Origin of the sequence: Loktanella sp. R86503 (genome assembly GCF_042466455.1) — a bacterium.
Taxonomy (GTDB): Bacteria; Pseudomonadota; Alphaproteobacteria; order Rhodobacterales; family Rhodobacteraceae; genus Loktanella.
Map to the genome: position 1 here is coordinate 1064913 of NZ_JAXHCI010000002.1, position 454079 is coordinate 1518991.

At 61.7% G+C, this 454079-nt stretch carries 424 protein-coding genes, 4 tRNA genes, 3 pseudogenes and 2 riboswitches (2 of these 433 cut by a window edge); of the genes and pseudogenes, 241 read left to right on the forward strand and 190 right to left on the reverse strand.

Features of this window, described 5'->3' with window-relative positions; genetic code table 11:
- On the forward strand, positions 1 to 835 hold the 3' portion of the coding sequence (locus tag SJY10_RS06175) for an NAD(P)-dependent oxidoreductase (protein ID WP_386680586.1). It extends 32 nt beyond the left edge of the window; only the last 835 of its 867 coding nucleotides appear in the window; its start codon lies beyond the left edge, outside the window; the stop codon is at positions 833 to 835.
- Between the two features lie 54 nt (positions 836 to 889).
- Positions 890 to 1672: a 3-hydroxybutyrate dehydrogenase gene (locus SJY10_RS06180; protein ID WP_386680589.1), complete on the forward strand. Its 783-nt coding sequence runs from the start codon at positions 890 to 892 to the stop codon at positions 1670 to 1672.
- Positions 1673 to 1760: 88 nt separating this feature from the next.
- Here SJY10_RS06180 and mprF read toward each other — a convergent pair whose 3' ends face one another.
- Positions 1761 to 4364: a bifunctional lysylphosphatidylglycerol flippase/synthetase MprF gene (gene mprF, locus SJY10_RS06185; protein ID WP_386680591.1), complete on the reverse strand. Its 2604-nt coding sequence runs from the start codon at positions 4362 to 4364 to the stop codon at positions 1761 to 1763.
- Between the two features lie 188 nt (positions 4365 to 4552).
- On the opposite strand from mprF, the gene SJY10_RS06190 reads away from it, so the two are divergent.
- Entirely contained in the window at positions 4553 to 5788 is a 1236-nt protein-coding gene (locus tag SJY10_RS06190) for a glycerate kinase (protein ID WP_386680593.1), read from the forward strand.
- Here SJY10_RS06190 and SJY10_RS06195 read toward each other — a convergent pair.
- From SJY10_RS06195 to SJY10_RS06210, 4 genes are all read right to left on the reverse strand, one after another.
- The gene (locus SJY10_RS06195; RefSeq protein WP_386680596.1) at positions 5785 to 7998 is read right to left on the reverse strand and encodes a PAS-domain containing protein; all 2214 of its coding nucleotides are present in this window, start codon (positions 7996 to 7998) and stop codon (positions 5785 to 5787) included. The two genes, SJY10_RS06190 and SJY10_RS06195, sit on opposite strands and share 4 nt — an antisense overlap.
- Entirely contained in the window at positions 7995 to 9107 is a 1113-nt protein-coding gene (locus SJY10_RS06200) for an FIST N-terminal domain-containing protein (protein WP_386684541.1), read from the reverse strand. The genes SJY10_RS06195 and SJY10_RS06200 overlap by 4 nt, the downstream gene beginning before the upstream one ends.
- An 82-nt stretch (positions 9108 to 9189) precedes the next feature.
- On the reverse strand, positions 9190 to 9885 hold the full coding sequence (locus SJY10_RS06205) for a LuxR C-terminal-related transcriptional regulator (protein WP_386680599.1): 696 nt from the start codon (positions 9883 to 9885) through the stop codon (positions 9190 to 9192).
- 97 nt (positions 9886 to 9982) lie between these two features.
- On the reverse strand, positions 9983 to 11749 hold the full coding sequence (locus SJY10_RS06210) for a PQQ-dependent methanol/ethanol family dehydrogenase (protein WP_386680602.1): 1767 nt from the start codon (positions 11747 to 11749) through the stop codon (positions 9983 to 9985).
- A gap of 228 nt (positions 11750 to 11977) precedes the next feature.
- On the opposite strand from SJY10_RS06210, the gene SJY10_RS06215 reads away from it, so the two are divergent.
- Positions 11978 to 12949: an ABC transporter substrate-binding protein gene (locus SJY10_RS06215; protein ID WP_386680605.1), complete on the forward strand. Its 972-nt coding sequence runs from the start codon at positions 11978 to 11980 to the stop codon at positions 12947 to 12949.
- The gene (locus tag SJY10_RS06220; RefSeq protein WP_386680607.1) at positions 12946 to 13563 is read left to right on the forward strand and encodes an ABC transporter ATP-binding protein; all 618 of its coding nucleotides are present in this window, start codon (positions 12946 to 12948) and stop codon (positions 13561 to 13563) included. Before SJY10_RS06215 ends, SJY10_RS06220 begins: the two co-directional genes overlap by 4 nt.
- 107 nt (positions 13564 to 13670) lie before the next feature.
- Here SJY10_RS06220 and SJY10_RS06225 read toward each other — a convergent pair whose 3' ends face one another.
- The 5 genes from SJY10_RS06225 to SJY10_RS06245 are packed head-to-tail and all read right to left on the reverse strand — an operon-like array spanning position 13671 to position 17822.
- Complete coding sequence (locus SJY10_RS06225; protein WP_386680609.1) at positions 13671 to 14210, reverse strand: sel1 repeat family protein; 540 nt, start codon at positions 14208 to 14210, stop codon at positions 13671 to 13673.
- 3 nt (positions 14211 to 14213) lie between these two features.
- Positions 14214 to 14984, reverse strand: coding sequence for an ABC transporter permease (locus SJY10_RS06230; RefSeq protein WP_386684544.1), 771 nt, complete (start codon positions 14982 to 14984; stop codon positions 14214 to 14216).
- A gap of 14 nt (positions 14985 to 14998) precedes the next feature.
- A complete protein-coding gene (locus SJY10_RS06235) occupies positions 14999 to 15745 on the reverse strand; it encodes an ABC transporter ATP-binding protein (RefSeq protein ID WP_386680612.1) in 747 nt (248 codons plus the stop codon).
- The gene (locus tag SJY10_RS06240) at positions 15715 to 16671 is read right to left on the reverse strand and encodes a PQQ-dependent catabolism-associated beta-propeller protein (RefSeq protein WP_386684547.1); all 957 of its coding nucleotides are present in this window, start codon (positions 16669 to 16671) and stop codon (positions 15715 to 15717) included. Before SJY10_RS06240 ends, SJY10_RS06235 begins: the two co-directional genes overlap by 31 nt.
- Positions 16672 to 16673: 2 nt before the next feature.
- Positions 16674 to 17822, reverse strand: coding sequence for an ABC transporter substrate-binding protein (locus tag SJY10_RS06245; RefSeq protein WP_386680614.1), 1149 nt, complete (start codon positions 17820 to 17822; stop codon positions 16674 to 16676).
- 156 nt (positions 17823 to 17978) lie between these two features.
- On the opposite strand from SJY10_RS06245, the gene pedF reads away from it, so the two are divergent.
- From pedF to SJY10_RS06275, 6 genes are all read left to right on the forward strand, one after another.
- On the forward strand, positions 17979 to 18671 hold the full coding sequence (pedF, locus tag SJY10_RS06250) for a cytochrome c-550 PedF (protein WP_386680617.1): 693 nt from the start codon (positions 17979 to 17981) through the stop codon (positions 18669 to 18671).
- The gene (locus tag SJY10_RS06255) at positions 18671 to 19573 is read left to right on the forward strand and encodes a substrate-binding periplasmic protein (RefSeq protein ID WP_386680619.1); all 903 of its coding nucleotides are present in this window, start codon (positions 18671 to 18673) and stop codon (positions 19571 to 19573) included. Before pedF ends, SJY10_RS06255 begins: the two co-directional genes overlap by 1 nt.
- Before the next feature lie 16 nt (positions 19574 to 19589).
- On the forward strand, positions 19590 to 20111 hold the full coding sequence (locus SJY10_RS06260; protein WP_386680622.1) for a CoxG family protein: 522 nt from the start codon (positions 19590 to 19592) through the stop codon (positions 20109 to 20111).
- A 25-nt stretch (positions 20112 to 20136) separates the two neighbouring features.
- Complete coding sequence (locus SJY10_RS06265; protein ID WP_386680624.1) at positions 20137 to 20619, forward strand: (2Fe-2S)-binding protein; 483 nt, start codon at positions 20137 to 20139, stop codon at positions 20617 to 20619.
- 109 nt (positions 20620 to 20728) lie between these two features.
- Positions 20729 to 23092: a xanthine dehydrogenase family protein molybdopterin-binding subunit gene (locus tag SJY10_RS06270; protein WP_386680626.1), complete on the forward strand. Its 2364-nt coding sequence runs from the start codon at positions 20729 to 20731 to the stop codon at positions 23090 to 23092.
- Positions 23093 to 23193: 101 nt separating this feature from the next.
- The gene (locus SJY10_RS06275) at positions 23194 to 23979 is read left to right on the forward strand and encodes an FAD binding domain-containing protein (protein WP_386680629.1); all 786 of its coding nucleotides are present in this window, start codon (positions 23194 to 23196) and stop codon (positions 23977 to 23979) included.
- Positions 23980 to 24032: 53 nt separating this feature from the next.
- On the opposite strand, the gene SJY10_RS06280 is transcribed toward SJY10_RS06275, so the two are convergent.
- Both SJY10_RS06280 and SJY10_RS06285 read right to left on the reverse strand, forming a co-directional pair.
- Positions 24033 to 24896, reverse strand: a complete 864-nt coding sequence (locus SJY10_RS06280; protein ID WP_386680631.1) for an FAD:protein FMN transferase — start codon at positions 24894 to 24896, stop codon at positions 24033 to 24035.
- A complete protein-coding gene (locus SJY10_RS06285; protein ID WP_386680633.1) occupies positions 24893 to 26968 on the reverse strand; it encodes a 4Fe-4S binding protein in 2076 nt (691 codons plus the stop codon). The genes SJY10_RS06280 and SJY10_RS06285 overlap by 4 nt, the downstream gene beginning before the upstream one ends.
- A gap of 115 nt (positions 26969 to 27083) precedes the next feature.
- Here SJY10_RS06285 and SJY10_RS06290 point away from each other — a divergent pair, with 115 nt between their 5' ends.
- Entirely contained in the window at positions 27084 to 27863 is a 780-nt protein-coding gene (locus SJY10_RS06290) for an ABC transporter permease (RefSeq protein WP_386680635.1), read from the forward strand.
- Between the two features lie 106 nt (positions 27864 to 27969).
- On the opposite strand, the gene SJY10_RS06295 is transcribed toward SJY10_RS06290, so the two are convergent.
- Together SJY10_RS06295 and SJY10_RS06300 are read right to left on the reverse strand one after the other, a co-directional pair.
- On the reverse strand, positions 27970 to 28320 hold the full coding sequence (locus SJY10_RS06295) for a hypothetical protein (protein ID WP_386680637.1): 351 nt from the start codon (positions 28318 to 28320) through the stop codon (positions 27970 to 27972).
- A gap of 29 nt (positions 28321 to 28349) precedes the next feature.
- Positions 28350 to 28487: an entericidin, EcnA/B family gene (locus SJY10_RS06300; RefSeq protein ID WP_386680639.1), complete on the reverse strand. Its 138-nt coding sequence runs from the start codon at positions 28485 to 28487 to the stop codon at positions 28350 to 28352.
- Between SJY10_RS06300 and SJY10_RS06305 the strand changes: the two genes are divergently transcribed.
- Entirely contained in the window at positions 28486 to 28695 is a 210-nt protein-coding gene (locus SJY10_RS06305) for a hypothetical protein (protein WP_386680641.1), read from the forward strand. The genes SJY10_RS06300 and SJY10_RS06305 overlap by 2 nt on opposite strands.
- Here SJY10_RS06305 and SJY10_RS06310 read toward each other — a convergent pair.
- Complete coding sequence (locus SJY10_RS06310) at positions 28692 to 29441, reverse strand: alpha/beta fold hydrolase (protein ID WP_386680643.1); 750 nt, start codon at positions 29439 to 29441, stop codon at positions 28692 to 28694. The two genes, SJY10_RS06305 and SJY10_RS06310, sit on opposite strands and share 4 nt — an antisense overlap.
- A 78-nt stretch (positions 29442 to 29519) precedes the next feature.
- Between SJY10_RS06310 and SJY10_RS06315 the strand changes: the two genes are divergently transcribed.
- Positions 29520 to 29891 carry a hypothetical protein gene (locus SJY10_RS06315; RefSeq protein ID WP_386680645.1) on the forward strand — a complete coding sequence of 124 codons (372 nt, stop codon included), beginning with the start codon at positions 29520 to 29522 and terminating at the stop codon, positions 29889 to 29891.
- Between the two features lie 57 nt (positions 29892 to 29948).
- Here SJY10_RS06315 and SJY10_RS06320 read toward each other — a convergent pair whose 3' ends face one another.
- Positions 29949 to 30605 carry a DsbA family oxidoreductase gene (locus SJY10_RS06320; RefSeq protein WP_386680647.1) on the reverse strand — a complete coding sequence of 219 codons (657 nt, stop codon included), beginning with the start codon at positions 30603 to 30605 and terminating at the stop codon, positions 29949 to 29951.
- Positions 30606 to 30744: 139 nt separating this feature from the next.
- On the reverse strand, positions 30745 to 32040 hold the full coding sequence (gene glyA, locus SJY10_RS06325; RefSeq protein ID WP_386680649.1) for a serine hydroxymethyltransferase: 1296 nt from the start codon (positions 32038 to 32040) through the stop codon (positions 30745 to 30747).
- A 172-nt stretch (positions 32041 to 32212) separates the two neighbouring features.
- Here glyA and SJY10_RS06330 point away from each other — a divergent pair, with 172 nt between their 5' ends.
- Positions 32213 to 32977 (forward strand): NAD kinase, encoded by a 765-nt coding sequence (locus tag SJY10_RS06330; RefSeq protein WP_386680651.1) that lies wholly within the window; start codon positions 32213 to 32215, stop codon positions 32975 to 32977.
- Between the two features lie 111 nt (positions 32978 to 33088).
- Positions 33089 to 33271, forward strand: a complete 183-nt coding sequence (locus SJY10_RS06335; protein WP_386680653.1) for a CsbD family protein — start codon at positions 33089 to 33091, stop codon at positions 33269 to 33271.
- Between the two features lie 270 nt (positions 33272 to 33541).
- Here the strand turns inward: SJY10_RS06335 and SJY10_RS06340 are convergent, their stop codons facing one another.
- The 3 genes from SJY10_RS06340 to SJY10_RS06350 form a co-directional block, all read right to left on the reverse strand.
- A complete protein-coding gene (locus SJY10_RS06340; protein ID WP_386680655.1) occupies positions 33542 to 35434 on the reverse strand; it encodes an AMP-binding protein in 1893 nt (630 codons plus the stop codon).
- 327 nt (positions 35435 to 35761) lie between these two features.
- Complete coding sequence (locus tag SJY10_RS06345) at positions 35762 to 38056, reverse strand: NADP-dependent malic enzyme (RefSeq protein WP_386680657.1); 2295 nt, start codon at positions 38054 to 38056, stop codon at positions 35762 to 35764.
- Positions 38057 to 38125: 69 nt separating this feature from the next.
- Positions 38126 to 38347: a DUF3072 domain-containing protein gene (locus tag SJY10_RS06350; protein ID WP_386680659.1), complete on the reverse strand. Its 222-nt coding sequence runs from the start codon at positions 38345 to 38347 to the stop codon at positions 38126 to 38128.
- Between the two features lie 140 nt (positions 38348 to 38487).
- Here SJY10_RS06350 and SJY10_RS06355 point away from each other — a divergent pair, with 140 nt between their 5' ends.
- Positions 38488 to 39282, forward strand: coding sequence for a hypothetical protein (locus SJY10_RS06355; RefSeq protein ID WP_386680661.1), 795 nt, complete (start codon positions 38488 to 38490; stop codon positions 39280 to 39282).
- Positions 39283 to 39440: 158 nt separating this feature from the next.
- Here SJY10_RS06355 and SJY10_RS06360 read toward each other — a convergent pair whose 3' ends face one another.
- Together SJY10_RS06360 and SJY10_RS06365 are read right to left on the reverse strand one after the other, a co-directional pair.
- Positions 39441 to 39623, reverse strand: a complete 183-nt coding sequence (locus SJY10_RS06360) for a hypothetical protein (protein ID WP_386680663.1) — start codon at positions 39621 to 39623, stop codon at positions 39441 to 39443.
- Between the two features lie 72 nt (positions 39624 to 39695).
- Positions 39696 to 39908 (reverse strand): DUF3072 domain-containing protein, encoded by a 213-nt coding sequence (locus SJY10_RS06365; RefSeq protein WP_386680665.1) that lies wholly within the window; start codon positions 39906 to 39908, stop codon positions 39696 to 39698.
- 116 nt (positions 39909 to 40024) lie between these two features.
- On the opposite strand from SJY10_RS06365, the gene SJY10_RS06370 reads away from it, so the two are divergent.
- The 6 genes from SJY10_RS06370 to SJY10_RS06395 all read left to right on the forward strand — a co-directional run bounded on the left by SJY10_RS06370 (position 40025) and on the right by SJY10_RS06395 (position 46013).
- On the forward strand, positions 40025 to 40441 hold the full coding sequence (locus tag SJY10_RS06370; protein WP_386680667.1) for a cytidine deaminase: 417 nt from the start codon (positions 40025 to 40027) through the stop codon (positions 40439 to 40441).
- A gap of 4 nt (positions 40442 to 40445) precedes the next feature.
- On the forward strand, positions 40446 to 41747 hold the full coding sequence (locus SJY10_RS06375) for a thymidine phosphorylase (RefSeq protein WP_386684549.1): 1302 nt from the start codon (positions 40446 to 40448) through the stop codon (positions 41745 to 41747).
- Positions 41748 to 42923 carry a phosphopentomutase gene (locus tag SJY10_RS06380; RefSeq protein ID WP_386680670.1) on the forward strand — a complete coding sequence of 392 codons (1176 nt, stop codon included), beginning with the start codon at positions 41748 to 41750 and terminating at the stop codon, positions 42921 to 42923.
- Complete coding sequence (locus tag SJY10_RS06385) at positions 42920 to 43906, forward strand: adenosine deaminase (RefSeq protein WP_386680673.1); 987 nt, start codon at positions 42920 to 42922, stop codon at positions 43904 to 43906. Before SJY10_RS06380 ends, SJY10_RS06385 begins: the two co-directional genes overlap by 4 nt.
- Positions 43903 to 44535 carry a uracil phosphoribosyltransferase gene (gene upp / locus SJY10_RS06390; RefSeq protein ID WP_386680675.1) on the forward strand — a complete coding sequence of 211 codons (633 nt, stop codon included), beginning with the start codon at positions 43903 to 43905 and terminating at the stop codon, positions 44533 to 44535. Before SJY10_RS06385 ends, upp begins: the two co-directional genes overlap by 4 nt.
- Before the next feature lie 122 nt (positions 44536 to 44657).
- Positions 44658 to 46013, forward strand: a complete 1356-nt coding sequence (locus tag SJY10_RS06395) for an SPOR domain-containing protein (protein ID WP_386680678.1) — start codon at positions 44658 to 44660, stop codon at positions 46011 to 46013.
- 61 nt (positions 46014 to 46074) lie between these two features.
- On the opposite strand, the gene SJY10_RS06400 is transcribed toward SJY10_RS06395, so the two are convergent.
- Both SJY10_RS06400 and SJY10_RS06405 read right to left on the reverse strand, forming a co-directional pair.
- On the reverse strand, positions 46075 to 47088 hold the full coding sequence (locus tag SJY10_RS06400) for a hypothetical protein (protein ID WP_386680681.1): 1014 nt from the start codon (positions 47086 to 47088) through the stop codon (positions 46075 to 46077).
- A gap of 49 nt (positions 47089 to 47137) precedes the next feature.
- Complete coding sequence (locus SJY10_RS06405; protein WP_386680684.1) at positions 47138 to 48766, reverse strand: AMP-binding protein; 1629 nt, start codon at positions 48764 to 48766, stop codon at positions 47138 to 47140.
- Between the two features lie 103 nt (positions 48767 to 48869).
- Between SJY10_RS06405 and SJY10_RS06410 the strand changes: the two genes are divergently transcribed.
- The gene (locus SJY10_RS06410; RefSeq protein WP_386684552.1) at positions 48870 to 49517 is read left to right on the forward strand and encodes a Type II secretory pathway, pullulanase PulA; all 648 of its coding nucleotides are present in this window, start codon (positions 48870 to 48872) and stop codon (positions 49515 to 49517) included.
- A gap of 136 nt (positions 49518 to 49653) precedes the next feature.
- On the opposite strand, the gene SJY10_RS06415 is transcribed toward SJY10_RS06410, so the two are convergent.
- From SJY10_RS06415 to SJY10_RS06450, 8 genes are all read right to left on the reverse strand, one after another.
- Positions 49654 to 51858 carry a 3-hydroxyacyl-CoA dehydrogenase NAD-binding domain-containing protein gene (locus SJY10_RS06415; RefSeq protein ID WP_386680686.1) on the reverse strand — a complete coding sequence of 735 codons (2205 nt, stop codon included), beginning with the start codon at positions 51856 to 51858 and terminating at the stop codon, positions 49654 to 49656.
- Positions 51859 to 51899: 41 nt separating this feature from the next.
- A complete protein-coding gene (locus SJY10_RS06420) occupies positions 51900 to 52343 on the reverse strand; it encodes a hypothetical protein (protein WP_386680688.1) in 444 nt (147 codons plus the stop codon).
- A gap of 3 nt (positions 52344 to 52346) precedes the next feature.
- The gene (locus tag SJY10_RS06425; protein ID WP_386680691.1) at positions 52347 to 53558 is read right to left on the reverse strand and encodes an acetyl-CoA C-acetyltransferase; all 1212 of its coding nucleotides are present in this window, start codon (positions 53556 to 53558) and stop codon (positions 52347 to 52349) included.
- 14 nt (positions 53559 to 53572) lie between these two features.
- Entirely contained in the window at positions 53573 to 54205 is a 633-nt protein-coding gene (locus SJY10_RS06430; protein WP_386680694.1) for a glutathione S-transferase family protein, read from the reverse strand.
- Between the two features lie 285 nt (positions 54206 to 54490).
- Positions 54491 to 54703 (reverse strand): hypothetical protein, encoded by a 213-nt coding sequence (locus tag SJY10_RS06435; RefSeq protein ID WP_090189181.1) that lies wholly within the window; start codon positions 54701 to 54703, stop codon positions 54491 to 54493.
- A 53-nt stretch (positions 54704 to 54756) separates the two neighbouring features.
- Entirely contained in the window at positions 54757 to 56532 is a 1776-nt protein-coding gene (locus SJY10_RS06440) for an acyl-CoA dehydrogenase C-terminal domain-containing protein (RefSeq protein WP_386680697.1), read from the reverse strand.
- Positions 56533 to 56565: 33 nt separating this feature from the next.
- Positions 56566 to 56967, reverse strand: coding sequence for a MerR family DNA-binding transcriptional regulator (locus SJY10_RS06445; protein WP_386680699.1), 402 nt, complete (start codon positions 56965 to 56967; stop codon positions 56566 to 56568).
- A gap of 164 nt (positions 56968 to 57131) precedes the next feature.
- Positions 57132 to 57500 (reverse strand): MerR family DNA-binding transcriptional regulator, encoded by a 369-nt coding sequence (locus SJY10_RS06450; RefSeq protein WP_386680701.1) that lies wholly within the window; start codon positions 57498 to 57500, stop codon positions 57132 to 57134.
- Positions 57501 to 57739: 239 nt separating this feature from the next.
- Here SJY10_RS06450 and SJY10_RS06455 point away from each other — a divergent pair, with 239 nt between their 5' ends.
- From SJY10_RS06455 to SJY10_RS06480, 6 genes are all read left to right on the forward strand, one after another.
- Positions 57740 to 58204, forward strand: a complete 465-nt coding sequence (locus SJY10_RS06455; protein ID WP_386680704.1) for a PaaI family thioesterase — start codon at positions 57740 to 57742, stop codon at positions 58202 to 58204.
- Positions 58201 to 58710 carry a PaaI family thioesterase gene (locus SJY10_RS06460; RefSeq protein WP_386680707.1) on the forward strand — a complete coding sequence of 170 codons (510 nt, stop codon included), beginning with the start codon at positions 58201 to 58203 and terminating at the stop codon, positions 58708 to 58710. The genes SJY10_RS06455 and SJY10_RS06460 overlap by 4 nt, the downstream gene beginning before the upstream one ends.
- A gap of 1 nt (position 58711) precedes the next feature.
- Complete coding sequence (locus SJY10_RS06465) at positions 58712 to 60028, forward strand: MATE family efflux transporter (RefSeq protein ID WP_386680710.1); 1317 nt, start codon at positions 58712 to 58714, stop codon at positions 60026 to 60028.
- A 108-nt stretch (positions 60029 to 60136) separates the two neighbouring features.
- Positions 60137 to 62110 (forward strand): DNA primase, encoded by a 1974-nt coding sequence (gene dnaG, locus SJY10_RS06470; RefSeq protein ID WP_386680713.1) that lies wholly within the window; start codon positions 60137 to 60139, stop codon positions 62108 to 62110.
- 178 nt (positions 62111 to 62288) lie between these two features.
- Positions 62289 to 64268, forward strand: coding sequence for an RNA polymerase sigma factor RpoD (gene rpoD, locus SJY10_RS06475; protein ID WP_386680716.1), 1980 nt, complete (start codon positions 62289 to 62291; stop codon positions 64266 to 64268).
- Positions 64269 to 64270: 2 nt separating this feature from the next.
- Positions 64271 to 64546, forward strand: coding sequence for an HlyU family transcriptional regulator (locus tag SJY10_RS06480; protein ID WP_386680718.1), 276 nt, complete (start codon positions 64271 to 64273; stop codon positions 64544 to 64546).
- A gap of 53 nt (positions 64547 to 64599) precedes the next feature.
- Here SJY10_RS06480 and yghX read toward each other — a convergent pair whose 3' ends face one another.
- A complete protein-coding gene (gene yghX / locus SJY10_RS06485) occupies positions 64600 to 65487 on the reverse strand; it encodes a YghX family hydrolase (RefSeq protein WP_386680721.1) in 888 nt (295 codons plus the stop codon).
- A 146-nt stretch (positions 65488 to 65633) separates the two neighbouring features.
- Positions 65634 to 66308, reverse strand: coding sequence for an SDR family oxidoreductase (locus tag SJY10_RS06490; protein ID WP_386680723.1), 675 nt, complete (start codon positions 66306 to 66308; stop codon positions 65634 to 65636).
- A 61-nt stretch (positions 66309 to 66369) separates the two neighbouring features.
- On the opposite strand from SJY10_RS06490, the gene SJY10_RS06495 reads away from it, so the two are divergent.
- From SJY10_RS06495 to ribD, 3 genes are all read left to right on the forward strand, one after another.
- Positions 66370 to 66774, forward strand: a complete 405-nt coding sequence (locus SJY10_RS06495) for a secondary thiamine-phosphate synthase enzyme YjbQ (RefSeq protein ID WP_386680725.1) — start codon at positions 66370 to 66372, stop codon at positions 66772 to 66774.
- 139 nt (positions 66775 to 66913) lie between these two features.
- Positions 66914 to 67381, forward strand: coding sequence for a transcriptional regulator NrdR (gene nrdR, locus SJY10_RS06500; protein WP_090189208.1), 468 nt, complete (start codon positions 66914 to 66916; stop codon positions 67379 to 67381).
- Entirely contained in the window at positions 67378 to 68466 is a 1089-nt protein-coding gene (ribD, locus tag SJY10_RS06505; protein ID WP_386680727.1) for a bifunctional diaminohydroxyphosphoribosylaminopyrimidine deaminase/5-amino-6-(5-phosphoribosylamino)uracil reductase RibD, read from the forward strand. Before nrdR ends, ribD begins: the two co-directional genes overlap by 4 nt.
- On the opposite strand, the gene SJY10_RS06510 is transcribed toward ribD, so the two are convergent.
- The 3 genes from SJY10_RS06510 to SJY10_RS06520 form a co-directional block, all read right to left on the reverse strand.
- Positions 68463 to 70481, reverse strand: a complete 2019-nt coding sequence (locus SJY10_RS06510) for a capsular polysaccharide biosynthesis protein (protein ID WP_386680730.1) — start codon at positions 70479 to 70481, stop codon at positions 68463 to 68465. The two genes, ribD and SJY10_RS06510, sit on opposite strands and share 4 nt — an antisense overlap.
- Positions 70482 to 70486: 5 nt before the next feature.
- Positions 70487 to 71617, reverse strand: coding sequence for a polysaccharide biosynthesis/export family protein (locus SJY10_RS06515; RefSeq protein ID WP_386680732.1), 1131 nt, complete (start codon positions 71615 to 71617; stop codon positions 70487 to 70489).
- Between the two features lie 169 nt (positions 71618 to 71786).
- Entirely contained in the window at positions 71787 to 73073 is a 1287-nt protein-coding gene (locus SJY10_RS06520) for a capsule biosynthesis protein (protein ID WP_386680735.1), read from the reverse strand.
- 142 nt (positions 73074 to 73215) lie between these two features.
- Between SJY10_RS06520 and SJY10_RS06525 the strand changes: the two genes are divergently transcribed.
- The 6 genes from SJY10_RS06525 to SJY10_RS06550 all read left to right on the forward strand — a co-directional run bounded on the left by SJY10_RS06525 (position 73216) and on the right by SJY10_RS06550 (position 77326).
- Positions 73216 to 73812, forward strand: coding sequence for a riboflavin synthase (locus tag SJY10_RS06525; RefSeq protein ID WP_386680738.1), 597 nt, complete (start codon positions 73216 to 73218; stop codon positions 73810 to 73812).
- Between the two features lie 108 nt (positions 73813 to 73920).
- The gene (gene ribB / locus SJY10_RS06530; RefSeq protein WP_386680740.1) at positions 73921 to 75051 is read left to right on the forward strand and encodes a 3,4-dihydroxy-2-butanone-4-phosphate synthase; all 1131 of its coding nucleotides are present in this window, start codon (positions 73921 to 73923) and stop codon (positions 75049 to 75051) included.
- On the forward strand, positions 75051 to 75578 hold the full coding sequence (locus SJY10_RS06535; protein WP_386680743.1) for a 6,7-dimethyl-8-ribityllumazine synthase: 528 nt from the start codon (positions 75051 to 75053) through the stop codon (positions 75576 to 75578). Before ribB ends, SJY10_RS06535 begins: the two co-directional genes overlap by 1 nt.
- Complete coding sequence (gene nusB, locus SJY10_RS06540; RefSeq protein ID WP_386680746.1) at positions 75575 to 76042, forward strand: transcription antitermination factor NusB; 468 nt, start codon at positions 75575 to 75577, stop codon at positions 76040 to 76042. Before SJY10_RS06535 ends, nusB begins: the two co-directional genes overlap by 4 nt.
- Before the next feature lie 405 nt (positions 76043 to 76447).
- Positions 76448 to 76912 carry an MmcB family DNA repair protein gene (locus SJY10_RS06545; RefSeq protein WP_386680748.1) on the forward strand — a complete coding sequence of 155 codons (465 nt, stop codon included), beginning with the start codon at positions 76448 to 76450 and terminating at the stop codon, positions 76910 to 76912.
- A 3-nt stretch (positions 76913 to 76915) separates the two neighbouring features.
- Entirely contained in the window at positions 76916 to 77326 is a 411-nt protein-coding gene (locus SJY10_RS06550) for a thioesterase family protein (protein WP_386680751.1), read from the forward strand.
- A gap of 5 nt (positions 77327 to 77331) precedes the next feature.
- On the opposite strand, the gene SJY10_RS06555 is transcribed toward SJY10_RS06550, so the two are convergent.
- Positions 77332 to 77523, reverse strand: a complete 192-nt coding sequence (locus SJY10_RS06555) for a DUF6324 family protein (protein ID WP_386680752.1) — start codon at positions 77521 to 77523, stop codon at positions 77332 to 77334.
- A gap of 82 nt (positions 77524 to 77605) precedes the next feature.
- Here SJY10_RS06555 and SJY10_RS06560 point away from each other — a divergent pair.
- Positions 77606 to 77682, forward strand: a tRNA-His gene (locus SJY10_RS06560).
- Between the two features lie 94 nt (positions 77683 to 77776).
- On the opposite strand, the gene SJY10_RS06565 is transcribed toward SJY10_RS06560, so the two are convergent.
- The 3 genes from SJY10_RS06565 to SJY10_RS06575 form a co-directional block, all read right to left on the reverse strand.
- Positions 77777 to 79054 (reverse strand): O-antigen ligase domain-containing protein, encoded by a 1278-nt coding sequence (locus SJY10_RS06565; RefSeq protein WP_386680754.1) that lies wholly within the window; start codon positions 79052 to 79054, stop codon positions 77777 to 77779.
- On the reverse strand, positions 79051 to 80496 hold the full coding sequence (locus SJY10_RS06570) for a hypothetical protein (protein WP_386680757.1): 1446 nt from the start codon (positions 80494 to 80496) through the stop codon (positions 79051 to 79053). Before SJY10_RS06570 ends, SJY10_RS06565 begins: the two co-directional genes overlap by 4 nt.
- A gap of 110 nt (positions 80497 to 80606) precedes the next feature.
- Positions 80607 to 81221: a LuxR C-terminal-related transcriptional regulator gene (locus SJY10_RS06575; RefSeq protein WP_386680759.1), complete on the reverse strand. Its 615-nt coding sequence runs from the start codon at positions 81219 to 81221 to the stop codon at positions 80607 to 80609.
- 247 nt (positions 81222 to 81468) lie between these two features.
- On the opposite strand from SJY10_RS06575, the gene SJY10_RS06580 reads away from it, so the two are divergent.
- Complete coding sequence (locus SJY10_RS06580) at positions 81469 to 82848, forward strand: WecB/TagA/CpsF family glycosyltransferase (protein WP_386680761.1); 1380 nt, start codon at positions 81469 to 81471, stop codon at positions 82846 to 82848.
- 82 nt (positions 82849 to 82930) lie between these two features.
- Here SJY10_RS06580 and SJY10_RS06585 read toward each other — a convergent pair whose 3' ends face one another.
- Positions 82931 to 84118, reverse strand: coding sequence for a polysaccharide biosynthesis/export family protein (locus tag SJY10_RS06585; protein WP_386680763.1), 1188 nt, complete (start codon positions 84116 to 84118; stop codon positions 82931 to 82933).
- A gap of 243 nt (positions 84119 to 84361) precedes the next feature.
- On the opposite strand from SJY10_RS06585, the gene SJY10_RS06590 reads away from it, so the two are divergent.
- From SJY10_RS06590 to SJY10_RS06605, 4 genes are read left to right on the forward strand one after another with little or no spacing between them, the layout of a single operon-like run.
- Positions 84362 to 85597 carry an oligosaccharide flippase family protein gene (locus SJY10_RS06590; RefSeq protein ID WP_386680765.1) on the forward strand — a complete coding sequence of 412 codons (1236 nt, stop codon included), beginning with the start codon at positions 84362 to 84364 and terminating at the stop codon, positions 85595 to 85597.
- 4 nt (positions 85598 to 85601) lie between these two features.
- On the forward strand, positions 85602 to 86525 hold the full coding sequence (locus SJY10_RS06595) for a glycosyltransferase family 2 protein (protein WP_386680768.1): 924 nt from the start codon (positions 85602 to 85604) through the stop codon (positions 86523 to 86525).
- Between the two features lie 23 nt (positions 86526 to 86548).
- Complete coding sequence (locus SJY10_RS06600; protein WP_386680771.1) at positions 86549 to 87529, forward strand: glycosyltransferase family 2 protein; 981 nt, start codon at positions 86549 to 86551, stop codon at positions 87527 to 87529.
- The gene (locus tag SJY10_RS06605; RefSeq protein ID WP_386680774.1) at positions 87526 to 88539 is read left to right on the forward strand and encodes a glycosyltransferase family 4 protein; all 1014 of its coding nucleotides are present in this window, start codon (positions 87526 to 87528) and stop codon (positions 88537 to 88539) included. The genes SJY10_RS06600 and SJY10_RS06605 overlap by 4 nt, the downstream gene beginning before the upstream one ends.
- Before the next feature lie 74 nt (positions 88540 to 88613).
- Here the strand turns inward: SJY10_RS06605 and SJY10_RS06610 are convergent, their stop codons facing one another.
- Complete coding sequence (locus SJY10_RS06610) at positions 88614 to 89636, reverse strand: alpha/beta hydrolase family protein (RefSeq protein WP_386680776.1); 1023 nt, start codon at positions 89634 to 89636, stop codon at positions 88614 to 88616.
- Positions 89637 to 89768: 132 nt separating this feature from the next.
- Here SJY10_RS06610 and SJY10_RS06615 point away from each other — a divergent pair, with 132 nt between their 5' ends.
- From SJY10_RS06615 to SJY10_RS06645, 7 genes are all read left to right on the forward strand, one after another.
- Positions 89769 to 90776 carry a helix-turn-helix domain-containing protein gene (locus SJY10_RS06615; protein ID WP_386680778.1) on the forward strand — a complete coding sequence of 336 codons (1008 nt, stop codon included), beginning with the start codon at positions 89769 to 89771 and terminating at the stop codon, positions 90774 to 90776.
- A gap of 318 nt (positions 90777 to 91094) precedes the next feature.
- Complete coding sequence (locus tag SJY10_RS06620) at positions 91095 to 92639, forward strand: ABC transporter substrate-binding protein (protein WP_386680781.1); 1545 nt, start codon at positions 91095 to 91097, stop codon at positions 92637 to 92639.
- Positions 92640 to 92681: 42 nt separating this feature from the next.
- Entirely contained in the window at positions 92682 to 93635 is a 954-nt protein-coding gene (locus SJY10_RS06625; protein ID WP_386680784.1) for an ABC transporter permease, read from the forward strand.
- The gene (locus SJY10_RS06630; RefSeq protein WP_386680787.1) at positions 93632 to 94525 is read left to right on the forward strand and encodes an ABC transporter permease; all 894 of its coding nucleotides are present in this window, start codon (positions 93632 to 93634) and stop codon (positions 94523 to 94525) included. The genes SJY10_RS06625 and SJY10_RS06630 overlap by 4 nt, the downstream gene beginning before the upstream one ends.
- Positions 94512 to 95555 carry an ABC transporter ATP-binding protein gene (locus tag SJY10_RS06635; protein ID WP_386680789.1) on the forward strand — a complete coding sequence of 348 codons (1044 nt, stop codon included), beginning with the start codon at positions 94512 to 94514 and terminating at the stop codon, positions 95553 to 95555. The genes SJY10_RS06630 and SJY10_RS06635 overlap by 14 nt, the downstream gene beginning before the upstream one ends.
- Positions 95552 to 96523 (forward strand): ABC transporter ATP-binding protein, encoded by a 972-nt coding sequence (locus SJY10_RS06640; protein WP_386680792.1) that lies wholly within the window; start codon positions 95552 to 95554, stop codon positions 96521 to 96523. Before SJY10_RS06635 ends, SJY10_RS06640 begins: the two co-directional genes overlap by 4 nt.
- Positions 96520 to 96981 carry a RidA family protein gene (locus SJY10_RS06645; protein ID WP_386680794.1) on the forward strand — a complete coding sequence of 154 codons (462 nt, stop codon included), beginning with the start codon at positions 96520 to 96522 and terminating at the stop codon, positions 96979 to 96981. Before SJY10_RS06640 ends, SJY10_RS06645 begins: the two co-directional genes overlap by 4 nt.
- 29 nt (positions 96982 to 97010) lie before the next feature.
- Here SJY10_RS06645 and SJY10_RS06650 read toward each other — a convergent pair whose 3' ends face one another.
- From SJY10_RS06650 to SJY10_RS06660, 3 genes are all read right to left on the reverse strand, one after another.
- Positions 97011 to 97742, reverse strand: coding sequence for a hydratase (locus SJY10_RS06650; protein WP_386680796.1), 732 nt, complete (start codon positions 97740 to 97742; stop codon positions 97011 to 97013).
- Positions 97735 to 98379 carry an aspartate/glutamate racemase family protein gene (locus SJY10_RS06655; protein WP_386680799.1) on the reverse strand — a complete coding sequence of 215 codons (645 nt, stop codon included), beginning with the start codon at positions 98377 to 98379 and terminating at the stop codon, positions 97735 to 97737. Before SJY10_RS06655 ends, SJY10_RS06650 begins: the two co-directional genes overlap by 8 nt.
- 181 nt (positions 98380 to 98560) lie before the next feature.
- Positions 98561 to 99853, reverse strand: coding sequence for a peptidoglycan DD-metalloendopeptidase family protein (locus SJY10_RS06660; protein ID WP_386680802.1), 1293 nt, complete (start codon positions 99851 to 99853; stop codon positions 98561 to 98563).
- A gap of 222 nt (positions 99854 to 100075) precedes the next feature.
- Here SJY10_RS06660 and SJY10_RS06665 point away from each other — a divergent pair, with 222 nt between their 5' ends.
- The 3 genes from SJY10_RS06665 (at position 100076) to SJY10_RS06675 (ending at position 103210) form a co-directional block, all read left to right on the forward strand.
- Positions 100076 to 101107: an RluA family pseudouridine synthase gene (locus SJY10_RS06665; RefSeq protein ID WP_386680805.1), complete on the forward strand. Its 1032-nt coding sequence runs from the start codon at positions 100076 to 100078 to the stop codon at positions 101105 to 101107.
- A 163-nt stretch (positions 101108 to 101270) separates the two neighbouring features.
- On the forward strand, positions 101271 to 102167 hold the full coding sequence (gene rpoH, locus SJY10_RS06670) for an RNA polymerase sigma factor RpoH (RefSeq protein WP_386680807.1): 897 nt from the start codon (positions 101271 to 101273) through the stop codon (positions 102165 to 102167).
- An 80-nt stretch (positions 102168 to 102247) separates the two neighbouring features.
- Positions 102248 to 103210 (forward strand): Gfo/Idh/MocA family protein, encoded by a 963-nt coding sequence (locus SJY10_RS06675; protein ID WP_386680809.1) that lies wholly within the window; start codon positions 102248 to 102250, stop codon positions 103208 to 103210.
- Positions 103211 to 103225: 15 nt separating this feature from the next.
- On the opposite strand, the gene SJY10_RS06680 is transcribed toward SJY10_RS06675, so the two are convergent.
- From SJY10_RS06680 to SJY10_RS06710, 7 genes are all read right to left on the reverse strand, one after another.
- Entirely contained in the window at positions 103226 to 103699 is a 474-nt protein-coding gene (locus tag SJY10_RS06680) for a GNAT family N-acetyltransferase (RefSeq protein WP_386680811.1), read from the reverse strand.
- On the reverse strand, positions 103699 to 105522 hold the full coding sequence (locus tag SJY10_RS06685; protein ID WP_386680813.1) for a M3 family oligoendopeptidase: 1824 nt from the start codon (positions 105520 to 105522) through the stop codon (positions 103699 to 103701). The genes SJY10_RS06680 and SJY10_RS06685 overlap by 1 nt, the downstream gene beginning before the upstream one ends.
- A 55-nt stretch (positions 105523 to 105577) precedes the next feature.
- The gene (locus SJY10_RS06690) at positions 105578 to 106642 is read right to left on the reverse strand and encodes an endonuclease/exonuclease/phosphatase family protein (RefSeq protein ID WP_386680815.1); all 1065 of its coding nucleotides are present in this window, start codon (positions 106640 to 106642) and stop codon (positions 105578 to 105580) included.
- A gap of 12 nt (positions 106643 to 106654) precedes the next feature.
- A complete protein-coding gene (locus SJY10_RS06695; RefSeq protein ID WP_386680817.1) occupies positions 106655 to 108244 on the reverse strand; it encodes an ATP-dependent DNA ligase in 1590 nt (529 codons plus the stop codon).
- Complete coding sequence (locus SJY10_RS06700) at positions 108241 to 109263, reverse strand: ligase-associated DNA damage response exonuclease (RefSeq protein ID WP_386680819.1); 1023 nt, start codon at positions 109261 to 109263, stop codon at positions 108241 to 108243. Before SJY10_RS06700 ends, SJY10_RS06695 begins: the two co-directional genes overlap by 4 nt.
- A 211-nt stretch (positions 109264 to 109474) precedes the next feature.
- Positions 109475 to 110410: an alpha/beta fold hydrolase gene (locus tag SJY10_RS06705; RefSeq protein WP_386680821.1), complete on the reverse strand. Its 936-nt coding sequence runs from the start codon at positions 110408 to 110410 to the stop codon at positions 109475 to 109477.
- A complete protein-coding gene (locus tag SJY10_RS06710; RefSeq protein ID WP_386680823.1) occupies positions 110410 to 110697 on the reverse strand; it encodes an SCP2 sterol-binding domain-containing protein in 288 nt (95 codons plus the stop codon). The genes SJY10_RS06705 and SJY10_RS06710 overlap by 1 nt, the downstream gene beginning before the upstream one ends.
- A 72-nt stretch (positions 110698 to 110769) precedes the next feature.
- Here SJY10_RS06710 and SJY10_RS06715 point away from each other — a divergent pair, with 72 nt between their 5' ends.
- The 5 genes from SJY10_RS06715 to SJY10_RS06735 all read left to right on the forward strand — a co-directional run bounded on the left by SJY10_RS06715 (position 110770) and on the right by SJY10_RS06735 (position 115652).
- Positions 110770 to 111330 (forward strand): tetratricopeptide repeat protein, encoded by a 561-nt coding sequence (locus SJY10_RS06715; protein ID WP_386680825.1) that lies wholly within the window; start codon positions 110770 to 110772, stop codon positions 111328 to 111330.
- 28 nt (positions 111331 to 111358) lie between these two features.
- Positions 111359 to 114172 carry a helicase-related protein gene (locus tag SJY10_RS06720; protein WP_386680827.1) on the forward strand — a complete coding sequence of 938 codons (2814 nt, stop codon included), beginning with the start codon at positions 111359 to 111361 and terminating at the stop codon, positions 114170 to 114172.
- A complete protein-coding gene (locus tag SJY10_RS06725; protein WP_386680829.1) occupies positions 114169 to 114555 on the forward strand; it encodes an RNA-binding S4 domain-containing protein in 387 nt (128 codons plus the stop codon). The genes SJY10_RS06720 and SJY10_RS06725 overlap by 4 nt, the downstream gene beginning before the upstream one ends.
- 51 nt (positions 114556 to 114606) lie before the next feature.
- Positions 114607 to 114942, forward strand: a complete 336-nt coding sequence (fdxA, locus tag SJY10_RS06730; protein WP_386680831.1) for a ferredoxin FdxA — start codon at positions 114607 to 114609, stop codon at positions 114940 to 114942.
- A 200-nt stretch (positions 114943 to 115142) separates the two neighbouring features.
- Positions 115143 to 115652 carry a CarD family transcriptional regulator gene (locus SJY10_RS06735; protein WP_386680833.1) on the forward strand — a complete coding sequence of 170 codons (510 nt, stop codon included), beginning with the start codon at positions 115143 to 115145 and terminating at the stop codon, positions 115650 to 115652.
- Between the two features lie 151 nt (positions 115653 to 115803).
- Here SJY10_RS06735 and purD read toward each other — a convergent pair whose 3' ends face one another.
- On the reverse strand, positions 115804 to 117072 hold the full coding sequence (gene purD / locus SJY10_RS06740) for a phosphoribosylamine--glycine ligase (RefSeq protein WP_386680835.1): 1269 nt from the start codon (positions 117070 to 117072) through the stop codon (positions 115804 to 115806).
- A gap of 72 nt (positions 117073 to 117144) precedes the next feature.
- Here purD and xseA point away from each other — a divergent pair, with 72 nt between their 5' ends.
- A complete protein-coding gene (xseA, locus tag SJY10_RS06745) occupies positions 117145 to 118602 on the forward strand; it encodes an exodeoxyribonuclease VII large subunit (protein WP_386680837.1) in 1458 nt (485 codons plus the stop codon).
- Here the strand turns inward: xseA and SJY10_RS06750 are convergent.
- Complete coding sequence (locus SJY10_RS06750; protein WP_386680838.1) at positions 118599 to 118982, reverse strand: hypothetical protein; 384 nt, start codon at positions 118980 to 118982, stop codon at positions 118599 to 118601. The two genes, xseA and SJY10_RS06750, sit on opposite strands and share 4 nt — an antisense overlap.
- Positions 118979 to 120031, reverse strand: coding sequence for an alkane 1-monooxygenase (locus SJY10_RS06755; protein ID WP_386680839.1), 1053 nt, complete (start codon positions 120029 to 120031; stop codon positions 118979 to 118981). The genes SJY10_RS06750 and SJY10_RS06755 overlap by 4 nt, the downstream gene beginning before the upstream one ends.
- 148 nt (positions 120032 to 120179) lie before the next feature.
- On the opposite strand from SJY10_RS06755, the gene SJY10_RS06760 reads away from it, so the two are divergent.
- A complete protein-coding gene (locus tag SJY10_RS06760) occupies positions 120180 to 121865 on the forward strand; it encodes an NAD(P)H-dependent oxidoreductase subunit E (protein WP_386680841.1) in 1686 nt (561 codons plus the stop codon).
- A 9-nt stretch (positions 121866 to 121874) separates the two neighbouring features.
- Here SJY10_RS06760 and SJY10_RS06765 read toward each other — a convergent pair whose 3' ends face one another.
- The gene (locus SJY10_RS06765) at positions 121875 to 122756 is read right to left on the reverse strand and encodes a lytic transglycosylase domain-containing protein (RefSeq protein ID WP_386680843.1); all 882 of its coding nucleotides are present in this window, start codon (positions 122754 to 122756) and stop codon (positions 121875 to 121877) included.
- A 114-nt stretch (positions 122757 to 122870) separates the two neighbouring features.
- Between SJY10_RS06765 and ftsY the strand changes: the two genes are divergently transcribed.
- From ftsY to SJY10_RS06780, 3 genes are all read left to right on the forward strand, one after another.
- Positions 122871 to 123980: a signal recognition particle-docking protein FtsY gene (gene ftsY / locus SJY10_RS06770; RefSeq protein WP_386680845.1), complete on the forward strand. Its 1110-nt coding sequence runs from the start codon at positions 122871 to 122873 to the stop codon at positions 123978 to 123980.
- A 73-nt stretch (positions 123981 to 124053) separates the two neighbouring features.
- Positions 124054 to 124956, forward strand: coding sequence for an EamA family transporter (locus SJY10_RS06775; RefSeq protein ID WP_386680847.1), 903 nt, complete (start codon positions 124054 to 124056; stop codon positions 124954 to 124956).
- Positions 124957 to 124968: 12 nt separating this feature from the next.
- The gene (locus SJY10_RS06780) at positions 124969 to 125580 is read left to right on the forward strand and encodes an inner membrane-spanning protein YciB (protein WP_386680849.1); all 612 of its coding nucleotides are present in this window, start codon (positions 124969 to 124971) and stop codon (positions 125578 to 125580) included.
- Positions 125581 to 125716: 136 nt separating this feature from the next.
- Here the strand turns inward: SJY10_RS06780 and SJY10_RS06785 are convergent, their stop codons facing one another.
- From SJY10_RS06785 to SJY10_RS06795, 3 genes are read right to left on the reverse strand one after another with little or no spacing between them, the layout of a single operon-like run.
- Positions 125717 to 126046, reverse strand: coding sequence for a PilZ domain-containing protein (locus SJY10_RS06785; protein ID WP_386680851.1), 330 nt, complete (start codon positions 126044 to 126046; stop codon positions 125717 to 125719).
- A gap of 54 nt (positions 126047 to 126100) precedes the next feature.
- On the reverse strand, positions 126101 to 126808 hold the full coding sequence (locus SJY10_RS06790) for a glutathione S-transferase N-terminal domain-containing protein (protein ID WP_386680853.1): 708 nt from the start codon (positions 126806 to 126808) through the stop codon (positions 126101 to 126103).
- A gap of 29 nt (positions 126809 to 126837) precedes the next feature.
- Positions 126838 to 127161 (reverse strand): hypothetical protein, encoded by a 324-nt coding sequence (locus tag SJY10_RS06795; RefSeq protein ID WP_386680855.1) that lies wholly within the window; start codon positions 127159 to 127161, stop codon positions 126838 to 126840.
- 103 nt (positions 127162 to 127264) lie between these two features.
- Positions 127265 to 127342, forward strand: a riboswitch (SAM riboswitch).
- 45 nt (positions 127343 to 127387) lie between these two features.
- On the opposite strand from SJY10_RS06795, the gene metZ reads away from it, so the two are divergent.
- The 3 genes from metZ (at position 127388) to SJY10_RS06810 (ending at position 131284) form a co-directional block, all read left to right on the forward strand.
- Positions 127388 to 128563, forward strand: coding sequence for an O-succinylhomoserine sulfhydrylase (metZ, locus tag SJY10_RS06800; RefSeq protein ID WP_386680857.1), 1176 nt, complete (start codon positions 127388 to 127390; stop codon positions 128561 to 128563).
- A gap of 114 nt (positions 128564 to 128677) precedes the next feature.
- Positions 128678 to 129781, forward strand: a complete 1104-nt coding sequence (gene folE2, locus SJY10_RS06805; protein WP_386680859.1) for a GTP cyclohydrolase FolE2 — start codon at positions 128678 to 128680, stop codon at positions 129779 to 129781.
- A 54-nt stretch (positions 129782 to 129835) separates the two neighbouring features.
- Positions 129836 to 131284, forward strand: a complete 1449-nt coding sequence (locus SJY10_RS06810) for a TrkH family potassium uptake protein (RefSeq protein WP_386680861.1) — start codon at positions 129836 to 129838, stop codon at positions 131282 to 131284.
- Positions 131285 to 131320: 36 nt separating this feature from the next.
- Here SJY10_RS06810 and SJY10_RS06815 read toward each other — a convergent pair whose 3' ends face one another.
- The 3 genes from SJY10_RS06815 to SJY10_RS06825 all read right to left on the reverse strand — a co-directional run bounded on the left by SJY10_RS06815 (position 131321) and on the right by SJY10_RS06825 (position 134254).
- Complete coding sequence (locus SJY10_RS06815; protein ID WP_386680863.1) at positions 131321 to 131803, reverse strand: hypothetical protein; 483 nt, start codon at positions 131801 to 131803, stop codon at positions 131321 to 131323.
- 124 nt (positions 131804 to 131927) lie between these two features.
- The gene (locus SJY10_RS06820; RefSeq protein ID WP_386680865.1) at positions 131928 to 132380 is read right to left on the reverse strand and encodes a PACE efflux transporter; all 453 of its coding nucleotides are present in this window, start codon (positions 132378 to 132380) and stop codon (positions 131928 to 131930) included.
- 98 nt (positions 132381 to 132478) lie between these two features.
- Entirely contained in the window at positions 132479 to 134254 is a 1776-nt protein-coding gene (locus tag SJY10_RS06825; protein WP_386680867.1) for a trypsin-like peptidase domain-containing protein, read from the reverse strand.
- Between the two features lie 171 nt (positions 134255 to 134425).
- On the opposite strand from SJY10_RS06825, the gene SJY10_RS06830 reads away from it, so the two are divergent.
- From SJY10_RS06830 to glmM, 8 genes are all read left to right on the forward strand, one after another.
- Positions 134426 to 135346 (forward strand): glycine--tRNA ligase subunit alpha, encoded by a 921-nt coding sequence (locus SJY10_RS06830; protein WP_386680869.1) that lies wholly within the window; start codon positions 134426 to 134428, stop codon positions 135344 to 135346.
- Positions 135343 to 135870 (forward strand): DUF6446 family protein, encoded by a 528-nt coding sequence (locus SJY10_RS06835; RefSeq protein WP_386680871.1) that lies wholly within the window; start codon positions 135343 to 135345, stop codon positions 135868 to 135870. The genes SJY10_RS06830 and SJY10_RS06835 overlap by 4 nt, the downstream gene beginning before the upstream one ends.
- On the forward strand, positions 135870 to 137918 hold the full coding sequence (glyS, locus tag SJY10_RS06840) for a glycine--tRNA ligase subunit beta (protein ID WP_386680873.1): 2049 nt from the start codon (positions 135870 to 135872) through the stop codon (positions 137916 to 137918). The genes SJY10_RS06835 and glyS overlap by 1 nt, the downstream gene beginning before the upstream one ends.
- A 139-nt stretch (positions 137919 to 138057) precedes the next feature.
- Complete coding sequence (locus SJY10_RS06845; RefSeq protein WP_386684555.1) at positions 138058 to 140592, forward strand: putative PEP-binding protein; 2535 nt, start codon at positions 138058 to 138060, stop codon at positions 140590 to 140592.
- A 138-nt stretch (positions 140593 to 140730) separates the two neighbouring features.
- Entirely contained in the window at positions 140731 to 141405 is a 675-nt protein-coding gene (locus SJY10_RS06850; RefSeq protein WP_386680875.1) for a cell wall hydrolase, read from the forward strand.
- Positions 141406 to 141471: 66 nt separating this feature from the next.
- Positions 141472 to 142395: a dihydroneopterin aldolase gene (locus tag SJY10_RS06855; RefSeq protein WP_386680877.1), complete on the forward strand. Its 924-nt coding sequence runs from the start codon at positions 141472 to 141474 to the stop codon at positions 142393 to 142395.
- A complete protein-coding gene (gene folP / locus SJY10_RS06860) occupies positions 142392 to 143399 on the forward strand; it encodes a dihydropteroate synthase (RefSeq protein ID WP_386680879.1) in 1008 nt (335 codons plus the stop codon). Before SJY10_RS06855 ends, folP begins: the two co-directional genes overlap by 4 nt.
- Positions 143399 to 144742: a phosphoglucosamine mutase gene (gene glmM / locus SJY10_RS06865; protein WP_386680881.1), complete on the forward strand. Its 1344-nt coding sequence runs from the start codon at positions 143399 to 143401 to the stop codon at positions 144740 to 144742. Before folP ends, glmM begins: the two co-directional genes overlap by 1 nt.
- Positions 144743 to 144819: 77 nt before the next feature.
- On the opposite strand, the gene SJY10_RS06870 is transcribed toward glmM, so the two are convergent.
- Together SJY10_RS06870 and ilvC are read right to left on the reverse strand one after the other, a co-directional pair.
- On the reverse strand, positions 144820 to 145734 hold the full coding sequence (locus SJY10_RS06870; protein ID WP_386680883.1) for a DMT family transporter: 915 nt from the start codon (positions 145732 to 145734) through the stop codon (positions 144820 to 144822).
- Between the two features lie 189 nt (positions 145735 to 145923).
- Positions 145924 to 146946 (reverse strand): ketol-acid reductoisomerase, encoded by a 1023-nt coding sequence (gene ilvC, locus SJY10_RS06875; protein ID WP_386680885.1) that lies wholly within the window; start codon positions 146944 to 146946, stop codon positions 145924 to 145926.
- Between the two features lie 133 nt (positions 146947 to 147079).
- On the opposite strand from ilvC, the gene SJY10_RS06880 reads away from it, so the two are divergent.
- The 3 genes from SJY10_RS06880 to SJY10_RS06890 all read left to right on the forward strand — a co-directional run bounded on the left by SJY10_RS06880 (position 147080) and on the right by SJY10_RS06890 (position 149184).
- Entirely contained in the window at positions 147080 to 147535 is a 456-nt protein-coding gene (locus SJY10_RS06880; RefSeq protein WP_386680887.1) for an Lrp/AsnC family transcriptional regulator, read from the forward strand.
- Positions 147536 to 147546: 11 nt separating this feature from the next.
- Complete coding sequence (locus tag SJY10_RS06885) at positions 147547 to 147984, forward strand: Lrp/AsnC family transcriptional regulator (RefSeq protein ID WP_386684558.1); 438 nt, start codon at positions 147547 to 147549, stop codon at positions 147982 to 147984.
- Between the two features lie 66 nt (positions 147985 to 148050).
- The gene (locus SJY10_RS06890; RefSeq protein WP_386684561.1) at positions 148051 to 149184 is read left to right on the forward strand and encodes an aminotransferase class V-fold PLP-dependent enzyme; all 1134 of its coding nucleotides are present in this window, start codon (positions 148051 to 148053) and stop codon (positions 149182 to 149184) included.
- On the opposite strand, the gene SJY10_RS06895 is transcribed toward SJY10_RS06890, so the two are convergent.
- On the reverse strand, positions 149181 to 150371 hold the full coding sequence (locus tag SJY10_RS06895) for an FAD-dependent monooxygenase (protein WP_386680889.1): 1191 nt from the start codon (positions 150369 to 150371) through the stop codon (positions 149181 to 149183). The two genes, SJY10_RS06890 and SJY10_RS06895, sit on opposite strands and share 4 nt — an antisense overlap.
- A gap of 109 nt (positions 150372 to 150480) precedes the next feature.
- Between SJY10_RS06895 and SJY10_RS06900 the strand changes: the two genes are divergently transcribed.
- On the forward strand, positions 150481 to 151134 hold the full coding sequence (locus SJY10_RS06900; RefSeq protein WP_386680891.1) for a GntR family transcriptional regulator: 654 nt from the start codon (positions 150481 to 150483) through the stop codon (positions 151132 to 151134).
- Here the strand turns inward: SJY10_RS06900 and SJY10_RS06905 are convergent.
- Positions 151088 to 153004: a glycosyltransferase family 2 protein gene (locus SJY10_RS06905; protein ID WP_386680893.1), complete on the reverse strand. Its 1917-nt coding sequence runs from the start codon at positions 153002 to 153004 to the stop codon at positions 151088 to 151090. The two genes, SJY10_RS06900 and SJY10_RS06905, sit on opposite strands and share 47 nt — an antisense overlap.
- An 88-nt stretch (positions 153005 to 153092) precedes the next feature.
- Entirely contained in the window at positions 153093 to 154256 is a 1164-nt protein-coding gene (gene carA / locus SJY10_RS06910) for a glutamine-hydrolyzing carbamoyl-phosphate synthase small subunit (RefSeq protein WP_386680895.1), read from the reverse strand.
- Between the two features lie 158 nt (positions 154257 to 154414).
- Between carA and SJY10_RS06915 the strand changes: the two genes are divergently transcribed.
- Positions 154415 to 154879, forward strand: coding sequence for a GatB/YqeY domain-containing protein (locus SJY10_RS06915; protein WP_386680897.1), 465 nt, complete (start codon positions 154415 to 154417; stop codon positions 154877 to 154879).
- Between the two features lie 129 nt (positions 154880 to 155008).
- On the opposite strand, the gene SJY10_RS06920 is transcribed toward SJY10_RS06915, so the two are convergent.
- Positions 155009 to 155497, reverse strand: a complete 489-nt coding sequence (locus SJY10_RS06920) for a DUF2244 domain-containing protein (RefSeq protein ID WP_386680899.1) — start codon at positions 155495 to 155497, stop codon at positions 155009 to 155011.
- 132 nt (positions 155498 to 155629) lie between these two features.
- On the opposite strand from SJY10_RS06920, the gene SJY10_RS06925 reads away from it, so the two are divergent.
- On the forward strand, positions 155630 to 156076 hold the full coding sequence (locus SJY10_RS06925) for a GNAT family N-acetyltransferase (protein ID WP_386680901.1): 447 nt from the start codon (positions 155630 to 155632) through the stop codon (positions 156074 to 156076).
- Here the strand turns inward: SJY10_RS06925 and SJY10_RS06930 are convergent.
- Together SJY10_RS06930 and ctaD are read right to left on the reverse strand one after the other, a co-directional pair.
- Positions 156073 to 156489 carry an ASCH domain-containing protein gene (locus SJY10_RS06930; RefSeq protein ID WP_386680903.1) on the reverse strand — a complete coding sequence of 139 codons (417 nt, stop codon included), beginning with the start codon at positions 156487 to 156489 and terminating at the stop codon, positions 156073 to 156075. The genes SJY10_RS06925 and SJY10_RS06930 overlap by 4 nt on opposite strands.
- A gap of 58 nt (positions 156490 to 156547) precedes the next feature.
- On the reverse strand, positions 156548 to 158221 hold the full coding sequence (ctaD, locus tag SJY10_RS06935; RefSeq protein WP_386680905.1) for a cytochrome c oxidase subunit I: 1674 nt from the start codon (positions 158219 to 158221) through the stop codon (positions 156548 to 156550).
- A gap of 327 nt (positions 158222 to 158548) precedes the next feature.
- On the opposite strand from ctaD, the gene SJY10_RS06940 reads away from it, so the two are divergent.
- Positions 158549 to 158938 (forward strand): hypothetical protein, encoded by a 390-nt coding sequence (locus SJY10_RS06940; RefSeq protein WP_386680907.1) that lies wholly within the window; start codon positions 158549 to 158551, stop codon positions 158936 to 158938.
- Here the strand turns inward: SJY10_RS06940 and lipB are convergent.
- A complete protein-coding gene (lipB, locus tag SJY10_RS06945; RefSeq protein WP_386680909.1) occupies positions 158889 to 159611 on the reverse strand; it encodes a lipoyl(octanoyl) transferase LipB in 723 nt (240 codons plus the stop codon). The two genes, SJY10_RS06940 and lipB, sit on opposite strands and share 50 nt — an antisense overlap.
- 110 nt (positions 159612 to 159721) lie before the next feature.
- Here lipB and SJY10_RS06950 point away from each other — a divergent pair.
- The 6 genes from SJY10_RS06950 to SJY10_RS06975 all read left to right on the forward strand — a co-directional run bounded on the left by SJY10_RS06950 (position 159722) and on the right by SJY10_RS06975 (position 165749).
- Positions 159722 to 159807: transfer RNA gene (locus tag SJY10_RS06950), tRNA-Leu, on the forward strand.
- A gap of 357 nt (positions 159808 to 160164) precedes the next feature.
- On the forward strand, positions 160165 to 161259 hold the full coding sequence (locus SJY10_RS06955) for an ABC transporter ATP-binding protein (protein ID WP_386680911.1): 1095 nt from the start codon (positions 160165 to 160167) through the stop codon (positions 161257 to 161259).
- Positions 161260 to 161335: 76 nt separating this feature from the next.
- Positions 161336 to 162442 (forward strand): extracellular solute-binding protein, encoded by a 1107-nt coding sequence (locus tag SJY10_RS06960; protein ID WP_386680913.1) that lies wholly within the window; start codon positions 161336 to 161338, stop codon positions 162440 to 162442.
- Positions 162443 to 162532: 90 nt separating this feature from the next.
- Positions 162533 to 162820, forward strand: coding sequence for a DUF1330 domain-containing protein (locus SJY10_RS06965; RefSeq protein WP_386680915.1), 288 nt, complete (start codon positions 162533 to 162535; stop codon positions 162818 to 162820).
- A gap of 2 nt (positions 162821 to 162822) precedes the next feature.
- On the forward strand, positions 162823 to 164514 hold the full coding sequence (locus SJY10_RS06970) for an ABC transporter permease (protein ID WP_386680917.1): 1692 nt from the start codon (positions 162823 to 162825) through the stop codon (positions 164512 to 164514).
- Between the two features lie 5 nt (positions 164515 to 164519).
- Positions 164520 to 165749, forward strand: coding sequence for an ABC transporter permease (locus tag SJY10_RS06975; protein ID WP_386680919.1), 1230 nt, complete (start codon positions 164520 to 164522; stop codon positions 165747 to 165749).
- Between the two features lie 52 nt (positions 165750 to 165801).
- Here SJY10_RS06975 and SJY10_RS06980 read toward each other — a convergent pair whose 3' ends face one another.
- Genes SJY10_RS06980 through SJY10_RS07010 form a run of 7 tightly spaced genes read right to left on the reverse strand, consistent with a single transcriptional unit; the run spans position 165802 to position 172231 of the window.
- Positions 165802 to 166731 carry an AEC family transporter gene (locus SJY10_RS06980; protein ID WP_386680921.1) on the reverse strand — a complete coding sequence of 310 codons (930 nt, stop codon included), beginning with the start codon at positions 166729 to 166731 and terminating at the stop codon, positions 165802 to 165804.
- A 57-nt stretch (positions 166732 to 166788) separates the two neighbouring features.
- Positions 166789 to 167583, reverse strand: a complete 795-nt coding sequence (locus SJY10_RS06985) for an MBL fold metallo-hydrolase (RefSeq protein ID WP_386680923.1) — start codon at positions 167581 to 167583, stop codon at positions 166789 to 166791.
- The gene (locus SJY10_RS06990) at positions 167580 to 168365 is read right to left on the reverse strand and encodes a TatD family hydrolase (protein WP_386680925.1); all 786 of its coding nucleotides are present in this window, start codon (positions 168363 to 168365) and stop codon (positions 167580 to 167582) included. The genes SJY10_RS06985 and SJY10_RS06990 overlap by 4 nt, the downstream gene beginning before the upstream one ends.
- Before the next feature lie 16 nt (positions 168366 to 168381).
- The gene (locus SJY10_RS06995) at positions 168382 to 169500 is read right to left on the reverse strand and encodes a DNA polymerase III subunit delta' (protein WP_386680927.1); all 1119 of its coding nucleotides are present in this window, start codon (positions 169498 to 169500) and stop codon (positions 168382 to 168384) included.
- Positions 169497 to 170108 (reverse strand): dTMP kinase, encoded by a 612-nt coding sequence (tmk, locus tag SJY10_RS07000; protein ID WP_386680929.1) that lies wholly within the window; start codon positions 170106 to 170108, stop codon positions 169497 to 169499. The genes SJY10_RS06995 and tmk overlap by 4 nt, the downstream gene beginning before the upstream one ends.
- Positions 170105 to 171307, reverse strand: a complete 1203-nt coding sequence (locus tag SJY10_RS07005; RefSeq protein ID WP_386680931.1) for a D-alanyl-D-alanine carboxypeptidase family protein — start codon at positions 171305 to 171307, stop codon at positions 170105 to 170107. Before SJY10_RS07005 ends, tmk begins: the two co-directional genes overlap by 4 nt.
- A 21-nt stretch (positions 171308 to 171328) precedes the next feature.
- Positions 171329 to 172231, reverse strand: coding sequence for an SPOR domain-containing protein (locus SJY10_RS07010; protein WP_386680933.1), 903 nt, complete (start codon positions 172229 to 172231; stop codon positions 171329 to 171331).
- 225 nt (positions 172232 to 172456) lie between these two features.
- Here SJY10_RS07010 and SJY10_RS07015 point away from each other — a divergent pair.
- The 4 genes from SJY10_RS07015 (at position 172457) to SJY10_RS07030 (ending at position 175400) form a co-directional block, all read left to right on the forward strand.
- A tRNA-Ser gene (locus SJY10_RS07015) sits at positions 172457 to 172546 on the forward strand.
- Between the two features lie 168 nt (positions 172547 to 172714).
- Positions 172715 to 172930, forward strand: a complete 216-nt coding sequence (locus tag SJY10_RS07020) for a helix-turn-helix transcriptional regulator (RefSeq protein ID WP_386680935.1) — start codon at positions 172715 to 172717, stop codon at positions 172928 to 172930.
- Positions 172931 to 173059: 129 nt separating this feature from the next.
- Complete coding sequence (locus SJY10_RS07025; RefSeq protein ID WP_386680937.1) at positions 173060 to 173911, forward strand: recombinase family protein; 852 nt, start codon at positions 173060 to 173062, stop codon at positions 173909 to 173911.
- Between the two features lie 454 nt (positions 173912 to 174365).
- Positions 174366 to 175400, forward strand: coding sequence for a recombinase family protein (locus SJY10_RS07030; protein ID WP_386680939.1), 1035 nt, complete (start codon positions 174366 to 174368; stop codon positions 175398 to 175400).
- A 1145-nt stretch (positions 175401 to 176545) separates the two neighbouring features.
- Here the strand turns inward: SJY10_RS07030 and SJY10_RS07035 are convergent.
- Both SJY10_RS07035 and SJY10_RS07040 read right to left on the reverse strand, forming a co-directional pair.
- Positions 176546 to 178042: an HD domain-containing protein gene (locus SJY10_RS07035; protein ID WP_386680941.1), complete on the reverse strand. Its 1497-nt coding sequence runs from the start codon at positions 178040 to 178042 to the stop codon at positions 176546 to 176548.
- A gap of 30 nt (positions 178043 to 178072) precedes the next feature.
- A complete protein-coding gene (locus SJY10_RS07040) occupies positions 178073 to 178561 on the reverse strand; it encodes a hypothetical protein (RefSeq protein WP_386680943.1) in 489 nt (162 codons plus the stop codon).
- 230 nt (positions 178562 to 178791) lie between these two features.
- Here SJY10_RS07040 and SJY10_RS07045 point away from each other — a divergent pair, with 230 nt between their 5' ends.
- The 5 genes from SJY10_RS07045 to SJY10_RS07065 all read left to right on the forward strand — a co-directional run bounded on the left by SJY10_RS07045 (position 178792) and on the right by SJY10_RS07065 (position 187120).
- Positions 178792 to 179187 (forward strand): XRE family transcriptional regulator, encoded by a 396-nt coding sequence (locus tag SJY10_RS07045; RefSeq protein WP_386680945.1) that lies wholly within the window; start codon positions 178792 to 178794, stop codon positions 179185 to 179187.
- A 735-nt stretch (positions 179188 to 179922) separates the two neighbouring features.
- On the forward strand, positions 179923 to 181350 hold the full coding sequence (locus tag SJY10_RS07050) for an ATP-binding protein (protein WP_386684564.1): 1428 nt from the start codon (positions 179923 to 179925) through the stop codon (positions 181348 to 181350).
- Positions 181347 to 184094, forward strand: a complete 2748-nt coding sequence (locus tag SJY10_RS07055; protein ID WP_386680947.1) for a Z1 domain-containing protein — start codon at positions 181347 to 181349, stop codon at positions 184092 to 184094. Before SJY10_RS07050 ends, SJY10_RS07055 begins: the two co-directional genes overlap by 4 nt.
- On the forward strand, positions 184084 to 185043 hold the full coding sequence (locus SJY10_RS07060; protein ID WP_386684567.1) for a PD-(D/E)XK motif protein: 960 nt from the start codon (positions 184084 to 184086) through the stop codon (positions 185041 to 185043). The genes SJY10_RS07055 and SJY10_RS07060 overlap by 11 nt, the downstream gene beginning before the upstream one ends.
- Positions 185036 to 187120 (forward strand): AIPR family protein, encoded by a 2085-nt coding sequence (locus SJY10_RS07065; protein WP_386680948.1) that lies wholly within the window; start codon positions 185036 to 185038, stop codon positions 187118 to 187120. Before SJY10_RS07060 ends, SJY10_RS07065 begins: the two co-directional genes overlap by 8 nt.
- A gap of 1 nt (position 187121) precedes the next feature.
- Here SJY10_RS07065 and SJY10_RS07070 read toward each other — a convergent pair whose 3' ends face one another.
- Positions 187122 to 188615 (reverse strand): DNA cytosine methyltransferase, encoded by a 1494-nt coding sequence (locus SJY10_RS07070; RefSeq protein ID WP_386680950.1) that lies wholly within the window; start codon positions 188613 to 188615, stop codon positions 187122 to 187124.
- A 351-nt stretch (positions 188616 to 188966) separates the two neighbouring features.
- On the opposite strand from SJY10_RS07070, the pseudogene SJY10_RS07075 reads away from it, so the two are divergent.
- Positions 188967 to 189521, forward strand: a pseudogene (locus SJY10_RS07075) (type I restriction enzyme endonuclease domain-containing protein); the annotation flags it as partial.
- Positions 189522 to 189587: 66 nt separating this feature from the next.
- Here the strand turns inward: SJY10_RS07075 and SJY10_RS07080 are convergent.
- The 6 genes and pseudogenes from SJY10_RS07080 to SJY10_RS07105 form a co-directional block, all read right to left on the reverse strand.
- Positions 189588 to 190535 (reverse strand): tyrosine-type recombinase/integrase, encoded by a 948-nt coding sequence (locus SJY10_RS07080; protein WP_386684569.1) that lies wholly within the window; start codon positions 190533 to 190535, stop codon positions 189588 to 189590.
- A 51-nt stretch (positions 190536 to 190586) separates the two neighbouring features.
- Positions 190587 to 190901, reverse strand: a pseudogene (locus tag SJY10_RS07085) (Arm DNA-binding domain-containing protein); the annotation flags it as partial.
- A gap of 329 nt (positions 190902 to 191230) precedes the next feature.
- Positions 191231 to 191668 carry a CatB-related O-acetyltransferase gene (locus SJY10_RS07090; RefSeq protein ID WP_386680952.1) on the reverse strand — a complete coding sequence of 146 codons (438 nt, stop codon included), beginning with the start codon at positions 191666 to 191668 and terminating at the stop codon, positions 191231 to 191233.
- A gap of 657 nt (positions 191669 to 192325) precedes the next feature.
- Positions 192326 to 193582, reverse strand: coding sequence for a peptidase T (pepT, locus tag SJY10_RS07095; RefSeq protein ID WP_386680954.1), 1257 nt, complete (start codon positions 193580 to 193582; stop codon positions 192326 to 192328).
- Positions 193583 to 193650: 68 nt separating this feature from the next.
- Positions 193651 to 194346 (reverse strand): LysR substrate-binding domain-containing protein, encoded by a 696-nt coding sequence (locus SJY10_RS07100; RefSeq protein WP_386684571.1) that lies wholly within the window; start codon positions 194344 to 194346, stop codon positions 193651 to 193653.
- 36 nt (positions 194347 to 194382) lie between these two features.
- Positions 194383 to 194553 (reverse strand): annotated as a pseudogene (locus tag SJY10_RS07105) (LysR family transcriptional regulator); the annotation flags it as partial.
- A gap of 108 nt (positions 194554 to 194661) precedes the next feature.
- Between SJY10_RS07105 and SJY10_RS07110 the strand changes: the two are divergent.
- The 8 genes from SJY10_RS07110 (at position 194662) to SJY10_RS07145 (ending at position 202744) form a co-directional block, all read left to right on the forward strand.
- Entirely contained in the window at positions 194662 to 195684 is a 1023-nt protein-coding gene (locus SJY10_RS07110; protein WP_386680956.1) for a D-cysteine desulfhydrase, read from the forward strand.
- A gap of 4 nt (positions 195685 to 195688) precedes the next feature.
- Entirely contained in the window at positions 195689 to 196900 is a 1212-nt protein-coding gene (locus tag SJY10_RS07115) for a DegT/DnrJ/EryC1/StrS family aminotransferase (protein ID WP_386680958.1), read from the forward strand.
- A complete protein-coding gene (locus SJY10_RS07120) occupies positions 196900 to 197595 on the forward strand; it encodes an aspartate/glutamate racemase family protein (RefSeq protein WP_386680960.1) in 696 nt (231 codons plus the stop codon). The genes SJY10_RS07115 and SJY10_RS07120 overlap by 1 nt, the downstream gene beginning before the upstream one ends.
- 70 nt (positions 197596 to 197665) lie before the next feature.
- Entirely contained in the window at positions 197666 to 198652 is a 987-nt protein-coding gene (locus SJY10_RS07125; protein ID WP_386680962.1) for an ABC transporter substrate-binding protein, read from the forward strand.
- 66 nt (positions 198653 to 198718) lie between these two features.
- Positions 198719 to 199507, forward strand: coding sequence for a taurine ABC transporter ATP-binding protein (locus SJY10_RS07130; RefSeq protein WP_386680964.1), 789 nt, complete (start codon positions 198719 to 198721; stop codon positions 199505 to 199507).
- The gene (locus tag SJY10_RS07135; protein ID WP_386680966.1) at positions 199504 to 200373 is read left to right on the forward strand and encodes an ABC transporter permease subunit; all 870 of its coding nucleotides are present in this window, start codon (positions 199504 to 199506) and stop codon (positions 200371 to 200373) included. The genes SJY10_RS07130 and SJY10_RS07135 overlap by 4 nt, the downstream gene beginning before the upstream one ends.
- 42 nt (positions 200374 to 200415) lie before the next feature.
- Positions 200416 to 201726 carry a histidinol dehydrogenase gene (gene hisD / locus SJY10_RS07140; RefSeq protein ID WP_386680968.1) on the forward strand — a complete coding sequence of 437 codons (1311 nt, stop codon included), beginning with the start codon at positions 200416 to 200418 and terminating at the stop codon, positions 201724 to 201726.
- Positions 201686 to 202744 carry a YeiH family protein gene (locus tag SJY10_RS07145; protein WP_386680970.1) on the forward strand — a complete coding sequence of 353 codons (1059 nt, stop codon included), beginning with the start codon at positions 201686 to 201688 and terminating at the stop codon, positions 202742 to 202744. The genes hisD and SJY10_RS07145 overlap by 41 nt, the downstream gene beginning before the upstream one ends.
- Positions 202745 to 202790: 46 nt before the next feature.
- Here the strand turns inward: SJY10_RS07145 and SJY10_RS07150 are convergent, their stop codons facing one another.
- Positions 202791 to 205118 carry a molybdopterin cofactor-binding domain-containing protein gene (locus tag SJY10_RS07150; protein WP_386680972.1) on the reverse strand — a complete coding sequence of 776 codons (2328 nt, stop codon included), beginning with the start codon at positions 205116 to 205118 and terminating at the stop codon, positions 202791 to 202793.
- Complete coding sequence (locus SJY10_RS07155; protein WP_386680974.1) at positions 205115 to 205585, reverse strand: (2Fe-2S)-binding protein; 471 nt, start codon at positions 205583 to 205585, stop codon at positions 205115 to 205117. The genes SJY10_RS07150 and SJY10_RS07155 overlap by 4 nt, the downstream gene beginning before the upstream one ends.
- Before the next feature lie 525 nt (positions 205586 to 206110).
- Here SJY10_RS07155 and SJY10_RS07160 point away from each other — a divergent pair.
- The 8 genes from SJY10_RS07160 (at position 206111) to SJY10_RS07195 (ending at position 214671) form a co-directional block, all read left to right on the forward strand.
- Positions 206111 to 207229 carry an MHYT domain-containing protein gene (locus SJY10_RS07160; protein WP_386680976.1) on the forward strand — a complete coding sequence of 373 codons (1119 nt, stop codon included), beginning with the start codon at positions 206111 to 206113 and terminating at the stop codon, positions 207227 to 207229.
- A gap of 132 nt (positions 207230 to 207361) precedes the next feature.
- Positions 207362 to 208216: an FAD binding domain-containing protein gene (locus SJY10_RS07165; RefSeq protein WP_386680978.1), complete on the forward strand. Its 855-nt coding sequence runs from the start codon at positions 207362 to 207364 to the stop codon at positions 208214 to 208216.
- A 12-nt stretch (positions 208217 to 208228) separates the two neighbouring features.
- The gene (locus SJY10_RS07170) at positions 208229 to 208759 is read left to right on the forward strand and encodes a (2Fe-2S)-binding protein (protein ID WP_386680980.1); all 531 of its coding nucleotides are present in this window, start codon (positions 208229 to 208231) and stop codon (positions 208757 to 208759) included.
- The gene (locus tag SJY10_RS07175; RefSeq protein WP_386680982.1) at positions 208756 to 211182 is read left to right on the forward strand and encodes an aerobic carbon-monoxide dehydrogenase large subunit; all 2427 of its coding nucleotides are present in this window, start codon (positions 208756 to 208758) and stop codon (positions 211180 to 211182) included. Before SJY10_RS07170 ends, SJY10_RS07175 begins: the two co-directional genes overlap by 4 nt.
- A gap of 55 nt (positions 211183 to 211237) precedes the next feature.
- Complete coding sequence (locus SJY10_RS07180) at positions 211238 to 212113, forward strand: AAA family ATPase (RefSeq protein ID WP_386680984.1); 876 nt, start codon at positions 211238 to 211240, stop codon at positions 212111 to 212113.
- Positions 212110 to 213297, forward strand: coding sequence for a VWA domain-containing protein (locus tag SJY10_RS07185; RefSeq protein ID WP_386680986.1), 1188 nt, complete (start codon positions 212110 to 212112; stop codon positions 213295 to 213297). The genes SJY10_RS07180 and SJY10_RS07185 overlap by 4 nt, the downstream gene beginning before the upstream one ends.
- Positions 213294 to 214079: an XdhC family protein gene (locus tag SJY10_RS07190; protein WP_386680988.1), complete on the forward strand. Its 786-nt coding sequence runs from the start codon at positions 213294 to 213296 to the stop codon at positions 214077 to 214079. Before SJY10_RS07185 ends, SJY10_RS07190 begins: the two co-directional genes overlap by 4 nt.
- 139 nt (positions 214080 to 214218) lie before the next feature.
- Entirely contained in the window at positions 214219 to 214671 is a 453-nt protein-coding gene (locus tag SJY10_RS07195) for a CoxG family protein (protein ID WP_386680990.1), read from the forward strand.
- Positions 214672 to 214734: 63 nt separating this feature from the next.
- On the opposite strand, the gene SJY10_RS07200 is transcribed toward SJY10_RS07195, so the two are convergent.
- Positions 214735 to 215166 (reverse strand): VOC family protein, encoded by a 432-nt coding sequence (locus SJY10_RS07200; protein WP_386680992.1) that lies wholly within the window; start codon positions 215164 to 215166, stop codon positions 214735 to 214737.
- A gap of 66 nt (positions 215167 to 215232) precedes the next feature.
- Here SJY10_RS07200 and SJY10_RS07205 point away from each other — a divergent pair, with 66 nt between their 5' ends.
- Positions 215233 to 215715 carry a nucleoside deaminase gene (locus SJY10_RS07205; protein WP_386680994.1) on the forward strand — a complete coding sequence of 161 codons (483 nt, stop codon included), beginning with the start codon at positions 215233 to 215235 and terminating at the stop codon, positions 215713 to 215715.
- A gap of 30 nt (positions 215716 to 215745) precedes the next feature.
- Here the strand turns inward: SJY10_RS07205 and SJY10_RS07210 are convergent, their stop codons facing one another.
- The 5 genes from SJY10_RS07210 to SJY10_RS07230 all read right to left on the reverse strand — a co-directional run bounded on the left by SJY10_RS07210 (position 215746) and on the right by SJY10_RS07230 (position 221231).
- Positions 215746 to 216135 (reverse strand): hypothetical protein, encoded by a 390-nt coding sequence (locus SJY10_RS07210; RefSeq protein WP_386680996.1) that lies wholly within the window; start codon positions 216133 to 216135, stop codon positions 215746 to 215748.
- A gap of 45 nt (positions 216136 to 216180) precedes the next feature.
- Positions 216181 to 218094 (reverse strand): PAS domain S-box protein, encoded by a 1914-nt coding sequence (locus SJY10_RS07215; RefSeq protein ID WP_386680998.1) that lies wholly within the window; start codon positions 218092 to 218094, stop codon positions 216181 to 216183.
- Between the two features lie 169 nt (positions 218095 to 218263).
- A complete protein-coding gene (locus tag SJY10_RS07220) occupies positions 218264 to 219646 on the reverse strand; it encodes a trehalose-6-phosphate synthase (protein ID WP_386681000.1) in 1383 nt (460 codons plus the stop codon).
- A complete protein-coding gene (gene otsB / locus SJY10_RS07225) occupies positions 219643 to 220392 on the reverse strand; it encodes a trehalose-phosphatase (protein ID WP_386681002.1) in 750 nt (249 codons plus the stop codon). The genes SJY10_RS07220 and otsB overlap by 4 nt, the downstream gene beginning before the upstream one ends.
- The gene (locus SJY10_RS07230; RefSeq protein WP_386681004.1) at positions 220389 to 221231 is read right to left on the reverse strand and encodes a UTP--glucose-1-phosphate uridylyltransferase; all 843 of its coding nucleotides are present in this window, start codon (positions 221229 to 221231) and stop codon (positions 220389 to 220391) included. The genes otsB and SJY10_RS07230 overlap by 4 nt, the downstream gene beginning before the upstream one ends.
- Before the next feature lie 323 nt (positions 221232 to 221554).
- Between SJY10_RS07230 and SJY10_RS07235 the strand changes: the two genes are divergently transcribed.
- Positions 221555 to 221953 carry a hypothetical protein gene (locus SJY10_RS07235; RefSeq protein ID WP_386681006.1) on the forward strand — a complete coding sequence of 133 codons (399 nt, stop codon included), beginning with the start codon at positions 221555 to 221557 and terminating at the stop codon, positions 221951 to 221953.
- 63 nt (positions 221954 to 222016) lie between these two features.
- A complete protein-coding gene (locus SJY10_RS07240; RefSeq protein ID WP_386681008.1) occupies positions 222017 to 222220 on the forward strand; it encodes a hypothetical protein in 204 nt (67 codons plus the stop codon).
- 313 nt (positions 222221 to 222533) lie between these two features.
- Here SJY10_RS07240 and SJY10_RS07245 read toward each other — a convergent pair whose 3' ends face one another.
- The 9 genes from SJY10_RS07245 to SJY10_RS07285 all read right to left on the reverse strand — a co-directional run bounded on the left by SJY10_RS07245 (position 222534) and on the right by SJY10_RS07285 (position 237547).
- A complete protein-coding gene (locus SJY10_RS07245; RefSeq protein ID WP_386681010.1) occupies positions 222534 to 226409 on the reverse strand; it encodes a two-component regulator propeller domain-containing protein in 3876 nt (1291 codons plus the stop codon).
- A gap of 332 nt (positions 226410 to 226741) precedes the next feature.
- Positions 226742 to 227425, reverse strand: coding sequence for a glutathione S-transferase family protein (locus SJY10_RS07250; protein WP_386681012.1), 684 nt, complete (start codon positions 227423 to 227425; stop codon positions 226742 to 226744).
- A 97-nt stretch (positions 227426 to 227522) separates the two neighbouring features.
- A complete protein-coding gene (locus tag SJY10_RS07255) occupies positions 227523 to 229157 on the reverse strand; it encodes an ABC transporter ATP-binding protein (protein WP_386681014.1) in 1635 nt (544 codons plus the stop codon).
- The gene (locus SJY10_RS07260) at positions 229150 to 229968 is read right to left on the reverse strand and encodes an ABC transporter permease (protein ID WP_386679138.1); all 819 of its coding nucleotides are present in this window, start codon (positions 229966 to 229968) and stop codon (positions 229150 to 229152) included. The genes SJY10_RS07255 and SJY10_RS07260 overlap by 8 nt, the downstream gene beginning before the upstream one ends.
- A complete protein-coding gene (locus SJY10_RS07265) occupies positions 229965 to 230924 on the reverse strand; it encodes an ABC transporter permease (RefSeq protein ID WP_386679165.1) in 960 nt (319 codons plus the stop codon). Before SJY10_RS07265 ends, SJY10_RS07260 begins: the two co-directional genes overlap by 4 nt.
- Positions 230925 to 230928: 4 nt before the next feature.
- Positions 230929 to 232506: an ABC transporter substrate-binding protein gene (locus SJY10_RS07270; protein ID WP_386679137.1), complete on the reverse strand. Its 1578-nt coding sequence runs from the start codon at positions 232504 to 232506 to the stop codon at positions 230929 to 230931.
- A gap of 223 nt (positions 232507 to 232729) precedes the next feature.
- Positions 232730 to 233536, reverse strand: a complete 807-nt coding sequence (locus SJY10_RS07275) for a DUF6635 family protein (RefSeq protein WP_386681016.1) — start codon at positions 233534 to 233536, stop codon at positions 232730 to 232732.
- 34 nt (positions 233537 to 233570) lie between these two features.
- Positions 233571 to 236156 (reverse strand): ATP-binding protein, encoded by a 2586-nt coding sequence (locus tag SJY10_RS07280; protein WP_386681018.1) that lies wholly within the window; start codon positions 236154 to 236156, stop codon positions 233571 to 233573.
- 86 nt (positions 236157 to 236242) lie between these two features.
- Positions 236243 to 237547: a mechanosensitive ion channel family protein gene (locus SJY10_RS07285; RefSeq protein ID WP_386681020.1), complete on the reverse strand. Its 1305-nt coding sequence runs from the start codon at positions 237545 to 237547 to the stop codon at positions 236243 to 236245.
- Between the two features lie 467 nt (positions 237548 to 238014).
- On the opposite strand from SJY10_RS07285, the gene SJY10_RS07290 reads away from it, so the two are divergent.
- From SJY10_RS07290 to SJY10_RS07325, 8 genes are all read left to right on the forward strand, one after another.
- Complete coding sequence (locus SJY10_RS07290) at positions 238015 to 239088, forward strand: transporter substrate-binding protein (RefSeq protein ID WP_386681022.1); 1074 nt, start codon at positions 238015 to 238017, stop codon at positions 239086 to 239088.
- Positions 239085 to 239684, forward strand: a complete 600-nt coding sequence (locus SJY10_RS07295) for an ANTAR domain-containing response regulator (protein WP_386681024.1) — start codon at positions 239085 to 239087, stop codon at positions 239682 to 239684. The genes SJY10_RS07290 and SJY10_RS07295 overlap by 4 nt, the downstream gene beginning before the upstream one ends.
- Positions 239681 to 240565: an ABC transporter permease gene (locus tag SJY10_RS07300; protein ID WP_386681026.1), complete on the forward strand. Its 885-nt coding sequence runs from the start codon at positions 239681 to 239683 to the stop codon at positions 240563 to 240565. Before SJY10_RS07295 ends, SJY10_RS07300 begins: the two co-directional genes overlap by 4 nt.
- Positions 240565 to 241485: an ABC transporter permease gene (locus SJY10_RS07305; protein ID WP_386681028.1), complete on the forward strand. Its 921-nt coding sequence runs from the start codon at positions 240565 to 240567 to the stop codon at positions 241483 to 241485. Before SJY10_RS07300 ends, SJY10_RS07305 begins: the two co-directional genes overlap by 1 nt.
- Before the next feature lie 19 nt (positions 241486 to 241504).
- The gene (locus SJY10_RS07310) at positions 241505 to 243121 is read left to right on the forward strand and encodes an ABC transporter substrate-binding protein (protein WP_386681030.1); all 1617 of its coding nucleotides are present in this window, start codon (positions 241505 to 241507) and stop codon (positions 243119 to 243121) included.
- A gap of 4 nt (positions 243122 to 243125) precedes the next feature.
- Positions 243126 to 244085, forward strand: a complete 960-nt coding sequence (locus tag SJY10_RS07315; protein WP_386681032.1) for an acetamidase/formamidase family protein — start codon at positions 243126 to 243128, stop codon at positions 244083 to 244085.
- A gap of 32 nt (positions 244086 to 244117) precedes the next feature.
- The gene (locus SJY10_RS07320; protein WP_386681034.1) at positions 244118 to 245866 is read left to right on the forward strand and encodes a dipeptide ABC transporter ATP-binding protein; all 1749 of its coding nucleotides are present in this window, start codon (positions 244118 to 244120) and stop codon (positions 245864 to 245866) included.
- Positions 245867 to 246064: 198 nt separating this feature from the next.
- Positions 246065 to 247276, forward strand: a complete 1212-nt coding sequence (locus SJY10_RS07325) for an acyl-CoA dehydrogenase (RefSeq protein WP_386681036.1) — start codon at positions 246065 to 246067, stop codon at positions 247274 to 247276.
- A 28-nt stretch (positions 247277 to 247304) separates the two neighbouring features.
- On the opposite strand, the gene SJY10_RS07330 is transcribed toward SJY10_RS07325, so the two are convergent.
- Positions 247305 to 249908 carry a chromosome segregation protein SMC gene (locus SJY10_RS07330; RefSeq protein WP_386681038.1) on the reverse strand — a complete coding sequence of 868 codons (2604 nt, stop codon included), beginning with the start codon at positions 249906 to 249908 and terminating at the stop codon, positions 247305 to 247307.
- Complete coding sequence (locus SJY10_RS07335; RefSeq protein WP_386681040.1) at positions 249905 to 251035, reverse strand: exonuclease SbcCD subunit D; 1131 nt, start codon at positions 251033 to 251035, stop codon at positions 249905 to 249907. The genes SJY10_RS07330 and SJY10_RS07335 overlap by 4 nt, the downstream gene beginning before the upstream one ends.
- A gap of 127 nt (positions 251036 to 251162) precedes the next feature.
- Between SJY10_RS07335 and trxC the strand changes: the two genes are divergently transcribed.
- On the forward strand, positions 251163 to 251585 hold the full coding sequence (gene trxC, locus SJY10_RS07340) for a thioredoxin TrxC (RefSeq protein WP_386681042.1): 423 nt from the start codon (positions 251163 to 251165) through the stop codon (positions 251583 to 251585).
- Between the two features lie 4 nt (positions 251586 to 251589).
- On the opposite strand, the gene SJY10_RS07345 is transcribed toward trxC, so the two are convergent.
- The 13 genes from SJY10_RS07345 to SJY10_RS07405 all read right to left on the reverse strand — a co-directional run bounded on the left by SJY10_RS07345 (position 251590) and on the right by SJY10_RS07405 (position 263279).
- The gene (locus SJY10_RS07345; RefSeq protein ID WP_386681044.1) at positions 251590 to 252201 is read right to left on the reverse strand and encodes an ABC-type transport auxiliary lipoprotein family protein; all 612 of its coding nucleotides are present in this window, start codon (positions 252199 to 252201) and stop codon (positions 251590 to 251592) included.
- Between the two features lie 2 nt (positions 252202 to 252203).
- Positions 252204 to 253919 (reverse strand): MlaD family protein, encoded by a 1716-nt coding sequence (locus SJY10_RS07350; protein WP_386681046.1) that lies wholly within the window; start codon positions 253917 to 253919, stop codon positions 252204 to 252206.
- Positions 253919 to 254707, reverse strand: a complete 789-nt coding sequence (locus tag SJY10_RS07355; protein ID WP_386681048.1) for an ABC transporter ATP-binding protein — start codon at positions 254705 to 254707, stop codon at positions 253919 to 253921. Before SJY10_RS07355 ends, SJY10_RS07350 begins: the two co-directional genes overlap by 1 nt.
- Positions 254707 to 255795 carry an MlaE family lipid ABC transporter permease subunit gene (locus SJY10_RS07360; RefSeq protein ID WP_386681050.1) on the reverse strand — a complete coding sequence of 363 codons (1089 nt, stop codon included), beginning with the start codon at positions 255793 to 255795 and terminating at the stop codon, positions 254707 to 254709. Before SJY10_RS07360 ends, SJY10_RS07355 begins: the two co-directional genes overlap by 1 nt.
- A 51-nt stretch (positions 255796 to 255846) precedes the next feature.
- On the reverse strand, positions 255847 to 256281 hold the full coding sequence (locus SJY10_RS07365; RefSeq protein ID WP_386681052.1) for a universal stress protein: 435 nt from the start codon (positions 256279 to 256281) through the stop codon (positions 255847 to 255849).
- 82 nt (positions 256282 to 256363) lie between these two features.
- Positions 256364 to 256705, reverse strand: coding sequence for a hypothetical protein (locus SJY10_RS07370; RefSeq protein ID WP_386681054.1), 342 nt, complete (start codon positions 256703 to 256705; stop codon positions 256364 to 256366).
- Positions 256702 to 257631 carry a DnaJ C-terminal domain-containing protein gene (locus tag SJY10_RS07375; RefSeq protein ID WP_386681056.1) on the reverse strand — a complete coding sequence of 310 codons (930 nt, stop codon included), beginning with the start codon at positions 257629 to 257631 and terminating at the stop codon, positions 256702 to 256704. The genes SJY10_RS07370 and SJY10_RS07375 overlap by 4 nt, the downstream gene beginning before the upstream one ends.
- A gap of 180 nt (positions 257632 to 257811) precedes the next feature.
- Positions 257812 to 258789, reverse strand: a complete 978-nt coding sequence (gene speB / locus SJY10_RS07380) for an agmatinase (protein ID WP_386681058.1) — start codon at positions 258787 to 258789, stop codon at positions 257812 to 257814.
- Between the two features lie 26 nt (positions 258790 to 258815).
- Complete coding sequence (locus SJY10_RS07385; RefSeq protein ID WP_386681060.1) at positions 258816 to 259556, reverse strand: MBL fold metallo-hydrolase; 741 nt, start codon at positions 259554 to 259556, stop codon at positions 258816 to 258818.
- A complete protein-coding gene (locus tag SJY10_RS07390) occupies positions 259553 to 260539 on the reverse strand; it encodes an ABC transporter ATP-binding protein (RefSeq protein ID WP_386681062.1) in 987 nt (328 codons plus the stop codon). The genes SJY10_RS07385 and SJY10_RS07390 overlap by 4 nt, the downstream gene beginning before the upstream one ends.
- Positions 260536 to 261306 carry an ABC transporter permease gene (locus SJY10_RS07395; RefSeq protein ID WP_386681064.1) on the reverse strand — a complete coding sequence of 257 codons (771 nt, stop codon included), beginning with the start codon at positions 261304 to 261306 and terminating at the stop codon, positions 260536 to 260538. The genes SJY10_RS07390 and SJY10_RS07395 overlap by 4 nt, the downstream gene beginning before the upstream one ends.
- Complete coding sequence (locus tag SJY10_RS07400; protein ID WP_386681066.1) at positions 261306 to 262163, reverse strand: ABC transporter permease; 858 nt, start codon at positions 262161 to 262163, stop codon at positions 261306 to 261308. Before SJY10_RS07400 ends, SJY10_RS07395 begins: the two co-directional genes overlap by 1 nt.
- A 60-nt stretch (positions 262164 to 262223) precedes the next feature.
- The gene (locus SJY10_RS07405; protein ID WP_386681068.1) at positions 262224 to 263279 is read right to left on the reverse strand and encodes a PotD/PotF family extracellular solute-binding protein; all 1056 of its coding nucleotides are present in this window, start codon (positions 263277 to 263279) and stop codon (positions 262224 to 262226) included.
- Positions 263280 to 263387: 108 nt separating this feature from the next.
- On the opposite strand from SJY10_RS07405, the gene SJY10_RS07410 reads away from it, so the two are divergent.
- Entirely contained in the window at positions 263388 to 264002 is a 615-nt protein-coding gene (locus SJY10_RS07410) for a TetR/AcrR family transcriptional regulator (protein ID WP_386681070.1), read from the forward strand.
- A gap of 41 nt (positions 264003 to 264043) precedes the next feature.
- Here the strand turns inward: SJY10_RS07410 and SJY10_RS07415 are convergent, their stop codons facing one another.
- The 4 genes from SJY10_RS07415 to SJY10_RS07430 form a co-directional block, all read right to left on the reverse strand.
- Positions 264044 to 265306 carry a multidrug effflux MFS transporter gene (locus tag SJY10_RS07415; RefSeq protein WP_386681073.1) on the reverse strand — a complete coding sequence of 421 codons (1263 nt, stop codon included), beginning with the start codon at positions 265304 to 265306 and terminating at the stop codon, positions 264044 to 264046.
- 107 nt (positions 265307 to 265413) lie between these two features.
- Positions 265414 to 268710: an error-prone DNA polymerase gene (locus SJY10_RS07420; RefSeq protein ID WP_386681076.1), complete on the reverse strand. Its 3297-nt coding sequence runs from the start codon at positions 268708 to 268710 to the stop codon at positions 265414 to 265416.
- 323 nt (positions 268711 to 269033) lie between these two features.
- Entirely contained in the window at positions 269034 to 271001 is a 1968-nt protein-coding gene (locus SJY10_RS07425; protein WP_386681078.1) for a Y-family DNA polymerase, read from the reverse strand.
- Positions 271002 to 271022: 21 nt separating this feature from the next.
- Positions 271023 to 271727, reverse strand: a complete 705-nt coding sequence (locus SJY10_RS07430; RefSeq protein ID WP_386681080.1) for an ImuA family protein — start codon at positions 271725 to 271727, stop codon at positions 271023 to 271025.
- Between the two features lie 135 nt (positions 271728 to 271862).
- On the opposite strand from SJY10_RS07430, the gene SJY10_RS07435 reads away from it, so the two are divergent.
- Positions 271863 to 273188, forward strand: a complete 1326-nt coding sequence (locus SJY10_RS07435) for a cytochrome-c peroxidase (protein ID WP_386681082.1) — start codon at positions 271863 to 271865, stop codon at positions 273186 to 273188.
- A 105-nt stretch (positions 273189 to 273293) separates the two neighbouring features.
- Here SJY10_RS07435 and SJY10_RS07440 read toward each other — a convergent pair whose 3' ends face one another.
- Positions 273294 to 274772 (reverse strand): CRTAC1 family protein, encoded by a 1479-nt coding sequence (locus SJY10_RS07440; RefSeq protein ID WP_386681084.1) that lies wholly within the window; start codon positions 274770 to 274772, stop codon positions 273294 to 273296.
- Positions 274773 to 274774: 2 nt separating this feature from the next.
- Positions 274775 to 276025, reverse strand: a complete 1251-nt coding sequence (locus SJY10_RS07445; protein WP_386684573.1) for an ROK family protein — start codon at positions 276023 to 276025, stop codon at positions 274775 to 274777.
- Between the two features lie 238 nt (positions 276026 to 276263).
- Here SJY10_RS07445 and SJY10_RS07450 point away from each other — a divergent pair, with 238 nt between their 5' ends.
- From SJY10_RS07450 to xylB, 4 genes are all read left to right on the forward strand, one after another.
- On the forward strand, positions 276264 to 277292 hold the full coding sequence (locus SJY10_RS07450; RefSeq protein WP_386681086.1) for a substrate-binding domain-containing protein: 1029 nt from the start codon (positions 276264 to 276266) through the stop codon (positions 277290 to 277292).
- 156 nt (positions 277293 to 277448) lie between these two features.
- Positions 277449 to 278792 (forward strand): sugar ABC transporter permease, encoded by a 1344-nt coding sequence (locus SJY10_RS07455; protein ID WP_386681088.1) that lies wholly within the window; start codon positions 277449 to 277451, stop codon positions 278790 to 278792.
- Between the two features lie 12 nt (positions 278793 to 278804).
- Positions 278805 to 279584 (forward strand): ATP-binding cassette domain-containing protein, encoded by a 780-nt coding sequence (locus SJY10_RS07460; RefSeq protein WP_386681090.1) that lies wholly within the window; start codon positions 278805 to 278807, stop codon positions 279582 to 279584.
- Positions 279585 to 281021 carry a xylulokinase gene (gene xylB / locus SJY10_RS07465; protein WP_386681092.1) on the forward strand — a complete coding sequence of 479 codons (1437 nt, stop codon included), beginning with the start codon at positions 279585 to 279587 and terminating at the stop codon, positions 281019 to 281021.
- A 213-nt stretch (positions 281022 to 281234) separates the two neighbouring features.
- On the opposite strand, the gene dctP is transcribed toward xylB, so the two are convergent.
- The 6 genes from dctP to SJY10_RS07495 form a co-directional block, all read right to left on the reverse strand.
- A complete protein-coding gene (dctP, locus tag SJY10_RS07470; RefSeq protein WP_386681094.1) occupies positions 281235 to 282302 on the reverse strand; it encodes a TRAP transporter substrate-binding protein DctP in 1068 nt (355 codons plus the stop codon).
- 38 nt (positions 282303 to 282340) lie between these two features.
- Positions 282341 to 283819: a TRAP transporter large permease gene (locus tag SJY10_RS07475; protein ID WP_386681096.1), complete on the reverse strand. Its 1479-nt coding sequence runs from the start codon at positions 283817 to 283819 to the stop codon at positions 282341 to 282343.
- The gene (locus SJY10_RS07480) at positions 283819 to 284409 is read right to left on the reverse strand and encodes a TRAP transporter small permease (RefSeq protein ID WP_386681098.1); all 591 of its coding nucleotides are present in this window, start codon (positions 284407 to 284409) and stop codon (positions 283819 to 283821) included. The genes SJY10_RS07475 and SJY10_RS07480 overlap by 1 nt, the downstream gene beginning before the upstream one ends.
- A gap of 129 nt (positions 284410 to 284538) precedes the next feature.
- Positions 284539 to 285045: a flavin reductase family protein gene (locus SJY10_RS07485; protein WP_386684574.1), complete on the reverse strand. Its 507-nt coding sequence runs from the start codon at positions 285043 to 285045 to the stop codon at positions 284539 to 284541.
- Positions 285045 to 285941, reverse strand: coding sequence for an aldo/keto reductase family oxidoreductase (locus SJY10_RS07490; protein WP_386681100.1), 897 nt, complete (start codon positions 285939 to 285941; stop codon positions 285045 to 285047). The genes SJY10_RS07485 and SJY10_RS07490 overlap by 1 nt, the downstream gene beginning before the upstream one ends.
- A complete protein-coding gene (locus SJY10_RS07495; RefSeq protein ID WP_386681102.1) occupies positions 285938 to 287098 on the reverse strand; it encodes an LLM class flavin-dependent oxidoreductase in 1161 nt (386 codons plus the stop codon). The genes SJY10_RS07490 and SJY10_RS07495 overlap by 4 nt, the downstream gene beginning before the upstream one ends.
- Before the next feature lie 83 nt (positions 287099 to 287181).
- Here SJY10_RS07495 and SJY10_RS07500 point away from each other — a divergent pair, with 83 nt between their 5' ends.
- The gene (locus SJY10_RS07500) at positions 287182 to 287889 is read left to right on the forward strand and encodes a GntR family transcriptional regulator (protein ID WP_386681104.1); all 708 of its coding nucleotides are present in this window, start codon (positions 287182 to 287184) and stop codon (positions 287887 to 287889) included.
- A complete protein-coding gene (locus tag SJY10_RS07505) occupies positions 287864 to 288985 on the forward strand; it encodes a Gfo/Idh/MocA family protein (protein WP_386681106.1) in 1122 nt (373 codons plus the stop codon). The genes SJY10_RS07500 and SJY10_RS07505 overlap by 26 nt, the downstream gene beginning before the upstream one ends.
- A 66-nt stretch (positions 288986 to 289051) precedes the next feature.
- Here the strand turns inward: SJY10_RS07505 and SJY10_RS07510 are convergent, their stop codons facing one another.
- From SJY10_RS07510 to SJY10_RS07540, 7 genes are all read right to left on the reverse strand, one after another.
- Positions 289052 to 290233, reverse strand: coding sequence for an acyl-CoA dehydrogenase family protein (locus tag SJY10_RS07510; protein WP_386681108.1), 1182 nt, complete (start codon positions 290231 to 290233; stop codon positions 289052 to 289054).
- Complete coding sequence (locus tag SJY10_RS07515; protein WP_386681110.1) at positions 290230 to 291000, reverse strand: SDR family NAD(P)-dependent oxidoreductase; 771 nt, start codon at positions 290998 to 291000, stop codon at positions 290230 to 290232. Before SJY10_RS07515 ends, SJY10_RS07510 begins: the two co-directional genes overlap by 4 nt.
- 180 nt (positions 291001 to 291180) lie before the next feature.
- On the reverse strand, positions 291181 to 293397 hold the full coding sequence (locus tag SJY10_RS07520) for a hypothetical protein (RefSeq protein ID WP_386681112.1): 2217 nt from the start codon (positions 293395 to 293397) through the stop codon (positions 291181 to 291183).
- Positions 293398 to 293529: 132 nt separating this feature from the next.
- Complete coding sequence (locus SJY10_RS07525) at positions 293530 to 294093, reverse strand: membrane integrity-associated transporter subunit PqiC (protein ID WP_386681114.1); 564 nt, start codon at positions 294091 to 294093, stop codon at positions 293530 to 293532.
- 1 nt (position 294094) lies between these two features.
- Positions 294095 to 296539: an MlaD family protein gene (locus SJY10_RS07530; protein WP_386681116.1), complete on the reverse strand. Its 2445-nt coding sequence runs from the start codon at positions 296537 to 296539 to the stop codon at positions 294095 to 294097.
- Complete coding sequence (locus tag SJY10_RS07535; RefSeq protein WP_386681118.1) at positions 296536 to 297171, reverse strand: paraquat-inducible protein A; 636 nt, start codon at positions 297169 to 297171, stop codon at positions 296536 to 296538. The genes SJY10_RS07530 and SJY10_RS07535 overlap by 4 nt, the downstream gene beginning before the upstream one ends.
- Entirely contained in the window at positions 297138 to 297776 is a 639-nt protein-coding gene (locus SJY10_RS07540) for a paraquat-inducible protein A (protein WP_386681120.1), read from the reverse strand. The genes SJY10_RS07535 and SJY10_RS07540 overlap by 34 nt, the downstream gene beginning before the upstream one ends.
- 109 nt (positions 297777 to 297885) lie before the next feature.
- Here SJY10_RS07540 and SJY10_RS07545 point away from each other — a divergent pair, with 109 nt between their 5' ends.
- A complete protein-coding gene (locus tag SJY10_RS07545; protein ID WP_386681122.1) occupies positions 297886 to 298572 on the forward strand; it encodes a fumarylacetoacetate hydrolase family protein in 687 nt (228 codons plus the stop codon).
- 74 nt (positions 298573 to 298646) lie between these two features.
- Here the strand turns inward: SJY10_RS07545 and SJY10_RS07550 are convergent, their stop codons facing one another.
- From SJY10_RS07550 to SJY10_RS07560, 3 genes are all read right to left on the reverse strand, one after another.
- The gene (locus tag SJY10_RS07550) at positions 298647 to 299873 is read right to left on the reverse strand and encodes a D-amino acid dehydrogenase (RefSeq protein WP_386681124.1); all 1227 of its coding nucleotides are present in this window, start codon (positions 299871 to 299873) and stop codon (positions 298647 to 298649) included.
- 152 nt (positions 299874 to 300025) lie between these two features.
- A riboswitch (glycine riboswitch) is annotated at positions 300026 to 300113 on the reverse strand.
- 214 nt (positions 300114 to 300327) lie between these two features.
- Positions 300328 to 301008 carry a hypothetical protein gene (locus tag SJY10_RS07555; protein WP_386681126.1) on the reverse strand — a complete coding sequence of 227 codons (681 nt, stop codon included), beginning with the start codon at positions 301006 to 301008 and terminating at the stop codon, positions 300328 to 300330.
- A 192-nt stretch (positions 301009 to 301200) separates the two neighbouring features.
- Positions 301201 to 301836, reverse strand: a complete 636-nt coding sequence (locus SJY10_RS07560) for a nucleoside triphosphate hydrolase (protein ID WP_386681128.1) — start codon at positions 301834 to 301836, stop codon at positions 301201 to 301203.
- A gap of 164 nt (positions 301837 to 302000) precedes the next feature.
- Between SJY10_RS07560 and SJY10_RS07565 the strand changes: the two genes are divergently transcribed.
- The 5 genes from SJY10_RS07565 to SJY10_RS07585 all read left to right on the forward strand — a co-directional run bounded on the left by SJY10_RS07565 (position 302001) and on the right by SJY10_RS07585 (position 311062).
- Positions 302001 to 302894, forward strand: coding sequence for a YihY/virulence factor BrkB family protein (locus tag SJY10_RS07565; protein WP_386681130.1), 894 nt, complete (start codon positions 302001 to 302003; stop codon positions 302892 to 302894).
- A 156-nt stretch (positions 302895 to 303050) separates the two neighbouring features.
- Positions 303051 to 306185 (forward strand): Ig-like domain repeat protein, encoded by a 3135-nt coding sequence (locus tag SJY10_RS07570; RefSeq protein ID WP_386681132.1) that lies wholly within the window; start codon positions 303051 to 303053, stop codon positions 306183 to 306185.
- A gap of 94 nt (positions 306186 to 306279) precedes the next feature.
- Entirely contained in the window at positions 306280 to 307611 is a 1332-nt protein-coding gene (locus SJY10_RS07575; RefSeq protein ID WP_386681134.1) for a TolC family protein, read from the forward strand.
- Positions 307608 to 309893 carry an ATP-binding cassette domain-containing protein gene (locus SJY10_RS07580; protein WP_386681136.1) on the forward strand — a complete coding sequence of 762 codons (2286 nt, stop codon included), beginning with the start codon at positions 307608 to 307610 and terminating at the stop codon, positions 309891 to 309893. Before SJY10_RS07575 ends, SJY10_RS07580 begins: the two co-directional genes overlap by 4 nt.
- Positions 309893 to 311062: an HlyD family efflux transporter periplasmic adaptor subunit gene (locus SJY10_RS07585; RefSeq protein WP_386681138.1), complete on the forward strand. Its 1170-nt coding sequence runs from the start codon at positions 309893 to 309895 to the stop codon at positions 311060 to 311062. Before SJY10_RS07580 ends, SJY10_RS07585 begins: the two co-directional genes overlap by 1 nt.
- Before the next feature lie 3 nt (positions 311063 to 311065).
- Here SJY10_RS07585 and map read toward each other — a convergent pair whose 3' ends face one another.
- The 3 genes from map to SJY10_RS07600 all read right to left on the reverse strand — a co-directional run bounded on the left by map (position 311066) and on the right by SJY10_RS07600 (position 313881).
- On the reverse strand, positions 311066 to 311815 hold the full coding sequence (gene map, locus SJY10_RS07590) for a type I methionyl aminopeptidase (protein WP_386681140.1): 750 nt from the start codon (positions 311813 to 311815) through the stop codon (positions 311066 to 311068).
- Positions 311816 to 311847: 32 nt separating this feature from the next.
- The gene (kynU, locus tag SJY10_RS07595) at positions 311848 to 313035 is read right to left on the reverse strand and encodes a kynureninase (RefSeq protein ID WP_386681141.1); all 1188 of its coding nucleotides are present in this window, start codon (positions 313033 to 313035) and stop codon (positions 311848 to 311850) included.
- 84 nt (positions 313036 to 313119) lie between these two features.
- Complete coding sequence (locus SJY10_RS07600; protein WP_386681143.1) at positions 313120 to 313881, reverse strand: SDR family NAD(P)-dependent oxidoreductase; 762 nt, start codon at positions 313879 to 313881, stop codon at positions 313120 to 313122.
- A 61-nt stretch (positions 313882 to 313942) separates the two neighbouring features.
- Here SJY10_RS07600 and SJY10_RS07605 point away from each other — a divergent pair, with 61 nt between their 5' ends.
- The 3 genes from SJY10_RS07605 (at position 313943) to SJY10_RS07615 (ending at position 317576) form a co-directional block, all read left to right on the forward strand.
- Complete coding sequence (locus SJY10_RS07605) at positions 313943 to 314380, forward strand: methyltransferase family protein (RefSeq protein WP_386681145.1); 438 nt, start codon at positions 313943 to 313945, stop codon at positions 314378 to 314380.
- Positions 314381 to 314473: 93 nt separating this feature from the next.
- Complete coding sequence (locus SJY10_RS07610) at positions 314474 to 316048, forward strand: Re/Si-specific NAD(P)(+) transhydrogenase subunit alpha (protein WP_386681147.1); 1575 nt, start codon at positions 314474 to 314476, stop codon at positions 316046 to 316048.
- Between the two features lie 10 nt (positions 316049 to 316058).
- The gene (locus SJY10_RS07615) at positions 316059 to 317576 is read left to right on the forward strand and encodes an NAD(P)(+) transhydrogenase (Re/Si-specific) subunit beta (RefSeq protein ID WP_386681149.1); all 1518 of its coding nucleotides are present in this window, start codon (positions 316059 to 316061) and stop codon (positions 317574 to 317576) included.
- A gap of 73 nt (positions 317577 to 317649) precedes the next feature.
- Here the strand turns inward: SJY10_RS07615 and SJY10_RS07620 are convergent, their stop codons facing one another.
- Together SJY10_RS07620 and SJY10_RS07625 are read right to left on the reverse strand one after the other, a co-directional pair.
- Entirely contained in the window at positions 317650 to 319074 is a 1425-nt protein-coding gene (locus SJY10_RS07620; RefSeq protein WP_386681151.1) for a methyl-accepting chemotaxis protein, read from the reverse strand.
- Between the two features lie 85 nt (positions 319075 to 319159).
- Positions 319160 to 319714 carry a pseudouridine synthase gene (locus SJY10_RS07625; RefSeq protein WP_386681153.1) on the reverse strand — a complete coding sequence of 185 codons (555 nt, stop codon included), beginning with the start codon at positions 319712 to 319714 and terminating at the stop codon, positions 319160 to 319162.
- A gap of 227 nt (positions 319715 to 319941) precedes the next feature.
- Here SJY10_RS07625 and SJY10_RS07630 point away from each other — a divergent pair, with 227 nt between their 5' ends.
- On the forward strand, positions 319942 to 321117 hold the full coding sequence (locus SJY10_RS07630; protein ID WP_386681155.1) for a type III PLP-dependent enzyme: 1176 nt from the start codon (positions 319942 to 319944) through the stop codon (positions 321115 to 321117).
- Positions 321118 to 321261: 144 nt separating this feature from the next.
- Positions 321262 to 322542 (forward strand): DUF3422 family protein, encoded by a 1281-nt coding sequence (locus SJY10_RS07635; RefSeq protein ID WP_386681157.1) that lies wholly within the window; start codon positions 321262 to 321264, stop codon positions 322540 to 322542.
- 47 nt (positions 322543 to 322589) lie between these two features.
- Here the strand turns inward: SJY10_RS07635 and SJY10_RS07640 are convergent, their stop codons facing one another.
- The 5 genes from SJY10_RS07640 to SJY10_RS07660 all read right to left on the reverse strand — a co-directional run bounded on the left by SJY10_RS07640 (position 322590) and on the right by SJY10_RS07660 (position 328450).
- Positions 322590 to 323579 carry an ABC transporter permease gene (locus SJY10_RS07640; RefSeq protein ID WP_386681159.1) on the reverse strand — a complete coding sequence of 330 codons (990 nt, stop codon included), beginning with the start codon at positions 323577 to 323579 and terminating at the stop codon, positions 322590 to 322592.
- A complete protein-coding gene (locus tag SJY10_RS07645; RefSeq protein ID WP_386681161.1) occupies positions 323572 to 324579 on the reverse strand; it encodes an ABC transporter permease in 1008 nt (335 codons plus the stop codon). Before SJY10_RS07645 ends, SJY10_RS07640 begins: the two co-directional genes overlap by 8 nt.
- A 96-nt stretch (positions 324580 to 324675) precedes the next feature.
- The gene (locus tag SJY10_RS07650) at positions 324676 to 326397 is read right to left on the reverse strand and encodes a peptide ABC transporter substrate-binding protein (protein WP_386681163.1); all 1722 of its coding nucleotides are present in this window, start codon (positions 326395 to 326397) and stop codon (positions 324676 to 324678) included.
- Positions 326398 to 326421: 24 nt separating this feature from the next.
- Positions 326422 to 327444: an ABC transporter ATP-binding protein gene (locus tag SJY10_RS07655; RefSeq protein WP_386681165.1), complete on the reverse strand. Its 1023-nt coding sequence runs from the start codon at positions 327442 to 327444 to the stop codon at positions 326422 to 326424.
- Entirely contained in the window at positions 327437 to 328450 is a 1014-nt protein-coding gene (locus SJY10_RS07660; protein WP_386681167.1) for an ABC transporter ATP-binding protein, read from the reverse strand. Before SJY10_RS07660 ends, SJY10_RS07655 begins: the two co-directional genes overlap by 8 nt.
- A 260-nt stretch (positions 328451 to 328710) precedes the next feature.
- On the opposite strand from SJY10_RS07660, the gene argE reads away from it, so the two are divergent.
- The 3 genes from argE to SJY10_RS07675 are packed head-to-tail and all read left to right on the forward strand — an operon-like array spanning position 328711 to position 332429.
- Positions 328711 to 329874, forward strand: coding sequence for an acetylornithine deacetylase (gene argE / locus SJY10_RS07665; protein ID WP_386681168.1), 1164 nt, complete (start codon positions 328711 to 328713; stop codon positions 329872 to 329874).
- Complete coding sequence (locus SJY10_RS07670; protein WP_386681170.1) at positions 329871 to 331211, forward strand: NAD(P)/FAD-dependent oxidoreductase; 1341 nt, start codon at positions 329871 to 329873, stop codon at positions 331209 to 331211. Before argE ends, SJY10_RS07670 begins: the two co-directional genes overlap by 4 nt.
- A 54-nt stretch (positions 331212 to 331265) precedes the next feature.
- Positions 331266 to 332429: a M20 aminoacylase family protein gene (locus SJY10_RS07675; protein ID WP_386681172.1), complete on the forward strand. Its 1164-nt coding sequence runs from the start codon at positions 331266 to 331268 to the stop codon at positions 332427 to 332429.
- A 149-nt stretch (positions 332430 to 332578) separates the two neighbouring features.
- Here the strand turns inward: SJY10_RS07675 and SJY10_RS07680 are convergent, their stop codons facing one another.
- Genes SJY10_RS07680 through moaA form a run of 3 tightly spaced genes read right to left on the reverse strand, consistent with a single transcriptional unit; the run spans position 332579 to position 335929 of the window.
- Entirely contained in the window at positions 332579 to 333646 is a 1068-nt protein-coding gene (locus tag SJY10_RS07680; RefSeq protein WP_386681174.1) for a glycosyltransferase family 4 protein, read from the reverse strand.
- A complete protein-coding gene (locus tag SJY10_RS07685) occupies positions 333643 to 334923 on the reverse strand; it encodes a 3-deoxy-D-manno-octulosonic acid transferase (protein WP_386681176.1) in 1281 nt (426 codons plus the stop codon). The genes SJY10_RS07680 and SJY10_RS07685 overlap by 4 nt, the downstream gene beginning before the upstream one ends.
- Before the next feature lies 1 nt (position 334924).
- The gene (gene moaA, locus SJY10_RS07690) at positions 334925 to 335929 is read right to left on the reverse strand and encodes a GTP 3',8-cyclase MoaA (RefSeq protein WP_386681178.1); all 1005 of its coding nucleotides are present in this window, start codon (positions 335927 to 335929) and stop codon (positions 334925 to 334927) included.
- Between the two features lie 86 nt (positions 335930 to 336015).
- Between moaA and SJY10_RS07695 the strand changes: the two genes are divergently transcribed.
- Positions 336016 to 336498 (forward strand): D-galactarate dehydratase, encoded by a 483-nt coding sequence (locus SJY10_RS07695; protein WP_386681180.1) that lies wholly within the window; start codon positions 336016 to 336018, stop codon positions 336496 to 336498.
- Between the two features lie 141 nt (positions 336499 to 336639).
- On the opposite strand, the gene glmS is transcribed toward SJY10_RS07695, so the two are convergent.
- A complete protein-coding gene (glmS, locus tag SJY10_RS07700; RefSeq protein WP_386681182.1) occupies positions 336640 to 338463 on the reverse strand; it encodes a glutamine--fructose-6-phosphate transaminase (isomerizing) in 1824 nt (607 codons plus the stop codon).
- 4 nt (positions 338464 to 338467) lie between these two features.
- On the reverse strand, positions 338468 to 339817 hold the full coding sequence (gene glmU / locus SJY10_RS07705; RefSeq protein ID WP_386681184.1) for a bifunctional UDP-N-acetylglucosamine diphosphorylase/glucosamine-1-phosphate N-acetyltransferase GlmU: 1350 nt from the start codon (positions 339815 to 339817) through the stop codon (positions 338468 to 338470).
- A gap of 131 nt (positions 339818 to 339948) precedes the next feature.
- Here glmU and SJY10_RS07710 point away from each other — a divergent pair, with 131 nt between their 5' ends.
- Genes SJY10_RS07710 through SJY10_RS07720 form a run of 3 tightly spaced genes read left to right on the forward strand, consistent with a single transcriptional unit; the run spans position 339949 to position 341304 of the window.
- Positions 339949 to 340611, forward strand: a complete 663-nt coding sequence (locus SJY10_RS07710; protein WP_386681186.1) for an HAD-IA family hydrolase — start codon at positions 339949 to 339951, stop codon at positions 340609 to 340611.
- 40 nt (positions 340612 to 340651) lie between these two features.
- Positions 340652 to 340792: a hypothetical protein gene (locus SJY10_RS07715; protein ID WP_386681188.1), complete on the forward strand. Its 141-nt coding sequence runs from the start codon at positions 340652 to 340654 to the stop codon at positions 340790 to 340792.
- Complete coding sequence (locus tag SJY10_RS07720) at positions 340789 to 341304, forward strand: hypothetical protein (RefSeq protein ID WP_386681190.1); 516 nt, start codon at positions 340789 to 340791, stop codon at positions 341302 to 341304. The genes SJY10_RS07715 and SJY10_RS07720 overlap by 4 nt, the downstream gene beginning before the upstream one ends.
- A gap of 154 nt (positions 341305 to 341458) precedes the next feature.
- Here SJY10_RS07720 and SJY10_RS07725 read toward each other — a convergent pair whose 3' ends face one another.
- Positions 341459 to 341917 (reverse strand): CreA family protein, encoded by a 459-nt coding sequence (locus SJY10_RS07725; RefSeq protein WP_386681192.1) that lies wholly within the window; start codon positions 341915 to 341917, stop codon positions 341459 to 341461.
- Between the two features lie 100 nt (positions 341918 to 342017).
- Here SJY10_RS07725 and SJY10_RS07730 point away from each other — a divergent pair, with 100 nt between their 5' ends.
- The 30 genes from SJY10_RS07730 (at position 342018) to SJY10_RS07875 (ending at position 370042) form a co-directional block, all read left to right on the forward strand.
- Positions 342018 to 343181, forward strand: coding sequence for an isovaleryl-CoA dehydrogenase (locus SJY10_RS07730; protein ID WP_386681194.1), 1164 nt, complete (start codon positions 342018 to 342020; stop codon positions 343179 to 343181).
- On the forward strand, positions 343178 to 343462 hold the full coding sequence (locus tag SJY10_RS07735) for a hypothetical protein (RefSeq protein WP_386681196.1): 285 nt from the start codon (positions 343178 to 343180) through the stop codon (positions 343460 to 343462). The genes SJY10_RS07730 and SJY10_RS07735 overlap by 4 nt, the downstream gene beginning before the upstream one ends.
- A gap of 14 nt (positions 343463 to 343476) precedes the next feature.
- Positions 343477 to 343971, forward strand: a complete 495-nt coding sequence (locus tag SJY10_RS07740) for a lysozyme inhibitor LprI family protein (RefSeq protein WP_386681198.1) — start codon at positions 343477 to 343479, stop codon at positions 343969 to 343971.
- A complete protein-coding gene (locus SJY10_RS07745; protein ID WP_386681200.1) occupies positions 343968 to 345527 on the forward strand; it encodes a carboxyl transferase domain-containing protein in 1560 nt (519 codons plus the stop codon). Before SJY10_RS07740 ends, SJY10_RS07745 begins: the two co-directional genes overlap by 4 nt.
- Before the next feature lie 45 nt (positions 345528 to 345572).
- Complete coding sequence (locus SJY10_RS07750; protein ID WP_386681202.1) at positions 345573 to 347492, forward strand: acetyl/propionyl/methylcrotonyl-CoA carboxylase subunit alpha; 1920 nt, start codon at positions 345573 to 345575, stop codon at positions 347490 to 347492.
- A 124-nt stretch (positions 347493 to 347616) separates the two neighbouring features.
- Positions 347617 to 347982: an NADH-quinone oxidoreductase subunit A gene (locus SJY10_RS07755; protein WP_386681204.1), complete on the forward strand. Its 366-nt coding sequence runs from the start codon at positions 347617 to 347619 to the stop codon at positions 347980 to 347982.
- Positions 347982 to 348503: a NuoB/complex I 20 kDa subunit family protein gene (locus SJY10_RS07760; protein WP_386684575.1), complete on the forward strand. Its 522-nt coding sequence runs from the start codon at positions 347982 to 347984 to the stop codon at positions 348501 to 348503. The genes SJY10_RS07755 and SJY10_RS07760 overlap by 1 nt, the downstream gene beginning before the upstream one ends.
- 9 nt (positions 348504 to 348512) lie before the next feature.
- The gene (locus SJY10_RS07765; protein WP_386681206.1) at positions 348513 to 349145 is read left to right on the forward strand and encodes an NADH-quinone oxidoreductase subunit C; all 633 of its coding nucleotides are present in this window, start codon (positions 348513 to 348515) and stop codon (positions 349143 to 349145) included.
- Positions 349142 to 350380 carry an NADH-quinone oxidoreductase subunit D gene (locus SJY10_RS07770; protein ID WP_386681208.1) on the forward strand — a complete coding sequence of 413 codons (1239 nt, stop codon included), beginning with the start codon at positions 349142 to 349144 and terminating at the stop codon, positions 350378 to 350380. The genes SJY10_RS07765 and SJY10_RS07770 overlap by 4 nt, the downstream gene beginning before the upstream one ends.
- A complete protein-coding gene (locus tag SJY10_RS07775; protein WP_386681210.1) occupies positions 350377 to 350712 on the forward strand; it encodes a hypothetical protein in 336 nt (111 codons plus the stop codon). The genes SJY10_RS07770 and SJY10_RS07775 overlap by 4 nt, the downstream gene beginning before the upstream one ends.
- Positions 350713 to 350772: 60 nt before the next feature.
- Positions 350773 to 352002, forward strand: a complete 1230-nt coding sequence (locus SJY10_RS07780) for an NADH-quinone oxidoreductase subunit E (RefSeq protein ID WP_386681212.1) — start codon at positions 350773 to 350775, stop codon at positions 352000 to 352002.
- Between the two features lie 130 nt (positions 352003 to 352132).
- Positions 352133 to 352963 carry an endonuclease gene (locus tag SJY10_RS07785; RefSeq protein WP_386681214.1) on the forward strand — a complete coding sequence of 277 codons (831 nt, stop codon included), beginning with the start codon at positions 352133 to 352135 and terminating at the stop codon, positions 352961 to 352963.
- Between the two features lie 3 nt (positions 352964 to 352966).
- The gene (locus SJY10_RS07790) at positions 352967 to 353182 is read left to right on the forward strand and encodes a DUF5337 domain-containing protein (RefSeq protein WP_386681216.1); all 216 of its coding nucleotides are present in this window, start codon (positions 352967 to 352969) and stop codon (positions 353180 to 353182) included.
- Positions 353183 to 353239: 57 nt separating this feature from the next.
- A complete protein-coding gene (gene nuoF, locus SJY10_RS07795) occupies positions 353240 to 354523 on the forward strand; it encodes an NADH-quinone oxidoreductase subunit NuoF (protein WP_386681218.1) in 1284 nt (427 codons plus the stop codon).
- Positions 354524 to 354770: 247 nt separating this feature from the next.
- Positions 354771 to 354893 carry a hypothetical protein gene (locus SJY10_RS07800; protein ID WP_386681219.1) on the forward strand — a complete coding sequence of 41 codons (123 nt, stop codon included), beginning with the start codon at positions 354771 to 354773 and terminating at the stop codon, positions 354891 to 354893.
- Positions 354894 to 355055: 162 nt separating this feature from the next.
- On the forward strand, positions 355056 to 355454 hold the full coding sequence (locus SJY10_RS07805; RefSeq protein WP_386681221.1) for a DUF5333 domain-containing protein: 399 nt from the start codon (positions 355056 to 355058) through the stop codon (positions 355452 to 355454).
- A gap of 126 nt (positions 355455 to 355580) precedes the next feature.
- Positions 355581 to 357590: an NADH-quinone oxidoreductase subunit NuoG gene (nuoG, locus tag SJY10_RS07810; protein ID WP_386681223.1), complete on the forward strand. Its 2010-nt coding sequence runs from the start codon at positions 355581 to 355583 to the stop codon at positions 357588 to 357590.
- 2 nt (positions 357591 to 357592) lie between these two features.
- Positions 357593 to 357970 (forward strand): hypothetical protein, encoded by a 378-nt coding sequence (locus SJY10_RS07815; protein ID WP_386684577.1) that lies wholly within the window; start codon positions 357593 to 357595, stop codon positions 357968 to 357970.
- A 23-nt stretch (positions 357971 to 357993) separates the two neighbouring features.
- Complete coding sequence (gene nuoH / locus SJY10_RS07820; protein ID WP_386684579.1) at positions 357994 to 359031, forward strand: NADH-quinone oxidoreductase subunit NuoH; 1038 nt, start codon at positions 357994 to 357996, stop codon at positions 359029 to 359031.
- Entirely contained in the window at positions 359031 to 359747 is a 717-nt protein-coding gene (locus SJY10_RS07825) for a class I SAM-dependent methyltransferase (protein WP_386681225.1), read from the forward strand. The genes nuoH and SJY10_RS07825 overlap by 1 nt, the downstream gene beginning before the upstream one ends.
- Positions 359748 to 359752: 5 nt before the next feature.
- Positions 359753 to 360241 (forward strand): NADH-quinone oxidoreductase subunit NuoI, encoded by a 489-nt coding sequence (gene nuoI, locus SJY10_RS07830; RefSeq protein ID WP_090187315.1) that lies wholly within the window; start codon positions 359753 to 359755, stop codon positions 360239 to 360241.
- A complete protein-coding gene (locus tag SJY10_RS07835; RefSeq protein WP_386681227.1) occupies positions 360238 to 360639 on the forward strand; it encodes a carboxymuconolactone decarboxylase family protein in 402 nt (133 codons plus the stop codon). The genes nuoI and SJY10_RS07835 overlap by 4 nt, the downstream gene beginning before the upstream one ends.
- Positions 360636 to 361241 (forward strand): NADH-quinone oxidoreductase subunit J, encoded by a 606-nt coding sequence (locus tag SJY10_RS07840; protein WP_386681229.1) that lies wholly within the window; start codon positions 360636 to 360638, stop codon positions 361239 to 361241. Before SJY10_RS07835 ends, SJY10_RS07840 begins: the two co-directional genes overlap by 4 nt.
- Before the next feature lie 146 nt (positions 361242 to 361387).
- Positions 361388 to 361693, forward strand: coding sequence for an NADH-quinone oxidoreductase subunit NuoK (nuoK, locus tag SJY10_RS07845; RefSeq protein ID WP_090187326.1), 306 nt, complete (start codon positions 361388 to 361390; stop codon positions 361691 to 361693).
- A 4-nt stretch (positions 361694 to 361697) separates the two neighbouring features.
- Positions 361698 to 363839 (forward strand): NADH-quinone oxidoreductase subunit L, encoded by a 2142-nt coding sequence (gene nuoL, locus SJY10_RS07850; protein ID WP_386681231.1) that lies wholly within the window; start codon positions 361698 to 361700, stop codon positions 363837 to 363839.
- Positions 363839 to 365380 (forward strand): NADH-quinone oxidoreductase subunit M, encoded by a 1542-nt coding sequence (locus SJY10_RS07855; RefSeq protein ID WP_386681233.1) that lies wholly within the window; start codon positions 363839 to 363841, stop codon positions 365378 to 365380. The genes nuoL and SJY10_RS07855 overlap by 1 nt, the downstream gene beginning before the upstream one ends.
- A 12-nt stretch (positions 365381 to 365392) precedes the next feature.
- Positions 365393 to 366829 carry an NADH-quinone oxidoreductase subunit NuoN gene (gene nuoN / locus SJY10_RS07860; RefSeq protein WP_386681235.1) on the forward strand — a complete coding sequence of 479 codons (1437 nt, stop codon included), beginning with the start codon at positions 365393 to 365395 and terminating at the stop codon, positions 366827 to 366829.
- Positions 366819 to 367580 (forward strand): biotin--[acetyl-CoA-carboxylase] ligase, encoded by a 762-nt coding sequence (locus tag SJY10_RS07865; RefSeq protein WP_386681237.1) that lies wholly within the window; start codon positions 366819 to 366821, stop codon positions 367578 to 367580. The genes nuoN and SJY10_RS07865 overlap by 11 nt, the downstream gene beginning before the upstream one ends.
- A gap of 12 nt (positions 367581 to 367592) precedes the next feature.
- Positions 367593 to 368366, forward strand: coding sequence for a type III pantothenate kinase (locus tag SJY10_RS07870; protein WP_386681239.1), 774 nt, complete (start codon positions 367593 to 367595; stop codon positions 368364 to 368366).
- Positions 368363 to 370042, forward strand: a complete 1680-nt coding sequence (locus SJY10_RS07875) for a ribonuclease J (protein WP_386681241.1) — start codon at positions 368363 to 368365, stop codon at positions 370040 to 370042. The genes SJY10_RS07870 and SJY10_RS07875 overlap by 4 nt, the downstream gene beginning before the upstream one ends.
- Positions 370043 to 370166: 124 nt before the next feature.
- Here the strand turns inward: SJY10_RS07875 and SJY10_RS07880 are convergent, their stop codons facing one another.
- The 5 genes from SJY10_RS07880 to SJY10_RS07900 form a co-directional block, all read right to left on the reverse strand.
- Positions 370167 to 371858, reverse strand: coding sequence for a DEAD/DEAH box helicase (locus SJY10_RS07880; RefSeq protein ID WP_386681243.1), 1692 nt, complete (start codon positions 371856 to 371858; stop codon positions 370167 to 370169).
- A 109-nt stretch (positions 371859 to 371967) separates the two neighbouring features.
- Positions 371968 to 372531, reverse strand: a complete 564-nt coding sequence (locus tag SJY10_RS07885) for a hypothetical protein (RefSeq protein WP_386681245.1) — start codon at positions 372529 to 372531, stop codon at positions 371968 to 371970.
- Between the two features lie 43 nt (positions 372532 to 372574).
- The gene (locus SJY10_RS07890) at positions 372575 to 373120 is read right to left on the reverse strand and encodes a GIY-YIG nuclease family protein (RefSeq protein ID WP_386681247.1); all 546 of its coding nucleotides are present in this window, start codon (positions 373118 to 373120) and stop codon (positions 372575 to 372577) included.
- Positions 373117 to 374265, reverse strand: a complete 1149-nt coding sequence (locus tag SJY10_RS07895; RefSeq protein ID WP_386681249.1) for a DNA cytosine methyltransferase — start codon at positions 374263 to 374265, stop codon at positions 373117 to 373119. Before SJY10_RS07895 ends, SJY10_RS07890 begins: the two co-directional genes overlap by 4 nt.
- 78 nt (positions 374266 to 374343) lie before the next feature.
- Positions 374344 to 375939, reverse strand: coding sequence for a peptide chain release factor 3 (locus SJY10_RS07900; RefSeq protein WP_386681251.1), 1596 nt, complete (start codon positions 375937 to 375939; stop codon positions 374344 to 374346).
- Between the two features lie 182 nt (positions 375940 to 376121).
- Here SJY10_RS07900 and SJY10_RS07905 point away from each other — a divergent pair, with 182 nt between their 5' ends.
- From SJY10_RS07905 to SJY10_RS07915, 3 genes are all read left to right on the forward strand, one after another.
- Positions 376122 to 376790, forward strand: a complete 669-nt coding sequence (locus SJY10_RS07905; RefSeq protein ID WP_386681253.1) for a hypothetical protein — start codon at positions 376122 to 376124, stop codon at positions 376788 to 376790.
- 123 nt (positions 376791 to 376913) lie between these two features.
- Positions 376914 to 377543: a hypothetical protein gene (locus SJY10_RS07910; RefSeq protein ID WP_386681255.1), complete on the forward strand. Its 630-nt coding sequence runs from the start codon at positions 376914 to 376916 to the stop codon at positions 377541 to 377543.
- A 78-nt stretch (positions 377544 to 377621) separates the two neighbouring features.
- Positions 377622 to 378194, forward strand: a complete 573-nt coding sequence (locus SJY10_RS07915; RefSeq protein ID WP_386681257.1) for a hypothetical protein — start codon at positions 377622 to 377624, stop codon at positions 378192 to 378194.
- Here the strand turns inward: SJY10_RS07915 and SJY10_RS07920 are convergent, their stop codons facing one another.
- Positions 378195 to 379196: a Hint domain-containing protein gene (locus SJY10_RS07920; RefSeq protein WP_386681259.1), complete on the reverse strand. Its 1002-nt coding sequence runs from the start codon at positions 379194 to 379196 to the stop codon at positions 378195 to 378197.
- Between the two features lie 149 nt (positions 379197 to 379345).
- On the opposite strand from SJY10_RS07920, the gene SJY10_RS07925 reads away from it, so the two are divergent.
- Both SJY10_RS07925 and SJY10_RS07930 read left to right on the forward strand, forming a co-directional pair.
- Positions 379346 to 380125 (forward strand): SDR family oxidoreductase, encoded by a 780-nt coding sequence (locus SJY10_RS07925; protein WP_386681261.1) that lies wholly within the window; start codon positions 379346 to 379348, stop codon positions 380123 to 380125.
- A 97-nt stretch (positions 380126 to 380222) separates the two neighbouring features.
- Positions 380223 to 381305 carry an ABC transporter ATP-binding protein gene (locus tag SJY10_RS07930; protein WP_386681263.1) on the forward strand — a complete coding sequence of 361 codons (1083 nt, stop codon included), beginning with the start codon at positions 380223 to 380225 and terminating at the stop codon, positions 381303 to 381305.
- Between the two features lie 27 nt (positions 381306 to 381332).
- Here SJY10_RS07930 and SJY10_RS07935 read toward each other — a convergent pair whose 3' ends face one another.
- Genes SJY10_RS07935 through ccmI form a run of 3 tightly spaced genes read right to left on the reverse strand, consistent with a single transcriptional unit; the run spans position 381333 to position 383247 of the window.
- Positions 381333 to 381584, reverse strand: a complete 252-nt coding sequence (locus tag SJY10_RS07935; protein ID WP_386681265.1) for a DUF1289 domain-containing protein — start codon at positions 381582 to 381584, stop codon at positions 381333 to 381335.
- Positions 381581 to 382057 (reverse strand): Holliday junction resolvase RuvX, encoded by a 477-nt coding sequence (gene ruvX, locus SJY10_RS07940; RefSeq protein WP_386681267.1) that lies wholly within the window; start codon positions 382055 to 382057, stop codon positions 381581 to 381583. The genes SJY10_RS07935 and ruvX overlap by 4 nt, the downstream gene beginning before the upstream one ends.
- A complete protein-coding gene (gene ccmI / locus SJY10_RS07945; RefSeq protein ID WP_386681269.1) occupies positions 382054 to 383247 on the reverse strand; it encodes a c-type cytochrome biogenesis protein CcmI in 1194 nt (397 codons plus the stop codon). The genes ruvX and ccmI overlap by 4 nt, the downstream gene beginning before the upstream one ends.
- A 211-nt stretch (positions 383248 to 383458) precedes the next feature.
- Between ccmI and SJY10_RS07950 the strand changes: the two genes are divergently transcribed.
- The 13 genes from SJY10_RS07950 to SJY10_RS08010 all read left to right on the forward strand — a co-directional run bounded on the left by SJY10_RS07950 (position 383459) and on the right by SJY10_RS08010 (position 397248).
- Positions 383459 to 384703 carry a sarcosine oxidase subunit beta family protein gene (locus tag SJY10_RS07950; RefSeq protein ID WP_386681271.1) on the forward strand — a complete coding sequence of 415 codons (1245 nt, stop codon included), beginning with the start codon at positions 383459 to 383461 and terminating at the stop codon, positions 384701 to 384703.
- A gap of 115 nt (positions 384704 to 384818) precedes the next feature.
- Positions 384819 to 385193 carry a hypothetical protein gene (locus SJY10_RS07955; RefSeq protein WP_386681273.1) on the forward strand — a complete coding sequence of 125 codons (375 nt, stop codon included), beginning with the start codon at positions 384819 to 384821 and terminating at the stop codon, positions 385191 to 385193.
- A gap of 96 nt (positions 385194 to 385289) precedes the next feature.
- Positions 385290 to 385619, forward strand: coding sequence for a sarcosine oxidase subunit delta (locus SJY10_RS07960; protein ID WP_386681275.1), 330 nt, complete (start codon positions 385290 to 385292; stop codon positions 385617 to 385619).
- Positions 385610 to 388621 (forward strand): sarcosine oxidase subunit alpha family protein, encoded by a 3012-nt coding sequence (locus SJY10_RS07965; RefSeq protein WP_386684581.1) that lies wholly within the window; start codon positions 385610 to 385612, stop codon positions 388619 to 388621. The genes SJY10_RS07960 and SJY10_RS07965 overlap by 10 nt, the downstream gene beginning before the upstream one ends.
- On the forward strand, positions 388614 to 389189 hold the full coding sequence (locus tag SJY10_RS07970) for a sarcosine oxidase subunit gamma (protein ID WP_386681277.1): 576 nt from the start codon (positions 388614 to 388616) through the stop codon (positions 389187 to 389189). Before SJY10_RS07965 ends, SJY10_RS07970 begins: the two co-directional genes overlap by 8 nt.
- Before the next feature lie 81 nt (positions 389190 to 389270).
- Positions 389271 to 389870: a superoxide dismutase gene (locus SJY10_RS07975; protein WP_386681279.1), complete on the forward strand. Its 600-nt coding sequence runs from the start codon at positions 389271 to 389273 to the stop codon at positions 389868 to 389870.
- 67 nt (positions 389871 to 389937) lie between these two features.
- Entirely contained in the window at positions 389938 to 390918 is a 981-nt protein-coding gene (locus tag SJY10_RS07980) for a threonine/serine dehydratase (protein WP_386681281.1), read from the forward strand.
- 62 nt (positions 390919 to 390980) lie between these two features.
- Positions 390981 to 391433: a host attachment family protein gene (locus SJY10_RS07985; RefSeq protein ID WP_386681283.1), complete on the forward strand. Its 453-nt coding sequence runs from the start codon at positions 390981 to 390983 to the stop codon at positions 391431 to 391433.
- 134 nt (positions 391434 to 391567) lie between these two features.
- The gene (gene rarD / locus SJY10_RS07990) at positions 391568 to 392470 is read left to right on the forward strand and encodes an EamA family transporter RarD (protein WP_386681285.1); all 903 of its coding nucleotides are present in this window, start codon (positions 391568 to 391570) and stop codon (positions 392468 to 392470) included.
- Positions 392471 to 392606: 136 nt separating this feature from the next.
- Positions 392607 to 393734 carry a LysM peptidoglycan-binding domain-containing protein gene (locus SJY10_RS07995; RefSeq protein ID WP_386681287.1) on the forward strand — a complete coding sequence of 376 codons (1128 nt, stop codon included), beginning with the start codon at positions 392607 to 392609 and terminating at the stop codon, positions 393732 to 393734.
- A 57-nt stretch (positions 393735 to 393791) separates the two neighbouring features.
- Positions 393792 to 395618 (forward strand): ABCB family ABC transporter ATP-binding protein/permease, encoded by a 1827-nt coding sequence (locus SJY10_RS08000; RefSeq protein ID WP_386681289.1) that lies wholly within the window; start codon positions 393792 to 393794, stop codon positions 395616 to 395618.
- On the forward strand, positions 395615 to 395956 hold the full coding sequence (locus SJY10_RS08005; RefSeq protein ID WP_386681291.1) for a hypothetical protein: 342 nt from the start codon (positions 395615 to 395617) through the stop codon (positions 395954 to 395956). Before SJY10_RS08000 ends, SJY10_RS08005 begins: the two co-directional genes overlap by 4 nt.
- A gap of 101 nt (positions 395957 to 396057) precedes the next feature.
- Entirely contained in the window at positions 396058 to 397248 is a 1191-nt protein-coding gene (locus SJY10_RS08010) for a multidrug effflux MFS transporter (protein WP_386681292.1), read from the forward strand.
- Positions 397249 to 397309: 61 nt separating this feature from the next.
- Here the strand turns inward: SJY10_RS08010 and SJY10_RS08015 are convergent, their stop codons facing one another.
- Positions 397310 to 400936, reverse strand: a complete 3627-nt coding sequence (locus SJY10_RS08015) for an efflux RND transporter permease subunit (RefSeq protein WP_386681294.1) — start codon at positions 400934 to 400936, stop codon at positions 397310 to 397312.
- Entirely contained in the window at positions 400933 to 402168 is a 1236-nt protein-coding gene (locus tag SJY10_RS08020) for an efflux RND transporter periplasmic adaptor subunit (protein ID WP_386681296.1), read from the reverse strand. The genes SJY10_RS08015 and SJY10_RS08020 overlap by 4 nt, the downstream gene beginning before the upstream one ends.
- A 219-nt stretch (positions 402169 to 402387) precedes the next feature.
- On the opposite strand from SJY10_RS08020, the gene SJY10_RS08025 reads away from it, so the two are divergent.
- Genes SJY10_RS08025 through der form a run of 3 tightly spaced genes read left to right on the forward strand, consistent with a single transcriptional unit; the run spans position 402388 to position 405929 of the window.
- Complete coding sequence (locus SJY10_RS08025) at positions 402388 to 403095, forward strand: hypothetical protein (protein ID WP_386681298.1); 708 nt, start codon at positions 402388 to 402390, stop codon at positions 403093 to 403095.
- A gap of 14 nt (positions 403096 to 403109) precedes the next feature.
- On the forward strand, positions 403110 to 404411 hold the full coding sequence (locus SJY10_RS08030) for a PQQ-binding-like beta-propeller repeat protein (protein ID WP_386681301.1): 1302 nt from the start codon (positions 403110 to 403112) through the stop codon (positions 404409 to 404411).
- Between the two features lie 51 nt (positions 404412 to 404462).
- A complete protein-coding gene (gene der, locus SJY10_RS08035; protein ID WP_386681303.1) occupies positions 404463 to 405929 on the forward strand; it encodes a ribosome biogenesis GTPase Der in 1467 nt (488 codons plus the stop codon).
- 1 nt (position 405930) lies between these two features.
- Here the strand turns inward: der and SJY10_RS08040 are convergent, their stop codons facing one another.
- Positions 405931 to 406647, reverse strand: a complete 717-nt coding sequence (locus tag SJY10_RS08040) for a hypothetical protein (protein ID WP_386681305.1) — start codon at positions 406645 to 406647, stop codon at positions 405931 to 405933.
- Positions 406648 to 406689: 42 nt separating this feature from the next.
- A complete protein-coding gene (gene serS / locus SJY10_RS08045) occupies positions 406690 to 407982 on the reverse strand; it encodes a serine--tRNA ligase (protein WP_386681306.1) in 1293 nt (430 codons plus the stop codon).
- Between the two features lie 267 nt (positions 407983 to 408249).
- Here serS and yajC point away from each other — a divergent pair, with 267 nt between their 5' ends.
- Genes yajC through SJY10_RS08090 form a run of 9 tightly spaced genes read left to right on the forward strand, consistent with a single transcriptional unit; the run spans position 408250 to position 414236 of the window.
- A complete protein-coding gene (gene yajC, locus SJY10_RS08050; protein ID WP_386681308.1) occupies positions 408250 to 408531 on the forward strand; it encodes a preprotein translocase subunit YajC in 282 nt (93 codons plus the stop codon).
- 34 nt (positions 408532 to 408565) lie between these two features.
- Positions 408566 to 410197 (forward strand): protein translocase subunit SecD, encoded by a 1632-nt coding sequence (gene secD, locus SJY10_RS08055; protein WP_386681310.1) that lies wholly within the window; start codon positions 408566 to 408568, stop codon positions 410195 to 410197.
- 4 nt (positions 410198 to 410201) lie between these two features.
- Positions 410202 to 411173 (forward strand): protein translocase subunit SecF, encoded by a 972-nt coding sequence (gene secF / locus SJY10_RS08060; protein ID WP_386681312.1) that lies wholly within the window; start codon positions 410202 to 410204, stop codon positions 411171 to 411173.
- Positions 411174 to 411527, forward strand: a complete 354-nt coding sequence (locus SJY10_RS08065; protein ID WP_386681314.1) for an Mth938-like domain-containing protein — start codon at positions 411174 to 411176, stop codon at positions 411525 to 411527.
- 5 nt (positions 411528 to 411532) lie between these two features.
- Positions 411533 to 412147 carry a heme ABC exporter ATP-binding protein CcmA gene (gene ccmA, locus SJY10_RS08070; RefSeq protein WP_386681317.1) on the forward strand — a complete coding sequence of 205 codons (615 nt, stop codon included), beginning with the start codon at positions 411533 to 411535 and terminating at the stop codon, positions 412145 to 412147.
- Positions 412144 to 412800 (forward strand): heme exporter protein CcmB, encoded by a 657-nt coding sequence (ccmB, locus tag SJY10_RS08075; protein WP_386681320.1) that lies wholly within the window; start codon positions 412144 to 412146, stop codon positions 412798 to 412800. Before ccmA ends, ccmB begins: the two co-directional genes overlap by 4 nt.
- A 42-nt stretch (positions 412801 to 412842) precedes the next feature.
- Positions 412843 to 413571, forward strand: coding sequence for a heme ABC transporter permease (locus SJY10_RS08080; RefSeq protein ID WP_386681322.1), 729 nt, complete (start codon positions 412843 to 412845; stop codon positions 413569 to 413571).
- The gene (gene ccmD / locus SJY10_RS08085) at positions 413564 to 413704 is read left to right on the forward strand and encodes a heme exporter protein CcmD (protein ID WP_386681324.1); all 141 of its coding nucleotides are present in this window, start codon (positions 413564 to 413566) and stop codon (positions 413702 to 413704) included. Before SJY10_RS08080 ends, ccmD begins: the two co-directional genes overlap by 8 nt.
- Positions 413697 to 414236, forward strand: coding sequence for a DsbE family thiol:disulfide interchange protein (locus SJY10_RS08090; RefSeq protein ID WP_386681326.1), 540 nt, complete (start codon positions 413697 to 413699; stop codon positions 414234 to 414236). Before ccmD ends, SJY10_RS08090 begins: the two co-directional genes overlap by 8 nt.
- A 199-nt stretch (positions 414237 to 414435) precedes the next feature.
- Here SJY10_RS08090 and acnA read toward each other — a convergent pair whose 3' ends face one another.
- Positions 414436 to 417210, reverse strand: a complete 2775-nt coding sequence (acnA, locus tag SJY10_RS08095; RefSeq protein WP_386681328.1) for an aconitate hydratase AcnA — start codon at positions 417208 to 417210, stop codon at positions 414436 to 414438.
- A 214-nt stretch (positions 417211 to 417424) separates the two neighbouring features.
- Between acnA and SJY10_RS08100 the strand changes: the two genes are divergently transcribed.
- Positions 417425 to 418153, forward strand: a complete 729-nt coding sequence (locus tag SJY10_RS08100; RefSeq protein ID WP_386681330.1) for a DUF1223 domain-containing protein — start codon at positions 417425 to 417427, stop codon at positions 418151 to 418153.
- A gap of 4 nt (positions 418154 to 418157) precedes the next feature.
- Here SJY10_RS08100 and SJY10_RS08105 read toward each other — a convergent pair whose 3' ends face one another.
- The 3 genes from SJY10_RS08105 to SJY10_RS08115 all read right to left on the reverse strand — a co-directional run bounded on the left by SJY10_RS08105 (position 418158) and on the right by SJY10_RS08115 (position 420780).
- Positions 418158 to 419105: a lysophospholipid acyltransferase family protein gene (locus SJY10_RS08105; protein ID WP_386681332.1), complete on the reverse strand. Its 948-nt coding sequence runs from the start codon at positions 419103 to 419105 to the stop codon at positions 418158 to 418160.
- A gap of 74 nt (positions 419106 to 419179) precedes the next feature.
- On the reverse strand, positions 419180 to 420253 hold the full coding sequence (locus SJY10_RS08110) for a FliG C-terminal domain-containing protein (protein WP_386681334.1): 1074 nt from the start codon (positions 420251 to 420253) through the stop codon (positions 419180 to 419182).
- A 44-nt stretch (positions 420254 to 420297) separates the two neighbouring features.
- Complete coding sequence (locus SJY10_RS08115; protein ID WP_386681336.1) at positions 420298 to 420780, reverse strand: autoinducer binding domain-containing protein; 483 nt, start codon at positions 420778 to 420780, stop codon at positions 420298 to 420300.
- Positions 420781 to 420917: 137 nt separating this feature from the next.
- Between SJY10_RS08115 and SJY10_RS08120 the strand changes: the two genes are divergently transcribed.
- On the forward strand, positions 420918 to 421514 hold the full coding sequence (locus SJY10_RS08120; protein ID WP_386681338.1) for an autoinducer binding domain-containing protein: 597 nt from the start codon (positions 420918 to 420920) through the stop codon (positions 421512 to 421514).
- 146 nt (positions 421515 to 421660) lie between these two features.
- Entirely contained in the window at positions 421661 to 422311 is a 651-nt protein-coding gene (locus tag SJY10_RS08125) for an acyl-homoserine-lactone synthase (protein ID WP_386681340.1), read from the forward strand.
- A 60-nt stretch (positions 422312 to 422371) separates the two neighbouring features.
- Here the strand turns inward: SJY10_RS08125 and purB are convergent, their stop codons facing one another.
- Positions 422372 to 423679, reverse strand: a complete 1308-nt coding sequence (gene purB, locus SJY10_RS08130; RefSeq protein WP_386681342.1) for an adenylosuccinate lyase — start codon at positions 423677 to 423679, stop codon at positions 422372 to 422374.
- 82 nt (positions 423680 to 423761) lie between these two features.
- On the opposite strand from purB, the gene SJY10_RS08135 reads away from it, so the two are divergent.
- Positions 423762 to 424199 carry a DUF6314 family protein gene (locus SJY10_RS08135; RefSeq protein ID WP_386681344.1) on the forward strand — a complete coding sequence of 146 codons (438 nt, stop codon included), beginning with the start codon at positions 423762 to 423764 and terminating at the stop codon, positions 424197 to 424199.
- A gap of 16 nt (positions 424200 to 424215) precedes the next feature.
- Here the strand turns inward: SJY10_RS08135 and SJY10_RS08140 are convergent, their stop codons facing one another.
- The 3 genes from SJY10_RS08140 to SJY10_RS08150 form a co-directional block, all read right to left on the reverse strand.
- Complete coding sequence (locus SJY10_RS08140; RefSeq protein WP_386681346.1) at positions 424216 to 424818, reverse strand: hypothetical protein; 603 nt, start codon at positions 424816 to 424818, stop codon at positions 424216 to 424218.
- A gap of 195 nt (positions 424819 to 425013) precedes the next feature.
- A complete protein-coding gene (glnA, locus tag SJY10_RS08145) occupies positions 425014 to 426432 on the reverse strand; it encodes a type I glutamate--ammonia ligase (RefSeq protein WP_386681348.1) in 1419 nt (472 codons plus the stop codon).
- Between the two features lie 51 nt (positions 426433 to 426483).
- Entirely contained in the window at positions 426484 to 426822 is a 339-nt protein-coding gene (locus SJY10_RS08150; protein WP_090187754.1) for a P-II family nitrogen regulator, read from the reverse strand.
- 174 nt (positions 426823 to 426996) lie between these two features.
- On the opposite strand from SJY10_RS08150, the gene SJY10_RS08155 reads away from it, so the two are divergent.
- Positions 426997 to 428514: an NAD(P)H-hydrate dehydratase gene (locus SJY10_RS08155; RefSeq protein WP_386681350.1), complete on the forward strand. Its 1518-nt coding sequence runs from the start codon at positions 426997 to 426999 to the stop codon at positions 428512 to 428514.
- 57 nt (positions 428515 to 428571) lie between these two features.
- On the opposite strand, the gene SJY10_RS08160 is transcribed toward SJY10_RS08155, so the two are convergent.
- Entirely contained in the window at positions 428572 to 429039 is a 468-nt protein-coding gene (locus SJY10_RS08160) for a Hint domain-containing protein (RefSeq protein ID WP_386681352.1), read from the reverse strand.
- Positions 429040 to 429212: 173 nt separating this feature from the next.
- Here SJY10_RS08160 and SJY10_RS08165 point away from each other — a divergent pair.
- The 3 genes from SJY10_RS08165 (at position 429213) to SJY10_RS08175 (ending at position 431297) form a co-directional block, all read left to right on the forward strand.
- Positions 429213 to 429296: transfer RNA gene (locus tag SJY10_RS08165), tRNA-Leu, on the forward strand.
- A gap of 25 nt (positions 429297 to 429321) precedes the next feature.
- Positions 429322 to 430656, forward strand: a complete 1335-nt coding sequence (tig, locus tag SJY10_RS08170; protein WP_386681354.1) for a trigger factor — start codon at positions 429322 to 429324, stop codon at positions 430654 to 430656.
- Between the two features lie 149 nt (positions 430657 to 430805).
- A complete protein-coding gene (locus SJY10_RS08175) occupies positions 430806 to 431297 on the forward strand; it encodes a hypothetical protein (RefSeq protein ID WP_386681356.1) in 492 nt (163 codons plus the stop codon).
- Positions 431298 to 431330: 33 nt separating this feature from the next.
- On the opposite strand, the gene SJY10_RS08180 is transcribed toward SJY10_RS08175, so the two are convergent.
- The 5 genes from SJY10_RS08180 to rpsF all read right to left on the reverse strand — a co-directional run bounded on the left by SJY10_RS08180 (position 431331) and on the right by rpsF (position 435829).
- Positions 431331 to 433289: a bifunctional 2',3'-cyclic-nucleotide 2'-phosphodiesterase/3'-nucleotidase gene (locus SJY10_RS08180; protein WP_386681358.1), complete on the reverse strand. Its 1959-nt coding sequence runs from the start codon at positions 433287 to 433289 to the stop codon at positions 431331 to 431333.
- Between the two features lie 173 nt (positions 433290 to 433462).
- Positions 433463 to 434518 (reverse strand): SDR family oxidoreductase, encoded by a 1056-nt coding sequence (locus SJY10_RS08185; protein ID WP_386681360.1) that lies wholly within the window; start codon positions 434516 to 434518, stop codon positions 433463 to 433465.
- A gap of 115 nt (positions 434519 to 434633) precedes the next feature.
- Complete coding sequence (gene rplI / locus SJY10_RS08190; protein ID WP_386681363.1) at positions 434634 to 435209, reverse strand: 50S ribosomal protein L9; 576 nt, start codon at positions 435207 to 435209, stop codon at positions 434634 to 434636.
- A 12-nt stretch (positions 435210 to 435221) separates the two neighbouring features.
- Positions 435222 to 435449 carry a 30S ribosomal protein S18 gene (gene rpsR, locus SJY10_RS08195; protein WP_386681366.1) on the reverse strand — a complete coding sequence of 76 codons (228 nt, stop codon included), beginning with the start codon at positions 435447 to 435449 and terminating at the stop codon, positions 435222 to 435224.
- A gap of 26 nt (positions 435450 to 435475) precedes the next feature.
- Positions 435476 to 435829, reverse strand: coding sequence for a 30S ribosomal protein S6 (gene rpsF / locus SJY10_RS08200; protein WP_090187504.1), 354 nt, complete (start codon positions 435827 to 435829; stop codon positions 435476 to 435478).
- Between the two features lie 309 nt (positions 435830 to 436138).
- Between rpsF and SJY10_RS08205 the strand changes: the two genes are divergently transcribed.
- Together SJY10_RS08205 and SJY10_RS08210 are read left to right on the forward strand one after the other, a co-directional pair.
- Entirely contained in the window at positions 436139 to 436720 is a 582-nt protein-coding gene (locus SJY10_RS08205) for a hypothetical protein (RefSeq protein WP_386681369.1), read from the forward strand.
- 157 nt (positions 436721 to 436877) lie between these two features.
- Positions 436878 to 437453: a YceI family protein gene (locus SJY10_RS08210; protein WP_386681372.1), complete on the forward strand. Its 576-nt coding sequence runs from the start codon at positions 436878 to 436880 to the stop codon at positions 437451 to 437453.
- A 100-nt stretch (positions 437454 to 437553) separates the two neighbouring features.
- On the opposite strand, the gene arsH is transcribed toward SJY10_RS08210, so the two are convergent.
- The 5 genes from arsH to SJY10_RS08235 all read right to left on the reverse strand — a co-directional run bounded on the left by arsH (position 437554) and on the right by SJY10_RS08235 (position 441418).
- On the reverse strand, positions 437554 to 438264 hold the full coding sequence (gene arsH / locus SJY10_RS08215) for an arsenical resistance protein ArsH (RefSeq protein WP_386681375.1): 711 nt from the start codon (positions 438262 to 438264) through the stop codon (positions 437554 to 437556).
- A complete protein-coding gene (gene arsC, locus SJY10_RS08220) occupies positions 438257 to 438679 on the reverse strand; it encodes an arsenate reductase (glutaredoxin) (protein WP_386681378.1) in 423 nt (140 codons plus the stop codon). The genes arsH and arsC overlap by 8 nt, the downstream gene beginning before the upstream one ends.
- Positions 438676 to 439743: an ACR3 family arsenite efflux transporter gene (arsB, locus tag SJY10_RS08225; protein ID WP_386681381.1), complete on the reverse strand. Its 1068-nt coding sequence runs from the start codon at positions 439741 to 439743 to the stop codon at positions 438676 to 438678. Before arsB ends, arsC begins: the two co-directional genes overlap by 4 nt.
- Positions 439744 to 439782: 39 nt before the next feature.
- Positions 439783 to 440115, reverse strand: a complete 333-nt coding sequence (locus SJY10_RS08230) for an ArsR/SmtB family transcription factor (protein ID WP_386681383.1) — start codon at positions 440113 to 440115, stop codon at positions 439783 to 439785.
- Positions 440116 to 440221: 106 nt separating this feature from the next.
- Positions 440222 to 441418, reverse strand: a complete 1197-nt coding sequence (locus SJY10_RS08235) for a cytochrome b/b6 domain-containing protein (RefSeq protein WP_386681385.1) — start codon at positions 441416 to 441418, stop codon at positions 440222 to 440224.
- Positions 441419 to 441555: 137 nt separating this feature from the next.
- Here SJY10_RS08235 and fabD point away from each other — a divergent pair, with 137 nt between their 5' ends.
- From fabD to SJY10_RS08325, 18 genes are all read left to right on the forward strand, one after another.
- Positions 441556 to 442500, forward strand: coding sequence for an ACP S-malonyltransferase (gene fabD / locus SJY10_RS08240; RefSeq protein WP_386681388.1), 945 nt, complete (start codon positions 441556 to 441558; stop codon positions 442498 to 442500).
- On the forward strand, positions 442500 to 443237 hold the full coding sequence (gene fabG / locus SJY10_RS08245; protein ID WP_386681391.1) for a 3-oxoacyl-[acyl-carrier-protein] reductase: 738 nt from the start codon (positions 442500 to 442502) through the stop codon (positions 443235 to 443237). The genes fabD and fabG overlap by 1 nt, the downstream gene beginning before the upstream one ends.
- 156 nt (positions 443238 to 443393) lie before the next feature.
- Positions 443394 to 443627, forward strand: coding sequence for an acyl carrier protein (locus SJY10_RS08250; protein ID WP_090187530.1), 234 nt, complete (start codon positions 443394 to 443396; stop codon positions 443625 to 443627).
- A 318-nt stretch (positions 443628 to 443945) separates the two neighbouring features.
- Positions 443946 to 445208: a beta-ketoacyl-ACP synthase II gene (gene fabF, locus SJY10_RS08255; protein ID WP_386684584.1), complete on the forward strand. Its 1263-nt coding sequence runs from the start codon at positions 443946 to 443948 to the stop codon at positions 445206 to 445208.
- A complete protein-coding gene (mltG, locus tag SJY10_RS08260) occupies positions 445208 to 446365 on the forward strand; it encodes an endolytic transglycosylase MltG (protein WP_386681394.1) in 1158 nt (385 codons plus the stop codon). The genes fabF and mltG overlap by 1 nt, the downstream gene beginning before the upstream one ends.
- A gap of 202 nt (positions 446366 to 446567) precedes the next feature.
- Positions 446568 to 446948, forward strand: a complete 381-nt coding sequence (locus SJY10_RS08265) for a hypothetical protein (protein WP_386681396.1) — start codon at positions 446568 to 446570, stop codon at positions 446946 to 446948.
- The gene (locus tag SJY10_RS08270) at positions 446842 to 448185 is read left to right on the forward strand and encodes a DNA-packaging protein (RefSeq protein WP_386681398.1); all 1344 of its coding nucleotides are present in this window, start codon (positions 446842 to 446844) and stop codon (positions 448183 to 448185) included. Before SJY10_RS08265 ends, SJY10_RS08270 begins: the two co-directional genes overlap by 107 nt.
- A gap of 110 nt (positions 448186 to 448295) precedes the next feature.
- The gene (locus SJY10_RS08275; protein ID WP_386681400.1) at positions 448296 to 449471 is read left to right on the forward strand and encodes a phage portal protein; all 1176 of its coding nucleotides are present in this window, start codon (positions 448296 to 448298) and stop codon (positions 449469 to 449471) included.
- The gene (locus SJY10_RS08280) at positions 449471 to 449677 is read left to right on the forward strand and encodes a hypothetical protein (protein WP_386681402.1); all 207 of its coding nucleotides are present in this window, start codon (positions 449471 to 449473) and stop codon (positions 449675 to 449677) included. The genes SJY10_RS08275 and SJY10_RS08280 overlap by 1 nt, the downstream gene beginning before the upstream one ends.
- 21 nt (positions 449678 to 449698) lie before the next feature.
- Positions 449699 to 450241 carry an HK97 family phage prohead protease gene (locus SJY10_RS08285; protein WP_386681404.1) on the forward strand — a complete coding sequence of 181 codons (543 nt, stop codon included), beginning with the start codon at positions 449699 to 449701 and terminating at the stop codon, positions 450239 to 450241.
- Positions 450242 to 450273: 32 nt separating this feature from the next.
- Positions 450274 to 451458 carry a phage major capsid protein gene (locus SJY10_RS08290; RefSeq protein WP_386681406.1) on the forward strand — a complete coding sequence of 395 codons (1185 nt, stop codon included), beginning with the start codon at positions 450274 to 450276 and terminating at the stop codon, positions 451456 to 451458.
- 176 nt (positions 451459 to 451634) lie between these two features.
- Positions 451635 to 452234: a head-tail connector protein gene (locus tag SJY10_RS08295; protein WP_386681409.1), complete on the forward strand. Its 600-nt coding sequence runs from the start codon at positions 451635 to 451637 to the stop codon at positions 452232 to 452234.
- Entirely contained in the window at positions 452231 to 452569 is a 339-nt protein-coding gene (locus tag SJY10_RS08300; protein WP_386681413.1) for a head-tail adaptor protein, read from the forward strand. The genes SJY10_RS08295 and SJY10_RS08300 overlap by 4 nt, the downstream gene beginning before the upstream one ends.
- The gene (locus SJY10_RS08305) at positions 452566 to 452976 is read left to right on the forward strand and encodes a DUF3168 domain-containing protein (RefSeq protein WP_386681416.1); all 411 of its coding nucleotides are present in this window, start codon (positions 452566 to 452568) and stop codon (positions 452974 to 452976) included. Before SJY10_RS08300 ends, SJY10_RS08305 begins: the two co-directional genes overlap by 4 nt.
- A gap of 31 nt (positions 452977 to 453007) precedes the next feature.
- Positions 453008 to 453424 (forward strand): phage major tail protein, TP901-1 family, encoded by a 417-nt coding sequence (locus SJY10_RS08310; protein WP_386681419.1) that lies wholly within the window; start codon positions 453008 to 453010, stop codon positions 453422 to 453424.
- Entirely contained in the window at positions 453425 to 453739 is a 315-nt protein-coding gene (locus SJY10_RS08315) for a gene transfer agent family protein (RefSeq protein ID WP_386681422.1), read from the forward strand.
- Positions 453736 to 453945, forward strand: a complete 210-nt coding sequence (locus SJY10_RS08320; protein ID WP_386681425.1) for a rcc01693 family protein — start codon at positions 453736 to 453738, stop codon at positions 453943 to 453945. Before SJY10_RS08315 ends, SJY10_RS08320 begins: the two co-directional genes overlap by 4 nt.
- Positions 453938 to 454079: the beginning of a phage tail tape measure protein gene (locus tag SJY10_RS08325; RefSeq protein ID WP_386681428.1), read on the forward strand. It continues 518 nt past the right edge of the window; the window shows 142 of its 660 coding nt (coding positions 1-142); it begins with the start codon at positions 453938 to 453940; its stop codon lies beyond the right edge, outside the window. Before SJY10_RS08320 ends, SJY10_RS08325 begins: the two co-directional genes overlap by 8 nt.

Consider the following 454079-nt stretch of genomic DNA (forward strand, 5'->3'; position numbering starts at 1 on the left):
GGGCTATCCGATGGCCGGACATCTGGCCAAAACCCACGACGTCACAGTCTATAACCGCACAGCCGCCAAGGCGCAGGCGTGGGTCGATCAGCACGGCGGCGCAATGGCGGACACGCCAGAGGCGGCGGCAAAAGGCGCGGATATCGTGCTGGCCTGCGTCGGCAACGACGATGACCTGCGCAGCGTGACGACAGGGCAGGGCGGTGCATTCGCGGGCATGAAGCCGGGTGCGATCTTTGTCGACCACACCACCGTCAGCGCACAGGTCACGGCAGAGCTTTACGCAGCAGCCAAGGATGCAGGCCTGCACTTTGTCGATGCTCCCGTCAGTGGCGGGCAGGCGGGCGCAGAAAACGGCCAGCTGTCGATCATGTGCGGCGGCGACCAGGATGCCTTTGACGGTGCCGCACCTGTCATGCAGGTCTATGCCAAACTGTGCCGCCGCATCGGCGGATCAGGTTCCGGCCAGATGACCAAGATGTGCAACCAGATCGCCATCGCTGGTCTTGTCCAGGGCCTGTCAGAGGCGCTGCACTTTGCCCAGAAGGCGGGCCTTGATGGCGAAGCCGTGGTCGAGGTGATCAGCCAGGGTGCCGCCGGATCGTGGCAAATGGCGAACCGCTATCAGACCATGCTGGGCGACACTTGGGACCACGGTTTCGCCGTCGACTGGATGCGCAAAGACCTTGGCATCTGCCTCGCCGCCGCTGACGCGAACGGTGCCAGCCTGCCCGTGACCGCCTTGGTCGATCAGTTTTACAAAGACGTGCAAAAACTGGGCGGCGGCCGCTGGGATACATCCAGCCTGCTGAAACGCCTGCAGGCGATGGGCTAATTGGGGCCAGCTGATTTCACAACACCGCCCCTGCGGGCGCGAAAGGATCACATCATGAATATGACCGGCAAGAACTGCATCGTCACCGGCGCCGCCAGCGGCATCGGCAAGGCAATCGCTTTGAAATACATCTCTGACGGGGCCAATGTGGCCATCGCCGACCTGAAACTGGACGCCGCACAGGCCGTTGCGGCTGAATTGACCGCCATGGGCCCCGGCCGCGCCATCGCCGTGGAAATGGACGTCACAGACGAGGATGCGGTGAATGCAGGCGTGCAAAAAACCGTGGATGATCTGGGCAGCGTCGACGTGCTGGTCAGCAACGCCGGCATCCAGATCGTCCACCGGATCGAGGATTTCCCCTTTTCGGAGTGGAAAAAGATGCTCGCCATCCACCTCGACGGGGCCTTCCTGACAACCAAGGCCTGCCTGCCGCATATGTATGCCCAAGGCAGCGGCACCGTAATCTACATGGGCTCGGTCCACTCAAAAGAGGCATCGCCACTGAAATCCGCCTATGTTACCGCGAAACATGGCCTGATGGGCCTGTCACGCACTTTGGCCAAAGAAGGCGGCCTTAAAGGCGTGCGCAGCCACGTCATTTGCCCCGGCTTTGTGAAAACCCCGCTGGTGGAAAAGCAGATCCCCGAACAGGCGCGGGATTTGGGCATTTCCGAAGAAGAGGTCGTCAGCAAAGTGATGCTTGGCAAAACCGTGGACACCGAATTCACCACGATCGAAGACATCGCAAACCTCGCCTGGCTTTTCGCCGCCTTCCCAACCAATGCGCTGACCGGTCAATCCATCGTCGCCAGCCACGGCTGGTTCATGAACTAAGGGGTCCCCTTCTTCTGGTCTTAAATATCCCGGGGGTGCGGGGGCAGCGCCCCCGCGGGTCGGTCCCCGGACCGACGCACCTCTTCAATCACTCACGCTTGCGCCGCACGATCCCTGACACACCCCCCGAAATCAGCGTGTTGACCTCGTACAAGGTGCGGGCAGCGTCCAGGCGGCCGGGGCTGGCAAGGTAATTTGGCGACCAGATGGGATCGAATTTCTGCTTGAAACTGCGCAGACCTTCGAACTTATAAAACCGCTCGCCATGGGTATAGATGAACCCTCCGACCCGGTTCCAGACCGGCGCGTGCCTGCGATTTTCCAGCCCTGCCAAGGGTGCCGCGCCAAGCGAAAACCATGTATACCCCGCGTCCCGCGCCCAAAGCATCATATCCGCAAACAGCCCGTCCATCGCGGCGGGGGTCGTGGCAGGATCATAGCGCATCAGATCAATCGCAACCTCTGCCCCTGTGCCGCCGCGCAGCAGGGTGGCAAAGGACGCGATGCGCCCGGTTTCAACGTGGCGCAGCACGGCATGGTCAAAGTTGCACAGATACGCGGGGTCAAAGGCGCCAAGGGCAAATGCCTTTTCCGTGCCCGATTTCAGCGCCAGCCAGGTGTCGGACACAGCGCGCAGGGCATCGATATGATCCAGAACCTGCGCCGCGGGAATGATGGCAAAGGCGTAGCCATCACGCGCTGCCCGTGCCTTGGCGTGGCGCCAGTCCTTGCGCTTGGCCCCGTCCAGCGAAAAGCCTGCCAGCGGCACGCGGGCGATCTCTCCGATCTTGACGACCGACAGACCCAGATCGATGTAGGTCGGCAGATAATGCGTCTGCACCGCATAAAACGCGCAGCGCCGCCCCATGCGGTCGGCCTGATCCCGCAGCGCCCAGATCAGCGCCTCTCCGGCCTCTGGATCGCCGACAGGATCACCTTTGGCGATCAGGCTGGCACCGGTGTCGGCATAGGCCAGATAGGCATCCTGCCCGGGCGCGATCAGGAACCGCTTGTCGCCGGTCAGGGCCAGCGCCGCCTCTGTATCAGGGCTGGCCTTTGTCAGGCGGCGGACGATATCGGGGATCGGTTCAGGTTGCAGCCGCGTGGTAGACCGGCTGATCAGACTGTTCAGCGCCACGGCGATCAGGACGACAATGACTGCAATCGTGGCCCGCAGAAACCGGGGCGCATCGCCGTTCCATGCAAACTGCCACCACATCGCATCGCTGTAAGCGACGTTGCGATAGGCAAAAAAGCCGATCCAAGTGATCCCCGCCACAAGTAGTGCCACGCTGATCAGCCAGCGCATATTCAGCCGCAGCGCCGACCCCAGACCCACGCGGTAGAACGCGCTGCGAAACGACCACAGCACCGCCAGCGCCAAGGCAAGGGCCATGGCATTTCCCAACTCTGCTCCTTTAAGCAGCGATAACACCAGCCCGGCCGCCAGCAGGGACATCGTGATGAACCAGGCCCGCGCCATACGCCGGTAAAGCCCCCGCGCGACGATCAACAGCAGAACGCCGGCAACGCTTGCCAAAAGGTGCGACGTTTCGACCAGCCCAAGCGGCAAGACGTCATTCAGCACAGCGCCGCGCAGCCCTGTGGTCGGCAGATCGCCCCGCAGCAGCAGCGCCCCCCCTGACAGCAGCGCAAGCGCTGCCGACAGGATCGGCACGATGGGCCGCGTGGCCCGTAGCAGGGTCGCATGCGCCGCGCTGGCTTTGTCCCGGTTTGCAATGCCCCAGGCGATGGCCAGGCCGACGACCGCGATCACAAAGGGCAGCACCGTATAGATCACGCGGTAGCACACCAGCGCCACCAGCAGATCGGACCGCCCCGTGCCGCCAAGCCCCGCGATTATCGCCGCCTCGAACACGCCAAGCCCGCCGGGCGCGTGACTGGCCACCCCAAGGCCCAGCGCCCCGATAAACAGTACGAAAAACAGCACAAAGTTCTGCGCCAGATCGGGGGGCAACAGCACATACAGCGTCAATGCCGTGGCTGTCAGGTCGATCAGCGCGATGCCCATCAGCACAATCATCTGGCTTGCTGCGGGCAGGGTGACGGACACCGACCGCCACGCCGCCGTTCTGGGGCCGCGCGCGGTCCAGATCAGCACGCCCGCCACACCGGCAAGGATGGCACAGCCAACCAGCAGCTCTGATCCATCCGGCAGATGGATGACACCGCTAAGCCCTGCGGGATGGAACGCGAACAGCCCGCCCAGCAGCACCAGAAGCCCCAGCAGAAACGCCAGCCAGGACGTCGCAATCAGCTTGGCCACCGTTGCGATATCAACGCCAAAGGCGGCATAGATCCTGTAACGGATCGCGCCGCCCGTCAGCCATGAAAACCCCAGCAGGTTCGACACCGCCATGGAACTGACGCCTGTCAGCACCGGAACATAGCCGGGCATACTGTCCACCTTCAGGCTGCGCAGGATGACCGGATCATATAGCGCCAGCGCCAGATAGCTGATCCCCATCGCCCCAATCGACAGCGCGATCCGTTCCCAGCCATAGCCGGCCAGATCGCGGCGCAAATCGCTAAGGCTGATATCCCGGCTCAGATCGCGCAACACGATCAGCGCGATCACCATAATCGCCAGCGGCACGACAAGCCGCCAGCCGGACCACTGCAGGACCGCGCTGACTATCCCGGACCGTTGCGGCGTGTCGCTGTCTGACATGGCTGTCTCCTGTTGCGGGGGTGATGCGCGCCCGCGCGGTAGCGGTCAAGCGGTCAGACTCTGCGCGATTGCCGCGAAAGGCAAGGTATAGGCCGCGCCGCATTCGTAACATGCACCGCCGCGACCTGCGCGTGCGCTAGACGGCCCCGCAGCCATCGCCTAGCCTGCCCGCACCCACGACCGGAGCCATGATGACCCAGACCGAACTTCTACGCGCCATGTTTGCCGCAGGCGTGGCCGCCGCCCAGCCTGCGCTTTGCGTGCCGCCCCACCTGCCGCCGCCGCCCAAAGGGCGCACCATCGTCATCGGCGCAGGCAAGGCCGCGGCCGCCATGGCCCGCGCGGTCGAAGATCACTGGCCGGGTCCTCTGTCCGGTCTTGTCATCACGCGATACGGCCACGGCGTGACTTGTGACCGGATCACGGTGCGCGAAGCCTCTCATCCCGTGCCTGATGCTGCAGGGCAGGCGGCCACGGCTGAGCTTTGGGCGATTTGCGCTGATTTGACCGCCGATGATCTGGTGATCTGCCTGATCTCTGGCGGCGGGTCCGCCCTGCTGGTCGATCCTGCCCCCGGCATGACGCTGGCGGAAAAGCAGGCCGTGAACGCGGCCCTGCTGGCCAGCGGCGCAGACATCGGTCAGATGAACACGGTTCGCCGCCACTTGTCGGGCGTCAAAGGTGGCCGCCTTGCGGCCCGTTGCCATCCTGCCCGCGTTGTCACGCTGGCGATTTCCGACGTGCCCGGCGATGATCCCGCGGTCATCGCCTCTGGCCCTACGGTCGGGGATGCGACCACCAGCGCGGATGCGCAGGCCATCCTTGACCGCTACGGCATCACCGCGCCGCACCTGACGGAAAGCATCAAACCCGATGATCCGCGCCTTGCCGGCGCCAGTTACCACCTCATTTCCTCGCCCTTGATCGCCTTGCAAGCGGCGGCTGCCGTTGCGCAAACGCAAGGTATCCCTTGTCACATCCTTGGCGACGCAATCGAAGGCGAAGCCCGCGATGTTGCCCGCACCCTTGGCGCCATCGCCACCAGCGTGTCAGCCAACGGTTTGCCCTTTACCGCGCCCTGCATCCTGTTGTCAGGCGGAGAGACGACCGTCACCCTGCGCGGCAAGGGGCGCGGCGGGCGTAACGTCGAATTCCTGCTGGCGCTGGCCATTGCCCTGAACGGTCACGGCAAGGTGCACGCGCTGGCGGGGGATACCGATGGCATCGACGGGATCGAGGATATCGCAGGCGCGACCATCGGCCCGGATACGCTGGCGCAGATGCGCGCCCTTGGCCTTGATCCACGGGCACAACTTGATACCAACAACGCCCACGCCGTGTTCGAGGCGCTGGGCACCCAGGTTATCACCGGACCGACGCTGACCAATGTGAACGATCTGCGCGCGATCCTGATCGAGGCTTAGACCGGAACCCGCACGGCCCTTAAAAAGAACTGCAGCGCCGCCGGATCAACAGGCCGCTGCAACAAACTGACGCCCGCGGCCGCGCAGGCAGCCCCAATGCCCGGCGCGCGATCCGCGGTCAGCAGGCGGCAGGGGATCGGGCCGAACTGGGCGCGTAGGCTTGCGGTCAAGGCCAGCCCCGCCATGCTGTCATCGGCGGGATCGCCCAGCAACATCGCGTCCGGCGTCAGCTCGATCTCTGCCAAAAGCGCAGCCGCCTCAACGCCGCTTGCAACCTCCAGAACCTGCACCCCCCAGCGTTCCATCAGCGCCGCAAGCCCGCGCCGCGCGGCAGCGTCGGGTTCCACCAGCAGCACAATTTGTCCGCCCACATCGACGCCCGGTTCGGCCACCCAGTCCGGTACATGCGCGGGATCGCGGGGCAGGGCAGGGGCCAGCGGCACGGTCAGGTGAAAGCAGGTGCCGCGCCCCACCGCCGTGCGCATGCCGTGGTGATGGTCCAGCAGGGCGCAAGCCCGTTCCACAATCGCCAGCCCAAGGCCCAGCCCGTTGCCCGTATTGGCCACCGGATCAATGCGGTGAAATTCCTTATAGATATTTTCCTGCTCGATCTCGGGGATGCCGGGGCCGGTGTCCCATACCTCGATCCGGACGCCGTCACCGCAGGACCGCGTGCCGACAAGGATCCGCCCCTCTTTGGTGTAGCGGATCGCGTTGCCGATCAGGTTTTGCAAAATTCGCCGCAGATAGCTGGCGTCCGTTTGCACCATCGCAGTGCTGGGCCTGATCCGCAGTTCCAGCCCCTTGGCGCTGGCGGCCGGGCGCAATTCGTCGCCCAGCTGGCGTAGGATCCGCCCCAGATCCACGGCACCAAGCCGCACAGGCGCCTTGCCGCTATCAAGCTGGCTGATATCCAGCAGCGCCCCGATAATATCCTCGACCGATGCCAGCGCCGACAATGCCTTTCCCAAGGTATCCTGCTGACCCGGTGCCAGCGTGTCATCGCCAAGCGAGGCACAATAAAGCTTGGCCGCCGACAAGGGTTGCAACAGATCATGGCTGGCGGCGGCGACAAAGCGGGATTTCGACGCATTCGCCCGCTTGGCATCAGCGAGTGCCACCGCAATTTCGGCTGTGCGTGCCTCGACCCGCGCTTCTAGCAAGTCATTGGCCGCACGCAGCTTTTCTGCGGCCTGCCGTTCGGCGGTCACATCGGTGAAACTGATCACAAAGCCCCGGTCGGGCATGTCCTGCGCAAAGATATCAAATACCTTGCCTTGGCGCTGCCGGACCTCGAACCGCAGGGGCGGGCGGGCACCGGGGCGCTGGACCCAGGCCAGAATCTCTGCCGGGCGGGTGCCGGTCTGGATGCGCACTTCGTCCTGCAACCGCCGGAACAGAAAGTCGAAATCCGCACCGACCCGAAACTGCGCCAGCTTCAGCGACAGCATCTCTGCGACCTGACTGTTCCAGCCGACCAACCGGTTATCGCCGTTAAAGATGCATACGCCTTGATGGATATGATCTAGCGTGGCGCGGATCAGGGCGGTGTGATCGTCCATCATGCGCGACCGTTCTTCCCGTTCCAGCCGGATGATATCGGTGACATCGGTCTGCATGATCACGGTCTGCCGGTCCGGCGTGCGCTGTTCGGACACCTGCAGCCAGCGGTCGCCGGTCATATGCACGTTGAACACAACCTGATCGTCGCCGTGCCGCAGGGTGCGCTGGGCGACCCAATCGTCCGAAGTCATCCCTTCAGGCAGGCGCAGACTGGGGCTGCGCGACACCAGATGCACATATTGAGCAAAGGTCATGCCCGGCTTCAGCTGCGGCACAACGCCGGTGATCGCGCTGGCAAACCGGCTGTTGCACAGCACCATGACATCATTGGGGTCGAACAGGGCAAAGCCTTCGCCGATCGTTTCGATCGCGTTGGACAGATCGCGGCGGGCGGCGTCGGTGGTGCGCTTGGCCTCTGCCAGTTCGGCGTTGGACTGGTTCAGCAGGTCCAGCGCCTGTTCCAATTCGCGCGTGCGGGCGCGCACCGTGTCTTCTAGCAGGACGGCACGTTGGAACTGCGCATAGGCGGCGTCGGAATCGTTATTCATCTGCTCCACCCGGCGGATCAGCGCCGCCGAAATCGTGCGCAGCTTTTCGTTCTGCCGCAGCGTGCTGTCGGCCGGGTTGACCAGCGAGTCTGCCGTCATGTCACCACCGCCCCCGGCGGGTAGATCGCAACGCCGGTCATGGTCTGGTTGATATGCAGCCCACTGTATTGTTCGCCATAGGTGGAAAAACCGACGACATTATGATCCGCCAGCACGCGGCTGACCGCGCCGCTTTGCTGTTTTTGCTCTGCCTCGATCCGGCGTAGGATGCAGTCAAAGGCGATGATCGTGTCCGGCACTGCCTGCGCAGACAAATTGTCCAGCTCGCGCCCCAGATGCCCTGCCATCGGCTCTGACGTGGCCAGGGTCAGCACCATGCCTTCGTCGATGGCGGAAAAGAACACCAGCGCGCCGTCGTTGGTTACCCGCTGGATCGCCCGCACATGATGATGCCCGCCAAAGCGTACGACGACGGGATGCGCGGCAAAGGTAAAGGTGTCCATCTGCCCCGCATCCTTGCCCAGCAGGCGGGCATATTCGCTGGCGGCAGGTTCCGCGTTGATTTCGTGAACGATGCGGGCCTCTGGATCGGCGCGGGTCACGACCATGCGCCGTTCGGTCGGTGTCAGGTTGTCCAGGCTGAACACCTTGACGGGGCAGATCGTGCGCACGCAGGTCAGAACCGCCACATCGGGCATGACCTGCCCCTGATAGGCGACAGCGGTGCTGGCAAACCGTGTGCCATCCCCTGACGATCCGCCAAACAGCGGCACCTGGCCAAGGCCGTGCATCACCATCGCGACGACCGCATCTTCGCGCCGCGACAGCCCGTCCACCAACAGGATCGCGAATTCGTTCTGCCAGTGCGGTGCGGTCGCGGTCAGGGCTGCCCGGCGGCGGATAATGTCGCGCACCGTGGCGTCGGGGTTCAGCGCCTTCAGGTCGGGGATCAGGACGGTTTCGGTTTCAAAGTGACTGGCGGGCAGGGCAATAGCGACAATTCCGCCATCCTGATACCCGCCAAAGATTTCCCCCGCCGTGACACAGCCGATGATGCAGGTCCCGTGCAGCGCCGCCGACAGGTCCGCAATCAGCGCGGTAAAATCGGCCCCCGGCGCGGCAAAGACCGCAACCAGCGACAGCGGGCCATCCCCCAACCCTTCGCAAATCCGTTGCACGACATCCGGCCCTGGTTCTGCCACATGCATGCGGCGCACCAGCCCGGACGGCACAGCTTCACTGGCCAAAATCACAGGTATTCCCCTCCCAAGGAAACCTCAGCTTGCAGCGTTAAGGGGCCTTTTGCAACAGGCTGGAATAGCTTGCCTCTTGTGCGATCAACACCGCCTGCGTGCGGCTTTGCACCCCCAGTTTGCGCATGATCGCCGTGACATGCGCCTTGACCGTGGTTTCCGCGATCGACAGGTCATAGGCGATCTGCTTGTTCAGCTTGCCTTCGCAGATCAACTGCAGGATCGCGCCTTGCTGGCGCGTCAATTGGCCCAGCCGCGCCAGCGCGTCATCGCGGTCGGTCACGGGCACATCGGCCCCTTCGTTCATGTCGATATCATCGGGCAAATAGGTCTGGCCCGCCGCCACGGTCTGGAACGCGGCGCGAAACGTGTCGCGCTGGGAATGTTTGGGCACAAATCCCGCAGCCCCCGCCCGGATCGCGGCGCAAATAATCCGGTGATCCGCCATGGAAGAGACGACGACCAGCGGCACCTGTGGCACGGACCGGTGTAGCCGGATCAACCCGTCAAGGCCGGACACATCCGGCAAATTCAGATCTAGCACGATCACATCCGGCACCGGCCCGGCCTGCACGGCGGCCAGCGCCGGGTCAAGCCGTTCATAGGCGCTGATGTCCTCGATCCCTGTCACAGCCCGCAGGGTCAGGCGCAGCGCGTCACAGAACAGTGGATGATCGTCGATGATCATCGCACGGGCCTGTTGTCCGAAAGGGTGGCTGGGATCTGGGATCATGGCTATTCCTTTGCCGCCAAGGTGACGCAGCAACCGCTATGCGGCAAGTGCGTTCAGACGGAAAAAGGGCGCACCGGACCGGCGCGCCCCGATTGGCTTAGTTCGCCTGCGCGAACTGGCGCGGCAGCTTGAATGTCCACAGCATACCGCCCTGGTTCAGATAACTGACGGTCTGCGCAACTTCGCCGCCCCACAGCGGCACAGCGCCGCCCCAGCCAGACATGATCGCAACATACTGCTCGCCGTCGTCTTCCCAAGTGATCGGCTGGCCGACAACGCCGGACCCGGTCTGGAACGACCACAGCTTTTCGCCTGTTTCGTCGTCAAAGGCGATGAAATCGCCCTCCGGCGTGCCGGTGAACACCAGACCGCCTGCCGTCGACATTACGCCGCCCCACAGCGGGGCAGGGTTCTTGTATTCCCACTTGATCTCGCCGGTGTCGGGGTCCATCGCCTTCAGGCTGCCGATATAATCCTCGTACAACGGCTTGATGGTAAAGCCTGACCCAAGATAGGCCGCGCCTTGCTTGTAGGTCACAGGCTCGTTCCAGATATCCATGCCCCATTCGTTCGACGGGATATAAAAGTTGCCCGTTCTTTGGCTATAGGACACCGGGTTCCAGTTCTTGCCGCCCAGAAAACCGGGCACGGCAAAAACCGTCTCTCCCTTCGCGCCGTCAGCCGCCGCCGCCGGATCGCCGGGGCGGTTATCTTCGTTAAAGATAGGCCGGCCCGTTTCATCAATGCCGGACGCCCAGCTGATCTGCGTCACGAACGGATCGGCAGAGACAAACGCACCATCCTCGCGGTTGAGCACATAAAAGAACCCGTTCCGGTCCGCCGTGCCAAAGCGTTTGTTGCCTGCGCGGTCGGTATAGGCGACAACTTCGTTCACGCCGTCAAAGTCCCACCCTTCGCGCGGCGTGGTCTGGTAGTGCCACTTGATCTCTCCGGTGGCCGGATCAAGTCCGACGCGGGATGCTGCATAAAGGTTGTCGCCGGTGTTGCCTTCGGTCGGCGCACCCGCGCCGCGCAGATGGCTGTTCCAAGGCGACGGGTTGCCCGCGCCAAAGACCAGCGTGTCCGTCTCGATATCATAGGACCCACCAAGCCATGTGGCCCCGCCGCCGGTCTTCCACATATCGCCGGGCCAGGTCGCGTTCAGCTCTCCGGTCATGGTGGATTCTTCGCCGTTCAGCGTGCCCATGTGACCTTCGATCATGGGACGGGTCCAGACGATTTCCCCCGTCTCGGCATTGCGCGCCTGCACTTCGCCCACGATGCCGAATTCACCGCCCGAATTGCCGGTGATGACCAGACCGTTCACGATGATCGGCGCGGCGGTATAGGAATATCCGGCCTTATAATCCGCAATTTTCTGGTTCCAGACCACGTCGCCGGTCTTGCGGTTCAGCGCGACCATGCGCGCATCCAGTGTGCCGAAATAAATGTTGTCGCCGTAAATCGCAGCGCCGCGGTTCACCACATCGCAGCACGGTAAAATGCCCTCTGGCAGGCGGGCATCATATTGCCAGACTTCCTTGCCGGTCTGCAGATCAATGGCGTAAATACGGCTGTACGATCCGGTGATATACATCATGCCGTCGTAAACGATGGGCTGCGTTTCCTGCCCCCGCTGCTTTTCCCCGCCCAGCGAAAAGGCCCAGGCCGGCACCAAGTTGGCTACGTTGTCCTTGTTCAGGATTTCCAGCGGGGAATAGCGCTGCAAAGTGCGCCCCATCCCGTTGGTCACAACCTGCGTGGTGATCGTGGCGTCGTTGGCGATATCCTCTTCGGTCACCTGCGCCTGCGCCATCGTGCCGGCCATGATGATGGCCGTGGCGGCGGTTATGAATCTGTTCATCCGCTTGTCCTCCCTGTTGATGTGTCGCGTCACTCCCCGGCCTTTGCCGCGCCGGTGACGCAGGGTAAGACCTGCCGATACTATCCGCCCGATCCTGCCGCGACGAAATGACACCATGGTCGTAGTCGCGCAAGGATTGCGCCGCCAGCCTGGGTAAACCGCGCCTTTGGTCTTATTCCCCGCAGCGAATGACCCTATAAGCTGCACCCAAACAGGGGGGATCCACTAATGAAGTTCTACACCGCTATCGCCATGGCCGCATGGGCCGCCACGGCCGGTATGGCCGCAGCCCAGGATGCCACGATCCGCGCCGCCGTGCAGGAATCGGGCACGGTCAACTGGGAACTCGACACCATAAAGCACTACGGGTTTGACGCCGAAAACGGCTTTGCCCTTGATGTGCAGGGCATGGCAGGCGGGGACGCGGCGCAAATCGCATTTCAGGGCGGCGCGGTCGATATGATCGTCAGCGACTGGATCTGGGTCGCCCGTCAACGCGCCGCAGGAGAGGATTTCATTTTTATCCCCTATTCCCGCGCCGTCGGCGGCATGTTGGTCCCCGAAGGCAGCACCGCCCAAACGCTAGAGGATATGAGGGGCAAAAAGGTCGGCATCGCCGGGGGCCAGCTGGACAAAAGCTGGATTATCCTGCGCGCCTATGCCCAGCAGGAATACGGCTTTGATCTGGCCGCGGAAACCGAACAAGTCTTCGGCGCGCCGCCTCTGATCATGAATGCAGGCACCACGGGCGACGTCGACGGCGCCATCAACTTTTGGCACTTCATCGCCAAGATGAAGGCCGCCGGCATGCGAGAGCTGATCTCTGTCGATACAGCCGCCGCCGCGCTGGGCCTCGACCCCGCAACGCCGCTGCTGGGCTACGTCCTGCGCGGCGACATGTTGCGCGATCATCCCGAACTGGTCGCTGGCATGGCGAAGGCCAGCGCCGCCGCCAAGGCCAAACTCGCCAGCGATCCCGCCGCATGGGACCGCTTGCGGGACCGGATGCGCGTCGATGACGACGCCCAGTTCCTTGCCCTGCAAGACGGGTTTAACGCGGGCACTCCGGCGCCCGGTGCCGTCGATACCGCCGCCGCCGACAAGATGCTGCAACTGATGGCGGATCTTGGCGGCACTGAACTGGTCGGCGACGTGACCAGCCTGCCGGACGGCCTGTTTTATAGCCCGCCCGCTGAATGACCGCCGCGGTTGCCACCCTTGATCTGCCGGGGTTCTCTTACGGGGGGACCCCGGTGCTAGGCCCGGTCAAGCTAACCGTCCAAAAAGGCGAGGTTATCGCCCTCACAGGCCCTTCCGGCATCGGCAAATCCACACTCCTGCGCATCCTCGCCGGTCTGACACCAACCGCCGGCACGCGGGATGTGACGACCCGCACCGCCTTTGTGTTTCAGGAACCGACCCTGCTGCGCTGGCGCACCGCACGGCAGAACATCGAAATCGCCGCAAAGGTGACTGCGGAAAAAGCCGCACAATCCCTGGCAGAGGTTGGCCTCGGTGCTCTTGCAGACCGCTTCCCTGACCAGCTTTCACTTGGTCAGCAACGCCGCCTGACGCTTGCCCGCGCTTTTGCCTGCGATCCGGGTCTGATGCTGCTGGACGAACCCTTCGTCTCCCTCGACGCACAAGCCGCGTCAGAAATGATGACTCTGTTCCAGTCCCTTGCCAGCCGCCGCGCCATGGCCACTGTCATCGTGACCCACGCCCCAAACGAAGCCCGCCGCCTTGCCACCCGCACCGTGACCCTGTCAGGGAACCCGGCGCAGATTACCGCAGTCACCCTGCAACCGGCTTAGGGTCCCCTTCTTCTGGTCCCAAATATCCCGGGGGGCGTCCCGCAGGGACGGGGGGCTGGCCCCCCTGTTTGTGACAGTGCCTGAAAAAATCCACTCGCCCGCAGGTGTCAGTTCACCGGCGCATAGCGCCAGTTGTCCGCATCGGGTGTCACCTCTTCGAGGTCATATCCTGCCGCTTGCAACCGCTGCGCAATCGGCAGGCCCGCCCCGGCCGCCGCATCGATCAGCGCGCGTCCCGCAGCTGTATCCTGCGCCGCGCCATAGCCGCGCAGCAGCGATAAGCCATAGTTGAACTGCCCCACCGGATCGCCCGCTTCGGCGGCCCTGCGATCCCATGCGGCAGCGGCATCCGGGTCATATGCCCCGCCGAAGCCGTTGTTATCCAGATAACCCATCCAGGTCATCGCACCGGTGTAACCGTCATCGGCGCAGGCCCCAAAGGTTTGCCGCGCCGCGCCGTGGCGGCCCGATTTCGTCATCAGATAACCCGCCGCGCAATTCGTCATCGTGGTGCGCCCGGCGGCGATATCCTCCAGCACTTTGTTCATCGTCAGCTCTTCGGGATTTATCGTGCCAAAGTCTTCGGGCGCGGTGCCCTGGGCAAAGGCCAGCCCCGGCAGTATCGCAATCGCAAGGATCAACCGCATCGCCTATCCCTTTCTAGTCATCATCCCGCGTGCCGGATCATAGCCACGCAGCGCAGCCACCATGAACATCCCCAGCGCCAAAACCGTCCATCCCAGCGCGGGCGCATTGAACTGGGCGTAAAGCGCAAAGCGCACCAGTTCTACCCCGTGGGTGAACGGGTTCACCGCACATAAGCGATACAGCAATTGCGATGATTCCGCCATTTTCCACAGCGGGTACAGCGCGCTGGACAGGAAAAACATCGGGAAGATGACGAAATTCATCACCCCCGCGAAATTCTCTAACTGTTTGATAAGGCTTGATAACGCCAGTCCCAGGGCCCCCAGCATCAGCGCGGTGATCGCCAGCGCAGGCAAGGCCGCGATATAGCCCCAAGGCTTCACCGTGATCCCGAACAGCGCCGCGATCCCCAAAAACGCATAGACCTGCAGGACCGACATCGCCGCCCCCGCGACCAGCTTGGCCGACAGGATAAACCAGCGGGGCAGGGGCGCGGTCAGCAGCAGGCGCATCGACCCCATCTCTCGGTCATAGACCAAGGACAGCGACGACTGCATGCCGTTGAACAGCAGGATCATCCCGCACAATCCCGGCACGATATAGGTCTCGTAACTGATATAGGTCGTGTAGGGCGGGATAATCGCCAGCCCCAGCGCGGCGCGAAAACCTGCGGCAAAGACCAGCAGCCAGATCAGGGGCCGCACCAACGCCGCCACAAATCGCGCCCGCTGCTGTACAAAGCGCAGCGCCTCGCGCGCCATAATCGCACGCATGGCGATCCACCAGATCACGCCGCGACCTGTGTCATGATCAAAAACACATCGCGCAGATCCGTATCAACAGTCAAATCAGCACATGTTTCATCCGCTAAAATCCGCCCCTGGTGCAGGATCAGCACCTGATCGCTTGGCCAGACTTCATCCGTAAGATGGGTTGCCCAGAACACCGTCAGCCCGCGATCCGCGCACAATCGGTGCACGTGATCCACGATTCCCGCCCGCGACGCGGCATCAAGCCCCACCGTCGGCTCGTCCAGCAGCAGCACCGCCGGATCATGCATCAAGGCGCGGGCGATCTCGAGCCTGCGGCGGTGACCGCCGTTCAGATCGCGGGCGCGTTCACTGGCCCGCGCGCCCATGTCCATTACATCCAGCACCTCGTCCACCCGCCGGGTCGCCTGCGCGTTGCCAAGCCCGTGCAGGGCGGCGAAATACAACAGGTTGCGCCGCACGCTCAGGTCCAGATCCAGCGTGCTCTGCTGGAATACCACACCGATCCGCGCCATCGCGGCGCGCGCGTCGGTCTCCAAATCATGCCCTGCAATCGCAATCGTCCCGTTCCGGGTCGTAAACAGCCGCGTCAGTAGCGCAAACAGCGTCGATTTCCCCGCGCCGTTCGGCCCCAGCAAGGCGCAAAACCGCCCCGGTGCCACGGTAAAGCTGACGTCCCGCAACGCCTGCCTCTTGCCATAGGCGAAACTAACGCCGCTGACGTCAAGCCCGTTCAATCCGTCACCCGCAGCGCCGCGCCCCATGGAAAGCGGCCGACGGCAATCGTCGTCTCTGCCGCCTCGTCAGCCACGTCGATCACGGTCACATCGCTGCTGACGCCGTTGGTGGTGAACAATCTGGTTTCATCCGCGTCAAAGGCCATGTGCCAGACGCGGCGGCCCGCCAGAATGTAGCGTTCAACCTCGTATGTATCCGCGTTGACCACCGCGACATGGTTCGCCGGGCCAAGCGCAACAAAGGCGGTCTTTTCATCCTTCGTCAGCACAAAGCCGACTGGCTGGATCAATTCCGGCAGCACGCCGGGAATTTCGAACCTGATTTTCGACAGCTCTGTCTGATCCGCGGTGTCAAACACCGTCACCGTGCCACCGATTTCAGAGCTGACCCACAACTCCGCGCCATTTTTGACGAAATTGGCATCGCGGGGGCGGCTGTCCACCAGTGTATTGGCATAAATCGTCTGCGTTTGCGTATCGATCCAATGCGCCATGTTCGTCGTTTCCGAGGTTGTGATCACGGTTTTGCCATCCGGGCTGACGGCCATGCCCTCCGGCTCGATCCCGACGCTGATCTGGGCGACGACTGTGCGGCTTTCGACGTCCACCATGGTCGTGATCGCGTCATCCTCGTTGGCGATATACAGATGCTTGCCATCGGGATGCAGCACGAACTGTTCGGGGTCCTCGCCCGACGGCAGGTCGTGCAGGATCTCTCCGGTGTCGGGATCAATGACTTGCACCGAATTGCTGGCTGACGCGCAGACGTAAACGACGGAATAATCATGCGCAAAGGTAATCCCGCGCGGCCGTTCCCCGACGTTGATCGTGCGCGTGACCTGCAACGTATCCGCATCAATAACGCTGATCGTGTCGTCACGTTCGTTCGTCACCCAGATTTCATCCGCAGCGGCGGGGGTGGCGATCAGGGCCAGCAGGGCAAGCGTTCGCATCGTCATTCTCCAAAGGCTGTGCAGGTGGATTCCGGGCGATCGCCGCCCAGCGTGTCGAGTTCGGTGTCAGGGTGCAAAAATCCCTCTAGCGGGGCGACGGCCACGACGGCGCGCGCATCCACAAGCGGGATCGGCTGGCGCAACTGCCCGTTCCATGCGCGAAACGACAGGGCGCGTCCCTTGAACCCTGCCAGCGTAAATTCCGGCCCCAGCAGATAGCTGCGCAGCACCGCGGGATCGCTTGATCCGGTGCGCGTGACCGCTTCACCGATCGCGCGCAGGGCGGCCCATGCGCTGTAGTCACCCGGCCGCATACCGCGCCCCGCCGCATCGCGGAACCGGCTTTGCAACTGCTGCGCGCCCCATTGTTCCACCGCCGGAGACCAGGCAACAGGCGTCAGCCCTTCGGACCCGCCAACCGGCCGCGGCTCCCATGTGTTATAGTTCAGATAGCGGCCGAAATCGTGGATTTCATCGGCAACCAGAAGCATGTCGAAATCGCCCAGCTTTTGCGTAAAGCTTGGCACCTCGTCCCCCGTGGTGCGGCGTATGTCGCCGGTAAAACCCCAAGGGGCATCGCCCCGCAGGCGCAGGCCGAACTTTTCCGCGCTCCCCCGCAGAGCATTCGCAAAGCCCAGGTCGGCAGGCGCGGGGCCATGCACCAGCGCGACATCGGTCCAGCGTTTCGTCACCAGAAACTGCGCCAGCGCATCGGCGCGCATGGCATAGCTGGGGGCCGTGTGCAGCAGGTTTGCGCGGCAATCCGCCCCGCGCAGCGAATCGTCAGCGGCGGCGGCGTTAAACACCAACGCGCCGGGCATGGCATCGGCCACGGCCAGCACCATCGCGGCGGGGGCCTGCACGACAACCAGCCCAGAGGCACCCGCACTCGCGGCCAGCAGGTCGGCCTGCGTCGTGGCGACCACCTCTGTCAGCTCATAGGTGTGGTTCAGGAACTGCCCCGTCGTCGCAATATCCGCCAGCCCCACCTGCGCACCCGCAATGCCCAGATCCGCCGGATCAGGATCAAAGTCCGACAGGGTGGGCGGCTTGCGATCGTCCAGCCGCAGGTATGTCACGGCCACATCGACCTGCGCCGCAGCAACCCCCGCCCAGCCGATCAGACAGCCTGCAATGCACCATTTTATCATCGACCAGCTCCCCCCACGGCAAAGCCTAGCACCAGCCTTGCGCCGGAGGGCATACGACCAAGGTCGCCCTCCCCAAAGGCATGGCACAAAGGTCCAATACCGATCAGGCGATGCTTGGGTTTAAGTCGACTCAAACGCATCCGGGAGGAGAGACCGATGACACTTCGTACACCGCGCCACGCGTTGGCCGCAGCCTTTGCCGTCATGGCGGGCAGCGTTTTCGCCGCGGGCCTGCCGCTTGGCATCACAGAGGTCGACAATGCCGGTCTGCCCGACGTGGGCGAAGACTGGCTGGCGGAAAACCCGTATCGCGCCGCAGATCATGACGTCTGGACCCGCGCCATAGAGGTGGGCGAAAGCGCCTATACCCAGAATTGCGCACGCTGCCACGGGCTTGGCGCGATCTCTGGCGGGCTTGCCCCTGATTTGCGCGTGCTAGAGGCGTCGGATTACGACGACGAATGGTTTGCCGAACGCTTTCAGCACGGCATGACGCAGGACGGCATCACCAAGATGCCCGCCTTTGCCGATGTGCTTAGCCAGAAAACCGCCTGGGCAATCCGCACCTATGTCGAAACGCGCCCGGACGATCAGGCCGTCATGGCGGAAAGCGGCGCGCTGAAGGAATTGCGCGATGAACTGGCGCTTTGGGCCAAAGGCGAAGGCACGCCGGACGATGCAGCAATGAAGGCCAAGCTGGACGAGATTGCCGCTCGCATTCCGACCCTGTCCAGCGCACCCATTGCTGACAGCGTGGCGTTTCGCGCGTCAGAGCAGCTGGACGGCACCCCCGCATCCTATGCGCTTGCGGCGGAAACGCTGACCGTCGGCCTGTCGGTCCACAATTGATGACGGCGCGGCTTCCCTTTGCTTTGGCGGGCGTGACCTGTCTGGCGCTGGGCTGGGCCGTGCCTGCTTTTGCCGCCTGCGAAGACTATGTGCCTGAACCCAAGCCCCAGAACGCGAGCCGCGACATTGTTGGTCAGGATCTGGATACCATTCTGGCGCGGGACCTGATCACCTTTGCCGCCTATGAAAACTTTCCGCCCTGGTCATATCTGCAAGACGGCCAGCCCGCCGGCGTCGATATCGAAATCGGCCAGTTGATCGCGGACGCGCTTGGGGTTCAGGCCCGCTTTGACCTGCTGCCCGCAGGCGAGACGGTCGAGGCGGACCTGCGCAACTACATCTGGCAGGGCCCGCCCACGGGGGGCCCTGTCAACAACGTGATGCTGCACGTGCCCTATGACGTGAACTTTGCCTGCCGGATTGATCAGGTCGTCTTTACCGGGCAATACGCCAAGGAAAGCATTGCGATTGCCTATAACAGGGCGGATTATCCCGATGACCCGCCCGTGCCGGCCTATTTCCGCTATGACACCGTTGGTGTGGATAACGACACGATTGCGGACTTCTACCTTGCCTCTATCGGCAACGGGATGCTGGTCCCGCAGATGGCCCATTATCCCACCGTCGCCCTTGCCATGCAGGGGATGGCGAATGGCGAAGTCATGGCCGTCGCAGGCCCGCGCGCGCAATTGCAGGCCGGGCTGACAGAGGCAGGGGATCTGCACCAGCCTCCCTTGCCGGGGCTGTCGGTGGGCACCTGGACAATCGGTCTGGCCGTGCACACCCGCTATCGCTACCTTGGCTATGCGGTTGACGATGCGGTCCGCGCTGCCCTGACGGATGGCCGTATCGCGGCAATTTTTGCCGCGCATGGTCTGACCTTTGACGCGCCTTTGCGCTAATACCCGGAGCTTACCTATGGAAATGAAAGACGAACGCGACATCGCCGCCCCGCCAGAGGCGGTCTGGGCTGCCCTGCTGGACGCCGACGTGCTGCGCCAATGTGTGCCCGGTTGCACCGAAATGGACGGCAACGCCGATGACGGCTTTACCGCGACCGTGGTGCAAAAGGTCGGCCCGGTAAAAGCGACCTTTAAGGGTGAGGTCAGCTTGTCCGACATGAAGCCGCCCCATAGCCTGACCATCACCGGTGCGGGCAAGGGCGGGCCTGCGGGCTTTGCCTCTGGCGGGGCGGATGTGGTGCTGACACCGTCACAAACCGGCACGCTGCTGTCCTATGACGTGAACGCCAAGGTCGGCGGCAAGATCGCCCAGCTGGGCAGCCGCCTGATCGACAGCTTTGCGGCAAAAATGGCGGACCAGTTTTTCGACGACTTCAAAAAGGTGGTCGAAGGCGGCGGAGAGGATGCGCCCGCGGTGGATGCGCCGGAGGACGAGAAAAAAGGTTGGGTGAAGCGCCTGATCGGCCGTAAAGATTGAACATAAACGAAGGGGAGGAAAGCGAATGAAAGTATCAATGGAGGTAAACGGCCGCACCGTATCCGGCGACATCGAGGGCCGGACGTTGCTGGTGGATTTCCTGCGGGAAGGTCTGCATCTGACAGGCACCCATGTTGGCTGCGACACGTCGCAATGCGGGGCCTGCACTGTGCATGTCGACGGCGCGCAAGTGAAGGCTTGCACCATGTTCGCAGCAGAGGCCGAAGGCGCGAAGGTCACCACGATCGAGGGTGTCGCGGCACCGGACGGCACGTTGTCGGCGGTGCAGCAGGCGTTCCAGGACTACCACGGCTTGCAGTGCGGGTTCTGTACACCCGGCATGGTCATGGCAGCAACGAGCCTGTTGCATGACAACCCCAAGCCGACAGAGGCCGAAATCCGGCATCACCTGGACGGCAATATCTGCCGCTGCACGGGCTATCACAACATTATCAAGGCTATCATGGCGGCTAGCGGGCAGGAGATGCCAGCGCTGGCGGCAGAGTAGTTTTCGGGGGGAGGACCGGGGCTCTGCCCCGGACCCCGGGATATTTTTGACCAGAAGAAGCAGGGGGGAGAGGCGGCGACGCCCGGCCTTGCAGGGAGAGGAGCTTAAGATGCCCAAGGACAGTGGAATTGGTGCCAGCAGCAAGCGGCGCGAAGACGTGCGGTTTCTGACCGGCGCGGGAAATTATACCGACGATATTAATATTTACGGCCAGCTGCATGTGCATTTCCTGCGCGCGGATGTGGCACATGCGGTGTTGAACGGGGTCGATACCTCGGCCGCGGAAGGGATGCCGGGGGTGCACCGCATTTTTACCGGTGCGGACTTTGAGGCGGTGGGGTCGATCCCCTGCGGCTGGCTGATCACGGACCGCCATGGCGATCCGATGCAGGAGCCGCGTCATCCCGTGCTGGCCCATGGCAAGATCCGCCATGTCGGCGAGCCGATTTGCGCGGTCGTCGCGGAGACTTTGGCGCAGGCGCGCGATGCAGTCGAGGCCATCGTGCTGGATTACGATGTGTTGCCGGCAGTGATCGACATGAAGGATGCCATCAGTGCGGATGCGCCAAAGGTGCACGACGATCTGACTGGCAATCTGTGCTATGACTGGGGCTTTGTTGAAGAGAACCGTCAGGCCGTGGATGACGCCATCAAGGGCGCGGCGCATGTCACGACGCTTGAGCTTGTGAACAACCGCTTGGTCGCCAACCCGATGGAGCCGCGGGTTGCGGTTGGCGAGTATAACCGTTCAGACGATTTCCATACGCTGCATACCACCAGCCAGAACCCGCATGTGATCCGGCTGCTGATGGGGGCCTTCGTGCTGGGCATTCCGGAACACAAGCTGCGGGTCGTGGCCCCTGACGTGGGCGGCGGTTTTGGCACCAAGATCTTTCATTATCAGGAAGAGGCCTTTGTCACTTTTGCGGCCAAGGCGCTGAACCGTCCGGTCAAGTGGACCAGCACCCGGTCGGAAGCCTTTATGTCGGACGCCCATGGGCGCGATCATGTGACCAAGATCGAGCTGGCGCTGGATGCGGACAACAACTTTGTTGCCGTGCGCACGCAGACCTATGCCAATATGGGCGCCTATTTAAGCACTTTTGCATCCAGTGTGCCGACCTGGCTGCACGGCACGCTGATGGCGGGCAATTACAAGACGCCGCATATCTATGTGAACGTAAAGGCGGTGTTTACGAACACCGTGCCGGTCGACGCCTATCGCGGTGCGGGCCGGCCGGAGGCGACGTTCCAGTTAGAGCGGGTCATCGACATGGCCGCGCACGAGCTGGGCGTTGATCCGATTGCCTTGCGCCGCCAGAACTTTATCACCCAGTTCCCCTATGCCACGCCGGTTGCGGTGGAATATGACACCGGCGATTATCATGCGACGATGGACAAGCTGGTCGAGATTGCAGATTTTGCCGGATTTTCAGCGCGCCGCGCGCAGAGCGAGGCCCAGGGCAAGCTGCGCGGGCTAGGCATGAACTGTTATATCGAGGCCTGCGGCATCGCGCCGTCGAACCTTGTCGGCCAGCTTGGCGCGCGGGCGGGTCTGTATGACGCGGCCACCGTGCGGGTGAACGCGACAGGGTCCATTTCCGTGATGGTCGGTGCGCATAGCCACGGGCAGGGTCACGAGACATCGTTCCCGCAGGTGATTTCCGAAATGATCGGTATCCCCGAAGACCAGATCGACATCGTGCACGGCGATACGTCAAAGATCCCGTTTGGCATGGGCACCTATGGGTCGCGGTCCCTGGCGGTTTGCGGATCTGCGATGGTGCGCGCGGCTGAAAAAGTAATCAATAAGGCTAAGAAGATCGCGGCCCACCTGATGGAAGCCTCTGAGGGTGATATCGAACTGAAGGACGGGCGGTTCAGCGTCGCGGGCACGGATAAATCCGTGGCCTGGGGTGATGTTACCTTGGCTGCTTACGTGCCACACAACTATCCGCTGACGGATATCGAACCTGGACTGGAGGAGACGGCGTTTTACGATCCGGCGAACTTTACCTATCCGTCGGGGGCCTATGCCTGCGAGGTCGAGCTGGACCCCGAGACAGGTCACGTCAAGATCGAGCGGTTTTGCGCCGCAGACGATTTCGGCAATGTGATCAACCCGATGATCGTGTCGGGCCAGGTGCATGGCGGCATTGCCCAGGGCATCGGGCAGGCGATGATGGAAGGCTGCGCCTATGACAGTGACGGTCAGCTGCTGAGTGCGTCCTATATGGACTATGCGATGCCGCGGGCGGGGGATGTGCCGTTCTATACGGTAGATCATTCTTGCCAGACGCCCTGTACGCACAATCCGCTGGGTGTGAAAGGCTGCGGCGAGGCGGGGGCGATCGGATCGCCGCCAAGCCTGGTGAACGCGGTGCTGGACGCCATCAACTCTGGTTCGGGCAAGAAGGTGGCACATATCGACATGCCGCTGACGCCGCACCGGGTTTGGGCTGCGATGCAGTAAGGCGAGAGGGTGAACCGGGGCGCTGCCCCGGACCCCGGGATATTTTTAACCAGAAGAAGGGGGGACCCGAGCTTTGGTTTACAGGATAAGGATGAGACATCATGTATGCATTCGAGATTGAACGGCCGACAACGCTGGATGCGGCCAAGGCGGCGATTGCGGCGGGCGGGCAAGCGCTGTCGGGCGGGCAGACGCTGATCCCGACATTGAAGGCGCGGCTGGCGGACCCAGAAAAGCTGGTGAGTCTGCACAATATTCCAGAGTTGAAGGGCATCAGCACCGACAGCGAAGGACGCATTTGTATCAAGGGCGCAACGGTGCACCGGGCGGTGGCGGAGGGTGCGTTGGGTTATCCGGCACTGGCATCTTTGGCAGCGCGGATCGGTGATCCGGCGGTGCGCACGCGTGGTACCATTGGCGGGTCGCTTGCCAATAACGATCCGTCGGCATGCTATCCGGCGGGTGTGCTTGCCTCTGGTGCGGTGATTGTCACCGACCGGCGCGAGATTGCGGCGGATGACTATTTTCAGGGCATGTTCGACACGGCCTTGGACGAGGGCGAGATTATCACCGAAGTGAAGTTTCCGGTTCCGCAGGTGGCCTGCTATGAGAAGTTCATCCAGCCGGCATCGCGTTTTCCGCTTGTTGCGGTTTTCGTGGCCAAGTTTGCAGAAGGCGTGCGGGTGGCTATTACCGGTGCATCCGGCGAGGGTGTGTTCCGCTGGGCGGCAGCCGAGGCTGCATTGAGCGCAAACTTTACGCCAGAGGCGCTGGACGGCGTCGCCATCGATGAGGGCCCGATGATCGCGGACCTGCATGGCGACAAGGCTTACCGTGCGCATCTGTGCGGCGTGATGGCCAGGCGGGCGGTGAAGAACGCAAAGTAAGCATCGTGCCTGACGATATAAGCCCCCGGTGCCCACGCGCACCGGGGGCTTTTTCATACGCGGCTGAGGTTGCCGTTCATGTCGATCAGACGCGCCTGCGTGCCGGGGAAATGGGCGAGGGTTTGGCTAATCGCCGCGCGGTCCATCAGGCAGAACGCAGTCGACAGCGCGTCGGCCAGCGCGGCGTTAGGGGCGGTGACACTGGCGGTGGACCACAGCGGCGGGTGGCCTGCGGGGGACAGGATGTGGGGGGTGTTCCCGGCCATGATTGCGGCGGGGCTGGATGTTGCGACGGCTTGGCCCGTCAGCGCCAGTTGCGCAATCTGGCCTGCTGCGGGATCGTGGATGCTGATGTGCCAGGGGCCGCCCAGGGCGCGGTATTCGCCGATGTTGATCAAAGCGTGGGTGAAGCCTGCGGTCGCGAGTTCGGCCGTGATGATATCGGTGGCAAAGCCTTGGGCGATGCCGTTGAAGGTGAGCGCTTGATGAGGGGCAACGGTGATACGGTCAGGCGAGAGCGTCACGCGGTCCCAGCCGATTAAGGCGCGGGCGGCGCGGGGATCGGTGCCAGTGGCCAAGGCGGTCCATAACGGCTGGACTGTCGGGTCAAAGCAACCGCCGGTCAGCGCGTGGACCCGGCTGATGATCCGGCACAGCGCGGTGAATTCGGCGGGTGGCGCGGACAGGGTGCCGTTCGTGTTCAGCTGCGTCAGCGTTGACGGCGTATAGAGGCTGAACAGCGCCTCGATCCGGGCCAGTGTCTGGCGCACCTGCGCCAGAGCATCCTGCGCCCCTCGGCCCATGAGCGTGATCGACACATCGGCCCCAAGGGCGGTGCCCTGCCAGACGGCGGCGCGGGCGCTGCGCGGGATCGCAAGGGTGGCGGCTGTCAGGGTCAGGAAACGGCGGCGTTTCATGCGGCTTTCCTTTTGCCGCGGGCTGCAAGGATCAGCGGCACGCATTGCGCGGGGTCGTCGTGGATCGTGACGCAGTCAAGGCATTGGAAGCATTCGTCGTATTGGATTTCGCCCGTCTGTTTGATCGCGCCGTATTTGCATTTTACCTTGCACAGCTGGCAGGGCGATCCGCAGTCTGCGCGGCGGGGAATCCAGCTGCGTGTGCGGATCATGCCGCCGATCGCCATGAAGGCACCCAGCGGACAGACGTAGCGGCAAAAGCCCTTGAACGTCACCATGCCAAGGACCAACCAGAAGGCGGCATAAAGGACGTAGTACCAGTCGCGCACGAAAAACACAGTGATGGCGGTTTTGAAGGGCTCGATTTCCGCGACCGTGTCGGTGCTGTCCGGGGCGATGAAAATGGTCGCGATCAGGCCAGCGAGCAGGACGTATTTAATCCATTTCAGGCGCTGGTCCCAAGCGCGCGATACCTCCCACTGGGGCAGACGCAGCAGGCGGCCAAGGTGGTGGGCGAACTCTTGCAGTGCGCCAAAGGGGCAAAGCCAGCCGCAGAACAGGCCGCGGCCCCAAAGGACGAAACCAAGGATCGCGACGATCCAGACCAGCGTGCCGAAGGGGTCGTAAGCGAGGAAGTTGAAGGATCCGCCAAAGACGCCGGTGCGAATGACGCCAAGGACTGTGACGATACTCAGCTGGCCCTGGCCCCACCAGCCGATAAAGCCCAGCACAAAGGCAAGGATGCCAAGGCGCGTGGGGGTAAAGGCGGCCCATGCGGCAAAGCGTTTTTGACCGGGGCCAAGGATTAGCAAAAGCCCAGCAAGGAACAGGCCAAGCACGACCAGATCGCTTTGGCGGTTGCGGATGGCCCCGGCAAAGGCGCTTTCGGCGACTTGTTCCACCGGGCGCAGATAAAAGCGGTCAGAGGTCAGATGGGTTGCGGAAAGGGTCGCTTGGCCGATTTGCGGCATGAACTGGCCGTGTTCGCGGATTGCCTGCACGTTCAGAGTCCACTCACGGGTCGGATCGAACCCGAGGCGGCGGTCCGTGCGCAGGATGATCGCCGTGCCTTGCGGGGCTTGCGGCGACAGGGTGACGAACAGGTCGGCGTCGCGCAGGGCGATGGGCAGGCCATCCTGCTGCGCCGAAAGCCAGTCAGGCGATGTGTTGCGGATGAAATCAGGTGACACAAGGCCGTGGCGACCTGCGTCGATCAGCAAGATCGGCTCGTCCGTGGGGGATATGCGCTGGAATGCCTGCAATTCGCGCAGGGTCTGCGGGCCAAGGGCGGCGGCGGCGATCGACGGCGCGCCGAGGTCGACGATGTAAAGATCAAGGTAGACGCCGTCCGGGTCCGCCTGCGCGATGGGATCGTCGGTGGCAAAGATCGTGCCGTCAAAGGCGGCGTTGACGTCGCTGTTCAGCACGGTTTTGCGGGTCACAAGGCCCTGATCCATCAAGGCGTTCCAGTCCAGATCCTCTGCGTGGTCGGGGTTCGGATAGGCGGGCGGGGCGCTCGCGACGCCGTGCATTTTTTCGCGGGCCACGGCGCGGGTGGCGGCAAGGATGCTTTCGTGAGCGATGCGGATGCTGGCGGTCGCCTTGGTCACGCCGTCCAGATAGACAAGGGCAGAGCCATCCCCTGCGCCGCCGTAGGGGGTGCCGACGACAAGGCTTCGGTTGATCGACAGCCCGCGATATTGTTCGAAAAATTTGCGCAAAGGGGCCTCGCCCAGACCAGAGACGAAGATCGGCTCGTTATGGGAAATCAGGCGCACGTCGATGAAGGCTCCGTTCAGATCCAGCATGACAAAGATGTTGATCGGCGCGCCGGAAAAGCCGGGCAGGGGTGCCATCTCCTCTGTCTCGAACACGTAGCCGGCAAGGGCACCGCCAGAGTTCAGCAACTCCCACACACCATTGTCGTTGATCGGCTCGCCGATGGAAAAGGGCGGTGTGACAAAGGGGGTCAGCTCTGCCTTGGTCAGTTGGGCATGGGCAGTTTGCGGGCTGGCCAGCAAGGCCAGACAGATCAGCAGACACGAGACTAAGAAACGATTGGCTCCACCCATGTGGGCAGATTAGGAACAAGTCACCTGCCGCGACATAGGACCAAAGTCGCGGCGACGGCAGGCGGCGTTGACCCTGCGGGCAAGGGGCCGCAGGGTGGGGGCAAGAGGGGCGTTTATGCAATCAAGACTGACATCAGGCGCGATCACTCTGGCATCATTGGCGGCGCTGATTGTGCTTTGGGTGGCTGCGGCGTGGTGGATCGATACCCCGCGCACATTCCCCGGGCCGGGGCAGGTCGGCGCGATCATGGTGCAAGAGGCGATGAGCGGCAAACTGGCGCATCATCTGGTCCCGACGCTGGTCCGCGTTGCGCTGGCGTTTGGCATTTCCATGGGAATTGGCGTGGCGCTGGGCGTGATGCTGGGGACGATGCCGCGGCTGAACCGATGGCTTGATCCTTGGGTCGTTGTCGCGCTGAATATCCCGGCGTTGGTTGTGATCGTGATGTGCTATCTGTGGATCGGTTTGAACGAGACGGCGGCGATTGTGGCCGTCAGCTTTAACAAGACCGCGACGGTGATTGTCACGGTGCGCGAGGGGGCGCGGGCGCTGGACCGGTCCCTGCGGGATATGGCACAGGTGTATCAGCTGTCGCCGCTGACCCGGCTGCGTCATGTCGTGTTTCCGCAGCTTGCGCCCTATCTGTCATCGGCGGCGCGCAACGGTTTGGCGATCATCTGGAAGCTGGTGCTTGTGGTGGAATTTCTGGGCCGCCCCGACGGGATCGGGTTTCAGATCCACCTGTATTTTCAACTGTTCGAGGTGCCTTACGTCATGGCCTATGCCCTGTCGTTCATCGTCGTCATGCTGGGGATCGAATACGGCATCATGCAACGGATCGAGGCGCGGGCGACGCGGTGGCGGCAGCCCCTGCAGACCCGCTATTTTACATAATATGTATCGCATACGAAACAGTGTGACCAAGCGGTTAACGCTCGACCGGTCATGCCAAAGGCCCGCAGCGGCGACTGCGGGCCTTTGGCATGCGGTGTAACTGTGCCTAATGTTTGCGGTAGGACACCGCATAGATCAGCGTCGCGACGAAGGCGTAGATGAAATTCACCGTCAGCACGAACTGCCACGGGGCAGCGGCACCAAAGGCGAATTTCGCCAGCAGCGACGGGATCACGGTCAGCGCGATCAGGGCAATGGCCCAGGCGGCAAGGTTGCCGCCGCGGGCAAAGGTCGGGATCAGCAGCAGGGCCACGATGATCGCAACCAGGTTGCGGCCAAGTGAGGTGATCAGCGGCATGACTTCTTCGCCCGCCATGATGTTGACGGCGATGGCATTAAAGGTCGTGCCAAGAATAGCGGCGATTATGACGACAAGGACTGTGCGAGGCGTGAACATGGCAATCAGGCTTTCCGGGGCAGGGCGGTTTACAGATCCGATTGCACGGCGCGGGTTTGGGCCGTGATCGCTGTGCCCGTTGCGGTCAGGTCCTGACCGGCACCAGCGATGGTGTTGCAGGCGGTCAGGGCTGTCAGAACGGCGAAAAGCGAAAGAATGCGTGTCATGCGAAAGTCTCCGGTCGCGAAGGGGGATGATTTTCCAAGTCTTATGACATTGTATGATGCCGCGCGACGGAAAGATGCAGCGCCTGCGTATTATGTGGCACAAACGCCAAACCGCAGGAGCGATCCGATGCAAAGCCTTCCTTATATCTTTGTCAGCCTGATGGGCGGGCTGTGTCTTGCGGCGTTTCTGACCTCTACGGTGATCTAGGCGTCCAGAAAGGCGCGCACGGCAGATTCCACCGCGCGGGGCTGTTCGGCGTGCAGCCAATGGCCTGCGTCTGGCACGGTTTCAATGGTGGCGGCGGGAAAGGCCATATGGATAGCGGGGGCCGCGCTGTCGGGGACATAAGATGAGTTTGCCCCGCGCAGAAACAGAGCGGGGCCGTCGAACTGGCCTGCTGGCGCTGGCCAGCCGACAATTTGGGGCATATCGCGGGCCAGAACATCAAGGTTCAGCTTCCAGCGTTTGTTTTGCAGATCAAGGCTTTGCAGCAGAAATGCTGCCGTGGCTGCGTCAACCGCCATCTGGTCGGCGGCATCCTTGCGCGATGTGATTTGCGACAGGTCCACGCCTTGCATGGCGTTCAGCGGGCCGTCTTGTGAGTGATCATAGGCAACCGGCGCGATGTCAGCGACGACCAGTTTGTTGACCAGCGCAGGCCGCGTTAGCGCCAGCATCATCGCCGCCTTGCCGCCCATCGAATGACCCATGACATCCATCTTTGGGGCGATCCCGGCAATCACCTTCGCCAGATCGGCGGCCATGTCGGGATAGGTATGTCTGTCCATCCAGGGGCTGTCACCGTGGTTGCGCATATCGACGGCTACGACCTGGCGGGTGTCCGATAGCCGCTTTGCAATCACGCCCCAGTTGCGGGCAGAGCCGAACAGACCGTGGACGATCAGCAAAGGCGGCAGATCTGTCGGGGTGCCGTGGGTGATTGTGTTCAGCATGTCGCAGGCCTGTGTGATGTTGGGTTGCGCGCCGCCCTAGGGCTTGAGAGGGCGCGGCCCCACCGCTACCACAGAGGTATGGTTGCTGACACCCTTTCCCGCAAAAATGCGCGTATCCGGTCCGAACTGCAGGCCAAGCTGGGGCTGAAGGGTCGCACGCTGGAACAGCAGGCCGGCAAGGTTGGCCGCAGCCTGCCGCGCGCGGTGATCCGCGATTTGCGGGCGGTGGTGCGGGCGGATGTGGCGCAGGGCAATCCGAAGCTGGCGCGCATGGCCGATACGGCGGCAACGGGCAAATGTGCCGACCGGGTGCTGGCGTATCTGGGCGGTATTGATCGCGGTGCGATGCGGCAGACGCGCATCCTGCGCAAACTGGCAGCTTGGTCAGCGCTGGGCATTTTGGTGTTTACGATTGCAATCTGGGTTCTGCGGGCGCAGGGGCGGATTTAGAATTGTGCAAATAGGTGGATCGACCCGGCAAGCCGGGCCGATCCTTAAAGGTGCCTGTCAGGCGGCCCGCAACGCAGCCAATTGGTCAAGGATGCTGCCGTAGTTTTCAGCGCCCTGTGCCCCGGTGACAAGGTGTTTGCGATCAAAGACAACAGCCGGCACGCCGCTGATACCCTGACTGGTCCAGAACTTTTCCTCGGCACGGACCGCTTCGGCGTAGCGTTGGTCGTCCAGCACGGCGCGGGCTTCATCTCCATCCAGACCGATAGAGCCTGCAATCTGCACAAGGACATCTGAATCAGACAAATTGGCGTTGTCGGTGAAGTGGGCCGAGAAGAACGCCTGTTTCAGATCATGGCCGCGGTCCAATGTGTCTGCCCAATGGATCAGCTGATGCGTGTTAAACGTGTTGTGCATCCGCGTGTCGGGGCCGAAGGAAAAGTCGAAGTCCAGCTCTTTGCCCAAATCGGTCAGGCGCTTGCGGTTTGCCTCTGACTCGGCGGCGGTGCTGCCGTATTTTTCCATGATATGTTCGGACATGTTTTGGCCTGTCGCGGGCATGGCGGGGTTCAGTTCGAACGGGTGCCAATGCAGATCGTAATCGATGCCCTTGGCATCCAGCGCCTGTTTCAGTTGGCGATAACCGACGATGCACCATGGGCAGACCACGTCTGATACGATGTCGATACGAAGAGGTTCAGGGCGGTCGGTCATGGCGGTATCCTTTGGCATTTGTCCGCATCAGGTGGGGCGGCAGGGGGCGTTAATCAAGGGCTGCCTAGTCGAAGCCCTTGCCGCATAACGCAAAAGGCCGCCGCAGGGTGCGACGGCCTTTGTGGGTATTTTGTAGAATTTACAGGTTCGGGTAGATCGGGAAGCGGTCGCACATGGCTTCGACTTCGGCACGGACCTGCGCTTCGACGTCGGCGTTCCCCTCTTCGCCGTTAGCGGCAAGGCCGTCGACGACCTGACCAATCCAGCGGCCAATCTGGCGAAACTCTTCTTCGGTAAAGCCGCGGGTCGTGCCTGCCGGAGAGCCGAGGCGCACGCCAGAGGTGATAGTCGGCTTTTCTGAATCGAAGGGGATGCCGTTTTTGTTGCAGGTGATATGGGCGCGGCCAAGGGCGGCTTCGGTTGCGTTACCCTTTACGCCTTTGGGGCGCAGATCGACCAGCATCAGGTGCGTGTCAGTGCCGCCGGTGACGATATCAAGGCCGCATTTCATCAGCTCGTCCGCCAGCGCCTGTGCGTTCAGCACCACCTGTTTTTGGTAGTCCTTGAAGCCGGGGCGCAGCGCCTCGCCGAAGGCGACGGCCTTGCCGGCGATCACATGCATCAGGGGGCCGCCCTGAATACCGGGGAAAATGGCGGAGTTCACCTTTTTCGCGATGTTTTCATCGTTGGTCAGGATCATGCCGCCGCGCGGGCCGCGCAAGGTTTTATGGGTTGTCGTGGTGGCGACATGGGCGTGCGGGAAGGGCGAGGGGTACAGACCCGCAGCGACCAGACCGGCAAAGTGGGCCATATCAACCAGCAGATAGGCGCCGACCGAATCTGCAATCGCGCGCATTTTTTTAAAATCGATGATGCGGGGAATCGCAGAGCCGCCGGCGATGATCATCTTGGGCTGGTGTTCTGCGGCCAGTTCGGCGACCTGATCGTAGTCCAGTTCCAGATCCTGCGCCCGCACACCGTATTGAATGGCATTGAACCATTTGCCGGACTGGTTTGGCTTTGCGCCATGGGTCAGGTGGCCGCCAGCGTCCAGTGACATGCCAAGGATCGTATCGCCCGGCTGCAGCAGCGCCTGAAACACACCCTGGTTCGCCTGAGAGCCGGAGTTCGGCTGCACGTTGGCAAAATCGCAGGAAAACAACTGCTTGGCGCGGTCGATGGCGAGGTTTTCAGCCACGTCGACATGTTCACACCCGCCGTAGTAGCGGCGGCCCGGATAGCCTTCGGCGTATTTGTTCGTCATCACGCCGCCCTGCGCTTCCATGACGGCGGCGCTGACGATGTTTTCGGATGCGATCAGCTCGATCTCTTTGCGCTGGCGGCCAAGTTCGGCGTCCATCGCTTTTGCAAGTTCAGGATCACGGGTGGCCAAAGATTCGGTAAAGAAGCCGTCGTCACGGGTGGGGGCGTTCATGGCTGTTCCTTTCGGGCATGATAACGAGGTTTGCAGGCCTTCTACGCCAATTGGCGCAGGGTCAAAAGCGGCAAAACGTCCCGCCATGTCAATCTGCTGCGATGAGGCGCGCTTGCGTTCTGTGTGCGATCAGGGGACAAAACCCGGCACGCTTGTTTAGAAAGACGCCTTTATGCCTCGACTGCGGATCGCTTTTACGGCCAGCAATGCCCCTCTTGCCCAAGAGGCGCTGGCAGAGCTGACCCAGCGCCATGGCAGCATCGCCCCCGAAGAGGCGCAGTTTATCGTCGCATTGGGGGGCGACGGTTTCATGTTGCAAACGCTTCATGCCACGCAGGCGCTGGATGTGCCGGTTTACGGCATGAATCGTGGCACGGTCGGTTTCCTGATGAACGAATACGATGGCGACAAGCTGGTGCAGCGTTTGCAGGACGCAGAAGAGGAAATCATCAACCCGCTGATCATGACCGCGCTGGCGGCGGACGGGTCGATGCACACGGCGCTGGCGATTAACGAGGTATCCTTGCTGCGCGCAGGCCCGCAGGCAGCCAAGCTGCGTATCACGGTCGATGGCAAGCTGCGGATGCCCGAACTGGTCTGCGACGGTGCGCTGGTCTGCACGCCCGCAGGCTCGACCGCGTATAACTACAGCGCGCATGGGCCGATCCTGCCAATCGGATCGGATGTGCTGGCGCTGACGGCGATGGCGGCGTTCCGGCCGCGGCGCTGGCGCGGGGCGCTGTTGCCGAAAAAGGCGGTGGTGCGGATCGACGTACTGAACGCGGAAAAGCGGCCCGTGATGGCGGACGCCGACGGCAAATCCGTGCGCAATGTGGTCAGCGTTGAAATCCAGTCGAACCCCAGTATCCGGCACCGTATTCTGTTCGATCCCGGCCACGGGCTGGAAGAGCGTTTGTTCCAGGAACAATTTGCCTGACACGAAAGCGAGAGCGATGCGGAACCTTTCGCCGGGCGCGCGGTTAGTTCACCAGACGGGAAGCGCGGCAATCATTGACGCCAACCCCCGGTTTGAAAAGGAGAATTCATCATGGGTGAATTGACTGACAAAGTGAAAGCTGCAGGCAACAAAGCCGCAGGTTCTGTGAAAGAAGCCGTCGGCGATGCGACCGACAACGAGCGTCTGGAAGCCGAAGGCAAAGCGCAGAAAGCCAAGGGTTCGGTTCAGGATGTATCCGGAACCGTAAAGGGTGCGCTGGGCGACGATATTTAAGACCTAAGGCGACTTATTCTCAAACCCCGTCTGTGCAAGCAGGCGGGGTTTTTGTTTGTTTGCTCAGATCCGTTTATCGTCGCGCTTTGGTTGCAGTAAGATGCCAGCCCGCATCTGATAGGTTTCTATCCAAATCAAGAACGAAAGCGGTGTCGCATCCGGCATGATACTGAGTCCTAAGGCCGACTGTGTCCGCGTCTGTGCCACCCGCCGCCAGTCCAGCGGCGGGGCCGTGGTTCACGCTATTCCGACTGCAGCGCGAAAGGCGATTTATGCCCCGCCATATCCCAGCGGTTTCAATGCTGTGCGGATTTCGTCCAGGATGGCCGGGTCGTCAATCGTAGCCGGCATTTTAAAGTCGGTGTTGTCTGCGATGCTGACCATCGTGCGGCGCAGGATTTTGCCGGATCGGGTTTTGGGCAAGCGGTTCACGACGGCGACCAGTTTAAAGGCGGCGACGGGGCCGATTTCTTCGCGGACCATGCGGATGCAGTCTTTGACGATATCCGCGTCCGTGCGGCTGGTGCCTTTGTTGGTGCAGACAAACCCCATGGGCAGTTGGCCCTTCAACTCGTCTGTGACGCCGATGACGGCGCATTCGGCGACGTCGGGGTGATTAGCAAGGATTTCTTCCATCGCGCCGGTGGACAGGCGGTGGCCAGCGACGTTGATGACGTCGTCGGTGCGTGCCATGACGTACAGATAGCCGTCTTCGTCCATGAGCCCCGCGTCGCCGGTTTCATAGAAGCCGGGAAAGGTGGTCAGGTAGGATTTGATAAAGCGATCCTCTGCCTGCCACAGGGTCGGCAGGGTGCCGGGGGGCAGGGGAAGTTTGATCGCGATCGCGCCAAGCGTGCCGCGCGGAACCTCGTGCCCGCCTTCGTCAAGGATGCGGATGTCAAAGCCGGGCAGGGCGACGGTGGGGCTGCCAATTTTGACGGGTAGCGCCTCTATCCCGGCAGGGTTGCCGACCATGGGGAAGCCGGATTCGGTCTGCCACCAGTGGTCGTAGACCGGGACCTTCATCACGTCCTGCGCCCAGTGGATCGTATCGGGGTCAGCGCGTTCGCCCGCCAGATAAAGAGCGCGGAGCGAGGAGATGTCGTAGTTGCGGATCAGTTCGCCCTTGGGGTCATCGCGCTTGATGGCGCGAAAGGCGGTGGGGGCGGTGAAAAAGCTGCGCACCTTGTGGTCCTGGATCACGCGCCAGAAGGTGCCTGCGTCGGGGGTGCCGACAGGCTTGCCTTCGAAGACCACGGTGGTGTTGCCGTGGATCAGCGGGCCATAGCAGATATAGCTGTGACCTACGACCCAACCGACGTCGGAGGCGGCCCAGAACACCTCTCCTGGGTTGACGTTATAGACGTTTTTCATGGTCCAGTTCAGCGCGACAAGGTGGCCGGCGGTGGCGCGGACCACGCCTTTGGGCGCGCCGGTGGTGCCAGAGGTGTAGAGGATATAGGCGGGGTGATCGCCGGCGACGGGGACGCATTCGGCGGGGGTGACGCCCTGCTGAACGGCGTGCCAGTCGTTGTCGAAGCCGTCCGTCATGTTGGCGCGGCACTGTTCGCGCTGCAGGATGATGGTGAAATCAACCTTGTGCCTGGCCTGCGCGATGGCCCCGTCGATCAGCGGCTTATAGGCAACGGTGCGCCCCGGCTCCAGCCCGCAAGAGGCGCCGATGATCGCGCGCGGCGTTGCGTCGTCAATGCGGACGGCCAATTCATGGGCAGCGAACCCGCCAAAGACGACTGAATGAACAGCACCGATGCGGGCGCAGGCAAGCATGGCGACAAGCGCTTCTGGCACCATGGGCATATAGATGATGACCCGGTCGCCCGCGGTGATGCCCTTGGCGCGCAACGCACCCGCAAGGGAAGCGGTTGCGGTTTGCAGCTGGGCATAGGTCATGCGGCTGACACTATGCGTCATCGGGCTGTCGTGGATAATCGCAACCTGTTCGCCGCGGCCGTTTTCGACATGGCGGTCGACGGCGTTGTAGCAGGTGTTCACCTGGGCATCGGCATACCAGCTGTAAAGGGGGGCCTTGCTGTCATCGAGGGCGCGGGACGGTGGTTTCACCCAGGTGATCGCTTGCGCGGCCTGCATCCAGAAAGCCTCTGGGTCGGTTTGCCAGCTTTTGTAGATGTCAGCGTAAGTCATAAGTCCCGTCCTCCCAAACGTCGCTGGCATCAGGGATAGAAGGGCGGGTTTGAGCGGGCAAGTCCGGTGTCGGAACGGGGCGGGGGATGTGTGAATTTATTGACAAGCGCGGGCCGGTTGGTGGCGCGGTTCGGCATTTCCCGAGGTGCGTGGGATCTGGTGGGGAGAGGTAGGAGGGGGCGCTGCCCCCGCCGCTGCGCGGCCCCCCGGGATATTTGGGACCAGAAGAAGAGGGGACCGCGCAGATCTGGCAGGGACTAGCAAAACCGTCAGGCCGCACTTGCGCGCCGCTAAAGGTGGCGGCAGGTGCGGTTTTGTTGGCCGGACTTATTCGTAATGGGAAACGGGCGTGCCTGCGATGGCGGACATGTTCAGCAGGCCGCGGGCCGTGATCGAGGGTGTCACGATATGGGCGCGGTTGCCCATGCCCATCAGGATCGGCCCGACTTCGAGTGCGTTGCCTTTCATTTTCAGGATGTTGCGCACGCCGGAGGCTGCATCGGCGTTAGCAAATACAAGGCAATTGGCCGCGCCGTCCAGATGGGCACCGGGGAAGATGCGGTTACGCAGTTCCACGTCGAGGGCGCTGTCGATGTGCATTTCGCCTTCGAAGCTGAAATCGCGGGGCCGGCTGTGCAGGATGTCCATTGCCGCGCGCATGCGGCGGCCGGAGTTGCTGTCCATATTGCCGAACTGGCTGTGCGAGCACAGGGCGATCTTGGGCTCGACGCCAAAGCGGCGGATGTGGCGGGCGGCACCGATGACGGTTTCGGCGATCTGTTCCGGAGTCGGTTCCTCGTGGACCTGGGTGTCGGCGATAAAGAGGTTGCCGGTTTCCAGAATCATCAGCGACAGGGCCGCGACGGGGTGCAGGGCCGCATCGCCAAGGATCTGCTGGATGTAGTTCAGGTGCCACAGGTATTGGCCGAAGGTGCCGCAAATCAGCGAATCCGCCTCGCCGCGGTGGACCATGACCGCACCGATGGCGGTGGTATTGGTGCGCATGATGGCGCGGGCCAAATCGGGGGTCACGCCCTGACGGGCCATGATTTCATGGTAGGTGCCCCAGTAATCACGATAGCGTGGATCGTTTTCCGGGTTCACGATCTTGAAATCGACGCCGGGCCGGATTTCCAGGCCGGCGCGTTCGCAGCGGGCGGCGATCACCTCTGGCCGGCCGATCAGGATCGGCTCTTCGGTGGTTTCCTCCATGATGGCCTGGGCTGCGCGCAGGACGCGTTCGTCTTCGCCTTCGGCAAAGACGATGCGCCGGCTGGCGGTGCGGGCGGCTTCGAAGACCGGGCGCATGATAAGCGCGGATTTGAAGACGCTCGCGTCAAGCTGCCGCTTGTAGGCGTCCATATCAGCGATGGGCCGGGTGGCGACGCCGGTGTCGCAGGCCGCCTGGGCAACCGCGCTGGCGACCACGCCCATCAGGCGCGGATCAAAGGGTTTGGGGATCAGGTAGTCGGGGCCAAAGGTCAGCTGTTCGCCTTTATAGGCGGCGGCGGCCTCTGCACTGGTGGTGGCGCGGGCCATGGCGGCGATGCCTTCGATGCAGGCGATCTTCATCTCGTCATTGATGGTGGTGGCCCCTGCGTCGAGGGCCCCGCGGAAAATGAAGGGAAAGCACAGTACGTTGTTGACCTGGTTGGGAAAGTCCGACCGGCCCGTGGCGATAATGGCCCGCGGGTTAACCGCGCGGGCGGCGTCCGGATCGATTTCCGGGTTCGGGTTGGCAAGGGCAAAGATGATCGGCACCTCGGCCATCTTGGCGACCATGTCGGGGGTCAGCACGCCGGGGCCGGACAGGCCAAGGAACACGTCCGCCCCGTCGATCACATCATCCAGAGTGCGCGGCTGGTCGCCCTGAGCATACTCCGCCTTTTGGTCGGTCATGTCGAGGGTGCGGCCGTTGTAGACAAGGCCCTGAAGGTCGCACAGAAACACGTTCTTGCGCTGCACGCCGAGTTTGAGCAGCATGTTCAGGCAGGCGATGCCGGCGGCACCGCCACCGGTGGACACGACCTTGACGTCGGCAAAGTCTTTTTTCGCGATGCGCAGGGCGTTGGTGATGCCTGCGCCGACAACGATGGCGGTGCCATGCTGGTCGTCGTGAAAGACGGGGATATTCATCCGTTCGCGGCAGATCTGTTCGACGACAAAACAGTCGGGGGCCTTGATATCTTCTAGATTGATGGCACCAAAGGTGGGTTCGAGTGCGCAGACGATCTCGGCCAGTTTGACGGGGTCGGGTTCGTTCAGTTCGATGTCGAAGCAGTCGATATTGGCGAACTTTTTGAACAGGACGGCCTTGCCTTCCATGACAGGCTTGGAGGCGAGCGCGCCGATGTTGCCAAGGCCCAGCACGGCGGTCCCGTTGGTGACGACGCCGACAAGATTGCCGCGCGTGGTATAGTCGCGGGCGGTTGCAGGGTCTGCTTTGATTTCCAGGCAGGCTTCGGCGACACCGGGGGAATAGGCGCGGGACAAATCGCGCCCGTTGGCCAGCGGTTTCGTGGCGCGGATTTCCAGTTTGCCCGGCCGCGGGAACTGGTGGTAGTCCAAAGCCGCCTTGCGCAGGCTGTCAGATGGGATGTCGTCTTTGTCAGCGGGGGTCATGGCCTTGGCAGTCCTTTTCAGCGATGGTTCACCCCTAAACCATCACCTTCCCCGACGCTAGGTCATGCGTCAGGCTCCGCGACCTGTCTTTTCCTGCAGCGTATCGATTTGCTTTGACGCTTCGGCCTTGGTCAGGTTCGGGTCAAAGGTTTCGCCAGCCTCTTCTGATAGGGTTTGCAAATAGCTGGCCTGCGCGCCGGTCATCGCCTCGTCGCCCGTGACCCATTGGTCGACCGGCTTTTCCGCGTTGCCGGGGGCGTCGGTTTTTGGGTGGTTCAGGTCATCGGTCATGATCGTTTCCTTCGGTTTGTGTTCATATAATGTTCCGTCCACCCGATTTGTTCCCGGATGGCGGCATAAATGCGGCAAGGCCAACGAATTATAAACTTTTGCCCATCAGGTTCGCCCCGATCGATCCAAGGGTTTGCCGTATGCTGATAAGACGTTTTTCGCTGATGCTGTTTTTGCTGGGACTTGTCGTTGCCGTTCCACAAGTCGCGCCGGCGGATGCCCTGTCTATGGCGGGCCGGATGCCGATTCTGCAGGGGCGGGTGGCCCTGATCAGCATTTCGCCGCCGCAGGATGGGTCGCCGCCGCCGGTGTCGGTGGCGAGCCTGTTTGTCGGTGAGGAGGGGCGAAGCCTTTTTGCGCCCTATCCGGCGCGGTTGCCGTCACAGGTCAACCGTGACGGTTTGGCGCAAGATGCCAAATTTATCCGCGCGGCGCCGCTTGGCAACCTGTCCGGCGGGGGGGCGGCAGATCGGGTGCGTCACCTGATCGCAGCGGCAGAGGCGGGGCGCCACGGCTATGACGCGGTGCAGTATGGCGCGACCCGCAAACCCCCGGGGCTGCCAACCGATATGACAATCGCGCAAATTTACGCGTGGATCAGGGCAACGCCGGGACAACCGCACGCCATCGGGCGATATCAGTTCATTCCGTCCACCCTGCGCCGTCTGGTCGACGCGACTGGCATAGACCAGAACACGCGCTTTTCGCCGCAGGTGCAGGATACCTTGGCCGATGTTTTATTAGAGGAGGCGGGCTTTCACGAGGTGCAGGCAGGACGGATCGGGCGACGCACGTTCATGAACAATCTGGCAAAAATCTGGGCCGGGTTGCCTAATTCCACCGGGCAAAGCCATTATCATGGCTATGCCGGAAACAAAGCCACGATGACCTGGGCGCGGTTCGACGCGGAAATGGCGCAGATCTTTCCAGGATAGGCTTGATAAGCGGCATGCGCCCAATGCGAACAGGGCGGCGCATTTACCTAAGCCGATGAACACTGGCGGATTTGCTTTTTCCGTTGCCGCCGCTGGTTTTGAAGCAACAGAACAAAACGCCTGAAGTGGACCAGATTAGTCCCGATACCGGCAAAGGGTCAGCGCGTTGCGGTTTCCGCATCAAGTTCGGATGACAAACGGTTAATCAGGTCATCCGCCCGGTCAGAGGTCATCTGGTCGTTGTAATAGTGACCTGTCTTTTCGCAAAGCTCTTGCAGGATGGCAGCTTGTTCGCCGCTCATCATGTGGTGGTCTTCGGTCATGTTGGGTCCGGTTGTCATCTTGATGCTCCTTGAAATGGGTCGGTCGCGGGGGAAGTGACAGGCGGCCGAGGTGGGAACGATGCGGGTAGTTTACAAATTCAGGTCCGTATTCAGGTGGCCGCGCAACGACTCTATCCGGGTCAGGGCCTGCGATTGCGTCAGGCTGGCATCAAAAGGCTCGCCCGCCTCGCTGCACAGAACTTTCAGCAGGTCGGCCTGATCGCCTGTCATGGGGCTGTCGCCATCTTGCGGCAGCCGGGCTGCATCGTCGGGCAGAACTGGTTTTGCGGTGGGCGGTATCATGTCGGCCTCCTTGTTACACTGGACCAACGCGGGGTCATCCCTTTGGGTTCCCCTTGTCGCCTTGCATCCGCTGGCGCTGCGCTTCACTGTCACCCCAAATATCGGAGATTCCTTTCATGTCCCATTCTGATCCCGCAACCGCCGATCTGATCGCGGCCGCGGCCGCCGTCCGCCTGAATGCCCATGCGCCTTATTCGCGCTTTCTGGTGGGGGCAGCCCTTCGTTTGGCGGATGGCAGCATCCACGTTGGCTGCAACGTCGAAAACGTTGCCTACCCCGAAGGTACCTGCGCGGAAGCGGGGGCCATTGCGGCCATGTGCGCCGCCGGCGCGCGCGACATCGCAGCCGTGGCAGTCATCGCCGATAGCCCCAAACCCGTTAGCCCCTGCGGCGGGTGCCGCCAGAAGCTTGCGGAATTTTGCAACGGCGACGTGCCTGTCACCCTGACGACGGTCGATGGCGTTACGCTGCAAACGACTGTCGCAGCGCTGCTGCCGGGTGCCTTTGATCAGGATTACATGAGCAAGGTCTGACATGATGGATGCAAGGGCGATTATAGCGCAGGTGCGCAAAGGCCAGACGCCCAAAGCGGCCGATGTGTCGGCCTTTGCGCAGGGGCTGGCGACGGGTGCCGTGTCGGATGCGCAAGCCGGGGCCTTTGCCATGGCGGTCTGTCTGAACGGGCTGTCGGACGCGGGGCGCGTGGCCTTGACGGCGGCCATGCGTGACAGCGGCGATGTGCTGGGTTGGGATCTGGCAGGGCCGGTTGTTGACAAACATTCGACCGGCGGCGTGGGCGATTGCGTGTCACTGATCTTGGCGCCGATGCTGGCAGCCTGCGGGGTCTATGTGCCGATGATTTCGGGGCGCGGGCTGGGCCATACCGGCGGCACGTTGGACAAGCTGGAGGCCGTGCCCGGCGTGAGCACCGACGTCAGCGAAGCGCGGCTGCGCGCCATCGTGGCTGAAATCGGCTGCGCCATCGTCGGTGCTACGGGGCGCATCGCGCCCGCCGACAAGCGGCTTTATGCGGTGCGCGATGTGACGGCAACGGTGGATTCCGTGGACCTGATTACCGCCTCGATCCTGTCGAAAAAGCTGGCGGCGGGGCTCGGCGCCTTGGTGCTGGACGTCAAATTCGGCAGCGGCGCTTTCATGAAAACCGAAGCCGAGGCACGCACGCTGGCGCAGGCCCTGGTCCAGACCGCACGCGGGGCAGGGTGCCCCACAGTTGCCGTGCTGTCGGACATGAACCAGCCGCTGGCGCCCAGCCTTGGCAATGCAACAGAGCTTGCGATCTGCATGGACATCCTGTCAGGCGCACCTGAAGCCGCGCCGCGTCTGGTTACCCTTGCTTTGGCGCTGGGTTGCGAGGCGCTGGGCCTTGCCGGCTGGCCAGAGGATAAGGCCCGCGCCGCGCTGGAACGTTCGCTGGCGGACGGGACGGCGCTGGACCGGTTTGCCCGGATGATTGCCGCCTTGGGCGGCCCGCCCGACATGGATCAGGACTGGCGCACCCATTTGCCGAAGGCACCGGTTACGCTGGCAGTAACGGCGACCGTCGCTGGCCATATCGCCGCAATTGATGGCGAGGCGCTGGGCTTGGCCGTTGTTGCCCTTGGCGGCGGGCGCCAAAAAGAGGGCGATCGCATTGACCCCGCCGTCGGTTTGACCGATGTGCGCAGTCTTGGCGACCGGGTGGCCGCTGGTGACGTGCTGGCGGTGGTGCATGCTCGCAACGATGACGCCGCGCAGGCGGCCTGCGATGCGGTCGCTGCGGCCATCACGATCGGTGCTGCGCCGCAGGTGGGCCCGCTGATACTGGACAGGATAACTTAGATGACACGTGCTTTTCTGGTTGTGATCGATTCGGTCGGCATCGGCGGCGCGCCGGATGCGGACAAGTTTTTTAACGGCGATCTGCCCGACACGGGTGCCAATACGGTTGCGCATATCGCGCAGGCACAGGCATTGACCGTGCCGATTTTGGATTCGCTGGGCCTTGGCGCGGCGGTGCGTCTGGCCAGCGGCGATGACGCGCCGGGCCTTGATGCCGATCCCATCGCCGCATGGGGAGCCGCGCAAGAGGTAAGTCCCGGCAAGGATACGCCCTCGGGTCATTGGGAACTGGCGGGTGTGCCGGTGCCATGGGATTGGACCTATTTCCCAGACACGCAGCCCGCGCTGCCGGATGACCTGACCGCACTGATTTGCAAGCTGGCCGGAACAGACGGCATCCACGGCAATTGCCACGCCAGCGGCACCGCGATCATCGACGCGCATGGTGCGGCGCATCTGCAGGACGGCTGGCCGATCGTCTATACCTCGGCGGATTCGGTGCTGCAGATCGCGGCGCACGAGGAAAGCTTCGGCCTCGACCGGTTGTTGCAACTGTGCAAGGATCTGGCCCCGCATTTGCACGCGATGAAGGTCGGCCGCGTGATCGCGCGGCCGTTCCTTGGCACGCCGGGCCAGTTCAAGCGCACGGCCAACCGCAAGGATTATGCCATTGCGCCGCCCAGCCCAACGCTGTGCGACAATGTGCAGGCGGCAGGCCGCAAGGTTTATGCTGTGGGCAAGATCGGCGATATCTTCTCCATGCGCGGCATTGATGAAAACCGCAAAGGCGAAGATCGCGCCTTGATGGGGCATCTGTCCGATCTGGTCGACACGGCCGAAGACGGGTCCTTCACCTTTGCCAATTTCGTCGAATTTGACAGCCTTTATGGTCACCGCCGCGATATTGCGGGCTATGCAGGGCATTTGGAATGGTTCGACGCCGCGCTGGGTGATCTACTGCCGCGTTTGCGGGACGGTGATCTGCTGATCGTGACCGCCGATCATGGCAACGATCCCAGCTGGCCCGGCACCGACCATACCCGCGAACAGGTGCCTGTGCTGGTGCACGGCATCGGTGCGCGCGCCCTTGGGCAACTTGCTTTCGTCGATGTGGCCGCCAGCGTGGCGGACCATTTGAATATTCCACACACCGGACCGGGAAAATCCTTTCTATGACACTGCGCACCCTACCAAAAGTCGAACTACATCTGCACCATGAAGGCGCGGCGCCGCCCGAATTCATCAAGGCGCTGGCGGCGGAAAAGAAGGTCGATCTTAGCGGCATTTTCGATGCCGATGGCGGGTATCTGTTCCGCGATTTCGCGCACTTCCTGTCCATCTATGACGAGGCATGCACCGTTCTGACCGGGCCGGAGGAATTCTATCGCCTGACCCGCGCCGTTTTGGCCGAAAGCGCGTCGCATGGCGTGATTTATACCGAAAGCTTTCTAAGCCCCGATTTCTGCGGTGGCGGCGATCTGGCGGCATGGCGCGATTATCTGGCCGCCATCGCGCAGGCCGCCAAGGACGCTGAACGTGATGACGGCATCGTGCTGCGCGGCATCGCGACGGCTGTGCGCCACCACGGGCCAGACGCCTGCAAAAAGGCCGCGCAGGTTGCGGCGGAAACAGCGGATGATTTCCTGACCGGCTTCGGCATGGCCGGCGCAGAACTGGAAGGGCGCCCGGGCGACTTTTCCTACAGCTTTGACATGGCCAAAGAGGCTGGCCTGCGCCTGACCGCCCATGCGGGCGAATGGGGTGGCCCTGACCGTATTCGCGAAACGCTGGCACTGGGCGTCGAACGCCTAGGCCACGGCATCAAGGCGATTGAGGATGCGTCATTGGTGCAGGAACTGGTCGACCGCGGCATCGTGCTGGAAGTGTGCCCCGGCTCCAACGTCGTGTTGCAGGCGGTGACAGGCTGGGATGCGCACCCGATCAAGCGTTTGCGCGATGCGGGTGTGCCGGTCACGGTCAGCACCGATGATCCGCCCTTCTTTCACACGACTATGACGGCAGAACTGGAAGGTTTGCAGAAAACTTTTGGCTGGGACGAGGCCGATTTCCGCGCCATGAATATCACGGCGGCCAATGCGGCGTTCTGCGACGCGGCAACCCGCGATGCGATGTTGAAAAAGATTGAGGATGCGGCATGACCGAATATCTGACCCACGTCACCCATCCGCTGGTGCAGCACAAGCTGACGCTGATGCGGCGCAAGGACACCTCGACCGCCGGTTTCCGCCAACTGCTGCGCGAAATTAGCCAGCTGCTGGCCTATGAGGTCACGCGCAACCTGCCGATGACGACAGAACAGATCGAAACACCGATGCAGGCCATGGATGCGCCGGTGCTGGATGGCAAAAAGCTGGTGCTGGTGTCGATCCTGCGGGCTGGCAACGGGCTGATGGACGGCATCCTGGAATTGATCCCCAGCGCCCGCGTTGGCTTTGTCGGGCTTTACCGCGACGAAGAAACGCTGCAGCCGGTGCAGTATTACTTCAAGGTGCCCCAATCACTGGAGGATCGGATGGTTATCGCCGTCGATCCCATGCTGGCAACAGGCAATTCATCCGTTGCGGCGATCGATCTGCTGAAAAAGGCCGGCGCCACGAATATCCGTTTCCTGTGCCTGCTGGCCGCGCCAGAGGGGATCGCCCGCATGAAAGAGGCCCATCCCGATGTGCCGATCGTGACGGCAGCCGTGGACGAACGCCTGAACGAGCAAGGCTATATCGTGCCAGGTCTTGGCGATGCCGGCGACCGGATGTTTGGCACCAAGTAAGCAAAATTGGCCTAGGCCGATTCTGTGTAGGGATTCGAAAATTAAGGCATTATCAAGGCGATAATGCCTTTACTTGCTTGGCATTGTTTGCGATCTTACCACAATATCTTGTGGGGGTTACTATGTCTGCGACCAATTTTGCCAATGCGATTGCTTTAGCAGCAACCATGGCCGCGGGTGTCGGTGTCAGTGGTGCTGCGGCGCAAAGCGTTCCGTTGCCGGCAGAGTTTCCACCCAGTTCCTATACAGGCACCCAATATGTCGACAGCAAGGGCTGCGCCTTTGTGCGGGCGGGCATGGACGGACGGGTGAATTGGGTGCCGCGCGTCGACCGCGCGCGTCAGCAATTGTGCAATTTCCAGCCGACAACTCTTCGCACGGCGGTGGTCCCAGATCCCTTGCCTGATGTGCCGATCATTACGGTCGATAATACGCTCGCACCGGTGACTGCTGCGCCGACACCGGTGCGTGCTGCGGCACCGCAAGCGCGCAGTGCCGCGCCCGCACCCGTTGCGGCCCCCGCCGCGATCAAGCCGGCCCCCGTGGCCCCGCCTGCAGTCGCCCCAGCCGTCACGCCCCGCGTCGTCAGCGCACCTGCGCCTGCCGCACCGCGCCGGATCACACTGGCAGAGGCTTGCGTAGGCAAAACCGGCGTGCAGCCCGGGTTCATCAGTGCCAGCACCCGCCAGCCGATTGACTGCGGCGGTGCACCGCAGGTCGCCGCTGTGATGCAGCCGCCGCTGCCCGCCGCATCGCCTGCGCCGCAGCGCCTGACGCTGGCGGCCGCCTGTGCACAGCAGGCCGCAACGGGCCGCACCTTGATCAATGCAGCGACCCGTCAGCCCATCATCTGCGATGTGCCTGCCAGCGCCGCGGTCGCCCAGGCGGCAGCACCTGTGACACAGCCCGCGGCCGCGTGCGGTATCGCCGGGTTCAACACCAGCGACCGCCATCCCTATCGCTGCGGCCCGCAGGATCTGTCGCCGTCGGGCACAACGACAGCCCTGGCCAGCACTGCGCTGCCGCGCACGGCAAAGGTTGCGGTTCGTTCGCAGCGGGCCGCTGTAAAGCCCCTGATCGGCGCAGGCCCTGTCCCTGCCTCTAATGCCCGCGCCAGCAGCGTGGCTGTGCCAGCCGGCTATGCGCAGGTCTGGGATGATGGTCGCATCAACCATCAGCGCGGCCTAGCTAAGACGCGGGCGAGCGTCAGCAGCCGCACCGCTACGCCCGCCGCAGTGCAGGCCCCCGCGGCAGCGACGGGTGGTCATCGCTATGTGCAGGTCGGCAGCTTTGGCGATCCGGCGAATGCGGCGCGGCTGATTGCTCGCCTGCAGGGGGCGGGTCTGCCAGTCGCCTCGGCCAAGTCGGGCAGCATCAAGGTGATCGCCGCCGGTCCGTTCCGGTCTGCAACCGACCTGAACCGGGCGCTGGGACTGGTGCGCGGCATGGGATTTGCAGACGCTTACCTGCGCAGCTAAGTTTACGGCCTGTGCCAACTAACAAACGGACGCTGCGGATCATCGCGGCGTCCGATTGCGTTCAGTTGTCGCAGATGGACTGCAGCTGCAACCAGGCGGCGTCCGTCAGGACCGGCTCTGGTTCTGCGCCGTTCAGGGGTTTTGCAGTCATCAGCCGCGCCCCGTTCTGCCCGCGCGCCGTGCGCAGTTCAGCATAGGGGGCGGTCGGGATTTTGGCGGCGGCGAAAGCGGGGATCAGCTGCGCCTCGCTGACCGGCGGCTGGCCTTGATCAAGCAGATAGGCCGCATAACTGGACAGCGCCGTATCGGGCAGGGTGCCAGAGGTCAGCAAATGCACCGTGGCGCGTAGGCCGGCATGGCGCAGAATATCCTGCACCGGATCATCAGCGCGGGTGCGCGATGCGACAATGTCGCCAGCGGTTACAAAGGGATCATCATAGCGGACCAGCGTGGCGCGATCGATAACAGTCAGATTGCCCGGCAGGCTGGCAGGCCCCGGCAGAACACCGGGCAGAATGATGACCTGTCCGGTGCGGTTCAAACCAAACAGTCGCGTTTGCAGCGTTTGCAGCGCCGCACGTCCCTGCGCGCCGCGGCAAGCAGGGCCGGTGCTGGCTTGCAAATGCCCCAGAACCGCGGCCCCCACCTGAGCCCGGCGCAGATCGCTTAACGATCCTGCGGCCTGATCGCGCAAAAGCCCCGGACCCCAACTTGCTGCCGCAACAGTCAACGCAAGCAATACGGCCGCCGTCAGCCCGTGGCGCAAACGTCCGCGCCGGGGCTTTGCCTTTACGATCTGGCCGCGCACCGTGTTGATCGCGTCGATCATAATCGGATCGTCGATTTCCAAAGACTCTGCCACATCCGCATCGGGTGCAAATATGGCAGGCACAACGCCTTGGTTTAGCTGAATGATTGCGGGCAAGGACCAATGCGACAGGGGGCGTCCGGCCGCATCAGACACCACAAGCGTGGCATTGCCGAAGGAAACGATCACCTCGCGCCGCTGCTCGCCGCGCGCGGCGCGCCACAGGCCCAGGCTTTCCAGTCTTTCGTATTGCGATAGTGCGGTCATATTGCCTGTCTTTTGTTAGCCGGACCCTAGCGCACGCAGCCGCGCACGCCTAGGGGGTGCGGCCCGCAAGCTTGCGCAATTCGAATTTCTGGATCTTGCCCGTGGATGTTTTGGGCAATTCGCAAAACACCACGCGCTTGGGGCATTTGAACCCCGCCAGACGGGCGCGGGTATGGGCGATCAGATCCTCTGCCGTGGCGGTGCGGCCAGCTTTCAGTTCGACAAAGGCGCAGGGCACTTCGCCCCATTTGTCATCGGGCTGGGCGACCACTGCGCACAGGCTGACGGCGGAATGGTGCATCAAGGCGCTTTCCACCTCGACAGAAGATATGTTTTCCCCGCCAGAGATGATGATATCCTTGGCCCGGTCGGTAATCTGGATATATCCGCCAGGATGCTGCACCGCCAGATCTTCGGTATGGAAATACCCGCCGGCAAAGGCCTTTTGCGTGGCCTCGGGATTGCGGTAATAGCCCTTCATCACCGCATTGCCGCGCATGACAATTTCGCCCTGCGTTTGCCCGTCGCGCGGCACGCCTTGCAAGGCTTCATCCACGACGAAAATGTCGTCCATCATCGGCATCAACACGCCTTGCCGCGCCTTGATCGCGGCCCGCTCTTCCGCTGGTAAGGTGTCCCAGGCGGAATTCCAGATGCATTCCGTCGCCGGACCATAGGTTTCCGTCAGCCCGTAAACCTGCGTAATATTGAACCCCAGCTCGCCCACCGCGGCCAGCAGAGGGGCGGCTGGCGGTGCGCCGGCGGTAAACACCTCGACTGTTTGATCGAACGGGCGGCGATCGGCATCAGCCGCGTTGGCGATCAGGTTCAGCACGATGGGCGCGCCGCCGAAATGGGTGACGCCGTGATCGGCAATCGCGGCATAAATCGCGGCGGCGGTGATATCACGGCAGCACACGGCGGTGCCGCCCAGCAGCGGCATCATCCAGGTGTGCGTCCAGTTGTTGCAGTGAAACAGCGGCACGATCTGCAGCATCACGGGGAACAGCTGCATACGCCAGGAAATCTGGTTGCCCATCGTCGCCAGATACGCACCGCGATGATGATAGACGACGCCCTTGGGCCGCCCGGTCGTGCCAGAGGTATAGTTCAGCGCAAGGCTTTCCCATTCGTCCTGCGGCATGACCCATTTAAAATCCGCGGCACCGCTGGCAACAAGATCCTCATAAAGGCGGTGCCGCCCGGTGGCGGGAATACCGGCCACAGCATCGGGCACTTCGATTAGGATCGGGGCGGGGGTGTCCATCAGGGCAATCGCGGCCTCTGCCAGCGCAATGAACTGACTGTCGATCAGGGCAACCTTGGCCCGGCTATGCCCAAGGATATAGGCAATCGTATCCGCATCCAGCCGGGTGTTGATCGTGTTCACAACCGCGCCGCAGGCAGGGGCGGCAAAAGACGCCTCCGACTGGGCGGGAATATTGGGCAGTAGCGTCGATACAACATCGCCTGGAACCACACCCAGCCCGGTCAGCGCATGGGCCAACTGGCTGATGCGGTCGCCATATGCGGCATAGGTCAGGGCGGTGTCGCCATAGACCAGCGCGATGCGATCCGCAAAAACATCCCGCGCCCGCCGCAGATGAGTCAGCGGCGTCAGGGGTACGAAATTCGCAGTGGTCTTGTCCAGCCCTGCCTCATCCATCATCCAGCCCATGTGCGATCCCCCTTCACCTTGATCCCCTTGATCGGCAGAGTGGGGCAGAGGCTAGAACTTGGCAATGGGGGGCCGTGATGACTGATGCATGCGCCGCGCGCCGATGATCCTGTCGCCGGGGCGGCGATATGCCTTCGTTCACATCCCCAAGACAGGCGGCACCGCCATGGCCCTCGCACTCGAAGCGCGGGCGATGAAGGACGACATCCTGATCGGCAATACCCCCAAGGCCAAACGACGCAAGGCACGCCTGCACGGCCTGACTGCGCCGGGACGGCTGTGGAAACACAGCCGGCTGCGCGATGTGGACGGGATCTGCGACATGACGGGTTGGCGTATCTTTACGCTGGTACGCAATCCGTGGGACCGGATGGTCAGCTACTATCACTGGCTACAGGCGCAAAGCTTTGACCACCCCGCCGTCACCCTTGCGCGCACAAGGAATTTCAGTGCCTTCCTCAACCACCCCCATACGCAAACCAGCCTGCTGGCCCAGCCCTATGCCTCCTATGTCACGGACGGCGCAGGCCGGATGCGAGCCACGGATTTCATTCGACTGGAACAGGCGAAAACCGATCTCGACCCTATCTTAGCCCACCTCGGCTTCCGCTTCGATCTGCCCATCGCCAATACATCGCAACGGGCAAAGGACTGGCGCCCCTACTACACTGACGCCGATGCCGCCCTGATCGCCCGGCTCTGCGCCACCGATATCGCCCGGTCAAACTACCGCTTCGACCCTGCACCATAACAAAGGACCGCAGCCAAAGGGCGCGGTCCTTTCATTCTTCTGGTTCCAAATATCCTGGGGGGTGAATTGGCCGCAGGCCAAGAGGGGGGCAAAGCCCCCCAGCCGGCGCGGGCGCATCCCGCGCCCGCAACCGCCATCAGGCGGCCTTGTCAGCCTTCGGCCCGAACCGTTCGTAAAAGCTCTGACCTTTGTCGGCCATTTCGCGAAGCAGCGCGGGGCACGCGAAACGGTCGCCGAACTTTTCCGTCAGCTGGTCGCACTGCTCTGCCGCATAAGGCGCACCGATGATGTCAAGCCAGCTGATCGGGCCGCCGGACCATGGCGCAAAGCCCCAGCCCAGGATCGCGCCGACGTCGCCTTCGCGGATGTCCATCAGCACGCCGTCTTCCAGGGCACGCACGGCTTCCAGCACCTGCGCAAACAGCAGACGGTGCTGCACGGTGATCAGGTCAGGCTGTTCCTCCGCAACGGGATATTGCACGGCCAGCTGGTCCCACAGGCCCGTGCGCTTGCCCTTGTCGTCATAGGCATAAAAGCCAGAGGCCGACTTGCGCCCCATCCGGCCCTGATCGGCCATGGCAAACAGCACCTCGTCCACCGCACCGTCCGGATAGGCATCGCCCATCGCCAGCTTGGTTGCCTTGGCGATCTTGACGCCCAGATCGATGCTGGTTTCATCCACCAGCTGCAGCGGGCCCAGCGGCATGCCAACCAGCTTTGCCGCGTTTTCGATCAGCGCAGGTTCCACCCCTTCGGCGACCATGCGGATGCCTTCGTTGATATAGGGGATGATACAGCGGTTGGCGTAGAAGAAACGCGCATCGTTCACCACGATTGGCGTCTTGCGGATCTGGCGCACGAAATCCAGCGCCTTGGCCACGGCAACATCGCCGGTGGCCTTGCCGCGAATGATCTCGACCAGGTTCATCTTGTCCACGGGGCTAAAGAAGTGGATGCCGATAAACTTTTCCGCGTCATTCGCCGCTGCCGCCAGCTCGGTGATCGGCAGGGTCGAGGTGTTCGTCGCAAAGATGCAATCGGGGCCAGTGACGGCCTGCACCTTCTTGGTGACCTCGGCCTTGACGGACATATCCTCGAACACCGCCTCGACGATCAGGTCGCAATCCTTCAGGGCGTCGTAATCTGTCGTGGCGTTGATCAGGCCCAGAACCTGCTCTTTCTTTTCGGCCGTGGCCTTTTTGCGGGCAATGCCTTTGTCCATATAGTCGGCGGTATAAGATTTGCCCTTGTCAGCCGCCTCTTGCTTGGCGTCAATTAGCACGACCTTGATGCCGGCCATGGCGGACACCAGCGCAATGCCTGCGCCCATCATGCCAGCGCCGATCACGCCAACCTGTTTGACCTTCTGATCCGGAACATCAGGACGGTTCGCGCCTTTTTCCAGCGCTTCCTTGTTGATGAACAGGCTGCGGATCATGGCAGAGGAAGACGGGTTCAGCAGCACATGGGTGAACCAGCGCGCCTCGATCTTCAGCGCGGTGTCAAAGGGGACCAGTGCGCCTTCATAAACGGCGGACAGCAGCGCCTTGGCGGCGGGATAAACGCCCATCGTGTTGCCGTTCACCATGGCAGAGGCGCCGACGAAGGTCATGAAACCGGCAGGATGATAAGGCGCACCGCCGGGCATTTTATAACCCTTCTGGTCCCACGGCTTGACGATGTCCGCATCCTTGGCCTGCAGCACCCAGGCTTTGGCGGCAGACAAAAGCTCCTCCGCCGGGACAACCTCGTCAATGACACCGGCGCGCTGTGCGGCTTTGGGGTCGTTCATCTTGCCCTGCAGCAGCAGGGGCGATGCGGCCATCGCGCCCAGCTTGCGGCCAATCCGTGTGGTGCCGCCAGCGCCGGGGAAAATACCGACCATGATTTCCGGCAGACCAATCTTGGCCTTGGCGTTGTCGGCGGCAAAAATGCGGTGACAGGCCAGCGGAATTTCCAGACCAATACCAAGCGCGGTGCCGGGCAGGGCGGCAGCGATGGGCTTGCCGCCTTTCAGGGTCTTGGGATCCATGCCCGCACGCTCGATCTTGCGCAGCACGGCGTGCATGGCCATGACGCCGTCAAAGATGCCTTGCGCAGGATCGTCGCTGTCGTCGCGCATCTTGGCGATGATGTTCAGGTCCATGCCGCCGGCAAAAGAGCCTTCCTTGCCAGAGGTGATGACGATGCCTTTGACAGCTTCGTCCGCCAGCGCCTGATCAACCAGGGCGTCCAGATCGGCAAAGCCTTGCTGGCTCATGACGTTCATCGATTTGCCGATGGTGTCCCAGCTGATGACGGCAACGCCGTCGGCGTCGGTGTTCATGGTGAAATCGGTCATGGGATAGTCCCTTTCAAGATAGTTTGCAGCGCAAGTGCCAGTCAGGACGGCGCGTTGCCTTGCGGTTTTGCGTGAAGCAGATGGCGGTGCGATCCCGTCATGCCGCTGATCAATTCGGTTGCCCGCCAACGCCGCCCCTGCAGCGTCAACGTAATGGTCGAGGTGAAGCCGGGAATAACCCGCTGCCCGTGACTCAGTGTTTCGGTCGTATATCCACCCTGGATCTGATCCTCGGTGACAAAGGCGGCGTGCTGCGCGACGCGGATCATGTCGGTGACCCGCTGGACCTCGAATAGCGTGCGCCATTGGTCAAACTTTTCGCGCAGCATGTCCCTTGTTTCGATAACCGAACGCCCCTGGTGGCTGACGGTCACGAGGGGGCAACCCATCGTGTCGGCCCAGCCATCGAAATCATTTGCAAAGACATGGACGATGACCTCGTCCAGCCAGGTTTGCAAAATGGCTTCGGCGTTCGGCCCTGTCATGCGTCAGACCCGTTCGATGATCGTAGCCGCACCCATACCGGATGCGATGCACAGCGTGGCCAGACCTGTGGATTTGCCAGTCCGCTCCAGCTCGTCCAGCAGGGTGCCGATGATCATGGCACCGGTCGCGCCCAGCGGGTGACCCATCGCGATAGAGCCGCCGTTCACGTTCACCACGGACGGATCGACATTAAACCGCTGCATGAACCGCAACACGACAGAGGCGAAGGCTTCGTTCACTTCGAACAGATCGATATCGGAAATATCCATGCCGCTGTCAGCCAGGATCTTTTCCGTCACCGGCACAGGACCGGTCAGCATGATCGTGGGATCGGTGCCGATCTTGGCCGTGGCGCGGATCACAGCGCGCGGCTTCAGGCCCATCGCCTCGCCCCATTCCTTGGACCCAATCAGCAAACCGGCAGAGCCGTCCACGATGCCGGACGAATTGCCCGCGTGGTGGATGTGGTTGATCCGCTCCAGATGCGGGTACTTCATCAGCGCGACTTTATCAAAGCCGGGCATACTTTCACCCATGTCCTTGAACGCAGGCTTAAGCCCGCCCAGCGACTGCATGTCGGTGCCAGGGCGCATGTATTCGTCGTGATCCAGGATCGGCAGACCGTTCTGGTCACGCACGGTGATGATCGACTTGGCAAAGCGCTTGTCGTCCCAAGCAGCCTTTGCGCGCCGCTGCAATTCAACGGCCAGCGTGTCGGCGTCGTCGCGGGTAAAGCCGTATTCCGTGGCGATGATATCGGCACTGATGCCTTGCGGCACGAAATAGCTTTCCATCGCGATGGACGGATCAACTGCAATCGCCGCACCGTCACTGCCCATAGCGACGCGTCCCATCATCTCGACCCCGCCAGCGATATAGGCCCGGCCGGCCCCGCCCCGGATCTGGTTGGCGGCAAGGTTCACCGCCTCCATCCCGGAGGCGCAAAAGCGGTTGATCGCAAGACCGGGAATGGATTGATCCAGATCGGATGCCAGAACGGCGGTCCGGGCAAGGCAACCGCCTTGCTCACCGACTTGGGTGACATTTCCCCAGATCACATCCTCGACGGCGTGACCTTCCAGATTGTTACGCTCTTTCAGCGCGTTCAGTACACCTGCCGACAATCGCGCAGAGGTTACCTCGTGCAGACTGCCGTCAGCACGGCCCTTGCCACGCGGAGTGCGTACGGCGTCAAAAATATAAGCTTCGGTCATGATAGGTCCTTTCTTCAGGCAGCCGGAAGGCCGCGCTGCATCAGATCATAGGGGTGTTTCCAGCCCGGCGTCGCCGCGATGCGGTCCAGCCAGGCGTCGATGTTGGGGAACGCTTTGCGATCAAATCCAAAGGGTTCAGTATAGAAAAAGTAGCCGCAGCAGGCGATATCCGCGATGGTTAGCTCTTCTGTTGCAAGCCAGGCACGATTAGCCAAATGTGCCTCCATGATTTTCAAGGCGGATTTCAGACGCATCAACAAAAAGTCGTTTACGTCCGCATTGCGCTTCGCCTCGGGAAGATAGTTCATATTGAACCGCAAAGTGCCGGCGACTCCGCTGACCTTATGGTTGTCAAAGAACATCCATCGCAACACTTCGCGACGCTGCTCGGCACTTTTGCCGCCCAGTTTGGATGTCTTGGAGGTGATATAATCCTGAATAACCGCCGACTGGCTGATAATCAGGTCTCCATCCACCATCACAGGAACCTCACCCATGATGTTCAGCGCGCGAAACGCGGGGGTCCGGCTGGCACCGTTGAAGAAATCAACAAAGACCGGCTCCCACTCCACCCCCGCGAGGGTCATGGTCAGGGCGGCCTTATAGGCGTTCCCGCTTTCGCCGAAGCAATGTAGCTTGATCGTCATGTGGTGCCTCCCATGATATGCAGCGCCCGGCCGGGCGGTTGCGTTTTGAGTTTATTTTGCCAGATGAAATAGGATCCTCGGTCCGCATTCATCGCTGGTTAACTGTCATCTGCTTTTCTCACGCGGCATGGCAGGCTGGAGAGCTGAGCCATGTGCCAGGTGAAGTCCTGTCCCGATAAGCGGGTAGCCAAACCGTGAGGCGGGGCAGGACGGATGCTGCTGGTCGGTTTCATCTGGCCAGAAATACTCCCCCCGGAGGGGCTGTGCTTTCAAACCGCGATGACGTTATTTTTTGCGCGCTTCCAGCTCCGAATTGAAAATACGCAGTCTATGCCCAAATGTGTCCTCGTTTAAAATACTGTCGAAGTTTTCAAATAGGAACGATAGCGCCTCTCCTTCGTCCAGCCCCGCCTCGCGTGCGAATTTCTTCAGGCGGCGGTAACCGTCTTCGGTCATGGCGACGGGAAAGCGGCGGGTGAGGCGTAGGCGTTTGGGCATTATTCGGTTCTCCTTTGGGGCAGGGTAGGGCGGGGTTGCTCCCGCCGCCAGCCTCAAAAGTTTGCAGCCTCCAGCGCCATGACCGTATCGCCGCCCGTGTTAATGCGCGCTAGGTGCAGCGCGGTGCTGGGCAGTTGGCGCGCCATGTAGTAGCGGCCGGTCGCGATTTTGGTGTTCAGGAAGTCGGTGTCGCTAGCGCCGCCGTCCAGTGCTTCCATCGCGGCCTTGCCCATGCGCGCCCACATGTAGCCGAGGCAGACGTGGCCCATCAGGTGCATGAAGTCATACGACCCCGACAATGCGTTGTTGGGGTTTTTCATCGACCCCATGAAGTACATCGCCGCGGCCTGCATGTCTTTGCTGGCGGCTTTGAGCGGGTCAAGGAAGTCTTTCTTCAGCGCCTCGTTGCCTTCATTTTCCTTGATGAATGATTTCACCATTTCAAAGAAGCCCATCAGGTGCTTGCCGCCGTCGATGGCGAGCTTGCGGCCCACGAGGTCCAGCGCTTGCACGCCGTTTGCGCCCTCGTAGATCATGGCGATGCGGGCATCGCGTGCGAATTGGGACATGCCCCATTCTTCGATATAGCCGTGACCGCCGTATACCTGCTGGGCGGCAACCGCATATTCAAAGCCCTTGTCGGTCAGGAAACCTTTGATGACCGGGGTCATCAGGGACACGAGGCCTTCGGCATCCTTGTCGTCATTCTGGTGCGCACGATCAAGCAGCGATGCACCCCAGAAGGTGAAAGCGCGCGCGCCTTCGTTGAAAGACTTCTGATCCATCAGGTTACGGCGGATGTCGGGGTGCACGATCAGTGGATCGGCGGGGCCGTCGGGGTTTTGCACGCCGGTGACAGCGCGGCCCTGCAGGCGGTCCTTGGCGTAGGCCACGGCGTTCTGATAGGCGACTTCGGACTGGGCGTAGCCTTGCAGGCCAACGCCGAGGCGCGCTTCGTTCATCATCACGAACATGGCACGCATGCCTTTGTGCTCTTCGCCGATCAGGTAGCCCGTGGCTTCGTCATAGTTCATCACGCAGGTCGAATTGCCGTGGATGCCCATCTTTTCTTCAATTTTACCGACACTGACGCCGTTACGATCGCCAAGGGTGCCGTCTTCGTTCACGATGATCTTGGGCACGATGAACAGGGACACGCCCTTGATACCATCGGGGCCGCCGGGGATTTTCGCCAGCACAAGGTGGATGATGTTGTCCGACATGTCGTGATCGCCGGCCGAGATAAAAATCTTTTGCCCGGACACTTTGAAGCTGCCGTCATCCTGCGGCACGGCCTTTGTGCGCATGAGGCCCAGATCGGTGCCGCAATGCGGTTCGGTCAGGTTCATGGTGCCGGTCCATTCGCAGGACGCCAGTTTTGGAACATACATGTCCTTTTGCGCATCCGTGCCGTGGGCCAGAATGGCCGACAGCGCGCCGTGGGTCAGGCCCTGATACATGTTGAACGCCATGTTGGCGCTGACCATCGGTTCCTGCGCGGCGGTGTGCATGATGTAAGGCAGGCCCTGACCGCCGTATTGTTCTGGCACATCCATGCCGGTCCAGCCGCCTTCGCGCACCTGATCAAAGGCGGCCTTGAAGCCGCTCGGCGTGCGCACGACGCCGTTTTCCAGCACGCAGCCCTCCGTGTCGCCCACCACGTTCAGCGGCGACAGCACGTCAGAGGAAATCTTGCCGGCTTCTTCCAGAACGGCACCTGTAAAATCGCGGTCCAGATCAGCGTAACCGGGGACGTCCTGTTCGGACACTTTCAGCAGATCGTGCAGAACGAACTGATAATCCTTGAGCGGTGCGGTATAGCTAGGCATAGGTCTCTCTCCCTTAAGGCAGTAATAGCGGCGTCAGGCAGCGCTGTGCTTTTGGCCGGCAATCTCTTTCAATTTGGCTGCGCCCCATTCCATCTGGGCCTTCAGCTCTGCAATGGCTTCGTTCAGCTCGGCCTTTTGCGCTTCCATTTCGGCCAGATGCTTTTCGGCAAGGGCGTAGGATTGGCTAAGCTGGGTCAGCTGGCCGTCATTCATCTGGTATAGGTCCAGAAGCTGACGAATTTCTTCAAGGCTGAAGCCAAAGCGCTTGCCGCGCAAAATCAGCTTCAACCGGGCCCGGTCGGACCGGGTAAACAGGCGGCGTTGACCTTCACGCAGCGGGAACAGCAGTTCCTTTGCTTCGTAAAAGCGCAAGGTGCGGGGCGTGACGTCGAAAGCGTCACACATTTCGCGGATATTCAGGGTCTCGTTCGGCATGGCAAAACTCTTTCGCTCTGGCGGGTATCACCGTCAGATCAACGCTTAATCATGCTTCTACAATGAATGTTGACGTTAACGTAAACATGACGTGGCGTCAGAAAATGCGTGACGAAAGGTCAGATAAATTTACCCTGCGTCAGGCGCAATTTTGTAAGGTGCGCTTACTTTAGGGAAGCTGCAGTTTCGTCGCGCAACCGCTGCAACTCGTCCATCGTCTCTTCGAGCTGGCGGCGCTGTTCGGCCAGTTCTTTCATCTGGCGGTCCGCCAGTTCGACCCAAGCCTGCATCTGGGCGGCGGTGCCTTCCTTTTCATAGATCAGCAACCACTGGCGGATGTCTTCCAGCGCAAAGCCGAACCGGCGCCCGCGCATGATCAACGTCATCCGCGCCTGATCGCGGCCACTATAGAATCGGGCGCGCCCCTCCCGCTCGGGCGAGAGAAGCTCGATGTATTCATAGTAACGCAAGGTGCGCGGCGTCACATCGTAACGGGCGCACATTTCCTTGAATGACAAACGGCTTGTAGGCATCTCACTCCTCCTCTGGCGCTAACCTAGCGCCGCGGGGGGGCAGGGGCAAACGGTCAGTTTGTGAAACCGGGCGGGGCAAATCGATTTTCCACGCTCAGGGATGACTGCAGGATCGCACAAAAGGCGGTCGCACCCGCGGCGGCATCGGGATGACGGGCCACTGCCTGAAAACACGAACATGGGGGTTGCGCGCTGCTGCGCAGGTGTCAAGTTGTCGTAAACCGTAAGAGGCCCGTATTATGCCCGACGCACCAGCGCCGCCCCCTGATCAGACCCTGAAAGATCCGCGCAAAAAGATCGCCTCGCAGTTCATTGCGATGATCCCCCACGCGGGTGCCCTGTCGATGTCCCTGACCGATGTCGGCGACGGAGAGGCGGTCATCACCATGCCTTATGACGCGCGTCTTGTGGGGGATCCCGAAACCGGCGTGATCCATGGCGGTGCCGTATCGGCCCTGATGGATACCTGTTGCGGGGCAGCGGTGATGCTGCATCCGGCGGCGGGGATGGGCACGGCGACAATCGATCTGCGCATTGACTACATGCGCCCAGCCACGCCGGGGCAGATGATCACGGCCCGTGCCACCTGCTACCATGTCACCCGCTCTGTCGCCTTTGTGCGCGCCGTGGCGCTGGATGATGATACCGACCGCCCCGTCGCCTGCGCGACCGGTGCCTTTACCGTGGAAAGGTCCGGCAAATGAGCATCCCCCCCAAGCGTGCCCGGCCAGAGCCGGTGCAGGTCGTCAAACAGCGCCGCGATGCAACGCTGCAAAGCCTGGTGCAGGGCGTGCCCTATATCCAGTTCCTCGGCATCCAGTTCGAACGCCACGGGGACGAGCTGACGGCCGTGCTGCCCTACGCGGACAAGCTGATCGGCAACCCGATGATTCCCGCACTGCACGGCGGCGTCACCGCGGCCTTCCTTGAAGTAACGGCCATCATAGAACTGTCCTGGGCCATGATCTGGGAAGACATGGAAGCGGGCACCGAACCTGTTCCCCGCCGCCTGCCCAAGACGATCGACTTTAACGTGGACTACCTGCGTTCCGGCCTGCCGCGCGACGCCTATGCGCGGGCGCGGGTCAACCGCAGCGGGCGGCGCTATGCCTCTGTCCATGTCGAGGCCTGGCAGGACAACCGCTCGCGCCTGTTTGCGCAGGCGACGGGGCATTTCCTGATGCCATTGCGCGGCGAGGACGGCGCATAGCATGGACCTGACCCACCGGCGCGTCTTGCACATCGCCTTACCGGTGGTGATTTCCAACGCGACTGTCCCGATCCTTGGTGTCGTCGATACGGGCGTTGTCGGGCAGTTGGGGCAGGCCGCCCCGATCGGTGCCGTCGGCATCGGTGCGATCATCCTGACGGCGATCTACTGGATCTTCGGCTTTTTGCGCATGGGCACCTCGGGTCTGACCGCGCAGGCCGTCGGCGCCAATGATGCGCCAGAGGTCGCAGCCCTGCTGTCGCGCGCCCTGATGATCGGCCTTGCCGCAGGCACCGTCATCATTGCCGCGCAAGCGCTTCTCTTCGCCGGGGCCTTCGCGATTTCCCCCGCCAGCGCAGAGGTTGAAAGCCTCGCGCGGCAATATATGGGCATCCGCGTCTGGTCTGCCCCGGCTGCCATCGCGCTTTATGGCATCACCGGCTGGTTGATTGCGCAGGAACGCACCGGCGCGGTGCTTGCGATTCAAGTGCTGATGAACGGGGCCAACATCGCCCTCGATCTGCTGTTCGTGCTGCATCTGGACTGGGGCGTGCCGGGCGTCGCCTGGGCGACCTTTTTGGCCGAATGGGGCGGCTTTGCGCTGGGCCTGTGGCTGTGCCGCGCGGCCTTTCTTGTGCCTGCATGGCGCGACTGGCCACGTGTGTTTGACCGCGCCAAACTGACCCGCATGAGCATCGTTAACGGCGACATCATGATCCGGTCTATCCTGCTGCAGGCGATCTTTGTCAGCTTTCTGTTCTGGGGGGCGGACTTCGGCGATGTCCAGCTTGCCGCGAACCAGATCCTGCTGCAATTTCTGCACGTGACATCATACGCCCTCGATGGCTTTGCCATTGCGGCCGAATCCCTTGTGGGTCAGGCGCTTGGCCGCCGGAACAGGCGGGCACTGCGCCGCGCTGCGCTGCTGACCTCCGGCTGGGCCGCAGGCATCTGCGCCGCGCTGGCGCTGGCCTTTGCACTGGCCGGCGGCCTTATCATCGACACCATGACGACTGCGCCCGACGTGCAGATCGCCGCGCGCCATTACCTGCCCTACATGGTCGCAGCCCCCTTGGCGGGGCTTGCCGCATGGATGCTGGATGGCATCTTTATCGGGGCGACCCGCACCACCGACATGCGCAACATGATGGTCATCTCTGCCTTGCTCTATTTTGCATGCGTCATTCCCTTGATGGCCGCCTTCGGCAATCACGGCCTCTGGCTTGGTCTTCTGGCCGCTTTCGTCTTTCGCGGCATTACCCTTGGCCTGCGCTACCCCGCGCTTGAACGCAGCGCGGGTCCCCCTTCTTCTGGTTGAAAATATCCCGGGGGGGCCGCGCCAGCGGCGGGGGCAGCGCCCCCTCCAACCCGTCAAAGTGATCGCGGACCCCTCGACTCTGCCGCCCGGCGGCGCGATAAATACGCCATGTCCTTGCCTCCCGGTTTCCTTGACGAATTGCGCACCCGCCTGTCGCTGACGCAGGTCGTCGGGCGCAAGGTCATGTGGGACAACAAAAAGTCCAATCAGGGCAAGGGTGACATGTGGGCACCGTGCCCGTTCCATCAGGAAAAATCCGCCAGCTTTCATGTCGATGACCGCAAGGGATTCTACTACTGCTTCGGTTGTCACGCCAAAGGCGATGCGATTTCTTTCGTGCGCGAAACCGAAAACGTCGATTTCATGGAAGCCGTCAAGATTCTTGCGGATGAAGCCGGCCTGCCCATGCCCGAACGCGATCCGCGGGCGCAGCAAAAAGCCGACACGCGCAGCGCGTTGGCAGATGTGATGGAACAGGCGGTCCAGCATTTCCGCTTGAACCTGAACACCTCTGGCGCGACCGATGCCCGCGCCTATCTGGAAAAGCGCGGCTTGAACAAGGATGCGCTGGCCCGCTGGGATATCGGCTTTGCCCCCGGCAATGGCGGCGTGCTGGCAGCGCTGACGGCCAAGGGCGTGCCGGTCGATCAGGTCATCGCCGCCGGCCTCGCCGCCAAAAGCGACATGGGCGGCGCGCCTTATGACCGCTTCCGCGGCCGCATCATGTTCCCGATCCGCGACGCGCGGGGGCGGGCCATTGCTTTTGGCGGGCGGGCGATGGACCCCAATGCCAAGGCGAAATACTACAACTCTCCGGAAACCGAACTTTTCGACAAATCCCGCACGCTGTTCAACGTGCAAAAGGCCCGCGCCGCTGCCGGAAAAGGTCAGCCGCTCATCGTGTCCGAAGGTTATATGGACGTTATCGCCCTGTCAGAGGCCGGGTTCGAGGCTGCCGTTGCCCCCCTTGGCACTGCTGTGACGGAACATCACCTGCACATGCTGTGGCGTATCGCGCCCGAACCCATCATCGCGCTGGACGGTGATACTGCCGGCCTGCGCGCGGCGATGCGCACGATTGATCTGGCGCTGCCGCTGCTTGTCGCGGGGCAATCCTTGCGCTTTGCCATGATGCCGACCGGGATGGACCCGGACGATGTACTTAAGCAGCAGGGCAAGCAGGCGATGCAGGACATCATCGATGCCGCGATCCCCATGGTGCAGCTGTTGTGGCAACGCGAAACCGAAGGCAAGGTCTTTGACAGCCCCGAACGCAGGGCGGCGCTGGACAAGACCCTGCGTGACAAGATCATGCAGATCGTCGATCCGTCGATCCGCAGCCATTACGGCGAGGCAATCAAGGAAATGCGCTGGGACCTGTTCCGCAGGCGCAAACAGCAGGCGGGCGGCAAGGGATTTACCCCGCGCAAAACGGCCAAGTGGAACCCCAAGCAACAACCCTGGGAGCGGGACCGCGCCCCCGTGGCCAGCAACCGCAGCTCCGCCCTTGGGGCCGGGATCGGCGATCAAAGCCATATGCGCGAAGCCGTCGTTTTGGCGACATTGATCGCAACGCCCTCGGTTTTGCCCAAGTTTATAGCCCAGCTTGAACTGATGGACTGCCGCGATCCGAACCATATGCAGATGCGCAATGCGATCCTGCGCGCGCCCGACGGGGCCGACCTGCGCAGCACGCTGGAACAAGAGCTTGGTCCCGACGTCGTCGCCGGTCTGATCGGCAACCGCATGGTGCAGATCACATCGGGCCTGTGCAAACCGGGCAATACGGAATTCGCGGCAAGCTGTTTGTCCGAAAGCTTTGCCAAACTCGCCGCCAGCCGCGCCTTGCCGCTAGAGGAAGAAGAAGCGCGCTATGCCATCGACGCAGCCGACGAAAGCCTGACCTGGCGTATTCGCCAGGCCAAAGAGGCGCTGGATAACTCCGAAGTCATCGCCAGCGGCAGCAGCGCGGAAATGGTCGTGGCGGAAAACGGCGCGACTTTGGACAGCGAACAGCTCAAGATTTCCCGCGCGCTTTGGGAAAGCCTGACGATTGCAAAACCCAATCGGGACCCTAAGTAGGTGCATCAGGCGTCCGCCGGGGTGGAACCTGTCTTGGATATGGTGCAACAGGGCTGGGAAATCAGACCAATTGCGGTTGCGAATCAGACGCACACAGCGTTGATTCGATCTAACCGAATCACCGGACCAGATGATTCGCCCTGACGCATCGTCGCCCGCGACACGAGGAGACCGCCACATGGCCGCCAAAGATAACGACGACCGCAAGGACGATGCCGACAGCGACATCAGCCTTGATATGAGCCAGGCTGCGGTCAAAAAGATGATTCAGGACGCGCGCGAGCGTGGCTATATCACTTATGACCAGTTGAACGCCGTTCTGCCGCCAGAGCAGGTCAGCTCTGACCAGATCGAAGACGTGATGTCGATGCTGTCCGAAATGGGCATCCAGGTCACCGAAGAAGAAGAATCCGAAGAAAGCGAAGAGCCCGCCGGCCCGACGGATATCGCCACAATCCAAGGCAGCCGCGACGTCGCCCTTGGCGGGGCAGAGGCTGAAAAGCTGGATCGCACGGACGATCCCGTTCGCATGTATCTGCGCGAAATGGGCAGCGTCGAATTGCTGTCGCGCGAAGGCGAAATCGCCATCGCCAAGCGTATCGAGGCTGGCCGCAACACGATGATCCTCGGGCTTTGCGAAAGCCCGCTGACCTTTCAGGCGATCACGATCTGGCGCGACGAACTTTTGTCCGAAGACATTCTGCTGCGCGACGTTATCGATCTGGAAACCACATTCGGCAACCAGCTAGGCGATGACGACAGCGAAGTGCCCGTCGTCACCCCCGGTGCCGATGCACCGACCAAGGACAGCGACAGCGGCTCTGACCTGGACGCCGATGGCAACCCGATTGCCAAGGACGACGACGAGGATGACGACGAGCAGGCCAACATGTCGCTGGCTGCGATGGAAGCCGCGCTGAAGCCGCGCGTGCTGGAAACGCTGGAAATTATCGCCAGCGACTTTGCCAAATTGTCCGAAATGCAGGACGCGCGGATGTCCGCGACCCTGAACGAGGACAGCAGCTTTTCCACCAACGAAGAAGCGACCTATCAGTCGCTGCGGTCGGAAATTGTGGAACGGGTGAACTCTCTTCACCTGCACAACAACCGTATCGAAGCGCTGATCGACCAGCTTTACGGCATTAACCGCCGCATCATGCAGATCGACTCTGCCATGGTGAAACTGGCTGACCAGGCCCGGATCAACCGCCGCGAATTCATCGACGCCTATCGCGGCCGCGAACTTGATCCGAACTGGCTGGAAGACATCGGCGAAAAGGCTGGCCGCGGCTGGCAGGCGCTGATTGAACGGTCCACCGACAAGATTGAGGAACTGCGCGGCGATATGGCTCAGGTCGGCCAATACGTCGGCGTCGATATCACCGAATTCCGCCGCATCGTGCAGCAGGTCCAGAAGGGCGAAAAAGAAGCCCGGCAGGCCAAAAAGGAAATGGTCGAGGCGAACCTGCGGCTCGTGATTTCCATCGCGAAAAAGTACACGAACCGCGGCCTGCAATTCCTTGATCTTATTCAGGAAGGCAACATCGGCCTGATGAAGGCTGTGGACAAATTCGAATACCGTCGCGGTTACAAGTTCAGCACCTATGCGACGTGGTGGATCCGTCAGGCGATCACCCGGTCCATCGCGGATCAGGCGCGCACGATCCGTATTCCGGTCCACATGATCGAGACGATTAACAAGCTGGTCCGCACGGGCCGCCAGATGCTGCACGAGATCGGCCGCGAACCGACACCGGAAGAGCTGGCCGAAAAGCTGCAGATGCCGCTGGAAAAAGTGCGCAAGGTGATGAAAATCGCCAAAGAGCCGATTTCGCTCGAAACGCCGATCGGCGACGAGGAAGACAGCCAGCTTGGTGATTTCATCGAGGACAAGAACGCGATCCTGCCGCTGGATTCCGCCATTCAGGAAAACCTGAAGGAAACCACGACCCGCGTGCTGGCCAGTCTGACCCCGCGCGAGGAACGTGTGCTGCGTATGCGGTTCGGGATTGGCATGAACACCGACCACACGCTGGAAGAGGTCGGTCAGCAGTTCAGCGTGACCCGTGAACGGATCCGTCAGATCGAAGCCAAGGCGCTGCGCAAGCTCAAGCATCCGTCGCGCAGCCGCAAGCTCCGTTCGTTCCTGGATCAGTAACGATGGGGTGGCTTTCAAAACTTTTCGGCGGGTCTGCTACACCGGCCGCGCCTGCCGGCGAGGATTATAACGGGTTTCACATCACGCCCCAGCCGATCAAGGACGGTCAGGTCTGGCGCGTCGCCGCCAAGATTTCCGCGACGGACAAGGGCACGGCGAAGACGCACGAGATGATCCGCGCCGATACGCTGCAAAGCCAGGAAGAAGCGGTCGCCGCGTCCCTGCGCAAGGCCAGGCAGATGATCGACGAACAAGGCATGCGCCTGTTCAGGGACTAAGCGGGCCAAACGGCATTTGAAAAGGCGGGGGCAAAAACCCCCGCCTTTTCGCTTTATACCAGATACTTACGGAAGTGATCCAAGGTGCGCTGCCATGACAGCTCTGCCGCTTCTTCGTCATAGCGGGGGGTGCTGTCGTTGTGGAAACCGTGATTGGCCCCCTCATAGATGAAGGCTTCGTAATTCTTGTCGTTAGCGTCCAGTGCCTCTTGATAGGGGGGCCAGCCTTCGTTCACCCGTTCGTCCAAACCGCCATAGTGGATCAGCAATGCTGCCTGAATGGCAGGCACATCGGCGGCCTCTGGCTGGCGGCCATAGTAGGGCACGGCGGCTTTCAGTTCCGGATAGGCAACGGCGGCCGCATTGGCGACGCCGCCGCCGTAACAAAAGCCGGTGATCCCGACGGCCCCGGTGGAATCTTCATGTGTCATCATAAATTCGACAGCGGCAAAGAAGTCGTTCATCAGTTTGGTTGGATCAACGGTCTGCTGCAGCTCGCGGCCTTCGTTGTCATTGCCGGGATATCCGCCGACAGAGCTTAGGCCGTCGGGCGCTAGCGCGATGAAACCTGCCTTGGCCAGACGGCGGGCGACGTCTTCGATATAGGGGTTCAAGCCGCGGTTTTCATGCACGACGACAACGGCGGGCAGGGGGCCTTCGGCATTGGCGGGGCGCACCAGATAGCCGCGCACATCGCCGTGGCCGTTGGGGGACGGGTAGGTGATGTATTCGGGCACGATGCTTTCGTCATTGAACGACACCTGTTCGGCCAGCGCATAGTTCGGTGCCATTAGGCCCAAGATGCCCGCGGCGGTCATCCCGCCAACGGCAAATTTGGCCGCACCGTCTAGAAACTGGCGCTTGGTGATCATGCCGTGAGCGTAAAAATCGTAAAGTTCTAGCAGCTTGGGGTCGAAATCCTTGGCGGTCAGTCGGGTCATGTCGCATCCTTTGATGTGGCGATGGAATGCGGGCAGGTTAGCGACGATATGTGACATGCATAGCAAAAGCGGGCGGCCATCACCAAATGATGATCGCCGCCCGCGCCAAAGGCCGATTTTTCGGCGAAAAATCGGAAAGCGCAGACTTAGCCGCGCGGCATTAAAAAGACTTCGCGCACATCGTTCACCTGGGATGCGTTCAGCGCCAGCATCACCGCGTCTGCCACGTCAGCCGGCTGCAGCTTGTCTGGCTTAGGTTCGTCAAAGAAGGCGGTATTGACCATACCGGGCGCCACGACCGTGCAACGGCCACCCCATTCCTTCATCTCCTCGGCCAGATTTCCGCCATAGCCGTGTACGAACCATTTCGTCGCGCCGTAAACTGAGCCTTTGATATGCGCGCGGCCCGCGGCTGATCCGGTCAGCACCATATGGCCGCGCGTCTTTTTCAGATGGGGCAGGGCCGCCTTGACGGTTTTCAGCAGGCCCATGATGTTCAGATCCACCATACCCTGCCAGTCTTCGATATTGCCGCCTTCGGCCCCGCCGCTGGACGTGCCGCGCCCGGCGTTGGCAAAGGCCGCATGGACATCGCCGTATCGGTCGGCAAGTTGCTTGAGGGCTTTTGCCTGATCGTCATAGCTTGTGGCATCGCCGGCAAGCGCCATGGCGTTGTCGCCCAGATCCGTCACCAGATCGTTCAGCTTGTCCTTGGACCGCGCGAACAGCCCGACGTTCCAGCCCGCCGCGACGGCCTTGCGCGCGGTGGCTTCGCCGATGCCGCTAGATGCGCCGGTGATGAAGAGTGTCTTGCCGGCCATGGCCTGCTCCTTATGCTGTGTGTTGCCGGCTTAACGCCCGGCGCGGATACAGGTTCAAAAGATGCAGCATGTTTTTACGATCGCGACGCAAGGTCAGGGGCTTTATGAATTTACCCGCGACGTGGCGGGATGGGTGCAGGGGACGGGTCTGCTGACACTGTTCGTGCGCCATACCTCTGCCAGTCTGCTGATCCAGGAAAACGCCGATCCGGAGGTGCAGACAGATCTGCGCGCGTTCTTCGGGCGTCTGGTGCCGCCGACGACGGACCCGGCAATGGCCTATCTGACCCACACCTATGAGGGGCCTGACGATATGCCGGCGCATATCAAGGCGGCGATGATGCCCGTATCGCTTAGCATTCCGGTGACAGACGGGCGCATGGCGCTGGGGACATGGCAGGGCATCTATCTGTTCGAACACCGCGATGCGCCGCACCGGCGGCAGGTGGTCGCCCATCTGGCATGACGTGCACAAAAGACTCACTCGCACCCTCCATATGCGGGGGGTGATTCTGGCCCCTACCCAAAGGCTGGGGCTGCGCCTATAGTCGCTGTGGATAACTTGGGGCAAACCCCAAGAGGCGGACAGAATACGAGGACTGGCTATGCGGTGCCCCTTTTGCGGAAATGTCGACACTCAGGTAAAGGATTCCCGTCCGGCAGAGGATCATGTCGCGATCCGGCGGCGACGGTTTTGCCCGGCCTGCGGCGGGCGGTTCACGACCTATGAACGTGTGCAGCTGCGCGATCTGGTCGTCATCAAATCCACCGGCAAGCGCGAGGATTTCGACCGCGACAAGCTGGAACGCTCCATCCGGATCGCGCTTCAGAAGCGTCCGGTAGAGCCGGAGCGGATGGACCAGATGATCAGCGGCATCGTGCGGCGCCTTGAAAGCATGGGCGAAACGGACATCCCCTCCGGCACGATCGGAGAGATCGTGATGGAAAGCCTCGCGCGGATCGACACCGTCGCCTATGTGCGTTTTGCCAGCGTTTACAAGAACTTTCAGGCGGCAGATGATTTCGAGAAGTTTATGAACGATCTGCGCCCGAATACCAAACCAGACGCATGACCGCCGCCGCTGACGCCCGCTATATGGCGCTGGCGCTGGCCTTGGGGCGGCGCGGGATGGGGCAGGTCTGGCCGAACCCGGCGGTGGGCTGCGTTATTGTCAAGGATGGCGTGATCGTCGGGCGCGGGGCCACCCAGCGCGGCGGGCGTCCCCATGCGGAACGGGTTGCACTGGAACAGGCCGGTGACGCCGCGCGCGGTGCGACGGTCTATGTCACGCTGGAACCCTGTGCCCATACGGGCAAGACCCCCCCCTGCGCCGATGCCCTGATTGCGGCTGGTGCGGCGCGGGTTGTCGTGGCGATTGGCGATCCTGATCCGCGTGTCGCAGGGCAGGGGCTGGTGCGCCTGCGCGAGGCGGGGATCACGGTCGAACTGGGGCTGATGCAGGAACAGGCTGCCCGCGATCACGCAGGCTTTTTAAGCCGCGTGACGCAGGGGCGGCCTTTTGTAACGCTGAAACTGGCAAGCAGTCTGGACGGGCGCATCGCAACTGCAAGCGGCGAAAGCCGCTGGATCACAGGGCCGCAGGCCCGGCGGGCCGTCCATGCCCTGCGTGCGCGCCATGATGCGGTGCTGGTGGGCGCGGGCACGGCGCGGTCGGATGATCCGATGCTGGACGTGCGCGATCTGGGCGAGGTGCGCCAGCCGGTGCGCGTTGTCATTTCCCGCGATTTGAACCTGCCGATCAATGCGCGGCTTGTGCAGACCGCGCGCGCGCAGCCGGTCTGGCTGTGCCACGGGCCGGACGCCGATACCCGCGACTGGATCAAGGTAGGGGTGCAGACCGTAGAATGTGCGGTGTCGCATCACCGGATGGACATGCGCTCTGTGCTGCATGCCTTGGCAGACCGCGGCATCACCCGCGTGCTGTGCGAAGGCGGCGGTCATCTGGCGGCAAGCCTGTTGCAGGCGCGGTTGGTGGACGAACTGGTTGTAATGCAGGCCGGGGTCGCGATTGGCGCGGACGGGTTGCCGTCCTTGTCGGGGCTGGGTGTGCTGGAACTGCAGGACGCGCCGCGCTTTACCCTGACGGATGTGTCAGCGGTTGGCGGCGATGTGGTGCAATACTGGCACCCCGCCTAACGCCGCCAAAGCCACGCCTGACCGGCAAGGGCACCCTGCATTTTCGCCAGCGTGCGATTGGCGCGGCCGGGGCGCGGCAGATCGCCGGCAATCAGCCGGTCCACGATAACCTCGACCGGGCAGGGCAGGCCCGTGACGGGGTCAAAATAGCGCGGATAATCGATCAGCACCGCATGGACGAGAGCCGTCAGATCAGGGATGGCGGCGCGGCGCGGAATCGGCATGGCGCGGTCATCGGTCAGACCCCAGCCCGCATAGAACGGTGTGCCAAGGCAGGTGACGCGTTTGCCGCGCAACAGCGCCTCGAACCCAAGCGTGCTGGTCATCGTCCACACTTCATCCACCAACCCTATCGCGGTGATGGCGTCCATGCCCGGCAGCACGGCATCGGCATAGTCGGCGGCGTCCGGCACAGCGCCATTGCGCAGACCTTTTTCGACGTCGGGGTGCGGTTTATAAAGGATCACCGCCGCAGGATTGGCGGCGCGGGCGGCGCGCAGCAAATCCGCGTTGGTGGTCACGTCCGATGTGCCCAACCGGATCGAAGCATCGTCTGCAACTTGCCCCGGCACCAAAATCCGCCGCCCCGCAGGCAGGCCGCGCAGCGGGTCGGTGGCACCGAGGTTGTATTTCGACAGCCCCGCTTTGATCAGTTTTGCGATCAGCCGGTCCGCACGGGCGCGGGCACCGGCGGGCAGATCGCAGGCGGCGGCGATCAAGGTTTCCAGCTGCGAGGGCCGGGTCGGGTCATAGTAGATCCCGACCGGGTCCAGCACCAGCGACAGCGGCGGGATCAGATCAGCACCCAGCCCGCGGGATCGCAGAAAGCCGTCCTCGATCCGGACCATATCAGTATCTTGCGGTGCCTTTGATGCCCAGATCATGTGACGGCGGGAGTCATCTGCTGCGGTATCGGCTTTGCTGAACCGCATGGGCTTGTGCCGTCCAAACACCTTTTGCAGGGGGCTGCGTTTCCAAAGGCTCAGCCTGTGTCCCGTCCAGCCACTGCGGTCGTCGCGCCACGCGCGGGCTTGCGCGGTCAGGGCTGAAATTGCATCCTCTACCTCGCACAGGGTGTCGCGATAAGGATCATACCACGTCGGATAAAGGATCATCGCCCCCGCAAACAACTGCGCCCGCGTCAGACGGCGCTGGCGGCGGTCCAGCGGCATCCGGTCATCGGTCAGGCCCCAGCCCATATAGAACGGCTGGCCAAAAACGACGGGTCTGTGACCGGCGAGGATTGCTTCGAACCCCAGTTGCGATGACACGGTATAGACGGCAATGGCCCCCGCTAGCAGCGCATGAGGCGAGACCGGATCATCGCAAAGCGTAATGCGCGGATCGGCGTATTGGTCAGTGAAATAGCCCCGCCGGTGGCCAGCGGCGGTTTCGGGATGGGTCTTGATGATGATGCGCGCGTTCGGATGATCGGTTTGCGCATAGAACAGCATTTCACGAAAGGTATTGGCGTCGGCCTTGCTGGCGGTAACGGCGGCATCGCCGCGCGTCTGGTCGATCACCAGCACATAGCCGGGATCGGGCACGGGCAGGGCGGGATCAAAGGCGTTGTATTTCGACAGATGGGAGCGGGCGATGTCATCCATCGCGGCGCGGGCGCGGTCCAGAAGGGCAGTATCGCCCAGAGGATCGTCGCGCAGGATACATTCCAGATCGCTGGGCTGGGCGGGATCGTAATGCATGCCCCGGCTGTCGATCACCAGACCGATGGGCGGCTCTCCATCCCGGCCGGGCAGGACAGAGCGCAGAAAGGCGTCTTCCACCCGCACAATGGGGGCGGCGCGTCTGGCGGCGACCGCTTCGCCGCGCGGGGCGGTGGGGGAATGGCCCCAGACGCCCACGGTGTCGCCGTCGCCGGGCAGCCCAAGGGAAATGTCCCAACCCGCCAGCGCCAGAATACGTCGCACGCGGGTCTGGGTCAGAAATCCGCCGTTGTAAACGAAAAGCCGCCGCAGGTTTTCACCTGCGGCGGCTGTTGTCTGATCGGAAGGCACAGGAGTCAGAGCCCGGTTGTCGACGATACGGAGTCGACAGCGTTCAGCGATCCTGTGGCGGCTGCGATAGCCTTGTTGAACTGCGCATAGGGCGCTTCGGTCACATAGACGGTATCGCCATCGCGGATGGCAAAATCGCGGGCCATGAACATGCCGTTGGGCCGGGTCAGGTCCAGCACATAAACCACGCGCTGTGTGCCGGTCAGATCCTGACCAACCAGCTGCTCTGTGATCTCTTCCGGTTCGTTGCGGAACACAAAGACGCCCGTGGGATCGGCCTGCGTTGACGACAGACCGCCGACCTGCGCCAGCGCCTCGATCGCCGAGATTTTCTGGCTTTCGAATGTCACACGGTCTTGCGAGCCGGTGGCACCGAGCACGGTAAAGGTGCGGCTGTCGGATTTGACGATAATCGCATCGCCGTCGCGCAGGGCGACATCGTTGCGAGGATTGTCGAACAGATCGTTATAGAACACTTCGGCCTTTTGGTCGCCGCGCGCCACGGTGACGCGGGCGATATCAGGTTCGATGGCAACGCCGCCAGCGGCCGCCAGCATCGGGATCAGCGACCGGGTAGGGCGTTCGATCGGATAGACGCCCTGACCGTTGACCGCGCCTGATACGGACACGGTTGCACCGTCACCGGCCAGACGGCGCACCTGCACCTGCGGATCGGGGGTCTGGTCGGCCAGCTTGTTTGTGATGATACGGCGAATCGCCTCTGGCGTATTGCCAGCGGCCAGGATGCGGCCGGCGTAGGGGACAAAGATATAGCCCTGACCGTCGACCTGCACTTCTTCCAGCACGCTGGCGTTCTGGCCCTGCGGGACCAGTAGGCCGTCATCGACGTTTTCAAAGATCGTCAGCCCCAGCGTGTCGCCAGCGCGAATCGTATCAGAGCCCAGTTCCCCCGCATTCAGGAACCCGGCGGTGAAGCCCAGCGCGGGGGCCACGGCGGCGATCGCATTGACGCGGTCGTCCACGGTCAGGATGAAGGCGTCGCCTTCACGCAGGACAGAGCCTGCAAAAATCTCGGATTTGTTCGGTCCCACGCGGGGTAGGGCGCAAGCGGCCAGAATACCCAGCGTGACAACGAGGGCGGCGCCCCGCGAAAGGCGCAATGTCAGGAATAGCACTGCTCGGTCTCCTCGACCTGTTATTGTTCTGCCTCGGTCGTCTTTTCTTTTAACCTACGGGAAAGATGCAGGGAAAGATAGTTTGGCAGACCGCAGGGCGGGACCGGACTTGCGCCAGTGTTGCTTTCGTGTCGCGAAACAAGGTCTGTCACGCAAGGTGTTGTGTCTATCAGCCGACAATCCGCAAGGGCTGGCGGGGCGGCGTTTTGCCCAAGGCAAGGTTGTCGTAGGGATCGGCGTCCGCCAGCATCATATCGACCACTTGCCGCATCAATTGCCGCCGCCCGCGGGTGGAATAAAAGCCGCCGGGAACCTGAGACGTTTCCAGCAAAAACCGCCGATAATCCTTGTAAGCGCGGCTATCTGGGCGGTCAGAGGCGGTGAAAAAGTCGGGCAGGGCCTGATCGGATACAAATTCCGGTTTGTTATAGACGGCATTGCCAAACACCTTCAGCGGGATGCCGCGCCACAGCACCTGATGCGCGGCGGTGGAATTGACGGTCACGGCGGTGCGGGCATGATCCAGCATCCGCGCCAGCTTGCCCCCGCGCACATAATGCACCCGGTCACTGACGCCGGACTGCGCGGCAAGGCGCTTGATGATCCGCTTTGTCGGGCTGCGGTCGTTGTCCAGCGGGTGCGCCTTGAACACCAGATGATGATGCCGCGGCGCGCCTTTGGCGAAACCATCCATAACGACAGTCAAAAACTCTTCCATCCGGGTGAAGGGAGAGTGTTTTTGAAAGCTGGCGTCATGTTCCAGTTGCAGCAGCACCAGATGATAGGGAAAGCCGCCATAGCGAATGCGCAGCGTCGCAATGCGCCGGTCCAGCGCGATATAGGGCATCAGAAGCAGGCGTTTGGTGTATAGCCAAGTTTCCACGGCGACAGGCAGTTCCCGGTGGCGGGTAAAGTTGCGATAGTCCCGGTTCCGGAACATCACAAACCAATGATACAGTGCGCCGTAAAACACGTGGTGGCGCATATCGCCCCAGTGTGCGGGCGGCGTCGGCATTTCCAGATCGGACATCGCCAGCGCCTTGCGCATGTCTTCGATGCTCATGTCCATCAGGCGCGAATGGCCGTTGGTGCCGCCACGTTCATAGGTCACCCAATAGGGGCGCATATAACCTTCTTCAAAGACGTGGATGCGCAGGCCAAGTTCATTGGCGATATCAACGGCCTTGGCATGGATCGGACGGGTGTCGCCGTAAAGCACGATATCAGTGATATTATGCTGCGCCACGATGGCGCGAAAGGTATCCGGCCACTGATCGTGCGGGTCGCGGAACGGGATATACCCCTGGCCTCCGAACCAGAACGCCCGGTCACCGGCATTGAAACCGACACGCCAGACCTGCGCATCGGCTGCCCGCAGCATCTGGGCCAGACGGTGCAGGAACGGGCCATGGGGGCCTTGAAGAAACAGGAACTGGCGGTTGGCGGGATCGGTCACGGAAACAATCTGATAAGGCAATGAAAGGTTGTTAACCCTTTCCGGGGGCAAAAATAAGGCGCGTTGGCGTTAACACGGAACGCAGCGCTTGTCTGGCTTAGCATGAGGGGCTACCTCGAAACAAACCGTGAAGGAGCATGTGATGTTTACCGGAATTGTCACCGATATGGGCCGTATCCTTGAGCTGGAGCAGCGCGGCGATCTGCGCGCGCGCATCGGCACCGGATATGATGTGGATAGCATCGACATTGGCGCATCCATCGCTTGCGAAGGCGTGTGCCTGACCGTCGTCGCGCTGGGCCGCACGCCGCAAAACTGGTTCGATGTGGAAATCAGCGCCGAAACCGTGGGGGCCACGAATGTAGGGGCCTGGACCGTGGGGCAGGCGCTGAATCTGGAACGCGCGCTAAAGGTCGGGGACGAGCTGGGCGGGCATATCGTGTCCGGCCACGTTGACGGCGTGGCCGAGGTTGTGGGCGTGCAGGACGAAGGTGACAGCACAAGGTTCACCTTTCGCGCGCCACAGGCATTTGCCAGGTTCATCGCGCCCAAGGGGTCCATCGCGCTGAACGGCACGTCGCTGACCGTCAATGCCGTCGATGGCCGCGATTTTGGCGTGAACATCATCCCGCACACCAAGGCGGTGACGACATGGGGCGCAACAAAGGTCGGCGATGCCATCAACCTGGAGGTGGATACGATGGCCCGCTACGTCGCCCGCCTGCGCGAATACGACTGATGACGCAGGGTCCTTGTGCAAGGGCTGCGGCCTGATAGCGCTGCCACGATCTTTCCAAACCGCCCCGGCTGGGCTATTGGCCGAGGCAACACGCCAAAGGAACCCCCGATGACCCAACCCTTCGAGACGCCAGGCCCGGTTGAACGCGACTGGTCTGACGCGATCAGCAAGATTGAAGACATCATCGAGGACGCGCGCAACGGCCGTATGTTCATCCTTGTCGACCACGAGGACCGCGAGAACGAAGGCGATCTGGTGATCCCCGCGCAGATGGCAACGCCCGACGCGATCAACTTCATGGCGACCCACGGGCGCGGGCTGATCTGCCTGTCGATGCCCGGCGCGCGCATTGATGCGCTGGGATTGCAGCTGATGTCGACGAATAATTCGTCGCGCCACGAAACGGCCTTTACCATTTCCATCGAAGCCCGCGAAGGCGTTACCACCGGCATCAGCGCCCACGACCGCGCGCGCACCGTGTCCGTGGCCATCGACGCCAGCAAAGGGGCCGCCGATATCGCGACCCCGGGCCACGTCTTTCCCTTGCGGGCAAAAGAAGGCGGCGTGCTGGTGCGAGCAGGGCATACGGAAGCTGCCGTCGATATCAGCCGCCTTGCTGGTCTGAACCCGTCCGGCGTGATCTGCGAGATCATGAAAGATGATGGGGAGATGGCGCGCCTGCCGGACCTGATTGCCTTTGCCCAGATGCACGGGCTGAAGATTGGCACCATCAGCGATCTGATCGCCTATCGCCGCCGCCACGACAATCTGGTGCGCGAGCAGTCCAGCCAGACCATCACCAGCGAATTCGGCGGTGACTGGGACATGCGGATCTATACCGATGAAACGCAGGGTGCAGAGCATATTGCGCTGGTCAAGGGCGACGTGACCACCGACGACCCAGTGCTGGTGCGCATGCACGCGCTGGACCCGATGCTGGATATCATCGGCACCGGCCCACGCGGCCGCAGCGCCGAGTTTCATGACGCAATGGAACTGATCGCCGCCGAAGGGCGCGGCGTGCTGGTGCTGCTGCGCGATCTGCACATGAAAATGGTGCCCGATGACGATGTGTCGCCCCAGACGCTGCGGCAGTATGGCCTTGGCGCGCAGATACTGTCGTCACTGGGCCTGCACAAGATTGAACTGCTGACCAATTCGCCCCGGCCCAAGGTCGTCGGGCTCGACGCATACGGGCTGGAAATCACCGGCACCCGCAAAATCTCGGAGATCGGATAATGGCCGGACCCTCGCACTATTCCATGCCGCTGCCGACGTTTGATGCGCCGGTGAAATTGCTGGCCGTTGCCTCGCCTTATTACAAGGACATCTATGATCAGCAGATCGCAGGGGCCCGCGCGATATGCGATCAGGCTGGCGTGACGCTTGAAGTTACAGACGTGCCTGGCGCGTTGGAAATTCCCACCGCCATCGGCATCGCGGAACGGCTTAGCAACTTTGACGGCTATGTCGCGCTGGGCTGCATCATTCGCGGCGAGACGACGCATTACGACACCGTCTGTAACGATTCCAGCCGCGGCCTGACCCTGCTGGGTCTGCAGGGCCTGTGCATCGGCAACGGCATCCTGACTGTTGAAAACTACGAGCAGGCCGCCGTGCGGGCGCAGGCGGATGGACAGAACAAAGGCGGCGGTGCTGCGGCAGCGGCGCTGCATCTGATTGCGCTGGAACGGCGCTGGGGCAACGCAGGCAAAAGCGTGGGTTTCACCGCCGGCGCTTTGGCCAAAGGCGGAGAGACGGTATGACGATTTCGAACAACCAGTTGCGCAAGATGCGCTCTGCCGCCCGTTTCTTTGCGGTGCAGGCGCTGTTTCAGATGGAAGCGATCGACCAGACCGTTGACGGTGTGATCAAGGAATTCGAAGACCACCGCTTTGGCGAGGTATTTGATGATGTCGAAATGCTGGAAGGTGATGTCGATACATTTCGCGCGCTGCTCGAACGGGCCGTGGACGAGCAGGCCCGCATCGACCAACTGACCGACCGCGCTCTGGTTGCCAAATGGCCGCTGGGCCGGATCGATCCGACCCTGCGCGCCCTGTTCCGTGCAGCCGGCGCAGAGCTGATTGCCAAGCAGACGCCGCCCAAGGTCGTCATCACTGAATTCGTCGACGTGGCCGGCGCGTTCTTTCCGGACGGCAAGGAGCCGCGGTTCGTGAATGCAGTGCTGGATCATATGGCGCACGAGTTGCGGCCAGAAGGATTTTAGGCGCGGATTGACGCGGCGGGTGCAGCGTGCCCGCCCGCCCACCCTTTTTCGGGGCTTTGCCCCGGACCCCAGGATATTTTTGACCAGAAGAAGCGGGGGGAGGCACCGCCGCCGCGTTTGTGCATGCTGGCGGGAAAGGTGGCGGGAACCGCAGCGACCGTGCAGGGACTTATTCCCGAGGACCTGTATATACAGGTGGGCACCAGATAACCGGACCAGGGTCCGGACAGAGCCAGCGCCCTCGGATTTGCTTAAGGCCACTGGAATGTAGCCCCCATACGCACAGGAAGAGCAGAAGCCCGCCTGCGCATGAGGTAAGCCCGCGTGCGGGGTTCGGCAAGAGGGGAGCGTGCAAATATCTGGCGCGGGCTTGACGCATGTTTCCGTTTTGTTCATATTTGCCCCATGCCTGATGATATGAACCTGCCTGTCCTGATGCCCGGTCAATTGCTTGCGCGGGGTGTGTCGCGCCATTTGCGCGGGCATGATTTTGTTTGCGTCGAGGAATTGGTGCCGACCTCTGGCTTGCGGGTCGACGTGATGGCACTGGGGCCGAAGGGAGAGATCTGGATCGTCGAGTGCAAGTCGTCGCGGGCGGATTTTCAGTCGGATGCAAAGTGGCAGGGGTATCTACCGTGGTGTGACCGGTTTTTCTGGGCCGTCGGGCCGGAATTTCCAACCGAACTGCTGCCCGAAGAGACCGGCTTGATGATCGCCGACGGGTATGATGCGGAAATTCTGGCGATGGGGCCGGAAACAAGGCTTGCGCCAGCGCGGCGCAAGGTCATGATCCAGAAATTCGCGCGGCATGCCGCAGTGCGGGCACAAACAGCGCGTGATCCGGGATTTGCGCTGCCATTCGGGGGGTGAGTAATGCTGACAGCAGGTTTAAAGGCCGAGGCGCGGATGACCGTGACCGCCGATATGCTGGTGCCGGGCGTCACCGGCGTTTTCGGTGATTTTTCCGCCATGCCGCCTGTGCTGGCGACGATGTATCTTGTGGGATTTTTGGAAGAGACCGCGATCAAATGCGTCTTGCCGCATCAGGAGGCGGGGCAGCATTCGCTGGGCACCGACATCAATGTCACCCATATCGCACCGACCCCCGAAGGGATGGAGATCCGCGCTGAGGCGGAACTGGTTGCCGTCGAGGGGCGCAGCCTGCGATTCCATGTCCGCGCCTGGGATGCGGCGGGGTTGATCAGCGAAGGCACGCATCGCCGCGCCACGATTGACGTGGCGCGTTTCAATGCAAAAGTCGCCGCAAAATCTGCTGCGACCTGACGCCGTCAGCGTGGTTTGACAGCGCGGGCCGCGGCTGCTGCAGCGCGGATTTCCTCTGCGATTTCCTCGGCTTCTTCGGGGTCGAAGTCCATCGGGATTTCCATCGCGCCAGAGGTAATGAACAAGCGGACCATGCCAAGTTCGGTCGGGCCGATTTGCATGTTTGCTTCCAGATCGCGTTCGTCGTTGATACCCATTGGGGCCTCCTGTTTTTTTGGCTTTTACGCGGGGCTTTAGGGTCTTGCAATCATGGATAGGGTTCGCTAAATCCGCCGCAGTGCCGCGTTAGCTCAGTTGGTTAGAGCGCTTGATTGTGGATCAAGAGGTCCCTGGTTCGAGACCAGGACGTGGTACCATTCCCCCATCGCATGATATCAGGCCGCTTCGGCGCGGCATGTGTAGCCTGCGTTTGCTTCAGGCAGTTGCGCTGTCATGGCGGGCGCGCGCGTCCTATGCTGCGGGCTGCGGTACAGGATCGTTGGCCATTTCGCGGGCATGGACGCCAAGCAACAGCAAGGCAGGCCAAAGCAGATAGGCTTCGATTTCGACGTTTTCGCCGAACGTCAGCAGGATGATCGTCATCATCAGACCCATCGGCAGACGGCCGCGCGAACCAAGGGCGGCGTCGCGCAGGGTCAGCAGGGTCTGCCAGACCAGTGGCACAAGCAAGGCACCAAAACCCACCAGCCCTTTGACGAATAGCAGGCCATACCAAGTGTGATGGCTGCCGATGGGCATGTATTCGACGGCGTGGGATCCGGGGTGGACGGTGCCATGGCCGAACCAGACCGCCTCTGACCGCCAGCGTTCGGCGGCGATGCGCTGCAGGGTTTCGCGTACGCGGGTGCTGTCGGCCCGGGCACCCTTGAAGGCGGACACGGCATCCTTGGCTGCCGCAGCCAGCGCTGCGCCGGTAATGGCTAGCGAAGCGGTCAGGCCCGACAGTATGCGCCACGCCCAGCCCTGCAGGACCAGCGGCATCATGCGCGGTGCGACGGTGCAGGCGGCAAGCCCCACAAGGCCCATGCGGGATTTGGACGCGAAGATCATCAATAGCCCTGCCGCAATCCCGATCCGGCGCCAGCGGCGGTTGCCTTCCTCTAGCGCGAAAAGAACCTGAACCACGCCCAACAAGGCGGCAAAAGGCGACCATGGGGCGTAAAACTGCCAGCGCGGTGTCCAGCTGCCGGGGTCCCATGTGAACAGATAGACCGAAAAATACTCTGGCCCCGGACCACCGATCGCCTTGAGCGGCGAGGTGAATATCCGTTCTGGCAGGCCGATATGGGGCGCGGCCAGCATGAGGGGGGCAAGGATCAAAGTGGTCAGGCCGATAACGCATTGTCCCCGCACCAACACGCTGCGGCGGATGGGCAGGATTGCACCGATCAGCGGGAAAAGCGCCAGCAGAGCCCAGCCCTTGGCCCAGCCGATGGATGATTTGATGGTCTGCTTCAGCCCCAGTGACCAATTCAGATGGCCAGCCCAGAGAGCGACCAGCATGATGGCCATACCGATGATCCACAGCCAGACCACGACAGGCACCGGACCTGTCGCGCGCATGTCGTCCCGCACCGCAGTGCCAAGATACAGGATCAGCACAGCCAATCCGCCCAGCGACCAGGCCAGCACCGGCCCGACGACGTAAAGCGCGCCGATGGCATAGAACGGCCAGGTCCAGACCAGCGTGCGATAGATCAGCCGTTCGACCGGGTTCAGATCGGTCATGACTTGGGGGCCGGCTTTGTCAGCAAGCGGCTGATGACGGCAAGGCGCACCCAGCCCATGACCAGCGCCATCAGCATCATGAAGGTCGCAGCGATTCCGGCTGCAATCGCCAACTTGCGGTTGGGCGATGACGGCCGATCCGCTAGCGACGGATTTTCCAATACCTGCACCAGCGGATAAGAGGCATAGACATCGGATTTGCTGGACTGGGCGCGGGCGATGGCAGAGGCAAAGACAGCCTCGGCTACGGTAAAGTCGCGTTCCAGATCCTGCAGCTGGGCCGCAGCGGCGGCTTTTTGGTTCAGGTCGATCTGTCCTTCGGCGTGTTGCGCACGCAGCGTCGCCAGTTCCTGCGCCAGTCCCGCGCGGTCCACATCCTTGCGCACCAGTTCTGATAGCAGGTCAGCGCGAACGCCCTGGGGCGCAAGATCAAGGGTCGCCAGCGTCGCCGTATCCAGCCCCGTTGTCGCAGTGGCCAGCTGCAGGGCAGCCGTCTGTGCCGTATCGCGTGCATCGCGCGCGGTCACGACCAGCGGATGCGCCGCGCCGTATTGCGCCGACGCCTCGGCCAGTTCGGCGCCAAAGCGGGCGACCTCTTCGATCAGGGCCAGATAGGCCCCGTCAGCATAAAGTTTCAGCGTCTTGGCGGCTGTGGCCGGATCAAGGCCCAGCTGCTGCGACAGTGCGGCAACGGCGGCATCAGCTTCGGCAAGGGCGGCTGTGCGGCTGCGAATATCGGTTTCCAGCGTCAGGTTGCGATCCAGCAGCACGTCGTATTGCTGCACCGACAGCAGGCCCGTATCGTCCTGCAGGGACGAAATGACCGCGCGGGTGCCGGCCACGGAATCGCGGTAATCGGCGATCGCCTGAAGGCTGCTGTCCTGCCGTGTCGTCACCTCGTCCGTGCGCAGGGCATCGAGTTCGCGAAAAAAAGCTGTCAGAATTGCATTGCCGCGGGCCTGTGCATCCTCTGGGCTGCTGCCGGTCATTTGAAAGTGGATCAGGCTGGTTTGATCGACCAGCTCCACACGCGGCTGGCCAAGATCGGTTTGCGCGATATCCAGCGCGGTGGCCGCTGCGGCCAGAATACGGTCCGCATTCAGCAAACGCTTGTAGGTTTCGGTCGGGCTGACCGCATTGCTGGAAAACGCCGAATTCGCCGAGGAAGACGCCTGGCCAATCCCGTTCAGGTTCAAGGAGGCAGAGGCACCGGACCCCGGCAGGATCAACGAAGTTGAAGAAGTGTATTTCAGCGGCGCCGTGCGCAGATAGCCCACAATCGGGGCCCAGATCAGCGCGCCGCCCAGCAGGGCAAATGCGGTATAGCGCGGCAACCGACCCAGATCGCCAAGCTTGCCACCGATCAGGGCGCGGCGGATCTTGCCTTTGTGACGTGCAGGCCCGGTGGCGATCAGGGTTGTGTCGGCTGGCGCATAGGACATGGATTAACTCTCCTTCAACCAAAGTCCTAACAATTTGAATCGCATCTGGCACTTACGCGGAGGGGCATGTGCCGGTCGCATCGGGGTCGCGACCTATCCAGATGGATAGGTCAGTAAAGTCCGGCTTCGCGGGCCATCATCGCGGCCTGCGTGCGATTGGCGGCACCGACTTTGCGATATAGCGTCTTGACGTGCAGCTTGACCGTCGATTCCTGAATATCCAGATCGCGGCCGATTTGCTTGTTGGATTTCCCTTCGGTCAGGCCGCGCAGCACCGCCAGTTCGCGCGGCGTCAGTTTTTCCGCCAAAGGGTTTGCAACAAAGTCTTCGGCGGCTGTCATGAAATCAAGCGGGGCGTATTTTTCACCCATCGCCATGAACCGCACAGCGTTGACCATCGACTTGGCGGGCAGGGATTTAGGCACAAATCCGGCGGCGCCAGCGGTTAAGGCGTCTTCGGCAATTTGTCTGTTCGCCTCGCCTGAAATTAGGGCGACACGCTGGCCGCCGCCCATCGCCAGTGCAGCCCTCAGGCCCGCCAGACCGTTCATGCCGGGCATGTTGTAATCAAGCAGGACAAGGTCATAGGGCGCGTCTGCCGTAATCCTGGCGCAGGCCGCGTCGAAATCGCCGACTGATGCCGTCTCGATCCCGCCCTGACCTTGCAAGAACAATTCAAGCGTGTCGCGCAGCAGGTCGTGGTCGTCGGCGATTAATACTCTCATAGCGTGTCTTACCCTCTTTAAAGTCCCTTAGGCCGAGACTGCGGCAAAACTTGGGCTGAACTTTTGGAAAATTTGGCGAGCATTTTAGCCAATTCGTATAGGTTTGTTCCCCGCTTGCAGAGCATCGCATCGCCGAAGTGCTGGCCCCCTGCGCGACTGTCCCCGGCAGCTATCCTGTCGCTTCGTTGCGCCAAACCCCTGTTTTCATTGATCTGAATGCAATGAATTTGAAAGCGGGATGCCCCAGATGAAACACGCTACCTTTGATTTCGATGCTACTGCCGCCGCCTTTGCCGGTGCCCAAGCCTATCTTCCGGCGCTTGATCTGTCGCTGATCGACAGCACCCAGCAAGATGCGGTTCATGCGCTTTTGTCGCCGGGCAAACGCAACGCTTTCTTTATGAACGCCCATTGCTGCAACATGATGCACCGCGACCGGGCGTACCGGACCGCCGTGCAGGCCGCTGACGTGCTGTTGCCCGACGGGATCGGTGTGGCGCTTGCGGCGCGTATGACGGGCCAGCGTCTGGCTGGAAACCTGAACGGGACCGACCTGATCCCCGCGCTGCTGGCGCAGGCTGCGAAGATGGGTAAATCGGTCTATCTGTTCGGCGGCACGCCCGGCACGGCAGATGCCGCTGCGGCCAATCTGACAAAGCGGATCCCGTATCTGCGTATCGCCGGCACCCGCGACGGCTTTGCGGGCGCGCAGGATACACAGGCGGTCATTGCCGACATCAATGCCAGCGGCGCGGACATCGTTCTGGTCGCACTGGGTGTACCGATGCAAGAGATCTGGATTCACCGCCATGGCTACAAGCTGGACGCCCAATTGGTGACGGGTGTTGGCGCGGCCTTGGACTTTCTGGCAGGCAACGTCAGCCGCGCACCGCTTTGGGTGCGGCGCGCCCGGTCCGAATGGGTCTGGCGCCTGGCGCAGGAACCGCGCCGCCTTGCGCGCCGCTATCTGGCCGGCAACCCGGCCTTTCTGGCCCGCGCAGGCGTCGCTGCGCTGCGCAAGGGGGCGGGGGCCGGCATCATGCGCCGTGCGCTGGATATCACCGTTGCGGGCTTTGCCTGCGTGGCGCTTGCCCCCGTTCTGGCGCTGACCGCGCTGGCGATCAAGGCCGACTCGCGCGGGCCGGTGCTGTTCAAGCAGACCCGCATCGGTCTGAACGGCAAACCCTTTACGCTGTATAAATTCCGATCGATGACACAGGATGCTGAAAGCTGCCGCGCGGCGCTTCTGGCAAGCTCTGACCGGGACGGCATCTGCTTTAAATCGAAATCCGACCCGCGCATCACCAAGGTGGGCAAGGTCATCCGCCGCTTGTCGATCGACGAACTGCCGCAGATCCTGAACGTGCTGCGCGGCGATATGGCGATTGTTGGCCCGCGCCCCGCGCTGCCGGACGAAGTTGCCGCCTATCCCGCCCGAGCTATGGGGCGTTTGTCGGTCAAGCAAGGCATCACCGGTCTGTGGCAGGTGTCGGGCCGCGCCGATATCGCCTTTGACGAGATGATCGATATGGATCTGGCCTATGCTAGGACGCGGACGATCATGCTGGACCTGACACTGATTGCCCGCACCTTTGGGGCCGTTTTGTCAGGCCGCGGTGCCCACTAGGCCAAGGTTTGAGCAGCGTATCATCAGGCAGCCTTCGGGCTGCCTGATTGCGTTTGGACCGGCGGAAAAGGGAAAAGCTGCCTTACTGCGCCAGCAGGGCCGCAGCCCCCAGCACACCAAAGACCCTGCCGATTTCCGCGATATTGGTGACGGTGCTGTCATAACACGCCAGCGCATCGCCTGGCAGCAGATAGGGGTCGTAATCGTCGCGGTCCGCACGGCGCAGCAGGTCTTCGATGTCCCGCTCGATCACGGCAGAAACCTTCGTGACCGGATTGCGGGTAAACAGCACGGATGATCGGTCGGCGCTAGTACTGCGCGGCCCGCCGACACAGTTCGCATCAATGACGGCCTGCATGTAACGCGTGCCATAAGGCACCTCGCGCACGGTTTGCCCGATGGCAGAGGCGGCATTGTTGGTCGCGGGCTGGGTCAGGTTCGACAGATACAGGCTGACACCGGGGGGGCTGATCGGGCTGGGCCGCATCAGATCTTCTTGGAAACACTGGCGGCTGGGCACACGCACCTCGTCGCCGGTCAGCAGCATAATGTCGACGGCGTTTTGCCCTTCGAACACACCGCGCATATCCAGCCGGTAAACCGCGCCGCCGCGGCGCACCTCGACGGCTGAAATGTCGGCGTCTGGCCGCACTCCGCCGACAGCGCGCAGCGCAGCCGACAAGTTGCGCCCTTCGGTCGAGGCACCAAGCGCGGTCTGGCGCACGACATCCAGCCCGTCCCCCGGCACGCCGCCGATTTCCACGGCATGCGGTTCAAACACCGCGCCGGATACGCCCACCGTGACAGAGGCAAAGTCCGTCACCCGCACCGACAGCTGGGGCGGATCGGCATAAAAGTCTTTCGTTTGCAGGCCGCGCAGAATATCGGCCTCTACCTCTGCGGTTGAACGGCCCTGCGCCTGGATCGGGTCCAGAAACGGCAGTTTCAGCGTGCCATCGCGGGATACGACATAAGGTCCGCTAAAGGTCGGATCATCGCCGACACGCACATCAAGCAGGTCATTGCGGGTCAGGCGTTCGCCCTGCAGGATGGCCGCCGCCATGATGCTACCCTTGCCCAAGGCATTGCCAGCGGCATCGACACCGCCAAGCGGCAGGCATTTTTGCGCATTCAAGGCAGGGGACCGCAGAAACATCGCGTTGTCCCGCGTCACATGCGGGTCGCGGTACTGCGCCTGATAGGCACCGCCAGCCGCAACCGGTTCGATATTGTCGGGCTTGTCATAGGCCGTGCATGCCGGCGTCAACATCAGAACCGACAGGGCGCATGACAAGTAAAGTGAATGGGCCAACGCGCACCTCTGCTATCTGACGTTGCAGGCAGCCTATGCCAATTGCGCGCCCCGGTCCAAGGGGCAGCGGCCCTGCGCCCTATCCGGAAGGGTAGGTTGTTGCCCATTTGCGCGGGTCTGCTGGCCAGAGGTGTGCGCGACACGGGGACTTTGCTGCTTTAAACCTTTGTTTACCGCAACCACCAAAGCGACCGAGGTATCATGCAGTCAACATCACGATCCAAGGCTCTGATCGGCAACCTGATGGCCTATGGCGCATCAGAGGTCGCGTCCAAAGCCTCTCGGCTGATTGTCGTGGTGGCGGTCGCCCGGACACTTGATCTGGGGCAGATCGGTATTGCTGCCACGGCGATGGCCGCTGGCGACATCCTGAAATCGCTGACGGAAAACGGTGTTGGCCAGCGCATCATCGCAGCAAGCGACGAGACGCTGGATTCGGTCTGCGCCACGGCCCACCGCATTTTCTGGGGATGGTGCACCGCATTGTTTGCCATTCAGGCCCTGATCGCTGCCGGTTTCTGGCTGTCGGGCGGCAGCGTGGCATTGTCTGCCCTGATCCTGCTGCTTGGGGCCGAATATCTGTTTATGCCGGCCGGTCTGGTGCAGGTCGCGCTGGCCATGCGGGCAGGCAAGCTGCGCCGGACGGCGTCGATTGCCGGTGCCCAGGTCGTGGGTGCGAACCTGATGTCGGTGCTGCTGGTGCTGGTCTGGCCGTCGGCGCTGGCGCTGATCCTGCCGCGCCTGCTTTCTGCGCCGATCTGGCTGATCGCCGTGCGCCGTCTGCACCCCTGGCACCGCAATACCGCCGCAGGCTTTGCTCCGCTACGCCCTTTTGTGACCTATGGCTGGGCGGTATTGGGGGTGGAACTGGTAAAGGCGTTGCGGCTGCAGGCCGACAAGTTGATTGTCGGTCTTTTGTTGGGGTCAAAGGCGCTGGGCCTGTATTTCATGGCCTTCAATGCGGGGCTAAGCCTATCGAACGCCTTTACCGTTGCCTTTGCCACCGTCCTGTTTCCGCATCTGACCCAGACCGACAACCGCAATGCGGCCCTGCGCGGCAGCATTCTGGTGGGCGTCGGTCTGATTGGTCCGGTTGTCATCCTGCAGGCGCTGGCCGCGCCTTATTATATCCCCGTTCTGCTGGGTGATGGCTGGGCCGAAATCGGTGATATCGTCGCCATCCTGTGCCTTGTCGCGATTCCGACAACGCTTTGGACCGCTGCCGCCGGTTGGCTGCGGGCAGGCAACCGTCCGCAGATCGAACTGGCTGTGACCGTGGCCCTGGCCGCTGGCGTGATCGCCAACACGGTTCTGCTGGCACCGCTTGGCCTGACCGCGGTCGCGACAGGCTATGCCGTGACGACAACCACGATCTTCGTTGCGGCCTCGCTTCCTGCGCTGCGCGCTGCCTTTTCACCCCGCGTTTTGAAGGTCTGATCCCATGATGAAATTCACCGTTGTCATTCCCTGCTACAATGCCGCCGCAACGCTGGCGCAGACGCTGGCCAGCATCACCGCCCAAACCCATCCCGCCTGGCAGGCGATCTGCGTTGACGACGGCTCGGTTGATGCGACCTGCGCGATTGTAGAGGCGCTGGCCGCGCAAGACAGCCGCATCACGCTTGTGCGCAACCCCGGCAAGGGGCCGTCCGATGCCCGCAACCACGGCGCGTCCTTTGCCGCCCCCAGCACGGTCATTGCGTTTTGCGACGCCGATGACATCTGGTCGGCGACCAAGTTGTCAGAACTGACAACCGTTTTTGCCGACAAAAGCATCGATGCGGCCTATGGTCAGGTTGCCTTTTTTACCCGCGATCCCGAAGGCGCGCGCACCTTTTCCACTGTACCACAGGGGCCGCTGACCATCCCGATGCTGCTGGGCGAAAATCCGGTCTGCACCATGTCGAACATCAGCCTGCGGCAGTCCCGCTTTGCCGCCAGCGGCGGGTTTGACCGGAACATCGTTCATAACGAGGATCTGGAATGGCTGATCCGTCTGGTAGGCGAGGGGGCCCGGATCGTGGGCGTCCCGCTTTGCCAGACGTGGTATCGCGCCAGCACGGGCGGTTTGTCCTCTGACCTGCAGGCCATGGCAGGGGGGCGCCAGACCGCGCTGCGGACCGCGGCCCGTTTCGGCCATGCGCCAAACCGCGCGGCAGAGGCTGTGCATCAGCGGTATCTGGCGCGGCGGTCCCTGCGCCTCGGCCAAGGGCGCGCAGAAGCTTTGCGCTATGCGCTGCGCGGCGTGTCATTCAGCCCTGCTGCATTCTTTTCCGCGCCCCGCCGCGGTGCCTTGACCCTTTTGGGGGCTGTCGCCGCGCTGGTGATGCCCCGCACCCTGTCCCGCCGCCTGTTCGCGCGCTAATCTTACCTGAAAAGGAGGCAGCCATGCCCCGCGTCACAATCGTCGTTCCCGCCTACAACACGGCCCGCACCCTTGCGTCCACGCTTTCGGCCTTGCTGGCCCAGACCTTTCGCGATTTTGAAATCGTCGTCGTCGATGACGGGTCCAGCGACACGACCGCTGCCATCGCGATGTCGTTCCAAAGCGATCCGCGTGTGCGTCTGATCCAGCAGCGCAATCGCGGGCTGGCCGGGGCGCGCAACACCGGTATTGATGCTGCCGCCGGCGATCTGATCGGGTTCTGCGACGCGGACGATCTGTGGGAGCCGTCAAAGCTGCAGGCCCATGTCGCGCATCTGGATGCTTCGCCCGCAGTCGGCGTCAGCTATGCTGGGTCTTCCTTGATCGACGACGACGGCAAGTTCCTGCGGCAGGCCCAGCGCCCGCGTCTGACCGGCGTTGATGCGGCGCATATCCTGAAACGGAACCCCATCGGGAACGGTTCCGCGCCGGTGATCCGCCGCGCCGTCTTTGACGCTATCGCCTATCGCCCCGCGACAGAGGTTGCCCGCGACTGTTATTTTGACGAAACATTCCGCCAGTCCGAAGATATCGAATGCTGGATGCGGATCGCACTGACGACCGACTGGCAGTTCGAAGGTGTGATGGGCCTGCTGACCCGCTATCGCATCAGTGCTGGTGGCCTGTCCGCCGCAACAGACCGGCAGCTGGCCGCCTGGGAGGCGATGATCGCGAAACTGACCCCATTGAACCCTGCCTTGATGACGCAGCTTGCGCCGGCGGCACGGTCTTATCAGCTGCGCTATCTGGCGCGGCGGGCGGTCAGCGACGGTGACGGTGCCCGCGCATGGCGGATGGTGACCGGTGCCATGCGTCAGTCACGCCAGCCGCTGACCGAAGAGCCGGTCAAGACGATCGTCACTCTGGTCGCGGCGCTGGCCTTGCGACTGGTCGGGCGCGCCGTTCTGGCCCCACTCTTGTCGTTGAAGGCGCAAAAGGCATGACCCACCGCCCTACGGTCCTGCACCTTGTCGATGACACCACAGCGGGCGGTGTTATGCGGGTTGTCGATTTCCTCGTGACCTCTGGCCGGTTGCAGGCGCAGGCGCACCACGTCACGCAGCAGGTCAGCCGGGGCAGCATCAGACCCGTGCCGCTGAAGGCGGATATCATCGTGTCCCATCTGACGCTGAACTGGCGCGGACTGCCGGGGCTGATCGCCCTGCGCGCTGCCAATCTGCGCAAACCGATGATCCATGTCGAACATAGCTATACCGCAGGTTTCATGACGCATAACGTGGCAAGGCCGCGCCGGTTTCTGGCCATGCTGCGCCTTGGCTTTGCGATGTTCGACACCGTGGTCGCCGTCAGCGCGGCGCAGGCCGCATGGATGCGGGCGCAGTCCCTGTGCCGCGCAGGCAAAATCAGCACCATTGCATCCTGCGTTGATCTTCAGGCCTTTCGTGCGATCCCCCGCCGCGCCGGGCCTGTTCGGATTTTTGGCGCGATCGGACGGCTGGACCGGCAAAAAGGGTTCGATTCGTTGATTGCTGCATTCCGCACCTTACCGCAGCCTGACGTTGCCCTTCACATCTATGGTCAGGGCGAAGAAGAAGCCGCGCTGCGCCAGCTGTCATCGGGTGATCCGCGCATCCATTTCAAAGGTTTCGCCGCCGCGCCCACCGATGCCTTTAACGCTGTCGACGCGGTCATCATGCCGTCCCGCTGGGAGGCATATGGTCTGGTCGCCATCGAGGCGCTGAGCGCAGGCAGAACCCTGATCTGCGCTGACATCGACGGCCTGAACGATCACGCGGCGCACGGGGCAATCGTCACCCCGCTGACGGCTGAAGGCGACATTGCTGGCGCTTTGATGCAGGCCGCGGCGGGGGACACGGGGGGCACGGGGGGCGCGGCCACCTTGCGCACCGCCCCCGTGCTGGAAGAAGCGTTCATCCAGTCGTGGCTGGACCTGATTGCCAGCCGCATCGCCCCCCGCACACAGGCGGCATAGGGCTGACACGCTAGGGCGGTGGCAGGGGCAGCCAAGGTGCAGCCCTTGCCCAGATGCCCGCATAGCAGGGCTGCTTACAGGCCCAGCTGCGCGGCAATCTTTGCGATGATGCGGTCATGCACGGCCACGCGGTCGCTTCCTTCGGGGTCATCGCAAACAGGATCATCGCCTTCTTCCTTCAGAATTTCGGCCCCCATAGGCTTGCAGGGCAGCAAGGCCGAAAAGTGGCTGGCCGGTGCAATCACCTCGACCTTTGGGTCCGGCAGCTTTGCGGCAAAGTCGCTGCCCGTGGCGCTGAAATCGGTCGCAAGCAGGCGGTCTGCGCCTTCGCCGAGTCCGATCAACAGGACGTCATCGACCAAATCCTGCACATCTGTCTGATCCAGCCCGTAAACCAGCCCTGGGTCAATCGCAGCCACCATCGTGATCCGGTCGTCCTTGTAGGGCGCATCCCAGGCGGCGGCGTCCAGACCGGACAAATCAACCCCGCCCTCTGCAAGATCGGCGCAATGGGATGACGCGCCGCCGACTTCGGCGCAATGGGCGGCATAGCCCGCCAGATTGCCCGTGATCCCGCCCATGGAAAGCGCAGTCCAGCCGCCATAGGAAAACCCCGCCGCCATGACCCGCGTCATGTCCAGCTGCCCCGAAAAGCGCGGGTCCGACTCCAGCTTGTCCAGCGCCGTTTGCAGATCCTGAACGCGCGTCCAATGATCCAGGCCTGCCCGCAAATCAAAGTTCTGCGTTGTGCTGTTGGGGTGATCCACGCTGACCACCACCGCGCCCCGCGCCGCAAGTCCGGCCGTCAGCCAGCTTAGCGTGCGGATATTTCCGCCAAGTCCGTGCGAGACGAGAACAACAGGAAATGGCCCCGCGGCAATCGGTGCGGCATCTTGGACCGCTGTGCCGTGGAACACGCCGTTGTCACCGATGCTGACCGCGGTGCCGCCATCGGTCGCCGGATACCAGATCGCGCCGGACACCAGCGCATCCTGATAGGCGACGGGAAAGGTCACGGCTTCAAAGCCTGCAAGCCCGTTTGCCAGCGCCGAACTAGCGGTAACGGCGAAGGCAAAGCTCAGGACGGTGTGTTTCATTTGGAAGGCTCCTTTTGCATAATTGCGATTGCCATTCGGTCGCACGCATTGAAAAAGCTGGCGTCCTCGAACCGGTTTAAGGTCGCGCAGAACCCGTTTCAGGACGTAAGGTGGATCAAAAGGGTGCCTTTGATGCCGACACTTCCCATCCCGCTGTGCGGATCACTGGTCCTTGGCTTTCTGCTGGTCGCATTGCTGCGGCGTGAAGGCCGCATCCGTTTGCTGGCTGTGCTGCTGGGGGCCTGTGCGGCGCAGGGTGCCGTCATCTCTTTGGCGCAGCACTATGGCATTGCCGCGTTCCGAAACGTCCAGCCGGTCAGTGCCGCCATGATTCCCGCCCTAGCCTGGATCAGTTTTCAGGGCACGGCCATCCGTGGACTGCGCTGGCAGTCGGATGTCTGGCACGCGCTTGGTCCGGTCTTTGTCCTGTTTTGCCTTGTCACCGCGCCTGCATGGCTGGATGGGGCGATACCCTTGCTTTATGCCGGTTATGGCAGTGCGATCCTGCTGACCCTGCGCCACGGCCCGGACGCCCTGCCGCGGCTGCGTCTGGGAACCGGGGATGTGCCTTTGCGGATCTGGCGCATCATGGGGCTTTGCCTGATCGGCTCTGCCTTCAGCGATGTCCTGATCGTTGCGGCCCAGCTTGCCGGACGCAGCGCATGGCAGCCTTGGATCATCAGCCTGTTTTCAACGGGGACGCTGATCCTGCTGGGTGCACTTTCCCTGTCTGACAGCCTGACCGACCCCGATCAGTCACCGCCCGCCCCAGCGGTGCGGATCGACGATCAGGCGGACGATGCGCTGATGGCGCGGCTGGACCAGTTGATGACCTCGCACCGGCTTTACCTTAACCCCGATTTGACGCTGACCCTGCTGGCCCGGCGTCTGCACGTTCCGGTCAAGCAGCTGTCTGCCGCCATCAATCGCAAGACCAGTGAAAATGTATCGCGCTACATCAACGCGCACCGTGTGCGCGCCGCCTGCGACAGCCTGCGCCAAGGCGAGGCGGTGACATCCGCGATGCTGTCTGCCGGGTTTAATACCAAGTCGAATTTCAACCGCGAGTTTGCGCGCATCATGCACATGTCACCAAGTGACTGGGCGCGCAGCAACGCGGCCACGCGGCAGGAACCCTAGGCGACACCGGGCGCGGCGGCGCGGCCGGCAAAGGCCGGACGCCCGGTTTGGCGCAGCGCGCAGGAACAGCGGCCTTAGTCAATTAACGACTTCGAAACCATCATCACGCCTGTTGCGCCGATGTTAAATTAAGCATGTCAGAATCCCTGACTGATTTACCGCAACCCTACGATGCATCCGTTTGACTCAAATATCGAATAATCGCCGGCTGCGTCCTAGCGGCAGGGTTTCCTGTCAAGCCACGCATACTTGGGGAACACGGATATGATTAATCGGCTAAAAAGCAGACTTCTTGGCTCGGCTGTCGGACTTGCGCTTATGGCGCTGCCGGCCTGGGCCGATGGCACCCTGCGGATCGGCATGACCGCATCGGATATTCCGCTGACGACCGGCCAGACCGACCAAGGGGGCGAGGGGATGCGCTTCATGGGCTATACGGTCTATGACGCGCTGATCAACTGGGACCTGACATCCGCCGATAAACCGTCCGGGCTGATTCCGGGGCTTGCGACCGAATGGTCCGTGGGCGAGGATCAGTTGACCTGGACCTTCAAGATCCGCGAAGGCGTGACCTTCCACGACGGGTCCGATTTCACCGCCGACGCTGTCGTGTGGAACTTTGACAAGCTGCTGGACGATACATCCGAACAATATGACCCGCGCCAGTCCGCGCAGGGCAAATCGCGTATCCCCGCTGTTGCTAGCTACCGTGCGGTTGATCCGCAAACGCTCGAAATCACCACGAACGTGCCTGATGCCACGCTGCCTTACCAGCTGGCGTGGATCCTGATGTCGTCCCCTGCGCAGTGGGAAGCCTTGGGCAAAAGCTGGGACGCCTTTGCCGAGGATCCCTCTGGCACCGGTCCGTGGATCATGGATAGCTTCGTGCCGCGCGAGCGGGCTGAATTGCTGCCCAACACTGCCTATTGGGACGACACCCGCGTGCCGCAGCTGGACAAGATGGTCTTGATCCCGCTGCCCGAACCCAATGCCCGCTCTGCCGCGTTGATGTCCGGTCAGGTCGACTGGATCGAGGCACCGGCCCCTGACATGATCCCCGCCTTGCAAGGCAACGGGTTCGACATCGTGTCCAACACCCTGCCGCATAACTGGACATGGCACCTGTCGCGCACCGAAGGATCGCCCTGGAACGACATTAACGTGCGCAAGGCGGCCAACCTGGCCATCGACCGCGAAGGGATGTCGGTGCTGCTGGGCGGCATGATGGTACCAGCAGAAGGCTTCTTGCCCCCCGGTTCGCAATGGTTCGGCACCCCCGATTTCAAGGTCACCTATGACGTCGAGGCCGCCAAGGCTCTGATGGAGGAGTCCGGCTATGGCCCCGACAACCGCCTGACGGTCAAGGCGCTGATCTCTCCGTCCGGTTCGGGTCAGATGCTGCCGCTGCCGATGAACGAGTTCATCCAGCAGAACCTGGCAGAGGTCTGGATCGACGTGGAATTCGAAGTTGTCGAATGGAACACGATGATCAACATCTGGCGCGCCGGCGCAGCTGACGACAGCAGTCAGGGTGCCCAGTCGATCAACTTTACCTACTTCATTCAGGACCCGTTCACCGGTCTGATCCGGCACCTGTCCTGCGATCTGATCGCACCCAACGGCACCAACTGGGGCCACTATTGCGATCCGGAAATGGAAGAGCTGATCGCCCAGATCCGCACCACCTTTGACCCCGAAGAACAGACCAAGGTGCTTCAAAAGACGCATGAGAAGTATGTCAATGACGCCCTGTTCCTGATGGTCACGCATGACGTGGCACCGCGGGCAATGAACGCCAGCGTCAAAGGCTTTGTGCAGGCGCAAAACTGGTATCAGAACTTCAGCTCGATCACGATGGAGTAAAAGGGAAGGGGCGGCCACAGCGCCGCCCCGCCTGAATGTATTATGCTGACATATCTCCTGCGCCGCCTCGTTTACGTGATCCCTGTCGCCCTTGGCGTCAGTCTGATCTGTTTCCTTCTGGTCCATATTGCCCCCGGCGATCCGCTGGTCGCGGTCATGCCCATCGACGCTACCGCCGAACAAGAGGCTGAAATGCGCGCCGTCTACGGCTTTGACAAACCGCTGCCGGTGCAGTTCGGCATCTGGCTGGGCAATGCGGTGCAGGGCGATCTGGGTCAGTCTATCGCCACCGGCCGCGCCGTCGCGCCAGAGGTGACGCGCGCTGTCGGCAACACCCTGCTGCTGGCGGTCGCTGCCAGCGTGATCGGTTTTCCGCTGGGGATCTTCTTTGGCTTCATGGCCGGTTATCTGCGCGATACGGTCTGGGACCGGATCATCACCGCCACGGCCATCGCCGGCGTTTCTACGCCGAACTACTGGCTGGGCATGGTGCTGGTCATTATCTTTTCCATCACCCTGCCGTGGTTGCCGTCCATGGGCGCTGGGCCGGGCGGGTCTTCGGACTGGTCATGGGACTGGCAGCACATGCGCCACCTTGTCCTGCCCGCCATCACGCTGGCCGTGGTGCCGATGGGAATCGTCATGCGCACGACGCGGGCGCTGGTGTCTGACATTCTGGATCAGGATTTCGTGCAGGCGCTTTATGCCAAAGGCATGACGAATAGCGGCGTGCTGCGCCACGTCGCCCGCAACGCAGCCCCCACGGCGCTGTCCGTCATCGGCCTGCAACTGGGCTATCTGCTGGGCGGGTCTATCCTGATCGAGACTGTCTTTAACTGGCCCGGCTCCGGCTATTTGTTGTCGGTCGCGATCCTGCAACGCGATCTGCCCATGTTGCAGGGCACGATCCTTGTGCTGGCGATGTTCTTTGTCACGCTGAACCTGCTGGTGGATATCGCCCAATCCGTCATTGACCCAAGGATTTCGCGCGCATGACCTATACGACTGCACCCGCATCCACCGCGGCAGAGGTGCCAGCCGCCCCGACAATCGGATACTGGGCCGGCGTCTGGCACCGTTTGCGCCGCGATCCTGTATCGCTGACCTGTGCCGCAATCCTGCTGGCGCTGATCTTTTGCGCCATCTTTGCGCCCTGGCTGGGCTTTGCCGATCCTTACGCCGGATCAATGGTCGCGCGGCTGAAACCGATTGGGACACAGGGGCATATCCTCGGCACGGACGAGCTCGGACGCGATATGCTGGCCCGGCTGATCTATGGCGGGCGGCTGACGCTATTTCTGGGCATTACGCCTGTCGTCGCGGCCTTTGTCATCGGCACCTCGCTTGGGCTGATTGCCGGCTATGTTGGCGGCTGGGTCAATTCGATGATCATGCGTGTAACGGATATTTTCTTTGCCTTCCCTTCCGTGCTGCTGGCCATCGCGATTTCAGGGGCGCTGGGCGCGGGGGTGGTCAATTCGCTGGTGTCGCTGACCATCGTCTTTATCCCCCCCATCACCCGCGTCGCCGAAAGCGTCACCGCATCCGTGCGCAAGCTGGACTATGTCGATGCGGCGCGCGCCAGCGGGGCGGGCAACTTTACCATCGTGCGGGTGCAGGTGCTGGGCAATGTGCTGGGGCCGATCTTTGTCTATGCCACCAGCCTGACCAGCGTGTGTATGATCATCTCTGCCGGTCTGTCGTTCCTTGGCCTTGGCGTCAAACCGCCAGAGCCGGAGTGGGGTCTGATGCTCAATACCCTGCGCACGGCAATCTATATCAATCCATGGGTGGCGGCGCTGCCGGGCATGATGATCTTCATCACGTCCCTGTGCCTGAACCTGCTCAGCGACGGTTTCAGGAGCGCGATGAATGTCCGCCAGTAACACCATCACAACTGCCCCGTCACTTGCGGATATCGGCGGCCCGCGTCAGCCCTTGATCACCGCCAAGAACCTGACCTGCCACTTTCCCGTCCGCGCGGGAATGCTGGCCCCCAAAAAGGTGGTCCGCGCCGTCGATGGCATCGATTTCACTATTACAAAAGGAGAGACCCTTGGCGTTGTCGGCGAATCGGGTTGCGGCAAATCGACAACTGCCCGTCTGCTGATCGGTCTGGTGCCGATCACGGGGGGCAAGATCATCTATGACGGGCAGGAACTGAATGAGGAATTGAGCCTGCGCGATCTGCGCCGCGGCGTGCAGATGGTGTTTCAGGACAGCTTTGCGTCGCTGAACCCGCGCCTGACCATCGAGGAAACAATCGCCTTTGGTCCCAAGGTAAACGGCGTGCCAGAGTCAGAGGCGCTGACCATCGCCCGCGACCTGCTGGACCGCATCGGCCTTGACCCTGCGCGCTTCGCGGGCCGCTACCCGCACGAGCTGTCTGGCGGCCAGCGACAGCGGGTCAATATCGGGCGCGCCCTTGCCATGCGGCCGCGGCTGTTGATCCTGGATGAAGCGGTGTCCGCGCTGGATAAATCGGTCGAAGCGCAGGTGCTGAACCTGCTAGAAGACCTGCGGCGCGATTTCGATCTGACCTATATGTTCATCAGCCACGATCTGAACGTGGTGCGCTTCATCTCTGACCGGCTGATGGTGATGTATCTGGGCGAGGTGGTCGAGGTTGGCCCCGCAGAGGCGCTGTATCACAAGCAGGCGCATCCCTATACGGCAGCGCTTTTTTCCGCGATGCCGTCGATGGACCCCGATGCCCGCACGCAGGCGCCGCCCTTGGCTGGCGATCCGCCCAATCCGATCGATCCGCCCTCTGGCTGCCGGTTCCACACCCGCTGCCCGCTGGCCAAATCCGTGTGCAGCAGCCTGAAACCCCGCGCAACCACGCTGGACGCCGGGCATCAGGTCGCCTGCCACATCCATGATCCCGCATCCGGTTATGCAGAGGCCGCAGCATGAGCGCGCTTGTTGAAATCGAGGACCTGACCGTCCGCTTTACCGGCGAACGCACGGTCCATGCCCTGAACGGCGTCAGCCTGTCGGTGGAAAAGGGCGAAGTCGTAGCCCTGCTGGGGGAAAGCGGTTCGGGCAAAAGCGTCACGCTGAAATCCTTGATGCAGCTTTTGCCCGGCAAGCGCACCAAGATTGGCGGCAAGATCGCATTTGACGGCCGCGATGTGCTGAAACTCAAGGGCCGAGAGCTGGCGAACTTTCGCGGGCCAGAGGTTGCGATGATCTTTCAGGACCCGTCGCTGGCGCTGGACCCGGTCTATGCCATCGGCACCCAGATTGCCGAAACCGTCATGCGCCACGAGAGGCTGTCCCGCGAGGCGGCCAAGGCCCGCGCGCTTGATATGCTTAAACGGGTGCGCATCCCATCGCCCGAACGGCGGCTGTCGAATTACCCGCACGAGATGTCGGGCGGTATGCGGCAGCGGGCGATGATCGCGCTGGCGCTTGCCTGCGGTCCGCGTCTGCTGCTGGCGGACGAGCCGACGACCGCGCTGGATGCCACGGTGCAGATGCAGGTGCTGCTGCTTCTGCGCGAGTTGCAGCAGGAAATGGGCATGTCGGTGATTTTCGTCACCCACGACATCGGCGTCGCGGTGGAAATCGCGGACCGGGTGGCGGTCATGTATGCGGGCACAATCGTCGAAACCGGCACCATCGCCGAAATCATCAAGGATCCCCGGCATCCTTATACCAAGGGGCTTTTGGCGGCCAATCTTCACGGCGCGGTCAAGGGCGCGCGCCTTGATGCCATCCCCGGCGCACCGCCGACGCTGGAAAAACCACCCACAAGCTGCCCCTTTGCCCCCCGGTGTCCGGTGGCCGTGGCGGCCTGTCACGCGGCCCGCCCGCCGCTTATCAGCAAGGGGCCGGGGCGTGCCGTCGCCTGTATTTTAGAAGAAGAGAGTGTCGTATGAGCGAGATCGAAAAGAAACTGGCCGGCATGGGCTTGGAACTGCCGCCCGATTGCCCGTCGCGGGCCAGCTATCTGAAGTACCGGACATGGAACGGCCTGCTGTTCCTGTCGGGGCAGATTTGCGAATGGAACGGCACGCCCAAATGGCTTGGTCCGATCACGCCCGAAACGTCGATGGAGGAATGCCGCAAAGCCGCGCAGCTTTGCGCCTTGAACCTGCTGTTCTGCGCCAAAGAGGCGCTTGGATCGCTGGACCGGGTCGATGCTGTGCTGCGCCTTGGCGGTTTCGTGAATGCGGGGCCGACCTATAAAACCGGACCGGCGGTCATCGACGGCGCGTCGCGGCTTTTCATCGACCTGTTCGGGGATGCAGGCCAGCACGCCCGCACGGCGGTCTGCGTATCAAGCCTGCCCGAAAATGCCGCCGTCGAAGTGGACGCCGTTCTGGCCTATACCTGATCCGGCGGCGCGATCCGGGCATGGCGCAGTCAGGGCGCGATCAGATGGATTGAAACCTCTTCGAAGCCGCTGATTGCGCCGGTGACAGCGGTATCTGCCTTAAACCATGGCAGGCCGCAAAGCGATCCGGTGATGACCGTCTGTCCGACCCACAGCCCGCCGCAATGATCGCCCAGATGCTGCAGCAGCAGAGCAAGGTTCCCCAGCGCCGATCCGCCCGGAACCCGCGCTTGCCCGTCAAGGACGACCTGCACGGGCGTGGTCAGCCGCGCGGGCAGCGTATCAAAATCGGACCCGTCCCATCCGGGCAGGGCCGGTCCGATCACGATACCGGCGTTGATCTGCAAATCAGCAAATTTTGCGTCATCGCGCGCCGCCGCTGGACCGGTCAGGCGGGTATCGACAAGCTCTAACGCCGCGCAGGGCGCGAAATAGTCTTGTGGACGCGGCGGCAGGCCGCCGGCGGGCAGCGGGCGGGTCAGGGTGAACCCGATTTCCAGCTCGATGCCCAGTTGGTCTGCAACGGTCCGTGTGCCGCCATTGGCGACAGCATATCGCGACGGGATCGGTGCCAGAACGGGCGCGCCGCCGTCCGCCGCTTGCCCGACCTTGAAGCCGCAAACAGGCCCCAGCGCCGCGCTAACGCGGGATTGTATCGTCAGAATTTGCGCGCGGGTCAGGATTGCGCCATCGGGCGCGAAACGCGCACCGCCGTTATGGGCCGCAATCAACGCCAAAGCGATTTGGTCCGTGTCAGTCATGTTCGCGTTTCATCAAATGGCGAAGGGCCTGCGCCGCGCTAAGGACAGGATTGATCAATGCAACGGGTGCTGCGGTGCGCAGCCGCTGCGCCGCCGCCCCAAGGGGGCCGCCGCCGATGATGACACAGCCCGCGCCCGCCGCGTGGGCCCGGTGGATCTGCGTCAGCAAGGCTGCGTCAAGCGCCGCCGGGTCCGACATTAAAGCCGCCGGATCGGTATCGGCACAAAAACATCCGACATAAGGCGTATCACCAGCGTGCAGCGTCATCAGGGCATCAATGGGCGCGGCCAGCGCGGGCGTTGTGGTCGCCACTGCAAATGGCTGGCCGGTTTGCGCGGCCTGACGGGCCGCAGCCGCGCCGATGCCAACCACCGGACAGGGCGCGCGGCGGGCCAGCCGCGCGGCCCCCGGATCACCAAAGGCAGATACGATGATACCATCCGGCCAGCGGGGCAGGGCAGCATGGGCAACCAGTTCAGCCGCAGCCGCCAGCGCGGCAGGGGTGGCGATCAGGTCAGGCCCCGACGGGGCGGTCCACGGGGCTGGGGCCTGCCCCAGCCCCGTCGCCGCGATCTGGCACATCGCCGCGGTCGTTGCCGCGTTATGGTTAGGGTTCATCAGCAGGACATGCGTCAAACTCGTGCCTTCCTCTGATCGGCCGGGGGTCGCATTGACTATGGGCGGAATCTGCGCCTGCGAAAGGTGCATTGCACACCTGGCGGGGCAAAATGCGCCGCGCGCCAATCACCCGCGCATCGCTGCGCAAAGAAGTGGCGGTCCTGATGCTTTGCCAGCAGTTTTGTTGCTGGCGGTTGCCTTAGCCCTTTACGGCCAGCAAGCGGTCCAGCTTGCTTTTGACACCGCTTAGCCGCACGACAGAGTTTGTCGCCGCAGCATTGCCGCCAAGTTCGCGCAGCCGCGTGTCCGCCAGCGGGGATACCGCCATGCCGTTGATCCGGATTTCATAATGCAGATGCGGCGCGGTCGAAATACCGGTCGATCCGGCAAGCCCCAGTTCCGTGCCCGCGGTCACGCGGTCGCCGACCTTGATCGCGTCGCTTAGCGCGCTCAGGTGGGCATATCTGGTCATGACGCCACTGCCGTGGTCGACCTCTACCACCGTGCCGTAACCGCTGCGCTGGCCCATATAGGCAACCTTGCCATCCTGCGTCGCTTCGACAGGGGCACCCTGGGCGGCGGCCAGATCCACACCGCTGTGCATCCGGTTTGTATTCAGAACAGGATGGTGCCGCATCCCGAAGGACGAACTGAGCCGCGCGCCGCGGATCGGCTGTTCAAAGCTGTGTAGGACCTTGCCGTCCTTCATGATCTGGGTGCGGCGGGAATTATCGTCTGGCCACATGATTTCATACCGCCCATCCGCCAGATCCAGTTCGGCAAAGTCGATTGTCGGCTCTCCGACGACACGGTCGCCCGCACGATATTCGCGCCACATGATGCGCAGATGCTCTCCTCCGCTCAGCTTTGTGCGCAGATCAAAGGTTTCGGCCAGAACCAGTTCCAGATCGGTTGCGAACCGGGTGGGGATGCCGGCGGCGTCCAATGCGCCAAAGATCGACGAGGTAACAGTGGCTTCGCCAGCGCGGGGAAAGCTGACAAGGTCGGGGGCCAGTCTTTCGACCGAGGGTGCAGGCAAGAACCGCGCCAGAATACGCGATCCATCCTCCAGCTCCAGCGCAGCGGTATAAAGCTCGCCTGCGGGGGATGTTTGCAGGGACAGGCGCTGCCCCGCTTTCAGGTGGCGAAAGTCAAATTCGGATCCCAGGGCGGCGGTCACCGCGCGGCTGGTGTCTGTGTCCAGACCGGCCTGCGCCAGAAGCCCGGAAAAACTGCCGCCTTCGTCCACGACACGGGACCAGGTTACCGTATCTGCCGCCGTTTCCGGCAGGACAACGGCGGGTTTCGGCGGGGTCGTCACGACAAATACATCGTCACCGGACGCATCCATTGCCGGATCGGCAAGGGGCGTTGCGGCAGCCTGCTGGCTTGGGTTGTCAGCATCGGATGGACGGTCCACCAGATGCGACACACCGAACGCAAGACCGCCGGTGACAAGCAGCGCTGTCCAATACCTTAATCTAATCAACATGGCCTGTCCTGCACCGCCTTAACCCCTTCGCTTTCCGCGCGGGGCTTTTTGCACGTTAGTGAAGCGCCCTGCGTGATTTTGCAACCAATGGCGCAACAAACCGGCGGGACCTTGCCTTCACGCTTTGGTGTCCGGGCAAAGCTGCGCATAACAGCGCCTGCCTGCCGCGGCGTGACAAGGCTTTGCAGGCAAGGTAGGAGGCGCGTTCAAGGAGAGACTGCCATGACCCAGACCACCGTAGATTTCACCATTCAGGCCGATCCGCTACCGCGGCTTGACAAGGTGCTGGCCCGCGATGTGCCGGGCGATGCAACATTGTCCCGTTCGCGACTGGGCAAGCTGATTGCGGATGGCGCGGTGCAGGTGGATGGCGCCGTCGTCACGGACCCGCGTGCAAAGGTGGCCGAAGGCGCGCAAGTTTCGATCACGGTCGAAGAAGCGCAGGACAGTCATATCGCCGCGCAGGATATTGCGCTTGATATCGTCTATGAAGACGCCGATCTGATTGTGCTGAACAAGCCGGCAGGGATGGTCGTGCATCCTGCGCCCGGCACGCCCGACGGCACCTTGGTCAACGCGCTGATCCACCATTGCGGCGATGACCTAAGCGGGGTTGGCGGCATGAAACGGCCCGGTATCGTGCACCGCATTGACAAGGAAACCTCTGGCCTGCTGGTCGTGGCGAAATCCGACGCGGCGCATCAGGGGCTTGCGGCGCAGTTCGCTGCCCACACGGTAGAGCGGCGTTATCTGGCGGTCTGCTTTGGCATGCCCGACGCAAATGATCCGCGTCTGCGGGGCGTGAAAGGCACGAGCTTTGAGCCGGGAAACATCTTGAAGGTGCAAACCTTTCTGGGGCGGCACAAAAGCGACCGGCAAAAACAGGCGGTTTCGTTTCAAACCGGTCGCCATGCCGTGACCCGCGTACGGATTGTTGAAACATTAGGCACACCGGCCGTTGCCGCGCTGGTGGAATGCTGGCTGGAAACCGGCCGCACCCATCAAATCCGCGTGCATATGGCCCACTGCGGCCACGGGCTGATCGGTGATCCGGTTTACGGCGGCCGCCAGAAGCTGGCGGAAAAGTCCGTGGGGCCTGCAGGGGTAGCCGCTGCGCGTGCTTTTCCGCGTCAGGCGCTGCATGCCGCAACGCTGGGATTTACCCATCCGATCAGCGGCGCGTTCATGGAATTTGCTGCAGATTTGCCCGCCGATATGTTACAGTTATTGCAGGATTTGCAACATAAGGGCTGAAAACGACCGGTTATTGTGCATTTATGCGCAGACTTTGCAGATGCGCGACGGAACGTAGAGGTTCATACGTTGTTAAATCATTGCACCGAGGATGATTGAACAACCACCCTTGGACACCCATATCCATGTTAAGCCCGTATACATCGGGCAGAGGGGAACCGACATGAGCGACTATAAAAATCTTCCGGCACCGTCACCTGAACAGGGGCTGAACCGCTACATGCAGGCGATCCGCAAGTTCCCGATGCTGGAACCCGAAGACGAATACATGCTGGCCAAGCGCTGGACCGAAAACGAAGACACCGATGCCGCGCACCAGCTGGTCACGTCGCACCTGCGCCTCGCGGCGAAGATCGCGATGGGCTATCGCGGGTACGGTCTGCCGCAGGCAGAGGTGATTTCGGAAGCCAACGTCGGTCTGATGCAGGCTGTCAAAAAATTCGACCCGGAAAAGGGTTTTCGTCTGGCGACCTATGCCATGTGGTGGATCCGTGCCGCGATTCAGGAATATGTCCTGCGGTCCTGGTCGATGGTGAAACTGGGCACGACCTCTGCCCAGAAAAAACTGTTCTTCAACCTGCGCAAGGCAAAGAACCGGATCGGCGCATTGGAAGAGGGCGATCTGCGCCCTGAAAACGTCGAACGGATCGCGACCGATCTTGGCGTGACCGAGGCCGAAGTGGTGTCGATGAATCGCCGTCTGTCGGGCGGCGATGCGTCGCTGAATGCGACGGTCGGGTCCGAAGGCGAAGGCACGATGCAGTGGCAGGACTGGCTGGAAGACGAAGATGCCGATCAGGCCGGCGATTACGAAGAGCGTGACGAGCTGGAAAACCGCCGTGCCATGCTGGCCGAGGCGATGGATGTGCTAAACGAGCGGGAAAAAGACATCCTGATGCAGCGCCGCCTGAACGACGAGACGATCACGCTGGAAGACCTGTCCGCGCAATATGACGTCAGCCGCGAGCGGATCCGCCAGATCGAAGTGCGCGCCTTTGAAAAGTTGCAGAAGCGTATGCGCGAACTGGCTGCGGAAAAGGGGATGCTTGAGAGCGTGTAATCCTTTCGCTAGGCTTGCGCTGAATGCTCCCGCCGGTACCTCCGGTGGGAGTTTTCCTTGCCAGATGAAAGGAACAGGTCATGCGTTGGGGCATACTCGGGGCGGCGAACTTTGCGCGTCAGCAGATGGGGCCGGCTATTCACGCGGCCAAGGGCGCGGCACTGACGGCGCTTGCGACATCCGATCCGGCCAAGGCGAAGGGCTTTCGCGATTTTGCGCCCGGCCTGCGGGTGCATGGCGATTATGATGCGCTGCTGGCTGATGACGGCATTGATGCGGTTTACATCCCGCTGCCGAACCATCTGCATGTAGACTGGACGATCAAGGCGCTGGAGGCGGGCAAGCATGTGCTGTGCGAAAAGCCGATTGCGCTGAAGGCAGAGGATATCGACCGCGTGATTGCCGCGCGGGATGCCAGCGGCAAATTCGCGGCAGAGGCGTTCATGATCACGCACCATCCGCAATTTGTACGGGCGCGGGATCTGGTGCAGGGCGGCACGATCGGCCAGCTGCGCCATGTCGATGCGCTGTTCAGCTTCAACAATCCTGACGCGGGCAATATTCGCAACAAGCCCGATACCGGCGGCGGCGCGTTGCCGGACATTGGCGTCTATATCCTTGGGTCGGCGCGGTTCGTGACGGGGGCGGAGCCGGTTGCCATCCGTCACGCAAGGGTCGACTTTGAAGGCGGCGTTGATGTGTTTGCGCAGTTCGCAGCAGATTTTGACGGGTTTACCTATTCCGGCCTTGTGTCCACCCGCATGCAGCCTGCGCAGCGCGTGACCTTTCACGGGGACAAGGGTATCCTGACCATGACGGCACCATTCAACGCCGGTGTCTACGATCAGGCAGAGCTGGTGATTGAAACGCAAGGCGGCGCCCGCACGATCGAACGCTGGCCGGGCGTGAATCATTATGTGCTACAGGTCGAAGCCTTTGCCGCCGCCGCGCAGCGCGGCGCAGGCTATGCTTGCCCATTGGAATTCAGCCGTGGCACGCAGGCGATGATGGATATGGTCTATGCTGCGGGTCAGCAAGGCTGACACAGCCGGGCAGCATTAGGTCAGATCAAGGCGCAGAATATGTTGGGGCCCGGCATCGCCGCCCAGATACTGGGCACCGGTATCGTGAAAACCGCCGCGCAGATAGCTGGCGCGCGCGGCGGGGTTGCGCAAGTTAACCGTTAGGTAAAGTTGCCGGGCTGCTGGATATTGCACCATCAGATAGGCGGGCAGGGCACGGATCATGGCGGTGCCGATCCCGCGCCCTTGGTGTGCGCGATCAACGATGACGCTGCGCAGGCCAAAGGCATTGGCGGGCGCAAAGTCATGGGTTCGGGCAAATTGCGGATCAATGCGGAACATGCCGACCAAAGCCGCCGCGTCATAGATCAGATGCAGATCTGCCGTATCGCCCGGCTGGTTCAGCAACCGGGCAGGTTGGTCGGAAAATTGTTCTTGCTCTGGCGCGACGGCCAGCGCGATCAGGGCGTCGCGCTGGCTGGACGTATAGGGCGCCAGGGTGACGCGCATCAGGCGTCCTGTTCCATCGCCTCCAGCTCGTCGATCATGCTTTCGATCATCGATAGGCCCTTGTCCCAAAATGCCGGGTCAGAGGCGTCAAGGCCGAAGGGGGCCAGCAGTTCGGTATGGTGCTTGGACCCCCCGGCCTTGAGCATATCAAAATACTTGGTTTTGAAGTCGGGATCGCCTTCGGCGTAGACCGCGTAAAGCGCATTCACCAGCCCGTCGCCAAAGGCATAGGCATAAACGTAGAAGGGCGAATGGACGAAGTGCGGGATGTAGGACCAGAAGGTTTCGTATCCGGCATGGAAATCAAACACCGGACCCAGGCTTTCGGCCTGCACCGACATCCACAGCGCGTTGATATCGTCGGGGGTCAATTCGCCCTGCGCGCGGGCGGCGTGCAGCTTGCATTCGAAGTCATAGAACGCGATCTGGCGCACGACCGTGTTGATCATGTCCTCCACCTTGCCGGCCAGCAGAACCTTGCGTTCCTCTTTGGTCTTTGCCCCTTCGAGCAGCTTTTGGAAGGTCAGCATTTCGCCGAACACGGATGCGGTTTCCGCCAGCGTCAGCGGCGTGGATGACAGTAGTTCGCCCTGACCCGCGGCAAGGCGCTGGTGGACGCCGTGGCCAAGTTCATGCGCCAGCGTCATCACATCGCGCGGTTTGCCGAGGTAGTTCAGCATCACATAGGGATGCACGGTGCTGACGGTGGGGTGGGCAAAGGCACCGGGGGCTTTGCCGGGCTTCACCCCCGCGTCGATCCAGCCGTCGGTAAAGAACGGCTTGGCCAGCTCTGCCATTTCGGGGGCAAAATCGCCGTAGGCGTCCATGACGATCTTTTCCGCCTCTGGCCAGGTGACGATGCGATCAGCGTCCATCGGCAGCGGCGCGTTGCGGTCCCAGGTCTGCATCCGGTCCAGCCCCAGCCACTTGGCTTTTAGCGCGTAGTAGCGGTGGGACAGGCGGGGGTAGGCGGCGACGACCGCGTTGCGCAGCGCCTCCACGACCTCTGGCTCGACATGGTTGGACAGGTGACGACCGTATTGCGGGGTTGGCATCTTGCGCCAGCGGTCCTCGATTTCCTTTTCCTTGGCTAGCGTATTGTGGACGCGGGCAAAGAGTTTGACGTTCTTGGCAAAGACATCGGACAGGGCGCGGCTACCGGCCTCGCGCTTGCTGCGGTCGCGGTCAGTCAGCAGGTTGAGGGTGGATTCAAGGTTCAGCTGTTCACCGTCCACATCGAACATCAGCCCGGCCATGGTTTCGTCGAACAACCGGTTCCACGCGGCGGACCCGACGGTAGATTGATCGTGCAGAAATTTTTCCATCTCGTCCGACAGCTGGTGCGGCTTCATGGCACGCATGCGGTCAAAGATCGGCTTGTAGCGGCGCAGTTCGGCATTTTGCGCCAGCAGGTCCGCCAGATGCGCATCATCCAGCCGGTTGAATTCCAGACTATAGAACACCAGCGGTGTGGTGTAGGCGGTCATCTTGTCCTGCGCGTCGGCCATGAATTTGCCGCGCTCGTCATCGGTGGTGATCTGGTAATAGCGCAGGCCAGCGTAGGACATGATCCGCCCGGCAATGATGTCGATGTTTTCGTAGCGCTTGACCGCGTCCAGCAGGCCGGCGGCGTCCAGATCGGCCAGCTTGCCTTCGTAGTCGGTGGCAAAGTTGGCGCAGGCCGCTTCGAGCCAGTCCATGTCACGCTTGATTTCGGCGCTATCGGGAGACGGATAAAGGTCGGTCAGGTCCCATTCAGGCAGATCGCCAAAGGCGGCAGCGCCAGCATCTTGCGGGGCGTCGTAGGCGATGGGTCGGGTCATGGGGTCATCCTGTCTGGTGGTGTTACGCAAGACATAGGTCTTGCGGTGGAACCTCTCAACCCTTGGCGGACGAACCCTTTGCCGCGGCGTCAAAGATGGCCTGGACCGCCGCTGCGTCACCTGCACGGGGGGCGGCGGGGGTGCCTTCGGCGCTGGTGGTTAGGCACAGATCAGCCTGCACGGGGTAATGGTCCGACCCGACGGCGGGCAGCACGCTAAAGTCCAGCAGCCCCGGTCCGCCTTGCCACAGGATCTGATCCAGCGGCCATTTCATCCAGCGGCTGTCTGCATCAAAGCTGACCAGTGGGCCGCGCCCCTGTCGCGGATCAAGCAGCCCGCCCGTGCGCAGCGCGAGTTGAGAGGTATCGTTCCAGCTGGCCGCGTTGAAATCACCGGCAACAATGCTAACGGCGTCACTGTCCTGCGCGAGTTTGGCCGCGGTCAACACGGCGGCGTCGCGCATCGCGCTGGACTGGCCGATCTGCGGCGGGCGCGGGTGCACGCCAATGAATTGCACGGTCTGGCGCGGATGTTCGACAGTCCCGACAAACAGCGGCGTATCGCTGTCAAAAGGGTATTCAAAACGGGCATCTGCCAGCGGATAGCGCGAATAGACCTGCATCCCGTAATAGCGCGCGTCAACGGGCTGCGCCTGCATGATATGTTCGTAAGTCCGGTTCAGTGGCGCAAGATCGCGATCCCAGCGATCATTGGTTTCCATGACCAGCACGATATCGGCATCAGATGTTGTGATCATGTCCAGCACGCGGCCAGCATCCTGATTGCCCAGCTGCACATTTGTCGACAGCACCCGCAGCCGCCCGTCATCGGCGCAGCGGGGCGTATGGGCCACCATCCGCGGGGCGATCGGTTGATAGGGCCACAGCGTCCAAAGCTGCACTCCCAACGCCCCCAGCGCGGCGGCGGTCACGATAAAGCCGCGCCAGCCCGCGATCAGCGCATAAAGCACGGTCAGCGCCGCCAGTCCGGCGGCAATCTGCAAGCGTGGAAAATCCAGTGCGCGCACCCACCACTGGTCGGTGTTCAGCTGCCCGATGACTGTAGCGATGATCAGGATCAGCAGTGGTAGTGCGATGATCCGGCTGATGACGCGACGCATCGGCGCCTCCTGTTATCCGTATTGGGCCAGCATGTCCTTCAGGTCAGCCAGCGTATTTGCCTCGCGCAGCGGTTTGTCGTGGCGCCAGCGCAGCATGCGGGGGAACCGCAGGGCGACGCCTGATTTATGGCGCGGACTGGCCTGGATGCCTTCGAACGCCAGTTCGAACACATGTTCTGCCGTGACTTGCCGCACGGGGCCGAATTTCTGCAAGGTGTTCTTGCGCACCCAAGCGGTGATTTGCCGGAATTCCGCATCCGTTAGGCCGGAATACGCCTTTGCAAAGGGCACAAGGTCGTCGCCGTCCCATACCGCAAAGGTATAATCGGTAAACAGATTGGCGCGGCGGCCCGATCCTTGCTGTGCATAAATCATCACCGCGTCGATTGTCAGCGGATCAACCTTCCATTTCCACCAGTCGCCTTTTTTACGCCCCGCAAGATAGGGGCTGTCCAGACGCTTAAGCATCACGCCTTCGGCCAGGCGGTCCCGGCTGGTGTCGCGCTGGGCGGCCAGGCTGTCCCAATCCGCAAAGTTCACGGCGGGCGACAGGCGCAGCGGCGCGCTGTCCGGGGCAGCACCGACGATCTGCGCCAGACGGGTGCGGCGGTCGGCGAAGGGGCGCTGACGTATGTCCTGACCTGCGTCTTCCAGCAGATCATAGGCCATCAAAACGACAGGTGCTTCGGTCAGCAGCTTTTTGGGCACGGTCTTGCGCCCAATGCGAGCTTGCAGCGTGTTGAATGACAAAGGCGCGCCGTCGCGGTAGCCTAGCACTTCGCCGTCGATCACCGTGCCGTCGGGCAGATAGTCGCGCAGCTGCGCCAATTCGGGAAAGCGGTCGGTCATCAGGTCTTCGCCGCGGGACCACAGGTGATGTTCGCCCCCGCGCATGATGAACTGGCCGCGAATGCCGTCCCATTTCCACTCTGCCGACCAATCGCTGGCGGGGCCAAGATCGGCAAGATCCTCTAGCCCGTAAGCAAGGTAGAACGGATAGGGGCGTGACAGATCGGTGCTGGGATCGGTGGTTTCGATCAGCGCGGCCCATGTCGTTGTATCAGGCGTCCAGTTGCCCATCAGGCGGTGGGTCAGGTTCGCCTCATCCCCGTTTGTGGCCTGCGCCAGCGCGCGGGTCATCAGTTTGCGGCTAACGCCGACGCGGAATGATCCGGTCAGCAGTTTGGTGAACAGATAGCGTTGCGGGCCGGGCAGACTGTCCCATGCGGCAAGGATGCCAGCCTTGCGCGTGTCATCGTCGGTGGCGGACAGGCGGGCAATCTCGCCGATCCAATAGGTCAGCGAGCGGTCGTCACTGCCTGTGGCGTCGGGCAGGATCAGGCTGATGGTTTCCGCCAAATCGCCAACGATGCCGTAGGATTCCTCGAACAGCCATAGCGGGATGCCGCCCCGTTCTGCCGCCCATTCGCGTAGCCGCGTGGCGGTGATGGTGCGTTTGGGGCGGCGACCGGAAAAAAGGGCGACGGTCCAGAGCTTGTCGTCATCTGGTGCGGTGCGGAAATAGTCGGCCAGGGCGGCGACCTTGACCGTCGTCTTGGTGGATTCGTCGATGCGGGCGTAAAGGGCGGCAAAGTCTTTCATGACGGCTCTGCCGCAGTGTCGTCAGCCTCGTCTACCTGCTCTCCGCTGTATTCGGTGCTGACGATATGGGCGTCATAGCCTTCCTCTGCCAGCCAGCGTTGAAAGGCCGCGGTGTAGCCGTGGGTGGCGAAAATCCTGGTCGCGCCGGTTTCGCGGATCGCGGTGTTCAGCCCGTCCCAGTCGGCGTGATCGCTGACGACAAAGCCCCGGTCCGCCGCCCTGCGCCGCCGCACCCCGCGCAAGGCCATCCAGCCAGAGGCAAAGGCCGTGGACGACGGCCCGAACCTGCGACCCCATGACGTGCCAAGGGCGCTAGGCGTGGCGATCACCAATGCGCCGGGGTGATCGTTGCCTTTGGTTTCCGGGGTCACGCGGATGGTATCTGGCAATTTAACACCCTGCGCCCGCAGCACGGCATTGGTGTTTTCCACTGCGCCATGCGTCAGGATTGGGCCGATAGCGGGATCAACGCAGGTCAGCAGGCGCTGCGCCTTGCCAAGGGCATAGGCCCCGATAATTGACGTGCGCCCCTCTGCCGCGTTGGCGGCCCACCAGGCGTTGATCTGGGCGGTCAGGGTGGCCTCTTCGAGCCATCTGAAGATCGGTAGGCCGAAGGTGCATTCTGTAATGAAAGCATGGCATTGCACCGGCTCGAATGGTTCCGACAGCCCGTCGGCGACGGTTTTGTAATCACCAGAGGCGACCCAGACCTCGCCTGCGACCTCGACCCGGATCTGGGCGGAACCGGGGACATGGCCGGCCGGGTGGAAGGACACCCTGGCCCCGCCGATCTGTCGGGTTTCGCTGTAGCGGATCGTGTCGATCGACACATCGCCAAGGCGGTGCCGCATGACAGGGGCGGCCGCCTGCGTGGCCAGATAGCTTTTCATCCCCCAGCGTGAATGATCGGCGTGGCCATGGGTGATCAGCGCCCGGTCAACAGGCCGCCAGGGGTCGATATAAAAATCGCCTGCGGGGCAATAAATGCCGCTGTCGGTGAAGGTGAGTACATCTGCCATACCCCGGATTTAGGACGGGCAAGCGGTTTGACGAGGGGCGCGCGGAGGCGCATGGCGCGGCGTCAGCGTCGGCGCGCGGGGCGGGGGCCGGTGCCTCCGGCGGGAGTTTATCTGGCCAGATGAAATCAAGCCCGACGTGAGGTGAGGGCAGGCTGGCGGGAGTTTTGGCGGAAGGATCGGGCACGCGCGGGAGCCCGGGGGCGGCTTTGGTTTAGGGATGGGCAGAAAAGAGGGCGGCGGCAGTGTCGAAGAACCGGCTGCGGATGGCTGGCCCTTCCATCATGGTTTCGTGTTTGCCACCGTCAACGATTTCCAGCGTGCCGCCGGGCCAGCTGGCCATGCGGTCGCGGATGCGGGCAGCATCGACGATGGTTTCCGCGGTGCCGAGGAACGTTGTCGCCGGAACGCGGGGAGATGCGAGGCGGGACATGCGGCGCATATCGATGAGCGATTCGTTCAGCCAGCGCAGCGAAGGCCCGCCCAAAGCCAGATCGGGGTAGGTTGCCAGCTGATGCTGCATATAGGCGAACATGTCCGGATCGGAGGTGAGGGTATTTTCTTCAAGTGCGATGCGGTTGAGGTAGGATTCCCGTTCCTGTCCCGGTGCCATGCGGGCATCAAGGCCAATGCGGCGTGCGGCCGAGGAGATCGCCCATGCGAAGGGACGCAGGGCGGCGGACATCTGGATGCCCCACATGGGCGCGGAAAAGACGGCGGCGCGCACGGGCAGGCCTTCGAGCAGGGCGCGCAGGCCGATGGCACCGCCCATGGAATGGGCAATCAGATAAAATGGCCGCGGCAGGCCCAGATCGCGGGCATGGATCAGCAGGGCAGCGACGTCTTTTTGAAAGTCACCGAAATTTGCGACATGCCCTGTGGCCCGATCAGCGGTTGCGCGGTCGGACAGGCCCTGGCCGCGCCAGTCTATCGTGATCGTGGCATAGCCGCGTTCGCGCAGGTCGCCGGCCGCGCGGCCATATTTTTCAATATATTCGGTGCGGCCAGGAAACAGCAGTACGGTGCCGCGGTCCGCATCCGACACCCAGTGTCCGACGCGTATTTTTGCGTTATCCGTCGTGACCAGCCAGTGCGCCGCCCCTGCATCCGGGCCATCCGCGACGTCCGCATGCAGGGGGGCGTATCGCATCAGGCCAGCACGGCGGCGAGTTGCATCGCCTTGCTCATGTCGCCGTCAATGGTCAGCTTGCCGGTCATGAAGGCGGCTGTTGCGTTTTCTTCGCCGTTCAGGATGCCTTCGAATGTGTCGCGGGATGCGGTCAGGGTGACGTCGGCATCGTCGTCGCCAGCGCGTGCGCCAGCCTGATCGATCATGATCGCGCCTTCGCCTTCGACGATGAACTTGGCTGTGCCGTCAAAGCCGCCGTCCATTTTTTCGTTCAACTGGGCCACGGCCTGGGTGATGACATCGCTCATGTGAATAATCCTTTGTCGCGGTTGTGAGGAAGCGCCACTGGTATCGGGCGCTGGTTACGTTACATTGGATGTATGGCCAAGGTTAGAAAAGTCATCAATCGTGCCGCTGCGGCATTTGTGTTGGGGATCCTCAGCGCAGGGCCTGCATTTGCGCAGACGGCAGAGCTGGATGCCCTGTTCGACCGGCTGCTGGACGCGGATGCTGCGGAAACCTCTCAGATCCAGGGACAGATTGCCGCGCAATGGTCGCGCAGCGGGTCTGCTGCGATGGATTTGCTGCTGCGGCGCGGCGAGGATGCAATGACCGCGGGCGATCTGCCCTTGGCAATCCAACATTATAGTGCGCTGATCGATCACGCGCCGGATTTTGCCGAAGGGTATAACGGCCGCGCCATGGCGTTTTATCTGTCCGGGCAGATCGGCCCCGCGCTGGCGGATATTCAGGACACGCTGGCGCTGAACCCGCGCCATTTTGGCGCGATGAGCGGATTCGCTGTCATTCTTGAAGAACTGGACAGGCCGCAAGATGCGCTTGAGGTCTATGCGCGAATCCTAAAGATTGCGCCCAATGCGGAAGGTGTGCAGGACGCTGCCGACCGCCTGACTGTCGAAATGGACGGCATGACCCTTTAGGGGCTGCGCTGTTCCTGCGGGGACCGATATGCAACCATCCCGCGTGACGGCCGTTTTGGGGCCGACAAACACCGGCAAGACCCACTATGCGATCGAGCGGATGCTGGGGCACCGTACGGGTGTCATCGGCTTGCCGCTGCGCCTGCTGGCGCGCGAGGTTTATGACCGCATCGTTAAGGCGCGCGGTCCGGGCGTTGTCGCGCTTGTGACCGGCGAGGAACGCATCGTACCGCCGCGCACCGCCTATTGGGTCTGTACTGTCGAGGCGATGCCAGAGGGACTGGGCTGCGATTTTCTGGCAGTGGATGAAATCCAGCTTTGTGCCGATGACGCGCGGGGCCATGTTTTTACCGACCGGCTGCTGCATGCCCGCGGCCTGCACGAGACGCTGTTCATGGGCGCGGATACCATGCGGCAAGCGATCATCGCGATGATCCCAGAGGTCACGATCATGCGCCGGGACCGGTTTTCAGAACTGACCTATGCAGGTTCGAAAAAGCTAAGCCGGATGCCGCCGCGGGCCGCAATTGTCGGGTTTTCGGTTGAAAACTGTTATGCCATCGCCGAACTGATCCGCCGCCAGAAAGGCGGCGCTGCGGTTGTCATGGGCGCGCTGTCCCCGCGCACCCGCAATGCGCAGGTCGAAATGTATCAAAACGGCGACGTGGATTATCTGGTCGCGACCGATGCCATCGGCATGGGGCTGAACCTTGATATCAAACACGTCGCCTTTTCTGCCACGACGAAATTCGACGGCCATCGGATGAGGGCGCTTCGCCCTGACGAGCTGGCGCAGATCGCGGGCCGGGCAGGGCGACACCTGACCCCCGGCACCTTTGGCGTGACGGGGGAGGCGCAAGAGCTGGACGAGGGGGTGATCAACCAGATCACCAACCACCAGTTCCAGCCGATCAAGAAATTGCACTGGCGTAATTCCGCCCTTCAATTCGGGTCGATCAAGCGGCTTTTGCAAACGCTGGAAGAGCGTACCAACAACGACTGGCTGACCCGCGTGCGCGAAAGCGACGATCTGGCGGCCCTGCGTGCGCTGGGCAATGACGAAATTATCGCCGCCCGCGCCAAGGATGGCCCGTCGGTGCGGCTTTTGTGGGATGTGTGCCGCGTGCCGGACTTTCGCGGCATCAGTAAAGGGGAACACGCAGCCCTGCTTACGCGTATATTCACAGACCTGCATCAGATCGGGCATATCGACGAAAACTGGTTTGCACTGCAGGTCGCGCGGATTGACCGGGATGATGGCGACATCGACACATTGTCGAAACGGTTGGCATATATCCGCACTTGGACGTATGTGGCACAGCGCAAGGGCTGGCTGCGGGACGAAAACCATTGGCGTGACCAGACCCGCGCTGTAGAAGACCGCCTATCGGATGCATTACATGGTGCATTGGCGCAAAGATTTGTGGACCGGCGGACATCCGTATTGCTTCGCCGGCTCAAACAGAAGGAGAGCCTCTTGGCTGACGTAAACGACAAGGGCGAAGTGACGATCGAGGGTGAATTCATCGGTCGTCTTGAAGGTTTCCGGTTCCGTATGGACAAGGCCGGAAGCCCGGACGAGGCCAAGACGCTGCGGCAGGCCAGCGCACAGGCGCTGGTGCCCCAGTTCCATCTGCGGGCGGACCGTTTTTATAACGCGCCCGATACGGAAATGGATTTCACCGAACAGGGTGGCCTCATGTGGGGCGATCAAGCTGTGGGCAAACTGGCCCAGGGTGATGATCCGCTGAAGCCGAAGGTCGTCGCTTTTGTCGATGACGAGGCAGGCCCCGATGTGTCGGCCAAGGTGCAGCGCCGCCTGCAGCATTTCATCGACCGCAAGGTTGCGACAGCGATGGAGCCGCTGCTGGCCCTGAAAAACGACGACACGCTGACCGGGCTGGCCAAAGGCTTTGCCTTTCGCATGGCCGAACACTTTGGCATCATCCCTCGCGGCGAAATTGCCGATGAGGTGAAGGCGCTGGACCAGGAAGCGCGCGGCGCATTGCGCAAGCACGGTATCCGGTTTGGCCAGTTCACCGTGTTCCTGCCCTTGCTGCTGAAACCCGCGCCGACGCGGTTGCGGCTGGTGCTGTGGGCGCTGCAGAATAACCTGCAGGAATTTCCCGAAAGCCCGCCCCCCGGTTTGGTGACTGTGCCGACCAGCGCCGACGCCCCTGCCGGTTACTATGCCATGGCAGGCTACCGCGCTGCGGGTGCGCGGGCGATTCGCATCGACATGCTGGAACGTCTGGCCGATCTGTTGCGCGACAAGGACAGCAAGGCCGGTTTTGAAGCCGTGCCCGACATGCTGTCGATCACCGGCACCACGCTGGACCAGTTTGCCGACCTGATGGGCGGTCTTGGCTATGCGGCTGAAAAGGGCGAGCGGGCAAAGGTGAAAGCCGCCCCCGCACCCGCACCGGCGCAAGCGGAAATCGTCACGCAGCTGGATGCCATCGGCGATTCCACAACCGGTATGGTCGAAGAAGGCAATGCGCCGGAAACCGAGGCTGCGCCCGCAGCCGAGGATACTCCCGCAGCTGAAGCCGCAGCTGATGCAGCCCCTGCCGAAATGGAAGTGTTCTATACTTTCACCTGGGGTGGACGGGCGGCACGTTCCGCTGGTCGCGGTGGTGATGGGCAGCGCAAACAGGGTGGCGACAAACCTGCTGGCGACAAGCCGCGCCGTGGCAAGCCGCAGGGTAAACCACAAGGCAAGCGCGGGTCCAAACCCGACAACAAGCCGCAAAACTTTGCCGCGAAACCGCAACGGGCCGAAAAGAAAATCGATCCGGACAACCCCTTTGCGGCGGCTTTGCAAGGCTTCAAGCCAAGTTGAGCGAGGCGCGCGACACGGTCCGGCTGGACAAATGGCTCTGGCATGCGCGGTTTTTTAAATCGCGCAGCATCAGTGCCGGTGTCGTCAGCGCGGGCCATGTGCGCGTGAACGGCCAGCCTGTCCCCAAACCCGCAAGGGCGGTGGGGCAGGGTGACGTTCTGACCTTTGCGCAGGAACGGCAGGTGCGCGTGGTCAAAATTCTTGCCTGCGGCACACGTCGCGGCCCCGCGCCAGAGGCGCAGGCCCTTTACGAAGACCTGTCGCCGCCCGTAGAAGCTACGCCCGCCAACCCGCGATTCGATGGCGGCGGGCGCCCCACCGGCAAAGATCGCCGAGACTTGATGGCCGCCAAGAGCCGGGGCGATCCATTCGCGCTTGAATGATCCCGCCCGCTGCCCTAGCAAGTGCCCCAAACCAGAGCCGGAACAACGCCCATGACCTATATCGTCAACGACAACTGCATTGCCTGCAAATTCACCGACTGTGTCGAAGTCTGCCCCGTGGACTGCTTCTACGAAGGTGAAAACATGCTGGTGATCCATCCTGACGAATGCATCGACTGCGGCGTGTGCGAACCCGAATGCCCCGCCGACGCGATCCGCCCGGATACAGAGCCGGACATGGAAAAGTGGGTCGAATTCAACCGGAAGTATTCGGAAAAGTGGCCCGTCATCATCACCAAGAAAGACGCGCTGCCGAACGCAGAAGAAATGGACGGCAAGCCGGGCAAGATGGAGCTGTTCAGCGAAGCCCCGGGCGAAGGCGGCTGATTCGGCCATTAACTGCAGCGCAAGCCTTTGGTTTTGCGCAGCTATGTGCTGCCATTCACAGCCCTTTCGCGGGGGGTAATTTTGTGATATGATCAGCGCAATGCTGCCAATGATCTGACCCAAATCTGACAGGACCAGCCCTGACGATGACACTGTCACCGCCGGGGCCTTTTGCCGTCCGGGTCACAGAAAGGATTGCCATGAGCAAGTCGAAGAAAAAAGAGTTCCAGCCTAACGAGTTCGTCGTCTATCCCGCCCACGGCGTTGGTAAAATCGTCTCGGTCGAGACGCAGGAAGTGGCGGGATTTGAGCTTGAGCTGTTCGTCATCGCCTTTGAAAAAGACAAGATGACTCTGCGCGTGCCCACGCACAAGGCCACCGAAGTCGGTATGCGTGCATTGTCCACACCTGACGTCGTCAGCCACGCGATGAAAACGCTGCGCGGCAAGGCCAAGGTCAAAAAAGCCATGTGGTCACGGCGTGCGCAAGAATATGAGCAAAAGATCAACTCTGGCGATCTAATTGCTATTGCAGAAGTCGTCCGCGACCTTCATCGTGCAGATGACCAGCGCGAACAAAGCTACTCTGAGCGTCAGCTGTATGAGGCCGCTTTGGAGCGTCTGACACGCGAGATTGCTGCCGTGGCCGGCAACGACGAAAAGGCTGCAGCAGAAGAGATCGGTTCGGTTCTGGTGGGTCGCGCGGCGTAAGCCCGATCTATCAGGGAGGAGGGAAGGCCGCACTTGGGAGGGTGCGGCCTTTCTTCGTGTTGGGGCTTATTTTCAATAAAACGAGGCGCTTAGGCGAAATGCCTGCGCCTGATCGCTGCCGGTTTTCCGTCCGAAAAATCGGCAGCTAGCCTTAGCTAAGTGCGCGCCAGCCGATGTCACGGCGGCAGAACCCTTCTGGCCAATCAATCGCATCGACCATGGCATAGGCCCGCGCGTGGGCCTGTTCCAGCGTGTCGCCGCGCGCGGTGATTCCAAGCACGCGCCCGCCGTTCGCGATGATCTGACCTTCGCTCGATTCGGCCGTGCCCGCGTGAAAGGTCATGTGAAAGCTGTCCTCTGGCAGATCGCCAAGGCCGTGGATCGTGGTGCCCTTTTCATAGGTGCCCGGATAGCCATTGGCGGCCATCACGACCGTCAGCGCATGATCGTCTGCCCAGTGCACCTGCGCGCCCTCCAGCCGCCCTTCGGCGCAGGCTTGCAGCAGATCCAAGACCTGACCGCCAAGGCGCATCATCAGCCCCTGACATTCCGGATCGCCAAAGCGGACGTTGTATTCGACAAGGCGCGGCTGGCCGTCCTTGATCATCAGCCCGACGAACAAAACGCCGGTAAACGGCGTGCCGCGCGCGGCCATTGCAGCCATCGTCGGGCGCACGATCTGGTCCAGCGCCTTTTGCGTCACGGCGTCCGTCATCACCGGGGCAGGGGTGTAGGCCCCCATACCGCCCGTGTTGGGGCCAGTGTCGCCATCATAGGCGCGTTTGTGGTCCTGCGCTGTGCCGATCGGCAGCACGGTTTTGCCGTCGCACAGCACAAAGAAAGACGCCTCTTCGCCTTCCATGAACTCTTCGACCACAACTTCTGCCCCGGCGTCGCCGAACTGGCCGCCCATCATGTCGTCGATCGCGGCAAGCGCCTCTTCCATTGTCATGGCGACGACGACGCCCTTGCCAGCGGCAAGGCCGTCAGCCTTGATCACAATAGGGGCGCCTTGGGTCTGCACATAGTCCCGCGCATCGTCGCGGTTCGTAAAATGGCCATAGGCGGCGGTCGGCGCGTCGCAGGCATCACAGATTGCTTTTGTGAAAGATTTCGACGATTCCAGCGCCGCTGCGGCGGCGGAAGGTCCGAAAACTGAAAATCCGGCGGCGCGGCAGCTATCGGCGACACCGGCGGCAAGCGGTGCCTCTGGCCCGATGACGATGAAATCGATCGCATTTTGCGCCGCAAAATCAACCACTGCAGCCCCGTCCAGAATATCTAGCGCGGCACATTCGGCAACCTGCGCAATACCGGCATTGCCGGGGGCGACGATCAGCCGGTCGCACTTCGGGTTCTGCTTGATGGCCCAGGCCAGCGCATGTTCGCGTCCGCCGTTGCCCAGGATCAGGATGTTCATGGGGGTCTCTCCGCTTGGCCTTGGTTGGGATGCGTTCTAAGGTCAGTGCCGACACACCACAAGGGCGCACGAATGGACCTTTTTGAACATGCCACCCCGGCCAGCAACGCGCCGGAATTTACGGTCAGCGAAATTTCGGGTGCCGTGAAAAAGATGATCGAAGGTGAATTCGGCCATGTTCGCATCCGAGGAGAGGTCGGCCGCGTGACACGCCCGCGGTCCGGTCACATGTATCTGGACCTGAAGGACGACCGGTCGGTCATTTCCGGCATCATCTGGAAAGGCCGCGCCGACGCCCTGCCGCAACTGCCAGAAGAAGGAATGGAGGTTGTCGCCACCGGCAAGCTGACGACCTTTCCCGGTCAGTCCAAATACCAGATCATTATTGAGGATATCGCCCCCGCCGGGGCCGGTGCCCTGATGGCCATGCTGGAAAAGCGCAAGGCCGCGCTGCAGGCCGAAGGTCTGTTCGATCCTGCCCGCAAGCAACCGCTGCCGTTCCTGCCGGAAATCATCGGTGTCGTCACGTCCCCGACCGGTGCCGTGATTCGTGATATCCTGCATCGTTTGCGGGACCGGTTCCCGCGCAAGGTGCTGGTCTGGCCTGTCGCCGTGCAAGGCGCTAAATGCGCACCCGACGTTGCGGCGGCGATTCGCGGCTTTAACGCACTGACGCCCGGCGGGGCGCTGCCGCGTCCGGATTTGCTGATCGTCGCCCGCGGCGGTGGCTCGATAGAGGATTTGTGGGGCTTTAACGAAGAAATCGTGGCCCGCGCCGCCTTTGCCAGCCGGATTCCGCTAATCTCTGCCGTGGGGCATGAAACGGATACGACGCTGATCGATTTTGTATCCGACCGCCGTGCGCCGACCCCGACGGCGGCGGCGGAAATGGCTGTGCCGGTGCGGATGGACCTGTTTGCCGCGCTGGATAACCAAGGCGCGCGGATCAGCCGGGCTGTAACGCAAGGGCTTAGCCTGCGTCAGCAGCGTGTGCGTGATCTGGCCCGCGCTTTGCCCCAGGCAGAGGCGTTGTTGCAGGGGCCGCGGCAGCGGCTGGACTATCTGGGCGACCGCCTGCCTGCGGCGCTGAACGCTGCGGCGGCGAAAAAGCGGGTGCAACTGGCTAATGCTGCCCTGCGCCCCGCCGTCCTGCAGCGCGGCATCGCAGAGCAGCGGCGCAGGCTTGACACCCTTGGCGCACGGCTGGGTCCGGCCCTGCAACGCCGTGTGGTGGATGCTGGCACAAAACTTGCGGCACAGCGCCTGACCCCGCCGGACCTGACCCGCAAGCGCGAGCGGCTGGACGACTGGCTGCAGCGCCTGTCCGACCGCGCCGCCCGCCAACAGGACCAGCGCCGCGCCCGGCTGGCGCAGCTTGACCGCGTGCGCGAAACGCTGGGGTACAAGGAAACGCTGCGGCGCGGCTATGCCGTGGTGCGCGGCGACGGCGCGGTGGTCATGACGGCGCAGGGCGTCAAGGATGCAGCACAGGTCGAGATTGAATTCGCCGATGGCCGCGTAACTGTCTAGGACAGCAGGTCCGGTCCCGGGCAGACCAGCGGCACCTGCGCCTCTGTCGCCTCGAACAGCACGGTGCCGGTGGTGGACTGCGCCCGCAGGCCGCGTTCGGTGCGGGTCACGGTCCAGCATTTCGGCAGCGGATCCGTGTTGTAGGTAAAGCAGATCAGCCCGTCCCGATCGAACCAGCGCCCCGTTTGGCACAGCCCCGGTGCGGCGGACCAGGTGACGCTGCGGTCCGGGCCATATGCCTCTACGCCAAAGAGTGTGCCATCGGGCTGGGCGAAGGTCAGGGTTTTGCCGCTGACGTAGGCGTCAAAGCCGTCTCCGTCCAGCACCTGCGCAGATGCAGGCGCGGCGATGCAGATCGCCAGGGCCAGTATCCGGATCATGCCTGCGTCCAGCGCCGCACACGGCGGTCCATCACGCGCCGCCAAAGCGGCGGGAAAAGCGCCAGCGTGGCCATGGCGGGCAGGGACCTTGGCAGTGTGGGGCTGGCCTTGTCGATATGCAGCGCCGGAAAGGGCCGGGCGGGGTGCGCATGGTGGTCCGCATGGCGCGGCGCGTTCAGCATCAGCGCACCGGAAAACCAATGCGGCGCGTTCCAGCTATGGCGGGCACCGACCGGCTCCAACCGGCCATTGGCCGCGGTTTTGCGCATCAATCCATAATGTTGCACATAATCCGACAGCAGCAGCTGCACCTGCGCATAGGCGACCAGCGCCAGATATCCCGCAACTCCGCGCCAATCGCCAAAGGCAAAGGCAGCAACCAGCATCGCAGCGCCGCCGCCCAGATAGGTGACGTAGGGGTGATGCCACGTGCTGCGCCCGACACGGTCCAGCCGCGCTGTTTCGGCCTGCATCCCTGCGCGAAAGGCACCGATCCAGGCACGGGGGGCATAGGCCCAAAACCCTTCGCCAAGGCGTGCGGTGGCGGGGTCATCGGGCGTTGCGACCAGCCGGTGATGGATCAGCACATGCGCAGAGGTGTGATGCCCGTACAGCATCGAAATATAGACCCATTGCCCCAGCCGATGCAGCCCGCGCCCGCCCTTGTGAATCAGCTCGTGCGCGTTCGCGTTGCTGACCTGTCCGAAATAAAGCCCCGCCGCCGCAACCAGCCCGATCGTACTGGCCAGCCCAAGGGGGCGTTGCCCCATTGTCCAGACGATCAATGCCAGCAGGGTCAGATGGCCGATTGCCAGAATGACGCCAAGCATATCAGCTGCGGGAAATTCCGCTGCCGGATCAGCCGCTTGCGGCTGTGCGATGACAACAAGCTGGTCCAGCAGATAGGTAAAAACCGTCATGTAAAACAACGCAGCCAGCACCCAGACACCGCCCTGCAGGGCAGCCAGCGCCAGCAGGGGCAGCGGAAACAGTGTGGCAAAGGCAAACAGGAACATGGGCATCGCGCCAATCAGGATCGGATTCGCCATTGCATACCATCATCCGCAACGCATTTGGCGGCAAATGGCGGGGGCATGATCATTGGTCGCACCGCAGGTGTGGCGCAAGGTGTCGCTTTTCCATCGCCCCGCCCGCGCGGCCGCCTTATGCTGGCAAGGCAAAGGACAAGGGGCAATCATGGCGCTGGATCATAAAGGCGGGGTCTGGAAATCGGGTCGCGGCAAGGGACGGCGCACGCCAAAGGGGCGGCAGCTGGTTGACGCAGCATGGGCCGAAGTGCGCGCCCTGATCGGCGACGGGCCGCACCCCCGCGATATGCTGATCGAATATCTTCACCTTGTGCAGGATCGCTTTGGCCATCTGTCCGCCGCCCACCTGCGTGCATTGGCCGAAGAAATGCGCCTGTCGCAGGCCGAAGTTTACGAAGTCGCAACCTTCTACGCCCATTTTGACGTGGTCAAAGAAAACGAAACACCGCCCCCCGCCCTGACCATTCGCGTGTGCGATTCGCTGTCTTGCGAACTTGCGGGGGCACAGGCGCTAAAACAGGCGCTGACAGACGGGCTCGATCCCGCGCAGGTTCGCGTGCTGCGTGCACCTTGCATGGGCCGCTGCGATACCGCGCCTGCGGTGCATGTCGGACACCATTCGGTCGATAACGCCACGCTGGACAAGGTGACAGCGGCCATCGCATCCGGGCACACCCACGCCGATATGCCGGCTTACCAAGGTCTTGACGCCTACCGCGCCGATGGCGGCTATACCAAACTGGCAGAACTGCGCGATCACGGCGATTGGGACGCGGTGCAGGACAGCATCGCATCATCCGGCCTGCGCGGACTAGGCGGGGCCGGCTTCCCATCGGGCCGTAAATGGAGCTTTGTGCGATCCGAACCGGCCCCCCGCCTAATGGCCGTTAACGGGGACGAGGGGGAGCCTGGCACCTTCAAGGACCGTAAATACTTGGAAGACGCGCCGCATGTCTTTCTAGAAGGCATGCTGATCGCCGCCGCCGCCGTCGATGCGGCGCAGATCTATATCTACATGCGCGACGAATACCCCGCCGCGATCCAGATCCTGCGCCAAGAAATTGCCGCGCTGGAAGCCGCCGGCCTTGTTCCGTCCGGCTACATCGTGCTGCGGCGCGGGGCGGGTGCCTATATCTGCGGCGAGGAATCCGCGATGATCGAAAGCATCGAAGGCAAACGCGGCATCCCTCGCCATCGCCCGCCCTATGTTGCGCAATCGGGCATCTTTGGCCGCCCGACGCTGGTGCATAATATTGAAACGCTGGTCTGGGTTGCGCGCATCTGCCGTGAAGGGCCGCAGATCCTGTCGGATGTGGTGAAAAATGGCCGCAAGGGGCTGCGCAATTATTCCGTCTCTGGCCGTGTGGCGCGGCCGGGCGTCTATCTTCTGCCTGCCGGATCAACGATTGTGGATGTGATTGACGCGGCGGGCGGCATGGCTCCCGGCTATAGCTTCAAGGCCTACCAGCCGGGCGGGCCGTCGTCCGGTCTGCTGCCGGCCAGCGTCAACGATGTGCCGCTCGATTTCGACACGCTTGCCGACTACGGCACCTTTATCGGATCTGCCGCCGTTGTTGTGCTGGGACACACGGACAGCGCGCGCGGCGCGGCGCAGAATATGCTGGACTTTTTTGCCAGCGAGTCCTGCGGGCAATGTACCCCCTGCCGGGTGGGCTGCGAAAAGGCAGCGGCGTTGATGACCGCGCCGAAATGGGACGCAGATCTGCTAACCGAACTGTGTCAGGTCATGACCGACGCCAGCATCTGCGGCCTGGGCCAGGCTGCGCCAAACCCGATCAAATCGGTGCTTAATCACTTTAAGGACGAGGTGTAACGATTTGCTTTAATTGCGATATACAGCGCAGGTGCAACCCTGCCGCCGGATGTCGTTGCATAGCTTGTTCGCAGCCCGAGAGGTTTGCGCACCGACGCGCGCCATATAATAACCTTGCCGCCCCGACACGCGGTTGCGGGTAAAGATCAGGTCAAGCGGCTTGTCTGCAAGCGCCCCGCGGCAGGCTTGCGCCCGCCGTTCAAAGGCAGCGCGTGCCTGATTTTCCGTTGTGCCAAAGGCCAGTTGAACCCCCCAGGGCGCATAACTGGGCACGGGCGGTTTGAACTGCGTATAGCTGCGATTGTGCGCCATATCGTGACAGGCGGCGCGGAACGGCATGTCACCTTGAAGCCGGAAATCAGGGTCCTCTGGCGGGCTGTCACGCCATGTCTCTGCGGTCAGGCCGGTAATAATTTGCACGTAATCAACGGTTTCCCGCGCCAATCCTCCGTTACCGGCAATCAGCCCGGCCGCGCGGGCCTCTCCTCCGTTATAGGCAACGGCCGCAAGTCCGGGATTGCCAAAGCGGCGGATCAGATCGCCCAGATATTGCGCAGAAAACTCCAGCGCTTCCGCCGGATTATAGGGATCACGCAGCCCCCGCATTTCGGCAGTGCTGTCGATAAATTGCGCAATGCCGCGCGCCCGCGCAGGTGACAACGCATTAGGATCAAAGCGGCTTTCCTGCCAGATCAGGCGTGCGAAAAACGCAGGATCCATGCCGTTTTCCTGCGCGAAAACGTCAATCGCCTGGCAGGTGTCAGCCACGAAATGCGCAGGCCGGATGCATTGCACCGCACCGAATTGTCCGGTGCTACACAGCGTGCCTCCTTCGGCGCGGGCAAGGCCCGGCACGAACAGCAAAACAACAAGGCCGATCACGCGCAACATGGCCCCAGCTTAGACGCGGGCCGCGCCGCGTCGTCAACTGGCAGGGCGCACACTCTTTCCTTTGCCGCGCCCAGGTACTAGCTAAAGCCAACACTTATCCGCGAGGCAGCGCTCATGGCATTTTTCAAGAAGCTGAAGGACCGCATGTTCCGGTCGTCTGACAAGCTGGACGAAGGCTTGGACGCGATTGTTAGCGGGGGCGGTACCGCCCCCAAACCCGTTGCTCCCGAAACCGCTGCCCCCGAACTGTCAGCGCCGCCGCCTGTTCCCCAACCGCCCGCGCCAACCTCCGCCCCAACTCCCGCAGCGGAACCTGCGCCCACACCGCCCCCCGCCAAACCCGCCGGCATCCTTGGCCGCATGTTCGGCACCGAACAAAAAGAGGTTGTGCGCCGCACCCTTGATGATGCCATGGTCGAACAACTCGAAGAGTTGCTGATCGCCGCCGATATGGGGGTCGATACGGCCCTGCGCGTGACCGCCAACATGGCGGAAGGCCGAATGGGCCGCCGCTTGTCTGTGGACGAAATCAAGCAACTTCTGGCATCAGAGGTTACCCGCATCATGGACCCGGTTGCCCGGCCCATGCCGCTTTATAACCAAAAACCGCAGGTGGTGCTGGTCGTGGGCGTGAACGGCTCGGGCAAGACTACGACCATCGGCAAACTGGCCAGCCAGTTCAAAGCCGCTGGTAAATCCGTCGTTATCGCGGCGGGCGATACCTTTCGTGCGGCGGCGGTGGAACAGCTACAGGTCTGGGGCGAACGGGCCGGTGTGCCGGTCCTGACCGCGCCGGAAGGATCCGATCCCGCCTCGCTTGCCTATGATGCCATGACCAAGGCCCAGGCCGACGGTGCAGACCTGCTGATGATCGACACCGCAGGCCGCTTGCAAAACCGCGCCGATCTGATGGAAGAGCTGTCGAAAATCGTGCGTGTCATTCGCAAAAAGGACCCCGACGCCCCCCATAACACCTTGCTAGTGCTGGACGCGACGACAGGCCAGAATGCCCTGCAACAGGTCAAGGTCTTTCAGGATCTCGCCGATGTCTCCGGTCTTGTAATGACCAAACTCGACGGCACCGCCAAGGGCGGTGTGCTGGTCGCGCTGGCGGATAAATTCGGCCTGCCGATCCACGCCATTGGCGTCGGAGAGCAGATTGACGATCTCGCCCCCTTCGATCCAGAGGATTTCGCCCGCGCCCTTGTCGGGCTCGACGCATGACCTTTTCATCTGGCCGGAAAAACTCCGGGGGGCGGCGCCAGCCGGGGGGCTGGCCCCCCTCCAGGGGGCTATAATGGGCGACTGGCTCGTGCAGATCGCCGGCACACCAGAAGGCGCGCGGCTGGCAACGCTGCTTGCTCTGATGTCCGCCGTTGCGCACGCCGCCTTTGGCGCGCTGCAAAAAGGGCGGCATGATCCCTGGTTGTCGCGCGGGGCGATCGACGGCTGGCTGGTAGTCATTTCCGCGCCGGTCGCGCTGTTTGTCGTGCCTTGGCCAACGGGGCAGGTAGCGCTTTTGCTGGCAGGCGCGCTGGTAATCCACTTCGCCTACAAGGTCACGATGGCGCTATCCTATGAACGCGCGGCCTATACGGTTGTTTATCCCGTCGTGCGGGGCACCGGACCACTGGTCACGGTGCTGGCGGCAAGCGTAATTTTCCACGAACATTTTACGATGGTGCAATGGCTGGGTGTCCTGTGTCTGTCCGGCGGCATCCTGATGCTGGCCTTTGTCAACCTGCGTGAAAACAAGCTGGACCTGCGGGCCATGCAGATTGGTCTGCTTTGGGCCTTGGCGTCGGGTATCCTTGTTGCGATCTATACGACCTTTGATGCTTACGGCATTCGCCAAGCTGCTGATCCTTTTACGTTTCTTGCGTGGTTCTTCTTTGTGACCGCACTGGATTTCCCCATACTTGCCGCGATTCGCTACCAGCGAATGGACAATCCCCCCACGCTTGGTCCCCTGATGCTGCGCGGCTTCATCGGCTCGTTCATCGCATGGATCTCTTTCGGAGGCGTCATGCTTGCCACCCGCCTCGACAAAGTCGGAGAGGCCGCAGTGCTGCGCGAAACCTCGACCGTGTTTGCGGCGCTGATCGGCTGGCTCATTCTGGGTGAAACCGTGGGCAAGCGCCGGGCCGCGCTGATGGCATTGGTTGCCTTGGGTGCCGTAATCGTGGAAATGGGCGGCTAGAGGGAGACCAGCATGGCCACGCAACCGATCAATCCGTTCCTGAAACAGGTGCTGGAACTTGGCCCGACGGTCATGTTCTTTATCGTCTACACCCGGATCAAGGATGACGTCTTTACCATCGCCGGAACGGAATATTCGGGCTTCATCCTGTCGACCCTGATCTTTATTCCGATCCTGCTGGCGGCGATGGGCGTGCTGTGGTTCCTGACCAAAGAACTCAGCCGGATGCAGATTTTCACTGCCTTTATGGTGATCTTTTTCGGCGGGCTGACGGCCTATTTCAATGACGAGCGGTTTTTCAAAATGAAAACCTCGATCGTTTATGCTGTTATCGCGGCGGTGCTGGGTTTTGGTCTGCTGCGGGGCAAATCCTATATGGAATGGGCAATGGGCGCGGCCCTGCCGATGGAACACAAAGGCTGGATGATCCTGACCCTGCGCGTTGCGCTGTTCTGTGTCGCCTTGGCGCTGTTCAACGAATGGCTGTGGCGTACGCAATCGACAGATTTGTGGGTCAAGATCGAAACCTTTGCCTTCCCCGTCATCAGCATGATCTTCCTCGGATGGCAATTCTACGCCGTGCGCGGCTATATGATCGAAGAAGATACAGGCCCCAAAGCCTGACGGTTCATAGGTCTGACGGCTGAAGGACCAAGAGGTCTGAGCGACTAGACGCGGAATTGCCAGCACGCCTGAAAGCAGGCACGTCCGAAAGCCCAAAAACCCATAATTCCCGGCATTCACCCGAATGCCAGAAGCCTTATCGCATCTCGCGCAGCGCCATCGAATTATAGCGTGCAGCTGCACTGCTGCGCACACCCTGTCGCAGTTGGTCCACCAGTGCCGTACGCGCTGGCATCGTAAAGGCGATGCCGATCCGGTGGGCCGTGACCCAGCGCACAGTGCCAGTGACCTTTTCCGACAACACCTCTAGCGTGATGCGTTCGCCGCGCATGACGTTTTCAACACCTTCCAGACGTGCGCCGCCCTGATTGACGTCGATCAGCGTCGCCCTTTGCCTGCCGCGCGGCGTTATCACTGTCAGCACAAAGGCCGTCGGATAGCGGTGCCTGCGAAATTGTTGGTTCATGCTCATATCCCCTCGTGGACGATGCCACGCTAGGGCGGGGATATGAAAAATTGGTTAGGATGGTTTGGAAAAAAGCTGATCCTGCGCGCCCCGATCCTTAGCAAAATCCGCGCGCAGCTCTGCATGCAGGGCGCGGCCGCGCAGCACGGCGGGGCGGGTGCCGACCTGGTCCAGCCACCGCGCAAGGTGGGGTTTGTCGTCCAGCGTCTGCTGCTGGCCTTCCCACAGGGACGCCCAGCCCCAGCAGGCCATATCGGCGATGGAATAATCGCTGCCAGCGATAAATTCGTGTTGCGCCAACTGTTTGTCCATCACGCCATACAGACGCGCGACCTCTGTGCGGTAGCGGTTCTTGGCGTAGGGCAGATCATTGGGCGGGTCCATTGCGGGGGCGTATTTCAGGAAATGATGCGCTTGCCCCGCCATGGGGCCAAGCCCGCCCATCTGCCACATCAGCCATTGATCAACGGCAATCCGGTCCCGCTCTGTCCGGCCGCCGAATTTGCCGGTTTTGCGCGCCAGATATTGCAAGATTGCACCGGATTCAAAGATCGAGATCGGTGCCCCATCCGGCCCGTCCGGGTCGGTGATCGCAGGCATGCGGTTGTTGGGGGAAATCGCAAGGAAATCCGGCTTAAACTGATCGCCTTTGCCGATGTTCACCAGATGCGTGGTATAGGGCAGGCCGAACTCTTCCAGCGCGATGGACACTTTCCAACCGTTCGGGGTGGGCCAGAAATACAGATCAATCGGGGCGGACATGGCGGGCCTTTCGCAACAGGCGGCCAGGGTCAGCCGCGTCTGCGATGGTAGTTCTTCAGTGCCGTTGCGCAATGGCAGACTTCGGCGCGCATGATCTGGCAGTACAGATCAATGCCGCCCCGCAGGATGCGCCAGAACAGACAAGCCTTGCCGCCACGGTCACAGGCCAGCGCGGTGCGGGCGGAAAAGGTCATGTCGGCAGGGCCAAAGGTAGCACGGTTCAGCACCAGCGACATGCGAAACAGGATGACTTCGGTAATCTCGTCCTCCATCACGTCGGGGGGCAAGGCAAAGGCGTCTTGCAAACGGGTCCGAAACGGACGGCGGCGGTCTTCGGTCGTCTGGTAGGTCATGGGCAAACCCGCGCTACATCTTGTGTTCCCGTGAGGTAGCGCGATTTCGTAACCGGTCCGTGACACCAGCGCCCGCCTTGACGCAGTTTTGCGCGCCGCCTATAGCGGTCCGCGTGGTGATTTGATGCCAGATTGCGGGCCACGTTAAACAATTCGCTAAAAGGGTAAGGGGTTTGCCCCGATACCTGTCGGTGTCGGGGTTTTTCTTTGCCGGAAAGGGCACGCCATGACCGAATGGAACAAGCGCACCAAAGCCGTTCACGCAGGCACGCGCCGCAGTCAGTACAACGAAGTCTCGGAGGCGATCTTCCTCACACAGGGATTTGTCTATGACACCGCAGAGGATGCGCAGCAGCGGTTCCTGAAGGCGGGCGAGGATGAGTTCATCTATGCCCGCTATGGCAACCCGACGACCGCCATGTTCGAAGACCGCATCGCCGCAATCGAAGGGGCCGAGGACGCCTTTGCCACCGCATCGGGCATGGCGGCCGTATCTGGCGCTTTGATGTCGATGCTAAAGGCCGGCGATCATGTCGTCAGCGCCCGCGCGCTGTTCGGGTCCTGCCTTTATGTGCTTGAAGAGGTGCTAACCCGCTACGGCGTCGAAGTCACATTCGTTGACGGCACCGATCTTGCGCAATGGAAAGCAGCCTTGCGCCCCGACACCAAGATCGCGTTTTTCGAGTCCATCTCGAACCCGGCGCTGGAAGTCGCTGACCTGCCGGCTATTGCTAAACTGGCGCATGACGTTGGCGCGATGGTCATGGTCGATAACGTTTTTGCAACCCCGGTCTATTCCCGCGCGCTGGAACTGGGTGCAGACGCCGTCATCTATTCCGCGACCAAACATATCGACGGGCAGGGGCGGGCGCTGGCGGGTGTGATCCTTGGCAGCAAGGACTTCATCCGTGGCACGGTCGAACCCTATATGAAGCATACCGGCGGATCCATGTCGCCCTTTACCGCGTGGATGCTGGTCAAGGGGCTGGAGCATATGGATCTGCGCGTTCGGGCCCAAACCGCCAGTGCGCTGCACATCGCCAAAGGGCTGGAAGGACACACCAAGCTGACGCGCGTCATCTATCCGGGACTGGAAAGTCATCCGCAGCACCAGCTGTGCATGGATCAGATGGGCGCGGGCGGCACAGTGCTGGCAATTGATGCCGGATCGCAAGAATCGTCATTCAAGTTGCTGAATGCGCTGAATATCTTTCTGATCTCTAACAACCTTGGTGATGCGAAGTCCATTGCAACGCCCCCTGCGTCAACAACGCACCAGCGTTTGCCCGACGATCAAAAGGCGCATCTGGGGATCACGCCCGGCCTGATCCGCCTGTCCATCGGGCTGGAAGACCCCGATGATCTGCTGCGTGATCTGCATGCGGCGCTTGACGCGGTCTAAGCGGATGTCGCACCCTTGTGGTGCGACATTATGCCAAACTGTCGCAATAAAGGTGGAAAACGGGTCGTGAAGCCCCACTTAGCGGGGTGAGAAACGCAAAAGGTGAGTGCCGCCATGAACATCCAGTCCCGTGACCTTGATCGCGAGCCGACCCGTGCCGAGGCAGAGGCGGCCCTGAGCCTGTTGCGGCGATGGGCCGGTGATGCGAGCGCCGAGGAAATCGTGACGCTTGATCCGCAGATCGGCAACCTTTTGCCCGGCCAGCCCGCGACGGATTATCCGGCGATGGCGCGGACTTACCCCGATGATTTCGTTGTCGATGCCGCCTACAAGGCGACATTGCCCGACCTGCAAAATGGCCCTACCAGCCTGATCCGTGGCGCACAGCGCCAGATCCAGCATGTCGGCATTTCCAACTTCCGCCTGCCGATCCGGTTCCATACCCGCGATGCGGGCGATCTGACGCTGGAAACCAGCGTAACCGGCACCGTATCGCTTGAGGCGGAAAAGAAAGGCATCAACATGTCCCGCATCATGCGGACATTCTACAAACATGCCGAGGAAACATTCAGCTTCGAAGTCATCGAGCGGGCTTTGGATGCCTATAAGACCGATCTGGAAAGCTTTGATGCGCGCATCCAGATGCGGTTCAGCTTTCCGATGAAGGTGCAAAGCCTGCGATCCGGCCTGTCGGGCTATCAGTATTACGATATCGCGCTGGAACTGGTCGAAACAGGCGGTTTGCGCCAAAAGATCGTGCACCTTGATTACGTCTATTCCAGCACATGCCCGTGTTCGCTGGAATTGTCCGAACATGCCCGCCAGTTCCGCGGTCAGCTTGCCACACCGCATTCCCAACGCTCTGTCGCGCGGGTGTCGGTCGTGCTGGAACCCGGTCAGCAAACCGCATGGTTCGAGGACCTGATCGACATGGCCCGCGCCGCCGTGCCAACCGAAACGCAGGTCATGGTCAAGCGCGAGGACGAGCAGGCCTTTGCCGAGTTGAACGCCGCGAATCCGATCTTTGTCGAAGACGCCGCCCGTTTGTTTGCCGAACAGTTGCAAATGGACCCGCGCATCGGTGATTATCGGATCATCGCCAGCCATCAGGAAAGCCTGCACAGCCATGATGCCGTGTCGGTCCTGACCGAAGGTCCGACCTTTGCCGCGCGGTCCATCGACCCGCGCCTTTTTGCGTCACTTTTCCACATCGGTTAGGGCAGAACGCGCAGGACGCTTGACAGCGGGGCGGGGCCGATGCACCTCGGTTGAATGATTGACCTGCGCCCTGTTGGATATGTAATCGGCCTGTTGGTCGCCACGTTGGGGCTGACCATGCTGCCGTCATTCATGGCGGACTTGCTGGCTGGCAACGGGCATTGGCCGGTCTTTCTGGAATCGGCGATCATCACCTGCCTGACCGGCACCTTGCTGGCCATGTCCTGTGCAAATGGTGTCAGCGCGGGCCTGACGGTTCGGCAGACCTTTCTACTGACCTCGACCATCTGGATCACGCTGCCGCTGTTCGGTGCCATCCCGTTCATCATCGGTGCGACGAACTGCGATTTCACCGACGCCTATTTCGAAGCGATGTCAGGCCTGACCACCACCGGCGCCACCGTGCTTGGCGGGCTGGAGGCGCTGCCGGAAGGGATCAAGCTGTGGCGCGGCACCCTGCAATGGCTGGGCGGTATCGGTATCATTGTCGTGGCCATGGTATTCCTGCCTGAACTGCGCGTCGGCGGCATGCAGATCTTCCGCTCTGAATCCTTTGACACAATGGGTAAGATTTTGCCCCGCGCCGGTCAGATCGCATCGCGCATTTCGGTGATCTATGTCGGCCTGACGCTGGCCTGCGCCTTGACCTATGCCGCGCTTGGGATGCCCACATTTGACGCAGCGGTGCATGCCATGACGACCCTGTCCACGGGCGGCATGGCGAACAGTGATGCATCTTTCGGAATCTATGGCGCCGGCGTCCACTATGTCGCGACGTTTTTCATGTTCAGCGCCGCGCTGCCCTTTGTGCGCTATGTGCAACTGATGGGCGGCTCTGCCAGACCGTTGATGCGCGACAGTCAGGTGCGCACCTTTATCTGGATCATCATGGTCTGCGTGTTGATGATTACCGCCTGGGTTTGGGGCCGTGAAGGGCACGTGTCGGAACTCGCCTTCCGCGAAGCGCTGTTCAACGTCGTCTCGATCATTTCCGGCACGGGCTATGCCAGCGCGGATTATATGGCCTGGGGCACCTTTCCGGTGGTCATGTTCTTTTTCATTGGCCTGATCGGCGGCTGCGCCGGATCGACGGCCTGTTCGATTAAAGTCTTTCGCTACCAGCTGCTGTTTGCCTCGCTCAAGGCGCAGATCCGGCAGATCCACTCGCCCCATGGTGTGTTTGTGCCACGTTACGACGGGCGTCCCGTCGGGCAGGACGTGCTGAACTCTGTCATGGCGATGTTCGTGCTTTATATTCTGCTGGTCGGTATCTTCTCCGTGTTGCTGGGCCTGACGGGGCTGGATTTCATCACGTCGGTGTCTGGCGCGGCCACTGCACTGGCCAATGTCGGCCCCGGTCTGGGGACGCAGATTGGCCCTGCAGGCAATTTCGTGGGCCTTAACGATACGGCCAAATGGTTGCTGTCGGCCGCAATGTGGATTGGCCGACTGGAAATCATGGTGGTGCTGGTCATCCTGACGCCCCGCTTCTGGCGGGAATAATGCGCCCTTCGGCGATGATCGCCGCAGGGCAGGGGATCAGGCGGTGACAACCCGCGCCGGCACTGGCGCAAGAAAGCGGTCCAGCAGATAAGACATCAGCAAGGTCATCCCGACGTGACCGACAAACGACGACTGGGTGTAGGTGCCGAAATCCATCATAAAACTGCGCCCGATAAAGGGGGCCAGAATGCCTTGGGCAACGAACCACAGGATCAGACCCGACACCAGCCCGGTCAGGAACACACGGGCCGGCATCATCAGGCGGACCAGATAGACAATTACGCCAAACCCGGCGGAACCGATTACAAAGTGGATCGGGAACGCGGTCAGATGGGAAATCTGCAAACCCGCCAGTTTTTGCGTCAGCGCAATCACGAGGTTCGACGGCTGCAGGATCACATCAAACAGCAGCGGCGATACCAGCCAGGCGTAAAGTTCGAATGTGACCTCTCCGATCAGTCCGGCGGCGATGACAGATGCAGCGATCTGCATACGAGAGGAGGCATGGGGTAAAAGCATTGATCGGGTCCTTTGCTGTTGGCTTCATAGCGAAGCACACAGCTAGGAGGGGAGCCGCCGCAGCACAATGAACAGTCCCCTGACGCAAATTCCCGTTTGCGCGACGTATGTTACCGTTTTGCGATCAGGACGCGCCGCCTGCATCCTGTGCGGCGGCCTGTTTCCATTCGGGCAAGGGAAAGAGCCAGTCATAGCCCCAGTTAAAAGCGTAGGCATAGCCCATGTAGAACAGGGCAAACGACACATCCATCACAAAGGCCTGCGCCAGCGAAATCTGCAGATACCAAGCGATAAATGGCATCAGCGCCACCAGCAGCCCGCCTTCGAACAGCACAGCATGCAACACCCGCATCCCGCGGGATTTAAGGGTGCTGCCAGACTTTCGCTTGAGCCACAGATCAAACAGGAAATTATAGACGACATTCCACAACATCGCGATCGTTGCGCTGACAACGCTGATGACACCGATATCGTGCATGGGCTGGTGAAACACAAAGGACGCCAGCGGAACGATCAGCAGCAGGGCAAGTACCTCGAAGCTGATGGCGTGACGGATACGGTCGGCTAGTGTGCGCATGACACCCTCTGATTAGGTGCCGGGTCGTCCCGGCTATGATCATGTTCCAGAGGTCGTCCTCACCCCTTACATGACCCGAGCCGAGTGCAGTTTCAACCCTACCAGCAGCTGACCAGCACCGTGCTTTCGGCGGCGCGCAGGGTCAGGGTTTCGGGCGGCATGAAGGCCAGCGTATCGGTTGTTTCTGCCGCAATCCCTGCATCCGCCAGCGCCGTGACGATGCGGCCCGCGTCAAGGATAAAGCTGACGTCAGGCGGTAATACCTGCCCGTCCTGCGTGCCTTTCGGCAGCAGCATACCCAGCACCGCACCGCCGTTGTCAAACACCGGCCCGCCCGCATCACCGTCGCGGGCGGGCAGGGCCAAACGCTTTAAATCTTCTTCGCCGTTCAGACCCCGAATATCGGCCAGACGGCCAAAGGTCAGCGTCGGCGTCACCAGCACACCGCCATAAGGAAATCCGGCAACGGCGACTTCGGTTTGCAAACGTGGCACCTGTGTCTGAAAGGCCGCGATGGATTGGGGCGATAGCGCCTCGTCCGGGGTCAGCACGGCAATGCCAAGGTCTGCATCCGCCAGCGTCACGGTCGCGGGGTGGCTGCCGTCGATGCTGATGTCGGTGCAGGATTCCACGGCCGCCGCATCGGTCAGCACGCGCCCCTGACCGTCAATGTAAAAGCCGGTCCGCGACAGCTTTGGTTTGCGGATTTGCAGGCCCGCCACCAGATCAATCGCCTGATCCTCGTCAGGGCTTGCAATCGCAGGGTCCAGCACGCCGTCGATGGCGGTAAAGCTGGCTTTCATCTCGTCCCGGATGCGGTCAAAGCGGGCGGTGTCGCCGGCAGGCCAGACAAGGGCAAAGCCTTTGATCTGTCCGTCTTGCAGCCGGGCCGAAACATAGGACTGCACCTCTGCGCTTGTCCCTGCGATTTCAAAGCTGTCATCCTTGCGGCTACGCTCGCCCTCTGGCGGGAAAATCGCCAGGGTCTGAAGGATCTCATAAAGGCCGAACAGGCGGTTCTGATCGCCGCTTTGGCTGATCAGCAAAACCTGCGCAGGAATATCGCCCTTTGCGCCAAAGCGGGCGAAAGGCGGCTCGTATTTGGTAAAGCTGACAACGCCGGTGGGGATCATAACCTGTACCCCGGCAGCGGTGTCGCGCACCAGTTGCAGGTTCATGCCGTCCAGTACGCTGTTATAGGCACCCACCAATTGCGCGCGCTGCGCCGTGGTCAGCACGCCGGTCGGGGTGAAGCCCTGCGCCAGCTGCCATGCTTCCATTGCGCCGCGGGTGCCGCGGCCAAAGGCACCGTCAACGGCGGCATCATAGAAACCCGCCCAGCCAAGGGCCGTTTGCAGCAGTTCCTTTTCCGTCTGGCTTAGCGACTGTTCGGATACGCGGGCCTCTTGCACAGTTTCATCGGGCAGGGCTGCGGGCTCCGGCGCGGCGGGGGCGGCTTCAATGATTTGCGACCCGGTATCCTCGATAGCCTCTGCCTCTACCTCTGGGGCAGGGGCGGCCACCACAGGGCGTGCCTCGTCCGGGGCGGGCCAGTATTGATCGCCAAAGCGTTCCCCGTTTGTCAAAAAGGCATCGGACGGGGCCAGACCAATCTGACGCAGAACACGCAGGGCGTCATTGGCAGCCTCTCGATCGGCGTAGGGGCCCATGACAACGGCAAACCAGCTGCGGCCAAGGCGGTAGCCATAGACGTTGTCGGTCTGGCTGGCATAGACCCGCACCCGCGTATCGGCGGCCGTTTGGGTCGGCTGCGCCTCTAGCTGGATATAGGTGCCGGCGGGGGCCTGAGCGAGCGCGATTTGCGATGTCAGGCCAAAGCCTGCGGCTGCAATCCAGATTGCCAATGGTTTCATCTGCTTACAGTCCTTCACAACTTCGCACACATCATACGCGCGCGCTTTTACCAGACCGGCCCCGGCTTGCAGCACAATTCGGCGTGTTCCCGCGCAAACTAAGGCGCTGTGGCACGATTGACCCTTTGGCCTGCGCGGCCTATGCAACACCGACTTTGCAAAGAGGGCGAGATGTCAGGCCAACCGCGCAGTTTTCAAGAGATCATCCTGCGGCTTCAGTCCTACTGGGCCGCGCAGGGCTGCGCCATGCTGCAGCCATACGACATGGAGGTCGGTGCAGGCACCTTCCATCCCGCAACCACCCTGCGGGCGCTGGGGTCAAAGCCTTGGGCCGCCGCCTATGTGCAGCCATCCCGCCGGCCGACCGACGGGCGCTATGGCGAAAACCCAAACCGGTTGCAGCACTATTACCAATATCAGGTCATCATCAAACCAAGCCCGCCGAACCTGCAGGATCTGTACCTCGGCTCGCTTAAGGCTATCGGTATCGACGCAGCCCTGCATGACGTGCGCTTTGTCGAAGACGACTGGGAATCCCCGACGCTGGGTGCCTGGGGCCTTGGCTGGGAAGTCTGGTGCGACGGCATGGAAGTGTCGCAGTTCACCTATTTCCAACAGGTCGGCGGCCATGATTGCAGCCCCGTGTCGGGCGAATTGACCTACGGGCTAGAGCGTTTGGCGATGTACGTCCTTGGCGTCGATCACGTCATGGATATGCCGTTCAACGATCCGGACGCGCCGACACCGCTGACCTATGGCGACATCTTTTTGCAGACGGAACAGGAATACGCCCGTTGGAACTTTGACGTGGCCGATACCGACACGCTGCTACAGCACTTTAAGGATGCAGAGGCCGAATGTGCCCGTATTCTGGAACAGAACGCGGTCGATCCGAAAACCGGCAAGACCATCCGTATGGCGCATCCGGCCTATGATCAGGCGATCAAGGCCAGCCATCTGTTCAACCTGCTTGACGCGCGCGGCGTAATTTCGGTGACGGAACGCCAGGCTTATATCGGGCGGGTGCGCAATCTGGCCAAGGCCTGCGCCGATGCCTTCGTGCAGACGCCCGCTGGCGGTGCCACGGTATGATCGCGAAAATCTGGATTATCTTCATCATGTTGACAGCCCTGATCGCCGGTGCCGCCCTGTATTACCTGCAGGTCTACGCCTATTACGTCGAAATCGACCCGCAGGACGCAAATGTGCAACTTGTGTCCCTGACCAGCGGCAACGCAGAGCCGATTGCGTTCGATAACTTCAAGGCGATCGACAGCGACAGCAGCCCGCTGCGCTATCGCGCCTGCTATGACATGCCCGCCAGCCTTGCGATGTTGACGGAAACCTATGAAATCGCGGACGAGGCTGCGCCCCGCGTTGCGCCGGGCTGGTTTGACTGCTTTGATGCGAACCAGATCGGTGACGATATCCAGGCCGGCGTCGCGATCGGCTTTGTTGGCCAGCATGACGTCAAATACGGCATTGACCGCATCGTCGCCGTTTATCCCGATGGCCGGGCTTATGCCTGGCACCAAATCAACGCCTGCGGAGAGGTCGTCTTTGACGGCAACCCCGCCCCCGAAGGCTGCCCAACCCCGCCAGAAAGCACGCGCTGATGCCTGATCTTCTGATTGAACTCTTCTCTGAAGAAATCCCCGCCCGTATGCAGGCGCAAGCCGCTGCCGATCTGCAAAAGCTGGTCACCAACGGACTGGTCGAGGCTGGCCTGACCTATGCCGCCGCCGCCGCCTTTGCGACGCCGCGCCGTCTGGTGCTGTCGATCGAGGATCTGACCGCAGAAAGCCGCGCCGTGCGCGAAGAGCGTAAGGGCCCCAAGGTTGGCGCGCCGGAAAAGGCGCTTGAAGGGTTCCTGCGGTCCACCGGCCTGACGCTTGACCAGCTGGAACAGCACGACGACAAAAAAGGCGCGTTCTACGTTGCCGTGATCGACAAGCCGGGCCGCAAGGCCGCTGACATCATCGCCGAAGTGCTGGAACAAACGATCCGCAATTTCCCTTGGCCCAAGTCGATGCGCTGGGGCAACGGCACGCTGCGCTGGGTTCGCCCGCTGCATTCGATCCTGTGCATCCTTGTGGGTGACGACGGGGCAGAGGTCGTGCCGATGGACGTCGACGGCATCGCCGCCGGCAACACAACACGTGGCCACCGCTTTATGGGGCCAGACGCCTTTTCTGTAACCTCTTTTGAGGATTACGAGGCGAAGCTGAAGCGGGCCAAGGTTATGCTGCGCGCGGATGAACGCGCTGATGCGATCTGGCAGGACGCCACATCGCAGGCCTTTGCCAATGGTCTTGATGTCGTGGAAGACCGCGGTCTGCTGGCCGAAGTCGCAGGTCTAGTCGAATGGCCCGTCGTGCTGATGGGGCGGATTGACGACCAGTTTCTGGACCTGCCGGCAGAGGTTCTGCAAACCTCGATGAAAGAACATCAGAAGTTCTTTTCCGTCCGTGACACGAAATCGGGCCGGATCGAACGCTTTATCACTGTGGCCAATATCGAAACCGCCGACGATGGCGCGACGATCCTGAACGGCAACCAGCGTGTGCTGTCGGCCCGTCTGGCGGATGCAAAGTTCTTTTGGGACAACGATTTGCGTATTGCCAAGGCTGGGATGCAGCCTTGGCTGGACGGACTGGCAAACGTTACCTTCCACAACAAGCTGGGCAGCCAGCGCGACCGGATCGACCGGATCGCCGCCCTCGCGCGTGACATCGCGCCGGTTGTCGGTGCTGATGCGGATCAGGCGTTTGAAGCCGCGCAGATTGCCAAGGCTGACCTGCGGTCCGAAATGGTCGGGGAATTCCCCGAACTTCAAGGACTTATGGGCCGCTATTATGCGCTGGCCGCTGGCCGCGCCGAGGCTGTCGCCGCTGCGTCCGAGGCGCATTGGAAGCCGCAAGGCCCGTCCGACATGGTGCCCACCGCGCCCGTATCCGTCGCCGTCGCGCTGGCTGACAAACTGGACACGCTGACCGGTTTCTGGGCGATCGACGAAAAGCCGACAGGGTCCAAAGACCCCTTTGCGCTGCGCCGCGCCGCGCTTGGCGTCATTCGTCTTGTGTTGGAAAACGACCTGCGCCTGCCATTGGGTCGAATTTTCGGCGAAAATTCGTGGTCGCTATCGCTGCTGTCCTTCTTTCACGACCGCCTGAAGGTCTATCTGAAAGACCTGAACATCCGCCACGACGTCATCGACGCCTGTATCGCGATGCCGGGCAGCGACGATCTGACCTTGCTCGTCAAGCGGGCAAAGGCGTTGCAAGCGACGTTGGAAACTGACGACGGTGAAAACCTGATCCAGGGCTTCAAACGCGCCAACAACATCCTGACGCAGGCCGAAGAAAAGGACGGCGTTGAATATTCCTATGGCGCGGATATCAAATTCGCCGAAGAGCCTGCGGAAAAGGCATTGTTTGCCGCATTGGATACCGCCGAAGCCCAAATCGCACCCGCGATGAAGGCAGAGGATTTCGGCGCAGCGATGGCTGCGATGGCCACCTTGCGCGGCCCGATTGACCAGTTCTTTACCGATGTGCAGGTCAATGCGGAAAGCCAGATCTTGCGCCGCAATCGTCTGAACATGTTGTCGCGGATCCGGCAGATTTGCCTGTCGGTCGCGGATTTGACGAAAATCGAAGGGTAACGCTGCGACCAAAGTCGCGCAGCGTTACCTTTTCTTTACACGCGATCACCCCGCGCCCTATGCTGCGCGGGAACAAAGGATCGCCGCAGTGCAGCAAAATGACTTCAAAGACGTGACTTTGATCACGCCAACCGCAGCTATGTCGGCGGCCGTTCACGGCGGGCGCGCGAAATGCCTGCAGCGGCTGATCCGCCTTGGCATGCCCGTGCCGACAACGCTTGCGCTGTCCTTCGACGCGGTCCTGCAGATCGCCAAGGGGCAGATGCCGGATATGGCGGCGATGCTGGCCCCCTTTGGCCCCGCGCCGCTGCTGTCCGTGCGCCCATCGTCGCAAGACCCCGACTGGGGCGGGCCGGGTGCCATCCTGAATATCGGCATGAACGACCAAAGCCACGCAGCCCTGTCCCAGCGCGTTGGTGAAGCAGCCGCGACCGCGCTTTATGTTCGTTTTGTGCAATCATATGCCATCCATGTGGTCCGACTGGACCCCGATGTGTTCGATTTTCCCAATGTATCCGATGCCAGCGTTCTGCGCGCCGCGCTCGAAACCTTCGAGGTGGAGGCAGACGAGCCATTTCCGCAAGACGTTGCCGTACAACTGTCAGAGGTGTTGCGATCCATGGCGCGGGCTTGGGATGGCACCAGCGCCCGCCTGCTGCGCGAAGCCAAAGGTGCCCCCGTGGACGCGGGTCTTGGTCTTGTGGTGCAGGCGTTGGCCTTGGGGGTTGGCGCAGACGAAAGCGGCTCTGGCGTCATTCAATTCGTCAGTTCTGCGACCGGGCAGCCGCAGATTATCGGCCGCTACCTGAGCCAAAGTCAGGGACGCGATGCGTTGAATGACCGCGAAGGCGCAATTTATCTGACCTCTGACCCGCGCGGTCCCGCGCTGGAAGATATCAGTCCGGATAATTTTGCGGCGCTTGTCCGGTATGGCGCGATTGCCCGATCGCGCCTGCGCGAAGAAATGCAGATCGAATTTACGTTGGAAGACAACGTTTTGCATATCCTTGATGCCGTGCGCATCCAGCGGTCCAGCCGTGCGCTGGTGCAGATCGCGGTGGCGCTGGCCGTCGATGGGATCATCCCAAGAGAAGAGGCCGTCATGCGCGTGCCGCCGAACGCGCTGTCTGAAATGCTGCACCGCCAGGTCGATCCGAACGCCAAGCGCGACGTCATTGTTCGCGGTATCGGTGCCAGTCCCGGTGCCGCGACCGGCCGGATCGTGCTGACCGCAGCCGAAGCGCAGGCCAGCGCGGCCCGCGGCGAGCCTTGTATTCTAGTCCGCCGCGAAACCACGCCAGAGGATATTCGCGGCATGCATGCGGCGCAGGCCGTGCTGACCATGCGCGGGGGAATCACCAGCCATGCCGCTGTCATTGGGCGCGGTCTTGGCGTGCCTTGCGTCGTAGGCGCGTCCGACCTGACGATTGATCGCAAGCGGCAGGAAATTCTGGCCCCCGGCGGGCGGCGATTCGCATCCGGCGACACCATCACGGTCGATGGTACAACCGGAACGGTTCTGACCGGTGCGCCCGACATGCTAGAGGCGACATTGGACGATGCATTCCAGACCTTGCTGGCCTGGGCCGACGATTTTCGCGATATCGGCGTGCGCGCGAATGCCGACACGCCTGCCGATGCGCAAACGGCCAGCAATTTCGCCGCTGAGGGAATCGGGCTTTGCCGGACAGAGCATATGTTCTTTGAAGGCGACCGCCTTGGCGTCATGCGAGAGATGATCTTTGCCGAAACCGCCGAGGATCGCCGTGTGGTGCTGGAACGCCTTATGCCGATGCAGCGGGCTGATTTTGCAAAGCTTTTTAGCATCATGGACGGCCGGCCGGTCACGATTCGCCTGTTTGACATGCCGCTGCACGAATTTCTGCCCTACGACAAAGCCGGCCAGCGCGATTTGGCGGAACAGCTGGCGATGCCTGTCAGCACCGTCACCGACAGGGTGCAGGCCTTGTCGGAATACAACCCGATGCTGGGGATGCGCGGTGTGCGGCAGGGAATCGCCGTGCCGGAAATCTATGATATGCAGGCCCGCGCCATCTTTGAGGCGGTGGCCGATGTCGCAGGGCGCGGGCTGCCCGTGCAGCCAGAGATCATGATTCCCCTGATCAGCGCCATGCGCGAGGTTGAACTGATCAAGGGCCGCATCGATGCCATTGCCGCAGCCGTGCAGCGCGAAACCGGTGTCACCTTTCCCTTTAAGCTGGGCGTTATGGTGGAAACACCGCGCGCTGCGCTGCGCGCGCAGGATATCGTCAAGCATGCATCGTTTTTGTCATTTGGCACCAACGACTTGACGCAGATGACCTATGGTTTGTCCCGCGACGATGCGGGGCGTTTTATGTCGGCCTATGTCCAGCAGGGCGTCTATGAAGAAGACCCGTTTCACACCCTGGACCTGGACGGTGTTGGGGAACTTCTGGCGATTGGTGCGGCGCGCGGGCGGGCAGGGCGGCCCGATGTCGTGGTGTCGATTTGCGGGGAACACGGGGGAACGCGGGCCGCGATCGGGTTCTGCAGGACTCAAAAGTTTAATTATGTCTCCTGTTCACCGTTCCGGGTGCCACTTGCGCGGCTTTCCGCCGCTCAGCTCACGCTGGCAGAGCAGATGCCGGCGGACGGGCGGCGCGCGACAATGCCGCCGATCTCTATGAAATAAGGTGAATCGGGCGGTGTTCGTCCCGCCAAGACAGAGGCGGCGGGAATCTGCCAGCCCCAAAGGTGGACCTGCGTGAAAAATTTCCCTATGTCATCGCGGCCTGCACGGGGCTGACCGTGCGGAATGAAAGCCTTGACGATGACCAATCCCCTGCACCGCGCGCTGATTGCAGCGATCACCCTTGCCAGCGTTTCGATTGCCGCCCCGGCATCCGCTGAAGAAGTGATGACTGCCCGGTTGGGTGCGGTTCTGGGTCAAGAACGTCAGGCTTTGCAAATTGTTCCCGACACACGCCTTGCGGCTTTGACTGCCGTGCCGGAAAGCGCGCGCCGCAACGCCATGCCCGCCGATGGCGACGCCGTCATGACAGAGGCTTATCTGTCCACCATGACCACGCCTAAGGGCAATTCCGAATGGGAATGTCTGGCAGACGCTTTGTATTTCGAGGCACGCGGCGAATCGCTTCAGGGAATTTTTGCCGTGGGCGAGGTTATCCTGAACCGCGTTGACAGTGCCGAATACCCCAACACGATCTGCGGTGTCGTTCATCAGGGCACAGGCAAGAAGTTTGCCTGCCAGTTCACATGGACCTGCGACAACAACTCTGACGCTATCGGCAATGCCGCCGCCTTTGGCCGGGTCGGCAAGGTGGCAAAGCTGCTGGTTGACGGGTTGCCGCGCCGCCTGACTGCCGGTGCTACGCATTACCACACCAAAGCCGTGCACCCGTCCTGGGCCAACCGCTTTCCGCGCACGGCAAGTATCGGCGCGCATCACTTTTACAAGCAGTCGACCCGTAGCGCATCGAACTAAGCTTCCTTGCGACCAAGCGGCGCTGACGTTATGCCTGCCCGAGGACAAAACGCGGGGCTGCAGGGCATGACCGACGACATTCGACTGGCCTTTGCGCATCCGTCTGAACGGGCTGCGGCAAGCACCGATATCCCCTACGACCGCATTTCCCTGCGCGATTACGTGGTCGAAGTCGAAATCGGTGCCTTCCAGCAAGAACGCGGCCATCTGCAGCGCGTGCGCTTTAACGTCGTGGTCGAGGTCTTGCCGCAGACCGGCCCCATCGACGACGATGTCGATCGCATCCTGTCCTATGACCGCGTCACCGAAGCCATCGGCGCAGAGCTGAAGGCAGAGCGGATCAACCTTCTGGAAACGCTTGCGGCGCGTGTTGCGGAACGCATCTTGCTCGAACCGCAGGCAGAGCGCGTTTTTGTCCGGATCGAAAAGCTGGATCGCGGTCCGTTTTCGCTGGGCGTCGAAATCATGCGCGCGCGCGGCGGCGATCGGCCAGCCGGGCAGGAACACGCCGCCACCCCGCATCCGCGCGTGCTGTTCCTGTCACAAAAGGCGCTGCACGCAGATCACCTAACCAGCTGGCTGGATCAGGCGATTGCGATGGATGCGCCATTGATCGTTTGCGTCGGTGCATCAGCAAGCCCTGCGCCGCAGGCCGGCCATGCGCTTGCGCAGCGGCGGATTGATTTGCTGGCGATCGAACAGAACGCCTGGGTGCTGGCCGCGCGCGATCCGCGCCTGATCGTGGTGGGCAGCCGGACGGAACTGGATTGGGCCATGAAAAATGGCCAGACCTGCATCTGGGCACCGTCCAAGATTGTGCTTGATGCGGTCGACGGCCCATCGGCCGGATCGCAGGACGCGGCGGCGCTGGTCGCGTGGTTTGCCGGCCAGATGGACGCGGCCGAACTGGTGCTGATCGGTGCGGATGTGCCGGACGGCGCGCCTGTTGCGGCGCGGTCGTTGGCTGTCGATACGCCGCACCTGACATGACCCTTTATTATCGTCCGCTGCCGCAACTGGACGCGGCGCGTCCCGATCAGGCCCTTGGCCTTGCCGGGGGCTGGTGCTGGTTCGACCGGATCGAGGTTTTGTCCCGCACCGCGCCGCCGTACATCATCCCCGCCGCACAGGCACCGCAGGACGTGCTGCACCGCCTGACCGCACCGCGCGCGCCGGTCGCAGGGCTTGATATGGGGCAGGTGCAGATCATGGGCATCCTGAACGTCACCCCGGACAGTTTTTCCGACGGCGGTGCCTTTATCGCGCCCGGTGCCGCGCTGGCGCAGGCGGCGGCCATGAAGGCGGATGGTGCCAGCATTATCGACATCGGCGGCGAAAGCACGCGGCCCGGCGCAGCACTGGTGCCGGATGCCGAGGAGCTTGCCCGCACGGTGCCGGTGATCGCCGCCCTGCGCGGTCAAAGCGATGTCGCCATCTCGATCGATACCCGCAAAAGCGAGGTTGCGCAGGCGGCGGTCGCGCAGGGGGCAGATCTGATCAATGATGTGTCTGCCATGACCTGGGATCCCCATATGGCGCAAACCGCCGCGGCCAGTGGAAAACCGATCTGCCTTATGCATGCGAAGGGTGATCCTGAAACGATGCAGGCTGACCCGCAGTATGAAAACGTGCTGCTGGACGTGTTCGATTACCTTGCCGATCGCATCGCCGTGGCAGAGGCGGCAGGTATATCCCGGGACCGCATCATCGTTGATCCCGGTATCGGCTTTGGCAAAACACAAGACCACAACCTGGCCCTGCTGCGCCGGCTGTCGCTGTTTCACGCCTTGGGCTGTCCGGTTCTGCTGGGCGCGTCGCGCAAGCGGTTCATCGGCACGATCACGGGGGCACAGGCGGCGGCGGACCGGATGGCGGGTTCGGTTGCGGTGACATTGGCCGGTGTGGCGCAAGGGGTGCAAATCCACCGTGTGCACGATACAAAAGAGGCAAAAGCGGCCTGCGAGATGGCCCGCGCTTTACGAGGACAGGATTGATGGCGGACAAGATTTTCGGAACCGATGGCATTCGCGGCAAAGCCAATGCCTATCCCATGACCGCCGATATGGCCTTGCGCATCGGCGCTGCTGCGGGGCGCTATTTCCGCAATGACGGGTCCAACGGGCACCGCGTCGTGATCGGCAAGGATACGCGTCTGTCGGGCTATATGTTTGAAAACGCGCTGACGGCGGGGCTGACCAGCACGGGCATGAACGTGTTGCTGCTGGGACCTGTGCCGACGCCTGCAGTGGGGCTGCTGACCAGTTCCATGCGGGCGGATATGGGGATTATGATCTCTGCCAGCCACAACCCGCATCACGACAACGGCATCAAGTTTTTTGGCCCTGACGGGTTCAAACTATCGGACGCCGCAGAAGAGGAAATCACCCGTTTGGTTTTTGACGGGGTGGAGCCTGCGCAGGCGAACAATATCGGCCGCGCCAAGCGGATCGACGATGGCCGTTTCCGCTATGCCGAACGGCTCAAGGCGATTTTCCCGGCGGGTATGCGGCTGGATGGCCTGAAGGTCGTGATCGATTGCGCCAACGGCGCGGGCTACAAGGTTGCACCAGAGGTGCTGTGGGAGCTTGGGGCGACGGTGATCCCCGTGGGCACCGCGCCTAACGGGTTCAATATTAATGACGGTTGCGGCTCTACCGATACCTCTGCGGCTGCCAAGGCGATTATCAGCCACGGTGCGGATGTCGGCATCTGTCTGGACGGCGACGCAGACCGGGTCATGATCCTGGACGAGACGGGCCGCGTCGCTGATGGCGACCAGTTGATGGCGCTGATGGCGCATCGCTGGGCGCAGGCGGGCAAGCTGGCGAACGGCACGCTGGTGGCGACCGTGATGTCGAACTTAGGGCTGGAACGCTATCTGGAGGCGCAGGGTCTGCGGTTGGAACGCACGGGGGTCGGCGATCGCTATGTCGTCGAAGCCATGCGCAGGTCAGGCCACAACCTGGGCGGTGAACAGTCCGGTCATATTGTGATGACCGATTACGCCACCACGGGCGATGGTTTGCTGGCCGGTCTGCAGTTTCTGGCCGCGATGATCGAGACGGGGCAACCTGCGTCAAGCCTGACCCAAAGCTTTGATACCGTGCCGCAACTGCTGAAAAACGTGCGCTATACCGCTGGAAGCGATCCTTTGGCGGCGCAGGCGGTACAGGACTGCATCGCGGCGGCCGAGGTGCAATTGACCGGTAAAGGACGGCTACTGATCCGCAAATCCGGCACCGAGCCGCTGATCCGCGTCATGGCTGAGTGTGAGGACCCGGATCTGCTGCTGCAGGTCGTGGACGGGATTGTCGATCAAGTGACAAGGGCGGGATGAGTTTCAGGCAGCGTTGGACTGGGGCTCTGCCCCAGACCCCGGGATATTTGTGACCAGAAGAAGGGGGGCGTCCGGGGTCAGTTGCGGGCGAAGAGTTTGCGCAGGCTGCCCCACTGGCTGATGGCAAGACCGCACAGGATCAGCACAAGAGCCGCGAAAAAGCGTAGGGGCAGAGTTTCCGACAGGATGAGGGCACCGCACAGGACCGACCATAGCGGGACCTGGTAGTTGACCAGCGTCATGAAAACCGAGCCTGCCGAACGGATCACGATGACGCGCAGCAGTGCTGCGAGGGCGGTCGGGAACAGCCCCAGAAAGACTATAGCCGCCATGTGCAGGGGCGCAGCAGGGCCTGGAATGCCTTCGACCAGCAGCATAGCGGGGATGAGGATGGCCGATCCAACGCCGAGGGTGATCGCCGACAGCACGATCGGATCAATGGGCGGGCAGCGCCGCGTCATGATGCTGGCGACGGCGTAGGAACCTGCGGCGGTCAGGCAAGCCAGCTGGCCCAGTGGTTCCATGCCGGAACCGATGCGCAGCACACCGGGGCCGATCAGCACCAAAGCGCCCAGAAAACCGGTACTGACCCCGATCAGGCGGCGGGTCGAGAGCGGCTCGTCGCTGTAGAAATGCGCCAGCGGCAGCACGAAAAGCGGCAGGGCGGCCATGGAAATGCCGGCGAAGGCGGACGGGACATATTGCTGCCCCCAAGAGAGCAGGGCAAAGGGCAGCGCCGTGTTCAGCACACCGATCACCGTCAGGTATTTCATCAAGCGCGGTGTGAACGCCGGCCAGGGGCGTCGCATGACGGCCTGCAATGAGAACAGCGCAACCGCGCCAAGCGATGTGCGGGCGCAGGCGACGGTCAGCGGGCCATAGCCTTGCAGTGCCACCGCGACGACCATGAATGTGCCGCCCCAGATGAGACCTAGCAGTCCGATGGACGCCCAGTTTGCGGCGGTCGGGGCGGGGGCTTGGGCGGCATGCATGGCGACAATTAACTTTGCGTAGGGGACGGGACCTGCCTAGCGCAGGTTTGTCTGTATGAAAACGCGCAAAGTGCAGCAGTTGAAAGCGGGTTTGGTAGGCGCGTTTTTGGCGGGATGATTTAATGATGCGCACCGCCCAACAAAAAGGCCCGCCAAACTGGCGGGCCTTTGATTACTTATCCGAGTAGATCAGTTTTTCGCCTTGTCGACCATACGGCCGGCAGAGATCCAGGGCATCATTGCACGCAGCTTGGCACCGACGACTTCGATCTGGTGCTCGTCGTTCGAGCGGCGCGAGGCTTTGATCGTGGGCTGGCCCACAACGTTTTCCTGCATGAAGTCACGCACGAACTTGCCGTTCTGGATATCGGTCAGAACCTCTTTCATGCGCTTTTTGGTTTCGTCGTAGGGCAGGATGCGCGGGCCGGAGACGTACTGGCCGTATTCTGCGGTGTTGGAGATCGAGTAATCCATGTTGGCGATGCCGCCTTCATAGATCAGGTCAACGATCAGCTTCACTTCGTGCAGGCACTCGAAATAGGCCATCTCGGGCTCGTAGCCAGCTTCGACCAGCGTCTCGAAGCCCATGCGGATCAGTTCGACCAGACCGCCACACAGGACAGCTTGTTCGCCGAACAGGTCGGTTTCACATTCCTGGCGGAAGTTGGTTTCGATGATGCCCGAGCGGCCGCCACCGATGGCAGAGCAATAGGACAGGCCGATTTCCATCGCCTTGCCGGTTGCGTCCTGGTGGACAGCCACCAGGCAGGGCACGCCGCCGCCTTTGGTGTATTCGCCGCGAACCGTGTGGCCGGGGCCCTTGGGGGCCATCATGATGACGTCGATGCCGGGCTTGGTTTCGATCAGGCCGAAGTGGATGTTCAGGCCGTGGGCGAAAGCGATGGCAGAACCTTCACGCAGATTATCATGGACGTACTTTTTGTACGTCTCTGCCTGCAGCTCGTCGGGCATGGTGAACATGATGACATCGCACCACGCGGCAGCTTCGGCGATGCCCATAACCTTGAGGCCTTCGCCTTCGGCTTTCTTGGCCGAGGGGGAGCCTTCGCGCAGGGCAACGACGAGGTTTTTGGCACCCGAATCGCGCAGGTTCAGCGCATGGGCATGGCCCTGAGAGCCGTAGCCCAGAATGGCGACTTTTTTGTCCTTGATCAGGTTCACGTCGCAATCGCGGTCGTAGTAAACGCGCATGGGGAATATCCCTTGGTTGGTTGCATTGAAGCGCACCATATGGATTTTCGCGGTGGACGATAGGTCGATTTTTCGAGTTTTTTTGGCCAGATGATATATATCATGCGCGAGAATGGCATTTTTCAGGATATTCATGCTTGATGATAAAGACAGGGCGCTTTTGCGCCGGATGCAGGCGGACCCAAGCCTGACAGTGCCGGAACTTGCTGTGCTGGCGGGAGTCACGGCAGGGCAGGCGGCGCGGCGGCTGGACCGGATGACGGATCAGGGGATTATCCGGGGTCAAACGGCGGTGATCGACTGGGCCAAGCTGGGCTATCCTTTGCAGGTCAGCCTGCGTGTGACGCTGGACAAGGCGGTGCCGAGTGCCTTTGACGCCTTTCTGGCGGCAGCGCGCGAGGTGGCAGAGGTGCTGGAGATCCAGACATTTCTAGGCCGTGTGGATGTGCGGCTGGTGCTGGTGGCACGGGATTTGCAGCATTACCAGATGCTGTATCGCGACCACATCCTGGCCTTGCCGCATATCGCGGATATCGAAGCTTTGATGGATGTGGCGGCGGTCAAATCGGATGAAAGGTTGCCGCTGTGATACTGGACGACATGGACCGCGCCTTGCTGACCTTGCTGGTTGCGGACGCCGGGCAATCAGCCAGCGCGCTGGGGCGGCAGCTGGGGCTGAGCCAGCCAGCCACATGGCGGCGCATCAAGCGGCTGCAAGAGGCGGGGATCCTGACCGGGCGGCGGCTGTTGCTGGATGCGGAAAAGTTGGGCTTTGGCGTGACGGTATTCCTTGGGATCAAACTGGCGACCAAAGGCCGCGTCGGGATGGAGGATTTCGAGCGCGCTGTCGGCGGCATCCCGGAGGTGCAGGTCGTCACGCATGTTCTGGGCCTTTATGACTACCGCTTGCGGGTTGTGGCGCGGGATCTGGCGGACTTTGAACGCGTACTACGGCGGCGGATCATGACGTTGCCCGGTGTCGGCAACGTCGAGGCAAACGTGCTGTTAACCGAGGAACGCCGACCCGGGCCGCTTTAGGCGCAGATAGGTTTTGCCAGAGGCGACGTTCCGGCCTAGCTGTTGCAGCAACGCAAGGAGAGTATGATGACCACCGCCGCCCCCCGCACACCCGTTGATCCCGATGGCTTGATGGAATTTTCTGTCGTTTTCACCGACCGCTCGCTCAATTCCATGAGCGCGGCGTTCCAGCAGGTCATGCGCGATGTGTCCGGCATGTTGAAAGACGTCTACAAGGCGGACGCGGTTGCCATTGTGCCCGGCGGCGGCACCTTTGCGATGGAGTCTGTCGCGCGCCAGTTCGGCACCGGGGCGCATTGCCTAATCCTGCGCAACGGTTGGTTTTCCTATCGCTGGTCGCAGATTTTCGACATGGGCAGCTTTGCGGGGGAAACCACCGTCAAGATGGCGCATCAAACCGGCAACGACAGCCGCGCACCCTTTGCGCCCGCACCGATTGCGGATGTCGTGCAGGCGATCCGGGACGCAAGGCCCGATGCGGTGTTCGCCCCGCATGTGGAAACCAGCGCGGGGATGATCCTTCCCGATGGCTACCTGAAAGCCATGGCCGATGCCGCGCATGAGGTTGGCGCAATCATGGTGCTGGATTGCATCGCGTCCGGCTGCGTCTGGGTCGATATGAAGGCGACAGGCGTGGACGTGCTGATCTCTGCTCCGCAAAAGGGGTGGTCGTCCACGCCTTGTGCGGGTCTGGTGATGCTGTCGGATCGCGCGGCAGAGCGGCTGGAGGCGACGACGTCGAACAGCTTTGCCGGGGATCTGAAAAAGTGGCGGCAGATCATGAAGGCCTACGAGGATGACGGCCATGCCTATCACGCGACGATGCCCACGGACGGGCTGCGCGATCTGCGTGATACGATGATCGAATCGCGGGACTATGGCTTTGAGCGGCTGATGGCCGCGCAATGGGAACTGGGCCGCGGCGTGCGGGCGCATCTGGCCGATCTGGGCGTGGCATCGGTTGCGGCGCAAGGGTTCGAGGCACCGGGGGTCGTGGTCAGCTATACCGATGATCCGGCGGTGAAATCCGGCGCTGCCTTTACCGCCGAAGGTATGCAGATCGCGGCCGGCGTGCCGTTGCAGGTGGGGGAGCCTGCGGATTTCATGACCTTTCGGCTGGGGCTGTTCGGGCTGGACAAGCTTTACGATGTGCCCGCCACGTTGGACCGCCTGCTGCCGGTGCTGACCCGCGTGCTTTAACGCGTATTAAGCCCCAGTTTCATCAGGCGGTGACGAATAGGCGCTGCATCGTGCAGCGCCGCAACCCCCAAGGCCCGCAGGTCATGGACCAGCGGGCTTGCGGCCATAGAGGTGCGGTTCAGGGCGTCGATGCCTGTCACCCGCAAACGCATGTCGCCGTGGCGGGCCTGCGCATAGGCGGCCAGCATGTCAGGTTGACCCAGCATGTCGCGATTTTCGACGGCCAGATCCAGTAGGCTTGCCATATCGGCCAGCGACATGTTCAGCCCCTGCGCGCCGATGGGCGGCATGACATGCGCCGCCTCTGCCACCAGCGCGGTGCGGGGGGCGGTAATGCGATCCGTGATCTGGGTGATGATCGGCCAGACCGACCGTTTGCCCACCAGCGTCAATGTGCCGTTCACGCCCGCGCTGCGGGTGTTGGCGGCGGCGGTAAAGGCGGCATCATCCAGCGCCATCAGGGCTGCGATCTTTGGTCCGGTATCCATCCAGACGACGGATGAACAGGGCTGCCCATCGACATCGGGCAAGGGCACCAGCGTGAACGGGCCGCCGTCGCGGTGCACCTCGGTCGAGATGCCGCCGTGCGGCTGCGGGTGGGTGACGGCAAAGGTCACGGCCTTTTGGCCATAGCGGGTGGTGGTAACGTCAATACCGTTCGCCTGCCGCACGGCCGAATTGCGGCCATCCGCGCCGATGACCAGCTTGGCAGCGATTTGGGTGCCGTCGTCAAGCCGGACCAGTGCCTGATCCAGCCGCGCGACCATGCCAGCAAAGCCGGTGCCGGTGCGCAGGGTCACATTTGGCATCTGCGCGATCCGGTCAACCATAACACGGCGCAGCAGCCAGTTTGGCAGGTTCCAGCCAAAGGGTGCGTTGGAAATGTCGTCGGCAACGAAATCGCGTGTGGTGGCAGGGTCCTTTGCCGCGTCGACGATGCGCATGACGTCCAGCGCCGTCGCATGGGGCGCCAACGCCGCCCACAGGCCCGCGCGGTCCAGAAACGCCTTGGCGGGTTGCAGAAACGCGGTCGTGCGCAGATCGGCGCCGTCCTGGGCGGCGTCGGTGACGGGCGGGGCGGGGTCGACAATGATGACGTCAAAGCCCGCCGCGCCAAATGCCACGGCTGCGGCCAATCCGGCGACACCGCCGCCGCTGATCACGATATCTGTGCGAATTCTATTCATAGGCTTGATATAGGCCGCGCCGGGCCATTGGGAAAGCCCGCGCCCTGCGACATCCTTGCCCGTCTGCCGTAATCGCGGCTATGGTCCGGCGCAGATATAAGGAAGCACGATGCAGGACCGCGCGACACCGCAAAAAGACGCCTACGCCCTGATCCTGGAGGCGATCGACAGCCATTTCTACAAGCCGGGTGACCGATTGGTGGAAAGCGAGCTGGCCGACCGCCTTGGCGTCAGCCGCACCCCGGTAAGAGAGGCGTTGCAGCGACTGGAGACGCAGAGCCTGCTGACCCGCGACGGCCGGTCCCTGATCGTGGCATCGCTGGATCACACGCAGATGGCAGAGCTTTATGTCGTGCGCGGCACGCTGGAAGGGCTGGCCGCGCGCCTTGCCGCACGCCATGCCACGCCAGAAGAGGTCGCCGTGCTGCGCGATATGCTGCGGGCTGATCAGGCATTGAAAAACGATCCCGATGCGCTGGCCCGTGCAAACCGGCGGTTTCACAAGCAGATCCATCTGGCCTCTCACAACAGGTTTCTGGTGCAGCAGTTGGACCTTGTGCACAGGTCGATGGCCTTGCTGGCGACAACATCCATCGCCGCCGAAGGGCGCGGCAGCGATACCTTGCAGGAACATGGCCGCATCGTAGAGGCGATTGCCGCAGGTGACGGCGATGCGGCCGATGCCGCCCTGCGGGCCCATATCTCCGAGGCGTTCGCTACTCGGCTGCGGCTGGATGCGGCAAAGGTCGAGGCGGCTGACTGACGCGGGCCGCGGTTTTCGGCAGCAAGATGCCGTGGGCGGTCTTGTCCCAAAAGAACGGCTTCCACGTCAGCTCTAGCAGGCCCTTATAGACGGCAATGGCCCCGAGCGGGAAATAAAGCTGCAAGGTCAGTGCCCAAGGGGTCAGCCAGGTCTTGCCCGCGCGGCGCAGGGCAAGGGCCGATATGGCGAAATTGACTGCCTCTGACGTGATAAACAGGCCAACCATCGTCCAGAATGCCCATGGCGGCAGCAGGTCAACCGCCGGATGGTGAAAGCCCAGCGGGATCAGCCAGAATGACCAAATCAGCGGTGCCAGCACGAATTGCGACAAGGTGCCTGCGAAAAGGACCTGCACACCCCAGAACCGCCGCGCCCCCAGATCACGCCAAAGCTGCGCCGGATTGCGCATATGGACGCAATAGGTGACGGCATATCCCTTCAACCAGCGCGAGCGTTGCTTGACCCAGGGCCAGAAGCGACCATTCGCCTCTTCCTGCGTGACCGAGGGGATAAAGACGGTTTCATACCCAGCGCGGGCAAGGCGCAGACCCAGATCCGCGTCTTCGGTTACGTTATGGGCGTCCCAGGCCCCCAGACTTTCCAAAATATCGCGGCGAAAGAAAAGCGTGGTGCCGCCCAATGGCACAACCAGACCCATACGGGCATAGCCGGGCAGCACAACGCGGAACCAGCTTGCGTATTCGATGGTAAAACAGCGTGTCAGCCAGTTGGCGGTGCTGTTGTAATAATCCAGCACGCCTTGCAGACAGGCAATCCTTGGGCCGGCATGGGCAAAAGTCGCGGCCACGACGCGCAACTGGTCAGGATCGGGTGCATCCTCTGCATCATAGACGCCGATGATGCTGCCGCGGGCAAAATCGAGGGCGTAGTTCAAGGCGCGCGGCTTTGTGCGCAGGGTGCCCTTGGGCACGATGACGGGCCGCATCCATGTCAAAAGGTGGGTCCGCCCCAGCGCCTGACGAGTCGTGTCGTCGTCGTCCTCCAGCACCAAGCAGACATCCAGCCGTTCGCGGGGGTAATCCAGCGATTCCAACCGGGTCAGCAGATGTTCGGCAATGGCGCGTTCACGGTAAAGCGGGATCAGCAGGGTGATGATCGGCAGTGGGCCATCGCAGGCGGGCGGCGGCTGCGGTGCACCCGTGCCGCACAGCGCCGCTGCCGCCTTGACCGCGCCCGACAGCACCAGCAGGGCGACGGCCAGCGCCGAAAGCGCGGTTATCAATGTGACTGGCGCAAGCAGGGCTAGGCAAGCAAGCAGGGCCACCCCAAGGCAGGTGATTTGCATGACCCGCCCGGGTCGCCAGTTCCGGCTGCTTTGCCCGGCGGGCAGGCGTGTTTCGGCGCGGTCGGTCAAATCGGCGGCAAACCCCTGCACAAGCGCCGCACTGATCTGGGCGCGGGTGCAAAGCGCCACCCGCACCGGCCCCAAAGCATCCTGCAATTCCTGCCGGTGCTGCAGGAAGACGTCATAGCAGGGGGCCAGCACGAGCGTGCAATTTCCAGCCGTCCGCCAAGGTAGCACATGATGCATTAGCGCCCGCGCCGGGCCATAGCGGCGAACCAGGGCGGCCTGCGGCAGGTGCAGGGCCGGGTCGATGATGCGGGCCCCAAGCAGCTCCCCTTCGGCCATGACCAAAGCCCTGGGCGAGACGCTGAACCGTGTCACCAGCACATCCAGAAGCGGCAGCTGGTCCTGCCGGGCGATATCGCGGGCCTGATCGGCGATCTGCGCAGAGATATGCTGCGTGCCAAGCAAATGGCCGACAATCATATCCGGCCCGATTTGGAAATCGCAAAGCGCCGTCGCAGGTATGCCGGGTGGGGATGTGGGGATGGCGGAAACGTTCATGGCCCTGCTTTCACTGCAGGGCCATTTGGTCAGTAGATCGTTAATTTCGCGTTAAGTTAAGGTTAACAAACCTTAAATGCCGTTAAGATCAGCCGGCCTTGCTGGCGGCCATCGCATCGGCGAACCGTTCGAACAGGTAATAGCTGTCTTGCGGGCCGGGGCTTGCCTCTGGGTGATATTGCACGGAAAACACCGGGCGACCCGTCATGGCGATGCCGCAGTTGGACCCGTCAAACAGGCTGACGTGGGTTTCCTGCACACCTTCGGGCAGCGTCTGGCTGTCGACGGTAAAGCCATGGTTCATCGAGGTGATTTCCACCTTGCCGGTGGTCATATCCTTGACGGGATGGTTCGCGCCGTGGTGGCCGTGGTTCATCTTGACCGTTTGTGCACCCAGCGCCAGCGCCAGCATCTGGTGGCCAAGGCAGATGCCAAAGACCGGCAGATCAGCCCGTTCCAACACACCCTTGATCATCGGCACGGCATAGGCACCGGTCGCGGCGGGATCGCCGGGGCCGTTGGACAGGAACACGCCGTCAGGGTTCAGGGCCAGCACGTCGTCGGCCGTGGCGGTGGCGGGCAGGACGGTGACGTCACAACCCGCAGAGGCCAGGCAGCGCAGGATGTTACGCTTGGCACCATAGTCGATGGCGACGACCTTATGGCGCGGTGCGGTTTGGGTTTTGTAGCCATCAGGCCAAGCCCAAAGCATTTCATCCCAGCGATAGCTTTGGGCGCAGGTGACGTCTTTGGCCAGATCGAGGCCAACCAGACCGGCAAAGCCGCGGGCGGCTGCAACCAGTGCTGCGATATCAAAGTTGCCGTCCGGATCATGCGCCAGTGCGACATGCGGCGCGCCCTGCTGGCGGATCGCGCGGGTCAGGCGGCGGGTGTCGACGCCGCCCATGCCGATGCGGCCGCGGCGGGCCAGCCAAGTCGTCAGCTCTTCGGTTGCGCGCCAGTTCGACGCTTCTGTCGGGTCCCATTTAACGATCATACCGGCTGCGACGGGGTCGTTCGTCTCGTCATCCTCGGCGTTGACGCCGGTGTTGCCGATATGCGGAAAGGTAAAGGTTACGACTTGGCCCGCATAGGACGGGTCAGTCATGATTTCCTGATATCCGGTCATGGCCGTGTTGAAACACAGTTCTGCGGTGGTCTGGCCGGTTGCGCCAAATCCCTGTCCGAAGAAGACAGTGCCATCGGCAAGGGCAAGGCAGGCGGTCGGTTTTGCGGTGTCGGTGGCGGTCATCCGGGGTCCCCTTTGGCAGTGCGGGCGCGCAAATTCGTGTCGTCTTACGGGGGCAGACGGGCCGGGTCAAGGCGGTGTGGGTGACGCGGCGTTCGGGTGCTTGTCTGTGGCGGTTCGCGACCCTATGTTGCGCCGATCTAGAATATGGGACGACTGACATGGACGTGCGACAGCGACTTTCCGCAGCACTCAAGGATGCAATGAAGGCCAGAGAGGCGGACCGTCTGTCCACCCTGCGCCTGATCAACGCCGCAATCAAGGACCGTGACATCGCATTGCGCGGCACCGGGGCCGAAGAAGGGGCGACCGTGTCCGAAGGCGATGTGCTGGCGATTCTGGGCCGCATGGTCAAGCAGCGCCAAGAAAGCGCCCGCGCCTATGAGGAAGGCGGCCGGTTGGAACTGGCCGAGAAGGAACAGTCCGAGATCAGGGTGATCGAGGAATTTCTGCCGCGCCAGCTGAGCGAAGACGAGGCCGCGGCCGCTGTCGATGCTGCCATCGCCGAAACGGAAGCCGCCAGCCTGCGCGATATGGGCCGGGTGATGGCTGTCCTGAAGGACAAATACACCGGCCAGATGGATTTTGGCCGCGTCGGGCCGATGGTAAAGAACAAACTGGGCTGATGGCCTGAGGATATGGGGGTGTGCGGGCCCGCCCGCCCACCCCTTTTTTTACTGGCTTGGCCTATTTTGAATGATGCCGCCCACCGCGCGGTCCGCTTGCGTTCGCGGTGGCGTGAGGGGCAAGGAATCTTAGCCGCGCAAGGCGCGTTTAAGATCATCGTAGAGCGCAAGACGTTCTGCTGCGTCCAGAAAAGCGCCGATCTCGACCTCTCTGTCGCCGCCGCGCAGGGTGATGTAGTTTTCAACCGGCCCGCCCTTGGGGTGCAGGTGAACCGATACCCAATGCCTGTTGGCCTGCCAGTCCTGACGCGGTCCTTTGGGATTGTGGCGGGTCAGTTGCGCGGTATCGGCGGTAACGCGCAATTCTTCCAGCACTTCGCCTCGGGTATAGCTGAGGTTGAGGGCGTACCACAGTCCGGTGAACATGATGGCGAAAAAGGGCAGCAATGCCCAAAGCACCGCAGTCCCCAGCACGGTCAGCAGCGGCAGGGTAATGATCGTCGCCGTTGCCCCCATGAAAAGCACGAAGTCCCGGCGCAGCAAAGAGCGATAGGGCCAGAGCGACAGGGTCCAGTCCGGGGCATCATGCGGTGGTTCGGGCGTCCATTCGTAGGGCATGGCATTGTTTTAGCAGGGGGTGATGCGCTGGCAACTGCGCCCGTTGGTCGCGCCGGAGCCTCCGGCGGGAGTTTACTTTGCCAGATGAAATCTGATCTGAAAGAATTCGGGTGACGATGCAGGAGGATAACTGTGGCTGTGACAATACGAACGGTTCGGCCTGAGGACCGGGCGGCGTGGGGCACGCTTTATGCGGGTTATGCCGCGTTTTACCGGGTGAAGCAGAGCGAGGCGATGCGCGAAACGGTCTGGGGTTGGTTGATGGATCGCGGGCATGAGACCTGCGGTCTGGTGGCCTGCGACGAAGGCGGGGCGCCCATTGGCCTTGCGCATTATCGAAGTTTTGCCCGCCCGCTGACCGCAAGTACCGGCGGGTTTCTGGACGATCTGTTCGTGGACCCGGACGCGCGGGGGAGTGGGGCTGCGGATTCGCTGATCGCGGCGCTGCGCGAGATTGGCGCGGCGCGGGGATGGACGGTGATCCGCTGGATCACGGCAGAGGATAATTACCGCGCCCGCGGTGTTTATGACCGGGTTGCGGTGCGCACGCCCTGGGTCACCTATGACATCAAGATCTAGCAAATCTGTATCATTTTGAAACGTTCCCAGACGACCTGCATATCCGGATCGAAACCGCCGTTGCGGGTGAAAAAGGCGATGTGATCCCTGCGCCAGCCGGCAAGATCCGCGTTTTCGCCCTCTGCTAGCGCCATGGCTTCGGTGACCTGTTGGAAGGGGCAGGTAATAACCTGCTGCGTTTCAATCACGAAGGCTGGGCGTCCGTCCCAGTGAAGGGCGATGTCACATCGGCCGGGGACGGGAAGCGGATCGCCGTTGTCATAGTCGCGCAAAGCGCCGGTGCTGGCTGTCTTTTGCCCGTTGCGGACCAAGGTCAGCAAACGGGCGCATAGGTCTGGCCCGTCGCCGAAGGTGAAGGTTTCAGCGCCCGGATAGCGGCGGCGCAGGGCGGTCAGGGCGGCGGGGTCGGTCATCGTGATGCCTTCTATAGAAAAAAGGCCCCGGATATTTCCGGGGCCTTTTGTATCTGGCTTAGTGGGCGTGGACTTTGTCCCAATCGCTTTGCTTTGGCAGCTGCTCGAAGGTGTGTTCGGGCGGCGGGCAGGGCAGGGTCCATTCCAGCGTATCTGCGTATTCGTTCCACGGGTTGTTCTGCGTCACTTTCGCGCCGCGCAGCAGGGTGTAGAACAGCACGCCAATGAAGAACAGGAAAGACGCGAAGCTGATGAAGGCACCCCAGCTGGAGACATAGTTCCAGGTGGCGAAGGCTTCGGGGTAGTCGATGTAACGACGCGGCATACCCTGACGGCCCAGGAAGTGCTGCGGGAAGAAGGTGATGTTCGCACCAATGAACATCATCCAGAAGTGCAGCTTGCCGGCCCATTCGGGATACATCTTGCCAGACATCTTGGGCAGGTAGAAGTAGATACCCGCAAAGATGGCGAACACAGCGCCCAGCGACATGACGTAGTGGAAGTGGGCCACAACGTAGTAAGTGTCGTGGTACACGCGGTCGATGCCAGCCTGCGACAGCACGATACCGGTCACGCCGCCGACGGTGAACAGGAACAGGAAGCCCATTGCCCACAGCATTGGTGTCTTGAATTCGATCGAGCCGCCCCACATGGTCGCGATCCAAGAGAAGATCTTGACGCCGGTGGGGACCGCGATGACCATTGTAGCCATCATGAAGTAGGACTGCTGCGTCAGCGACAGGCCGACCGTGTACATGTGGTGTGCCCAGACGACGAAGCCCAGAACACCGATGGCAACCATCGCATAGACCATCGGCAGATAGCCGAACACCGGCTTTTTCGAGAATGTCGCGATGACGTGGCTGATGATGCCAAAGCCGGGGATGATGATGATATACACTTCCGGGTGGCCAAAGAACCACAGGATGTGCTGGTACAGGATCGGGTCGCCGCCGCCTTCGGGTTGGAAGAAGGTGGTGCCGAAGTTACGGTCCATCAAAAGCATCGTGATGGCACCGGCCAGAACCGGCAGCGCCAGCAGGATCAGCCATGCGGTCACAAAGATCGACCAAGCGAACAGGGGCACCTTGTGCATTGTCATGCCGGGGGCACGCATGTTCAGGAAGGTCGTGATGATGTTGATCGCACCCAGGATCGAGGAGGCACCGGAGAGGTGAACCGCAAAGATTGCAAGGTCCATCGACATGCCGCCTTCGGAGGTGGACAGGGGCGGATACATGACCCAGCCGACGCCGGAACCGGCCTGACCGCCGCCGCCGGGGGCCAGCATGGACGCAACGCCCAGGGCTGTGCCGGCAACATACATCCAGTAGGACAGGTTGTTCATCCGCGGGAACGCCATATCCGGGGCGCCAATCTGCAGCGGCATGAAGTAGTTGCCGAAGCCGCCGAACAGGGCCGGAATAACCACGAAGAACATCATCAGGATGCCGTGGTAGGTAATCAGGACGTTCCAGAGGTGACCGTTTGGCGTACAGGTCGACGCTGCATCGGTAAACAGGCGCGCGCCTTCCATGCACATATGCTGGACGCCGGGCTCCATCAGCTCGATACGCATGAAGACTGTGAAGGCCACCGAGATGAAGCCGACAAGGCCCGCGGTGAACAGGTACAGAATCCCGATGTCTTTGTGGTTGGTGGACATGAACCAGCGGGTAAAGAAGCCCCGCTCGTCGTGATGGTCATGGCCGTGGATGGCGGCGTCTGCCATGTGGCTCTCCCTCAGAATTGGCTACGGATACAGGGGCGCGAGTCGTAGCCCCGCATCCTGACTAAAGCTTGTTCTAGTGGACCGGCCTGCCTATCGCAACATTCAAAGCCGCGCAGGACATGGGATATATTGGCGCAGGGCCTGCGGTTTACGAGGGGCTGGGTGCGAAAAAAACGCAAGGCGGCAAGCGCAGGTACGGGCAGGCTGGGGGGCATGGCGGGCGGATTGACGCCGGCGCAGTGATATTTGGGGCGGCGGGCGGTCATAATCATGCCGCAATGGCCGCCTATGCGGTGCAGGTTGTTTATTTTGAACAGGATATCTGCGATGATCCGCCATCCAAGAACCTTTTTCTACGCATCCCTTGCGATTGCTGGCGCCTTGATGGCACCGGCGACGGCGCAGACCGGGGCAGAGGCAAAGCCTGAGGGCGGCCAGTTGACCTGCATCGATTTTCTGGCGCTGGAGGACGGTGAAAAGAATGCAGTCGCCGCGGTGGTCGAACAGGATCTGAACGCGCAGCTGGGCCAGCCGACGCCTGACGATCTGGCTGTGCTGGCCGCCGCGGGCATCGATCCGGCTGCGGCCGCGCCACCCGCCATGCCCGAGCCGGGTGAAACCATGCGCGTCATGGCCGAGGCTTGCGCTGAAAACGCAGATGGAACGGTTATGGATGCCTTGACCGCCCGCGCCGAAGCCGCGGTGCTGCCGAACTAGGGGTTTTGCCTTCAGCCGGATCAGCTGCGCCAAAGATCTCATCAAAGCTCTGGCGCAGCGCGACATCCAGATCAGCCATTGTGACAGGCAGGCCCAGATCGACAAGGCTGGTCACGCCATGATCGCTGATGCCGCAGGGCACAATGCCATCAAAATGGCGCAGGTCCGGTTCGACGTTGATCGACAGGCCGTGAAATGACACCCATTTGCGCAGACGAATGCCCAGGGCCGCGATTTTGTCCTCTTGCACTGCGCCCGTGGGCGACAGCGGCTTTTCCGGGCGCTGCACCCAGACGCCGACCCGGCCAGGGCGGATTTCGCCCTTCACGTTAAAGCGGTCCAGCGTCGCGATCACCCAATGTTCTAGATCCTGCACGAAGCGGCGCACGTCGCGGCCGCGTTTGCCGACGTCCAGCATGACATAGGCCACACGCTGACCGGGGCCGTGATAGGTATATTGTCCGCCGCGCCGGGCCTCGAACACAGGAAAACGGTCCGGATCGACCAGATCGGCAATCTTTGCAGAGGTGCCGGCGGTATAAAGCGGCGGATGTTCCAGCAACCAGATCGCCTCTGGCGCGGTGCCGGCAGCAATCGCTTCGGCACGCGCCTCCATAAATGTCAGGGCGTCGGCATAAGGGACGGGCGCGTCAGAGGTAATCCATTCAACCATGGTGGTTATATGGCGGCCAAAGCAGCCGTTGGAAAGAGGCAATCAAATCTGCGCAAATCACCCCTTGGCATGCCCGGCGCGCTGTTCTATACGCGCCGCAGCCCTGACTTGCGGTCGTGGCGGAATTGGTAGACGCGCAGCGTTGAGGTCGCTGTTCTTTAACCGGAGTGGGGGTTCGAGTCCCCCGACCGCACCAGGGCAAAATCCCCCAAAACTGATAGACGCTTGGTATTTGTCGCAGTCCGTTCGTGCGGTGTGACGGGCCTATTTCTGCGCTGTTGCGGGCCGGCTTCGTATCGGCATTGCATCTGCGTGCCGCTTTCAGGCCCCCGCATGTCGGTCCAGGTCATCGCAGCCTGTGTGACTTACGCCGCCTCCATGGGCATATCGCTGGCCAATTCGACTGATTTTTGCCCGTTTTGCGGTCCAAATCACTGCATTGGGGGTCAACCTGATGCTGACCGGGAATCATGTTGCACTTTGGTTGGGCGGTTGCTTTATTTCAAAACTGAAGAGTGCGGGATAACCCGCCGGAGACAACGGGGAGACTGGCGTGGCGCAAAGCGACGACGCTTTCGTGGAATTTGACCACGTTCAAAAGAGCTATGATGGTGAAAACCTTGTAGTCAAGGATCTGAACCTGTCGATGCCGAAGGGCGAGTTTCTGACCATGCTCGGGCCATCGGGGTCGGGCAAGACGACCTGCCTGATGATGCTGGCCGGGTTCGAGACGGCAACGCATGGCGATATCCGTCTGGACGGCAAGCCGATCAACGATATCCCGCCGCACAAGCGTGGCATCGGCATGGTGTTCCAGAATTACGCCTTGTTCCCGCACATGACCGTGGCGGAAAACCTCGCGTTTCCGCTGCAGGTCCGCAAGATCGGTAAAGAGGTGCAAAAGCAAAAGGTGATGCGCGCGCTGGACATGGTCCAGATGGGCAGCTTTGCCGGACGACGCCCGACCCAGCTGTCGGGTGGTCAGCAGCAGCGGATCGCGCTGGCGCGTGCGCTGGTGTTTGAACCCGAACTGGTCCTGATGGACGAACCGCTTGGCGCGCTGGATAAACAGCTGCGCGAAACGTTGCAGTTTGAAATCACCAATCTGGCGCACCAGCTGGGGATCACCGTGGTCTATGTGACCCACGACCAAACCGAAGCCTTGACCATGTCGGACCGCGTTGCCGTGTTCGAAAATGGCCGCATCCAGCAGCTGGCCCCGCCCGCCACCCTGTATGAAGAGCCGCAGAACAGCTTTGTTGCGCAATTTATCGGTGAAAACAATACGCTAGAAGGCGTTGTTGCTGAAATCAAGGGTGACACCTGCGTCGTGAAACTGGACAGCGGCGAAGTGATTGACGCTGTCCCCGTCAACGTCAGCAAGGTCGGCGAGCGCACCAAGGTCAGCATCCGGCCCGAACGGGTCGAGGTCGACACTGCCAAGCTGGGCCCCAACGCCCATACGCTTAAGGCCGAAGTGCTGGAATTCATCTATATGGGTGACATTTTCCGCACGCGGCTAAAGGTGGCTGGCATTGATAACTTTGTGATCAAGACACGCAATTCGCCCGATCAGACCAAACTGACACCGGGCACCACAATCGACATCGGCTGGCTGCCGCGGGACTGCCGCGCGCTGGACGCCTGATGTGGAACAGGGCTTTGCCGCGCCCGGCGGCACTGCCCGACAATATAAGACCGGGTAACCAAACGGGAGTTTACGAATGACTTTGAAGACAACACTTGCCGCGACAACGGCACTGACGCTGGCAGCAACAGGCGCATTTGCGCAGGAAATGTCCAACGACATGACCATCGTGTCCTGGGGCGGCGCCTATCAGAACAGCCAGCTGAAGGCCTATGTCGAGCCCTATCAGGAACTGCACCCGGAAGTGAACGTCGTCTGGGACGAATCCTCGGCCGAGGCAGTGGCAAAGCTGCGCGCCATGAACGAAGCCAACAACATCACCTGGGATCTAGTCGATGTCGAAGCTGCTGACGGCATTCGTCTGTGCGACGAAGGTCTGGCAATGGAAATCGACGTCGATGAACAGCTGGCCGAAGGCGACGATGGCTCCTCTGCCTCTGACGACTTTGGCGACAGCATTGTGTCCGACTGCTTTGTGCCGCAGATCGTGTTTTCGACCACTGTGGGCTACCGCACGGATATGGTCGGCGACACGCCGCCAAGCGATATCTGCGCTATTTTCGACACGGAAACCTATCCGGGTAAGCGCGCCCTCAACAAGCGCCCCCTGGCGAACATGGAATGGGCGCTGCTGTGCGACGGCGTGGCCAAGGATGACATCTATGACGTGCTGGCCACCGACGAAGGTCAGACGCAGGCCTTTGCAAAGCTGGACAGCATCAAGGCCGACACCGTCTGGTGGACCGCCGGCGCGGAAACCCCGCAGCTGCTGGCCGATGGCGAGGTCGTGATGGGCTCCACCTATAACGGCCGCCTGTTCAGCGCCATTGCAGAGCAGGACCAGCCCATCGGCATGCTGTGGGATGCGCAGATGCTGGACTTTGACGGTTGGGTCGTTCCCGATGGTCTGTCCGAAGAGCGTGAAGCCCGCGTCATGGACTTCCTCCAGTTCGCGACTGACACCCAGCGTCTGGCCGATCAGGCGAAATACATCGCTTACGGTCCGGCCCGCGCATCGTCCGCACCGCTGGTCAGCACCCACGCTGAACTGGGAATCGAGATGGCAGAGCACATGCCGACCGATCCGGCCAACGCCACCAACGTCTTTGTGACGAACTACGGCTTCTGGTCCGACTACCGCGATGACCTGGATTCCAAGTTCCAGGCATGGCTGGCCCAGTAAGTCAGGCCTGACACAACGGGGCGGGCCTTTGCGGGCCTGCCCCACCCCCAAGACCAAGATATCCACGATCAAGTTGCAAGGATGCACGCAATGCCAAAAGGCTACATCATCGGCCACGTCAAAGTGACGGACCCGGAAGGCTATCCCGAATATGTGGCGCGTGACACGCCGATCCTGCAATCGCACGGCGCACGTTTCATCGTGCGCGGCGGCCAGTCCGAAACGCCCGAAGGCGAAGACATGGGCCGCCATGTTGTCATTGAATTCGACAGCTACGAGGCCGCCAAGGCTGCCTATAATGATCCTGACTATCAGGAAGTCGCAGAAATCCGCCGCCGCTGTGCGACCAGCACCATGATCCTTGTCGAAGGGGTCTGATCATGACGGATGCAACGCGCGGTCCTGATAACCTGACGGGTGTGACACCGGACACCGGCCTGAAACTGGGACAGTCCGAACCGACTGGCCCCATGCTGGCTGCGGATGGCACCCCGCTCAAGACGTCGCTGAACCGTGCGCTGCGCAAGCAAAAGCGGCGGGCGCTGTTTCTGATCGCGCCGCTGCTAGTCTTTATCCTTGTGACCTTTATCTACCCGATTGGCGAAATGCTGTTCCGGTCAGTCGAAAACCAGATCGTCAGCGATACGCTGCCGCGCACCGTGCGCGTGCTGGCCGACTGGGACGCAGAGGCCACCGATATCCCCGGACCGGCGGTGTTTTCCGCGCTGGCCAAGGATATGATGGTCGCTGCAGAGGAAAAGAACCACACCCGCCTTGGATCGCGTCTGAACTACGAAGCCTCTGGCATTTCGTCCCTGTTCCGGAAGACCGGGCGCGGCGTGGATGATATCGGCGAAGGTTACACCGAACAGTTCGTGGCGCTGGACCCCGCATGGGAAGATCCGCAAACCTTTATCGACATCTTTGCCGGTCCCCGCTGGCTGGAAGCAAACGCCGCCTATAACGGCGAGGGGCCGCGCCCGACCTTTCGTCTGGCCGCAGGCGTTGGCGATGTGCTGCCGCAAACTGCCAGCATTTACCGTGACTTCGCCCGCGTTGTTCAAGTAGAGGACGACGACAATCCGGCAGAGGAAGAGCCGTGGAACGCCGTCTATCTTGCACTTTACGAAGACCTGCAGGCTGGCGCTGTTATCCCGGCGGACATGGCCCATGCTGACAAGCTGAACGCAGCGCAGGTTGCTGCCGCCAGCTTTACCACCACGGATGTGCAGGCCGACTTTGTCGCCTTTGACGATGGCTGGGCCGACCGCGACGTCTGGCGCGTGATCCATACCTATTCCGCGCCCTATACCAGCGGCTATTTTCTGAATGCCGCCGATTTGCAGCTGACGCCAGATGGTGTCGCGTGGCGGCCAGAGAACGAGCGCGTCTATGTCACGCTGTTCGTTCGCACGCTGATCATGTCGACCTTTATCACCTTGTCCTGCATTGTTCTTGGCTATCCGATCGGCTGGCTGCTGGCGAACTTGCCAAGCCGTCAGGCAAACCTTTTGATGATCCTTGTGCTGCTGCCGTTCTGGACATCGCTTCTGGTGCGCACCTCGGCGTGGAAGGTGCTGCTGCAGGATCAGGGGGTGATCAACGATCTGCTGGTGTGGATCGGCGTCGTGGCTGACGACAACAGGCTTGCGCTGATCAACAACGCGACGGGCACGATCATTTCGATGACCCATATCCTGCTGCCATTCATGATCCTGCCGCTGTATTCGGTGATGAAGACGATCCCGCCGTCCTATCTGCGGGCAGCGAAATCACTGGGCGCGACGAACTGGACGGCCTTCTGGCGAGTTTATTTCCCGCAGTCCGTGCCGGGGATCGGCGCAGGTTCGATCCTCGTGTTCATCCTCGCCATCGGCTACTACATTACGCCGGAAATCGTGGGCGGCACCAAGGGTGTCTTCATCTCGAACCGGATTGCCTATCACATCTCGACCTCGCTGAATTGGGGTCTGGCTGCGGCCTTGGGTGCCATCTTGCTGGTGATCGTGCTGGGCTTTTACTGGGCCTACGACCGGATCGTCGGCATCGACAACGTCAAGCTAGGAGGCTGAAGCATATGTCTTCTGTTGCGTTCAACCCCGAGCAGGGCCGCCCCCTGCATCCATTCATCGCCTTCACCCTGCCGCTGGTTGCGGTGTTCGGCGGATTGCTCGGCTTTATCGGCGGGCAGGCCGCCGGACTTGGCCCGCTTGAAGGGTTTGTTTTCGGCGCTGTCATCGCGGCCGTGCTGGCCTTTGTTCTGACGCGCTTTTTCGCCCGCGGGCCAGGGCGCTGGCTGGCTACGGTCGTCTGCGCAGCCCTTGGATTTGCCGCAGGCGGGTTTCCGGGGGCAGTGGGCGGCATCATCCTTGGCGCACTGCTGGGCTGGGCCATCTACTGGCTGTACCGGGGCGATTATCGCCGGGGCGTGCCGGTCTATGCGACGTCGGGTCAGGTGCTGTGGCACAACAGTTTCAAGTTCATCTGCGGCGCGATTTTCTTCTTTCTGATCGCGCCGATCATTACGATCATCCCGCTGTCGTTCAACGCGCAGGACTTTTTTACCTTTACGCCGGAAATGCTGGCGCTTGACCCCGCCGGTTATAGCCTGAAGCATTATGCCGATTTCTTTAGCAATGACGCCTGGCTGCAGCCGCTGAAAAATTCGCTGATCATCGCTCCCTTTGCGACGGTGATTTCGGTCACGCTGGGAACCCTGGCCGCGATCGGCCTGTCCCAGTCCCATGTGCCCGGCCGCCGTGCGATCATGGCGGTGCTGATTTCGCCCATGATTGTGCCGCTGATCATCTCTGCCACAGGCATGTTCTTTTTCTACAGCCAGATGGGGCTGTTCATGGAAAACTATCTGGGCATATCAAAGACGCTAAGCGGCTATATCAAGGTCATTCTGGCCCATGCCGCGCTGGGTGTGCCGTTTGTCATCATCACGGTGACGGCGACGCTGGTCAGCTTTGACCAGTCGCTGACCCGCGCTGCGGCGAATATGGGGGCCAATCCGGTCACGACCTTTTTCAAGATCCAGATGCCACTGATCCTGCCGGGTGTGATTTCCGGCGGCCTGTTCGCCTTTATCACCTCGTTCGACGAGGTGGTCGTGGTTCTGTTCGTCGGCGCGGCCGCGCAAAAGACGCTGCCCTGGCAGATGTTCACCGGCCTGCGCGAGCAGATCAGCCCGACCATTCTGGCGGTGGCAACGATCCTTGTGATCGTGTCGATCACGCTGCTGACGGTCGTAGAGCTGCTGCGCCGTCGGTCTGAGCGGTTGCGGGGTATGTCGCCGGGCTGATCAAAGGCGGCATTGCCGCCGGCCCCGCGGCCCGGTTCAGTCCGGCGCGGGGTTAGGGCAGAACGGCCAGCCAACCCCAGGTGGTCAGGATGGATACACCAGTTGCAATCAGCACTGCGCTGGCCGCCACGCGGCGCGCGCGGCCATACATATTGGCAAAAACATAGGCGTTCACCCCCGGCGCCATCGCCGAGGTCAAAATGGCTGACCGCAGTTCGGGCACGCTGAGGTGCGCGACCCCGGACAGGCCCCAGACGATTGCCGGATGCACGATCAGGCTGACTGCCACCACGAACAGGATCGCGCGCATGTCCCCTTCTGGCCGGTAGCGATAAAGCACGCCGCCAAGGCCAAACAGCGCCGCCGGCAGGGCAGAGCGGGCGACAAGATCGACCGCATCGGTAAAAACGCCGGGCAGGGGCAGGCCGGTCAGGTTCACGATCAGGCCCAGCGTGATGCCGATAATCAGCCCGTTGTGAAACATCGCCTTGATGACCTTGCCGGGCAGGGCGCGGGCGGATTGCCCCGCATTACGTACGATTTCCATCGCGGTGATGCCCAGAAGGTAGCCAAAGGGCGAATGAATCGAGATGATCGCGTAGTTGTAGCGCAGCGCATCGGTGCCATAGGCGCGTTCGGTGATCGGCAGCCCCAGCAGCAGCGTATTGGAAAACAAGCAACAAAAGCCGATGGCGACGCAGTCTTCCCAGTCGCGCCTGAACAGATAGCGCGCGCCAAGAATGCCGCCGATAAAGCAGACCGTCGCCCCGGTATAAAAGGTGGCAAGCAGCGCTACGTCAAAGTTCTGTGCCAGATCAAGCTGGCTGATGGCGCGGAACAGCAGGAAAGGGATCGCGAAGGACTGGGTGAAGCGCATCAGCCCGTCGACGCCGGCGTCGCTGAACAGCCCCTTCCAGACCGCACCATATCCAAAGCCGATGACGATGAAGACGGGCAGGATGACGTCAAGCAGATCGCTCATGGTTGCGCTTTCCGGTAACACCGGATGCCTCCGGCGGGAGTATATTTTGCCAGATGATCAGTCCGGAAGCGTCAGGGTCCGGCCGTCGTAAGCGGGGGTTACGCCGGCGGGTAGTTCCGCGCAAAGCGTGGCGTAATCAAGGTCGATATGCATGTTAGTCAGGACAGCCTGCGCAGGCTTGGCGCGGGCGATCCAGTCAAGGGTCTGGCTGAGGTGGCTGTGGCTGGGATGGGGCGTGCGGCGCAGGGCGTCGACGATCCACAGATCAAGGTCTTGCAACACGTCCCAGGCCGCGCCTGGAATATCGGATACATCCGGCAGATAAGCCATGCCGCCGACGCGAAAGCCAAGGGCAGGGATGGTGCCGTGTTCAACCTCGAACGGTGTCAGGACGATTTGGCCACCGGCACCGTTGACGATGATATCGCCGCGGATATGGCGCAGGTCGCAGATTGGCGGATAGGCAGAGCCTGGGGGCGTCTCGAACGCATAGTCAAAGCGTTCGCGCAGCGCGGCAGAGGTCGGCGCGTCGGCCCAGACGTCAAGGCGTTTACGCATGTTGAATACCAGCATGCGCAGATCATCAATGCCGTGGACGTGGTCAGCATGGGGGTGGGTGTAGGCAACAGCGTCCAGTTCGCCCACGCCCGCATCCAGCAATTGCGCCCGCATATCGGGCGAGGTGTCGATCAGCACGCGGGTGGTGCCGCCCGCGCCATCGCGTTCGACAAGCAAGGAGCAGCGGCGACGGGTATTTCTGGGTTCATTCGGGTCGCAGTCGCCCCAATGCCCGCCAAGGCGTGGCACACCGCCTGACGATCCACAGCCAAGGATCGTGAAGCGATAGCTCATGCGGTTTTCCAGAACAGGCGGTCGAAATTGGCGCTGGTGGCCTTGGCGAAATCCTGCAGCGATACGCCAAAGGTATCCGCGCCAACCTGTGCGGTATGGGCGGTATAGGCCGGTTCATTGCGGCGGCCCCGGTGCGGCGGCGGCGCAAGATAGGGGCTGTCGGTCTCCGTCAGGACGCGGTCCAGCGGCGCGGACTTGAAAATCTCGCGCAGGTCTTTTGATTTGGGAAAGGCGGCGATGCCGGACATGGACAGATAGAAATCCATATCCAGCGCGGCCTCTGCCAGCGCGCGGGAGGAGGAGAAACAGTGCATCATGCAGGTGTATTTGCCTGCGTCATATTCCTCGCGCAGGATGCGGGCCATGTCGTCGTCGGCGTCGCGGGCGTGAATAATCAGGGGCAGCTTGGTCTGGCGGCACGCTTCGATATGCAGGCGCAGGCTGTCTTGCTGCGCGGCCTTGGTTTCGGCGGTGTAGTGGTAATCAAGGCCGGTTTCGCCAATGCCGACAAACTTGGGGTGCCGGGCGAGTGTGACCAGTTCATCCACCGTGACCGGCGCGTGATCGCCCACGCTCATCGGGTGCACCCCGGCGGCCCAGAATACGCCGTCATGGGCATCGGCAATCGCAGCGACGCGGGGGGCGTTGGGCAGTTTGGTGCAGATTGTGACCATGCGGGTGACGCCGGCGGCGCGGGCGCGTTCAATGACCGCGCTGCGTTCGTCGTCGAAATCCGGGAAATCCAGATGGCAATGGGCGTCAACAAGGATGGGCACTGTCATAAACCGGGGGGTGCTTTCAGGCTGAGACGCTGGCCTGCGCCGTCTGTTCGATGCTGAGTACCATATCAAGGATCAGCGCCGCAGGGTCAAGGTTGACCGCCCGCCCGTGCCGCGCGCGGGCCGATGCCTTTTGCTGCAGGTCGGCCCAGGCGCGTGCGGCGTAGTCATGGGGGGCCAGGCGGGTTAGCAGGCGGGCCTCGCCGGGGGCACCCTGGCTTGGCGGCTCTCCTAGCAGGCCGGCGCGGGCGGTGCGGGCCAGAAACCGGTCCAGCAGATCAAGAACGAGGGCAAAGCGGGTATCGTTGGCCTTGCCCGCGCAGCTTTCGGCCAGCTTGAGTGCGGCATTGCGATCCAGATGCGGCAGGCCGGACAGCAAGGCGACAATCTGCGCATAAAGCTGCAGGCCGTCCTGCGTCAGCAAGCGCACGGCGTCGCCGGCTGATCCGGCAGAAAGGGTGGCGAGCGATTCTGTCGCATCGGTTGACAGGCCTGCCTGCGCAAGCGCCGCGCCAAGATCGTCCGGCGATAGCGGCGCGCAGCGCAAGACGCGGCAGCGCGAGCGGATCGTGGGCAGCAAGCGCGAGGGCTGGTGCGCGATCAGCAGCAGGGACGTGCGGGCAGGCGGCTCTTCCAGTTCCTTCAGGATTGCATTGGCGGCAGAGCGGTTCATTTCGTCTGCGGCGTCTACGATCACAACGCGGCGGCCGCCGTCGGTGGCAGACATATGGAAAAAGTCGCGCATGCCGCGCACGGCGTCCACGGTGATTTCCGATTTCAGCACGCCAGTTTTTTCATCCGCAGGGCGGCGCACGACGTAAAGGCGCGGGTGCGCGCCGGATGCGATTAGGCGGGCGTCTGGATTGTCCGGGTCGATGTTCAGCGATGTGACAGGGGGCGGATCGCCGAACAGTCCGCCTTCGGCGGGGCGGTCGGCCAGCAGAAACGTTGCCAGTTTCCACGCCAGTGTGGCCTTGCCCACGCCGCGCGGCCCGGTGATCAGCCAGCCAGAGTGCATGCGGCCCGCGTTCCATGTGTCCAGAAAGTCGTGCATCGCAGCATCCTGGCCGTAAAGCACAGCCGTGTCGCGCGGGTGCGGGGCACCGGCGATGCGATCAGGTTCAGGTGCGTCGGTCACAGGTGTGCCCGGATTTCAGAAGCCACAGCGGCAGGATCGCGGTTGCCGTCGATGACAACGCAGCGATCCGCGTTGGCATGGGCCAGCGTCAGAAAGCCGTGGCGCAGGGTTTCCTGAAAGCTTAGTCCCATGTCTTCGAACCGGTCTTCGCCGCTGGACCGGGCAAGGCCGCGGCGCAGGGCAATGGCGGGGTCCATGTCGATGATAAAGGTCAGATCGGGTTCGCGCCCGATGGCCAGCTTGTGCAAGGCATCGACGGCGGGGCGCAGATCGCCGCGCGTCGCGCCTTGATAAACGCGCGTGCTATCGGCAAAGCGATCACTGATGACGATTTTGCCCGCGTCCAGCGCAGGCAGCACCGTCTTTTCCAGATGGTCGCGGCGGGCGGCGGTGAATAGCAGGATTTCCGTCATCGCGGACCAGCGGTCGGTGTCACCGGTCAGCAGCAGATTGCGAATTTCCTCGGCTCCCGGGCTGCCGCCGGGTTCGCGCGTCAGCACGACGTCGGTGCCATCCGCGCGCAGGGCGTCCGCCAGCAGGCGGGCTTGCGTGGATTTGCCGGACCCGTCGATGCCTTCAAAGGTAATGAAACGTGGCGCTTCGCTCATGCGGGGTCGGCGGGAGCGTCAGGTTCTGACACGGCGTCGTTCGCTGCGGCATCAGTGATCTTGCCCATCAGCACATTCGCCGCCGTCTTCATACGGGGCATGAAACCGCCAAGCGCCACATCACGGTCGGCAACCAGCGGGATCCGCTTTTCGGGCATGCCTTCAAGGTTGATAACAAGCTCGCCCAGCTGTTCGCCCGCAGCAATCGGTGCGCGCACGGGGCTGTCATAGACGACATCGGCGGTCAGATTGTCCTGCTGCATCACGGGAATCAGCAAGGACAGATCGTCGGCAACGGTCAGGCCGACCTGATTTGCCTCTCCCATCCAGACAGAGGCGTCGGTGATCACCGTGCCCTTGGTGGCGACGTCCTTTTGTGCAAACTGACGAAAGGCCCAGTTGACGACTTTTTCCGATTCCTCGCGCCGCTCTGCGGTGCTGTCCATGCCCGACAGGACGAAAATGATGCGGCGGCCATCCTGCTTGGCGGACCCGACAAGGCCGTAACCCGCCTCGGAGGTGTGGCCGGTTTTCAAGCCGTCAGCGCCGATGCCAAGCCCAAGGATCGGGTTGCGGTTCTGGCTGTTGGACGGCACGCGGCCATCGAACAGGAATTCCTGTTCGGAAAAGATCGGATAGAAGGTCGGGAAGTCGGTGATCAGATGATCGGCCAGCGTGCCAAGGTCGCGCATCGACATCTCGTGCCCCTGGGCGGGCCAGCCGTTGGAATTGGCGAAAGTCGAATTCATCATGCCCATCTGCCGCGCGCGGTCCGTCATCATGCGGGCAAAACCGGCCTCTGTGCCATCGGGCGACAGGGCCTCTGCCAGCACGGCAGAGGCATCGTTGCCGGACAGGACGATCACACCGCGCAGCAGGTCTTCGACCTTGACGCGGTCGGTGGTGTCCAGAAACATGCTCGACCCGTCATAGCTGGCAGCATGGGCGGACACAGGCAGTTCTTCGTCGATGCGCAACCGGCCGTCGGCAATCGCCTCGAACGCCATATAGACGGTCATCAGCTTGGACATCGAGGCAGGCGGCAGAGGGCGGTCCGCGTCCTTGGCCAGCAGAACTGTGCCTGTGCTTTCGTCCAGCACATAGGCCGCGCGCGCCGTCGTGTTAAAGGCCTGCGCCTGCGCGCTACCGGCAACGGCGCAGATCAGCAGGGCCGCGAAGGGGCGAAAAGGTGCAATCATGGAAAAACACTCCGGCAGGGTCTAGTTGGTGACGGCATAGGCATCAGGAAAGCCAAGCCCCTTGATCTGGGTCAGCACGGCACTGCGGTCGCCCGCTGTCGGGGCGGGCCCGACAATAACGCGCCAAAAGGCTTTGCCCTGGCTGTTGCCGGCCAGAACCTGCGCGGACAGGCCGTTGTCGCGCAGGCGGTCAGCAGTGGTGTTGGCGTTCGCCTCCACGCTGAAGATACCGATCTGAATAAACGGCTTGTCCAGCGACGATCCTGTCGCGGCAGGCGCGGGGGCTGGGGTCTGCGCTGCGGCAGGGGCCGGCGTTGCTGCGGCCAGTTCGGTTGTCACCGCAGGGGCAGGTGCGGCACTAGTGCTTGTGTCCGGTACCGGGGCGTCATCCAGCGGCGTGGCCGCGATGACTTCTGGCGCATCGAAATCGGTGATTGCCGTGTCCGTCGGCGCGGGGGCCTCTTCGCGGCGCAGGGCAATGACGCTAAGGGTCGTGGGTGATCCCGCCAAAAGGCCAAGGGTTTCCGCGGCATCGGATGACACCTGCAGGGCGGGGCCGGGGTTTTCCAGCTCGCGGCGGAACAGGGCCCCGATCACGAATTTGCCGTTGGCGGGGTTGCGAATGATCACACGTTCCGGATCGGTCACGGTGGGGTGGGCGACCCAGACGCCGCCCAGCGACGGGCGGCCGTCCCACAAACCCGGTTCCGAGATCGAAAAGACCTCTGGCGCTTCGATGTCGCGTTCGACCAGCGACATGCCATCGGTGGCGACGGCACCTGCGGCACCGTCACCGGCCGCACCGCCCCCAAGGGCAGGCAGTTTGTCACATCCTGCCAGCGCCGTTGCGGCCATCAATGCCATTACGCCGGCTGTCCGCCGCAGTGTGATCGTTGCTGCCGTGATTTGCGATGTGTCCGCCATTGCTCGCCCTCTTGATCGTTGGGCGCGGGCCTTGCCGTTTCACACGGCCTTGATCAGCGCACACCCGTATGCGCGGCCCGCCCCCAAGGGGGAGGCCGCAATTGTCCGCACCCTAGCGCCATGCCTGCCATTTTGAAAGAGTTCCGCGCGGTCCCTGCGCGGATTTCCCCAAAGCGTGAAGTGTCTTTACGCGCCCCGCGGCTTGCCGTATGACGCCCGCACAGCGGAGGCTTGGCAGAGTGGTCGAATGCACCGGTCTTGAAAACCGGCGAGGGTGTGAGCCCTCCCAGGGTTCGAATCCCTGAGCCTCCGCCAGATCATATTGAAATCGCTAATAATTTAGGTGACAGGCGGGGTCATCCCACCATTGGTCCCACCAATAATTATTTAGTCGAATTTTCAGAAACCCACGCATTCCCATCCGGCCGGCAGCTATAGCGTAAGCAAGCACTTACGTCCGCCATCTGCAGAAGGGATTCCACCATGGCTCAAACTGTCTATCTTTCCGTTCGGCAAGTTGCCGAGCACCTCGGCGTCTCAACCGACTCGATCTATCGTTGGAAGCGCCACGGTGAATTTCCCGCCGCCGTCAAGCTGGGGCCAGGTTCTGTCCGCTGGCGGTTGGCCGACGTTAAGGCTTGGGAGGCGACGCGGACCACTTGCTTCGCGGTAAGCTTCTGCGGGTTCGAAGTCGCCTAGACGTGATGGCAAAAGGCTGTCCGCCGTGCACCAGTATCCGCACACCCCGACAACCTATAGCAACCCCTTATCACACATAGCTAAAACGTCTGTCTGTTCCCACCTGCTTCTAAGTCATTTTGGGCATGTGTGGGAGACGTTCACCTGGATGAAAAAGAGACCAAAAAATCTTTCCCCAAACGCGTCTACGGTCTGGCACGCGTGTCGACCGACGAGCAAGCCGACGAGAACGAGAGCCTCGCCGGTCAGTTCAAGGTCATCAATCAAGAGGCTAGTAGCTTCGGTGTGGTGCCCATCGTCTATGATGAGGTCGGGAGCGGCGGCCGCGCTTGGCGTGAACGCGAAGTCCTCCAGCAGGTGTTGCGCGAAGCTGCCCGCGAGAATGCGACCATTATGGTGACTGCCGTCGATCGTCTGGCGCGGGAGATGTCCGTCTACGATGAGCTCGTCCGGCTCAGACTGCCGGTGTGGATCGCCGGTCGCGGCAGGATCACGCGTAAGGTGCTGTGGCATGAATTGAAAGCCGCAAAGGCTGAACTCGACCGGATCAGGCGCGTCGCCGCCCAAGACCACGCTGGCAAGAAGTCGTCTGGCAAGAAAGTCGGGGGTTCCTTTAGCTACGAAACCAGCATCCGCGGCGGAAATTCCGGCTATCTTCGTGCCGGCGATCGTGATCGTCGCATGTTCGATCTGTTCGGTGACCATCCGGAGTGGACCGCGTTGTCCCATCAAGCGATGGCAAACTATCTCAATGCGACCGGCATCCGGAATGTTGTCACAGTTAATGGCGGCGAGAAGGACTGGACGCGCGACAGCATGGCGAAGCTGCGCAACCGCTACCGGCGTCACTTGGAGGTTGAGGCCGAAATGGACATCTCGGACGGGATTACGCCTCTTGACCTTCACGGTGTCCATCGCCGTGTCGTTGCTGCGAGTTCGAACTTGATCTCTAAAAAACCTGACGGCCGGGCGCAGCAGTGATCACATGCCCTCAACATAGCAGCACAGCCCTGCAGAGACCCCTCTGGTGTAAGCTTCCGCTTTTAGGCGATCAGTTTCTGTCTGGCTCGACATCGAATCTGGAGGTGCCTTCCAGCGCCTCTCCGGCAGGACGTGGCGATACTGCCGGCACAATCGCGGATCAGCGCCAAGGTGCCGCTGGTGTGCGTTCTGATCGGCTGCCGCAGTTTCGCACATCGCTCGACCAAAACGATTTGGATTTGCATACCTCTGTCGTGATGCCCGTCCACAGAGATGCGCCGCAGACGTCGATGTCATGTGCGTCCGGCGTCGCGTCGGGTGAGGGGTGCGCAATTCTAAGTTTTCCACGGTTTCCGCGCAGCCCGTTAGATTTGCGCACCCACACACGTTCCATACCACTCACCCAGTCTCATTCCTCCTTTCTCACGAACCACCCACACAGGCTGACAGCACGATGAACGCCCACACCTACGTCAAAGCCATGACCCCCTTCGAGGACGCCGGCGGCCTCTCGTTCGGTCCGGAAGCGGGTCTTGTGACTGTCCTCGGATACGTGAGGGTCTCGACGAAAGGCCAGTTCGACAAAAGCCATCTTGCTCAGCAGATCGAGCGAATCCAACTGTTCGCGCAACGTCGCGGCCTTAGAGTCGTCAAGATCTATGAGGAGGTTCGGCGCGGCATGCTGTCCTCACCTCAGGATCGGCCGGCCCTGTATGAGTGCCTGAAGGACGCCTCGTCGCGCGTGTGCAAAATCGTGGCGGCGAGTCCTTCCCGGCTGTCGCGTAACGCCGAGCACGCCAAGCAGCTTTACGGAAAATCTCCTGATCAGTTCATGTTCGTCGAGCTTCTGCGGGGCTACGAGGGACGGCCGTGGCACCACGAAATTGCCGAACATCACGCGGCGTTCCCTGAACTCACAAAAGCAAGCTCTGCGGTTGCGATGGACCAACAGAAGCGCAACGGCAGGACATTCGGCGCGGGCGATGGCGGAGTTGCTGGTTGCACAGCCGTAGCTAAGGTCTTGACGGAGAACAAGAGGACGCGCCTCGAACGTATGTCTGACATCTTGGCGGAACATCCGCATTGGCGGACGATGACGCATGGGGAGGCTGCCGCTTACTTGAACGGCCACGGACATCAGCGAACCAGGAGCACGCCGCAGAAATCGACCTCGTGGACGGTCGGCAGCATCACACGGCCGCTGGAAGCGACGAGAAAGATCTTAGATGCACGTGGCTATGCTGCTTTGGCGATAACCTTTGATGATCTTGCTACATCGGCTGCGTCATCGGTTGCTAGTCCGAACAGAACTCGGTCTCCCGTTTGTGGAGGCGCTAAGGACGAAATAGTAGTCGCGGTTGGGGCTGGTGACGTCTCAGGACTCGCTGAGGCAACAATGAGCGCCCCGAGCACACCAAAATTGCGGCAGAAGGACTTCGACCTCCTGCGGCCCTCTCAGTGGCGCTGTGGAAGCTCGTGCCGACTCTGATGACTTTGCATCGTTACCTTCTTCAAGCCATGGGCCGCCTACCAGAATCGATGGAAGTGCCCGCATAATGTTTCCTGATCAACCCGACGTCACTGGCGTCACTGTGGACAAAATTAATCCCAGTGTTGTCTTTGAAGATGCCGAACTGACTGCGGCGGGGACGGACACATTTAATGTCCGCAACAACCCGCTGTGGGGGCGCTTCTAGAGCTTCGTGCGGCCCTGCACCTGCCTTGCGCCACCTTTACATATCACGCGTCCGTGATCAAAAATGTAAAGGTTGGTAAAGGCGACGCAGTTGCCAGTCCGATCGTAATTTCCATCATCATCAATGAAATAAGGATTTTGAAGAAACGAACCTAACATGCAAGGCGCAAGGTAATTTTTGTTGTAGATGTAAAGGTTGGAGTGCCAGCCGCAAGGTCATGCGAGGCGGCCGCAGACCCAATACGGCACGCTGATTAAACTGATCACGTGATACGCAATGCATCGACAATGCGAGGATGCGCTGACCCGGATGTAGATAAGGCGCTATTTTACCATTCAGACGGCGTCCAACGACGACGAAACTCCGGATCTTGTATGGCCAGCAAACTGACAGATCTGCGAGGGGCGGGTTGCAGCCATACTAGGTCAGGTTGGTCCGTGATTGGCGGGACATGACGTAGGTGGCAGCAATTCGAACGCAGCGTAGCGTGCGTGAGTTAAACCCGCGTGTGTCACTTTGTCATAAGGCATCTCGGCCCAGCCGACGTGAGTTAGTCATGTATTTACCGGATAGGCTGTATTGGTCCGCACTACTACATCTTCACACGGCAATTCCCCAGCGCAACCCTACCCACGGCATATTGATCCGCAGCCGTATCCCTCTTGGATAATTTTCATCAGATCGCGACGCTACGTGGCGGTGAGCCGGTCTGGCCCCTACTCATCAAAGACAAGCGGATGAATTTTGGTAATGTTGGAGACCAGGCGCGATAAGGGGCCGCCACGATGGGCGCGACATTAATTAGTAGTCCTCGATGACAACGCCGCGACAATCAACTAGCAACACGACACAACTGAGCCAAGTCGTCTCGACCCCAAAGGGCTAGTTGCTGAGACTTTTCATCGCTGCTTCTGATGCATAAAACCTTTACAGTGGGCTACGCAGCCGCCCACGTCGGCCGTGGCATAGCATTTCTCAGGCACTTACCGATATTCTCATATATTGCGTCCATTTCACCTCGTTCACTGCTGTGAGGCAAGTAGTAAAGACGCACTGCGGACATATATTTGTGTTTTAGCGTCCCTATCAACATGTCCTGCCGTGCCCCAATACGACCTGCATTCCTAGAGACGGCGTCAAAAAGATGCACGCCTTCCGCATAATATTCGGGTTCAGACTGGCTTGTATTATCGAGCTCCTGACCGTCCTTCATAAAAGAAACCTTAGCGTCCCACGCATTAAGTCGCTTCGGGTCTAACCCGCATTGGTCAGCGATCGTCTTCACAATAGTCGAAAGTTGGTCTCGAACTTTGACATGAGCAGAGTAGGTATCTTTTACATCATCAGATATAACTGGCTCTCCAGAGAATTTAGTATCCCTTCTGAACCGAAGTGTGTCCCAAGTTGCAACCAATTTTGCTGGTTCACGCCGTTGAATGGCGCGAAGATGGTCGTGTAGAACAGATCTAGGCTCCGCATCTTCCGTCATTTTCCTGAAGATGGACATAACGTGTTGGTCGTCGAAACTTGGCCACTCTCCATTGTCTACCAAAGAGCGCATCGCGTCACCGGACGGCTTAATGCGCTTTTGCCTGAAAGCCTCTTTAAGGCACTCATGAAGGCTCCACTCGATAGCGACTGCAGTCTTGTTGTAAGGGACCTGCATGTAGTCATAAAATCGGGAGATTAAGAGATGGTCTGCAGCTCGGGCGGCCTTATCCTTAAAGCAGAAATTGCCGTCTCTATCGAAGGTCGCTTGCTCAATCAAAAACTCAACATCAATTGATCCATAGGGAGCCCCACTATTATGGGCTGTTCGGCGCAGATAATCCAATCTATCGCAATCAAGATCAGAACTGATGACCCCAAGCAGTTTGAAATCAGGATTTTTACCCCTGAAGCATCTTGCTACTTCCTCAGGATCCAATCCATACTTTTTAAGGACGCCAGCTACTTCTGGATCCCGAGAAATAATATAAGCGCCCATTTTTTCATGATTGATGCCGCCTTCGATCGATCCGCTTCTGGCTTGAGAGTTTTGAGAACTTGAAACCAAAATCCCGTTACCCGACGTGTTGCTACTGAAATAGTCTTTAATGACGTGTTCTGTAGCATGCGAGAAGGGATAGTGCCCAATATCGTGCATGAGAGCGATGACGCTACAGTTTTGCACGTGACTTTGAGGCGCGAATTTTTCGAATGCAGTCTGGCCAAGATTGTTTTTCAGAGCGGCCATCAACTTGGTCGCATTGTGATAGGCTCCGATTGAGTGAGCGTGGCGGGTATATTTTGCCCCAGGGTAGACCATATAGGCTAACCCTAATTGGTGAACACCGTGTAGTCGCTGCATTGCACTTGTCGCTAATAACTCAGACTCCATTTGCCCAAGACGAATTAGTCCATGGACCGGATCAGAAACGCTTTTGTTTGACATTAAATGAATAATCTTCTTTTGTTCAAAATCTCAAGCAAGCCCGAAGGCCTGCAGCCTTGTCAGAGCAAGTGGAGAAACTTCATTCAAATGCGGTTTGACAACGCTCAAATACTCCTGAGCTTGAGTATGTGTTTTATTACTATGCCGAATAAGATAGTGCAGTGAGCAAAGTGCTTCGAACCAATGTGGCTTAGTTGTTATAACTTCAACATCGGGGCTAAATTCTAAGCACTCGCGCGCGCGAACTAACGGTTCTGATAACTCGTCGTTCAAACTAAGGTCTCGCACATCGGTATTGTCAGCAGACAACGCGGCATTGAGGCTGTAGTAATCCCTCGTCAAGCTGGGAGAATAAGGACCTTTAACATACCAGCTATAATCGTAGCCAAGAGGAACTCCGAGTTCTTGACAGATATAAACCGCCTTCTGAATTCTCATTCGATCATTCACAGTTGAAATGGCAGCATCTTCTCCGAGCCGATCTAAAACCAGCTTTAGCGCGATTTCTTTGTCTTCCATTGCTAACCTCCAGAACTTCCAGTCTCGCCATACAGGCGAGTGGCATTCTTGTCTTCTTTAAATATGTGTGTTTTCTAAAGAAATTCAAGGTGAAAATACTCCTGCAGATCTCTGCTCCACGGTAGCGGTGCGAAGCGTGTGCTCCCGATGCAGGTGCCAAGCAGACCCTACGCACGCTTCGCTATAAAGAATGTGCAGCACTCCGCTGCGTGTTCTTATGGAAAGCAGACATGGCAAGACCCTACGCAGACACCGAACTCGCCGACTTTATCGCGAAGCGCGTGCTCCAACTTAAGCCTAAAAGCCAGATCGATATCGCTCGGGAAGCAGGATTTCCAAACCCGAACTTTCTGTCGATGCTGAAAAACGGCGCGGCGAAATTGCCGCTCGACCGCGTGCTCTCATTGGCTACAGCGTTGGAATGCGACCCGCGTCGCTTGTTTCTCTTGGCGCTCCAGCAGAGGGGCCTTGAGACCGAGCGCGATGCCCTCGATCAGATCTTCGGCACGGTGGTGACCCGCAACGAGGTCGTGTGGCTTGAGGAACTGCGCGATGCTTCCGGTTGCACTGACCCGACCCTCACCGCCCGGTCCCGCACAGCCCTACGCGCTATCTTCTCCAAATGAGCGGGCGTGAGGATGATTGGTTCGTGTTGCCGAACCGGACGCAGCTGACGGATCATGAATGGCGGTGGATGGAAACTATGCGGTCCATCGTCGGAGGTTATCTGCCGCCTCTGACGATGCACTTGACGCAGGACCTGCAGAAAATGTTCAACACAGGGAACAGCTAAACTTCTTGCGCATGATGCGCTTCGTGCTGGTTAATTTTCAAGTGTCTATCACGAGCGTAATGTAGCATCGCGCTAGGAGGAATGGCTCGACACACCGAGCTAAGTCCTAGGAAATACGCGGGTGCTGATTGGGATGCCTTCGGGTGCCGCGGCGACGGAGTGAACAATCCTGCCTATACAACTTTGGAGCTAAGCTACCTTTTATACCGATGTATTCGAGGACAGTTGGTGAGTGATTGAAGGATTCGCCCCATTTTACCGAGCAACACCAAAAGAAAGTGCCGCGATCACGCAAACCGTCAGCGAATGAGGCCGGGACGCTGAAGTAGAATTAGGCATGGACGTCGAAGATACCACAGTGAATTTGCCACTGAATGAACAAATGTTCTTCACCTGAACGTCAATCTATGGTTGCGTTAGTTAACAAAAAGTTAATTGTTGATCATCCCGAGGTTTTTGAGGCCGGATGCGTTTGGAAGTTACAGTTTTGAAAGACAACAGCGACAGACCTTTGCCAGCTAAGCGAACGGCAGATGCAACGCCACACGCTGCTGCTCTCATCGAAGGTATGAGGGACTTTGGCTACACACTTGAGACTGCGATGGCCGACATAATCGACAATTCGGTTACCGCAGGAGCGTCAACCGTTGAAGTATTGGCCGATACCTTCGCCGAGGAACCGTGGATCGCAATTATCGACGACGGCAAAGGAATGGATGAGGCCGAGCTGATCGAGGCCATGCGTCCCGGCTCGAAGAACCCTTTGGATGAGAGGGAGAACCACGATCTGGGGCGGTTCGGTCTGGGCCTAAAGAGCGCCAGCTTCTCACAGTGCCGCCAATTAACAGTCATTTCCCGAAAAGCCGGCGTGATCTCTGCTGCGACTTGGGATCTTGACGAGGTTGCTAAAAGTAACGTGTGGGCGGTCGAACTCGAAGATGATACATCCAGCATGCCCGCGGCGGATCGTCTTCCAAAAACGGGGACAATAGTTGTCTGGCGAAAATTAGATCGACTTTCAACTGGCTACCGGCATGATGTGGCAAAGCGAGCCGCAGAGATAAACAAATCCCTTTCGTTGGCTGAGCGCCACCTACGTCTTTGCTTTCATCGATACATGGAGGGCTCGCGACCTGTTCTCTCTCTGCTCCTGAATGGTAGGAAGCTGGCACCAATTGATCCGTTCGCTCGGAATCAGAAAGCCACCCAAGTAGATCCAGTTGAAGTCTTGCCCTTGAGCAGGGGGACCGTCGAGACCCAATGTTTTACGCTGCCGTATCACAAAATGATGAATCGGGCCGCATGGGATGAGCTGGGTGGACCAGAAGGGCACCTTCGGACCCAGGGATTCTACATCTACCGGGAGAGGCGTCTTATAATAGCCGGTAGTTGGCTCGGCCTCGCTCGCCAAACTGAACTAACGAAGCTGGCGCGGGTGATGGTCGATATCCCCAACACCATGGATGCTGACTGGAAGATCGACGTGCGCAAGGCGAACGCCCAGATGCCACCTGTCGTCCGGGACCGTCTTCGGCGAATTGTTGAGCGCCTGCAAGGCACATCCAAACGCACCTACAAACGGCGCGGCCAAAAGCTTGTTGATGAAAAGAAGCTGCCGTTCTGGAGCAGAATCCAGCAGGACGGCAGGATCATTTATCGGCCCAATGTTGAACACCCGTCAATCAGCGGGTTCGAAGAAAGCCTTCCGATCGAGTTCCGGAGTGGCTTTCGCACTTGCATACAGCTGATTGGGTCCGGCCTTCCGGTGGAGTCCCTGCATGCTGACATGCTGGGGTCGGCCGAGGACGTCTTTGCCGAGGAAGTGGATTTCGCGTCGCTGTCAGAGGGGGTGGAAACGGCGATCCGGACACTTCGAGGCGCGGGCATGACGACGAGCGACATTGTGGCGAGCCTTTGCTCGAATGAGCCTTTGCGAAGACATAGGGACGCTGTCCTGACACTGGCACAAGATATTGAAGATGGAGAATTTACATGAATGCCCAAGTTGCGCACCTCGACAGCATCGTGTCCCAGTCGCTCGCGAGCGAACGCAAAACGGGGGCTGGCTTGAGAGCACTTATTCTGACCCTCAATGACGCGCTCGGCCTTGGCGTGGAGCAGGATGCCCGCGAACAGCTGGCACGCGACATCGAGGAGAGGTTCGGCGTCAGCATGGGCCTTGGTGCCATGGTCGATGATGAGGATTTCAGGCCTTGGCTTCCTGAGGCTAAGGCATCCATCGATCCTTTCTACTGGAACCGATACCGAAAGCTCATGCTCAAGAGTGGCCTTCCGCTAGATGTCGTGACGACGACCGATACGGTGACCGACGAGATTCTCGGTCGACTTGGTAACCCTGGCTTGCCGGAGGAGTGGGATCGCAGAGGCATGGTTGTCGGACATGTGCAGAGTGGAAAAACCAGTAACTATACAGGTCTGATTTGTAAGGCCGCTGATGCCGGCTACCGGTTGATCGTCGTGATCGCAGGCATTCACAACAACCTCCGCAACCAGACGCAGGAGAGGATCGACGAAGGCTTCATCGGTCGCGATACGGGTCGATTGGCTATGAAGGGGAAAAAGGAAGGCAACCGGGCGATCGGCGTCGGACTCTTTGATGATCGTCGAACGCCGGTCAGCCTCACGAACACGCTAACGGACTTCCGCAAAACGACTGCCACGGGCAACACCAGCGAGATCGATTCCTACAAGGTTCCTGTCATTCTCGTCATCAAAAAAAACTATTCGACACTTAGAAATTTGCTTGACTGGCTGCGCGAACACAGCGCGAAAGGCGACGCTCAGATGATCAGCCAGCCAATGTTGCTGATTGATGACGAGGCGGATAACGCTTCGATCAACACCGGCTATGCAAAGGAGGAGATCACGAGGATCAACGGGCAGATCCGCGACCTTCTCGGGCTGTTTCACCGCAGTTGCTATGTCGGATACACGGCAACGCCCTTTGCGAACATTTTTGTAGACCCCGATTCCTACGACGAGGCGAAGAAGGAGGACCTCTTCCCAAAGCACTTCATTGTCGGTCTCGACGCACCGACGAATTACTTTGGTGCAAAGAAGATCTTCATCGACGGTCTTCCGGAAGACGGCGATCCGAAGTGGTTGCGCTACATCTCGGATAATGAAGACATCATCCCGATCAAGCACAGAATCGATCAAGGCTTCGACGAGCTTCCCGGCAGTCTTCTTAAGGCGTTGCGCACGTTTCTTATCGCACGCACGATCCGCAATCTTCGCAAACAGACGCGCTCGCACTGCTCCATGCTCGTCAATGCCAGTCGGTTCACCAACGTCCAAGGAAAGATCCGCAATCGTCTTCATGAAAAGCTGGATACGATACTTGACGCGCTTCGCGTCAACGGCGCACGCGGGTCTGACGGATTAAGCGATCCCGAAATCGCGGGGCTGCGTCAGGTCTGGGCAGAGGAATATCGGGATATCGAGTTCGACTGGCAGGCAATCCAGTCAGCCATGTTGGATGCGGTCGCTGCCGCCAAGGTGGTTGAGGTCAATAGTCGTGCGAACGGGCTCGACTATTCCGACGACGGCAGCATCGGTCAGACCCTGATCGCTGTTGGGGGATTCTCGCTATCGCGCGGGCTGACGTTAGAGGGCCTTACGGTAACTTGGTTTCTCCGGAACACCATGATGTATGACACACTAATGCAGATGGGCCGCTGGTTCGGCTATCGCGGTGGCTACGAAGATCTCTGCCGCATCTGGATGCCTTCAGACGCCATCGACTGGTATGCCCACATCGCCGAGGCGACGGACGAGCTACACCAAGAGCTGAAAAGAATGCAGAAGGCGCGAGCCACTCCGGCGGATTTCGGGCTGGCGGTGCGAAGCCATCCAGCCTCCTTGATGGTGACGGCACGGAACAAGATGGGCTCGGGCCAGAAGCACGTCATGATTGGCCTGTCTAATGCTTGGATCGAGACGGCTAGAATTAGTTCGCGACCGGGTGACATCAATAAAAACGAGGACGCCGCTATCTGCTTTCTTGAAACGATCGAAAAAGCCGGCCATCGTCAGCGGAACGCTGTAAAGGAACATGGTGGCTATCTGGTGCGCCACGTAGATGTCGATGCGATAGACGAATTCCTCCTCGCGTGGAGAAATCACGATCAGGCTTTTCTAAGCCAGACGGGGCCAATCCGCAGTTACATCCGCGATCGTAGTCACGACGAACTCAGACACTGGGACGTGCTCGTTACCAGCGTCAAAAGCGCGGTCCCAGAGTTCGATCTCGGGGACTGGCGGGTCGGTCCGCAAATTCGCCGCATCGGCTATGCGGATTTGTCCGACTACCTGCTTTCGATCAGCGGCAAGAGGGCGCGCATCGCATCGCGCGGCGTCGAGAAGATCGGAGTCGATCCTGTGAGGGCTGCCGACGCGGAGGCGCTGTATCGGAGCGTCGAGAAAATCGGCGACGATGAGCGGGTGTCCTATCCCGATCGAATCTATCGCAGTGTCCGGGACAAGCCACTCTTCGTGCTGCATGTGGTCGAAGTTCGGCCTCCCGAGGGCGAGGATGCCAAACTTGGCCATCTCGACCGCATCCCGGACCGCCCGATCATCGGCTGGTCGATCAGCTTTCCGCAGTCGGCCCGCCCCGATCAGCGCGTAGAATATGTGATCAACACGGTAAAGTTTCGCGAAATCTACGGCAATGACGACGAGGATTTTGACGAAGGAGCCCTTGAAGATGACGAATGAAGGTCCTTGGGACCGCATCGAGCCCGGAGTGGCCCACCGCGTTGACAGACACGGGCGGCACGACTTTTTCTGGACACGCATGCCTGATCGCGCGCCCGCACTCATCCTTCGTCTCGACGAAGGGGTGAAACTTGTCCAACCCCTTCCAAAGCTGCGCCACGTCGGAGCGATCTACCGAACCGTCGAGGGCCGCAATAGCTACTGCCTCACGCTGGCCGAGCGAAGTCATCTGGATTTGTTCGAGACCTTGTGCCGAGACGTCGTTGGTGCCGCCGAAGCAGCTGACGACCTGCAAACCGCACTGCAGCGTGCCGTCCGTCGCACCTTCAGATGGCATCATCTTCTTCGCGGCGGCGGCCGTGGGCTGAGCCTCGAGGAACAGCGTGGTCTCGTAGGTGAACTTGCTCTGCTGCGGGAACTTGTCGGCGAAGTTGGCCTAATGTCCGCGGTAGAGGCGTGGCGCGGCCCGCAGGACAGTGCCAAGGACTTCGAGCTGCCAGGCCTCTACATCGAGTGCAAAGCGCGGCGCAGTGCAGCACAACCCAAGGTTCGCATTTCTTCGGAGGCACAGCTGATGGATATTCCAGGTGCCAAGCTGTATTTACGCGTGCAGGATGTCGACACGGCGCTTGGTGGCGAAGGTATGGATCTGCAACAGCATGTTAGGCTGACCGGCACTTTGTTCAAAGACGATTTCATTGCGTTCGACATCTGGGAACAACGGCTCTTTGGAACCGGATTCGATCCGGAAGACGTCGAGATCGAACGAAAGTGGCATTTGGGAACAATCCGGATGTTTGAGGTCCGCGATGATTTTCCGCGGCTCGTGCCGCCATTGCCGACCGGCGTCGAGGCTGTTGAATATGGTGTCCGATTGGACGACTGCGTCGCCTTCCAGACATCCAGCCAACTCAAATCGCTGTTTTTCAAGAGTGAGCACCATGTCTGATCTGCAAGAATTTCACCACAGCCTGATCTCGGAGGTCCAAGGCGACGCTGATGCACTGGGGCTCTATACGCAGGAGGCATTTTTTGAGAAGGTCGGTGAGATTCTGACCGAGGCCGGCGAAATCGACCAAGCGGACTATTCCCATTTTAGCGGGTCCGGAAATCGCGGTGTCAATCTTGAGGTGACCGGATATGGTGGTGATCCACGTGACGCGGATGGCGTTCTGTCCCTAATCCTTTGCGATTTCCAAGTTTTGCCTGACCTACGGACGACCTTGGCCTCATCGCTGCAGGGCCAATTCAAGAAGCTGCTCGAGTATCTGCGGCACGCACGCACGTCCGAGTTCAACGAACAGATCGAGGAGACGAGCGCTGGGGCGCAACTTGCCGATCTCATCCAGTCGCGTTGGGACAGTATCGAGAAGATCAAGCTGATCTTCGTCACAAACTCAGACAACCGCTCCCGGGTGGATGCGAAGCTGGCTGGCGACATGGCCGGCAAGCCGGTCACATACAATGTATGGGACCTCAAACGCCTGCAAGGCTTTGTGGAACAGGGCAGAGCGCGGGCTGATATGACGGTGCGCTTCGCGGAGGATTTCGGCGGCGGAATTCCGGTTCTCAAGGCTTCCGGTTCCGATACGTCCTTCGAAAGCTACATCGCCGTCATGCCTGGTGCGCAACTCGCCGAGATCTATGACCGCTGGGGCGCACGACTTCTAGAGTCGAACGTGCGTTCCTTTCTTCAGGCCCGCGGCAACGTGAACCAAGGCATTCGCAGGACGATTATGGAGGAACCCCAGATGTTCCTCGCCTACAACAACGGCCTTGCCGCCACGGCAGAGGGGGTCGAGCTTAAGCAGACCGAGAAGGGACTGCTGCTGATGAGTGCAGAGAACCTCCAGATCGTGAACGGGGGGCAAACTACAGCGTCTCTACACGCCGCCCGCAAGAAGGCGGGTGACGGCATGAAGGATATCTACGTCCAGATGAAACTGAACGTTATTCCGACCATTGCCGCCGATACGGTGGTGCCCAGAATCTCAGAATTTGCGAATAGCCAAAACAAGGTCGCGGCGGCCGACTTCTTCGCGAACCATCCTTTCCATGTCAGGATCGAGGAACTGTCACGCAAGATTCTCGCGCCGGCAGGTGACGTTGGATACCGGGAGACCAAGTGGTTCTACGAGCGGGCGCGGGGGCAGTATGCGGACGAGCGAAGCCGCAAGTCAGATGCGGAAAAGAAGAAATGGGATGCAGAGTTTCCGAAGATCCAGTTTTTTACGAAGACCGATCTCGCAAAATTCGAAAACTCATGGTCGGGTCGTCCCGACATTGTCTCGAAAGGCGCGCAGAAAAATTTTTCGGAATTCGCGAAAACGATCGAGAAGGTCTGGGGACGCAGCGGAACGCGGATCAATAATGTTTGGTATCGCAATCTTGTCGCTAAGGCGATCATCTTTCGTCGGTTGGAGAAACTCGTCTCCGCTCAGGAGTGGTATGAAGGCGGTTATCGGGCAAACATCGTGACATATGCCATCGCCAAGGTGGTGCATGATGCAGAGGAGATGAAGAAAGTCTTGGATATCTCGCGGATCTGGTTTGCTCAGGCTGTTCCGACTAACGTCGAGGAAGCCCTGCTCGTGGCGGCCGCTGAAGCGCAGGACATCATCACAAATCCCCCGGAGGGCGTCCGCAACATGTCGGAATGGGCAAAGACCCAAGCCTGCTGGAAGTCATTCTCGGGCAGGAGACTCTTCTACGACGATGCTTTTCTTAGCGCTCTCGTCGACGAAGACGATGCTAAATCCGGAGAGGACGACGATACCGAGGACGAAAAACTTACGACGAGTGTCGAGGCCCAGACACGCGTCTTTGAGCTCGGCGCGGCATTTTGGGCTGATGCGAAAACGTGGGGTCGGAGCCAGCGGCTGTTGTCGCCTGCCGAATACAACACGCTCGAAATCTGCGCGAGAATTCCGTCCCGGTTGCCGACGGAGCGACAGACCGAATTTGCTCTTGAGATATTGGCTAAACTCGAAGCTCGAGGATACAGAGCGAAGACCGCAGCCGAGTAGATCAGCCGATCAACCCGCGGACCGCCTTTGCGATCTGGAAGGCAAGGTATGGTGGCACCGCGTTGCCGACTTGATGATACTGCTTCGTGCGCGGACCGCAGAAGAAGTAGTTGTCAGGGAATGTCTGCAGTCTGGCGGCTTCTCGGACGGTAAGAGAGCGGCACTGCATGGGATCCGGATGGATGAAGTAATGTCCATCCTTCGAGATGTGACTTGTCACGGTTGATGATGGCCGCGTAGCGACCTGTGTCCGGAACCGGTCCGCAAAGTCGCCGGACTCCCGATTGCGGTGCTTGGGTTGCAGGAACTGCGGAAACTCCGAGAGTTTGGGGCTGCGATCGTAGATCTGCGCATAGGCAGCCGAGTAAAGATATCGGCCGAGATCTTCGGGTATGTGGCCACGGGTCTCGTGTTGGGGGGCGACTAAGAGGCTGCCGTCAAGCACCCAGTCAATCAGATGATTAGGAAGACAATTTGAGTTTCGCTTCCAGCGATAGGAGCGCTCACGCGGCAGCGATGTTGCTCGCGCCACCCGAGCGGCGACATCACGCACAGCGGGGTCGACGTCGGGGCAATTCGAGATGGCTTCCCCTTGTGCCTGAATCTCAAAATGCCAAGCTGTCGCGTCGTCCTGCCTACTCAGCCCGCTTCGCAACCTACAAAGGTCGTCGATTACATCTGAGACACATACGGCTTCGGCTTTCTCTCCCAGCAGGGGCGCATCGATTAATGGAGTCGGAATGTCATTGCGAATTCCAAGCACAATCACCCGGTGCCGTGCCTGTGGGACGCCGTGATCCTCCGCGCGGATGAGAAAGTCTCGGCCATCTGCCCGACCTCCGTCGAGAGGAGGGACGGTGGCAAGAGGTAAGAGACGATAGCCTATGCCCCCAGCGTTCGCCAGATCGTCCAGCACCCGGCTGAAAATATCACCCCCATCGACTTTGGATGACAGCATGCCTTTCACATTCTCCATCACGAAAGCTGCCGGTTTCAGGCGATCGAGGATGCGCACGTATTCGCGATAAAGATAGTGTCGGCTATCCTCTTCCGCGATGTAACCTTCCTTGCTTTTGTTTCGCGACCGGCCCGCCAGTGAATAGGCCTGACATGGAGGTCCGCCAATCAGGATCGTGTCCCCGTGGTTATCTTCGCGTAACCTATCGATTTCGGGCGCAATTTCGTCGAATACACCTTCTCCACCCAAAATGAGTTGACGGACTTCGGACTGGGCCATTTTCCAGTTCGCGGGATAGAGATCCTGCCACAGTGGCAGGGGAGTTCCGGCGTTGAGGCACTCATAATACTCAATCGGGAAAGTATCGAAACTCCGCAGAAAGGAGCGGAGCCTCAACGTGTGGACCGCATGATGATCCATCTCGACGGAAAGCTGTATGTTCATCGGCGTGTTGGTGTCACGTCCCGCGCGAGAGAATCCCTCTCCGAGGCCACCGGGACCTGCGAAAAGATCGATGATTGCGAATTTTCGGGCCAAGGCTCACCTCCGGGATCATGGTGTTCTACCAAGAATGAAAATTCATGTAAGGTCGAAAAGCGGAAGCTGATGCATTACCACTGCTCGAATTTTCCTACACCCACGCTATCGGCGCGTTGGGACCGGAACGGCTGGCAGTTTGGACCGATTCCCTTAAGTTCATCTTGGCCAAAGAGCAGAAGAATGAGAGGCACGGACGAAGCGATTCAATGATGTAGTTGCTGCCTTGATGAAAGGGCTACAAACTTGCATCCGGTAGCCCGCAAGCGACGGCACATGGTGAAGATGTCTTGTTCTTTTCGGCCGCGCACGGTGGCCTAGAAGTCGAAATCAGCGTCCGGACGACGCGAGCACAACACGCCGGACTTCGCGATCCAACAACTCATCAATCGGGCCGTGGGATCGACAGAGATCGTTAACATTCTCCAAGTATGCGGGTTCGACCGTAGGGACCTCAGCGTGCTTTCCGACGCCTTCATGCTTGAGCTCGAGGGTATGAAGCACAAGAACCTCGCTGTGGAGGCTTTAAAAAAACTGCTGAACGGCGAGATCATATCGAGGACGCGGACCAACTTGGTCTGCAAGGGGGAAATCTCGCTTCGGCCCGAGCAGGCGATCGCGAGGTATTACAACCGCCGTATCGATGCGATCCAGATCTTTCAGGAGCTAATTAATATCATAAAAGACCTGCGCGCTGAGCTTGTAGAAGGTTTTATGCCAGAGGAACGTGCGCTCTATGATGCCCGAGCGCAGAACGGCAGCGCTGCCGACATTATAAGCAACGAGAGCCTACGGGTCATCGCAACGGAATTCGTTCAGACGGTCCGCAGCAATTCTGGAACGGATTGGTGGTGCAGTGAAAACGTGCGCGCCAAGATGCGTGTGGCCGTCAAGAAGTTCTTCTAGCGCCATGGATGTCCGCCAGGCCTTGCCAAGGACGCAATTATGACCGTCCTCCGTCAGGCAGAGGCCTTAGCGTTGGAGGTTAAATAGCAGGAAATCCTCCCACGCCTGCATCATTGCCCTGCGCTTTTCGAGCATATCGCCACGTCGATAAGCCTGTACAACAGCGTTGCCCACATTGTGTGCGAGAGCGATCTCGGCCATGTCCGATGGAAATTCAGTCCTTTCCGCAACCCAGTCGCGGAACGTAGATCTAAGCCCATGCGGCACCGCTGCCCGACCGGACCTAGCATCTACCCAGCCCGTTCGACCTGCCTTTTTCTCGCTCTCTTGCATCCTCTTCATTACTGCCGAGAGCGTCATATCGGACATTTCTTTCTGGGACTGACCAGGGAAAATCAGGTCAGTTCCAGAATGGCGCGGCAGTGACTTAAGAAGCTTCATAGCCGCTGAACCGAATGGCACGCGGTGTTCACGATCCATTTTCATACGATCGGCGGGAATCGTCCAGATGCCGGCAGAGAGATCAATCTCCTGCCATGTCGCACCGCGGATTTCTCCTGATCTGGCAGCAGTCAGAGCGAGCAGTTGCAGGGCGACTGGCGCGATGCTGTCCCGTAAGCTAAGTGCCCTATACCATTCTGCCGCATCCTTGAGTGCCAAAGCGCCATGGTGCGTCGTCTTCGAAATCTTAGACGGCGTCGGTAGAAGCTGTTGGAGATTGCCTTTCCACGTTGCCGGGTTGTCGCCTGCGCGATAGCCGGAAACGGTAGCCCACGCGAGAATATTCTCAATGCGTCCCCGCAGTCGCGTTGCGGTTTCGGTCTTAGTTTGCCAAATCGGCTCAAGAATCTGAAGGATGTGGTTGCGATCGACTTGATCAACCGGTGTCTCTCCAATGACGGGGAACGCGTAAGTCTTCAGAGTAGACCACCATTGCCCTGCGTGCTTCTCGTTCTTGAACTCCTGAGCACGCGTTGAGGTGAGAAATCGGCTCGTCGCGGCGCTAAAGGTCATAACCTCATGGCGAACGACACTCTTAGCTGCTCGCGCGACGGCACGCTCACTTACCGGGTTCTCGCCCGCCCGAACCTTCTGCCGAAGGCGGAGGCTTTCCTCTCGTGCGTTTGCGAGTGACACTTCGGGGTAGGGCCCCAGTCCAAGTTCGTGCCGCTTGCCGGCTACCGTTAATCGCAATATCCAAGAACGCGATCCCGACCCTGTGACGTGTAAATAGAGGCCAGGAACACCACCTACTGCGTGCATTCCTTTGGACGAGAGACGTTTAATCTGTAGGGCTCCCAGCTCATCTGCACGCCGCACCATCCCACCGTCCATCCCACCTTTGATTGAGCAACTAGTAGCAGTAGCTTGCAACTGCATGCAACACCGCTGACTGCTATCGTAATGAAATGCAGTGATTATATAGGCCAAATTTAGATGTTTGCACTTGGCTGCAACAGCTGAATGGCTGCCTGAGCCTCCGCCAGATCAACCCAGACCAACATCGAAAATGATGCGACCGGGCAAAGCCCGGGGCTGGCTGGCCTTGGTTCCTGTTGCGCGGGTACCATTGGGCCCTGATGGCTGCGGCGACTATATCCGGCACGGCCGCGCAGCGATGCACCCTTTATGAGTTAGGGCATGTTTGGAGTTCTGCGCGAAACAGCGGTTTTACTGTTGCCAACAAGTTTGTGCGTAATGCCTGGCAGCTATCCGTCCTTTTTCATGTCCGAACGAATATCTTTCAACATCCAGATGCTTTCGTAAACGTCATCGAAGGGAACTTTGGCCAGTTTGTCTGCAGGCAAATCCCACCAAGCAAGATCATTTAGATCCTTACAGATGTCTTCGGGAAACCGATAGCGAACATGCCGAGCTGGCGTGCCGACAACAACAGGGTATGGGGCAACATCTTTCGTCACCAAAGCGCCGGCACCAATAACGGCACCGTTCCCAATACGTACGCCGCGCATGACGATAGAATGACTTCCAAACCAAACGTCATTGCCAATAACAGGGGCTTTTCTGCGCACCAATTTTTTAGACGTAATCATGTCGGTATAGTCAGGAAAGTGGATTTTTATATTATAGCTGACAGGACTGGTCGATAGCCTTTCAAGAGGATGGTCAAATGGGCCTATTTCCACATTCTTTCCTACCGAACAAAACCTGCCGATAGTTGTGCCGGAGTTTACTGTGGAATTTGTATTATATAGGAGAATTTTCCAATTTTAGTATTTTTTCCCAGTTTAGCGGTGCCGTAAAGCCTTACCGGCGCTTCTAGCTTGGCGCTATCTGCAACATTGGCGCTGCCGGATATGTAATTCACATTTCGTTCCATGACGTTGGTCGCTCTTGTAAGGTACAGACAGCTGAAAGTTGCTAATGCTTTTATCGGCGGCGCGGCCAAGTGTAAATCGGCGCCAGTTCAGGTTGGCGATCAACCCGCAAACAGGGCGTGCCGGCCGCGGCGGGGGTAAGCACTTCTATTTGAACAATGTGGCTTGGCTAGGTTTTCCGCCTTGGAAGTTAGATGTGCCACAATTTTGAATCTGACCGCCATACTTAGTGGCGTTAGCTCTTTGAATCAGGTGTTTTTCTCTTATAACAAAGTCCTGGCTGCGCCATTTTGAGATATCTGATCAACCTTGAGGGGCAATGTGTTGCTCTTGGTCGAGGCAGATAAGAGTGATTGAATTTCTGTTTCTCTTGTTGGTTGAATTTGAACGTATCGGGCCATTCGGGTCTTGCCGCACTGAAGGCTAACTAATGTTATTGATTGTCCGGATGTTTTGGTTTCATCGTCACCGCGGCTTTTTCAGGGCCGCAACGCCGATTGCAAGGTTCAGCGCGACATGGGTTGCCCGTGCCATGTCCTGGACGGAAACCCATTCAAGCGGTCCGTGCACGTTCTGCATGCCGCAAAAGATGTTGGGGCAGGGGGTGCCGAATTCGGTCAGGCGAGAGCCGTCGGTGCCGCCGCGGATGGCACCGGACACAGGCTCCATCCCGGCCTTACGCACAGCAGCGGTGGCCAGATCAACGGGTGTCATGTCCTTTTCCAGCCAATAGCGCATGTTGCGGTATTGGTGGGTGATTTCGCAGGTAATGCGGGCGCGGGGTTCTGTTGCGGCGACGGTGGCGCAAACCTGCTGCAGCAACGCGCCCTTTGCTTCTAGGCCGGCCATTTCGAAATCGCGCAGGATAAAGTGCAATTCGACCTCTGCTGCGCTGCCGGTCATTGATACGGCATGAATGAACCCGTCGCGGCCTTCGGTTGTTTCTGGGGTCATCGTGACATGGGGCAGGGTCATCAAGACCTTGGCGCCCAGATGCAAGGCATTGACCAGTTCGTCCTTGGCCCAGCCGGGGTGGATCGACACACCTGTAATCCTGACCACGGCCGCGTCGGCAGAAAAGCTTTCGTATTCCACCTCCCCCGGCATCGACCCGTCAAAGGTATAGGCGAAATCTGCAGCAAGGTCTGCTGGCAGGTTTGGCGTCACGCCGCGCCCGATTTCTTCGTCGGGGACAAAGGCTAGGCGGATCGTGCCATGCGCAATGTCGGGGTTTTCCAAAAGGTGCCGTGCGGCGGTCATGACGACAGCAACGCCCGCTTTGTCGTCAGCGCCTAGCAGCGTGGTGCCGCTGGCGGTGATAATATCTTCGCCAACTTTTTGGGCCAGAAAGGGGTATTCGTCGGGCGACAGGCGCAGGTCCGGTGCATCGGCAAAGTTGATGTCGCCGCCGTTATAGCCGCGGTGCACCACAGGTTTGACACCGGCGGCATTAAACTGCGGTGCGGTGTCGACATGGGCCAGCCAGCCCATGACCGGGGCATCGATTCCTGCGGTCGCGGGGATCGTAGCCAGCACAACGCTGTCTTGGCTCAGGGTGACGTCTTGCGCGCCCATCGCTGTCAGCTCGTCCATCAACAGGTGCGACATATCCAGCTGGATGCTGGTACTGGGGGTCGCCGTGCTGTGTGCATCGCTTTGGCTGTCGATCGCTGCGTAGCGGACTAGTCGTTCTTCCAGTTCGGTGTCGAATGCGGTGCGCATGGGGCTGTCCTGTCGGCGGGGAATATCGGCGCATCTGAAGCGGGGCGGCCGGGCAAGTCAAGGCGGCGCTAGGACTGCGCCGTTTGCTGAAGCTGCGACCACAGGATGCCTTCGGCGGTGTTGGGGGTGCCTTGCACGCGCATGGCGATGACCTGCAGATCATAGGCGGGCAAATCCGCCGACAAATCCACCAAAGCGCCCGACGCCAGCCGGTCGTGGGCCAGGGATTCGGGCACCCAGGCCACACCGATCCCAATCGCGGCCATTTCGGCCGCGGCCAGCGTCAGGGCGGTTTCGACCTTTGGCACCGGATGCAGGGCCGGGTTCAGCTGCGGCAGGACCTCTCGGGCCATGACCTGCCCCAGAAAGACGCCGGTCGGATAGGTCACGATCGGCAACTTGCCGCCGCGCGGATTGTTTTGCGACAAAGCGGGCAGAGGCGCGTTGTAGACGGGAATCATCCGGTCAGTGCCGATAGTGATCTGTTCCAGAAAGTCCGCGCCGACGGCTTCTGTATCCGATGGCACGCGATATACGATTGCGACATCGGCCTGCCGCGACAAAAGCATAGCTACACATTCATCGCGGTTTGCCGACCGCAGCCGCACATAAATGCCGTCCCGTGCCAGCGGCATCCCCTGCAGCAACGTCGGCACCCGCTTGGCTGTCAGCGAATGCTGGCAGGAAATGACGACGCGGTTGCTGGTCAGCCTTTCGCCGCGCTGCAGATCCACCACCAGCTGCCGCAACGCGGTTGAAAGCATGACAATCTGGTCCCGCTGCGCCAGCGTGGTAGGCTTCAGTCGAATCGGCTTATGCGCCCGGTCAAAAAGCTCCACCCCGAGGCTATCTTCAATCTGCTTAATTCTGCGTGAAAATGCTGATTGTGTAAGCAAACGTCGCTCTGCCGCCCCGCTAAAGGAACCCGTGTCGGAAATCGCCAATATGTCTTCAAGCCATTCCAGCCGCATTTTTTACCTAACTTGCAATTTTTGCAATATATATCAAAAATTACGAATTTGCATGGCGTTTTGCAATGCGCAACCGTCGAAACACTCAAGTTAGCCAAGGAACAACTCATGCATCTCGCCCGCTTTCCGCGTGTCCACCTCGCCCATTTACCGACGCCTTTGGAAAAACTTGACCGCCTTTCCGCCGAACTTGGCGGGCCGGAAATCTGGATCAAGCGCGACGATTGCACCGGCCTGTCCACAGGCGGCAACAAAACGCGCAAGCTGGAATTCCTGATGGCCGAGGCGCAGGCCATGGGCGCGGATACCGTCATGACTCAAGGGGCGACACAATCGAACCACGCCCGCCAGACGGCCGCATTCGCGGCCAAGCTGGGGATGGGGTGCCATATCCTGCTGGAAGACCGCACCGGATCGAACAACGCCAACTACAACGAAAACGGCAACGTCCTTCTGGACCATCTGCACGGCGCGACAACGTCAAAGCGTCAGGGCGGGATGGATATGCAAGCTGAAATGGAAACGGTTGCCGAAAAGTTACGCGCCGAAGGCCGCAAGGTTTACCTGATCCCCGGTGGCGGCTCTAACGCCACGGGGGCGCTGGGCTATGTCAACTGCGCGTTCGAACTGGTCGGGCAGGCAAATGATCGCAGCATGGTTATTGATCACATTATCACCGCCACCGGATCAGCCGGCACGCAGGCCGGTTTGATCACGGGTCTGAAGGCGATCAATGCGCAAATCCCGCTGCTGGGGATCGGCGTGCGCGCGCCTAAGGACAAGCAAGAGGAAAACGTCTTTGCACTGGCGCAAAAGACTGCGGAAAAACTGGGCTGCCCCGGCGTTGTGTCCCGCCAGGATGTGGTGGCCGACAGCAGCTATGTCGGGGCAGGATACGGCATCCCGCGCGAAGATACGCTGGAGGCGATCCGTATGTTCGCCCAACTCGAAGGGATCCTGCTTGATCCGGTTTATTCGGGCAAAGGTGCTGCCGGTTTCATCGACTATTGCCGCAAGGGCAAATTCAAAAAGGGGGAACGGGTCGTGTTTCTGCATACCGGCGGCTCGACCGCCTTGTTCGGGTATGATGCTGTTTTTGCCGACGGCAATGCCGCATTAAAGGTCGATTGATCCAATGGCCCGTCCGCCTTTTACCAAAAGCTTTACGCAGCAGCTGCCAATCCCCGAAGACGCGATTGCGGCAGCGGTTGCGGTGATGCGGACGGGCCGTCTGCACCGTTATAACACTGCGCCGGACGACCCCGGCGAGGTGGCAGAGCTGGAGCGGGAATTCGCGCTGTGGCAGGGCCAGCCCTATTGTCTGGCGCTCGCCTCTGGCGGTCAGGCGATGCAGATTGCGATGCGCGCGGCGGGCGTGGCACCAGGGGATGCGGTGCTGACCAACGGCTTTACGCTGGCCCCAGTGCCCGGCGCGATCGCCGGTGTCGGCGCGCGGGCAGTGCTGGTCGAGGTGACAGACGATCTGGTCATTGATCTGGACGATCTGGCCGCCAAGGCGCAGGCCACGGGTGCGAGGTTTTTGCTGCTGTCGCATATGCGCGGCCATCTGTGCGATATGGACCGCCTGATGCAGATCGCTGCCGATCAGGGCATCTGCGTGATCGAGGATTGCGCCCATACTATGGGGGCACGCTGGAATGGCAGGCTGTCGGGATCGTTCGGCACGGCGGGCTGCTTCAGCACCCAGACCTATAAACACCTGAATGCGGGCGAAGGGGGGCTTCTGACCTCGGATGATGCGGCCTTCATGGCACGTGCCATCATTCTGTCGGGGTCCTACATGCTGTTCGACCGTCACGGGGCGGCGCCGGCTGGGGATGTCTTTGACGAAATCCGGCTGGACACGCCGAATATGTCGGCGCGGATGGACAACCTGCGGGCCGCGCTGTTGCGCCCGCAGCTGCGCCAGATCGACACCGCGATTGCAGGCTGGAACGCGCGGCATGATCTGGTCGCGGGCAGGCTGTCGCATGTGGATGCCATCCATCTGCCCACCCGCCTTGCGGCAGAGCAATATGTCGGATCGTCGATCCAGTTCTGCCTGCCCGGCATCACGGCAAAGCAGGCGCTAGCCTTTGTCGCGCAACTGGCGCAAAACGGGGTCGAGGTGAAATGGTTCGGCGCATCCAGTCCGGCCGGCTTTACGTCGAACCATCACAGCTGGCGTTATGTCGCGGCGCAGGATCTGCCGCAGACGGATCGCATTCTTGCGGGCCTGTTCGATATGCGTCTGCCGCTGACCTTTGATCTAGATGATTGCGCCTTGCTGGCGGATCATATCATTGATGCCGTAGCCACAGCCTTTCACAGCGAAGGGGGCAAGTGATGCGGCGGATCGGTATTCTGGGCGGCATGGGGCCAGAGGCGACAATCCTTTTGATGCAAAAGGTGGTCAAGGCAGTGCCGGCACAGGACGACGGTGACCATATTCCCCTGATCGTGGACCAGAATACACAGGTGCCATCCCGCATCGCGCATCTGTTGCAAGGCGGCCCTGTCGATCCCGGCCCGGTGCTGGCTGACATGGCGCAGCGTCTGGCCCGCGCCGGGGCAGAGGCGCTGGCTATGCCCTGCAACACGGCGCACCATTACGCCGATGCGATCCGCGAGGCAGCGACTGTGCCGTTTATAGACATGATCGCCCTGTCCGTGGCCCATGCCAGGGCGCAGGCTGCACCCGGCGGGCGGATTGGCATCCTTGGCTCTCCGGCGCTGCGCAGGACCGGGCTATTTGACGCGCCGCTGGCGCAGTTCGGCCTGACCGCTGTTTATCCCGCAGACGACGACCGGATGCTGGCCGCCATCCGGCAGATCAAATCCGAAGGCCCCGGACCCGGCCCCCGCGCCGTTTTGCACGATGCCTCTTGCGCATTGCTGGATACGGGCGCGCAGGTTCAGATGATTGCCTGCACGGAATTTTCCCTGATCCCGGACGCGGTGGCAAAGGATGCTGCCGCTTTCGACACCCTCGACCAATTGGTGCAGGCCATTGTGTCCTTTGCCAAAAGCGCGCCGACATAACAAAGGCGCAGCCGGACCCACAACAACAAGCGAAGCCAAATTCGCGTCAACCTCAACAAGGAGATCGAAAATGACATTGTTCAAGACACTGATGATGGGCACCGCAGCGTTGGCGCTGTCTGCCTCTGCTGCGGCGGCGGAAACGCTGGTCATCGCCACCTTCAGCGATCCGACCCCGATGAACGCCGTGCGCGGCACCGATGCCTTCGAGGCGGCCACAGGCTGGGATATCGAATGGCGGGTTTTCAACTCCGGCACAGAGGTCATTGCGGCGATGGCGTCCGGTGATGTGAAGGTGGCAGAGCTTGGCTCCTCGCCTTTGGCAATTGCGGCCAGTCAGGGCGTCGATCTGCAGATGTTCATGCTGTCCTATGCCATCGGCGATTCCGAAAGCCTGGTCGCGCATGCAGACTCGGGCATTACCGCGGTCGAGGATCTGAAGGGCAAACGTGTCGCCGTGCCGATCGGATCAACCGCGCATTATTCGCTGATGGGGGCCATTGCCCATGCCGGACTGACCGAAGCGGACGTGGCCATCATGTCGATGCCGCCGGACCAGATCGCCGCCAGCTGGGATCAGGGCGTGATCGACGCCGCCTTTATCTGGCCGCCAGTGCAGACACAGCTGCTGGAAACCGGCAGCCGCATCGTCGGCGGCAACGAAACTGCGGACTGGGGCTATCCGACCTTTAACGCATGGGTTGTGGATGCGACCTTTGCCGCCGAAAACGCGGACGCCGTCGCCGCCTTTGCGCGCACAATGGACGATGCCAATCAAGCCTATCTGGCGGACCCGGCGGCCTGGACTGCCGACAACGATAGCGTCAAGGCGATTGCCGATCTGACCGGGGCAGGGGCTGACCAGATTCCGCAGATCCTGCAGGGCTATACCTTTGTTCCGCTGGCAGAACAGACCGGTGAAAAGTGGCTGGGCAATGCAGCCAATATCATGAAATCAACCTCTGAGTTTCTGAAATCCGCCGGCCGGATCGATACGGTGGCGGATGACTATTCCGCTTTCGTCAACACCGACATCGCTGCTGCCGCCACGCAGTAAGACAGGCTGCCCGCCCGAGCCCCGTGTTCGGGTGGGCCCACCCCCTTTTGTTAAGGAACCTGCGCTTTGGGACTTAGTATTCATGACGTTTCGGTTGTCTATCCGGCCGCCGACCGCCGCCCCCCGGTCGAGGCGTTGAGCCGGATCAATCTGACCATCGAAGACGAGGAATTCGTCGTCGCGCTGGGCGCGTCGGGCTGCGGAAAATCGACACTTTTGAACTTGCTTGCAGGGTTTCTGGCCCCCAGTTCCGGCCAACTTGTGCTGGATGGCAAGCCCGTGTCCGGCCCCGGTGCCGACCGGGCGGTGGTGTTTCAAAAACATGCGCTTCTGCCTTGGCTAAGTGTGCTTGATAACGTGGCATTCGGCCTGCAGATTCAAGGCATTGCCAAGGCTGAACGCTACAATACCGCGAACACCTTCCTTGGCATGTTGGGGCTGGACGGGTTTCAGGATTCGCCCGTCTACAAGCTGTCGGGCGGGATGCAGCAGCGCGTCGGTATCGCCCGTGCCCTGACCTGTGATCCGCGTGTCCTGCTGATGGACGAACCCTTGGGCGCGCTGGACGCGCTGACCCGTGAAAAGGCGCAGGAGCTGATCCTGAAAATCTGGATGGATACCCACAAATCCGTGTTCTTCATCACCCATAGCGTCGAAGAGGCGCTGTTCATGGGCACCAAACTGGTGGTCATGTCACCGCGTCCGGGCCGCATCACCCATGTGTTTGATCTGCCGTTTTCGCGCCAGTTCCTGAATGGAACACCCGCACGAGAGGTCAAAGCTAGCCCCGAATTCATTGCCATGCGCGAAGACGTCCTGAAAATCATTTTCGCAGACGAGGAGGCCGCCGCATGACCAAGGCAACATCCCATGTGCCCCGCAAGGACCTTGGCCTGATCGCTCGCCTATCCCGCGCCCGCCCCACGAAGCCGGGGGAAACCTATGGCGTGCCTGGACATGGCAACACGCTTTGGCTGTCAGTGCTGTCGATCAGCCTGTTCGTTTTCGTCTGGTGGCTTGTCACTGCGATGGGTTGGGTTAAGCCGCTGTTTGTGCCGTCGCCCATGGCCATTATCCAAAAGTTTGTCGACGTGTGGAATGCGGGCTATACCGGCACGCCGTTTCTGGAACATGTCGGCATATCGACCGCGCGGGTGTTCGGTGCCTTTATCTTGGCCTGCGTCATCGGCATCCCGCTTGGTCTGGCCATGGGCATGAGCCCGGTCATGCGCGGCCTGTTCGATCCGCCTATCGAATTCTACCGTCCGATCCCGCCGCTGGCCTATCTGCCGCTGATGATCATCTGGTTCGGTATCGGAGAAACGTCAAAGGTCCTGCTGATCTTTCTGTCGGTCTTTGCTCCTGTCGTTCTGGGCGCACGGTCGGGCGTCAAGTCCGCTGCAATCGAACAAATCCACGCGGCCTATTCCTTTGGTGCCAGCCGCTGGCAGGTGCTGCGCCATGTCATCATGCCCTCGGCAATGCCAGAAATCCTGACGGCGATGCGCATCGGGATCGGCTTTGGCTGGACCACGCTTGTGGCCGCCGAAATGGTCGCCGCCACCAAGGGGCTTGGCTACATGGTTTTGTCCGCCAGCCAGTTTTTGCAGACCCCCGTGGTCATCATGGGCATCTTTGTGATCGCCTTTATCGCCTTTGCCTTTGACCTTCTTATGCGCTTCATCGAACGCCGCCTCGTGCCATGGAAGGGCAGGATGTAGGACGCCGCCGGCCGCGCAGCCTTTAACTCGAAAGCCAGGACTATGATCTACTTGAAAAAAGCCCTTCGCGTTGCGGAAACAGGGCAGGATGACGTGCACGATATCGTCGTCGAAATGTTGGACGCAATCGCCGCCAAAGGCGAGGATGCAGCCCGCCAGTATGCCCGCGATCTGGACCGCTGGACCGGCGAAATCATCCTGACCCCCGATATGCGGGCGCAGGCTGCGGCACTGGTGCCGGACAGGCTGAAGACTGACATCCAGTTCGCGCACCGCAACATCCGCCGCTTTGCCGAGGCACAGCGCGGCACCATCACCGATTGCGAGGTCGAAATTCTGCCCGGGCTGATTGCAGGTCAGCGGCAAATTCCCGTGTCCGCCGCGGGCTGCTATGTGCCGGGGGGGCGTTACAGCCATATCGCCAGCGCAATCATGACGATCACCACGGCCAGGGTCGCAGGCGTGCCCCATATCACCGCCTGTTCGCCGCCGCGTCCGGGTGTGGGCATCCCGCCCGCCATTATCTATGCCATGGATCTGTGCGGCGCGGATGTCATCATGGCCATGGGCGGGGTGCAGGGCGTCGCCGCCATGGCGCATGGCCTGTTCGGCCTGCCGAAAGCCGACATTCTGGTCGGCCCCGGAAACCAATACGTGGCAGAGGCAAAGCGTATTCTGTTCGGCCACGTCGGCATCGACATGTTTGCCGGACCCACCGACAGCATGGTTGTGGCCGATGCCACGGCCGACCCTGAACTGGTGGCGACGGATCTGGTGGGGCAGGCGGAACACGGCTACAACTCTCCGGTCTGGCTGGTCACCTCCGACCGCGCCCTGGCGGAAAAGGTCATGGACCTTGTGCCGGGGATCATCGACAGCCTGCCGGAACCGAACCGTTCCAGCGCCCGCGCGGCCTGGGCCGATTACGCCGAAGTCATGCTGTGCGCGGATGCCGAAGGGATGGCGGTTGTCTGCGACACCTATGGTCCGGAACATCTGCATATTCAGGCCGCCGACCTTGACTGGTGGCTGCAGCGCCTGCGGTCCTATGGCTCGCTTTTTCTGGGCGAAGAAACGACCGTGGCCTTTGGCGACAAGGCCGCCGGCCCGAACCATGTGCTGCCGACCTCTGGCGCGGCGCGGTATACGGGCGGTCTGTCGGTGCACAAGTTCATGAAAACCGTGACCTGGCAACGCGCCACCCGTGACGGTGCCCGCCCCCTGGCAGAGGCGACGGCGCGGATTTCCCGCATGGAAGGTATGGAAGGGCACGCACGGTCCGCCGATATTCGGCTGGCAAAGTTCTTTCCTCATGAAACTTTTGATCTGGGCGCAATCGATGCCGCAAGCTGACCCGTTGGCTGTACCTGCCGTGCCAACCGGCCCCGCCGCACGTATGCTGGCCTGGATCGAGGTGCACCGCGGCGGTATCATTCTGGCGGTGACGGTCGCCCTCGCGTCCAGCTTTCTGGCGGAACACTACAACGCCCCCGCCATGCTGTTTGCCCTGCTGATCGGCATGGCGTTCAACTTTATGACCGACACCCCCCGCACGTTGGAGGGGATCAGTTTCTGCTCTCGCACCCTGCTGCGGATCGGGGTGGCTTTGCTGGGCCTGCGGCTGACCTTTGCGGATGTGTCGCAGCTGGGCATCACGCCGATCGTCGGCGTGGTGGGCATGCTGGTGCTGACGCTGCTGGGCGGCGTCATCTTTGCGCGGCTTTTCGGGCGCACGACGGCGTTCGGCCTGCTGACCGGCGGGTCCGTCGCGATCTGCGGTGCATCCGCTGCCATGGCGATTGCGGCAGTCCTGCCCAAGAAGTACCTGAAAGAAGAGGATATCTTGCTGACCGTCGTCGGTGTGACCGCCATGTCGACCATCGCGATGATCGTCTATCCCATGCTGTTCACATGGCTTGGGCTTGCGGATGTCGAAAGCGGCTACATGATCGGCGCGACAATTCACGACGTCGCGCAGGTCGTCGGCGCGGGCTATTCGGTCAGCGACACGGCAGGCGATATCGCGACCTTTACCAAGCTGTTGCGGGTGGCGCTGCTGCCTGTCGTCCTGCTGGTCGTGGCGCTGGTATTCCGCAAGGATGCGGGCGGCACCGCGGGCCTGCCATGGTTCGTCGTCGCCTTCCTTGCGCTGATGATGGTGCGCAATTTCGTGCCCCTGCCGGAATCGCTGCTGAACTTCGTCAACGATGCATCCCGGTTCCTGCTGGTCGTCGCGATTTCGGCGCTTGGGGTCAAGACATCGCTGCAAAAGCTGTTCGCGCCGGGGGTCAAAGGCCTGGTGCTGATCGCGGTGGATACGGTGTTCCTGCTGCTGCAGGCCATCATCTTTGCCCATATCTTTTTGCTATAGGCGGCGTGGCAGGGGCACCCGTTCGCACGGGTGCCCCTTTTGCGTGTTACGCGTCCAAGGCAGCCAGAACGTCATCCGGCCGGATCGGCAGGTGACGCAGGCGTGCGCCGACCGCGTTATAGATCGCGTTGGCAATCGCGGGGGCGATCACCGTCGTGCCGGGCTCGCCCAGACCGACGGGAACTTCGGTGCTTTCGACAAAGGCGATTTCCATTTCCGGCGTGTCGATCAGGCGCAGCGGGGTATAGCCGCCAAGATTGCGGTCGATGACGTTGCCATCCTCGATCGTGGTGCCTTCGTGCAGGGCCATCGACAGACCCCAAAGCGCCGCGCCTTGGCACTGCGCCAATGCGCCGTCGGGATCAACGACTGTGCCGCAGTCAAACGCCAGCCACATCTTTTCCACCGTTACATAACCGCTTTCGCGGTCCACGTGCAGCTTGACCGCGCCAGCGGTCCAGGTCGGCATACCGCGCGACTGGCCAAAGGTGGTGGCGACACCGATTGCCGTATCTGCGGGCAGATCAGCGGTGCCATAGCCCGACATATCCACAACGCGGCGCAGCACTTCAGCCTGACGCGATGCGCCGCCAACGGCGTTCGGGGCAGAGCCGGCATTGCTGCCTTGGGCTGTCAGGTGCTGCAAACGGAATTCCACCGGGTCGGTGCCGATCTTGTGGGCTGCTTCATCCATGAAGCTTTCCACGGCAAAGTTGGTCCAGCCCGGTCCGACCGACCGCAGCCAGCCGGGACGGAAGGTGGCGTTGGCCAGATCGTTTTCAATCGCCCGCACCTTGTGCGCGCCCACGTCATACCAGTGGTCCGCACCGTCGATGGCAAAGGGGTCATAGGCCACATCGTTCACACCCTTGGGCATGAAGCCGGGTGCCAGAACGCCCGTGGGCCAACCCGCGGCGGCGGCATGTTCCATCCCGGTGACGGCATTGCCTTCGCCAAAGGCCATCCGCAGCTTTTGAATGCTGGGGGACCGGACGCTGTCGAACTGGGCGTCATCCTCGCGGAAGAATACCAGTTTGACCGGCTTGCCGCCAAGCGCCTTGGACGCCAGCGCCGCAGGCACGGTGTAGTCGCCGTTCAGCCGGCGACCAAAACCGCCGCCCAGCATGTAGCTGCGCATGACGATCTTGTCGGCTGGCGCTTCCAGCGCGGCGGACAGCACCGGCAGGATCAGCGATTGCCATTGATTGCCCGTGTGGATTTCCCACATGCCTTCGTCGTTCTGGAACACGGTCGCGTTCACCGGCTCCATCTGAAAGTGCAGGACGGTCTGAGTGGAATACTCTGCCTCCAGCGTATCGGTCGCATCCGCAAAGGCGGCACTGGTATCAGGGTCGTCGGTGGCCAGAATGCCCCCGGTGTTTTCATCGGCGATCAATTCTCGCGAACGCGCGTTGATCTGCGCCTCGGACACGGTGGCCGTGTCGCCAGCGGCCCATTCGACGGCAATCGCCTCTGACGCCCATTTTGCGGCCATCAGGCTTTCGCCCAAGACCACAACCCAGCCTGGCACGGTGCCAGAAGGATCTTTTAGCGTCAGCGTCTGCAAGTAGCCTTTGACGTCCTTGGCGGCGCTGTCATCAACAGAGGTGACAGAGGAGCCAAGACGCGTCGGCGGCAGCAGCGGCACGCCGTAGACCATACCGTCAACCTTGGCATCAAGACCGTAGATCGCCTTGCCGTTGGTCTTGTTGGCGATGTCCAGCGCGGTGACGTCCTTGCCGACAAGACGTAGTTCTTCGTGCGGCTTCAGGGTCAGCGCCTGCAGCTCTTCTTCGGTAAAGGAACGGTCAAGGCCGGCGGCGACCAGATCACCGTAGGTGATGGTATTGGTGCCATCGGTGACGGTGCCGTCGCGTGCGGTGCAGGTCGCCGGATCGACGCCCCACTGGGCGGCTGCGGCCTCGATCAGGGCGGTGCGACCAGCGGCACCGGCCTGGCGGTAAACCGGCCAGCTTTGCCAGATCGACCAGCTGCCGCCAGTGACCATCAGGCCCCATTTTTCATCGGTGTCGACGTGGGTGATGTGGACCTTGTCCCAGGACACTTCCAGCTCGTCCGCCAGAATACGCGCGATGGCGGTGCCAACGTGCTGGCCCATTTCGGCGCGGATGATGTTGACGTTGACCTGGCCATCCGCATCGATCCAATACCACATTGTCGGCTCGAACGTGTCGCCATTGGGCTGCACGGGCAGACCGTCGGCGGCAACAGGGTTCATCGCGGCCTGCGATGCGCGTGGAAAGCCAAAGGCAACGCCGGTGGCGGTCATCGACACCAGAAAGCCGCGGCGCGTCATTGCAGATGCGGGAGAGGATGCGCCTGTCGTCAGGCGGGACATCAGTTTATTGCTCATTGGTTTTGCGCTCCGGACATGGCGTTGGCTGCTTCGCGCACGGCTTGGCGGATGCGGGGATAGGTCATGCAGCGGCACAGGTTGCCGGTCATCACGTCGTCAATATCCTGATCCGTGGGGTTCGGGGTGTCCTGCAGCAGGCTGGCGGCCTGCATGATCTGGCCAGACTGGCAGTAACCGCACTGCGGCACGCGCAGATTGCGCCAAGCTTCTTGCACGGGGTGGTTGGCATCTGCGTCCAGACCTTCGATGGTCGTGACCTTCAGGCCTGCGATATCGCCGACGGCAGTGATGCACGATCGGGTCGCCTGGCCGTCGATGTGCACGGTGCAGGCACCGCACATGCCGATGCCGCAGCCGAACTTTGTGCCGGTCAGACCGATTTCATCCCGGATCGCCCAAAGCAATGGCGTCTGCGGGTCCGCATCGACGCTGACCTTCCGCCCGTTGATTTCGAATTCTATCATGTCGGTTTCCTTAATGGTTTTCGCAGAACCGGATATCGAGGAGGCCTGCCCGGCGCGCAGGGTCGTACGCTGCAACGCACCCGAAGATCGCTTTTGTAACATTCCCGGTCCCTTTGATCCGTTTGCCGCCGCGATGGCGCAGGTGCGAAATATAGGTGATAACGCACCGGCGGTGAAAGGGGCGCGCGCCCGCCGTGACGGCCGGCCATTGATGCGGGCCGGGGTCATGAAAAGGATCCGCCAATTTGCGGGTAACATAAGCTTTGGCTCGCAAGTATTTGCCGCAAAATGAAAATCCCGGTTTGCGCGGTTTCGCATCAATCGACATAAGTCCTAATTTTCGATTTCAACCGTGCAATTGCGCACAGATATAGGTGCGCCCGCGATCCGCCTTTCTCGCAGTCCTGCGCCCTGAAGGCACGCTATCGTCGCGGCCTTTCCATCCAGGGTTGCTTTGCGCGATTTCATGGTCCTGATGGCATCAGCAAGTTTGATTTGTGGCAAGTTTGCTGGCATCAAAACGGAATGGAATTTCTGGACGTTGGTCAAAATATCTGGCTGGCTGTAGCCTCTGTGGTGATCGCCCTGGCGGCGGGGTTCACCGGCTTGACGCTATCGCAAGATCTTTCGAAACAGGGGGTGGCACAGCGCAAGCGGTCTGTGGCGGCCTCTGCCATAGCATTGGGGGGCGGCATTTGGTCGATGCATTTTGTCGCCATGCTGGGCATGCAGATGCCGATCCTGTTCTATTATGATGCGGCGATGACGCTGGCCTCTGCCTTGCTTGCGATCTTGATCGTCGGCACGGCGCTGCTGCTGCTACATTTTCGCGACCGCACACCCGTCACGGTATCGGCCGCCGGGGCCATGGTTGGCTGCGGAATTCTGGCGATGCATTACCTTGGCATGGCGGGGCTGCAATTGTGCAAGCCGGTTTATACGCCGCTGGGGGTGGCCTTGTCGGCGGTATCAGCCATCGTGCTGTGCATCGGTGCGTTCTGGGCGGCCTATGGCAAGCGCAACAATCGCAGCATCCTGCTGGGGACCCTGTGCTTTGCCTTTGCGGTCTGCGCGGTGCATTTCATCGCAACCGCCAATACGCAATTCGTCGCCGTGCAAGCGCTGGATGAATTCGGCCCCGTCATCAGCAACGAGACTTTGGCACTGGGTGTTATCGTGTCCAGCTTTGTCATTTTCGGCGGCTTTCTGTGGATGGGGGTGACGTTCTTTGCACCTGCAAAGCCGGCAACGGCAGCCGCTGTGCCCGCGGCGGTACCCGCGGCGGACCCCGTAATACCCGCCGCTGCCCCGCGCCCCTTGCATATTCCCTGCGAAAGGCACGGCGTGACCCATATGATCGACCCCGTTCAGGTCGCCTTTGTCCGGGCCGAGGGGCATTACACCAAGGTCTATACCAACGATGCCCAGCTCTTTTGCGCCTGGCCCATCACAGAGGCGGTCAAACGGTTGTCGGGCGCGGGCTTTATCAGGACGCATCGCAGTTATCTGGTCAATCCCGCGCAGGTCAAAGGGTTCGAACGGTCAAAGGATCAGGGCCTGTGCCGCTTTGCCGCGGGGCATTTGCCACCGGTGCCTGTCAGCCGGTCCAACCTAAAGGCGGTGCGCGACACGCTGGGCGTATAGGCCACCGCCATTCGTGCGCCAAACGGCGCCATTCGTGCAAATCCCCTGCATTTCATTGAATTTCACAAGCATTGCGCCCGGCCCAAGGCCAGCCTGACGGCCAAGGACTTTGCGGATTTGGGAGGAGATGCAATGATACCAGCGGCTTTCGCATACTATCGGCCGACCAGTATGGAGGGGGTTCTGGCCCTGCTGCAGGAACACGGCGACGATGCCCGCGTGCTGGCGGGCGGGCACAGCCTGATCCCCATGATGAAACTGCGGATGGCAGATGTGCCGCATCTGATCGATCTGCAGGCCATTACTGGCCTTGGCGGGATCACCATCGACGGCGGCACCATTCGCATCGGGGCCATGACAACGCAGCACGACATCATCGATCACGCAGGTCTGACCGCAGCTGCCCCGATTATGGCAGAGGCGGCAACCCAGATCGCAGACCCGCAAGTCCGCTATATGGGCACTGTTGGCGGCAACGTCGCAAACGGCGATCCGGGCAACGATATGCCGGGCTTGATGCAGTGCCTCGATGCGCAGTTCCACCTGATTGGCCCTGACGGCGAACGCAGCGTCGCGGCGCGTGAATTCTACGATGCCGCCTATATGACCGCCCGCGAGGATGACGAGGTGCTGACCGCAATCAGCTTTGCCGCGCCCCTTGGCGGCTACGCCTATGAAAAGCAAAAGCGCAAGATCGGCGACTATGCCACCGCCGCCGCTGCGGTGCAGATCAGCAAAGAAGGCGGCAAGGTCGCTGCGGCGTCCATCGCCATGACGAACCTGAGCGATACGCCCGTCTGGTCGCAGGGGGCCGGGGATGCGCTGGTCGGCACTGACTGCGGCGCAGAGGCGATCAAGGCCGCTGTCGCTGCCATGCTGGCCGATATCGACCCCACCGAAGACAACCGCGGCCCTGCCCAATTCAAACGCCACGTCGCCGGTGTTGTCCTGGGCCGCGCCATCGCGCGCGCCTGGTCCCGGGCGTAAGGAGGAACACCCATGTCAAACAAGATGCACGTCAAACTGAACGTCAACGGCACGAATCACGAATTTCTGGCCGAACCACGCGAACTGCTGATCTACGCCCTGCGGGAAAAGCTGAACATCACCGGCCCGCATGTCGGCTGCGAAACGTCCCATTGCGGGGCCTGCACCGTCACGCTGAACGGCAAATCCGTGAAATCCTGCACTATGTTCGTGGCGCAAGCCAATGGCGCGGAAATTACCACCATCGAAGGTCTGGGCAGCCCGGGCGCGCTGCATGTGCTGCAGGAAAACTTCAAGGAACATCACGGGCTTCAGTGCGGCTTTTGCACGCCGGGCATGATTACCCGCGCCGCCAAACTGCTAGAGGAAAACCCGAACCCGACCGAAGAAGAGGTCCGCTTTGGCATCGCTGGCAACATCTGCCGCTGCACAGGCTACCAGAACATCGTAAAATCCATTCTGTCCGCAGCCTCGCAATTGAATGGCAGCGCGCCCTCTAGCACCGAAGCGGTAGGGCATAAAGAAACGGAGGCGGCACAATGAAGGACGAAGTCACACGCGAGGACCGCGTTGCCGGTCTGAAAGGGATGGGTTGCTCGCGCAAGCGGGTCGAGGATGCCCGCTTTACCCAAGGCAAAGGCAACTATGTCGATGACATCAAGCTGCCCGGTATGCTGCACGGCGATTTTGTGCGCTCTCCCTATGCTCATGCGCGGATCAAATCGATCAATATCGACGCAGCGATGGCGCTGCCCGGTGTCACTGCGGTTCTGACGGCCAAGGATCTGGAACCGCTGGGCCTGCACTGGATGCCGACGCTGGCGGGTGACAAGCAGATGGTGCTGGCCGACGGCAAGGTGCTGTTCCAAGGGCAAGAGGTCGCCTTTGTTGTGGCCGCTGACCGTTATATCGCCGCCGATGCGGTTGAACTGGTCGAGGTGGACTATGAAGAGCTTGAAGTCATTGTCGATCCGTTCAAATCCCTGCAATCCGATGTGGTTCTGCGCGAGGATCTGATCGGCGAAGGCGGCGCAATCCCCAACGGGGCCCACGGCCCGCGCAAGCATCCCAACCATATCTTTACTTGGGAAGCCGGAGAGTTAGAGGCCACCAATCAGGTGATCGACAACGCCGAAGTCGTCGCCGAGGCCGAGATGTATTACCACCGCACCCACCCGTGCCCGCTGGAAACCTGCGGTTCGGTTGCGTCGATGGACAAGGTCAACGGTAAGCTAACGCTTTGGGGCACCTTTCAGGCACCGCATGTCGTGCGTACCGTTGCCTCGCTGTTGTCGGGGATCGAGGAGCATAACATCCGCGTCGTGTCCCCCGACATCGGTGGCGGCTTTGGTAACAAGGTCGGCGTTTATCCGGGCTATGTTTGTTCCATCGTTGCATCCATCGTCACCGGCGTGCCGGTGAAGTGGGTGGAGGACCGGATGGAAAACCTGATGTCCACCGCCTTTGCCCGCGATTATTGGATGAAGGGCAAGATCAGCGCCACGAAAGAGGGCAAGATCACCGGCCTGCATTGCCACGTCACGGCAGATCACGGCGCATTCGACGCCTGCGCTGACCCGACCAAGTTTCCGGCCGGTTTTATGAACATCTGCACCGGGTCCTATGACATCCCCGTCGCCTATCTGGGCGTTGATGGCGTCTATACCAACAAGGCACCGGGCGGCGTGTCGTATCGCTGTTCCTTCCGCGTGACCGAGGCTGTCTATTTCATCGAACGGATGATCGAAGTTCTGGCGATCGAGCTGGACATGGACCCGGCAGAGCTGCGGTCGATCAACTTCATCAAGAAAGAGCAGTTCCCCTATACCGCCGCGCTGGGCTGGGAATACGACTCCGGCGATTACCAGACCGCCTGGGACAAGGCGCTGCTGGCCGTCGACTACAAAGGTCTGCGGGCCGAACAGGCGGAACGGGTTGCCGCGTTCAACCGCGGCGAGACGCGCAAGATCATGGGGATCGGCCTGTCGTTCTTTACCGAAATCGTCGGCGCGGGTCCGGTCAAGAATTGCGACATCCTTGGGATGGGCATGTTCGACAGCTGCGAAATCCGCATCCACCCGACAGGTTCTGCCACGGCGCGGCTTGGCACCATTTCGCAGGGGCAGGGGCATGCGACGACCTTTGCGCAAATCCTTGCATCCGAAATCGGTCTGCCCGCCGACAGCATCACGATCGAAGAAGGCGACACCGACACCGCGCCTTACGGGCTTGGCACCTACGGCTCTCGCTCTACCCCGGTTGCAGGGGCGGCGGCGGCCATGGCAGGGCGAAAAATCCGCGCCAAGGCGCAGATGATCGCGGCCTATCTGCTGGAAGTGCACGATGACGACGTGGAATTCGACGTGGACCGCTTTGTTATCAAAGGCGCGCCAGAACGGTTCAAGACGATGAAGGATATCGCCTATGCGTCCTATCATCAGGCCATCCCGGGCGTAGAGCCGGGTCTGGAGGCGGTCAGCTATTATGATCCGCCTAATATGACCTATCCCTTTGGTGCCTATGTTTGTGTCATGGATATCGACGTCGATACCGGTGTGCCCGAGATCCGCCGCTTCTACGCGCTGGACGACTGCGGCACACGGATCAACCCCATGGTGATCGAAGGCCAGATTCACGGCGGCCTGACCGAAGCCCTTGCCGTCGCATTGGGGCAAGAGATTGCCTATGACGATATCGGCAACGTCAAGACCGGCACACTGATGGATTTCTTCCTGCCCACCGCGTGGGAAGTGCCCAATTATGAAACCGATTTTACCGTCACCCCCAGCCCGCATCACCCGATCGGCGCAAAGGGTGTGGGCGAAAGCCCGCATGTCGGCGGCGTGCCGTGCTTTTCCAACGCGGTGCAGGATGCGTTCCGCCCGTTCGGCAACCGCCACACCAACATGCCGCATGATCACTGGCGGATTTGGCAAACGGCCGCGAACCTTGGCATGCACGACTAGATGACCCGCCGCGGGCTGCACACCCTGCAGCCCGCACCTTGCGGAAGGGGACCTGATGACCTGGAAGACGTTACAAACGGCCATGGCCGAACAGGGGTATATTGCCGCTGGCGATCTGGCGATGGCGCTGCATCTGTCGCTGCAGCTGGGCCGGCCCCTGCTGCTGGAAGGGGCGGCCGGCGTTGGCAAGACCGAAGTCGCCCGCGTGCTGGCCGCCGTGCAGGATACGCAATTGATCCGCCTGCAATGCTACGAAGGTCTGGACGCGGCGCAGGCCATCTATGAATGGAACTACCAGCGCCAGCTGCTTGCGATCCGTGCAGCATCAGAAGGTGGAGAGACGGGCCGCCAGGTTGAGGCGCGCATCTTTTCCGATGAGTTTCTGCTGGAACGTCCCTTGCTTAAGGCGATCCGCCAGACCAAAGCGCCTGTGCTGCTAATCGATGAAATCGACCGCGCGGACGAAGAGTTCGAGGCTTATCTGCTGGAAATCCTGTCGGAGTTCCAAATCACCATCCCAGAAATGGGCACGATCACCGCCACGACCCGCCCCATGGTGATCCTGACCGCCAATGGCACCCGCGACCTGAGCGACGCGCTGCGCCGCCGCTGTCTTTACGCCCATGTGCCATATCCCGATCTGGAAACAGAGCTTTCCATTCTGGTCACGCGCTATCCTGAAATCACCGACCGTCTGTGCGCCCAGATTGTCGGCTTTGTGCAATCCTTGCGCACACAAGAGCTGGAAAAGAAGCCCGGCATCGCCGAAATGCTGGATTTTGCTGCTGCCCTGATGGGGCTTGGCGTGGCGGATTTGACCGACGATCCGGCGATTCTGCAAGCCACCCTTGTGACCTTGCTGAAAACACAGATGGACCGGGACGCGATCCCGACAGAAATCGCCCAGCGTCTGGCCGGGAAAGCGGCATGACCCTTGTGACCAAATTCGCCGCCCGCGATCCGGGCCCAGCCGCGCGGATGACCGGCTTTGCCCGGCACCTGCGCGATCACGGTCTGCGCCTTGGCGTCCATCAGACGGCCCTGGCGCTGGACGCGTTGTGCCACGTCAACGCTGCCAACCTAAACGAGGCGCGGCGCGCCCTGAAATCCGTCTTTACCGGATGCACCGAAGAAGCCGCCCAATTCGACGCGCTGTTTGACAGCTACTGGATGAACGGCGGGCGGGTGAAAACCCGTGTTGTGCCCGTTCCGCCAAGCGCCCCGATTGATCACGCCCGCTCTACAAGAGAGGCGGATGCAGATGCCGACCCCGCCGGCGGCGCAGGCGATATCACCGCACCCGATGGCGGCACGCAGGAGGCGGACGCAAACGGCGAGGGCAAGCTGGTCGCCACCGACATCGCGAACCTGTTCAAAAAGGACCTGCGCGATATCGTGCGGCCCGATGATATTGCCGCCGCTGAAAAGATCGCCCTGCGCCTTGGCGCGGCGCTGCGCGATCGCAGATCGCGTCGCCGGGTCGCGGCACGCAAGGGCGACCAGATCCATTTTCGCAAAGCGATCCGCAAAAGCCTTGCGACCGGGGGCGAACCCTTTGCCCTGCCGCGCCGCCATCGCCCGGACCGCACGATGCGGATCACTGCCATTTGCGATGTCTCGGGGTCGATGACCGTTTATGCGCGGATTTATCTGGCTTTTCTGGCAGGTCTGATGCGCGCCGATCCCCGCGCCGATGCCTATCTGTTTCACACCAAACTGGTCCGCATCACCGAAGCGCTGCGCGACAAGGACGCCCTGCGCGCCCTTGCGCGGCTGTCGCTGCTGGCGGACGGCTTTGCAGGCGGGTCCAAGATTGGCGATAGCCTGAACACTTTTGCGGGCACCTATGGCCGCCGCTTTGTCGATAACCGCACCGCCGTGATGATCCTGTCGGACGGTTATGACACCGCCGCGCCGGACGGTATTTCGGACGCGCTTGCGCGGCTGAAACAGCGCGGCTGCAAGGTGATCTGGCTGAACCCGCTGAAAGGCTGGGATGGCTATGCGCCAACTGCAAAGGCCATGGCGCAGGCCTTGCCGCATCTGGACCTCTTTCGTGCGGCCAACACGCTGGGTGATCTGGCCGCACTCGAACCCGAATTGGTACGGCTATGACACCCAAACAGATCATGGAACACGGGCTGCAGGACGGCACTGACGTCTTTGCCATTGCCACCATCGTCCGCACCGCAGGCACCACCGCCGCCAAACCGGGGGCCAAGGCGTTATTGCGCGATGACGGCACCATCATCGACGGCTGGCTGGGCGGCGGCTGCGTCAAAGGCGCGATCAAGGCCGCAACCCTGCGCGCCTATGCCAGCGGCCAGCCGCAACTGATCAGCGTCGCCCCGGAAGAGGACCTTGCCCGCCAAGGCGTGCATCCCGGCGATGACAGGGATGGCATCCACTTTGCCCGCAACGGCTGCCCGTCGAAAGGCACCATCGACATCTTTATCGAACCACATCTGCCAGAGCCGGAATTGCGGGTCATCGGCGCATCCCCCGTGGCGCTGAAACTGTCCGCCCTTGCGCCGCATTTCGGCTGGCGCGTAACAGCGTCCGCAGGCGATGTGCCTTTGCCGGATCGCATGCCGGGGCGGGCCCGCTATGTCGTGATCGCCACGCAGGGGCAGGGGGATCTGGCCGCGCTGACCGGCGTGCTGACTTGCGGCGCGGATTACACAGCCTTTGTCGGCAGCGCCAAGAAATATGCCGCCCTGTCTGCAAAGCTGGCCGCCCAAGGCATAGCCCCCAAACACATCGCCGCGGTGCATGCGCCTGCAGGGCTGAATATCGGGGCTGTGACGCCGGCGGAAATCGCGCTGTCGATCCTTGCCCAGATGACCGAGGCGAAACGGCAGTTTTCTGCCCGGACCCTTCACGATGCCGCATCCTGATGAACCCGCCGAAAGGAGCATGAACATGGCACGACTACGCACCTACATCGCCGCCCTGCGCCGCAAATGGGCGTTGACGCCGGAACAGGCGGCGACCCTGACAACAGTAAAATTTCCCTGCTGCTAGAAAGAGATACCTATGGAACTGAAAGACGCCATCATCATCAACGCCCCGCTGGACCGGGTTTATGCCGCCTTGAACGATCCTGATATCCTGCGTCAGTGTATCCCCGGCTGCGAAGAGCTGATCCAGCATTCCGACACCGAACTGGAAGCCAAGATCGTGCTAAAGGTCGGGCCGGTCAAGGCCCGCTTCAGCGGTGATGTACAACTGGACAAATCCGGTGCACCGCAGGCCTTTTCCTTGGCGGGGCAGGGCAATGGCGGCGCGGCGGGCCATGCCAAGGGCGGCGCGGATGTCACACTGGTCGCGGATGGCGACACGACGGTGCTGACCTATGACGCCAAGGCTGAAATTGGCGGCAAGCTGGCGCAGCTTGGCAGCCGCCTGATCCAAAGCACGGCCAAGAAACTGGCCGCGAAGTTTTTCCAAAGCTTTGCCGAAGTGCTGGAGGCAGAGCAGGTCGCTTGACCTGATTGGCGGGCGAGGCTGGCCCCGCCCGGCTTTGGGGTTTCGGCCTCGGGCTTATCGCCCCTAGGCTGTTGTGCCATCCATCGGCCAAAGCCCGGGCGAGGCGGCAATTTCCACCAGATTTTCGTCGGGATCGCGAAAATACATACTTTTGCCGCCGCGCATCCAGCTTGTCCGGCTGAGGATTTCGACGCCCTGCGCGGTCAGGTGGTTGTCCCATGCGTCAAAGGCGTCATGCGTTGCCTGAAACGCAAAATGGATTTGCCCTGTCGCATCATGCGGCGGAATTTCATTGTCGCCGTCAGCCGTCGCCCCGTCCGCCGTGCCGCCGCGGGCAAAAATCAGCAGAACGCTTCTTTCGTTCACGCTATAGGCGCAGAGCCGGTCAGCTTTTTCTAGCGGCCGAAGCCCCATGATATCTTCGTAAAAGGCGCAGGCGCGCCTTAAGTCGGCGACATAGATTGCGGTTTCAAGTATCGCTTCCAATGCGGGCATATATTTATCCTTCAGCGGTGGAATGTCCTCTTGGCGGTCTAATTAGATCGCCAAAGGAGAATACATATGTCGGATTTGCAAAAAGACCCCCGTTTGTCACAGACTGAACGGGACGCGGTTCAGGGCGTGATCGACCGCGCGCTGGACGCGTCAAAGGATGATGGCCGTAACGGTATTGCCGCCGCAATTGTCAGCGGCGACCAGATCTTGGAAATTGGCGAAAACGAGGTTAATGCCCTGACCGATCCGACAAAGCATGCCGAGATGGTCGTTCTGGCCGCTGTCACGCAGCGTCTGGACCGCAAGCAGCTGTCGGAATGCACGCTGATTTCATCCCTGCAACCCTGCGAGATGTGCCTGTCGGCCATGCGGTTTGCCGGCATCAGCCGCGTCATTTATTGCGCGCAGCAGGAAAACGTGGCGGAGAAGTATTTCGTATTTCCTAAATTCGGAATTTCCGATTTCGTAAACGCCGGTGCCCCGTTCACCCATATCGGCGGGATCGAAGAGGCGGCGGTCATTCACCTTTATGAAGACGGCGACGAATAAGGGTGACGCAAGCGATGGCGCCGCGTGGCGTCAGCTTGTTGCTTCGGCTTTGGACCGGATCAGCTGGTTCAGCTTGTCGATCAGCCGTTCCGGTTCTGTCGGTTTCAGAAACACAGTTGCATCAGGGATCAGCTTTGTCAGCTTTTCCGGCAGCCCCACACCGGTGCAAAACACAATCGGCACATCGCGGTCCGTCAGGGCCTGCGCCAGCGGTGTCACCGGCCCGTCGATCAGATCCACGTCAAGGATCGCGCCGACGATATCGGTGCCGCCTATCAGACGCATGGCCTCGCTGACGCGGGCGCAGGGGCCCAGGACATGCGCCTCGCGATCTTCTAGCGCAAGGGCGATGTTCAGCGCGACAAGCATGTTGTCTTCGGCAACAAGCACTGTCGCGCCTTTGATGTGGCGATAGGTCATTGCAATGATGTCCTGAATGTCTTGGTCATGGTTAAACGTGCGCGATTACTGTTTCGTTCCGCTTGGAACATCACGAAGTTGCGCCCGGATCTGCACCTCGACCCCTTCGGCGGGATAATTCATTGTGGCGGTGCCATTCAGCTGTCCGCCAAGCAGACGTTCCAGCAAAGTTGTGCCAAACCCTGTGCGCGTGGGCGGGCAGACTTCCGGGCCGCCGATTTCACGCCAGTCCAAGGTCAGATGTTCGCCGTCCGGCCCGATGGTCACGGACCAGCGCACTTCGATCTGGCCGTCCTCGTTGGACAGGGCCCCGTATTTGACAGCATTCGTCGTCAGCTCGTGAACAGCCATGGTCAGCGGCACCACAGTATCGGATGACAAAAAGACCCGCGGTCCTTTCAGGATCAGGCGCTTGCCGTTGTCGTAAGGTTCCAGTTCCGACCGCAGTACCGCACGCAGGTCCATGCCCTGCCATTCAGCATCGGTCAAAGAGCTGTGGCTGCGCGCCAGCGAGGCGATGCGGTTGCTGACGCCCGTGCGGAATGTTTCCATGTCAGGCGAGGTGCGCAGGGTAAAGCCGATGATCGCCTGCACTGTCGCCAGCGTATTCTTGACGCGGTGATGCAGCTCTCTGACCATCAGGGCCTGACGTTCCTCGAACCCTTTGCGCTCGTCAATATCAAGGCCAGATCCCAGAAGGCCAACAAATGTGCCATCGGTGGTAAAGCGCGGCTGGGCGGTATTCAGCGTCCAGGCATAGGTGCCGTCTTCTTGGCGCAGGCGGTATTCGAATTCAAAGGTTTCGTGATCGACATGGGCCTGTTGCAAGGCAAGGCGCACGCTGTCCAGATCGTCGGGGTGGACGGCGTCAAGCCAGCCGTTGCCGCGCACTTCGGATTTGCTTTGCCCTGTAAAGGTCAGCCAGCGCTGGTTCACATAGGTGCATCCGCCTGACGGTTCCGTCATCCAGATAAAGTTGGGCGCATTATCTGCCATTTCGCGAAAGCGCGTTTCGCTTTCGGCAAGCGCGCCCTGGCTGGTCATCCGTTCGGTGACGTCGTGCCCGTCAATGAACAGGCCAGTGACTTCGCCTTCGTCATTCTTGATCGGCTGAAAGATAAACGACACATAGCGGTCAGTGGGCGCGCTGTCCTCTGTAGCCTGAAACGTGACCTTGGCGTCCTGATTGACGAAGGGCTGACCGGTTTCATAAACCTCGTCCAGAATTTCGTAAAACCCTTGGCCGGCAATGTCGGGCAGCGCCTCTCGCACGGTGCGGCCGATAATGTCATCACGACCGATCAGGCGGTTATAGGCGGCGTTGGTCGATTCAAAAATGTGCTGCGGCCCGCGCAGGATCGCCATGAAACTGGGGGCCAGCGCGAACATGTTTTCCAGCCGTTCGCTTTCGGCGACCTCGCGGCGGCGGGCGAATACATCTTTCGTGGTTTCGGTACAGGCGCAGAACATGCCCGTCACCGTGCCGCTGCCGCCCCGCACAGGCGTGTAAGAAAAGGCAAAGTGCGCTTCTTCGGGATAGCCATGTCGGTGAATCAGCAGCATTAGATCGTCCATATGCGTGCTTTCACCCGCAAAGGCGCGATCCATGATCGGCTTTACCACGTCGACGATATCGTGCCAGACGTCAAAGAACGGCTGACCCAGCGCGGCTGGATGGCGGGTGCCCAGCAGCGGTGCATAGGCATCGTTATACAGCATGGTGCGCGCATCGCCCCAGGTCAGGAACATGGGCTGGCGGGATTGCAGCATCAATTCGACCAGCGTTGTCAGGGCCGTGGGCCATGTCGACGGGTCCCCCAGCGGCGATGTCTGCCAGTCAAACGAACTTATGCGTTGACCCAGCTCGCCTCCGCCTTGAAATGCCGCAGCCTGTGCGCCGTTTTGCGGCGTTGCGATGCGGGTGGCAGAGCTTTTTTCGGGGGCAGTGGTATCATTCATGTTGCGCACTTTCAGACAGGCGGATGCGCCTTAGCCGATGGACTTGCCCAGAGGTCGCACAGCTACTTTAAAAGTGTCGCAGACGGTTTCCTAGTGGTTATCGTACTTGCCGATGCGCATTTACGGCACGTCGGCAAGTACGGGGCGGCCACCTTGCGCGCCGCTGGTGTCAGACAGCCTCTGCCACCAGCGGTTTGTGGGCGATACGCGCCATCGCTGCCAGGTAGGTGTCGGTCCAGTGGGCAATATCATCGCGCTGCACCACCTTGAACAGGGCGGCATGGCGTTCACGGCGTTCCGCTAGCGGCATCGACAGCGCTTTGCGCAGGGCGGCGGCCATTTCCCCGACATCATAGGGATTGACGATCAGGGCCGATGTCATCTGCTCTGCCGCGCCAGCGAATTGCGACAGGATCAGCACGCCGGGGTCCTCTGGCGATTGGGCGGCGACATATTCCTTGGCGACAAGGTTCATACCATCGGCAAATGGCGTCACAAATCCCACATCCGCCGCGCGGTACAGCGCCGCCAGCGTATCGCGGGGGATACCGCGGTGGATGTAACGGATCGGGGTCCAGTCCAGATCGGAATGCAGCCCGTTCACCTTGCCTGAAATCCGCTCCATTTCCGACCGGATGTTCTGATAGGCGGTCACAGCCTCGCGGGTGGGCGGTGCGATCTGCAGCAAAGATGCGCGCGGATCGCCGTCTTCGCGGGCCTCCAGGTACTGGCCAAAGGCGCGCAGGCGGTTATCAAGCCCCTTGGAATAATCCAGCCGGTCCACGCCGATGACCAGACCTTCATCCTTGGCCAGGTTCAGCAAGGCACGGCCATCGCGGCGGCCTGCTTCTTTGGCAAAGGCGTCCACGTCGATCCCGATAGGAAAGCTGCGGATTTCAAAGTTGCGGCCTCGGTATTGCAGCGATCCGTCACGCAGCTGTTCCGCCCCGACAAGAGACCGGTACATTTCCAGCGCCGCAGCCACGTCACGCTGGGTTTGCAGGCCCACAAGGTCGAAGCTGGCAATCCATTGCGGGAAAATATGGTGCTGGGGCAGGGCCAGCAGGTCATGCACGGCGGGAAAGGGGATGTGGTGGAAAAAGCCGATGGTCGCGGTCACGCCCAGTTCGCGCAGGCAGGCCGCCAGAGGAAGGAAGTGATAATCGTGAATCCAGACCTGATCGTCGGCGCGCAATTCGCGGGCCATCATTTTGGCAAGGCGGCGGTTCACGGCGATGTAGGTTTCAAAATCACCCTTGCTTAATGCCATCAGATCGGCACGGCGGTGACATAGCGGCCACAGGACCGAATTGGCATAGCCAAGGTAATAGCCGTCGTGTTCAGCCTGCGTCAGATCAAAGGTGCGCATGTCATAGCCGTCGCCGGCCACATCGCAGAAATCGTCGCCGGGGGCATCATTGATCCGGCCCGATGTGCCGTACCACACACCGCCGTTTTCATGCAGGCAATCATGTAGCGCCACCACAAGCCCGCCAGAGGGCGGCCCGTCTGATGGCACCCGGTTCGAGACGACGACAAGACGCCCGGTCATAGTGTTTCCTCCGTCAGCCACGTTTCAAGCAAGGCCAGCACCGCTGCGGGGTCCGGCAGGCGGTAGGCGGCGCAGGTATCACCGTCGCCCACGCGCACGGCGAATCCGCCGGCAGCGTTGGCGACCACCATCGCCTCTTCGTCGGTGACGTCATCGCCGATCACGACGGGACGGATGGTGCCGGGGTGCTCTGTCACGATGGTATGAACGGCACCGGCCTTGCTGGCGTCCGATGGCCTGATCTCGAACGCCATTTTTGATGTATGCATTTCCATGCCCGTCGCGGCGGCGGCAATTGCCTGTGCCGCCGCGCGGGCTGTGGCGGCCGCTTCTGGTACGGCGCGGTAATGAATGACAGCGCCCGTATCTTTGGTTTCCAGCGTCGCGCCGGGGATCTGGGCCACAGCGTTCCGGGCGCTATCCTGGACCTGCGCAACCGTTGGGCTGCCAACAAGAGGATGGCGCGACAGGGTGCCCCCGAGCCGCGCCTCTGCCCCGTGGGCACCAAAAATGTCGCCGGGGAAATCGGGCAGGAACTGTTCCAGCACAGCGACCTCTCGGCCCGATACCAGACACAGACGCCCGCCCAGTTTATCATGCAGCCCCGCGAGCAGGCCATGCAGCCTGTCCGGGATATGAATGCCGTCCGGGGTCGGGGCCAGATCAACCAATGTGCCGTCAAAGTCCAGCATCAGATAGATCCCGCCCGTTCCCTCGCGCCTTATTGCGTCGCTGTCATCCGTCATTCCGCCGCCACAGCGCAGGTCAGTTCGGTTGCGCGGGCATTGGCCGCGCCCAGCAATCCGGCGTGCGATCCGCAATCGTGGCGGGCACCGGAAAACCGAAAGCCTGTTAGCCCGAAAGCCGGCGCATCGGCGGCAATCGCATCGGTCAGCTGGTATTCACCGCCAGCGCCCGGTTCCAGATTGCGCAGCGCATCAAAGATACGGCTATCAAGGATATAGCGGCCCACGGCTGCCAGCTGCGACGGGGCGACTTCGGGGCTTGGCTTTTCCACCAGTTCGGACGCTTGCACGATCTTGCCGATCGAGGCGTCGGCAACAGGGCGGAAGATGCCGTATTTCTTGACGTCGGCGCGGTCCACATCCATCGCAGCAATCATATGGCCGCTGCTATAGGCGTCGGCCATTTCCGGCAGGCAGGGCTGGCCAAGGATCACATCGTCCGGCAGGATCACGCCAAAGGCGTCGCCGCGCACATGATCGGCGGCCATCAGCACCGCATGGCCCAGTCCAAGCGGCTCTTCCTGCTCGACAAAGACCACTTCCACGCCGCTGCCAAGCGTGATTTCATCCAGTGCGCGGGCCAGTTCGACCTTGCCGTCGTTTTCAAGCACGTTCTTCAACGCGGTATCGGGCTGCAGATAGTTGCCAATGGCGGGTTTGGAGGCGTGGGTCACGAATACCAGCCGCTTTGCACCGGCCTTGATCGCCTCTTCGACTGCAAATTGCAGGACCGGCTTGTCATAGACGGGCAGCAGCTCTTTCGGGACCGATTTCGTCAGCGGCAAAAGCCGCGTTCCGCGTCCGGCAACGGGAAAGACAACGGTGTGCAAGATCGGCATTTTCATTCTCCTGATGGCAGTCATTTGATTATGCTGCGGTAACGTCCCGGTGATGGGGATGTTCCCGGTAACTTTGGGGGTATCGGCGCAAAATTGCCCAAGTTGACGCCACTTCAGGCGTAATGGCGCGAAAAGCAGCACAATCAAAACGCGAATTTTGCCCGTTCGGCAGGTGTTGCGCCCTCGTTTTCGCCCCGTATTTCCGCCGGTGGCCTGTATTTGCACCTCTGCACACTGGGTGCACATTGGCTGCAAACCTGCTCCTCAAACGCGGTGCAAAAGCGTCAGGCACGGCGCACAAAGCGCCCGAACAGGAGAAGACGATGTTGACCACAATTCGCAACCGCGTGACCGGTGCGCACAAGGCGCAGACCGCATCCGCCAAGGGGCCAACCGCCCTGTCATTTGCCTTTGTCGCGGCGATCACGCTGCTCAGCGCAGCCGCTGTTACAACGTCCGGTGCAATGGCGCAGGGCGCGGATGGGCAGCCACCAAAAGGGCATGGCCCCAATCCGATGGATGCCGTCGCTGCCGAACTCGACCTGACGGCGTCGCAAATGCAAAGCTGTATGGGCCCGCGTCCAGAGCCGGGCTCGCAGCCGTCAGAAGCCGACCAGAAGGCGCTGATCGACTGTCTGATGGTTCAGAACCCGTCGCTGACACCTGATGCGATCAATGCCGCGATGGAACAGATGCGCAAGGCGCCGCCGCCGCGCGACTAAGCGCTGCCGGCAAAACGGCCTGCGCGCCCGTGCAGGCCATTTCATTCCCCGAAAGGAACACGCATGTTTCGTAAATCCCTGACCGTTCTGGCGGCTGTCCTGATGCTGGCCGCGCCGATGCCATCCCATGCACAGCAAGGCCCGGCCCCCAGACCAGCCCAGCAAGCCCAGCCCGCCCCCGCCCGCGGCGGCATGAGTGCGGTTGATCTGTTGCTACCGCTGGCGCTGGCCGTGGTTGTGGTCGGCGCTTTGGCGCATAAACACTAAGCTGGCAGGCACCGCGCGTCTGCGCGGTGCCACGTCACTTTGACTGACCCCGCGCAAACAGCGCAGCTGACATGGTGGACGCAATATATCTGGATGAAATAGATGCCGGTCAAAAGCTGTGCCGTATCATCGTGGGTCGTTTGAAAAGTCCACCACCAAGGCGGAGATATATAATCCGCCATTAACGCTTGCTGCGTCCGGCCCGCCTGTTCAACGGTGTTGCCTGCGTTTTCCCCGCATTTGGCGCGACCTGCACAACCTGGCGTCTATGGCGCACATGATCTGCCTGATAAAGTCGCTGTGCATAAGCCCCTCAGCCGGCCTGTCTGGACGATTGCAGGGCTGCATAGTCGCGCGGGGACTGGCCGTGGAACGCTTTGAACCGGCGCGAGAAACTGGACAGGTTTCGATAGCCGCAGGCGGCTGCAATGTCGGTGACAGTCATCTGGCCTTGCCGCAGCAAATCGCCCGCGTGTTGCATCCGGCGATCCGCCAGCAACGTGTTGAAAGGCTGCGGGCAGAGCGCGTCAATCTTGCGTTGCAGAACCCGCGTGCTGACGCCGCAGGCAATTGCCGCATCTTCGATCCGGGCATCGGGCTGGGACACCGCCGACCGGATGAAAGCGTCCAGCCGGTCCAGAAGCTGACGGTCGAACGGCGCAAGCACAGGCGGCGGGGTGCTATCGCTTTGGTCCGCATCCGGCACAAGATGATCCATGACATAAGTCTGCACCCGCTCTGCCGCGCGCAGCCGCAACTGCACCTTGTCCAGCACATCTTGCGGGTCAAAGGGCTTGGTCAGATAGTCGTCGGCCCAGGCCTCTTGCGCGGCGCTGCGGGCGGCATCGTCCTGCAGGGCGGTCAGAAAGATCAGGCCGATATGTGCCGTGTCCTTGTGGGCCTTTAACGCCTTGCCAAAGTCAAAGGCCCGCCCGTCCGGCAGCATCACATCGCAAAGCACCAGATGCACCGGATGCCGGTCCAGCGCCCGCCGCGCCGCAGCTAGCGAGCCGACGGCGCGGATCTGTCCCACACCGGCCAGAAGTTCTGCCAGAAAACCGCGCAGATCGCTGTCATCTTCGACGATCAGGATCGTCGGCCCGTCTTCCTGCGTCGTTTCCAGCGGGGCCGGGCTGTCGCTGCGCGGGGGCAGCGGGGCGTTCTGCGCAAGGGTTGTATCGCAGGGGATCACGACCTGAAGCGTGGTTAGCGGCCCTGAACTGATGCTAAGCTTGCCATCCAGCCGCAGGACGGATTGCGCAATAATGTCGATGCCTTTTGACGGCTCTGCGTCGCGGGCCTTTGTGATCAACCGTTCTGCTAGATGCTGGGGCAGGGGGGCGGTATTGCTGACGCTGATGGTCAGATCATGGGCCTGCGCCGTAATCTGAACCGTCACCGCGCCGCCTTCGGGGGTGTGCCGCACGGCATTTGACAGCAGGTTATGCAGCAAGGCGTCGCAGGCGCTGGGGTCAAGAGTCGTCGCCCCTGCGGGGGGCGTGGTGGCGGTAAAGCGCAACCCGCGTTCCTGCGCCATTTCGCCGTAAAAATCGATGATCGGCTGCACGAAAGAGGCAAGATCAAGCGTCGCACGGCCCCCGCCCAACCCTTCGGGTGTGCCTGCGGTGTCTGCCATTTGCTGCGTCAGCATGGTCATGCGGGCGGCGGCGCGGATCACCAGCTGGATCAGCCGCTGCGCCTCTGCGGGCAGGTCCGGCAGGCGCAGGGCGTGGTCCAGCGGTGCGCTGATCAGAGACAAAGGCGTGCGGATTTCATGAACGGTCCGGGCGTAAAATGCGGCGCGGTCACGGGCCACGGCGGCCAGCTTTGCGTTTTGCTGGGCCAGCTCTGCGGTTTTGGCAGCGACGATCTGTTCCAGCCTGCGATTGCGCGCACGCACCTGCCGGGTGCGCAGCCGCGACACGATCACAAGCCCGCCGGCTGCGATGGCCGCATAGCAGGCCCAGGCCCACCAGCGCTGCGTGAAAGGGGGCATGACGGTAAAGGCAACCGTCACGGGATCCGAAGCAACGCCTGCCGCTGACACACCCTGATATTCCTGCTGGTAATCGCCTGCCTCAAGCAGCTGGTAGCCAATCCGGTGCCGCACCCCGCTGGCTGTCGTCCATTCTGGCTGGCGGGGCAACAGCCGCCAGCGGAGCATATTGTCGACCGGCTTGTCATATTGGATGACCGACAGATCAACCGATACGCCAAAGGGAGCGATCACGGGGCTGTCAGGCTGCCTTTCCCAAGCTGCCGACACCAGCGGCGCACTGCGGTCGGCGTGGATTTCCCGCGGATCGAACAGGGAAAATCCGTCAATGCCGCCCACGGCAATCACCCCGTCGTCCAGCACGGCACCTGCGTTAAAATTGAACTCCGCCCCTTGCAAGCCGTCAGAGGCGCGAAAGACGTCAACTTTGTCCGTCCCCGGATCCAGCCGGGCCAGACCGTTGTTCGTGGTCAGCCACAGATCGCCGGACGCGCCCGGCAATATCTTATAAATCGTCTCGTTCGGCAGACCTTCGGCGCGGCCGATCTGGCGAATAGGGGTCATGGTTTCGTCCAGTACGGCAATGCCGCCTTGGGTGCCGACATAAAGCGGCTGGCCGGGCGCGGCCTGCCAGATGGCGCGCACATCATTGTCGGGCAAGGATGCCGGGCCGGAGGCGGTCGTAAAATCGCCAGCGTCCGCGTTCCACCGGCTTAATCCGCCACTGGTGCCGATCCAGATGGTCCCGTCCGGCCCCTGATACAGGCTGCGTGTGCGGTTGTGCGGCAGGTTGCCGGGGCCGCTACCTTCGACATAATGCGCAAGCTGCGTGCCGTCGGGGGCGATGTGGAACACGCCCATATGCGTGCCGATCCACAGCGTGCCGTCCGCCGCCCGCAGCAACAGCCGGATAAAGGCGTCGCCCGCCACGGGCGTGCCATTGGGGGCGCGCAGGCGGGTCCAGGTCAGCTGGCCCGCCTTGCGGCGCTGCAAACCGTGGTCACGCACGGCGATGATAACGCCGTCCGGCTCTTGCAGGATGGCGCGCACGTCGTGGGGACCGGGGCCAAGGTCCTTGGCCAGATCGGTCATGGTCAGATTCTGTAGGTTCCTGTCCAGCCGCAAAAGACCATCTTTGCCGCCGATCCACACCCCGTCGCGGCCCGCATCCGCCAGCGCCCAGATCACGCCGCTATCTTGCGGGTAATAGGTTTCGAACAGATCGGGGGATTGGGACACGCTGCTGGCCCCGTTGTCGTAGGTGCCGATCCACATGCGGCCCAAGGCACCGGGCGTCAGTGCGACAATGGTGTCGGAACTGATGCGCTGGCGTACGCCGCGGCGGCTGCGGTAATTTTCCAGCCGCCCGGTCGCAGGATCGTAGACAAAGATCCCGTTTGACCATGTGCCCACCCAAAGCCGCCCGTCCTGCCCCTGCGCCAGCGCCTCTACATCGGTGTCGGGGATGGCCAGTGGCTGGTCGATGACGCCGGTGGCGGGGGTAAGGCGGTGCAGGCCCGCATCTTCTGTTGCGATCCAGACCGATCCGTCGGTATCGATCAGCACAGCAAGCACGGTCAAACCCGTCAGGGCGCTGTTGGTGTCATCCCAATGGGTCATCCGCCCGCTGCCGGGGGCAAAGTGATAAAGCCCCGCGCCGCCCGTGCCGATATAGATGCCGCCATCCGGCCCGACAGCAAGGCTGCGGATATAGTCGGCCTTAATATCCGCGGGCTTTGGGCCATCTGCCGCGGCAAAGGCACCGTCAGTTAGCTGCAGCTGCGTGACACCGCGGCCATGGGCGACCCACATGCTGCCATCCGGACCCGGCGCAAGGTCGAACACCTCGTCAGAGCCGATCAGGCCGCTGGCGGCGCGCAGGCTGGCAATGGGCGTCACCTGCTGGTCAAAGACCGTGATCCCGCCGCCCAGCGTTCCGACCCAGATCAACCCGGCATGGTCGCGTGCCAGCGCAAAGGTATAGTTGTTTGCCAGTCCCGGCTGGCCTGCCTGCGCGCGATAGACGTAGTGAAAGCTTTCCCCGTCATAAAGGCTTAGCCCGTCGCCTGTTGCGAACCACATCCGGCCATCGTCGGCCTGCAGAATATCGTTCACTGTGCTTTGCGACATCCCGTCATTGATCGTCAGCTGGATTGCGGATTTTTGCGTCTCGGCCTGAACGGGCTGGCACATTGCGCAGATCAGCGACAAGGCAAAGGCGGCAAGGCGAGAAAAGCGTGAAATAATGACGACTCAATCGTTGTGGTGCAAAGCGAAGCCAAATCAGACGTTTGTCTGATGACGTTAAAGTCAAATTGAACGCTGCCGCCGTGACGGAGTCTAGTAATACTTTAGGATGTGTTAAGGTCGGCCATGCAATCTACGCTATTTTCACCGTTAGGGTGAATTAGCGCAGCGGGTATACAACCCAAGGCGTGTGCGCGGTCCCGCGTTGCGCTGCCACTTACAGCGCAAAGGGGTGGCGCAGGCCCGGCACATGATGCACCGGACCTGATTTGATATGGTCAGCCAAGCCGTTTGTTCTGGGGGAACATCACGGCTTTTGCGGCGTCGTCCATCTCTTTTTTGAAGGTATGGCTGGCGAACAATGCCTCTGCGGCCTGCGCGGCAGGGCGGGCGTTGATGTCATCCATGAACCGCTTGAGGTGCGGCAGCTTTTCCCAGGCATCAGCGCCAAGGATAAAGGGAACAGCGCGGGCCCAGCCCCAGACCGCCATATCCAGCACGGTATAGGTGTCACCCATCATGTAGGCGCCTTCCGACAGCCGCTGGTCGATCAGACCCCAGTGACGCTCTGCTTCATAGCTGTAGCGGTTGACGGCATAGTCCTTGGGTTCTGGCGCGAAATGGGTGAAATGCACGCTTTGTCCCGAATAGGGGCCAATGCCGCTGGCGACAAACATCATCCAAGACAAAAATTGCGCCTGCGCTTCCGGCGCGGTGCCGGGCAGGAATTTGCCTTCCTTGTTGGCCAGATACATCAAGATGGCCGTGCTATCGAAAATCTTGGCATCGCCGTCGGTCATCGCCGGCGTCTTGCCATTGGGGTTGATCGCCAGAAATGCGGGGTCGAACTGCTCGCCCTTGCGGGTATCCACGGGCACCGCTTCATAGGGGGTGCCCAGCTCTTCCAGCAGCAAGGCAACCTTGGCAGGGTTCGGGGAGGGGTGGAAATAGAATTTGATCATCGGATCGTCCATTCGTGGATAAGTTGGGTTTCGCTGGCGAAGCTAAGGTGGGGCAAGGGCCTGATTGCAAGTCACAAAGCGTTGCCCGCCACGCCCGCTACATCCCCGCGCTTTCAATCTTACGTGTTTCGACGACGTTTTCGAGCCATCCGATTTTCATTTCGGGGACGGATGCGAGGAGGAGGTCTGTGTAGGTGTCGAAGGGCGGGGCGAGGACTTGTGATTTGGGGCCGTAGCGGACGACTTTGCCGCGGTGCATGACGGCGATCTGGTCGGCGATGGCTTTGACGGTGGCCAGGTCGTGGGTGATGAACATATAGGCGACGCCTTCTTGCGCCTGCAGGTCCAGCAGCAGTTTCAGGATGCCGTCGGCGACCAGCGGGTCAAGGGCGGATGTGACCTCGTCGCAGATGATCAGGCGGGGTTTGGCGGCCAGGGCGCGGGCGATGCAGACGCGCTGCTTTTGGCCGCCCGACAGCTCTGCGGGGTAGCGGTCGATAAAGCCTTTGCCCATCTCGATCTGGTCCAGCAGCTCCTGCACTCGGGCGCGTTTGGCGGCGCCCTTGAGGCCAAAGTAGAACTCTAGCGGGCGCCCGATGATGGTGCCGACGGTGTGGCGCGGGTTCATCGCGGTATCGGCCATCTGATAGATCATCTGCAATTCGCGCAGATCATCGCGGGCGCGGCCGTCCAGCGCGGCGGGCAGGGTGCGCCCGTCGAATGTGATCTGCCCGTCAGACGGTGGCAGCAGGCCGGTCACCACGCGGGCGAGCGTCGATTTGCCAGAGCCGCTTTCGCCGACCACAGCCAGCGTCTGGCCCGGCGCGATTTGGACGCTGACGTCCTTGAGCACGTCCAGTTTGACCCCCGGATAGCGGGCGGTCATGTTGTCCACGCGCAGCAGCGGGGCGGCGGGTTCCTTTTCCTTGTGTGCGATGGACCGGACCGACACCAGCGCGCGGGTGTAATCCTCGCGCGGGGCCTCGATGATCTGGCGCACGGGGCCGTGTTCGACCGTTTTGCCCGACCGCAGCACCATGATCTCGTCCGAGACCTGCGCCACGACAGCCAGATCGTGGGTGATGTAAAGCGCGGCAACGCCGGTGTCGCGGATCGCCTTTTTGATCGCCGACAGCACGTCGATCTGCGTGGTCACATCCAGCGCCGTGGTGGGTTCGTCAAAGATCACCAACGACGGGCGCGGGCACAGGGCCATCGCCGTCATCACCCGCTGCAACTGCCCGCCGGATACCTGATGGGGATAGCGCTGGCCGATGGTCTGCGGGTTGGGCAGGCCCAGCTGGCCAAACAGCTGCACGGCGCGGGCCTCGGCCTCTGCGCGGGTGGCAAGGCCGTGGCGCACCGTCGCCTCGACCACTTGGTCCATCAGGCGCATCGCGGGATTGAAGGCGGCGGCGGCGGATTGGGCGACATAGGTCACCTCTGATCCGCGCAGACCGCGCAGGCCGCCGGCCCGCTCTTGCAGGATATCGCGGCCGTTCAGGATGACCTGACCGCCGGTGATCCGCACGCCGCCGCGCCCGTAGGCCATGGCGGACAGACCGATGGTGGACTTGCCCGCGCCCGATTCCCCGATCAGCCCCAGCACCTGGCCCCTGGCCAGGGTAAAGGACACGCCGTGCACAATGGATATATCCTTGGGCGCGGCATCGGGGGGATAGATCGTCGCGCCGATCGTCAGATTGCGCACATCAAGCAGGGTATCATCCATCCCGGCCTCCTTTCAGGCTGGAAGTGCGGGCCAGCACCCAATCCGCCACCAGATTGACAGAGATCGCGAGGGTCGCGATGGCAAAGGCCGGGATCAGCGCGGCGGGAATGCCGTAGACGATACCGTCCTTGTTTTCCTTCACGATGCCGCCCCAATCCGCCAGAGGGGGCTGCACGCCAAGCCCGAGGAATGACAGGGTCGAGATGAACAGCACCATAAAGATGAACCGCAGGCCCATCTCTGCGATCAGCGGCGACAGGGCATTGGGCAGGATCTCGTGGAAGATGATCCAGCGGTTGCCTTCACCGCGCAGGCGCGCGGCCTCGACGTAATCCATCACGGTGATATCGACGGCGACGGCGCGGGACAGGCGGAACACGCGGGTGGCGTCCAGCAGCCCCATGACAACGATCAGCACGGGCAGGGTGACAGGCATCACCGACAGCACGACAAGGGCAAAGATCAGCGCCGGGATCGACATGACCAGATCGACAAAGCGCGACAGCAGCTGGTCCACCCAGCCCCCCGCCACAGCGGCGGTCAGCCCCATGACCGACCCCACGGTAAAGCTCAGGATCGTGGCGGCGGTGGCGACAAAGATCGTCGTCTGCCCGCCAAAGATGATCCGGCTGAGCAGATCGCGGCCGATGCTGTCGGTGCCCAGTAGATGCTCGGCCGAGGCGGGCTCCCAGACATCGCCGACGACTTCGGCCATGCCGTAGGGGGCAATCAGGCCGGCAAAGATCGCGCCGAAGGCATAAAGGGCGACAAAGGCCAGCCCGATCAGGGCGGAAACAGGTATCCCCCTCATTTGGGGTGCCTCAGGCGGGGGTTGGACAGGATCGACACGATATCAGCCACCATGTTCAGGCCGATGTATACGGCAGCAAAGACAAGCCCGCAGGCCTGCACGACAGGCACGTCACGCTTGGTGACGTGATCGACAAGGTATTGGCCCATGCCGGGAAAGACAAAAACCACCTCGACCACGACAACGCCGACAATCAGATAGGCCATGTTGATCATGACCACATTGACCACAGGCGCGATGGCATTGGGAAAGGCGTGGCGGGCGATCACGGTGATCGGGCGCAGGCCCTTCAGCTCGGCGGTTTCGATATAGGCGGACTGCATCACGTTCAGGATCGCGGCGCGGGTCATGCGCATCATATGCCCCAGCACCACCAGCACCAGCACCAGCACGGGGATCGCGATGGCGTGCAGCTTCTCGCCAAAGCTCATGCTGTCGTAAATCGTGGATACCGACGGAAAGATGCGGAACTGCACCGTCAAAAAGAACATGGCGATATAGCCCAGCATGAACTCCGGGATCGACACCGAGGTCAGGGTCACGCCAGAGATCAGCTTGTCCGGCCATTGCCCGCGGTAGCGCACCGCAATAACGCCCAGGATGATCGCCAGCGGCACCGCAATGGCCGCAGCACAGCCCGCAAGGAACAGCGTGTTGGCCAGACGCCCGGACATATTGGTCCAGATGTCCTGACCATTGGTCAGCGCCGTGCCCAGATCGCCGTGCAGGATGCCGCCCAGCCAGTCGAAATACCGCGCCAGCGCCGGCTCGTTCAGGCCCAGTTCCGCGCGCAGGTTCGCCAGCGCCTGCGGCGTGGCGCTTTGGCCCAGAATGGACTGGGCGACGTCGCCGGGCAAAATCTCGGTGCCCATAAAGATCAGGGCAGAGGCGGCCAGCAGCAAAAGCAGGCCCAGCGATAATCGCTGGGCCAACAAAAAGACAATCGGGTTGCGTATCACGTCAGCTGGCCAACCAGGTCTTGTGCGGGGCAAGCCCGTTCATCGTGTCCTGACCGCCATCCGCGACCCAGCCCTGCACGTCATTGCTGACCGCTTCGATAAAGTCGTTGAACATCGGCACGATCACGCCGCCTTCCTCGTGCAACATTGCACCCATCTGCGCATAGGTCGCGGTGCGCGCGGCGGGGTCCAGCTCTGCCCGGGCCTGCAACAGCAGATCGTCAAAGGCAGGGTTGCTGTAGCGGGTATCGTTCCAGTCTGCCGTCGACAGATAGGCTGTCGAATACATCTGGTCCTGCACCGGCCGGCCGCCCCAATAGGACGCGCAGAACGGCTCCACGTTCCAGACCTCGGACCAGTAGCCGTCATTGGGCACGCGCTGGATTTCCAGCGGGATCCCCGCAGCGTTCGCAGATTGCTGGAACAGCGCAGCGGCATCCACAGCGCCCGGAAAGGCGGTATCGGCCACCTTCAGCACGATCGGGCTGCCGTCATGGCCGGACGCCTTGTAGTGTTCGGCGGCCTTTTCCAGATCAAAGCTGCGCTGCGGCAGGCTGTCGTCGAACAGCGGGTAGGCGGCGTTGATCGGGATGTCATTGCCGATGGTGCCATAGCCCTGCAGGATCTTGTCGACCATTTCCACGCGGTTCACGGCGTATTTCAGGGCTAGACGCAGGTCGGGATTGTCAAAGGGTGCGGTGTCGGTGTGCATCACAAAGACATAGTGCCCGCGGCCCGAGACATTCTTGACCTCCAGGTTGGGGGCGCGGTTCAGCAGGCCCGCGACCTTGGGTTCCACCAGGTTTGCGATATGCACCTGACCCGACTGCAGCGCCGCCATGCGGGCGGTGGCATCGTTGATGACCAGGAATTCAACGCCGTCATAGTGCCCGCGGCTGTCGTCCCAATAGCCTTCGTGCTTTTCAAAGGTATACCGCACGCCCGGTTCCTGCGTGACAATCTTGTAGGCCCCCGCGCCGATGCCCGATGCCGGATCGTCGCGGCCGCCGTTCGGCTGGATCTGCAGGTGATAATCCGACATCAGATAGGGCAGATCCGCATTGGCCGTGGTCAGCGTCACCTCGACCCAATCGCCGTCGACGCGCATGGACTCGATGCCCTGCATGATCCCCAGCGCACCCGATTGGGACTGCTCGTCCGAATGCCGCTCCAGCGTGGCCAGCACATCATCCGGCGTGACGATCGAGCCGTCGTGGAAGGCAACGCCCTGGCGCACCTTGAAGCGCCAGACCTTGGCCTCCGCATCGCTCTCGACCGCCTCGGCCAGACGCATTTCCAGCGCACCGTCCGGGCTGACATCCACCAAAGGCTCGCCCAGGGTCCGCATCAGGTGAAACGTCACCGGATTCGCCGCCAGCGCCGGATCAAGACTGTCCGTGCTGCCACCGCCGCCCAGACCCATCTTGAGCGTCCCGCCCTTTACAGGCGTCTGCGCCCGCGCACCGCCCGCAAACAACGTCGCACCAACCGCAGCCGTCACCGCAAGCCCCGACGCACGACCCAAAAAAGAACGACGGCTCAAACCACCAACAATCCGCTTCGATGATCTTCTGTCCATAAATGATATCCCTGTTGTTCGGTTCTTTTCGCAGATGAATAACGTGCGCCTCTTTGTGGGCGCAGTACATACTGCGCGGAAAATCGAGCATTGTCAAAATCTTGGGCCAAAAAATTGAAGTGCCGCTGCGTTTGCGGGCTGCCGGGGCGTGCTTTTGCGCGACATCAGGTGGCCTGAAAACGACACGTTCCGGGCGGTGTTGCGGCGCGCAAAGTCCAGTAGGCTATGACCGAAAGACGCGCAGCAGGCTCATACCTGCGTCGGCAATATCGCTGATCCGGGCAAGGATATGTTCAGGCGCCAGACCGGGCGCGTCGCCTTCGGCAAGGGCGATCTTGGCCAGAAGGCGGGTCAGCCGGCGGCGGTGAATCCCCAGATGGGCCTGCGCCGGGTCAGCGATGATCCCGGCAAATGTCGTGACGATCGAGGCGGTCATGGCCAGCGCAACACCGATCGCAATCACCGTCCAGACCGGCAGTGAAACCGGAAAGACACCGTACCACGCGCCGCCCAGCGTCTGCCCGAGCGGGAAGTTCGTGACCGCAGTGGCGTGTCCGACATACCCCGATACCTTCGGGGTCAAAGAGGCGATGCCCGGTGTCGCGGTGCCGAATATCAGCCAGCCGGTGGTCAGAACGATCAGCGATGTGGTGATTTCGGCTACGGCAGAACGGACAGACGTGTAGTTGTCGATCAGCGCCTGACTGCGCGGCGTCAAAGGCGCGCCCTGCAGCAGGTCGGTGGCGATGTCAGCCTCGATCCGCTGCGCGACAGAGGTGCGCAGCATCACCCGCCGCGCCATGAGCCAGGCACCAAAGCGGCGAAATCCGATAAGCCGCGCCGTCAGCGCGAACAGCGCCATGACCAAATGGATCGGGGCAAGCGCCACATTGACCGGCGCGCGCAGCAGGTCCCACCCCAGCGCTGACCGGTGCAGGCGCAGGGTTGCGCCAAGGTGGAAATGATCGCGGACAAAGGTATCGATTGCCGCCCGTACGGCAGCTGCATTCTGGTCTGGCGCAGGTGGCATCGCGGACTTCTTTGCGAAAAGGGGCAGCTTTGGATCAATCTAGGGCAGGCGGCCTTTCTTTGAAAGGGTGCCCTGCCGACGCGGGATGTTGGCCAAGCGCCCGCGCGACCGCCGCAAGCAAATCAGCGCGGCGGACAGGCTTCATCAATCGGATATCGTCAGCCTTGTCGTCACCGCTATTCATCTGTGCCTCGCTGGCATAGCCTGACATGAATACGACCGGCACATCCGGCCATTTATGTCTGATTTTCTGTGCCAATTGCGGGCCCTGCAATTTACCCGGCATGACGATATCGGTCAAAAGCAGATCAAACCGCGGGTCCTTGCTGAATATCGCATAGGCCTCGTCCCCCGATGCGGCCCGGGTTACGTGATAGCCTGCGCGTTCGAGCATTTTGACAATCGCGGCACCGACCGCAGGCTCATCCTCTGCGACAAGGATACGTGCCAGGGTCCTGTCTGTCATTTGATTTTCCAGGGGGTCAGCATGGCCTGCTGTATCGGTTTGTTCTGCTGCCGGGAAATAAAGTCTGAATGTCGTGCCCTGATAGGGGCGGGATTCGACCTGAATAGTGCCGCCTGATTGTTTCATAAAGCCGACAATCATGGACAGGCCAAGACCTGATCCTTCGCCATATCGCTTGGTCGTAAAGAACGGCTCGAAAATAAGGGTCAGGTTTTCGGCAGCAATACCGTCACCTGTATCTGTCACGGTCATCATGACGTAACGACCGGGAACAAGTTCGCCTTGCTGGATCTTTTCGCATGCGGCATCAACCACGACATTTGCGGTTGTAATTGTGACCTTGCCCGTACCCTGCATCGCATCGCGGGCGTTCAGGATCAGATTAAGCAAGGCATTTTCCAGTGAACTAAGGTCGGCTTTGACCGGCCAAGGGTCGGGGGATAATGCCGTTTCGATAACCACGCTTTTGGGCATGGTGCGGCCGATCCACCGTTGCGCGTCCTGCACCACGACATTCAGATCCAGCACGACAGGCATCAGCCGCGCCTTGCGGGCAAAAGACAGCATGCTTTTCGTCAATTCGGCGCCCCGCATGGCAGCGGTGATGGCGTTGTTGACCAATTCGGCGTGCATGGCCGGATCGGTTTCATCCATCAGCAATTCAAGATTGCCGATGATGACGGCAAGAAGATTGTTAAAATCATGCGCCACGCCCCCGGTCAGCTGGCCGATGCTTTCCAGCTTTTGCGCGCGGTGCGATATCTCTCTTTCCTTTTCGATCTGTTGCATGGTCTGCACTTCGGTCGTGACGTCAAGAATGATGCCTTCCATCATGATCCGGTCGTTCGAAAAGATCGGACCGCCGTGAAATTCCACCCAGCGCGTCTGGCCGTCGCGCGCGGTAATCATATACCGATGGGAAAATGGTGTCGCGGTGGCCACGCTTTGACGCAGCGCCGCAAGGAAAACAGGATGATCCGCCGGATCATGTGCCGCAGTAAGCAAGGCGTTGTCGTCATAGATTTCCAGATCGGTATATCCCCAAAGCGACAGGCACTTGGGTCCGATGTAGATGATGTTCGGTTTGTCCGGATCGGTAATGTCGGTTTGAAAGACCACGCCGGGTAAATTGTCGGCAATCAGCGCGACACGCGCCATCGATTCAAGGTGGACGCGCTGTGCTTTTCGGATGTCGGTCAGGTCTGTGTGAATGGCGATCAGGCAGAATTTGCGCCCCTGACGATCAAACTCTGCGATCCAGTTTTCGCGAATATGGCGAATTTCGCCGTCAGGCCTGACAATGCGGTAGTCAAAAATGCCCTGCTCGCGGTCAGGGGAGTTAATGTCATTCATCCCCGCCAGTACAATCGGCACGTCGTCAGGATAAATCATCGACAACCACTCTGACCGTGTCATCGTCGTTGTTCCGGGCGGCAATCCGTAAATGGAAACGAAAACTTCGTCGACGGACCCTTTGTAATCGTCAAGCATACGTTCGAAAACGCCGACCTTGGTTTGCTGAAGCGCAAAGCGAAGCCGGTTTGCCATCTGCGTTGTCGATGATAGTTGACGTATCAGGTGCTGCACAAACAGGACAGTCAGTCCCGTCAATGCGACCGATGCAGCTGCTGCCGCAGTCCAGACGCAAACGTCTTGACCCCATTCAATCCACGATGCGCGAGAGCCTTCGGCGGCGAATTGAATAAACGATGATATGATGTGGAACACGGTTATACCGAATATAAATTGATAAAATGCGGATTTCGGAATGTCACTTTCAATGGTGAACGCCGTCCGAAAGCGGCTGAACAAGCCAATTGCCAGATATCCCAGCGCAAGGTTTTCGCCCCAGCCCGTCAATGTGCCATCAAATAAAACGATAAAGATATGCCAGACGGCGGCCGCAGCAATGGCACCGACAGGCCCGCCAAGGTAGGCGGCAAAAATAAATGGGCCTGCCTTTATACCAGTTTCGGCACCCGCCAAAGGCAGGCCATATGTTTCGAAACTGCCCGCCAATATGCCAAAGGCAGTTCCGATCAGCGCCTTTTGCGTTCTGGTCGCAGTGTCCAGACGCGGCCACATCAGGATGACGTATAAAAAGGTTCCTGCAAAAACCAGACCGGACAGGCTTTGAAATATGGTAAGGAACATGACCCCTCCGCTTATGCGAAGGATACTTGCATATTCTACTGCGGCAACGGGTTAAAAATACTACAAATCTTAAAAAATATATAAAATCAAAGCGGTCCGCCGCCTTTGATTTCCACGACACGGTGCGGATAGGGAATTTCGATGTCATGCGCCTTTAGCGCATTCCAGATCGCAAACAGCACGTCAGAGGTGTATTTGTTTTCTCCGTCATCGATGCCCTCGACCCAAAATTCAACGGCAAAATCGATTCCGCTGTCGCCGAAACCGCGCAATTCGCAATCGGGCGGCTCTGGTGTGTTCAGCACGCCGGGCACCTGCGCCACGGCGGCGCAGATGATATCGGGCACGCGGTTGATGTCGGTGTCGTAGCTGACGGAAAACTTCGCCTCCAGCCGGTTATTGGACCCGGCGTCGGAATAGTTCGTAACCCGCGTGACAATGAAATCTTCGTTCGGGACGACGATCCAGCGCCCGTCATAGGTTTCCAGAATGGTCGCGCGGGCCATCATCTTGTGGATACGGCCCGCTTCACCGCCATCAAGTTCAACATAGTCGCCAACGGTCGCCTGACCTTCCAGCAGCAGGATCACGCCAGAGATGAAGTTTGACGCAATCTTTTGCAGGCCAAAGCCAAGGCCGACGCCTACGGCACCACCGATCACCGCAAGGCTGGTCAGGCTGATGCCCATGATGTTCATGAGCAGCAGGAAGGCAAAGCCGAAGATCGCGAATTCTGCCGCCTTGACGATCAGCTGGCGCACGGCCGGGCGCATTGGCTGGCGTCCGATATAACCGGCCGTCTGGCTGTTGGACCAGTGGCCGAACCAGAACAGCAATGCGCCCGCAATAAGCCCGCGGATCAGGGCCAGCGCGGAAAACTGGATACTGCCGACGCCGACAACCGTGCCTTCCAGCAGGGTCATCACGGCGGGCAGGATGCCAAGCGCATAAAGCGCGGCAACGGGGACCAGCACATAGCTTGCCAGGAACCGCAGGAACGGCTCGGTCAGGATCCGCCGCGCCAGCGCGCGCGCCGCAAGGAACAGGAACACACGCTTGCCAAAGGCGATGATCGCGCCGGACCCGAACAGCGACCGCGTTACCTGTTCGCCCGCGGCAGTCAGCACATAGGCCAGCAGCGGCAACAACAGGGGCAGGAACATGCGGGCAAAACGGCGGGCTGTCGCAAAGATAGAGGTATTTCCATCCTCTGGTGTCAGCAGCGCCCGCAGGCGGGGCGCAATCATGCGGGCCAGTACAAGGGCCAGCAGGTAGGCACCGATCAAAAGGGCGAACTGCGACCACGACGCGGGGCGCAACAGCCAGTCCTGCGCAAAAGCGACACCCTGTACTGCGTAGTCACGCGCTGTTTCGACGTAGGTGCTGTCCATGCCCGTCCCCCCAATTGCCTGATTGTTGTCATGCGACAAACTGGGCCGGTCGTGCAAGCCCGCTGCTTTGGCGCGGGGTGCAGGGCGGGGGCAAAAGCCACGGGCAGAATCGTTTTGCAGCAAAAAGCAGCGCAATTTGGCCCCCGTGCAGGCGTGATTGGGCATGTTTTGGGGTGGCAGGCTGAGTTTGCCCATAATTTACGCAAATGGCGCGAAAGCTGCACATTCACGGGGACTGGCCTATCATTATCGGAGTAAAATGCAACCTAAGCATGCTGTTTGTCAGGATCATTGACGCGTTTTGCGGGTAACTGGTCGCCCGGTTTCGCAACCCCACTTGACCGTATCACGGGCAGGCGACACCTTTCTGTTACATCCGGCTGAACGCCGATCGGCAAACGCGCCTCGACCCGACCATCAGGTTAACTGATGTCTCGGGGCGGGGCTTTTTTCGTTAGGGGCATCCTTTGAAACGCACCATTCCGCTAGGCCTGCTGTATTCTGTGACCGGCAGCTATGCCCGTATCGGTCAGGCTTGCCGCACCGGCGCGCTGAACGCGATCGCGGCTATTAACGCGGATGCGGCGCGGCAGGTCGCCTTTGACGCGCTGGACCGGGATCCAGGCGGCAATATCGACCAATATGCGCCGCTGTGCGACGACATCCTGCGCCACACCACGGCGCGGCATATCATCGGCTGCGTCACATCATGGAGCCGCAAGGAAGTCATCCCGACGCTGGAAAAGCACGGCGGCACGCTGTGGTATGCGGTTCCCTACGAAGGTTTCGAGGCGTCCGATCACGTCGTTTACCTTCATGCCTGTCCGAACCAGCATCTGCTACCGCTGCTGGAATGGGCGCTGCCGACCTATGGCAAACGCGGCTTTCTGACTGGATCCAACTACATCTGGGGCTGGGAGATGAACCGCCTTGCCCGCGACACGATCCACGCCAAAGGCGGAGAGGTCCTAGGCGAGCGCTATCTGCCGCTCGGCTCTGTCGATGTCGCCCGCATGATCGAGGAAATCCGCGCCACCGCGCCTGATTTCATCCTTAATTCCCTGATCGGGCCGTCGTCCTATGCCTTTCTGCGGGCGCTGGCCGAATTGGCCGCGCGCGATCCGCGCTTTGCGCCGGACCGCTGCCCGGTGCTGTCGTGTAACATGACGGAATGCGAACTGGCCGACGTGGGTGCCGCTGCCGAAGGGCTGATCGCGGCCGGGCCGTATTTCCGCGATGGTGCAGGCTTTGGCAGCAGCCACGAGGCGGCTGCTTACCGCGCCGTCATCGCGCTGGCGGATATGCTGGAACAATCGGCGGACGCAGCCAGCCTGCCGCTTTCGGCATTGCTGGACACGCCCGCCGGGCAGCGCAGCGGCATCGACGCCAAAACCCATCACACGGCGCAGCCGGCCCTGATCGCACAGGTGCGCGGCGGCGCGTTTCAGGTGGTGCATGACGGCGGCGTGCGGGCAGGGGACCCTTATTTAACGGGGCCCGCGCCCAGCGCCAGCGTCACGCGCCTGCGGGTAATCTCGTGACCGGGGCGGTGCGCATTGCGGACCTTGGCGGCGCGCGGGCGATCATCCTGCATCGACCCCACGCCGTTGTCACCGCCCTGACGCGGCAGCTGCAAGCTGTCGGTCTGCAGGTCACGACCTGCTGGCCAGAGCTGCCGGCAGAGGCGCTGGCCGCCGACTTTGTCTTTTTTGACGCCGACATGGGCTTTGACGACCAGTTCCCTTGGGACAAGGGCACAGCCCCGATGCCTATGATCGCCCTAATCGGGTCCGAAGCGCCGGGCCGTGTCGAATGGGCGCTGGCCACGGGTGCCAATGCACAGGTGCTAAAGCCCGTAGGCGACAGCGGCGTTTACAGCGCCCTGCTGATCGCCCGCCACGGATTCGAGGCGCGGCGCACCCTGGCGGCAGAGGCTGCCGATCTGCGCCGCCGTCTGGGCGAACGGCAGACCGTGGTGCGGGCCGTGGTGCAGCTGATGCAGACAACCGGATCAGAGGATGCGGCCTATGCCGCCCTGCGTGCCACCGCGATGGACGCGCGCGTCGGACTGGAAGAGGCCGCCGCCCGCATCCTGTCGCAACCGGTCCGCCCCGTTACGAAAGGCACCCCCCGATGACCGCCGCCGCCGCTAATCCGCGTGCTCTGCCAGATACGGTCTGGGCCCGTTTGCGCCGCCGCAAGATGGCCATGTTCGGCCTGGCGCTGGTCGTGCTGATCGTCGGGGCCGCCATTCTGGCCCCCTGGATCGCCCCCTATGACCCGTTCGAGCAAAAATTCGATGGCCTGTCGATGTTCGGTGAACCACTGCCGCCCGGCGGTGCCTATGTGCTTGGCACCGATCTGTTGGGCCGCGATCTGCTTAGCCGTCTGCTTTACGGCGCACGCACATCGCTGATCATTGGCGTGGTGGCAAATGGCATTGCACTGGTGATCGGCACGGTGATCGGGCTGACGGCGGGGTTCTTTCAAGGGTGGATCGGCGCGGTGCTGATGCGCCTGACCGACCTGATGATGGCCTTTCCGGCGCTGCTGCTGGCGATCTGCCTTGCCGCGATATTCCAGCCCAGCCTGTGGATCGTGGCCTTTGTCATCGCCATGGTGAACTGGGTACAGACGGCGCGGGTCATTTATACCGAAACCAGCGCCTTGGCCGCCCGCGACTTTATCGCAGCCGAACGCACGCTCGGTGCCAGCACCCCGCGCATCCTGTTCAAGCATATCCTGCCGCATCTGGTGCCGATGATTATCGTTTGGGGCACGCTGGGAATTTCGACAACTGTCCTGCTAGAGGCGACCCTGTCCTATCTGGGTGTCGGTGTGCAGCCCCCGACGCCAAGCTGGGGCAACATCATCTTTGAAAACCAGACCTATTTTCAGTCCGCCCCCTGGCTGGTGTTCTTTCCGGGTGCTGCAATTGTTGTGCTGGCGCTGGCGTTCAATCTGGTCGGCGACGCGCTGCGCGATGTGCTTGACCCAACATTGCGAGGGTCCGACTGATGGCCGCCTATCTGATCCGCCGCCTGATCCAGTCCGCCCTGATCCTGCTGGGCGTGTCGTTCATCACCTTCTTTCTGCTGTATGTGCTGCCCGCCGATCCGGTGCGCCAGATTGCGGGGCGGTCGGCTACGCCGGAAACCGTGGCCAATATCCGCGCGCAGCTTGGCCTAGATCAGCCGTTTCTGGTGCAATACGGCCGCTATCTGGCGGGGCTGTTTCAGGGCGACATGGGCCGCAGCTATTTGCAGAAAACCGACGTGGCCACCTTGATCATGTCGCGCCTGCCGGCATCGCTTTTGCTGATGATTGCTGGCATCGGGGCAGAGCTGGTGGTCGGCCTGACCATGGGCGTTGTCGCCGCGCTGTTCCGGGGCCGCGTGCTGGATAATACGCTGATGATGACCAGCTTCGTCACCGTATCCGCGCCGCAGTTCGTGGTGGCCTTGCTGCTGCTTTACGTCTTTGCGGTGCAGCTGGGATGGTTCCCTATCGGCGGCTACGGCACGCCAGCGCATCTGGTGTTGCCTGCGCTGACGCTCGGGATCCTTGGGTCCGGCTGGTACGCCCGCATGATGCGATCCAGCATGGTCGAAGTGCTGCGCGCCGATTTCGTCCGCACCGCCCGCGCCAAGGGGCTGACCCGGTCCCGCGTCATCCTGCGCCACACGCTGCCCAATGCCATCCTGCCGGTCATCGCGATGATCGGGATCGACATCGGCATCTTTATGGGCGGCATCGTCGTCGTCGAAGGCGTCTTTGGCTGGCCCGGTATCGGGCAGCTGGCCTGGCAGGCGATCCAGCGCGTCGACATTCCCATCATCATGGGCGTCACGCTCGTGTCTGCCTTTGCCATCGTGCTGGGCAACCTTCTGGCCGACCTTGTGGCCCCACTCATCGACCCTCGTATCCGTATCCGCTAACCCAACAGGAGAGACTGAAATGAAAAAACTGCTTGCCTCTACCGCATTGATTGCAGCCATCGCGCTGCCGGCGTTTGCACAGGAAACACTGGACCCGAACGCTGTGTCCGGCGGCAATATCACCGTCACCTATAAGGACGACGTCGCCACGCTGGACCCCGCTATCGGCTATGACTGGCAGAACTGGTCGATGATCAAATCGCTGTTCGACGGCCTGATGGATTACGAACCCGGCACCACAACACTGCGTCCCGGTCTTGCCGAAAGCTATGAGATTTCCGAGGACGGCCTGACCTTCACCTTCCACCTGCGCACTGGCGTCAAATTCCACAACGGCCGAGAGATGGTGGCCGAGGATGTGAAATATTCGCTTGACCGTGTCACCAATCCGGCCACGCAATCCCCCGGCGCGGGCTTTTTCGGGGCCATCGCCGGTTATGACGCCGTCGCCAGTGGCGAGGCTGAAACACTGGCAGGCGTCACCGTCGTTGACCCGGCCACGGTGGAAATCAAACTGTCCCGCCCCGATGCAACCTTCTTGCACGTTATGGCGCTGAACTTCGCCTCTGTCGTGCCAAGCGAAGCCGTGGACGCCGCGAACGGCGACTTTGGCAAGATGCCTGTCGGCACCGGCGCCTTCAAGCTGGGCGACTGGACCATCGGCCAGAAGCTGGTGTTCGAGAAGAACGCTGATTACTGGCGCGCGGGTCTGCCCTATCTGGACACCGTGACATTCGAGGTGGGGCAGGAACCGATCGTCGCCCTGCTGCGGTTGCAGAATGGCGAGGTCGATGTGCCCGGTGACGGCATCCCGCCTGCCAAATTCCAAGAGGTGATGGGCGATCCCGCACAGGCGGCCCGCGTGGTCGAAGGCGGCCAGTTGCAGACCGGCTATATCACGCTGAACGTCACAACTCCGCCGCTGGACGATGTGAATGTGCGCAAGGCCATCAACATGGCGATCAACAAGGACCGGATTACCCAGCTGATTAACAACCGCGCCGTGCCTGCAAACCAGCCGCTGCCGCCGTCGATGCCCGGCTACACCGAAGATTACGCCGGCTACGCCTATGACGTGGACGCCGCCAAAGCCTTGCTGGCCGAGGCCGGCCTTGCTGACGGGTTCGAGACAGAGCTTTACGTCATGAACACCGACCCCAACCCGCGTATCGCGCAGGCGATCCAGCAGGATCTGGCGGCGATTGGCGTAAATGCGTCGATCCAGTCCCTTGCCCAGGCCAACGTGATCGAGGCCGGCGGCGCAGGCACCGCGCCAATGATCTGGTCCGGCGGCATGGCGTGGATTGCGGACTTTCCCGACCCCAGCAACTTCTTTGGCCCCATCCTGGGCTGCGCCGGCGCAGAAGAAGGCGGCTGGAACTGGTCCAAGTTCTGCAACGCCGATATCGACGCTGCCGCCACCGCGGCCGACAGCATGATCGACCCCGCCGATCCGGCCCGCATGCAGATGTGGTCCGACGTCTATATGAGCGTGATGGAAGAGGCCCCCTGGGTGCCGGTGTTCAACGAACAGCGCTACACCATGAAATCCGAACGCATGGGCGGCGATGATGCGCTTTACGTCGATCCGGTGTCGATCCCGGTGAACTACGACTACGTCTACGTGACGGAGTAAGGCCATGTGCAAGGCATGCGATTACACGATCCACGGCGCGCAGCACCACTTTGGCTGGGACAATTCGATTGCCCCCGTCCAACGGGTGGAACCGGGCCAGACGATCCTGTTTCACTGCCACGACAGTTCGGCGGGCCAGCTAGGCCCGTCGTCCACCGTGGCTGATGTGGAAACGCTGGATTTCGGCAAGATCAATCCGGTGTCCGGCCCGATCTGGGTTGAAGGGGCCCAGCCGGGGGATGCGATCAAGGTGACCCTCGATAGTTTTGCGCCCCGTGCGCAGGACGGCAAAGGCTGGGGCTGGACCGCGAACATTCCCGGCTTTGGTCTGCTGGCGGATCAGTTCACCGATCCCGCGCTGCATATCTGGACCTATGATCCGGACACCATGGCACCATCGCTGTTTGGCAAAGAAGGCCGCGTGCCGCTCAAGCCCTTTGCCGGCACCATCGGCAACGCGCTGGCGGAACCCGGCCTTCATTCCGTGGTCCCGCCCCGGCGGGTGGGCGGCAATCTGGATATCCGCGATCTGTCTGCGGGCACGACGCTTTATCTGCCGGTCGAAGTCGCGGGGGCGCTGTTCAGTGTTGGTGACACCCACGCCGCCCAAGGCGACGGCGAGGTGTGCGGCACCGCGATCGAAAGCCCGATGGACGTGGTCCTGACCCTTGATCTGGTGAAAAATGCGAACCTGAAAACCCCGCGTTTTACCACGCCGGGGCCGGTCACGCGGCATCTGGACGCCAAGGGCTACGAGGTGACAACCGGCATCGGCCCGGACCTGATGACCGCGTCCCGCGATGCGGTGGCGGCCATGGTCGATCATCTGTGCACCACGCGCGGCATGGCACCGGTGGACGCCTATATGCTGGTCAGCACCTGCGGCGATCTGCGGATTTCAGAGATTGTGGATATGCCGAACTGGATCGTCAGCTTCTACTTTCCGCGTTGCGTGTTCGAATGAGCGCGGACTTAAAACCAGTGACCGGGGCCGACATGGCCCCGGACACCCCCGTTTTGTCGGTGCAGGACCTGACCGTTGCCGTCCGCACGCAAGGGGGGCTGCTGCCCCTGATCCGCAACATCAGCTTTGATCTGGCGCGGGGAGAGACCTTGGCGATTGCAGGCGAAAGCGGGTCTGGCAAATCCATCACCTCGCTGGCGATCATGGGCCTGCTGCCGCCTCCTGCGGTGCGCGTCACCGGGGGGTGCATCAAACTGGGCGAGCAGGCCCTGACCGGCATGCCGGAACCGGAACTGCGCGCCGTGCGCGGCAACCGTGTTGCGATGATCTTTCAAGAACCGATGACCAGCCTCAATCCGGTCATGACCATCGGCACCCAGTTGGTCGAGGCGATCCGCGCCCATGCGCCGATCTCTCGTGCAGAAGCGCGCCGAGAGGCGCTGGAGGCGCTGAGCGCCGTGCGCCTGTCCGAACCTGCCCGCCGCATGGGCCAGTTCCCGCACGAGCTGTCGGGGGGCATGCGCCAGCGCGTCATGATCGCGATGGCCCTGGCGCTAAAGCCTGACGTGCTGATCGCCGATGAACCAACGACCGCGCTGGATGTCACCGTGCAGCGCGAAGTTTTGGACCTGCTGCGCGATTTGCAGGCCTCCCGCGGCACCGCGATCCTGCTGATTACCCACGACATGGGCGTTGTTGCCGAAATGGCCGACCGCGTCGTCATCATGCGCAAAGGCGTGATCGAGGAAACGGGCCGCGTGAACGATATCTTTGCCGCGCCGCAGCAGCCCTATACGCAGGCTCTGCTGGCCGCCGTGCCGCGCATGGGCCAAGGCGGCACGGCCGTGCCCCGTGCCTCTGCGCCTGTCGTGGCGGACCTGCGCGATGTGCAGGTGCGCTTTGATCTGCGCGGCGGTGTGCTGAACCGCGTCACACACCGGGTCCATGCGGTCGAAGGCGTCAGCTTTGATATCCGCGCAGGCGAAACCTTTTCCCTTGTGGGCGAATCCGGTTGCGGCAAATCCACCATTGCCCGCGCCATCACCGGACTTGTGCCCCATACCGGGCTAATTCGCGTCGGCGATCAGACCGTTGGCACCATGACCGCGCAGGCCCGCAAACGGTTAAGCGCTGTGACTCAGATCGTCTTTCAGGATCCGATGGCCGCGCTTGATCCGCGCATGACCGTGGGAGACCAGATTGCCGAACCCCTGCTGATCCACGGGCAGGGCGATGCCACCAGCCGCCGCGCCCGCGCCGCCGCCTTGATGGAAAAAGTCGGCCTGACCACCGCACAGCTGGACAATTACCCGCACGAATTTTCCGGCGGGCAGCGCCAGCGAATTTGCATCGCCCGCGCGCTGGCCCTGACGCCCAAGCTGATCATCGCGGACGAAAGCGTATCTGCGCTGGATGTGTCGGTGCAGGCGCGGGTGCTGGATTTGCTGCGCAGCCTCAAGGACGAATTCGGCATCGCCATGCTGTTCATCAGTCACGATATGGCCGTGGTGGAAAATATCTCTGACCGGGTCGGGGTGATGCACCTTGGCCAGATCGTAGAGGTCGGGAGCCGGGCGCAGGTTTTCGGCAACCCTCAGCACCCCTATACGCGGCGGCTGATGGCGGCGGTGCCGATTGCCGACCCCGCCGCCCAGCGCCCGCAGGTGCCGCGCATGTCCGGCGATATTCCTAACCCCGTGCACCCCGCCGGTGCCATCGTGGCGCGGCATGTGATGCAAGAAGTCGCCGCCGGCCATCTGGTCGCCGTGCACAGCGGGTAGGGCAGCGCCAGATAGGGGCAACCTGCGCCGGTATGGATCGCTGCGACGTACGGGCACTGTGCCAAGGTTTGGATTGACCGCAGCGCGGGGTGCGGATCAAACTGCATCCGATGCTGTGCGGGTCAGGCGGGCAGGGCGATCACCCTGCCCGAATTGCCGGTCACCTGCGCGGCCCGCCGAACCAGAAGGACTGATGTGATGGCACACGATTTACCCGGCATGGGCCCCGATCTTGGACCTTTCAAATGGGATGATGCCCTGCTGCTGGAAACCCAGCTGACCGAGGACGAGCGGATGCTGCGCGACGCGGCCCGCGACTTTGCCCAGACAGTCCTGCAACCGCGCGTCACGCAGGCCTACCGGGAAGAGGCCGCAGCGCCGGACCTTTTTCCCCTGATGGGGCAGGCGGGGCTGCTGGGCTGCACCATCCCCGAAGAATACGGCGGCCTTGGCGCATCCTACGTCACCTACGGGCTGATCGCCCGAGAGGTCGAGCGTGTGGATTCGGGGTATCGGTCGATGATGTCGGTGCAATCGTCCTTGGTGATCTATCCGATCCACGCCTACGGGTCCGAAGAGCAAAAGCAGAAATACCTGCCGGGTCTGGTCAGCGGCGATCTGATCGGCTGCTTCGGCCTGACCGAACCCGACGCGGGTTCCGATCCCGGCGGCATGAAAACGACGGCCCGCAAAACCGCTGACGGTTATGTGCTGAACGGGTCGAAGATGTGGATTTCAAACGCGCCTTTCGCTGACGTCTTCGTCGTCTGGGCCAAGTCCGACGCGCATGACGGCAAGATTCGCGGCTTCGTGCTGGACAAGGGCATGGAAGGGCTGTCTGCGCCGAAAATCGGTGGCAAGCTGTCCTTGCGCGCATCCACCACAGGCGAGATCGTGATGAAGGACGTGGCCGTGGGCGAAGACGCCCTGCTGCCTGGTGTGCAAGGTCTGAAAGGGCCGTTCGGCTGTTTGAACCGTGCGCGCTACGGCATCGCCTGGGGCACTATGGGCGCGGCAGAGTTCTGCTTTCACGCCGCCCGCCAATACGGGATGGACCGCAAGCAGTTCGGCAAGCCGCTGGCGCAGACCCAGCTTTACCAGAAAAAGCTGGCGGAAATGCAGACCGAAATCACCCTTGGTCTGCAAGCGGCGTTGCAGGTGGGCCGCCTGATGGACACTGGCCATGCGGCACCCGAAATGATCAGCCTGATCAAGCGCAATAACTGCGGCAAGGCGCTGGATATCGCCCGTCACAGCCGCGACATGCACGGCGGCAACGGCATTTCCGACGAATTCCAGATCATGCGCCACATGATCAATCTGGAAACCGTGAACACCTATGAAGGCACCCACGACGTGCACGCGCTGATCCTTGGCCGCGCGATCACCGGCTTGCAGGCGTTCTTTTAGGCCAGTGATGCGGGGGCGGCCTGACGCGTCAGGCCGCCCCGTGCTGCAATTGCAACCGCGTGCCGCCCAGATCGCGGAACGCCCGCTGGCGGCAGCTAAAGACGATGATCTGCAAATCCCCCGCCTGGCGGTGCAACGCATCGAACATCCGCTCGATCCGGTCGTCATCGGTATAGACCAGCGCATCATCCAGCAGCACCGGCGCATGTTGTCCGCCCCGTTCCAGCATCCGCGCAAAGGCCAGCCTGACCAACAAGGCAATCTGTTCCTGCGTGCCGCCTGACAGAATATCCAGCGGTTCTTCCTGTCCATCGCGGATCAGCTTTTCCGGAAGCAGGGTATCCTGCGTCCACGTCAGGTCCGCCTGCGGCCAAAGCAGGTGCAGCAGCGGCTTCAGCTCTGCCGCGACGGGGGCGAAATACCGCTCTCGCGCCGCGACACGGGCGTCAGTCAAGGCGGCGGCAAGGCGTTGCAGCACCGCAACCTCGTGATCATAGCGGGTGAGGGTCTGCTCTGCGGCGGCCAGTTGCTGCGTACACTCCGCCAGCCTCTCTTCGACGGCGTCGCCTGCGCCGATGGCGATGCGTTCGTCCAGCGTTGCAATTTGCGGGCGCAGTTGGGCGATCTCTGCATGGGCGGCCGCCTCGATCGACGTGGCGCGGGCAAGGGCGGCTTCGGCACCTGCCAGATCGGGGGCATCGGTGCTTTGTGCGGCGTGGGCCGCCTCTGCTTCTGCCAGCTCTGCCTGCGCTGTTGACATGACCTGCGCCAGACCCGCCTCGGTGTCCGTCCCAAAGCCGGCCATCGCGGCCTCGGCCCGTGCCAAGCGGTCCTGCGCGGCCTGCCGGGCGACCTCTGCCCCGGCCAGTTCGGCCCGCAGGCTGGCCAAAGCCTCTGCCGCGGTGCGGCTGACGGATTGCGCCGCCGCTGCCGCGTCTTGTGCCGCGGCCAGCTGCGCCGCTGTCGTCGCTAGATCAAGCGGCGCTTCTTCTGTGGCGGCGGCTGCCGGGATTTGCGCCAAGGCTTCGCGCAGCGCGTCGATCCCGCCGGGGGCCAGCGCATCAAGGCGCGCGCGCGCTTCGCCCGTGGCGGTGACGGCCTGCGCCCGGACGTCCGCCGCCGCGCGGGCGGTGGCGATGTCGGGCAGGTCCAGCGCGGCCAGCGCCTGTGCCAGCGCCTGCTGTGCCTGCGGCACGGCGTCCGTGTCCTGTGCGCCAGCGCCGGGGCGGATTTCCACATCGCCAAGGCCCGCAATCTGCAAGACGCCGCCGCGCGGAATGGGATAGGGCGTGCCGCCGTCCAGCGCCGCGCCGTCCAGTTGCACCGCGCCGCCGCGACCCGCGGCATAGGTCACGATGACCTGCGTCGCCAGCGCATCCCGCGTCGCACGCGCGGTGGACAGCGCCGCCGCCAACTGTTCCAGCCGCTGCACCGCCGCCCTGTCCGGTTCGGCTTTTGCGGTCGCTGCATGGGTTTCGATGACAGCGCGGGCGGCCTCTGCCTCTGCGATGCGCGTGGTCAGCTCGGCGCGGCGCTGGGCACCTGCACGCGCCGCCGTCTGCCGGTCTAGGCGGGCCTGATCGGCCTGCGCGCCGCGCAGGGCGACCTCGGCCCCGTCCAGGCGGGTCTGCGCGGTGTTGGCCGCCTCTTGCGCGGCGGCAAAGCGGGCGCTGATCGCGGACCGGTCCACCGCCGTCTGCGCCGCTGCCTGCGCCGCCGCGTCGCGTTCGGTCTGCGCGGCGCGCAGGGCATCCAGACGGGTGCGGGCCGCCGTGACGGCCAGCTTTGCCGCAGCGACCTTGCGCGCGGCATTTTCGACCTGTTCGGCATGCCGCGCGGCCTCTTGATGGGCCGCTGTCGCCGCGTCCAGACGGTCCTTGCGGGCGGCCGTCGCGGCGGGGTCTGCCAACTCTGCCAGAGCGCGGCGCTTTTTCTGACGGTCCTGCAGGGCGCTATGAAGCGCCAGCGCGGTTGCCGCCAGCTCTGCCTTTTGGGCGCGCAATTCTTCGACCCGGTCAAAGGCCGTGCGCCATGCACCGCCCGCCTTTTTCTGCCCCGTCGCTGTCGCCAGTTGCGCCAGTTCCGTTTTGCACCGCGCCAGCGCCGCATCCATGCGCCGCCCGCCGGTCATCGCCTCGACCTCCTCTGACACGGACGACATCAGATCGCGCCGCGCCTCCAGCGCGGCGGCCTGTTCGTTCTTTGACCCATCCGTCAGGCCGGTCAGGCCCTGCCGCACCCAGACCAGCCCCGACGGGCCGCCCGCGCCGGTGCCAGTCAAGTTGCTGATCCACGCCTCTGCCGCATCCGCCTGCGCAATCAACGTGCCGCCCTTATGCACCGTCGCCTGCGCCTTGGACGTCCAGCGCTTGAAGATGACAAAGCGCCCTTCGGGTGTTTCCACCTCGATTGTGACCTCTGGCGCGCCGCCCGCGTGGGGTTTAAGCGCCTTGATCTCTTTGTCGTTGGCCCCGTAGGCCTTGAAAAACAGGGCGTGGATGGCGTCGAACAGGGTGGATTTGCCGTGCTCGTTCGGCTCGCTTAGAACATTCAAACCGTCGCCGATCTGCGCAAGGGTCACAGGCGCGGTAAAGCGGCGCACATTGTTCAAGGTAATGGTGCGCAGCTTCATGACTGGTCCTCTTTCACGATTGCATATAGCCGGGCAAGGGCATCTGCCGCGACCTGGCGGTCGGACCCGGCCGCGCTCTCGTCCTCTGCCGCGGCCAGCAGGGTATCGGCAGCAAGGCGCAGGGCCCCGCCGCGGTCAATCTCGTCCAGATCGGCCACATCGTATTGCGTGCCAAGGGCGTCTGTTTGCAGCTCGAAATGCGCAAATTCCGCGCCCAGATGATGGGCCGCGTTTTGCAGGGCGACCTGACCCGGCAGGCCTGCCCATCCGCTGGCCTTGACACGGATCATCAGATCGCGCCGGCCGGCGGCGGGCAGAAGCGCCGCTAGCGCCGCGGCCGCATCGCTGTGCGGGGTCAGGTCCAGCGCCAGCTCTTGCCACAAAAACTGGCCCACCGGCACCTCTGCGATTTGCGGGACCGCGCCGGGGCCGTCCAATGTGACCGCAAGACAAAGGCCGCGTTGGCCGTGTTTAAAGCGGTCCTGTTCGGGACTGCCGGAATAATGCACGCGGGCGCTGACCTGCACACGGCCGTGCCAGTCGCCCAGCGCCAGATAATCCAGCCGCGCAGAGGCGTCGCGGTCGGGCGGAATACTGGCCCCGCTGTCGGTGAAATCGGTGACTCCGCCATGGGCCAGCCCGATCCGCATCACATTCGTGCCAGTGTCGATCTGCGCAAGGCCGTCCGTCGGATCGGTTCCCGCAGACCGCCAGACCACGGGGCAGGGCAGCAACACCGCATCGGGTGCCAGCGCAATGGGGTCTGCGCTGCGGATGCCCTGCACATTGGCAGGGGCGCTGGCGGCAATCATATCCCACAGCGGCTCTGCCTCGCGCAGGTTGTCGTGGTTGCCGGGCAGCAGCCACCAGCGCACCGACCTATCCTCGCCCATTGCGGCAAGCGCCTGACGCACCAGCCCGTGCGACGGGGTTGGCGTGTGGAACGTATCGCCCGCCAGCACGATATCGCTGGCCCCGTGATCCCGCGCCGCCTGTGCAATCCGGCCAATCACCGCATGCCGCGCTTCGCGCAGGCGGCCGCGAATGGTGCCGTCGGGCGGCTCTGGGATATTGGCGAATTTGATGCCCAGATGCAGGTCAGAGGCGTGGATAAAACGAAAGGCCATAAAATGCTCCAAGGCGCGAAAAGGGCGTGCGCGTGGCGCAACGATAGGATGTGTCGCGGCGCTGCACCAGCCGCTTGCGCCGCATGGATTGCATCCTAAATACAGGTGAACCTACAGGAGTCCGATCATGGCTGCATTGAAACTGACCTGCCTCAGCTGCGCCCAGGTGAACCGCGTTCCGGAAGACCGCCTTGCGGCCGCCAAATGCGCGACCTGCGGCGCAAAGCTGGCAGATGGCAAGGTGACAGAAGTCGATCTGGCCACTTTGCAAAAGGCCGCGCGCAACGATGATCTGCCGCTGGTCGCGGACTTCTGGGCACCGTGGTGCGGCCCGTGCAAGATGATGGCCCCGCAATTTGCGCAGGCGGCGGGCGCGCTGGCCTATCAGGCGCGGCTGGTCAAGCTGAACACCGAAATGCAGCCCAAGGCCAGCGCCACCTATGGCATTCGCGGCATCCCAACCCTGATCGCCTTCAAAGGCGGCAAAGAGGTCAAGCGCCAGGCCGGTGCGCAGCAGATGGCGCAGATCATGGCCTGGGTGCCTGAATAAGCTTTTAGGCCTGATCAGCGGCCCAATCCGCCATCTGCGGCGCGATGACGTCGATGATGCGCTGAAATCCCGCAACAATTGACGCAGGCGTGCTGTCCGGCACGGCGGCGGACTGGGCAAACCGGCGCGAGGCTTTGACCCCTTGGGTGCGGTCGTCGATGGCTGTCAGCGTGATATCGACCTGCGCTGTGAATGTATCCGGGGCAGTGACTTCGACCTCGAAGGTATCGATACGCACCAGCAGCACCGTATCTGCGACAGGCCCGCCTTCGGTGCGGCCGGCATAGGCGACGCGGCCGGTGCCGGAAATGCTGCGCACCAGCACGGACTGGACGACAACGGGTAAATCATCGCTCCACCTTGCGTCCGGCAGATAGGTGACGGCGGCAGGGGCAGGGCGGATCATCAGCCGGTCGGTGCCGATGGGGGCTGCGGCCTCTGGCAGGGCGACCAGCAGGGTTGCGGCGCTGCGGCGGCCAGCGGTCGCGCCGGATGCGGGGCGCAGGTCATAGGTGTCCAGCGGGGTCGATGCGGCATCAAGCGCCGAAATGGCGCTGCATCCGCCCAGCACGGCGGCTCCGCCCAGCAGGGCCATGCGGCGGGTCAGATGGGTCATTGTCACCTCCTGTATTCGGGGACGCGGTCATCAAGGATAAAGCGGGCCGGGTCATTGGTCACCCGGCGCACCACGGTTTCCAACGCATTGACCAGCCCCCGCGCGTCAGAGGCAAGACGCGACAGTTCCGGCAGGCCGGTGCTGGCAAAGCTGCCGATGCCCGGCGCGCTGGCGGCGACGGCACCTTGCACCTGGCCGACAACGGCATCGGCGCGGGCGATCAGTGCCCGCAGATCGGCGGTGATGGCAGGGGCGTCGCTGGCGACCTGATCCACCGCGGTGCTGATCTGGCCGGCGGCGGTGCGGATGTCGTTCAGGGCCGGTTCCAGGTCGGTCTGCATCAGCCCGTCTGCCGATGTGAACGCTGATTGCGCCGCCGCAAGCGCCCCGTCCGCCCCGCGCAGCGTGGTATCAAGCCCGTCCAGACTGGTGTTCGCGCGCGTCAGCACGTCCTGCGCTGCGACCAGTGCTGCCTGCGCCTCTGCTGTGATCGGGTCGATCCGCCCTGTCGCTGCCGCCAGATCGGCGGCAATGCGGTCCACGGCGGCGGTGGCGGTGGCGGTGGCGGCGCGGATATCGGCGACGACGGCAGGGGCATCCGTCCGGGCGATCTGTTCGATCGTATCCATCGACCGCTGGGCGGCGGCCAGCACCTCCCGTGCCTCTGCCACCATCAAGGTGCCGTCGCCATCCACAAGGGTGTTGAAACTGTCCGATGCCGTTGTCACAGCTGCAAAGGCGGTATCGGCGGCCTGCAGCGATTGTTCCAGCTCAGCCAGCCGGGCGTTCAGCAGATCCGGCGTGGCCGACAGCCCGTCGAGCGCCGTGCCCGACCGTTCCTGCAGATCCGCAATTGCGGCGCGGGCCTGCGCGGCGGTGCCCGCGATATCGGCCAGAATGGCAGGCACATCCTGCCGCAGCATCGCCTCGACGCTGGCAATGGCGGCGGTGGCCGATGTGACGGCGGGTTGTGTATCCGTCAGCACCGTATCGGCGCTGTCAAAAGTGCGGGTCACACTGGCCAGCGTCTGATCCGCCTGCGCCAGCGTGTGCGTCACCGCAGCGGCCAGCCCGTCCAGCCGGCTGGTAAAGACCGAGATTTGCGACACCCCTTCGCTGACCGTGCCGGTGATGGCTGAAAAGTCGTTCAGCGCCTGATCCAGTCGCGCGGAGGACGCATCAAGGTTGCCCAAAATCGCCGCCACATGCGCCTGATTGTCTGGCCCCGTGATCTGGCGGAATTGTTCCAGCAGGCGCGTCGCCTCTGTCACCAGATCGGGGGCGTCTTCGACCAGGGCCTGCATCGTCGACCGGCGCGAGGTGATGATTGGCAAACCGCTTGCGTCAACCTCTGGCGCTGCCGCATCAGGCGTGCCCCCCGACAGCGAGATATAGCTGACGCCGGTCACGCCCTGCGATTGCAGCTGCGCCACCGTATTGGCATGGACCGGGGTGGCGGCGTCGATTTGCACCGTGGTCAACACGCGGGACGGATCAGTGGGATCAATCGCCAGCGCGATGACCGATCCGACAGCGATCCCGTTGAACCGCACATCGCCAGAGGCCCCAAGCCCTGAAACATCATCGAAATAGATGCCATAGGTCGCATACTGCCGGTCCAGTTGCAGCCCAGCCAGCCAGATTAGAAAACCCAGCGAGCCGACAATCGCCAGCAGCGTAAACGCCCCGATCAGCAGGTAATTTGCACGGGTTTCCATCAGCTTGCCTTTCCAGCAGAGACGAGGGCGGCGCGGGCGCGGGGGCCGTGGAAATATTCGCGCACCCAAGGGTGATCGACCTGCATCATGTCGTCCATCGTTCCCACCGCCAGAACCTTGCGATCCGCCAGCACGGCAATCCGGTCGCAAATCGCATTCAGACTATCAAGGTCATGGGTCACCAGAAACACCGTCAGCCCAAGGGCCGCCTGCAATTGTTTGATCAAGGTATCAAAGGCCGCAGCCCCGACCGGATCCAGCCCTGCCGTGGGTTCGTCCAGAAACACAATCGCCGGGTCCAGCGCAATGGCGCGGGCAAAGCCTGCGCGTTTGCGCATGCCGCCCGACAGCTCTGACGGGAACTTGTCCATCGCATGTTCCGGCAGACCAACCATGCGCACCTTGATCGCGGCCAGCGTTTCGCGCAGGGCATCAGGCAGATCCAGCTGTTCGCGCATCGGCGCTTCGACGTTCTGGCGCACGGTCAGGGATGAAAACAGCGCCCCGTCCTGAAACATCACGCCCCAGCGGCGGCGCAGATTGCGATAAGCATCGCCGCCGGTATCGCGCACGCTTTCGCCGAACACTTCGATACTGCCGCCGGCAGGGTCCAGCAGGCCGACAATCGCGCGCAGCAGCACGGATTTTCCCGTGCCGGATCCGCCGACAATGCCGATGATCTCTCCGCGGCGCACGTCAAGGTCAAGGCCGTCATGAACGGTATGCGTGCCGAACCGCGTGACAAGGCCGCGCACGCGGATGATGGGATCGTTTGGATCGGCCGTCATCAAATGCCCACCGCCGCGAAAAAGATGGAAAACAGCGCATCCATCACGATCACCATAAAGATCGACAACACGACAGAGGTCGAGGTCAGCCGCCCCAGCGATTCCGCGTCGCCGCCGACGTTCATCCCTTCAAAGCAGCCGATGATGCCGATGATCAGCGCAAAGAACGGGGCCTTGATCATGCCGACGCCAAAGTGCCAGACATCCGTGTTCGACAAAAGCCGCGCCTGAAACACGGCCGGCGATACGCCCAGATCAATCCACGACATCACCGCGCCGCCAATCAGCCCCGCCATATCCGCGATGAACCCCAGCGCCGGCAGCATCAGCATCAGCGCCAGCACCCGCGGCACCACCAGCACGTCAATCGGATCAAGGCCAAGGGTGCGCAGGGCGTCGATTTCCTCTCTCATTTTCATTGACCCGATCGCAGCGGTAAAGGCGGACCCGGATCGGCCCGCGACGATGATCGCGGTCAGCAGAATCCCCAATTCCCGCAGCACAGAGATCGCGATCAGATCGACCACAAACACCTCTGCCCCGAACTGGCGCAACTGGGCAGAGCCCTGGAATGCCAACACCACGCCGATCAGGAACGCCATCAGCGCGACAATCGGCACGGCGTTCAGCCCGACTTGCTGGCATTGATGCACAAGGGATGTCAGGCGCAGCCGCCGCGGGTGCCACAGCAGGCCGGCGATGGCGGCCACGACCTGTCCCAGAAACGACAGCAGCGCCTTGGCGGTCTGACCCGCCGCCACAACGTCCTTGCCAAAATCGCTAACCCGCTGGGTCAGCCACTGCGGGGCAGGCGGGGCGGCATCCGGCGGGGCCAGATTGGCGCGGACGGTTTCGATCAGCTGTGCCTGTACGGGCGTGGCACCGATAATCTGCGCGCCGCCCGCACGGTTCTGCAAATCGACCAGAAACCACGCACCTGCCGTATCCATGCGCGTCATATCAGTCACGTCGATCACAGCGCCCGCCGCCACCGGAACGAAGGGCAGCGCTGCCACGGCGTCAATCGTCAGCGACCCCGCAAGGCGCAGGCCATCGTCCGTCACGGTCAGATGCGCGGCGGGTGTCATAAGGCGGCCGACGCCGGGCACCGGGCAGAAGAGAGAGGCAGGGTCAAAACGTCATTGCACCGTCAGAACAGGGCATTCTGCGTGGGTCGTCAGCTTTTGCGACACGCTGCCCACCAAAAGCCCGCGCAGGGTGCCAAAGCCGCGGCGGCCTGCGATAATCAAATCGGTGCCCGTGTCTTTGGCGTGTTGCAAAATCGCCTCTGCCGCAGCGCCGCGCAGCACCTTGGTGCTGACATTTGCGTGCCCCGCGTCCGCTGCGATCACCACGGCCTTGTCCAGTACCTGCTGGGCCAACGCCTTGATTTCGCTGTCATCCACGGGGATAAAAATCACCTCTGACCCGACTGCGACAGCGTCGTTGCGCAGTTCCGGCACATGCACGATCTGCAATTCGGACCCATATTTTCCGGCGATATCCACCGCGATCCGCAGCGCCCGTTCGGCATGGTCAGAGCCATCGAAACAGACCAGTATCTTGTTGAACATGATGGTCCCCCTTCCAAGGTTATGCTGTCTTATACACCTATGGTGCGGGCCTTGGTGTTGACGTGGATCAACAAAAAGGCGGCTAATGCAAATTACCTTGCAGATGCTGCGCAAGGCGGCGGGCCAGCGCGCGCTGCACATCATCCGGCGCGGTTTCTGAAATCGCCCGGCTGAGGGTCTGCACCTGCCGGCGTAAGTCGTAAAGTTGATCCAGCAAGGACAGCACAACGGGCATGGCGCGATCGTCGATTTCCATCGTGCTGCGCAGTTCCACGATCAGTTTGATCCGCGCGATGTCGATGTCGTGAAAGACCAGATCGCCCGCGTCATGATCGGGGCGCACCCAGTTCTGCGCGATCCACCTATCCAGATCCTGCCGGTTCAGACCGGACATTTCGGTGACAAGAACATCGATATGCATCATGTTTCATCCTCCATCGCGGCGCGGGGGTTAACAGGGTCTGTCGGCGTCCAGTCCGCCAGAAACGCCTTGAGCGCGTCATCGGGCGCACCGATCACCACGCTCAGTTTCGCATACAGATTGCCCGCGTCCTGTTTGCCGTGTGCCGGTACACCGCGCCCCCGCAAACGCAGTTCCGTGCCGCTGTCTGATCCTGCGGGGATTTTCATCTTGACGGGGCCCTGCGGCGTGGGCACCTGCACCGGGCCGCCTAAAACGGCCTCTGCAATGGTGACGGGCAAGGTCACGTGAATATCGTTGCCGCGCCGTTCGAAATAAGGGTGCGGCTTGGTCGTCACCGTGATCAGCGCATCGCCTGCGGGGCCGCCGCCGACCCCTTCTGCGCCTTGACCGCGCAGGCGCAGGGTCTGGCCGTCCTTTGTGCCTGCGGGGATTTTCACGCTTAGCGTGCGCCCGTCGGGCAAGGTCAGCCGCTGCGTGGCGCCATTGACCGCATCCAGAAACGCGCAGCGCAGCGCATATTTTTCGTCCTGCCCGCGCTGGGGCGCACCCCGCCGCTGGCCCTGACCGAACATGGACCCGAAAATGTCGTTCAGATCCTCGGGGTTCCAGCCGCTCCCCGGCGTGCCCGCACGGCTATAACGCTGGCCGGCACCTTGCTGGGCATAGTCACGATAGGACGGGCCGGCCGCCTTTTCCTGTCCGCTGGCGTCGATCTCTCCGCGGTCAAAGCGGGCGCGTTTGTCCGGATCGGACAGCAGGTCATTCGCCGCCGTGGCCTTTTTGAACGCAGCCTCTGCTACGGTATCGCCCGGGTTCAGGTCAGGGTGATGCTGCCGCGCCAGCTTGCGATAGGCTTTGCGGATCTCGTCTTGAGTTGCACTGCGCTGCACGCCGAGTGTGGCGTAAGGGTCGTCCGGCTTGGCCAAGGCATGGTCCTTTCTGATGCCGCCCGGCACGCGGGCAAACCGGCCATAAGGGCAGGTGCGCCGGTGGCGGGCGGCGGTGATCTTGCGATTTATGCAGCCAGTCTAGCACAGGCGTGCCGCACTGACATTGATCTTGATCAGATAGGTCGCCCGCGGGGCGCAATGAAGCCCCCGCCAACCCTAGAACGATATATCGGACCTTGGCGCAGCACCGCTGCGCTGCACGCCGGGCAGGGCGCAGAGCATTTCGAACAGCAGGCCCGCGCCGGCAACGGCGGTATTACCGGGCATGTCGTAGGGTGGCGATACCTCTACCAGATCGGCACCGACGATGTTCAGCCCTGCGCAGCCGCGCACGATTTCCATGCCCTGCGCCATCGTCAGCCCGCCGATTTCCGCTGTGCCGGTGCCGGGGGCATAGGCGGGATCAAGGCTGTCGATATCAAACGTCAGATAAACGGGGGTGTCGCCGATCATCGCGCGGATTTTGTCCATCAAGGGGGCAAGGGATTTGTGCCAGCACGCCTCGGCCGGGACAACCTTCCAGCCGCGCTCTCTTCCCCAGTCAAAATCGGCTGGCGCATAGCCGGTGCCGCGCAGACCGATCTGGAACACCTTGTCGTTGATCAGGCAGCCGTCTTCATGGGCGCGGCGAAAGGGGCAGCCGTGGGCAACCTCTTCTCCGAACATATTCTCGTTCGTGTCGGCATGGGCGTCGATATGGATCAGGGCAACGGGGCCGTGTTTGGCCTTGATCGCCTTCAGGATCGGCCAAGACAGGGTGTGATCGCCGCCAAGGGTCAGGGGGATGACGTTGTGTTTCAGAATTGCGTGGTAGTGATCCTCGATGATCTGGACGGATTTTTTCAGATCAAAGGTATTGATCGGCACATCACCGATATCCGCGACCCGCAGGCTGTCAAAGGGCGCGGCCCCCGTTGCCATGTTATAGGGGCGCAGCATCCGGCTTTCGTCGCGAATCTGGCGCGGCCCAAGGCGCGTGCCGGGGCGGTTCGACGTGCCGATATCCATCGGCACCCCGACAAAGCAGGCATCCAGCCCGGCAGCGGTGTCCTGGCTTGGCAAACGCATCATCGTGGCAGGCCCGCCAAAGCGGGGCATGGTGTTGCCGCCTAGCGGCTGATTGTTCTGGGTCATGGGATGCTCCGGTATTTCGGTTGGGGTCAGGCGCCTTTAGCGCGCAGCCAGTTCGTGATGATGTCGCGGTGGCGTGTGCCGTCATAGGACGGAAAATGGCCGCCGTGGACGGTCTGCACGGGCAGGTCCAGCAGGCGCTTCATGCTTGCGACATATTGCTCCATTTCGGCGGGATCGTCGCTTTCGATCAGCGGACCGTCATAGACGATATCGCCTGAAATCAGCATGCCCGTCGCAGCCTCGAACAGGGCAATGCCGCCGGGGCTGTGGCCGGGGGTGTGGATCACCTCGAAATGACGGTCCCCAAGGTCGATGGTGTCGCGGTCATGCAGGATGCGCGTCGCCGGGGCGGATTTCACGGTATAGGTGGCGGATTGATAAGGCTGCGGCGGCAGCGCGGTAAAAATGTCGTCAGTCACGTAGTCGGCGGCGAAGGTGTTTTCGCGCGTCGGGTTGGCCAGAATATCCGCCTCTGCCGCGTGACACAGGCGGCAGGGAAATTCGTGATGCGTGCCGATGTGATCGAAATGGGTATGGCTGGCGACAGCGTCCAGCGGGCGCTCTGTGACCAGCGGCACCCAGTCGCGCAGGCTCAGCACGCCCATGCCGCTATCGACCAGCATGTCGCGGTCGCGGCCGCGCACGTGCCAGACGTTGCAGCGGTAAAACTCTTTGATATGCGGCTCGTCGATCAGGGTCACACCGTCGGACAGGGTGCGCGTGCGGTACCAGTCCTGCGGCTTTGCCCGCGTCATTGGCGCAGTCATGGTGCGGCCTGCAACGCGACGACATGGGACGCGAACAGCGGCACTGTGGCCCCCGGCGCGGGCAGATCGCCCAGCGGCAGGTGGGCCACATAAGGCGTGGCGGCAGCGTCCGTGCTGCGGAAATGGCAGCGGTGGTAGGTGCCGAAAAACGCCGTGCTGTCCAATGTCGCGGGGCCAAGGGCGACGTCGCCTTTCAGGCCGACATTCTCTGGCCGCACGCCATGCGCCATGCCCGGCTTGGCTGGATGAAGGTCGCCCGGCAATAGATTGATATCACCCATAAAGTTAGCCGTGAACAACGTCTTGGGCCGCAGGTAAATTTCCTCTGGTGCGCCGAAGTCTTCGACGCGGCCTTGGTTCATCACGACGATGCGGTCGGCGATGGCCATCGCTTCCTCTTGGTCGTGGGTGACGTGGACAAAGGTGGTGCCGACCTTGCGCTGGATCGCTTTGAGCTCGTCTTGCATCTGGCGGCGCAGTTTCAGATCCAGCGCGCCAAGGGGTTCGTCCAGCAGCAGCACATCGGGATCGACGGCCAGAGCGCGGGCCAGTGCGACGCGCTGGCGCTGACCGCCTGACAGCTCGTGCGGTTTGCGGCCTGCCTTGTCGCGCAGGCCCACAAGGTCCAGCATGTCCTCTGCCTTGGCGTTGCGGGCGGCGCGGCGCATCCCCTTCATCCGCAGGCCAAAGCCGACGTTTTCGCGCAAGGACATATGCGGAAACAGGGCGTAGTCCTGAAACATCGTCGTGGTGGGGCGGTTTTTCGGGGCCACGCCATCCATATCGCGGCCGCCGATTTTCACCGTGCCGCCGGTGGGCGACAAAAAGCCGCCAAGGATGAACAGCAGCGTGGACTTGCCGCAACCGGACGGCCCAAGCAGCACGACAAATTCGCCCGCGCCAAAGGACAGATCGATATTGTCCAGCGCCTGAAAGGTGCCAAACGATTGGCTGATGGATTGCAGGGCAACGTCGGCGGTCATGGCTTCGGCTTTCTGAAAACTGTCAGTTCAAGGATGATCAGGATCGCGATGGACACAAGAAACACCAGTGATCCAATGGCATTTGTCTCCGGTGACAGGCCGGATCGCAGCATCGACCAAATCTCGACCGGCAGGGTCACGTCAAAGCGCGTCAGCAGAAAGGCGATGATGAATTCGTCCCAGCTGAATGTGACGGACAGGAAAAATGCGGCCAGCAAGGCGGGTTTCAGCATCGGCGCGGTGACAAGAGTAGTGACCTGCCATTCGCTGGCCCCCAGATCGCGGGCGGCGCGTTCGGCATTTTTCTGGTGATCGCCCATCGCGGCAAACAGGATCGCAAAGCACAGGGGCAGGTTGATGACGACATGGCCAACCCCCGTGGCCCAAAGCGACGGGCGCACGCCGATCACGTTGAACATGCTAAGCAATCCCAGCGCGATGATCAGATAGCTGACAGTCATCGGCGCGATCAGCAGGCCGCGCATGATGACCGATCCGGGCAGGTGCACGCGGGCAAGCCCTTGGGCCGCAAGAAACCCCAGCGTCAACGCGATGGTAGAGGAGATCAGCGCCACAAACAGCGAATTGCGCAGCGCCGCCATCAGGTCGCGGTCGGATAACACCTCTGCGTACCATTTCAGTGATGGCCCATCAAAGGGCGGCACGGGCAGGCGGCCCGCCTGAAAGGAAAACAGCACCAGCACCACGACGGGCAGGAAAATAAAGGCAAAGATCGCCGCAAGATAGGCGTATGACAGCGCGCGCATCAGACCCGGTCCATTTTCAGCCAACGGGCGGTGGCGGCATAGGCCAGCGTGACCAGCACCATCAGCACGACAGACAGTGCAGAAGCCATGGGAAAATCCCCCCTGCGTCCAAGTTGCAGCATGATCAGTTGGGGCATGGAAAGCTCGTTATTGCCGCCCAGAATTTGGGGCGTGATGTAATCGCCGATGCACAAAACAAAGGTCAGAAAGGCGCCTGTCATGATGCCGGGCAGGGTTAGTGGCAGGATCACCAGCCGCAGGGTCTGCCAACCGCTGGCCCCCAGATCGGCGGCGGCGCGGGCATAGTTTGGCGACAGCTGGATCAGGTTGGCGTAGATCGTCAGCGTCAGCAGCATGACAAAGAAATGCACGAAGCCGATGATCGTCGCGGTGCGTGTCGCCATGATCTGAATGGGCGCGTCCAGCAGTCCGATCCCGATCAGCCCCTGCATCAACACGCCGTTCTGCCCCAGCACCAGCGCCCAAGCGTATGACCGCACAACGTAGGACGTCCAGAACGGCAGCACCGCCAGCATGATCGCCAGCCGCTGATACTTTGGCGGCACCTGCGTTGCGATGATCCATGCCAGCGGCCAGGCCAGCAGCACGGAAATTACCGTCACGGTCATGGTGATTTCAAGCGAGACGAAGATCCCCTTGAGCAGCGACGGGTCGGTGAAAATCTTGACGTAGTTGCCAAGGTCATAGGCCTGCACGACCTCTCGGCCTTCCAGATGCGCGAGGCTGAGCAGGACCATCGCGGCAAAGGGCACAATGAAAAACGCCAGCGTCCACAGCAAGGCCGGGGCGACAAATGTCAGGGCAGTGCGCTGCGCGGCGCGCTCGATACGGCTCATGGAATTGGTCCTGTCAGGGGTGGCCCCGGCGATCTGTGCCGGGGCCATTGTGCGGGGCGGTTACTGCTGCAGCATGTCCGTCCACAGGTCCTGCATCGCCAGATCCAGGTCCGCATCCGGCACCGGATACAGCTGCGAATTCGCCAGATAGGTATCCTGATCGTCCCAGCGCAGGGCGGCCTTTTGGTCATCGGTCAGCACGTCACCCGCCGCGCGGTTTGCTGGCATCCCCCAATAGCATGATGACGTCGCCAGACGCGCCTGACCTTCGGGGCTGACGATGTATTTGACGAATTCGGTCGCCATGTCCTTGTTTTCGGAATCCTCTAGCACCGCGATCGACTGGGACCAGCGCAGCGCACCTTGGCTTGGCACGGTCCAGTCCAGCGCGGGGTTTTCGGCGCTCAGCACCGCTGTCACCCATTCGCCGCCGCCGATCAGGATGTCGACTTCGCCGGTCGCAAGGGCGGTCTGACTGGCGACCACGTCGCTGACTTGGCGCGCGTTGGCCTTTAGCGCATAGGCGCGGTCGCGCAGCGCCTCGACACTGTCGGCGGTCAGGTCGGCGGTGGCGGTGCCCTGTTCCAGACCGATCAGGCCCAGCACGGGCAGGTAGTAGTCATAAACCGCGATGCGGCCTGCATATTTGTCCGACCACAGGATGCTCAGGTCGTCCATATCTGCGGAATCGACCTTGGTTTTATCATAAGCGATGGTGTTGTAGCCGAACTTTTCCGTCACCGCATAGGCGGTGCCATCGCGGCCATTGCTGTCGGCCATCACCAGATCGGGAAAGAAATCGGCGGTGCCCATGTCGTCCGGCAAGGCGGCCAGCAGGCCCTGATCCACGGCGCGGCCCACATCGACGGTGTCGATCACCATGACATCCCAATCGCCGGGGCGGGACTGGTCAAGGATCGCAAGGCCCGCAGCGGTGCCTTCGTATTCCTTGACGTTGACCTTCACGTCGTGGGCCTGCTCGAACGGTTCCAGTAGGGCAGGGTCGGTGTGATCGCACCAGACCAGCGCGTTGATTTCGCCCTCGGCCTGTGCGGCGCTGGCCAAAATCAGCAGTGCACCAGAAGCGGCCATTGTGGTTGTGGCGGTCTTTTTCATCTTCACTCTCCCATGGATGTCGCTTGTTGTTGCATTCATGGTTGTGTTGGCCTTAACTTGAAGTCAATCAATATTTGTAGTCACTACAGAAAAACAGATCGGCAGGGTATGAGCGGACTTCGGGCGCGTAAAAAAGAAGCAACCAGCCAAAGGATCATCGCCGAAGCCTGCCGGATGTTTCAGGACACCGGCTATGAGGAGACGCGGATCGAAGACGTCGCCGCCGCGGCAGAGCTGTCGGTCGCGACATTTTATAACTATTTCCGGTCCAAGGCGGATATCCTGCTGTCCAGCGTGACAGAGGAGACGGAAAAGGTGATCGCGCAGGCCGACCGCTGCATCGCGCAGCCGCATGCGGATGCCGCCAGCGGGTTCGACGCGCTGAGCCAAGTGTATTGGACCTATTCCTTTACCAGCACGTCGCGGCAGATGTGGCGCATCGCCGTGTCGCAAACCATGCTGGACCCGCAGTCAGAGTTTTGCCGCAAGTATGTCGCCCTAGATGACCGCCTGTCGGATCAGGTTTGCAGCTTTATCAGACAGATGCAGGCCGCAGGGCATATCCGGCCAGAGGTTGACGCAGGCCCGATTGGGGCCTTGCTGTTCAACAATGTGAACATGAACTTTCTGGCCTATATTCGCAGCGATACGCTGACGGCGGCGCAGGTGCGCGACGCGGTCCATGCGCAAAGCGCACCGGTGTTCCGCCTGATCGCGGTATAGCGCGGGGCGCAGGCCAATGCTGGCCTGCGCGTTGTGGGTGGTTAGGGTTTTGTGATTACGGCGCGGGGTGCTGCGCCGAACAAACGGCCTTTTTCAGCGACCAGCACACAGATCAGCGACAGGCAGGCCAGTCCCAGAAAGCCGGACAGCAGCGGGATCAGCGTGCCGTTGTACAAATAGCCGATTAGCCCGCCCAGCAGGCCGCCCCCCAGCGTTTGCGCGGCCCCCAGCACCGATGACGCCACACCGGCAACCCGGCCCAGCGGCTCCATCGCCATGGCGTTAAAGTTGGTCGGCACGAAGCCGAAAAAGCACATCATCGCGGTGAACATCGCCAGAAACAGCGGGAAAGGCGTTGCGCCGCCGTAGGCGATGGCCAGCGCCAGATGCAGGGCCGCCATGGTTATGAAACCCAGCAGCGCGCCATGGGACAGCTTCTTGATGCCAAAACGTGATACCAGCCGCGAGTTGGCAAAGGACGACGCCGCCATGAACACCGCGACCATCGAAAAGTAGATCGTGAAGTGCGGGCCGATGTTATAAATGCCGGTATAGACCTGCTCTGCCTGGCTGATAAAGGCAAAGAGGGCACCGAAAAATGACGCCATTGCAAGGGTATAGCAAAAGGCGATGCGGTTGGTCAGGACGATGCGGAACGCCTCTGCCACGGGCTTTAGCCGCAGGGGGCGGCGGTTGGCCGGGTCCAGCGTTTCAGGCAGACGCGCCCAAGCCCAGATCAGCGCCGCCAGTCCGAACAGGAACATGAAGGCCGACAATTCGCGCCAGGTGCCAAAGACCAGCACGGCCGATCCGATATTGGGCGCAAAAACCGGCATGACCATAAAGACCATCATGACCAGTGACATCACACTGGCCATCTGCGGGCCGTGATAACGGTCGCGCACCACCGATGTTGCAATCACGCGGGTCGCGGCAGCGCCGATGCCCTGCACAAGGCGGGTCAGCAGCAAGGCTTCGAAGGTGGGAACAAAGATCGCGGCGATCGCGCCCAGCAGATAGATGCCAAGCCCGGCAAACAGCACCGATCTGCGGCCAAACCGGTCGGACAGCGGGCCGTAGATAATCTGCGCTCCGCCAAACCCGATGACATAGGCGGTGATCACAAACTGACGCTTGTTTTCATCTGCAACCCCAAGGGCAGAGCCGATATCTTGCAAGGCCGGAATATAGACGTCGATCGCGGCGGCATTCAGGGCCATCAGCAGCGCAATCATGGCGACAAATTCATAATACGGCAGCGCCGCCGGATCGCGGCGCGCTTCGGCGCTTAGGATAAAGCTCATGGGATGGGTCCGATATGCAAGGTTGCCCTTGGTATCGGCCTCGGTAGGGGGAGGGGGCAACCCGCAAGGGTTGCATGGCTGCTATGTGAATTGCGCATGGCTGAGTTTTAATGAAAGTCGCGGCTTTTGGGAATGATGCGCGCATCACGCGGATGCCCCCGGCTGCCGGACGATGGCAGCGGGCTTTTGACATGATCGGCGCGGGCAGTCTGGGTCTGCATGGCATCGGGCGACAGGCGCAGCAAGGCATCGGACCGGTCGGTCAGGCTTTGGGCGACGACGTGGATGATTTCGACATCACGCTGCACGTAACCTTCGACGACCAGCAGGCGCGACTGCATCACGGCCTTGCGAAACTGTTCCATCACCTTGGGCCAGACCACAAGGTTGGCGACACCAAACTCGTCCTCGACCGTGATAAAGCACACGCCCTTGGCGCTGCCGGGGCGCTGGCGGATCAGCACAAGGCCCGCCAGCTTCAGCTTGCGCCCCTTGTTGAAGCCCTGCAAATCCTTGGTGCTGGAATAGCCTTGTCGCTTCAGCGACTTGCGCAGGAATGACATGGGGTGCGCCTTAAGCGACAGGCGCAGCGTCTGATAATCCGCCACAACCTGTTCGCACACGGGCATGACGGGCAGGGGAACCGTGACTTCGCGCCCTTCGTCGGAGTGGTCCTTGAACAGCGGCAGATCCGGTGCATCGCGCAGACCTTTCGCTTCCCACAGGGCTTGGCGGCGGTCGATCCACATGGACCGCACCGCGTCCGCCTCTGCCAGCCGGCGCACGATGGGCGCGGTCAGGCGGGCGCGGGTTTTTAGCGATTGCACATCCTCATAAGGCGCATCGCGCGCCGCCATGATCCGCGCCGCCGCATCCGCCCGTAGCCCGCCGATCTGGCGCATACCCAAACGCACCGCAAAGCGGCCGCGATAGGGTTCCAGCGTATTATCCCAGTCGGAAAAGTTCACATCCACCGGCTGCACCATCACATCATGGTTCTGCGCATCCCGCACGATCTGTGCGGGGGCATAAAACCCCATGGGCTGTGAATTCAGCAGCGCCGCACAAAACGCCGCCGGATAATGGCATTTGAGCCAGCTGGACACATAGACAAGCTGGGCAAAGCTGGCGGCATGGCTTTCGGGAAAGCCGTATTCGCCAAAACCCTTGATCTGGTTGAAACACCGCGCCGCGAATTCCGCATCATACCCGCGCCGGGTCATACGCCCGACCATCTTTTCCTGCAGCGCCTCGATCATCCCGCGAGACCGGAACGTCGCCATCGCCTTGCGCAATTCGTTCGCTTCTGCGGGGGTAAATTCAGCCGCATCAATGGCGATCTTCATCGCCTGTTCCTGAAAGATCGGCACCCCCAGCGTGCGGCCAAGGATATTCTTCAGCTCTGCCGGATCATGGGGCGCGCCGGGACTAGGATAGCTGACAGGTTCCGCCCCCGATCTGCGCCGCAGATAGGGGTGGACCATATCACCCTGAATCGGGCCGGGCCGCACGATGGCAACCTGAATGACCAGATCATAAAACGTGCGCGGCCGCAGGCGGGGCAGCATGTTGATCTGCGCGCGCGATTCCACCTGAAACACCCCGATGCTGTCGCCCTTGCACAGCATATGGTAAACACGCGGGTCCTCTTGCGGCACGCTCGCCAGCGTCCAGTCATGGCCGTAATGCGCCCGGATCAGGTCAAAGCATTTGCGGATGCAGGTCAGCATCCCCAGCGCCAGAATATCGACCTTGAGGATGCCCAAGGTGTCGATATCATCCTTGTCCCATTCAATGAACGTGCGATCCGGCATCGCGCCGTTGCCAATGGGCACCGTGTCCGTCAGCGCCCGCTGCGTCAGGATAAAGCCGCCCACATGCTGCCCCAGATGCCGCGGCATCCCGATCATCTGCCGCGCCACAATCAAGGTGCGCCGCAGCAAGGGATCGGACAGATCGACGCCCGCCTCGCTGGCATGACTTTCACCGATATCCGTGCCCCAACTGCCCCAGACCGTTTTGGCAAGGGCAGAGGTCACATCCTCTGACAGTCCCATGACCTTGCCCACCTCTCTGATGGCAGAGCGGGGGCGGTAATGGATCACCGTCGCGCACAGGCCAGCACGGTGGCGGCCGTATTTTTCATAAATATGCTGAATCACCTCCTCGCGCCGCTCATGTTCGAAATCAACGTCGATATCGGGCGGCTCTTTACGTTCCTCGCTAATAAATCGTTCAAACAGCAGCGCGTGCTGCGCCGGGTCCACGGCCGTAATCCCCAGCACATAGCAAACGGCCGAATTCGCCGCCGATCCGCGCCCTTGACACAAGATACCCTTAGAGCGCGCAAAGATTACGATGTCGTGAATCGTCAAGAAATATTGGGCGATATCCAGCTTCTGGATCATCGCCAGTTCCTTGTTCAGCGTCGCCCGCGTCAGATCCGATACGCCCTGCGGATACCGCGCCGCAGCCCCGTCCCAGGTCAGCTTTTCCAGATGCGCCTGCGGGGTGGTATCCTGCGGAATGACCTCAGAGGGGTATTCGTAAGCCAACTCCTCTAGGTTGAACAGGCAGGCATCCGCCACAGCGCGGGTTGCGGCAATCGCATGGGGCCATTCGGCAAACAGACGCTGCATTTCTGCCGGGGATTTCAGATGCCGCTCGCCATTTGGCTCAAGCAAGTGACCGGCCTGCGCAAGGGTGGTCTTGTGACGGATACAGGTCATCACATCCTGCAGGGGGCGCCGCGCGGGGGTATGATAAAGTACATCATTCGTCGCCAGCAGCCGCAGTCCGTTCTGTCCCGCCATCCGGTCCAGTTGGTTGATCCGTGCCCTGTCACTGCCTTGGTATAAAAAACTCGCAGCAAGATACCTGAGCGTCGGTAAGGCCTTGACCAACCTGGGCAGAACCTTGGCATATCCCCGCAGATCGCGCGGCGGCACAGCAATCAGCTGGATGCCATCCGCATGATCCGCCAGATCGCGCAGCGTCAGATCGCACAGCCCCTTGGCTTGCCATGCGCCGTCCCGATCCTGCATCCGCCCCTTTGAAATCAATCGGCTCAGCCGCCCATAGGCTGCACGGTTGCGCGGGTAGGCCAGAAAAGTCTCTCCGCCCAGCAAGGCTATGCGCGCGCCGATGACAGGGCGCATGTTGGTTCTCTTCGCCTCCGCATGAATGCGCACGACACCGGCCAAGGAGTTCAGATCCGCCACTCCGATCGCATCATAGCCAAGCGACCACGCCTCCAGCGCCAGATCGGCAGCGTCGGATGCTCCGCGCAGGAAGGAAAAGCAGGTGGACAACCCCAATTCCACATAGGGGCTTTGGGGATTTTTTGCGTATATGCCGTCCTCTGGCACGGTATGCCGAGGGTGGTGATTGTCAGTCTCAGGCACCGGGGGCATCCCCCACTGCGGGGTCGCAAGGGGGCGCTGCCCCCGCCGCCATAGGCGGCCCCCCCGGGATATTTGGGACCAGAAGAAGGCCCAAATGCTTGAGAGGGGTCCAGCGTTTCGCGACTTTGCGAGTCCACGGAACGCCTTCTCTTGGTGCGGTCATCGGCGTCCCCGCCTGTACCGCAGAATCAGAATGCAATAAGTTCGTTAAGAAACCTTTGCTTCTTCTGGTCAAAAATATCCCGGGGGGAAGGGCCTTTGGCCTTGGGGGGCTGGCCCCCCCTGCAACATCAGCCCGTTTTGCAGCGGGGAAGCGACGTGTCTTATGCAAAAACACCATGCATAAACCATTGCGGCGGCAGATGGTAAATCTCGCTATAGATGCCATCACGGTAGATCCAGAGCCTGCGGCGGGTATCGTCTTCGATCCGGTAATAGTCACGTAGCCGGGCAGTGGCGCGGTCGGTCCACCATTCCGGCGCGATCCGTTCTGGTCCGTGAAACTGCGCAATGCGGTGTGAAACGCGTCGCCAGCGGAACTGGACCGGTGGACCTTCGGGGATGGCATAGAGAACGTGGATTTCCTCTGGTGTATCCAGAAGGCGAAGAGGACGGTTTGTATGGCCAGGCTTGCGGCGCCGGCCGGGGGCCTGTGACAAGGCGGACATCCATGTCAGGCTGCGTTCCGGAATATGACTTGCGCGCGGGCTGGGGGTGCGAACGGCCCCGGCGCCAAGTTTGGCCGACAGCCGGTCCACCAGTTGCGCCAGTGCTGCGCCGTCTTCGGTCCGGCCATCCAGGCCGCCCTGCACCGCCTGCAAAGGGTCTGCGGTATCTGCCGCGAGCGTAATCAGTTCGAACCCGAAGCCGGGGTCGATCCGTTCCAGGCGGTCATCGAACAGCCGTCGCAGGTGGTTTGGATCGCGACTGGCCCGGGCGGTGGCAGCGGTGACGTGGCTGACTTCGCCGTCGGTGCGGTAGACGGTGACAGTGATTTTACGCGCGCCGTGTCCTGCTTTGGCCAGCGTTTCGCACAAAGCCTCGCACAACTCTGCCAGATAGGGTGTGGGATCCTGCACCGGCTCGGGCAGGCGTGCCTGCACGGCAAATCGGGGCGGGTCGGTCCGGGCGTTCACCGGTTCGGGCTGGCGGCCCTGCAGCTGGTCCAGCCGCAGCAGGGGATTTTGCGCCAGCGGTGCTGTGGCAAAGCGTCGGGCCAGACTGGCGCGGGGGACGGCGGCCAGATCGCCGATGGATTTCAGGCCCAGGCGTTGCAGCAGCAGCACTGTATCGCCGTCCAGCCGCAAGGCGCGGGCGGGCAGCGGGGCAGTCTGGCTGTGGAATGTCTGCGGCGTTGCAATCGCCCGTACCGCGCCGTAGCGCGCCAGTGCCCAGGCCGCGCCGTGGGTCGGTGCCAGTGCCAGCCGCGCGGCAAATCCCAGCACCCCAAGGGTGCCTTCAATGTCGCGCAGCATGGCGGCCTCTCCACCCCAGAGGTGGTCGGAGCCGGTTGTATCCATGACGATCCCGTCGGCGCCATCTACGGCCGTCCAAGGGCACCAGCGCCGCGCCCAAAGCATCAGCTTGTCCAGCGCCGCGCGGTCGCCGTCCGGGTCGGCGCGTACCACGCGCACCTGGGGGCACAGGGCGCGGATATCGACGACCCTTGCGCCGATATGCAGTCCGGCCAGCGTGGCGGCGCGGTTGGTGGCGGTGACAACGGGGCCATGCGCTCCTTCGGCGGCCAGCACCACCGGCAGGTCATCGGGGGGCGCATCATGGCGTGCGGCAGCCCAGCGCAGCCAGCGGGCAATAGCGAAATCGGTCAGGTGAATGCTAACGATGCGCCGCGAAAGAGGGTCGCGATCTGTTGCAGGACCATGCCCTGCATCCAGCGGGCCTGCGGTGCCGCGCTGGGTCACGCGCTGGCCAGAGGGGCGACCGGCGCTGGTCACCGATGTCATGATCGGGGCGGCAAGGCCGAGATTTTGATCAAGGTTCGGGCCAGCGTTTAGACCGGGGTTTAGATTGGGGTTTAGGCCAGGGGTTGGGCCAAAGTTTGGGCAGGCGGCAGAGGTAATGACGGGATGGGATGGGACCGGGATGTTTGCAAAGGCCATTCCCGCGCAGTCCAGCATCTGCCGGGCCTGCGCCAGCCCTGCGCCTGCAACGGGGTGCAGGACTGCACCCATGCGAAAGCCGGGTGCCGTCAAGCGAGCAGCTTTTGCAGGGCTGGCGGTGAAGGGCAGGATCAGTCCCCCCATGCCGCGATCGGTGTCATCCTGTGTCATCGTCAAAAACCTGTTAAAATATTATCCAGCGGCGCGGCTGGCATCGTTTGCGTCCTGTTCCGGCGCATCCGGCCCAAGGTCCATGCGGACGTGGTGTTCCAGTGTGACCCCTTGCGCGCCGGGGCCGGCGACCCATTGCCCGGGCGCACGGCCACGCGCGCGGAACAGGTCGGCCTGCCACAAAGGTTCCCCCGGGGCGCGGTCGTCATCAGGATCGGGTCGCGCGGGTAAAGAGCTGATGTTCCACCGCTGGCGCGCCGCGCTCAGATTCGGGTGGGCCGCGCGGCGGATCAGCAGGGCGGGGATGCCCCGCGCCTCTGACCGCAGGGCAAGTCGTTTGGTGGCGGTGAAATCCAGTGCGGCAGGATCGCCCCAGACCTCTCCTAATACGGCACCGATGGCGTCGCTGTGCAGGCCTTCTTCCATCGCCCAAAGGGCATCCACGGGGCGGTTCACGGTCACAAGGATCATCGTGAGATCCTCTGGCAGGCCCGGCGGATAGGGTTTGCCCGCCTCGCGCTGGCTCAAGCGGTCCTGAATCCACAGCACCGGTTTGCCAGAGGCGATCACCGCGTGCAGTTGTTCCATGATAAAGGCTGTGACAGCGCCGTCGCCCGCATTATCGGCAAAATATTCCACCAGCGAAGGGGCAGCCAGGGACAAGGATGGCTGGTCCGGAGCCGGACCGGCAAAGGCGTCTGACGCGGGGATGGGGTGGCTGTTCACGGCGGTCCTCCGATTCCATTTGTTCCTGTTTTGTTCTAGATCGTTCCGCCTGTTTCGTCAAACCCCGTATATCACCCCGTTGCGATATGCCTCGGCGTCAGGCAAAGTGCGCAAAGGCAAAGGGGGGAGACCGAAATGCCGATAAAACAAATGGTTCTGGTGGTTTGTACCTTAATGGGAAGCACGGCTACAGCTGCGCCCGACAATCTGCCTGCGCCACTGACCGACGATGATTTCCGCCCTGTCGATCCGGCCGAGGCGGCCCTGGGGCATCTGCTGTTCTATGACCCGATTCTGTCCGGTGCGCGGGACGTGGCCTGCGCCACCTGTCACCATCCGCGCTTTGGCACGGCCGACGGGCTGTCGCTGGGGCTGGGGGACGGCGGCATCGGACTTGGGACGGACCGGGTGGCGGATCAGGACAACCTGCCAGAGGAGCGGATCCCCCGCAACGCCCCCGCGCTGTTCAACCTTGGTATCAAGGATTTGCGTGTCTTGTTCCATGATGGCCGCATCGCCGTGGATGACACCCGCCCCGGGGGCATTCGCACCCCATTGGAACAGGATATGACCGCAGGCTTTGCATCCTTGCTGTCGGCGCAAACGATGTTCCCCGTATTGAGCCCTGACGAGATGGCAGGCCATTACACCGAAAGCGACGTCGCCCGCGCCGTGCGCCAGGGCATCCTGACCGGGCCGGGCGGTGCGTGGGATATCATCGCGCGGCGGGTGGCGGATATTCCGGCCTATGCGCAGATGTTCCAAGATGTGTATCCCCATGTGCAGGGGCCGGATGACATCGGCTTTACCGATATTTCCAATGCAATTGCTGTGTTCATGGAGGACGAGTGGCGGTCCGACAACGCGCCCTTTGACGCCGTGCTGCGCGGGCAGGGTACCCTGCCGCCGCTGGCCGCTGCGGGGATGGACCTGTTCTATGGCCGCGGCGGCTGTAGCGGGTGTCACAGCGGCCCGCTGCTGACGGATCAGGATTATCACGCCATGGGCGCACCGCAGATCGGGCCAGGCAAGAAGGCGCGCTTTGAAACTCTTGCGCGGGACGAAGGCCGCGCGGAAGTGACGGGCCTGCCCGAGGACATGTTCGCCTTTCGCACGCCGTCCCTGCGCAATGTCGCGCTGACGGGGCCTTACGGGCATGCGGGTAGTCACGCGGATCTGGCCGCCTTTGTGACAGATCATGCCGATCCGGTCGCAGCGTTAGCGCGGTATGATGCGGGCCAGGCCGTATTGCCTGCGCTGGACGTGGAAGACGACAGCATCATGTCGGACCCTGCCGAGGTTGCCGCCATTGCAGCCGCTGTCACAGCGCCGCCGGTGGCGCTGTCACCGGATGATGTTACCGCGCTGGTGGCCTTTCTTGACAGTCTGACCGATCCGGACGCGGTGAAGGGCCGCCTTGGGGTGCCGGATGCTGTGCCAAGCGGGCTTGCGGTGCCCTGAGAGCGGGGTGGTCCGAATTTTCGGCGAAAATTCGGTGCCTCCGGCGGGAGTTTAGCTGGCCAGATGAATGGGGGCGGCGGGTTTTGCGGCGCCGGTGGTGCGGCGTCAGGGCTTTGTGATCTTTATCGTTGCACCTGCGGGCAAGGTTTGCGTTGTGGTTGTGCCGTCTGGCCAGGTAATCGTGACATCGGCCTGTGTTGCGAGGCCAAGGCCAAAGTGCAGGGGCAGGGCCTGGCCGCCCGCGTGGCCGCCGCCTACGCGGACTTCCCGCGTCTGCGTGCCTTGCGCCGTGGTCAGGGTCACGCGGGCCCCGATGGCGCGGGTGTTGCCGTCTGGTTGCGACAGATCAAGGGCGAGCCAGTGGCCCGTCTTTGGCGTGTCGTTGCGATATAGCGCGATGTTTGCGCGGCGATTCAGCACAACCAAATCAAGGCGGCCATCACTGTCAAAGTCGGCCAGGGCGGCTCCGCGTGCGCGGCGGGTGTCGGCAAGGCCTGCGGTGGCGGCGGTCTCTGAAAAGGTGCCGTTTGGCTGTTGCATCAGCAGGTTGTTGGGATCGGCCATGGCATTGGTGGGCATCTGGTCGACATTGCCTTTGGCGATGAACAGGTCCTGGCGCCCGTCGTTATCCACATCTGCGAATTCCGCATGCCAGCCCGTCGACGGGCGGCCATCGTCGCCAAGGTAGGGGCGCTGCGCATAGGTGCCGATGCCATAGGGTGCGGGGGCGTAGGTGCCGTCACTTTGCGCGATTTGCAGCAGTTGATCGCCCATTGAGGTCAGCATCACCTCGTCCCGCCCGTCGCCGGTCAGATCGGCGCTGGCGATGCCCATGCCCCAGAGCGAGACCTGCGCCCAGCCGTCATCGTCCCCCAGAAAGCGGCGGTCTTGAATGTCCCACATCTGCTCGTACCCGCCGCGCACATAGTATTGCCGGTCGTTTGACAGGCGCAGGGTCATGCGGCCGCGCGCGTCGGTGGCAGCGAGCATGGAGAGGGGGCAGAAGCCGGGGTTGAGCGGTTCTGACGTATAGCCGGTCGCGCCGGGGCGCAGGATGGTATTGCTGTCGCAGGCAAAGAACGGGCCGTCCGGGTTGCTGCGGTCGACATAGTGGCCGATCGCCATGACGGGGCGGCTGCCGTCTTCCCACCAAGCGGTAAAGGCGGTGGTCCATTGGTCCGTTTGCGCAATGCCCCAATCGGCGGTCGCGTCGGTAAAGCTGCAGTCGCCGGCACCTTTCAGCGCCACGTCAGGCCCGACGCGCATGACGTAAAGGTCGAGGATGCCGTCGCCGTCGATGTCCAGCGGGTAGGCCCCGACCGTGTCCGTCAGCGCGGGTAAGGGCGCGCGGGCGAATTGAAACGCGCCGCCGTTGATCCACAGCGCGGCAGGGTTGTCGCCGCCAGCGGCAAAGATGTCGGGGCGGGTATCGCCGTTGCAATCCATCACCGCCACGCCGCCGCCAACGAAATGTTCCCAGCCGCCATCATAGGAATGTGGGCCAAGTACCTGCGACATATCGGTAAATGTCACCTGCGCTACAGCGGGGCCGGCAGCGAGCGCCAGTGCAAGACCAAGCCGCATTATCATGCCCCCAGCGCCGTATCGGTGGCATCGGCCAAGGCCAGTGCCGTCGCCCCCTGGGCCCAGACCAGATCGCCCCAGACATGGGTCGCGATTTCACAGGATGTGCGGCCTTCGGTCAGGGTCAGCGCCTGCATGTCGCGCAGCACCGCATCGGAATAAAGGTAGTCGTAGCGCATGCGTTCCCCGGCCAGAATGATCAGGGCCGGATCGAACAGTTGCACGACATTCGACAGCCCAACCGCCAGATACCGTCCGGCGCGGCGAAAGATGGTGGCCGCTGCCGTATTGCCTGCCTTTGCCTCGGTGAACAGCAGGTCGATCAGGGCCGGGCTGTCCGTGCCTTCGACGGGGCGGTCCAGGGCGGTGGCGGCTTCGCGCGCCAAGGCGTAGTCAGCCAGATAAGCCTCCAGGCAGCCGCGCTGGCCGCAACGGCACAGGGCACCGTCAAGGGCGACCTTGGTGTGTCCCAATTCCAGGCCCATGCCGCGGCTGCCGCGAAACAAACGGTTGTTCAGCACAAGACCCATGCCGACGCCGTGTTCGACCGTGACCACGGCAAAGTCGGACCGGTCGCGGCCGGTGCCAAACCACAGCTCTGCCAGGGTCAGCACATTGGCGTCGTTGTCGATGCGCACGGGCAGGCCCGTCCGGTCAGCCAGAAGCGCCGCAAGCGGCGTGTCCCGGCCCGAGATCAGCGGCGACCAAGGCACCTGACCTGTGTCATGTTCAACGATGCCGGAAATACCAAGGCCGATGCCTGCGACACTGTCCATGTTGTGGGCGGTCTGGGCCAGCAACAGCTTTACCAGTTGCGCCAGCTCTGCGACCAAGGCGGTGGCAGGTTTACGGGCCTGCGGAGTCGGCAGGGTCACATCTGCAATCATCTGGCCCGCGAAATCCGTCAATACGGCAGAATGGCGGGTGTCGGCGACCTTGATCCCGATGACGCAGCGCGAATGGCCGACAACCCGCAGGGCAACTGGCGGGCGGCCACGGCCTGCCTCGCGGGGTTGATCGTCGATTTCCTCTAGGAAACCTGCCTGAATCAGGTCAGAGGTCAGCGCCGTGACGCTGCCGGCGCTGATGCCAAGCCCGCGTGCGATATCCGCGCGGCTGGCCTGTCCGCGGGCCCGCACATAGACGAAAACCTGCTGGCGCAGACCGTTCGCGCGGCCCGGCTCGCCCGACTGCAGCGGACCGCACCCCGGCAGATCGGGTCCCGAAATGGCCCGCGATCCAGCATCATACATAAACTTCATTCCTCGAACTTAATGCTGCACCTGCACATGCCGCAAAGCGGCGATGCCCCTCCTCGGGCAGTATCACTATCGCGTATTACGCCGATCTGATCCGGTATTTGCAAGATTATTCTGTGTCGCCCAATAAATTATTTTGACAACTGAATTAATATCGGCATTTTAAGATTTAGCGGGTCGTAAGGCCCCGAATCCCCGCCGCAACGCGGGACATTCTGTCTGGGAGGACACCATGAACAAGCATATCCTTGCCGCCGTCATCGCGACGGTCGGTTTCAGCTCTGCCGCGATTGCCCAGGACGGCCTGACCGTCGGCGTCAGCTGGTCCAATTTCCAGGAAGAGCGCTGGAAGACGGACGAAGCTGCGATCAAGGCCGCTTTGGAAGCTGCCGGCGCATCGTATATTTCCGCTGACGCGCAGGCATCTGCGGCCAAGCAGCTGACCGACGTTGAAGCACTGATCGCCCAAGGCGCGGACGCGCTGATCATTCTGGCGATGGACAAGGACGCAATCGTCCCCGCGCTGGATCAGGCTGCTGCCGAAGGTATTCCTGTGGTCGGCTATGACCGTCTGATCGAGGACGAGCGCGCGTTCTATCTGACGTTCGACAACAAGGGTGTCGGCACGATCATCGCCGAAACCGTCATGGCCGCACAGCCCGAAGGCAACGTTGCGATCATCAAGGGCGATCCCGGCGATCCCAACGCGCTGTTCCTGCTGGAAGGCATGATGGAAGTGCTGCAGCCCATGATCGACGCGGGCACTGTAACCATCGCCGGTGAAGCCTTCACCGACGGCTGGAAGCCAGAGAACGCACAGAAGAACATGGAACAGATCCTGACCTCGACCAACAACGAGATCGACGCTGTTCTTGCTGAAAACGACGGCATGGCTGGCGGCGCAATCGCTGCGCTGGCAGCGCAGGGTCTGGACGTGCCGGTCGGCGGTCAGGACGGCGATCTAGCCGCGCTGAACCGTGTGGCCCGCGGCACGCAGACGGTGTCGGTGTGGAAAAACTCCAACGATCTGGGCAAGCGCGCGGCTGAAATCGCACTGGCGCTGGCTGACGGCACCGCCATGGACGCCGTGCCTGACGCACAAAAGTGGGCTGGCGGCGAAAAGGGCGTCGAGATGAACGCCATCTTCCTCGCACCGACGCCGATTACAGCTGACAACCTGGATCTGGCCATCGACGCCGGCCAAATCTCGAAAGAGCAGGCCTGCGAAGGTGCAATGGATACGGTTGCTGCCTGTCAGTAATATCTGATCCACCCGGCGCGGGGGATTATTCCCCGCGCCGGTTTTATTCAATCATGACGCATGTTTGCGTCACGTTCTTTGCGTGAATGGTCGCCGGGGTTTCCCCGCTGTGTGACCATCGCGCCCGCCAACGCCCCATCCCGCGCAGGAATTGCCATGACCGATACCACGAACGCCCCCGCGGCGCCCTCGAACCCGCCGCCGAGCCAGATCGGTGCCCAAAAGGGCGCCTGGTCGCGCTTTTTGACCGCGACAGAGCTTGATACACGCCTGATCGGCATGGTCGCGGCGCTGATCCTGATCTGGGGCGGCTTTCACATGTATGGCGTTCTAGTCAATGGGCAGGGCTTTTTCCTGACCCCCCGCAACCTGTGGAACCTGAGCGTCCAGACGGCATCCATCGGGATCATGGCCACCGGCATGGTGCTGGTCATCATCACCCGCCACATTGACCTGTCCGTCGGATCCATCCTTGGCTTTACCGCCATTCTGATGGGGATGATGCAGGTGAATATCCTGCCGCAGTACCTGGGCCTTGGTCATCCGGCGATCTGGATCATTACCGTCGTCTTTGGCATCATCTGCGGCATGATGATCGGCGGCGTGCAAGGCGCGCTGGTCGCTTATGGCGGCATCCCGGCGTTCATCGTCACCCTGGGCGGCCTGCTGGTCTGGCGCGGCTGCGCTTTTCTTGTCGCCCGCGGAGAGACGATTTCCCCCGTGGACGCGACCTTTTCGCTGCTGGGGGGCGGGCCTTATGGATCGGTTGGCGCTACAGGATCGTGGATCGTTGGCCTGATCATCTGCGCGGGTATCGTATTCATGATCGTAAACGGGCGCCGTCAGCGCACCAAGTTCAAGTTCGCCAAGCGTCCTTATTGGGCCGATGCCTTCCTTGCGGTGCTTGGCTGCGCGGCCACCGTCGGCGCTGTGCTGCTGGTCAATTCCTATTATTGGCCCAAGGGCATTGTGCGCCAGTATATTGCCGCCAATGACCTGAATGTCGAAGCAGATGCGCTGTTTATCAGCCACGGCTTTGCCATCCCCGTGCTGGTGCTGGTCGTCGTCGCTGTCACCATGAACTTTGTGATGAACAACACCCGCTTTGGCCGCTACGTTTTTGCCATCGGCGGCAACCCCGAAGCTGCCGCGCTGGCAGGCATCGACACCAAATGGATGACGGTCAAGATCTTTGCGATCATGGGCGGTCTGGCTGGCTTGTCGGCTGTCGTCGCCTCTGCCCGTCTGAACTCTGCCACCAATGCGCTGGGCACCCTGGACGAGCTTTACGTCATCGCCGCAGCCGTCATTGGCGGCACATCGCTGGCTGGCGGTGTCGGCACGATCTTTGGCGCGATCCTTGGCGCGCTGGTCATGCAGTCGCTGCAGTCCGGCATGGTGCTGATCGGCTTTGACGCTGGCATGCAGCAGGTCGTCGTCGGCTCTGTGCTGGTGCTGGCCGTGTTCCTTGACATCCTTTATCGTCGCAAATCCAAGTAAGGGCCTGATAACATGAGTGCACATACCCCTATCGACCGCACCGGCACCCCGCTTGTCGAGATGCGCAATATGTCGATCTCCTTCGGCGGCATTCAGGCCGTGGATGACGTCAGCATCGACCTTTACCCCGGTGAAGTTGTCGGCCTTCTGGGCCACAACGGGGCCGGAAAATCGACACTGATCAAAATCCTGTCCGGCGCCTATACCGCCGACAGCGGAGAGATCTATGTCAACGGCGAAAAGGCCACCATCGACAACCCCCGCGACGCCCGGACCTATAATATCGAAACGATCTACCAGACCCTTGCGCTGGCCGATAACCTTGATGCGGCGTCCAACCTGTTTCTGGGGCGTGAGCTGACGACCAAGTTTGGCATGGTGGACGATGCGCAGATGGAAGCGGAATGCCGCAAGATCATGCATCGCCTGAACCCGAACTTTCGCAAGTTCAGCGAGCCGGTCAGCGCCCTGTCGGGCGGTCAGCGCCAGTCCGTCGCCATCGCCCGCGCGGTGTATTTCGACGCCAAGATCCTGATCATGGACGAACCCACCGCAGCCCTTGGTCCGCAGGAAACCCAGATGGTCGCGGAACTGGTGCAGGAACTGAAGCGTCAGGGTCTGGGCATCTTCTTGATTTCCCACGATATCGCCGACGTGATGGAGCTGTGTGACCGCGTGTCCGTCATGAAAAACGGCCAGCTGGTCGGCACTGAAAAGGTCGAGGACGTGACAGACGACGACATCCTTGGCATGATCATCCTTGGCAAGAAACCCGGCGCAAAGGCAGCTTAAATGTATATCGGACTAGATCTCGGGACATCCGGGCTCAAGGGCATCGTCATCGACGATGCCCAAGTCGTTTTGGCGGAAGCCGCGGCACCCCTTGACGTGCAGCGCCCGCATGACAGTTGGTCAGAACAGCGTCCTGCCGACTGGATCACGGCGGCAGAGGCGGTTTTGGACAGCCTGGCAACCCAAGTCGACATGTCCGCCGTGCGCGGCATCGGCCTGTCGGGCCATATGCACGGCGCGACGCTGCTTGGCGCGGATGATGCGGTGCTGCGGCCCTGCATTTTGTGGAATGACACACGGTCCGCGATTGAGGCTGCGGAACTGGACGCCGATCCGGCCTTTCGTCGGCTGACCGGCAATATTGTGTTTCCCGGCTTTACCGCGCCAAAGCTGACCTGGGTGCGAAAGCACGAGCCTGATACCTTCAAAAAGGTCGCCAAGGTCTTGTTGCCAAAAGATTACGTGCGCATGTGGCTGACAGGCGAGCACGTGGCAGAGATGTCGGATGCGGCGGGCACCAGCTGGCTGGATGTCGGCGCGCGGGATTGGTCGGATAAGCTGCTGTCGGCCACGGGTCTGACCCGCGATCACATGCCGCGCCTTGTCGAAGGCTCTGCCGTGTCGGGCAAGCTGCGCGCCGCGCTGGGCAGCCGCTGGGGCCTTGGCGATGTGGTTGTTGCAGGTGGCGGCGGTGATAATGCGGCCAGCGCCGTGGGCGTCGGGATCGTGAAGCCGGGGCAGGCCTTTGTCTCGCTCGGCACCTCTGGCGTGTTGTTTGCGGCATCCGCGGCCTATCAGCCTGATGCGGCCAGCGCGGTGCATACCTTTTGCCACGCGTTGCCGGATACCTGGCACCAAATGGGCGTCATCCTTGCCGCCGCCGATGCACTGAACTGGTGGGCCGGTGTTGCGGGCGAAGACGCGGCGAGTTTGACCGGATCCTTGGGCGCGCTGCAAGCCCCGTCGCGCACCCTGTTCCTGCCGTATCTGGGCGGTGAACGCACACCGCATAACGATGCCAAAATCCGCGGCCAGTTCCTGCATCTGGATCACGCGACAGACCGCACCGCCATGACCCGCGCGGTGCTGGAAGGGGTGACGCATGCCTTTCGCGACAGCTTTGACGCGCTGACCGGCACCGGCACCCGCATCGTCCGCCTGATCGGCGTCGGCGGCGGCACCAGGTCGGATTACTGGGTGCAGGCCATTGCTACATCGCTGGGTCTGCCGGTCGATCTGCCCGTTGCCGGCGACTTCGGCGGCGCCTTTGGCGCGGCGCGTCTGGGGCTGATGGCGGCAACTGGAGCTGGTGTTGAAGTCTGCGGCACACCGCCCATCGCACGCACAATCGAGCCGGTGGCGGCGCTGCGGGACGACTTTGATGCGGCCCATGCGCGGTACCGCGCCGGTTATGCGGCGCTGCGCGGGATTGCGTAGCGTGTAAGGGGGCGGGGTTTGGGGGCGCTGCCCCCGGCCTGCGGCCTCCCCCGGGATATTTGTGACCAGAAGAATGAAGGACCGGCCCTGCAAGTGGTCGGTTTTTTCCTGCGGTCATTTTGGGGGATGGCGGGGCGGGTTGCGACCCGGTGGGTCCGGCCCCGTGGCGTAAGGGCCGCCCGCGCTGTGGCAGGCGGCCCTTTGGTGTTTAGTTTAGTTCAGTTCGGTTTCGTATTCCGCAGCAAGGCGCGCGTTGACCTCTTCCACGGAGGCGAGCAGGGCGTCGAGGGCTTCGGTGCCGCCGTCAACATTTTCACGGAACCAGTCCTGCACCGGGGCTGCAGCGTCTTGGAACGCCTGCTTTTCCTCGGCGGTGGGGACGTAGACTTCACCGCCGGCCTCTGCGAAGGCGGCGTAGGCTTCGATCGACTTACGCTTGGGGCTGGCAAAGGTGGCCTGCTGCAGCTGGTAGAAGCCGTCGGCGACGATCTTGCGCATGTCTTCTGGCATATCCATGAACTTGGCGTTGTTCATGAACCACAGGGCCCCCATGTAGTCGTGCTGGTCCAGCGTCAGATACTTCAGGCCGGCGTCGGGAAATTTCATCGACATGATGTCGGTGATGCCGTTTGCGGTGCCTTCGACAACGCCGGTCTGCAGCGAGGTGAAGAGTTCGGGCCATGGGATCGCCGTTGGCGCCGCGCCCCATGCGGTGGCCAAGACCTGTGGCAGTTCAGCGGGAACAGTGCGGATCTTCAGGCCGGTCAGATCATCGGGTGTGCGGATGGTCTTGGTGACGTTGGCCACGTTGCGCCAGCCGCCGGTGTTGCCGATGGTCATCAGGCGGATCGAGTCGCCGGAGGCTTCGCGCACCATGTCGCGCAATGTACCGACAAAGGGCGAGCCGTTGTCGAGCACGGATTCGGCCACGCGGTCATCGGCCATCAGGTAGGGCAAATCGAGGACCTGCACAAAGGGGAACAGCGATGCCGTGCCGCCGGATGTGGCGATATAGATGTCAATGGAGCCTTCGGAGACGCCTTCGAGGCATTCCTCGCCGGTCGAGCACAGCTGCGTGCCGATGAACATTTCGACTTCGATCGCGCCGTTGGAGGCCGCTTCGACGTAGTTCTTGAACACGACCAGACCGTCATAGTCTTCGTCGTTTTCGTTGCTGTTGGCCGTGGCGCGCAGGGTATAGGTTGCGTCTTGTGCCCAGGCTGTCGCGGCCGTGCTGGTTAGCAGGGCGGCGGTCAGCGCGCCGGTGATCAGGTGTTTCATTTCTCTCTCTCCCTTGGTGGTTTTCGTGCAGTGTCGCGTCAGTTGGCAAAGCCAGTCAAGCGCGGAATCGTCATTGATATCGCGGGGATATAGGTAATCAGAAAGATCACCGCGATCTCGACCGCGAGGAAGGGCAGGATGGCCTTTGCGATGGTTTCGACCCGTTCGCCAGAGACGGTGGAGCTGACGAAAAGCACCAGACCCATGGGCGGTGTTGCAAGGCCGACGGTCAGGTTGACCGACATGATCATGGCAAAGTGGATTGGATCGACCCCGAGCGAGACAAAGATCGGGCCAAGGATCGGGCCGAGGATGATGATCGCCGGACCTGCGTCCAGAAACATGCCGACAATAAACAGAAGGATGTTGATCAGGAACAGCAGGATCAGCGGGTTGCTGGACAAGGACAGCATGAAATCGGCAAGGATTTCCGGTGCGTAGGACAGCGAGACGACGGTCTTGAACGCGACGGCAGCCCCCACCAGCAGCAGCACGGCTGCGGTGCCAAGGGCGGATTTGCCCAGCACAGCCCACAAATCCGCCAGAGTCATGGTGCGTAGCACGACAAAGCTGACCACCAGCGCATAGGCCACGGCAACGGCAGAGGCTTCGGTCGGGGTGAAGACGCCGATCAGGATACCGCCCAGGATGATGATGGGCGTTTGCAGCGGGGCCACGGCCTTTTTGCAGATCAGGCGGAAGTCGTGGCTGACGCGCTTGCGGTAGCCCATCAGGATCAGGTGGGCCGGGATCAGCATGATGACGAACAGCAGCAGACCGGGCACCGCGCCTGCGCCGGGGATCAGCCCCGCCAGCGCATACATGATATAGGCAAAGTTCAGGCGCAGCAGGGCGAAGCTGACCCAGTATTCCGTGGTGGAAATGGTCTGGCCGGGGTGGACGATGCGTTCCGCCTTGGGCAGGTCATAGCGGTCGGCCATGAACCAGACCGTGATCATAAGACCAAGGCCGATCAATATGCCCGGCACGATGCCTGCAAGGAACAGGGCGGCGACACTTTCGCCCATAACATAGGCATAGATGATCATGATGCCGGACGGCGGAATAATCGGCCCGATTACAGAGCTGGCGGCGGTGATCGCCGCGGCAAAGCGGCGGGTATAGCCGTTTTGTTCCATCGCGGGAATCAGGGTCGAGCCGAGGGCCGAGACGTCGGCCACGGCAGAGCCGGACATGCCTGCGAATAAAAAGCTGGACAAGATGTTCACATGGGCCAGTCCGCCGCGCAAATGCCCGATGAAGGCTTGGGAAAATTCCACAAGGCGCATCGTGATGCCGCCGCGGTTCATAATTTCGCCGGCCAGCATGAAAAACGGCAGCGCCATCAGCGGAAAGCTATCCATACCGTTGTAAAGGTTGCGGTAAAGGCCCGCGACGACATTGCGGGTGTCGCCTTCGATCATGATCATCGCGATGGGCGAGAACATAAGCGCAAAGACGATGGGAAGGCCGATCAGGATCAGGATCAGGAAAAGGGGAAGGAATAAAAGCAGCATTATTCAGCCATCACAGTCTTGTCGGCCAGCGGCTTTAGCCTGTCGGCTCCGCCCAGCAGGGTAATCGTCTGGCGCAGCATCAGTTCGATGTTCACAAGGATCAGCAAGGTCACGCCCACGAAAAGAGAGGCGAACATCCATTGGTTTTTGAACTTGATGCTTTCGCCGCCCAGCAGATCCAGCGGGATCCGCAGGGATGGCATGGTGCCGCGTCCGGACAGGCTGAAGACGTGGTTGTTCAAACCGCGGTCCCACATGACGCAAAGCACCCACAGCGACACGGCCAGCAGGGTCAGGGTCAGGATACCGGCGGCAATGCGGGGCAGGGCGCGTTCGACCATGTCGATGGCGACAAATCCGCCCTGACGATAGGCGACGGGGGCCATCAGGCCGGTCATCCAGAGCATGCCAAAGCGCGCGGCCTCTTCGGTCCAGCGCGGGGCATCGTTCAGGACATAGCGGAAAAAGACCTGCCCCAGGATGAAGCAGACCATCGCCGCAAGCAGCGCAACCGCAATTGTCCGGCCAACGGCCAGCAATCCAGTGTTCAGACGTTGTAAGGGCCAAAGGACCCCAAACAGGACCGGCATGCCGGCTCCTCCCCTGTTATGCCCGGTGTGGGCGTGGCCGGTTCTTTGCTCAAGACCCGAGTGAGTGGGGGCTACCCCGTCGCGATGCTATTCTTCGCCTTGTATTTTGCACCGCGACCGAAATGTAAATTAGTTCTTAACGTTAACCGCTCCATAACTGCCGGCGTGGAAGGCCAAAGGCTCTCCTCCGGCGTGGTGGGCCTTGGTGACGCGGCCCACGACGATGACGTGATCGCCTGCGTCGTGGCTGGCAGCCAGTTCACATTCAAACGTGGCCAGCGCTCCTTTGATCACGGGCATGCCGCAGGACGACACATCCATCGGGATGTCCGCCACCGCTGTTTTGGATGCGATGATTGCCGCGCAGATGTCGCGCTGGTCCGCCGCCATCACATGAATGACAAAACGGGGGGCCGCCGCAAAGTGGTCAAAGCGGCTGCTGCTTTTGGCAGGGGACCACAGCACCATCGGCGGGTCGAGCGACACGCTGGCAAAGCTGTTGGCGACGATGCCGACCGGCCCTTCCGGGCTGTCGGTCGTGACCACGGTCACACCGGTGACAAAGCTGCCCAAGGCACCACGAAAGCTGGCGGGATCGGCGGCCGGATCGAATGACTGCAGGGTGCCTGCCTCCATCATGCGACCTCGCGCCCGAGGGCGGCGGTGTAAAGCTTGAACCAGGTCTGGCGATCCATCTTGACCTTCAGCGCGTCTGCCAGCGTGGCAATCCGGCTGAGGGTATTGGTGCCCATGACCGGCAGGATGTTGGCGGGGTGGGCCAGCAGCCATGCCACTGCGATGGCCGCGGTATCGGTGCCGGACTCTTCGGCCATTTCGGTCATCATGGCGTGCAAGTCGGGCCCGCCGGCGCTGTCCATCAGGCGGCCGCCGCCAAGGGGGGACCAGGCCATGATTGGCTTGGCGTGCTGCTGCAGATGCGCCACATCGCCGTTGACGAAGGGGTCAAGGTTGGCCAGCGACAGCTCGATCTGGTTGGTAGCCAGCGGCGTTTCCATGCCGGACTGCAGCAACGACCAGTCCCAGGGGCGGAAGTTCGACACGCCAACGGCGCGCACCTTGCCAGAGGCGACCAGATCGTCCAGCGCACGCCCCGTTGCCAGATGATCCATCAACGGATCGGGGCGGTGGATCAGCAACATGTCGATCTTGTCGACGCCCATCAGCGACAGCGACGCATCGACGGATGCGTTGATATAGGCGGGGCTGGTGTCGTAATGCTTGACCGTTGCGCCCGCATGGCGTCCGGCGTCGATCACGATGTCGCACTTGGTCACGACCTCGATCTTATCCTTCAGGGCGGGGGCCGCTTTCAGCGCCGCGCCCATGATTTCCTCTGCCATATAGCCGCCATAAATGTCGGCCTGGTCCATCGTGGTGATGCCTTGGTCAAGGCAGGCCTCGATCTTGGCCTGGACATGGGCGGGGCTGGTGTCGGCGTCGTCGCCAAGGCGCCACATGCCATAGACGATACGGCTGAATTCGACGGAATCGGTAATCTTGATACGGTTCATGTACGGGGTCCTGCGCCAAGCGGCGTCTGCGGTGTTGTCGTCGGCACCCGGCCATAAGCTTCGGGCAGTGAACAGGTTTTCAGGTGCGGCATGACGCGGCTGCCGAAATGCTGCGCTTCTTCGATGTGCGGATAGCCAGAGAAGATGAAGGCGCGGATGCCCATCTTCTGGTAATCTTCGATCTTGGACATAACCTGATCGGTCGACCCGACAAGCGCCGCGCCGCAACCGGACCGCGCGCGGCCAATGCCGGTCCACAGACCCGGTTCGGTATAGCCGAACTGGTCGGCCAATTCGCGGGCGCGCGCCTGATGGGCAACGCCAAGGCTGATGCTGTCATGGGCGCGGTCGCGGATCAGCTTGCCGTATTCGTCATCCAGCTTGCTTGCGATATATTCGGCGTATTCCTTTGCCTCCGCCTCTGTGTCGCGCACGATCATGTGGACGCGCAGACCGTAATCCAGCGTGCGGCCATGCGCTTCGGCGCGGGCATGAACGTCTTTCATCCGCTGCGCCAGAACGTCCTTGGTTTCCGGCCACATCAGATAGACGTCGCACTGCGCGCCGCAAAGCTCCAGCGCGTCAGGGGAATAGCCGCCGAAGTACAGCAGCGGGCCGCCGGTCTGATAAGGTGTCGCAGGACCGGTGGGGACGTCCTTGAAATCATAGACTTCGCCGCTGAAGTTGATCTTGTCCCGCGTCCAAGCCTGGCGCAAAATCTCGACCACTTCATGGCTGCGGCGATAGCGGAAGGCGCTGTCAGCCTTTTCGCCGGGAAAGTCGCTGCTGATCACGTTCAGGGTCAAACGGCCCTTTAGCATATGGTCCAGCGTCGCAACGGTGCGCGCCAGCATGATCGGCTGCATTTCACCGCAGCGAATAGCAGCCAGGAAATTGATGCGTTCCGTCAGCGGGGCCATGGCGGAGACATAGGACAGCGTGTCCTGACCGACCTGATAGGAGGAGGGGGCAAGAATGTTGCGAAACCCCTGACGCTCTGCCTCTAGCCCGATGTCGCGGCAGTGTTCCCAGCTGGAACGCAGATCGCCGTCCGGCACGCCCAGAAACTGGTAGTCATCAGAGCAAAGCGCAGAGAACCAGGACACTTCTGCAGCGTCGAGTTCCTGGCTGGTGACGGGGACAACGGTATCGGTCATGGCGGCTCCTCCCGCTTGGTGTTGGGGCTTGCATAGCATGGGAATTGGAGTGTAACAATAGTGTATCAATTTGGAATGACCCCGTGCCGCCCAAGCCCCCCTTACCAAAATATGTGCAGGTCAGCGAACGTCTGATCCGTGAAATCGCGGCGGGCCATCTGGCTGACGGCACGCGTCTGCCGAACGAACGCACGATGGCGCAGGATCTAGGCCTGTCCGTCGGAACCCTGCGCAAAGCTTTGGCATTATTGACAGAACAGGGTCTGCTGGTTCGCGTCCAAGGGTCAGGCAACTACATCCGCCAGCGCCCTGATGTGCAGTCGGTCTATAGCTTCTTTCGCCTTGAACGCCCCAACGGCGGCGGTCTGCCGACGGCCACCGTGCTGGACGTGACGCTTTGCCCCAAGCCGCAGGATGCGCCTGCCTTTGGCAGCGCCGCGCAGGGTTGGCGTATCCGCCGTTTGCGCCGGATCGACGACGTGCCCATCGCGGTCGAGGAGATCTGGCTGGACGCCGCCCGCGCCGCGCGTCTGTCGGCGGATGATCTGTCGGATTCGCTTTATCGCCACTACCGCGACCGTCTGGGGCTGGTCATCGCCTCGGTCGAGGATCGCATCGGTTTACGCGCCGTGCCGGATTGGGCACCGGCGGAATTTTCAGTGAAACCCGGCACGATGTCGGCCCACATCTCGCGCGTTAGCCGGGCTGCGGACGGCACGCGGGCAGAGTTTTCACGCACATGGTTCGATCATGAAAGGGCGCGATATGTATCGCGCATGGGACGAGGGTAAAATGTCGAAAGTAATGAACTACGGGCTGATTGGCTGCGGGATGATGGCGCAGGAACACGTGCGCAACATTGCCTTGCTGCCGGAAGCCGCCGTCGCGGTCGTTTACGATCCGGTGGATGATCTGGCGCAGGCCGCTGCGCGCCTTGCGGGCGGGGCCCGCGTTGCCAACAGTCTGGAGGATCTGTTGGCAGAGCCTGATCTGGATGCGCTGGTTATCGTCAGCCCCAACGACTGCCACCTGCCGCAACTGCGCCAGATCGTGGCGCAGCGTCCGCTGCCGATTCTGTGTGAAAAGCCGCTGTTTGTGGATCCCGCCGAGGCGGCAGAGGTCGAAGAGCTGTTCCGCGATTATCCGCACCCGGTCTGGGTCGCGATGGAATACCGCTACATGCCCCCCGTGTCCGCCTTTGTAGCCCAGGCCGAGGCGGCGACCGGCGGCATCAAGATGCTGACCATCCGCGAGCATCGCTTTCCGTTCCTGCCCAAGATCGGCGACTGGAACCGCTTTAACGCCCGCACGGGCGGCACGCTGGTGGAAAAATGCTGCCATTTCTTTGACCTGATGCGGCTGATCGTGCAGTCAGAGCCGGTGCGTATCATGGCCAGCGGCGGGCAGGCGGCGAATCATCTGGACGAATCCTATGACGGGCAAACGCCTGATATCTGGGACAACGCCTTTGTCATCGTCGATTTCGCCAATGGCACCCGCGCCATGCTGGAACTGTGCATGTTCGCCGAAGGGGCCCGGTTCCAAGAGGAAATCTGCGCCCTTGGCCCGCAAGGCAAGATCGAAGTGCAGGTGCCCGGTCCCGGCCGGTTCTGGCCGCCCGCGCTTGGCGCGGCCCCGATCCCGACACTGACCGTCAGCCCCCGCGACCCCAAGGGGCCCTATACGGTGGAAATCCCGGTCGATCCGCAGCTGCTGGAAGCAGGCGACCATAATGGCGCGACCTTCTACCAGCACCAGCGCTTTGCTGCTGCCGTGCGGGCAGAGGCCGGGGTCGAGGTGACGGTCACTGACGGCGCGATGGCGGTGCGTATGGGCATGGCAGCGCAGCAATCGGCACTGACCGGTCAGGCTGTCACGCTGATCTAAGGCACATCGCACAAAAATCGCGATACGGGGAGGATGTCTTTTGCGAAACATCCTCCCCTTTGTTGCCTAGCCTTGCGCCTTTTTCCAGTCGCGGGCGATTTTACCGGCCAGCGACCATTTGTGCACTTCGGTCGGGCCGTCATAGATGCGGAACGCCCGGATTTCGCGAAACACCTTTTCCACAATCGTATCAGCGGTGACGCCCTGACCGCCCATGACCTGCACGCAGTTGTCGGCGACGCGCATCAGCGCCTCTGACACCGCGACCTTGGTCATGGAGGATTCGGTGGTCCCGTATGCGCCGCTGTCCAGCACATCGGCGCACCACAGCGTCATCAGCTCTGCCTGTTTCAGATCAATGCGATTTTGCGCGAGCATGAAGCCGACGCCTTCGTGTTCGATCAAAGGTTTACCAAAGGCATTACGGCGGTTGGCGTAATCCGTCGCAATTTCCTGCGCTCGTACGCAGGCCCCCAGCCAGCGCATGCAATGCGACAGCCGCGCCGGGGCAAGGCGGACTTGGGCATAGCGGAAACCTTCGCCCGGATCGCCCAGCATCTGATCGGCGGGCAGGCGCAGGTTGTCGATCTCGATCTCGGCGTGGCCGCCGGGCATGGAGTTGTCGATGGTATCGAGGATGCGAACGGTTTTGATCGCCGGGTGGGGCAGGTCCACCAGAAACATGCAGGCCCCGTCATCGGATTTGGCCATGACAATGCCGACCTTTGCCCCCTCTGCCCCGGTGATATAGGTTTTGCGCCCGTTGATGACCCAGTGGTTGCCATCGGGCGTGCAGGTCGTCTGCATCATCGACGGATCAGACCCCGCGCCCCCGTCCGGTTCGGTCATGAAAAACGCCGATCGCGCATCGCCGGCGACAAGGGGTTTCAAAAAGCGGTCCTTAAGGGCTTCGCTGGCAACCTTGCCCAGCAGAAACATATTGCCTTCGTCTGGCGCAGCGGTGTTCAGCGCGACGGGGCCTAGGGGCGACAGGCCGGACCGGATCAGCACCGCCGCCGTTTCGCGCTGGGTCAGATGCCCAGTGCCGCCGGGGATATGCGGCGTCATCAGGCCGGCATCGCGGGCGCGGGCGCGCAGGTCAGCGACCAGCGCCTCTGACGGGCCATGCGCGCCTTGGCGCGAGTCCTGCTCGAACGGGGCGATGACATTGCGCACGAAGGCTTCGACTTTGTCGGCAAGGTCCAGCGCGCGGTCGCTGATGCCGCGGCGTTCCAGAAGCGCGCTCATTTCGGGGCCATGCGGATAGCGCCGTCAAGGCGGATGACTTCGCCGTTCAGCATGATGTTGTCGACGATGGACAGTACCAGCTTGGCATAATCCGCCGGATCGCCAAGGCGGGGCGGAAAGGGAACCTGCCGGCCAAGGCTTTCCTGGGCATCCGCAGGCAGGCTTTCCATCAGGGGCGTCAGGAACAGCCCTGGCGCGATGGTCATCACGCGAATGCCAAAGCGCGCCATTTCCCGCGCTACGGGCAAGGTCATCGCTGCGATGCCGCCTTTCGACGCCGCATAGGCCGCTTGCCCGATCTGCCCGTCATAGGCTGCGACAGAGGCGGTGTTGATGATCACGCCGCGTTCTTCGTTCTGGGGTGCCAGCGGGTCCAGCCGCTGCATCGCCGCTGCGGCCTGCGCCATGACGTTGAAACTGCCCGCAAGGTTCACATTCACTGTGGCCATAAAGTCGGCCAGCGGTAAAGCGTCCCCGTCGCGGTTCACAACCTTGGCGGGCGGGGCGATGCCGGCGCAATTCACCACGATGCGGGCCGGGCCATGGGCTGCTGCCACGTCATTGATGGCCTGGGCGACACTGCCGGGATCGGTGACGTCGGTCTGGCAAAAGATGCCGCCGATCTCTGCCGCGATGCTGCGGCCCGCGTCCGCGTTGCGGTCGAGGATTGCGACCTTTGCCCCTGCCGCCGCCATGGCGCGGGCCGTCGCCGCCCCAAGGCCGGAGGCCCCGCCGGCCACGATAGTGGCCTGTCCTGAAATGTTCATGGTGTTTCCTCCCTCAAACGCATCGCTTTGCGCTGAGCAGAGTGTGGCACCGGGATTGGGGCAAGGTCCAGCGGGGATCGGCCCGCTTTGCCATGCGGAAGGGGTGATGGGGGCCAGCCCCCGTCGCTGCGCGACTCCCCCGGGATATTTGGGACCAGAAGAAGGAGGGACGCCGCGCGGTTAGCTGTTCACCATTTCCTTGATCATGTCGAAGTCATAGATGCTGCGATCGGTCAGGTCTTTTGCGATGTCTTCGCGGCCAAGTGCGCTGAACTGGCGGTAGATTTCCATATGGGTGTGTTCCGTGCCCAGACCGCAATTTACCAGCGTTTCATAGACATCTTGCGCTGCATCGACCCGTTCCAGCATCATCAAAAGCTTAGCACGGGCGGCCAGCAGGCGGTGGGCCCCGTGACCGGGCACCAGCGCGCGGTCGACAAGGACCAGCGCGTCTTCGAGGCGGTCCGGGTCGCGCCGCAGCATGTCAGAGGTCATCAGCTGCACTTCGATGAAGTCATGGTTCGTCTGCGCCAGCTTATCGACGATCTGCCAGTATTCGTCCCGTTCCTTCAGCTTCCAAAGGCGCTGTGCCAGCTCTGCCTGATAGCACGGATGCCAGCCGGTCAGGTCAGATGCCTTGCGCAGTTGGAACAGGGCTGTTTTCTTGCTGTCCTGTGTAAATAGGATGTCGGAAATCCGTTTGCGATAGAGTGGCACATCGGGCGCAGCTTCGATGGCGGCGCGCTGTGCGGTCAAGGCCCCGTCCAGATCGCCGGCGGCGAACATCAGCACGCCGCGGGCCGAAAGCAGCGCCGGGCTGTCGCCCAGCTTTGCGTAGGAGCGGGAGATCATCTCTAGCTGTTTGGTAATCTTGGATTTATTCGTGAAGGCGCGGTTCAGTTTCTTGCCGCAGCTGAGCCGCCAGTCGCGCACCACGATATCCCACATGTGAAAATCAGAGCGGTCTTCGGAGCTATGGCCTTGCGGGGCGATGTCGTTCAGCTCTGCCAGGGCCTTGCGGCCCGAAGGGAAGACGTTGCCTTTTTGCCGGGTCATGTCCGGATCAAAGGGGTAGAAGTTCTGCGGCGTTACGATCCCGGCGGTCAGCGCAAGGTTCAACGCGCCATGCACGACATTGTCGAGCGGACGGAACCAGAAGGCGGTTTGCAGCCGTTGCAATGCAGTTTCGCCGTGACCTTCGGTCATCTGATGCAGGGCCGAATAGGTATTCACCACGGCCATGCTGTCATCGACATAGACCGGGCGGGCATAGGCCAGATCGCGGACCCCTTCGCAATAGGGCAGATCATCGGTGGCGACCGAGAGTTCGCACAGCAGCTGGTAGGCAAATGACTTGTCGAGGCCGTTTTCCATATAGGCGCGGATGATGCGCTTGGCCCGATCCGGATTGCCTTTGGCTTTCATGTGTTCGATCAGGAAATGCAGGCACTGGCCCACATCGCCCATATTGATGAACATGTCAGAGCGGGCTTCAAGGCGGTCCGTCATACGGTCCATTGCGGCATCCCGGTGGACGGGGTGCAGCGAATCCTCGACCGCCTGTAGGTTGCAGCCGCCAATGGTCATCGCGGTCTGGCTGAAGGCGGAGGAGGGCGGGCCGTAGATATTCTTGCACCGCGACATGGCAAAGAGTTCAAGAAAGTCCCGTGCGCCGGTGGTCAGGTCCGTATCGCCCAGCAAGTCGTCAAAGCCTTGCACGCGCGCATCAAACATCTTCAGGCGCTCGACCTCGACCGGGGTGTCGGAAAAGATCAGCACGCGCGCATCCGGGTCCTGCAGCGTCAGGGCCAGGTGCTGTTCATAGAATTCGCGGGGGATGTATTTGTTCGACCACAGCTTGTTCGAGGTGATCGGGTCATGGATGATGTCGCCGCGGCGGATGTGATAGGCGGTCAGTTTGGTGCCGGCAAAGACGTTGTCGATGCGGGTGATCATATCCTGCACCGGCGGGCTGAACCTGAAATGCGCCAGGGCATCCGGCAGCCGGGCAGCCACGTCGGCGGCGTCTTCCCAAGGCAGGACAGTAACGCCCATGGCTGCGCCCGACAAAAAGCTTTCGCCGGATGCCAGCGCGGCGCGAAAGCGGTCAGGGGTCCAGCGGTCGTCGCTGACCAGCACGGACAGGTCGATCAGGTCTCTGTAGATGTCGCCAAGGATATCGCTGTCGAAAAAATGCGCAGCGATCCAGTCCTTGTCAAAGATCATGGAAGGATCGCGCACCTCTTCGCTAGTGCGCCCGCCGGTGGTCCAGCCGACATAGAACGGCAGGTCGTAGTCCTTTGCGATGCGCATGGCGTTCAGCATGGCAATGATGCGGCCACCCATCCGGTCGTTGCGGTGGCTGATGATGCTGCCTGTCAGGTCGGCGGGGGTCATGGTGAAGCCTATCGATTGAACGTGACAAAGCGCAGCCTGCCCGGTGATCCGGCAAAACCGCAATGCGTCTGGGCAGGGATTAGCGGCGAATTGGGTCGCGGCCTTGCCCAGACTGGCACGATTTCATGGCGATCAGCGGCCCAGCTTGCGGGCGATGTCTTCGGCCAGTTGCGCCACGGCGCTGCCTTGGGCGGCGATGGCACCGGGAATATCCGGGGTGGCCATGGGCACGGTATAGGCAAAGTTGTGGCTGCTGTTGGCATAGTCGATGCCGTCGCCGCCGATGTAATACTGGCCCGCCAGGCGGAAGGTCCCGGTGACGGCGCTGCCGAGCATATCGGACACGCGCACATCGACTGCCACATCCGGCAGGCCTGCAAAGGGCCAGGGGTCAGGGCCGACGTTGGCATTCAGGATATCGCCGACGCCTTGGGTCAGGGCCAGCGTCACGCTGCGGGACGGATCGTCGGCGGACAGCAGATCCCCGTCAGAGGTGATGACGCCCGGCGCGGTTTCCAGCGCGATTTCCTCGGCGGCGGCATAGGTGGGCAGGGACACTGTGCGGATCATGACTGATCCGACGCTGGCGCGCAGGCTGGCGGTGGGTTCCACCGCGGGCATGTTCAGCCGGGTGACGGTGCTGCCGCAGGCGGTCGCGGTCAGCAGGGCGGCAAGGGTAAGGGTGGTTTTCAGCATGTTATCGCCCCGTGATCAAAGAGTTGGGATTGCGCTGGATCGCCCGCGCGAGAGAGGACACCGCGTCGGCGGCTTCTTGGATGTCGCGTAGGGTGGACAGCGTTTCAGCATTGAAGCGCGAGCGGTCGCCGTAGGACGACAGCACTTCGCCAGTGGATGTCACCAGCAGGCCGGTCTGGCGGGACAGTTCCGGCAGGCTGCGGGCGGCTTCTTCGATCGCCTGGGCCGCGTTGTTGGCCGACAGCAGCGCCGCGTTCACATTTTCGACGGCGCCGCCGGCGCGGATGTCGTTCAGGAACAGCTGCACCTCGTCCAGTGCTGACGACAGGGACGCGGGCAGGGCCTGCGCACTTGGCGTGCCGACCAGCGCATCGATGCTGTTCAGCGTGTTTTCCGCAGCGGCAGCCAGGCTTTCTAGATCCATCTGCGCCGCATTTTCCGACAGCGTATTCAATTGCTGCGTAATCGCGGGCAGTTGCTGCGATGCGGTATCCAGATTTTCGGCGGCGCTGGCCGCGGCCGCGATAGCGTTGGTCAACTGGCCGCTGACGTTTTCCGCTGTCAGATCCGACAGGATCTGGTCAGCACTGGCGGCAACATTGCGCAATTCGCCGGGCAGGGCCTGCACGTCGCCGCTGGCGATCAGGGCGCGGGCTTCGTCCAGAAGCTGGTTCAGGAACACCGGCACTTCGGCGATGTCGGAATTGTTGGCCACACCTTCGATCGCGTCCAGGGCAGAGGTCGCCTCTGCCAGAAGGGCTTCGACCTCCAGTGCGTTGACCTTGGTCAGCAAGGCCTGCGCCTGGTCAGAGATTTCGCCAAGGTTCTTGGTGCCATCCTCGACATTGGCCACGGTGCGGGTGACGCTACCGACCAGATCGGCGTTGCCAACCTGTTCGATCACACCATTCACTTGCGCCATGATGGTCTGCGCCTGCTCTACGACCGCGGCAATCTGGTCGGGGATCGCCTGGATCGCCTCGCCGCCGATCAGGCCGCGGGCATCGGACAACAGACCGGCGACCTGTTCGGGCGTCTGCATCACACCGTCAGAGCGTACAAGCGCATTGGCGCTGTCCATCAGGTCGATGGCAGAGGTCATCAGATCCTCAATCGGCAGGTTGTTGATCCGGTTCAACACGCCCTGCGCCTGATCTGCGACATCGGTGATATTCGACACGGTTGTCGGGATCACGGCAAAGGGCTCTTGGTTTGTGTCCAGCGTGGCGGGTGTTGCATCCGCAACCTCGACCAGTTCCACGATTAGGGAACCGGACAGGATGTTGCCGGTAACCAGCCGCGCCCGCAGGCCCTGTTCGACGAAACCGGCCAGCAGGGCCAGCGCATCATCCGGTGTTGCTTCCTCGCCCAGACCAAGGCGGCCCGGTTCAATCGCCAGTACGGTGCGTAGTTCGACCTTGGCGTCGTCGCCGCTTTCGATCACGACAGCCCCCAGATCGGCGACCTGACCGATGCGCAGGCCTTGAAAGCGGACCTCTGACCCGACAGACAGGCCGTTGACAGAGCCGTCGAACATGACGGCCACGTTCAGCTTTGGCCGGCCTGCGTCGTTGAACAGGCTGCTGCGGGCGGTTTCCTCGTCACTGAACAGATCATAGATCTGGCCGTCACGGATCGGGCTGCCGCCGGAAACGACCGTATCAAAGGCAATGCCGCCTTCGAGCAAGGATGCCAGCGATCCGACATTCAGCGCCAGACCGCCAGAGCCGAGCGAGACGCTGAAACCGGCGGTATCCCAAAAGCGGGTGTTGGAGGTGATGATCCGGTCGTAGGGCGCGTTGACAAAGGCGCTGACCTCGACCGTCAGACCGTCGTCCTGCAGCACGGGGGTGCCCAGAACGCCAACCTCGATGCCTTGGTGCAGCACGGGGGCACCTGCGGACAGGGCACTGCCGTCATTGGTGCGTAGCACAATTTCCGTGCCGCGCTGACCGGCAGAGGCGAGCGGCGCGCTTTCCAATCCGGTAAAGGCGGTTTGCGCCTCGGCGGCATCGGTATTCCAGTCGCCGTTGATATAAACGCCGGACAACACGGTATCGAGCCCGCTGACCCCGCGTAGGCCCACTTCGGGCCGGACGACCCAGAAATTGGCATCCGCATCCAGATAGGGGGCAACGTTCTGATCAACGCGGGCATAGACGATGACGTTCTGCAGGTCAGAGGCAAATTCGACCCGTTCCACCATGCCGATTTCCACATCGCGGAACTTGATCGATGTCTCGCCGGCGGCGACGCCGCTGGCGTTTTCAAAGCTGATCTCGATCAGGACGCCGCGATTAGCAAAGGATTGATAGGCCACGGAAACCGACACAATCAAGGCCAGGATCGGCACTAGCCAGACAAAGGACAACCGCCGCCAGATGCTTGGTTTTGCGCTGCGCACGTCCAGGGCTGCAGCACCGGTGTTGTTGTTTTCGTCACTCATTGGGCAGTCCTGTCCGCATCCCAGATCAACCGGGGGTCAAAGGCCAAAGCCGATAGCATGGTGAATACTACCGACAACGCAAAGCTCAGCGCAGCAACGCCGGGATTGATCGTCGCAACCCCGCCCAACTGCACCAAGGCTGATAAAATAGCAACGACGAAGACGTCGATCATCGACCAGCGGCCGATGAATTCAACCACATCATATAGTTTGTGGCGCTGATGCATCTTCAAGATCTGCTGCCGGTGCACGCTGATCGCCAGATAGGCGATTGCCAAGAACTTGCCGATGGGGATCATGATGGATGCCACAAAGACGATGGCCGCAATGCCATAGCTGTGATGGCCCACCAGCTGCACCACACCGCCGATAATCGTCGCCTCTGAATGTTCGACCAGCGTGTTGGTGATCAGCATCGGATAGATATTGGCGGGAAAGAACGCGATAATCCCGGCAATCAGCCAGGCCCAGACCTTTTGCAGACTTTGGGTGTCACGGCTGCGTAGCGGGCCGTGGCACCGCTTGCACCGCACCGCACCGCCCGCGTGAACCTGTCCGCAGCGGGTGCAGGCGATCAGCCCCGCCTCGCGGGCGGTGATCAGGCGTTGTAGCCCGTGTCCAGTGCTTTCCAAATCGAATACCTGTTCATGATTTGATCGTTAAAGATGGTGATGATGACCAGCGCCACAAAGGCCCAGAAGGCCGGACCAACGGTGACCGTGGCCATGCCCGCGATCTTGACCAGCGCTACGGTGACGCCGACCATGAAAATTTCAGCCATAGCCCAGGGCCGCAGCTGTTCGGTCAGGGCAAAGGCGACACGGGCGCTGCGATGCGGCTTTGATCCGCGTACCAGCGGGCCGATGGCAAAGATCAGCGCCAGCAGCCGCACCAGCGGTAGCACCACAATGAACAGCGCCACGGCAATCGCCAGCGGAATGCCCTTGCCGGAACTGAATACCGTGATTGCATGAATGACCGAAGTGGCGTTGTGTTGCCCCGACACATCCAGATCAAGAAACGGAAAGCTGATCGCCGCCACCATCAGCACGACGGCGGCGCTGGCCAGACTGACAAGGCGAACAATCGCCTGCGGTTCCGACGTCAGCAGCAGCATGTGACACCTGCTGCAATAAGCCTTTGCGCCTTCGGGCAAATCCTGTTCCAAATGCAGCGTATCGCAGTGCGGGCAGGCGATCAGGTCGTCCAGTGGGGGCAGGGCAGCGGTGTCAGTCATAGGGTGCGGCACTTGACTTTGTAACGAACAGCTTACTTGCTGCGGGAAAATATTCCGGCACCATAGACGCCTTTTGCGTCATTGGCTACGCCCGTCATGATAGGTCCATATGACACAGTATTGCTTTGCCCCAGCCGACCAGCCCAGCCTGCCCATCGCCGGCGCGGCAGACCGTTTTCCCGTGCGGCGTATTTTTTGCGTGGGCCGCAATTATGCCGCCCATGCCGCCGAGATGGGCAATGCGGTTGAAACCGACGCGCCGTTCTATTTCACCAAATCCGCCCACGCCTTGCTGCAGGCGGGGCAGGATATGCCCTATCCGCAAGCCACCCGCGATCTGCATCACGAGGTGGAGCTGGTCGTGGCCATCGGCCAGTCTGTCGGCCTGACCAATCCGCCAGCGGATGAAGTCGCGATCTTTGGCTATGCTGTCGGCCTTGATATGACTCGCCGCGATCTGCAGGCGGCGGCCAAGGACGGGCGCAAGCCTTGGGATACGGGCAAGGATTTCGAAAATGCCGCCATCATCGGCGCGATCACCCCGGCAGAGGGTGCCTTGCTGGACGCCGCCCAGATCCGGCTGGACGTAAACGGCCAGATGCGCCAGTCCGCGCCGCTGTCCGACATGATCCACAGCGTTAAGGCGATCATTACGCATCTGTCCACGCTGTATCACTTGCGGTCCGGCGATCTGATTATGACTGGCACACCGGCAGGCGTTGGCGCGGTTCAGCGCGGGGATAAGCTGTCAGGCAGCATCGACGGGCTGGAGCCTGTCACCACCACCATCGTCTAAAGCGCAAAAGGGGCGGCCCGCGCGACCGGTCCGCCCCTTGATATTTGCATCAAATACACCTCGTAAGGCGTTGATCAGGATGGCATATCTGCCTTGATCCTGTCGCCGATGATTTCGGCCGTAGCGGCGGACAGGGTCCAGCCCAGGTGGCCGTGACCGGTGTTGTAATAAACGCCCGGACGTTTGCCCGCATCGACCTTTGGCAGCATGTTTGGCATCATCGGGCGCAGGCCCGCCCAGGGGATCGCGTGTTCGGTGACGACGTCGGGAAAGTAATCCTCGACCCAGCGGACCAGCGGCTGCACGCGGTCATCGCGGATGTCCCAGTTGTAGCCGTTGAATTCTGCCGTGCCGGCGATGCGCAGACGGTCATTGCCAAGGCGCGAGGTGACGACCTTAGCCTTGTCGTCCAGCAGGCTGACCCAAGGGGCGGCCGCACGGCTTCTATCGTCGTCCAGCTTTACGGTGATAGAGTAGCCCTTGACCGGATAGATGTTCACCCGGTCGCCCAGCATCCGGCCAAACTTGCGGCTGGCAACACCGGCGCAAACCACGACAGCATCAAAGGCGGCGTCGAACTTCGCGCCTTTGTTGTCCTTCCACTTGACCAGATGCCCGCCATCCTGCGGCACGATCTTGGTCACGTCAGAGCTGTAGTGAAACTGCACCCCCTTTTTCAGGCAGGCATCCGACAGCCCGCGGCTGTACATGTGAATGTCGCCGGTGGCATCGGATGGCGTAAAGAAACCGCCGTAAAAATCGCCGTGCACCGCCGGTTCAATTGTCTTGATTTCGGCGGGGGAAACGGCGTTGCGTTCCAGCCCGCCTTCGGCCAGCAGTTTGTTCACCCGCTCTGCGTGCTGATAGTCTTTCTTGTCCTTATAGACATGCAGGATCCCGCGCTCTTCGACGTCAAAGGCAAAGCCCTCTTTCTTGGCGGTCTCGTGCAGGTGTTCGCGCGCGGTGATGGCAAGGCGCACGGTTTCCACGGTGTTTTTGCGGTAATGGGGGATGTTGGCGACGAATTCGGCCATCCACGAATATTTGTGCCAGCTTGGCTTGGGGTTCACCAGCAGCGGGGCGCTGCGCTGAGTCATGTATTTGATGCCCTTGATCACCGTGGACCACTGGTTCCAGACTTCGGCGTTGGACGCGGACAGCTGGCCGCCATTGGCAAAGGACGTATCCATCGCCGCATAGCGGTTCTGGTCAAACACGGTGACAGCGTAGCCCCGGTTCAGCAGCGCATAGGCCGTTGTCACACCGGTCACACCGGCACCGATTACAGCAATTTTCTTCATGTATCACATAGCCTTATCAACAGAACTTCATGCAGTGCAGCAGGCTGCACCAGGAACCCCCTCTGTCGATGGACCTGAGAGTTTACGCAAAGGCACCGCCCTTGCTTTCCCCTTCGGTGGGTCCGTTGGTATGGACCGCTTTCCAGATCGTCGGCTTTCGTGCAGTCCTTTTGCCTGAGAGTTTCCGGGGGGTTGCTCCTTCGGCGCCAGACGCAGGCTGGTCTCTCCTGCACAAGCTTATGTGACACGCGCTGGTTAATCGCGAAAAATGCACCGGGCAAGGGATATTGTCGCGGGCCATGGCGTGTTTCTGCTATGCCTTGGCAGCGCGGGGCAGGTTGCCTGAAAAAACAGCAGCGGGCGAAACGTGGATTGGCGGGTGTCTGGCCAGCCGCGGCCCGCAGCGCGGCGGGGCGGGCAGCAGTCCGCATGATCCGCGGAGCTGCAGGCTTGCCTAGCTGGCGTTATCGCTGCCAAAGCCGCCGGCCATCACGCCTTTGACGTCGATGCCATATGTATTGAATGCGCCAGCATAGAAGTAATCGACATGATAAAGCCCTTCCAGCTTGTCCATTTTGTCTAGCACTTTTGCGATGCTGGTCTTGTCCTTGAATATGACGAAATGCGCGCCCGAGACGACGAATTGATCCATCAGCAAAGACAGCTTTACATAACCCGCTTTTTTCAGGGGACGTTTCCAGCGGCTTTTGCGAAACGGATTGAGCCGGTCGCGCAAGGTCAATTTCTTGCGCGGCATTGCGGCCTCTGCGCGGTCGCGAAACCGGGGGCTGACCATGATGATATCCCAATCATCCGGTGGGTTTTTAAGCCTTAGCGCCCTGTTAAAGGCCGAAGTCGTGAACTGGCAATCATCTTCCAACAGGACGAAGCCGCCGGATAATGCAGAGTTATGCGCCTGTTCCAGTGCCTTGCGGTGTGACAGGAAAATCGACGCGATACTTTTCGATCCGGTAAAAGGCTGCTGCATCCGCAGGCCCGATTCCTCGGGGCTTGTGGCAAGTCTGATGCCTTCAATTCTCGTGACCTGATGGGCGCAATTGCGCAGCAAGGATTCCATATGATCGTGGCGGTCACTGCGTTCGGGAAGGTTTATGTAACTGATCAATAGGGGCACGGTATATCGGTCCAAACGTAATAACGCATTGAATGAAAGATTGTCGCAATGCAGCGACGGTAGCTTTGCCGGCTTTATTATCAAATAGGCGCGGCGGGTTATCGCCGTCAGATGAATGACTGCAAACGGGATTGACTGAATTTGGCAAGGCTAGATGCAGTATAGCGGCCCGGCCGTTTTTGCGGCGGTTGATCAATCCTGCGCCGTCAGGGTGATATCGCAGGGCAGGGCGTTCAGGCTGATGCGTTCCGCGTTTGGAATATCATTGCCTTCGGCGCGGCGGGTGGCGGCGGTGCGCGAATGGTTCAGTGACAGCCAGCGCTGGATCAGCCGGGCGCGCAATTGTGGCATTGGCACCTCCAGCTTGACAGACAGATCCCACAAGGGGGCCAGATTCGCCCAAGGCATCTCATTGAACATCAGGTAATTGCCTTCAATGATGATGACCGCGCAATTTGCGGGAATGGCAATCGCGCCGGCGATGGACAGATCGCGGCTGCGGTCAAACACGGGGGCCACCACCTCTACCGATTCTTTCAGACGGCGGATCATGTGCAAGAAGCCGTCGGCGTCAAAGGTTTCCGGCGCACCTTTGCGGGCCCGCAGGCCGCGTGCGTCCAGAATGGCGTTATCCAGATGAAAGCCGTCCATCGGCACGATCATCGCGGAACAACGTTCCTGATTAAGCCGCCGCGCCAGTTCGGTGGCCAGTGTTGATTTGCCGCTGCCGGGTGCGCCGGCAATGGCGATCACAATGCGTTCTTGTGTTTCGTGCATTTCGTGCACGCGTTCTGCCAACAGGTTTACCTGGTCGGTGATGTTTTGCATGACTGCCCTCGTCCTCGCGTTTGCCGCGATGTGGCTTCAGACTAGCCCGGCAGGGCGGGCAGGTAGAAGCGCAAAGCAAAGGTGCTGCGACTTTTGCGTAACACCGATGACCGGTATGACACACACGCTGGGCAGCGCCTGTGCTTTGCCTTAAATCAGGGCGCATGAGCGACATCATAGACCCCGCCACACAGCCGCAATCTTCGCCGGTGGTGCCCCAGACGGGCCCGATCAAGGGGCTGTGGGTGCTTCTGGTCGCTGTCTATACGACCGCGATGGAACGGCACATCTCTTTGATCGCGGCGGGCGTCGCGTTCTTTGGCATGTTCGCCCTGTTCCCGGCGCTGGCAGCAATCATCGCGGTTTTTGGTTTGCTTGCTGATCCGACCATCGTGGTGCAGCAGCTGGAACTGATGAAGGAAATCATCCCCGAGGATACCTACCTTTTGTTTGTAGGCCAGATGGGGCGGCTGCTGGCGGCGCAGACGGATACGCTGGGCTGGGCCTCTGGCCTGTCGTTGCTGCTGGCGCTGTGGGCGGCGCGGGCAGGGGTGGCCGGGCTGATGGGCGGACTGAATGCCATCGCCAACCGCCCTGCGCGCAACGGGTTCAAGCAGGTCATTGTCGCGCTGACCTTGACGATCGCTTTGGTCGCGCTGGCGATTCTGGCGCTGGCGGCTGTGGTTGTCGCGCCGATCGTGATGCGCTTTGCCCATATCGACCCCTCAACCGCATGGCTGCTGGAGGCGATTCGCTGGATCGTCGCGCTGTTCGTTCTGTATGCGGCGCTGTCGCTTTTGTACCGGTTCGGCCCCAATCAGCGCGGTGCGCGGCTGCGGTGGATGACCGTTGGGGCAGGGACCGCGGTGGTCCTATGGATCGCCGCCTCCGCAGGTCTATCCTATTACCTTGGAAATTTTGGCCGCTACAACGAAGTCTATGGCTCGATCGGCGCGGTCATCGGTATGCTGCTGTGGCTCTATATCACCGCATACCTTATTTTGTTGGGTGCGGCGCTGAACTTGCGGGTGCATGGCAACATCGACGGGCACCACTGACGCGGCACCCCTATTGTAAATGTGTCACCATCGGGGCGTGTATGGGGAATGGTCTGCCACATTTCACCTAGCCATGCGCAGCCGCTTTGGCTAATCTGACCGCAATCAAAATGGACGTGTCCCTTGACGGGCGCGCAAATGAGGCGGAGCAGTATTATGTCGGCGATTGATTTCGTCGTCCGCAATGATGCGGGCGGATTGCAGCGTGGCCAGGTGTCTGGCAAGGGCGCAGATGCAAATATCATTATTTCCCAGGGTGAAGATGTCTCGCTGAACCTCGAGCGTAGCCATGTCATGTCCTATGCCCGTCAGGGTTCGGCGCTGCAGGTCATGCTGGTTGATGGTGAAGTTATCACCATTCAGGGTTTCTTTGACGCCAATGGCGCGGCGCAGAACCAGTTGTTCCTGTCGTCCGGCGGTCAACTGGCCGAAGTCCAGCTGGTGCCCGGCGACGGTAACCTGATGCTGGCGCAATATGTCGACAGCGACAGCTTTGGCAAATGGTCCCCCGATGATGCGCTGTATTTCACGCAGATCGCAGAGCTGCCGGTTGACGGCGTTGCGGATGCGCAGGCGACCATGATGGCTGCGCCTCTGCTGGGCGGCATCAGCGGCCTTGGCGGTCTTGGCGCGGCAGGTGCGGCGGCCTTGGGCGGTCTGGCCCTGGTTGGCGGCGGCGGTGACAGCGGCGGCGAAGGCGATACCGACACCGATACGGACAGCGGCACCGATACCGGTAACCCTGACGATGTCGATTCGGGCGAAGGCGACGGCGGCACCGAAGGTGACGGCGATGAAGGTGATACCGATACCGATCCGACTGATCCAACAGATCCGACCGATCCGACTGATCCGACCGACCCCACGGATCCAACCGACCCCACTGATCCGACCGACCCAGGCGATACCACCGATCCGATCGATCCCCCTGTCGAGGCACCGGAGCTGCCCGAAGTGGCTATCACCGGCGGCACCCGTGATCAGGGTCACGTTGTGAACAACGAAGACTATCAGGACGGCGTCACCATCACTGGCACGGGTACGCCCAATGCGTCCGGCACAGTGACTGTCGGCACCGTTGTGGTCGACATCACGGTTGACGAAAACGGCGGCTGGACTGTCGTGATACCGGCAACTGACCTGCCGTCCGGCGAATACAACCTGCCCGTGACGGCCACCGTCACCACCGAAGGCGGCACCATCAGCGCGCCGGGTATTCTGGACGTGGACACCCTAGCCGAAGTCACTTTCAACGCTGATACCGTTGAGACCGACGGCACCGTGAACTTCGTCGAAGAATCCGATGGCGTTGTGCTGACTGGCACCACGCAGGCAGGTTCGACTGTTGTCGTGACCTTTGACGGTAATTCCTACGACGCTGTTGTCACGGGTGAAACCTGGACCCTGAATGTCCCCGCCGGCACCCTGCCGACAGGCGATCTGGGCACTAGCGTCGATATCACCGTGACGGCCACCGACACCTACGGCAACACCGCGACCGTGACCGACACTCTGGAAATCGACACGATCACCGGTGTGACCATCACCCCGATCGCAGCAGGCGGCGACAACACCGTCAACGCAGCAGAGCGTACCGCAGGTCTGACCATCACGGGCACGGCCGAAGCTGGCGCCACCGTAGTTGTCACCATGGCGGGCTATGCCCACACCGTGACGGCCAACGCGTCCGGCCAGTGGACCACGACCTACTCTGAAACCGAGATTTCGCGCAGCGAATTCAAGGTCGAAAACGTGACGGCTGTTGCAACTGACGCGGCTGGCAACACAGCTTCGGCTGCGGCCACGGTCAAGATCGACACGGAAATCGGCGTCACCATCACCCCGATCGCAGCTGGCGGCGACAACACCGTCAATGCAACCGAGCGTGATGCAGGTCTGGTCGTCAACGGCACATCCGAAGCAGGCGCAACGGTTGTCGTGACCATGGCAGGTTATTCCCACACTGTGACCGCGAACTCTGCGGGGCAGTGGACGACAACCTATTCCAAGACCGAAATTTCGCGCAGCGAAGGCAAGGTCGAAACCGTGACAGCCGTCGCAACAGATGCGGCCGGTAACTCGGCGACGACCTCTGCCACGGTCAAGATCGACACGGAAATTGCCGTGACTGTCGACACTTCCGACGTTGACGGCCCCGACGGCATCGTAAACTTCGAAGAGCGTAAAGACGGCATCACGCTGCACGGCACCGCCGATGCAGGGTCCACCGTGGTTGTGACCTTCAACGGCTACACCCACACCGTGACTGCCACCAGCGACGGCACATGGTCGTCTGACTATGCGGTTGGCGAGCTGCCGATCGGCAACGTCGAAGACAACTATAACGTGACCGTCAAGGCAACCGATGCGGCTGGTAACACTGCCAATACTTCGGGCACCGTCAAGCTGGACACATGGGTCAACAACCTGACCCACCCCGGGCTGGTCGAAGGCAACGACGTCGTGAACAAGGCCGAAGCCTCTGACGGCATCACGCTGACCGGCAAGGTCGAGGCCGGGTCCTCTGTGGTTGTGGACTTTAACGGTGTGGTCAATACGGCAACCGTGACGGGCACAACCTGGTCTGTGACCTACACCGCGGCGCAGATCCCGCAGGGCACCTATGATGCGGCGATCACAATCACCGCGACTGACGCGGCTGGCAACGTGCGCAGCATCACCGACACCTTCGTGGTTGACACGGATGTGCCGGATGCGCCCGGCATGGAAGGTATCGGCCTGTACGATAACGGTGTCCGCGACATCGCCATCGACAACACCGATGACAGCATCACCGTGCATTCGTACAACAGCGGTAGCGCTGGCACGACGCTGATTGCCGACAACGGCGACCGTTACCTGAACGGCCGCACCGGAGAGCTGGAGTTCGGCTTCGACAACCCTGTCGTTGACGGCAAGCAGCTGATCGTCACCGCGACCGACGAAAACGGCAACACCAACTCGACCCTGTTGGTGCTGGACGAGCGTGCGACCAACGTTGTTGACGTCACGGCGACAGGCATCGACGGTTTCAACGTCGGCGCAATCGACCTGACCTTTGCTGACAAATCGACCCTGTCGCTGACTAAGGCGAACATCGACGATCTGTCCGCGAACGACAACGTGCTTGTTGTGCACGGCGCGCTGGACGATGCTGTCACCTTCCTCGGTACGGCGACACTGACTGGAACCGAAACGATCGGCGGCGAAGACTACAACGTCTACAGCGTTGGCGGTGACACCGTGCTCAAGATCGACGACGATATCCAGTTCAACACGACGACGATCTAAACGTCACGATCCAAGGGGGCCGGCAACGACCGGCCTCCTTTGCCCCATCAGGCGGGGGCATGCCACCATAATAAAAATCCGGGGCGGAGCAGACGTGAGCAAGACAAAACATAAAAAGACCCTCATTGCGTTTTGCGCGATGGCGGCACTCGGCGGCTGCTCTGGCGGCGCGGACAGCGTGACCCGCAGTCCATTCTCGGCGATTGGCCTGGGCAAAGATGCCGCGGCTGAAGCGCCCGGTGCACCTGCGCTGGCAACCGAAACACCGGACGGCACCCAGTCCGAAGTGATCGCAGGTCTGCTGACCCGCCGGTCGATCCTGCCGCAAGGCCCATATACTGAAGTGTCTAGCGCCGTTCTGGCGGCCAACGCCCGCGTGGCCGAATCTGATTTGCGCGCCGCTACCCTGCGCGCAGAGGCGCAGTCGAAAAACTGGCTGCCAACGCTTGGCCCGTCTGTGTCGCTGACGTCGCTTGGCGCAGTGGTCACATCGCTGGTCGTTGAACAGGTGCTGTTCGACAACGGCGGCAAAAAGGCCGAACGCGCCTATGCCAAGGCCGATGTCGAAGTTGCCGCCGTCGCGCTGGCGCAGGACACCAACAACCGCGTTCAGGACGCGCTGACCCTTTACCTGTCCGCCCAAAAGGCCGAAGCCCGCGCCGCCGTCAATGCGGCGGCCATGTCCGATATGGAACATTTCGCCTGGATCATGGACGAGCGTGTCAAAGGCGGCGTGTCGAACTCTGTCGACCGCATGGTCGTGCAGCAAAAACTGAACCAGATGCAGGCCGACATGTCCTCTGACCTAGAGGCCGCTGCCGCTGCCCGCGCCGAACTGGCCGCCATGTCCGCCGCCCCGCTGGACGGCGTGAACGGCATTTCTGACTTGCCGCTGGAACTGGCCGCGACGCCCTTGGCCGTCGTCAAGGCAGAAGCAGAAGCCACCCGCTCTGCCGCAGAGGCCAAAGCGGCCCGCGCCGGGCTTTTGCCAAGCCTGTCGGCGGTGGGTGCTGTATCGGGAAGCAAGTCCAGCGGCGGGCTGTCTATTGAAACCGAAGACGGTATCGGCTTTGGCCTTGGATCGTCCCTGGCCGCTGCCGAAGCGCAGGCCGAAGGGGCGAATGCCCGTATCGCGCAGGTGCGCGAAGACGTGGAACGGTCCTTGCGCGCATTGGAAGGCGAGCTGGCATCGCTGGAACGGCAGCGCGAACAGACCGCCACCCTGGCTGAAGGGGCAGAGGCGAACTATCGCAGTTTTGCTGAACAGCAGCGCGCGGGACAGCGCGATGTGAACGACGTTGTCAGCGTCTTCGAAAGTGCGGTGCGTCTGCGCCGGGAAGCGGCCGCCTTGCCCTTTGAAGTGGCGCGCGTCGAATTGAAAATAGCTGCCCTTAAAGGCGTGCTGGTGGATGGAGACAAGATATGACCGGACCCGTGCTGGCGTTTGACGTGACCGGAATCCGGGGGGGCAAGCTGACCCGCCAAAGCGATGCCGCGGCCCCGAAATCTGCCCCCGACACCGCCCCCGATCTGGCGGCCGCGCCGGCCCCGGAAAAGCCTGTCGATCTGACACCCCCCGCAGCCCCCGCCGTGGCCACAACGCGCCGCGACAATGGCACTGCAAAGCTGCGGGCGGCTGTGGTTGCGACCTACGCCGGTCTGCTGGGTGTCGATTTGAAGGCGACCGATATTCTGGACCGCCAAATTGACGATGCCAGCGCAGGTTTGCCGGTGGATACGCTGATTGCGGCGCTGAACGATGCAGGCTTGCAAGCCAGCGCCCGCACCGCGCTGCCGCCGCAAATTGCCGACTGGCCTGCCGTGGCGCGGCTGACAAATGACACGCTGGTGCTGGTGCTGGAACAGAACCGCGACACGATCATCCTGCACGACCCCGCAGCCGCCGATCACCGCCAAGAGGTGCCGCTGGCAGAATTCGTCGAACATTTCACCGGCCGCATTATCCATGCTGTTGTGCCCGCAGCAGAGCTGAACCGCCGCCATGCGATTCAGGCCAAGCCCGGTCACTGGTTCTGGTCCGAATTTGGCAACTTTCGCCGCGTGATCGGTGAAGTCGCCCTTGGCAGCCTTGTCGCCAACCTGCTGGCTGTCGCCGTCGCGCTGTTTTCCTTGCAGGTCTATGACCGCGTCATCCCGCACCAGTCCGTTGCGACCCTGTGGGTGCTGACCATTGGTGCAGGCATTGCCATGCTGCTGGAAGCCTGCCTGCGTATTGCCCGCGCCCGTTTGATGGACGGGGCAGGGCGCCGCATCGAACTGCGCCTGCAGGACATGCTGATGAAAAAACTGCTGGGGATGCAGTCCGGCCTGCCGGGGCAGACGCCATCCACCACGTTTTCAGCGTTTCGCGAATTTTCCGCTGTGCGTGAATTCTTTACCGCTTCTACCATTGGATCGCTGACTGACCTGCCGTTCATCTTTTTGTTCCTAGCTTTGGTCTGGTCCATCGGCGGCCCTGTCGTCTGGGTGCTGGTCGCGGGGGGTATCCTGATGGTGCTGCCATCGCTGCTGGCGCAGAAAAAGATGATGAAGCTGACGCTGGCGACGCAGGGCGCATCGACCCGTTCGTCCCGCCTGCTGCAAGAGGCTGTATTCGAAGCCGACACCATCAAATCCCAACGCGCCGAAGACCGCTTTTCCCGCCTCTGGGCTGAACTGACGGGCCTTTCGGCCATCTCCACTTCGGAACAGCGCCGCCTGTCCACGACCCTGACCTATTGGGCGCAGGGCGTGCAGCAGGCGACCTATGTCGCCGCGGTCGTCATGGGCACGTTCCTTGTGTTCAAAGGCGAATTCACTGTCGGCACGATCATCGCCGTTGGCATCCTGACGTCCCGCACCCTTGGGCCGTTGAACGGATTGTCCGGGCTGATCGCCCGCTGGTCCAACACCCGCGCCGCGCTGGATGCACTTGATAAGATCGTTCAGGCCCCGCAGGACCACGACGTCGAACGCACCTATTTGCGCCGCGAAAAGATTGCTGGCCAGTATGACCTGCGCGAGATGTCCTATACCTATGACGAAGAAGGCGCGCGCGCCTTGGACGTGCCAAACCTGACCATCAAAGCAGGCCAGCGCGTGGCCGTCCTTGGGGCCAATGGTTCTGGCAAATCGACGCTGCTGAAAATTCTGTCGGGTCTGAACCAGCCCACCACGGGCCGCGTGCTGATCGACGGCGTGGACATGGGCCAAGTCCTTGCCCGCGACCTGCGCCGCGGTGTGGGTTATCTGGGGCAAGAGGTAAAGCTGTTCGCCGGCACCCTGCGCGACAACATGAACCTGACCCAGCTGGAACGCGACGATGACCGCATGCTGGCAGCCCTTGATTTCGGCGGTCTGGGCCAGTTCGTCCGTAACCACCCCAAGGGTCTTGATCTGACGATCCGCGACGGCGGCGCTGGCCTGTCCGTCGGCCAACGCCAGTCCATCGGCTGGGCGCGTCTGTGGCTGCAAGACCCCAGCGTCTGCCTGCTGGACGAGCCGACATCGGCGCTGGACCAGACCCTTGAAAAGGCACTCGTGTCCCGCCTGACGGCCTGGCTCGAAGGACGCACCGCTGTCATTGCAACGCACCGCATGGCGCTGCTGCAACTGACCGACCGCACCATCGTGCTGCACAACGGCCGCATGGCCATTGACGGCCCCCGCGACGACGTCATCGCCCATATGAACAAGGAGGCGTCGTAATGGCCCTTGCCGATCACGAATTCGAAGGCCAGATGCGCCGCCCGTCCATGGTGATCTGGCTGGTCGGTGCGACCGTGCTGCTGTTCATCGTCTGGGCCAAATTCGCCTGGGTTGACGAAATCGTCCGGTCTACCGGCGAAGTCGTCAGCGCGTCCCGCCCGCAGATCATCCAGAACTTCGAAGGCGGTATTCTGGGCGAATTGCTGGTCAGCGAAGGCGATACCGTCGATGACGGCCAGATACTGGCCCGCCTGCAAGGCACGCAATACGTCGCTCAGGTGAACGATCTGCAGGAACAGATCAACGCCGCCAACATCCGCCGCTTGCGGCTGGAGGCCGAAATGGCGGGTCTGTTCGATTTTGACGTGCCGGACGAGATTGCCGCTGCAAGCCCCGCCATGGTTGCCTCGGAAAAGCAGCTGTTGTCGGCGCGGCAGGCTGACTATGCCTCCAAGGTGGACGGCGCACAGCGCATCATGTCCGAATCCAAGCGTGAGCTGGACCAGATGGAAGACATGCTGGCCCGCGAAATCGTGTCCCTGTCTGAAACCACCCGGGCGCGCAAAGCCTTTGCCGACGCGGAAATTAAATACAACGAAATCGTCACCGGCGCCGAACTGGCGCGGGCGAATGAATATTCCGAAGTGCTGGCCGGTCTGTCGCAACTGCGCCAGCAGCTGGCCTATGCCACCGACCAGCTGGACCGCACCATCATTCGCGCCCCTATGCGCGGCGTCGTCAACAACCTTGGTATCACCACCATCGGCGGCACGATCCGCGCCGGAGAGGAGATTTTCCAGATCATCCCGCTGGATGATGCTCTGTTTGTCGAAGCCCATGTGAAGCCACAAGATATCGCCAATGTGACCACCGGCCAGACCGCGACGGTCAAGCTGTCCGCCTATGACTACACGATCTATGGCAGCCTGACGGGCGAGGTGCAGAACATCTCTGCCGATACGTTCAAGGACGAACGCCGCGCCGATGCCGACCCCTATTACCGCGTCAGCGTGCGCGTCGATATGGATGACCTTGGTGTGCGCCAGCAAAAGATCGAGATGCGTCCCGGTCTGCAGGCTAATGTCGAACTGCACACCGGCGAAAAGACGATCCTGCACTACCTGACCAAGCCGTTGTATCGTAGCCAGGAAGCATTGACCGAACGCTAGGATTTAGCCGGGCAGGGTGACGATGATCGCGCCCTTGTCCGTGGCAACGATGGTGTGTTCGTATTGCACGACAGGCGCGGGGGGATCGGCGTAAAGCGTCCATCCGTCCGCGCCGTCCATCGCCAGCAAGCCCCCGCGGGATAGAAACGGCTCTACCGTCATGACCATGCCGCGGTGGATACGGCGCCGGTCGCCGCGGGTGGGCCAGGTCGCAATCTCTGACGGCTCTTCATGCAAGGCGCGGCCAACGCCGTGGCTGGCCAGATTGCGGATCAGGCTATAGCCGCGCTTTTGCGCAAACTGCCCGATGGCATTGCCGATCCCCGCCAGCGGTTTGCCGTGCCCGACCTGCGCGATACCGATCTGCATTGCCCGCTGCCCGTCGCGGCACAGCTGGTCCATGCGTTGTTTGACGGGCGGCACCTGAAAGGTCGCGCCGGTATCTGCGAAAAAGCCGTCCTTGCTGGCCGATACGTCAATGTTCACCAGATCGCCCGCCTTGATCACCCGTGCGCCGGGGATGCCGTGGGCGATTTCTTCGTTTACGCTGATGCAGGTGGCACCGGGAAAGTCATACGTCGCCTCTGGCGCGGACACAGCGCCCGCCGCATCCAGCAGGGCGCGGCCGATATCGTCCAACTCGCGCGTGGTAATGCCCGGCTCCAGCGCACGGCTCATGGCGCGGACCGTATTGGCCACGATCCGGCCGATGACCTGAAGCCCCTGCAATTCGTCGTCTTGCGTGATTGTCATGGTGGGCCTTTCAGGCTGGGGACTTGGCGTTGTCAGGTGACGGCGGAGCGCGCCTGAAATTGCGGATTGTCCCACAGCTTATCGTTCATCACCCGCGCAATGACCGCCACCGCCGCATCAACATCGCTTTCGTTTATGAACAGCGGCGTGAAGCCAAAGCGCATGATATCCGGCGCGCGGAAATCGCCGACGACGCCATGCGCGATGCAGGCCTGCATGGCAGCATAGCCTTCGGCGTGGCGAAATGACACCTGCGATCCGCGCATCTGGGGATCGCGGGGGCTGGCCAGCTCTAGCTCAGGGCAAGCTGCCTCGACTCCTGTGATAAAGCGCTGGGTCAGGGCGATGCTGGCCTCGCGGATATCGGTCATATCAACGCCGTCCCAGATATCCATCGCCGCCTCCAGCGCGGCCATCTGGATCACGGGGGGCGTGCCGACGCGCATACGGGCGACGCCGTCGCCGGGGCGATAGGTGGGTTCAAAGGCAAAGGGCGCATCATGCCCCAGCCAGCCCGCCAGCACGGGGGCGGCGGTCTGTGCATGGCGCGGCGCAACATAGATGAAGGCCGGCGCGCCGGGGCCGCCGTTCAGGTATTTATAGGTGCAGCCAACCGCGAAATCGGCGTGGCAGCCCGCCACATCGACGGCCATCGCCCCCGCCGAATGGGCCAGATCCCAGACCGTAATGACGCCAGCCGCCTGGGCCTGCGCCGTCAGGGCCGCCATATCGTGCAACCGTCCGGTGCGGTAATCGACCTGTGTCAGCATTAGGACGGCGACGTCATCCGTGATATGCGCCGCCACCTCCTCTGGCGCGACGACGCGCAGTTCCAGATCGCGGTCAAAGGCGCGGATCAATCCTTCGGCGATATAAAGGTCCGATGGGAAATTGCCGCTGTCCGACAGGATCACCTTGCGATCTGTCATGGCAAGCGCGGCGGACAACGCCTGAAAGACCTTGATCGACAAGGTGTCGCCGGTGGTGACGTGGCCGGGCTCTGCCCCGATCAGCCGCCCGATCCGGTCCCCCAGTGCCATGGGCTGCGCCATCCAGCCTGCCTTGTTCCAGCCGGTAATCAGCATGTCGCCCCATTCGGCCAGCATGGTCCGGCCCACGCGATCCGCCGCTGCGCGGGGCAAGGGACCAAGAGAGTTGCCGTCGAGGTAGATCATCCCGTCCGGCAGGTGAAATTGATCCTTGCGGGATTGAAATGGCATGCTCTTGTCCTTGTGCGGTGTGGAAAGGCGCAAGGTGCAGACCTTGCGGATTGGCTGACTTGTCGCGGTGAAAGGTCCCGGCGTCTAGACCTGTCCGCCGGCAATTTCGATTGTCTGGCCATTGACGCTGCGCGCAGCGTCAGAGCACAGCCAGATTGCGGCGGCGGTCGTCTCGTCCACCTGCAGCAACCGCTGGTGCCGGTTGCCGCCAGCGATCAAGGCCTCTGCTCCGGCGCGGTCCACATCAAAGCGGCGCATCAGGCCCGGCAGCTGGTTCTGGACGATGTCGGTGTCGACATAACCGGGGCAAAGCGCGTTAAAGGTCACGGGGCGCTTTTGCATGAATTCCTCGCTTAGGCCGCGCACAAGACCGATGACGCCGTGTTTGGATGCGGAATAGGGAATCGCGTTTTTCAATCCGCGCACACCGGCGATAGAGCTGACAACGATATACCGCCCCGCCAGATCGGTGGGCAGGGTTTCCAGCGCGGCCTGAAAGGTCAGGAATACACCGTCAAGGTTGGTGGCCATCGTGCGGCGCCAGTCGGCAAGGCTGGTTTTCATGAACGGGCCGCCTTCGGCGATTCCCGCATTGGCGATGCAGATCGCGACAGGGCCGCGCGCGGCGGCAGACTTTGCGATTCCGTCGCGCACGGGGGCCTCGTCCGATACATCCATCACGCAGGGGTGGATGCGGGGGTTTTCGTCCGCCAGTGCCTGCAGGGGGTCCGCCCTGCGGCCTGTGATCGTGACCTCTGCGCCTGCCTCTGCCAGCGCCAGTGCAATGGCGCGGCCAATGCCGCTGCCGCCGCCGGTGACGAGGGCGTGCTTGCCGGTGTGTTCCATGATATCCTCCGCTTATGGCGCGATGCTACTGGTCGGGTCCGCGCGTGCAAGGGAAAGCTTTATGAAATACTTCGATTTACCGCCCGTCTGGCTGGCCCTGGCGGCTGCCGTGGTCTGGGCCAGTCGCAGCGTTGTGACAGCAGGCGGCGCTGCGCTGCAATGGGCGGGGATCGCGCTGGTTGCGGCAGGGCTTGCGCTGATGCTGGCGGCGGTCATCACCATGACCCGCGCCCGCACGACTGTCATTCCGCACCGCCAGCCGGATGCCTTGGTGACGCAGGGTATTTTTGCCCGCACCCGCAACCCGATCTACCTTGGCGATGTGCTGCTGCTGACCGGCCTTTGCCTGTGGTGGCAGGCCCCGCTGGGCCTGGCCACAGTGCCGGTTTTCACCATCTGGATTACCACCCATTTCATCACCGCAGAAGAGGCGCGTCTGCACGCCGCCTTTGGCACCGCTTTCACGGATTATACCAAAGCCGTGCGCCGATGGGTGTGAAACACCTTGCAACCATTCAGTTGTGAAATAATGTTGCGTGCAAATAAGCAACCAGCTATGTGGTATACTAGAATACTGAAGAGGGGATAGCCCGTGAAGATCGGCGCACCAAAAGAAACATATGAGGGCGAGGCCCGGGTTGCGATGACACCCGCCTCGGCCAAGGATTTACAAAAGCTGGGGCATACCTGCCTGATCGAGGCAGGCGCGGGTCTGAAAGCCGGATTTACCGACGACGCCTATCGCGCCGCCGATGTGACCGTGGTGGAAACTGCCGCCGCGCTATTTGCGCATGCCGATATCATCGCCAAGGTGCGCCCGCCTTCGGATGCAGAGGTTGCGCTGCTGCGCGACGACCAGACGCTGATCTCTTTCTTCTATCCGGGCCAGAACGCAGATCTGCTGGCCGCGGCTAACGGGCAGGGTGCGACGGTCATCGCGATGGACATGGTGCCGCGTATTTCGCGCGCCCAAAAGATGGACGCCCTGTCGTCCATGGCCAATATCGCCGGCTATCGCGCGGTGATCGAGGCGGGCAACAACTTTGGCCGCTTCTTTACCGGTCAGGTGACTGCTGCAGGCAAGGTGCCGCCCGCCAAGGTGCTGGTCGTGGGCGCAGGCGTGGCCGGCCTTGCCGCTATTGGCACGGCGACGTCGCTGGGCGCGATCACCTATGCCTTTGACGTGCGGCCCGAAGTGGCCGAGCAGGTCGAATCGATGGGGGCAGAGTTTGTCTTTCTCGACTTCGACGAAGAGCAGACGGACGGGTCCGCGACAGGCGGCTATGCCGCTGTGTCCAGCCCGGAATTCACCGCAGCTCAGCTGAAGAAATTCCGCGAAATTGCCCCCGACATGGATATCGTCATTACGACGGCGCTGATCCCGGGCCGCGATGCGCCGGAACTGTGGACCAAGGATATGGTCGACGCCATGAAGCCCGGATCGGTGATCATCGACCTTGCTGCAGAACGGGGCGGCAACTGCAAGCTGACCGTGAAGGACGAAAAGATCGTCACGGAAAACGGCGTGACTATCGTGGGTTACACCGATTTCCCGTCGCGGATGGCGACGCAGGCATCCTTGCTTTATGCCACGAACGTGCGCCACATGGTGTCCGATCTGACGCCGGGCAAAGACGGCGTGATCGACCACAACATGGATGATGATGTCATCCGCGGTGCCACGGCCACACACGAAGGCGAAGTGACCTTTCCGCCGCCCAAACCCAAAATCGCGGCCATCGCGGCGGCTCCGAAAAAGGAAAAGGCAAAGGAACTGACGCCCGCGGAAAAGCGCGCGCAGGAAACCGCAAGCTTTAAGGCGCAGACGAAGTCGCAGGTGACTTTGCTGGTCGTTGGCGGCCTGCTGCTGGCGCTGGTCGGTGCTTTTGCGCCCGAAAGCTTCATGAGCCACTTCATCGTCTTCGCGCTGTCCTGCTTTATTGGCTTTCAGGTGATCTGGGGCGTGGCACATAGCCTGCACACGCCGCTAATGGCCGTGACCAACGCGATTTCCGGCATCGTCATCCTTGGCGCATTGCTGCAGATCGGGGCCGGCAACTGGCTGGTTGTCTTGCTAAGCTTTATCGGGGTGCTGATCGCATCCATCAACATTGTCGGCGGGTTCCTCGTCACACGGCGCATGCTTGCCATGTTCCAGAAGTCCTGAGGAGGGTTCCATGTTTTCAGTAGGTATCACATCGGCGGCCTATATCGCGTCAGCCGTTCTGTTCATCCTGGCCCTTGGCGGCCTGAACAATCAGGAATCCGCCAAGCGGGCGGTCTGGTATGGCATCGCAGGCATGGCGATTGCGGTGGTGGCGACGGTCTTTGGACCAGGCGTTTACAACGTATTCCTGATCCTGATCGCCATCGCGGCGGGCGGCTTTGCGGGCTACTATGTGGCTGGCAAGGTGCAGATGACCGAAATGCCGCAACTGGTTGCGGCGCTGCATTCCTTTGTGGGTCTTGCAGCGGTGTTCATCGGCCTGAATGCCGACATCATGTTGCACGCCGTCCAGCAGATGCAGGCGGCAGCGATGGGCGTGCCGACGATTGCGGACGGCCACACCGTCGCGATCCCCGCAGGCACAGAGCTGACAGGCTTTGGTGAAAAGCTGTGGCACAAGGACGCGGTGGAAATCGCGATCCTGAAGGTCGAGGTTTTCCTTGGTATCTTTATCGGTGCGGTGACGTTCACCGGCTCTATCGTGGCCTTTGGCAAGCTGGCCGGCAAGGTCGACGGCAAGCCGAAAAAGCTGATGCTGCCAAGCGAAGGCAATGCGATCCCCTTCATCTCTGGCCACTATCTAAATGCTGCGGCGCTGATTGTGTCGGTGCTGCTAGGCATCATGTTTGCGCAGGGTGCTGGCATCTGGACGATGGTGCTGGTGACGCTGATCGCAGGCTTTATCGGCTGGCATCTGATCATGGGCATCGGCGGTGCGGATATGCCGGTCGTGGTGTCGATGCTGAACAGCTATTCCGGCTGGGCGGCGGCGGCGATCGGTTTCACGCTGGGCAATGACCTGCTGATCGTGACCGGCGCGCTGGTCGGCTCTTCGGGCGCGATCCTGTCGTATATCATGTGCAAGGCGATGAACCGGTCCTTTGTGTCGGTGATCCTGGGCGGCTTTGGCGGCACCACCGGCCCCGCGATGGAAGTCGAAGGCGAGCAGGTCGCCATCGATGCGGACGGTGTGGCAACGGCACTGAACGAAGCCGACAGCGTCATCATCATTCCCGGTTACGGCATGGCCGTGGCACAGGCGCAGCAGGCCGTCAGCCAGCTGGTGACCAAGCTGCGGGCGCAGGGCAAGGATGTGCGCTTTGCGATCCACCCGGTTGCAGGTCGTTTGCCCGGCCACATGAACGTGCTGCTGGCAGAGGCGAAGGTGCCCTATGACATCGTCATGGAAATGGACGAGATCAACGACGATTTCCCCACCACCGACGTGGCCATCGTCATCGGGTCTAATGACATCGTAAACCCCGCCGCGCAGGACGATCCCAACAGCCCTATTGCCGGTATGCCGGTGCTGGAAGTCTGGAAGGCCAAGCAGGTGTTCGTGTCCAAGCGCGGGCAGGGCACCGGTTATTCGGGCATCGAAAATCCGCTGTTCTTTAAGGACAATACCCGGATGTTCTACGGCGATGCGAAAAAGTCGCTGGAAGAGCTGCTGCCAAAGATCGACTGATCAGGCCACGGAACTGCCGATGTTTCGGCGGCTTCATCAATGCCCGCAGCCTAATCGCTGCGGGCATTTTGCGTCAGTCAAAGGTATAAGCCAGGCGCAGACCGCCCCAATGCTTGCCTTGCACGGTAATGGGCGCAGAGACATCCTTCATCATCACGAATTGCCCGCCCCCCATGTCGCGGCGATAGACCTGCAGCAGAAACGGCGCGGTGCTGCGTCCTGATTTCAAGCCCACCCGATCGTCAAATATGCGCCGGTTGCGGCAATGCGCCCCGTTCCAGACCGGATCCGAAGAGGGAGGCTGGGAAAACTTTGCGTTATGGGTCGGCAGATAGCCGTGTTGATCAATGGCGGCGCAGAAAACGACGCGGCGATCAAGCTGTAGTGCCGGCTCCTGCACCGCCGGCAGCGTCCTGTCGGTAAAGGCGGTAAAGCGGGTGCAGAATTGCTGTGGATTGGTGCCGGGCAAGGGGGTGTAGTCGCAATCAAACAAATCGCGCAGGGATATGCGGCCCGTGGCAATCGCCTCTTCCCAGATTGCGGTGATACGCTTGGCGGCGGTCTGCACAAAATCGATAAAGGGCGTATCGATAGAGGTGCCGCCGATCAGTGCAGCGGCCTGCACGATTGCCTCGCTGCGCGCAATCAGGGCGGTGCTGCGGTTGGTGGCTTGCGTGACGCCGTCGCCCGTTTCGCCGGCCAGTCTGGACAGGCGGTGAAAGGCGGGGACGAAGTCCTTGGTCGCCGCATCGACCTGGGCGGCTTGGGCCGCGATCTGGCCGGACTGTTCCGTTGTGGCGCGGATCGAACTTGCGATATCCATCAGCGCGTTGTCGGTCGCCGTGGCGGCGGCAATCACGGCGCGGGCGTCCGTGGCCATGTTCTGCGATTCGCTGTGCAGGGTTTCGAAGGTTTGCGTCAGGTGTTTCGTCTGCTGTGTGACAGTATCCGCGGCGGCCGTGGTTTTATGCGACAGTGCCTTGATCGCATCCGCCACCACGGCAAAACCGCGTCCGGCGTCGCCGGCGCGTGCCGCCTCTATCCGCGCATTGATAGCCAGAATGTTCACATGCACTGCAATATCGGCAATCTGCGTATTCGCCGCTGCGACAGCCTCCAGCGAATCGCGCACCTGCGCGATGCGGTCCTCGAAATCGGTGACCCAGCGCGACACACCTTTCGAAGTTTCGGCAGAGGCCCGCAGGGTCGCGACAGAGGCATCGACACCGTCAAGGCTGGCTTTGGCCGATGTGGTCAAAAGCGCTGTTGTCCGGCCCATGGTGTCACAGGTCTGGTTCAGCGATGCCAATGCAGTCTGGCTGTCGGCCAGCATTTGCAGTTGTTCGCCCGCGGTCTGGTGAAGATCGTCCAGAAAAGCTGCGATATTTACGATTTCCGATCCCAGTCCGGAAATCAGGCGGTTCAGTCGGTGGTTGTCAGCGCCGCCGCCATCCGGATCGACCGGTCCCGCTGGCAGCGGGCTAGGGTGTGCGGTCATAGGCAGGGTCCGTCTTGCTGGGTGCGATTGCGCCAACAGCTAGGGGAAATTCGTTTTGAACCGGTAAACAGAGCCGCCCTTGCCCTTATCCAGAAACCGCCGCGTCGCGCCATGTGCCGGGGGCCAACCCGTCCAGGGTCCAGTCGCCGATCTGCCAGCGCACAAGGCGCAGCGTCGGATGCCCCACATGTGCGGTCATGCGGCGGACCTGCCGGTTGCGGCCTTCGGTGATAGTCAGTTCCAGCCAGCAATCGGGCACGGATTTGCGAAACCGCACCGGAGGATTGCGTGGCCACAAATCCGGGGTGTCGATGCGCCGCACCTTTGCGGGCCGGGTCGGTCCGTCCTTTAGCGTCACGCCGCCGCGCAGAGCCGATAGCGCCGCGTCATCGGGGATACCTTCAACCTGCACCAGATAGGTTTTCGCCGCCTTGTAGCGCGGATCGCTGATGCGGGCCTGCAGCGCGCCGTCGTCGGTCAGCAACAGCAGCCCTTCGCTGTCGCGGTCCAGGCGGCCTGCAGGGTAAACCCTTGGCACATCGATAAATTGTGACAGGGTCGGGCGCGGGGACGGGCTGCGCGCATCGGTAAATTGCGACAGCACATCGAAGGGTTTGTTCAGCAGGATCAGGCGTGTCATAGCCGGGGTGTAGCGCGGTGCGGGGCGCGGTGCAAAATTAAATGCACGCAGGGCAAAATACCCACTTGATCGACAGGTCGCTTTGCCTCACATGCGCCTTTATAGACGCCAACGCACGCGCCTCTGACCTGCAGTTTTGCAATGTTCACGCAGCGACGGTAACGTCTCCCTTGGAACTGAGCGGTCTCGGAACGGTTGATACCTTCCAATGGCCGGGTCTACTGGAGATGACCATGATTGCATCAACTGCTGGCGCTGCGGCGCCTGTTCGTGTCGCCACCCCCAAACTGGACGCTTATGTCGCCGGGCGCGATTTCGACAAACCGACCCTGATCATCGACTGCGACCGCGTCGAAGAACAGTACAACGCGCTGAAGGCCGGCCTTGGTCATGCGGACATCCACTACGCCGTCAAGGCGAACCCGGCCAAGCCGGTGCTGGAACGCCTGGTCACGCTGGGCTCGCATTTCGACGCGGCCTCTAAGGGCGAGATCGAGATGTGCATCGCCGCTGGCGCGCATCCCGATACGATTTCCTATGGCAACACGATCAAGCGGGCCTCTGACATTGCCTGGGCGCATGGCGCTGGCATCACCCTGTTTGCCGCCGACGCCGAGGAAGAGCTGGACAAGATCGCCGAACACGCCCCCGGCGCGTCGGTCTATATCCGCCTGATCGTCGAGACGTCAGAGGCCGACTGGCCCCTGACCCGCAAGTTCGGCTGCGATGCTGGCCTTGCCCTGGTGCTGCTGGACTACGCCAAAGAGGTTGGTCTGACACCTGTCGGCTTCTCTTTCCATGTCGGATCGCAGACCCGCCGGGCCGAAATGTGGGCCCCCACGCTGGACCAGATGAGCGAGATCTGGAAAGCGGCCAAGGACGCGGGCCACGAGCTGACCTTGCTGAACATCGGCGGTGGCTTTCCTGCCTTCTACGGCGAGGCGATCGACACGCCGACGGTCTATGCGTCCCGCGTCATCGCATTGGTCAATGAAAAGTTCGGCCATATTCCCCGCATCATGGCAGAGCCGGGCCGCGGCATGGTCGCCGAAGCAGGTGTGATCGCCTGCGAAGTCATGCTGGTCAGCCGCAAATCCGACCGCGATGTGCATCGCTGGGTTTATCTGTCGATCGGCCGCTTTTCCGGTCTGGCCGAAACCGAAGGCGAGGCGATCCGCTATCAGTTCGAAACCGACCGTGACGGCGATGCGGTCGGCCCGTGCATCATGGCGGGTCCGTCCTGCGACAGCGCGGACGTACTGTATGAAAAGCGCCCGATGAACCTGCCGCTGACGCTGAAATCCGGCGACCGGGTGCTGATCCGCAACACCGGGGCCTATACCTCGACCTATTCGTCGGTCTGCTTCAACGGCTTCCCGCCACTTGATGTGGTTGTGATCTAAGCACTTTTTCGAAATTATCGGCACGGCTGGCGGCGCACTGTATACCACGGTGCGCCGCTAAGCATTTGTGGATGCAAGGTTTTTTGTTTTGCCCGGCGGCAAAGGCGTCTAGGTTCGGGGCAAACCGGACCGAAAGCGACCCTTATGCCCCAGATCGAAGACCACCCTTTGCGCTATGCCATGGCGAACGAGCTGCACGCGCGGCCCTTTCCCGTAGTGCAAGCCCCGGCGCGGGCGGCCTACCTGGCTGTCAAACCGGCGCAGAATGCGGCCGGACGGGACAGGGACGCGGACCGGGCGCATCTGATCGCGCTGCTGGACCGTTTTGGCGCGGCACATCCCCAGCCGGGGGCGACGCATTATTCGGGGCAGATCGGCAAGCATCTGCTGAAGTGGGAAAGCCATACGGAATTTGTGACCTTTACCGTCTTTGTGGACGGGGTCGCGGACCGGCCCTATGACGCCGCATCCTTTACCGTGTTTCCCGAAGACTGGCTGCAGCAGGCGCCGGGGGTGCGCATCACCTCTGCCCTGATCCGGATCGAGGCGCTGGCCGACGACGTGGTCATCACGCAAAAGGTGGACGACTGGTTCGTGCCGGAAAGCCTAGCCATCAGCCGCGTGCTGGACGGAGAGTTGGTGATCGCATCGGATTTCCGTATCGATACCGGCGGGCACATGCGCTTTGCCATTTTTGCCCGGCCAGAGGCCGGCGCCCGCCGCACCGGCCGCGTGGTGCAGCGCCTGTGCGAGATCGAGACTTATAAAGCGATGTCGATGCTGGGTTTGTCCCGCGCCCGCGATCTGGCCCCGCAGATGAGCGCGATTGACGACCGGCTGACCGCCTTGCTGGCGGAAATGTGCGGCCCCGTGGGCGAACCTGCGGCGCTGCTGCACAGCCTGCTGACCGTATCGGCAGAGCTGGAAAATATCGTCGCGCAGTCTGCCTTTCGCTTTGGCGCGACTGGGGCTTACGAGACGATTGTGAACCAGCGTATCACCGTCCTGCGCGAGGCGCGTTTTGCCGGGCGGCAAACCTTTGGCGAATTTATGATGCGCCGCTTTGATCCGGCGATGCGGACGGTGAAATCCACCGAAGCGCGGCTGAAGGCGATGTCGGACCGCGCCTTGCGGGCGGGGGATTTGCTGCGCACGCGGGTGGATGTAGAGCGATCAGCCCAGAACCGCGATCTGCTGGAAAGCATGGACCGGCGGTCGGACCTGCAACTGCGCCTGCAGCGCACGGTCGAAGGGCTGTCCGTGGTTGCGATCAGCTATTACGCGGTCAGTCTGGCAATGTATGTTCTAGGGCCGCTCGAATACCAGCTGGGCATTTCCAAGACGGTCATGGCCTCGCTTGTGACGCCTGTCGTTCTGACCGGCGTCTGGCTAATGCTGCAGCGCCTGAAAAAGCATCTGGAGTAGGCGCTGGCCCTCAGGCTTTTCGCGGTGAAAAGCCTGAAGGCGATATGTTATAGCCCGCGGATGCGGGGGTCGAGCGCGTCGCGCAGACCGTCGCCGATATAGTTCACCGCCAACACGGTCAGCGAGATGGCCATACCCGGCAGCACCACGCGTTCGGGAAAGGCGGTCATGCGCGGCACGCTATCGGCTAGGATCTTACCCCATGTCGGGAAATCCGGCGGAAAGCCAAGGCCAAGGAACGACAGCGCGCTTTCGGTGATGATCGCGGTGGCAAGGCCAAGGGTCGCGCTGACCATGATCGGTGACAGCACGTTAGGCAGCAGGTGCCGCGTGATGATGCGCCGGCTAGGCGTGCCGATGCTACGGGCGGCAAGGACGTATTCGCGTTCTTTCAGCGCCAGCACATCGCCGCGCACGATGCGGGCGGTATGCATCCAACTGGTAATGCCGATGCCTGCAACGATCAGAATAAAGATACCTTCCTCTGGTCCGAAGGCGCTGCGAAGCGGGTCGCGGAACAGCAGCATCATCACCAGCAGCAGTGGCAGCAGGGGCAGGGCAAGGAACAGGTCGGTCAGGCGCATCAGCAGACCGTCAAGGCGATTGAAATAGCCTGCCAGCACGCCGACGAAAGTGCCGATCAGGATGGCAAGGATCATCGCGGCGGCCCCGACGGCAAGGCTGATCCGTCCGCCCTGCATGATCTGCGCCATCAAATCGCGACCAAGGTTATCAGTGCCAAAGGGGTGGGCCCAAGATACCTTCTCTGCGCCCCACAGGGCGTTGATGATCGGGCGCAGGTCCTTGTTGCGGATATCCAGCGCGGCAGGGTCCAGTTTCCAGACCAACGGGCCTGCCAGCGTAAATGCGATGATGACCACCAGAAAGAACAGCGACGCCATGGCGCCCTTGTGGGTGCGGAACTGGTCCCAGACGTCAAGCCACTGGCTACGGGCCTTGACCGCGGTGACAGGGGCGGTGGGATCGCCGGCCACCAGCAGGTTGTCGGCATCGGCGTGGGGGTCACGATCAGTCATAGCGGATCCTTGGGTCGAACACGCCATAAAGGACGTCGGCAATCAGGTTGAACATCACGATCAGGATCGCAAAGAGAAAGGTCAGGGTCATCACCATCGGAATGTCATTGCCCTGCAGGGCGATAATCAGCAACTGGCCAAGGCCGTTCACCTTGAAAATCTGTTCTGTGATGATGGCACCGCCAAAAATGGCGGGGATGCCAAGGGCGATGACGGTGATGACGGGGATCATGGAATTGCGCAGCACATGGCGCATGACCACGACCGATTCCTTCATCCCCTTGGCGCGGGCGGTGCGCACATAATCTTGGCCCAAGTTATCCAGCATAGATGCCCGCATGTAGCGGCTGACCTGCGCCGTGGTTTGCAGCGCCAGCACCATGACGGGCATGATCATCTGCAGCAACTGCACCTTGAAGCTGGCCCAGTCGTTCACGACATGGGTGGTGTCATAGATCGACGGCAGCCAACCAAGTGTGACCGAGAAGATTACGATCAACAGCACGCCGGAAAAGAACGGCGGCACGGAAAAGCCGATCATCGACACGAATGTGCCAACCTGATCGAACACCGAATACTGGCGGTAGGCACTGATGATGCCGATGGGCAGGGCAATCAGAACGCCGACCACATATGACATGCCGACAACCCACAGGGTCTGGGGCATCCGCTGTGCGATGGTGTCGAACACGGGGCTGCGCGACTGAAAGCTGATGATGCGCTGCGCGCCATCTGCGAAATTGGTGCCAAAGGCGCTATCGAACCAATACTGCGGCTCGACGATGAAAAACTGCTTTAGCCACAGCGGGAAGCGGACCCACCAGGGCTCTCCCAGTCCCAAGGCAAGGCGCATCTTTTCTTTGACTTCGGGCGGGATTGTCAGGGGCATGTTCGCCATGGGATCGCCGGGGGCGAGTTCCAGCAGCATGAAGATCACGAAAGCGATGAACAAAAGCGTCGGGATCGAGATCAGCAGCCTGCGAAGGGTGTAGGTCAGCATTGCGTTGGGGCGCCTTGGGTCAGGGCTTTGCGGGCAAAGCGGCAGACAAAAAACGGCGGGGCGGGGGATGATCCCCGCCCGCGCCGGACGGAAGACTTATTCCTTGATGCGATACCAGTCAGCTGCGTTCCACAGCTCTGAATCCCATGTGTTCAGCAGCACGCCGCCAAGGCTGTTGGCGTGGGCAGATACACGGCCACGGTCAACCAGCGGGACGATGGTCATCGACTCTTTGGTGATCATGTCGTTCAGCTTTTTGGCGATGGTTGTCCGCTCTTCGAGATCGGCGGTCGCGTTCAGCTCTGCCACCAGTTCGTCATATGCGGGATCGCAATAACGGTTGATGTTCTCGCCCTGCCAGCCGGTGTCGGGGCGCGGTGCCTTTTCACAGGTGTAGGACGCCAGATAGGACGCAGGATCGGTGCCGTCGAAGTTGTTGGCGTACATTTCCACGTCGGCATAGAACTTCTGGAAGGTATCGGGCGAACCCGGATCACCGCCAAAGAAGACCGAACCGTCGATGTTGCGCAGCTCGACGCTCGTGCCGATCTGTTCCCACCAATCCTTGATCAGCGCTTGGAAGTCCTGACGCACCGCGTTGGTGGAGGTCTGGAACAGGATGTTCATCTCCACGCCGTCCTTGTCGCGGATACCGTTGCCGTTCGTGTCGGTCCAGCCGGCTTCGTCCAGCAGCGCCTTGGCACCTTCGATATCCTGCACAAGGCAGTCGGTGTTGTCGGATGCGAACATGGCCGGGGCAGGGACCAGGTTACAGGTCGCACGGCCCGCATCGCCATAGCCGACTTCAACCAGCAGGTCGCGGTCGATGGCCATGGACAGGGCGCGGCGGACTTTCTCGTCCGACAGGAACGGGTGCGGGTGTGCGGCGGTTGCACGCTCGCCCTCGGGCAGGCTGGATGACGGATCGGTCATGTTCATCTCGATCCGCTCGACCAAGGTGCCGAATGCGGACACGGGCGTGCCAACGCCGCCTTCAGCCATGGCAGTGATGACATCGGGTGCCAGCTGAAGGTTCCAAGCGTAGTCGAATTCGCCAGTCTGCAGCACAGCGCGGCCAGCGGCCTCTGCGTCGCCGCCTCCTTTGAAGGTGACGGTCTGGAAGGCCGGCTTCATCGGGTCACGGTAGTTGGGGTTGGCTTCCAGCTGGATCACATCGTTGGTGCGGAAATCCGTCACAACGAAGGGACCGGTGCCGATGGGCATGAAGTTGGCGTCGGTACATTCCGGCGCGCGGGTGCCAGTGCATTCGGCAAACTGGGCGGCCTGAATGATCGGCGACTGGTTACCCATGAAGGGACCATATGGGTTCGGGGTCGGGGCAGAGAAGTTCACCTTGACCGTCAGATCGTCGATGACTTCGACGGACTCAACGCCTTCGAACTTGGCCAGCTGCGCGCAGCCGCCTTCGGGGTCCATGCAGTAATCAGCAGTGAACTTGACGTCGGCAGAGGTGACGGGCGTGCCGTCGGACCACAGCAGGCCTTCGGTCAGCTTCCACGTGATCGAAGTCAGGTCTTCGGCCACGCCGCCGTTGGCGACGGTGGGGATTTCGTCGACCAGCCAGGCCACAGGCGCGCCGGTTTCGTCATAGCGGCCAAGGGGTTCGGTGACCAGCGACGCGGCCTCGATGTCCTTGGTGCCGCCCGACAGATAGGCGTTCATGATGGATGGCGCTTGCCAATAGATGATGCCAAGCGCGCCGTCACGGCCCCGCTCGCCTTCGTGGGCGTCTGCAATAGCCATCTGGCCAAAGGCCATGGTGGCGGCAGCGCCCATAAGCATTGTTTTCATTTTCATCAGGTAACTCTCCCTTGTTGATGATCAGATGTGGCCAGCGGTTTTCTCCGCCGTGCCGGTTGTCTCGAACAGGTGGCAGGCCACAAAACGGCCCGGCGTCACCTCTTGATAGGTGGGTTCTATGTCTTTGCAGACCGGCATGACGGCCGGGCAGCGGGTGCAGAAATTGCAGCCCTTGGGCGGGTTGGCCGGTGACGGCACATCGCCCTGTAGTACGATCCGTTCGCGAGTCTGCGCGATGGACGGATCGGGTTCGGGCACGGCGGACAGCAGCGCCTTGGTGTAAGGGTGCAACGGGTCGTCATACAGCTCTGCGCGCGGGGCCAGTTCGACCACCTTGCCCAAATACATGACCGCGATGCGCGTCGCGATATGGCGCACCATCGACAGATCGTGACTGATAAACAAATAGGTCAGGCCGTATTGTTCCTGCAAGTCTTCCAGCAGGTTCACGACCTGCGCCTGAATGGACACATCAAGCGCGGCAATTGGTTCGTCGCAAACGATGAACTTGGGGTTCAGCGCCAAAGCCCGGGCGATGCCAATGCGCTGGCGCTGGCCACCGGAAAAGGCATGAGGGTAGCGTTTGGCAAAGCGGCGGTTCAGGCCGACAGCGTCCATCAGCTCTGCGACCTTGGCTTCCTTTTCAGCGGCCGACAGGGATGTGTGCTCGTCCAGCGGCTCGCGGATAATCGCCTCGACCGTCATGCGCGGGTTCAAGGATGCCTGCGGGTCCTGAAATACCATCTGCATGGTGGGCCGCTTGGTGCGCAGGTCTGACTGCGACATCTGGCCAATCTCGGTGCCGTCGATCGTCACCTCGCCGCCGGTGATGTCATACAGGCGCAGGATCGCGCGCCCGCAGGTGGATTTGCCGCAACCGGATTCCCCCACAAGGCCCAGCGTTTCGCCCTGTTTGACGTCAAAGCTGACGCCGTCCACGGCCTTGACCGCGCCGGTCTGGCGGCGCAGCAGGCCGGAATAGATTGGAAAGTGCATCTTGAGGTCGCGCACGCGCACCAAAGGCGTTTCGGTAGAATCAAGCATCGCTTGCCCCTTTCGCCACAAAACAGGCCGCATCGTGACCGCCGCCCAGATCATAGCGAGGCGGGTTTTCCTGCGCGCAGCGTGCAATCGCCACATCGCAGCGGTCGCGGAACGGGCAGGCGGCGGGCGCATCGCCCAGAATCGGCGGCTGGCCCTGAATGACCGTCAGGCGCCGGGCACGCGCGCCACTAATTTTCGGAATCGTGGTCAGCAAGGCGCGGGTATAGGGGTGCTGCGGATTGCGGAAAAGTTCCTGCACCGGCGCATGTTCGACAACCTGTCCGCCATACATAACAAGCACGCGGTCAGCGATGCCGGCAATAACGCCAAGGTCGTGGGTGATCCAGATCACCGCCATCCCCAGCTTGTCGCGCAATTCCTTCATCAATTCGATGATCTGCGCCTGAATGGTCACATCAAGGGCGGTCGTCGGCTCGTCCGCGATCAGCACCTTAGGATCGCAGGCCAGCGCAATCGCGATCATCACACGCTGGCGCATCCCGCCGGAAAACTGGTGCGGATAATCGTCCAGCCGCTGCGCCGCGCCGGGGATGCCGACCAGTTCCAGCAGTTCCTGCGCCCGGGCGCGGGCGGCCTTTTTGTTCAGACCCATGTGGGATCGCAGCGGCTCCATGATCTGATAACCGACAGTGAACACGGGGTTCAGGGACGTCATCGGGTCTTGGAAGACGAAACCGATGCGCCCGCCGCGCACAGCGCGCAGCTGGTCCGGCGTAACCTGCAGCAGATCCTGACCTTCAAACGTGACCGTGCCACCGCGCACATCGGCGGGCGGGCTGGGCAGCAGACCCAGCAAGGACATCATGGTCACAGACTTGCCAGAGCCGCTTTCGCCCACAACGCCAAGAAGCTCTCCGGCGCGCAGGTTAAAGCTCACATCATTGACGGCATGCACTTCGCCGCCGCGCACTTTGAAAACGGTCTTCAGACCCCGCACATCCAGCACGGGATCAGCCGACCCCGGCCGTAGCGCCCCATCGGGCATAAGCGAACCTCCCCGGTTCATTTTTAAGCAATCGCCTGTCTTTAGTGCAGGTCGTCTGCCTTTAACGGTATCACGGTTAGCTTTACCCGCAAGTGGAAAGGTATTTACCATGCGGTCAACAATCATCTCGCTGAAATATTTAGCATTTGCAAAGGTTTTGCGCGAAAGATCGGCAAGGTTGGTCGCAGGGTGCCTTGACCTTTGGGATTCGGCGGGCAGGGTGGGCGCATTCATATTTCCGCCGCCAAAGGACCGCGCATATGACCGCCAATGACAGCCCGCGCGCATTGCTGGACAAGCTTGTCAGCTTTCCCACAGTCAGCCGCGACAGCAATCTGGATCTGATCGACTGGGCGCAGGATTACCTGACGGGAATCGGTGCAAAGGTTGTGCGCGTCCCCAGCCCCTGCGGGAATAAGGCCGCGCTTTACGCCCATATCGGCCCGTTGATTCCCGGCGCTGTGGTTTTGTCGGGGCATACGGATGTGGTGCCCGTCGACGGTCAGGACTGGACGACGGACCCCTTCACGGTCGTCGAAAAGGACGGCAAGCTGTTCGGCCGCGGTTGTTGCGACATGAAGGGATTCGACGCATTGGCGCTTTGGGCGATGGGCCACGCCGCACGCCAGGGCATCAGCCGCCCGCTGCAAATCGCACTCAGCTATGACGAGGAAATCGGCTGCACCGGCGCGCCGGTGATGATCGACCACATGGTCGCCCACGATTTGCCCCGCGGCGATACGGTGCTGGTGGGCGAGCCGTCGATGATGCAGGTCGTCACCGGCCACAAGGGCGGCATCGGCCTGTCCGTGCATGTGCGCGGATTCGAGGTGCACTCGTCCAAGATCACCGAAGGCGTCAGCGCTGTGATGCAGGCCGCGCGGCTGATCGACTGGGCCAACCAGATCAACGCACAGCAAATGGCAAAGACACCCGCGCCCATGGCCGCCGCCTTTGACCCGCCCTTTACCAGCGTGCATGTCGGCACCATTCAGGGCGGTACCGCCCACAACATTACTGCCAAGGACTGCCACTTTGACCTGAGCTTTCGCACCGTTCCGGGCGAAGACGTCGCCACGTGGCGCGATCTGTTCATGGCAAAGGTCGCCGAAATCGAGGCGGAGATGCAGGCGATCCATCCCGAAACCGGGATCGACGTGGTGCAAAGCTTTGGCCTGCCGGGTCTTGCGCCGGAAAACATGGGCAAAGCCGAAGAGCTGGCCCGCCGCCTGACCGGTGACAACGGCACCCATGTCGTCAGCTATGGCACCGAAGCGGGCCAATTTCAGGAACGCGGCTTTTCCGCCTGCGTCGTGGGGCCGGGCGATATTGCGCAGGCGCATCAGCCCGATGAATTCATCACGGTGGATCAGTTCACCGCAGGGCAGGACTTCATGCGCGCTCTGGTCGCTGATCTGAAGTGACCTTTCCCATCACCATGACCACCCCGGCGCAATTTACGGGGCCGCAGCCCGTACAGGCGGATGCCGTCGTCATCGGCGGCGGCATCATCGGCGTTATGACCGCGTGGGAACTGGCGCGGGCCGGGCAAAGCGTTGTGCTGCTGGAAAAGGGGCGCATCGCCGGCGAACAATCCAGCCGCAACTGGGGCTGGATCCGCGCGCAGGGCCGCGATCTGGACGAGCTTCCGATTATGCAAGAGGCGCAGCGCATGTGGCCGGACCTTGCCGCCGAGGTGGGCGATATTGGTCTGCGCCAGACAGGCACGCTTTATCTGGCCGAAGACGAGGCGCAAATGGCCGCCTTTGCCGCATGGCAACGGGCCGCTGCCCCGCATCGCCCCGGCGCGATGATGTTGACAGGCCAGCGTCTGGCAGAAGCTCTGCCGGGGGCCAAGCGCGCTTATGCGGGCGCACTGTGGACCCGCACCGACATGAAGGCAGAGCCATGGCTTGCTGTGCCGAAATTCGCCGCTGCCGCCCGCAAGGCCGGCGTGCAGATCGTCGAAGGCTGCGCCGTGCGCGGACTTGATCTGGTGGGCGGGCGCGTGGCGGGGGTTGTGACGGAACAGGGGCTAGTGCGCACAAAAGCCGTGGTGCTGGCGGGCGGGTCGTGGTCATCGCTGTTCCTGCGCCGTCACGGTGTGAATATCCCGCAACTGTCCGTGCGCGCCACCGTCGCCGCGACGACGCGGATGGGCGATGTGAACCTTGGCGGCGCGGTCGACAGGCGGCTGGCATGGCGCAAGCGCGCCGATGGCGGCTATACCCTTGCGCCCGCCGGCTTTCATGAACTCTTCGTCGGGCCGGATGCCTTTCGTGCCCTGCGCAACTTTGCGGGCCTGCTGTGGCAGGATCCGCTTGGCACCAGACTGCTGCCGGCCGCGCCCGGCGGCTATCCCGACGCATGGCGCACCCCGCGCCAGTGGGGCGACGGCGATGTCAGCCCGTTTGAACGTTGCCGCATCCTTGATCCATCCCCCAACACGGGCCGCGTGAAAAAGATGGCCCGCGATTTTGCCGATACCTTTCCCGGACTGGGCCAGGTCACAATCGCCCAAAGCTGGGCCGGCATGATCGACACGCTGCCCGACATCGTGCCCGTGGTGGACCATGTTGACCAGATCCCGGGCCTGACTCTTTGCACGGGGATGTGCGGTCACGGCTTCGGCATCGGCCCCGCCTTTGGTCGCATCACCGCGCGGCTGGCGCTGGGGCAGGCACCGGGATTTGATCTGCACCGCTTCCGCCTGTCCCGCTTTACCGACGGATCAAAATTGATCGCGGGCCCGAACCTTTGACCCTGCGCCGCCAGCACGGCGGTGCCCCGACGATACCTAGACTGGAGAGCTTGAATGCCTGTTAAGAACCGCTTTGCCGAACTGCTGCCCGATATCACTGCAATCCGCCGCGATCTGCACGAACACCCCGAAATCCTGTTTGAAACCCACCGCACCGCCAAGGTGGTCGCTGACCACCTGACCGCCATCGGCTGCGACGAGGTCGTCACCGGCATCGGCCGCACCGGTGTCGTTGGCGTGATCAAGGGCAAGTCAGATACCAAGGGCCGCACCATCGGACTGCGTGCCGATATGGACGCGCTGCCAATCCTAGAGGCAACGGGTCTGCCCTATGCCAGCAAAACCCCCGGCGCGATGCATGCCTGCGGCCACGATGGCCATACGGCCATGCTGATGGGGGCTGCACAATACCTGGCGGAAACCCGCAATTTCGACGGCACAGTCGTCGTGATCTTTCAACCCGCCGAAGAAGGCGGCGGCGGCGGCAAGGAAATGTGCGATGACGGCATGATGGACCGCTGGTCCATCGACGAAGTCTACGGTATGCACAACTGGCCCGGCATGCCGCTGGGTGCCTTCGGCATCCGTACAGGCGCGTTTTTCGCCGCGACCGATCAGTTTGAAATCACTGTAGAGGGAAAGGGCGGCCACGCGGCCAAGCCGCATGAGACGATCGACAGCACGCTGATCGCATCCCATGTCGTCGTCGCCCTGCAGTCCATCGCTTCCCGCAACGCCGATCCGACCGATCAGGTTGTCGTCTCCGTGACCAGCATCGAAAGCTCCTCCAAAGCCTTCAACGTGATCGCCCAGCGGGTCATGCTAAAGGGCACTGTGCGCACAATGTCCAAAGACATGCGCGCCCTTGCCGAAACCCGGCTCAAGGCCCTGGCGGAAGGCACCGCAAGCGCCTTTGGCGCAAAGGCCGATGTGAATTACATCAAAGGCTACCCCGTCATGGTTAACAGCCCAGAGCAGACAGAGTTCGCCGCCGATGTCGCCCGTAGCATATCCGGCGATTGCGCCGAAGCACCCTTAGTCATGGGCGGCGAGGATTTCGCCTTTATGCTTGAAGAACGCCCAGGGGCCTACATTCTGGTTGGCAACGGTGACGGTGCCAGCGTGCATCACCCCGAGTACAACTTCAACGACGACGTCATCCCGGCGGGCTGCAGCTGGTGGGCCGAAATTGTCGAAAAACGGATGCCCGCTGCCTAAACGATTTGCCCTGCGCTGCAGGGCAAGCCTCCGGCGGGGATATTTTTAAAACAGAGAGGGGGGGGCGGTCTTGCGTTAGCGGGTCCGCCCTTCTTCTGGTTGAAAATATCCTCGGGGGTCCGGGGGCAGACAGCCCCCGGTCTGCGGTATCAATCGGCGCTGTGGCTCAACAACTGGCGATAGATCGCAATTAGCGACTGGGCTTCGTCATTGATCCGAAAACCATCCTCGGCGCGGGGGCGGCAGGCGGCTTGCCAGCGGGTCAGCCGCGCGGGGTCTGACAGGATGTCATGCAATGCCGCAGTCAGCGCAGCCGCGTCATCGGTAGGGATGATTGTACCTGTCGTATCCTCTGCGATAATTTCAGCGAAAGCGCCTGTGCGGGTCGCGATGGTTGGCACGCCGCAGGCCATGGCTTCAAGCGGGGTCAGACCAAAGCCTTCGTGGCGTTGCGGCGCGACATAAAGGTCAAGGGCGGCATACCAGGGGGCGGTGGCGTCGGCGGGTACTTCGGGCAGGAAACGCAAGCGGTCTACTAGCTTGTGGCCCTGGACGCGGTCGCGAAGCGCCTGCAGGAACGGGGTGTCGCGCCCTACGGCGCGCCCCATAACCAGGCCGATGGCCGTTGGGTGGCGCGGCAGGGTTTCCAGCATGGCCTCTACAAAAATATCAGTGCCTTTGGAGGAACGGATACGGCCATAGCAGCCGATCAGCAGCGCATCCTGCGGCAGGCCCAAGCGCGCGCGCAGGGCGGCCTTGTCCGTGGTGGGGGCAAAGGTATCGGTGTCGATGCCATGGTGGATCACGGTGCTTGGCACCTTGAGGTAGGCTTGTGTCAGGGCAGAGGTCGCAAAAACGGCATCCATCCGCCCGATCAGCCAGCGCGTCAGGCCGGTGTGATGTCGCTGGGACGCAGAGGTGAACATCAGTTGCAGGTCTTTGCGCAGCAGGTGTTTCAGGCCAAGACCCGCGATCATTTCGATATTGCGCCGGGCATGCCAGACGCGGGGACCGCCGCCGGGGCCTTGGCGGGACATCGTCAGCAGGCGGCGCAGCGGGATTTGCGGCACGCTGGCAGGGAGCACCGGACCGGTCGCGGCAATGGCGATATCGCGGGCCTGCAGCGGCACAAGACGCAGCACCGTCGATGTCACACCGGACAGCCGCTTTTTCAGGTTCGGCGCAATGACGCTAATCGTATTCGGATCACGGATCATGCGGTGTCCTTTGCGGGCAGCAGGGCGGTCAATTCTGCTACGATATGGGCAAGGTCGCCCTTTTGCGCCATGGCGCAGGCGGCGGCATGGCCGGCCATATCGCGGCCGATTTGCGGATTGTCCAGCATGTCACGCAGGGTATCGGTCAGCCGGTCCGCTGTCAGGTCTGTCACGGCCCCCTGCGCCTGCGCCAGCATTTGCCAGTCGGCGGCGCAGTTGTTCAGATATGTCCCGGTCAGCAGGGCCGTACCCAGTGGGGCGGCTTCCCACGGGTTATGGCCGCCGTTAGGGGTCAGCGATCCACCGACAAAGGTCAGCGGCGCGGTGCGGTACCATAGCCCCATCTCTCCAAGCGTGTCGGCCAGATAGACTTGCGCGGTGGGGGTGTCCCCTGCGCTGCGGCGGGTCAGGGTCAGGCCGGCGTCCACGATCATCCGGGCGATACGGTCGGCGCGGTCGGGGTGGCGCGGGGCAAGGATCAGGCACAGGTCCGGCGATGCGTCCAGCAAGGCCTTGTGAACCTCCAGCAGCAGGGTTTCCTCGCCCGCATGGGTCGATGCGGCAAGCCAGCGGGGGCGGGTGCCAAGGGCGCTGTTCATCTGCGCAAGGGTGCCGGCGTCAGTGGATGGCGGCGCTGCGGCGGCCTTGAGGTTTGCACCGGTGCGGATGCGGCCGGGCGCAACGCCAAGGCTGCGTAGGCCTGTCGCGACCGCCTCTGTCTGGGCCACGATCAAGGCAAGCCGCCCCAACAGCCAGCCGGCTGATGCGCCCAGTTTTTGCCAACGCGCCAGCGCGCGGGGTGACAGGCGGGCATTCAGTAGCACAACCGGGCAGGGGGCGGTGGCGATCATCTGAGGCCAGATTTCGGATTCCATCAGCACCAGCAGATCGGGCTGCCAATGGGCATTGAACCGGCGTAGGGCGGCGGCGCTGTCCAAGGGGGCGAACTGGTGAATGCACCCCTGTGGCAGGCGCTGAGCCAAGATTTGCGCGCTGGTGGCGGTGCCTGATGTCACAAGGATTGTCGGCGCGTCCGGCTGGTCCAGCAGGGCTGCAATCACCGGCAGGGCAGAGAGGCTTTCGCCAACAGAGGCACCGTGAAACCAGATCAGCCGCCCGGCGGGGCGCGGCAGCGTGGCATGGCCGAGCCGTTCGCGGGTGCGGGCGGGGGCGGTGCCGTGAGCAATCAGGCGGCCCCTGATACGGCGAAACAGCAACGGCGCTGCGACATTCGCAACCCGCCCGTAGACGCGCAAGGCCAAGGGCGGGCGTGTCATGTCAGCCGCCGGTATGGCTCATGTGGCGGCTGACCTGGCCGTCGACCGTCTGGCGTGAATAATCAAAATCATGGCCCTTGGGTTTAAGCGCAATCGCGGCGCGGATCGCGTCTTCGAGGACGGCATCGGATTCGGATGACCGCAGCGGGCCGCGCAGGTCAGAGTGCCCCTCTTGCCCCAGACAGGTATAGATTTCGCCAGTGCAGGTGATGCGGACGCGGTTGCAGGATTCGCAGAAATTGTGGGTCATTGGCGTGATGAAGCCGATCTTTTGACCGGTTTGTTCCAGCCGCACATAGCGGGCAGGACCGCCGGAATTGTCGGGCAGGTCGGTCACGGTATAGCGGCTGGCCAGCTGCGCGCGCAGGTCTTTGAGGGACCAGAACTGGCCGATGCGATCCTCGTTACCGATATCGCCCATGGGCATCACTTCGATAAAGGTCATGTCGATGTCGCGGGACGCGGCCCATGTCGTCATGGTGAACAGCTCGTCCTCGTTGAAGTCCTTCAGCGCGACGGCGTTGATCTTGACGCGCAGACCGGCGGCCTGGGCCGCGTCGATACCGCGCATCACCTGCGGCAGACGGCCCCAGCGGGTGACGCGGGCAAACTTCGCCTCGTCCAGCGTATCGAGCGAGACATTCACCCGGCGCACGCCCGCGGCGTATAGGTCCGTCGCAAAGCGTTCCAGCTGGCTGCCGTTGGTCGTCAGCGTCAATTCTTTTAGCGCACCGCTGTCCAGATGCCGCGACATGGACCGGAAAAAGGTCATGATTTCGCGGCGCACCAAAGGCTCTCCTCCGGTAATGCGCAGCTTTTCCACGCCAAGCCGGACAAAGGCGGAGCACATGCGGTCCAGCTCCTCTAGTGTCAGCAGTTCCTTTTTGGGCAGAAAGGTCATGTTTTCTGACATGCAATAGACGCAGCGAAAATCGCAGCGGTCCGTCACAGAGACGCGCAGATAACGGATCGCGCGGGCGAAAGGGTCTATCAATGGTGCATTCATAAACTTGAACCTAGGGCTGCGCGCATCTCTGCGCAAGGCGCAGGCGGGGACTTGTCAGTTTTGTGCACGGGTCATAGCGTAACGCCATGAGAATCCTGTTATTGATCCCCGCCTTCGCCCTGTCCGCCTGTGAGGCGATGATGGACCCAGCCGCAGCCACGGCCCCCGCCGCCGTGCCAACCGCGGCGGTCGCGGCACCTGCGCCCACGCTTGACCCCACACCGCCGCCCCGCCCGCCCGCCGCCGCGCGCACCGTCGATCAGTTCGACACGACCACGGCTGAAGACAAGGCCGAGGCGCTGGCGGTAAAGGTCGATGCGCCCGTGTCCGCACTGGGCACCACGCAGGCGACGCTTGGGCCACCCGCAGAGCCGGGCATCTGGCTGAAGACGCCATTGGTGGACGCCTTGACGATGGGGCGGGTGTCCTACAACGGCAAGGACGCCAATGTGGAACTGCGCCCCTCTGGCGGGGCCGCAGGGTCCGGCAGCCAGATTTCGCTGGCGGCGATGCGGCTGCTGGATATTCCGTTGACCGACATCGCAGAGGTGACAGTTTACGCGCAATAGGGGGCTGGCGGGCCCCGCCCGCCACCCTTTTCGGGGCTTTGCCCCGGACCCCAGGATATTTTTGACCAGAAGAAGTTTGGACCGGGCTGCGGTCGCTTGCAGGTCAGGTGCCAACCGGCCGGGCAAAGCCGGCCGGTTTTTTCATTCCACCGTGACGGATTTTGCCAGATTGCGGGGTTGGTCCACATCCGTGCCTTTGGCGATCGCGGTGTGATAGGCCAGCAGTTGCGCCGGGATGGCGTAAAGGATGGGCGCGAGGAAGTCGGGCACATCGGGCAGGATCAGGGTTTTCCAGACGCCTTCTGACGCGGTGCGCGCACCTTCGGCGTCGGTGATCAGCAGCACCTTGCCGCCGCGGGCCATGACCTCTTGCATGTTGGACACGGTTTTATCGAAAAGCGCGTCGGTCGGGGCCATGACGATGACCGGCACGGCAGGGTCGACCAGTGCGATGGGGCCGTGTTTCAGCTCGCCCGAGGCATAGGCTTCGGCGTGGATGTAGCTGATTTCCTTCAGCTTCAGCGCGCCTTCATGGGCGAGGGGATACATTGCGCCGCGGCCCAAAAACAGGATGTCGCGGGCCTCTGACAGTTCTTGCGCAAGGGCCTGCGTCGCCCCTTCGATATTCAGCGCGGCGTTCATGATGCCGGGCAGCTGGCGCAGGTCGGTAAGGCGCTGGGCAAGGGTGGCCTCGTCCATTTCGCCCCGGTCGGCGGCGGCTTTAAGCACGACCAGCGCAAGGGTGGTGAGCTGGCAGGTAAAGGCCTTGGTTGAGGCGACGCCGACTTCGATTCCGGCGAGGATGGGCAGGGCCAGATCGCTTTCGCGTGCGATAGAGGATTCGGGCACGTTCACGACCGACAGGATGCGGTCAGCCTTGCCCACCATATAGCGCAGGGCGGCCAAGGTGTCGGCGGTTTCGCCCGATTGGCTGACGAACAGCGCCACGGTCCCGCGGGTGACGGGCGGTTCGCGGTAGCGGAATTCGGAGGCGACGTCGATTTCGACGGGAATGCGGGCGATCTGTTCGAACCAGTATTTCGCCACCATACAGGCATAGAAGGCCGTGCCGCAGGCGACCAGCGTCAGACGTTCGACCTGGGCGAAGTCGATGCCAGGCTCTGGCAGGGTGACTTCGGTGCCGGCGGCGTTGATGTAATGGGCCAGCGCCCCTTGCAGCACGGTGGGCTGTTCGGCGATTTCCTTGGCCATGAAGTGCTTGTAGCCGGATTTGTCGACGGCGGCGGAGCCTGTTTCAGTCTTTTTGCGGGGGCGGCTGACTTGTTCGCCGGCGGCGTCGCGAATTTCAATGCTATGGCGCGTGACGATGGCCCAGTCGCCTTCGTCCAAATAGGTGATCGTGTCGGTCATCGGGGCCAGCGCGATGGCGTCGGAGCCGACGAAGTTTTCACCGTCCCCGTGACCGATGGCCAGCGGGCTGCCTTTGCGGGCGGCGATCAGCAGGTCGTCTTCGCCGTCGAACAAAAAGCACAGCGCATAGGCACCATGCAGTTGGGCGATGGTCGCGGCGGCCGCTTCGCGGGGGGATTTGCCCTGATCTAGATGGAATTGTGCCAGCAGGGCGACGGTTTCCGTGTCGGTGTCGGTTTCATAGCCGATGCCGTTGCCGGCAAGAAAGCTGCGCAATTCGCGAAAGTTTTCGATGATGCCGTTATGCACGACCGCAACGCGGCCCGCGCGGTGCGGGTGGGCGTTGGTGACGGATGGCACGCCGTGGGTGGCCCAGCGGGTGTGGCCAATGCCGGATTTCCCTGCAAGGGGGTCGTGCACCAGCAAATCCTGAAGGTTCACCAGCTTGCCGATGGCCCGGCGGCGGTCCAGCGCATTGTTGTGGATCGTCGCGATCCCCGCACTGTCATAGCCGCGGTATTCAAGGCGTTTCAGCGCATCCACCAGAATGGGGGCGGCTTCGTGGTTCGACAGGACTCCGACAATACCGCACATGGGGTCAGCCTTTCTTGCTGGCGGCCTTGAGGGCCTTGAGTTTATCCATCAGGCGCGCAGCGAGGCCTGCCTTGTTCACTTGGGGGGCGCGGCCAAGGGCCAGATCGCCTGCGGGCACGTCGCGCGTAATGACAGAACCGGAACCGGTCATCGCGCCGGCACCGACAGTGACCGGGGCGACCAGCATGGTAGAGGAGCCGATGAAGGCCCCCGCGCCGATCACGGTCTGATGCTTGAAGTAGCCGTCGTAATTGCAGGTCACGGTGCCCGCGCCGATATTGGCCCCCGCGCCGACCTGCGCATCGCCGATATAGGTGAGGTGGTTCACTTTGGCACCAGTGTCGATCAGGGCGTTTTTGATTTCGACGAAATTGCCGACCTTCGCGCCTTCGGCGAGTTCCGCGCCGGGGCGCAGGCGGGCGTAGGGGCCGACGACGGCGCCCTGGCTGACGTGGCAGCCTTCGAGGTGGGAAAAGGCGCGAATGACTGCGCCGGATTCGACTGTCACGCCGGGGGCGAAGACGACGTAGGGTTCGATCAACGCGTCGGCCCCGATATAGGTATCATGGGCAAAGATCACCGTATCGGGCGCGGGCATGGTGACGCCGTCGGCGATGGCAGTGCTCCGGGCGCGGCGCTGGTATTGCTGCTCTGCCGCGGCGAGCTCGGCGCGCGAATTGATGCCGAGCGTTTCGGATTCATCGCAGGTAACGACGCCAGCGGACAGGCCCCGCGCGCGGGCAAGGCCGACGATGTCGGTCAGATAGTATTCGCCGGATGCGTTGTCGTTGCCGACGGCCTCGATCAGGGAAAACAGCGTGTCTGCATCGGCGCAGATGACGCCGGAGTTGCACAGGGTAATCGCGCGGGTCGCCTCGTCTGCGTCTTTGTATTCGGTGATCGCGGCCAGCGTGTCGCCGTCCATCACAAGGCGGCCATAGCGGCCCGGATCGGCGGCATGAAAGCCCAGCACCACGACGTCATGTTTAGCGCGGGCGGTGATCATCGCATCCAGCGTGTCGGGGCTGATGAAGGGGGTATCGCCGTAAAGCACGACCGCATTGCCGGAAAAGCCGTCAAGTGCGGGGCGGGCCTGGGCCACAGCATGAGCGGTGCCGAGCTGTTCGGTCTGCTGCACGCAGGTGATACGGTCGTCAAAGGATTGCGCCGCGCGTGTCACCTGATCGCCGCCATGTCCGGTGACGACAACGGTGCGGTCCGGGTCTAGCGTGCCGCCTGACTGCAGCGCGTGGATCAGCAGGGGGGCACCGGCAAGGGGGTGAAGCACCTTGGGCAGGTCGGACTGCATCCGCGTGCCCTTGCCCGCTGCAAGGACGATTAATGCCGTGTTCATATGCCTGCCTTTATCATGCCGTCTTTGGCGTGGGTTGTATCCATTCCGCCTGCCGATACAAGGGAGGCGGGCGTCACGAAGGTTTACAGACCCGTAACAGTGGGCGCGAGGTGACACGAGGGATACACGACATGCGCACAGTGGTTTTTGATCTGGATGGCACCCTAGCCAATACAAGCGGCGATCTGATTGCCGCCGCCAACGCCTGTTTTCGCGATCTGGGGCTGGGTGACCAGCTGGATGCGACGCTGGATCAGAAAACCGCCGTGCGCGGGGCCAAGGCGATGCTGCGGCTGGGGCTGGAACGCGCCGGTGTGCCTGACGAGGATGTGGTAGACGCTCAGTATCAGCCGCTGCTGGACTATTACGGGCAGGCGATCAGCACCCATACCTATCTGTATGACGGCGCGATTGCGGCGATCAACGGGCTTGTGGACGCGGGTTACCGCGTGGCGATCTGCACCAACAAGCCAGAGGCGCTGGCGATTCAGTTGCTGACCGCACTGGGGGTGCTGGACCGGTTTCACGCCATGCTGGGGGCCGATACGCTGCCCGTGCGCAAGCCCGATCCGGAGCATCTGTTCGAAACCGTGCGCCGCGCGGGGGGCGATACCACCCGTTGTCTGCTGGTAGGCGATACCGAAACGGATTCGAAAACCGCCCGCGCCGCTGGCGTGCCATCCGTGCTGGTCACATTCGGCCCCGCAGGCGAGGATATGGCCGCTTTGATGCCGGACGCCCTGCTGGATCACTATGATGACCTAGGGGCGGTTGTGCGAAAGCTGATCGGCTAGGCCATTGACGCCGCGCCTGTCCGGCGCGAATGTCAGGCCCATGTTCAAGGTTCCTAACGGTTATTTCCCGCAGCGCGTCGCGCTGGCCGCTGGCGCGGTGGCCCGCCCCGTCGTGCCGGCGGCGACGCGGGCAGGCCGGTCCGCCCCTGATGCCGTGTCCCGGCCTGCGGGGCCGGCATGAGGCTGGCCGAAGTCGAAGCGGCGATCCGCGATGCGCTGGACCGCATCAATCGCCCTGATCCTGCCTATACCATCGACCGCCGCCCTCGAGGCGATGGTACACCCCATGTGGAAGGCGAGGGACCCTTCTTTGATCTTGTTGTCGATGATGACGGGATGGAGCGGTCGCGCGAGACGGTTGACGGGCATGAATTGCTGTTTCGGCTGCTGTGCCGGGAAATGCGGTTGCGGGCCATGGCGGAAGAGCGCCGCACCTGCACCGTGACGGCCCCTGGCTGGCTTGGTGCCCTGCGGCGCCTTTGGCCCGGCGCGCTGGACGGGCTGATCGGCAGCGATGATTATTCGCGCGGCACTTGGATCGACGGTCATATCCGCCTGATGGGTCATCTGCGCAGCGACTGGGGTGCCCGCGTGCATACCGAGAACGACACGATGCTGCGGCGGTATCCGCTGACCCGGGCCGAGCACGAAAATTTTCGCAGGCTTGATCTGCGGGCCTTCGGGGTGAAGTGATCGCCTTTGGGGCGGGGGATGCCTCCGGCGGGAGTTTAATTGGCCAGATGAACAGGGGGCGATTTTACGCAGGTTTGGCTGAAGCGCCGGGCAGCGTAGATCGGGCCGTGGTGACGGGGCTTTGAACGAGCGGGGTGCGGGCGGTTTCTTGCGGCTATTCGCTAGGGGTGTAGAGGGGCACGGTGCTGATCGACATCTTGGCCGAGCCTTGCGTCAACTCATTTGCATGGGCGAGGTAGATCAGGGTGTTGTTCGCTTCGTCGAAGATACGTTTGATCCGGATCGACTTGAGGATGATCGACTGGCGTTCACTGAACACGTTTTCGCCGTCCCTGCTGCGATCAATATCGCCCAGCACGATCGGGCCGGTCTGGCGGCAGGCGATGGAGGAGTTCGAGGGATCTTCAAACCAGTTACCATTGGACAGCCGGTCGATGATCGAGCGGTCAAAATAGGCCAGATGACAGGTGACGCCCTGCACCTTGGGGTCCGAGACGGCCTCTATCACGATATCATTGCCGACCCAGTCGACACCGACCTTTCCAACGACATCGGCGAGGGCGGGCTGCGTCAAAAGGGTGAGGGCGGTTGCGAGCGCGGGGATATGTTTCATGGGTCCAGATGTAGCCTGCGCGGCGAGTGATGCAAGGGTCTTGACCTGTGCGCCGGGCTTGGCCTAGAAATTGAACAAGTGTTCAATAAAGGATGCGGCGATGTTCCACGGCTCTATGACGTTCGATCTGGGTGAAGATGCCAATGCGCTGCGGGAGGTGGTGCATGCCTGGGCGCAGGACCGGCTGAAACCGATGGCAGCGGCGATTGATCGCGACAATGCCTTTCCGCCGCAGCTGTGGCGCGAGCTGGGGGATCTGGGTTTGCTAGGGGTGACGGTGCCGGAACACTACGGCGGTGCCGGCATGTCCTATCTGGCGCATACCGTCGCGGTGGAGGAGATTGCGCGGGCCAGTGCGTCGGTGTCGCTGTCGTATGGGGCGCATTCGAACCTGTGCGTCAACCAGATCAAGCTGAATGGAACCGACGCGCAAAAGAGTAAGTATCTGCCGCGTCTTGTCAGCGGCGAACATGTCGGCGCGCTGGCGATGAGCGAGGCGGGCGCTGGATCGGACGTGGTGTCGATGTCGCTCGCTGCCGAAAAGCGCAACGATCATTACCGTTTATCGGGGACGAAATACTGGATCACCAACGGGCCGGATGCGGATACGCTGGTGGTCTATGCCAAGACGGACAAGGCGGCTGGCGCCAAGGGGATTACGGCCTTTCTGATCGAAAAAGAGATGAAAGGATTCAGCACCAGCGCCCATTTCGACAAATTGGGGATGCGCGGATCGAATACTGCAGAGCTGGTTTTTGACGATGTGGAGGTGCCGTTTGAAAATGTCCTTGGCGAGGAGGGCAAGGGCGTGCGCGTATTGATGTCGGGGCTGGATTACGAACGTGTCGTGCTGGCGGGCATTGGACTTGGGATCATGGCCGCCTGTCTGGACGAGGTGATGCCTTATTTGGCGCAGCGCAAGCAGTTCGGCCGGCCGATCGGGTCATTCCAGCTGATGCAGGGCAAGATCGCGGATATGTATACGGCGATGAACTCTGCCCGGGCCTATGTCTACGAGGTTGCGCGGGCCTGTGACCGGGGCACGGTCACGCGGGCGGATGCGGCGGCCTGTTGTCTGTACGCATCCGAAGAGGCGATGAAGCAGGCGCATCAAGCGGTGCAGGCGCTGGGCGGGGCTGGCTTTATGGCTGACGCGCCGGTGGCCCGGCTGTTCCGCGACGCCAAGTTGATGGAGATCGGGGCGGGGACCAGCGAAATCCGCCGGATGCTGGTTGGGCGCGAATTGATGGCTGCGGTGGGATGACCCGCTGGCGTCTGTTTGCGCCGCTGGCTGTGCTGGTGGCGCTGACCGGGTATCTGGGGTTGCGGCTGGGGCAGCCACTGGATGACACGGCAATTATCGAACAGGCTGCGGCGCGGTATCTGGCAGAGGCGGGGCCGGATGCGCAGCGGACCGATTGTGCGGCGACGGCACATCCTGATGCGCGGATGATCGTGGTCTGTCATGGAGCGGACGGGCGTGCGTTTTCCTATGTCATGGGGCATCGCGGCGAAGTGGTCGCGCGGACCGGGCCGCAAGCCTAGCAGGAGTATTGAACATGAAGAGCGGGATTTACGGGCTTGTTATTGCTGCATTCTGCGCGGTGCCAGCGATAGGGCAGGACTTGACGGTTGACCGGGGCGACGTGTTGGCTTGCTTTGGGAATACGCCAATTGGTGCGATCTATCCGGACTGCCTTGGGGATGCTGCGAATGCCTGTCAGGACCAGGATGGGGGCAGCACGACCATCGGGATCACGGAATGCATCATGGCCGAAACGGCGGTCTGGGATGACATGCTGAACGAGGAATATACGCGGCTTCAGCGTAATTTCAGCGCCCGCGGCTGGGCGGACGGGGCGGTCACGAACGAAGAGTTGAAGGTGGCGCTGCGCGATGCGCAGCGGGCCTGGATTGCATACCGCGATGCCGATTGCGGCCTGCGTTTCAAGGTCTGGGAGGGCGGAACCATCAGAGGTATCGTCGCGGCGAATTGCGAAATGACGATGACCGCCAGCCGTGCGCTGGACCTGCGCGATATGGATCGGCCATGAGCCGCGCCGCGCATATGGAGGCGCTGGACCGCGTGGCGCAGGCCGCCGCCGCGGCAATGGCGGGTGGCGGGGCGCGGGCGCGCGAGCGGCATGTCAGCCGGGGCAAGATGCTGCCGCGTGAACGGGTCGCAAACCTGCTTGATCCGGGGTCAAGCTGGTTGGAAATCGGCGTGACAGCGGCGCACGGCATGTATGGCGGTGATGCGCCGGGGGCCGGTGTGATCGCGGGGATCGGCTGGGTCAGCGGTGTGCAGGTCATGGTTGTGTGCAATGACGCGACTGTAAAGGGCGGTACCTATTACCCTATCAGCGTGAAAAAACACCTGCGCGCCCAAGAGGTTGCAGCGCGCTGCGGGCTGCCTTGCGTCTATCTTGTGGATAGCGGCGGGGCGAACCTGCCCAATCAGGACGAGGTGTTTCCCGACCGCGACCACTTTGGCCGGATTTTCTATAATCAGGCGAATATGTCGGCGGCCGGGATTGCGCAGATCGCCGTCGTCATGGGGTCCTGCACGGCGGGCGGTGCCTATGTGCCGGCGATGGCTGATGTGTCGATCATCGTAAAGGAACAGGGCACGATCTTCCTTGCAGGGCCGCCCCTGGTCAAGGCGGCGACGGGCGAAGTGGTGTCGGCCGAGGATTTGGGCGGCGGCGATGTGCATACGCGCCTGTCCGGCGTGGCGGATTATCTGGCGGAGGATGACGCCCATGCGCTGGCATTGGCACGGCAGGCGGTCGCCTCGATCTCTGCTCGGAATACGTGCGATATCAAGCGGTTGCAAAGCGAAGCTCCTGCAGTTGATCCGGATAGCTTGTTCGACGTGATCCCGGCGGATTTGCGTACGCCCTATGACATCCGCGAGGTGATCCGCCGGATTGTCGACGGATCGCGCTTTGACGAGTTCAAGGCCCGCTTTGGCGAAACGCTGGTAACGGGCTTTGCGCATATTGACGGCTGGCCCTGCGGAATTGTGGCGAACAACGGGGTGCTGTTCAGTCAGGCGGCGCAAAAGGGGGCGCATTTTATTGAACTGTGCTCTCAACGCCGGATTCCGTTGATCTTTTTGCAGAATATCACCGGATTTATGGTCGGCCGCGAATACGAGAATGAGGGGATCGCGCGGCATGGGGCCAAGATGGTCACGGCTGTTGCGACGACCAAAGTGCCCAAGATCACGATGGTGGTCGGCGGCAGCTATGGTGCGGGGAATTATGGCATGGCAGGAAGGGCTTACAGCCCGGATTTCATGTGGACGTGGCCGACGTCGCGCACTGCTGTCATGGGCGGCGAACAGGCGGCGGGCGTGTTGGCGACGGTAAAGCGTGACGGGATGGAACGGCGCGGCGCGGCGTGGTCGGCAGAGGAGGAGGCTGCCTTCAAACAGCCGGTGCTGAACCAGTTCGCCGCGCAAAGCGATCCGCTTTATGCCTCTGCGCGGCTTTGGGATGACGGGGTGATTGATCCGCGACAAAGCCGGGCGGTGCTGGCCCTGAGCCTTGCGGCCAGCTGCAACGTAAAGATCGAGGAGACACGCTTTGGCGTGTTCCGGATGTGACGATTGTCGCAGGAGACATGACGCGCCTGCGCGGGGGGATGTGCGATGTTTGACAAGGTTCTGATTGCGAACCGGGGCGAAATTGCCTGCCGCATCATCCGGTCGTGCCAAAAGCTGGGCGTGGCCACGGTGGCGGTGTATTCCGACGCCGATGCGGATGCGCTGCATGTGCGCATGGCGGATCAGGCCGTGCGACTGGGGCCCGCGCCGGTGGCGGACAGCTATTTGCGCGGCGATCTGATTGTGCAGGCGGCGCTGGACACCGGTGCGCAGGGTATTCATCCGGGCTACGGGTTTCTGTCGGAAAACCCTGATTTCGTCGATGCGGTCACGGCGGCGGGGCTGGTGTTCATCGGCCCGTCTGCGGATGCCATTCGCAAGATGGGGCTGAAAGACGCGGCGAAAGCCTTAATGGAAAAGGCGGGGGTGCCGGTGGTGCCCGGATACCTTGGCGCGGATCAAAGCGCCGATGTGCTGGCCGCTGAGGCGGGCAAGATCGGCTATCCGGTGCTGATCAAGGCCGTGGCGGGCGGCGGCGGCAAGGGCATGCGTCTGGTTACGGCAGCGGCGGATTTCGCGGATGCGCTGGACAGCGCCAAAGCCGAGGCGCGGACCGCTTTTGGCAACGCCGATGTGCTGATCGAAAAGTATATCCAGCAACCAAGGCATATCGAGGTGCAGGTCTTTGGCGACGGCACGGACGCGGTGCATCTGTTCGAGCGGGACTGTTCCCTGCAGCGGCGGCATCAGAAGGTGATCGAAGAAGCGCCAGCGCCGGGCATGACGGATGCGGTGCGCGCCGCAATGGGCGAGGCCGCGGTCAAGGCGGCGCGGGCGATTGGTTATCGTGGCGCGGGCACAATCGAATTTATCGTCGACGGCAAGGATGGCCTGCGCACGGATGGCTTTTGGTTCATGGAAATGAACACGCGGCTTCAGGTCGAACATCCGGTGACAGAGGCAATTACCGGCGTCGATCTGGTGGACTGGCAGCTGCGCGTCGCCTCGGGGCAGGCCTTGCCACTGCGGCAGGATCAGTTGCAGATCACCGGCCACGCGTTCGAAGCGCGGCTTTATGCCGAGGACGTGCCGGCAGGTTTTCTGCCGGCGACGGGCACCTTGGCGGCGCTGCGCTTTCCGGCGCAGGCGCGTATCGATAGCGGCGTGGCCGCGGGAAGCGAGATTTCACCGTGGTATGATCCGATGATTGCCAAAATTACGGTGCACGGCCCGGACCGGGGCGCGGCACTGACCGCGCTGTCAGAGGCCCTCGTGCAGACGCAGGTTGCGGGTACGGTCACGAACCTTGGGTTCTTGCAGCGGCTTGCGGCGGCACCGGAGTTTGTGGCTGGCATGATGGATACGGGGCTGATTGGCCGGATGCCGGACCTTGCAGTGCCCGTTGTGCCGGACCCGGCAAGGCTGGCCTATGCCGCGCTGGTCGCGGCAGGGTTGGACCGCGATGCGCCTTGGCAAGGCTTTGCCCTGTGGCAGGCCGCGCCGCAGCGGGTGCTGGTCGGCGAAGAAAGCGTTTTGGTCACAGCGGCGCAGGGCGGCTGGGATGTGCAGGTGGGCGATCAGATCGTTCAGCTGCGGCGTGCCGGGCCAAACTGGCGGGCAGATGGCGCGCTGATGCCGCAGGCGTTGCGGCACGGCGGGGCGGTGACGGTATTCGGGGCGGATCCGTTCACGCTGGATCTGCCCGATCCGCTGGCGCGGGGCGGTGCGGGGCCGGGGGGCGATGTCGTCCTGTCGCCAATGCCGGGGCTTGTGGCGGCGGTGGCCGTGACTGAAGGGCAAAGCGTCACGGAAGGTGACCGCATGGTCGTGCTGGAGGCGATGAAAATGGAACACGTCCTGCGCGCACCGCGCAGCGGGATCGTAGCGCAGGTCGCTGTTACGGCTGGTGATCAGGTCAAGGCAGGCGTCGCTTTGGTGACGCTGGCCCCTGTTGATGACGCCTGAGTGCCTGTGACAAAGCGGAGCGGGGGGCGGCGGGTTGGTTGACCCTGCCGGGACGCGGGTTTAAGTGTGGGCCAAGCTGCGCCCGGCCGTTCATGCCCGGGTGCCACGGGAAAAGGATCACCCCTTGGAATCGATGCTGAACGAATACCTGCCGATTATGATTTTTCTGGGTCTTGCCATTGCGTTAGGCCTTATTTTGATACTGGCAGCTGCTTTGCTTGCCGTGCGCAATCCCGACCCTGAAAAGGTGTCGGCCTATGAATGCGGCTTTAACGCATTCGATGATGCGCGGATGAAATTCGATGTGCGATTCTACCTCGTGTCGATCCTGTTCATCATTTTCGACCTAGAGGTCGCGTTTCTGTTCCCCTGGGCCGTCGCGTTCAAGGACATTTCGATGACCGGTTTCTGGTCGATGATGATTTTCCTTGGCGTGCTGACCGCAGGCTTTGCATATGAGTGGAAGAAGGGAGCTCTCGAATGGGAGTGATGACCGGGACGCAAATTGGCCCCGACCGCGAGGTCGCAACGCAAGCACTGAACCGCGAATTGACCGACAAGGGTTTCCTTGTCACGTCCACCGCCGATATCGTGAACTGGGCGCGCACCGGATCGCTGCACTGGATGACCTTTGGTCTGGCCTGCTGCGCGGTCGAGATGATGCACACCTCCATGCCGCGGTATGATCTGGAACGCTTTGGCACCGCGCCCCGCGCATCCCCGCGTCAGTCCGACCTGATGATCGTTGCTGGCACGTTGACCAACAAGATGGCACCGGCGCTGCGCAAGGTTTACGACCAGATGCCGGAGCCGCGCTACGTCATCAGCATGGGGTCCTGCGCCAATGGCGGCGGATACTATCACTACAGCTATTCCGTGGTGCGCGGTTGCGACCGGGTCGTTCCGGTTGACGTTTATGTGCCCGGCTGCCCCCCGACGGCAGAGGCGCTGCTGTATGGTATCCTGCAGCTGCAACGTAAAATCCGCCGCACCGGCAACATCGTCCGCTAAGGGGATCTTATGTCTGACGCTTTGAACGAACTTGGCCAGCATCTGGAACTGAAGCGGCACGATTGCGTGCTGGGGTGGAACGTCGCCCATGGCGAGCTGACCGTGACTGTGGCGCTGTCCAACATTGTTGGCTTTGTCGAGTTTCTGAAAACCGACGCCGCCTGCCGGTTTTCGTCGCTGGTGGATATCACGGCCGTTGATCACCCGCAGCGTCCCAAGCGGTTCGAGGTCGTGTACCACTTCCTGTCGATGTATCAGAACCAGCGTATCCGGCTGAAAGTCGATGTGCGCGAGGATGACATGGTGCCGTCGATTATCTCCGTGCACCCCTCTGCCAACTGGTTCGAACGTGAAGTCTTTGACATGTTTGGCATCCTGTTTTCCGGCCACCCCGATTTGCGCCGTCTGCTGACGGATTACGGCTTCCGCGGCCACCCGCTGCGCAAGGACTTCCCAACGACGGGTTATACCGAAGTGCGCTATGACGAAGTGCAAAAGCGCGTTGTCTACGAGCCGGTCAGTCTTGTGCAGGAATACCGCCAGTTCGACTTTATGTCGCCGTGGGAAGGTGCCGAATACATTCTGCCCGGCGACGACAAGGTCGCGCCGGATGGCCATGTCTCCAAGGGAGCAGCGAAATGATGGACGGCGATATCCGCATCAACACCTATGACGACGGGTCCACGGACGCGCGCACGGGCGAGCAGAAGATCCGCAACTTCAACATCAACTTTGGCCCGCAACACCCTGCGGCGCATGGCGTTTTGCGTCTGGTGCTGGAACTTGACGGCGAGATCGTAGAGCGCTGCGATCCGCATATCGGCCTGCTGCACCGCGGCACTGAAAAGCTGATGGAATCGCGGACCTACCTGCAGAACCTGCCGTATTTCGACCGGCTGGATTATGTGGCCCCAATGAATCAGGAACATGCCTGGTGCCTGGCGATTGAACGTCTGACCAAGACCGAAGTGCCGCGCCGTGCGCAGCTGATCCGCGTTTTGTATTCGGAAATCGGCCGCATCCTGTCGCACCTGCTGAACGTGACGACGCAGGCGATGGACGTCGGCGCGCTGACCCCGCCGCTGTGGGGCTTTGAAGAGCGCGAAAAGCTGATGGTGTTCTATGAACGCGCCTGCGGTGCCCGCCTTCACGCGGCATATTTCCGCCCCGGCGGTGTGCATCAGGACCTGCCCGACCAGCTGGTCGAAGATATCGACGCCTGGTGCGTCGAATTCCCGAAAGTGCTGGACGACATCGACGGTCTGCTGACGGAAAACCGCATTTTCAAGCAGCGTAATGCCGACATCGGCATCGTGACCGAGCAGGACATTCAGGACTGGGGCTTTTCCGGCGTAATGGTTCGCGGGTCCGGTTTGGCATGGGATTTGCGCCGGGCGCAGCCTTATGAATGCTACGACGAGTTTGAATTCCAGATTCCCGTGGGCAAAAACGGCGACTGCTACGACCGTTACCTTGTCCGCATGGAAGAAATGCGTCAGTCAATCCACATCATGCGTCAGGCCTGCGAAAAGCTGCGCCATGAAAAGGGTGACGTGATGGCCCGGGGCAAGATGACCCCGCCGACGCGCCACGCGATGAAGACTGACATGGAAAGCCTGATCCACCACTTCAAGCTTTATACCGAAGGGTTCCACGTTCCTGCGGGCGAAGTCTATGCCGCGGTCGAGGCGCCAAAGGGTGAATTCGGCGTCTATCTGGTCGCCGACGGCACGAACAAGCCTTATCGCGCCAAGCTGCGCGCGCCGGGTTATCTGCACTTGCAGGCGATGGATTACATTGCCTCTGGGCACCAACTGGCTGACGTGGCCGCCATTATCGGCACCATGGACGTCGTTTTCGGAGAGATTGACCGATGATCGCACGTATCGCTTCCGGCTTGGCCGTTGTGTCGCTGGCCGCCTGTGCCAGCAGTGGCGCGGGGATCCGTCCGCTGGGTGACAACCTGCCTGCCAATCCGGTGCCGGTCGCCACGCCGCAGCCGGCAGTGCTGACGGCCAAGGAACGCCTTGTCGGTGCGATTGAAACCAATGGCTGCGCCCTGACCGCCGATAACGTCGGCGCGGTTCTGACGCAGGCCACGATCAGCCGCGAAGAGCTGGTTCAGCTGACGCCGCAACTGCAGGCCGAAGGCCGGGTGGAAACCTCTGGCGACGGCGCGATCCGCGTGACGTCCGACCGCTGCATCTGACCCTCATGACGCGCCCTGCCATGTCGGCGGCGGCGCCATACTATACCGGAAGACCCTGATATGCTGCGACGCCTTTATCACGACCAGCCCGAGAGCTTTGAGTTTACGCCTGCCAATCTGGCCTGGGCCGAAGGCCAGATGACCAAGTTCCCCGAAGGGCGTCAGGCCAGCGCGGTCATTCCGCTGCTGTGGCGTGCGCAGGAACAGCATGGCTGGCTGACACGGCCCGCGATTGAATACGTCGCGCGTCTGCTGGACATGGAATATATCCGCGTCCTTGAAGTCGCGACATTCTATTTCATGTTCCAGTTGCAGCCGGTTGGATCGGTCGCGCATATTCAGGTCTGCGGCACGCTGTCCTGCATGATCTGCAACGCCGAAGATCTGATCAGCGTTTGCAAGGACAAGATCGCGCCAAAGCCGCACCAGCTGTCCGCTGACGGCAAGTTTTCGTGGGAAGAGGTCGAATGCCTCGGGTCTTGTGCAAACGCGCCCATGGCCCAAATCGGCAAGGACTACTACGAAGACCTGACGGCGGAAAAGCTGGCTGAAATCATTGACGACATGGCCGCTGGCCGTGTGCCTGTGCCCGGTCCGCAGAACGGCCGTTATGCGTCAGAGCCGAAGTCCGGCCTGACCAGCCTGAAGGACCACGAAAGTGGCAAGCACCAGTACAACGCCAGCGCGCAGCTGGCGGTTGATATTGGCGATACGGTCAAGCGGATCGACGGCACGGAAGTGCCGCTGCTGACGCCGTGGAACCTGTCCAAAACCGGCGGCAAGCCGGCCCGCGATGACATGATGCCGCCGTCCGGCCCCGATGGTGCCCAAGGCGGGCGCACCGCAGGCGAGGCGCAGGCCCCCCGCGACCGCGGCGATTCCTCTGACGGTGTATCCGAAGCCGAGGGCGAAGCCGCTGGCGTCGAGCGTACGGGCCGCCCGGAAGAGGGCAGCGTCGCACCGGGTGCGAAAACGGATGCCACGGCCGAAAGCGGCACCGCCCGTCCGGGTGATGAAACCGGTGCCCAGGCCCCTGTGGCCGAAGAAAAGCCGCTGACCCTGACCGAGCCGCGCGGCGGCAAGGGCGATGATCTGAAGCGGATCAACGGGGTCGGCCCAAAGATCGAAGGCATCCTGCAAGAGCTTGGCTTCTGGCACTTTGACCAGATCGGCAACTGGACCGCCGCGGAAATCGCATGGGTCGACAGCCGGTTGAAGTTCAAAGGCCGGATTGAGCGCGAAGACTGGGTCAATCAGGCAAAGGCACTGGCTGACGCCCAATCTGCCTGATTTGTCCAATAATCTTTGTGAGTGGTGAAAATTTGGCTAACATTCCCCTTGGGGGGCTGTCCACGTCACGTGCAGGCTGTCCGACATTAAACTGACGCCGGTCCTGCCAGACCGCCGCACGGAGGGACAGATGAACGACACGACCACCACTCGCGAAAAGCGCATTCTGAAAATAGCCGCAATCACAGGACTTGTGATTGCGGCTTTGTGTTATCTGCTGCTGCGCTTCGGGTTTCCCGGCGCTGTCATGACAGGATTGATCGTCGGTTTGATCGTCGCGGTCATTTTGTGGCTGACCGGACAAAAGGACGATGTTGCCGCAACGCACGCGATGGCGGCGACCCCCGCTGCTGCGCCTGCCGCGGCAGAGGTTGCGGCCCCCGTTGCAAGCCCTGTTGCCGCTGATCCAGCGCCGGTCACGGCGGATGATGCAGGGCAGGGCGGCGATACTGAAATGCCGGCACCTGCGGCGGAAAATCCGTCTGTGCTAAAACCCTCTGCCCGGCTTGCGGGGCAAGAAGAACTGGCAAGCCGCAAGGGAAGCTGGAAGTACGAAGGCACCTCTGCGGTAGAGGCGATGCCGGATGCCGATGCGGCCCCGATCGCCCACCCGGATGCCACGGGCGCATCAGAGGCGCAGGCCTTGCCCGATGCCGAAGCGCCCGCAGGCCCTGCGATCAAACCTGCGATGTTATCCGCCCCGCGCAGCGGCGGTGCCGATAACCTGAAGCAAATCAAAGGCGTCGGCCCCAAGCTGGAAGCTTTGCTGCACGAGATGGGCGTTTATCATTTCGACCAGATCGCAGGCTGGACCGAAACAGAGGTCGCCTGGATGGATCAGAACCTGAAGGGGTTCAAAGGCCGCGTCAGCCGCGATACATGGATTGAACAGGCGCAGGTTCTGGCCGCTGGCGGCGAGACGGCGTTTTCTTCGAAAGTGGGTAAGGGCGGCGTTTACTAGATTATGACGCAAGGACATGATGAAAATACGGCACGGCAGGGGCGCATTGCCGCTGTCGTGATCGCCTTGGCGGGGGTGCTGGCGATGCTGGCCCCCTGGATCGTGGTGCAGACAGGGATTGCGCCGAAGTATGAAATCCTGATGTATCTGGTGTCGATGGGTGCGTTCATTTGGTCACTGGTTGTCACGCTGAAAATCTGGCAGAAGACCCGTAATTGATTTGTGCCGCGCCGCTTTGCGCCGCCGTAACAGCCCCAGCTTTCAAGGGATGATCCAATGCTGAAAGACCAGGACCGCATCTTTACCAACCTTTACGGGATGCACGACCGTTCGCTGAAAGGCGCGCAGGCGCGTGGCCATTGGGACGGAACCAAGGATATTCTTGGCAAGGGTGCTGGCTGGATCGTGGATGAAATGAAAGCCTCTGGCCTGCGCGGCCGGGGCGGTGCGGGTTTCCCGACCGGTCTGAAATGGTCGTTCATGCCTAAGGAATCGGATGGCCGTCCGTCCTATCTGGTGGTGAACGCCGACGAATCAGAGCCGGGGACCTGCAAGGACCGCGAAATCATGCGCCACGATCCGCATACGCTGATCGAAGGTTGCCTGATCGCCAGCTTCGCGATGCAGGCCCATGCCTGCTACATCTATATTCGCGGCGAATACATTCGCGAAAAAGAGGCGCTGCAAAACGCCATTGATGAAGCTTACGACGCGGGTCTTGTGGGCAAGAACGCCTGCGGGTCCGGCTGGGATTTCGACATCTATGTCGCCCACGGTGCGGGTGCCTATATCTGCGGCGAAGAAACTGCGCTGCTGGAAAGCCTAGAGGGCAAGAAGGGTATGCCGCGGATGAAGCCGCCATTCCCTGCGGGCGCTGGCCTTTATGGCTGCCCGACCACGGTGAACAACGTCGAATCGATTGCGGTTGTGCCGACGATTCTGCGCCGCGGCGGCGCTTGGTTTGCCGGCATGGGCCGTCCGAACAACGCGGGCACCAAGCTGTTTGCGATTTCCGGCCACGTCAACAACCCCTGCGTTGTCGAAGAAGAGATGTCTATTCCGTTCAAAGAACTGATCGACAAGCATTGCGGCGGTATTCGCGGCGGCTGGAAGAACCTGAAAGCTGTGATTCCCGGCGGTTCCTCTGTGCCCTGTCTGACGGCAGAGCAGATGGAAGACGCGATCATGGATTTCGACTGGTTGCGCGAACAGCGGTCTGGTTTGGGTACGGCTGCGGTCATTGTGATGGACCAGTCGACCGATATGATCAAAGCGATCTGGCGTTTGTCCAAGTTCTACAAGCATGAATCCTGCGGCCAGTGCACGCCTTGCCGTGAAGGCACGGGCTGGATGATGCGCGTGATGGAACGTCTGGTGCAGGGCAATGCCTCGGTCGAGGAAATCGATATGCTGCTGGACGTGACCAAGCAGGTTGAAGGCCACACCATCTGCGCCCTTGGCGATGCGGCGGCCTGGCCGATCCAGGGCCTGATCCGCAACTTCCGCGGAGAGATTGAAGACCGCATCCGCCACAAGCGCGGGCCGATCGCCGCCGAATAAGCGACACCATGACAAACGCCAGCCTTAGGGCCGGCGTTTTGCGTTCTGGCGTAAAGCCGCGCAAGGGGCGGGGCGGTGCGTGCTTTTTGCATGACAGGGCGTGATAAATGTATCGCGCCCCATCTCGACTAAACCGCACCTCTATATATCGTGAATGGCGATGGTTGATTTGACCATCTGCGCCTTCGGCCTATCCCGTCCGCCGGATGTCGCATCGCCTATAATCGGGTTATTGAGGATGCATCCCATGAAATACGCTTTGATCGCGACTGTTCTGCTTGCCGCTGCCTGTGCAAAACAGCCAGAGCCAGCCGCCCCCGCCACATTCACACCGCCCGCAGAGCCGGTGTTCGACGCCAACATGAAGTAAGCCCCACCGGGCCTGCGTCCGGTGCCGCGCCAGTTGCACCGGACGTATGAAAACAAGGGCTTTGTTAGCTGCAATCATTCCAGCGATATTGCATAACACGCCCTTAGCCCCAATGTAGAGCGTCAACGGGACACCACGTTCCCGCCCTACAGGAGCAGAGACATGCGCAATTTTCTGATGAGTACCGCCGTTTTGGCGATGGGTTTGACCGCTGCAGGCAGCGCGCAGGCCGCGCTGAAGGACGAGGCTGAAATCCGCAATGGGCTGCTGGTGGTTGGCATGGCCTATGAGATCAGCGAAAAATGCGGCAGCATCGATGCGCGCACAGTGCGCGGCATCCAGACCTTGCTGAACCTGAAATCCCGCGCCCGCGAGCTGGGTTATTCCAACAGCGAAATCGACGCCTATGTCGACAACAAAGCCGAAAAGAAACGGCTTGAAGGGATCGCGCGCGCACAACTGGTGCAACTGGGTGTGACACCGGGCGTGGAAGAGACCTATTGCACCGTCGGGCGTGACCAGATGGCCAAGAATTCGGGCATCGGACGTCTGCTTCACTAAGGCGCAGGCAGGCAGCGGCGAAAAAAGCGTCGCTGCGTCTGGCATACGCCTGCGCAACGGGTTAGAACGCCTTCCAAACACCCGGCTTCTTGTGGCCGGGCCTGGGTCCGGAAGCCGGAGGCGTTCATGTCCGATCTGCGCAAAATCAACATTGATGGTCAAGTGATCGAGGTTGAAGGGGCGATGACGCTCATTCAGGCTTGCGAAATAGCGGGAATCGAAATTCCACGGTTCTGCTATCACGAACGTCTGTCTATTGCCGGCAACTGCCGCATGTGTCTGGTCGAAGTCGTCGGCGGCCCGCCGAAGCCGACCGCATCCTGCGCCATGCAGGTCCGCGATCTGCGCCCCGGTAAGGATGGCGAACCGCCTGTGGTGAAAACCAATTCGCCCATGGTCAAAAAAGCCCGTGAGGGCGTGATGGAATTCCTGCTGATCAACCACCCGCTGGATTGCCCGATCTGCGATCAGGGCGGCGAATGTGACCTGCAGGATCAGGCGATGGCTTATGGCGTCGACTTTTCCCGCTTTCGCGAACCCAAGCGTGCGACCGAGGATCTGAACCTTGGCCCGCTGGTCGAAACCCACATGACGCGCTGCATTTCCTGCACCCGCTGCGTGCGTTTCACGACCGAAGTCGCCGGCATCCACCAGATGGGCCAGACCGGCCGCGGCGAAGATGCAGAGATTACGTCCTACTTGGGCGAAACGCTGGCATCCAACATGCAGGGCAATATCATTGATTTGTGCCCGGTCGGCGCGCTGGTGTCGAAGCCTTATTCCTTTACCGCCCGCCCGTGGGAATTGTCCAAGACCGAATCTATCGACGTGATGGATGCCTTGGGATCGAACATCCGCGTGGACACCAAGGGCCGCGATGTGATGCGGATTCTGCCGCGCAACCATGACGGCGTGAATGAAGAGTGGATCAACGACAAATCCCGCTTTGTGTTCGACGGTCTGCGCAAGCAGCGTCTGGATACCCCCTACATCCGCGAAAACGGCAAGCTGCGCAAAGCCGACTGGCCAGAAGCGCTGGCCGCTGTTGCCGCTGCGATGACAGGTAAAAAGGTCGCCGGTCTGGTTGGCGATCTTGCCCCGGTCGAGGCTGCCTTTGCACTGAAGCAACTGGTCGAAGGTCTGGGTGGCAACGTCGAATGCCGCACCGATAACGCGCAGCTGCCTGCGGGCAACCGCGCGGCTTATGTCGGCACTGCGACGATTGCGGACATTGATACCGCGCAGAACATCGTTCTGATTGGCACCAACCCCCGCGTTGAAGCCCCTGTGCTGAACAGCCGCCTGCGCCGCGCCTGGTCGCGGGGCGGTGACGTGACGCGCTTTGGCACGCCAGTCGATCTGACCTATGACGTCATCGAAGGCGGCACAGGCCGCGATGCGCTGACCGAATTTGCAAAGCAGGACCACGCGGGCAAGGGCACGCTTGTGATCGTGGGGCAGGGCGCATTGACCGGCTCTGACGGAGAGGCCGTTTTGGGCCATGCCGCACAGATCGCTGCAAGCGCTGGCGGCAAGGTTCTGGTGCTGCACACGGCCGCTGGCCGTGTCGGCGCGATGGACGTGGGCGCTGTGACCGATGGCGGTATCACCGCTGCGATCGACGGGGCAGAGGTGATCTATAACCTTGGCGCGGACGAGGTCGAAATCGCTGCTGGGGCTTTTGTCATCTATCAGGGCAGCCATGGTGATCGCGGCGCACACCGCGCTGACGTGATTTTGCCGGCTGCGGCCTATACCGAAGAAAACGGTTTGTTCGTAAACACCGAAGGGCGCCCGCAGCTTGCGATGCGCGCTAGCTTCCCTCCGGGGCAGGCCAAGGAAAACTGGGCGATTCTGCGGGCTCTGTCCTCAGAGCTGGGCGCTGTCCTGCCGTTTGATTCGCTGGCCGCGCTGCGCCGGACCCTGATTGCGGCACATCCGCATCTGGGCCAAATCGACGTGGTCGCCGCGAACGAAGGGGCGCCGCTTGACGCGGGCACGCTGGGCAGCGGTGATTTCGGCTATGCGGTCAAGGACTTCTATTTGTCCAACCCGATTGCACGGGCATCCAGCCTGATGGCAGAGCTCAGTGCGAACGCCAAATTGCGCGGCGCGGAAAAGATCGCGGCCGAGTGAACATGCTGCGGCCTGCCGTCCTTGCAGCCTTGTTGTTAGCAGGCTGCGCGCAACCGCAGGCCGCGCCGGGCGGGCCGACGTATCTGGGTGTCCGGACCAGCTTGCTGGACGGGGATCTTGTGAACTTTAATGTCGCCCTGAAAGGGGCGGCGACACCGGATGCGGTAGAAAAATATGCGCAATGTGCTGCGGCGCAATATGCGTTAATCCGGGGTTACAGTTTTGCGCGTCTGGTGCGCACGAACGTCACCGAAGAGGGTGGCACTTGGGGCGCGGATGCTGTTTACACCATCTCGTCGGACCTGCCGCGCGGATTGGCGACGATTGACGCGGTGGTAACGGTTGCAGATTGCGGAACGTCGGGCATACCGACGGTCTGAAGGACGAAGGGTCAGAGGGAATTATGGTCAACTTCTTCACCACGACGAATACGGGGCAAGTCCTGTTGATCTTGGGGCAGTGTCTGCTGCTGCTGATCCCGCTTTTGCTGGCGCTGGCCATGCTGATGTATGCGGACCGCAAGGTCTGGGCCGCAGTGCAGATGCGCCGCGGTCCGAACGTAGTTGGCCCCTGGGGTGTACTGCAGTCATTTGCTGACTTTCTGAAGTATATCGTCAAGGAAATCGTCGTCCCTGCGGGTGCTGACAAGGCGGTCTATTTCATCGCTCCGCTGCTGTCGTTCATCCTGCCGGTCATTGCCTGGTCGGTGATTCCATTTAACACCGGTTGGGTGCTGTCGGATATCAACGTCGCGATCCTGTTCGTCTTTGCCGTGTCTTCGCTGGAAGTCTACGGCGTGATCATGGGGGGCTGGGCGTCGAATTCCAAATACCCGTTCCTTGGGTCCTTGCGGTCCGCCGCGCAGATGATTTCCTACGAAGTCTCTCTTGGCTTGATCATTATCGGTATTATCATCTCGACCGGGTCGATGAACTTTGGCGATATCGTAGAGGCGCAGCGCGGCGCTGGCCTGCTGTCGTGGTATTGGGTCGCTCACTTCCCGATGCTGTTCCTGTTCTTTATCTCGGCGCTGGCTGAAACCAACCGTCCGCCCTTCGACCTGCCAGAGGCCGAATCGGAACTGGTTGCCGGTTATCAGGTCGAATACTCCTCTACGCCGTTCCTGCTGTTCATGATCGGCGAACTGATGGCCGTCGTGCTGATGTGCGCCTTGGTGTCGATCCTGTTCTTGGGTGGCTGGCTGTCCCCGATCCCCGGACTGCCTGACGGCATTTTGTGGATGGTGCTGAAGATGTCCGCCTGTTTCTTCATGTTCGCGATGGTCAAGGCCATTACGCCGCGCTACCGCTATGACCAGCTGATGCGGATCGGCTGGAAGGTGTTCCTGCCGCTGTCGCTGATCTGGGTCGTGCTGATTGCATTCCTTGCCAAATTCGAAGTGTTGGGCGGCTTCTGGGCCCGCTACACTTGGGGCATCTAATGATCGCTCAGGCCGAACCTGCGGTGACGACGCCTTTCAAGGATGTGAATGGATTTCGGTCCAGGCGCGGCAAACTGCTGTCTGAAAAGATTAAGCAGGTGCGGGGCATCCTTGGGCGTGATCTGCGGATTCTCGACGTGGGCGGGCGCGGCAGCTATTGGGGCAATGTGTCGCCAGAAGGTATCGCGCATATCGAGATCATGAACTACGAAGCCGGGGAATTGGCCGGTCATCTGCCCGCCGGCTACGAAGGTGTGACGACGGAAACCACAGTCGGTGATGCGCGCGACATGCGGGCGCGGGCCGATGGGTCGGTCGATTTCGTGCATTCCAATTCCGTGATCGAACACGTGGGTGCCTGGCCTGACATGGTCAAAATGGCGCGGGAAATGATGCGAGTCGGGCTGTCCGGCTGGATGCAGACACCGGCCTGGGAATTCCCGATCGAGCCGCATTTTCGTGCGCCGTTCCTGCACTGGTTCGGCCAGCCGCTGCGGCGCAAGATGCTGTCCCTGTCGTCCCGCTATCGCAAAAACGATCTGGCGCAGCGGCGCGGTCATATCGACCGCATCAATCTTTTGTCCCGCGGTGAGGTGGTCGACCTGTTCCCCGGCGCGGATCTTTATACCGAACGGGTGGCTTTGCTGCCCAAGAGTTATGTGGCTTACTGGCTGCCATCGCAGCCGTATCAGATGAATAAAGCGGAGGTTAATTAACCCAGATGGACTACGCCCGCTCTGCGAAATACTTTCTGCTGTCGGATTTCTGGAAAGGCTTTGGCCTTGGGATGAAGTATTTCTTCGCTCCCAAAGCGACCCTGAACTATCCGCATGAAAAGGGCCCGCTGTCCCCGCGTTTTCGCGGTGAACATGCCCTGCGCCGCTATGCCAACGGCGAGGAACGGTGCATCGCTTGCAAACTGTGCGAGGCCGTTTGCCCCGCGCAGGCGATCACGATCGACGCGGCCCCGCGCACGGACGACGGCTCTCGCCGTACGACGCGGTACGACATCGACATGACCAAATGCATTTACTGCGGTTTCTGCCAAGAAGCATGCCCGGTGGACGCCATTGTCGAAGGCCCGAACTTCGAGTTCAGCACTGAGACCCGCGAAGAGCTTTACTACGACAAGGAAAAGCTGCTGGCGAACGGTGACCGCTGGGAAGCCGAGATCGCGCGCAATTTGGAAATGGATGCGCCCTACCGATGAGTGACGCAAAGAATCCTTTCGAGGCGATGATGGCCATGGGGCAGGACTGGGTGAAACAGCTCAATCCGGCCATGGAGTCCTTTACGCCCAAAGGAATCGAGGCGCTTTGGCCGACCATGCCCAAAGAAATGATGGAAACCTTTTTTGGCAAGGGGTTGAACCCGGACGGTCTAGACGCCAAGACGCGGCTGTTGATGACGCTGATGGGCCTGACCATCATGGGCGCGCAGGCAGAGGCACAGTTGCGCATGACCGTGCGCCACCTGGTCGAGGCCGGTGCCACTGAAAAAGAAGTCGCCGAGACGATTGCGATGGCGGCAATGTTTGGCGGCGTGCCGTCGATGACCAAGGCGATGGAAATCGCCAACGACGTGATGAAAAAGGATGCCGAGGCATGACCCCTTTCGTTTTCACCTTCTACCTGTTCGCGATCACGACGATCATGGGCGGCCTGATGACGGTGCTGTCGCGCAACCCGGTGCATTCGGTGTTGTGGCTGATCCTGGCGTTCTTGTCGTCGGCAGGCCTGTTCGTGATCCTTGGCGCCGAATTCGTCGCCATGCTGCTGATCATTGTTTATGTCGGCGCGGTCGCGGTCTTGTTCCTATTCGTCGTCATGATGCTGGACGTGGATTTTGCAGAACTGAAAGCAGAGATGTCGAAATATCTGCCGCTGGGTCTGCTGATTGGTGTCGTCGTTCTGATGCAGCTGGCCATCGCCCTTGGCGCATGGAGCTTTTCCGACGATATCGCAACGCGGCTCGCCGCGCCGGTGCCGGACACTTATAACACGACGGGTCTGGGTCTGCTGATTTATGACCGTTACATCATCCTGTTTCAGCTTGCGGGTCTGATCCTGCTGGTCGCCATGATCGGCGCCATCGTTCTGACCCTGCGCCACCGCGTGGATATCAAGCGCCAGAATGTCATGGCGCAGATGCACCGCGACCCCAAGCTGGCCATGGAACTTAAAGACGTGAAACCGGGGCAGGGCCTGTAAGGCCCGCCTTTTGACCGAAGGATAAGCTGATGTCGAATACCACCATTGCTGCATTGATCGTCGTGCTGATCCTTGTCTTCGGCGGCGGCTACACCTTTTTCGGCTAAGACCATAAAACGAAGGGCGAATGCCCAGAGGGACACGACATGATCGGACTAGAGCATTATCTTGTGGTGGCGGCGGCGCTGTTCGTCATTGGCATCTTTGGCCTGTTTCTGAACCGCAAGAACGTCATCATCCTGCTGATGAGCATCGAATTGATGCTGCTGGCGGTGAACATCAACTTTGTGGCCTTTTCCAGCTTCCTTGGGGATCTGGTGGGGCAGGTGTTCACATTGTTCGTGCTGACCGTCGCCGCCGCAGAGGCTGCGATCGGCCTTGCGATCCTTGTCTGCTTCTTCCGCAACCGTGGAACCATCGACGTTGAAGACGTCAACGTGATGAAGGGCTGAATTCATGGAAACGATTATCCTGTTTGCACCACTGGTCGGGGCGCTGATCTGCGGGTTTACCTGGCGCATCATTGGCGAAAAGCCGGCGCAGTGGGTCGCCACCGGTCTGCTGTTTCTGGCCGCTTTCCTGTCATGGATCGTGTTCCTGGGCTTTGACGGCGTCACGCGCGATATCACCGTGCTGCGCTGGATCGAATCCGGCTCTCTGGCGACGGACTGGGCGATCCGTCTGGACCGTTTGACCGCAACGATGCTGATTGTGATCACGACGGTGTCGGCGCTGGTTCACCTTTATTCCTTCGGCTACATGGCGCATGACGACAACTTCAAAGACGGCACGCCTTATCGCGCGCGTTTCTTTGCGTATCTGTCGTTCTTTACCTTCGCCATGTTGATGCTGGTGACCGCCGACAACTTGATCCAGATGTTTTTCGGCTGGGAAGGCGTGGGCGTCGCGTCCTACCTTCTGATCGGTTTCTACTACCGCAAGCCGTCCGCCAATGCCGCTGCGATCAAGGCTTTCGTGGTCAACCGTGTGGGTGACTTCGGCTTTGCGCTTGGTATCTTTGGCCTGTTCTTGCTGACGGATTCAGTCAAGTTCGCGGACATTTTCCCGCAGGTCGAACAGATCGCGCAGACGCAGATCCATTTCCTGTGGACGGAATGGAACGCAGCTAACCTGATCGGTGTGCTGCTGTTCATCGGTGCAATGGGTAAATCCGCCCAACTGTTCCTGCACACCTGGCTGCCCGACGCGATGGAAGGCCCGACACCCGTGTCTGCGCTGATCCATGCCGCGACCATGGTGACCGCCGGTGTGTTCCTGGTCTGCCGCATGTCGCCGCTTTACGAATTTGCGCCAGAAGCGAAGTCGATGATCGTCTTCCTTGGTGCCTCGACAGCGTTCTTTGCCGCGACTGTTGGTCTGGTGCAGAACGATATTAAGCGCGTGATTGCTTATTCGACCTGTTCGCAGCTGGGTTATATGTTCGTGGCCGCTGGCGTCGGTGTCTATTCCGTCGCGATGTTCCACCTGCTGACGCACGCTTTCTTTAAGGCGATGCTGTTCTTGGGTGCCGGTTCGGTCATTCACGGGATGCACCACGAACAGGACATGCGGAACTATGGCGGCCTTCGCAAGAAACTGCCGCTGACGTTCTGGGCCATGATGATCGGCACACTGGCCATCACCGGCGTCGGTATTCCGCTGACCCATTTCGGCTTTGCCGGTTTCCTGTCGAAGGATGCGGTCATCGAATCCGCCTGGGCTGGCGGCACGGCCTACAGCTTCTGGCTGCTGGTGATTGCGGCGATGTTCACCAGTTTCTACAGCTGGCGCCTGATGTTCCTGACCTTCTTTGGCAAGCCGCGCGGCGATCACCATACGCATGACCATGCGCATGAATCCCCGTTGGTCATGTTGATCCCGCTGGGTGTCCTAAGCCTTGGCGCGATCTTTGGCGGTATGGTCTGGTACAACAGCTTTTTCGGCGATCATCACAAGGTTGAGCAGTTCTTTGGTATGACCACGGCAGAGGCACATGCCACTGAATCCGGCGATCATGCCATCGAAGGCGGCGATCATGCCGTTGCAGATGCCGGCCATGCAGAGGCTGACGGCGATCACGCGGTTGCAGCCGAAGCCGCGGCAGAGGGTGATCACGGCGAAGTGGCTGCGAACGCTTATACGCCGGGGCAGGGTGCCATCTATATGGCGGCCGATAACCATGTCATGGACGATGCGCACCACGCGCCCTGGTACATCAAAATGTCGCCATTCTTTGCCATGATCATCGGCCTTGCGACCGCTTATGTGTTCTACATCCGCCGTCCTGACCTGCCGGGCAAATTGGCCGCAAACCAGCCGCACCTTTATCAGTTCCTGCTAAACAAGTGGTATTTCGACGAGCTTTACGGGTTCCTGTTCGTGCGGCCAGCGCTGGCGATCGGCCGCTTCCTGTGGAAGCGTGGCGACGAAGGCACCATCGACGGCGGCATCAACGGTCTGGCGCTTGGTATTCTGCCGTTCCTGACCCGCACCGCCGGACGGATGCAGTCGGGTTATCTGTTCACCTACGCCTTTGCCATGGTGGCGGGCATCGCGGCCCTGCTGACCTGGGTCACTCTGACCGGAGGGGCCAACTAATGGGCAACCTGCTTTCACTCACCACATTCATTCCGATGATCGGCGCAATCATTCTTGCGCTGTTCTTGCGGGGCAATGATGTGGCTGCCCAGCGTAATGCCAAGTGGGTGGCGATGTTCGCGACATCCGCGACATTCCTGATTTCGCTGTTTATCCTGTTCCAGTTCGATCCGGCCAATACCGGTTTCCAGATGGTCGAGGAACATTCCTGGCTGCTGGGCCTGAATTACAAGATGGGCGTCGATGGCATTTCGGTGCTTTTCGTCATGCTGACGACATTCTTGATGCCGCTGGTGATCGCGTCCTGCTGGAACGTCGAAAACCGCGTCAAGGAATACATGATCGCCTTCCTGCTGCTTGAAACGCTGATGCTTGGCGTTTTCATGGCGCTGGATATGATCCTGTTCTACATCTTCTTCGAGGCAGGTCTGATCCCGATGTTCCTGATCATCGGTATCTGGGGCGGGGCGAACCGCATTTACGCATCGTTCAAGTTCTTCCTTTATACCTTCCTTGGTTCTGTGCTGATGCTGGTGGCGATGGTGGCGATGGTCAACATTGCCGGCACCTCTGATATTCCGACGCTGATGACGACGGTATTCCCGTCGGATACCTTTAGCCTGCTGGGGATCAATATCGTTGGCGGTGTCCAGACCCTGATGTTCCTGGCTTTCTTTGCCAGCTTTGCGGTCAAGATGCCGATGTGGCCGGTGCACACCTGGTTGCCTGACGCGCACGTTCAGGCCCCGACGGCGGGTTCGGTCGTGCTGGCGGCGATCCTGCTGAAAATGGGCGGCTACGGCTTCCTGCGCTTTTCGCTGCCGATGTTCCCCATCGGGTCCGAAGTGATCGGGCCGTTGGTGCTGTGGCTGTCGGCGATCGCCATCGTCTACACCTCGCTTGTGGCGCTGGTGCAGCAGGACATGAAAAAGCTGATTGCCTATTCGTCGGTTGCCCACATGGGTTATGTGACCATGGGGATTTTTACGGTGAACCAGCAGGGCCTTGACGGCGCGATTTTCCAGATGATCAGCCACGGCTTCATCTCTGGCGCGCTGTTCCTGTGCGTTGGCGTCATCTATGACCGGATGCACACCCGCGATATCGACGCCTATGGCGGCCTCGTGAACCGGATGCCGGCCTATGCGCTGATCTTCATGTTCTTCACCATGGCCAACGTCGGCCTGCCGGGCACCTCTGGTTTTGTCGGGGAATTCCTGACGCTGATGGGGATCTTTCAGGAAAACACCTGGGTGGCTGTCATTGCGACATCTGGCGTGATCTTGTCGGCGTCCTATGGCCTGTGGCTGTACCGCCGCGTCGTCATGGGCGATCTGATCAAGGAAAGCCTGAAGTCGATCACCGACATGACTACGCGCGAGCGGGCAATCTTTGCACCGCTGGTGGTGATGACCCTGCTGCTGGGCGTCTACCCTAGCCTTGTTACCGATATCATCGGGCCGTCGGTCGGCGCGCTGATCGATCAATACGACACGGCGACCGCGGGCTTTGCCGCAGCCACTCAAGTCGCTTTGCACTAAGGAAACGGACCCATGATTTCTGCCGATATCCAGATTGTCCTGCCGGAAATCGCACTGGCGGTCTATGCGATCATCGCCTTGCTTGCGGCGGTCTATACCGTCAAAGACGGGGCGGCTTCGCTGCTGGTCTGGCTGACCTCGGGCATTTTTGTGCTGGTGGCGGCCTGGCTTATGACCAACGATGGCGGTGCGCAGGTGGCCTTTGACGGCATGTTCGTCGCTGACAGCTTCTCTCGCTTCGCGAAGATCACGATTCTGCTGTCCGCCGCTGCCGTCCTGGTGATGAGCGAGCAATACATGGCCGCCCGCAATCTGCTGCGGTTCGAATATCCGTTGCTGGTTGTCTTTGCCGTTGTCGGCATGATGGTCATGGTCAGCGCGGGCGATCTGATGGCGCTTTATATGGGCCTCGAACTGCAGTCCCTGTCGCTTTATGTCGTCGCATCCCTGCGCCGCGACAGCGTCAAATCCACAGAGGCTGGCCTGAAGTATTTCGTGCTGGGCGCGCTGTCGTCAGGTCTGCTGCTCTACGGTGCATCGCTGACCTATGGCTTTACCGGCACAACGCTGTTTTCGGGCATCATCGCCGGTGTGCAGGATCAGCCGTCGCTGGGTCTGCTGTTCGGTCTGGTGTTCCTGATCGCCGGTCTTGCGTTCAAGGTCAGTGCCGCGCCGTTCCACATGTGGACGCCGGACGTTTACGAAGGCTCGCCCACGCCGATTACGGCTTTCTTTGCGACAGCGCCAAAGGTTGCCGCAATGGCCCTGTTCGCCCGCCTGATGTTCGACGCCTTTGGCGGCATCACCGGCGACTGGCAGCAGATCATTGCCTTCCTGTCGGTCATTTCGATGTTCCTTGGTTCGATCGCTGCGATCGGTCAGCGCGATATCAAGCGTCTGATGGCCTATTCGTCCATTGCCCACATGGGCTATGCCCTGATGGGTCTGGCCGCTGGTACGGCGCTGGGTGTGCAGGCGATGCTGATCTACATGGCAATCTACGTCACCATGAATATCGGCACCTTCGCCTTTATTCTGGGGATGCAGCGTGACGGGCGCCCCGTGACGGACATTCAAAGCCTGAAGATGTACGCCAAGGATCAGCCAACCCGTGCGCTTGCGATGTTGGTGCTGATGTTCAGCCTTGCCGGTGTGCCGCCGATGGTCGGCTTCTTTGGCAAGCTTTACGTGCTGCGCGCTGCCTATGATGCGGGCCTTGCCTGGCTGGCTGTGGCCGGTGTGGTCGCATCGGTGATCGGTGCCTTTTATTACCTGCGTGTTGTCTACTTCATGTATTTCGGCGAAGAGTCCGAAAAGCTGGACGCGCCGTCGCAGCCGATCCTTGGCGCTTTCCTCATGGCCTCTGCGGTGATCATGGTGGTGGGCATCGTCAACCTGTTCGGCATCGAGCCTATTGCGGCTGCGGCCGCTGCGGCCCTTGTCAACTGATCCGACACAACACGCCCTCTGGCCAGAGGGCGTGTTGTGCCACCACCTGACGCAGGTGGATAGCACCATGGCAGAGGCAGCGCGCCTTGCGCCAACCCTGCAAGCGCCGACCTGGGTAATCGCCGATACCCAGACCGGCGCGCGCGGCCGCCGCGGCCGCCCTTGGCAAAGCCCGCCGGGCAATTTTGCCGCGACCTTGGTTTATCGCCCGAACTGCACCCCGCAACAGGCCAGTCTGCGGTCCTTTATGGCCGCCGTCGCACTGTTCGAGGCGCTGGCCATGTATATCGACCGCACCAAGCTCAGCCTGAAATGGCCGAATGATGTGCTGCTTAACGGCGGCAAGATCGCTGGCATTTTGCTGGAAACCAGCGGGCAGGGGCCTTACGTCGACTGGCTTTCCATCGGCATTGGCGTGAACCTTGCGGCTGTGCCGGATGATATCCGGGATGCAGCTTTTCCGCCCGTGTCCCTGCGCGGTGAAGGCGGGCCAGAGGTTTCGTCCACTGATTTTCTGGTCAGGCTGGCCAATGACTTCGCCACGCAAGAGGCGAAGCTTTGGGAATTCGACTTTGACATCATCCGTGCCGACTGGCTGCGCCATGCCGCCCGCCTGGGCGAGGTGATTACCGCCCGCACCAGCCGCGAAGACATCACCGGCACGTTCGACACCATCGACACCGAAGGCAATCTGGTTCTGACCACCCCCGCGGGGCGCAAGGTCATTCCGGCTGCCGATATCTACTTTTAAGGGGCTGGGCCCATGCTTCTGGCCATCGACTGCGGCAATACGAATACGGTGTTTTCCATCTGGGACGGCACCCGCTTTTTGGCAACCTGGCGGACAAAAACCGACTGGCAGCGCACGGCGGACCAATATTTCGTCTGGCTGACATCGCTGATGCAAATGCAAAAGGTGGATGTCACCATTGATGCGGTCATCGTCAGCGCCACGGTGCCGCGCGTGGTGTTCAACCTGCGTGTTCTGGCAGACCGCTATTTCAACTGCCGCCCCATGGTGGTGGGTAAACCGGAATGCAAGCTGCCAACGCTGCCCCGCGTCGATCCCGGCACGGCTGTCGGGCCTGACCGGCTGGTCAACACCGCCGGTGCCTTTGATCGCCACGGCGGCAACCTGATCGTGGTGGATTTCGGCACGGCAACAACTTTGGATGTGGTGGACGACGATGGTGCCTATGTCGGCGGCGTGATTGCCCCCGGCGTCATGGTCAGCCTAGAGGCATTTCACATGGCCGCCGCGGCGCTGCCCCACGTCGATGTCACCCGGCCGGACCGCGTGATCGGTACGAATACCGTATCCTGCATGCAGTCCGGTGCGTTCTGGGGTTACATTGGCCTCGTGAAAGAGATAACCGCACGGATCAAAGCCGAACGCGGCAGACAGATGACCGTCATCGGAACCGGTGGACTGGCCTCACTGTTTGCGCAGGGCGACACATTATTTGACCGGGTCGAGGATGACCTGACGATGCACGGGCTGACCGTGATCCATCAATATAACAAGGACCTTACATGAGTGCTGCAAAAGCAAACGATCGACTGATTTATATGGCGCTTGGCGGCGCCGGTGAAATTGGCATGAACTGCTACGTCTATGGCTATGGCCCCAAGGGCAAGGAACGCCTGATTGTTGTCGATCTGGGCGTCACCTTTCCCGATATGGACGGCACGCCCGGCGTTGACCTGATTTTTCCCGACATCACCTGGCTGAAAGAGCGCCGGGCGCAGATTGAAGGCATTTTTATCACCCACGCCCACGAAGACCACGTCGGCGCGGTTGGCCTGCTGTGGGAACAGCTGGGCGCGCCGATCTATGCGCGCAAGTTCACCGCCAACATCGCGCGGCGCAAGCTGCAGGAAAAAGGGCACCCCGACAACGTTGTCACCGTGGTCGAACCCTATCCAGCGGTGATCGACTGTGGCCCGTTCAAGGTGTCCTATGTGCCGATCAGCCATTCGATCCCCGAAAGCGCGGGACTGGTGATCGACTCGGATGCAGGCCGCATCGTGCATACCGGCGATTTCAAGGTCGATATGACTCCCGTGGTCGGTGATCCGTTCAACACCGAACTGTGGCAAGAGATTGCCAAGGACGGGGTCAAGGCGCTGGTCTGCGACAGCACGAACATCTTCTCGCCTCATGCGGGGCGGTCGGAAATGTCCATCGGGCCAGCGATCACCGAGCTGATGAAAAACGCAACCGGCATGGTTGCGGCGACAACCTTTGCGTCGAATATCGCGCGTCTGAAAACACTGGCGGATGCCGCTGTGGCCGCTGGCCGCACGGTCTGTCTTTTGGGTCGGTCGATGAACCGGATGGTTGAAGCGGCCAAGGAAACCGGGCTTTTGACCGATTTCCCCGCGACCGTCGGACCAGAGGACGCCGTCAACGTGCCGCGCAACCAGCTGATGTTGCTGGTGACCGGCTCTCAGGGGGAACGGCGCGCGGCCTCTGCCCAGCTGTCGCAGGGCAGCTATCTGGGCCTGAAGCTGAAAGAAGGCGATACCTTCCTATTTTCGTCCAAGACGATTCCGGGCAACGAAAAAGGCGTGATCCGTATCATGAACCAGCTCAGCGAGCTGGGCGTCGATATCGTCGATGATGACGGCGGTAAGTATCATGTGTCCGGTCACGCGAACCGCCCCGATCTGGAAACCATGCACCAGATCATCAAGCCGCAGTTCCTGATCCCGATGCACGGCGAACACCGCCACCTGCGCGAACACGTCAAGGTTGCGGGTCAGTTCGGCCTGCCGGGCATCGTTGCCGTCAACGGCATGATGATCGACCTGTCGGGCAACCAGCCCACCGTTGCGGAATACGTCGAAACCGGCCGCACCTATCTGGACGGCTCTGTGCAGATCGGCGCGATGGATGGTGTCGTGCGTGACCGGATCCGGATGGCCCTGAACGGGCTTGCAGTGGTTACGATCATCATCGACGAAAACGATGAACCGCTGGGTGATCCTTGGGTCGAACTGTCGGGCCTGACGGAAACCGGCCGCTCTGACTCTGCCCTTGCCGAAGTCATGGAGGCTGATCTGGCCCAATTCATCGGCCGCGCCGACGCGAAAACCATCCGCGATGATGTGAAGCTGGAAAAAGAGCTGAAGAACATCGCCCGCCGTTCCGCCCAAGGCGAAATTGGCAAAAAGCCCGAAGTCCTTGTTGTGATCAGCCGTCTGGGCTGATCATCGCATCAGGCATAGCAAAAGGGCGCCGGATCAGATCGATCCGGCGCCCTTTTTGCATGTGGCGCAGCGGCAAGCGGTTTGATCACTGACCGGACCTTTCAGCCCGGTCAGTGATACCAACTTAGCTGTTGCTGCGTTCCTGAAAGCTTTTGGCAATAAATTCGGGTGTATCGTCACCCATACCGATGATCGTATCCTGCCGGCCGCCACGATCGCGGCTTTGGCCATTTCGGTTGTTATCTGGACGGTCATTGCCGCCGCGGTTGCCCGCATTGCGATCGTTCTGGCCGCGACCCCTTCCGCCGCGGCGGTCGTTTTGCGCAGGCTCTGCCGCGGGGGCCGTGCCGGGATCTTGCACGGTGGCTGCGTCGGCGGTTGGCGCTGGCGTTTCGGCAGGGACCGGTTCCGCCGTGGAAGCTGCCGTATCTGCTTTCGCATCACGGCGCGTGCGGCTGCGCCGGGTGCGGCGTTCGGGGCGCGGGGTATCGCTTGCCTCTGCTGTAGGCGCATCCGGCGCGGCGACCGTACCGTCCTGATCCGCCTCTGGTGCGGGGGATGGGGCTGCGGCCTTGCGCGGGCCGCGCGTGCGGGTGCGACGCGGCTTGTCTTCGCGCGGGGCATCCACATCATCGGCAGGAGAGGTAGTGGTCGGCGGTGTCACATCGCCCAGCAGGTTTTCCAGACGCGGGATCGGGGACTGCACCAAGCGTTCAACATCGGCCAGGTTTTTTTCATCGCGCGGCGCGCAAATCATGATCGCAACGCCGGACCGGCCCGCACGGCCAGTGCGACCAATCCGGTGAACGTAATCTTCGGCGTGGCTGGGTACGTCAAAGTTAAAAACATGCGTCACGGCAGGAATATCAAGCCCACGTGCGGCGACGTCGGATGCCACCAGAAACCGGATCGACCCTTCGCGGAACCCTTCCAGCGTGCGGGTGCGGTGCGACTGGTCCAGATCACCATGGATCGGTTCGGCATTCATGCCGTGCTTTTTTAAGGACTTGGCCACCACATCCACATCCGACTTGCGGTTGCAGAAGATGATCGCGTTCGAACAAGCGTCACCTTCGGCGGCGATCAGACGGCGTAGCAGCTCGCGCTTTTCGCTGTCGGCCTTAGTCTTGTTGGACCCTTGAAAGATGACCACACCTTGCTTGATGTTCGCGCCGGTCGTCGCCGCGCGGGCGACTTCGATCTTGGCGGGATTGGACAAAAAGGTATTGGTGATCCGTTCGATTTCCGGTGCCATCGTGGCGGAAAAGAACAGGGTCTGCCGTGTGAACGGCGTCATTTGGAAAATGCGTTCGATATCGGGAATGAATCCCATGTCCAGCATACGGTCAGCTTCGTCGATGACCATGACTTTCACGTCGGACAAAATCAGCTTGCCCCGTTCGAAATGGTCGATCAGGCGGCCGGGGGTCGCGATCAGAACATCGACACCCTTGTCAATCAGCTGGTCCTGTTCCTTGAAAGAGGTGCCGCCGATCAACAGCGCCTTTGTCAGCTTGGTATATTTCGCGTAGGCGTCGAAGTTTTCCGCAACCTGCGCCGCCAGTTCCCGCGTGGGGGCCAGCACCAGCGACCGCGGCATCCGCGCCCGCGCGCGTCCGCGGCCAAGCAAGTGGATCATCGGAAGGGTAAAGCTGGCGGTTTTGCCTGTGCCAGTCTGGGCAATGCCCAGCACATCGCGCCCTTCAAGGGCGGGGGGAATCGCACCTGCCTGAATAGGTGTCGGCGTCTCATAGCCCGTATCGGCAATTGCCTTGAGCACTTTGGGGTCGAGGTTCAGGTCAGAAAACTTGGTCATGTAGCCCTTTCAGAAATGCGGCTTATCCGGCCGCAGAACTGCGCGGCCCGCCCGACCGGATTGTCAGGGCGTTCGACAGGCGTTGCGTTACGCTAATATGTCGTATTGGTCAAGGTTTGGGCATGTCCCGGTCCCCAAGCTGGCCCGCCCCGGTATTTGCGCCCGATAGCGGCTGCGCTGCTGCATGGTTTGGCGCGGCATTTGCCGCCACAAGAACACGCAAAAACGCTTCTGCAGGAACGGTGCCTTCGTATCGGCCCCGTTGTCCCCAGACCCGAAGGGGAAGCCCCGATTGCGCCGCGATGTGAAATGCCGTTTCGGTCAGCGTAATAACCCCCACCTCTGCCGGTTGGCAGCCGTCGATGCAATGCGTCAGCAGGCGGTCATGCGCGGTATAGGTCAGCACTTTTCGGCCAGATGTGACACGGTCGATGCGCGGCCCGTTTGCGTCCCGCCGCCTGACATTCAGCAGCACGCCAAAGGCCCGCCCGTCCGGACCGCGCGTGATGACGGGGCGAGCCGTCATCAGGCCATTGCCATCATCGCTGCGGAACACCTCGCGTTCGTTGACAGTCACGGTCGTTGTCCCGCGCCAGTCGTCGTGGGACAACAAAATTTCATCCCGGACCGGGATGCAGGCGGACAGGAACAGAATCAGCAACAGCCATAGCATGACGCCATTTAGCGCCGCGCGAGTTAACTATTACTGAACTAACTTATGACAAAAACGTCGTGTGATAGGCGACCAGCCGATCGAAATGAGCTTGCAAAGAGCGTTTGAGGTGCCGCTCGTCCTTGACGGTTTGAATGTAGTCCACCAGCGACAGATAATGCGCAATCTGGCGGGGCAGGCGCTGCGCGGGGCGCAGACGGTCCTGGCGTTCATCTTCTGCAATGACCTGCACGATCTGCGGCGCGGGCAGGTCGGCGGACAGGTCGGTATCGCTGATCATGGCTTTGCCATTCATCAGCTGGTTCTGGGCGTCGAACGTGGCAAACAGATAAGCCTCCAGCGCGGGAATTGCGGCTGGATCACTGACGGGCCAGGCCTTGACGTAAGCGATTTCCCAAACGTCGATCATGCGGTTGGCAATGATGTCAGACCGCGCCGATGTCAGGTGCCGCCGCACACGCGACCGGATGCCATCGACGGATTGACCGACGTAGATCGGCACACCGTCCAGATCGCAAAGGGCGTAAACGCCGATCTGGTCTGTCAGATCCTTGATCTGGCGCGCGCGATAAGCCTTTGGGTCGATCATGCTGCTGACCGAATACCGCGGGTGTGACGCAGCAAAGGCTGGAAAATATGGGTGTCCAGATGGCGCACCACGGGCACCGCCACGCCGTCACCGGACAACCGATAGGCGTCGTTGAACCGCGCGGGCAAGCGGTAGCTGTCGGGCAGACCCATCAGGCGCGCGGCCTCTCGCGTAGAAAGCAGGCGGGCGGTGACGGTGCCATCCCGCACGATCAGCACGGTTTGCCGCGACGATCCGCCGCCCGGTGTACGCAGGCAACCTGCGATGCCGTCAAAGCGGACCTCTGCCCGTTGCACGGTCTGGCCCAGCCCATCGGGGCGGCCGCGTTTGTAGATCGTGCCGACGTGAAGCCCCCCGGCGTCCACGGCATCCTGCACGCGCGCGCGGTGGGCGGGGGCCATCAGGCCCAAAAGCCGGCTTAGGCTGGCGGGCGTCATAGTGTCCGTTGACGAGGTGTCGATCAGATCAGCCAGCGCTGCATTGGGGCGCGCCGGGTCGGGCAGGGTCCACCAGATCCAGCGTCGCGCCAGCTTGCGCGGCAATGCGGCATGGGCGGCGCGGATGCGGCTGGTGTGAAAGGTGCCCCCGGGGGCGTCCTGCGCCAGCCCTGCAGGCAGGTCCAGATCATCGCGCAAAGCGATGACAAAGACGCGGGGGCGGCTTTGCGGCAGAAAATGGCGGGCGTCGATTTCAAGGGCACCGCAGCGATAGCCGCAGGCGGCAAAGGCGTCGACGACCGCCTGAAAATCGCGCCCCGCGTGGCTGGACAAAAGGCCGGTGACGTTTTCAAAAGCCAGGATACCGGGCGCAAATCCGCCCGCCCGCGCCGCGCGGACATGATCGATCCAGGCGAAAAACGTCGATGACCGCGCCCCCGCAAGGCCAGACCGGTGCCCGGCAAGGCTTAGGTCCTGACAGGGACTGCTGGCCCAGTAAAGGTCGATCGGTTGCTGCACCAGCGCCGGATCAAGCGCCGCGATATCACCGCAAACCAATCCGTCCGCGCCCCAGTTTTCCGCATAGGCCGCACATTTGCCCGTGTCGATGTCATTGGCAAAGGCCAGATCCCAGCCGTCCGACAGGGCCGCCCTGACCATGCCCGCACCCGCAAAAAATTCGGCATATCTGGGTGTGGGCGGCGTCATTTCTGTCCTTTCAGCTTCGAACAGAATAGGAACGGGGCGGGGTTTTCACAAGGTCAAACCCGCCCCGCATATCCTTTGTCAGACCATCATTTCCTTGGTCGCCGACAGCTTTACATCCGGATAGTCGCGGCCAACGCGGTCGATGTCCCATTGCAGGCGGGTCAGAAACACGGTGTCGCCGTCGTTGTCCAACGCGATGTGCTGCTTGTTGGCGGCGGCGAACTTGTCCACTGCCTCGCGCGTGCCATGCACCCAGCGGGCGGATGTGAACTGCGAGCCTTCAAAACGGACGGGCAGGCCGTATTCCATCTCGATCCGGCTGGCGAGCACTTCGAACTGCAAGGCCCCGACGACGCCGACGATAAAGCCCGATCCGAATGTCGGCTTGAACACTTTGGCCGCGCCTTCCTCGGCGAATTGCATCAGCGCCTTTTCAAGGTGCTTTGCCTTCATGGGATCGCCCGCGCGGGCGGTTTGCAGCAATTCCGGCGCAAAGGACGGGATGCCGGTCACTTTCAGCGCCTCGCCTTCGGTCAGCGTATCGCCGATGCGCAATTGCCCGTGGTTGGGGATGCCGATGATATCGCCGGCCCATGCCTCTTCGGCCAGCTCGCGGTCGGCCGCCAGAAACATCACCGGGTTGGTAATTGCCATCTGCTTTTTCGTGCGCACATGGGTCAGCTTCATCCCACGTTCGAAATGACCAGAGGCCATGCGGACAAAGGCAACGCGGTCGCGGTGCTTGGGGTCCATATTGGCCTGCACCTTGAAAACAAAGCCGGTCACGGCCTTTTCCTCTGGCGCGATCATACGCGGATCGGCCCGCTGGATCTGCGGTTCCGGCCCAAAGGTCGCAATGCCTTCCATCAGTTCCTTGACGCCAAAGGAGTTGATGGCAGAGCCGAACCAGATCGGGGTCATGGTACCGGCCAGCATGGCGGCATGATCCAGCTTTGGCATCAGTTCCTGCGCCATCTCGATCTCTTCCAGAAAGGTGCCTAGCAGATCGGCGGGAATGTGTTCTTTCAGCTTGGGATCGGACAGCCCGCTGATACGCACGGATTGCGCGACCTTGTTGCGGTCGGCGCGGTCCATCAGGTCCAGCCGGTCGTTCAGGATGTCATAGGTGCCGATGAAATCGCGGCCCTTGCCGATAGGCCAGGATGCGGGCGTAACGTCAATCGCCAGATTTTCCTGAATCTCGTCGATGATTTCAAAGGTGTCGCGACTTTCCCGGTCCATCTTGTTACAGAATGTCAGGATCGGCAGATCGCGCAGGCGGCAGACTTCGAACAGCTTTTGCGTCTGGCTTTCCACGCCTTTCGCGCCGTCGATCACCATGACGGCAGCGTCCACGGCGGTCAGCGTGCGATAGGTGTCTTCGGAAAAGTCGGAGTGGCCAGGCGTGTCCACCAGATTGAACCGGTGCCCGTCAAAATCGAACGACATGGCAGAGGCGGACACGGAAATGCCCCGGTCCTTTTCCATCTGCATGAAGTCGGACCGCGTGCGCCGCGCCTCGCCCTTGGCGCGTACCTGTCCGGCCATCTGAATGGCACCGCCATATAGCAGGAACTTTTCAGTCAGCGTCGTCTTGCCAGCGTCCGGGTGCGAGATGATCGCGAAGGTCCGGCGGCGGGCGATTTCGGGCGGAAGGGCAGGGCGATTTGTCATGGCTGATCCTGTAACCTGCAGAAGGGGTAAGGGCAATGCAGGGCGGCAGGGTCGCGTTATGCCGCTATAGGGCAAAGAAGTTGCGAGGGATCAACCGCAGGTCTGCATTTGCCATATTCTTGCCCAACCTTTTCGTGATTAATTATTTGGCAATCATTGGATGAGATTTAGGAGATTCTTTAATGAAATTGGTATTCAGCGCGATGGCGCTTTGCGGGCTTGCCGCGTGTGGTGGCAGCAGCGTTGGCGGCGCTGGCGGCGGGGCTGATATGTCACCGCAGGTGCCAAGCCTGTCGCAGTTCGAAACCAGCGTCCGCAGCTTTGGCGCAACGGCTGAAAGGATTGACGGGCTGAAAGGTACGGTGCCGCGCAACATCCCATCCTCGGGCACGTCGACGTTCGCTGGTCCCGCGCTTTTGTCTGTGGACGGGTTCAGCAACAGCTATGCCATGACCGGCGATTCGCGTTTGACGATCAACTTTGCCAATGACGACATGAGAGGCGGTGTCACAAACTTTCGCGGCGTGGATGAAACCGGCCGCGGTGTGAATGTCGCAGGGCAGATTGCCTTTACCGATGGCCTTGTCGGATCGGACGATACGAGCGGGCTGTTTGCGGTCGATTTCAACGGCAATCTGACCGCCGGTTCGGACCGAATTGCACTGGACGGGATCGCCATCGGCAATTTCGAAGGCAACCGCACATCGGGGAACATCCGCACGCGGGCCATTCAGGCTGTCAGCGGCACGAGCGGCTCTTTCATCGTTGATCAGGGTTTTCCGCCGTCGATGACCGCGACGATGAACGGCAACACTGCCATTGCGGACTTTGCCTTCGTGGGCGAAAATTAAAGCCGCTATGCGATAGCACGCCCCCCGTCATCGCATGACGGGGCAGGTCCGGTGCAAGGATAGGGGCAAGGCCGCGCGGTTTGCGCAGCTTTGCCCTTTTTCGTTTGCAACAGGATCACTGCCATGACCAATCCGTCCTTTCGCGCTGCGATCAGCGTCACCGCCCTTGCCGCTCTGGCAGCCTGCGGCGGCGCTGGCGTGCCCGTATCCACCCCGGCACCGCTGCCGGACACCAGCCGGCTCAGCATTGCTGAAATTCAAAGCGTGCAGCGACAGATCGCGCCGGCCTACAATGCCGTCGGGATTACGCCAAAGCAGCAGGTCCCGACCTCTGGCGGGTCAAGCTATCTGGGCTATGTCACCGGCGATCTGACCGTGCCGGGCCGCCGCACGGATGTGGCCGGGCTGATGCAGATGGGCGTCAACTTTGGCACCGACCGGATCGGCGGCACGGCGGGCAATTTCGTCACTTCGGATGGCGCCCCGATTGATGGTGTCCTGACGCTGTCTAACGGTCGCCTTGACGGCGGGGTGAACCGCTCTCAGGTGACGATCCGGTCGGACGTGGACGGCACGCTTTATACCGGCGCAGGAGAGACGGTCCGCGTCGATGGCGTGATGACCAATGGCGGGTTCAAGGGATCGACCGGTAAATTCATCGGCGCGCCGATGTATGGTGACATCACTGTGCGCAATGGGGGCACCACACAAAATGGCACCTTTGGCCTGACCGGTATTCTGGCACGCGAATAGCGTCGTGCCTTCGGCGTGGATTAATCTTTGATTAACCCAGAAGCGTCAGTCTGGCCCCATCGGATTAAGAGGGCTGAGATGATGACTGCGCGGTGCTTTGGCGGGGTGATGCTGTTGTGTCTGGCCGGTTGCGGCGGAGGCGGGGGCGGGGATGCGATGACGCCGGCGCAGATCGACGGCCAGATCGGTGGACAGGACGTCAGCGATCCCGCCCTTTTACCAACCGCCGGCCGCGCCAGCTATGACGGTTACATGCGCGCCGCCCTTCCCACCGGCGAAGACGGTGCGCGCGTGCAATATCTGGCCGACCTGACACTGGCGGTCAATTTCGGCGCAGGTTTTGACCAGATCCGCGGTCAGGCCAGCGGGTTCGAGGCGCAGGACGGCGTGCCGCTCGCCGGCCGTCTGGCGATCACCGATGGTGCCATCTATCGCGGCACTGACAGCAGCGCGGCCTATAGCTTTGATGCCGATTTGGACGGCACCCTGTCCGGCGGCGGTGAAAGTTACACTATCGACGCCAGTCTGGACGGCGAATTTGTCGGCCAGACCCAGACTGCCGTGCGCGGGTTGGTGTTTGGCGATATGACCGGACCGGCCGGGCTGGACATTTTCGACGGCACCTTTGCCGCAACCCGTGTGCCGCAATAGTCAGTCGCGGGACGCCCCGCGCAGCAATGATACCGCATCGCCCGAGGATAGCAGGGATTCGCGCACCTCGTAATCGTGGTGATGCCGGTGCCCGTGGCCGTTGCGCACGTTTTCATCCAGATGGTCGGGCAGGGCAGCCCGGGTGCGCGGGTCGATCAGCAGGGATTCCGCAGCAATTCCTTCGGCATAGATGATCTGGTGCTGGTCAAACAGCAGCTGGAAATAATCGACAAAGCCGCCGGCCTGCTGGAACACCGTCTCTCCGTTGATTAGGTGGCGGACCTTGACCAGAACCTCGTTGCGGCCAGCGCCCAGACGGTCCTGCCGCTGATAGATAAACAGCCGGTGATCGGGGCTGAGGATCAGGTCATTGGCATTGTGCAGCGCACCCCTGCGGATTACGACGGGGGCGAATTCCCCGACAGCGCGCAGGGTCGATTCGCCAATCCAGCGCACTGGCTGTGGCCCGTCGTCGCGGGTCAGGACCTTGTCGCCGACGCGAATATCCTCGATCGGGACCTGCGCACCCGATGACATGGTGATCCGGGTGCCGCGCGTGAACGACACGCTGGCCACCTCTGCAAAGCGCATCACCGCGATCTGGCGATCAACACCGACAAGCCGGTAAGGTGTGCCGGGTTTCAAATGCGCCAGCGGCAGCATATAAACCGCCTCGACCCCGCCGGCGACGACCTCGACCAGAACCAGCGCCTCATAGGTTTTGCCGTCGACAGCCATCAGGGTGACGCAGCAATCCAGGAACACATCGCTTCCGGGCATCCCGGTTTGTCCGCCCGGTGCCACCTTGAACCGCCCGGCCGTGGCGGTCGTTTTAAGCGACAGGGCAAGGGCACGCGATACGGGCGACATTTCGTAAATGTCGTCCATGACCAGCTCGTCCGCAAAGGTCAAAGGTTCGCCAAAGGCAACGCCATCGGTCACGCAAAACATGGCCGCAGACAGCACCTGTACGCTTTGGATCTGGGCCGTCTGTTGCGTCATGAAAACTCTTGAACAAATTTGATGCAGATTAACCGGTCTGCAATTGGGGTCAATGTCGCCTTGGTCAATCTATGATCGACGGGCAATTGCTGTATGTTAACCGTTATTGGTAAATAAACCGGCATATTGCTGGACAGGGGAGTGACAGGATGGATCTGAACATCAAGGGGAAAACTGCGCTGGTCTGCGCATCTTCGCGTGGTCTGGGGCGCGGCTGCGCCGAGGCGCTGGCCGAAGCGGGTGTCGATCTGGTGCTGAACGCCCGCGGCGCGCAGGCGCTGGAACAGACCGCGCAAGAGATCCGCGACCGCTGGGGTGTCAAGGTTATAGCCGTCGCAGGCGATGTATCGGATGAAGGGGACCGCGCCGCATTGATCAAGGCAGCGCAGGGCGTTGATATCCTTGTCAACAACGCTGGCGGCCCGCCGCCGGGGATGTGGTCCGACTGGAACCGCGATGATTTCATCAAAGCGCTGGACGCCAATATGCTGGCCCCCATCGCGCTGATGACGGCCCTGCTGCCGGGAATGATCGACAAAGGCTGGGGCCGGGTCGTGAACATCACCTCTGGTTCGGTCAAGGCACCGATCCCGCAACTGGGCCTGTCCAACAGCGCCCGTGCGGGCCTGACCGGCTATGTCGCCGGCACCTCGCGGCAAGTCGCGCCCTTTGGCGTGAACATCAACAACCTGCTGCCGGGCATCCACGATACCGACCGCGCCGCATCATTGGATGGCGGCGTGTCCAAAGCGCAGAACATCTCGGTCGAGGAGGCACGCGCCCAGCGGATCGCGACGATCCCGGCCCGCCGCTATGGCACGGCCGAAGATTTCGGCGCGATGTGTGCGTTTTTGTGCTCGGACCGGGCGCAATTCATTGTCGGGCAGAACATCCTGCTGGACGGCGGTGCCATTAACGCCACGCTTTAAATGCAGACCGCGCGGTGCCACTGGCGCCGCGCATGGCTCCTTGCCCTTGGGGGCAGGGATTGCTAGGCCATGCCTTAGTCTTTCGCTAGAGTATGCCATGACCGCCACCCCGCGTCTTGAAATCAGTCATATCGCCAAAAGCTTTGGCGGCCAAAAGGTCGTTGATGATGTCAGCCTTGGCGTGATGCCGGGGCAGGTGACTTGCCTGCTTGGCCCTTCGGGCTGCGGCAAATCCACGACGCTGCGGATGATTGCGGGGGTCGAAACACCCGATGCGGGGCAGATCCACGTCGATGGCCAGCTGATTTGCGGCGACGGACATAACGTGCCGCCGGAAAGCCGGTCGATCGGTCTGATGTTTCAGGACTTCGCCCTGTTTCCGCACCTGAGCGTCGCGCAAAACGTGGCCTTCGGGCTGAAGCTGGACCGCCGCGCTGCCCGCGCCCGCGTCGAAGAATTGCTGGGCAAAGTCGGCATGGGCCGCCATATCGACCGCTTCCCGCACGAGTTGTCGGGCGGCGAGCAGCAGCGTGTCGCACTGGCCCGTGCGCTGGCACCGCGGCCCAAAGTCATGCTGATGGACGAGCCGTTTTCCGGCCTTGATGACCGCCTGCGCGACGATATTAGGGATGAAACGCTTGACGTGCTGAAGGCCGAAGGCACTGCCGTTCTACTGGTCACCCACGAGCCGGGCGAGGCGATGCGCATGGCCGACGAAATCGCGCTGATGCGCGATGGACGCATCGTGCAACGCGGCGCGCCTTACAATATCTACAACACGCCGGTTGATCGTAAGGCGGCGGCATTCTTTAGCGATATCAATGTGATCCGGGGCGAAGTGCGCGGGGCTTTGACCGAAACGCCCTTTGGCCAGTTCCTTGCCCCCGGTGTGCCGGATGGCACGGCGGTTGATATTTGCATCCGCCCGCAGCACCTGAAAATCGACTTTGACCGCGCGGGCCGCGGCCCCAATCCGACTCCGATGGAAGGCACGCCTGCGCGCGGTGTCGTGCAGCGGGCGCGGTTCATGGGGTCGGAATCATTGGTGGAATTTCGCATGGATTACGATGGCACGATCCTGCGGGCGCAAATCCCGTCGGTGTTCCTGCCCAAACCCGGCACGCCGCTGTGGATCATGATCCGCCGCGATCGGTGTTTTGTGTTTCCGGCAGCAGCCTGAAACCCTAGGCTAACGACGGCCCAAGTATCAGGATTGGTCGTCTGATCCGTCTTTTTGCAGCCGCGCTGCCCGTCCGCCGCGCCGTTTGGTGATCTGGCCGGCCCGGTCCGGCAGCTCTGCCATGACCTCGCGGCGCGCGCCAGGCGTCATGCGCGACCATGCTCCGATTTCGTCAATACTGCGCAAACAGCCCGTGCACAGCCGGCTGGCCGGGTGGATAACGCAGATCTTGATGCAGGGGCTGTCGATCTCGTCGCGCTTCCAGACGTCATCGGTCATGGATTGGCCTTCATATGGGTAATGCGGTCCAGCGCGCCCTGCAGGATATAGGCGGCGGCGACGTGGTCGATCACTTCGGCGCGGCGCTTGCGGGACGTGTCAGCCTCTAGCAGGGCGCGGGTGGCGGCGACGGTGGACAGACGTTCATCCCAATAGGTGATCGGCAGCGGCGTCAGCCGTTCCAGATTGCGGGCAAAGGCGCGGGTGGCCTGGCAGCGCGGACCTTCGCTGCCGTCCATGTTCAGCGGCAGACCCAGCACCAATCCGGTAATCTGCCGCTTTTCACAAAGCGCCAGCAAGGCGGCGGCATCAAGGCCAAACTTCTTACGCTTGATCGTCTCCAGCGGGGTGGCTACGCCGCGCATCACATCGGACACCGCAACACCGATGGTCACGGTGCCAAGGTCCAGCCCTGCCAGTGCACCAAAGGCGGGCACCTGATCCAAAAAGGCGCTGACGTCTTCGCAGATCATTGTGTGATCCCCGCGTATTGCGCTGCCGTTTCAATCGCTTGCAAGGCGTTGTTGTCGCCGGCAAAGGCGTCTTTCGCCTCGGTATAGATCATCTGCGCCTCTGCCGTTTGTCCCAGCACGCCATAGGCAGAGATAAGTTGCGCCCAATCCTCTGCCGGTCCGCCGTCCGCTGCCAGACGGGCTGCCAGCTGGGCGACCATGCCGCCGATCATCGCTGCGCGGTCTTCTGCGCTAAGGTCTTCGGCAGCGGCGATATCCGCAGCATCCGGACCGCGCAGGGCAGGCAGTTGGTAATCCACACCGGCGCGGGCTGCCGCACCGGTGATCTGGGCGCGCACCAGTTCGCCATGAAAACTGGTGTCACCACTGTCCGCAATGGGCCGCCAGAACCGCAGCGCAATGTCGGGTCGCCCGGTCTGGTCATAGATGGCACCGATGTAATAGCGCCCCGCAACCGAAGCCTCGTTTCGGGCCAGAATGGCGCGGGCCACGGTCTCTGCCTCTGGCGACACGGTACCATTGGCGGCGGCGACCATCAGGTCGATCTGGCGCGCCAGATCCTCCAGCGGGACAGCGTCGCCTTTCAGCGCTACAACCTGCGCCTGTGCGCGGGCAGCGGCGGCGTAATTGCCAAGGCGGGTTTCGTGAAAGGTCAGCAAGGTCCAGCCCTGCAGATCGTCCGGGCGGGTTGGAACCATGGTGCGCAGCTGTTCGATCTGCGCCAGATAGTCGGCAGGCGCATCGACGGGTGGCCGGGCCGGTGCCGCCGCTTCCAGTGCGGCCTGATCGGGTCGGGTTTCGCGCATCACTTCGGCCTGCGCAAGGCGGGCGGCAATGGGCTGGTCAGGATCGCCGGGGGCACCCAGTTGCACATAGGTGTAGCCGCCAAGCCCAAGCAGCATAACGCCCACTGTGCCGGCGACAGCGACGCTGGCACCGCGCGGGGCTGTGCCCGTCACCTGATGCGTGCGGTTGACGGCCAGCAGGCGACGGGCGATTTCGGCGCGGGCACGCTCTGCCTCGTCGGCGTTCAGCACGCCGCGGGCAACGTCGCGGTCAACCTCTGCCAGCTGACCCTTATAGATTGCGACCTGCGGGTGGTCGGCGCGGGCGGCAGCGGGGCGCAGCAGGGGCGCGGCCAGCAGTGACGCAAGGCCAAGCGCCATGACGATGCAGATGATCCAGAACATGCCGTTCCCTTCGTAATATTGCGCCTTACCTAAGCGGTCGCGGCGGGCGTGAAAACCCCGCGCAACGGCCCCTGCGACAACGCGGACATGGACCAATGCCAACCGATGTCGCAAACCTTGCCTGTCTTGCCGCTGGCGTGCGCCTTGGCTATGCCGGTTTTGTTCAGGAAAGGTGGGTCAGACCCGCTCAGGCCCCCGAAGGATTCGCGCCATGAAACGTTATTCCGCCTTTGCCATCGCCCGCGAAGCTTTTCGTCAGCACAGTGGCTGGACCCGCGCCTGGGGGCAGGCCGAACCAAAGCCGCGCTATGATGTCATCATCGTGGGTGCTGGCGGGCACGGGCTGGCGACGGCCTATTACCTTGGCAAGAATTTCGGCATCACCAATGTCGCGGTGCTGGAAAAGGGCTGGCTGGGCGGCGGCAATACGGGCCGCAACACGACGATTATCCGCAGTAACTATCTGCAGGACCCCTCTGCCGCGATTTATGAAAAAGCGCGCAGCCTGTATGAAGGGCTATCGCAGGACCTGAACTATAACGTCATGTTCAGCCCCCGCGGCGTGATGATGCTGGCGCAGACGCAGCATGAAATTCGCGGCTATCAGCGCACGGTGCATGCCAACAACCTGCAGGGCGTGACGACGGAATGGATGAGCCCCGCGCGCGTGAAAGAGCTGTGCCCGATCATGAATATTGACGGTCCGCGCTATCCGGTATTGGGCGCACTATGGCAGGCCCGCGGTGGCACGGCTCGCCATGACGCGGTTGCCTGGGGCTATGCCCGCGCCTGCGCCGATATGGGTATGGACATCATCCAGCAGTGCGAAGTCACCGGCGTCATGACCGAGGCAGGCAAGGTCACCGGCGTGAACACCACGCGCGGCGATATCAAATGCGACAAGCTGGGGATGGTCGTCGCCGGTCACGCCAGCGTTCTGGCGCAAAAGGCAGGTTTTCAACTGCCCATCGAAAGCGTCGCCTTGCAGGCCTTGGTCAGCGAGCCGATCAAGCCCTGCATGGATGTCGTCGTCATGGCGAACACGGTGCACGGCTATATGTCCCAGTCGGACAAGGGCGAAATGGTGATCGGCGGCGGTACGGACGCCTATAACAACTACACCCAGCGCGGCAGCTTCCATCATATCGAGGAAACAGTCCGCGCCTTGGTTGAAACCTTTCCCATCGTCGGGCGGCTGAAAATGTTGCGCCAGTGGGGCGGGATCGTGGATGTGACCGGGGACCGGTCCCCGATCCTGTCGAAAACCCCGGTAGAGGGCATCTTTGTCAACTGCGGCTGGGGCACCGGCGGGTTCAAGGCAATCCCCGGTTCCGGCTGGGCCATGGCAGAGCTAATGGCCAAAGGCGCATCGCCATTGACAGAGGAATTTTCGATGAACCGGTTCCGGCATGGCAAATTCATCGATGAAAGCGTGGCCGCCGGTGTGGCGCACTGATGATGCTGACGGTGCATATGACAGTCGGATTGCCTGATATTTGTGCAGCAGGCGGGAACTCTTGGCAGGGTCGCGACGTTTTGTCGCCAATCAGACCTTATCAGGAGCCGGTAAAATGTCGGACTACAACAACAACACAGATCCCACGCGCCCGAACCCTGCGGACCCCGCCCGCACAAACACGACGAACATCCACAACACCGCGCCCGTCGCGGAAAGGTCCGGCAGCAGCACGGGCGTCATTCTGGGTATCGTGGTCATTGTTCTGGCCGTCCTTGCCTTCCTGTTCTTTGGCGGTGACGACGCTGGCACGACCGCTACAACCGAAACAACCGCGCCCGCAACGGCGGATGCCGTCAGCGATACAGCAGCCGGCACAGCCGACGCTGTGGGCGACGCTGCCACTGGCACCGCAGATGCCATCGGTGACGCAACCGAAGGCACAGTCGATGCGGTCGACGACGCCGCCGACGAGCCGACTGGCAACTAAGACACTACGCATTATCCGCGACGTATTGGCCGTTCGGTCCCCAAGGGGGCCGGGCGGCCTTTCGTCGTTTCCGGCCCTCACGTCAAAGGTTATCCCATGCTGATCCTGCATTGCCCGCATTGCGACCGGATGGTCGATGAAACCGATCTGCACGCCGGAGGAGAGGCGCATCTGAAACGCTTTGGCCCCGGATCAGAGGCGGAGGAGTTCGAAAACTATCTTTTCATGCGCGAAAACCCCAAGGGCGTGCATTTTGAACGCTGGCGGCATGTTTACGGCTGCGGCAAATGGTTCTTGGCCGCCCGCAATACAGCAACGCTGGAAGTCTACGGCACCTATTCCGCGCAGACGACAGAGCCGCCGCAGGCCATCCGTGACGCGATATCCGCAAAGCAACCCGGCTGGTCGTGGAGGACATTTCAATGAGGCTGCGCACAAAAGGCAGGCTGGTCGCCAAGAACCGGCCCGTGCATTTTACCTTTAACGGCAAGCGGTTGCAGGGCTATTCGGGCGATACGCTCGCCTCTGCCTTGCTGGCGAACGATCAACTGCTGGTGGGGCGGTCGTTCAAATATCACCGCCCGCGCGGGCTTGTCGCCGCTGGCGCGGAAGAGCCGAATGCGCTGGTGGAACTGGGGCGCGGCGAACGGCAGGAACCCAACGCCCGCGTGACGCAGGTCGAACTGTTCGACGGGCTGACCGCCCGTAGCCAGAACCATTGGCCCAGCCTTGAATTCGACGTTGGCGTCATCAACGCAAAGCTGTCGCGCTTTTTGCCTGCCGGCTTTTATTACAAGACCTTCATGCAGCCGCAGGCGTTCTGGAAGCACGTGTATGAACCCATCATCCGCGCCTCTGCCGGACTTGGCCGTGCGCCGAAAACCGGTGATGATTACACTTATGAACACTTTAACGTCGCCGTGGATGTCCTTGTTATCGGCGGCGGAATTGCCGGTCTGGCTGCCGCGCTGGCCGCTGGGCGCGCGGAGGCGCGGGTGCTGCTGGTGGAACAAACCTCTGGCTGGGGTGGCCGGGCTGTTGTGGACCAGCCCAGCATTGAAGGCATCACTGCGCAGGACTGGGTAAATGCGACGCTGGCAGAGCTGGACGCCATGCCCAACGTCGATCTGCGGCTGCGTTGCCAGGGCGCTGGCGTGTTCGATCACGGCTATGCGCTGGCGCACGAACGCCTGACCGACCACGCGCCCAAACAGGGCGGTCCGCGTCAGCGGCTGTGGCGGATCAGGGCGGGGCGCATCATCACGGCAACGGGCGCGATTGAACGGCCTTTATCCTTTGCTTACAACGATGTGCCGGGTGTTCTTCTTGCGGCGTCCTTGCGCGATTACGTCGTAAACTTTGGCGTCGCCGTGGGCGAACGCACTGTGATTGTCACCAACAACGACGACGCCTATCGCACGGCAATTGCCCTGCATGATGCGGGGCTTCAGGTGCCCGCCGTGATCGACGCGCGCCCCTCTGCCAAGGGGGATCTGCCGCAGCAGGTGCGCGCCCTTGGCATTAAGGTGCTGACGAACAGCGGTATCGCCGCGGTTGATGGCGGCAAGCGTGTCACTGGCGTGCAGGTCTGTGCGCAGGACGGCGAAGGCACGGTCACGGAAACGATCCCCTGCGATTGCGTTGCCATGTCGGGCGGCTGGTCGCCCGTGGTGCACCTGTGGTCTCACTGTGGCGGCAAGCTGGTCTGGGACGCGCCGCATGCCTTTTTCCGCCCCGATACGGACCGCCCGCCGCTGGGCGCGGATGGCGAAGGTTTTGTCATTGCCGTTGGCACCGCCAATGGTCATCTTTTCACCGCAGAGGCGATTGCCGACGGCTTTAGTGCCGGGCGTAAGGCGGCCAAGGTGGCCGGTCACACGCGCAAGCCGGGCCAAGTCCCGATGGGCGACGATATCGCAGAAGAGGCGATGGCCCCGGTCTGGATTATGCCCGCGCAGGCCCCCTACAAGCTGCGGTCTAAAATGTGGCTGGATTATCAGAACGACGTGAAGGTCAGCGATGTGCAACTGGCCGCACAAGAAGGCTTTCAATCCGTCGAACACGCCAAGCGCTATACCACGCTGGGCATGGCTACAGATCAGGGAAAGCTGAGCAACATCAACGGCCTAGCGGTGCTTTCTGATGCACTGGGAGAGGCGATTCCCCAAGTCGGCACAACGACCTTTCGCCCGCCCTATACACCGCTGCCGCTCGCCGCGATCACGGGTGTGGCCCGGGACGAGCTGTTTCAGCCGGTCCGCAAGACGCCGGTCCACGCCTGGCATGATGCGCAGGGGGCAGAGTTCGAACCGGTCGGCCAGTGGCGCAGGCCCTATGCCTATCCGCGCGGCGACGAAACCGCCCATGACGCGGTCACGCGCGAGGTGGTGAACACCCGCGAAAACGTAGGTTTGCTGGACGCCTCTACTCTTGGCAAGCTGATCGTCAAAGGGCCGGACGCAGGCAAGTTTCTGGACATGATGTATACCAACATGATGTCCAATCTGGCCGTCGGCAAATGCCGCTATGGTCTGATGTGCAGCGAAAACGGTTTCCTGATGGACGATGGTGTTGTCGCCCGTATGGATGACGACACCTGGCTTTGCCACACGACGACCGGCGGTGCAGATCGTATTCTGGCGCATATGGAAGACTGGTTGCAGTGCGAATGGTGGGATTGGCAGGTCTATGTGGCCAATGTCACCGAGCAATACGCCCAATTTGCTGTCGTCGGCCCAAAGGCGCGCCAGTTGTTGCAGGCGATTGGCGGCATGGCGCTGTCCAAGGACGATCTGCCCTTCATGCAATGGGCAAACGGGCAGATCGGCGGCTTTGATGTGCGGGTGTTCCGCATCAGTTTTTCGGGCGAGCTGTCGTATGAAATCGCCGTCGCCGCAGGTCAGGGCGCTGCCTTCTGGGATCTGTTGGTCAAGACGGGCGAAGCCTTTGGCCTGATGCCCTACGGGACAGAGGCGCTGCATGTGATGCGGGCCGAAAAGGGCTTTATCATGATCGGTGACGAAACCGACGGCACGATCATTCCGCAGGACTTGAATCTGAAATGGGCGATTTCCAAGAAAAAGGACGACTTTTTAGGCAAGCGCGGCCAGATGCGCAGCCATATGGTCGACCCGGACCGCTGGAAACTGGTGGGGCTGGAAACGGTCGATGGCTCGGTTCTGGCGGACGGTGCCTATGCGGTGGACGAAGGCACCAACGCCAATGGCCAGCGCAACACCCAAGGGCGCGTCACATCGACCTATTATTCGCCGACGCTGAAAAAGGGCATCGCGATGGGGCTGGTGAAACACGGCCCGAACCGCATGGGCGAGGTGATCGCCTTTACCAAGGAAGGCGGCGGGTTTGTCGATGCGCGCATCGTCGATCCGGTGTTCTATGACAAGGACGGAGAGAAGCAGAATGTCTGATCCCATTAGCGCCCTTCGCCTGCGGGCCACGCACGGCAGCGTTCAGGTCAGCGACACTGGCGTGCATGGCATGATCACACTGCGTGGCGATCTGTCGTCGTCCAAAGTCCGGTCGCTGTGCAAGGATCTGGTCAGCCTGCCAGTGCCCGCGCCGCGCGAAGTGCAGGTCAAAGGCGATACCGCCGTGCTGTGGATGTCGCCGGACGAGCTGCTGTTCGTGTTGCCCCATGCAAACGTGGCCGAAGCTTTGGCTCGCATCGCCAAGATGCTGAAGGGCCAGCATCATCTGGCGGTCGATGTATCCGACGCGCGCGCCATGCTGCGGCTCGACGGCCCCTTTGCCCGAGAGGTGATCGCCAAGCTGGCACCCGTTGATCTGCATCCGGACACCTTTGGGCCGGGGCAGGTGCTGCGCAGCAGGCTCGGGCAGATCGCCGCTGCCTTCTGGATGAGCGGCGAGCAAACATTCGAGGTGATCTGTTTCCGCTCTGTCGCGGAATATGCCTTTGATTTGTTGGCCGCATCAGCGGCGGCGGGGCCTGTCGGGCATTTCCCGCGCGGAACTTGATCCTCTTTCAGGGGTTGACCTGACCAGCAATCGGGCTTCCATTCCCGGCAGCGAAATACACTTCATAAAAGGGGTCACACCATGGCTTTCGAACTTCCCGATCTTCCCTACGCCCACGACGCGCTGGCATCCAAGGGCATGTCCGCGGAGACGCTGGAGTATCACCACGACCTGCACCACAACGCCTATGTGACCAATGGCAACAAGGCGATTGCCGGCACCGAGTGGGAAGGCAAGTCCCTTGAGGAGATCATCAAGGGCACCTACGATCCCAAGGCTGTTGCGCAGAACGGCATTTTCAACAACATCAGCCAGCTGTGGAACCACAACCAGTTTTGGGAAATGATGTCGCCGGGCGACAGCAAGATGCCAGGCGAGCTGGAAAAGGCGCTGGTTGACAGCTTTGGTTCCGTCGACACGTTCAAGGAAGAGTTCAGCGCCGCTGGCGCAGGTCAGTTCGGATCCGGTTGGGCCTGGCTGGTCAAGGACACCGATGGCGGCCTGAAGGTTACCAAGACCGAAAACGGCGTGAACCCTGTGTGCTTTGGCCAAACGGCCCTGCTGGGCTGCGATGTGTGGGAACATTCCTATTACATCGATTTCCGCAACAAGCGTCCCGCTTACCTGACCAACTTCCTTGATAATCTGGTAAACTGGGAAAATGTTGCGGGCCGGATGTAATTCGCCCTGCGCATAGACCTACAAAGGCCCGTGCCCCGCGCGCGGGCCTTTTGCTTTGGATGATACGATGACTGATGTGACCCTGCCGACCCAAGACACCATCGCCGCTGCCGCCGCTGAAATCGCGGCGGACACGATCCGCACGCCCGCGCTGGCGCTGACCTCTGACCGCTGGCAGGGGATCTTGCCGGATGCTGCCAGCATCACGGTCAAGCTGGAACTGTTCCAGCAGGCCGGATCGTTCAAGGCACGGGGCGTTTTGCTGGGCCTGCACCGGCTGGATGCGGTGCAGCGGCGGGTTGGTGTGGTCGCGGCGTCGGGCGGCAATCATGCGCTGGCGGTCAGCTGGGCGGCGCAGGCGGCCGGTGTCAGCGCGCGCATCGCCATGCCATCCACCGTAGACCCGCTGCGAATCGAAGGGTGCCGGGCCATGGGGGCCGAAGTCACGCTGTGCGACGACATGCCGGCTGCCTTTGCCGAAATGGACCGCGTTGTCGCGCAGGAAGGGCGCGCGATCCTGCATCCGTTTGACGGCGCGCATATGACCCTTGGTGCAGCAGTCTGCGGCGCGGAATACGCGGCTCAGGCCCCGCAGATCGACACGCTGGTCGTGCCTGTCGGCGGCGGCGGCTTGATTGGCGGGCTGGGGCATGGCTTCAAACTGGCCAAGCCCGATGTGCAGGTGATCGGGGTCGAACCCACAGGTGCCGACAGCATGACCCGTAGCCTTGCGGCGGGGCACCCCGTGGCGCTGGACAAGATCGCAACCATCGCCGACAGCCTGAGCGCGCCCAAGGCGATGCCCTATTCGCTGGGCGTCGCGCAGCAGGTGGTGGACCGAATGGTGCATGTGACGGACGCGCAGATGCGGGCTGCAATGGGGCATTACATGGATGTCCTGCGCCTGCTGGCGGAACCGGCCTGTGCGGCGTCATTGGCGGCGATCTGCGGACCGTTGCGGGACCAGCTGGCGGGCCGGCATGTCGGCATCATCGCCTGCGGGTCCAACGTATCCGTTGCGCGCTGGCAGGCGGTGATGGCCGGATAGGGCGGAACAATCGCGCAGGGGAATCGTTGGTTTTTCAAGTGATAACCAAAGGAGTTCCGAGCATGACACAGATCAAGAATGGCACATGGGTTGTGGTGGCTGACGGCGAAAAGGCCCTCTTTTTGCGCAATATCACCGACGGCACCGATCCAAACCTGGAAGTGATCCGCAAAGAAGAGCAGGACAATCCAAAGGATATTGATCAATCCGCCAACCGCCCCGGCCGTGTCGGCCAGTCTGCCAATCCCGGCAAATCCGCCTATGACGACACCGATTGGCACGAGCTGGCCAAGGACCGCTTTGCCGCCGATCTGGCGGATATCCTGTATGAGCGCGTCCACAAGGGCAAGTTCGACAGCCTTGTGCTGGTCGCCAGTCCCAGCGTGCTGGGCGAATTGCGCGGACAGCTGCATCAGGAAGTCACCGACAAGATCGTCGGAGAGATCCCCAAGACCCTGACGAACCATCCGGTCAAGGATATCGAGGACATCGTAAAGGCCGATCTGGTCGCCTGATCCTGTAATGGCCGTCTGCCGGGGTGCAGGCGGCCACCGCGGGAGCGGCCCCCAATACATGCCGCCATGTCGTTTCGCCTTGTGAAAGGGGGCGGCTTTGCGCCAGATGGGCGCAATAGTCAAAGGCCCGCGTCATGCAGTTTTCCCCAAGCGTTCAAGGCGTGCTCGCCCTTATTCTGGCCTGCACCGTCTGGGGGCTGTCGCCGCTTTATTATCACCTGCTGGCCCATGTCCCCCCGCTGGAGGTGCTGTGCTACCGCACGATCTGGTCGCTGATCTTTCTGGGGGCCTTGCTTGCGGCGCAGGGGCGGCTGGGGCTTGTCATCGCAGCCCTGCGGGTGCGGCGGACGATGATGCTGATCGTCGCCTCTGCCATTACTATATCGCTGAACTGGTTCGGCTTTATCTACAGCATTTCCATCGGCAACGCGCTGGAAGCATCGCTGGGCTACTACATCTTTCCGCTGGTGGCGGTGGTTCTGGGCTGGCTGGTGTTTCGCGAAAGCCTGAGCCGGGCGCAGATCGCCGCTGTTCTGCTGGCTGCCGTTGCCGTCACCGTGCTGACGCTGGGCCTTGGTGTTGCGCCCTGGATCGCGCTGGCGTTGGCGCTAACATTCGGAGCCTACGGCGTGCTGAAAAAGGGCCTTGATCTGGGCGGCGTGGTGTCAGTGACGGCAGAGGTCGCAGTACTGGCCCCGCTGGCGCTGCTGTGGCTGGTCTTTCGCGGGACCGAGGTTGGCAATCACGCGATAAACTGGCCTGATATGGCACTGCTGGCCTTGTCGGGGTTGCTGACCGGGGTGCCGCTGATCCTGTTCAGCTTTGCCACCCGGCGGCTGCGGCTGTCGACAGTCGGACTTTTGCAATATCTGAACCCGACGCTGCAGTTCGGCTGCGCGGTGCTGTTCTTTGGCAATGTGCTGACGCTGTGGCACGCTATCGCCTTTCCGATCATCTGGACCGCCTTGGCGCTGTATTCGGTGACCACCATCGCCGCAGACCGCCGCGCCCGCAGGCGGGCGCGCGCAGTGGTCTGACCGCGCCAATGTGTGTTGCGCAGGCCATCGCCTGAAATCCTTGCATGCGCGGGCGCTTGCAGTGACCCGCGCTTTGCGCCAGCCTGTGATTTAGGCGGGATTCCGCCAAGACGGGGTCGCTGGGGGGCGCAGGACGATGGCAAACAACACGATACGGCTGATGGGCGGCGCTGCAGCCGCGGTGGCACTGGCGGTTTTCGTCATCGCCCTGTTTCCGCGCAAAGCAGCGCAGGAGGATGATACCCCTGCCGCAGCAGTGGTTCAGGCACCCGCGATCGCGCCTGTAGCGGCAGAGCCCGCACCATCCGGCCCCAGTGTCGATACTTTTTTTCTGGGCGATGACGGTGTCGCCGTCGTTGCCGGCCAGGCCGCGCCCGGGGCAAAGGTGACCGTGCTGCTGGAAGGGCAGGCGATTGCGACGGCGCAGGCCGATGGCGCTGGCAGCTTTGCCACCACGGCAGAGGTGACGGCGTCCGATACACCGCGCAGCCTGACCTTTGCGGAAAACGGCGGCGTTCCCAGCGGCGAGGCCGTGCTGGTCCGGCCCGGCGCCGGTGCGCCGGCTGAACCGGCCCCGGCGGCAGAGGCCGAGGCAGAGATGAACGCAGCACCGGTCGCGGCAGCAGAGGTGCCATCCGAACCGGCAGAGGTGGCCATTGCACAGGCCGAGAATGCTGCGGCTGAAACGCCGGCCAGCGCAGATGCAGAGGCACCCGCCACAGCAGAGACGACCGAAGCAGCGGACGCCCCCACTGTCGTTGTCGACACCCAAGGCGCGCGTGTGCTGGGGCCGGGGCCGCAGGCGATGGACCGCGTTGCGCTGGATGCAATCACCTATGACGCGGCTGGGGGCGTGCAACTGGCCGGGCGTGCGCCGGGGGACGGCAACTTACAGGTTTACGTTGATAACGAACCCGTCGTCGCTGGCCCTGTGGGGCCGCAAGGCGATTGGCGTGTAACCTTGCCGGATATCAGCGCGGGCACCTATACCCTGCGCATCGACGAGGTTGCGCAGGACGGCACGGTCGCCAGCCGTGTAGAGACACCTTTCCAGCGCGAAGAACCCGCAAGCGTCGCCGCCTTGCAGGGCGACGCGGGCGCGGCCACGCAGACCGTCCAGCCGGGCAATACGCTGTGGGCGATTGCCCGCGACAACCTTGGCGAGGGCCTGATGTATGTCGCCCTGTTCGAGGCAAATGCGGACCAGATCCGTGATCCCGACCTGATCTATCCGGGGCAGGTCTTTGTCATTCCGGGGCGCTAGGGTGCTGGCCATCACAGCCGCGCCTGCCTAGGTAAAGGCACCAGCCAAAGGAACGTCATGCGCCGCCTGTCCAAGACCGATGCCAATTTCGACCCCAATGCCAAGATCGAAGGCTGGAACGTTATTCGCCGCGTCGCGCCATATCTGTGGCCTGCAGGCGATACCAAGACCCGTATCCGTGTTGTCGCTGCCATCGCCGTGCTGCTGACGGCCAATGCCATCGCCGTGGGTACGCCGTTCCTTTACAAGGCCGCCGTCGATGCCCTGGCAGAGGAAGCGCGGGACGACACTAGGCTAATTGCGCTGGGGGCGGTCTGGCTGACCGTGCTTTACGGCGCGTCGCGGCTGGCGACGACGGGGCTGACGCAGCTGCGCGATGTGATTTTCACCCCCGTCGGCCAGCGGGCGCTGCGCACGCTGGCGCTGGAAACCTTTACCCATATCCACCGCCTGTCCATGCGCTATCACATCACGCGCAAAACCGGCGGGCTGTCCCGTATCATCGAAAGGGGCGTCAAAGGCGTCGATTTTCTGATGCGCTTTCTCATCTTTTCGATGGGGCCGCTGCTGTTGCAGCTGATCATGATATCTGTGGTTTTGTTCTTTAACTTCGACGTTTGGTATATGGTCGTCGTTGTCGTCACGATCGCGCTTTACGTCTGGTTCACCTTTGCGGTGACAGAATGGCGGGTGAAGATCCGCAAGGTGATGAACGAACAGGATACCGACGCCAACCAAAAGGCGATCGACAGCCTGCTGAACTTTGAAACCGTTAAATACTTCGGCGCAGAGCGGTGGGAGGCCGCACGCTATGACAGCGCGATGCGGCAGTATGAAACCGCTGCGGTGCGCACGAACTACTCCCTTGCGTTTTTGAATTTTGGCCAGTCGCTGATCATCACGGCGGGTCTGGTGGCGGTCATGGTGATGGCAGCCATGGGCGCGCAGGCGGGCACGCTGACGGTGGGAGATTTCGTCATGGTGAATGCCTATATGATCCAGATCACGATGCCGCTGAACTTTCTTGGTACGGTTTACCGCGAAATCAGGCAGGCACTGATCGATATGGGCGGCATGTTCGACCTGCTGGAACAGCCGGCAGAGGTGGTGGACAAGCCCGGTGCCGCTGCGCTGCAGGTAACGGGCGGCCAGATCACGCTGCGGGATGTGCACTTTGGCTATGATCCGGCGCGGCCCATTCTGAAAGGCGTGTCGCTGGACGTGTTGCCGGGGCAGACGGTGGCGATTGTCGGGTCTTCCGGCGCGGGCAAATCCACCATCGGGCGGCTGCTGTTCCGGTTCTATGACGTCACTGGCGGGGCCATGCTGATTGACGGGCAGGATGTGCGCGATGTGACGCAGGACAGTTTGCACGCGCAAATCGGCGTCGTGCCGCAGGATACGGTGCTGTTCAACGACACCATCCACTACAACATCGCTTACGGTCGCCCCGGGGCAAGCGAGGCTGAAATTCGCGAAGCCGCCCGCGCCGCCAATATCCATGATTTCATCATGAGCCTGCCAGATGGATACGAGACGACCGTGGGCGAACGCGGGCTGAAGCTGTCGGGGGGTGAAAAGCAGCGGGTCGGCATTGCGCGCACCTTGCTGAAGAACCCGCCGATCCTGCTGCTGGACGAGGCGACAAGCGCGCTCGATACGGATACGGAACGGGAAATTCAGCGCGAGCTGCGCCAGATGGGGCAAGGCCGCACGGTCATCACCATCGCGCACCGCCTGTCCACCATTCAGGATGCCGACCGGATTGTCGTGCTCGAAGACGGACAGATCGTTGAGACAGGCACCCATGACGCGCTGCTGGCGCAGGCTGGCCGCTATGCCCATCTTTGGAACCGCCAAAGCGAGGAAGAGGACGCAGCGTGAGCGCCAAGGATTATCCCGCTACGCCGGACGGACGCTATTTCGTGGCCAAGGGGCGGATGTGGCGCAAGACCAATCCGGCGCTGGACGACACCGCGCGGCGGGCGGCGGTCAAGGCGCTGATGCAGGCGCGCCGCGCCGTGGGGCAGGCAGACAGCGAAGACGCCACCCGCGCGGCCCGCGATAAGGTGGACGCAGCCAAGCGGACCTTGGGCGAGCGCGGGCCGGTCTGGTGGGACGATGGTGCCCCGGACGAAGGCGGCAAGCATCCCAAAAACACCAGCTATGCGCAGTGGTGGGCCGGTCTGGATGACGCCGCGCAGGCGCGGGGCCTTGGCTGACCTGTGCGCACACGCGCAGTGCTGACGCCGCAAGGGGGCGTTGCGCAAAGCCGTGACGCAGCGTAGCGTCCGGCGCAACCTCATCCAGATCAGGACAGCATATGTCACTTTTCCGCATGGCCCTGATTTTGGGCCTTTTGTCTGCTGTCGGTCCTTTTGCGATCGACATGTATCTGCCCGCGATGCCCGCGCTTGCCGCGTCGTTGGGTGTTACTGAAACCGCGGCTCAACTGACGCTAACCAGTTATTTCGTGGCGTTCGGCCTTGCGCAGCTGATCTATGGCCCCTGGTCCGATCAGGCCGGACGTAAGCGGCCCCTGTTTGCAGGCCTTGCGATTTTCATCATCGGCAGCGCCATGGCGGCCTTGGCCCCGACAATCGGCGCGTTGGTCGCGGCGCGGGCGGTGCAGGGCATCGGCGGCGCGGTCCTGATGGTCGTGCCCCGTGCGGTGATCCGCGATTCGGCCACGGGGACAGACGGGACCAAGATGATGGCCATGGTCATGCTGGTCATCTCTGTCTCGCCCATGCTGGCACCGCTGGCGGGGTCCGGCCTGATCCAGCTTGGCGACTGGCGCCTGATCTTTTGGGTGCTGTGCGGCACGGCGGTTGCCGCGGCGCTGATCACGGGATTTGCCTTGCCTGAAACGCTGGCCCCGGCGGAGCGGCAAAAGATCCACTTCGGATCATTGCTGGCCAGCGCCAAGGTCTTGCTGACCGATCCAGTGTTCATGGGGCTGACGTTTATCGGCGGTTTCGGCATGGCGAGCTTTTTCGTCTTTATCGCCTCTGCGTCCTTTGTTTACGTGGACCAGTTCGGCCTGACGCCAACGGGCTTTTCGCTTGCCTTCGCTATCAATGCCGTGGGCTTTTTCGCCGCCAGCCAGGCCGCCGCCCCGCTAGGAGAGCGCGTCGGCATTGTCCGCCTGATGCGCTGGGGCGTTATGGGCTTTGCCGGCTTTGCCGTGGCCCTGCTGGCGCTGGTGTTGGCCGGCTTCGTGTCGCTGCCGCTGATCGTGGCGGGGCTGTTTTTGGCGAACGCCTGCCTTGGCCTTGTCATCCCGACAACGATGGTGATGGCGCTTGACCCGCATCCGCGCATTGCGGGTCTTGCATCAAGCCTTGGCGGGACGTTGCAGATGGTGGCGGGCGGCGTGATGATCGCACTGACGGGGCTGTTCTTTGACGGCACCGCATTGCCGATGGTCGCGGCGATCGCGCTCTGTGCCGTTCTGGCGCTGGCCCTGGCGTTGATGACACTGGGCCGGGTGGCGCGGGTGCAACCCGTTTAGTCAAAGGTGCAATCTGTCCCCAAAAGGCCCGGACGTCCCGCGCGTCCGGGCTTTTTGCTGTCTATTCGGCAGCGCGCACCGTGGTCGGGCGAGGCTTTGGTTCGTCGTCCAGCCAGATCAGCTCGGTCGAGGTGATTTTGGCCGCCGCGCGGGCCAGCGCCCAGTCCTGCGCGGCGCGCCCCGACCGGCCGCCGGTCAGCGCCGCGATCCCGCGTCCGGCCATGCCGACATAGGTCGCCAGCCAGACCCGCAGCGCCAGCATGGCGGGGGTGAAGACCAGCGTTAGCACAGTCGCAGTGCCAAGGCCAAAGACAACAGCCGTCGCCAGTTGTTTCCACCACAGCGCCGTGGGGCTGTCGATGGTATAGCCGCCCTGCATGAAATCGAGGCTGAGGCCGAACATCATCGGCGCAAGGCCCGCCATGGTCGTGATCGTGGTCAGCAGAACAGGCCTGATGCGATCCTCTGCCGTGCGGACGATGGCGGTCTGGCGCGGCATATAGGCTGCGTATTCCTGATAGGTGTCGATCAGGATGATGTTGTTGTTCACCACGATCCCCGCCAGCGCGACGATGCCCGTGCCGGTCATGATGATGGAAAACGCCTGATCCATCACCAGCATGCCCACCAGCACGCCTGCCACGGACAGCACGACCGCCAGCAGCACCAGCACGGCGTTATAGACGCTGTTGAACTGCGCCAGCAGAATGATGAACATCAGCATCAGCGCGCCGGTAAAGGCGGTTTGCAGGAAAGCGCCGCTTTCGGCCTGATCCTCTTGATCGCCGGTCCATTCCCAGGCCACGCCAGCGGGCAGGGGGGCGGTGTCCAGCCAGTCGGTCAGCGCAGCGATGCGTTCGTTTGCATTCAGCACCTGCAGGGTCAGATCGCCGTCAGCGACCAGCGCCTGCGCGGCTTCGTCCGCGTCATAGCGGGCCTGCGGCAGGGCCGTGACCACGCCGTCGGCCCCTGTCAGCACCACCATGTCGGCGGCAACGCCAGCTTTGACGTCAAAGTAACGCTGCTGGTCCACGCGGTCGATCTGCGCCAGTTTCGGCACGGGCTGGCGGGTGGTAAAGTTGGACAGCGGCACCAGCCCCTGATCGGTGCGCACTTTGAGCGTATCAAGCGTGGACAACACCCGATCCTTTTCCGGCAGGCGGGCGCGGATCTCGATCTCTTCGTCAGAGCTGTTAACGGGCATCGTGTCCAGCAAAATGCCGCGCGTGACCAGTTGCACCATGCCGCCGACAGCCATGACATCCGCGCCATAGCGGCCCGCGGCGCGGGTATCGACGTCGATCTGCCAGTCGATGCCGGGCAGGGGGCGGGTGTCTTCAACCTGCGTCAGGCCGGGCGTTGCGTCGAACTTGTCGCGCACGATCGCGGCGGCGCTGCGCAGGGCGTCCCAATCGTCGCCTTTCAGGCGCAGGTGCACGGGCTTGCCCGATGCGGGGCCGCGCGCTTGGGCCAAGATTTCGGTCTGGATGCCGGGGATCAGGGCAAGCTCTGATTCAAGTTCAGAGATGACCAGATCGCCGTCCAGTTCCGGGCGGTCGGCACGGTCTTCCCATGGAATCGTTTCGAACTGGACCTGCCCAATCGTGTCGCGGGGCGCGGTGGCACCGCCGGTGTTGGAATTCAGCCCCCCTTCGCCTGCAAAGGCAAAGGCAGTGTCGACGCCGGGGTGGGCAAGGACGACCTGTTCGACCTGCGCGACCAGCGCGTCTTTTTCGGTCAGGGACAGGTTGCCGCGGGCGCGCACATAGACGATGGCCTGTTCGGGTTCGGATTCGACAAAGAATTCAACGCCGTTGTTGTTCTTGCCAAAATAGCCAAAGGTCCAGATGACAAAGCCAAGCACGGCGGCAATGGTGACCAGCGGCATGACCGGGTTGCCGGTCAGAAACGCGATCAAGTGGCCAAAGGGCGAGCGACGATAGCCCGCCTTGATGCGTTTTGGCGCGCGGGTCACCTTTGCCGCGCCCATGCTAATAGCCAGCGCCATCGCGCCAAGGATGAATACCGCCATGCCGGGCAGGGCGGCGGACAGCCCCGCCACAGGGGCTGCGTTGCCGGACAGATAGCCGGGATTCAGCGTCAGCATCGCGCCGGTAAAGACGATCAGCATTGTAATCGGCACAAGGCCCGCGCGGACCAGCCATGGCAAGGTCCGCATCCGGGCAGACGCGCGATCAAAGGCGCGGCTGACGCGCCCGGTGACGCCGCCCAAGACAGGCAGATAAACCAGCGTTACGACCAGCGCGGCGGAAAGCACAAAAATCAGCGTGACGGGCAGCATCCCCATGAACTGCCCTGGCACACCGGGCCAGAACAGCATGGGCAGGAACGCGCAAAGCGTTGTCGCGGTGGATGAAATGATTGGCCAGAACATGCGTTTGGCCGCTTCGGTATAGGCATGCATCGGGCCGGTGCCTTCGCTAATGCGGCGGTCGGCGTATTCGACGACAACGATGGCCCCGTCCACCAGCATGCCGACGGCCAGGATCAGGCCGAACATGACGATGTTGGAAATGGTGATGCCCATAATCGCGAGCAGGGCAAAGCACAAAAGGAACGATGTGGGGATCGCAAAGCCGACCAGCAGCGCGGGCCGCGTGCCAAGGGCGGCAAGGACCACGATCATCACCAGCGCGATAGCGGTCAAAACCGACCCTTCCAGCTGGCTGACCATAGAGGCGACGCCGCGGGACTGGTCGTTGCTGGCCCCCACATCAACGGCCTGCTGTACGGCCTCTGGCCAGGTGGCACGCTCTGCCGCGATGGCTTCGCGCACAAGGGCGGCGGTGTCGATCAGGTTAAAGCCTTTGCGTTTGACGACCTGCAACGCAACGGTGGTGACGCCGTTGAACCGGGCGGTGCCTGCGCGATCCTCGAACGTCAGGCGGATGTCGGTCAGATCGCCCATCGTCACGACGCGGTCACCGTTCCGCTTGACGGGCAGCTCGTACACGTCGGCGGCCTCGGTAAAGGACGACGGGATTTTGACGGCAAAGCTGCCCTGCGCGCTTTCGACCTCGCCAGCCGCGATCAGCAGGTTGTTGTTGTTCACAACGCTGATCAGCTCGCCTGCGGTGACGTTGTAGGCTTCCAGCCGCAGGGGATCGATCACGACCTCCAGCATCTCGTCCCGCTGGCCGGCAAGGCCAGCCTCCAGCACGGCGTCGATGCCTTCGATACGGTCCTGCAGGCTGCGGGCAAGGCGCAGCAGGGTGCGTTCGGGCACATTGCCGGTCAGGTTGACGATCAGGATCGGGAATTCGGAAAAGTTGATTTCATTGACCGAATACTGGTCGGCACCGGCGGGAAACTTTGCCTCTGCCGCGTTCATCGCGTCGCGCACATCGGCAAGGACCTGCGTCTTGTCCCAACCGATTTCGAATTCCAGCGCGACCCCTGCATAGTTTTCCGACGCGGTCGAGGACATGGTTTTCAGCCCGTCCAGCGAGGACAGCTCTGTCTCCATCGGTTTAACGAGCAGGGTTTCACTGTCGGCGGCAGAGATGCCGGGGAAGGGGACAGAGACAAAGATCGCCGGTATTTCGATATCCGGCTCGCCCTCTTTCGGCAGGCTGGCATAGGCGAAACCGCCCGCAAGCAGGGAAAGCGCGATAAAGGCGATAACCATACGCGCCCGAGCGGCAGCCCAGTCGACAAGGCCGATCATGGCTGAACCTGCGCATAGGTGGGCAGGACCGCGACATCGTCGCTGACGAAATCCTGCCCCACGGTGATGATATTCACCGTTTCGGGCAGATCGGTCAGCCAGACGCCGTCCACCGTATCGCGCAGCAGGGTTACGGGGGCGAATTGGGCGGTGCCGTCATCCGCGACGGTGCGCACGCCAAGGGCGCCGTCATCGTCAAGGGTCAGCGCCGACTGCGGCACCAGATGGGCCAGTGCACCGTCCGACGCGATGACGATTTCCGCAGTCTGCCCGTCGCGGATCGCAAGGTCGGGGTTCGGCACGGTGACTTCGACGCGAAAGGTGCGGGTGGTTTCATCGGCCACGCGGGACACAAAGGTGACTTCGCCCTGTGCCGCCCCGCCAGAGGCAAGCTGCGCCTGCACGGCCGCGCCCATAGTGACACGGTCCACGTCCAGTTCGGGCACAAAGCCCACCAGCTTGATCGGGTCGATCTGCACCACGGTTGCGCAGGGGCTTCCGGTTTGCAGCAAGGTGCCAAGTTCAGCCGTGTCCGTATCCAGCAAGCCGGCGAAAGGCGCGGTGATGGTCAGGCGTTCGATATCGCGGGTCACGACGGCGACGGCAGCGCTTGCAGCCTCGATCCCGGCTTCGGCGCTGGTAATGGCTGAATTAGCGCTTTGGATGCCTGCACTGGCAGCTTCGCGCTGCGCCTCTGCGCTGACAAGGCGGGTTTGCGATGCGAATCCGCCTTCGTTCAACTGGCGGGCGGCATTCACATTGATGTCAGCTTCGCGGATGCGCGCCTCTGCCTCTGCCAGGGCGGCCTGCGCTTCGGGCACGCGGCTTTGCGCTTCGGACAAGCGGGCCTGCGCCTCTGCCAACTGGCTGTCGCGGGTGCCGGGATCAAGGCGGCACAGGGTGTCGCCGGCGGCCACAAAAGTGCCTTTGCGCAGCGGTTCGGAAATCACGCGGCCTGCGGTTTCGGTGGCGATGGTGACACGGCGGGCAGCTTCGGTCCGGCCACGCAGGATCACCGCGCTGTCGACGGTCCGGGCCGTTGATTTCATGGCGACAACGCGCACACCGCTTGCCGTGTCATGGACCTGTTCCGCTGGTGGTTCAGGCGATTGTTCAGGCGCGGCCGCATCCGGGGTGCGCCCGGCAAAGGTCAAAAGCCTGTCCCGTTCGAAGACCACGAAATACAGGGCGATCGACACGATCATTGCGATCAGGACTGGCACGAGTTTCATTGTGATCCTTTACATCTGAAACAGGGTGGCAGCGACGCAAGATCATATGCCGCCGTTAGGTTAAGAGGTAATGAACGTCGCCTCAAGTCCGCTGGTGCGGGCAGGGGGCGGCACATTCGCGCAGGGGGCGGCGGCGCGGGTCTTGGCAATCCGGCCCGCTTCACGTTAAGAAGCAGCCAACATCACCGCCCCGACGGGCGGCGAACGCGGGGGACGGTCATGAGTGATAGCGACAGTTTTATCAATGAAGTCAGCGAAGAGGTGCGCCGCGACCGCCTTTTTGGCCTGATGAAGCGCTATGGCTGGATCGCCGTTGCCCTTGTCGTGTTGCTGGTTGGCGGCGCAGCCTGGACCGAATACAGCCGCGCCCGCGCTGCAGCCCAGGCCGAGGCGGCGGGCGATGCCCTGCTTGACGCGCTGTCCAACAGCGATCCAGAGGCACGCGCCGCGGCGCTGGACGGCGTGTCGCCGGACGGCGGCGCAGGTGCGGTCAGCCTGCTGATCGCCGCCGCCGCGCAGGAAGAAGCCGGCGATCTGGAAACCGCTGTTGCCTCGCTTGATGCCTTGGCCGCCCGCACGGATGTGCCTGCAATCTATCGCGAACTGGCCAGCTTCAAGGCGGCAATGCTGGATGCGGGCACCGATCCGGCTGCGCGTCGCACCCGGCTTGAAGCGCTGGCAAACCCCGGCCAGCCCTTTGCGCTGCTGGCGCAGGAACAGCTGGCGCTTGCCGATCTGGCGGCGGGCGAGCGTGACGCTGCAATCACCCGCCTGACCGATATCGTGCAGGATGCCGGTGTCAGCCAAGGCTTGCGTGACCGCGTTCAAACCCTGATGGTATCGCTGGGCGCACCGCTGCCCGATGCCCCTGCCGCTGGCGACGACGCGACCATCGCGGCACCTGACGCCACAACGACCAACCCGTGAAAGGGAATAGCGCCGTGACATCCAAGACCCTGTCGATCAGCCTTTTGGCGCTTGTTGCCCTGTCTGCCTGCGGCGAAAAGGATACTATCCTGCCCGGCACAAGAGAGCCGATCCGCGCTGAAGATGTGCAGGTGAACCGCGCCTTGCCGATCAGCTTTGCCGCGCCTGTGGCCAATGCGGACTGGACCCATCGCAACGGAGCCGCCGATCACAACAGCCCGCAGCCCGCATTGGGTGCATCGCTCAGCCAGATTTTCGCCGTCGATATCGGTGAAGGCGACAGCAAGGGTGCGCGCATCACGGCGGACCCGGTTGTGGCGAACGGCATCGTTTATACCCTTGATGCGCGCAGCCATGTGACCGCGACAACGACCGGCGGTGCCGCTGTGTGGAGCGCGGATATCACCCCGCCGACGGACACGCGCACCGATGCCTCTGGCGGCGGTCTGGCCTTTGGGTCGGGGCGTTTGTTCGTGTCCACCGGCTATGGCACGCTGACCGCGCTGGACCCGGCCACGGGCGGCGTGATCTGGGTGCAGGAACTTGATGCGCCGGGCACCTCTGCCCCAACGGTTGTGGGCGATCTGGCCTATGTCGTCAGCCGCGACAGCCGCGCCTGGGCGATTGATGTGACCAATGGCCGGATCAGCTATCAGCTCAGCGGTATTCCATCGACGACATCTTTTGCAGGCGGCGCGGGTCCGGCTGTGGCGGATGATCTGGCGGTGTTCCCTTTCTCCTCTGGCGAGGTGATGGGCGTGTTCCCGCAGGGCGGCATTCAACGCTGGTCTGCGGTGATCAGCGGCGATCGTCCCGGTCAGGCTGTGGGCAACCTGTCCGATATCGGCGGTGATCCGGTCATTGACGGCGGCCGCGTTTATGTCGGCAACTTTTCCGGTGTGACGGTTGCGCTGGATAGCGCATCTGGCGAACGGATCTGGACCGCGGGTGAAGGCGCGGCAGGTCCGGTGTGGCCTGCGGGCAATTCGGTGTTCATGGTGAACGATTTGAATGAACTGGTGCGCCTTGACCGCGACACCGGCAAATCCATCTGGCGCACGGCGTTGCCGGATTTTGTCGAAACCGGATCGTTCCTGCGCAAGGGCCGCACGGTTTACGCGCATTTCGGGCCGATCATGGCGGGCAACCGGCTTGTCGTGGCGTCGTCTGACGGGCAGCTGCGGTCGTTCGATCCGACCTCTGGTGCGCTTTTGGGCAGTGTCGGCTTGCCGGGCGGTGCGGCATCCACGCCTGCGATTGCGAATGGCATGCTTTACGTCGTAAACAAGAACGGGCAACTGCTGGCTTTCCGTTAAGGGCAAAGCGGTGTATGGCCCGCCTCTGACTATAGCCGGAGCCAGTGCGCCATGACCTTTACCCTTGCCCTTGTGGGCCGACCCAATGTCGGCAAATCCACCCTGTTCAACCGTCTGGTGGGCAAAAAGCTTGCCCTCGTGGATGACCAGCCCGGTGTGACCCGCGATCTGCGCGAAGGGCCGGGGCGGATCGCCGACATCAAGTTCACGGTGATCGACACCGCCGGTCTGGAAATGGCCACGGACGAATCGCTGCAGGGCCGGATGCGCAAGCTGACGGAACGTGCGGTGGAAATGGCCGATGTTTGTCTGTTCATGATCGACGCCCGCGTCGGCGTGCTGCCGGCCGACCGCATCTTTGCCGACATTCTGCGCAAGAAAAACGCTCATGTCATTCTGGCCGCCAACAAGGGCGAAGGCAAAGCTGCTGACATCACCATCCTAGAGGCATATGCCTTGGGTCTGGGCGAGCCGATCCGCATGTCTGCTGAACATGGCGAAGGCATGGGCGAGCTGATGGACGTGCTGCGCCCCTTGTCGGAAGAGTTCGAAGAACGCGCCAAGGCCGATCTGTCCTATGCGCCGGAAACCGATGTGGGCGTCGATGACGAAGACCCAGATGCACCGCGTATTCCGACCCGCGCCAAGCCGCTGCAGATTGCCGTTGTGGGCCGCCCCAATGCGGGCAAATCCACGCTGATCAACAAGATCATCGGCGAAGACCGCCTGCTGACCGGACCAGAGGCCGGCATCACCCGCGATGCGATTTCCGTGATGACGGAATGGGGCGACGTACCGATGCGGATTTTCGACACCGCCGGTATGCGTAAAAAGGCGCGGATCAACGAAAAGCTTGAAAAGCTGTCGGTCAGTGACGGCCTGCGCGCGGTCAAGTTCGCCGAAGTTGTGGTCGTGCTGCTGGACGTGGATATTCCTTTTGAGCAGCAGGACTTGCGTATTGCTGATCTGGCAGAACGCGAAGGCCGCGCCGTTGTGATCGGCGTCAATAAGTGGGACACCGAAGACGACAAGCAGGACAAACTGCGCGAGCTGCGCGAAGAGTTCGCCCGCCTGCTGCCCCAGCTGCGCGGTGCGCCGCTGGTGACGGTCTCTGCGAAAACGGGCAAGGGGCTTGACCGTCTGCAACAAGCGATCATGAAGGCTTATGACGTCTGGAACCGCCGCGTGACGACAGCGCAGCTGAACCGCTGGCTGACGGGAATGCTGGAACAGCACCCGCCACCCGCGCCGGGCGGCAAGCGGATCAAGATGCGCTATGCAACGCAGGTGAAAACGCGTCCGCCGGGCTTTATCGTGATGACATCGCATCCCGATTTGGTGCCTGCGTCCTATTCTCGTTACCTTATCAACGGGTTGCGCGATGACTTTGACATGCCGGGTGCACCGATCCGCCTGACGCTGCGCGATCAGGGCGACAAGAACCCCTATAAGGGTAAAAAGTCGTCACAGCCGTCACGTCTAAGCAAGCACAAGAAGGCACCGGGACCGGACAAGTAACCTAAAGGCTGCGGGGTCTGCGCGGGGCCTGCATGGCCATCACGCAGATCAGGATGACAATGCCTGTGATGGCCAGCGCGGTGACGACAAAGGTCGTCATCCCGTTGGCCACACAAATCCCGACCAGCGCCCAGATGACCGCCGCAATATAGCTGGATGAATCGACCCGGCGATAGGTTGCAATCGTCACGCCAAGCGCCGCGATGATGCCGGCAATGGCCCAGCCGAAACTGTCAAAGCCGATGTTGTATCCCGCCAGCGTGGTCGCCAGCGACACAAAACTGGCCGCCGTCAGCCATCCGGCATAAAGCCCCACCGGCCCGCGCAGCCACCACCGGTCCAGCGGCGGCGTGCGGATCAGGGCGGCAATCGCGGCGCTCGCCATGATGAAAATCGTGATCGTCGCCCAGATCACGCTGACCTGCGCGATCAGCAGCCATGGCACGCCCACCGCAAGGCTGATGCACAGCGGCAACCGGGCCGCGTCCCAGTCCGCGTCGTCCTTGCGATACATCACGCCATAAATCGACGAGGCGATCAGCCAAAGGTAAATCGGCCCCCAGATCGCAAAGGCATAGCCCGCCGGTTGGACCGGCGGGTTGATCTGCGGATTGGGCAGCATGTCCGATGCAAAACCTGCAAAGTCGCCCGAAAAAAACGGGGCGACCGCGAAGGCAAGGCTCAGGGCGAGCGTGAGATAAGCGAGACTATGTTTCATATGCAGCCAACGCCGCCCGCGCCCTTATTGTTCAGCGCTACGTTAGATTAAATCGCCTGTTGCCGAAATCGTGTTTTTGCCACCCAGATAGGGGTGCAATGCAGCGGGCAAAACAACCGACCCGTCAGCCTGCTGACCGTTTTCCAGCACTGCGATCAATGTGCGTCCCACAGCAAGGCCAGAGCCGTTCAGCGTATGCACAAATTCCGGCTTTCCGCCGTCCGCAGGCTTGAACCGCGCATTCATGCGCCGCGCCTGATAATCACCGCAGGTCGAGATAGAGGAGATTTCGCGGTAGGTATCCTGACCGGGCAGCCACACTTCCAGATCATAGGTGCGGCGCGCACCCGCGCCCATGTCCCCTGCGCAAAGCAGCATGGTGCGGTAAGGCAGGTCCAGCTTTTCCAAAATCGCCTCTGCGCATTTTGTCATGCGGGTGTGTTCGGCGTCGCTGTCATCGGGGTGGGTAATGCTGACCATTTCGACTTTTTCGAACTGGTGTTGGCGCAGCATACCGCTGGTGTCGCGGCCTGCGCTGCCTGCTTCGGAGCGAAAGCAAAGCGTATGCGCGACATGGCGGCGGGGCAGGGTGGCGGCGTCGACGGTGTCGCCATTCACAAGGTTGGTCAGCGTTACCTCTGCCGTGGGGATCAGCCACCAGCCGTTGGTGGTCTGATAGCTGTCCTCGCCGAACTTGGGCAGCTGGCCGGTGCCATAAAGCATTTCTTCGCGCACGATGACGGGCGTGTTTGTTTCGGTCAGGGCGTGTTCATCGACATGGGTGTCGATCATGAACTGGGCCAGCGCCCGGTGAACGCGGGCCACAGCGCCGCGCAGCACGACAAAGCGCGAGCCGGACAGTTTTGCACCAGCGGCAAAATCCATGCCAGCCTGCACGGCAGGGATGTCGAAATGTTCCAGGGGCTTGAAATCGAATGTGCGCGGTGTGCCGGTGCGCTTTTGCTCGACGTTGTCCGCCTCGTCCTTGCCGGGGGGCACATCGGCGTAGGGCAGGTTAGGGAGGGCGATCAGCATATCCGCCAGCTGGGCATCCAGCTCTTTTGCACGCTCGTTCAAGGCGGCGATTTCCGCTTTCTTGTCGGCCATCAGGGTGCGCAGGCGGGCGAATTCGGCCTCGTCGCCGCTGGCCTTGGCCTTGCCCACGTCCTTGGCGGCGGCGTTGGCGGCGGCCTGCGCATCCTCTGACTGTTTGATCGCGGCGCGGCGGTCGGCATCAAGGGCCAGCAATTCGCCGGACACCGGTGTAAGGCCGCGCAAGGAAAGGGCGGCGTCAAACGCGTCTGGAGTCTCGCGGATCATGCGAATGTCATGCATGGGTCTGGTCCTTGTTTCCGATATGATTAGCGCGGGTATGCACCATTGGCGCACCGCGTTGAAGGGGAGAAAGCCGCGCGCGCCTGCGCGATTGTGATGGCACGGGGCGGACATTCGCGCCGCCCGCCATTGACGGCTGGCCCGATCACCCCGATATCGCGGCAATCGTGCACGGGTTGCGGTTGCCAATCCGGCGCCCCAGACCTAATGTGCGCCGACTTTGACGCGGGGCCAGTGCCCGGCGCAGTGAACTGAAAAGGAACCGCCATGCAGGGCAGCCAATCGCTTATTTTGATGATGATCATCTTCGGGATCATGTATTTCCTGTTGATCCGTCCCCAGCAGAAAAAGCTGAAAGAACATCAGGCGATGGTGAACGCGCTGCGCCGGGGCGACCGCGTCATCACGCAGGGCGGGATCATGGGCAAAGTCACCGCCGTGAACGACGCCGACAAGGAAGTCGAAGTCGAAATCGCAGCCGGCGTGAAAGTCCGCGTGATCCGCTCGACCATCGCGACTGTCCTGAACAAGACCGAACCGGCGAAGTAAGCCGCGACACCTTTGGTCCAAGGGGCTTTGCTACATGCTGCATATTTCTGCTTATAAGCAGGTCATGATCTGGCTGACCGTCGTGGTTGGTCTGGCGCTGGCCCTGCCGAACGCTTTCTATTCGCGGGTTGAAACCCACAACGACGCCATTGCGCAGGGGCAGGACGATACGTCCTGGCCCGGCTTTTTGCCGTCGGGGCTGGTGAACCTTGGGCTTGACCTGCGCGGCGGTGCGCATCTGCTGGCCGAGGTGCAGACCGCTGACGTCTATGCCACGATCATGGATGCCACCTGGCCAGAGGTGCGCGATGCGCTGGCGGCTGACCGGGATACGGTCGGTTTCGTCACCCGCGAAGCCAGCCGTCCGGACGAGCTGATTGTGCGGATTTCCGAACCCGCAGGGGCGGCGCGTGCGCTGGAAATCGTACGCGGGCTGGCCCGTCCGATCACATCGCTGACCGGTGTCGGGTCCACGGATATCGAAGTGACCGGCAACGGGCCGCTTTTGACCGTGCGTCTGTCAGAGGCGGAAAAGCTGGCGGTCGATGACCGCACCATGCAGCAATCGCTGGAAATCATTCGCCGCCGGATCGACGAGGTCGGCACCCGCGAGCCGACGATCCAGTTGCAGGGCGACACCCGTATTCTGGTCGAAGTGCCCGGCGTCGGGTCCGCGCAGGAAGTCAAAGACATCATCGGCACCACCGCGCAGCTGACCTTTCAGCCTGTGATCGGCGGTGCCGGCAGTGCCAGTGATCCGGTTGGCGCAGGTCAGGAAATCCTGCCCAGCGTGGATGCACCCGGCACCTTTTATCTGCTGGATACCGGCCCTGTTGTCAGTGGCGAGGAGCTGGTCGATGCACAGCCTGCCTTTGACCAGAACGGGCGGCCGGCCGTGAACTTCCGCTTCAACGTGTCTGGCGCGCGCAAGTTCGGCGATTACACGCTGGACCACATTGGCGAACCTTTTGCCATCGTGCTGGATAACGAAGTCATCAGCGCGCCGACGATCCAAAGCCATATTCCCGGCGGCTCTGGCATCATCACCGGCAATTTCACGGTCGAAGAATCGACCAACCTTGCCGTGCTGCTGCGGGCAGGGGCCTTGCCCGCAAAGCTGAACTTTCTGGAAGAGCGGACCATCGGCCCGCAGCTCGGGCAGGATTCGATCGATGCGGGCAAAAAGGCCGCGGTTGTCGGATCGCTTTTGGTGATTGGCTTTATGTGGATGACCTACGGGCTGTTCGGCTTTTTTGCCAACATCGCGCTGATTATCAACATGGGCCTGATTTTTGGCGGGCTGTCGTTGCTGGGGGCCACGCTGACCCTGCCGGGTATCGCGGGTATCGTGCTGACTGTTGGCATGGCGGTTGACGCCAACGTGCTGGTGTTCGAACGCATCCGGGAAGAGCTGAAAACCTCTAGGGGGCCGGCCCGCGCAATCGAACTGGGGTATGAGCGTGCCTTGTCAGCCATCGTCGACGGAAACGTCACAACCCTGATCACGGCTTTTATCCTGTTCTATCTTGGCTCCGGTCCGGTGCGCGGTTTCGCCATCACACTGGGTTTGGGTATTCTCACCTCGATCTTTACCGCGATCTTTGTCACGCGGTCGCTGATCGTCATCTGGTTCGCCTGGCGGCGGCCGAAAACAATCGAGGTTTAAGATCATGCGTTTGCGTTTGATTCCCGACGATACCAAGATCAACTTTTTCAGCTACGCCAAGCTGACCTTTGGCGGATCAATTGTGCTGCTTGTTCTGTCGGTCGTCGCCTTCTTTGCGTTCGGCCTGAACTACGGCATCGATTTCAAGGGCGGCACCACTATCCGCACCGAAAGCACGCAAAGCATTGATGTCGGTGCCTACCGCGCCGCGCTGGAACCTTTGCAGCTGGGTGATGTCGCCATCACCGAAGTGTTCGATCCCGGCTTTGGCCCCGACCGCAACGTGGCCGAAGTGCGTATTCAGGCGCAAGGCGATGCAGAAAGCGTCGCGCCCGAAACCATCGCCGCAATGGAAGCCGCAATGACGGCGGTTGATCCAAACGTCACCTTCGCCTCTGTCGAAAGCGTGGGACCCAAAGTGTCAGGAGAGTTGATCGGCTCTGCCATCCTGTCCGTTGTCGGTGCCATCGGAGCGATCGTGGTCTACATCTGGTTGCGCTTTGAATGGCAGTTTGCCATCGGTGCCATCGTCGCGCTGGTGCATGACGTCGGCCTGACCATCGGCTTGTTCGCGCTGCTGCAAATTAAGTTCGATCTGGCGATCATCGCGGCCCTGCTGACAATCGTAGGTTATTCCATCAACGATACCGTGGTCGTGTTTGACCGGGTTCGGGAAAACCTGCGCAAGTTCAAGGTCATGCCTTTGATCGAGGTGCTGAACCTGTCCGCCAATGAAACCCTGTCACGGACCATGATGACATCGGGCACGACCCTGCTGGCGCTGATCGCGCTGCTGGTGCTGGGCGGCGATGTGATCCGGGGCTTTGTGTTCGCCATCACTTGGGGCATTATTGTCGGCACCTATTCGTCGATCTACATTGCGAAAAACATCGTGCTGATGCTGGGCGTCAAACGCGACTGGTCCAAAAAGGACCCGCGCACCGTGGGCCGTTATGCTGACGTGGAAGGCAAATAAATGCGTCTGACCGAGATCACTTACGACAATGCGAAACCCATCGACGGCTACGGCCCCGGTTTCTTTCGCATTGGCGGCAAGGTGATCGAGGGGGCCGTGACCGTCATGCCGTCAGGCGTGGCCAGCTGGGGTGGCTATGACGACACTGAAGCCTTGCTGGCCATGGTAGACAAGGTGGATGTAATCTTTGTTGGTACGGGGGCGGAAATCGCCCACACCCCAGCCGCCTTTCGCGAGATACTAGAGGCGGCGGGCCTTGGCGTGGAAACCATGGCCTCCCCCGCCGCCTGCCGCACCTACAACGTGTTGCTCAGCGAAGGCCGCCGCGTCGCGCTGGCACTGTTCCCGGTCTGACCGCCATGTTGCAAGTCCGCGCCCTGCGCTGCGCGCGCGGCGGTGTGCCGGTGCTGGACGGTCTGTCCTTTGACGTTAAGGCGGGCGAGGCGCTGATCCTGCGCGGACCGAACGGCGTTGGTAAAACGACCTTGCTGCGCACGCTTGCGGGGCTGCAGCCCGCGCTGGATGGGACTGTCACCTATCTGGACGGCACAGGTGCCTATGCCAGCCATGCCGACGGGATCAAGACGGCGCTGACTGTCGCTGAAAACCTGACTTTCTGGGCGCACGTCTATGGCCGCGATGTGCCGGACAGCGTCTATGCCGCCTTTGATCTGGATGCGCTGCGCAACCGCGCTGCTGGCACGTTGTCGGCGGGGCAAAAGCGGCGACTTGGCCTTGCGCGTCTGGGCGTCATCGGGCGGCGTGTGTTGTTTCTGGACGAACCGACGGTCAGCCTCGACGGCTTTTCCGTGCGCATGTTCGCGGACTGGATGCGCGATGTGCATCTGGCGGGCGGCGGCTGCGCGGTCATTGCAACTCATATCGACCTTGGCCTTGATGCGCCCGCGCTGGACCTGACGCCCTATCTGGCACAGCCTGATGCGGATGGCGGCGCGGACGAGGCGTTTTTGTGATTGCCCTGCTGCGCCGCGATCTGGCACTGGCTGTGCGGGCCGGCGGCGGCTTTGGCCTTGGCCTTGCGTTTTTCCTGATTGTCGTCGTGCTGGTGCCCTTTGGCGTCGGCCCGGACCGCAGCACCCTGGCCCTGATCGCACCCGGCATCCTTTGGGTCGCGGCGCTGCTGGCAGCGCTGCTGTCACTGGACCGGATATTCGCACTTGATTTTGAAGACGGCTCGCTGGCGCTGCTGGCCACCGCACCGCTGCCGCTGGAAGGTATCGCGCTGATCAAGGCATTGGCGCACTGGATCACCTCTGGCCTGCCGCTGACGCTGGTCGCCCCGGCGCTGGGATTTTTCCTGAACATGGACAGCGCCGCCTATGGCTATCTGCTGGTCAGCCTTGCCCTTGGCACGCCCGCGCTGTCGATGATCGGCAGCTTTGGCGCGGCTTTGACGGTGGGCCTGCGGCGGGGCGGGCTGTTGCTGTCATTGCTGGTGCTGCCGCTTTATGTGCCGACGTTGATCTTCGGGGCAGAGGCCGTGCGCCGCGGCGTCGATGGAACCGGCGCTGCCGCACCTTTGATGCTGATGGGGGCGATCACGCTGGGCTGCTTTGCCCTGCTGCCCTTCGCCGCTGCGGCAGTATTGCGCATCAACCTGCGGTGATCGGGGATTGAGGGGCGCAGGGCCCCGGGATAGGGATAACACATGTCGATCTGGGAATACGCCAATCCGAAACGGTTCATGGACTGGACCGCGCCCGTCATGCGCGTGGCCTTTGCCGTGGCAGCAGCCTGTCTGGTCGTCGGCCTGATCTGGGGCTTCTTTTTCACCCCGGACGAAGCGCGTCAGGGCGCGACGGTCAAGATCATCTATCTGCACGTGCCAAGCGCGTTGATGGCCATCAATGCGTGGTTCATGATGCTTGTAACATCGCTGGTCTGGCTGGTACGCCGGCACCACGTCAGCGCATTGGCCGCCCGCGCCGCTGCGCCCATCGGCATGGCCATGACCGTGATCGCGCTGATCACCGGTGCAATCTGGGGCAGCCCCATGTGGGGGACCTATTGGGCGTGGGATCCGCGCCTGACCTCCTTTTTGATCCTGTTCTTGTTCTATCTTGGTTACATCGCGCTTTGGGCCGCGATCGAAGATCCGGATACGGCGGCCGATCTGACTTCGGTGCTTTGCCTCGTCGGGTCGGTCTTTGCGATCTTGTCGCGCTATGCGGTCAATTTTTGGAACCAGGGCCTTCATCAGGGCGCGTCACTGTCGCTTGATAAAGAAGAGAACGTCGCCGACGTATTTTACCTGCCTTTGCTGGTCTGCATCGCAGGCTTTGTCGCGCTGTTTGTCGCTCTTGTCCTGCTGCGTACTCGCACTGAAATCCGCGCCCGTCGGACAGCCGCCCTCATCGCAAGGAGCCAACGTGCCTGATCTTGGAAAATACGCCCTCGAAGTGCTGACCGCTTATGCCGCCAGCATCGCCGTGCTTGCCGTACTGATCTTGGCAAGCCTGCGCCGGTCCCGCCGCGTCAAGGCCGCACTGGAGGCTGTTGAACGTGGCTAAAGTTTCACCTCTGCTTGTCGTCCCGCCGGTCATTTTTGCCGCGCTTGCCGGATTGTTCTGGGGCGGGCTGATGCGTGAAAACGCCGGCGAACTGCCGTCGCAATTCATCGGTCAGCCTGCGCCGAACCTGCCGGACGAAGCGGTCGCAGGCACACCCCTGCTGACCGCCGACGATCTGCAGACCGGCGAGATCACGATCGTCAATTTCTGGGCCAGCTGGTGTCCGCCTTGCCGCGCCGAGCATCCGACATTGCAAGCGCTGTCCGATCAGGGATACCGCGTCGCAGGCGTCAATTTCCGCGATCAGGCAGATGATGCCGCCGGCTATCTGGCAGAGGAAGGCAACCCGTTCTTCGCGACAGGCTTCGACCTGCGCGGCCGCGTTGCCATCGACTGGGGCGTGACCGCGCCGCCGGAAACCTTCATCGTCGGTCCCGATGGTACGGTGCTTAGCCGCTTTATCGGGCCGCTCGTCGGCTCCGATTATGAACAGCGATTTCTTCCGATGCTTGAAGCCGCAACCACCAATTAGCGGCGTCCCCTTCTTCTGGTCAAAAATATCCCGGGGTGCGGGGCAGCGCCCCGCCAGCCGAATTTTCGACGAAAATTCGGCATTTGCCATTGCGTCGCAATGGCAAGGCCTCCGGCGGGGATATTTTTAACCAGAAGAAGACTGGACATGAAAAAGGCCGCGCTGAGAGGCGCGGCCTTTGGTCGTTTAAATTGGTGCCTTACTGCGCCTTGGCGAGGTCGCGCAGCACGTAGTGCAGCACGCCGCCGTGTTCGATGTATTCGATCTCGATCGCGGTATCGATGCGGCATTTGATGTCGATGGTTTTGGTTGTGCCATCGGCCGTCGTGATATGCGCTTTCACCACTTCCAGCGGCTTGATTGTATCAAGGCCGTCAATGCTGACGGTTTCTTCGCCAGTCAGGCCCAGTGTCTTGCGCGTATCGCCGTTCGTGAATTCGAACGGAATAACGCCCATGCCGACGAGGTTGGAACGGTGGATGCGTTCAAAGTTTTCGGCGATGACGGCTTTGACGCCCAGCAGGGCCGTGCCTTTTGCGGCCCAGTCACGCGAGGAACCTGCGCCGTACTGCTCGCCCGCAAAGATGACCAGCGGCGTGCCGGTTTCCTCATAGGCCATGGCGGCGTCGAAGATCGAGGTCTGGTTGCCGTCGGGGCCTTTTGTGTATCCGCCTTCGACGCCGTCCAGCATTTCGTTCTTGATGCGGATATTGGCAAAGGTGCCACGCATCATGACTTCATGGTTGCCGCGGCGCGAGCCGTAGGAGTTGAATTCGCGCACGGGCACCTGATGTTCCAGCAGGTACTGACCGGCCGGACTGGTTTCCTTGAACGAGCCGGCGGGGCTGATGTGGTCGGTCGTAACCATGTCGCCCAGAACGGCCAGAACCTTGGCGTCCTTGACGTTGTGGATCGTGCCTGCGTCCTTGGACATGCCTTTGAAGTAAGGCGGGTTCTGAACGTAGGTCGACTGGGGCGGCCAGTTGTAGGTTTCGCTGTCGACAACTTCGACAGCCTGCCACTTTTCGTCGCCTTTGAACACATCGGCATATTTCGACATGAAGGCTTCGCGGGTTACGGTTTTTTCGACCAGATCGGCGATTTCCTTTTGTGTCGGCCAGATGTCTTTCAGGAAGACATCGTTGCCATCCTTGTCCTGACCCAGCGCATCCTTGGTGATGTCGACGTTCATGTCGCCGACCAGCGCATAGGCCACAACCAGCGGCGGGCTGGCCAGGTAGTTGGCGCGCACGTCCGGCGAAATGCGGCCTTCGAAGTTGCGGTTACCGGACAGGACCGACACGCCGATCAGGTCGTAATCATTGATCGCCTTGCTGATTGCCGGCTCTAGGGGGCCGGAGTTGCCGATGCAGGTCGTGCAACCGTAGCCGACAAGGTGGAAGTCCAGCGCGTCCAGATCCTCTTGCAGGCCTGCGGCCTCCAGATACTCGGTCACAACCTGAGAGCCGGGCGCGAGAGAGGTTTTGACCCAAGGCTTGCGGGTCAGGCCAAGGGCGCGCGCCTTACGGGCCACAAGACCGGCACCGATCATCACGTAGGGGTTGGATGTGTTGGTACAGGAGGTGATCGAGGCGATCACGATCGAGCCGTCGTGCAGCTGGTAGTTGCCGTCGTCGGTCTGCACATAGCCCCGCTTGTGGTGCCCTTCGTCGCCGGGGATGTCGCGCGGTTCTGGCTGGCCGCCTTCACCTTCCCAGCGGATTTCTGCATTGGCAGAGGTATCCTTGCCTTCGCGGATTCCTTTGACGTACTGACCAAACGCCGTGCCGGCGATATCGAGGTTGATGTGGTCCTGCGGACGTTTAGGGCCAGAGATGGCGGGCACAACGGTGCCCATGTCCAGCTCCAGCGTGTCGGTGTAGACCGGTGCGTAGTCGGCATCGCGCCAGAAGCCGTTCGCCTTGGCATAGGCTTCGACAAGAGCAATCCGGTCTTCGTCGCGGCCTGTCAGGCGCAGATATTTCAGGGTTTCGTCGTCGATAGGGAAGTAGCCGCAGGTTGCGCCGTATTCGGGGGCCATGTTGCCAATCGTGGCGCGGTCCGCCAGCGGCAGGTGATCAAGGCCGGGGCCGTAGAATTCGACGAACTTGCTGACCACGCCCTTTTCGCGCAGCAGCTCTACAACCTTCAGCACCAGGTCGGTGGCGGTGGTGCCTTCGGTCATCTCTCCGGTCAGTTTGAAGCCGACGACTTCGGGGATCAGCATGGAAATCGGCTGGCCCAGCATCGCGGCTTCTGCCTCGATCCCGCCGACACCCCAGCCCAGAACGGCCAAACCGTTGACCATGGTCGTGTGGCTGTCGGTGCCGACAAGCGTATCGGGGTAGGCGACGGTTTCGCCGTTCTGGTCGGTATCGGTCCAGACGGTCTGGGCCAGATATTCCAAGTTTACCTGGTGGCAGATGCCTGTGCCCGGCGGTACAACGCGGAAGTTGTTGAACGCGTTCTGGCCCCACTTCAGGAACTGGTAACGTTCCATGTTGCGTTCGTATTCGCGGTCGACGTTCATCTGGAATGCGCGCGGGTTGCCAAATTCGTCGATCATCACCGAGTGGTCGATCACAAGATCGACAGGGGCCAGCGGATTGATCTGCTGGGCGTCGCCGCCCAATGCCACGATGCCGTCACGCATGGCCGCAAGGTCCACCACGGCGGGCACGCCGGTGAAGTCCTGCATCAGCACGCGGGCCGGACGATAGGCGATTTCGCGGGGGTTCTTGCCGCCCAGGGTGGCCCATTCGGCAAATGCCTTGATGTCATCTACCGTGACGGTCTTGCCGTCCTCGAAACGCAGCATGTTTTCCAGCACGACCTTCAGCGCGGCAGGCAGCTTGCTGAAATCGCCTAGACCGGCCTGCGTGGCGGCGTCAATCGAATAGTAGGAGACCGACTGGTCGCCGACCGTCAGGGTCTTGCGGGTTTTTGCGGTATCAGTGCCGACTGTGACTGTCATGGCTATCCCTTTGGGGTTGAGGACTGTGGCTTGCGCCACTTTTGCCCCAAGCCGCGCAGCCGTTCAAGGGGTTGTGGCGAAAAAAGGTATACAATTGTATACCGGCTGGGCGCGTGACGGTTTATACCGCACATCGAGGGCCTTCACCGGATGTCGCAAATCCTTGATTGGTCATTACAATGTCTTTTTCATAAACGATAGAAACAGAAATTTTGTGGAAAGTACCCTCATGCGCCATGTCTTCGCCGCCTCTGTCATCGGAGCGATCTTTGCCGGAACCGGTCTGGCTGCGCAGGATCGGGGTATTCAGGACTGGGGTACGGTGGTGGAGCTTTACACCTCTCAGGGTTGTTCAAGCTGCCCGCCTGCGGACCGGATCTTTGAACAGATTGCCGACCGCGATGATGTGATCGCCCTGGCGCTGCATGTGGATTACTGGGACTATATCGGCTGGAAGGACGATCTGGGCAGCCCTGCCTTTACCGCCCGTCAGCGTGGATATGCCCGAGAATGGCAGGCGCGAAATGTCTATACGCCGCAAATGGTTGTAGCAGGGGTCAAGGAACTGGTCGGCAGTCACCCGGTCAAGGCGATGGATGCGATTACCAGCCATCCGGCCCAGAATAACCCCGTGCAGATGTCATTGAGCCGGACTGGCGATGTCGCAACTGTCAACGCCACGGCCGTCGGTGCCGTGCCGCCGCGCGCGCTGGTGCAGATTGTCCGCTATACGCCGCGCGTCACGCGCGACATCCACAAGGGCGAGAACGCGGGCAAAACCGTTATTTACCGCAACGTTGTCACCAGCTGGGTTGAGGCAGGCGAGTGGAACACTGGCCAACCCCTGTCGCTGAATGTGAATGTGACCGGCGATGCGCCAGTGGTCGCCATTATTCAGGACGGCCCGGCGGGTGCGATTCTGGGTGCGGTGCAGCTGCGTTAACGCCTTATTTCCAGCGGCGGTGCACCCAGAACCATTGTTCGGGGTGATCGGCGATCCGCGCCTCCAGCCGTTTTGTTGCCTCGGTCATCATTGTCAGCGGATCACTGTGGGCAATGGGCGATTCGACGACCACGTCAAAGGACAGGCCGTCGGGCTGGCGAATCCCGAAGTAGGGCACCAGCAAGGCGTCAAAGCGCAATGCCATTTCCGCGGCCGCCATGGATGTCAGCGCCGGACGATGCAGAAAGTCAATCGCGGGCGCACCGTAGACGTGAACGTCAAACAAAAGCGTGCCCATGCCGCCGGCCTTGATATGGCGGGCAAAACCCATCGTGCCGCGCTTGCCTTGAGCAAAGACGGGGCCACCCCAACTGGTCATCGTTTCGCGGTAGTGCGCATCAACATAGGCGTTCGCCATCGGGCGATAAAGTCCGCCGATGCGCGCGCCATCGCGGGTCAGGACGTGGCGGGGGGCTTCGAAGTTACCGAAATGGGCCGTCAGGAAAATGATCGGGCGGCCAGCAGCCATTGCCTTTTGCACCGCATCAACGCCGTCACCGCGCGGCAAGGTCTGTGACAGTTGCGCGGCAAAATCGCGGTTGGCATAGTTTTCCATCAAGGTGCGGCCGAAATTGTCCAGCACACGGGTGGCCAGATCGCGGCGGGCGGATGTGTCCATCTGGGGATAGGCATCTGCCAGGTTGACCATGGCGCGGCGCCGGTAGCCTGCCAGCGGACCAATAACGCGGGCGACAATTGCCCCCGTACCGCGGACCCGCATGCGATAGGGCAGCAGGTTCATGCCGCCGATAAGGGCGCGCAGGACCAGATTTTGCAGCCATTGCGAACGGCTGCCGTCAGGCACTGCGACGGCTGCCGTGGTGTCGGTCTGGGCGATACCGGTCTGTCTGGCATCGGTCCGGGCGTTATCAGTCTGGGCGTTATCGGTCATGGCAATCAGGTAGTGCCCTGCCGCGTCTTTGAAAAGCCCCGCATTTCACGCAGGCATGCGGGCAGGGGGTCTGATCACTCTTCCGCGTCCGGGTCGATCAAGCTGATGGTGCCGTCGTCGGCCAGGGCGCGGATGGCGGTGCTGACCGCATTCATCGCGGCTTCACCGTCGACCGTTTTGGGTGTGCCGCGTTCGGCGGCTTCTTCTTTCATGCTGGCGGCCATACGCTGCGAAATGCAGTCGAGGATGAAATTTGCCGCTTCTTCCCTTTTGCCGCCGGTGCCGAGGGCAAAGGCCATGGCCGTCGCCAGATCGCCTGAATCAATGGCGCGGATGCAGTTGGGCATGTGAATTGGACGCACGCGGGCGGGAATGTCTTCAAAGGTAAAGATGGCTTTGCGCACATCCTTTGCGAAATCGGCGTCGGATTCGTCAAGGCCCACCAGAACATCATCGCGGGTCAGCGCCGGGCTGGAGTTCAGGATGGCCCCAACCCGTTCGACAGGTGCCTTTTCAAAAGCGGTCAGGCGGGTGCGGCAATAGTCAGATACCAGCGCCTGCCCGATCCGTAGGACGGCATCGGGGGCTATGTCCGCCGTCTGGCGCACGGCAAAAGTAATGCGCCGGGCGCGTTCACCGGGCAATTTGCCCAGCACTTCCGCCGCGCGGGCGACAGGCAGTTTGGATAGCAGCACCGCACCGATCTGGATGCTTTCGTTTGACAGGATCTTGACCACTTCGTCAGTGGTCAGGTTTTGCAGCCGGATGAAAGGGTCGCGTCCTGTGCGATTATCCATCTGGTCGCGCAGTTTGTCGGCCAGATGCGGCGAAATTTGGCCAGATAACGCTTCGAGTGCGGCATCAACGTTGCCGGGGGCAGACAGGCCGATGGCATCCAGCAAATCGGCAAATTCGGTGGCCACTGCGTTGACCGTGTCCCGGTCAACCAGCCGGATCGCACCAAGTTCACGTGCTAGGTCTTCCTGCACATGATCGGGCATGGATGATAGGGCCAGTTTGTTGCCATCGCTGATCAGCAATTGCACGATCAGCGCCGCCTTGCGTTTACGTGACAAACGCAGCGTGCCGGATGCGCCGGGCGCACCCGCGGGTGCAGAATCAGAAAGGGGATGAAGGGCATTGAGCATGGCCCCACCTTACCGGCAGAGCGGTCAACGAATGGTAAACGCCCTTAGCCTTTGGCGTAGTTCACCGACATGCCGCGCAGCGCTTCGATGGCGTCCGGCGACAAATCTTCTATGGATTTGGTCGCGTTGTGCAGTTCGGTCAGCACGCCGGCCAAATCCTGAATTTCGCCGTCGGTAAATTCGCGGTCTGCCCGCGCAAAGCTGCCAAAGCTGCGGCTGCCATCGGTTTCAAGCGCACAAACAACGCCGTAGTTCAGCCCGTGCTGTGCGGCCCGTTGCATGACCCGCGACGGATCATCCGTCAGATCGGACCAGCGGCAGCTGCCGTCATTGTTAAAGCCCCAGGATACGGTCGGATCGGCCATCACCAAAGCGTGCAGAGAATAATAGGTCGTCCAGGCCTTTGGATAGGCCTGAAGCAGAAAGGTCGGAGTCGTATAACGGATGTGAAAGGCCAAGGCGTAGCCTGCAGGCGCAAGGCCTGATGCATCTTCAAGCCGCTTCATCATCTGCGCGATGTCCGACATTTTCATCATCCTGTGGCCCGGTCTTTCAGTTTCATTTACAGTAAAAAGCTGATTTGCTTTCACTCTCGGGTGTCATACTATCCAAAAGTGTAATTCGCATCTCAACTATAAGGCGACGTTAACTGATGGTCCGACAGATGACGCCTCAGGACGTTCAACGTGTTTCGCCATCCGGACACTACATCGCGCTCCGTATCGGTTTTGCCTTCCCGATGGAAGAGATCAACGCGCTGCCGACAGAATGGGTTGACCACTATACTAAAAATCGTCTGATGCTGTTCGACCCCGTCATGCGATGGGCCTATGCCAACACCGGCTTCAGGCGCTGGTCGGATATGCGCGGCGATGATCCTCATGGTGTTTTGACCATGGCCTCTGCCTTTGGGTTGCGTTTCGGCCTGACGGTTGCCGTCTTTGATGAAAACCTAGAAGGCCACCGCTCGTTTGCAAGTTTTATTCGCCCCGACCGCGAGTTCGAGGATCTGGAAGCGCGGCTGCTGGTGGCGTTTCTGACCCGCCGCCACCATGAAATGCTGCCGCCCACCAATCTGACCAATGCCGAGCTGGAGGCTTTGGCTATGGTCAAAGATGGCAAGCGGCTCAAGCAGATTGCGTTCGATCTGGGCGTTACCGAAGGGGCGGTCAAGCAGCGGCTGAAAAACGCAAAGGTCAAGCTGGGGGCCAATACCAGCACGCAGGCCGCAACGATGGCGCGGCAATTCAAGCTGATCTGACCTTTGCCAAGCCAGCGTTAATACTTTGTTAATAGCTGTAGCAATTACCCCTCTGGGGTGTGCGATCCAAAGGCTGTCCGCACTGCGGTTGAGACTCGTCCGGGCGTAATGACTAAAAATGGATTCATCCTAAAGGAGAATCCACCATGGAAAACATTACCTTCAATCTGGCGACCCTTCACCGGCACGGCACTGCGTTTTACGATTTCCTGCGCCTGCGCAAACGGTTTTTCGTCGACACGCTTGGTTGGAACATCCCCCATGATGACCAGGTCGAGATGGATCAATACGACAATCCCAACGCCTGGTATTCACTGGTCATGCGCGATGGTGCCGTCATCGGCGGCGCGCGTGCGATGGCGACAACGGCGACCTGGGGCAGCCACAGCTATATGCTGCGCGATGCGGTGCATGGAAAGCTGATCGACATACCGCCGCAGGTGCTGGGGCAAGATATCGTCAGCGCGCAGACGTGGGAATGCACCCGGCTTGTCATGTCGGAAAGGGTTGAAACGCAGGCGGATCGCAGCGTCTGCCTGACCATGATCGTGCAGGGGCTGATCAACGTCGCGGCCGATCAGGGGGCGACGCAGCTGATGTCACTGTCGCCGCTGGCCCTGATGCGGGCGCTGCGGCAGCTGGGGTTCGGTGCGCAGCGGATCGGTGCGCCCTATACCAATGACAATGATGGCCGGCGCTATGCGGTGCTGTCGATGCCGGTGATCCATGGCATTGCCGCCATCCCGCGCGATGCGCGCCGGGCGCAGGCGCAGCCCGTGCATGCGCCGATCCGTTAACGCAATATGGCCGGGCGCTGTCTTGCAGGCCCGGCCATATTTTCACGCCGTCAGGGGCGATCAGTCCTTGCCGAACACGCGGGCAAAGATCGTGTCGACATGCTTGGTGTGATAACCGATGTCGAACTTTTCCTCGATCTGTTCCGGCGTCAGGGCGGCGGTCACATCGGCGTCGGCCAGCAGCTCTGTTTTAAAGTCGGCCCCTTTTTCCCAAACCTTCATCGCGTTGCGCTGCACCAGCTTGTAGCTGTCCTCGCGGCTGACGCCGGCTTGGGTCAGGGCCAGAAGCACGCGCTGCGACATGACCAGACCGCGGAACTTGTTCATGTTCGCCAGCATGGTTTCGGGATAGATCACCAGCTTTTCGATCAGGCCGGCCAGACGGTTCAGCGCGAAATCTAGGGTGACGGTGGTGTCTGGGCCGATGGTCCGCTCGACAGACGAATGCGAGATATCACGCTCGTGCCACAGGGTGACGTTTTCCAGCGCGGGGGTCACGGACATGCGCACCAGACGGGCCAGACCGGTCAGGTTTTCAGTCAGCACCGGGTTACGCTTGTGCGGCATCGCGGACGATCCCTTTTGACCGGGGGAAAAGAACTCCTCGGCCTCAAGCACTTCGGTGCGCTGCATGTGGCGCACTTCGGTGGCGATGTTTTCCATCGAGGATGCGATCACACCCAGCGTGGCAAAGAACATTGCGTGACGATCGCGCGGAATGACCTGCGTGCTGATCGGCTCTGGCGTCAGGCCCAGCTGCTTGCAGACTTGCTCTTCGACAGCCGGATCAATGTTGGCAAAGGTGCCGACAGCGCCAGAGATTGCGCCGGTCGCGATTTCAGCGCGGGCGTTGACCAGACGGGCGCGGCCCCGGTCCATTTCGGCATAAAAGCGGGCAAAGGTCAGGCCCATCGTCGTCGGTTCGGCATGGATACCGTGGCTGCGGCCGATACGGACGGTGTCCTTATGTTCATAGGCACGCTTTTTCAGGGCGGCCAGCACGCGGTCCATATCGGCCAGCAGGATGTCGGCGGCGCGCACCAGCTGGACGTTGAACGTGGTGTCCAGCACATCAGAGGATGTCATGCCTTGGTGCACAAAGCGTGCCTCGTCTGCTCCGATATGTTCGGACAGGTGCGTCAGGAATGCGATGACGTCGTGCTTGGTGACGGCCTCGATTTCGTCGATGCGGGCGACGTCAAAGGTGACGTCTTTTGCCTTCCAGACGGCATCGGCATTTTCGCGCGGGATCACGCCCAGATCGGCCATGGCATCGCAGGCATGTGCCTCGATCTCGTACCAGATTTTGTATTTCGTGGCCGGGTCCCAGATGGCAACCATTTCGGGACGGGAATAACGCGGGATCATGGGCAGAACCTTTCGGGATTGGCAGCGGCGCTGGGGGCGTCATACTGGGACAAGGCCAGAATGAAAAGAAGCGGAGGCTGCCGTGACGGAAAGCAAATGGCTGAATGGTCGCTCTCGGGACGATTTTTTGGGCGATTGGCTGCTGACACGCCGGATAGAGGACCGCCGCGCGGGGCAGGCGGGCCTGTTTGAAGGCACAGCGCGTTTCGTGGCGGACGGCGACAGTGGCGCGATCTATGACGAATCGGGAATGTTGCAGATCGGCAGCGCCGCCCCGCTTAAGGCCGAGCGGCGCTATCTGTACGACTTTTCCGTCGGTCTGATCACGATCCGCTTTGCCGACGGGCGCGATTTCGTCCAATTTAACCCCGCATCGACCCACGAGGCTGTGCACGCCTGCGATCCCGACACCTACCGCGCGCGCCACGATTTTAGCCGCTGGCCGCAATGGCACGCCGTCTGGACCGTCACCGGCCCGCGCAAGGATTACACGATGCGCTCGCTTTGGCAGCGCCGCTAGGGCGCTGCCGAACGGATTAGCGCGCAGATCCGATAAAACCACCCGCATAAGCCGCCGTGTCATTTGCGCCGTTGAACGCGCCGATGATACGGGTGTTGTCCGCGCGGCCCTGCAGATCGCCAGTTACGCCGCGCCACGTTGTGGTGCCTGTAAAGGCGGGGCCAGTGGCATTCATCTGGCCGGAAACCTGCAAGCCATCGCCGCTGCCGGTCACGCGGCCGGTGCCAAGGGCGATGTTGATCGGCAGGCTGCCCTCTGCCTCTGTGACTGTCGTGCTGCTGTTGGTGTCGCGCACTTCGCTAAGCTGAAAATCAGCCGTGAAACGGGCGGTGCCGGTGGTGGGCCGCGTTGTGATGCCGGCAGGATTGATCAGGGCAGAACGTGCCGAAATCGTGTTTCCTTCGGATTCGACCAGATAGGCATAGCCCGATTTGGTCTGACCAATGTCGCCAACTGACAAGGCCCCGCCAGAGGCGTCATCTGCAGTGGCAGAGCCGGTGATCACGCCCTGCGCGTTGACCGCAGCAAAGCCAGCCGCCGTTGTGATGGCATCGGTGCTAGAGCTGCCGCATGCCGCGAGGGACAAAAAAGGAAGCGAGAAAAGCGCGCGAGAGAGCATTTGAAATGACTTTCAGGTTGGTTGCATCCGTTATCTAGCCGAAGTTTTCGCCCATCGGTGCAATATCATCGGCGACGGACTGCGCGGCCCATGCGCTGTGGCTGCGAATACACATCCGGTCATGTCCAAACGGCCCTTTGAACGCAAAAAGGGCACCCCGATGGGGTGCCCTTCGTGGCCGTAATCCGTGATGGATTAGCAGCTGTAGTACATCTTGTACTCGATCGGGTGCGGTGTGTGCTCGTAGGCGTAAACCTCTTCCCACTTCAGACCGATGTAGCCTTCCAGCTGGCCTTTGGTGAACACGTCGCCAGCAAGCAGGAACTCGTGGTCCTTCTCCAGCTCTTCCAGGGCTTCACGCAGCGAGCCGCAGACGGTGGGGATTGCGGCCAGTTCTTCTGGCGGCAGATCGTAAAGGTCTTTGTCGGACGCGGGGCCCGGATCGATCTTGTTCTTGATACCGTCAAGGCCGGCCATCAGCAGTGCAGCAAAGCACAGGTAGGGGTTGGCTGCGGGATCGGGGAAACGTGCCTCGACGCGCTTTGCCTTGGGGGATTCGGACCATGGAATACGCACGCAGCCCGAACGGTTACGCGCAGAGAACGCACGCAGAACCGGGGCTTCGAAGCCGGGGATCAGACGCTTGTAGCTGTTCGTGGTCGGGTTGGTGATCGCGTTCAACGCCTTGGCGTGCTTCAGGATACCGCCGATGAAATACAGCGCTTCCTGGCTCAGGTCAGCATATTTGTCGCCTGCGAACAGCGGCTTGCCGTCTTTCCAGATCGACATGTTGACGTGCATACCGGTGCCGTTGTCGCCGGACATCGGCTTTGGCATGAAGGTTGCCGACTTGCCGTAGGCCTGGGCCACGTTGTGGATGACGTACTTGTACTTCTGGATCTCGTCAGCTTGCTTGGTCAGCGTGCCGAAAATCAGGCCAAGTTCGTGCTGGCAGGATGCAACTTCGTGGTGGTGCTTGTCGACCTTCATGCCCATGCGCTTCATGGTGGACAGCATTTCGCCGCGCATGTCCTGCGCATCGTCGATCGGGTTGACGGGGAAGTAGCCGCCTTTGACGCCCGGACGGTGACCGGTGTTGCCCACGCCGGTTTCCGAACGGAAATCGGTGTCGGTGTTCCATGCGCCGTCGATAGCATCGACCTGGAAGGACACCTTGTTCATCGAAACGCTGTAACGCACATCGTCAAAGATGAAGAATTCGGCTTCGGGGCCGCAATAGAACGTATCGCCAATACCCGAGGACTTCAGATAGGCTTCGGCCTTTTCTGCAGTGCCGCGCGGGTCGCGGTCATAGGGTTCCATCGTGTCGGGCTCTGCCACGGTGCAGTGCACGCAGATGGTTTTTTCAGCGTAGAACGGGTCGACATAGGCGCTGTCCACGTCAAGAACGAGCTTCATGTCGGACTTGTCGATGGATTTCCAGCCGGCGATGGACGAGCCGTCGAACATGAAGCCTTCTTCGACGAAGTCTTCGTCCACCAGATCCGCCACGATGGTGACGTGCTGCAGTTTGCCTTTAGGATCGGTGAAGCGGATATCGACGTAGTCGGCCTCTTCATCCTTGATCATTTTTAGAAAATCTTTGGTGCTCATCGAGAGAGGTCCTTTTCAGTCTTGATCGTGTGGTGGGTTGCGACGCTGCGCTTAAAGCGCGTCGTCGCCCGTTTCGCCGGTACGGATCCGGATCGCCTGCTCGACGGGAGAGACGAAAATCTTGCCGTCGCCGATCTTGTCGGTCTTGGCGGCTGCAATGATGGCTGCGATGGCGGCATCGACCTGATCGTCAGCGATGACGATTTCCAGTTTCACCTTGGGCAGAAAGTCGACGACATATTCCGCGCCGCGGTAAAGCTCGGTATGGCCCTTCTGGCGGCCGAAACCCTTTACCTCGACAACGGAGAGGCCCTGGATGCCAACCTCCTGCAGCGCTTCCTTCACTTCGTCCAGCTTGAACGGCTTGATGATGGCTTCTATCTTTTTCACAGGTTTCGCCCCCCTTGGTTGCGGTCTTGTCGCGGTCAGACCATCATAGACAGACAGGAACAATTCACGGCGCGCAAGGTGCAAGCGAAGACCGGCACAAATTAGGCTGCGCGATGCAGGAATGTGCGGCTTGATGCTTTTTTGTGCGTTTTGAAAACTTGAGGTGATCAAACTGTGACCGAACTGCTGACTGCTGCCCAAATGCGCGCCGTTGAGCGTCGCGCGATTGAGTCTGGCGCTGTGACGGGGCTGGAGCTGATGGAGCGGGCCGGGCAGGGCGTTGTGGACGCGGTTTTCGCGCAGTGGCCAGCGTTTGCAGGCCGCCCTGACGTCGCGCGGCGCGCCGTTGTGCTGTGCGGGCCGGGAAATAATGGCGGTGACGGCTTTGTTGTGGCTAGGCTGCTGCAGGGGGCCGGCTGGGCGGTTGATGTGTTTTTGCACGGAAGCGCGAAGCAGCTACCGCCGGATGCGCGCACAAATTACGAGCGGTGGCAGGCACTTGGGTCTGTCCGACCGCTTTCAGAGGGTGAGCATGTGGGTGCGGCGGCGCTTTGCGTCGATGCGCTGTTCGGCACGGGTCTGTCGCGGCCGTTGGACATGGTTCTGCCTGTCCCTACCGGTGCGCTGCGCGTTGCGGTCGATGTCCCAAGCGGACTTTGCGCCGATAGCGGGCGGGTTTTGGGGCAGGGCGATGGTGCCTGCGTGCCGGCCGATCTGACAGTGACGTTTCACCGTGCCAAGCGCGGTCACATGCTGGGTGCGGGGCCGGCGATGTGCGGGCAACTGGTTGTTTCGGATATCGGTTTGACGGAACCCGCGGGGGCAGATGTTTGTCATCTGGTCACGGCGCAGGGGCTGGCTGGCCACCTTATGAAGGGGGGCGGACACAAATACGATTACGGCCATGCCCTGATTCTGTCGGGCGGCGTCGGCAAGGGCGGCGCGGCGCGGATGGCGGCGCGGGGGGCTTTGCGGATTGGCGCGGGCGCGGTGACTGTCGGGTGTCCGCCAGCTGCACTGATCGAGAATGCAGCGCAGCTGGATGCGGTGATGTTGCGCCGGGTGCCGGATGCGGATGCGCTGAACGCGGTGCTGACGGACAAGCGAATCAATGCGCTGTGTCTGGGGCCGGGGCTGGGGACGGGCGCGCGCGAGGCGGATTTGGTGCGTGCGGCTTTGATGGCGGGGAGCGGGCTGGTGCTGGATGCAGATGCGCTGACGCTGCTGTCGCAAGGTGCGGATCTGTTTGCACTGATCCATGACACCTGTGTGCTGACGCCGCATGGCGGCGAATTTGCGCGGCTGTTTCCCGATATTGCTGAAAAGCTGGATGCGCCTGCGTTGACCGGTCCGGCCTATTCCAAGGTTGACGCCGTGCGCGCGGCTGCGCAGCGAGCGGGGTGCACGGTGCTGTTCAAAGGCCCCGATACAGTGATCGCCGACCCGTCAGGAGCTTGTCGCGTCAACGCAGCGGTTTATGACCGCAGCGCGCCGTGGCTGGCGACAGCAGGGGCTGGTGATGTGCTGGCGGGGTTCATGACCGGGCTGATGGCGCGGGGATTCGCACCAATGCAGGCGGCCGAGGTCGGGGCCTGGCTACATGTCGCATGCGCCCGCGCGTTCGGGCCGGGGCTTATCGCAGAAGACTTGCCAGAGGCGCTGCCTGGCGTCCTACGTAAATTACAGAAATAAAAAAGGCCAAAGCTGCCAGGGCTTTGACCTTTGAAGTTCATGCATCACCTGAAGAGTTCAGACAGCGGCGGTGCCCATTTCGATACCGTCAGCATAGACAATGTGCTGGCGATCGAATGTCAGGGTGTAGACTGTCATCTCGCAGGCGTCCTGCACCGCAAGGAACTCGCCGTCGACAAGGCGCTGCGCCTCGATCATGGCGGCGGGGCTGCCGAACAGCGCCTCTGCGCGCCAATCGCGGATATGGATCTGGGTGCCGGGGGCGACAAGCATGTCGCGGTCGGGGCGGGTATGGCCAAGGCTGCCGGCCTTGATGCGGATTGGCGCAACGCGCAGGGTTTCGGCGGTGATCGATCGCAGAACCGCAGTGCCGCTGTCGCGGGTAATGATCCGGGTGCCGGGCGTCAGGTCGTCGACCCGCATCTCTCCGTTTAAGGTGAGGATGGTGGTATCGGCGCATACACCCGACGTCAGTGTAACGGCTGATTTGGCGAGTGTATCGCGAGTCATTGTCCCGGTCTGCATGGCGTATTTCCCGCTCTTGCTAATGTCTGCCTCAATGTGTTGACGAGAATTACGGCGCAAAAAGGGCAGACTTCCACCTTTTTTACGATGACGATTTGCACTCGCATCCCTGTGTGACCTTTGATAGACACCGCGCAAAGCCGGGGGTGAATGGCATTCGCCCCTGTTTTAATGCGGGTGTGGCGGAATGGTAGACGCACCAGATTTAGGTTCTGGCGCCGCAAGGCGTGGAGGTTCGAGTCCTCTCACCCGCACCAAGATTTATAGACAGAAGGAAAACCCATGCAGGTCAAAGAGACCCAGAACGAAGGCCTCAAGCGCGGATACACCATCACGGTGACGGCAGCTGAACTTGACGACAAAGTGGTCGGCAAGCTGAAAGAAGCGCAGCCCGAAGTCGAGATGAAGGGTTTCCGCAAGGGCAAGGTCCCGATGGCCATGATGCGCAAGCAGTTCGGCCCGCGCCTGATCGGCGAAGCCATGCAGGAAGCCATCGACGGTGCGATGAACGACCACCTGACCACATCCGGCGACCGCCCCGCGGCCCAGCCAGAGATGAAGATGGCCAATGAGGACTGGAAAGAGGGCGACGATGTTGTCGTCAACGTGTCCTATGAAAAGCTGCCTGACGTGCCGGAAACCGACCTGAGCAAGGTTAAGCTGGAGCGTATGGTCGTCAAGGCAGACGATTCGGCTGTCGAAGAGGCGCTGAACAATCTGGCCGAAAGCCCGCAGGCTGTGGCCTATGAGGCCAAGGACGGCGCGGCAGAAGACAAAGATCAGGTCGTGATCGACTTCGTCGGCAAGATCGACGGCGAAGCCTTTGAAGGTGGCGCTGGCGACGATTATCCGCTGGTTCTGGGCTCCAACAGCTTTATCCCCGGGTTCGAAGATCAGCTGGTCGGCACCAAGGCTGGCAAAGAAAAGGCCGTTACGGTCAGCTTCCCCGCCGAATATCAGGCTGCCCATCTGGCCGGTAAAGAGGCCGTCTTTGACGTGACCGTCAAGGAAGTGCGCGCGGCTAATGCGCCCGCAATCGACGACGAGCTGGCCAAGAAGTTCGGCGCAGAAGATCTGGACGCCCTAAAGGGCCAGATCCGTGAGCGTCTGGAAGCTGAATACAACGGTGCATCCCGTGCTATCGCCAAGCGCAAGTTGCTGGACGAGCTGGACACGCTGGTGTCTTTCGATCTGCCGGAGTCGCTGGTCGAAGCTGAGGCAAACCAGATCGCGCACCAGCTGTGGCACGAGGAAAACCCTGATGTTCAGGGCCACGATCACCCAGAAATCAACCCGACGGACGAGCACAAGACGCTTGCACAGCGCCGGGTGAAGCTGGGTCTGCTGCTGGCCGATATCGGTCAGAAGGCAGAGGTGAAGGTCACCGATCAGGAAATGACCCAAGCGATCATGAACCAGGCACGTCAGTACCCGGGTCAGGAACGTCAGTTCTTTGAATTCGTGCAGCAAAACGCCCAGTTCCGCCAGCAGCTGCAGGCCCCGATGTTCGAAGACAAGGTCGTTGACCACATCTTTGAAAAGGCGACTGTCGCTGAAAAGACCGTCACCAAAGAAGAGCTGCAGACCGCTGTTGAGGCGCTGGAAAGCGAAGACTGAACATAGCCCTTCTTTCACGAAGGCTTGTTGGAATGGCACCCCGGATTGGGGTGCCATTTTTCGTTTGCCCTTGTTGCCGCAGGGGCAATGGCCCATAGTTAGGGGAACGGTGGCCTCTTGGCCGCGTCAATTCCATAAGATCAGGCCCGATGATGTCCCTATGGCGCATTGCAGTCCTTGGCGTCGTGCTTGCTGCAACACAGTTTGCAGGTAGTGCGATTGCCTGTCCGAACCCCGACATGGCGGCCGCGCGGCAGATCAGCAGCAACGGGGCCGCGCTGCGGCTGGGTCAAAGCCGCCGCGTCTTTGCCGGTGGTAAAGCAGGGTTGGATGGCTGCGCCCATATTGCCCTGCCGCACATACCTACCGCGCAGTTCAACGACGCGCCCGGGTTTAGCGCGGACTTAAGCGGGATGATCGGCCTTGCGATGGAAATCCGTGCCGAAAGCGATTGCGCGACGGCGCTTTTGGTGCGGACCGATGGCGGGCACTGGTATTTTGACGATCATGGCCGGGGGGCTGGCCAGCCGCGCCTTATCTTGCGGCGGCCGGGCAGCGGTGAAATCACCGTCTGGTTGGGCACGCCGGATGGCCGGCAATGCCGGGCCAGATTGAATTTGCAGACCTACGCCGGACAGTAGCGGGCCACCCGCAGGGCGGATGGCCCGCTTGATTTACAGAACCATACGATAAAGCGCGAAACCTTCGGGCGTGTCGCCCGCGGGTTCGATGGAAACGCTTTCGACTGCGCTGGCATATTGGGCCGCGTTGGGGCCGGTTTCGAACAGCGCCGTCGTGCCGGGCATCGGTTTGAAGGACCAGTTCGCATCAGCGTTGGGGCTGATGGTGCCCTGATCGACGATGTAGCGCACGATCACGTCGCGGTTGGTATCGGGACCTTCAAAGACGATTGTGCTACCATCAGCGCCAGGAAAGCTGCCGCCGCCGCTGGCGCGGTAGTTGTTAGTGGCAACGATAAATTCTGCATCTGGATCAATGGGTTCGCCGTTGAACTTCAAGTCAATGATGCGGTTTGCATCCGCAGCGACGACGGCACCGTCACGATCAAATCGGGACGGTTGGCTTAGGTCGATTTGATAGGTGACGCCGTCGATCACGTCGAAGTTGTAGCTGGGGAACTCTGCGTTCAGCAGTGGCGCGTCCTGCGCGCCTTCTTCGATCTGGTTGAACATGCCGGCGCTGCGTTCCAGCCAATCCTTGACCTGCGCACCGGTGATTTTCACGGCGCGGACGGTGTTGGGATAAAGGTAAAGGTCAGCGACGTTCTTGATCGCGACATCACCCTTTGGCACGTCGGTGTAATATTCCGGCCCTTGCCGGCCACCAGCCTTGAACGGTGCAGCGGCGGAAAGGATCGGAAGCCCTTCGTTTTCAGTGCCTTGCATCATCTGCTTAATGTACCAAGTCTGGGCGTTGGACACGATCTGGACAGAAGGGTCATCCGCAACCAGCGCAAAATAGCTGTAAAGCGGCGCATCGGTCTGGCCGACGGCGCGGCGGACATAGGCCAGCGTTTCGTCGTGTTCCTGCTGCACGGCGTCGAGCACCTTTTGATCGCTTTCGACCAAAGCGGTAATGCTGCGATCTTCGTTGCGCTGGGAAATCGGGCGCGCTTCGGATGTGTGGCTGACGATTTTCCAATCGCTGCCGTCGCGTTCCAGCATCAGGTCGATCAGGCCCATATGACTGCCCCAGAAGCCGCCCATGACTGCCGGTTTGCCCATCAGCGTGCCGGCGGCGACGTCGACACCGTCAAAGCCGTCATAGGACGAGGAGGGGAAGACCAGGTGGCTATGGCCGGTCATAACCGCATCGATTCCATCAACCCCTGCCAGCGGGATCGAGGCATTTTCCATGCCATCCTCTGCCGTTGCCGCGCCGATGCCTGAGTGGGACAAGGCGATGATGATTTGCGCGCCTTGTTCCTTCATCTGCGGCACGTAAGCCTGCGCGGTGGCAACGATATCGCGGGTTTGCACTTTACCGTCCAGATGCTGGCGGTCCCAGTTCATGATCTGCGGCGGCACAAAGCCGATCAGGCCGATCTTGATAGGGTGCTTTTCGCCAGCGCCGTCTGTCAGTTCGCGGTCAATGATGACGTAGGGCGCAATCAGCGTGTCATCGTCCAGCGGGGTCGCGCCCATGGTTTTCACAACGTTTGCGCTGACCACTGGATAATTTGCCCCAGCTAAAGATTTCGTTAGGAAATCGAGGCCATAGTTAAATTCGTGGTTGCCCAAGGTGGATGCGTCGAAGCCCAGCGTATTCATCGCAGCGATCACGGGGTGCATGTCGCCTTCTTTCATGCCGCGCTCGTAAGCGATGTAATCGCCCATCGGGTTGCCCTGAAGGAAGTCGCCGTTGTCGAGCAGAAGGGAGTTTGTCGATTCGGCGCGGGTGTTTTCGATGATAGAGGCTGTTCGCGCTAGGCCGACCGTGTCGACAGGCTGGTCCGCGTAATAGTCATAGGGAAAGACATGCACGTGCAGGTCGGTGGTTTCCATCAGACGCAGGTGGACCTGATTGGCCTGCGCGCGTGCTGAAAACGGGTGCAGTGCGATAAAGCCAGCGGTAGAGGCAAGGAAGGACCGGCGGGACAGGGTGAATGACATAACGACGCTTTCACATTGGAAGAAACTAGCTTCAGTTTGAAAGCGATGGATGACGTTGTCACGACAAAGGGTGACAAACCGGCGGTTTACTGCGCCAGTTTGGCGGTTTTCTGATCGATTGGTCAAATATGTGCCACCCGTCGCCTGCGACCGATGCGGCGGGCGGCTATTCTTTAGTGGCGCGGATAGTCATCCCCGCCAAAGCTGCGCGGGATGCGGGCCGTGCGATCGGCTGCAATGCGGCGGGCGCGGGATTGTCGGCCCAGTTGGCCAAACAGCGCACCAGCGGCCAGCGCCAAAAGCGGGACGCCGATAAAGGCCGCCTTGCGGGCGCGGTCTGCATCAACGATCACGCCATGATCCGACGCGCGGTCGCTGTAGGATCCGGCGGCGCTGGCGGGGTAATCGACAGGATCATACAGATTGCCAGCTTCCACACCTGGGGCCGGGCGGTCGGATTTCTGGCCGCTGATCCCGTCTTTGGACATCCGCCTGTCCAGATAGTTCGGCATCAGGAATTGGCCAAAGACCAGTTTCAGTACGGAACTGCCGACAAAGATCTCTCTGGCGTTTGTGTCGATGGCTTGCATGACAGCGTCGGCAGCGACCTGCGCGGTATAGATCGGCGGGGCCGGTTGCGGTTGGCGCGACAGGCGGCTGCGGGCCCAGTCGAATTGCGGCGTATTCATCGCTGGCAATTGCACAAGGGACAGGCCGATGGGCGAACCTTCGGCGATCAATTCAGAGCGGACGGAAGAGGTGAAGCCGTTGATGGCATGTTTGGCGGCGCAATAGGCCGATTGCAGCGGCACGGACCGGTAGGACAGGCCAGAGCCGATATTGACGATATTACCGCCCCTCATATGGCGCAGGGCGGCGCGGGTGCCGTTGACCTGACCCATCAGCGTCGTGCGGATAATACGGTCGAAGTCTTCGGCGGGGGTGTTTTTGAACGCGGAAAAGCTGGTTGCCATGGCGCAGTTTACCCAGACATCCGGTCGGCCAAGGCGGTCCACCAGATGATCCGCCGCGGCGTCAAGTTGGCCCGTATCGCCGGCATCGGCCCCGTATGTAGCAACGCCGATCTGTTCGAGTTCGTCCAGCCGCATGCGCCCGCGGGCGATGACTCCGACCGCATAGCCGCGCCCGCGCAGGGCATCGACAACAGCGCGACCGACGCCTGCACTGCCGCCAATGACGATAGCGACCTTATTTTTAGATGATGACATGATCAGTCTCCTTTGACAGACAATGCCGCACCGGCCGCTTTGGTTCATTCGGAGCGTTTAAAATACAAAAGGCCGCCCCCGCAGGGACGGCCTGATGTGTTCGCAAGCGTTGTGCTTACTCTTCGTCGTCGTTCCCGGCAGAACCCAGATCGTCGAACAGTTCCTGAATTTCGAATTCAGCTGCTGCTTCTTCCTCAGCGGCGAGTTCCTGAATGGACTTGCCGGCGGCCTGAAGCTCTGCCTCTTCCTTGGAGCGGGCGACGTTCAGTGTGACCGTTGCCGTGACTTCGGGGTGCAGGTTCAGTGTGACGTCGTGCAGGCCCAGATCCTTGATCGGACCCTGCAGAACGACCTGGTTGCGGTCGATCTTGAAGCCGTTTTCGGCAGCTGCATCAGCCACGTCACGCGGTGTGACGGAACCGTAAAGCGAGCCGGCGTCGGAAGCGGAACGGATGATGACGAAGGATTCGCCGTCGATCTTGTCAGCTTCAGCCTGGGCAGTCGCACGCGTTTCGGCGTTGCGGGCTTCCAGGGCAGCTTTTTCAGCTTCGAAGCGGGCCAGGTTTGCGGCGTTCACGCGCAGACCTTTGCCTTGCGGCAGCAGGAAGTTACGGGCGTAACCGTCCTTGACGTTCACGACTTCACCCATTTGACCAAGCTTGGCCACACGTTCCAGAAGAATGATTTGCATGATGTATGCTCCTTACTTCACGGCGTAGGGCAGCAGGGCCAGGAACCGTGCGCGCTTGATCGCTTGTGCGAGCTTGCGCTGGTTCTTGGAGCCGACGGCGGTGATACGGGCGGGGACGATCTTGCCGCGCTCAGAGATGTAGCGCTGCAGGGTGCGGGTGTCTTTGTAGTCGATCGCGGGGGCGTCTTCACCCTCGAACGGATCGGACTTACGACGACGGAAAAATGGTTTCGTTGCCATGATTTATGGTCCTTTCCTGATCTGAATTAACGGCGCTCGCGACGGGTGTCGCGTTCGTCGCGCTTTTGCATCTGCACGGAAGGCAGTTCGGCGTGTGCGTCGACCTTGATGGTCAGAACGCGCATCACGTCTTCATGCAAGCGCATCAGGCGTTCCATTTCCTGCACAGCGGACGCAGGCGCGTCAGAGCGCAGAAAGGCGTAGTGGCCCTTGCGGTTCTTGTTGATCTTGTAGGCCATCGTCTTGACGCCCCAGTATTCACTGTCGACCAGCTTGCCGTCGTTGTCGGCCAGCACTGTGCCAAAGTGTTCGATCAGGGCTTCTGCTTGCGTGTTGGACAAGTCCTGACGCGCAATCATCACATGCTCATAAAGCGGCATGGCGTTCCTTTTCATATTGTTCGACGCATTTCATAGGACGGGACCAATACCTTCCGCACCCCGACCACGAGAGACTGCGCAGTGAATAACCATTGCGGAAGTGGGCCGCTTATACACAAAGCGGGGGATGGCGCAACCCGCGGCTTGCGCGGTGGGTGCGATTGCATCGGGGCAGGATGCGTTAACCATTAGGGCAGTCAGACTAACAAAAGTCTAATTCCTAACATGACCTTAACGATGCCATGTTTTTGCCGCGAAGTCAGGGCCTTTTCAAACGACGTCAATCATCAGCAAAGAAAAGGTCCAATCATGACGGACATGCCAGATACCAGCCGCGCCGTAACAATCGAGCAGCGCCGCCTTAAACAGGCAGATCTGGTTGTGACGGGCTTTTCTATACAAGAGGCCTATTGGGGATACCGCATCATACCAGAGGGCGCGCCGCCGCTTCGGCTGGTGGCGATGCAGGCGGCTGCAATGCTGGGCGGGGCTGCGCTGATTGCAGGTTCTGTTGCGCTGATGTTCATGAGCCGGTCGACGGATTTCATGTTCATGGTTCCGGCAATCTTGTTGCTGATGGCGTTGGGAACGTCGCTGATGTGGTTCGCAAGCCGGGGCACCATGATCAATATCGAGGTGGATGCGATGGCCGGCGAAGTGCGCGAGGTCGTCAGAAACCGGACGGGCGGGCTGTCCGTAATTTCCCGCTACGGGTTCGACTGCGTGGGCAGCGTCTTTATCCAGCGGCCTGCTGCGGGACCGGCGACACTGATGCTTCGCTATCGCAACACGGCGCGGACACTGGCGGTTGCATCGGGGTCAGAGGCGGATCTGGCGCGGCTGCGTGACCGGATGGGTCGCGATCTGATCGTAAAACGCGAGGCGGTTTAAGTGGTCATGGCCGCGCAGTCGCGCGGCCGTTTCTGGCCGGTGTGACACGCGGCGGGGCATTGCCGAACACAATCTGTTCATTCTTGCTGGATTGCCCTGCGGCATTGGCGGCGTCATCTGTTGGTGCAAGTTCAACAACCACCGGAGAGACCAGACCATGAAGATCCTGACGACGTCCGCCGCCGCCCTGACCCTGCTGGCCGCACCCGCATTCGCAGCGCCAGAGGCTTATACGCTGGACCCAAGCCACAGCCAGATCGTGTTCGATTACAACCACCTTGGTTTTTCCACCGGGATGGGCATGTTTTCGGGCTTTGAAGGCACGATACAGTTCGATCAGGAAGATCCGGCCAATTCGTCCGTCGAAGTCGCGTTCCCCGTGCGCAGCATGATGACCGGCTGGGAAGGCCGTTTCGAGCATTTCATGTCCGATGACTTTTTTGGCGCAGGCGAAGACGAGATGGTGACGTTCAAGTCCACCGCCATCGAAGTGACCGGCGACAACACCGCGTTGATCACCGGCGATCTGACGCTGAACGACGTAACCAAGTCGGTTGTTCTGGATGCCAAGCTGAATCAGGCCGCCGATCACCCGATGGAAGGCAAGCCTTGGGCTGGCTTTGACGCGACCACGACGCTGCTGCGTTCCGACTACAACGTTGGCCAGTTCGCGCCCTTCGTCAGCGATGAAGTGAACGTGAAAATTTCGATCGAGGCGATGAAGGCTGAATAAGCCAGGGCGATGCCTGCGGCGCGCTGTGCTGCGGCTTGGCTAGGATAAAGGATGCGGGGGCGGGAAAACCGCCCTCGCATTTTTGCATTTTAGGGGGCGATCAGATCGCCTTTTGATTGACGCGCTTTGACAGCTCTGCCGCGCTTTCCTTGCGTTCACTGTAGCGGTCAAGCAGGTAGTCTTGATTGCCGCGGGTCAGGAGTGTGAATTTCATCAGCTCCTCCATCACGTCGACGATTCGGTCATAGAACGGCGAGGGCTTCATGCGGTCCGCATCGTCGAATTCCAGAAATGCCTTTGGTGTGGAGGATTGGTTGGGAATCGTCAGAAGGCGCATCCAGCGGCCAAGGATGCGCAGCTGGTTGACGGTGTTGAAGCTTTGGCTGCCGCCGCTGACCTGCATGACGGCCAGCGTTTTGCCCTGCGTGGGGCGCACGCCGCCAAGGGAAAGGGGAATCCAGTCGATTTGCGTTTTCATGATGCCGGTCATTGCGCCGTGGCGTTCGGGGGAACACCAGACCATGCCTTCGGACCAAGTCACCAGATCGCGCAGTTCCTGAACTTTGGGATGGCTGGCGTCTGCATCGTCCGGCAGCGGCAGGCCCGAGGGGGAAAAGGTGCGTGTTTCTGCGCCCATCCGGGTCAGGATGCGCGCCGCCTCTTCGGTCACAAGGCGGCTGAAGGACCGCTCGCGCAGCGAGCCGTAAAGCAGCAGGATGCGCGGGCCTTGCGCGTTTGGTGCCGGTGCGGTCAGGTGATCGGGGGCGACGGTCTGGAAGTGGGCCGCGTCGAGGTTAGGTGTGTCAGTCAAGGCGGTTTCCTTCGACGTCAATCAGGGGGGTGCCGTCCTCTTTGTTCATCGGGCCGGGGGGCAGGCGGTCAAGCAGGTCCAGCACAGCTTCGCTTGGGCGGCACAGGCGCACGCCTTTGGGAGAGCAGACGATGGGGCGGTTCACCAGCACAGGATGCTGGATCATCGCATCCAGCAGGGCGTCGTCACTGACGGCAGGGTCCAGCAGGCCCAGTTCGGCGGCGGGCGATTTGGACGTGCGCAGCGCGGTGCGCGGTGTCAGGCCCGCTGCCGCAAACAGCGCCAGCAGTTGCGGGCGGGTCCAGCCGGTATCAAGGTAGGGAATCACCGTCGGCGTTTCACCCGATGCGGTGATGATGGCCAGCACGTTGCGCGACGTGCCGCAATCGGGGTTGTGATGAATGACGATGGTCATGCGGCACCTTTATCTGTTGGGAACCAGTGTTGGGTTCTGTTTGCGAATGCGACGAGTGACAGCATCACCGGCACCTCGACCAGTACGCCGACGACGGTGGCCAGCGCAGCGCCAGAACCAAGGCCGAAGAGGCTGATCGCGACGGCGACGGCCAGTTCAAAGAAGTTGGACGTGCCGATCAGGGCGCAGGGGGCGGCGACGTTGAACGGGATGCCCCAGGCGCGGGCCGCGCCGTAGGCGATGAAAAAGATGCCGTAGGACTGGATCAATAGGGGCACCGCGATCAGGGCGATAACGACGGGGCGGTCAAAGATCACCTCTCCTTGAAAGGCGAACAGCAGCACGACAGTGACCAGCAGGCCGATGATCGAAAATGGCTGCACCCGGGATTTGAAGGCATCGACAGCCGCTTCGCCCCCGTTTGCGATCAGGCGTTGGCGCGTCAGGTATCCGGCCAGCAGGGGAAGCATGACGTATAGCCCGACAGAGAGCATCAGGGTGTCCCACGGCACGGTGATGTTGGTGGCACCCAGCAAAAAGGCGACGATGGGGGCGAAGGCAAAGATCATGACCACATCGTTCACACTGACCTGCACCAGCGTATAGGTGGCATCGCCGCGGGTCAGGTTCGACCAGACAAAGACCATCGCCGTGCAGGGGGCGGCGCCCAGCAGGATGACGCCGGCCAGATAGGCCTGCGCGTCGTCCGGCGGAATCAGTCCGGCAAAGACGTAGTTGAAGAACAGAACGCCCAGCGCGGCCATGGTGAAGGGCTTGATCAGCCAGTTGACCACCAGCGTGACGACCAGACCCTTGGGCTTGTCGCCGACGTTGCGCAGTGCGCCGAAATCGACGCCGACCATCATCGGATAGACCATCGCCCAGATCAGCACGGCGACAGGCAGGTTTACGGATGCAATTTCCAGCGCCGCAAGGGCGGCAAAGGCACCGGGAAACAGATTGCCCAGCAAAAGCCCGGCCGCGATCGCTAGCGCAACCCAGACAGAGAGCCAGCGTTCAAAGGTGCCAAGGCCAGCGGCGGCGGGAAGCGGTGTGTCAGTCATGGTTAGGCTTTCTGTTGTGCAAGGTTGCACCGCTCGGGCCTAGCAGGCGCAGGCGATTTCATTGATGACGGGTTGGCACAGGTCGGGACGACCGCCGCAGCAATCCTCCATCAAAAAGGCGAGCAGGCCGCGCATTCCGTCCATATCGGCGAAATAGCGGATACTGCGCCCTTCGCGGGTGCTGCGGATCAGGCCGGCGCGTGTCAGGATGGAAAGGTTGGCGGACATCGTGTTTTGCCGCACGTTCAGGGTGTCGCTGATGTCGCCGGCAGACATGCCCGCGTCGCCTGCCTTGATCAGAAGGCGAAAGACATCAAGGCGGGTGGCCTGGCTGAGTGCTGCGAAAGCGTCGAGGGCATCTTGTTTATCCATATATCATGAATTATGGATATGTTTGCTGCCCGTCAAGCGTTTTATTGGCGTCGCGTCAGGGGGGTGCCCGCCGCAGCCTGGCTGCGGCAGGATTTAAGGGGCGGGATTATTCCGCCTTTGTGGCCGTCAAGGCAATGTCGACGGTGACGTCGAAGCCAAGGTTCGTTTCGTCATTCATGCTGTCGCCGATGGCGTAGGTCTGGCGGTTCAGCGTGGTGCTGCCCTGCATAGTGGCGGTGTTGCCATCCAGCGTCAGGTTAAAGGGCAGGGTGACGGGGGCGGCGGTTCCTTTCAGCGTCAGGGTGCCGTCCGCGACATAACCCTCTGCCGTTTTGGTGATGGGCGCGGTGAATGTGGCGGTGGGAAAGGATTCGGCATTAAAAAAGTCCGCGCCCATGGCCTGATCGGTAACCGAACCGAGGGTGAGAGAGCCAATGGCGATGGTGACATCCACCTGACCTGCGTCAGTGTCCGCATCGGGATCAAAGGTGATGGCGGCGGTCCAGTCAGCAAAGCTACCTTGCACAGGGCTGCCAAACTGCGTGACGGTGATGGCAAGGGTCCCTTCCTGAACAGTCCAGTCAGAGGCAACATCGCCAAGAGCGGCGGTTTGCCGGGCGTCACCCGGTGCGCCGTTCAGGGCAAAACCGGTGACCACGCCGATGGCGACAATCGCAGCGGCCAGCAGGGGTGCGGCGATTGGGGTGCGGTGGTATCCAGCATCAGGGGCAACGGTTTTGCCAAACCACATCCGGCGGATCGTGGCGTCGCGGTCAATGATGTGATGCTTTAGCGCGCCGGCAATATGCAGCAGCAGGGCGCCGATCATCACCTTGCCAAAAACCCAGTGCAGGCTGTCGAACAGATGCGCGGTCGATTCTGATTTTGCCACGAACGGTAGGGATTGGCCAAAGGGCCACCAGATTGGCGCGAAACCGGTGGTGGCAGCATGGCTGATCCAGCCGGTCAGGGGGGTGATGACGAGGGCGGCGTAAAGCAGCCAGTGGATCACCTCTGCCAGCAGCGTCTCTGCCCGGCGTTCGGGATGCAGGGGCGCGGGCTTGGGGTGGCCAAGTGCCCAGACAATACGGGCAAGGGCGACAAAGAAGACGGCGACGCCAAGGGTTTTGTGGATCGTGAACAGCTGCGCCTTTTGGGCCAGCGCCTCGTTCGTATCATAGGCCATGTCGGACGCGATGATCCCCAGCGGGATGATGGTCAGGATCAGGGCGGCGGTCAGCCAGTGCAGCACTTTGGTTACGGTGCCGTAGGTCGCCGGGCCGGCGGCGGTCGGATGGGTCATGGCGCGTCCTTTTGCGAAGTTGCCCCAACGATAGCCTGCGCTGCGCTGCGGCACAATTTGCGATGACGCAGGGGCATTGTGCGGCGGCGCGGTGCAGGCTAGACCCATGCCCGACACGCAGCAAAAGAGGCAAATCCATGCGGGCATTCGTATTTCCAGGGCAAGGCGCACAGGCCATCGGTATGGGACAGGATCTGGCAAACGCCTATCCAGCGGCGCGCGCTGTGTTCGAAGAAGTCGATGACGCGCTGGGCGAGGCGCTGTCGGCGCTGATCTTTGACGGCAATCTGGAAACGCTGACGCTGACCCGCAACGCGCAGCCTGCGCTGATGGCGGCATCGATGGCCGCGATGCGCGCGCTAGAGGCGGAAGGCATCGCGATCACGGATGCGGATTTCGTCGCGGGCCATTCGCTGGGGGAATATAGTGCCTTGGCCGCCGCTGGTGCGCTGGGGATCGCGGATTGTGCGCGGCTGCTTCGGGTGCGCGGTGATGCGATGCAGCAGGCGGTGCCGCAGGGCGTGGGCGCGATGGCGGCGATCCTTGGCCTAGATGCGGCGACAGTGGCGCAGATTGCAGAGGATGCGGCGCAGGGCGAGGTTTGCCAATTGGCGAATGAAAACGATCCGGCGCAGAACGTGATTTCTGGCCATGTGGCGGCGGTCGAGCGGGCGGCGCTGCTGGCGAAGGCGGCGGGCGCAAAGCGGGCGTTGATGCTGCCGGTGTCTGCGCCGTTCCACTGCGCCTTGATGCAGCCTGCGGCGGATGTGATGCGCGGAGCGCTGCATGACACGCCGATGCAGGCACCAGCAGTGCCATTGGTCGCCAACGTGACCGCGCTGCCCGTGACGGACCCGGATACGATCCGCGCGCAGCTGGTCAGCCAAGTCGCGGGCCGAGTGCGCTGGGCGTCGTCGGTCGAGTGGATGGCGGCGCAGGGCGTCACGTCATTTATTGAAATTGGGGCCGGTAAGGCCCTGTCGGGCATGATCCGGCGCATTGCAAAAGAGGCGGGCACGGCGAATGTCGGCACTGCCGCAGAGGCCGTGGCTGTCGCCGCCGCCATCAAAGGAGAAGCATAATGTTTGATCTGACAGGTAAAACGGCGCTGGTCACAGGCGCATCCGGCGGCATTGGCGGCGCGATTGCGACGGCGCTGCATAATGCGGGGGCCACGGTTGGTCTGTCCGGCACGCGGGTAGAGCCGCTGGAGGCCTTGGCAGCGCAGCTGGGCGACCGTGTGCATGTGCTGCCCTGCAACCTGAGCGATGCAGAGGCTGTCACAACCCTGCCCAAGCAGGCGATCGAGGCGATGGGGTCCCTGGATATTCTGGTGAACAACGCAGGCATCACCCGCGATAACCTGTTCATGCGCATGTCGGATGATGAATGGTCCAGCGTGCTTGATGTGAACCTGACCAGCACTATGCGCCTGTGCAAGGGTGCAATCCGGGGCATGATGAAGGCGCGTTGGGGCCGGATCATCAACATCTCTTCGGTCGTTGGCGCAACGGGCAACCCCGGTCAGGCCAACTATGCTGCGTCCAAGGCGGGTATGGTCGGCATGAGCAAGTCGATTGCCTATGAGGTCGCAAGCCGCGGTATCACCGTGAATTGCGTCGCCCCCGGTTTCATCGCCACGGCGATGACGGACAAGCTGAACGACGACCAAAAGGGCGCGATTCTGGGGCAGATCCCAGCGGGCCGCATGGGCAATGCCGAAGAGATCGCGGCTGCTGTGCTTTATCTTTCCAGCAAGGAAGCGGCCTATGTCACCGGTGCGACCTTGCATGTGAATGGCGGAATGGCCATGCTTTGATGCAAGGCCCTTGCAGGGGGCGGGAAAGCGTTTGCGCGCACTCAAATCTCTGCTATAGGCCACGCAGCAACGGACGGGCCCCTTCGGCGGCCAGTTCAACAACCGGGCATCAACCTAGAATTGGTGACGGCCCATCTGGAACGTGAGGAATTGTTCATGAGCGAAGTCGAAGACCGCGTACGCAAAATCGTTGTGGAGCACCTTGGTGTTGAAGAGGACAAAGTTGTCGAGAGCGCGTCGTTCATCGACGACCTGGGCGCTGACAGCCTTGACACCGTCGAGCTGGTCATGGCCTTCGAGGAAGAGTTCGGGATCGAAATCCCCGACGACGCCGCCGAGACGATCCAGACCTTCGGCGATGCCGTGAAGTTCATCAAGGGCGCGCAGTAAGCGTATCCCTTTGCCACTGGCCTACGGGGTGGTGGAGTTTATTGAAAACGGCCCCTGCGTAAAGCGGGGGCCGTTTTGTTTTGTGCATTGGTGTTGTGTTCTGTCGGGGATCGGACCGGCTGCGCCGGCCCGATCCATTGGGGGCTTTGCCCCCAAACCCCCAAGATATTTTTGACCAGAAGAAGGGGGGCGTGACTGCGGCGCAGAAAATGGGATCAGCAGGCTTTGGGCGGATCACGCAGGAATGAGGCTCGGCTCTTGCCCATTTGCGCTCTGTCGCGGTATCAGGGCCACAATTATGTGTTGAGGGGATCAATGATGCGCCGCGTCGTTATAACAGGACTGGGACTTGTCACGCCGCTGGCGGATGGAGTCGAGGAAAGCTGGTCGCGTATTCTGCAGGGTCAATCCGGGGCCGGAACGATCAAGGGATTCGATACCGAAGGGTTGACGACCAACTATGCCTGCGAAGTGCCGCTGGGTGACGGAACGAACGGCACCTTTAACGGTGACAAGTATATGGAGCCTAAAGAGCAGCGGAAGGTTGATACCTTTATTCTGTTCGGCATGGCTGCAGCGCAGCAGGCTGTGGAAGACAGCGGCTGGATGCCGACAGAGCGTGAAGATCTGGACCGGACCGGTGTTTTGATCGGGTCCGGTATTGGTGGTTTGAACTCTATCGCCAATACGGCTGTGATGATGGAAGAGAAGGGCCCGCGCCGCGTGTCGCCGTTCTTTGTTCCCGGCGCGTTGATCAACTTAATTTCGGGTCAGGTCAGTATCCGTTACGGATTCCGCGGGCCGAACCATTCGGTTGTGACGGCCTGTTCCACCGGATCGCATGCGATTGGCGACGCGAGCCGTCTGATCCAGCATGGCGATGCGGACGTGATGATTGCAGGCGGCGCTGAAGCGGCAATTTGCAAGATCGGTATTGCGGGTTTCAACGCCTGCAAGGCGCTGTCGACGAAATACACCGACGAGCCGGCCAAGGCGAGCCGGCCCTGGGATAAATCCCGCGACGGGTTTGTCATGGGCGAAGGTGCCGGTATTGTCGTGCTGGAAGAATACGAGCATGCCAAGGCGCGCGGCGCAAAGATCTATGCCGAAGTGCTGGGTTATGGCTTGTCCGGCGATGCGCATCACATCACTGCGCCGCCCCCTGACCATGAAGGTGCAGAGCGGGCGATGCGGGCGGCCTGCCGCAATGCGGGCATCGAGCCAAGCCAGATCGACTATGTAAACGCGCATGGCACGTCCACAATGGCCGACACCATCGAGCTGGGCGCGGTCGAGCGGCTGGTCGGGCCTGAAGCTGCGGCAAAGTTGACAATGTCGTCGACCAAGTCGATGACCGGTCACCTGCTGGGTGCTGCCGGCGCGATCGAGGCGATCTTTGGCGTTTTGGCGATCCGCGATCAGGTTGCGCCGCCGACGATCAACCTTGAGGATCTGGACTGCGAGACCACTGTGGATCTATGTGCAAACGGCAAGGTCGAGCGGAACATCGACGTTGTGCTGTCGAACTCCTTTGGCTTTGGCGGCACGAATGCGACGCTGGTGCTGGGGAAAGTCCGCTAATGTGGCGACATATTGCGGCGAACGGCATTACCTTTCTGATCGTGGCGCTGTTCCTTGGGGCCGGCGTGATCGTCTGGGGCACGCAGTCTTATAAGGCTGCGGGGCCTTTGGCGCAGGGCATTTGCCTGCAAGTCGCGCCGGGGTCGAACATGCGGATGGTCAGCGCGCAGCTGGAAGATCAGGGGGCTGTCAGCTCTGGTGCGGTTTTCCGGATGGGGGCTGATTACACTGATCGCTCTGGCAGTCTGAAGGCGGGTAGCTTTCTGGTGCCCGAAGGCGCGTCGATGGCCGAGATTGTGGATCTGGTGACCAGCAGCGGGCAGAGCACCTGCGGCACCGAGGTGGTGTACCGGGTCGGCGTGCGGCGGGATATCGTGCAGGTGCGCGAGCTGGATCCGGCGACAAGCAATTACACCGAAGTGGCAGAGTTCGATCCGGCTGTCGATGACGCACCGGCCGCGTATGAAGCTGTAAAGCAGGAGGCGGATACGCGTTATCGCCTTGCTGTGGCCGAAGGCGTGACAAGCTGGCAGGTTGCCAATGCGCTGCGTGCGGTGGACATTCTGGAGGGCGAAATCGCCGAAACGCCGGCAGAAGGCAGTCTTGCGCCGGATAGTTACGAGTTCACACCGGGCGCAGACCGGTCGGCGATTATTGCGCGGATGCAGGCTGCGCAGGAGCAGATTTTGGCTGACGCCTGGGCTGCGCGGGCGGAAGGTTTGCCGATCGAGACGCCGGAAGAAGCTTTGATCCTGGCATCCTTGGTCGAAAAAGAGACCGGCGTGCCGACAGAGCGGCGTCAGGTGGCCAGTGTTTTCGTCAACCGGCTGGAACGGGGCATGCGGTTGCAGACCGACCCGGCGGTGATTTACGGCGTCACCAAGGGCGAAGGCATTCTGGGGCGTGGATTGCGCCGCAGCGAGCTGGATGCGCCAACGCCCTGGAATACCTATGTCATTCCCGCACTGCCGCCGACCCCGATTGCGAACCCCGGCAAGGCCAGCATTGAGGCGGCGTTGAACCCCGACACCACGGACTATGTGTTCTTTGTGGCGGATGGCACGGGCGGGCATGCTTTTGCGGTAACGCTGGACGAGCATAACCGCAATGTTGCTGCCTGGCGCAAGATCGAGGCAAGCCAGACCGAAGGCAACTAAGTCAGAGCGCAGGCAAACATCAGGGCTGCACGGTTTCTTAACAGGACCGTGCAGCCCTTTTTTGTGCCTCATCCTTTTTTAGGGAATTTGCCGCAGGCTGGGCGCGAGCTGGAAGACCGATCCCTTTGCGCCTGCCTCCCGTCTGAATGGGGCGGGGGACGGACTCTGTCGTCACGGAAGCTTTCGGGCAGGTTTGATTTACATGACAGAACCGGATGATGCCGCGCCGTTCGGGCGGGCAGAGGCGCTTGCGCGGGTGCGCGAGCTTGCGGGGTTTTATGCCGCGCTGAAGGCGACATTTCTTGAACAGCTGGATCAGATCGGCGGCCAAAGCGCGCTGCCGTCCAAGGCGCATGCCGCCAAGCTGGCCGAATTGCAGGCCACCCATGTTCACCTTTTGAAAGCCGAGGAACAGTTCATTGAGAAATTCGGGCAGGGTACGGACGACGCTGACATCGACTTTGATGCGATCCGCGATGACATCGGGCGCAGACTTGATCGCATCCGCGCCGCCGGGACAGAGGGCGGCGTTTTTAGCCGGGCTGAGCGAGCGGGACCTGCGGGCCCTGCCGCATCTGTTTGAATTCTGGGCGATGCCGCATCAGCTGCCGCCGCCAGGGGACTGGCGATCCTGGGTGATCCTTGGCGGGCGGGGTGCAGGCAAGACGCGGGCAGGCGCGGAATGGGTGCGGTCGATGGTCGAAGGGCCGGTGCCGCGCGCAAAGGGGCGGGCGCGGCGTGTGGGGATCATTGGCGAGACCTATGATCAGGCGCGCGAGGTGATGGTGTTCGGGGACAGTGGCATCATGGCCTGCGCGCCTAAGGACCGGCGGCCTGAATGGATTGCGGGGCGCAAGATGTTGCAATGGCCCAACGGGGCTGTGGCGTTCCTTTATTCGGCGTTTGATCCAGAGGCGCTGCGCGGGCCGCAGTTTGATGCGGTCTGGGCGGACGAGTTGGCTAAGTGGAAGCAGGGGCAGGCGACCTGGGACATGGTGGAGTTTTGCTTGCGGCTGGGGCGTGATCCGCGGGCCTGCATCACGACAACACCGCGCAATGTGCCGGTGCTGCGCGATATGCTGGAGCGGAGCAGTACGGTGCAGACCCACGCGACGACCTTTGCCAATGCCGCGAACCTTGCGCCGGGGTTTCTGGAGGAAGTGCAGCGGCGTTTTGCCGGGACGTGGCAGGGGCGGCAGGAACTGGACGGGGTGCTGCTGTCGGATGCGCCGGGGGCGCTGTGGTCAACTGCGGCGCTGGAGGCGGCCTTGGTGACGGTAGCGCCTGACCTGGACCGGATCATCGTGGCGGTGGACCCGCCGACGACGGGGCACAAAGGATCGGACGCCTGCGGGATTGTGGTGGCGGGGGCGGTGACAAAGGGGCCGCCGCAGAACTGGAAAGCCTATGTGCTGGAAGATGCGACGGTGCAGGCGGCATCCCCGCTGGAATGGGCGCGGGCGGCGGTGGCGGCCTTGCGGCGGCACAATGCGGACCGGTTGGTGGCCGAGGTCAATCAGGGGGGCGATATGGTCGAGGCCATCGTGCGGCAGGTCGACCCGCTGGTGCCCTATCGCAAGGTGACGGCGAGCAAGGGCAAGGTGGCGCGGGCTGAGCCGGTGGCGGCGCTGTACGAGCAGGGCCGCGTGGCGCATCTGCGGGGTCTGTCCACGCTGGAAGATCAGATGTGTCTGATGACGACGGGCGGCTTTGCGGGGTCCGGGTCGCCTGACCGGGTGGATGCGCTGGTCTGGGCGCTGCACGAGCTGATGATCGGCCCGGCGCAAGGCTGGCATGCGCCGCGTATGCGCAGCCTGTAGGGCGTTGCGCCCCGCCTTTGCCGCACGGGCGGTGGGGGCGGGGATCGTTCAGATTTGCATGTCAGAAGAATGGTTATCGATTGACGTGCGGCGGGACTAAGGAGACGGCGATGTTTGAATTCTTCGGCAAGGGGGCTGGGCGCGCGGAGGCGGTGCCGGAGGTCAAAGCCTCTGCCGCGGGTCCTTTGGTGGCGATTGCCAGCCATGGCCGTGCGGCATGGGGCGCGCGGGATACGGGCACCCTTGTCCGGTCCGGGTTCCTGACGAACCCTGTGGGGTTTCGCGCGGTGAAATTGATCGCAGAGGCGGCGGCGGCGGTGCCGCTGGTCGTGCAGGACCGGGTTCAACGCTATGACGCGCATCCGGTGCAAGATCTGCTGGCGCGGCCGAATGGCGCGCAGGGCACGGCAGAGCTGCTGGAGGCGGTTTACGCACAGCTGCTGTTGAGCGGCAGTGCCTATCTTGAAGGGGTCGGCGCGGGCGGTTTGCCGGTTGAGATGCATGTGCTGCGGTCGGACCGGATGCGGGTGATCCCCGGCGCGGATGGCTGGCCTGCGGCCTATGAATATACGGTCGGCGGGCGCAAGGCGCGCTTCGATGTGGCGGGGGATGTCAGCCCCGTGTGCCATATCAAAAGCTTTCATCCGCAGGACGACCATTACGGGTTCAGCCCGATGCAGGCGGCGGCCAATGCGGTGGATGTGCACAACGCCGCAAGCGCCTGGTCAAAGGCGCTGCTGGACAATGCAGCGCGGCCGTCCGGCGCGATCATCTATCGCGGGGCGGATGGGCAGAGCCAGTTGAGCCACGATCAATACACCCGTCTGGTGGACGAGATGGAAAGCCAGCATCAGGGCGCGCGCAATGCGGGGCGGCCGATGTTGCTGGAAGGGGGCCTTGATTGGAAGCCGATGGGCTTTTCGCCCTCTGACATGGAGTTTCAGAAAACCAAAGAGGCCGCCGCCCGCGAGATTGCGATTGCCTTTGGTGTGCCGCCGATGCTGCTGGGGATCCCGGGGGATGCAACCTATGCCAACTACCAAGAGGCGAACCGGGCGTTTTACCGCCTGACCGTGCTGCCGCTGGCGACACGGGTGACGAGCGCGATTGCAGACTGGCTGTCGGATTTCAGCGGTGAGCGGCTGGATATCCGCCCCGACCTTGACCAGATCGCGGCGCTGTCAGGAGAGCGTGACAGCCAGTGGCGGCGGGTGTCCGAGGCCAGTTTTTTAAGCGATGCGGAAAAGCGGCGGTTGCTGGGGCTGCCCGTGCAGGAGGTCGAGTGATGCGCGAGAAGATCGTCAAGCTGACGGTCACGCCGCGCGGCGACGGGCCGGTGCGGGGGGAAGACCCATGGCAAGCGCAGATCGGTGCACGCCTGTCGGGGATCGAGCGATTGCTGCGGCGGCTGGAATGGCAGGTCTGGGGCCTTGCCTGCGGGGCAAGCGGCCTGCTGGTGCTGGAAATCCTGCGCCATCTGGCGCGGGTGTAAGAGGGATAGGAGGGATGGAGAATGACGCTAGAGCATAAGTTTTGCGCGCCGGAGACGGTGTTGCAGGTCACGGACGGGACCGAAATTGCGGGCTATGCGTCGCTGTTCGATCAGCGCGACCAAGGCGGCGACCGGGTGGTCAAGGGGGCCTATGCCGCATCGCTGGCGCAGCTGAAGGCCAAGGGGCGCAGCGTGCGCATGTTGTGGCAGCATGACCCGGCCCAGCCGATCGGTGTCTGGGACGAGGTGCGCGAGGACGCGCGCGGTCTGTGGGTCAAGGGGCGTATCCTGACCGATGTGGCCAAAGGCCGCGAGGCGGCGGCGCTGGTGGCAGCGGGGGCGATTGACGGGCTGTCCATCGGCTATCGCACGTTGCGGGCCACAAAGGACGACAAGGGCGGCCGCCTTTTGTCAGAACTGGAGCTGTGGGAGGTATCGCTGGTGACCTTTCCCATGCTTCCCGATGCACGGGTTGCGGCCAAGGCCGAAGACCCGGGCGGTGCTGCGCTGCGTGATTTGGCGGCGGTGTTTACCGATGCCGCGGCGGCGCTGCGTCAAGGCTGATCGCAGCCAAACTAACCCTCGAGAGGATGATGATGACGACACCCGAGACAGAGTCTCGGACCGGGGGAGCCTTGTCTTCTCCGGCCGAGGAGCTGCGGACCGCGATCAGCGGTTTTGTGGCCGAATTCAAAGATTTTTCCACCGGCATTTCCGCCGCTTTGCAAAAACAGGATGACCGAATGAACAAGCTGGATCGCAAGACGATGATGATGAACCGCCCCGCGCTCGCCATGGGTGCAGAGGTCGAGGCACCGCACCAGAAAGCCTTTGCCGCTTATCTGCGCTCTGGCGAAGATGACGGTCTGCGCACTTTAGCGCTGGAAGGCAAAGGCATGTCGACGGCGGTATCCGGCGATGGCGGTTATCTGGTGGACCCGCAGACGTCGGACACGATCAAATCGACGTTGTCCACGACGGCCAGCATCCGCGCGATTGCCAATGTCGTGAATGTGGATGCGACGTCTTATGATGTGCTGGTGGATCACACCGAAATGGGTGCGGGCTGGGCGACCGAGACCGCATCGCAGGACGAGACTGACACCCCCGTCATCGACCGCATCACCATCCCGCTGCACGAGCTGTCGGCGCTGCCCAAGGCAAGCCAGCGTCTGCTGGATGACAGCGCCTTTGATATTGAAGGCTGGCTGGCGCAGCGCATCGCGGACAAGTTTGCCCGTTCTGAAGCGGCTGCTTTTGTGAACGGTGACGGGGTGGATAAGCCCAAGGGTATTCTGTCGTATCCCAGCGTGGATAACGACGTCTGGACCTGGGGCAACATCGGCTATGTGCCGACAGGCGTAAACGGAGAGCTGGGCGAGACCGATGCAATGATCGATCTGGTCTATGCTTTAGGCGCTGAATACCGCGCGGGGGCGGTATTCGTTATGAATTCGCGCACTGCGGGATCGGTGCGCAAGTTGAAGGATGCAGATGGCCGTTTCCTGTGGTCCGATGGTCTGGCATCGGGGGAACCTGCGCGTTTGCTGGGCTATCCCGTGCTGATTGCCGAAGACATGCCCGACGCGGGTGATGGCACCACACCGATTGCCTTTGGCGACTTTAATGCAGGCTACACCGTGGCCGAACGCCCCGATCTGCGCGTGCTGCGTGATCCGTTCAGTGCCAAGCCGCATGTGCTGTTCTATGCCACCAAGCGCGTTGGCGGTGCCGTTAGCGACTTTGCGGCGATCAAGCTGCTGAAGTTCGCGGTCGCCTGACCGAGGATCTGCGCTGCGGGCCTGGGGAGGCAGCCGCAGCGCAGACGCCGGGTGCGCTGTGCAGGAGGAACACCCCTGCGTTGTCCAGCTGCTTACTTCCGTCAAGCAATGCGGGGTGGCAGCGCACCCGGACCCACGGCCTGACCCAGATGCCACCAGATTTGCGGAGAATTTCCATGATGTTAGTCGAATTAAGCAGCGCGCCCGCCGCTGCGCTTCCGGTGGCGGGGTTGAAGGACCATCTGCGACTGGGATCGGGCTTTGCCGATGACGGGATGCAGGACGAGGTGCTGGAGACGTTCTTGCGCGCGGCGCTGGCGTCGATCGAGGCGCGGACGGGCAAGGTTTTGCTGGAGCGCGAGTTTCGCTGGAGCGTGACCGCCTGGCGCAGTGTCGACCGCCAGCCGTTGCCGCTGGCTCCGGTCAGTGCGGTCGGGTCTGTGACGCAGATCGACCGCAATGGCACTGCGGTGCCAGTTGCACCGCACCGCTATACGCTGGAGCCGGATATGCAGCGGCCTGCGCTGATCGCGGTGGGGGCGACGTTGCCGAGTGTGCCGCGCGGTGGCCGTGTGGATGTGACCTTGCTGGCCGGCTATGGGCCAGAATGGTCCGATCTGCCGGCCGATCTGGCGCAGGCGGTCATGCTGCTGGCGGCGCATTTCTATGAATATCGCAGCGATGGGGCGCTGCATGGTGCCAGCATGCCGTTCACCGTGACGGGCCTGATCGAGCGCTATCGCACGGTGCGTCTGTTCACGGGGGGGCGGACATGAGCCTGCCGATCCTGAACCGCAAGCTGGTGCTTGAATCAGCCGAGCGCAGCCCGGACGGGGCGGGCGGTTATGACACAAGCTGGCAGCCGCTTGGCACGCTGTGGGCCGAGATCAAGTCAGGCAACGGGTCCGCGCGGGGCGAAAATGCACTGCAGATAAGCCGGGTGCCGCTGAAAATCACGGTGCGCGCGGCGCAAGTAGGGTCCGATGCGCGGCCCAGCGCCGGGCAACGGTTTCGCGAAGGCAGCCGCGTTTATGCGATTTTGGCGGTGACAGAGCAGGACAGCCGCGCGCGGTATCTGGTCTGCCATGCGGCAGAGGAGGTGGCGCAATGAGCTATGCGATGTCTTTGGCGCTGCAGACGGCGGTCTTTGCCCGGCTGACGGCGGATGCGGCGCTGGGCGATCTGGTGGGCACGGCGGTCTTTGACGCGCTGCCGCCGGGGGACGTGCCGACCCTTTATGTGGCGCTGGGCACCGAGAAGGTGACCGATGCCTCTGACGGGACCGGCGCGGGTGCGGTGCACGAATTTACGGTGTCGGTGGTGACGGACCGGTCGGGCTTTGCCGCGGCCAAGGGTGCGGCGGCTGCGGTTTGTGATGCGCTTTTAGCCGCGCCGCTGACGCTGGGCCGGGGGCGTGTCGTCGGCTTTCGCTTTCACAAGGCCGCAGCGGCACGGGTGGGCACGGGGGATACCCGCCGCATTGATCTGATTTTCCGGGCGCGCGTGTCGGACGACTGACGCCCAACGCAATTATTCAAGGAGCAACGACATGGCAGCACAAAGTGGCAAGGACCTGTTGGTCAAAGTGGACATGACCGGCGACGGCCTGTTCGAAAGCGCGGCAGGCCTGCGGGCGGCGCGGATCAGTTTTAACGCCGAAAGCGTGGATGTGACGAGCCTGGAAAGTGCGGGCGGCTGGCGTGAATTGCTGGCCGGCGCGGGGGTGAAAACGGCAAGCATCTCGGGCTCTGGTATTTTTCGCGATGCCGAGACGGACGAGCGGATGCGTCAGGTGTTCTTTGACGGCGAGACGCCGAAGTTTCAGGTGATCATCCCGTCCTTTGGCACGATCGAGGGGGCGTTCCAGATCACGTCAATCGAATACGCAGGCACCTTTGATGGCGAGGCGACTTACGAGATGTCGCTGACCAGCGCGGGCCGGATCAGCTTTGTCGCCGCGCTGTAAATGGTGAACCCCCTTGCAGGAGAGGTCAGCGTCACCATCGACGGTGTGCCCCATGTCGCCAAGCTAACATTAGGCGCGCTGGCAGAGCTGGAGGCCGCGCTGGCGGCTGAATCGCTGGTCGATCTGGTCGAGCGGTTCGAGGCGGGGCGCTATCGCGGGGCCGACGTGATGGCGCTGTTGGTCGCGGGTTTGCGCGGCGGCGGCTGGCGCGGCACGGCGACGGATTTGCTAAGCGCGGATTTGGCAGGCGGGCCGGTGGGGGCGGCGCGTGTGGCGGCAGAGCTGCTGGCGCGCGCCTTTACGCCCCCCTCATGAGCGCGGGGCTGGATTGGGCCGGGCTAATGCAGGCGGGCCTGCACGGCTTGCGGCTGACGCCGGACCAGTTCTGGCGTCTGACCCCGGCAGAGCTGGCGCTGATGCTGGGGCAGCGGGTGGATCTGCGCCCACTGGGGCGCAGTGGTTTTGACGCATTGCTGCGGGCGTTTCCGGATGCACCGCGAAAGGAGCGTGACGATGAATGAACTTGATCAGTTAGACGGGCTGGATGCAAATACCGCGGCGCTGGAACGCACGCTGGGCGACACGGCAGGGATGGCGGCGGCCTTTGATGCGACGCTGCGGGATATGCAGGTCAGCCTAGGAGAGACGACGCGGG

What these genes read in the sequence shown, in the direction of transcription:
- SJY10_RS06180 (WP_386680589.1), top strand. Translation starts at nt 890, where the DNA reads ATGAATATGACCGGCAAGAACTGCATCGTCACCGGCGCCGCCAGCGGC.
- mprF (WP_386680591.1), bottom strand. Translation starts at nt 4,364, where the DNA reads ATGTCAGACAGCGACACGCCGCAACGGTCCGGGATAGTCAGCGCGGTC.
- SJY10_RS06190 (WP_386680593.1), top strand. Translation starts at nt 4,553, where the DNA reads ATGATGACCCAGACCGAACTTCTACGCGCCATGTTTGCCGCAGGCGTG.
- SJY10_RS06195 (WP_386680596.1), bottom strand. Translation starts at nt 7,998, where the DNA reads ATGACGGCAGACTCGCTGGTCAACCCGGCCGACAGCACGCTGCGGCAG.
- SJY10_RS06200 (WP_386684541.1), bottom strand. Translation starts at nt 9,107, where the DNA reads ATGCATGTGGCAGAACCAGGGCCGGATGTCGTGCAACGGATTTGCGAA.
- SJY10_RS06205 (WP_386680599.1), bottom strand. Translation starts at nt 9,885, where the DNA reads ATGATCCCAGATCCCAGCCACCCTTTCGGACAACAGGCCCGTGCGATG.
- SJY10_RS06210 (WP_386680602.1), bottom strand. Translation starts at nt 11,749, where the DNA reads ATGAACAGATTCATAACCGCCGCCACGGCCATCATCATGGCCGGCACG.
- SJY10_RS06215 (WP_386680605.1), top strand. Translation starts at nt 11,978, where the DNA reads ATGAAGTTCTACACCGCTATCGCCATGGCCGCATGGGCCGCCACGGCC.
- SJY10_RS06220 (WP_386680607.1), top strand. Translation starts at nt 12,946, where the DNA reads ATGACCGCCGCGGTTGCCACCCTTGATCTGCCGGGGTTCTCTTACGGG.
- SJY10_RS06225 (WP_386680609.1), bottom strand. Translation starts at nt 14,210, where the DNA reads ATGCGGTTGATCCTTGCGATTGCGATACTGCCGGGGCTGGCCTTTGCC.
- SJY10_RS06230 (WP_386684544.1), bottom strand. Translation starts at nt 14,984, where the DNA reads ATGCGTGCGATTATGGCGCGCGAGGCGCTGCGCTTTGTACAGCAGCGG.
- SJY10_RS06235 (WP_386680612.1), bottom strand. Translation starts at nt 15,745, where the DNA reads ATGGGGCGCGGCGCTGCGGGTGACGGATTGAACGGGCTTGACGTCAGC.
- SJY10_RS06240 (WP_386684547.1), bottom strand. Translation starts at nt 16,671, where the DNA reads ATGCGAACGCTTGCCCTGCTGGCCCTGATCGCCACCCCCGCCGCTGCG.
- SJY10_RS06245 (WP_386680614.1), bottom strand. Translation starts at nt 17,822, where the DNA reads ATGATAAAATGGTGCATTGCAGGCTGTCTGATCGGCTGGGCGGGGGTT.
- pedF (WP_386680617.1), top strand. Translation starts at nt 17,979, where the DNA reads ATGACACTTCGTACACCGCGCCACGCGTTGGCCGCAGCCTTTGCCGTC.
- SJY10_RS06255 (WP_386680619.1), top strand. Translation starts at nt 18,671, where the DNA reads ATGACGGCGCGGCTTCCCTTTGCTTTGGCGGGCGTGACCTGTCTGGCG.
- SJY10_RS06260 (WP_386680622.1), top strand. Translation starts at nt 19,590, where the DNA reads ATGGAAATGAAAGACGAACGCGACATCGCCGCCCCGCCAGAGGCGGTC.
- SJY10_RS06265 (WP_386680624.1), top strand. Translation starts at nt 20,137, where the DNA reads ATGAAAGTATCAATGGAGGTAAACGGCCGCACCGTATCCGGCGACATC.
- SJY10_RS06270 (WP_386680626.1), top strand. Translation starts at nt 20,729, where the DNA reads ATGCCCAAGGACAGTGGAATTGGTGCCAGCAGCAAGCGGCGCGAAGAC.
- SJY10_RS06275 (WP_386680629.1), top strand. Translation starts at nt 23,194, where the DNA reads ATGTATGCATTCGAGATTGAACGGCCGACAACGCTGGATGCGGCCAAG.
- SJY10_RS06280 (WP_386680631.1), bottom strand. Translation starts at nt 24,896, where the DNA reads ATGAAACGCCGCCGTTTCCTGACCCTGACAGCCGCCACCCTTGCGATC.
- SJY10_RS06285 (WP_386680633.1), bottom strand. Translation starts at nt 26,968, where the DNA reads ATGGGTGGAGCCAATCGTTTCTTAGTCTCGTGTCTGCTGATCTGTCTG.
- SJY10_RS06290 (WP_386680635.1), top strand. Translation starts at nt 27,084, where the DNA reads ATGCAATCAAGACTGACATCAGGCGCGATCACTCTGGCATCATTGGCG.
- SJY10_RS06295 (WP_386680637.1), bottom strand. Translation starts at nt 28,320, where the DNA reads ATGTTCACGCCTCGCACAGTCCTTGTCGTCATAATCGCCGCTATTCTT.
- SJY10_RS06305 (WP_386680641.1), top strand. Translation starts at nt 28,486, where the DNA reads ATGCGAAAGTCTCCGGTCGCGAAGGGGGATGATTTTCCAAGTCTTATG.
- SJY10_RS06300 (WP_386680639.1), bottom strand. Translation starts at nt 28,487, where the DNA reads ATGACACGCATTCTTTCGCTTTTCGCCGTTCTGACAGCCCTGACCGCC.
- SJY10_RS06310 (WP_386680643.1), bottom strand. Translation starts at nt 29,441, where the DNA reads ATGCTGAACACAATCACCCACGGCACCCCGACAGATCTGCCGCCTTTG.
- SJY10_RS06315 (WP_386680645.1), top strand. Translation starts at nt 29,520, where the DNA reads ATGGTTGCTGACACCCTTTCCCGCAAAAATGCGCGTATCCGGTCCGAA.
- SJY10_RS06320 (WP_386680647.1), bottom strand. Translation starts at nt 30,605, where the DNA reads ATGACCGACCGCCCTGAACCTCTTCGTATCGACATCGTATCAGACGTG.
- glyA (WP_386680649.1), bottom strand. Translation starts at nt 32,040, where the DNA reads ATGAACGCCCCCACCCGTGACGACGGCTTCTTTACCGAATCTTTGGCC.
- SJY10_RS06330 (WP_386680651.1), top strand. Translation starts at nt 32,213, where the DNA reads ATGCCTCGACTGCGGATCGCTTTTACGGCCAGCAATGCCCCTCTTGCC.
- SJY10_RS06335 (WP_386680653.1), top strand. Translation starts at nt 33,089, where the DNA reads ATGGGTGAATTGACTGACAAAGTGAAAGCTGCAGGCAACAAAGCCGCA.
- SJY10_RS06340 (WP_386680655.1), bottom strand. Translation starts at nt 35,434, where the DNA reads ATGACTTACGCTGACATCTACAAAAGCTGGCAAACCGACCCAGAGGCT.
- SJY10_RS06345 (WP_386680657.1), bottom strand. Translation starts at nt 38,056, where the DNA reads ATGACCCCCGCTGACAAAGACGACATCCCATCTGACAGCCTGCGCAAG.
- SJY10_RS06350 (WP_386680659.1), bottom strand. Translation starts at nt 38,347, where the DNA reads ATGACCGATGACCTGAACCACCCAAAAACCGACGCCCCCGGCAACGCG.
- SJY10_RS06355 (WP_386680661.1), top strand. Translation starts at nt 38,488, where the DNA reads ATGCTGATAAGACGTTTTTCGCTGATGCTGTTTTTGCTGGGACTTGTC.
- SJY10_RS06360 (WP_386680663.1), bottom strand. Translation starts at nt 39,623, where the DNA reads ATGACAACCGGACCCAACATGACCGAAGACCACCACATGATGAGCGGC.
- SJY10_RS06365 (WP_386680665.1), bottom strand. Translation starts at nt 39,908, where the DNA reads ATGATACCGCCCACCGCAAAACCAGTTCTGCCCGACGATGCAGCCCGG.
- SJY10_RS06370 (WP_386680667.1), top strand. Translation starts at nt 40,025, where the DNA reads ATGTCCCATTCTGATCCCGCAACCGCCGATCTGATCGCGGCCGCGGCC.
- SJY10_RS06375 (WP_386684549.1), top strand. Translation starts at nt 40,446, where the DNA reads ATGGATGCAAGGGCGATTATAGCGCAGGTGCGCAAAGGCCAGACGCCC.
- SJY10_RS06380 (WP_386680670.1), top strand. Translation starts at nt 41,748, where the DNA reads ATGACACGTGCTTTTCTGGTTGTGATCGATTCGGTCGGCATCGGCGGC.
- SJY10_RS06385 (WP_386680673.1), top strand. Translation starts at nt 42,920, where the DNA reads ATGACACTGCGCACCCTACCAAAAGTCGAACTACATCTGCACCATGAA.
- upp (WP_386680675.1), top strand. Translation starts at nt 43,903, where the DNA reads ATGACCGAATATCTGACCCACGTCACCCATCCGCTGGTGCAGCACAAG.
- SJY10_RS06395 (WP_386680678.1), top strand. Translation starts at nt 44,658, where the DNA reads ATGTCTGCGACCAATTTTGCCAATGCGATTGCTTTAGCAGCAACCATG.
- SJY10_RS06400 (WP_386680681.1), bottom strand. Translation starts at nt 47,088, where the DNA reads ATGACCGCACTATCGCAATACGAAAGACTGGAAAGCCTGGGCCTGTGG.
- SJY10_RS06405 (WP_386680684.1), bottom strand. Translation starts at nt 48,766, where the DNA reads ATGGGCTGGATGATGGATGAGGCAGGGCTGGACAAGACCACTGCGAAT.
- SJY10_RS06410 (WP_386684552.1), top strand. Translation starts at nt 48,870, where the DNA reads ATGATCCTGTCGCCGGGGCGGCGATATGCCTTCGTTCACATCCCCAAG.
- SJY10_RS06415 (WP_386680686.1), bottom strand. Translation starts at nt 51,858, where the DNA reads ATGACCGATTTCACCATGAACACCGACGCCGACGGCGTTGCCGTCATC.
- SJY10_RS06420 (WP_386680688.1), bottom strand. Translation starts at nt 52,343, where the DNA reads ATGACAGGGCCGAACGCCGAAGCCATTTTGCAAACCTGGCTGGACGAG.
- SJY10_RS06425 (WP_386680691.1), bottom strand. Translation starts at nt 53,558, where the DNA reads ATGACCGAAGCTTATATTTTTGACGCCGTACGCACTCCGCGTGGCAAG.
- SJY10_RS06430 (WP_386680694.1), bottom strand. Translation starts at nt 54,205, where the DNA reads ATGACGATCAAGCTACATTGCTTCGGCGAAAGCGGGAACGCCTATAAG.
- SJY10_RS06435 (WP_090189181.1), bottom strand. Translation starts at nt 54,703, where the DNA reads ATGCCCAAACGCCTACGCCTCACCCGCCGCTTTCCCGTCGCCATGACC.
- SJY10_RS06440 (WP_386680697.1), bottom strand. Translation starts at nt 56,532, where the DNA reads ATGCCTAGCTATACCGCACCGCTCAAGGATTATCAGTTCGTTCTGCAC.
- SJY10_RS06445 (WP_386680699.1), bottom strand. Translation starts at nt 56,967, where the DNA reads ATGCCGAACGAGACCCTGAATATCCGCGAAATGTGTGACGCTTTCGAC.
- SJY10_RS06450 (WP_386680701.1), bottom strand. Translation starts at nt 57,500, where the DNA reads ATGCCTACAAGCCGTTTGTCATTCAAGGAAATGTGCGCCCGTTACGAT.
- SJY10_RS06455 (WP_386680704.1), top strand. Translation starts at nt 57,740, where the DNA reads ATGCCCGACGCACCAGCGCCGCCCCCTGATCAGACCCTGAAAGATCCG.
- SJY10_RS06460 (WP_386680707.1), top strand. Translation starts at nt 58,201, where the DNA reads ATGAGCATCCCCCCCAAGCGTGCCCGGCCAGAGCCGGTGCAGGTCGTC.
- SJY10_RS06465 (WP_386680710.1), top strand. Translation starts at nt 58,712, where the DNA reads ATGGACCTGACCCACCGGCGCGTCTTGCACATCGCCTTACCGGTGGTG.
- dnaG (WP_386680713.1), top strand. Translation starts at nt 60,137, where the DNA reads ATGTCCTTGCCTCCCGGTTTCCTTGACGAATTGCGCACCCGCCTGTCG.
- rpoD (WP_386680716.1), top strand. Translation starts at nt 62,289, where the DNA reads ATGGCCGCCAAAGATAACGACGACCGCAAGGACGATGCCGACAGCGAC.
- SJY10_RS06480 (WP_386680718.1), top strand. Translation starts at nt 64,271, where the DNA reads ATGGGGTGGCTTTCAAAACTTTTCGGCGGGTCTGCTACACCGGCCGCG.
- yghX (WP_386680721.1), bottom strand. Translation starts at nt 65,487, where the DNA reads ATGACCCGACTGACCGCCAAGGATTTCGACCCCAAGCTGCTAGAACTT.
- SJY10_RS06490 (WP_386680723.1), bottom strand. Translation starts at nt 66,308, where the DNA reads ATGGCCGGCAAGACACTCTTCATCACCGGCGCATCTAGCGGCATCGGC.
- SJY10_RS06495 (WP_386680725.1), top strand. Translation starts at nt 66,370, where the DNA reads ATGCAGCATGTTTTTACGATCGCGACGCAAGGTCAGGGGCTTTATGAA.
- nrdR (WP_090189208.1), top strand. Translation starts at nt 66,914, where the DNA reads ATGCGGTGCCCCTTTTGCGGAAATGTCGACACTCAGGTAAAGGATTCC.
- ribD (WP_386680727.1), top strand. Translation starts at nt 67,378, where the DNA reads ATGACCGCCGCCGCTGACGCCCGCTATATGGCGCTGGCGCTGGCCTTG.
- SJY10_RS06525 (WP_386680738.1), top strand. Translation starts at nt 73,216, where the DNA reads ATGTTTACCGGAATTGTCACCGATATGGGCCGTATCCTTGAGCTGGAG.
- ribB (WP_386680740.1), top strand. Translation starts at nt 73,921, where the DNA reads ATGACCCAACCCTTCGAGACGCCAGGCCCGGTTGAACGCGACTGGTCT.
- SJY10_RS06535 (WP_386680743.1), top strand. Translation starts at nt 75,051, where the DNA reads ATGGCCGGACCCTCGCACTATTCCATGCCGCTGCCGACGTTTGATGCG.
- nusB (WP_386680746.1), top strand. Translation starts at nt 75,575, where the DNA reads ATGACGATTTCGAACAACCAGTTGCGCAAGATGCGCTCTGCCGCCCGT.
- SJY10_RS06545 (WP_386680748.1), top strand. Translation starts at nt 76,448, where the DNA reads ATGCCTGATGATATGAACCTGCCTGTCCTGATGCCCGGTCAATTGCTT.
- SJY10_RS06550 (WP_386680751.1), top strand. Translation starts at nt 76,916, where the DNA reads ATGCTGACAGCAGGTTTAAAGGCCGAGGCGCGGATGACCGTGACCGCC.
- SJY10_RS06555 (WP_386680752.1), bottom strand. Translation starts at nt 77,523, where the DNA reads ATGGGTATCAACGACGAACGCGATCTGGAAGCAAACATGCAAATCGGC.
- SJY10_RS06565 (WP_386680754.1), bottom strand. Translation starts at nt 79,054, where the DNA reads ATGACCGATCTGAACCCGGTCGAACGGCTGATCTATCGCACGCTGGTC.
- SJY10_RS06570 (WP_386680757.1), bottom strand. Translation starts at nt 80,496, where the DNA reads ATGTCCTATGCGCCAGCCGACACAACCCTGATCGCCACCGGGCCTGCA.
- SJY10_RS06575 (WP_386680759.1), bottom strand. Translation starts at nt 81,221, where the DNA reads ATGAGAGTATTAATCGCCGACGACCACGACCTGCTGCGCGACACGCTT.
- SJY10_RS06580 (WP_386680761.1), top strand. Translation starts at nt 81,469, where the DNA reads ATGAAACACGCTACCTTTGATTTCGATGCTACTGCCGCCGCCTTTGCC.
- SJY10_RS06585 (WP_386680763.1), bottom strand. Translation starts at nt 84,118, where the DNA reads ATGTTGACGCCGGCATGCACGGCCTATGACAAGCCCGACAATATCGAA.
- SJY10_RS06590 (WP_386680765.1), top strand. Translation starts at nt 84,362, where the DNA reads ATGCAGTCAACATCACGATCCAAGGCTCTGATCGGCAACCTGATGGCC.
- SJY10_RS06595 (WP_386680768.1), top strand. Translation starts at nt 85,602, where the DNA reads ATGATGAAATTCACCGTTGTCATTCCCTGCTACAATGCCGCCGCAACG.
- SJY10_RS06600 (WP_386680771.1), top strand. Translation starts at nt 86,549, where the DNA reads ATGCCCCGCGTCACAATCGTCGTTCCCGCCTACAACACGGCCCGCACC.
- SJY10_RS06605 (WP_386680774.1), top strand. Translation starts at nt 87,526, where the DNA reads ATGACCCACCGCCCTACGGTCCTGCACCTTGTCGATGACACCACAGCG.
- SJY10_RS06610 (WP_386680776.1), bottom strand. Translation starts at nt 89,636, where the DNA reads ATGAAACACACCGTCCTGAGCTTTGCCTTCGCCGTTACCGCTAGTTCG.
- SJY10_RS06615 (WP_386680778.1), top strand. Translation starts at nt 89,769, where the DNA reads ATGCCGACACTTCCCATCCCGCTGTGCGGATCACTGGTCCTTGGCTTT.
- SJY10_RS06620 (WP_386680781.1), top strand. Translation starts at nt 91,095, where the DNA reads ATGGCGCTGCCGGCCTGGGCCGATGGCACCCTGCGGATCGGCATGACC.
- SJY10_RS06625 (WP_386680784.1), top strand. Translation starts at nt 92,682, where the DNA reads ATGCTGACATATCTCCTGCGCCGCCTCGTTTACGTGATCCCTGTCGCC.
- SJY10_RS06630 (WP_386680787.1), top strand. Translation starts at nt 93,632, where the DNA reads ATGACCTATACGACTGCACCCGCATCCACCGCGGCAGAGGTGCCAGCC.
- SJY10_RS06635 (WP_386680789.1), top strand. Translation starts at nt 94,512, where the DNA reads ATGTCCGCCAGTAACACCATCACAACTGCCCCGTCACTTGCGGATATC.
- SJY10_RS06640 (WP_386680792.1), top strand. Translation starts at nt 95,552, where the DNA reads ATGAGCGCGCTTGTTGAAATCGAGGACCTGACCGTCCGCTTTACCGGC.
- SJY10_RS06645 (WP_386680794.1), top strand. Translation starts at nt 96,520, where the DNA reads ATGAGCGAGATCGAAAAGAAACTGGCCGGCATGGGCTTGGAACTGCCG.
- SJY10_RS06650 (WP_386680796.1), bottom strand. Translation starts at nt 97,742, where the DNA reads ATGACTGACACGGACCAAATCGCTTTGGCGTTGATTGCGGCCCATAAC.
- SJY10_RS06660 (WP_386680802.1), bottom strand. Translation starts at nt 99,853, where the DNA reads ATGTTGATTAGATTAAGGTATTGGACAGCGCTGCTTGTCACCGGCGGT.
- SJY10_RS06665 (WP_386680805.1), top strand. Translation starts at nt 100,076, where the DNA reads ATGACCCAGACCACCGTAGATTTCACCATTCAGGCCGATCCGCTACCG.
- rpoH (WP_386680807.1), top strand. Translation starts at nt 101,271, where the DNA reads ATGAGCGACTATAAAAATCTTCCGGCACCGTCACCTGAACAGGGGCTG.
- SJY10_RS06675 (WP_386680809.1), top strand. Translation starts at nt 102,248, where the DNA reads ATGCGTTGGGGCATACTCGGGGCGGCGAACTTTGCGCGTCAGCAGATG.
- SJY10_RS06680 (WP_386680811.1), bottom strand. Translation starts at nt 103,699, where the DNA reads ATGCGCGTCACCCTGGCGCCCTATACGTCCAGCCAGCGCGACGCCCTG.
- SJY10_RS06685 (WP_386680813.1), bottom strand. Translation starts at nt 105,522, where the DNA reads ATGACCCGACCCATCGCCTACGACGCCCCGCAAGATGCTGGCGCTGCC.
- SJY10_RS06690 (WP_386680815.1), bottom strand. Translation starts at nt 106,642, where the DNA reads ATGCGTCGCGTCATCAGCCGGATCATCGCACTACCACTGCTGATCCTG.
- SJY10_RS06695 (WP_386680817.1), bottom strand. Translation starts at nt 108,244, where the DNA reads ATGAAAGACTTTGCCGCCCTTTACGCCCGCATCGACGAATCCACCAAG.
- SJY10_RS06700 (WP_386680819.1), bottom strand. Translation starts at nt 109,263, where the DNA reads ATGGCAGATGTACTCACCTTCACCGACAGCGGCATTTATTGCCCCGCA.
- SJY10_RS06705 (WP_386680821.1), bottom strand. Translation starts at nt 110,410, where the DNA reads ATGCGATACGCCCCCCTGCATGCGGACGTCGCGGATGGCCCGGATGCA.
- SJY10_RS06710 (WP_386680823.1), bottom strand. Translation starts at nt 110,697, where the DNA reads ATGAGCGATGTCATCACCCAGGCCGTGGCCCAGTTGAACGAAAAAATG.
- SJY10_RS06715 (WP_386680825.1), top strand. Translation starts at nt 110,770, where the DNA reads ATGGCCAAGGTTAGAAAAGTCATCAATCGTGCCGCTGCGGCATTTGTG.
- SJY10_RS06720 (WP_386680827.1), top strand. Translation starts at nt 111,359, where the DNA reads ATGCAACCATCCCGCGTGACGGCCGTTTTGGGGCCGACAAACACCGGC.
- fdxA (WP_386680831.1), top strand. Translation starts at nt 114,607, where the DNA reads ATGACCTATATCGTCAACGACAACTGCATTGCCTGCAAATTCACCGAC.
- SJY10_RS06735 (WP_386680833.1), top strand. Translation starts at nt 115,143, where the DNA reads ATGAGCAAGTCGAAGAAAAAAGAGTTCCAGCCTAACGAGTTCGTCGTC.
- purD (WP_386680835.1), bottom strand. Translation starts at nt 117,072, where the DNA reads ATGAACATCCTGATCCTGGGCAACGGCGGACGCGAACATGCGCTGGCC.
- xseA (WP_386680837.1), top strand. Translation starts at nt 117,145, where the DNA reads ATGGACCTTTTTGAACATGCCACCCCGGCCAGCAACGCGCCGGAATTT.
- SJY10_RS06750 (WP_386680838.1), bottom strand. Translation starts at nt 118,982, where the DNA reads ATGATCCGGATACTGGCCCTGGCGATCTGCATCGCCGCGCCTGCATCT.
- SJY10_RS06755 (WP_386680839.1), bottom strand. Translation starts at nt 120,031, where the DNA reads ATGGCGAATCCGATCCTGATTGGCGCGATGCCCATGTTCCTGTTTGCC.
- SJY10_RS06760 (WP_386680841.1), top strand. Translation starts at nt 120,180, where the DNA reads ATGGCGCTGGATCATAAAGGCGGGGTCTGGAAATCGGGTCGCGGCAAG.
- SJY10_RS06765 (WP_386680843.1), bottom strand. Translation starts at nt 122,756, where the DNA reads ATGTTGCGCGTGATCGGCCTTGTTGTTTTGCTGTTCGTGCCGGGCCTT.
- ftsY (WP_386680845.1), top strand. Translation starts at nt 122,871, where the DNA reads ATGGCATTTTTCAAGAAGCTGAAGGACCGCATGTTCCGGTCGTCTGAC.
- SJY10_RS06775 (WP_386680847.1), top strand. Translation starts at nt 124,054, where the DNA reads ATGGGCGACTGGCTCGTGCAGATCGCCGGCACACCAGAAGGCGCGCGG.
- SJY10_RS06780 (WP_386680849.1), top strand. Translation starts at nt 124,969, where the DNA reads ATGGCCACGCAACCGATCAATCCGTTCCTGAAACAGGTGCTGGAACTT.
- SJY10_RS06785 (WP_386680851.1), bottom strand. Translation starts at nt 126,046, where the DNA reads ATGAACCAACAATTTCGCAGGCACCGCTATCCGACGGCCTTTGTGCTG.
- SJY10_RS06790 (WP_386680853.1), bottom strand. Translation starts at nt 126,808, where the DNA reads ATGTCCGCCCCGATTGATCTGTATTTCTGGCCCACCCCGAACGGTTGG.
- SJY10_RS06795 (WP_386680855.1), bottom strand. Translation starts at nt 127,161, where the DNA reads ATGACCTACCAGACGACCGAAGACCGCCGCCGTCCGTTTCGGACCCGT.
- metZ (WP_386680857.1), top strand. Translation starts at nt 127,388, where the DNA reads ATGACCGAATGGAACAAGCGCACCAAAGCCGTTCACGCAGGCACGCGC.
- folE2 (WP_386680859.1), top strand. Translation starts at nt 128,678, where the DNA reads ATGAACATCCAGTCCCGTGACCTTGATCGCGAGCCGACCCGTGCCGAG.
- SJY10_RS06810 (WP_386680861.1), top strand. Translation starts at nt 129,836, where the DNA reads ATGATTGACCTGCGCCCTGTTGGATATGTAATCGGCCTGTTGGTCGCC.
- SJY10_RS06815 (WP_386680863.1), bottom strand. Translation starts at nt 131,803, where the DNA reads ATGCTTTTACCCCATGCCTCCTCTCGTATGCAGATCGCTGCATCTGTC.
- SJY10_RS06820 (WP_386680865.1), bottom strand. Translation starts at nt 132,380, where the DNA reads ATGCGCACACTAGCCGACCGTATCCGTCACGCCATCAGCTTCGAGGTA.
- SJY10_RS06825 (WP_386680867.1), bottom strand. Translation starts at nt 134,254, where the DNA reads ATGAAACCATTGGCAATCTGGATTGCAGCCGCAGGCTTTGGCCTGACA.
- SJY10_RS06830 (WP_386680869.1), top strand. Translation starts at nt 134,426, where the DNA reads ATGTCAGGCCAACCGCGCAGTTTTCAAGAGATCATCCTGCGGCTTCAG.
- SJY10_RS06835 (WP_386680871.1), top strand. Translation starts at nt 135,343, where the DNA reads ATGATCGCGAAAATCTGGATTATCTTCATCATGTTGACAGCCCTGATC.
- glyS (WP_386680873.1), top strand. Translation starts at nt 135,870, where the DNA reads ATGCCTGATCTTCTGATTGAACTCTTCTCTGAAGAAATCCCCGCCCGT.
- SJY10_RS06845 (WP_386684555.1), top strand. Translation starts at nt 138,058, where the DNA reads ATGTCGGCGGCCGTTCACGGCGGGCGCGCGAAATGCCTGCAGCGGCTG.
- SJY10_RS06850 (WP_386680875.1), top strand. Translation starts at nt 140,731, where the DNA reads ATGACCAATCCCCTGCACCGCGCGCTGATTGCAGCGATCACCCTTGCC.
- SJY10_RS06855 (WP_386680877.1), top strand. Translation starts at nt 141,472, where the DNA reads ATGACCGACGACATTCGACTGGCCTTTGCGCATCCGTCTGAACGGGCT.
- folP (WP_386680879.1), top strand. Translation starts at nt 142,392, where the DNA reads ATGACCCTTTATTATCGTCCGCTGCCGCAACTGGACGCGGCGCGTCCC.
- glmM (WP_386680881.1), top strand. Translation starts at nt 143,399, where the DNA reads ATGGCGGACAAGATTTTCGGAACCGATGGCATTCGCGGCAAAGCCAAT.
- SJY10_RS06870 (WP_386680883.1), bottom strand. Translation starts at nt 145,734, where the DNA reads ATGCATGCCGCCCAAGCCCCCGCCCCGACCGCCGCAAACTGGGCGTCC.
- ilvC (WP_386680885.1), bottom strand. Translation starts at nt 146,946, where the DNA reads ATGCGCGTTTACTACGACCGCGATTGCGACGTGAACCTGATCAAGGAC.
- SJY10_RS06880 (WP_386680887.1), top strand. Translation starts at nt 147,080, where the DNA reads ATGCTTGATGATAAAGACAGGGCGCTTTTGCGCCGGATGCAGGCGGAC.
- SJY10_RS06885 (WP_386684558.1), top strand. Translation starts at nt 147,547, where the DNA reads ATGGACCGCGCCTTGCTGACCTTGCTGGTTGCGGACGCCGGGCAATCA.
- SJY10_RS06890 (WP_386684561.1), top strand. Translation starts at nt 148,051, where the DNA reads ATGACCACCGCCGCCCCCCGCACACCCGTTGATCCCGATGGCTTGATG.
- SJY10_RS06895 (WP_386680889.1), bottom strand. Translation starts at nt 150,371, where the DNA reads ATGAATAGAATTCGCACAGATATCGTGATCAGCGGCGGCGGTGTCGCC.
- SJY10_RS06900 (WP_386680891.1), top strand. Translation starts at nt 150,481, where the DNA reads ATGCAGGACCGCGCGACACCGCAAAAAGACGCCTACGCCCTGATCCTG.
- SJY10_RS06905 (WP_386680893.1), bottom strand. Translation starts at nt 153,004, where the DNA reads ATGAACGTTTCCGCCATCCCCACATCCCCACCCGGCATACCTGCGACG.
- carA (WP_386680895.1), bottom strand. Translation starts at nt 154,256, where the DNA reads ATGACCGCCACCGACACCGCAAAACCGACCGCCTGCCTTGCCCTTGCC.
- SJY10_RS06915 (WP_386680897.1), top strand. Translation starts at nt 154,415, where the DNA reads ATGGACGTGCGACAGCGACTTTCCGCAGCACTCAAGGATGCAATGAAG.
- SJY10_RS06920 (WP_386680899.1), bottom strand. Translation starts at nt 155,497, where the DNA reads ATGCCCTACGAATGGACGCCCGAACCACCGCATGATGCCCCGGACTGG.
- SJY10_RS06930 (WP_386680903.1), bottom strand. Translation starts at nt 156,489, where the DNA reads ATGACCGACCCCGCCGCCCTGACCGCCCTGCGCCGCCGCTATCCGGGC.
- ctaD (WP_386680905.1), bottom strand. Translation starts at nt 158,221, where the DNA reads ATGGCAGACGCCGCCATCCACGGCCATGACCATCACGACGAGCGGGGC.
- SJY10_RS06940 (WP_386680907.1), top strand. Translation starts at nt 158,549, where the DNA reads ATGATCCGCCATCCAAGAACCTTTTTCTACGCATCCCTTGCGATTGCT.
- lipB (WP_386680909.1), bottom strand. Translation starts at nt 159,611, where the DNA reads ATGGTTGAATGGATTACCTCTGACGCGCCCGTCCCTTATGCCGACGCC.
- SJY10_RS06960 (WP_386680913.1), top strand. Translation starts at nt 161,336, where the DNA reads ATGACTTTGAAGACAACACTTGCCGCGACAACGGCACTGACGCTGGCA.
- SJY10_RS06965 (WP_386680915.1), top strand. Translation starts at nt 162,533, where the DNA reads ATGCCAAAAGGCTACATCATCGGCCACGTCAAAGTGACGGACCCGGAA.
- SJY10_RS06970 (WP_386680917.1), top strand. Translation starts at nt 162,823, where the DNA reads ATGACGGATGCAACGCGCGGTCCTGATAACCTGACGGGTGTGACACCG.
- SJY10_RS06975 (WP_386680919.1), top strand. Translation starts at nt 164,520, where the DNA reads ATGTCTTCTGTTGCGTTCAACCCCGAGCAGGGCCGCCCCCTGCATCCA.
- SJY10_RS06980 (WP_386680921.1), bottom strand. Translation starts at nt 166,731, where the DNA reads ATGAGCGATCTGCTTGACGTCATCCTGCCCGTCTTCATCGTCATCGGC.
- SJY10_RS06985 (WP_386680923.1), bottom strand. Translation starts at nt 167,583, where the DNA reads ATGAGCTATCGCTTCACGATCCTTGGCTGTGGATCGTCAGGCGGTGTG.
- SJY10_RS06990 (WP_386680925.1), bottom strand. Translation starts at nt 168,365, where the DNA reads ATGACAGTGCCCATCCTTGTTGACGCCCATTGCCATCTGGATTTCCCG.
- tmk (WP_386680929.1), bottom strand. Translation starts at nt 170,108, where the DNA reads ATGAGCGAAGCGCCACGTTTCATTACCTTTGAAGGCATCGACGGGTCC.
- SJY10_RS07005 (WP_386680931.1), bottom strand. Translation starts at nt 171,307, where the DNA reads ATGATTGCACCTTTTCGCCCCTTCGCGGCCCTGCTGATCTGCGCCGTT.
- SJY10_RS07010 (WP_386680933.1), bottom strand. Translation starts at nt 172,231, where the DNA reads ATGGCGGACACATCGCAAATCACGGCAGCAACGATCACACTGCGGCGG.
- SJY10_RS07020 (WP_386680935.1), top strand. Translation starts at nt 172,715, where the DNA reads ATGGCTCAAACTGTCTATCTTTCCGTTCGGCAAGTTGCCGAGCACCTC.
- SJY10_RS07030 (WP_386680939.1), top strand. Translation starts at nt 174,366, where the DNA reads ATGAACGCCCACACCTACGTCAAAGCCATGACCCCCTTCGAGGACGCC.
- SJY10_RS07035 (WP_386680941.1), bottom strand. Translation starts at nt 178,042, where the DNA reads ATGTCAAACAAAAGCGTTTCTGATCCGGTCCATGGACTAATTCGTCTT.
- SJY10_RS07040 (WP_386680943.1), bottom strand. Translation starts at nt 178,561, where the DNA reads ATGGAAGACAAAGAAATCGCGCTAAAGCTGGTTTTAGATCGGCTCGGA.
- SJY10_RS07045 (WP_386680945.1), top strand. Translation starts at nt 178,792, where the DNA reads ATGGCAAGACCCTACGCAGACACCGAACTCGCCGACTTTATCGCGAAG.
- SJY10_RS07050 (WP_386684564.1), top strand. Translation starts at nt 179,923, where the DNA reads ATGAGGGACTTTGGCTACACACTTGAGACTGCGATGGCCGACATAATC.
- SJY10_RS07055 (WP_386680947.1), top strand. Translation starts at nt 181,347, where the DNA reads ATGAATGCCCAAGTTGCGCACCTCGACAGCATCGTGTCCCAGTCGCTC.
- SJY10_RS07060 (WP_386684567.1), top strand. Translation starts at nt 184,084, where the DNA reads ATGACGAATGAAGGTCCTTGGGACCGCATCGAGCCCGGAGTGGCCCAC.
- SJY10_RS07065 (WP_386680948.1), top strand. Translation starts at nt 185,036, where the DNA reads ATGTCTGATCTGCAAGAATTTCACCACAGCCTGATCTCGGAGGTCCAA.
- SJY10_RS07080 (WP_386684569.1), bottom strand. Translation starts at nt 190,535, where the DNA reads ATGACCTTTAGCGCCGCGACGAGCCGATTTCTCACCTCAACGCGTGCT.
- pepT (WP_386680954.1), bottom strand. Translation starts at nt 193,582, where the DNA reads ATGCGCACCGCATTCGACACCGAACTGGAAGAACGACTAGTCCGCTAC.
- SJY10_RS07100 (WP_386684571.1), bottom strand. Translation starts at nt 194,346, where the DNA reads ATGCTTTCAACCGCGTTGCGGCAGCTGGTGGTGGATCTGCAGCGCGGC.
- SJY10_RS07110 (WP_386680956.1), top strand. Translation starts at nt 194,662, where the DNA reads ATGCATCTCGCCCGCTTTCCGCGTGTCCACCTCGCCCATTTACCGACG.
- SJY10_RS07115 (WP_386680958.1), top strand. Translation starts at nt 195,689, where the DNA reads ATGGCCCGTCCGCCTTTTACCAAAAGCTTTACGCAGCAGCTGCCAATC.
- SJY10_RS07120 (WP_386680960.1), top strand. Translation starts at nt 196,900, where the DNA reads ATGCGGCGGATCGGTATTCTGGGCGGCATGGGGCCAGAGGCGACAATC.
- SJY10_RS07125 (WP_386680962.1), top strand. Translation starts at nt 197,666, where the DNA reads ATGACATTGTTCAAGACACTGATGATGGGCACCGCAGCGTTGGCGCTG.
- SJY10_RS07135 (WP_386680966.1), top strand. Translation starts at nt 199,504, where the DNA reads ATGACCAAGGCAACATCCCATGTGCCCCGCAAGGACCTTGGCCTGATC.
- hisD (WP_386680968.1), top strand. Translation starts at nt 200,416, where the DNA reads ATGATCTACTTGAAAAAAGCCCTTCGCGTTGCGGAAACAGGGCAGGAT.
- SJY10_RS07145 (WP_386680970.1), top strand. Translation starts at nt 201,686, where the DNA reads ATGAAACTTTTGATCTGGGCGCAATCGATGCCGCAAGCTGACCCGTTG.
- SJY10_RS07150 (WP_386680972.1), bottom strand. Translation starts at nt 205,118, where the DNA reads ATGAGCAATAAACTGATGTCCCGCCTGACGACAGGCGCATCCTCTCCC.
- SJY10_RS07155 (WP_386680974.1), bottom strand. Translation starts at nt 205,585, where the DNA reads ATGATAGAATTCGAAATCAACGGGCGGAAGGTCAGCGTCGATGCGGAC.
- SJY10_RS07160 (WP_386680976.1), top strand. Translation starts at nt 206,111, where the DNA reads ATGGAATTTCTGGACGTTGGTCAAAATATCTGGCTGGCTGTAGCCTCT.
- SJY10_RS07165 (WP_386680978.1), top strand. Translation starts at nt 207,362, where the DNA reads ATGATACCAGCGGCTTTCGCATACTATCGGCCGACCAGTATGGAGGGG.
- SJY10_RS07170 (WP_386680980.1), top strand. Translation starts at nt 208,229, where the DNA reads ATGTCAAACAAGATGCACGTCAAACTGAACGTCAACGGCACGAATCAC.
- SJY10_RS07175 (WP_386680982.1), top strand. Translation starts at nt 208,756, where the DNA reads ATGAAGGACGAAGTCACACGCGAGGACCGCGTTGCCGGTCTGAAAGGG.
- SJY10_RS07180 (WP_386680984.1), top strand. Translation starts at nt 211,238, where the DNA reads ATGACCTGGAAGACGTTACAAACGGCCATGGCCGAACAGGGGTATATT.
- SJY10_RS07185 (WP_386680986.1), top strand. Translation starts at nt 212,110, where the DNA reads ATGACCCTTGTGACCAAATTCGCCGCCCGCGATCCGGGCCCAGCCGCG.
- SJY10_RS07190 (WP_386680988.1), top strand. Translation starts at nt 213,294, where the DNA reads ATGACACCCAAACAGATCATGGAACACGGGCTGCAGGACGGCACTGAC.
- SJY10_RS07195 (WP_386680990.1), top strand. Translation starts at nt 214,219, where the DNA reads ATGGAACTGAAAGACGCCATCATCATCAACGCCCCGCTGGACCGGGTT.
- SJY10_RS07200 (WP_386680992.1), bottom strand. Translation starts at nt 215,166, where the DNA reads ATGCCCGCATTGGAAGCGATACTTGAAACCGCAATCTATGTCGCCGAC.
- SJY10_RS07205 (WP_386680994.1), top strand. Translation starts at nt 215,233, where the DNA reads ATGTCGGATTTGCAAAAAGACCCCCGTTTGTCACAGACTGAACGGGAC.
- SJY10_RS07210 (WP_386680996.1), bottom strand. Translation starts at nt 216,135, where the DNA reads ATGACCTATCGCCACATCAAAGGCGCGACAGTGCTTGTTGCCGAAGAC.
- SJY10_RS07215 (WP_386680998.1), bottom strand. Translation starts at nt 218,094, where the DNA reads ATGAATGATACCACTGCCCCCGAAAAAAGCTCTGCCACCCGCATCGCA.
- SJY10_RS07220 (WP_386681000.1), bottom strand. Translation starts at nt 219,646, where the DNA reads ATGACCGGGCGTCTTGTCGTCGTCTCGAACCGGGTGCCATCAGACGGG.
- otsB (WP_386681002.1), bottom strand. Translation starts at nt 220,392, where the DNA reads ATGACGGATGACAGCGACGCAATAAGGCGCGAGGGAACGGGCGGGATC.
- SJY10_RS07230 (WP_386681004.1), bottom strand. Translation starts at nt 221,231, where the DNA reads ATGCCGATCTTGCACACCGTTGTCTTTCCCGTTGCCGGACGCGGAACG.
- SJY10_RS07235 (WP_386681006.1), top strand. Translation starts at nt 221,555, where the DNA reads ATGTTGACCACAATTCGCAACCGCGTGACCGGTGCGCACAAGGCGCAG.
- SJY10_RS07240 (WP_386681008.1), top strand. Translation starts at nt 222,017, where the DNA reads ATGTTTCGTAAATCCCTGACCGTTCTGGCGGCTGTCCTGATGCTGGCC.
- SJY10_RS07245 (WP_386681010.1), bottom strand. Translation starts at nt 226,409, where the DNA reads ATGTGCCAGCCCGTTCAGGCCGAGACGCAAAAATCCGCAATCCAGCTG.
- SJY10_RS07250 (WP_386681012.1), bottom strand. Translation starts at nt 227,425, where the DNA reads ATGATCAAATTCTATTTCCACCCCTCCCCGAACCCTGCCAAGGTTGCC.
- SJY10_RS07255 (WP_386681014.1), bottom strand. Translation starts at nt 229,157, where the DNA reads ATGGATGATACCCTGCTTGATGTGCGCAATCTGACGATCGGCGCGACG.
- SJY10_RS07260 (WP_386679138.1), bottom strand. Translation starts at nt 229,968, where the DNA reads ATGAGGGGGATACCTGTTTCCGCCCTGATCGGGCTGGCCTTTGTCGCC.
- SJY10_RS07270 (WP_386679137.1), bottom strand. Translation starts at nt 232,506, where the DNA reads ATGGACAGAAGATCATCGAAGCGGATTGTTGGTGGTTTGAGCCGTCGT.
- SJY10_RS07275 (WP_386681016.1), bottom strand. Translation starts at nt 233,536, where the DNA reads ATGCCACCTGCGCCAGACCAGAATGCAGCTGCCGTACGGGCGGCAATC.
- SJY10_RS07280 (WP_386681018.1), bottom strand. Translation starts at nt 236,156, where the DNA reads ATGTTCCTTACCATATTTCAAAGCCTGTCCGGTCTGGTTTTTGCAGGA.
- SJY10_RS07285 (WP_386681020.1), bottom strand. Translation starts at nt 237,547, where the DNA reads ATGGACAGCACCTACGTCGAAACAGCGCGTGACTACGCAGTACAGGGT.
- SJY10_RS07300 (WP_386681026.1), top strand. Translation starts at nt 239,681, where the DNA reads ATGACCGCCGCCGCCGCTAATCCGCGTGCTCTGCCAGATACGGTCTGG.
- SJY10_RS07305 (WP_386681028.1), top strand. Translation starts at nt 240,565, where the DNA reads ATGGCCGCCTATCTGATCCGCCGCCTGATCCAGTCCGCCCTGATCCTG.
- SJY10_RS07310 (WP_386681030.1), top strand. Translation starts at nt 241,505, where the DNA reads ATGAAAAAACTGCTTGCCTCTACCGCATTGATTGCAGCCATCGCGCTG.
- SJY10_RS07315 (WP_386681032.1), top strand. Translation starts at nt 243,126, where the DNA reads ATGTGCAAGGCATGCGATTACACGATCCACGGCGCGCAGCACCACTTT.
- SJY10_RS07320 (WP_386681034.1), top strand. Translation starts at nt 244,118, where the DNA reads ATGGCCCCGGACACCCCCGTTTTGTCGGTGCAGGACCTGACCGTTGCC.
- SJY10_RS07325 (WP_386681036.1), top strand. Translation starts at nt 246,065, where the DNA reads ATGGCACACGATTTACCCGGCATGGGCCCCGATCTTGGACCTTTCAAA.
- SJY10_RS07330 (WP_386681038.1), bottom strand. Translation starts at nt 249,908, where the DNA reads ATGAAGCTGCGCACCATTACCTTGAACAATGTGCGCCGCTTTACCGCG.
- SJY10_RS07335 (WP_386681040.1), bottom strand. Translation starts at nt 251,035, where the DNA reads ATGGCCTTTCGTTTTATCCACGCCTCTGACCTGCATCTGGGCATCAAA.
- trxC (WP_386681042.1), top strand. Translation starts at nt 251,163, where the DNA reads ATGGCTGCATTGAAACTGACCTGCCTCAGCTGCGCCCAGGTGAACCGC.
- SJY10_RS07345 (WP_386681044.1), bottom strand. Translation starts at nt 252,201, where the DNA reads ATGACCCATCTGACCCGCCGCATGGCCCTGCTGGGCGGAGCCGCCGTG.
- SJY10_RS07350 (WP_386681046.1), bottom strand. Translation starts at nt 253,919, where the DNA reads ATGGAAACCCGTGCAAATTACCTGCTGATCGGGGCGTTTACGCTGCTG.
- SJY10_RS07355 (WP_386681048.1), bottom strand. Translation starts at nt 254,707, where the DNA reads ATGACGGCCGATCCAAACGATCCCATCATCCGCGTGCGCGGCCTTGTC.
- SJY10_RS07360 (WP_386681050.1), bottom strand. Translation starts at nt 255,795, where the DNA reads ATGACACCCGCCGCGCATCTGACCGTGACGGACGATGGCCTGCGCCTT.
- SJY10_RS07365 (WP_386681052.1), bottom strand. Translation starts at nt 256,281, where the DNA reads ATGTTCAACAAGATACTGGTCTGTTTCGATGGCTCTGACCATGCCGAA.
- SJY10_RS07370 (WP_386681054.1), bottom strand. Translation starts at nt 256,705, where the DNA reads ATGATGCATATCGATGTTCTTGTCACCGAAATGTCCGGTCTGAACCGG.
- speB (WP_386681058.1), bottom strand. Translation starts at nt 258,789, where the DNA reads ATGACCCAGAACAATCAGCCGCTAGGCGGCAACACCATGCCCCGCTTT.
- SJY10_RS07385 (WP_386681060.1), bottom strand. Translation starts at nt 259,556, where the DNA reads ATGACTGCGCCAATGACGCGGGCAAAGCCGCAGGACTGGTACCGCACG.
- SJY10_RS07390 (WP_386681062.1), bottom strand. Translation starts at nt 260,539, where the DNA reads ATGACCGCCGACGTTGCCCTGCAATCCATCAGCCAATCGTTTGGCACC.
- SJY10_RS07395 (WP_386681064.1), bottom strand. Translation starts at nt 261,306, where the DNA reads ATGCGCGCGCTGTCATACGCCTATCTTGCGGCGATCTTTGCCTTTATT.
- SJY10_RS07400 (WP_386681066.1), bottom strand. Translation starts at nt 262,163, where the DNA reads ATGAGCCGTATCGAGCGCGCCGCGCAGCGCACTGCCCTGACATTTGTC.
- SJY10_RS07405 (WP_386681068.1), bottom strand. Translation starts at nt 263,279, where the DNA reads ATGAAAAAGACCGCCACAACCACAATGGCCGCTTCTGGTGCACTGCTG.
- SJY10_RS07410 (WP_386681070.1), top strand. Translation starts at nt 263,388, where the DNA reads ATGAGCGGACTTCGGGCGCGTAAAAAAGAAGCAACCAGCCAAAGGATC.
- SJY10_RS07415 (WP_386681073.1), bottom strand. Translation starts at nt 265,306, where the DNA reads ATGAGCTTTATCCTAAGCGCCGAAGCGCGCCGCGATCCGGCGGCGCTG.
- SJY10_RS07425 (WP_386681078.1), bottom strand. Translation starts at nt 271,001, where the DNA reads ATGACACAGGATGACACCGATCGCGGCATGGGGGGACTGATCCTGCCC.
- SJY10_RS07435 (WP_386681082.1), top strand. Translation starts at nt 271,863, where the DNA reads ATGCCGATAAAACAAATGGTTCTGGTGGTTTGTACCTTAATGGGAAGC.
- SJY10_RS07440 (WP_386681084.1), bottom strand. Translation starts at nt 274,772, where the DNA reads ATGCGGCTTGGTCTTGCACTGGCGCTCGCTGCCGGCCCCGCTGTAGCG.
- SJY10_RS07445 (WP_386684573.1), bottom strand. Translation starts at nt 276,025, where the DNA reads ATGTATGATGCTGGATCGCGGGCCATTTCGGGACCCGATCTGCCGGGG.
- SJY10_RS07450 (WP_386681086.1), top strand. Translation starts at nt 276,264, where the DNA reads ATGAACAAGCATATCCTTGCCGCCGTCATCGCGACGGTCGGTTTCAGC.
- SJY10_RS07455 (WP_386681088.1), top strand. Translation starts at nt 277,449, where the DNA reads ATGACCGATACCACGAACGCCCCCGCGGCGCCCTCGAACCCGCCGCCG.
- SJY10_RS07460 (WP_386681090.1), top strand. Translation starts at nt 278,805, where the DNA reads ATGAGTGCACATACCCCTATCGACCGCACCGGCACCCCGCTTGTCGAG.
- xylB (WP_386681092.1), top strand. Translation starts at nt 279,585, where the DNA reads ATGTATATCGGACTAGATCTCGGGACATCCGGGCTCAAGGGCATCGTC.
- dctP (WP_386681094.1), bottom strand. Translation starts at nt 282,302, where the DNA reads ATGAAACACCTGATCACCGGCGCGCTGACCGCCGCCCTGCTAACCAGC.
- SJY10_RS07475 (WP_386681096.1), bottom strand. Translation starts at nt 283,819, where the DNA reads ATGCTGCTTTTATTCCTTCCCCTTTTCCTGATCCTGATCCTGATCGGC.
- SJY10_RS07480 (WP_386681098.1), bottom strand. Translation starts at nt 284,409, where the DNA reads ATGCCGGTCCTGTTTGGGGTCCTTTGGCCCTTACAACGTCTGAACACT.
- SJY10_RS07485 (WP_386684574.1), bottom strand. Translation starts at nt 285,045, where the DNA reads ATGGAGGCAGGCACCCTGCAGTCATTCGATCCGGCCGCCGATCCCGCC.
- SJY10_RS07490 (WP_386681100.1), bottom strand. Translation starts at nt 285,941, where the DNA reads ATGAACCGTATCAAGATTACCGATTCCGTCGAATTCAGCCGTATCGTC.
- SJY10_RS07495 (WP_386681102.1), bottom strand. Translation starts at nt 287,098, where the DNA reads ATGACCGATACCGTTGTCCCCGTCACCAGCCAGGAACTCGACGCTGCA.
- SJY10_RS07505 (WP_386681106.1), top strand. Translation starts at nt 287,864, where the DNA reads ATGTATCGCGCATGGGACGAGGGTAAAATGTCGAAAGTAATGAACTAC.
- SJY10_RS07510 (WP_386681108.1), bottom strand. Translation starts at nt 290,233, where the DNA reads ATGAGCGCGCTTCTGGAACGCCGCGGCATCAGCGACCGCGCGCTGGAC.
- SJY10_RS07515 (WP_386681110.1), bottom strand. Translation starts at nt 291,000, where the DNA reads ATGAACATTTCAGGACAGGCCACTATCGTGGCCGGCGGGGCCTCCGGC.
- SJY10_RS07520 (WP_386681112.1), bottom strand. Translation starts at nt 293,397, where the DNA reads ATGACCCCCGCCGACCTGACAGGCAGCATCATCAGCCACCGCAACGAC.
- SJY10_RS07525 (WP_386681114.1), bottom strand. Translation starts at nt 294,093, where the DNA reads ATGCTGAAAACCACCCTTACCCTTGCCGCCCTGCTGACCGCGACCGCC.
- SJY10_RS07530 (WP_386681116.1), bottom strand. Translation starts at nt 296,539, where the DNA reads ATGAGTGACGAAAACAACAACACCGGTGCTGCAGCCCTGGACGTGCGC.
- SJY10_RS07540 (WP_386681120.1), bottom strand. Translation starts at nt 297,776, where the DNA reads ATGACTGACACCGCTGCCCTGCCCCCACTGGACGACCTGATCGCCTGC.
- SJY10_RS07545 (WP_386681122.1), top strand. Translation starts at nt 297,886, where the DNA reads ATGACACAGTATTGCTTTGCCCCAGCCGACCAGCCCAGCCTGCCCATC.
- SJY10_RS07550 (WP_386681124.1), bottom strand. Translation starts at nt 299,873, where the DNA reads ATGAAGAAAATTGCTGTAATCGGTGCCGGTGTGACCGGTGTGACAACG.
- SJY10_RS07560 (WP_386681128.1), bottom strand. Translation starts at nt 301,836, where the DNA reads ATGCAAAACATCACCGACCAGGTAAACCTGTTGGCAGAACGCGTGCAC.
- SJY10_RS07565 (WP_386681130.1), top strand. Translation starts at nt 302,001, where the DNA reads ATGAGCGACATCATAGACCCCGCCACACAGCCGCAATCTTCGCCGGTG.
- SJY10_RS07570 (WP_386681132.1), top strand. Translation starts at nt 303,051, where the DNA reads ATGTCGGCGATTGATTTCGTCGTCCGCAATGATGCGGGCGGATTGCAG.
- SJY10_RS07580 (WP_386681136.1), top strand. Translation starts at nt 307,608, where the DNA reads ATGACCGGACCCGTGCTGGCGTTTGACGTGACCGGAATCCGGGGGGGC.
- SJY10_RS07585 (WP_386681138.1), top strand. Translation starts at nt 309,893, where the DNA reads ATGGCCCTTGCCGATCACGAATTCGAAGGCCAGATGCGCCGCCCGTCC.
- map (WP_386681140.1), bottom strand. Translation starts at nt 311,815, where the DNA reads ATGACAATCACGCAAGACGACGAATTGCAGGGGCTTCAGGTCATCGGC.
- kynU (WP_386681141.1), bottom strand. Translation starts at nt 313,035, where the DNA reads ATGCCATTTCAATCCCGCAAGGATCAATTTCACCTGCCGGACGGGATG.
- SJY10_RS07600 (WP_386681143.1), bottom strand. Translation starts at nt 313,881, where the DNA reads ATGGAACACACCGGCAAGCACGCCCTCGTCACCGGCGGCGGCAGCGGC.
- SJY10_RS07605 (WP_386681145.1), top strand. Translation starts at nt 313,943, where the DNA reads ATGAAATACTTCGATTTACCGCCCGTCTGGCTGGCCCTGGCGGCTGCC.
- SJY10_RS07615 (WP_386681149.1), top strand. Translation starts at nt 316,059, where the DNA reads ATGTTTTCAGTAGGTATCACATCGGCGGCCTATATCGCGTCAGCCGTT.
- SJY10_RS07620 (WP_386681151.1), bottom strand. Translation starts at nt 319,074, where the DNA reads ATGACCGCACACCCTAGCCCGCTGCCAGCGGGACCGGTCGATCCGGAT.
- SJY10_RS07625 (WP_386681153.1), bottom strand. Translation starts at nt 319,714, where the DNA reads ATGACACGCCTGATCCTGCTGAACAAACCCTTCGATGTGCTGTCGCAA.
- SJY10_RS07630 (WP_386681155.1), top strand. Translation starts at nt 319,942, where the DNA reads ATGACCATGATTGCATCAACTGCTGGCGCTGCGGCGCCTGTTCGTGTC.
- SJY10_RS07635 (WP_386681157.1), top strand. Translation starts at nt 321,262, where the DNA reads ATGCCCCAGATCGAAGACCACCCTTTGCGCTATGCCATGGCGAACGAG.
- SJY10_RS07640 (WP_386681159.1), bottom strand. Translation starts at nt 323,579, where the DNA reads ATGACTGATCGTGACCCCCACGCCGATGCCGACAACCTGCTGGTGGCC.
- SJY10_RS07645 (WP_386681161.1), bottom strand. Translation starts at nt 324,579, where the DNA reads ATGCTGACCTACACCCTTCGCAGGCTGCTGATCTCGATCCCGACGCTT.
- SJY10_RS07650 (WP_386681163.1), bottom strand. Translation starts at nt 326,397, where the DNA reads ATGAAAATGAAAACAATGCTTATGGGCGCTGCCGCCACCATGGCCTTT.
- SJY10_RS07655 (WP_386681165.1), bottom strand. Translation starts at nt 327,444, where the DNA reads ATGCTTGATTCTACCGAAACGCCTTTGGTGCGCGTGCGCGACCTCAAG.
- SJY10_RS07660 (WP_386681167.1), bottom strand. Translation starts at nt 328,450, where the DNA reads ATGCCCGATGGGGCGCTACGGCCGGGGTCGGCTGATCCCGTGCTGGAT.
- argE (WP_386681168.1), top strand. Translation starts at nt 328,711, where the DNA reads ATGACCGCCAATGACAGCCCGCGCGCATTGCTGGACAAGCTTGTCAGC.
- SJY10_RS07675 (WP_386681172.1), top strand. Translation starts at nt 331,266, where the DNA reads ATGCCTGTTAAGAACCGCTTTGCCGAACTGCTGCCCGATATCACTGCA.
- SJY10_RS07680 (WP_386681174.1), bottom strand. Translation starts at nt 333,646, where the DNA reads ATGATCCGTGATCCGAATACGATTAGCGTCATTGCGCCGAACCTGAAA.
- SJY10_RS07685 (WP_386681176.1), bottom strand. Translation starts at nt 334,923, where the DNA reads ATGACACGCCCGCCCTTGGCCTTGCGCGTCTACGGGCGGGTTGCGAAT.
- moaA (WP_386681178.1), bottom strand. Translation starts at nt 335,929, where the DNA reads ATGAATGCACCATTGATAGACCCTTTCGCCCGCGCGATCCGTTATCTG.
- SJY10_RS07695 (WP_386681180.1), top strand. Translation starts at nt 336,016, where the DNA reads ATGAGAATCCTGTTATTGATCCCCGCCTTCGCCCTGTCCGCCTGTGAG.
- glmS (WP_386681182.1), bottom strand. Translation starts at nt 338,463, where the DNA reads ATGTGCGGTATTGTCGGAGTCCTGTCGAACCACGAAGCCGCCCCCATT.
- glmU (WP_386681184.1), bottom strand. Translation starts at nt 339,817, where the DNA reads ATGAACACGGCATTAATCGTCCTTGCAGCGGGCAAGGGCACGCGGATG.
- SJY10_RS07710 (WP_386681186.1), top strand. Translation starts at nt 339,949, where the DNA reads ATGCGCACAGTGGTTTTTGATCTGGATGGCACCCTAGCCAATACAAGC.
- SJY10_RS07715 (WP_386681188.1), top strand. Translation starts at nt 340,652, where the DNA reads ATGTTCAAGGTTCCTAACGGTTATTTCCCGCAGCGCGTCGCGCTGGCC.
- SJY10_RS07720 (WP_386681190.1), top strand. Translation starts at nt 340,789, where the DNA reads ATGAGGCTGGCCGAAGTCGAAGCGGCGATCCGCGATGCGCTGGACCGC.
- SJY10_RS07725 (WP_386681192.1), bottom strand. Translation starts at nt 341,917, where the DNA reads ATGAAACATATCCCCGCGCTCGCAACCGCCCTCACCCTTTTGACGCAG.
- SJY10_RS07730 (WP_386681194.1), top strand. Translation starts at nt 342,018, where the DNA reads ATGTTCCACGGCTCTATGACGTTCGATCTGGGTGAAGATGCCAATGCG.
- SJY10_RS07735 (WP_386681196.1), top strand. Translation starts at nt 343,178, where the DNA reads ATGACCCGCTGGCGTCTGTTTGCGCCGCTGGCTGTGCTGGTGGCGCTG.
- SJY10_RS07740 (WP_386681198.1), top strand. Translation starts at nt 343,477, where the DNA reads ATGAAGAGCGGGATTTACGGGCTTGTTATTGCTGCATTCTGCGCGGTG.
- SJY10_RS07745 (WP_386681200.1), top strand. Translation starts at nt 343,968, where the DNA reads ATGAGCCGCGCCGCGCATATGGAGGCGCTGGACCGCGTGGCGCAGGCC.
- SJY10_RS07750 (WP_386681202.1), top strand. Translation starts at nt 345,573, where the DNA reads ATGTTTGACAAGGTTCTGATTGCGAACCGGGGCGAAATTGCCTGCCGC.
- SJY10_RS07760 (WP_386684575.1), top strand. Translation starts at nt 347,982, where the DNA reads ATGACCGGGACGCAAATTGGCCCCGACCGCGAGGTCGCAACGCAAGCA.
- SJY10_RS07765 (WP_386681206.1), top strand. Translation starts at nt 348,513, where the DNA reads ATGTCTGACGCTTTGAACGAACTTGGCCAGCATCTGGAACTGAAGCGG.
- SJY10_RS07770 (WP_386681208.1), top strand. Translation starts at nt 349,142, where the DNA reads ATGATGGACGGCGATATCCGCATCAACACCTATGACGACGGGTCCACG.
- SJY10_RS07775 (WP_386681210.1), top strand. Translation starts at nt 350,377, where the DNA reads ATGATCGCACGTATCGCTTCCGGCTTGGCCGTTGTGTCGCTGGCCGCC.
- SJY10_RS07780 (WP_386681212.1), top strand. Translation starts at nt 350,773, where the DNA reads ATGCTGCGACGCCTTTATCACGACCAGCCCGAGAGCTTTGAGTTTACG.
- SJY10_RS07785 (WP_386681214.1), top strand. Translation starts at nt 352,133, where the DNA reads ATGAACGACACGACCACCACTCGCGAAAAGCGCATTCTGAAAATAGCC.
- SJY10_RS07790 (WP_386681216.1), top strand. Translation starts at nt 352,967, where the DNA reads ATGACGCAAGGACATGATGAAAATACGGCACGGCAGGGGCGCATTGCC.
- nuoF (WP_386681218.1), top strand. Translation starts at nt 353,240, where the DNA reads ATGCTGAAAGACCAGGACCGCATCTTTACCAACCTTTACGGGATGCAC.
- SJY10_RS07800 (WP_386681219.1), top strand. Translation starts at nt 354,771, where the DNA reads ATGAAATACGCTTTGATCGCGACTGTTCTGCTTGCCGCTGCCTGTGCA.
- SJY10_RS07805 (WP_386681221.1), top strand. Translation starts at nt 355,056, where the DNA reads ATGCGCAATTTTCTGATGAGTACCGCCGTTTTGGCGATGGGTTTGACC.
- nuoG (WP_386681223.1), top strand. Translation starts at nt 355,581, where the DNA reads ATGTCCGATCTGCGCAAAATCAACATTGATGGTCAAGTGATCGAGGTT.
- SJY10_RS07815 (WP_386684577.1), top strand. Translation starts at nt 357,593, where the DNA reads ATGCTGCGGCCTGCCGTCCTTGCAGCCTTGTTGTTAGCAGGCTGCGCG.
- nuoH (WP_386684579.1), top strand. Translation starts at nt 357,994, where the DNA reads ATGGTCAACTTCTTCACCACGACGAATACGGGGCAAGTCCTGTTGATC.
- SJY10_RS07825 (WP_386681225.1), top strand. Translation starts at nt 359,031, where the DNA reads ATGATCGCTCAGGCCGAACCTGCGGTGACGACGCCTTTCAAGGATGTG.
- nuoI (WP_090187315.1), top strand. Translation starts at nt 359,753, where the DNA reads ATGGACTACGCCCGCTCTGCGAAATACTTTCTGCTGTCGGATTTCTGG.
- SJY10_RS07835 (WP_386681227.1), top strand. Translation starts at nt 360,238, where the DNA reads ATGAGTGACGCAAAGAATCCTTTCGAGGCGATGATGGCCATGGGGCAG.
- SJY10_RS07840 (WP_386681229.1), top strand. Translation starts at nt 360,636, where the DNA reads ATGACCCCTTTCGTTTTCACCTTCTACCTGTTCGCGATCACGACGATC.
- nuoK (WP_090187326.1), top strand. Translation starts at nt 361,388, where the DNA reads ATGATCGGACTAGAGCATTATCTTGTGGTGGCGGCGGCGCTGTTCGTC.
- nuoL (WP_386681231.1), top strand. Translation starts at nt 361,698, where the DNA reads ATGGAAACGATTATCCTGTTTGCACCACTGGTCGGGGCGCTGATCTGC.
- SJY10_RS07855 (WP_386681233.1), top strand. Translation starts at nt 363,839, where the DNA reads ATGGGCAACCTGCTTTCACTCACCACATTCATTCCGATGATCGGCGCA.
- nuoN (WP_386681235.1), top strand. Translation starts at nt 365,393, where the DNA reads ATGATTTCTGCCGATATCCAGATTGTCCTGCCGGAAATCGCACTGGCG.
- SJY10_RS07870 (WP_386681239.1), top strand. Translation starts at nt 367,593, where the DNA reads ATGCTTCTGGCCATCGACTGCGGCAATACGAATACGGTGTTTTCCATC.
- SJY10_RS07875 (WP_386681241.1), top strand. Translation starts at nt 368,363, where the DNA reads ATGAGTGCTGCAAAAGCAAACGATCGACTGATTTATATGGCGCTTGGC.
- SJY10_RS07880 (WP_386681243.1), bottom strand. Translation starts at nt 371,858, where the DNA reads ATGACCAAGTTTTCTGACCTGAACCTCGACCCCAAAGTGCTCAAGGCA.
- SJY10_RS07885 (WP_386681245.1), bottom strand. Translation starts at nt 372,531, where the DNA reads ATGCTATGGCTGTTGCTGATTCTGTTCCTGTCCGCCTGCATCCCGGTC.
- SJY10_RS07890 (WP_386681247.1), bottom strand. Translation starts at nt 373,120, where the DNA reads ATGATCGACCCAAAGGCTTATCGCGCGCGCCAGATCAAGGATCTGACA.
- SJY10_RS07895 (WP_386681249.1), bottom strand. Translation starts at nt 374,265, where the DNA reads ATGACGCCGCCCACACCCAGATATGCCGAATTTTTTGCGGGTGCGGGC.
- SJY10_RS07900 (WP_386681251.1), bottom strand. Translation starts at nt 375,939, where the DNA reads ATGACAAATCGCCCTGCCCTTCCGCCCGAAATCGCCCGCCGCCGGACC.
- SJY10_RS07905 (WP_386681253.1), top strand. Translation starts at nt 376,122, where the DNA reads ATGAAATTGGTATTCAGCGCGATGGCGCTTTGCGGGCTTGCCGCGTGT.
- SJY10_RS07910 (WP_386681255.1), top strand. Translation starts at nt 376,914, where the DNA reads ATGACCAATCCGTCCTTTCGCGCTGCGATCAGCGTCACCGCCCTTGCC.
- SJY10_RS07915 (WP_386681257.1), top strand. Translation starts at nt 377,622, where the DNA reads ATGATGACTGCGCGGTGCTTTGGCGGGGTGATGCTGTTGTGTCTGGCC.
- SJY10_RS07920 (WP_386681259.1), bottom strand. Translation starts at nt 379,196, where the DNA reads ATGACGCAACAGACGGCCCAGATCCAAAGCGTACAGGTGCTGTCTGCG.
- SJY10_RS07925 (WP_386681261.1), top strand. Translation starts at nt 379,346, where the DNA reads ATGGATCTGAACATCAAGGGGAAAACTGCGCTGGTCTGCGCATCTTCG.
- SJY10_RS07930 (WP_386681263.1), top strand. Translation starts at nt 380,223, where the DNA reads ATGACCGCCACCCCGCGTCTTGAAATCAGTCATATCGCCAAAAGCTTT.
- SJY10_RS07935 (WP_386681265.1), bottom strand. Translation starts at nt 381,584, where the DNA reads ATGACCGATGACGTCTGGAAGCGCGACGAGATCGACAGCCCCTGCATC.
- ruvX (WP_386681267.1), bottom strand. Translation starts at nt 382,057, where the DNA reads ATGATCTGCGAAGACGTCAGCGCCTTTTTGGATCAGGTGCCCGCCTTT.
- ccmI (WP_386681269.1), bottom strand. Translation starts at nt 383,247, where the DNA reads ATGTTCTGGATCATCTGCATCGTCATGGCGCTTGGCCTTGCGTCACTG.
- SJY10_RS07950 (WP_386681271.1), top strand. Translation starts at nt 383,459, where the DNA reads ATGAAACGTTATTCCGCCTTTGCCATCGCCCGCGAAGCTTTTCGTCAG.
- SJY10_RS07955 (WP_386681273.1), top strand. Translation starts at nt 384,819, where the DNA reads ATGTCGGACTACAACAACAACACAGATCCCACGCGCCCGAACCCTGCG.
- SJY10_RS07960 (WP_386681275.1), top strand. Translation starts at nt 385,290, where the DNA reads ATGCTGATCCTGCATTGCCCGCATTGCGACCGGATGGTCGATGAAACC.
- SJY10_RS07970 (WP_386681277.1), top strand. Translation starts at nt 388,614, where the DNA reads ATGTCTGATCCCATTAGCGCCCTTCGCCTGCGGGCCACGCACGGCAGC.
- SJY10_RS07975 (WP_386681279.1), top strand. Translation starts at nt 389,271, where the DNA reads ATGGCTTTCGAACTTCCCGATCTTCCCTACGCCCACGACGCGCTGGCA.
- SJY10_RS07980 (WP_386681281.1), top strand. Translation starts at nt 389,938, where the DNA reads ATGACTGATGTGACCCTGCCGACCCAAGACACCATCGCCGCTGCCGCC.
- SJY10_RS07985 (WP_386681283.1), top strand. Translation starts at nt 390,981, where the DNA reads ATGACACAGATCAAGAATGGCACATGGGTTGTGGTGGCTGACGGCGAA.
- rarD (WP_386681285.1), top strand. Translation starts at nt 391,568, where the DNA reads ATGCAGTTTTCCCCAAGCGTTCAAGGCGTGCTCGCCCTTATTCTGGCC.
- SJY10_RS07995 (WP_386681287.1), top strand. Translation starts at nt 392,607, where the DNA reads ATGGCAAACAACACGATACGGCTGATGGGCGGCGCTGCAGCCGCGGTG.
- SJY10_RS08000 (WP_386681289.1), top strand. Translation starts at nt 393,792, where the DNA reads ATGCGCCGCCTGTCCAAGACCGATGCCAATTTCGACCCCAATGCCAAG.
- SJY10_RS08010 (WP_386681292.1), top strand. Translation starts at nt 396,058, where the DNA reads ATGTCACTTTTCCGCATGGCCCTGATTTTGGGCCTTTTGTCTGCTGTC.
- SJY10_RS08015 (WP_386681294.1), bottom strand. Translation starts at nt 400,936, where the DNA reads ATGATCGGCCTTGTCGACTGGGCTGCCGCTCGGGCGCGTATGGTTATC.
- SJY10_RS08020 (WP_386681296.1), bottom strand. Translation starts at nt 402,168, where the DNA reads ATGAAACTCGTGCCAGTCCTGATCGCAATGATCGTGTCGATCGCCCTG.
- SJY10_RS08025 (WP_386681298.1), top strand. Translation starts at nt 402,388, where the DNA reads ATGAGTGATAGCGACAGTTTTATCAATGAAGTCAGCGAAGAGGTGCGC.
- der (WP_386681303.1), top strand. Translation starts at nt 404,463, where the DNA reads ATGACCTTTACCCTTGCCCTTGTGGGCCGACCCAATGTCGGCAAATCC.
- SJY10_RS08040 (WP_386681305.1), bottom strand. Translation starts at nt 406,647, where the DNA reads ATGAAACATAGTCTCGCTTATCTCACGCTCGCCCTGAGCCTTGCCTTC.
- serS (WP_386681306.1), bottom strand. Translation starts at nt 407,982, where the DNA reads ATGCATGACATTCGCATGATCCGCGAGACTCCAGACGCGTTTGACGCC.
- yajC (WP_386681308.1), top strand. Translation starts at nt 408,250, where the DNA reads ATGCAGGGCAGCCAATCGCTTATTTTGATGATGATCATCTTCGGGATC.
- secD (WP_386681310.1), top strand. Translation starts at nt 408,566, where the DNA reads ATGCTGCATATTTCTGCTTATAAGCAGGTCATGATCTGGCTGACCGTC.
- secF (WP_386681312.1), top strand. Translation starts at nt 410,202, where the DNA reads ATGCGTTTGCGTTTGATTCCCGACGATACCAAGATCAACTTTTTCAGC.
- SJY10_RS08065 (WP_386681314.1), top strand. Translation starts at nt 411,174, where the DNA reads ATGCGTCTGACCGAGATCACTTACGACAATGCGAAACCCATCGACGGC.
- ccmA (WP_386681317.1), top strand. Translation starts at nt 411,533, where the DNA reads ATGTTGCAAGTCCGCGCCCTGCGCTGCGCGCGCGGCGGTGTGCCGGTG.
- SJY10_RS08080 (WP_386681322.1), top strand. Translation starts at nt 412,843, where the DNA reads ATGTCGATCTGGGAATACGCCAATCCGAAACGGTTCATGGACTGGACC.
- acnA (WP_386681328.1), bottom strand. Translation starts at nt 417,210, where the DNA reads ATGACAGTCACAGTCGGCACTGATACCGCAAAAACCCGCAAGACCCTG.
- SJY10_RS08105 (WP_386681332.1), bottom strand. Translation starts at nt 419,105, where the DNA reads ATGACCGATAACGCCCAGACTGATAACGCCCGGACCGATGCCAGACAG.
- SJY10_RS08110 (WP_386681334.1), bottom strand. Translation starts at nt 420,253, where the DNA reads ATGCTCAATGCCCTTCATCCCCTTTCTGATTCTGCACCCGCGGGTGCG.
- SJY10_RS08115 (WP_386681336.1), bottom strand. Translation starts at nt 420,780, where the DNA reads ATGTCGGACATCGCGCAGATGATGAAGCGGCTTGAAGATGCATCAGGC.
- SJY10_RS08120 (WP_386681338.1), top strand. Translation starts at nt 420,918, where the DNA reads ATGACGCCTCAGGACGTTCAACGTGTTTCGCCATCCGGACACTACATC.
- SJY10_RS08125 (WP_386681340.1), top strand. Translation starts at nt 421,661, where the DNA reads ATGGAAAACATTACCTTCAATCTGGCGACCCTTCACCGGCACGGCACT.
- purB (WP_386681342.1), bottom strand. Translation starts at nt 423,679, where the DNA reads ATGATCCCGCGTTATTCCCGTCCCGAAATGGTTGCCATCTGGGACCCG.
- SJY10_RS08140 (WP_386681346.1), bottom strand. Translation starts at nt 424,818, where the DNA reads ATGCTCTCTCGCGCGCTTTTCTCGCTTCCTTTTTTGTCCCTCGCGGCA.
- glnA (WP_386681348.1), bottom strand. Translation starts at nt 426,432, where the DNA reads ATGAGCACCAAAGATTTTCTAAAAATGATCAAGGATGAAGAGGCCGAC.
- SJY10_RS08160 (WP_386681352.1), bottom strand. Translation starts at nt 429,039, where the DNA reads ATGCAGACCGGGACAATGACTCGCGATACACTCGCCAAATCAGCCGTT.
- tig (WP_386681354.1), top strand. Translation starts at nt 429,322, where the DNA reads ATGCAGGTCAAAGAGACCCAGAACGAAGGCCTCAAGCGCGGATACACC.
- SJY10_RS08175 (WP_386681356.1), top strand. Translation starts at nt 430,806, where the DNA reads ATGATGTCCCTATGGCGCATTGCAGTCCTTGGCGTCGTGCTTGCTGCA.
- SJY10_RS08180 (WP_386681358.1), bottom strand. Translation starts at nt 433,289, where the DNA reads ATGTCATTCACCCTGTCCCGCCGGTCCTTCCTTGCCTCTACCGCTGGC.
- SJY10_RS08185 (WP_386681360.1), bottom strand. Translation starts at nt 434,518, where the DNA reads ATGTCATCATCTAAAAATAAGGTCGCTATCGTCATTGGCGGCAGTGCA.
- rplI (WP_386681363.1), bottom strand. Translation starts at nt 435,209, where the DNA reads ATGCAAATCATTCTTCTGGAACGTGTGGCCAAGCTTGGTCAAATGGGT.
- rpsR (WP_386681366.1), bottom strand. Translation starts at nt 435,449, where the DNA reads ATGGCAACGAAACCATTTTTCCGTCGTCGTAAGTCCGATCCGTTCGAG.
- rpsF (WP_090187504.1), bottom strand. Translation starts at nt 435,829, where the DNA reads ATGCCGCTTTATGAGCATGTGATGATTGCGCGTCAGGACTTGTCCAAC.
- SJY10_RS08205 (WP_386681369.1), top strand. Translation starts at nt 436,139, where the DNA reads ATGACGGACATGCCAGATACCAGCCGCGCCGTAACAATCGAGCAGCGC.
- SJY10_RS08210 (WP_386681372.1), top strand. Translation starts at nt 436,878, where the DNA reads ATGAAGATCCTGACGACGTCCGCCGCCGCCCTGACCCTGCTGGCCGCA.
- arsC (WP_386681378.1), bottom strand. Translation starts at nt 438,679, where the DNA reads ATGACCATCGTCATTCATCACAACCCCGATTGCGGCACGTCGCGCAAC.
- arsB (WP_386681381.1), bottom strand. Translation starts at nt 439,743, where the DNA reads ATGACTGACACACCGCTTCCCGCCGCCGCTGGCCTTGGCACCTTTGAA.
- SJY10_RS08230 (WP_386681383.1), bottom strand. Translation starts at nt 440,115, where the DNA reads ATGGATAAACAAGATGCCCTCGACGCTTTCGCAGCACTCAGCCAGGCC.
- SJY10_RS08235 (WP_386681385.1), bottom strand. Translation starts at nt 441,418, where the DNA reads ATGACCCATCCGACCGCCGCCGGCCCGGCGACCTACGGCACCGTAACC.
- fabD (WP_386681388.1), top strand. Translation starts at nt 441,556, where the DNA reads ATGCGGGCATTCGTATTTCCAGGGCAAGGCGCACAGGCCATCGGTATG.
- fabG (WP_386681391.1), top strand. Translation starts at nt 442,500, where the DNA reads ATGTTTGATCTGACAGGTAAAACGGCGCTGGTCACAGGCGCATCCGGC.
- SJY10_RS08250 (WP_090187530.1), top strand. Translation starts at nt 443,394, where the DNA reads ATGAGCGAAGTCGAAGACCGCGTACGCAAAATCGTTGTGGAGCACCTT.
- fabF (WP_386684584.1), top strand. Translation starts at nt 443,946, where the DNA reads ATGCGCCGCGTCGTTATAACAGGACTGGGACTTGTCACGCCGCTGGCG.
- mltG (WP_386681394.1), top strand. Translation starts at nt 445,208, where the DNA reads ATGTGGCGACATATTGCGGCGAACGGCATTACCTTTCTGATCGTGGCG.
- SJY10_RS08265 (WP_386681396.1), top strand. Translation starts at nt 446,568, where the DNA reads ATGACAGAACCGGATGATGCCGCGCCGTTCGGGCGGGCAGAGGCGCTT.
- SJY10_RS08270 (WP_386681398.1), top strand. Translation starts at nt 446,842, where the DNA reads ATGACATCGGGCGCAGACTTGATCGCATCCGCGCCGCCGGGACAGAGG.
- SJY10_RS08275 (WP_386681400.1), top strand. Translation starts at nt 448,296, where the DNA reads ATGTTTGAATTCTTCGGCAAGGGGGCTGGGCGCGCGGAGGCGGTGCCG.
- SJY10_RS08280 (WP_386681402.1), top strand. Translation starts at nt 449,471, where the DNA reads ATGCGCGAGAAGATCGTCAAGCTGACGGTCACGCCGCGCGGCGACGGG.
- SJY10_RS08285 (WP_386681404.1), top strand. Translation starts at nt 449,699, where the DNA reads ATGACGCTAGAGCATAAGTTTTGCGCGCCGGAGACGGTGTTGCAGGTC.
- SJY10_RS08290 (WP_386681406.1), top strand. Translation starts at nt 450,274, where the DNA reads ATGACGACACCCGAGACAGAGTCTCGGACCGGGGGAGCCTTGTCTTCT.
- SJY10_RS08295 (WP_386681409.1), top strand. Translation starts at nt 451,635, where the DNA reads ATGATGTTAGTCGAATTAAGCAGCGCGCCCGCCGCTGCGCTTCCGGTG.
- SJY10_RS08300 (WP_386681413.1), top strand. Translation starts at nt 452,231, where the DNA reads ATGAGCCTGCCGATCCTGAACCGCAAGCTGGTGCTTGAATCAGCCGAG.
- SJY10_RS08305 (WP_386681416.1), top strand. Translation starts at nt 452,566, where the DNA reads ATGAGCTATGCGATGTCTTTGGCGCTGCAGACGGCGGTCTTTGCCCGG.
- SJY10_RS08310 (WP_386681419.1), top strand. Translation starts at nt 453,008, where the DNA reads ATGGCAGCACAAAGTGGCAAGGACCTGTTGGTCAAAGTGGACATGACC.
- SJY10_RS08315 (WP_386681422.1), top strand. Translation starts at nt 453,425, where the DNA reads ATGGTGAACCCCCTTGCAGGAGAGGTCAGCGTCACCATCGACGGTGTG.
- SJY10_RS08320 (WP_386681425.1), top strand. Translation starts at nt 453,736, where the DNA reads ATGAGCGCGGGGCTGGATTGGGCCGGGCTAATGCAGGCGGGCCTGCAC.